General features: G+C 65.7%; 362 protein-coding genes, 1 tRNA gene, 1 rRNA gene, 5 pseudogenes and 3 riboswitches (1 of these 372 running past the window's edge). Of the genes and pseudogenes, 201 read left to right on the top strand and 168 right to left on the bottom strand.

Features of this window, described 5'->3' with window-relative positions; genetic code table 11:
- The 3 genes from ACZ9BC_RS09280 to ACZ9BC_RS09290 form a co-directional block, all read left to right on the top strand.
- On the top strand, nucleotides 1-77 hold the end of the coding sequence (locus tag ACZ9BC_RS09280; protein WP_476245674.1) for an MmgE/PrpD family protein. The gene continues 1,303 nt to the left of window position 1, outside the view; only the last 77 of its 1,380 coding nucleotides appear in the window; its start codon lies beyond the left edge, outside the window; its stop codon occupies nucleotides 75-77.
- Between the two features lie 35 nt (nucleotides 78-112).
- Nucleotides 113-718 carry a VOC family protein gene (locus ACZ9BC_RS09285; RefSeq protein WP_476245675.1) on the top strand — a complete coding sequence of 202 codons (606 nt, stop codon included), beginning with the start codon at nucleotides 113-115 and terminating at the stop codon, nucleotides 716-718.
- Nucleotides 719-863: 145 nt separating this feature from the next.
- Nucleotides 864-1,409, top strand: coding sequence for a carboxymuconolactone decarboxylase family protein (locus ACZ9BC_RS09290; protein ID WP_476245676.1), 546 nt, complete (start codon nucleotides 864-866; stop codon nucleotides 1,407-1,409).
- A gap of 148 nt (nucleotides 1,410-1,557) precedes the next feature.
- On the opposite strand, the gene ACZ9BC_RS09295 is transcribed toward ACZ9BC_RS09290, so the two are convergent.
- Nucleotides 1,558-2,031 carry an SRPBCC family protein gene (locus ACZ9BC_RS09295; protein ID WP_079595115.1) on the bottom strand — a complete coding sequence of 158 codons (474 nt, stop codon included), beginning with the start codon at nucleotides 2,029-2,031 and terminating at the stop codon, nucleotides 1,558-1,560.
- Between the two features lie 173 nt (nucleotides 2,032-2,204).
- Between ACZ9BC_RS09295 and ACZ9BC_RS09300 the strand changes: the two genes are divergently transcribed.
- From ACZ9BC_RS09300 to ACZ9BC_RS09320, 5 genes are all read left to right on the top strand, one after another.
- Entirely contained in the window at nucleotides 2,205-2,678 is a 474-nt protein-coding gene (locus ACZ9BC_RS09300) for a GNAT family N-acetyltransferase (protein WP_476245677.1), read from the top strand.
- Between the two features lie 90 nt (nucleotides 2,679-2,768).
- A complete protein-coding gene (locus tag ACZ9BC_RS09305; protein WP_476245678.1) occupies nucleotides 2,769-3,326 on the top strand; it encodes a hypothetical protein in 558 nt (185 codons plus the stop codon).
- Complete coding sequence (locus ACZ9BC_RS09310) at nucleotides 3,323-6,184, top strand: ATP-binding cassette domain-containing protein (RefSeq protein ID WP_476245679.1); 2,862 nt, start codon at nucleotides 3,323-3,325, stop codon at nucleotides 6,182-6,184. The genes ACZ9BC_RS09305 and ACZ9BC_RS09310 overlap by 4 nt, the downstream gene beginning before the upstream one ends.
- Nucleotides 6,185-6,411: 227 nt before the next feature.
- A complete protein-coding gene (locus ACZ9BC_RS09315; RefSeq protein ID WP_137320645.1) occupies nucleotides 6,412-6,588 on the top strand; it encodes a CsbD family protein in 177 nt (58 codons plus the stop codon).
- 126 nt (nucleotides 6,589-6,714) lie between these two features.
- Nucleotides 6,715-8,355, top strand: a complete 1,641-nt coding sequence (locus ACZ9BC_RS09320) for a serine/threonine-protein kinase (protein WP_476245680.1) — start codon at nucleotides 6,715-6,717, stop codon at nucleotides 8,353-8,355.
- A 60-nt stretch (nucleotides 8,356-8,415) separates the two neighbouring features.
- Here ACZ9BC_RS09320 and ACZ9BC_RS09325 read toward each other — a convergent pair whose 3' ends face one another.
- The 4 genes from ACZ9BC_RS09325 to ACZ9BC_RS09340 all read right to left on the bottom strand — a co-directional run bounded on the left by ACZ9BC_RS09325 (nucleotide 8,416) and on the right by ACZ9BC_RS09340 (nucleotide 12,542).
- Nucleotides 8,416-9,375: a carbohydrate kinase family protein gene (locus ACZ9BC_RS09325; protein WP_476245681.1), complete on the bottom strand. Its 960-nt coding sequence runs from the start codon at nucleotides 9,373-9,375 to the stop codon at nucleotides 8,416-8,418.
- Between the two features lie 102 nt (nucleotides 9,376-9,477).
- Nucleotides 9,478-10,272: an ATP-binding cassette domain-containing protein gene (locus tag ACZ9BC_RS09330; RefSeq protein WP_476245682.1), complete on the bottom strand. Its 795-nt coding sequence runs from the start codon at nucleotides 10,270-10,272 to the stop codon at nucleotides 9,478-9,480.
- Nucleotides 10,269-11,315, bottom strand: coding sequence for an ABC transporter permease (locus tag ACZ9BC_RS09335; protein ID WP_476245683.1), 1,047 nt, complete (start codon nucleotides 11,313-11,315; stop codon nucleotides 10,269-10,271). The genes ACZ9BC_RS09330 and ACZ9BC_RS09335 overlap by 4 nt, the downstream gene beginning before the upstream one ends.
- A 108-nt stretch (nucleotides 11,316-11,423) precedes the next feature.
- Nucleotides 11,424-12,542 (bottom strand): substrate-binding domain-containing protein, encoded by a 1,119-nt coding sequence (locus ACZ9BC_RS09340; protein WP_476245684.1) that lies wholly within the window; start codon nucleotides 12,540-12,542, stop codon nucleotides 11,424-11,426.
- Between the two features lie 165 nt (nucleotides 12,543-12,707).
- Here ACZ9BC_RS09340 and ACZ9BC_RS09345 point away from each other — a divergent pair, with 165 nt between their 5' ends.
- The 3 genes from ACZ9BC_RS09345 (at nucleotide 12,708) to ACZ9BC_RS09355 (ending at nucleotide 16,930) form a co-directional block, all read left to right on the top strand.
- Nucleotides 12,708-13,706, top strand: coding sequence for a LacI family DNA-binding transcriptional regulator (locus ACZ9BC_RS09345; protein WP_476245982.1), 999 nt, complete (start codon nucleotides 12,708-12,710; stop codon nucleotides 13,704-13,706).
- Nucleotides 13,707-13,755: 49 nt separating this feature from the next.
- The gene (locus ACZ9BC_RS09350; protein ID WP_476245685.1) at nucleotides 13,756-14,049 is read left to right on the top strand and encodes a putative quinol monooxygenase; all 294 of its coding nucleotides are present in this window, start codon (nucleotides 13,756-13,758) and stop codon (nucleotides 14,047-14,049) included.
- Between the two features lie 259 nt (nucleotides 14,050-14,308).
- Complete coding sequence (locus ACZ9BC_RS09355; RefSeq protein ID WP_476245686.1) at nucleotides 14,309-16,930, top strand: GH32 C-terminal domain-containing protein; 2,622 nt, start codon at nucleotides 14,309-14,311, stop codon at nucleotides 16,928-16,930.
- A 148-nt stretch (nucleotides 16,931-17,078) separates the two neighbouring features.
- Here the strand turns inward: ACZ9BC_RS09355 and metH are convergent, their stop codons facing one another.
- From metH to ACZ9BC_RS09390, 7 genes and pseudogenes are all read right to left on the bottom strand, one after another.
- Nucleotides 17,079-20,723: a methionine synthase gene (metH, locus tag ACZ9BC_RS09360; RefSeq protein WP_476245687.1), complete on the bottom strand. Its 3,645-nt coding sequence runs from the start codon at nucleotides 20,721-20,723 to the stop codon at nucleotides 17,079-17,081.
- Nucleotides 20,724-21,032: 309 nt separating this feature from the next.
- On the bottom strand, nucleotides 21,033-21,941 hold the full coding sequence (locus ACZ9BC_RS09365; RefSeq protein ID WP_476245688.1) for a hypothetical protein: 909 nt from the start codon (nucleotides 21,939-21,941) through the stop codon (nucleotides 21,033-21,035).
- A gap of 24 nt (nucleotides 21,942-21,965) precedes the next feature.
- Nucleotides 21,966-22,463: pseudogene (locus ACZ9BC_RS09370) on the bottom strand (homocysteine S-methyltransferase family protein).
- A 507-nt stretch (nucleotides 22,464-22,970) separates the two neighbouring features.
- Nucleotides 22,971-24,344, bottom strand: coding sequence for an ATP-binding protein (locus tag ACZ9BC_RS09375; RefSeq protein WP_476245689.1), 1,374 nt, complete (start codon nucleotides 24,342-24,344; stop codon nucleotides 22,971-22,973).
- Nucleotides 24,345-24,465: 121 nt separating this feature from the next.
- Nucleotides 24,466-26,487: an ABC transporter ATP-binding protein gene (locus tag ACZ9BC_RS09380; RefSeq protein ID WP_476245690.1), complete on the bottom strand. Its 2,022-nt coding sequence runs from the start codon at nucleotides 26,485-26,487 to the stop codon at nucleotides 24,466-24,468.
- On the bottom strand, nucleotides 26,484-28,232 hold the full coding sequence (locus tag ACZ9BC_RS09385; RefSeq protein ID WP_476245691.1) for an ABC transporter ATP-binding protein: 1,749 nt from the start codon (nucleotides 28,230-28,232) through the stop codon (nucleotides 26,484-26,486). The genes ACZ9BC_RS09380 and ACZ9BC_RS09385 overlap by 4 nt, the downstream gene beginning before the upstream one ends.
- A gap of 157 nt (nucleotides 28,233-28,389) precedes the next feature.
- Entirely contained in the window at nucleotides 28,390-28,989 is a 600-nt protein-coding gene (locus tag ACZ9BC_RS09390; RefSeq protein WP_476245692.1) for an LURP-one-related family protein, read from the bottom strand.
- 592 nt (nucleotides 28,990-29,581) lie between these two features.
- On the opposite strand from ACZ9BC_RS09390, the gene ACZ9BC_RS09395 reads away from it, so the two are divergent.
- Nucleotides 29,582-30,274 (top strand): carbohydrate ABC transporter permease, encoded by a 693-nt coding sequence (locus ACZ9BC_RS09395; RefSeq protein WP_476245693.1) that lies wholly within the window; start codon nucleotides 29,582-29,584, stop codon nucleotides 30,272-30,274.
- A 116-nt stretch (nucleotides 30,275-30,390) separates the two neighbouring features.
- Here ACZ9BC_RS09395 and ACZ9BC_RS09400 read toward each other — a convergent pair whose 3' ends face one another.
- A complete protein-coding gene (locus tag ACZ9BC_RS09400) occupies nucleotides 30,391-31,623 on the bottom strand; it encodes a saccharopine dehydrogenase family protein (protein ID WP_476245694.1) in 1,233 nt (410 codons plus the stop codon).
- A 159-nt stretch (nucleotides 31,624-31,782) separates the two neighbouring features.
- Between ACZ9BC_RS09400 and ACZ9BC_RS09405 the strand changes: the two genes are divergently transcribed.
- On the top strand, nucleotides 31,783-32,607 hold the full coding sequence (locus tag ACZ9BC_RS09405; protein WP_476245695.1) for an alpha/beta fold hydrolase: 825 nt from the start codon (nucleotides 31,783-31,785) through the stop codon (nucleotides 32,605-32,607).
- 413 nt (nucleotides 32,608-33,020) lie between these two features.
- Here ACZ9BC_RS09405 and ACZ9BC_RS09410 read toward each other — a convergent pair whose 3' ends face one another.
- The 4 genes from ACZ9BC_RS09410 to ACZ9BC_RS09425 form a co-directional block, all read right to left on the bottom strand.
- A complete protein-coding gene (locus ACZ9BC_RS09410; protein WP_476245696.1) occupies nucleotides 33,021-33,968 on the bottom strand; it encodes a hypothetical protein in 948 nt (315 codons plus the stop codon).
- A 12-nt stretch (nucleotides 33,969-33,980) separates the two neighbouring features.
- Nucleotides 33,981-34,385, bottom strand: a complete 405-nt coding sequence (locus ACZ9BC_RS09415; protein WP_476245697.1) for an RNA polymerase sigma factor — start codon at nucleotides 34,383-34,385, stop codon at nucleotides 33,981-33,983.
- Between the two features lie 99 nt (nucleotides 34,386-34,484).
- Nucleotides 34,485-35,441 carry a hypothetical protein gene (locus ACZ9BC_RS09420; protein WP_476245698.1) on the bottom strand — a complete coding sequence of 319 codons (957 nt, stop codon included), beginning with the start codon at nucleotides 35,439-35,441 and terminating at the stop codon, nucleotides 34,485-34,487.
- 1 nt (nucleotide 35,442) lies between these two features.
- Entirely contained in the window at nucleotides 35,443-35,976 is a 534-nt protein-coding gene (locus ACZ9BC_RS09425) for an RNA polymerase sigma factor (protein ID WP_476245699.1), read from the bottom strand.
- A gap of 442 nt (nucleotides 35,977-36,418) precedes the next feature.
- On the opposite strand from ACZ9BC_RS09425, the gene ACZ9BC_RS09430 reads away from it, so the two are divergent.
- The 5 genes from ACZ9BC_RS09430 (at nucleotide 36,419) to ACZ9BC_RS09450 (ending at nucleotide 43,364) form a co-directional block, all read left to right on the top strand.
- Nucleotides 36,419-37,945 carry a sensor histidine kinase gene (locus tag ACZ9BC_RS09430; protein WP_476245983.1) on the top strand — a complete coding sequence of 509 codons (1,527 nt, stop codon included), beginning with the start codon at nucleotides 36,419-36,421 and terminating at the stop codon, nucleotides 37,943-37,945.
- Nucleotides 37,923-38,594, top strand: a complete 672-nt coding sequence (locus ACZ9BC_RS09435; RefSeq protein WP_476245700.1) for a response regulator — start codon at nucleotides 37,923-37,925, stop codon at nucleotides 38,592-38,594. Before ACZ9BC_RS09430 ends, ACZ9BC_RS09435 begins: the two co-directional genes overlap by 23 nt.
- A gap of 188 nt (nucleotides 38,595-38,782) precedes the next feature.
- Nucleotides 38,783-40,765, top strand: coding sequence for an APC family permease (locus ACZ9BC_RS09440; RefSeq protein ID WP_476245701.1), 1,983 nt, complete (start codon nucleotides 38,783-38,785; stop codon nucleotides 40,763-40,765).
- Nucleotides 40,762-42,222 carry a TrkH family potassium uptake protein gene (locus tag ACZ9BC_RS09445; RefSeq protein ID WP_476245702.1) on the top strand — a complete coding sequence of 487 codons (1,461 nt, stop codon included), beginning with the start codon at nucleotides 40,762-40,764 and terminating at the stop codon, nucleotides 42,220-42,222. The genes ACZ9BC_RS09440 and ACZ9BC_RS09445 overlap by 4 nt, the downstream gene beginning before the upstream one ends.
- Nucleotides 42,223-42,347: 125 nt before the next feature.
- Nucleotides 42,348-43,364: a magnesium and cobalt transport protein CorA gene (locus tag ACZ9BC_RS09450; RefSeq protein WP_476245703.1), complete on the top strand. Its 1,017-nt coding sequence runs from the start codon at nucleotides 42,348-42,350 to the stop codon at nucleotides 43,362-43,364.
- 994 nt (nucleotides 43,365-44,358) lie between these two features.
- Here the strand turns inward: ACZ9BC_RS09450 and ACZ9BC_RS09455 are convergent.
- Genes ACZ9BC_RS09455 through ACZ9BC_RS09475 form a run of 5 tightly spaced genes read right to left on the bottom strand, consistent with a single transcriptional unit; the run spans nucleotide 44,359 to nucleotide 49,766 of the window.
- Complete coding sequence (locus ACZ9BC_RS09455; protein ID WP_476245704.1) at nucleotides 44,359-44,577, bottom strand: hypothetical protein; 219 nt, start codon at nucleotides 44,575-44,577, stop codon at nucleotides 44,359-44,361.
- 5 nt (nucleotides 44,578-44,582) lie between these two features.
- Nucleotides 44,583-46,592 carry a glycogen debranching N-terminal domain-containing protein gene (locus ACZ9BC_RS09460; protein ID WP_476245705.1) on the bottom strand — a complete coding sequence of 670 codons (2,010 nt, stop codon included), beginning with the start codon at nucleotides 46,590-46,592 and terminating at the stop codon, nucleotides 44,583-44,585.
- Nucleotides 46,589-47,923 (bottom strand): MGH1-like glycoside hydrolase domain-containing protein, encoded by a 1,335-nt coding sequence (locus tag ACZ9BC_RS09465; RefSeq protein WP_476245706.1) that lies wholly within the window; start codon nucleotides 47,921-47,923, stop codon nucleotides 46,589-46,591. The genes ACZ9BC_RS09460 and ACZ9BC_RS09465 overlap by 4 nt, the downstream gene beginning before the upstream one ends.
- A complete protein-coding gene (locus ACZ9BC_RS09470; protein WP_476245707.1) occupies nucleotides 47,920-48,717 on the bottom strand; it encodes a sugar phosphate isomerase/epimerase family protein in 798 nt (265 codons plus the stop codon). The genes ACZ9BC_RS09465 and ACZ9BC_RS09470 overlap by 4 nt, the downstream gene beginning before the upstream one ends.
- Nucleotides 48,714-49,766, bottom strand: coding sequence for a zinc-dependent alcohol dehydrogenase (locus tag ACZ9BC_RS09475; protein ID WP_476245708.1), 1,053 nt, complete (start codon nucleotides 49,764-49,766; stop codon nucleotides 48,714-48,716). The genes ACZ9BC_RS09470 and ACZ9BC_RS09475 overlap by 4 nt, the downstream gene beginning before the upstream one ends.
- 118 nt (nucleotides 49,767-49,884) lie before the next feature.
- Here ACZ9BC_RS09475 and ACZ9BC_RS09480 point away from each other — a divergent pair, with 118 nt between their 5' ends.
- Entirely contained in the window at nucleotides 49,885-50,862 is a 978-nt protein-coding gene (locus ACZ9BC_RS09480; protein ID WP_476245709.1) for a Gfo/Idh/MocA family protein, read from the top strand.
- Here ACZ9BC_RS09480 and ACZ9BC_RS09485 read toward each other — a convergent pair.
- Entirely contained in the window at nucleotides 50,859-51,977 is a 1,119-nt protein-coding gene (locus ACZ9BC_RS09485) for a LacI family DNA-binding transcriptional regulator (protein ID WP_476245710.1), read from the bottom strand. The genes ACZ9BC_RS09480 and ACZ9BC_RS09485 overlap by 4 nt on opposite strands.
- A gap of 86 nt (nucleotides 51,978-52,063) precedes the next feature.
- Here ACZ9BC_RS09485 and ACZ9BC_RS09490 point away from each other — a divergent pair, with 86 nt between their 5' ends.
- Entirely contained in the window at nucleotides 52,064-52,990 is a 927-nt protein-coding gene (locus ACZ9BC_RS09490; protein ID WP_476245711.1) for an ROK family protein, read from the top strand.
- Here ACZ9BC_RS09490 and ACZ9BC_RS09495 read toward each other — a convergent pair.
- Nucleotides 52,954-54,717, bottom strand: a complete 1,764-nt coding sequence (locus ACZ9BC_RS09495) for a class I mannose-6-phosphate isomerase (RefSeq protein ID WP_476245712.1) — start codon at nucleotides 54,715-54,717, stop codon at nucleotides 52,954-52,956. The two genes, ACZ9BC_RS09490 and ACZ9BC_RS09495, sit on opposite strands and share 37 nt — an antisense overlap.
- Before the next feature lie 92 nt (nucleotides 54,718-54,809).
- Here ACZ9BC_RS09495 and ACZ9BC_RS09500 point away from each other — a divergent pair, with 92 nt between their 5' ends.
- Complete coding sequence (locus ACZ9BC_RS09500; protein WP_476245713.1) at nucleotides 54,810-55,382, top strand: SGNH/GDSL hydrolase family protein; 573 nt, start codon at nucleotides 54,810-54,812, stop codon at nucleotides 55,380-55,382.
- Here the strand turns inward: ACZ9BC_RS09500 and ACZ9BC_RS09505 are convergent.
- Genes ACZ9BC_RS09505 through ACZ9BC_RS09520 form a run of 4 tightly spaced genes read right to left on the bottom strand, consistent with a single transcriptional unit; the run spans nucleotide 55,363 to nucleotide 59,877 of the window.
- Complete coding sequence (locus ACZ9BC_RS09505) at nucleotides 55,363-56,559, bottom strand: MGH1-like glycoside hydrolase domain-containing protein (protein WP_476245714.1); 1,197 nt, start codon at nucleotides 56,557-56,559, stop codon at nucleotides 55,363-55,365. The two genes, ACZ9BC_RS09500 and ACZ9BC_RS09505, sit on opposite strands and share 20 nt — an antisense overlap.
- Nucleotides 56,559-57,488 carry a carbohydrate ABC transporter permease gene (locus ACZ9BC_RS09510; RefSeq protein ID WP_476245715.1) on the bottom strand — a complete coding sequence of 310 codons (930 nt, stop codon included), beginning with the start codon at nucleotides 57,486-57,488 and terminating at the stop codon, nucleotides 56,559-56,561. The genes ACZ9BC_RS09505 and ACZ9BC_RS09510 overlap by 1 nt, the downstream gene beginning before the upstream one ends.
- Nucleotides 57,488-58,489 carry a carbohydrate ABC transporter permease gene (locus ACZ9BC_RS09515; RefSeq protein ID WP_476245716.1) on the bottom strand — a complete coding sequence of 334 codons (1,002 nt, stop codon included), beginning with the start codon at nucleotides 58,487-58,489 and terminating at the stop codon, nucleotides 57,488-57,490. The genes ACZ9BC_RS09510 and ACZ9BC_RS09515 overlap by 1 nt, the downstream gene beginning before the upstream one ends.
- The gene (locus tag ACZ9BC_RS09520) at nucleotides 58,486-59,877 is read right to left on the bottom strand and encodes an ABC transporter substrate-binding protein (protein ID WP_476245717.1); all 1,392 of its coding nucleotides are present in this window, start codon (nucleotides 59,875-59,877) and stop codon (nucleotides 58,486-58,488) included. Before ACZ9BC_RS09520 ends, ACZ9BC_RS09515 begins: the two co-directional genes overlap by 4 nt.
- 322 nt (nucleotides 59,878-60,199) lie before the next feature.
- Here ACZ9BC_RS09520 and ACZ9BC_RS09525 point away from each other — a divergent pair, with 322 nt between their 5' ends.
- From ACZ9BC_RS09525 to ACZ9BC_RS09540, 4 genes are all read left to right on the top strand, one after another.
- Nucleotides 60,200-61,348: an ROK family transcriptional regulator gene (locus ACZ9BC_RS09525; protein ID WP_476245718.1), complete on the top strand. Its 1,149-nt coding sequence runs from the start codon at nucleotides 60,200-60,202 to the stop codon at nucleotides 61,346-61,348.
- 143 nt (nucleotides 61,349-61,491) lie between these two features.
- Nucleotides 61,492-61,827, top strand: a complete 336-nt coding sequence (locus tag ACZ9BC_RS09530; protein WP_476245719.1) for a hypothetical protein — start codon at nucleotides 61,492-61,494, stop codon at nucleotides 61,825-61,827.
- 137 nt (nucleotides 61,828-61,964) lie between these two features.
- Nucleotides 61,965-62,819, top strand: a complete 855-nt coding sequence (locus ACZ9BC_RS09535; RefSeq protein ID WP_476245984.1) for an aldehyde dehydrogenase family protein — start codon at nucleotides 61,965-61,967, stop codon at nucleotides 62,817-62,819.
- A 23-nt stretch (nucleotides 62,820-62,842) separates the two neighbouring features.
- Complete coding sequence (locus tag ACZ9BC_RS09540; protein WP_476245720.1) at nucleotides 62,843-63,376, top strand: hypothetical protein; 534 nt, start codon at nucleotides 62,843-62,845, stop codon at nucleotides 63,374-63,376.
- 133 nt (nucleotides 63,377-63,509) lie between these two features.
- Here the strand turns inward: ACZ9BC_RS09540 and ACZ9BC_RS09545 are convergent, their stop codons facing one another.
- The 11 genes from ACZ9BC_RS09545 to ACZ9BC_RS09595 all read right to left on the bottom strand — a co-directional run bounded on the left by ACZ9BC_RS09545 (nucleotide 63,510) and on the right by ACZ9BC_RS09595 (nucleotide 75,032).
- Nucleotides 63,510-63,671, bottom strand: coding sequence for a hypothetical protein (locus tag ACZ9BC_RS09545; RefSeq protein WP_476245721.1), 162 nt, complete (start codon nucleotides 63,669-63,671; stop codon nucleotides 63,510-63,512).
- A 61-nt stretch (nucleotides 63,672-63,732) separates the two neighbouring features.
- Complete coding sequence (locus tag ACZ9BC_RS09550) at nucleotides 63,733-64,845, bottom strand: calcium:cation antiporter (protein ID WP_476245722.1); 1,113 nt, start codon at nucleotides 64,843-64,845, stop codon at nucleotides 63,733-63,735.
- Nucleotides 64,846-65,298: 453 nt separating this feature from the next.
- Nucleotides 65,299-65,661, bottom strand: a complete 363-nt coding sequence (locus tag ACZ9BC_RS09555; RefSeq protein WP_476245723.1) for a cupin domain-containing protein — start codon at nucleotides 65,659-65,661, stop codon at nucleotides 65,299-65,301.
- A 40-nt stretch (nucleotides 65,662-65,701) separates the two neighbouring features.
- On the bottom strand, nucleotides 65,702-66,973 hold the full coding sequence (locus ACZ9BC_RS09560; protein WP_476245724.1) for an MFS transporter: 1,272 nt from the start codon (nucleotides 66,971-66,973) through the stop codon (nucleotides 65,702-65,704).
- 319 nt (nucleotides 66,974-67,292) lie between these two features.
- Nucleotides 67,293-69,233, bottom strand: coding sequence for a BCCT family transporter (locus ACZ9BC_RS09565; RefSeq protein WP_476245725.1), 1,941 nt, complete (start codon nucleotides 69,231-69,233; stop codon nucleotides 67,293-67,295).
- 85 nt (nucleotides 69,234-69,318) lie between these two features.
- Nucleotides 69,319-69,582: a hypothetical protein gene (locus tag ACZ9BC_RS09570; RefSeq protein ID WP_476245726.1), complete on the bottom strand. Its 264-nt coding sequence runs from the start codon at nucleotides 69,580-69,582 to the stop codon at nucleotides 69,319-69,321.
- A 112-nt stretch (nucleotides 69,583-69,694) separates the two neighbouring features.
- Nucleotides 69,695-71,281, bottom strand: a complete 1,587-nt coding sequence (locus ACZ9BC_RS09575; protein WP_476245727.1) for an aldehyde dehydrogenase (NADP(+)) — start codon at nucleotides 71,279-71,281, stop codon at nucleotides 69,695-69,697.
- Between the two features lie 18 nt (nucleotides 71,282-71,299).
- Nucleotides 71,300-71,719, bottom strand: coding sequence for an ester cyclase (locus ACZ9BC_RS09580; protein ID WP_476245728.1), 420 nt, complete (start codon nucleotides 71,717-71,719; stop codon nucleotides 71,300-71,302).
- Nucleotides 71,716-72,297 (bottom strand): flavin reductase family protein, encoded by a 582-nt coding sequence (locus tag ACZ9BC_RS09585; RefSeq protein ID WP_476245729.1) that lies wholly within the window; start codon nucleotides 72,295-72,297, stop codon nucleotides 71,716-71,718. The genes ACZ9BC_RS09580 and ACZ9BC_RS09585 overlap by 4 nt, the downstream gene beginning before the upstream one ends.
- A 1-nt stretch (nucleotide 72,298) precedes the next feature.
- Complete coding sequence (locus tag ACZ9BC_RS09590; protein ID WP_476245730.1) at nucleotides 72,299-73,597, bottom strand: flavin monoamine oxidase family protein; 1,299 nt, start codon at nucleotides 73,595-73,597, stop codon at nucleotides 72,299-72,301.
- Between the two features lie 37 nt (nucleotides 73,598-73,634).
- Nucleotides 73,635-75,032 (bottom strand): LLM class flavin-dependent oxidoreductase, encoded by a 1,398-nt coding sequence (locus ACZ9BC_RS09595; protein WP_476245731.1) that lies wholly within the window; start codon nucleotides 75,030-75,032, stop codon nucleotides 73,635-73,637.
- Nucleotides 75,033-75,311: 279 nt separating this feature from the next.
- Here ACZ9BC_RS09595 and ACZ9BC_RS09600 point away from each other — a divergent pair, with 279 nt between their 5' ends.
- Together ACZ9BC_RS09600 and ACZ9BC_RS09605 are read left to right on the top strand one after the other, a co-directional pair.
- Nucleotides 75,312-75,512 carry a hypothetical protein gene (locus tag ACZ9BC_RS09600; protein WP_476245732.1) on the top strand — a complete coding sequence of 67 codons (201 nt, stop codon included), beginning with the start codon at nucleotides 75,312-75,314 and terminating at the stop codon, nucleotides 75,510-75,512.
- Between the two features lie 147 nt (nucleotides 75,513-75,659).
- Entirely contained in the window at nucleotides 75,660-76,445 is a 786-nt protein-coding gene (locus ACZ9BC_RS09605) for an IclR family transcriptional regulator (protein WP_476245733.1), read from the top strand.
- Between the two features lie 687 nt (nucleotides 76,446-77,132).
- Here the strand turns inward: ACZ9BC_RS09605 and ACZ9BC_RS09610 are convergent.
- Together ACZ9BC_RS09610 and ACZ9BC_RS09615 are read right to left on the bottom strand one after the other, a co-directional pair.
- Nucleotides 77,133-77,618: a Dabb family protein gene (locus ACZ9BC_RS09610; RefSeq protein ID WP_476245734.1), complete on the bottom strand. Its 486-nt coding sequence runs from the start codon at nucleotides 77,616-77,618 to the stop codon at nucleotides 77,133-77,135.
- Nucleotides 77,615-78,274, bottom strand: a complete 660-nt coding sequence (locus ACZ9BC_RS09615) for a TetR/AcrR family transcriptional regulator (RefSeq protein ID WP_476245735.1) — start codon at nucleotides 78,272-78,274, stop codon at nucleotides 77,615-77,617. The genes ACZ9BC_RS09610 and ACZ9BC_RS09615 overlap by 4 nt, the downstream gene beginning before the upstream one ends.
- 176 nt (nucleotides 78,275-78,450) lie before the next feature.
- On the opposite strand from ACZ9BC_RS09615, the gene ACZ9BC_RS09620 reads away from it, so the two are divergent.
- The 10 genes from ACZ9BC_RS09620 to ppgK all read left to right on the top strand — a co-directional run bounded on the left by ACZ9BC_RS09620 (nucleotide 78,451) and on the right by ppgK (nucleotide 89,524).
- On the top strand, nucleotides 78,451-79,554 hold the full coding sequence (locus ACZ9BC_RS09620) for a Gfo/Idh/MocA family protein (protein WP_476245736.1): 1,104 nt from the start codon (nucleotides 78,451-78,453) through the stop codon (nucleotides 79,552-79,554).
- On the top strand, nucleotides 79,551-80,330 hold the full coding sequence (locus ACZ9BC_RS09625; protein ID WP_476245737.1) for a hypothetical protein: 780 nt from the start codon (nucleotides 79,551-79,553) through the stop codon (nucleotides 80,328-80,330). The genes ACZ9BC_RS09620 and ACZ9BC_RS09625 overlap by 4 nt, the downstream gene beginning before the upstream one ends.
- A 55-nt stretch (nucleotides 80,331-80,385) precedes the next feature.
- A complete protein-coding gene (locus ACZ9BC_RS09630; protein WP_476245738.1) occupies nucleotides 80,386-81,708 on the top strand; it encodes an ABC transporter substrate-binding protein in 1,323 nt (440 codons plus the stop codon).
- Nucleotides 81,709-81,721: 13 nt separating this feature from the next.
- A complete protein-coding gene (locus ACZ9BC_RS09635) occupies nucleotides 81,722-82,681 on the top strand; it encodes a carbohydrate ABC transporter permease (protein WP_476245739.1) in 960 nt (319 codons plus the stop codon).
- Entirely contained in the window at nucleotides 82,681-83,565 is an 885-nt protein-coding gene (locus ACZ9BC_RS09640) for a carbohydrate ABC transporter permease (protein ID WP_476245740.1), read from the top strand. The genes ACZ9BC_RS09635 and ACZ9BC_RS09640 overlap by 1 nt, the downstream gene beginning before the upstream one ends.
- Nucleotides 83,566-83,618: 53 nt before the next feature.
- The gene (locus tag ACZ9BC_RS09645) at nucleotides 83,619-84,371 is read left to right on the top strand and encodes a sugar phosphate isomerase/epimerase family protein (RefSeq protein ID WP_476245741.1); all 753 of its coding nucleotides are present in this window, start codon (nucleotides 83,619-83,621) and stop codon (nucleotides 84,369-84,371) included.
- Nucleotides 84,372-84,730: 359 nt separating this feature from the next.
- Entirely contained in the window at nucleotides 84,731-87,121 is a 2,391-nt protein-coding gene (locus tag ACZ9BC_RS09650) for a GH116 family glycosyl-hydrolase (RefSeq protein WP_476245742.1), read from the top strand.
- Between the two features lie 237 nt (nucleotides 87,122-87,358).
- The gene (locus ACZ9BC_RS09655; RefSeq protein WP_476245743.1) at nucleotides 87,359-88,276 is read left to right on the top strand and encodes an alpha/beta hydrolase; all 918 of its coding nucleotides are present in this window, start codon (nucleotides 87,359-87,361) and stop codon (nucleotides 88,274-88,276) included.
- Nucleotides 88,277-88,352: 76 nt separating this feature from the next.
- Nucleotides 88,353-88,631: a hypothetical protein gene (locus ACZ9BC_RS09660; RefSeq protein WP_476245744.1), complete on the top strand. Its 279-nt coding sequence runs from the start codon at nucleotides 88,353-88,355 to the stop codon at nucleotides 88,629-88,631.
- Between the two features lie 89 nt (nucleotides 88,632-88,720).
- Entirely contained in the window at nucleotides 88,721-89,524 is an 804-nt protein-coding gene (ppgK, locus tag ACZ9BC_RS09665) for a polyphosphate--glucose phosphotransferase (protein ID WP_476245745.1), read from the top strand.
- A gap of 206 nt (nucleotides 89,525-89,730) precedes the next feature.
- Here the strand turns inward: ppgK and ACZ9BC_RS09670 are convergent, their stop codons facing one another.
- On the bottom strand, nucleotides 89,731-90,681 hold the full coding sequence (locus ACZ9BC_RS09670) for a GlxA family transcriptional regulator (RefSeq protein ID WP_476245746.1): 951 nt from the start codon (nucleotides 90,679-90,681) through the stop codon (nucleotides 89,731-89,733).
- Between the two features lie 137 nt (nucleotides 90,682-90,818).
- On the opposite strand from ACZ9BC_RS09670, the gene ACZ9BC_RS09675 reads away from it, so the two are divergent.
- The 6 genes from ACZ9BC_RS09675 to ACZ9BC_RS09700 all read left to right on the top strand — a co-directional run bounded on the left by ACZ9BC_RS09675 (nucleotide 90,819) and on the right by ACZ9BC_RS09700 (nucleotide 96,468).
- Nucleotides 90,819-91,457: an isochorismatase family protein gene (locus ACZ9BC_RS09675; RefSeq protein WP_476245747.1), complete on the top strand. Its 639-nt coding sequence runs from the start codon at nucleotides 90,819-90,821 to the stop codon at nucleotides 91,455-91,457.
- Between the two features lie 116 nt (nucleotides 91,458-91,573).
- A complete protein-coding gene (locus ACZ9BC_RS09680; protein ID WP_476245748.1) occupies nucleotides 91,574-91,930 on the top strand; it encodes a DMT family transporter in 357 nt (118 codons plus the stop codon).
- Complete coding sequence (locus tag ACZ9BC_RS09685) at nucleotides 91,927-92,247, top strand: DMT family transporter (protein ID WP_476245749.1); 321 nt, start codon at nucleotides 91,927-91,929, stop codon at nucleotides 92,245-92,247. The genes ACZ9BC_RS09680 and ACZ9BC_RS09685 overlap by 4 nt, the downstream gene beginning before the upstream one ends.
- A 73-nt stretch (nucleotides 92,248-92,320) precedes the next feature.
- Nucleotides 92,321-94,888 carry a DUF4062 domain-containing protein gene (locus tag ACZ9BC_RS09690; RefSeq protein ID WP_476245750.1) on the top strand — a complete coding sequence of 856 codons (2,568 nt, stop codon included), beginning with the start codon at nucleotides 92,321-92,323 and terminating at the stop codon, nucleotides 94,886-94,888.
- Nucleotides 94,875-95,744, top strand: coding sequence for a hypothetical protein (locus ACZ9BC_RS09695; protein WP_476245751.1), 870 nt, complete (start codon nucleotides 94,875-94,877; stop codon nucleotides 95,742-95,744). The genes ACZ9BC_RS09690 and ACZ9BC_RS09695 overlap by 14 nt, the downstream gene beginning before the upstream one ends.
- A 79-nt stretch (nucleotides 95,745-95,823) precedes the next feature.
- On the top strand, nucleotides 95,824-96,468 hold the full coding sequence (locus tag ACZ9BC_RS09700) for a DNA alkylation repair protein (RefSeq protein WP_476245985.1): 645 nt from the start codon (nucleotides 95,824-95,826) through the stop codon (nucleotides 96,466-96,468).
- Nucleotides 96,469-96,490: 22 nt separating this feature from the next.
- Here ACZ9BC_RS09700 and ACZ9BC_RS09705 read toward each other — a convergent pair whose 3' ends face one another.
- Both ACZ9BC_RS09705 and ACZ9BC_RS09710 read right to left on the bottom strand, forming a co-directional pair.
- The gene (locus ACZ9BC_RS09705) at nucleotides 96,491-97,171 is read right to left on the bottom strand and encodes a phosphonatase-like hydrolase (protein WP_476245752.1); all 681 of its coding nucleotides are present in this window, start codon (nucleotides 97,169-97,171) and stop codon (nucleotides 96,491-96,493) included.
- 10 nt (nucleotides 97,172-97,181) lie between these two features.
- Nucleotides 97,182-97,940, bottom strand: coding sequence for a GntR family transcriptional regulator (locus ACZ9BC_RS09710; RefSeq protein ID WP_476245753.1), 759 nt, complete (start codon nucleotides 97,938-97,940; stop codon nucleotides 97,182-97,184).
- 163 nt (nucleotides 97,941-98,103) lie between these two features.
- On the opposite strand from ACZ9BC_RS09710, the gene ACZ9BC_RS09715 reads away from it, so the two are divergent.
- The 4 genes from ACZ9BC_RS09715 to phnE are packed head-to-tail and all read left to right on the top strand — an operon-like array spanning nucleotide 98,104 to nucleotide 101,830.
- Nucleotides 98,104-99,285: a TIGR03364 family FAD-dependent oxidoreductase gene (locus ACZ9BC_RS09715; RefSeq protein WP_476245754.1), complete on the top strand. Its 1,182-nt coding sequence runs from the start codon at nucleotides 98,104-98,106 to the stop codon at nucleotides 99,283-99,285.
- Nucleotides 99,286-99,318: 33 nt separating this feature from the next.
- The gene (locus ACZ9BC_RS09720) at nucleotides 99,319-100,236 is read left to right on the top strand and encodes a phosphate/phosphite/phosphonate ABC transporter substrate-binding protein (protein ID WP_476245755.1); all 918 of its coding nucleotides are present in this window, start codon (nucleotides 99,319-99,321) and stop codon (nucleotides 100,234-100,236) included.
- The gene (locus ACZ9BC_RS09725; protein WP_476245756.1) at nucleotides 100,233-100,988 is read left to right on the top strand and encodes a phosphonate ABC transporter ATP-binding protein; all 756 of its coding nucleotides are present in this window, start codon (nucleotides 100,233-100,235) and stop codon (nucleotides 100,986-100,988) included. The genes ACZ9BC_RS09720 and ACZ9BC_RS09725 overlap by 4 nt, the downstream gene beginning before the upstream one ends.
- Nucleotides 100,985-101,830, top strand: coding sequence for a phosphonate ABC transporter, permease protein PhnE (phnE, locus tag ACZ9BC_RS09730; RefSeq protein WP_476245757.1), 846 nt, complete (start codon nucleotides 100,985-100,987; stop codon nucleotides 101,828-101,830). The genes ACZ9BC_RS09725 and phnE overlap by 4 nt, the downstream gene beginning before the upstream one ends.
- 235 nt (nucleotides 101,831-102,065) lie before the next feature.
- On the opposite strand, the gene ACZ9BC_RS09735 is transcribed toward phnE, so the two are convergent.
- Both ACZ9BC_RS09735 and ACZ9BC_RS09740 read right to left on the bottom strand, forming a co-directional pair.
- Complete coding sequence (locus ACZ9BC_RS09735; RefSeq protein ID WP_476245758.1) at nucleotides 102,066-103,364, bottom strand: Nramp family divalent metal transporter; 1,299 nt, start codon at nucleotides 103,362-103,364, stop codon at nucleotides 102,066-102,068.
- A gap of 126 nt (nucleotides 103,365-103,490) precedes the next feature.
- Nucleotides 103,491-104,432 carry a dihydrodipicolinate synthase family protein gene (locus ACZ9BC_RS09740; protein WP_476245759.1) on the bottom strand — a complete coding sequence of 314 codons (942 nt, stop codon included), beginning with the start codon at nucleotides 104,430-104,432 and terminating at the stop codon, nucleotides 103,491-103,493.
- A 176-nt stretch (nucleotides 104,433-104,608) separates the two neighbouring features.
- Between ACZ9BC_RS09740 and ACZ9BC_RS09745 the strand changes: the two genes are divergently transcribed.
- Entirely contained in the window at nucleotides 104,609-105,637 is a 1,029-nt protein-coding gene (locus tag ACZ9BC_RS09745; RefSeq protein ID WP_476245760.1) for a LacI family DNA-binding transcriptional regulator, read from the top strand.
- A gap of 5 nt (nucleotides 105,638-105,642) precedes the next feature.
- On the opposite strand, the gene ACZ9BC_RS09750 is transcribed toward ACZ9BC_RS09745, so the two are convergent.
- The 3 genes from ACZ9BC_RS09750 to ACZ9BC_RS09760 all read right to left on the bottom strand — a co-directional run bounded on the left by ACZ9BC_RS09750 (nucleotide 105,643) and on the right by ACZ9BC_RS09760 (nucleotide 107,235).
- On the bottom strand, nucleotides 105,643-105,822 hold the full coding sequence (locus ACZ9BC_RS09750; RefSeq protein WP_115523714.1) for a hypothetical protein: 180 nt from the start codon (nucleotides 105,820-105,822) through the stop codon (nucleotides 105,643-105,645).
- 74 nt (nucleotides 105,823-105,896) lie between these two features.
- Nucleotides 105,897-106,316, bottom strand: coding sequence for a YkvA family protein (locus tag ACZ9BC_RS09755; protein ID WP_079595193.1), 420 nt, complete (start codon nucleotides 106,314-106,316; stop codon nucleotides 105,897-105,899).
- 82 nt (nucleotides 106,317-106,398) lie between these two features.
- Complete coding sequence (locus tag ACZ9BC_RS09760) at nucleotides 106,399-107,235, bottom strand: response regulator transcription factor (protein WP_476245986.1); 837 nt, start codon at nucleotides 107,233-107,235, stop codon at nucleotides 106,399-106,401.
- A 684-nt stretch (nucleotides 107,236-107,919) separates the two neighbouring features.
- On the opposite strand from ACZ9BC_RS09760, the gene ACZ9BC_RS09765 reads away from it, so the two are divergent.
- Nucleotides 107,920-108,393, top strand: a complete 474-nt coding sequence (locus tag ACZ9BC_RS09765) for a sensor histidine kinase (RefSeq protein ID WP_115523711.1) — start codon at nucleotides 107,920-107,922, stop codon at nucleotides 108,391-108,393.
- A gap of 74 nt (nucleotides 108,394-108,467) precedes the next feature.
- Here the strand turns inward: ACZ9BC_RS09765 and ACZ9BC_RS09770 are convergent, their stop codons facing one another.
- Complete coding sequence (locus ACZ9BC_RS09770; RefSeq protein WP_476245761.1) at nucleotides 108,468-109,079, bottom strand: NADPH-dependent FMN reductase; 612 nt, start codon at nucleotides 109,077-109,079, stop codon at nucleotides 108,468-108,470.
- A 239-nt stretch (nucleotides 109,080-109,318) separates the two neighbouring features.
- Here ACZ9BC_RS09770 and ACZ9BC_RS09775 point away from each other — a divergent pair, with 239 nt between their 5' ends.
- Together ACZ9BC_RS09775 and ACZ9BC_RS09780 are read left to right on the top strand one after the other, a co-directional pair.
- Nucleotides 109,319-109,474, top strand: coding sequence for a hypothetical protein (locus ACZ9BC_RS09775; protein WP_176156718.1), 156 nt, complete (start codon nucleotides 109,319-109,321; stop codon nucleotides 109,472-109,474).
- 242 nt (nucleotides 109,475-109,716) lie between these two features.
- Nucleotides 109,717-110,646 (top strand): SRPBCC family protein, encoded by a 930-nt coding sequence (locus ACZ9BC_RS09780; protein ID WP_476245762.1) that lies wholly within the window; start codon nucleotides 109,717-109,719, stop codon nucleotides 110,644-110,646.
- 76 nt (nucleotides 110,647-110,722) lie between these two features.
- On the opposite strand, the gene ACZ9BC_RS09785 is transcribed toward ACZ9BC_RS09780, so the two are convergent.
- The 3 genes from ACZ9BC_RS09785 to ACZ9BC_RS09795 are packed head-to-tail and all read right to left on the bottom strand — an operon-like array spanning nucleotide 110,723 to nucleotide 113,871.
- Complete coding sequence (locus tag ACZ9BC_RS09785; RefSeq protein WP_476245763.1) at nucleotides 110,723-111,976, bottom strand: metal-dependent hydrolase family protein; 1,254 nt, start codon at nucleotides 111,974-111,976, stop codon at nucleotides 110,723-110,725.
- Nucleotides 111,977-112,453 (bottom strand): GAF domain-containing protein, encoded by a 477-nt coding sequence (locus tag ACZ9BC_RS09790; protein ID WP_476245764.1) that lies wholly within the window; start codon nucleotides 112,451-112,453, stop codon nucleotides 111,977-111,979. It lies immediately after the preceding gene.
- Between the two features lie 14 nt (nucleotides 112,454-112,467).
- A complete protein-coding gene (locus tag ACZ9BC_RS09795) occupies nucleotides 112,468-113,871 on the bottom strand; it encodes an MFS transporter (RefSeq protein WP_476245765.1) in 1,404 nt (467 codons plus the stop codon).
- A gap of 104 nt (nucleotides 113,872-113,975) precedes the next feature.
- Here ACZ9BC_RS09795 and ACZ9BC_RS09800 point away from each other — a divergent pair, with 104 nt between their 5' ends.
- Nucleotides 113,976-114,854 carry a MurR/RpiR family transcriptional regulator gene (locus ACZ9BC_RS09800; RefSeq protein WP_476245766.1) on the top strand — a complete coding sequence of 293 codons (879 nt, stop codon included), beginning with the start codon at nucleotides 113,976-113,978 and terminating at the stop codon, nucleotides 114,852-114,854.
- A 70-nt stretch (nucleotides 114,855-114,924) separates the two neighbouring features.
- Here ACZ9BC_RS09800 and ACZ9BC_RS09805 read toward each other — a convergent pair whose 3' ends face one another.
- On the bottom strand, nucleotides 114,925-116,919 hold the full coding sequence (locus ACZ9BC_RS09805) for a rhamnogalacturonan lyase (RefSeq protein ID WP_476245767.1): 1,995 nt from the start codon (nucleotides 116,917-116,919) through the stop codon (nucleotides 114,925-114,927).
- A 199-nt stretch (nucleotides 116,920-117,118) separates the two neighbouring features.
- Nucleotides 117,119-117,541, bottom strand: coding sequence for a winged helix-turn-helix transcriptional regulator (locus ACZ9BC_RS09810; protein WP_476245768.1), 423 nt, complete (start codon nucleotides 117,539-117,541; stop codon nucleotides 117,119-117,121).
- Nucleotides 117,542-117,710: 169 nt separating this feature from the next.
- On the opposite strand from ACZ9BC_RS09810, the gene ACZ9BC_RS09815 reads away from it, so the two are divergent.
- Nucleotides 117,711-118,388, top strand: a complete 678-nt coding sequence (locus ACZ9BC_RS09815) for an FMN-dependent NADH-azoreductase (RefSeq protein ID WP_476245769.1) — start codon at nucleotides 117,711-117,713, stop codon at nucleotides 118,386-118,388.
- 13 nt (nucleotides 118,389-118,401) lie between these two features.
- Here the strand turns inward: ACZ9BC_RS09815 and ACZ9BC_RS09820 are convergent, their stop codons facing one another.
- Genes ACZ9BC_RS09820 through ACZ9BC_RS09830 form a run of 3 tightly spaced genes read right to left on the bottom strand, consistent with a single transcriptional unit; the run spans nucleotide 118,402 to nucleotide 121,158 of the window.
- Entirely contained in the window at nucleotides 118,402-119,718 is a 1,317-nt protein-coding gene (locus ACZ9BC_RS09820; protein WP_476245770.1) for an MFS transporter, read from the bottom strand.
- A gap of 15 nt (nucleotides 119,719-119,733) precedes the next feature.
- A complete protein-coding gene (locus tag ACZ9BC_RS09825; protein ID WP_476245771.1) occupies nucleotides 119,734-120,048 on the bottom strand; it encodes a hypothetical protein in 315 nt (104 codons plus the stop codon).
- Nucleotides 120,049-120,081: 33 nt separating this feature from the next.
- Nucleotides 120,082-121,158, bottom strand: a complete 1,077-nt coding sequence (locus ACZ9BC_RS09830) for a M20/M25/M40 family metallo-hydrolase (protein WP_476245772.1) — start codon at nucleotides 121,156-121,158, stop codon at nucleotides 120,082-120,084.
- Nucleotides 121,159-121,281: 123 nt separating this feature from the next.
- On the opposite strand from ACZ9BC_RS09830, the gene ACZ9BC_RS09835 reads away from it, so the two are divergent.
- A complete protein-coding gene (locus ACZ9BC_RS09835; protein WP_476245987.1) occupies nucleotides 121,282-122,178 on the top strand; it encodes a LysR family transcriptional regulator in 897 nt (298 codons plus the stop codon).
- Between the two features lie 22 nt (nucleotides 122,179-122,200).
- Here the strand turns inward: ACZ9BC_RS09835 and ACZ9BC_RS09840 are convergent, their stop codons facing one another.
- Nucleotides 122,201-122,683, bottom strand: coding sequence for an Lrp/AsnC family transcriptional regulator (locus ACZ9BC_RS09840; RefSeq protein WP_476245773.1), 483 nt, complete (start codon nucleotides 122,681-122,683; stop codon nucleotides 122,201-122,203).
- A 91-nt stretch (nucleotides 122,684-122,774) separates the two neighbouring features.
- On the opposite strand from ACZ9BC_RS09840, the gene ACZ9BC_RS09845 reads away from it, so the two are divergent.
- The 3 genes from ACZ9BC_RS09845 (at nucleotide 122,775) to ACZ9BC_RS09855 (ending at nucleotide 125,252) form a co-directional block, all read left to right on the top strand.
- Nucleotides 122,775-123,869 carry a histidinol-phosphate transaminase gene (locus ACZ9BC_RS09845; protein ID WP_476245774.1) on the top strand — a complete coding sequence of 365 codons (1,095 nt, stop codon included), beginning with the start codon at nucleotides 122,775-122,777 and terminating at the stop codon, nucleotides 123,867-123,869.
- Nucleotides 123,866-124,540 carry a YitT family protein gene (locus ACZ9BC_RS09850; RefSeq protein ID WP_476245775.1) on the top strand — a complete coding sequence of 225 codons (675 nt, stop codon included), beginning with the start codon at nucleotides 123,866-123,868 and terminating at the stop codon, nucleotides 124,538-124,540. The genes ACZ9BC_RS09845 and ACZ9BC_RS09850 overlap by 4 nt, the downstream gene beginning before the upstream one ends.
- Nucleotides 124,541-124,610: 70 nt before the next feature.
- Nucleotides 124,611-125,252 (top strand): NADPH-dependent F420 reductase, encoded by a 642-nt coding sequence (locus tag ACZ9BC_RS09855; RefSeq protein ID WP_476245776.1) that lies wholly within the window; start codon nucleotides 124,611-124,613, stop codon nucleotides 125,250-125,252.
- Nucleotides 125,253-125,332: 80 nt separating this feature from the next.
- On the opposite strand, the gene ACZ9BC_RS09860 is transcribed toward ACZ9BC_RS09855, so the two are convergent.
- Nucleotides 125,333-126,253, bottom strand: coding sequence for an SMP-30/gluconolactonase/LRE family protein (locus tag ACZ9BC_RS09860; RefSeq protein WP_476245777.1), 921 nt, complete (start codon nucleotides 126,251-126,253; stop codon nucleotides 125,333-125,335).
- 152 nt (nucleotides 126,254-126,405) lie between these two features.
- Here ACZ9BC_RS09860 and ACZ9BC_RS09865 point away from each other — a divergent pair, with 152 nt between their 5' ends.
- The gene (locus ACZ9BC_RS09865) at nucleotides 126,406-126,744 is read left to right on the top strand and encodes a hypothetical protein (RefSeq protein ID WP_476245778.1); all 339 of its coding nucleotides are present in this window, start codon (nucleotides 126,406-126,408) and stop codon (nucleotides 126,742-126,744) included.
- A 34-nt stretch (nucleotides 126,745-126,778) separates the two neighbouring features.
- Here ACZ9BC_RS09865 and ACZ9BC_RS09870 read toward each other — a convergent pair whose 3' ends face one another.
- Together ACZ9BC_RS09870 and ACZ9BC_RS09875 are read right to left on the bottom strand one after the other, a co-directional pair.
- Nucleotides 126,779-127,711 (bottom strand): threonine/serine dehydratase, encoded by a 933-nt coding sequence (locus ACZ9BC_RS09870; RefSeq protein WP_476245779.1) that lies wholly within the window; start codon nucleotides 127,709-127,711, stop codon nucleotides 126,779-126,781.
- 1 nt (nucleotide 127,712) lies between these two features.
- Complete coding sequence (locus ACZ9BC_RS09875) at nucleotides 127,713-127,985, bottom strand: hypothetical protein (protein ID WP_476245780.1); 273 nt, start codon at nucleotides 127,983-127,985, stop codon at nucleotides 127,713-127,715.
- A gap of 224 nt (nucleotides 127,986-128,209) precedes the next feature.
- Between ACZ9BC_RS09875 and ACZ9BC_RS09880 the strand changes: the two genes are divergently transcribed.
- Entirely contained in the window at nucleotides 128,210-128,818 is a 609-nt protein-coding gene (locus ACZ9BC_RS09880; RefSeq protein ID WP_476245781.1) for a nucleoside/nucleotide kinase family protein, read from the top strand.
- Nucleotides 128,819-128,865: 47 nt separating this feature from the next.
- Here the strand turns inward: ACZ9BC_RS09880 and ACZ9BC_RS09885 are convergent, their stop codons facing one another.
- Both ACZ9BC_RS09885 and ACZ9BC_RS09890 read right to left on the bottom strand, forming a co-directional pair.
- The gene (locus ACZ9BC_RS09885; RefSeq protein ID WP_476245782.1) at nucleotides 128,866-129,717 is read right to left on the bottom strand and encodes a hypothetical protein; all 852 of its coding nucleotides are present in this window, start codon (nucleotides 129,715-129,717) and stop codon (nucleotides 128,866-128,868) included.
- Nucleotides 129,718-129,835: 118 nt separating this feature from the next.
- Nucleotides 129,836-130,651, bottom strand: a complete 816-nt coding sequence (locus ACZ9BC_RS09890) for an IclR family transcriptional regulator (RefSeq protein ID WP_476245783.1) — start codon at nucleotides 130,649-130,651, stop codon at nucleotides 129,836-129,838.
- 199 nt (nucleotides 130,652-130,850) lie between these two features.
- Here ACZ9BC_RS09890 and ACZ9BC_RS09895 point away from each other — a divergent pair, with 199 nt between their 5' ends.
- Nucleotides 130,851-132,149, top strand: a complete 1,299-nt coding sequence (locus tag ACZ9BC_RS09895) for an MFS transporter (protein ID WP_476245784.1) — start codon at nucleotides 130,851-130,853, stop codon at nucleotides 132,147-132,149.
- Between the two features lie 111 nt (nucleotides 132,150-132,260).
- Nucleotides 132,261-133,013 (top strand): GntR family transcriptional regulator, encoded by a 753-nt coding sequence (locus ACZ9BC_RS09900; RefSeq protein WP_079595858.1) that lies wholly within the window; start codon nucleotides 132,261-132,263, stop codon nucleotides 133,011-133,013.
- Nucleotides 133,014-133,034: 21 nt separating this feature from the next.
- Here ACZ9BC_RS09900 and ACZ9BC_RS09905 read toward each other — a convergent pair whose 3' ends face one another.
- Together ACZ9BC_RS09905 and ACZ9BC_RS09910 are read right to left on the bottom strand one after the other, a co-directional pair.
- On the bottom strand, nucleotides 133,035-133,493 hold the full coding sequence (locus tag ACZ9BC_RS09905; protein WP_476245785.1) for a PTS sugar transporter subunit IIA: 459 nt from the start codon (nucleotides 133,491-133,493) through the stop codon (nucleotides 133,035-133,037).
- Complete coding sequence (locus ACZ9BC_RS09910) at nucleotides 133,493-133,723, bottom strand: PTS sugar transporter subunit IIB (RefSeq protein ID WP_079595209.1); 231 nt, start codon at nucleotides 133,721-133,723, stop codon at nucleotides 133,493-133,495. The genes ACZ9BC_RS09905 and ACZ9BC_RS09910 overlap by 1 nt, the downstream gene beginning before the upstream one ends.
- Nucleotides 133,724-133,954: 231 nt before the next feature.
- On the opposite strand from ACZ9BC_RS09910, the gene ACZ9BC_RS09915 reads away from it, so the two are divergent.
- Genes ACZ9BC_RS09915 through ACZ9BC_RS09930 form a run of 4 tightly spaced genes read left to right on the top strand, consistent with a single transcriptional unit; the run spans nucleotide 133,955 to nucleotide 138,024 of the window.
- Nucleotides 133,955-135,205: a PTS transporter subunit EIIC gene (locus ACZ9BC_RS09915; protein ID WP_476245786.1), complete on the top strand. Its 1,251-nt coding sequence runs from the start codon at nucleotides 133,955-133,957 to the stop codon at nucleotides 135,203-135,205.
- A 52-nt stretch (nucleotides 135,206-135,257) separates the two neighbouring features.
- Nucleotides 135,258-136,037 carry a glucosamine-6-phosphate deaminase gene (gene nagB / locus ACZ9BC_RS09920; protein WP_476245787.1) on the top strand — a complete coding sequence of 260 codons (780 nt, stop codon included), beginning with the start codon at nucleotides 135,258-135,260 and terminating at the stop codon, nucleotides 136,035-136,037.
- Nucleotides 136,022-136,804 (top strand): copper homeostasis protein CutC, encoded by a 783-nt coding sequence (locus ACZ9BC_RS09925; RefSeq protein WP_476245788.1) that lies wholly within the window; start codon nucleotides 136,022-136,024, stop codon nucleotides 136,802-136,804. Before nagB ends, ACZ9BC_RS09925 begins: the two co-directional genes overlap by 16 nt.
- Nucleotides 136,805-136,806: 2 nt before the next feature.
- A complete protein-coding gene (locus ACZ9BC_RS09930) occupies nucleotides 136,807-138,024 on the top strand; it encodes an N-acetylglucosamine-6-phosphate deacetylase (protein WP_476245789.1) in 1,218 nt (405 codons plus the stop codon).
- On the opposite strand, the gene ACZ9BC_RS09935 is transcribed toward ACZ9BC_RS09930, so the two are convergent.
- Entirely contained in the window at nucleotides 138,021-138,917 is an 897-nt protein-coding gene (locus tag ACZ9BC_RS09935) for a Rieske (2Fe-2S) protein (protein ID WP_476245790.1), read from the bottom strand. The genes ACZ9BC_RS09930 and ACZ9BC_RS09935 overlap by 4 nt on opposite strands.
- A gap of 101 nt (nucleotides 138,918-139,018) precedes the next feature.
- The gene (locus tag ACZ9BC_RS09940) at nucleotides 139,019-139,318 is read right to left on the bottom strand and encodes a putative quinol monooxygenase (protein WP_476245791.1); all 300 of its coding nucleotides are present in this window, start codon (nucleotides 139,316-139,318) and stop codon (nucleotides 139,019-139,021) included.
- A gap of 175 nt (nucleotides 139,319-139,493) precedes the next feature.
- On the opposite strand from ACZ9BC_RS09940, the gene glgX reads away from it, so the two are divergent.
- Complete coding sequence (glgX, locus tag ACZ9BC_RS09945) at nucleotides 139,494-141,680, top strand: glycogen debranching protein GlgX (protein WP_476245792.1); 2,187 nt, start codon at nucleotides 139,494-139,496, stop codon at nucleotides 141,678-141,680.
- A gap of 3 nt (nucleotides 141,681-141,683) precedes the next feature.
- Here glgX and ACZ9BC_RS09950 read toward each other — a convergent pair whose 3' ends face one another.
- Complete coding sequence (locus tag ACZ9BC_RS09950) at nucleotides 141,684-142,712, bottom strand: Lrp/AsnC family transcriptional regulator (RefSeq protein ID WP_476245793.1); 1,029 nt, start codon at nucleotides 142,710-142,712, stop codon at nucleotides 141,684-141,686.
- 138 nt (nucleotides 142,713-142,850) lie between these two features.
- Here ACZ9BC_RS09950 and ACZ9BC_RS09955 point away from each other — a divergent pair, with 138 nt between their 5' ends.
- On the top strand, nucleotides 142,851-144,083 hold the full coding sequence (locus ACZ9BC_RS09955) for a M20 metallopeptidase family protein (protein WP_476245794.1): 1,233 nt from the start codon (nucleotides 142,851-142,853) through the stop codon (nucleotides 144,081-144,083).
- Between the two features lie 70 nt (nucleotides 144,084-144,153).
- Nucleotides 144,154-145,443: an MFS transporter gene (locus ACZ9BC_RS09960; RefSeq protein WP_079595219.1), complete on the top strand. Its 1,290-nt coding sequence runs from the start codon at nucleotides 144,154-144,156 to the stop codon at nucleotides 145,441-145,443.
- Nucleotides 145,444-145,452: 9 nt separating this feature from the next.
- Here ACZ9BC_RS09960 and ACZ9BC_RS09965 read toward each other — a convergent pair whose 3' ends face one another.
- Complete coding sequence (locus ACZ9BC_RS09965; protein WP_476245795.1) at nucleotides 145,453-145,794, bottom strand: hypothetical protein; 342 nt, start codon at nucleotides 145,792-145,794, stop codon at nucleotides 145,453-145,455.
- Between the two features lie 373 nt (nucleotides 145,795-146,167).
- On the opposite strand from ACZ9BC_RS09965, the gene ACZ9BC_RS09970 reads away from it, so the two are divergent.
- The 10 genes from ACZ9BC_RS09970 to ACZ9BC_RS10015 all read left to right on the top strand — a co-directional run bounded on the left by ACZ9BC_RS09970 (nucleotide 146,168) and on the right by ACZ9BC_RS10015 (nucleotide 156,055).
- Entirely contained in the window at nucleotides 146,168-146,680 is a 513-nt protein-coding gene (locus ACZ9BC_RS09970; protein ID WP_476245796.1) for a hypothetical protein, read from the top strand.
- 251 nt (nucleotides 146,681-146,931) lie between these two features.
- Nucleotides 146,932-147,732, top strand: a complete 801-nt coding sequence (locus ACZ9BC_RS09975) for a hydroxypyruvate isomerase family protein (protein WP_476245797.1) — start codon at nucleotides 146,932-146,934, stop codon at nucleotides 147,730-147,732.
- Entirely contained in the window at nucleotides 147,702-148,658 is a 957-nt protein-coding gene (locus tag ACZ9BC_RS09980; protein ID WP_476245988.1) for a 2-hydroxy-3-oxopropionate reductase, read from the top strand. Before ACZ9BC_RS09975 ends, ACZ9BC_RS09980 begins: the two co-directional genes overlap by 31 nt.
- A 198-nt stretch (nucleotides 148,659-148,856) precedes the next feature.
- A complete protein-coding gene (gene gcl / locus ACZ9BC_RS09985) occupies nucleotides 148,857-150,647 on the top strand; it encodes a glyoxylate carboligase (RefSeq protein WP_476245798.1) in 1,791 nt (596 codons plus the stop codon).
- Nucleotides 150,648-150,668: 21 nt separating this feature from the next.
- Nucleotides 150,669-151,865 (top strand): glycerate kinase, encoded by a 1,197-nt coding sequence (locus ACZ9BC_RS09990; protein WP_476245799.1) that lies wholly within the window; start codon nucleotides 150,669-150,671, stop codon nucleotides 151,863-151,865.
- A complete protein-coding gene (gene allB, locus ACZ9BC_RS09995; RefSeq protein WP_476245800.1) occupies nucleotides 151,858-153,201 on the top strand; it encodes an allantoinase AllB in 1,344 nt (447 codons plus the stop codon). Before ACZ9BC_RS09990 ends, allB begins: the two co-directional genes overlap by 8 nt.
- Before the next feature lie 9 nt (nucleotides 153,202-153,210).
- The gene (locus ACZ9BC_RS10000) at nucleotides 153,211-153,885 is read left to right on the top strand and encodes a winged helix-turn-helix domain-containing protein (protein WP_476245801.1); all 675 of its coding nucleotides are present in this window, start codon (nucleotides 153,211-153,213) and stop codon (nucleotides 153,883-153,885) included.
- 80 nt (nucleotides 153,886-153,965) lie between these two features.
- On the top strand, nucleotides 153,966-154,445 hold the full coding sequence (bcp, locus tag ACZ9BC_RS10005) for a thioredoxin-dependent thiol peroxidase (RefSeq protein ID WP_115523679.1): 480 nt from the start codon (nucleotides 153,966-153,968) through the stop codon (nucleotides 154,443-154,445).
- 209 nt (nucleotides 154,446-154,654) lie between these two features.
- Nucleotides 154,655-155,470 (top strand): glycoside hydrolase family 16 protein, encoded by an 816-nt coding sequence (locus ACZ9BC_RS10010; protein WP_476245802.1) that lies wholly within the window; start codon nucleotides 154,655-154,657, stop codon nucleotides 155,468-155,470.
- 12 nt (nucleotides 155,471-155,482) lie between these two features.
- Nucleotides 155,483-156,055, top strand: a complete 573-nt coding sequence (locus tag ACZ9BC_RS10015; protein ID WP_476245803.1) for a GNAT family N-acetyltransferase — start codon at nucleotides 155,483-155,485, stop codon at nucleotides 156,053-156,055.
- A 61-nt stretch (nucleotides 156,056-156,116) separates the two neighbouring features.
- On the opposite strand, the gene katG is transcribed toward ACZ9BC_RS10015, so the two are convergent.
- Nucleotides 156,117-158,411: a catalase/peroxidase HPI gene (katG, locus tag ACZ9BC_RS10020; RefSeq protein ID WP_476245804.1), complete on the bottom strand. Its 2,295-nt coding sequence runs from the start codon at nucleotides 158,409-158,411 to the stop codon at nucleotides 156,117-156,119.
- Nucleotides 158,412-158,743: 332 nt separating this feature from the next.
- Complete coding sequence (locus ACZ9BC_RS10025; protein ID WP_476245805.1) at nucleotides 158,744-159,196, bottom strand: hypothetical protein; 453 nt, start codon at nucleotides 159,194-159,196, stop codon at nucleotides 158,744-158,746.
- A gap of 264 nt (nucleotides 159,197-159,460) precedes the next feature.
- On the opposite strand from ACZ9BC_RS10025, the gene ACZ9BC_RS10030 reads away from it, so the two are divergent.
- The 4 genes from ACZ9BC_RS10030 to ACZ9BC_RS10045 are packed head-to-tail and all read left to right on the top strand — an operon-like array spanning nucleotide 159,461 to nucleotide 163,280.
- Entirely contained in the window at nucleotides 159,461-160,573 is a 1,113-nt protein-coding gene (locus tag ACZ9BC_RS10030) for a PP2C family protein-serine/threonine phosphatase (RefSeq protein ID WP_476245806.1), read from the top strand.
- Nucleotides 160,570-162,540, top strand: coding sequence for a glycosyltransferase family 2 protein (locus tag ACZ9BC_RS10035; RefSeq protein WP_476245807.1), 1,971 nt, complete (start codon nucleotides 160,570-160,572; stop codon nucleotides 162,538-162,540). The genes ACZ9BC_RS10030 and ACZ9BC_RS10035 overlap by 4 nt, the downstream gene beginning before the upstream one ends.
- A complete protein-coding gene (locus ACZ9BC_RS10040; RefSeq protein ID WP_079595233.1) occupies nucleotides 162,530-162,862 on the top strand; it encodes an STAS domain-containing protein in 333 nt (110 codons plus the stop codon). Before ACZ9BC_RS10035 ends, ACZ9BC_RS10040 begins: the two co-directional genes overlap by 11 nt.
- Nucleotides 162,855-163,280 (top strand): ATP-binding protein, encoded by a 426-nt coding sequence (locus ACZ9BC_RS10045; RefSeq protein ID WP_476245808.1) that lies wholly within the window; start codon nucleotides 162,855-162,857, stop codon nucleotides 163,278-163,280. Before ACZ9BC_RS10040 ends, ACZ9BC_RS10045 begins: the two co-directional genes overlap by 8 nt.
- Nucleotides 163,281-163,329: 49 nt before the next feature.
- Here ACZ9BC_RS10045 and ACZ9BC_RS10050 read toward each other — a convergent pair whose 3' ends face one another.
- Nucleotides 163,330-164,556: a GAF domain-containing sensor histidine kinase gene (locus ACZ9BC_RS10050; protein WP_476245809.1), complete on the bottom strand. Its 1,227-nt coding sequence runs from the start codon at nucleotides 164,554-164,556 to the stop codon at nucleotides 163,330-163,332.
- A gap of 265 nt (nucleotides 164,557-164,821) precedes the next feature.
- Here ACZ9BC_RS10050 and uraD point away from each other — a divergent pair, with 265 nt between their 5' ends.
- The 4 genes from uraD (at nucleotide 164,822) to ACZ9BC_RS10070 (ending at nucleotide 169,330) form a co-directional block, all read left to right on the top strand.
- A complete protein-coding gene (gene uraD, locus ACZ9BC_RS10055; RefSeq protein WP_476245989.1) occupies nucleotides 164,822-165,319 on the top strand; it encodes a 2-oxo-4-hydroxy-4-carboxy-5-ureidoimidazoline decarboxylase in 498 nt (165 codons plus the stop codon).
- On the top strand, nucleotides 165,316-165,654 hold the full coding sequence (uraH, locus tag ACZ9BC_RS10060; protein ID WP_476245810.1) for a hydroxyisourate hydrolase: 339 nt from the start codon (nucleotides 165,316-165,318) through the stop codon (nucleotides 165,652-165,654). The genes uraD and uraH overlap by 4 nt, the downstream gene beginning before the upstream one ends.
- A 143-nt stretch (nucleotides 165,655-165,797) precedes the next feature.
- Nucleotides 165,798-166,610: an IclR family transcriptional regulator gene (locus ACZ9BC_RS10065; protein WP_115523669.1), complete on the top strand. Its 813-nt coding sequence runs from the start codon at nucleotides 165,798-165,800 to the stop codon at nucleotides 166,608-166,610.
- A 212-nt stretch (nucleotides 166,611-166,822) separates the two neighbouring features.
- Nucleotides 166,823-169,330: a GcvT family protein gene (locus ACZ9BC_RS10070; protein WP_476245811.1), complete on the top strand. Its 2,508-nt coding sequence runs from the start codon at nucleotides 166,823-166,825 to the stop codon at nucleotides 169,328-169,330.
- A gap of 200 nt (nucleotides 169,331-169,530) precedes the next feature.
- Here ACZ9BC_RS10070 and ACZ9BC_RS10075 read toward each other — a convergent pair whose 3' ends face one another.
- The 3 genes from ACZ9BC_RS10075 to ACZ9BC_RS10085 form a co-directional block, all read right to left on the bottom strand.
- Entirely contained in the window at nucleotides 169,531-171,882 is a 2,352-nt protein-coding gene (locus tag ACZ9BC_RS10075) for an FdhF/YdeP family oxidoreductase (protein WP_476245812.1), read from the bottom strand.
- Nucleotides 171,883-171,981: 99 nt separating this feature from the next.
- Nucleotides 171,982-172,602: an MBL fold metallo-hydrolase gene (locus ACZ9BC_RS10080; protein WP_476245813.1), complete on the bottom strand. Its 621-nt coding sequence runs from the start codon at nucleotides 172,600-172,602 to the stop codon at nucleotides 171,982-171,984.
- A complete protein-coding gene (locus tag ACZ9BC_RS10085; protein WP_476245814.1) occupies nucleotides 172,602-173,705 on the bottom strand; it encodes an S-(hydroxymethyl)mycothiol dehydrogenase in 1,104 nt (367 codons plus the stop codon). Before ACZ9BC_RS10085 ends, ACZ9BC_RS10080 begins: the two co-directional genes overlap by 1 nt.
- A gap of 240 nt (nucleotides 173,706-173,945) precedes the next feature.
- Between ACZ9BC_RS10085 and ACZ9BC_RS10090 the strand changes: the two genes are divergently transcribed.
- Genes ACZ9BC_RS10090 through purM form a run of 3 tightly spaced genes read left to right on the top strand, consistent with a single transcriptional unit; the run spans nucleotide 173,946 to nucleotide 177,129 of the window.
- Nucleotides 173,946-174,260 carry a hypothetical protein gene (locus ACZ9BC_RS10090; RefSeq protein WP_115523663.1) on the top strand — a complete coding sequence of 105 codons (315 nt, stop codon included), beginning with the start codon at nucleotides 173,946-173,948 and terminating at the stop codon, nucleotides 174,258-174,260.
- A gap of 59 nt (nucleotides 174,261-174,319) precedes the next feature.
- A complete protein-coding gene (gene purF, locus ACZ9BC_RS10095; protein WP_079595245.1) occupies nucleotides 174,320-175,990 on the top strand; it encodes an amidophosphoribosyltransferase in 1,671 nt (556 codons plus the stop codon).
- Nucleotides 175,987-177,129: a phosphoribosylformylglycinamidine cyclo-ligase gene (gene purM / locus ACZ9BC_RS10100; protein WP_476245815.1), complete on the top strand. Its 1,143-nt coding sequence runs from the start codon at nucleotides 175,987-175,989 to the stop codon at nucleotides 177,127-177,129. The genes purF and purM overlap by 4 nt, the downstream gene beginning before the upstream one ends.
- 64 nt (nucleotides 177,130-177,193) lie before the next feature.
- Here the strand turns inward: purM and ACZ9BC_RS10105 are convergent, their stop codons facing one another.
- Entirely contained in the window at nucleotides 177,194-177,970 is a 777-nt protein-coding gene (locus ACZ9BC_RS10105) for a VOC family protein (RefSeq protein ID WP_476245816.1), read from the bottom strand.
- A gap of 245 nt (nucleotides 177,971-178,215) precedes the next feature.
- Complete coding sequence (locus ACZ9BC_RS10110; protein WP_050053419.1) at nucleotides 178,216-178,449, bottom strand: DUF3073 domain-containing protein; 234 nt, start codon at nucleotides 178,447-178,449, stop codon at nucleotides 178,216-178,218.
- 273 nt (nucleotides 178,450-178,722) lie between these two features.
- On the opposite strand from ACZ9BC_RS10110, the gene ACZ9BC_RS10115 reads away from it, so the two are divergent.
- Nucleotides 178,723-179,430, top strand: coding sequence for a septum formation family protein (locus ACZ9BC_RS10115; RefSeq protein ID WP_476245817.1), 708 nt, complete (start codon nucleotides 178,723-178,725; stop codon nucleotides 179,428-179,430).
- Between the two features lie 36 nt (nucleotides 179,431-179,466).
- Here the strand turns inward: ACZ9BC_RS10115 and clpB are convergent, their stop codons facing one another.
- Entirely contained in the window at nucleotides 179,467-182,109 is a 2,643-nt protein-coding gene (clpB, locus tag ACZ9BC_RS10120; RefSeq protein ID WP_476245818.1) for an ATP-dependent chaperone ClpB, read from the bottom strand.
- 203 nt (nucleotides 182,110-182,312) lie between these two features.
- Here clpB and ACZ9BC_RS10125 point away from each other — a divergent pair, with 203 nt between their 5' ends.
- The 3 genes and pseudogenes from ACZ9BC_RS10125 (at nucleotide 182,313) to ACZ9BC_RS10135 (ending at nucleotide 183,829) form a co-directional block, all read left to right on the top strand.
- On the top strand, nucleotides 182,313-182,648 hold the full coding sequence (locus ACZ9BC_RS10125; RefSeq protein WP_115523658.1) for a YciI family protein: 336 nt from the start codon (nucleotides 182,313-182,315) through the stop codon (nucleotides 182,646-182,648).
- 27 nt (nucleotides 182,649-182,675) lie between these two features.
- A pseudogene (locus tag ACZ9BC_RS10130) lies at nucleotides 182,676-182,738 on the top strand (hypothetical protein); the annotation flags it as partial.
- A gap of 80 nt (nucleotides 182,739-182,818) precedes the next feature.
- On the top strand, nucleotides 182,819-183,829 hold the full coding sequence (locus ACZ9BC_RS10135; protein WP_476245819.1) for an FAD-dependent monooxygenase: 1,011 nt from the start codon (nucleotides 182,819-182,821) through the stop codon (nucleotides 183,827-183,829).
- Between the two features lie 37 nt (nucleotides 183,830-183,866).
- On the opposite strand, the gene ACZ9BC_RS10140 is transcribed toward ACZ9BC_RS10135, so the two are convergent.
- The 4 genes from ACZ9BC_RS10140 to ACZ9BC_RS10155 are packed head-to-tail and all read right to left on the bottom strand — an operon-like array spanning nucleotide 183,867 to nucleotide 187,009.
- Complete coding sequence (locus ACZ9BC_RS10140; RefSeq protein WP_476245820.1) at nucleotides 183,867-184,925, bottom strand: sulfate/molybdate ABC transporter ATP-binding protein; 1,059 nt, start codon at nucleotides 184,923-184,925, stop codon at nucleotides 183,867-183,869.
- Complete coding sequence (locus ACZ9BC_RS10145; RefSeq protein ID WP_476245821.1) at nucleotides 184,922-185,788, bottom strand: ABC transporter permease; 867 nt, start codon at nucleotides 185,786-185,788, stop codon at nucleotides 184,922-184,924. Before ACZ9BC_RS10145 ends, ACZ9BC_RS10140 begins: the two co-directional genes overlap by 4 nt.
- A 37-nt stretch (nucleotides 185,789-185,825) precedes the next feature.
- Entirely contained in the window at nucleotides 185,826-186,602 is a 777-nt protein-coding gene (modA, locus tag ACZ9BC_RS10150) for a molybdate ABC transporter substrate-binding protein (RefSeq protein ID WP_476245822.1), read from the bottom strand.
- Nucleotides 186,599-187,009 carry a TOBE domain-containing protein gene (locus ACZ9BC_RS10155; RefSeq protein WP_476245823.1) on the bottom strand — a complete coding sequence of 137 codons (411 nt, stop codon included), beginning with the start codon at nucleotides 187,007-187,009 and terminating at the stop codon, nucleotides 186,599-186,601. The genes modA and ACZ9BC_RS10155 overlap by 4 nt, the downstream gene beginning before the upstream one ends.
- Before the next feature lie 107 nt (nucleotides 187,010-187,116).
- On the opposite strand from ACZ9BC_RS10155, the gene ACZ9BC_RS10160 reads away from it, so the two are divergent.
- Together ACZ9BC_RS10160 and ACZ9BC_RS10165 are read left to right on the top strand one after the other, a co-directional pair.
- The gene (locus ACZ9BC_RS10160; RefSeq protein WP_476245824.1) at nucleotides 187,117-187,986 is read left to right on the top strand and encodes a DUF4031 domain-containing protein; all 870 of its coding nucleotides are present in this window, start codon (nucleotides 187,117-187,119) and stop codon (nucleotides 187,984-187,986) included.
- Entirely contained in the window at nucleotides 187,983-188,813 is an 831-nt protein-coding gene (locus tag ACZ9BC_RS10165) for a 2-phosphosulfolactate phosphatase (protein WP_476245825.1), read from the top strand. Before ACZ9BC_RS10160 ends, ACZ9BC_RS10165 begins: the two co-directional genes overlap by 4 nt.
- A gap of 11 nt (nucleotides 188,814-188,824) precedes the next feature.
- On the opposite strand, the gene ACZ9BC_RS10170 is transcribed toward ACZ9BC_RS10165, so the two are convergent.
- Nucleotides 188,825-189,226, bottom strand: coding sequence for a YccF domain-containing protein (locus tag ACZ9BC_RS10170; RefSeq protein ID WP_476245826.1), 402 nt, complete (start codon nucleotides 189,224-189,226; stop codon nucleotides 188,825-188,827).
- A gap of 97 nt (nucleotides 189,227-189,323) precedes the next feature.
- Nucleotides 189,324-189,935 carry a phosphoribosylanthranilate isomerase gene (locus tag ACZ9BC_RS10175; RefSeq protein ID WP_476245827.1) on the bottom strand — a complete coding sequence of 204 codons (612 nt, stop codon included), beginning with the start codon at nucleotides 189,933-189,935 and terminating at the stop codon, nucleotides 189,324-189,326.
- 101 nt (nucleotides 189,936-190,036) lie between these two features.
- Between ACZ9BC_RS10175 and ACZ9BC_RS10180 the strand changes: the two genes are divergently transcribed.
- The 7 genes and pseudogenes from ACZ9BC_RS10180 to ACZ9BC_RS10210 all read left to right on the top strand — a co-directional run bounded on the left by ACZ9BC_RS10180 (nucleotide 190,037) and on the right by ACZ9BC_RS10210 (nucleotide 194,152).
- The gene (locus ACZ9BC_RS10180; RefSeq protein ID WP_476245828.1) at nucleotides 190,037-190,627 is read left to right on the top strand and encodes a HutD/Ves family protein; all 591 of its coding nucleotides are present in this window, start codon (nucleotides 190,037-190,039) and stop codon (nucleotides 190,625-190,627) included.
- Nucleotides 190,628-190,714: 87 nt separating this feature from the next.
- Nucleotides 190,715-191,245: a ferritin gene (locus ACZ9BC_RS10185; RefSeq protein ID WP_476245829.1), complete on the top strand. Its 531-nt coding sequence runs from the start codon at nucleotides 190,715-190,717 to the stop codon at nucleotides 191,243-191,245.
- Nucleotides 191,246-191,390: 145 nt separating this feature from the next.
- Nucleotides 191,391-191,456: riboswitch (guanidine-III (ykkC-III) riboswitch) on the top strand.
- Nucleotides 191,457-191,465: 9 nt separating this feature from the next.
- On the top strand, nucleotides 191,466-191,789 hold the full coding sequence (locus ACZ9BC_RS10190) for a DMT family transporter (protein ID WP_476245830.1): 324 nt from the start codon (nucleotides 191,466-191,468) through the stop codon (nucleotides 191,787-191,789).
- Entirely contained in the window at nucleotides 191,789-192,172 is a 384-nt protein-coding gene (locus tag ACZ9BC_RS10195) for a DMT family transporter (protein WP_476245990.1), read from the top strand. The genes ACZ9BC_RS10190 and ACZ9BC_RS10195 overlap by 1 nt, the downstream gene beginning before the upstream one ends.
- A gap of 125 nt (nucleotides 192,173-192,297) precedes the next feature.
- Nucleotides 192,298-192,924, top strand: coding sequence for a nucleoside/nucleotide kinase family protein (locus tag ACZ9BC_RS10200; RefSeq protein WP_476245831.1), 627 nt, complete (start codon nucleotides 192,298-192,300; stop codon nucleotides 192,922-192,924).
- 19 nt (nucleotides 192,925-192,943) lie between these two features.
- Nucleotides 192,944-193,492: pseudogene (locus tag ACZ9BC_RS10205) on the top strand (aldo/keto reductase).
- Between the two features lie 9 nt (nucleotides 193,493-193,501).
- Entirely contained in the window at nucleotides 193,502-194,152 is a 651-nt protein-coding gene (locus tag ACZ9BC_RS10210) for an MBL fold metallo-hydrolase (RefSeq protein ID WP_476245832.1), read from the top strand.
- 58 nt (nucleotides 194,153-194,210) lie between these two features.
- On the opposite strand, the gene ACZ9BC_RS10215 is transcribed toward ACZ9BC_RS10210, so the two are convergent.
- Nucleotides 194,211-196,100 carry a DEAD/DEAH box helicase gene (locus ACZ9BC_RS10215; RefSeq protein ID WP_079595267.1) on the bottom strand — a complete coding sequence of 630 codons (1,890 nt, stop codon included), beginning with the start codon at nucleotides 196,098-196,100 and terminating at the stop codon, nucleotides 194,211-194,213.
- Nucleotides 196,101-196,487: 387 nt separating this feature from the next.
- Between ACZ9BC_RS10215 and ACZ9BC_RS10220 the strand changes: the two genes are divergently transcribed.
- A complete protein-coding gene (locus ACZ9BC_RS10220) occupies nucleotides 196,488-197,234 on the top strand; it encodes a class I SAM-dependent methyltransferase (protein WP_476245833.1) in 747 nt (248 codons plus the stop codon).
- Nucleotides 197,235-197,240: 6 nt separating this feature from the next.
- On the opposite strand, the gene ACZ9BC_RS10225 is transcribed toward ACZ9BC_RS10220, so the two are convergent.
- Both ACZ9BC_RS10225 and ACZ9BC_RS10230 read right to left on the bottom strand, forming a co-directional pair.
- On the bottom strand, nucleotides 197,241-198,626 hold the full coding sequence (locus ACZ9BC_RS10225) for an MFS transporter (protein WP_476245834.1): 1,386 nt from the start codon (nucleotides 198,624-198,626) through the stop codon (nucleotides 197,241-197,243).
- Between the two features lie 7 nt (nucleotides 198,627-198,633).
- On the bottom strand, nucleotides 198,634-199,959 hold the full coding sequence (locus tag ACZ9BC_RS10230) for an MFS transporter (RefSeq protein WP_476245835.1): 1,326 nt from the start codon (nucleotides 199,957-199,959) through the stop codon (nucleotides 198,634-198,636).
- 140 nt (nucleotides 199,960-200,099) lie between these two features.
- Here ACZ9BC_RS10230 and ACZ9BC_RS10235 point away from each other — a divergent pair, with 140 nt between their 5' ends.
- Together ACZ9BC_RS10235 and trmB are read left to right on the top strand one after the other, a co-directional pair.
- Entirely contained in the window at nucleotides 200,100-200,516 is a 417-nt protein-coding gene (locus ACZ9BC_RS10235; RefSeq protein WP_476245836.1) for a hypothetical protein, read from the top strand.
- A 77-nt stretch (nucleotides 200,517-200,593) separates the two neighbouring features.
- A complete protein-coding gene (gene trmB, locus ACZ9BC_RS10240) occupies nucleotides 200,594-201,517 on the top strand; it encodes a tRNA (guanosine(46)-N7)-methyltransferase TrmB (protein WP_275730472.1) in 924 nt (307 codons plus the stop codon).
- A 7-nt stretch (nucleotides 201,518-201,524) separates the two neighbouring features.
- Here trmB and ACZ9BC_RS10245 read toward each other — a convergent pair whose 3' ends face one another.
- Nucleotides 201,525-201,971 (bottom strand): hypothetical protein, encoded by a 447-nt coding sequence (locus ACZ9BC_RS10245; RefSeq protein ID WP_476245837.1) that lies wholly within the window; start codon nucleotides 201,969-201,971, stop codon nucleotides 201,525-201,527.
- A gap of 2 nt (nucleotides 201,972-201,973) precedes the next feature.
- Nucleotides 201,974-203,551: a fimbrial protein gene (locus ACZ9BC_RS10250; RefSeq protein WP_476245838.1), complete on the bottom strand. Its 1,578-nt coding sequence runs from the start codon at nucleotides 203,549-203,551 to the stop codon at nucleotides 201,974-201,976.
- A 193-nt stretch (nucleotides 203,552-203,744) separates the two neighbouring features.
- On the opposite strand from ACZ9BC_RS10250, the gene ACZ9BC_RS10255 reads away from it, so the two are divergent.
- Nucleotides 203,745-204,614: a DUF1206 domain-containing protein gene (locus ACZ9BC_RS10255; protein ID WP_254865437.1), complete on the top strand. Its 870-nt coding sequence runs from the start codon at nucleotides 203,745-203,747 to the stop codon at nucleotides 204,612-204,614.
- 76 nt (nucleotides 204,615-204,690) lie between these two features.
- Nucleotides 204,691-205,188 (top strand): SRPBCC family protein, encoded by a 498-nt coding sequence (locus ACZ9BC_RS10260; protein WP_476245839.1) that lies wholly within the window; start codon nucleotides 204,691-204,693, stop codon nucleotides 205,186-205,188.
- Between the two features lie 76 nt (nucleotides 205,189-205,264).
- Here the strand turns inward: ACZ9BC_RS10260 and ACZ9BC_RS10265 are convergent, their stop codons facing one another.
- Together ACZ9BC_RS10265 and ACZ9BC_RS10270 are read right to left on the bottom strand one after the other, a co-directional pair.
- Nucleotides 205,265-205,924 carry an anti-sigma factor family protein gene (locus ACZ9BC_RS10265; RefSeq protein WP_476245840.1) on the bottom strand — a complete coding sequence of 220 codons (660 nt, stop codon included), beginning with the start codon at nucleotides 205,922-205,924 and terminating at the stop codon, nucleotides 205,265-205,267.
- On the bottom strand, nucleotides 205,921-206,418 hold the full coding sequence (locus ACZ9BC_RS10270; RefSeq protein ID WP_079595277.1) for a sigma-70 family RNA polymerase sigma factor: 498 nt from the start codon (nucleotides 206,416-206,418) through the stop codon (nucleotides 205,921-205,923). The genes ACZ9BC_RS10265 and ACZ9BC_RS10270 overlap by 4 nt, the downstream gene beginning before the upstream one ends.
- A 160-nt stretch (nucleotides 206,419-206,578) precedes the next feature.
- Between ACZ9BC_RS10270 and ACZ9BC_RS10275 the strand changes: the two genes are divergently transcribed.
- The gene (locus tag ACZ9BC_RS10275) at nucleotides 206,579-207,139 is read left to right on the top strand and encodes a COG4315 family predicted lipoprotein (protein ID WP_079595278.1); all 561 of its coding nucleotides are present in this window, start codon (nucleotides 206,579-206,581) and stop codon (nucleotides 207,137-207,139) included.
- Between the two features lie 102 nt (nucleotides 207,140-207,241).
- Here the strand turns inward: ACZ9BC_RS10275 and ACZ9BC_RS10280 are convergent, their stop codons facing one another.
- Entirely contained in the window at nucleotides 207,242-208,000 is a 759-nt protein-coding gene (locus tag ACZ9BC_RS10280) for a hypothetical protein (RefSeq protein WP_476245841.1), read from the bottom strand.
- Nucleotides 207,993-208,571, bottom strand: coding sequence for an RNA polymerase sigma factor (locus tag ACZ9BC_RS10285; protein WP_476245991.1), 579 nt, complete (start codon nucleotides 208,569-208,571; stop codon nucleotides 207,993-207,995). The genes ACZ9BC_RS10280 and ACZ9BC_RS10285 overlap by 8 nt, the downstream gene beginning before the upstream one ends.
- Here ACZ9BC_RS10285 and ACZ9BC_RS10290 point away from each other — a divergent pair.
- Complete coding sequence (locus ACZ9BC_RS10290) at nucleotides 208,546-208,758, top strand: hypothetical protein (protein WP_476246000.1); 213 nt, start codon at nucleotides 208,546-208,548, stop codon at nucleotides 208,756-208,758. The two genes, ACZ9BC_RS10285 and ACZ9BC_RS10290, sit on opposite strands and share 26 nt — an antisense overlap.
- Here ACZ9BC_RS10290 and ACZ9BC_RS10295 read toward each other — a convergent pair.
- A complete protein-coding gene (locus tag ACZ9BC_RS10295; protein WP_476245842.1) occupies nucleotides 208,755-209,426 on the bottom strand; it encodes a protein tyrosine phosphatase in 672 nt (223 codons plus the stop codon). The genes ACZ9BC_RS10290 and ACZ9BC_RS10295 overlap by 4 nt on opposite strands.
- A gap of 159 nt (nucleotides 209,427-209,585) precedes the next feature.
- On the opposite strand from ACZ9BC_RS10295, the gene ACZ9BC_RS10300 reads away from it, so the two are divergent.
- Nucleotides 209,586-210,209 carry a DUF5655 domain-containing protein gene (locus tag ACZ9BC_RS10300; RefSeq protein ID WP_476245843.1) on the top strand — a complete coding sequence of 208 codons (624 nt, stop codon included), beginning with the start codon at nucleotides 209,586-209,588 and terminating at the stop codon, nucleotides 210,207-210,209.
- A gap of 126 nt (nucleotides 210,210-210,335) precedes the next feature.
- Here ACZ9BC_RS10300 and ACZ9BC_RS10305 read toward each other — a convergent pair whose 3' ends face one another.
- Both ACZ9BC_RS10305 and ACZ9BC_RS10310 read right to left on the bottom strand, forming a co-directional pair.
- Nucleotides 210,336-211,187, bottom strand: a complete 852-nt coding sequence (locus ACZ9BC_RS10305; protein WP_476245844.1) for a DMP19 family protein — start codon at nucleotides 211,185-211,187, stop codon at nucleotides 210,336-210,338.
- 122 nt (nucleotides 211,188-211,309) lie between these two features.
- Nucleotides 211,310-212,389, bottom strand: coding sequence for a LacI family DNA-binding transcriptional regulator (locus tag ACZ9BC_RS10310; protein WP_476245845.1), 1,080 nt, complete (start codon nucleotides 212,387-212,389; stop codon nucleotides 211,310-211,312).
- A 184-nt stretch (nucleotides 212,390-212,573) separates the two neighbouring features.
- On the opposite strand from ACZ9BC_RS10310, the gene ACZ9BC_RS10315 reads away from it, so the two are divergent.
- The 7 genes from ACZ9BC_RS10315 to ACZ9BC_RS10345 all read left to right on the top strand — a co-directional run bounded on the left by ACZ9BC_RS10315 (nucleotide 212,574) and on the right by ACZ9BC_RS10345 (nucleotide 222,038).
- Complete coding sequence (locus ACZ9BC_RS10315; RefSeq protein WP_275730457.1) at nucleotides 212,574-213,437, top strand: ABC transporter substrate-binding protein; 864 nt, start codon at nucleotides 212,574-212,576, stop codon at nucleotides 213,435-213,437.
- A gap of 86 nt (nucleotides 213,438-213,523) precedes the next feature.
- Nucleotides 213,524-214,312, top strand: coding sequence for an amino acid ABC transporter permease (locus tag ACZ9BC_RS10320; RefSeq protein ID WP_079595286.1), 789 nt, complete (start codon nucleotides 213,524-213,526; stop codon nucleotides 214,310-214,312).
- A complete protein-coding gene (locus ACZ9BC_RS10325) occupies nucleotides 214,309-215,082 on the top strand; it encodes an amino acid ABC transporter ATP-binding protein (protein WP_476245846.1) in 774 nt (257 codons plus the stop codon). Before ACZ9BC_RS10320 ends, ACZ9BC_RS10325 begins: the two co-directional genes overlap by 4 nt.
- Complete coding sequence (locus tag ACZ9BC_RS10330) at nucleotides 215,082-216,125, top strand: Gfo/Idh/MocA family protein (RefSeq protein ID WP_476245847.1); 1,044 nt, start codon at nucleotides 215,082-215,084, stop codon at nucleotides 216,123-216,125. The genes ACZ9BC_RS10325 and ACZ9BC_RS10330 overlap by 1 nt, the downstream gene beginning before the upstream one ends.
- 46 nt (nucleotides 216,126-216,171) lie before the next feature.
- Entirely contained in the window at nucleotides 216,172-217,293 is a 1,122-nt protein-coding gene (locus ACZ9BC_RS10335; protein ID WP_476245848.1) for an NAD(P)/FAD-dependent oxidoreductase, read from the top strand.
- Nucleotides 217,294-217,496: 203 nt separating this feature from the next.
- The gene (locus ACZ9BC_RS10340; RefSeq protein ID WP_476245992.1) at nucleotides 217,497-220,934 is read left to right on the top strand and encodes a DEAD/DEAH box helicase; all 3,438 of its coding nucleotides are present in this window, start codon (nucleotides 217,497-217,499) and stop codon (nucleotides 220,932-220,934) included.
- 72 nt (nucleotides 220,935-221,006) lie between these two features.
- The gene (locus ACZ9BC_RS10345; RefSeq protein WP_476245849.1) at nucleotides 221,007-222,038 is read left to right on the top strand and encodes a family 43 glycosylhydrolase; all 1,032 of its coding nucleotides are present in this window, start codon (nucleotides 221,007-221,009) and stop codon (nucleotides 222,036-222,038) included.
- A 124-nt stretch (nucleotides 222,039-222,162) separates the two neighbouring features.
- Here the strand turns inward: ACZ9BC_RS10345 and ACZ9BC_RS10350 are convergent, their stop codons facing one another.
- The gene (locus ACZ9BC_RS10350) at nucleotides 222,163-223,452 is read right to left on the bottom strand and encodes an ammonium transporter (protein ID WP_476245850.1); all 1,290 of its coding nucleotides are present in this window, start codon (nucleotides 223,450-223,452) and stop codon (nucleotides 222,163-222,165) included.
- A gap of 269 nt (nucleotides 223,453-223,721) precedes the next feature.
- On the opposite strand from ACZ9BC_RS10350, the gene ACZ9BC_RS10355 reads away from it, so the two are divergent.
- On the top strand, nucleotides 223,722-224,285 hold the full coding sequence (locus ACZ9BC_RS10355) for a dihydrofolate reductase family protein (RefSeq protein ID WP_476245851.1): 564 nt from the start codon (nucleotides 223,722-223,724) through the stop codon (nucleotides 224,283-224,285).
- Between the two features lie 19 nt (nucleotides 224,286-224,304).
- Here the strand turns inward: ACZ9BC_RS10355 and ACZ9BC_RS10360 are convergent, their stop codons facing one another.
- Genes ACZ9BC_RS10360 through glnT form a run of 6 tightly spaced genes read right to left on the bottom strand, consistent with a single transcriptional unit; the run spans nucleotide 224,305 to nucleotide 231,176 of the window.
- Nucleotides 224,305-225,603: an allantoate amidohydrolase gene (locus ACZ9BC_RS10360; protein ID WP_476245852.1), complete on the bottom strand. Its 1,299-nt coding sequence runs from the start codon at nucleotides 225,601-225,603 to the stop codon at nucleotides 224,305-224,307.
- An 11-nt stretch (nucleotides 225,604-225,614) separates the two neighbouring features.
- Nucleotides 225,615-226,760, bottom strand: a complete 1,146-nt coding sequence (locus ACZ9BC_RS10365) for an FAD-dependent oxidoreductase (protein WP_476245853.1) — start codon at nucleotides 226,758-226,760, stop codon at nucleotides 225,615-225,617.
- A 9-nt stretch (nucleotides 226,761-226,769) separates the two neighbouring features.
- Nucleotides 226,770-228,122, bottom strand: coding sequence for an FMN-binding glutamate synthase family protein (locus ACZ9BC_RS10370; RefSeq protein WP_115523618.1), 1,353 nt, complete (start codon nucleotides 228,120-228,122; stop codon nucleotides 226,770-226,772).
- Nucleotides 228,123-228,130: 8 nt separating this feature from the next.
- The gene (locus ACZ9BC_RS10375) at nucleotides 228,131-228,868 is read right to left on the bottom strand and encodes a protein glxC (protein WP_476245854.1); all 738 of its coding nucleotides are present in this window, start codon (nucleotides 228,866-228,868) and stop codon (nucleotides 228,131-228,133) included.
- A complete protein-coding gene (locus ACZ9BC_RS10380) occupies nucleotides 228,856-229,764 on the bottom strand; it encodes a class II glutamine amidotransferase domain-containing protein (RefSeq protein WP_476245855.1) in 909 nt (302 codons plus the stop codon). Before ACZ9BC_RS10380 ends, ACZ9BC_RS10375 begins: the two co-directional genes overlap by 13 nt.
- 26 nt (nucleotides 229,765-229,790) lie before the next feature.
- Complete coding sequence (gene glnT / locus ACZ9BC_RS10385; protein WP_476245856.1) at nucleotides 229,791-231,176, bottom strand: type III glutamate--ammonia ligase; 1,386 nt, start codon at nucleotides 231,174-231,176, stop codon at nucleotides 229,791-229,793.
- Nucleotides 231,177-231,383: 207 nt separating this feature from the next.
- On the opposite strand from glnT, the gene ACZ9BC_RS10390 reads away from it, so the two are divergent.
- The 9 genes from ACZ9BC_RS10390 (at nucleotide 231,384) to ACZ9BC_RS10430 (ending at nucleotide 238,642) form a co-directional block, all read left to right on the top strand.
- Nucleotides 231,384-231,761: a cupin domain-containing protein gene (locus tag ACZ9BC_RS10390; protein ID WP_476245857.1), complete on the top strand. Its 378-nt coding sequence runs from the start codon at nucleotides 231,384-231,386 to the stop codon at nucleotides 231,759-231,761.
- 7 nt (nucleotides 231,762-231,768) lie between these two features.
- Complete coding sequence (locus ACZ9BC_RS10395) at nucleotides 231,769-232,254, top strand: dimethylamine monooxygenase subunit DmmA family protein (protein WP_476245858.1); 486 nt, start codon at nucleotides 231,769-231,771, stop codon at nucleotides 232,252-232,254.
- Nucleotides 232,251-233,228: a PDR/VanB family oxidoreductase gene (locus tag ACZ9BC_RS10400; RefSeq protein WP_476245859.1), complete on the top strand. Its 978-nt coding sequence runs from the start codon at nucleotides 232,251-232,253 to the stop codon at nucleotides 233,226-233,228. Before ACZ9BC_RS10395 ends, ACZ9BC_RS10400 begins: the two co-directional genes overlap by 4 nt.
- A complete protein-coding gene (locus ACZ9BC_RS10405) occupies nucleotides 233,225-234,226 on the top strand; it encodes a heme-dependent oxidative N-demethylase family protein (RefSeq protein ID WP_476245860.1) in 1,002 nt (333 codons plus the stop codon). Before ACZ9BC_RS10400 ends, ACZ9BC_RS10405 begins: the two co-directional genes overlap by 4 nt.
- Before the next feature lie 144 nt (nucleotides 234,227-234,370).
- Nucleotides 234,371-234,961 carry a dimethylamine monooxygenase subunit DmmA family protein gene (locus ACZ9BC_RS10410; RefSeq protein ID WP_476245861.1) on the top strand — a complete coding sequence of 197 codons (591 nt, stop codon included), beginning with the start codon at nucleotides 234,371-234,373 and terminating at the stop codon, nucleotides 234,959-234,961.
- A 344-nt stretch (nucleotides 234,962-235,305) separates the two neighbouring features.
- Nucleotides 235,306-235,956 (top strand): flavin reductase family protein, encoded by a 651-nt coding sequence (locus ACZ9BC_RS10415; RefSeq protein ID WP_476245862.1) that lies wholly within the window; start codon nucleotides 235,306-235,308, stop codon nucleotides 235,954-235,956.
- The gene (locus ACZ9BC_RS10420; RefSeq protein ID WP_476245863.1) at nucleotides 235,953-236,942 is read left to right on the top strand and encodes a heme-dependent oxidative N-demethylase family protein; all 990 of its coding nucleotides are present in this window, start codon (nucleotides 235,953-235,955) and stop codon (nucleotides 236,940-236,942) included. The genes ACZ9BC_RS10415 and ACZ9BC_RS10420 overlap by 4 nt, the downstream gene beginning before the upstream one ends.
- 75 nt (nucleotides 236,943-237,017) lie before the next feature.
- Nucleotides 237,018-238,262: an ammonium transporter gene (locus ACZ9BC_RS10425; RefSeq protein WP_476245864.1), complete on the top strand. Its 1,245-nt coding sequence runs from the start codon at nucleotides 237,018-237,020 to the stop codon at nucleotides 238,260-238,262.
- 41 nt (nucleotides 238,263-238,303) lie between these two features.
- A complete protein-coding gene (locus ACZ9BC_RS10430) occupies nucleotides 238,304-238,642 on the top strand; it encodes a P-II family nitrogen regulator (RefSeq protein ID WP_275725950.1) in 339 nt (112 codons plus the stop codon).
- A 57-nt stretch (nucleotides 238,643-238,699) separates the two neighbouring features.
- Here the strand turns inward: ACZ9BC_RS10430 and ACZ9BC_RS10435 are convergent, their stop codons facing one another.
- On the bottom strand, nucleotides 238,700-239,287 hold the full coding sequence (locus ACZ9BC_RS10435) for a helix-turn-helix domain-containing protein (RefSeq protein ID WP_275725951.1): 588 nt from the start codon (nucleotides 239,285-239,287) through the stop codon (nucleotides 238,700-238,702).
- Nucleotides 239,288-239,499: 212 nt separating this feature from the next.
- Between ACZ9BC_RS10435 and ACZ9BC_RS10440 the strand changes: the two genes are divergently transcribed.
- The 4 genes from ACZ9BC_RS10440 to ACZ9BC_RS10455 all read left to right on the top strand — a co-directional run bounded on the left by ACZ9BC_RS10440 (nucleotide 239,500) and on the right by ACZ9BC_RS10455 (nucleotide 244,317).
- Nucleotides 239,500-240,498 carry a LacI family DNA-binding transcriptional regulator gene (locus tag ACZ9BC_RS10440; RefSeq protein ID WP_476245865.1) on the top strand — a complete coding sequence of 333 codons (999 nt, stop codon included), beginning with the start codon at nucleotides 239,500-239,502 and terminating at the stop codon, nucleotides 240,496-240,498.
- Between the two features lie 210 nt (nucleotides 240,499-240,708).
- Complete coding sequence (locus tag ACZ9BC_RS10445) at nucleotides 240,709-241,779, top strand: Gfo/Idh/MocA family protein (protein ID WP_476245993.1); 1,071 nt, start codon at nucleotides 240,709-240,711, stop codon at nucleotides 241,777-241,779.
- The gene (locus tag ACZ9BC_RS10450) at nucleotides 241,779-242,528 is read left to right on the top strand and encodes a ThuA domain-containing protein (RefSeq protein ID WP_476245866.1); all 750 of its coding nucleotides are present in this window, start codon (nucleotides 241,779-241,781) and stop codon (nucleotides 242,526-242,528) included. Before ACZ9BC_RS10445 ends, ACZ9BC_RS10450 begins: the two co-directional genes overlap by 1 nt.
- A gap of 73 nt (nucleotides 242,529-242,601) precedes the next feature.
- Nucleotides 242,602-244,317 (top strand): alkaline phosphatase D family protein, encoded by a 1,716-nt coding sequence (locus ACZ9BC_RS10455; RefSeq protein WP_476245867.1) that lies wholly within the window; start codon nucleotides 242,602-242,604, stop codon nucleotides 244,315-244,317.
- Nucleotides 244,318-244,324: 7 nt separating this feature from the next.
- On the opposite strand, the gene ACZ9BC_RS10460 is transcribed toward ACZ9BC_RS10455, so the two are convergent.
- Together ACZ9BC_RS10460 and ACZ9BC_RS10465 are read right to left on the bottom strand one after the other, a co-directional pair.
- Complete coding sequence (locus ACZ9BC_RS10460; RefSeq protein ID WP_476245994.1) at nucleotides 244,325-244,759, bottom strand: hypothetical protein; 435 nt, start codon at nucleotides 244,757-244,759, stop codon at nucleotides 244,325-244,327.
- A gap of 22 nt (nucleotides 244,760-244,781) precedes the next feature.
- The gene (locus tag ACZ9BC_RS10465) at nucleotides 244,782-246,728 is read right to left on the bottom strand and encodes a primary-amine oxidase (protein WP_476245868.1); all 1,947 of its coding nucleotides are present in this window, start codon (nucleotides 246,726-246,728) and stop codon (nucleotides 244,782-244,784) included.
- Nucleotides 246,729-246,849: 121 nt separating this feature from the next.
- Between ACZ9BC_RS10465 and ACZ9BC_RS10470 the strand changes: the two genes are divergently transcribed.
- The 3 genes from ACZ9BC_RS10470 (at nucleotide 246,850) to ACZ9BC_RS10480 (ending at nucleotide 249,617) form a co-directional block, all read left to right on the top strand.
- Nucleotides 246,850-247,431, top strand: a complete 582-nt coding sequence (locus ACZ9BC_RS10470; protein ID WP_476245869.1) for a TetR/AcrR family transcriptional regulator — start codon at nucleotides 246,850-246,852, stop codon at nucleotides 247,429-247,431.
- Nucleotides 247,428-248,525 (top strand): alanine racemase, encoded by a 1,098-nt coding sequence (locus tag ACZ9BC_RS10475; RefSeq protein WP_476245870.1) that lies wholly within the window; start codon nucleotides 247,428-247,430, stop codon nucleotides 248,523-248,525. Before ACZ9BC_RS10470 ends, ACZ9BC_RS10475 begins: the two co-directional genes overlap by 4 nt.
- 123 nt (nucleotides 248,526-248,648) lie before the next feature.
- Nucleotides 248,649-249,617, top strand: a complete 969-nt coding sequence (locus ACZ9BC_RS10480; RefSeq protein ID WP_476245871.1) for an AraC-like ligand-binding domain-containing protein — start codon at nucleotides 248,649-248,651, stop codon at nucleotides 249,615-249,617.
- A 103-nt stretch (nucleotides 249,618-249,720) separates the two neighbouring features.
- On the opposite strand, the gene gdhA is transcribed toward ACZ9BC_RS10480, so the two are convergent.
- Nucleotides 249,721-251,058, bottom strand: coding sequence for an NADP-specific glutamate dehydrogenase (gdhA, locus tag ACZ9BC_RS10485; RefSeq protein ID WP_476245872.1), 1,338 nt, complete (start codon nucleotides 251,056-251,058; stop codon nucleotides 249,721-249,723).
- 199 nt (nucleotides 251,059-251,257) lie between these two features.
- Here gdhA and ACZ9BC_RS10490 point away from each other — a divergent pair, with 199 nt between their 5' ends.
- Complete coding sequence (locus ACZ9BC_RS10490; RefSeq protein ID WP_476245873.1) at nucleotides 251,258-251,908, top strand: AmiS/UreI family transporter; 651 nt, start codon at nucleotides 251,258-251,260, stop codon at nucleotides 251,906-251,908.
- Here ACZ9BC_RS10490 and ACZ9BC_RS10495 read toward each other — a convergent pair.
- The 3 genes from ACZ9BC_RS10495 to ACZ9BC_RS10505 form a co-directional block, all read right to left on the bottom strand.
- Nucleotides 251,901-253,376, bottom strand: a complete 1,476-nt coding sequence (locus tag ACZ9BC_RS10495) for an APC family permease (protein WP_476245874.1) — start codon at nucleotides 253,374-253,376, stop codon at nucleotides 251,901-251,903. The genes ACZ9BC_RS10490 and ACZ9BC_RS10495 overlap by 8 nt on opposite strands.
- A gap of 89 nt (nucleotides 253,377-253,465) precedes the next feature.
- Nucleotides 253,466-254,809: a flavin monoamine oxidase family protein gene (locus ACZ9BC_RS10500; protein ID WP_476245875.1), complete on the bottom strand. Its 1,344-nt coding sequence runs from the start codon at nucleotides 254,807-254,809 to the stop codon at nucleotides 253,466-253,468.
- 11 nt (nucleotides 254,810-254,820) lie between these two features.
- Complete coding sequence (locus ACZ9BC_RS10505) at nucleotides 254,821-255,165, bottom strand: cupin domain-containing protein (RefSeq protein ID WP_476245876.1); 345 nt, start codon at nucleotides 255,163-255,165, stop codon at nucleotides 254,821-254,823.
- A gap of 159 nt (nucleotides 255,166-255,324) precedes the next feature.
- On the opposite strand from ACZ9BC_RS10505, the gene ACZ9BC_RS10510 reads away from it, so the two are divergent.
- On the top strand, nucleotides 255,325-255,927 hold the full coding sequence (locus ACZ9BC_RS10510) for a TetR/AcrR family transcriptional regulator (RefSeq protein ID WP_476245877.1): 603 nt from the start codon (nucleotides 255,325-255,327) through the stop codon (nucleotides 255,925-255,927).
- A 149-nt stretch (nucleotides 255,928-256,076) separates the two neighbouring features.
- On the opposite strand, the gene purU is transcribed toward ACZ9BC_RS10510, so the two are convergent.
- Genes purU through glyA form a run of 7 tightly spaced genes read right to left on the bottom strand, consistent with a single transcriptional unit; the run spans nucleotide 256,077 to nucleotide 264,985 of the window.
- Nucleotides 256,077-256,973, bottom strand: coding sequence for a formyltetrahydrofolate deformylase (gene purU, locus ACZ9BC_RS10515; protein ID WP_476245878.1), 897 nt, complete (start codon nucleotides 256,971-256,973; stop codon nucleotides 256,077-256,079).
- Between the two features lie 3 nt (nucleotides 256,974-256,976).
- A complete protein-coding gene (locus ACZ9BC_RS10520; RefSeq protein ID WP_476245879.1) occupies nucleotides 256,977-258,392 on the bottom strand; it encodes an L-serine ammonia-lyase in 1,416 nt (471 codons plus the stop codon).
- Nucleotides 258,392-259,042, bottom strand: a complete 651-nt coding sequence (locus tag ACZ9BC_RS10525) for a sarcosine oxidase subunit gamma (protein WP_476245880.1) — start codon at nucleotides 259,040-259,042, stop codon at nucleotides 258,392-258,394. Before ACZ9BC_RS10525 ends, ACZ9BC_RS10520 begins: the two co-directional genes overlap by 1 nt.
- Nucleotides 259,035-261,992 carry a sarcosine oxidase subunit alpha family protein gene (locus tag ACZ9BC_RS10530; protein ID WP_476245881.1) on the bottom strand — a complete coding sequence of 986 codons (2,958 nt, stop codon included), beginning with the start codon at nucleotides 261,990-261,992 and terminating at the stop codon, nucleotides 259,035-259,037. The genes ACZ9BC_RS10525 and ACZ9BC_RS10530 overlap by 8 nt, the downstream gene beginning before the upstream one ends.
- A complete protein-coding gene (locus ACZ9BC_RS10535) occupies nucleotides 261,989-262,399 on the bottom strand; it encodes a sarcosine oxidase subunit delta (RefSeq protein ID WP_476245882.1) in 411 nt (136 codons plus the stop codon). The genes ACZ9BC_RS10530 and ACZ9BC_RS10535 overlap by 4 nt, the downstream gene beginning before the upstream one ends.
- 28 nt (nucleotides 262,400-262,427) lie before the next feature.
- Nucleotides 262,428-263,648, bottom strand: a complete 1,221-nt coding sequence (locus ACZ9BC_RS10540) for a sarcosine oxidase subunit beta family protein (RefSeq protein ID WP_476245883.1) — start codon at nucleotides 263,646-263,648, stop codon at nucleotides 262,428-262,430.
- A complete protein-coding gene (glyA, locus tag ACZ9BC_RS10545) occupies nucleotides 263,645-264,985 on the bottom strand; it encodes a serine hydroxymethyltransferase (protein ID WP_476245884.1) in 1,341 nt (446 codons plus the stop codon). Before glyA ends, ACZ9BC_RS10540 begins: the two co-directional genes overlap by 4 nt.
- 125 nt (nucleotides 264,986-265,110) lie before the next feature.
- On the opposite strand from glyA, the gene ACZ9BC_RS10550 reads away from it, so the two are divergent.
- Complete coding sequence (locus ACZ9BC_RS10550; RefSeq protein ID WP_079595320.1) at nucleotides 265,111-265,779, top strand: GntR family transcriptional regulator; 669 nt, start codon at nucleotides 265,111-265,113, stop codon at nucleotides 265,777-265,779.
- 31 nt (nucleotides 265,780-265,810) lie between these two features.
- Here ACZ9BC_RS10550 and ACZ9BC_RS10555 read toward each other — a convergent pair whose 3' ends face one another.
- On the bottom strand, nucleotides 265,811-266,185 hold the full coding sequence (locus ACZ9BC_RS10555; RefSeq protein WP_115523597.1) for a VOC family protein: 375 nt from the start codon (nucleotides 266,183-266,185) through the stop codon (nucleotides 265,811-265,813).
- A gap of 10 nt (nucleotides 266,186-266,195) precedes the next feature.
- Nucleotides 266,196-267,401 carry an ROK family transcriptional regulator gene (locus ACZ9BC_RS10560; RefSeq protein ID WP_476245885.1) on the bottom strand — a complete coding sequence of 402 codons (1,206 nt, stop codon included), beginning with the start codon at nucleotides 267,399-267,401 and terminating at the stop codon, nucleotides 266,196-266,198.
- 88 nt (nucleotides 267,402-267,489) lie between these two features.
- On the opposite strand from ACZ9BC_RS10560, the gene ACZ9BC_RS10565 reads away from it, so the two are divergent.
- The 6 genes from ACZ9BC_RS10565 (at nucleotide 267,490) to ACZ9BC_RS10590 (ending at nucleotide 275,405) form a co-directional block, all read left to right on the top strand.
- A complete protein-coding gene (locus ACZ9BC_RS10565) occupies nucleotides 267,490-268,767 on the top strand; it encodes an ABC transporter substrate-binding protein (RefSeq protein WP_476245886.1) in 1,278 nt (425 codons plus the stop codon).
- A 33-nt stretch (nucleotides 268,768-268,800) separates the two neighbouring features.
- Entirely contained in the window at nucleotides 268,801-269,739 is a 939-nt protein-coding gene (locus ACZ9BC_RS10570) for a carbohydrate ABC transporter permease (protein WP_476245887.1), read from the top strand.
- Complete coding sequence (locus tag ACZ9BC_RS10575; protein WP_115523593.1) at nucleotides 269,736-270,626, top strand: carbohydrate ABC transporter permease; 891 nt, start codon at nucleotides 269,736-269,738, stop codon at nucleotides 270,624-270,626. Before ACZ9BC_RS10570 ends, ACZ9BC_RS10575 begins: the two co-directional genes overlap by 4 nt.
- Before the next feature lie 47 nt (nucleotides 270,627-270,673).
- The gene (locus ACZ9BC_RS10580; protein WP_476245888.1) at nucleotides 270,674-272,392 is read left to right on the top strand and encodes a glycoside hydrolase family 13 protein; all 1,719 of its coding nucleotides are present in this window, start codon (nucleotides 270,674-270,676) and stop codon (nucleotides 272,390-272,392) included.
- A gap of 127 nt (nucleotides 272,393-272,519) precedes the next feature.
- Nucleotides 272,520-274,439, top strand: a complete 1,920-nt coding sequence (locus ACZ9BC_RS10585) for an amylosucrase (protein ID WP_476245889.1) — start codon at nucleotides 272,520-272,522, stop codon at nucleotides 274,437-274,439.
- 108 nt (nucleotides 274,440-274,547) lie between these two features.
- Complete coding sequence (locus ACZ9BC_RS10590) at nucleotides 274,548-275,405, top strand: prephenate dehydratase (protein ID WP_115523591.1); 858 nt, start codon at nucleotides 274,548-274,550, stop codon at nucleotides 275,403-275,405.
- Here the strand turns inward: ACZ9BC_RS10590 and ACZ9BC_RS10595 are convergent.
- On the bottom strand, nucleotides 275,387-277,300 hold the full coding sequence (locus ACZ9BC_RS10595; protein WP_476245890.1) for an FAD-binding monooxygenase: 1,914 nt from the start codon (nucleotides 277,298-277,300) through the stop codon (nucleotides 275,387-275,389). The two genes, ACZ9BC_RS10590 and ACZ9BC_RS10595, sit on opposite strands and share 19 nt — an antisense overlap.
- A gap of 221 nt (nucleotides 277,301-277,521) precedes the next feature.
- Here ACZ9BC_RS10595 and ACZ9BC_RS10600 point away from each other — a divergent pair, with 221 nt between their 5' ends.
- The 8 genes from ACZ9BC_RS10600 to ACZ9BC_RS10635 all read left to right on the top strand — a co-directional run bounded on the left by ACZ9BC_RS10600 (nucleotide 277,522) and on the right by ACZ9BC_RS10635 (nucleotide 287,171).
- Entirely contained in the window at nucleotides 277,522-278,982 is a 1,461-nt protein-coding gene (locus ACZ9BC_RS10600; protein ID WP_476245891.1) for a fumarylacetoacetate hydrolase family protein, read from the top strand.
- Nucleotides 278,975-279,658: a GntR family transcriptional regulator gene (locus ACZ9BC_RS10605; protein WP_476245892.1), complete on the top strand. Its 684-nt coding sequence runs from the start codon at nucleotides 278,975-278,977 to the stop codon at nucleotides 279,656-279,658. The genes ACZ9BC_RS10600 and ACZ9BC_RS10605 overlap by 8 nt, the downstream gene beginning before the upstream one ends.
- A gap of 37 nt (nucleotides 279,659-279,695) precedes the next feature.
- Complete coding sequence (gene hpaE, locus ACZ9BC_RS10610; protein ID WP_079595332.1) at nucleotides 279,696-281,237, top strand: 5-carboxymethyl-2-hydroxymuconate semialdehyde dehydrogenase; 1,542 nt, start codon at nucleotides 279,696-279,698, stop codon at nucleotides 281,235-281,237.
- A gap of 43 nt (nucleotides 281,238-281,280) precedes the next feature.
- Nucleotides 281,281-282,366, top strand: coding sequence for a 3,4-dihydroxyphenylacetate 2,3-dioxygenase (gene hpaD / locus ACZ9BC_RS10615; protein WP_476245893.1), 1,086 nt, complete (start codon nucleotides 281,281-281,283; stop codon nucleotides 282,364-282,366).
- A 2-nt stretch (nucleotides 282,367-282,368) separates the two neighbouring features.
- Nucleotides 282,369-283,154: a 2-oxo-hept-4-ene-1,7-dioate hydratase gene (gene hpaH / locus ACZ9BC_RS10620; protein ID WP_476245894.1), complete on the top strand. Its 786-nt coding sequence runs from the start codon at nucleotides 282,369-282,371 to the stop codon at nucleotides 283,152-283,154.
- A complete protein-coding gene (locus tag ACZ9BC_RS10625) occupies nucleotides 283,139-283,960 on the top strand; it encodes an HpcH/HpaI aldolase family protein (protein ID WP_476245895.1) in 822 nt (273 codons plus the stop codon). Before hpaH ends, ACZ9BC_RS10625 begins: the two co-directional genes overlap by 16 nt.
- Before the next feature lie 25 nt (nucleotides 283,961-283,985).
- Nucleotides 283,986-285,491 (top strand): NAD-dependent succinate-semialdehyde dehydrogenase, encoded by a 1,506-nt coding sequence (locus ACZ9BC_RS10630; protein ID WP_476245896.1) that lies wholly within the window; start codon nucleotides 283,986-283,988, stop codon nucleotides 285,489-285,491.
- 270 nt (nucleotides 285,492-285,761) lie between these two features.
- A complete protein-coding gene (locus ACZ9BC_RS10635; protein WP_476245897.1) occupies nucleotides 285,762-287,171 on the top strand; it encodes an aldehyde dehydrogenase family protein in 1,410 nt (469 codons plus the stop codon).
- Nucleotides 287,172-287,204: 33 nt separating this feature from the next.
- Here ACZ9BC_RS10635 and ACZ9BC_RS10640 read toward each other — a convergent pair whose 3' ends face one another.
- The 7 genes from ACZ9BC_RS10640 to ACZ9BC_RS10670 form a co-directional block, all read right to left on the bottom strand.
- Nucleotides 287,205-287,591, bottom strand: a complete 387-nt coding sequence (locus ACZ9BC_RS10640; RefSeq protein WP_476245995.1) for a hypothetical protein — start codon at nucleotides 287,589-287,591, stop codon at nucleotides 287,205-287,207.
- 178 nt (nucleotides 287,592-287,769) lie between these two features.
- Nucleotides 287,770-288,195: a heat shock protein transcriptional repressor HspR gene (locus tag ACZ9BC_RS10645; protein WP_079595347.1), complete on the bottom strand. Its 426-nt coding sequence runs from the start codon at nucleotides 288,193-288,195 to the stop codon at nucleotides 287,770-287,772.
- Between the two features lie 15 nt (nucleotides 288,196-288,210).
- The gene (locus ACZ9BC_RS10650) at nucleotides 288,211-289,182 is read right to left on the bottom strand and encodes a DnaJ C-terminal domain-containing protein (protein WP_476245898.1); all 972 of its coding nucleotides are present in this window, start codon (nucleotides 289,180-289,182) and stop codon (nucleotides 288,211-288,213) included.
- Between the two features lie 82 nt (nucleotides 289,183-289,264).
- Nucleotides 289,265-289,957, bottom strand: a complete 693-nt coding sequence (locus tag ACZ9BC_RS10655; protein ID WP_476245899.1) for a nucleotide exchange factor GrpE — start codon at nucleotides 289,955-289,957, stop codon at nucleotides 289,265-289,267.
- Nucleotides 289,958-289,959: 2 nt separating this feature from the next.
- Complete coding sequence (gene dnaK / locus ACZ9BC_RS10660) at nucleotides 289,960-291,831, bottom strand: molecular chaperone DnaK (protein WP_079595350.1); 1,872 nt, start codon at nucleotides 291,829-291,831, stop codon at nucleotides 289,960-289,962.
- 263 nt (nucleotides 291,832-292,094) lie between these two features.
- A complete protein-coding gene (locus ACZ9BC_RS10665; protein WP_476245900.1) occupies nucleotides 292,095-292,370 on the bottom strand; it encodes a hypothetical protein in 276 nt (91 codons plus the stop codon).
- Between the two features lie 110 nt (nucleotides 292,371-292,480).
- Nucleotides 292,481-294,688, bottom strand: coding sequence for an MMPL family transporter (locus tag ACZ9BC_RS10670; protein ID WP_476245901.1), 2,208 nt, complete (start codon nucleotides 294,686-294,688; stop codon nucleotides 292,481-292,483).
- A gap of 191 nt (nucleotides 294,689-294,879) precedes the next feature.
- Here ACZ9BC_RS10670 and ACZ9BC_RS10675 point away from each other — a divergent pair, with 191 nt between their 5' ends.
- From ACZ9BC_RS10675 to pabB, 8 genes are all read left to right on the top strand, one after another.
- A complete protein-coding gene (locus tag ACZ9BC_RS10675) occupies nucleotides 294,880-295,392 on the top strand; it encodes a MarR family winged helix-turn-helix transcriptional regulator (protein ID WP_115523928.1) in 513 nt (170 codons plus the stop codon).
- Between the two features lie 57 nt (nucleotides 295,393-295,449).
- A complete protein-coding gene (locus ACZ9BC_RS10680) occupies nucleotides 295,450-296,268 on the top strand; it encodes a methyltransferase domain-containing protein (RefSeq protein ID WP_476245902.1) in 819 nt (272 codons plus the stop codon).
- Between the two features lie 64 nt (nucleotides 296,269-296,332).
- A complete protein-coding gene (locus ACZ9BC_RS10685; protein ID WP_476245903.1) occupies nucleotides 296,333-296,785 on the top strand; it encodes a hypothetical protein in 453 nt (150 codons plus the stop codon).
- A gap of 92 nt (nucleotides 296,786-296,877) precedes the next feature.
- On the top strand, nucleotides 296,878-297,501 hold the full coding sequence (locus ACZ9BC_RS10690) for a LysE family transporter (RefSeq protein WP_476245904.1): 624 nt from the start codon (nucleotides 296,878-296,880) through the stop codon (nucleotides 297,499-297,501).
- 122 nt (nucleotides 297,502-297,623) lie between these two features.
- A complete protein-coding gene (locus ACZ9BC_RS10695; RefSeq protein ID WP_476245905.1) occupies nucleotides 297,624-298,163 on the top strand; it encodes a low molecular weight protein-tyrosine-phosphatase in 540 nt (179 codons plus the stop codon).
- Nucleotides 298,164-298,266: 103 nt separating this feature from the next.
- The gene (locus ACZ9BC_RS10700) at nucleotides 298,267-299,355 is read left to right on the top strand and encodes a GTP-binding protein (RefSeq protein WP_476245906.1); all 1,089 of its coding nucleotides are present in this window, start codon (nucleotides 298,267-298,269) and stop codon (nucleotides 299,353-299,355) included.
- Nucleotides 299,356-299,399: 44 nt separating this feature from the next.
- Nucleotides 299,400-299,522, top strand: coding sequence for a type B 50S ribosomal protein L36 (gene ykgO, locus ACZ9BC_RS10705; RefSeq protein ID WP_011693081.1), 123 nt, complete (start codon nucleotides 299,400-299,402; stop codon nucleotides 299,520-299,522).
- Between the two features lie 16 nt (nucleotides 299,523-299,538).
- Nucleotides 299,539-301,620 carry an aminodeoxychorismate synthase component I gene (gene pabB / locus ACZ9BC_RS10710; protein ID WP_476245907.1) on the top strand — a complete coding sequence of 694 codons (2,082 nt, stop codon included), beginning with the start codon at nucleotides 299,539-299,541 and terminating at the stop codon, nucleotides 301,618-301,620.
- Between the two features lie 35 nt (nucleotides 301,621-301,655).
- On the opposite strand, the gene ACZ9BC_RS10715 is transcribed toward pabB, so the two are convergent.
- On the bottom strand, nucleotides 301,656-302,567 hold the full coding sequence (locus tag ACZ9BC_RS10715) for an aldose-1-epimerase (protein WP_476245908.1): 912 nt from the start codon (nucleotides 302,565-302,567) through the stop codon (nucleotides 301,656-301,658).
- Between the two features lie 97 nt (nucleotides 302,568-302,664).
- Nucleotides 302,665-304,104 (bottom strand): cardiolipin synthase, encoded by a 1,440-nt coding sequence (cls, locus tag ACZ9BC_RS10720; protein ID WP_476245996.1) that lies wholly within the window; start codon nucleotides 304,102-304,104, stop codon nucleotides 302,665-302,667.
- A 129-nt stretch (nucleotides 304,105-304,233) separates the two neighbouring features.
- Here cls and ACZ9BC_RS10725 point away from each other — a divergent pair, with 129 nt between their 5' ends.
- Both ACZ9BC_RS10725 and ACZ9BC_RS10730 read left to right on the top strand, forming a co-directional pair.
- Nucleotides 304,234-305,163 (top strand): aminodeoxychorismate lyase, encoded by a 930-nt coding sequence (locus ACZ9BC_RS10725; protein ID WP_476245909.1) that lies wholly within the window; start codon nucleotides 304,234-304,236, stop codon nucleotides 305,161-305,163.
- Nucleotides 305,164-305,190: 27 nt separating this feature from the next.
- Nucleotides 305,191-305,655 carry a pyridoxamine 5'-phosphate oxidase family protein gene (locus tag ACZ9BC_RS10730; protein WP_476245910.1) on the top strand — a complete coding sequence of 155 codons (465 nt, stop codon included), beginning with the start codon at nucleotides 305,191-305,193 and terminating at the stop codon, nucleotides 305,653-305,655.
- A gap of 34 nt (nucleotides 305,656-305,689) precedes the next feature.
- Here ACZ9BC_RS10730 and ACZ9BC_RS10735 read toward each other — a convergent pair whose 3' ends face one another.
- Nucleotides 305,690-306,394, bottom strand: a complete 705-nt coding sequence (locus tag ACZ9BC_RS10735; RefSeq protein WP_476245911.1) for a TetR/AcrR family transcriptional regulator C-terminal domain-containing protein — start codon at nucleotides 306,392-306,394, stop codon at nucleotides 305,690-305,692.
- A gap of 225 nt (nucleotides 306,395-306,619) precedes the next feature.
- On the opposite strand from ACZ9BC_RS10735, the gene ACZ9BC_RS10740 reads away from it, so the two are divergent.
- The gene (locus tag ACZ9BC_RS10740) at nucleotides 306,620-306,874 is read left to right on the top strand and encodes a hypothetical protein (RefSeq protein WP_275727273.1); all 255 of its coding nucleotides are present in this window, start codon (nucleotides 306,620-306,622) and stop codon (nucleotides 306,872-306,874) included.
- A 74-nt stretch (nucleotides 306,875-306,948) separates the two neighbouring features.
- On the opposite strand, the gene opgC is transcribed toward ACZ9BC_RS10740, so the two are convergent.
- Entirely contained in the window at nucleotides 306,949-309,417 is a 2,469-nt protein-coding gene (gene opgC / locus ACZ9BC_RS10745) for an OpgC domain-containing protein (RefSeq protein WP_476245912.1), read from the bottom strand.
- A gap of 234 nt (nucleotides 309,418-309,651) precedes the next feature.
- Nucleotides 309,652-309,767: riboswitch (SAM riboswitch) on the top strand.
- A 13-nt stretch (nucleotides 309,768-309,780) separates the two neighbouring features.
- On the opposite strand from opgC, the gene ACZ9BC_RS10750 reads away from it, so the two are divergent.
- The 3 genes from ACZ9BC_RS10750 to ACZ9BC_RS10760 are packed head-to-tail and all read left to right on the top strand — an operon-like array spanning nucleotide 309,781 to nucleotide 311,675.
- Nucleotides 309,781-310,059: a DUF1737 domain-containing protein gene (locus tag ACZ9BC_RS10750; RefSeq protein ID WP_079595376.1), complete on the top strand. Its 279-nt coding sequence runs from the start codon at nucleotides 309,781-309,783 to the stop codon at nucleotides 310,057-310,059.
- Nucleotides 310,056-310,466 (top strand): rhodanese-like domain-containing protein, encoded by a 411-nt coding sequence (locus ACZ9BC_RS10755; protein ID WP_476245913.1) that lies wholly within the window; start codon nucleotides 310,056-310,058, stop codon nucleotides 310,464-310,466. Before ACZ9BC_RS10750 ends, ACZ9BC_RS10755 begins: the two co-directional genes overlap by 4 nt.
- Nucleotides 310,467-311,675, top strand: a complete 1,209-nt coding sequence (locus tag ACZ9BC_RS10760) for an O-succinylhomoserine sulfhydrylase (RefSeq protein ID WP_476245914.1) — start codon at nucleotides 310,467-310,469, stop codon at nucleotides 311,673-311,675.
- Here ACZ9BC_RS10760 and ACZ9BC_RS10765 read toward each other — a convergent pair.
- Nucleotides 311,672-311,989, bottom strand: coding sequence for a DUF1905 domain-containing protein (locus tag ACZ9BC_RS10765; protein ID WP_476245915.1), 318 nt, complete (start codon nucleotides 311,987-311,989; stop codon nucleotides 311,672-311,674). The genes ACZ9BC_RS10760 and ACZ9BC_RS10765 overlap by 4 nt on opposite strands.
- A 141-nt stretch (nucleotides 311,990-312,130) precedes the next feature.
- Between ACZ9BC_RS10765 and ACZ9BC_RS10770 the strand changes: the two genes are divergently transcribed.
- Together ACZ9BC_RS10770 and ACZ9BC_RS10775 are read left to right on the top strand one after the other, a co-directional pair.
- On the top strand, nucleotides 312,131-313,654 hold the full coding sequence (locus tag ACZ9BC_RS10770; protein ID WP_476245916.1) for an HNH endonuclease signature motif containing protein: 1,524 nt from the start codon (nucleotides 312,131-312,133) through the stop codon (nucleotides 313,652-313,654).
- Between the two features lie 424 nt (nucleotides 313,655-314,078).
- Nucleotides 314,079-314,792, top strand: a complete 714-nt coding sequence (locus ACZ9BC_RS10775) for a hypothetical protein (RefSeq protein WP_476245917.1) — start codon at nucleotides 314,079-314,081, stop codon at nucleotides 314,790-314,792.
- On the opposite strand, the gene ACZ9BC_RS10780 is transcribed toward ACZ9BC_RS10775, so the two are convergent.
- Nucleotides 314,722-315,951 carry a glutamate--cysteine ligase 2 gene (locus ACZ9BC_RS10780; RefSeq protein WP_476245918.1) on the bottom strand — a complete coding sequence of 410 codons (1,230 nt, stop codon included), beginning with the start codon at nucleotides 315,949-315,951 and terminating at the stop codon, nucleotides 314,722-314,724. The two genes, ACZ9BC_RS10775 and ACZ9BC_RS10780, sit on opposite strands and share 71 nt — an antisense overlap.
- Before the next feature lie 67 nt (nucleotides 315,952-316,018).
- Nucleotides 316,019-317,542 carry a UDP-N-acetylglucosamine 1-carboxyvinyltransferase gene (locus tag ACZ9BC_RS10785; RefSeq protein WP_476245919.1) on the bottom strand — a complete coding sequence of 508 codons (1,524 nt, stop codon included), beginning with the start codon at nucleotides 317,540-317,542 and terminating at the stop codon, nucleotides 316,019-316,021.
- 178 nt (nucleotides 317,543-317,720) lie between these two features.
- Here ACZ9BC_RS10785 and ACZ9BC_RS10790 point away from each other — a divergent pair, with 178 nt between their 5' ends.
- Nucleotides 317,721-318,554, top strand: a complete 834-nt coding sequence (locus tag ACZ9BC_RS10790) for a glycoside hydrolase family 25 domain-containing protein (RefSeq protein WP_476245920.1) — start codon at nucleotides 317,721-317,723, stop codon at nucleotides 318,552-318,554.
- Here ACZ9BC_RS10790 and ACZ9BC_RS10795 read toward each other — a convergent pair.
- The 3 genes from ACZ9BC_RS10795 to ACZ9BC_RS10805 are packed head-to-tail and all read right to left on the bottom strand — an operon-like array spanning nucleotide 318,551 to nucleotide 321,524.
- A complete protein-coding gene (locus tag ACZ9BC_RS10795) occupies nucleotides 318,551-319,351 on the bottom strand; it encodes an energy-coupling factor transporter transmembrane component T family protein (protein WP_476245921.1) in 801 nt (266 codons plus the stop codon). The two genes, ACZ9BC_RS10790 and ACZ9BC_RS10795, sit on opposite strands and share 4 nt — an antisense overlap.
- The gene (locus ACZ9BC_RS10800) at nucleotides 319,348-320,901 is read right to left on the bottom strand and encodes an ABC transporter ATP-binding protein (RefSeq protein ID WP_476245922.1); all 1,554 of its coding nucleotides are present in this window, start codon (nucleotides 320,899-320,901) and stop codon (nucleotides 319,348-319,350) included. Before ACZ9BC_RS10800 ends, ACZ9BC_RS10795 begins: the two co-directional genes overlap by 4 nt.
- Nucleotides 320,901-321,524, bottom strand: coding sequence for an ECF transporter S component (locus ACZ9BC_RS10805; RefSeq protein ID WP_476245923.1), 624 nt, complete (start codon nucleotides 321,522-321,524; stop codon nucleotides 320,901-320,903). The genes ACZ9BC_RS10800 and ACZ9BC_RS10805 overlap by 1 nt, the downstream gene beginning before the upstream one ends.
- Before the next feature lie 57 nt (nucleotides 321,525-321,581).
- Nucleotides 321,582-321,720: riboswitch (TPP riboswitch) on the bottom strand.
- An 86-nt stretch (nucleotides 321,721-321,806) separates the two neighbouring features.
- Between ACZ9BC_RS10805 and ACZ9BC_RS10810 the strand changes: the two genes are divergently transcribed.
- The 8 genes from ACZ9BC_RS10810 (at nucleotide 321,807) to ACZ9BC_RS10845 (ending at nucleotide 328,188) form a co-directional block, all read left to right on the top strand.
- Complete coding sequence (locus tag ACZ9BC_RS10810) at nucleotides 321,807-322,358, top strand: heme-degrading domain-containing protein (RefSeq protein WP_079595387.1); 552 nt, start codon at nucleotides 321,807-321,809, stop codon at nucleotides 322,356-322,358.
- The gene (locus tag ACZ9BC_RS10815) at nucleotides 322,355-322,561 is read left to right on the top strand and encodes a hypothetical protein (protein WP_476245924.1); all 207 of its coding nucleotides are present in this window, start codon (nucleotides 322,355-322,357) and stop codon (nucleotides 322,559-322,561) included. Before ACZ9BC_RS10810 ends, ACZ9BC_RS10815 begins: the two co-directional genes overlap by 4 nt.
- Nucleotides 322,562-322,676: 115 nt before the next feature.
- Nucleotides 322,677-323,132 carry a DUF4383 domain-containing protein gene (locus ACZ9BC_RS10820; RefSeq protein ID WP_476245925.1) on the top strand — a complete coding sequence of 152 codons (456 nt, stop codon included), beginning with the start codon at nucleotides 322,677-322,679 and terminating at the stop codon, nucleotides 323,130-323,132.
- A 67-nt stretch (nucleotides 323,133-323,199) separates the two neighbouring features.
- Nucleotides 323,200-324,255: an iron-containing redox enzyme family protein gene (locus tag ACZ9BC_RS10825; RefSeq protein ID WP_476245926.1), complete on the top strand. Its 1,056-nt coding sequence runs from the start codon at nucleotides 323,200-323,202 to the stop codon at nucleotides 324,253-324,255.
- A complete protein-coding gene (locus ACZ9BC_RS10830; RefSeq protein ID WP_476245927.1) occupies nucleotides 324,252-325,325 on the top strand; it encodes a glycosyltransferase family 2 protein in 1,074 nt (357 codons plus the stop codon). The genes ACZ9BC_RS10825 and ACZ9BC_RS10830 overlap by 4 nt, the downstream gene beginning before the upstream one ends.
- Nucleotides 325,322-325,537: a CDGSH iron-sulfur domain-containing protein gene (locus ACZ9BC_RS10835; RefSeq protein ID WP_079595392.1), complete on the top strand. Its 216-nt coding sequence runs from the start codon at nucleotides 325,322-325,324 to the stop codon at nucleotides 325,535-325,537. Before ACZ9BC_RS10830 ends, ACZ9BC_RS10835 begins: the two co-directional genes overlap by 4 nt.
- Before the next feature lie 240 nt (nucleotides 325,538-325,777).
- Complete coding sequence (locus tag ACZ9BC_RS10840; protein ID WP_476245997.1) at nucleotides 325,778-327,847, top strand: hypothetical protein; 2,070 nt, start codon at nucleotides 325,778-325,780, stop codon at nucleotides 327,845-327,847.
- 77 nt (nucleotides 327,848-327,924) lie between these two features.
- Nucleotides 327,925-328,188, top strand: coding sequence for a DUF4235 domain-containing protein (locus tag ACZ9BC_RS10845; RefSeq protein ID WP_079595394.1), 264 nt, complete (start codon nucleotides 327,925-327,927; stop codon nucleotides 328,186-328,188).
- 68 nt (nucleotides 328,189-328,256) lie between these two features.
- On the opposite strand, the gene mnhG is transcribed toward ACZ9BC_RS10845, so the two are convergent.
- The 6 genes from mnhG to ACZ9BC_RS10875 are packed head-to-tail and all read right to left on the bottom strand — an operon-like array spanning nucleotide 328,257 to nucleotide 334,799.
- Nucleotides 328,257-328,703 carry a monovalent cation/H(+) antiporter subunit G gene (mnhG, locus tag ACZ9BC_RS10850; protein ID WP_476245928.1) on the bottom strand — a complete coding sequence of 149 codons (447 nt, stop codon included), beginning with the start codon at nucleotides 328,701-328,703 and terminating at the stop codon, nucleotides 328,257-328,259.
- Nucleotides 328,693-328,971: an MrpF/PhaF family protein gene (locus tag ACZ9BC_RS10855; RefSeq protein WP_079595396.1), complete on the bottom strand. Its 279-nt coding sequence runs from the start codon at nucleotides 328,969-328,971 to the stop codon at nucleotides 328,693-328,695. The genes mnhG and ACZ9BC_RS10855 overlap by 11 nt, the downstream gene beginning before the upstream one ends.
- Nucleotides 328,968-329,513, bottom strand: a complete 546-nt coding sequence (locus tag ACZ9BC_RS10860) for a Na+/H+ antiporter subunit E (RefSeq protein ID WP_476245929.1) — start codon at nucleotides 329,511-329,513, stop codon at nucleotides 328,968-328,970. The genes ACZ9BC_RS10855 and ACZ9BC_RS10860 overlap by 4 nt, the downstream gene beginning before the upstream one ends.
- Nucleotides 329,510-331,201, bottom strand: coding sequence for a Na+/H+ antiporter subunit D (locus ACZ9BC_RS10865; protein ID WP_476245930.1), 1,692 nt, complete (start codon nucleotides 331,199-331,201; stop codon nucleotides 329,510-329,512). Before ACZ9BC_RS10865 ends, ACZ9BC_RS10860 begins: the two co-directional genes overlap by 4 nt.
- The gene (locus ACZ9BC_RS10870) at nucleotides 331,198-331,788 is read right to left on the bottom strand and encodes a Na(+)/H(+) antiporter subunit C (protein WP_476245931.1); all 591 of its coding nucleotides are present in this window, start codon (nucleotides 331,786-331,788) and stop codon (nucleotides 331,198-331,200) included. Before ACZ9BC_RS10870 ends, ACZ9BC_RS10865 begins: the two co-directional genes overlap by 4 nt.
- The gene (locus ACZ9BC_RS10875) at nucleotides 331,785-334,799 is read right to left on the bottom strand and encodes a Na+/H+ antiporter subunit A (protein ID WP_476245932.1); all 3,015 of its coding nucleotides are present in this window, start codon (nucleotides 334,797-334,799) and stop codon (nucleotides 331,785-331,787) included. The genes ACZ9BC_RS10870 and ACZ9BC_RS10875 overlap by 4 nt, the downstream gene beginning before the upstream one ends.
- A gap of 194 nt (nucleotides 334,800-334,993) precedes the next feature.
- Here ACZ9BC_RS10875 and ACZ9BC_RS10880 point away from each other — a divergent pair, with 194 nt between their 5' ends.
- From ACZ9BC_RS10880 to ACZ9BC_RS10905, 6 genes are all read left to right on the top strand, one after another.
- Nucleotides 334,994-336,397, top strand: a complete 1,404-nt coding sequence (locus ACZ9BC_RS10880) for an MFS transporter (protein WP_476245933.1) — start codon at nucleotides 334,994-334,996, stop codon at nucleotides 336,395-336,397.
- A 139-nt stretch (nucleotides 336,398-336,536) separates the two neighbouring features.
- Complete coding sequence (locus ACZ9BC_RS10885) at nucleotides 336,537-337,637, top strand: Gfo/Idh/MocA family protein (protein WP_476245934.1); 1,101 nt, start codon at nucleotides 336,537-336,539, stop codon at nucleotides 337,635-337,637.
- The gene (locus tag ACZ9BC_RS10890) at nucleotides 337,634-338,602 is read left to right on the top strand and encodes a DUF6807 domain-containing protein (protein WP_476245935.1); all 969 of its coding nucleotides are present in this window, start codon (nucleotides 337,634-337,636) and stop codon (nucleotides 338,600-338,602) included. Before ACZ9BC_RS10885 ends, ACZ9BC_RS10890 begins: the two co-directional genes overlap by 4 nt.
- On the top strand, nucleotides 338,599-339,351 hold the full coding sequence (locus ACZ9BC_RS10895; RefSeq protein ID WP_476245936.1) for a cupin domain-containing protein: 753 nt from the start codon (nucleotides 338,599-338,601) through the stop codon (nucleotides 339,349-339,351). The genes ACZ9BC_RS10890 and ACZ9BC_RS10895 overlap by 4 nt, the downstream gene beginning before the upstream one ends.
- Nucleotides 339,352-339,391: 40 nt before the next feature.
- Nucleotides 339,392-339,874: a cation:proton antiporter regulatory subunit gene (locus ACZ9BC_RS10900; protein WP_079595405.1), complete on the top strand. Its 483-nt coding sequence runs from the start codon at nucleotides 339,392-339,394 to the stop codon at nucleotides 339,872-339,874.
- Between the two features lie 5 nt (nucleotides 339,875-339,879).
- Entirely contained in the window at nucleotides 339,880-341,061 is a 1,182-nt protein-coding gene (locus tag ACZ9BC_RS10905) for a cation:proton antiporter (RefSeq protein WP_476245937.1), read from the top strand.
- 15 nt (nucleotides 341,062-341,076) lie between these two features.
- On the opposite strand, the gene dcd is transcribed toward ACZ9BC_RS10905, so the two are convergent.
- Nucleotides 341,077-341,652: a dCTP deaminase gene (gene dcd / locus ACZ9BC_RS10910; protein ID WP_115523542.1), complete on the bottom strand. Its 576-nt coding sequence runs from the start codon at nucleotides 341,650-341,652 to the stop codon at nucleotides 341,077-341,079.
- A 220-nt stretch (nucleotides 341,653-341,872) separates the two neighbouring features.
- Between dcd and ACZ9BC_RS10915 the strand changes: the two genes are divergently transcribed.
- A complete protein-coding gene (locus ACZ9BC_RS10915) occupies nucleotides 341,873-343,504 on the top strand; it encodes a CAP domain-containing protein (protein ID WP_476245998.1) in 1,632 nt (543 codons plus the stop codon).
- Nucleotides 343,505-343,547: 43 nt separating this feature from the next.
- On the opposite strand, the gene ACZ9BC_RS10920 is transcribed toward ACZ9BC_RS10915, so the two are convergent.
- A complete protein-coding gene (locus tag ACZ9BC_RS10920) occupies nucleotides 343,548-344,012 on the bottom strand; it encodes an SRPBCC family protein (RefSeq protein WP_476245938.1) in 465 nt (154 codons plus the stop codon).
- Between the two features lie 241 nt (nucleotides 344,013-344,253).
- Here ACZ9BC_RS10920 and ACZ9BC_RS10925 point away from each other — a divergent pair.
- From ACZ9BC_RS10925 to ACZ9BC_RS10935, 3 genes are all read left to right on the top strand, one after another.
- A tRNA-Gly gene (locus tag ACZ9BC_RS10925) sits at nucleotides 344,254-344,324 on the top strand.
- 102 nt (nucleotides 344,325-344,426) lie between these two features.
- The gene (locus ACZ9BC_RS10930) at nucleotides 344,427-344,567 is read left to right on the top strand and encodes a hypothetical protein (protein WP_176156728.1); all 141 of its coding nucleotides are present in this window, start codon (nucleotides 344,427-344,429) and stop codon (nucleotides 344,565-344,567) included.
- Nucleotides 344,564-345,736: a N(5)-(carboxyethyl)ornithine synthase gene (locus ACZ9BC_RS10935; protein WP_476245939.1), complete on the top strand. Its 1,173-nt coding sequence runs from the start codon at nucleotides 344,564-344,566 to the stop codon at nucleotides 345,734-345,736. The genes ACZ9BC_RS10930 and ACZ9BC_RS10935 overlap by 4 nt, the downstream gene beginning before the upstream one ends.
- A 56-nt stretch (nucleotides 345,737-345,792) precedes the next feature.
- Here ACZ9BC_RS10935 and ACZ9BC_RS10940 read toward each other — a convergent pair whose 3' ends face one another.
- Entirely contained in the window at nucleotides 345,793-347,175 is a 1,383-nt protein-coding gene (locus ACZ9BC_RS10940) for an MFS transporter (protein WP_476245940.1), read from the bottom strand.
- Nucleotides 347,176-347,318: 143 nt separating this feature from the next.
- Between ACZ9BC_RS10940 and ACZ9BC_RS10945 the strand changes: the two genes are divergently transcribed.
- The 3 genes from ACZ9BC_RS10945 to ACZ9BC_RS10955 all read left to right on the top strand — a co-directional run bounded on the left by ACZ9BC_RS10945 (nucleotide 347,319) and on the right by ACZ9BC_RS10955 (nucleotide 349,424).
- Nucleotides 347,319-348,173 carry a LysR family transcriptional regulator gene (locus ACZ9BC_RS10945; RefSeq protein WP_115523537.1) on the top strand — a complete coding sequence of 285 codons (855 nt, stop codon included), beginning with the start codon at nucleotides 347,319-347,321 and terminating at the stop codon, nucleotides 348,171-348,173.
- Nucleotides 348,174-348,262: 89 nt separating this feature from the next.
- Nucleotides 348,263-348,973 carry a hypothetical protein gene (locus ACZ9BC_RS10950; RefSeq protein WP_476245941.1) on the top strand — a complete coding sequence of 237 codons (711 nt, stop codon included), beginning with the start codon at nucleotides 348,263-348,265 and terminating at the stop codon, nucleotides 348,971-348,973.
- A gap of 136 nt (nucleotides 348,974-349,109) precedes the next feature.
- On the top strand, nucleotides 349,110-349,424 hold the full coding sequence (locus ACZ9BC_RS10955; protein ID WP_476245942.1) for a hypothetical protein: 315 nt from the start codon (nucleotides 349,110-349,112) through the stop codon (nucleotides 349,422-349,424).
- Nucleotides 349,425-349,542: 118 nt separating this feature from the next.
- On the opposite strand, the gene ACZ9BC_RS10960 is transcribed toward ACZ9BC_RS10955, so the two are convergent.
- Nucleotides 349,543-353,049, bottom strand: a complete 3,507-nt coding sequence (locus ACZ9BC_RS10960) for a bifunctional proline dehydrogenase/L-glutamate gamma-semialdehyde dehydrogenase (protein WP_476245943.1) — start codon at nucleotides 353,047-353,049, stop codon at nucleotides 349,543-349,545.
- A 315-nt stretch (nucleotides 353,050-353,364) separates the two neighbouring features.
- Here ACZ9BC_RS10960 and ACZ9BC_RS10965 point away from each other — a divergent pair.
- Nucleotides 353,365-354,581, top strand: a pseudogene (locus ACZ9BC_RS10965) (MFS transporter).
- Between the two features lie 126 nt (nucleotides 354,582-354,707).
- Here ACZ9BC_RS10965 and ACZ9BC_RS10970 read toward each other — a convergent pair.
- Complete coding sequence (locus ACZ9BC_RS10970; RefSeq protein WP_476245944.1) at nucleotides 354,708-356,171, bottom strand: amino acid permease; 1,464 nt, start codon at nucleotides 356,169-356,171, stop codon at nucleotides 354,708-354,710.
- Between the two features lie 153 nt (nucleotides 356,172-356,324).
- On the opposite strand from ACZ9BC_RS10970, the gene ACZ9BC_RS10975 reads away from it, so the two are divergent.
- From ACZ9BC_RS10975 to ACZ9BC_RS10990, 4 genes are all read left to right on the top strand, one after another.
- Complete coding sequence (locus ACZ9BC_RS10975) at nucleotides 356,325-357,239, top strand: LysR substrate-binding domain-containing protein (RefSeq protein WP_079595415.1); 915 nt, start codon at nucleotides 356,325-356,327, stop codon at nucleotides 357,237-357,239.
- Nucleotides 357,240-357,332: 93 nt separating this feature from the next.
- Nucleotides 357,333-357,758 carry an aspartate 1-decarboxylase gene (gene panD / locus ACZ9BC_RS10980; protein ID WP_176156730.1) on the top strand — a complete coding sequence of 142 codons (426 nt, stop codon included), beginning with the start codon at nucleotides 357,333-357,335 and terminating at the stop codon, nucleotides 357,756-357,758.
- A gap of 52 nt (nucleotides 357,759-357,810) precedes the next feature.
- Nucleotides 357,811-358,737, top strand: a complete 927-nt coding sequence (locus ACZ9BC_RS10985) for an AEC family transporter (protein ID WP_476245945.1) — start codon at nucleotides 357,811-357,813, stop codon at nucleotides 358,735-358,737.
- Nucleotides 358,738-358,784: 47 nt separating this feature from the next.
- Nucleotides 358,785-359,915, top strand: a complete 1,131-nt coding sequence (locus ACZ9BC_RS10990) for an FAD-dependent oxidoreductase (protein ID WP_476245946.1) — start codon at nucleotides 358,785-358,787, stop codon at nucleotides 359,913-359,915.
- Nucleotides 359,916-359,924: 9 nt separating this feature from the next.
- Here ACZ9BC_RS10990 and ACZ9BC_RS10995 read toward each other — a convergent pair whose 3' ends face one another.
- The 3 genes from ACZ9BC_RS10995 to ACZ9BC_RS11005 form a co-directional block, all read right to left on the bottom strand.
- Nucleotides 359,925-361,388 (bottom strand): MFS transporter, encoded by a 1,464-nt coding sequence (locus ACZ9BC_RS10995; RefSeq protein ID WP_476245947.1) that lies wholly within the window; start codon nucleotides 361,386-361,388, stop codon nucleotides 359,925-359,927.
- 89 nt (nucleotides 361,389-361,477) lie between these two features.
- The gene (locus tag ACZ9BC_RS11000; protein WP_476245948.1) at nucleotides 361,478-364,108 is read right to left on the bottom strand and encodes a trehalase-like domain-containing protein; all 2,631 of its coding nucleotides are present in this window, start codon (nucleotides 364,106-364,108) and stop codon (nucleotides 361,478-361,480) included.
- 213 nt (nucleotides 364,109-364,321) lie between these two features.
- Nucleotides 364,322-365,311, bottom strand: coding sequence for an LLM class flavin-dependent oxidoreductase (locus tag ACZ9BC_RS11005; RefSeq protein WP_079595421.1), 990 nt, complete (start codon nucleotides 365,309-365,311; stop codon nucleotides 364,322-364,324).
- Nucleotides 365,312-365,484: 173 nt separating this feature from the next.
- Here ACZ9BC_RS11005 and ACZ9BC_RS11010 point away from each other — a divergent pair, with 173 nt between their 5' ends.
- Entirely contained in the window at nucleotides 365,485-366,183 is a 699-nt protein-coding gene (locus tag ACZ9BC_RS11010; protein WP_476245949.1) for a type 1 glutamine amidotransferase domain-containing protein, read from the top strand.
- 88 nt (nucleotides 366,184-366,271) lie between these two features.
- On the opposite strand, the gene ACZ9BC_RS11015 is transcribed toward ACZ9BC_RS11010, so the two are convergent.
- Nucleotides 366,272-368,596 carry a coiled-coil domain-containing protein gene (locus ACZ9BC_RS11015; protein ID WP_476245950.1) on the bottom strand — a complete coding sequence of 775 codons (2,325 nt, stop codon included), beginning with the start codon at nucleotides 368,594-368,596 and terminating at the stop codon, nucleotides 366,272-366,274.
- A gap of 290 nt (nucleotides 368,597-368,886) precedes the next feature.
- On the opposite strand from ACZ9BC_RS11015, the gene ACZ9BC_RS11020 reads away from it, so the two are divergent.
- A complete protein-coding gene (locus ACZ9BC_RS11020) occupies nucleotides 368,887-369,897 on the top strand; it encodes an ABC transporter substrate-binding protein (RefSeq protein WP_476245951.1) in 1,011 nt (336 codons plus the stop codon).
- Between the two features lie 144 nt (nucleotides 369,898-370,041).
- The gene (locus ACZ9BC_RS11025; RefSeq protein ID WP_476245952.1) at nucleotides 370,042-370,440 is read left to right on the top strand and encodes a hypothetical protein; all 399 of its coding nucleotides are present in this window, start codon (nucleotides 370,042-370,044) and stop codon (nucleotides 370,438-370,440) included.
- 22 nt (nucleotides 370,441-370,462) lie between these two features.
- On the opposite strand, the gene ACZ9BC_RS11030 is transcribed toward ACZ9BC_RS11025, so the two are convergent.
- The 9 genes from ACZ9BC_RS11030 to ACZ9BC_RS11070 all read right to left on the bottom strand — a co-directional run bounded on the left by ACZ9BC_RS11030 (nucleotide 370,463) and on the right by ACZ9BC_RS11070 (nucleotide 379,346).
- A complete protein-coding gene (locus ACZ9BC_RS11030) occupies nucleotides 370,463-370,981 on the bottom strand; it encodes an HNH endonuclease signature motif containing protein (protein ID WP_476245953.1) in 519 nt (172 codons plus the stop codon).
- The gene (locus ACZ9BC_RS11035) at nucleotides 370,890-371,882 is read right to left on the bottom strand and encodes a DUF222 domain-containing protein (RefSeq protein ID WP_476245954.1); all 993 of its coding nucleotides are present in this window, start codon (nucleotides 371,880-371,882) and stop codon (nucleotides 370,890-370,892) included. The genes ACZ9BC_RS11030 and ACZ9BC_RS11035 overlap by 92 nt, the downstream gene beginning before the upstream one ends.
- Before the next feature lie 190 nt (nucleotides 371,883-372,072).
- Entirely contained in the window at nucleotides 372,073-373,434 is a 1,362-nt protein-coding gene (locus tag ACZ9BC_RS11040; RefSeq protein ID WP_476245955.1) for an NtaA/DmoA family FMN-dependent monooxygenase, read from the bottom strand.
- A 10-nt stretch (nucleotides 373,435-373,444) separates the two neighbouring features.
- On the bottom strand, nucleotides 373,445-374,509 hold the full coding sequence (locus ACZ9BC_RS11045; RefSeq protein ID WP_476245956.1) for an LLM class flavin-dependent oxidoreductase: 1,065 nt from the start codon (nucleotides 374,507-374,509) through the stop codon (nucleotides 373,445-373,447).
- Nucleotides 374,506-375,339 carry a DUF1684 domain-containing protein gene (locus tag ACZ9BC_RS11050; protein WP_476245957.1) on the bottom strand — a complete coding sequence of 278 codons (834 nt, stop codon included), beginning with the start codon at nucleotides 375,337-375,339 and terminating at the stop codon, nucleotides 374,506-374,508. The genes ACZ9BC_RS11045 and ACZ9BC_RS11050 overlap by 4 nt, the downstream gene beginning before the upstream one ends.
- Nucleotides 375,323-376,444: an LLM class flavin-dependent oxidoreductase gene (locus ACZ9BC_RS11055; protein ID WP_476245958.1), complete on the bottom strand. Its 1,122-nt coding sequence runs from the start codon at nucleotides 376,442-376,444 to the stop codon at nucleotides 375,323-375,325. The genes ACZ9BC_RS11050 and ACZ9BC_RS11055 overlap by 17 nt, the downstream gene beginning before the upstream one ends.
- Nucleotides 376,441-377,505, bottom strand: coding sequence for a transporter substrate-binding domain-containing protein (locus tag ACZ9BC_RS11060; protein WP_476245959.1), 1,065 nt, complete (start codon nucleotides 377,503-377,505; stop codon nucleotides 376,441-376,443). Before ACZ9BC_RS11060 ends, ACZ9BC_RS11055 begins: the two co-directional genes overlap by 4 nt.
- A 9-nt stretch (nucleotides 377,506-377,514) precedes the next feature.
- Nucleotides 377,515-378,333, bottom strand: coding sequence for an amino acid ABC transporter ATP-binding protein (locus tag ACZ9BC_RS11065; RefSeq protein ID WP_476245960.1), 819 nt, complete (start codon nucleotides 378,331-378,333; stop codon nucleotides 377,515-377,517).
- Nucleotides 378,333-379,346, bottom strand: a complete 1,014-nt coding sequence (locus ACZ9BC_RS11070; RefSeq protein ID WP_476245961.1) for an amino acid ABC transporter permease — start codon at nucleotides 379,344-379,346, stop codon at nucleotides 378,333-378,335. Before ACZ9BC_RS11070 ends, ACZ9BC_RS11065 begins: the two co-directional genes overlap by 1 nt.
- A 308-nt stretch (nucleotides 379,347-379,654) precedes the next feature.
- Here ACZ9BC_RS11070 and ACZ9BC_RS11075 point away from each other — a divergent pair, with 308 nt between their 5' ends.
- The 4 genes from ACZ9BC_RS11075 to ACZ9BC_RS11090 all read left to right on the top strand — a co-directional run bounded on the left by ACZ9BC_RS11075 (nucleotide 379,655) and on the right by ACZ9BC_RS11090 (nucleotide 385,004).
- On the top strand, nucleotides 379,655-381,595 hold the full coding sequence (locus tag ACZ9BC_RS11075; protein WP_476245962.1) for an FAD/NAD(P)-binding protein: 1,941 nt from the start codon (nucleotides 379,655-379,657) through the stop codon (nucleotides 381,593-381,595).
- 4 nt (nucleotides 381,596-381,599) lie between these two features.
- Entirely contained in the window at nucleotides 381,600-382,136 is a 537-nt protein-coding gene (locus tag ACZ9BC_RS11080) for a GNAT family N-acetyltransferase (protein WP_476245963.1), read from the top strand.
- A 48-nt stretch (nucleotides 382,137-382,184) separates the two neighbouring features.
- The gene (locus tag ACZ9BC_RS11085; RefSeq protein ID WP_476245964.1) at nucleotides 382,185-383,873 is read left to right on the top strand and encodes a helicase HerA-like domain-containing protein; all 1,689 of its coding nucleotides are present in this window, start codon (nucleotides 382,185-382,187) and stop codon (nucleotides 383,871-383,873) included.
- Nucleotides 383,874-384,011: 138 nt separating this feature from the next.
- Complete coding sequence (locus ACZ9BC_RS11090; protein ID WP_476245965.1) at nucleotides 384,012-385,004, top strand: hypothetical protein; 993 nt, start codon at nucleotides 384,012-384,014, stop codon at nucleotides 385,002-385,004.
- A 56-nt stretch (nucleotides 385,005-385,060) separates the two neighbouring features.
- On the opposite strand, the gene ACZ9BC_RS11095 is transcribed toward ACZ9BC_RS11090, so the two are convergent.
- The 6 genes and pseudogenes from ACZ9BC_RS11095 to rrf form a co-directional block, all read right to left on the bottom strand.
- Complete coding sequence (locus tag ACZ9BC_RS11095) at nucleotides 385,061-385,471, bottom strand: endonuclease domain-containing protein (protein WP_476245999.1); 411 nt, start codon at nucleotides 385,469-385,471, stop codon at nucleotides 385,061-385,063.
- Nucleotides 385,472-385,744: 273 nt separating this feature from the next.
- Nucleotides 385,745-385,876 (bottom strand): annotated as a pseudogene (locus ACZ9BC_RS11100) (type IV toxin-antitoxin system AbiEi family antitoxin domain-containing protein); the annotation flags it as partial.
- A gap of 182 nt (nucleotides 385,877-386,058) precedes the next feature.
- Entirely contained in the window at nucleotides 386,059-388,065 is a 2,007-nt protein-coding gene (locus tag ACZ9BC_RS11105; protein ID WP_476245966.1) for an NHL domain-containing thioredoxin family protein, read from the bottom strand.
- Nucleotides 388,065-390,227, bottom strand: coding sequence for a bifunctional copper resistance protein CopD/cytochrome c oxidase assembly protein (locus ACZ9BC_RS11110; protein WP_476245967.1), 2,163 nt, complete (start codon nucleotides 390,225-390,227; stop codon nucleotides 388,065-388,067). Before ACZ9BC_RS11110 ends, ACZ9BC_RS11105 begins: the two co-directional genes overlap by 1 nt.
- A gap of 115 nt (nucleotides 390,228-390,342) precedes the next feature.
- Complete coding sequence (locus tag ACZ9BC_RS11115) at nucleotides 390,343-390,630, bottom strand: HU family DNA-binding protein (protein ID WP_009358243.1); 288 nt, start codon at nucleotides 390,628-390,630, stop codon at nucleotides 390,343-390,345.
- Between the two features lie 355 nt (nucleotides 390,631-390,985).
- A 5S ribosomal RNA gene (gene rrf, locus ACZ9BC_RS11120) occupies nucleotides 390,986-391,102 on the bottom strand.
- Between the last annotated feature and the right edge of the window lie 325 nt (nucleotides 391,103-391,427).

Raw genomic sequence — 391,427 nt, forward strand, 5'->3', positions numbered from 1 at the left:
AGCACGGACTCCATCTGATTGAAAACCTCGAGCAGGTCACGGACGTGACCGAACTCGCAGCCCAGCTGACTCGCTGAGCAGCATCCCACCGGAAAGTAAAGGAACAAAAACGATGACGGAAACCACCACCACTGCGGCCGCTCAGAAAACTGAGTTCAACCCCCGCCTCGCCCACCTCGGCATTTTCTGCAAGGACTTGGATGCCATGGTCGAGTTCTACTGCCGGGAATTCGGCATGATTATCAGCGACTCCGGCCTGGGCAAATCCGGCAAGGCCGGAATCCGGCGGCGCGGCGCCTTCCTGACAGGCGACCCTTCCGAGCACCACCAGCTGGCGCTCATCGAGGGACGGGACAAAGACACCCCACCGACCACCGCACAGATCTCGTTCCTGGTCCCGACGCTGAGCGAGCTGCGGGCATTCTGGCGGCATGTTCAAAAGACAGGCATCCCTGTGCAGGTCGTGAAAAACCACGGCAATGCATGGAGCATCTACATCGATGACCCGGACGGGAACATGATCGAGGTCTACACCCACTCCGACTACTACACCCAGCAGCCGCTTGGTGAGCCGCTGAACCTGGAAGACAGCGAGGAGGAGATCCTGCGCCAGACGGTGGAACTCGTGAAGCAGGATCCTGAAGCCCGGCCCCGTACCGAGTGGATGGCCGAGCAGGCCGAAAAGCTCAAGGCAGCAAGGGTAGCCCTAGCCTCCTAAGCTTTGCCGCGCCGGAGGATCAAGGCGCTGTGTCATCCCGGGGGCAGGTTGTGCCCCCGGGATGACACGTTTTTGTCCAGGCAGCGTTCGTCGTTGCCACCCACGAAAATGGCCCACCGTCTACCAACCCAATGGAGGAGCACACGTGGCCCGCATTAGTTATTTTGATCCTGAGAGTGCCTCTCCCCAAATCGTCAGGGCTCTCGACGGGAAGAAGAAGATCAACATCTTCAGGATGATCGCGAATTCGGACGGCGCCGGTGCCGAGGTCCTGGCTTTGGGGCAAAAACTTAGTCACGGATCCTCGCTTGACCACGTTGACCGGGAAATCGTGATTCTCCGCGTTGGTCACCTTTCTGCTGCCTCCTACGAGATTAAGCAGCATACGGCGGTAGCACGGCGGGTTGGACTCTCCGACGACAAGATCACGGCTATCGGTGAGTACCCGGATACCAGCTTCGAGTTTAACGATGCAGAACAGGACCTGATCGCCTTCACGGACGCCGTGGTCGAAGAAACCACTCCCCCGGAAGACATCTTCCGCCGCGTCCAAGGAAGGTATAACAAGAGCCAGATCGTCGAACTGGTTCTGCTCATAGGCTTCTACATGATGGTCAGCCGCGTCATGAACACCTTCGAGATCGATCTCGAGACTGGGCCGACGGACACCTTCAAGGCCCAGCTTAAGTAGTGCGGCTTTCCCTCAATAACCGTAGAAGGTGGGCGCGAGGTACATAGGTAATGTTGATGACATCAAGCGGTCGACGGCGGGAGGTCCCCGCCGTCGACCGCTTTCTGTTTGTTGGGGGTCGCTTTCCCAGCTGATCCCGCTGGCACCCCTAGAACTGCCCGGTAGGGCCGCTGTCCTTGACTTCGCCGCGCCAGCCGCCGGTTTCGGTACCGCGCGATTCGATGAAGGCCTTGAACTTACGCATGTCCGCCTTCACCTGCATCTCGTCGATCTTCAGTGCCGCGCCTGCCTTTTCAGTGACGGTTTCCGGCGCCCATTCGAAGTGGACCCGGACCTTCGTGTGGTTGGCATCCACCGGCGTGAACCTGATGATGCCGGCATGGGACTTGCCGTCGGTGCTGCGCCAGGCGATCCGGTCGTCAGGCTCCTGGTCAACGATTTCAGTATCGAATTCCCGCTGCACGCCACCCACCTTGGTTACCCAGTGGTTGGTGGTGTCGGTCAGCTGGGTTACGGATTCCACGCCGGACATGAACTGCGGAAAGGATTCGAACTGGGTCCACTGGTTGTACGCGGTCCGCACCGGGACATCGACTTCAACGGTCTCTTCAACGTGTTCCATCTGCTTGCTCCTCATGACGGACGGCCGCAACAGCGGACCGGCAGCACTGGCAATCCTGCCAGTCAGGCAGCCGCCACACTTTCACCATAAATCCGCCCGCTACCGGGGTCCAGACCCTAAAATCGCAGGTCGGGATGGACGAATTGGCGGCACCAGCCGGTAGATTTGAGCCGATGATTTCCATTGACCGGGACGACCCCACACGCGCCGACGTCCATCAACTCCTCAGCGAACACCTGGCAGATATGTACGCCACCTCACCGGCCGAAAGCGTCCACGCCCTGGACCACTCCGCCCTGTCCGTACCGTCCATCACGTTCTGGACGGCCCGCGAGAACGGTGATCTGCTGGGGTGCGGCGCGCTCAAGCTCCTGGATTCCCCGTCCGGGCCAGCGATGCACGGCGAGATCAAGTCCATGCGCACCACGGCCAGAGCACGCGGCCGGGGCGTGGCTACCTTGATGCTCCGGCACATCCTCGACGACGCCCGCGCCCGGAACCTGGAGCGCGTCTACCTCGAGACGGGAACCGAGGACTACTTCGCCCCCGCGCGGCGGCTGTATGCCCGGCACGGCTTCACCGAGTGCCCGCCGTTTGCCGGTTACACCCTGGATCCCAACAGCGTTTTCATGGAACTGGGCCTGTAGCGGGGACCCCGCAGCCAGCGGGCTCGAGAACTGACGTCACACAACGCGACAGCATCCCGCTCCGGACAGGCAACGGCCTACCCTTGACAGGTGACTTTGACTAAGATGCGCACCGCCGCCGCGAGCTCGCTCGCCGCCGCCGGTCTCCTGTTTTCCCTCGCCGCCTGCTCCTCGCCGGCCGCGACCCAGCCAACCACCTCTGCACCGGCTTCCACCGCAGCGGCCTCAGCCAGCGCCGACGCCGGACCCTGCGAAGGCGTGAAGGTCATCGTGGATTCGGGCGCCCTCAAGCAGGATGCCGCCGACACCTCCGTTTGCGTGGATGTGGACGAGCCCACCGTAGCTTCCGAGATTCTCGACAAGGCTGACGTGAAAACCGAGGGCACCGAGCAGTACCCCACCGAACTGGTCTGCCGCGTGAACGGTGTCCCCGCCGCGGACTTCGACATTACCCACAAGGCCGGCACGTACCGGGAAGAATGCAAGGGGATGCCCGCCGCCTTCGCCTACTGGTCCCTCTGGGTGAAGCCCGCCTCCGGTGACTGGGCCTATGCCCAGGAAGGCCACGCCACCCTGAAAGTGAACCCCGGCGAGAGCCTGGAACTGCTCTACACGGTCGACGGCGAACCGGCCGCCCCCAAGGCATGACCTTCCGACCCGCGCCGTTACGCGCCGCGGCGGCCCTGGCCGCCATCTTCGTCGCGGCGCGGGTCATCTACCGCATCCTTTTCCACGGGACGGCAATCGGCGGGCCGCTCCTTCTGGACCTGCCGGCAATCCGGCTGCCTGCCCCCTACGCCCATGTGGTCCTCCTCGGCCCCGTCACGGGATCCGGTCTGTGGGAGGCGGTCCTGTCAGCCCTGCCGATCGCCGGAGTCATCCTCGGGTTCGGCCTGCTCAACGCTTTCGTGGATGTGGCGCGCGGCTTCGTGCACCTGGCCCGGCGTGGCCCCGTGCAGGGTTTGGCCCGGACGCTTGTGGTGGCGTGGGCGGCGCTTCCGGCACTGGCCGACGCCGTTGCCTCCGTGCGCCTGGCCTTCCGTTTGCGGGGCGAACGCTTCGGAGCCCGCGCCCTGGTGCCCGTGCTCGAGCGCACCCTTGAGCACGCCGGCCGGGTTGCAGCGGCCCTGGAGTTGCGCGGCTTCGGGAGCCGCGAGGCACACCACCCCGGGCAAAGTACGGAAGCGCCGGTCGTCATCCGGGACGCACAGTTCCGCATCGGTGACGCGCAGGTGCGCGTCACAGAATTCAAACCGTCCACCGGATCGATCGCCGTCATCACCGGGCCGACGGGCTCCGGCAAGTCCACCATCCTGCGGGGCATCGCCGGTCTCCTCTCCCACGTTGACGGCGGACAGATTTCTGGCACCGTGACCGTTGGCGGAACGGACCGTGCCGCCGCCCCGCCGCGAGATACCGCCCGCCACGTTGGCGTCGTCCTGCAGAATCCCCGTGCCGCGTTCGCCAGCACCCGGGTCCGGGACGAAATCTCCCTCGCCCTTGAGTTGCGCGGTGTGCCCTCCCCTTCCGCCAAGGCCCGCGTGCTGGAGGTCGCCGGCCGTATCGGGGTGACGGATCTGCTGGACCGGAATCTCAGCACCCTCTCAGCCGGTGAGGCAACGCTCGTCGCCATCGCCGCCGCGGTGGTGGATCGTCCGGCCCTGCTGCTCGTGGATGAGCCCCTGGCCGACCTCGACACCGCAGCCCGCGGACGCGTCGTCGCCGTGCTTCACGCCCTCGCCCGGGACGCCGGTGTCTGCGTCATCGTTGCCGAACACCGCGCCGAAGCGCTCGTTCCGGTGGCCGATTCCTGGTGGACCATCAACGACGGCGCCCTGGTGCCGGGTGCCGCGCCCGCACCTTTGCATCCTGTCGAGGGCCGTCCGACACGGGCACAGCCGACGGACCTCGCTCCTGTACTCACGGCCACGAACCTCGCGGTGCACCGCAAGGGCACGCCGCTCGTGCGCGACGCATCCCTGACCCTGAATCGCGGTGAAGTAGTGGCCCTGGTAGGGCCGAACGGGGCCGGGAAGTCGTCCCTCCTGGTGGCGCTCGCCCTCGGTGAAAGCAAGGCGGGTGAAGAAAAGGGCGGTCTGAAAACGTACGACGGCGGCACGGTCGACGGCGGCCGCGTGGCCTTGGTGCCGGACGCCTCGGACGACCTTTTCACCAGGGACACGGTGGCAGGAGAACTCCGCGCCGCCGAACGGCGCCTGGCACGCCGAAAGAGCGGCGTACAACCTGAGCCGGGCTACGCGGCTGCACGACTTGCCCGTCTGCGGGGCGACGTCAGCATCCCCATTGGCCATGAGCATCCCCGGGATCTCTCTGCCGGAGAGCGCAGGATCCTTGCCATCGCGCTGCAGACCATGGATGACCCCCAGGTTCTCCTGATCGATGAGCCCACCCGAGGACTCGATCCGGCAGCGCGCACCGCAGTCTCGGCGGCGCTGCGGGCCGCGGCGGACGCCGGCACGGCCGTCCTGATCGCCACGCACGACCTCGACTTCGCCCACGGCCTCGGCGCCCGGATCCTCCCGATGCGTGACGGCGTGGCCCCCTCATCCCTGGCCGCCACGGCACCTGAACCGGCCCTTCCGGATCTGCAGCTGACAGGTGCCGGGCCAAAGTCCGAAGGCATAGACAAACAAGCAGACTTCCAAGGCAAGGAACGGCACCACCCCATCCGGCTGCCGCGCGGTGTCGAACTCGCGGTTCTCGCCGCCGCAAACCTCCTGGCCCTCGGCGCCTTTTGCTGGCCGTTGCTCGCTGCGGCCCTCCCCCAGGATGCCGCGGCTGCCCTGCCCTACGCGGCGCTGGCCATCGCGCCGCTAGCCGCCGTCGCCGTCGTCGTGTCCCTGGACGGCTCGGTCCGCTCGGCACATACCGTGGCACTGCTTGGCGTCCTGGCAGCGGTCGGTTCCGCGGTGCGGGTGGCGAGCACCGGCGTCGGAGGTGTGGAGGCGGTCTTTATCCTGCTGATCCTGGCCGGACGTGCGTTCGGCGCCCGGTTCGGCCTGCTCCTGGGCGCCGCCACGATCGCCGTCTCCAGCGTTTTGTGGGGCGGCGTCGGGCCGTGGACACCGTTCCAGATCTTCGCGTGTGCGTGGGTGGGCGCGGGGGCCGGCCTGCTCCCCCGCCGGGTGCGCGGGCGTGCAGAACTGTGGATGCTGTGCGGCTACGGAGCGGTGGCGTCCTACCTGTTCGGCCTGCTGACCAACCTGTGGTTCTGGCCCTTCGCGGTGGGCGCCGGCACCGGCATCTCGTATGAGCCCGGCGCCCCGCTGGGCACCAACCTCAGCAGCTTCCTGCTCTACTCGCTGGTGACGTCGACGGCGGGCTGGGACACCCTGCGGGCTGTCACCACGATCATCGGAATCGTTCTGGTGGGCCGGGCCATCCTCGTCGCGTTCCGGCGGGTGAAGCCGGTCTCCAGCATGAGCAGCCAAGCCGCGAAGGCTTCCTCCCCCCAGGCCAGGGACCGGCTTAAACTCGGGGTCTGAGGACGCCCGAAACCCGATGAACCCGACGGCTCCTTGGCCGGAAATCCGTGCGTATCTGATGCGAATGATTTGTTCTAGTGCATGGTTCCACGGCAGCCCCGGCGCGTCACACCGTTTGGGTTCCAGAAGGGTCAAGAACCGGATAGGCACTTGCAAACAAGATCCTAAGCATGCTTATTATGTTTGTAGCCGAATGCGAACGGCTGCCAACCAGAGGAGGAAACACCATGGGATTGGGCGACAAGATCGAAAACGCTGCCGAGAAAGCCGGCGGCAAGGGCAAGGAAGCGGCAGGCGCGGCCACGGGTGATGAGAGCCTGCGGACCGAGGGACAGGCCGATCAGGCCAAAGGTGATTTGAAGCAGGCCGGCGAGAAGGTCAAGGACGCTTTCAAGAAGGATTGACCAGCCTGCAACGAGGGGCGCACTCAGCGAACGGGGTGCGCCTTTTGTTGTCTCCGCACCGAGCGGAGCAGCGAAAGCAAATACCCGGCCGGATAAGAACGGCCAGAAACGCCTACGGGAGCTCGCATGACGGAAGTACAGAGGTCGGCGGTAACCGGCCAACTTTTCTGCCGGCGATATCGGCTTCATGAGCTGGTCGGCCGCGGCGCCGCCGCAGGCGTGTACCGGGCGCTGGATGAAGCCCTGGGCAGGGAAGTGGCGCTCAAGGTCTTCTCCAAGGAGGGCGGCGAGCCCGAGTTGCCGGCCCGCCAGGACGCTGAAATTCGGATCCTTGCCTCCCTGATCCATCCGTCCCTGGTGACTTTGTTCGACGCCGGCACCGATCCGGACACGGAGCGGAGCTTCGTGGTGATGGAGTACGTGCCCGGCCCTGACCTCCGCCGTCATCTGCGGGACGGGCCAATGGACCCCGCCGAAATCGCCAACGTGGGCTCGGATCTGGCAGCTGCCCTGGACTACGTCCACAGCCGCGGCGTGATCCATCGGGACCTCAAACCGGGGAACGTGCTTCTCTACAACCCCCGGCCCGGCCAGCCAAGTACACACTGGCGGGCCAAGCTCGCCGATTTCGGCATCGCCCGGGTGATGGAGGAGGACCACCTTACGGGGACAGGCCGCATGGTCGGCACTGCCGCGTACCTCAGCCCTGAACAGGCTCTCGGCGAGGCTTTGAACGGTGCAAGCGACGTCTATTCCCTGGGTCTGGTACTGCTGGAATGCTTCACACGCCAGGTTGAGTTCCCCGGCAGCCAAATTGAATCGGGCGTGGCGCGGCTCCAAAGGAACCCCGTGATCCCCGACAGTGTTGGCGCAGGCTGGAAGGCCCTGCTAACTGCGATGACTGCCCGGCAACCCGCCGACCGGCCAACCGCGGCAGAAGCAGCGACCGCACTGCAGCGACTGGCGCTGCAGGATGACACGCACGCCGCCTCCATGACAACCGCTGATATCGCACCCGTGGAGCGGAACGTCAGCAGTTCAAGGGCTCCCGCGCCCCCGACGTTGCCGCCGCATCCGCCAACCGTTGCTGCCCGGCAGTTGCGAAAACCCGGAAAGCGCGCCCGGGCTGCTCTAGCCGCCTCCATCGCGGCGGTCCTCCTCGCCGGAGGCACAGCTGCAACCCTTGGGGGCGAGGGCACGGTCCGGCCTGCTTCGCCTGCCGGGCCGGCAGTACCGGTGCAAAACAACCCAGTCGATTTTCACCTTGACCAGCTCGAAACCGCCCTCAAGCCCTCCCCTGCTTTCCAGTCCACACTCAACCAGGTGCGCCAGGCGGTGATCAAGGGTGACCTTCAAACTGCCCTCACCCAATTGGACCGGTTGGAAAGGGATGTAAGTGATGAAGCAGTCAGGAACGGGGTGACGTTCGAAAAATACCGGAGCATCACCGAGGCCATCCGCCTGGTCCGCAATGATCTGCAAACACTCATCACCGCTTCTGACGGACCCACCGCTGACGCAGTCCCCGCAGCCCCCGGCCCCGCGCCGGTCACAACTGCAGACCCCGTTCCTGTCTCCAATCCCCTACCCGCGCCCGTCGTTACCGTGGAAATCCCCGCCGGCGCACAGGCAGGTAATACCCCTCCCGGGGAGCAACAGGACCAAACCTCGAACGAAGAACAAACCGACACAGGTGGAGGCCTCGACAACGAAAAGTCCAAGGCCGGCAAGCCGAAAGATCCCGGGGGCGGCAAAAACAAGAACTAAACCGCACCCGGCTCCCCTCGGTAGGTGAAATGCAGGGCAGCCTCCTGTTGATGACGTGCTTCAGGCACCCGCGTATTGGGCAGGGGCATGGGCTTCGACTGCGGCGTTTAGTTCCTCAAGGGTCGGTGGGTTCGCTCCGGGGCGCTGTACCGCGATGGCCGCGGCTGCGGCTGCTGTGTGTCCAAGCTGTTCCAGGACAGCTGGGGCGAAGCCTTCGGTTCCCCGGGTGAGGAAGCCCAGGATGAGGGCGGACATGTAGGAGTCCCCGGCGCCGATGGTGTCTGCGACTGCCGTTTTCACCGCAGGGATGCTGATGTTGGCGTCGACGGATGTGAAGTGTGAACCTTCGGCGCCCCTCGTAATGACGGTCAACCGGGTGCCCAGTCCGAGGATGTGTGCCGCGGTTTCGTCCAGGCTTTTCCGGGGGTACAGCCACTGGGCATCCTCATCACTGAGTTTGACCACGTCGGTGAGGGCCACGAGCTCTTCGAAGATCGCTTTCGCTTCCGTGTGGCTGCCGAGCAGGGCCGGCCGGATGTTGGGGTCGTAGGTGATCATGCAGTGCCGGTGGGCCTGTTCGAGCAGGGCTTTTACCGCGCTGGCGCCTGGGCTAAGGAACGTGGCAATGGATCCCGTGTGCAGGATTTTGGGGAAGTACGCGGGCGGCGTGGGGGCCAGATCCCAAGAGATATCGAAGTCATATGTGGCGGAGCCGTCCGGTGCGAGGGTCGCTGTCGCAGACGGCGTCCGGGTGAGGGATTTTGAGCCGGGTAGAAGAGTGACTCCTGCGCTTCGGAGATGGTTTTCGATTGCGGTCCCCCGGGCGTCCGGGGCGATGGCTGTGAGCAGACCTGTGGTGACGCCGAGGCGGCCGAGTCCGTAGGCGACGTTGGCCGGCGAGCCGCCCGGGTGTTCCACCTGGCAATCTGAGGTGGTGACCACGTCGATCAGCGCTTCGCCTACGACAGTGACGTCAAGCGTCGGGTGAGCGTCGGGCCGGGCTGTTGTGAGGTAATCCATGGTCTGTCTCTCGTGGGGATCTGATGGGGTGGGGGCTGTTCAAGCGACGTCAGTCCGCGGACCGGTAACCGGTGCGCGGACTGACGTAAGGGCAGCAGTTGGTTAGGCGGAGGCTGCGCCGGTCATGATCGCAACTGCTTCGGTCATGGTGTGGGTTTGAGGCGTGATCGTGGCCGCGCATTTGCCGAGGCGCTGGATGTGGATCCTGTCTGCCACATCGAAGACGTGGGGCATGTTGTGGCTGATGAGGATGACCGGCAGGCCGCGGTCCCGGAGGTCCCGGACCAGTTGCAGGACCTGGTTGGATTCGCGCACGCCCAATGCCGCCGTCGGCTCATCCAGCACGACAACCTTTGAACCAAACGCCGCGGCGCGGGCAACGGCGACAGCCTGGCGCTGGCCGCCGGACAGGTTCTCCACGGGGACGGTGACGTCCTGGAGGGTGGAGATGCCGAGCCGTGTGAGCTCGTCCTTGGCTTTGCGGCGCATTCCCTTCGTGTCCAGGACGCGGAAGATCTTGCCCAGCGGACCCGGGACCCGCTCTTCCCTGCCGAGGAACAGGTTTGATGCCACATCGAGTGCCGGCGACACGGCAAGGTTCTGGTAGACCGTCTCGATGCCGTGAGCGCGGGCGTCCTGGGGCCGTTTGAAATGCACAGGCTGTCCTGAGACAAAGAGCTCACCGGAATCGGGGACTTCTGCTCCGGTCAGGCATTTGATCAGGGTTGATTTGCCCGCGCCGTTGTCGCCGATCACTGCCAGGACTTCCCCCGGGTACAGGTCGAGGCTGACGCCGTCCAGGCCGACGACGCGGCCGAAGGTCTTGACGAGGTTCCTGGCCTTCAGGATGGGCTCGCGCGTGGCGGTGCCGGCGGTTGCTGATTCTGTCATGGTCATGACTTGACCTTTCGGATCCACTGGTCAATGGACACAGCGAGGATGATCAGGACGCCTACCGCCAGGGTCTGGTACAGAACGTCCAGCCCTGCGAGGGAGAGTCCGTTGCGGAAGACGCCGACGATCAAGGCGCCGAGGAGGGTTCCCCAGACGGAGCCGCGGCCGCCGAAGAGGCTGGTTCCGCCGATGACGACGGCGGTGATGGAGTCCAGGTTCAGGTCCACACCGGCGTTGGGGCTGGCTGCGTTGGTGCGGCCGATCTGGATCCAGGCGCCGATGGCCAGGACGGCGCCGGCGGCGAGGTAGACGCTCATGAGGACTTTGTTCACGGCGATGCCGGCCAGGCGCGCGGCTTCCTTGTCATCGCCCACGGCGTAGACGTGCCGGCCCCAGGCGGTTTTGCCCAGGATGAATGCGATGGCCACGTACAGCAGAAGCATCACGACGACGCCTGTTGAGATGCGCACCGGCCCTACGGGGAAGGTGCTGCCGGTCCAGGTCAGCAGGTCCGGCATGGCCGAACCGCGCACGGTCGCACCGTTGGAGTAGAGCAGTGTCAGGGCGATGAAGATGTTCAGCGTGCCCAGGGTAACGATGAAGGGTGGGAGCCGGAACCTGGTGACCAGGAATCCGTTCAGGGCTCCTGCCGCGAGTCCGACCACCAGGCCTGCAAGCAGGGCAACAGGGGCGGGCAGTCCGTTGTTGACGGCGAGCTGGGCCACGACCATGGAGGAGAGGATCATGACGGCGCCGACGGACAGGTCGATGCCGGCCGTAAGGATGATGAGTGTCTGGGCTATGGCCAGGGTGCCTACGACGGAGACCTGCTGAGTAATCAGTGAGAGGTTTTCGACCCGCAGGAATCTGTCATTGAGCAGGCCGAACACGACCACCGCGATCAGAAGGACAAGGGCGGGGCTGACGGCGGGGTAACGGTGCAGGATGTTGCGGATGCGGCTGAGCGGGGTCTGGCGGTCAAGGAATTCCTCCGCCAGGTCGGCATGCCCGGCGCTGGGCGGGCCGGCGGTCTGTTGCTGGGTCACGGTTGGTCCTGATCTTTGGTGATGGTTGCTGGGGCGTAGCTAACGCGGAAGTGGTGCGCCGGGGAGGCCGGAGCGGAGCGCGGCCTCCCCGGACGGGTAGCGGGGGTTTTACTTGCCCCAGCAGATCTCGGAAGCTTCGGTGGTGGTGATGCTCTTGATGCCGTCGGCCGGCTTGTCGGTGACGAGCTCGACACCGGTGTTGTAGAAGTCCAGGCCTTCGGAGTTCGCCGGCTTGTTCCCGGTCTTGGCCAGGTCCACGATTGCCTTGACGCCGAGTTCGGCCATCTTCACGGGGTACTGCTGTGCCGTGGCACCGATGATGCCGGACTTGACGTTGTTCACGCCGGTGCAGCCGCCGTCGATTGATACGACGAGCACGTCTTTGTCCTTGCCGGCTGACTTCAAGGCCTCGAATGCTCCCGCTGCCGCAGGTTCGTTGATGGTGTAGATGACGTTGATGTCGGGATTGCTCGACAGGAGGGTTTCCATGGCCGTCCGGCCGCCGTCTTCGGCACCCTGGGAGGCCTGGTTGCCGACGATTTCGTATTCCCCGCCCTTGCCGCCGGTGTACTTTCCGGTCTTGGCCTCATCACCGTTCTTCTTGGGATCGGCAGTATCGATGCCGAGTCCGGTCAGGAAGCCCTGGTCGCGGTTGTAGTCCACGGAGACGACCTTGTCATCGAAGAGGTCGACGAGGGCGATGGTGGCCTTCTTGCCGTCCAGCTGTGCTGCCGTCCACTTGCCGATCAGCTCGCCGGCGGCGAAGTTGTCGGTGGCGAACGTGATGTCTGCGGCGTCGGCGGGGTCCGGCGGGGTGTCCAATGCGATAACGAACAGGCCGGCGTCCCGGGCTTTCTGCAGCGCGTCCACCACGGAGGGGCCGTTGGGCGTGATGAGGATGCCCTTGTCGCCCTTGGAGATGGCGTTTTCGATTGCCTGGATCTGCGTATCTTCGTCGCCGTCCGCCTTGCCGGCGGCCAGTTTGAGGTCTACACCGTCAGCCTCTGCGGCTTTCTTCGCTCCGTCCTGCATTGAAACAAAGAACGGGTTCGTCGTGGTCTTGACGATCAGGGAGACGCCGACTTTTTCGCCTGACGTGCCTTCGCTGGCACCCGGCGCGGTGGAACTTCCTCCACAAGCGGACAGGCTAAGCGTTCCTAAGGTCAGGGCCGCTCCTGCCGCAAAGATGCGGGTGGCGGTTGCAAGGTGGGACTTGGAACTCAACATTGAATCTCCTGGTGTTTGAGGCCATCATGGCCTCGACAACGATGTCATAGACGAGGTAAGCAGGATCACACGCTAGAGTCAATAGCAAAAGAACGAGAAGGAGCGACTTTCTTGACAACGATGTCCGATCGTTACCAGCCACCTCTGTCCCCCACCCGGCCCACGATGCGTCACGTGGCAGCACTCGCGGGCGTGGGGATCAAAACCGTTTCACGGGTGATCAACAACGAGGCCGGAGTATCCGAGGCCACCCGGCAAAAGGTGCTCGATGCCATCGCGCAGCTCAACTACCAGCTGGACGTCACGGCCGGCAGCCTTCGCCGGGCGGGCAGAAGGACTCTCTCGGTCGGCCTCCTGCTGCCCAGTGTTTCCAACCCGTTCAGCGGTGAGATACACCGGGCCATGGAGGATGCGCTTGGCGCCCGCGGCATAGCCGTTTTCGCCGCCAGTCTCGACGACGACCCTCAACGGGAGCAGGCCATCATCGCCGCTTTCCTCGGCAGGCGGGTCGACGGCCTTGTCCTGACACCGATCGCTAAAAACCAGGCATATATGATCCCGGAGCACTCCAGAAACCTGCCAATGGTCTTCATTGACCGGGAGCCGGTAGGGGTTGACGCAGATGCTGTGGTCACTGACAACGCAGTGGGCGCGGGCACAGCGGCCGCACATCTGCTGATGCACGGACACACCAAATTGGCCTACCTGGGCGACCGCACAGACATCCAAACTGCGCGGGAGCGCCGGCGCGGCTTCCTCGAGGAGATCGGCAAGGCAGGACTTCCCACCTCCGAACTACCCGTCATCGACAATCTCCATGATGAGGAAGCAGCGAGGCGGGCAGCCCATGAACTGTTGAGTTCCGAGGATCCTCCAACGGCAATCTTCTCCAGCCAGAACCTCGTCACCTTCGGAACCATGCGCGCGCTGAAGGAGCTTGGCGTCCAGAAGCGGGTGGCGCTTGTCGGGTTTGACGACTTCACACTTGCCGACATGATGGACCCCGGAGTTACTGTCATCGCTCAACACCCGGAGCGGATCGGCGTCAAGTCGGCCGAACGGCTTCTGGCCAGGATCGATGGCGACGATCAACCTGCGCAGACCTACATTGTCCCCTCCGAGCTCATCCAAAGAGGCTCCGGCGAAATCCGCCCGCCGGCATAACCCCCAAGAAAAACTTCACCTCTGCAAAACCAACATGAAGAGAGAAATCATGACCAAGACCTTGTATGCCGAATTCACCGTCAAAGCCGGCAGTGAGGCCCGCGTTGCCGAAATGATGGCCGAATTGACCCACCACGTCCGGAACGAACCAGGCAACGAACTGTTTCTCCCCTACACCCGTGAAGAAAATCCCCGGGAATACTTCGTCTTCGAGGTCTACCGGGATGAAGCCGCGTTCCAGGAGCACATCAACGCCGACTACGGAGCCAGGTTCAACGGGGAATTATCCGATCACATCGAAGGTGACGCCTCGGAGCTGACATGGCTCAACCCGGTCGTATAGCCCAGCTAAAACAGCGACAGTAGAGTAGGCGCGGCCCAGGGGTTTTACCTCTCGGGCAGCCCATTCATACACCTCAGCCCCCGTCCTGCGGACGCGGGGCCAATCGTCGTCCCCGTGCCCAACGCCGCATTCAGAGTCAAGAAAATCGGCCACCAAATGACCGTTGACTTGTCCAATAGACATCTTTTAGAGTCCGACGCATTGGCTGACAACGTTGTCTACTGGCTAGACACGCGCAATGAAGGGCGACACAAGCAACATGAAACAATCCACAATGCGGAGCACGCGCAGCGTCTCTGCACTGACACTGGCCATCCTCTCGCTCGCCGCAGCACTGGCCGGCGCCATCCCAGCGTCCGGTGCCGAACTCGGGGATGAGCAGTACCGGCCGGCCATCCACTACACGCCGGAAAAGAACTGGATGAACGACCCCAACGGGCTCGTCTTCCACAAGGGCGTCTACCACATGTACTACCAGCACAACCCCTCCGGGAACACGTGGGGGAACATGTCCTGGGGCCACGCCACGTCCAAGGACCTCGTCCATTGGGAAGAGCAGCCGCTGGCCATCTCCACCGATGCCCAGGAAGATGTCTTCTCCGGCAGCGTCGTCGTGGACAAAAACAACACGTCCGGGCTGGGTACCGCGGAAAACCCGCCCCTGATCGCGATCTACACCAGTGCCTACAAGGAAGCGTCCCCGCACCGCGGCCTGCAGGCCCAGTCCCTGGCCTACAGCCTGGACGACGGCCAGACATGGACCAAGTACGACGGCAACCCCGTCCTGAACCGGAACTCAGCGAACTTCCGCGACCCGAAGGTCTTCTGGTATGACAACCCGGCCGGCGGAGGCTACTGGGTCATGACTGCGGTGGAATCGCAGGAGCACAAGGTTGTCCTCTACAAGTCCGACAACCTCAAGGACTGGACGGCACTGAGCGACTTTGGGCCCGCCAACGCCACCGGCGGGCAGTGGGAATGCCCGGATCTGTTCCCCTTGGCTGTTGACGGGGACCCGAACAACGTCAAATGGGTCATGATAGTCAGCATCAACCCCGGCGGCGTCGCTGGAGGCTCTGCCGTCCAGTACTTCGTGGGCAACTTCGACGGCACCACGTTCACCTCCGAAACCACCGAACCAGCCACTGCCCCACCGGCTGGAACAGTCCTGGCCGGGTTCAACGACGGAACCTACAACGGCTGGACGGTGAACAACGAACCGGGCAACTGGAAGAATGGTCCCTTCGGTGACGCCCCAGCGACCGGTTCCCTGCCCGGCCAGAGCCCCGTGACCGGGTTCGGCGACAGCGGACTGATCAACTCCTTCAATGATGGGGACTGGCCTCTGGGTTCCATGCAGTCACCGACATTCACCGTGACCGACGACTACTTGAACTTCCTCGTGGGCGGAGGCAAGCACCCGCACGTCTCCGACAAGCTGGACAACAACCCGCCCGAGGGAGAGCTCAAGTTTGAAGGCTTCGAGGTTCCCGACGGAACTACCCTGGCCGATGCAGACTGGACCGGCACCGGAGACCTGACCCCCAATTTCCAGCCAGCCACCAGCGGCGGGGACTATTACATTGGCGCCAAACGGATCAACACGTTCGAATCCGGTACGGTACCAGGTGATGACCGCCAAGGTACCCTGACATCACCCGAGTTCCCCATCACGAAGAATTTCATGAGCATGTTGGTAGGAGGCGGCAACCGGTCCGCCGACTCGGGACAAACCCTCGCAGTCGAACTGCTCATTAATGGCAACGTGGTCCGCTCCCTGGCCGGCGACAACGGCGGGCTGCTGAACTGGAAAGGCTGGGACGTCTCCGAATTCGCTGGGCAAAACGCCCAGCTGCGCATCGTTGACCAAGCTACCGGCGGGTGGGGACACCTGACCCTTGACCACGTCATGCTCACTGACACTGCCGCTGTTCCCAGGTCCGATGAAGAAACGGTGAACCTGGTAGTCAACGGACAGGTGGTCCGTACGGCCACCGGCAACGACAGTGAATCCTTGGACTGGGCATCATGGGATGTCAAGGAATTCGTGGGCCAGCAGGCACACATCAAGGTCGTCGATAACAACAGGTTCGGCTGGGGGCACATCCTCGCGGATGAATTCACGGCAAGCCCCACGCCAGCTGCGTCCCGGCTGGAGTCCTATGACTGGCTGGATTACGGACGGGACTACTACGCCACCGTATCCTTCGCCAACATGCCCGACGACAAGCGGGTAATGCTGGGCTGGATGAGCAACTGGGACTACGCCAACAACACCCCAACCAACCCCTGGCGCAGCGCCATGGCCCTCCCCCGTGAAGTGAAACTCACCCAAACCCCTGACGGACCGCGCCTCACCCAAAGCGCCGTAAAGCAAGTGGAAAACCTGGGAGGGAAAGTCAGCTATAGCGATAAGAAGGGCGGCCCGATTTCCGCAGGAACGCACCCGCTGCCTGCGCAGTCGGCAGGCCAGGTGCAGCAGGTGGACATCACCTTCGCCCCCGGTACCGCAACAAAATCCGGCATCACAGTCCTCGGCGACGGACAGTCGGCCACCGTCATTGGCTACGATGCCACGACCGGCAAGATGTTTGTTGACCGCACAAAATCCGGCAACACCACGTTCCACCCGGCCTTCGCTTCCATCGAGGACGCCCCCGTCACGCTGGACAAGAACGGGAACGTCACCATGCGTATCTACCTCGACCGCTCCTCCGTGGAGGTGTTCGCCCAGAACGGCCTGAAGACCATCACCGACCAGGTATTCCCCAACCCGGGAGCCGACAAGATGGCCCTCTTCGCCGAAGGCGGTACCGCCCAGCTCAAATCACTCACCGTGACACCGCTGGAAAAGGCAATGTTCCTCCCCGAAAAGAAATAACACGCCCCACACTATGACCAGCTCACCTGCGAGCTGGAGCTGAAGGGACTGGGTTCGGTCTTTACACCGGGCCCAGTCCCTTCAGCTTTCCAGGTGTAACAGAGGCACTTGACAGTGCCTGTTCCGGCAGGCAGGGACCACCACCAACTCACACCTTGAAGTACTTCGCCTCCGGGTGGTGGAACACGAACGCGTCGGTGGACTGCTCGGGGTGCAGCATCAGCTCATCGCTCAAAACAACGCCCATCCGCTCCGGCTTCAGCAGCTCCGTCACCTTGCGGCGGTCCTCCATGTCCGGGCACGCGGGGTAGCCGAGCGAGAAGCGAGCACCGCGGTAGTCGAGCTTGAAATACCCTGCCGTGTCCTTGGGCTCCTCGGCCGCGAACCCCAGCTCCTTGCGGATCCGCGCATGCCAGAACTCCGCAAGCGCCTCGGTGAGCTGCATGACCAGGCCATTGAGCTCGTAGTAGTCGCGGTACTGGTTGGCGGCAAACATCTTGGACGTGAACTCCTCGATCTTCGAGCCGGCGGTAACCAGCTGCACCGGCAGCACATCGATCTGCCCGGACTCGCGCGACTTCACAAAGTCGGCCAGGCACAGGTGCCGGTCGCGCCGCTGGCGCGGGAAGTCGAACCGCAGCCGGTCGGTGCCGATCGGACCGCCTGAACCACCATCAGGGGCGAGCAGGCCCGCGGCGCCCAGGACGCCGTCGTGATCCTCCCCGTGGTGCAGCACCACCACCTGCTCCCCCTCAGAAACCACCGGGAAGTAGCCGTAGGCGACGGACGCGTCGAGCATGCCCTCGGCGAGGATCCGGTCCAGCCAGTAGCGCAGGCGCGGCCGGCCCTCGCGTTCCACCAGTTCCTCGTAGGAGGCGCCGTCATCTCCGCGGCCGGGCTTGAGCCCCCACTGCCCCATGAACGTGGCGCGCTCGTCAAGCAAGGCCGCATAGTCGTGGAGTGCCACACCGCGCACAATGCGCGTGCCCCAAAACGGCGGCGCGGGCACAGGGTTATCGGTGGCGACGTCGGACCGGCCGGGCATCGCTTCCGGCTCGGTTACCGTGAACTTCGCGCCGCCCTTGTGGATGCGCTTCTTCAAAGGCGGAAGGCCGACGTCGTCCGGTGACTCGCCGCGGGCGACGCGCACCAGCGGTTCCATGAGGGCGAGGCCCTCGAAGGCGTCCTTGGCGTACCTGACCACGCCGTCAAACTGCTCGGCCAGGTCCTGCTCCACGTAGGCGCGGGTAAGGGCAGCGCCGCCGAGGATGATGGGCCACTTCTTCGCCAGGCCGCGGGACTGCAGCTCAGCCAGGTTCTCCTTCATCACTACGGTGGATTTCACCAGCAGCCCGGACATACCGATCACGTCGGCGTTGTGCTCCTCGGCCGCGGCCATGATCTCGGCGATGCCCTGCTTGATGCCGATGTTGATGACTTTGTAGCCGTTGTTGGTGAGGATGATGTCCACCAGGTTCTTGCCGATGTCGTGCACGTCGCCGCGCACGGTGGCGATCACCATGGTGCCCTTGCCGGAGGAATCCGACTTCTCCATGTGCGGCTCGAGCAGCGCGACGGCGTTCTTCATCACCTCGGCGGACTGCAGCACGAACGGCAGCTGCATCTCGCCGGCGCCGAAGCGCTCGCCCACCACCTTCATGCCCTCGAGCAGGTGGTCGTTGATGATGCCGAGCGGGGTCAGTCCCTCGCTGCGGGCCAGGTCCAGGTCCTCTTCGAGGCCCTTGCCTTCGCCGTCGATGATGCGCCGTTCCAGTCGCTGGCCGGTGGGCAGGGCTGCAAGTTCAGCGGCGCGCTTGTCCTTGAGCGCTGCGGTGTCGACGCCGGCGAACATGTCCAGCATGACGGCCAGGGGGTCGTAGGTGGTGTTGCCGTCGGCGTCGTATTCGCGGCGGTCCCAGACGAGGTCCAGCGCCACCTTGCGCTGCTCTTCCGGCAGGGAGGCGAGCGGCACGATCTTGGCGGCGTCAATGATGCCGCTGGTGAGGCCAGCCTGCGCGGCCTCGTGCAGGAACACCGAGTTCAGGACGACGCGCGCTGCCGGGTTCAGGCCGAAGGACACGTTGGAGACGCCGAGCGTGGTGTTGATGCCGGGGTACTTCGCGGTGATCTGGCGGATGGCCTCTATGGTTTCGATGCCGTCCCGGCGGGTCTCTTCCTGGCCGGTGGCGATGGGGAAGGTCAGGGCGTCGACGATGATGTCCTCCACGCGCATCCCCCACTCGCCCACCAGCGCATCGACGAGGCGGGAGGCGATAGCCACCTTGCCTTCGGTGGTGCGTGCCTGGCCCTGTTCGTCAATCGTCAGGGCGATCACGGCGGTGCCGTGTTCCTTCACCAGCGGCATGATGCGCGCGAAGCGGCTGTTGGGGCCGTCGCCGTCCTCGTAGTTGACGGAGTTGACCACCGGGCGGCCGCCGATGAGTTCCAGCCCGGCCTGCAGCACGGGCGGTTCCGTGGAGTCGATGACGAGCGGGAGGGTGGAGGCGGATGCGAAACGTGAGACGACCTCCTTAATGTCGGCCACGCCGTCGCGCCCCACGTAGTCGATGCAGACGTCCAGCAGGTGCGCGCCGACGCGGACCTGCTCACGGGCGATGTCCACGCAGTCGTCCCAGCGCTCTTCGAGCATGGCCTGGCGGAACGCCTTGGAACCGTTGGCATTGGTGCGCTCACCAATGGCGAGGTACGCGGAATCCTGGTCGAACGGCACGTGGTGGTAGAGGGAAGCGATGCCGGCTTCCCTCTCAGTGGGGGTGCGGGCGGGGCCGTCTTCGCTCTTGGTGACCGTTCCGCCGGCGCGGAAGGGCGCAAGGCGTTCGACGACGGCGGCCATGTGTTCCGGCGTCGTACCGCAGCAGCCGCCCACCAGGCCCAGGCCGAACTCGCGGACGAACTGCTCGTGGGCGGTGGCGAGTTCGGTGGGTGAGAGCGGGTAGTGCGCGCCGTTGGGGCCGAGCACCGGCAAGCCGGCGTTGGGCATGCAGGCGATGGCGACGGAGGATTGCTTGGAGAGGTGGCGGAGGTGCTCGCTCATTTCGTCGGGCCCGGTGGCGCAGTTCAGGCCGATGGCGTCGACGCCGAGCGGCTCGAGTGCTGTGAGCGCGGCGCCGATTTCGGAGCCCATGAGCATGGTGCCGGTGGTTTCGACGGTCACCTCGACGAAGATGGGGAGCCGGATGCCGCGGGTGACGATGGCCTGCTTGCAGCCGTTGACCGCGGCTTTGGTCTGCAGGAGGTCCTGGCTGGTTTCGATGAGGAAGGCGTCCGCTCCCCCGTCGATGAGGCCCTCGGCCTGCAGTGCGAAGGTCTGCTTGAGGTAGTCGTAGGAGGTGTGCCCGAGGCTGGGGAGCTTGGTGCCCGGCCCCATGGAGCCCAGGACCCATCGCATGCGTCCGTCCGTTTTTTCTGCCGCTTCAGCGCGTTCGCGGGCGATCTCGGCACCCTTGCGGGCCAATTCTTCGATGCGGTCGTCGATGCCGTAGTCGGAGAGGTTGGACCAGTTGGCGCCGAAGGTGTTGGTTTCGACAGCATCGATGCCTGTGGCGAAGTACGCGTCGTGAATGTCGGCGAGGACATCCGGGCGGGTGTCGTTGAGGATCTCGTTGCAGCCTTCGAGCCCCAGGAAGTCTGTTTCCAGGGACAGGTCCCGGCCCTGCAGCATCGTGCCCATCGCGCCGTCGGCAATGACGACCCGGTGGTTCACGGCATCCAGCAGCTCCTGCGCACGGGCAGGGCGGGGCACGGACTCAATATCAAGCGCAAAACGAGGCATCTAAACAGGTTACGTGCGCGGGCTCGAACGTTGCGCTGTGTGTCCGTGTACTACGACGGGAGTGGTCTGAAACCTTCGGGAGGGTCTACACACGACCTAATACCAATGGCGCACGTCGGGTCTGACCTGGCTTTCCCCGGAACCTTGGAATGCGAGGCGTACAATTTCGCGGGGCTCGTCCGCTACCGCTCTGGACGGAGACCCGCGCCACCCTGCCTACTAGCGCTGGAGCCCCTAACTGCACTTTCATACTATCGGGGCACCTTTCCACTCGATCGCTGTGACAACGTATTGCCGATCTCGGCTGCTCTAGCTCATACGGTACGTGGCTTGATCCGCGTACACCCCGGACGGACCCGTGCGATTCATAAGCACAAGCCGCCTCGTGTGCGTAGCAATATGAATGTCCTTAGTCGGCATGCCCAGGTATCCGAGCAAATTGGTTGTGAGGGCATCAGATACATCTAGAAGAGGAAACACTGCGGTAACCAATATCTGGTCCCAAGGACCGCTCAGTCCGTTGGAGAGCCACAAATTCGAATGAGCTGCGCCAGAGTTAAGCCCCCAGGCAAAATGGACCTTCCGGGTATGTTTCAGGCTTAAATCTGTAATTTTTAGATCGACGTTGGCAACCGTTTCTCCGTACCGAACGTTTTGCGCCTGCCCCGTACTCTCCTTGACTTTCACTTGGAGCCCAATACGGCTAAACAGTTCAATGGCCTCTTCCCTGACTTCAGTCACCCTTGGCAGGTCGCCCTTCTCCGGGAGCACTGTATCCAGGAGGTGCAGAATGGGGATGCCCCCCTGCACGTATCCCAGGAAATTTGCCGCGGCACGAGCCAGTCGCTCTTGAGACGTTAAGCCAGGGTCGGTTAGCGAACAGATCCGCAAAACAGCTTCGTGTATAGCTCGGCTGCAGTTCATTATGGGCAGGGGGAGCATGGCCTCCGCTTCAATCAAGGCCTCTAATCCTTTGCGGTACTCTTCACAGATTCTCAAAAGTGAATAGACGGTGTCCGCGGCGTTGTAGAAGACAGCTTTGATTTCTTTCGCGTGTTCACTTTTAGCGGCCCAGTCTGTGTCCTGTCGCAACGTTGAGCCCTCCAGCGGCGCCGCATATACCTGGAGCGCAGCTTTGGAGGCCCTTAAGATCGCATTGGCTTCCTGCGCCAAGACACGCTTCACCAGCACTTCCGCTCTTGGCGATTTAGTCGGCATGGCTTAAACGTATCCAACGCGCGGTCAACATAGCTGGATGGAGAGCGGGATGCCGCGGGAGACGATGGCCTGCTTGCAGCCGTTGACCGCGGCTTTGGTCTGCAGGAGATCCTGGTTGGTTTCGATGAGGAACGCATCCACTCCCCCGTCGATGGAGCTCTCGGCCTGCAGGGCGAAGGTCTGCTTTGAGGTAGTCGTAGGTGGTGTGGCCGAGGCTGGGCAACTTACTGCCCTGCCCTATGGAGCCGAGGACCCAGCGCGTCCGGCCGTCAGTTTTTTCTGCCGCTTCTGCCCGTCGCGGGCGAGCCCTCTGATCCGGTCGTCGATGCCGTAGTCGGAGAGGTTGGACCAGTTCGCGCCGAACGTGTTGGTCTCGACCGCGTCAAAGCCCGTAGCGAAGTAGGCGTTGTGGATGTCGGCGAGGACGTCCGGCCGGGTGTCATTGAGGATCTCGTTGCAGCCCTCGGGCCCCTGGAAGTCGTCCTCGAGCGACAGGCTCCGGCCTTGCGTCATGGTGCCCATCGCGCCTTAGGCAATGACGACCCGGGTGGTTTCACGGCATCCAGCAGCTCCTGTGAACGGACAAGGCGCGGCACGGACTCAATATCAAGTCAAGTGAAGAGCGGAGCATAGAGGTCATGCACTCAGGGGCACCAACGGACCAGCCATTGGAAATGCATCAACAATCTGAGCCCGGGAATGCCGAGTAATGTTTTCGTGCTCTCCTGTCTCGAACGAGACAGCGGCTCCCTCGGGCAGTGCGCAGCGTGCCGAAGCACTGTGGCGACTGCCCTCTAGTGCATGGGAAGCGTGCGCCGTAACGGCAAAAGGCTGGGAGGACAGGATGAACTAGGCTTTTGGTGGCTTGAGGACACCTGTTGACGTGATTCCGAGAGCGCAGATACCCGCACCCCGCTGCCCCCAACGGAGCTGGCGCACATCCTGTTGCATTTGGCGACCGGGAACCGGTTTCTCACTAGTGAGCTAGCGGTTTCCCGCCCCATTCCTTGAGCAACACATGTAGTTCGATTAGGAGCTAGACTGCTCGACGCGCCTGTAAGCGTAGCCTCGTCGCGCGGTACCTGGCACGTGCTCAATTTCGCCAGCGTCAACAAGACTTTGAAGAATCTTCTTCATCTTGCTTTCAGATTCAATGCTCACGAGCTCCCGCGCCTGGCTGTTTCTAATGCTGGGATTGTGCTTTAGGTACTCCACCACTTGCTGAGCCGGAGAGGCTAGGCTTTCGTGCCGGATCACGACGACGACAGCGTTCTCCAACTGTTTGATCTCCGGTGGACGGAGGTTCAGCTTACGCATAGATGCGAAAGCTGTGTCTAGCCCTTCCCCAACGTCTTTATTAGGAGGATCCGGGAAGCGGTTCAGGTGCCTCACAAGGTTAGGGTTCCTACTGAGACGTTCGTCCAAGATGTTGTCCGGCGTGATATGTCCCGGGAGCCGTCCAGGACTTTGCACTTCTATTCTGTTCTCATAGATGCGTATGTGCACGTCATCTAAAATGCTGTAGTCGCGATGGAGAATCGCGTTTGTAATAATTTCATGCAGAGTCTCCTTGGGGTACTTGACGGTCCGCAGGCCATCAGCATCCAAAAATCGCGATTCAGAGATTTTATCCACAGTTGCATCGACCGCGGCATATGCCTGCCTGTATAAGTGCCCCTCAATCGTTTGAGGATCGGAAACAAGTTTGTCCCTTTCGGCAACGTTGCTCGAATAGCGATAAACCTTTATGCCGCACCTTTTTGGGAGCGCCGCCTGGGGCTGGTCAGCGAAAAGAAGCGTTGCGGCTACGGTGGGCCGCGAACCGTGAATCAGATACTGTCCACGCAGGTAGATATCCGGCTCCGCCGAAGGAACGGCTTCGAGCAGGTACTCAATGATCGGAGTGGAATTTGTTACGGCTTCGAGAGGAATAGACAGAGTCTCGTCCTCGAAAGACTCCAGCCCCTTCAACCGACGGAGCGCGACGAGACCTTCCCCTTCAGGCACTTGGAGAGACTGTGCGCCGAGGCGTTTGTATACCTTGCCGTCGGTAGAAGTCCTAACAAATCGAGACTTGAGAGCATTGACGTGCAGAACGAGGCCAGGATGATCCGGTGATCGAAGGAACTCTCCTTGCAAGTCTTCACCGAATGGCGATACCTGTTCGAAAGCCTGAAGGTGCCCGTTTGCATCCTCAACATCGTTGAATCCACGCCACTCAAAGAGGCCGTTATTCTCATCAATGCCCACGAAAAGGTCACCGCCATCGGCGTTATTGAACGCTGCAAGCGCCTTGGTCAGCTTACCCGGGGAAATATCTATGGCTTTAAAGTCAAGGAAGTGTCCCTCTGTCCGGCTAAGGAGGCTGACAACTTTATCTGCAGGCACGTCGATAATTTGCACATTGCAAGCCTACTGCCTCAAGCTCCTAACTTTTAGACGTTATCGTGTCGTGGTGGGTATTGCCCACAATCCAACACCTCAACAAGTGCGCGGTGAAGCTAATTATTACGGGTCTGTTTGTCTAAACCTCCGCCGCCGGAGCGGCGAACTGCGCCTCATACAGCCGCGCATAAGCCCCACCCGCGGCAAGCAGTGAAGCGTGCGTGCCCTGCTCCACGATCTGGCCGGCCTCCATCACCAGGATGAGGTCGGCGTCGCGGATCGTGGACAGGCGGTGCGCAATGACAAAGGAAGTCCGGTCGGACCGCAGGGCACTCATCGCCTTCTGCACCAGCACCTCAGTCCGGGTATCCACAGACGAAGTGGCCTCGTCCAGGATCAGCACCGACGGCCGCGCTAGGAACGCCCGGGCAATCGTCAGCAGCTGCTTCTCCCCGGCAGACACGTTGGACCCCTCGTCCTCAAGCAGAGTGTCGTACCCGTCAGGCAGCGACCGCACGAACCGGTCCACATACGTCGCCCGCGCCGCCTCCAGAATTTCAGCTTCAGTAGCCGAAGGCCGCCCATATGCAATGTTGTCCCGGATGGTCCCCGCGAACAGCCACGTATCCTGCAGCACCATCCCCATCCGCGAGCGCAGCTCGCGCCGCGGCACCGAGGTGACGTCCACGCCGTCGAGCGTTATCCGCCCCGCATCAATCTCGTAGAACCGCATCATCAGGTTTACCAGCGTGGTCTTCCCCGCCCCGGTGGGCCCCACAATCGCCACCGTCTGCCCCGGCTCCGCCACCAGGGACAGCGAGGAGATCAGTGGCTGCTCCGCCGAATACGAGAATGACACATCCGAGAACACCAGCCGCCCCCGCCCGAACACAGGCCCGGTAGAAGGGGCCGGCTCCACAGACTCCTCCTCCTCGTCCAGCAAAGAGAACACCCGTTCAGCCGACGCCACCCCGGACTGCAGCACGTTCGCCATGGACCCCAGCTGCGCCAGCGGCATGGTGAACTGCCGCGAGTACTGGATGAACGCCTGCACATCGCCCAGCTGCATCGCCCCGGACGCCACCTGCAGCCCGCCCACCACGGCGATCCCCACATACACCAGGTTCCCGATGAACGTCATGGCCGGCATGATCAGCCCGGAAATGAACTGGGCGCCAAAGCTGGCCTCATACAGCTCCGCGTTCTTCTGCCGGAACCGCTCCCCCACCTCCTGCTGCCGGCCGAACACCTTCACCAGCGCATGCCCGGTGTACGTCTCCTCGATCTGCCCGTTCAGCTCCCCCGTGTGCTTCCACTGCGCCACGAACAGCTTTTGCGAGCGCTTGGCGATCAGCGCCGTCAGCCCCAGCGTCAGTGGAATGGTCACCAGCGCGATCAGCGCCAGCGTGGGCGACAGGATCACCATCATCACCAGCACACCCACCACGGTCAGCACCGACGTGACCGCCTGGCTGATGGTCTGCTGCAGGCTTTGGGAGATGTTGTCGACGTCGTTGGTGACCCGGCTGAGCAGCTCGCCGCGCTGGATCGAATCGAAATACCGCAGCGGCAGCCGGTTGATTTTCGCCTCGATCCGCTCCCGCAGCCCGAACACCGTCCGCTGCACCACCCCGTTCAGCACATACGCCTGCACCCACATAAACGCCGACGACAGCACATACAGCACCAGCGCCCACGTCAGCACACTGCCCAGCGCCGCGAAGTCGATCCCCTGCCCCGGCACCAGGTCCATCGCGCTGAGCATGTCCGCGCGCTGCCCCTCCCCGGACGCCCGCAGCTGCGCAATCACCTGCTCCTTGCTCGTCCCGGCCTGCAGCTCCCGGGACACCACGCCGGCGAAGATCAGGTTGGTGCCCTCCCCCAGCAGCCGCGGCCCGATCACGGACAGCGCCACCCCGGCCACCGCCGTCACGAACACCAGCAGCAGCCACGCCCGCTCCGGCCGCAGCGTCCCCATCAGCCGCTTGGCCGACGGCCAGAAGTTCATCGCCTTCTCCGCCGGGACGTTCATCCCCGCGAACGGCCCGCCGCGCCCCGGGCCGCCTGCCGGGCGGGGGATGCGGACGACGTCGGCGCTTGCCGTTTTGGCCCCGGGCGCGGTACCGGCAGCGGACGACGGCGGGCGGTGCGGCGCGCTCATACCGTCTCCTCCGCTGCCAGCTGGGAGGAGACGATCTCGCGGTACGTCTCCGAGGTCTCCAGCAGCTCGCGGTGCGTTCCGCGCCCCACGATCCTGCCGTCGTCGAGCACTAAGATCTGGTCCGCATCCACAATGCTGGAGACGCGCTGGGCGATGATCACCAGCGTGGCGCCGGCGGTGCTGCGCTTGAGCGCCTGCCGGAGCCGGGCGTCGGTGCCGGTGTCCAGCGAGGAGAACGAGTCGTCGAAGATGTACAGCTCGGGCCGTTTCACCAAGGCCCGGGCGATGGCCAGCCGCTGCCGCTGCCCGCCGGAGACGTTGGTGCCGCCCTGGCTGATGGGCGCATCCAGCCCCTCGTCCATTCGCTCCACGAAGTCGCGGGCCTGGGCGATCTCCAGCGCTTGCCAGAGCTCGTCCTCGGTGGCGTCCGGCTTGCCGTAGAGCAGGTTGCTGCGGACGGTGCCGCTGAACAGGTAGGGCCGCTGCGGAACCAGGCCGATGTGCCCCCAGAGCAGGTCCGGGTGCAGCTCGCGGACGTCCACGCCGTTCATCCGGACCGAGCCTTCCGTGGCATCGAACAGCCGGGGCATGAGGTTCACCAGGGTGGTCTTGCCGGCGCCGGTGCTGCCGATGATCGCCGTCGTCTGCCCTGCCCTGGCGGTGAAGCTGATCCCGGTGAGGACCGGCTGGTCGGCACCCGGGTAGGCGAATCCGACGTCGCGCATCTCCAGCTCGCCGCGCCGGCGGCCGTCCTGTGCCGCCGTCGTACTGACGGGATGAAGCGGCGGCCGGACGCTCGACTCGGTCCGCAGCACCTCCCCGATCCGGTCCCCGGACACCGCGGCGCGCGGGATCATCACGGCCATGAACGTGGCCATCATGACGGACATCAGGATCTGCAGCAGGTAGCTCAGGAACGCGATGAGCGTGCCCACCTGCATGGACCCGTCCTGGATGCGGAACGAGCCGAACCAGATCACGGCCACGGACGAGACGTTGAGGACCAGCATGACCATGGGGAACGCGAGCGCCATGAGCCGGCCGGCGCGCAGGGCGGTGTCCGTGACGTCCTCGTTGGCGCGGGCGAAGCGTTCGGTCTCGATGTCCTCGCGGACGAAGGCGCGCACCACGCGGATGCCGGTGAGCTGCTCGCGGAGGACCCGGTTCACGGTGTCGATCCGCTTCTGCATCTTGCGGAACAGCGGCACCATCCGGACGGTGATCAGGCCGACGGCGATCAGCAGCACCGGGACGGCGACGGCGATCAGCCAGGACAGCTGCGCGTCCTGCCGCACGGCCATGATCACCCCGCCGATACTCAGCATGGGCGCGGTGACCAGCATGGTGCCGGACATCAGCACCAGCTGCTGGACCTGCTGGACGTCGTTGGTGGACCGTGTGATGAGGCTGGCTGCGCCGAATTTGGTTACCTCCTGCTCGGAGAAGTCGCCCACCCTTGTGAAGATCGCGTCCCGGAGGTCCCGGCCCACGCCCATCGCCGCCTTCGCCGCGAAGTACACGGCGATGACCGCGCAGACGATCTGCAGCAGGGTGATCCCCAGCATCACGCCCCCCAGGCTGAGGATGTACCCGACGTTGCCCTTGGCCACGCCCTCGTCGATGATGTCGGCGTTCAGCGTGGGCAGGTACAGGGACGCGATGGACTGCGCCAGCTGGAAAATTACGACGGCGGCCAGCAGCTTCCGGTGCGGCCGGACGTATTCAACAAGCAGCTTCCAGAGCATGGGCGGCTCCTGACACAGTGTCCACAAGTTGTGGTGCGAAGGTCAGTTTACGTCCGGAGGCTGGGGTGGGGACGCGCTTGTGGAGGAGAAGTTGAGGCGGTTCTCGGAGGGCGTAGTTGCTCCCGGGCAGCGCGTTCGTCCTGTCGCTTTCTCAGGCTTATCGGGACTGCAGAGCATCCAGTGCGACTGCCATAGCCGCCGCAACCCTGCCATCGAGTCGTGCACCCGGAAGGGTGATGAGGTACCGGTCCCGCAGGGACCTTTCCCGCTCTGATGTCATGAGCACCTCTCCGTTCGTGTCGACAAAGTCGAAGTGGAAACGGAAGGGCGAAGGGACCACATCACCAATCGGCGTCGCTTCCCATATGCGCCGGCCGAGGGCGACGCCAACGTTGCGTTCACTTCCGGTGACTTTCAGCCCGGACGCTTCGAGGTGCCACGTCGACCGCAGCAGGGATTTGGCAAAGTCCTTACGGAAGTTGCCAATTGGTTGTCCATTGGCGTCCAGCACGTCGTACGTCGCGCCGAGGTCGATGCGCTGCCGGGCCTTGAAGGAGAAGATCGGCATGGTCCTCGACTCGTCCTGGTAAAAGGTCACCTGCTCCTTGAAAGCGGCCCGCTTCTGCTGGGCGACGGCGAGCAGGTGCCCGGCCTGCCCGTCTCCAGTGGCGGAACGTATTTCGTAGCGATTCACCATCAGGGTGAGCTTCTGTGTCACGGTGAAGCGCTCGATGCCCTGTAAAAGTTCTGCGGTCATGTCGGTCCTCGTTGGAGCGGTCTCGGATGGTTTGACCTAGCCAGCAGGTCGCGGGCTGGCCTGGACGGTATGTTCTTACCCTAAGGATCCTCTGTGTAGCAGGTGATGATGACCAGACGAGATCCAGTTCGCCGAGATCCAATCATCCAGCACCGCGTACAGGTCACCTGCCTGCATACGGTCGATCGGCCTTCCCTATCGGACCGGGAGGGGGTTGCTGCCGCTGGGGCTGTCGCTTGCGCCCTCGAGAGTTGTCACGAGCCTGCCGACCTGGAACGGCGGGTTACTCATAGATGTTCCTTCGTTACTGGCTGCGGAGTTGGCCTGGGCATTTCGCCGGCATCCGTGCGGGGGATCCCTGCTCCGGCCGGTCAGCCTTCGGACAGGAGGATTCCGGCGTCCTCGACAGGGGCGGCCGGTGAGACAGCTTCACGTACCTTCCTGCCGCGGATATAGCCCACGATCCCCAGGGCAAGGATGGAGCCGAGGGTGCCAAGGGCGAAGGCTTCGAAGGTGAATTGCGAGACTCCCCAAATCTCCTCGAAGTCGTATTCCAGGCATCGCAGTCACACCTCAGGTGGACTGGCGCCAGATGCCCACCGACTGGCTCCAGGCTCCGGACTGGACCTCCTTCGAGCGGGTCCTGGGCAGCGCCTTCCCGCGGGCATTGTTCAACAGCTTCCTCATCGCCCTGGTCACCACGGCCATCGTCGTCGTGCTCTCCGCCATGGGAGGCCACGCGCTTGCCCGGATGAAGGGCAAGCACAAGGACCGCTTCCTGTTCCTGGTCCTGGGCACGCGTATGGGCCCTGCCGTGGTTTTCGCACTGCCGATCTATCTCCTGGCATCCGGCGCAGGCCTCATCGATACGTACGCCGGAATCATCGCCGTCTATATCGTCTACAACCTGGCCTTCGGCATCTGGATGATGCACGGCTTCTTCCTGGACATCCCTGCGGAAGTTGAAGAGGCCGGTTTGGTGGACGGCCTCACGGAGTGGGGCGTGTTCCGTAGGGTTTCGCTTCCCATGGCGGCATCCGGTGTCATTGCGACCGCGACCCTGGTGTTTATTCTTACCTGGAACGAGTTCTTCTACGCGTTCGTCCTCACCCAGCGGACAGCTAACACCTTCCCCACTACGATCCCCGGGTACTTCGGGGCCTTCCAGGTGGAGTGGGGATCGATGTTCGCCGCAAGCACCCTGGGCATCCTGCCGCCTGTCATCTTCGGCATCCTTGCCCGGAAGTGGCTTGGTAAGGGGCTCTCGGGCGGCCTCGTCGACTGACCACACCACATTCAACGCCGGCAGTTGGGCACGCGATGCCCGGCTGCCGGCGTTGGTCATGCATTTCTGGAACCCCCGAAATTGCCTCGCTATCAGCTGACCCGCAGGACCTAAATTCAGGCGAGTTTGGTTACATGGTAAGTGTGGCCGGCCGCGCGGAGTCGCTGTATGAGCACGTTGCCGAGTGCAGTGGCGGGTGTCAGCGACCCTTTCGCGGCGGGCAGCCGGTCACCGTCGAGGGCAAGAGCGAGTGCGGTCTCGCCTGCCATCACGGCGGTGGCGGCATAGCCGGGATCACCGGGGCCAGCAGCAACCGCCTGGTATCGGTGCCCGTCCTCGGTGCGGGCGGTCACCTGGGAGTGGAACCAGCCCGCGCGCTGCGTGCTGGTGCTCGGACCCACACCCGGTGCCGGAAGAAAGCGGTCAAGCACCCTCCGGGTCGGAGGGAACGCCATCGCGCCTGTGAATGCCCGCAGCCCGAGTGCCGTTGCCCTGGCGATGACTGCTCCGGCCGGTCCCCGTGCCACCCCCATCACCTCGCCGTACTGAAGGGAACGGCCGTAGGCCCAGCCCTGCAAGGCGTTGCTGCGGCGCACTATCCGGGTGTTGAACGGGGCCATGACGAAAGGCGCGGTCCAGGTGCCGTTATCGGAACGGCGCACAGGACCGGCGTCAGGAGGCTGTTGTGTCGTCGGTTCCCGTGTGCGGTCCGGGCTCAGAGCGTAGGGGTCCGCGGCTAATGACCTCAAAGCGGTGCTCGATCGCATCGCGTCGAGCTGCCCGCGCATCGATTCGAGCGTGCCTCCGCTGATGCCACCCTTGGCCGTAGCAACAAGTTGGACCTCGACCAAGGCACCAGCGCCATCGGCTTCTGCCGCCTGATGAAGCAGCAGTACAGCGAGGTCGGACGGCACCGAATCGTAGCCGCACGAGTGCACGATCCGGGCCCCGCTCGTCCTGGCCAGAGCGTCGTAACGGTCGATCGCCTCCCGGACGAAGGACACCTCACCGGTGAGGTCGGCGTAGTGCGTACCGGCCCGTGCGCAGGCGGCGACGACGGGTAGTCCGTGTTTCGCGTATGGACCGACGGTTGTGAAGAGCACGCGCGTGCCCGCGGCCAGGGCGGCAATCGAGTCCGCGTCCTCCGAGTCGGCTTCGATGAGGGCCCATCCCTCTGCCTCGGCCGGCAACTGCGACCGAACCGCGGCGAGTCTGGACCTCGACCGGCCCGCGAGTCCGACTCGCATACCGGCCGGTGCATTTTCCGCGACGTAGCCCGCGATCAGTCGGCCAACGAAACCCGTCGCTCCGTAGAGAACGAGGTCATGTTCCCGAGATGAGGTGTCCATAACTGCAGCCTGTCACAGCGGCAACTCCAAGCTGACACACGGCTCCTTGTTTTGAATCGACCTCACCTTGACCGTCATAGTGGAAGAATCCCTAGGATTCTTTATTTCCCGTGGATAGTCTGGGGCAGGAGACCACCCTACGCGAGCGTCAGTGAGAATGTGATCGAAGCAGTTGCTGCGGTAATCGGCCGGAACAATGTCACCACAACCGGCCGGGATGATGGGCCTGTCATGATGTTTGCCCACGGTTTTGGCTGCGACCAGGCCATGTGGCGCAAGCTGCTGCCCTACTTCGTTGATGATTACCGGCTGGTTCTTTTTGATCATGTTGGTGCGGGAAACTCCGACATCAGCGCATATGACTGGGAGAAGTACGGGTCCCTGGACGGGTACGCGTCGGACCTGCTCGAGATTTGCGCCGCCCTCGAGCTTGAGGACGTCATCCTGGTGGGCCACAGTGTCAGCACAATGATTGCCGTGATCGCTGCCGTGCAGGACCCCAACCGTTTCTCCCACCTTGCCCTGCTTGCTCCTTCACCCCGTCATACTGATGACCCGTATGACGGTTACGTGGGCGGGTTTTCGCGGGAAGACATCGAGGGCCTGCTGGCATCCCTGGACAGCAACTATTTCGCCTGGGCCGCGGCCTTGGCGCCCATGGTCATGGGCAACCCGCAGGAGCCGGAATTAGCGGAGGACCTGCGTGCCAGCTTCTGCCGGACAAATCCGGCCATCGCACGCCACTTCGCCGAGGTAACCTTCTTTTCCGACACCCGCCCTCAACTGAAAAAGTTGCGCACCAACTGCCTGATTCTGCAGTGCTCCGACGATCGCCTTGCCCCGCCGGAAGTGGGCGCCTACCTGCACAAGAATCTGGAACACAGCACCCTCATGCAGCTTCAGGCCACCGGGCACTGCCCCCACGTCAGCGCTCCTGAAGAAACGGCTCGGGCGATTCTGCACTACCTCGACACCCGCTCGTGACAGGCGCCGCACGCCCCGGCATTTCGAAAGCCATCCTTGCCCTCGATTATGGGATCACGGAGACGGTTTACCAGAACCTGCGCCACCCTTTTGATACAGGCGTGGGTAGTGCCCGCAAAAGGGGGTGTTCCCCCCTCGTTCGTGGCGTTTCCCGGGCGGGAGGTCAGAACCGCTCTACGCGGCACCCACACCATTCCACAAGTTGGATCGCTGCGATCGGCTCCACGATCTGCTGCGTGGAACGGCTTACATAACGATCTTTGATGAGACGTCAGGGCCTTACTGGGGTTGCGTAAGCCAGACGGCAGGACTCCTACCGGTTTGGGATAGCGAACCTTACTAAGAAACTAATGGACGATGGTTGGCTGCAATAGGGTTCAGTTTGAACGTCCTCCACTCACCCGTTAGCTCGTTCACCAATGCCCGGGCGGTTTACCTGTCGCAACGTCCCAGATATACGAGGTGTCGGCAGGGACATCCACGTGCAGGGACGTGACCATCCTGCGAAGCGAGGCGTACTCCGCGGACGCCAAGTACGTGCGTGCATCGTCATCGATGGTGAAAGTCCTCGCGTACCCGCTCCGCGGCACCTGCGGCGCTTTCACGGTGGGAATCCGGAGGGCATCCCCAAATAGGACAATCAATTGCCCCGTCGGAACCGCCTCCGTTCCGGTGGAGCAGGCGGTACCCCGGCTGCTGTCGGGGACCAGGCCGAAGGTGCCCCGCGTCTCCTGGCCCGCCTCGAGTTCATACCGGTACGCGGTCGTGAGGCCCGGGTCAAGGATTTCTGTGCCCGTCTGTACCTCCTTCCGGTCCAGTTCCACGCCGCTGAAGGGGAACTGGCCGCATGTCCAGGCCAGCGCCCCGGCGGGCGCGGGACCAAGGTACAACATAGCTACCACCAGCCCATCCCGATCCCGGACGGTGGCGTGCAGCCCTGGGAAATCAGTGGACGGCCGGTGGCGCCGGACCTGCCATTCTGCCGGAAGGTCGAAACTGGCGGACAGCTGCGGCCCGGTTGCCCAAGGGCGGGTAACTGTGACGGTCCGCCACAGCAGTCCAGGGTCCGGAAAGGCAGCCTTTGCTGCGTCTTCATCGGCATTCTGGCTCGCTTGGGGCAGCATCTGCAGAATACCGATGAGCAGGATCAGGGCCAACGGGACAAAACCCAGCACCGACCGCGCACTGCCGTGGCGCCGATGCCTGACGCCGGCATGCCGGTAGATACCGGCGTTGCCCGGGGTGAGCTGCTCGGGTTCGTTGGCAGGAGCAAGGATCTGAAGTTCCTCAAGGGAAAATGACGGGTTCGCTGGATCCAACTGAGGGGCAGCGTCCTGGATGCGCTGTTCGATGGGGTTCATAGCAACATCAGGTCAGTGTTGTGGCTGGAGGGCAGGAGGTTCGGGCGGCTGTGGAAGGGGCACCACCCTGCGGAGCCGCCTTTCGGCGTGCCGGTAAGCGCGGTCAAGGCGGCGGCCGGCCTCGGCGATGGAACAGTCCAGGTATTCGGCCAGCTCGGCCATGCTGACCTGGTCCCAGTACACCAGCCGCAGTATCTGCCGGTCAGATGGTCGCAAGGATGCAATCGCCCCGGCGTCCGATGCGGTGCGGGCAGCGGCCTGGTCCTTGTCGTTGGCCATTTTCGTGGCGGCGTCCAGCGCCGTGGCCAGTATGCACCCAAACCGCGGAGCGGCTCCTTCCGGCTCGGCCAAAGCGGCCCGGTAGGCGTCAACGGTGATCGCCCTGGCATAGTGGAGATCCCCGGTTCGCCTTGCCACGGCGGCCAGTATCCGCAGCAGTAAAGCATCTGTCGCTGCTAATTCGCGGGAGCTTGCTGAATCCATGTCTTTACCTCCAGATGCAAAACCGCAGGCCCGTTAGGGGGCCGTGATGTTTACCGAACTGAACATTCGTTTGATGTCCCGGTACTCCGTTGTGTCCATGAAGGCCTCGGCCTCCTCAAGGGTGGAAAACGTGTGGGCTAGCGGATTTGAGGGCACCAGCCAGCCCGGGTACTGGCCGGAGAACAGGACATAGCTGGTGAACATGAAGTAGAAGCCTGGCCGCTCAGCCCTGACCTGGAAGTACTGGGTGCAGGGATCGGTGCTGGTCCCTGGCGCCCGCGTGGTGATGCCGAACGACGGGACAAGCTTGCCGTCGGCGCTGGATACCACCCGGTACACGAAACGGGGCGGAACAGTGCCCTCGATGCCCCGCTCATAGGGAACATCAACCGGTGAACTGTCGAGTTCCGTGAAGGACTCCTGGGGGCCCGGGCATGCAGCAGGATCGTAGCGGCTTCCGAACTGGCCGTAGTAGACCATCGCCGCGGTGACTCGGGCTCCTGATTGGCCCGCCAGGTTGGCTGGAGCGTTCAGATACCCGGCCGCGGCCGGATAGTCCGGGTTGGTACTGTCGACATCATTGTCCGCCTGGTCCAACTGCCACCCAGGGGGAATGCGGACGTGGACAACAGTTTCACCATTCCTGAGGACGTCCGCCGAGAAGCTGCCCAGCCGCCAGTCGTCCGCGGCCGCAGTCCCGGTCTCCGGCGGTGCCACAGGTTGAGGAGACATCACATTCGATGACAGCAGGCCCACCAGCGCTGCGGACACCAGCAACAGGGTGGCTGCCACAATGGCGAGGGCAGGCATCAGTTTGCGGAAGGGCCCGCGAAGCCGAGGCTGGTCGGACCCTGCCCCCTTGTTGTGGACGCGGTCATCCATGGGAAGTACCGTCTGTGCCTGCCGAAATTCCGCCACCGGTGCACGGGGTGGTTCCGCATCGTCCCGGACGGGGTTTGCGCGCCTCAAAAGCTCGTCGATGGGGTCCATGTCAGCTCCCTGCGCTCCGGACGTTCTTCGGAAGGGCAGCTGCGAACGCTTTTTTTGCCCTGTGGATACGGACTCCGGCTGCCCCTTCGGTGCAGCCGAGGCAGCGTGCCAGTTCTGCCGTAGTGAAGTTGTCCCAGTACACCAGGATGAGAACCTCACGGTGACGTTCAGGGAGCCGGCCAAGTGTTTCAATCACCACGTCAGTAGCGGGTCCTTCATCGGCGCGGTGACCATCCGCTGATGCTTCCTGGACCGCGGCCCCAACAAGGGCAAAATCCTTCAGCTTCACCAACAGTTCGCGCCGGCGTTTCCTTCCGCGGTATTCGTTCCCCAAAAGATTGTGCGCCACCGCGCAAAGCCACGGCAGGCCGGCGTCGTCCTGGTCATCAAACTTTCGCCACGCTATCCGGAAGACATCGCCCGTCAGTTCCTGGGCTGTCTCCGGGTCGCCGATACGGCGGAGAATGTAATGGTAGACGCGGCGGTAGTGTGCCCTGTAAAGGGCCTCAAACTCCGTTTCGCGCTCCAACAACATGGGACCGCCCCGCTTACCAGAACCCCGGAATCTCCGGGTACTGATCATGTTTCCGGATACGCAGACTTCCTTACAGGGCGCCCCGAAAGTTTCCCCACCCTATTGCGCGCGAGTGTCCAGTTGGCGGTACCTAAAGACCTTATAACCGCCAGGGCGAGGACTGCGACATGGAGTGGCGCCCGAGCGGCATTCGACATGAAGCGGCAGGTCTGTGAATCGAAGCGGTAAATGGCGGGATTTTCGCAGCGCTAAATGGCAGGTGCCGTTCAGCTGTTGCAGCACGGCCTCTCCGCACTGTCAGAAGGTCGGGCGGTCTGCTCCGTCGACTGTCTTGCAAAGCTAACGATTCGAGGCGCAGAGGTTTCGAGACATGCAGTCTTTTTGGGGCACCCTTTGAGCCCTCCAAGGCTTGGAGCTTCGGGCGGAGGGGAACAATGGAGCCATGGCACGTGGTAATTTGCGCATTTTTCTTGGGCGCCGCGAGGGACGGACGGCTCCGAGGCTGGGGCGGCGGCGGGAGGTACCGGCATTTGTCCTCGCTTTGGGGCTCCCTCCGCTCCTGCAGTTCCTTTTGAAGCTTCTGCCTCATGACCAGTTGTCAACGGACATGCTGGTACAGCTCACCGGGATTGTTGGTGTCGCGCTGCTAGGGGGGCTGTGGCCCGCAGTATTGGCGGCTGTGGTCGCTGGGTTGATCGTGAATTACTTCAGCGTCCGACCTTTCGGGTCATTGGCGGTGATTGATCCTGAGAATGTCCTGGCGTTGTTCATCTTTGTCGTGGTGGCGGTGGCCGTGTCACTGGTCGTGGACCGCTCGGCGAAGCTCAGCAGGGAGGCGCACATCGCCGGGGCGGAAGCGGCGGTCCTTAGTGATTTGAGCCGTCGGGCGGTCGCTGAAGGAAACAGTATCCCTGCGTTCCTGGCCAAGGTTCGGGAGCATTTTCAGGTGAAGGGAGCAGGTCTGTGGGTCAGGCGTGAGACTGGGCCGGGCGCGAGCGTGGTGTGGGAGCTTCAGGAGTTTTCCGGCGAACCCCGCCCGACTGTCCTAACGGATGCTGACATAGTGGAGCAGCTGGACCGGGACCGGAGGCTCACACTCACCGGAAAGGAACTGACCCAGGATGAACGTCGGTTGTTGGCCGCATTCGGTGCGCATCTGCTGGCCATGGTCCAACGCGAAGAGCTCACCGCGAGCCAGCGGGAAAACCTACGCCTGGCCGAGGGGAACATCGTGCGAACGTCCATTCTGCGGGCGGTGTCCCATGATCTGCGCACGCCCTTGGCTGGCGTCAAGTTAGCGGCAAGCAGCTTGCGCGACAAGACCATTAGTCTCGCGCCTGAGGAGCAGGAAGAACTGCTGGACACCGTGGAGTCCGGTGCGGACCGGCTGGCCCATCTGATCAGCAACCTTTTGGATATGTCCAGGATCACCGCGGACTCCGTTGCGCCCCTTATCCGCCCGGTCTTTTGGGCCGATGTGGTGGGTGAAGCGCTCCGCGGCACGGACTCGCAGAGGCTCCGCGTGTTGCTGCCGGACAACATGCCGCCGGTCGATGCCGATCCCGGGATGCTCGAACGCGTGATCGCGAACCTGGTGGAGAACGCTTTGAAGTATGCCCCCGATTCTGATGTGGTCATCTCCGGCGCCGTGGGTGGTGCGGGCAGTGCAAGAATTGGGGATATTCCTGCCAGCGAGCTCACCGTCGTCGACCACGGCTCCGGCATCCCGGCAGGCAAGGTCTTGGCCATGTTCCGACCCTTCCAACGAGCCGATGACACCACGCCCGGGACAGGAATCGGCCTCGGCCTGGCCGTGGCGAAAGGGTTCACCGAAGCCATGGGCGGGGTTCTGCTGGCTGAGCCCACCCCCGGCGGGGGCTTGACGATGGTGATCCGGCTGCCGCTCTCCACCGGCGTAGCGCCGACACCTCCCACGAAAGGACTCCATGGCATCGGTACTGATCGTTGATGACGAGGTCCAGATCCTCCGTGCCCTGCAAATCAACCTGAACGCCAGGGGCTATTCCACCGTCACCGCATTCACCGGACAGAACGCGCTGGAGCAGGCGGCCCAGCATCCGGTGGACGTCATCATCCTGGACCTCGGTCTTCCCGACCTGGACGGTGTCGAGGTGATCCGCCGGCTCAGGCGTTGGAACAAAGTCCCGATCGTGGTCCTGTCCGCACGGCACGGGTCTGATGACAAGATCCAGGCCCTGGATGCCGGCGCTGACGATTATGTGACCAAGCCGTTCGGGATGGACGAACTGATGGCCCGGCTCCGTGCCGCCTTGCGCCGCGGCTCCCCCGGGGACACTCCGGTGATCGAAACCAGCAGTTTTACCGTCAACCTCGCCACCAAGCAGGTGACCCGCCGGGGTGTGACGGTCCGGCTCACGCCCACTGAGTGGAACATTCTGGAGTTGCTGGCCAGGAACAGCGGCGCCCTGGTCACACATGAGGAGATCCTCAGACAGGTGTGGGGTCCTGCCTACTCCGAGGAGACCGCCTATTTGCGGGTTTACCTCGCCCAGCTGCGGCGGAAGCTCGAAACCGACCCGGCGAGTCCACGGCACCTGCTGACCGAAACCGGACTGGGATACCGCTTCCAGGAGTAGCCCCTTCACACCTGCTGCAGGGGCTTGTTTGACGTCCGCAAGAGGGCGTTAAGAAACCATTAAGATCGGCGGAAACCCCGCGTTGACGGGCTTTGCCCGGTGCTACGCTCCGGTGGTTATCAGCACAGCGTCGCGCCTGAAAACGGGGAGAGTTGTGCCCGTTTTTGGCAGTATAGAAAGACACGTCCTTGACGGCTTCTGCCCGGTTCTCCATTCCTGCCACCGTTCCCAACCCTGAACGCGAAGCTTCCCCCGGCAGCCCGCTGGTCAGGTGGCTGCTGGAACACCGGGTGAACCAGCCCGTGGGACCGGAGGCAAACGAAAGCCATGCCGCCCAGCAGAGCTGGTGGAAGGTCATGTGCCTGACCGGAGTGGACTACTTCTCCACCCTGTCCTACCTGCCCGGTATCGCCGCCCTCGCCGCCGGGGCGCTCTCCCCGCTGGCGACGCTGCTGATCGTGGCCCTGACACTGCTCGGGATGCTGCCCATGTACCGGCGGGTGGCCAAGGAAAGCCCCCACGGCCAGGGGTCCGTGGCGATGCTCGAACGGCTCCTGCCGTTCTGGCGGGGGAAGGTCTTCGTGCTGGTCCTGCTGGGCTTCGTCGCAACCTCCTGGATCATCACCATCACCCTCTCCGCAGCTGATGCCACCGTGCACCTGCTCGAAAACCCCTACCTGCCACCTTTCCTTGAGGGCCAGGCCGTCACGATCACCGTGGTCCTGCTCCTGATCCTGGGCGGGGTGTTCCTGCTGGGCTTCTCCGAAGCCGTCGCCGTCGCCATCCCCCTGGTGGCAGTCTTCCTCCTCATGAACGCCGTCATCATCGGCACCGGAATCATGGACGTTTTCACCACGCCCGGTGCGCTCACCAACTGGACCGAGGCCCTCACCTCTTCAGGCGGTGGCTTCACCGGAATCATTGGCCCCGCCCTGATCGCGTTTCCCCTGCTGGTTCTGGGCCTGTCCGGCTTCGAAACCGGTGTCAGCATGATGCCCCTGGTCGCCGCCAAAGGCAGCACCCCTGAGGAAAAGCTGGCCGGCAGGGTCAAAAACACCCGCAAACTCCTGACCGCGGCCGCACTGATCATGAGCGTCTACCTGCTGGGCAGCAGCTTCGTCACCACCGTCCTCATCCCCGCCGAAGAATTCCAAGCCGGCGGCGAGGCCAACGGCCGCGCCCTTGCCTACCTGGCCCACGAACACCTCGGCAACGGCTTCGGGTCCGTCTACGACATCAGCAGCATCCTGATCCTCTGGTTCGCCGGTGCCTCCGCCATGGCAGGGCTGATCAACATCGTCCCCCGCTACCTGCCCTCCTACGGCATGGCCCCGGACTGGTCCCGCGCCGTCCGCCCGGTGGTCCTCGTTTACACCGCCATCAGCATCCTGATCACCATCGGTTTCAACGCCGACGTCAACTCCCAGGCCGGCGCCTACGCCACCGGCATCCTCGCGATGATGGTCTCCGGCGCCATCGCCGTCACCATCTCCGCGATCCGCAAGAAGCAGCGGGCAGCGTCCATCGGCTTTACCGTACTGACCGTGGTGATGCTCTACGCCCTCGCCGCGAACGTACTCGAAAAACCGGACGGCATCACCATCTCCGGGTTCTTCATCCTCGGCATCATCGCCGTGTCCCTCGTCTCCCGCATCAGCCGCACCACCGAGCTGCGCGTGGACAGGCTTGAGTTCGACGACAACGCCCGCCGCTTCATCGCCGACACACTCGAGTACGACGGCCGGATCAACCTCATCGCCAACCGCCCCCAAGCCCGCAACGCCGCCGAATACGCCGGGAAGGAAGCGGAACAGCGCGAGAACAATCCTGTGCCGGGCACGGCTGATGTGATCTTCCTGGAAATCGACATCACCGACCCTTCCGAGTTCAGCGACACCCTGGCTGTTCACGGTGTGGAGGTGGACGGCCACCGGGTGCTCCGCGCCCAGAGCCCGGCCGCCCCGAACGCCATCGCGGCGATCCTCCTTGCCCTGCGCGACTGCACCGGCGTCCGCCCGCACGCCTACTTCGAATGGTCCGAAGGCAACCCCCTGGCCCACCTGATGCGCTACCTGCTCCTGGGACGCGGCGACACCGCACCGGTCGTCCGCGAGATCATCCGCGAAAACGAACCAGACCCGGACCGGCGTCCCGGTATCCACGTGGGATGAGCCTGCGCAGGAGCCCCCCGCAACCGGCGGAAACTGGAGTGCCGGGGCTGGACCCTGCCAGCGTCGCCGCTGTCCAGAAAATGCTGCGGGAAGCCAGGAACGGTAAGCCCGGGAAGGGCAACGTCGTCCGCAGGCTGATGTCCCATCCGGTCAGGGCCGTCCCGGTGGCGTTTTTACTGGTCATCATCATCGGCGCCGCTTTGCTGATGCTCCCGGCGGCCCGGACTGACGGCGGCGCTGAAGGGTTCATGCCGGCCCTGTTCACCTCGGTCTCGGCGGTCTGTGTCACCGGCCTGATCACCGTGGACACGGCAACGTTCTGGACCCCCCTGGGGCAGGGCATCATCCTCGGGCTCATCCAGGTCGGCGGGTTCGGCATCATGACCCTGGCCACCCTGCTGGCGCTGCTGGTCCGCAAAAACATCGGCCTGCGCGGGCAACTGGTCGCACAAACGGAAACCCACACCCTGAACCTCGGCGACGTCCGGACCGTGCTGTTCAAGGTCGCCAAGATCATGCTCGGGTTCGAAGCCGCAACAGCCCTGATCCTGACTGCCCGGTTCTGGATCGCCTACGACCAGAACCCTGCCACAGCCCTCTGGCACGGGATCTTCCACGCCATCTCCGCCTTCAACAACGCCGGGTTCTCCGTCTACAGCAACAACCTCATCGGCTTCGCCGAAGACCCCTGGATCATCACCCCCATCTGCCTGGCCATCATCGCCGGCGGACTCGGATTCCCGGTCATCATCCAACTCAGCCGCGGCGAGCTGAAGCCCAAAAACTGGACCATCCACCTGCGCCTGACCATCTACGGAACACTCTTCCTCCTGACCGCCGGTACTGCGCTGTTCGCCGCGTTCGAATGGAACAGAAACGAAACCCTCGGCCAACTCTCCCTCACCGGCAAGATCCTCGGCTCCTTCGCCGGCGGGATGTTCCCGCGCACCGCCGGGTTCAACAGCATCGACTACGGCGTTGCCGCCCCGGAAACACTGATGGTTTCCAACATTTTGATGTTCATTGGCGGTGGCAGCGCCGGCACCGCCGGCGGCATCAAAATCACCACCTTTTTGGTGCTCGGCTTCGCCATTTGGAACGAAGTCCGCGGCCGCGACCAGGTCACCATCGCCCACCGCTCCATCAGCTCCTCATCCCAGCGCCAGGCCCTCTCCGTAGCCCTGCTCGGCATCGGAACCGTCATGATGGGCACCATGCTGCTGCTCATGTTCACCGACTACAGCCTCGAAAAAGTCCTCTTCGAATCCATCTCCGCCTTTGCAACCGTCGGCATGAGCACCGGCATCACCTACAACCTGCCCCCGGCTGCCGAATGGGTCCTCATGGCCCTGATGTTCACCGGACGCATCGGCACAGTCGCCGTCGCCTCCGCCCTCGCCCTCTCAGCCCGGCCCCGCCTCTACCACCTCCCCGAAGAACGGCCCATCATCGGGTAACACCCTCCCTCCGCCGGTACAGTGAACAGGCGCCTTTCTGCCGCCGGGCACTTTCACCGGCTCCCCGCTGCAGCCAGCCGTTCCGCAACGAACCACCCAGATTTCCCCCGAGGAGGGCATCAACCATGACGATGGTGGACAACGCCGTTTACGTCAACGGCCACCGGACCGACAACCCCCGGAACCTGGACGAGACGTATGAAGTGATGCGCGAACGCGGTGGAATGGCCTGGATCGGGCTGTACCGGCCCGAACCGGCAGAGATCCAGTCAGTAGCAGCCGAATTCAACCTCCACGAACTCGCCGTCGAAGACGCCCTGCATGGCCACCAGCGCGCCAAACTCGAACGCTACGGTGACACCCTCTTCACGGTCCTGCGGCCCGCTCGGTATCTGGACGACGTGGAAAAGGTCGAATTCGGAGAACTGCACGTCTTCGTCGGCCCCGACTTCGCGGTGACTATCCGCCACGCCGAGTCCCCGGACCTGGCCCGGGTCCGCCGCAGACTGGAAACCGATCCCGACCTGCTTAACCTCGGACCCCAGGCCGTCCTCTACGCAATCCTGGACGAAGTCGTAGACCAGTACGAACCTGTCGTGGCCGGCCTGGAAAACGATATCGATGAAATCGAGGACGAACTGTTCGGTTCCAACCCGGACGTCACCCGCCGCATCTACGAACTCTCCCGCGAAGTCATCGAATTCCAGCGCGCCACGCACCCCCTGCGCGGCATGCTTGAAGCGCTCCTGCGCGGCTCCGACAAATACGCCCTGGACCTGGAACTTCAGCGCCGGCTCCGCGATGTCCACGACCACGTCCTGCGCCTGGTCGAACGGGTGGACGGGTTCCGTGCCCTGCTGCAAAACGCCCTGACCGTTAACGCCGCCCTGGTCGGGCAACGGCAAAACGAGGAAATGCACCACCTCGCCGAATCCAGCCTCGCCCAGAACGAGGAAGTCAAGAAAATCTCGTCCTGGGCAGCCATCCTGTTCGCCCCCACCCTCGTCGGGACCGTCTACGGCATGAACTTCAACTACATGCCCGAACTGGACTGGGCCTTCGGGTACCCCTTAGCCCTGGCACTCATGCTCGCCATGGGCATCGTCCTCTACCTGTCCTTCAAACACCGCAAGTGGCTGTAGGCCGCCCCGCCCAAGGGGCTGCAATGGCCAATAAGGTTTCGCTGAGAAGAGGTTTCGAGACACCCTGCTCGGGTTAGGAGAAGGATTTGTAGGCATCAGACGGAACCCTCTTCGGACGGTCCTGTTAGCCAAGGGCCACGTGTACTGGCTTGAATCTGAATGGACCTCCGCACTCCGGCCCGTAAGGGTATTCGCCGGTTGATTCCGTCTCTATTGGCAAAAGACTGGCAAAGCGATCCTGAGAGGTAGTGCTCGCGTCCACGTATATTGATGTGACACTTACGCGCGGAGCCAGGCATGGCCGGGATTGGGGCACTAGCCATTTACCTTCGGCATGCCCGTCACCGGCTCAGGAGTGCAGCCCTCACCGAAACAAGCTGACACCGATTCCGGCGGGGTGGAGAAGGAAAGTTCGACCTAACCCACAAACGCCCAGTCCGCCGCCCACAACCGGGGACAATTATTATGGGTTATCCACCGCTACTGCTGCAAGGGAGCTACTCCAACGGCTCCTTCTTACAGCCGTGGATAACCTGAATTGTGCCCAACCATGGACGGATCAGAGTCGCCGCCAGTTCCGGCCGAGATCAACTGCCGGCGCTTAAAGAGAGGCAGGGTGACTTCTCACGCCGTCGGCCGTCCGGTAGTCTTCGATGGCGCTCTGGAGATCGGACAGTTGGGTATGTGACATAGTCCACACTCTCGAGATGTGTGGATCCTTCCTAAAGGTGACTTTTACTTCGTCGACCGAGAATAGCTGTTCATCGTTATGCTCGACGGCAAACCAAGTACCACTCATTTGCTTCTTCTTCCCTTTGCTATGGATCTCTTCGCCGTTCTAATCACTCGGATGCGAGGGTGAAAGGCGAGGCCGCGGAGATCGTTGGAAACCGCCTAGGCCAACTGGTGTATCCGCGCCTAAGCCCGGCGTTGAGAGGTTCGTCAGAGGTTGTTAGTGAATTCCTTTGCCTCTTCCTGAGAGCGTGTCGCGAGCCTAGGTGGTTTCCCGTATCAATCCGTGGGGCACGGCCGGATGCGCCCGCACCACGTAGCAGCCCTCGCCGACGTCGGTGATCATGATGCCTGTTGAGTACCTGTCGGCTGCTTCCCGTACCTCGCGGACGGCATTTGTGAGTGCGTCGGGGAGCTGGCCTGCTTCCTGCACTCTGACCTCCACCATGCCGGCACTGCGCCCCTCGGTCCGCTGCTCCACACCGTTCATCCGCCTGCGGAGCCGGCAGTTTCTGCCGGTTTGGTGCTTGCGGGGGTGGTGCCGGGGACGGAGGTGCCTGAATCGGCTCTGCATCCATCTTCTGGCACGTTCGCCTCTCCTGTCAGGCGGACAGCGGTCAGGCCGGCTGCTGCGGCCCAGGCTTGGGGTGAACCTGCGTGGTGGTATTGGACGGGCACGGGGAAGTCTTCACGGGAGAAGCCGCCGAAGAGCTCCGGCAGTGTGTTGCTGAAGTGCGCAGCTGCCTCCCGTATCCCCTTAGCGACCGTCCGTGCCTCGGCCAGAAACCCGTATCGTGCCATCCCTTCGGCTGCCAACATGGTGTCGTGCGGCCACACCGAACCGTTGTGGTAGGACATGGGGTGGTAGTAGTGCTGCCCGGCGGCGAGGGTGCGGATCCCCCAGCCGGTGAAGAAATCGTTCTGGAGCAGTCGTGAGGTGACTGCCCGGGCATCCTCCGGGTCGAGGATGCCGGTCCAGAGCAGGTGCCCTGCGTTGGAGGCAAGCGCATCCACCTGCCGTCCTTCGGCGTCCACTGCCAATGCGGGGAAGTTTTGCTGTTCCATCCAAAATTCTTTGCGGAAGCGGGCTTTGAGCTCGTCCGCGACCTGCTGCAGGGTGTCTGCCCAGGCTTGGTCACCCCACTGTTCCGCCGCCAGGCGCGCGCATTCTTGCAGGCCGTGCCAGGTGTAGCCCTGAACTTCGGCCAGCGCGATACTGCCTGCCGGTTCCCGGCCGTCGGCACCGGCTACAGCGTCGAAGGAGTCCTTCCAGCCCTGGTGCAGCAGCCCGTTCGGGTCTGGAGTGTAGCGGAGGAATCCGGTGTCCCACAGGCCGCCGTCACCAAGGATCCAGTCCACCGCAGCCCGGGCGGGCTGCTCGAGCTCGCGGAGCAGCGCGGGGTCGTCCAGGCGTCCCAGGGCCATCAGGAACAGGGGCGTGGAGTCTACAGTGCCGTAGTACCGGCCGTATGGCACCGCGCCCAGATGTGCCAGCTCGCTGACCCGGACCTCATGCACCATTTTGCCCGGCTGCTCCACACGCAGAGGATCGTCAGCGGTGCCTTGCGTGGCTGCGAGGGCGCGGAGGACATCGCCGAGTAACTGCGGGCGTTCAGCCCGGGTGAGCATGGAGGTCAGCAGGGAGTCGCGGCCAAAGAGGGTAAGGAACCAGGGCAGCCCGGCAGCAGGAATAGTCAGAGCGGGTTCCGCTGGGCAGGGCATCAGCAGCGAGTCCAGGTCCTTGAGGCTCTGCTCGGCCAGTGGGTCGGCAACCTCATCAGCACTTCCGGCGGCGGCATTTCCGGCTGCGCCCGGAACCGGTGGTCGTGATTCGCCGCCGCACAGGGCGGCAATCGTCAGGTTCTGTGTCTCCCCGACGCCCAGCGGCAGGTCCCAGGACAGCACGACGCCAACGAAGCGGCCGGCCACCGGCTCCCGGACGACGGCCGGCACCCTGCTGGCGGTGAGCTGCAGCCCGGCCTCGAAGGTTCGGCCACCGTAAGTATGGGTGTAATCGAAAGCGACGGAGCCGTCCTCGTGCACTGTCAGGCTGCTGGCGGCACCGCTAAGATCGAAGGTCCGGCCGTCGGTGCGCACGGTGAACTGGTCAGCGAAATCGGTTCCCGCCCGTAGCACCAGCCGGGCCGTTATCGGCTCCCGGCCCAGGTTCCTGATGGACAGGGTTTCCGTGAGGCCGCCTGCATCCAGTTCCTGTGTACGGAAGGCGACGAGGTCGTGGGTTTGGTTCCGCCGCGCGGCGGGACTCAGGGCAGTATGGCGGCGGCCCGGTTCGCGGACGCTTCCCACATCCCAAAAAGTGGAGTCGTCGATTTCCAGGATCCAGCGGGACAGGAGTCGGGTGTCCGCCACGTAGAGGCCCTCGGTTCCCAGCGCGGACACGTCGGCACGGCCAACGCTGCCGTCAGCGGCTCCACGCATCATGGCGCCGTGGGCCACCAGGACCGATACCGCGGACGGAGGGGCGAGGGCGGTCATGAAGCGCTCCGGTGGTAGGTGGTTTCCAGTGCCAGCGCGGCTGTCCAGCTGAAGCTGCGGGTGCCGTGGGCCGCGCCGGTCCACGGGTCGATGTATTCAGGGAAGTTGTGTTCGGCCGCGAGCCGGCCGATGTTGCCGCGGAGATACTCCGACTGCTCCGTGCATCCCGCCAGTTCCAGCGCCTCGGCCACCATCCAGGACATGTTGAACCAGGCTGGTCCACGCCAGTAGAGAGCGGGGTTGTGGTCCTCGGCGGTAGCGTCATAGCTTGGCACCAGGAGTGCGTTGCCGCCCATGAAGCGTGGCCCGTTAAGTGTGGCCAGCAGGTCTTCGGTATGGGCGTGTCCGCTCAGCAGCAACGGGATCAGACCGTTGATAGTGGCTTTGCGGACAACACTTCCGTCCGTGATGTCGCGGGCCGAGTAGCAGCCCAGTTCCGGGACGTAGAGCTCCTCCAGTGCAGCGGTGACGAGCTTGGCCCGTTTCCGGTGGGCGGTGCCCGGCAACCCGAGCTCCGACGCGATGTCCGCCAGGGCATATTCCGAAACGGCCAAGAGGGTGTTGAAGAGCGGGTCCTCCATCAGGAACGGGTAGTCCGCGTCGGTGTCGTCGCAGTTGTGGTCCCGGTAGCGTTCGGCCATCCAGAAGTACTTTCCGTATTCCTTTTGGCTGGGACGCTCCCCCGGGTCCGCGTGCTGCAGATCCGGGCGGTTCAGTTCGGTTTTGCAGTCCGCTGGAATGCGAGTCATTACGGTGTCCCAGAGCGGGGAGTTGTCCGTTCCGGATTCCCAGGGGTGCACGATGCAGGCCAGGCCGGAGCCGCCACGGTTCCGCCGCCCGGTGAGGTAGGCGTGCCAGCGCACCAGCTTGGGGTAGTTCCGTTCCAGGAAGGACCGGCGGCGTGATTCCTCGGGGTCGGCCTGGTGGATTTTCCATACCGCCCAGGCGTGGTTGGGCGGCTGGACCAGGCCGGCCGTGTCCACCCAGCGGGGCGCACCGGGAATGCTGCGGGACTGCCAGAAGGACGCTCCCGGGGAGTAGTCCTGGTCCCGGTGCGGGTCGAACACGATCTGCGGCAACCTGCCGTCGTCCCACTGCCCGGCGAACAGCGCATCCATCTCCTGGCCGGCGCGGCGCGGTGAGACCCGGCTCAGGCCCACCGCGATGAAGGAGGAATCCCAGCTCCACTGGTGCGGGTAGAGGCCGGCGGCAGGAACGGTGTGCGTTCCGCGCCAGTTCGCTTCCAGGACGGCGGTGGCCTGTGCGGCGGTCTGCGCAGGGGTGGCAGGGTCGGCAGCGGCCTTGTTCCCGGCCGGGCCTGCGGCGCTCACAGGTAGCGTCCCAGCAGCGAGGGCACGCGAGGCAGGACTTCGGCCGCCGGGCCGGACAACCGGGACTCCAGGGCGACGGTGCCCTGGTAGCCGATGGATTTCAGGGTCGCCCCGAACAGGGCCCAATCAACGTTGCCGGCACCGGGCTCGAGTCGGTTGGAATCGCTGGCCTGGATGTGGCCGATAAAGGGGGCGGCGTCCTGCAGTGCGGCCGCGGGATCACTTTCCTCGATGTTCATGTGGTACGTGTCCGGCGCCAGGCGCACGGCGTCCTGCCCCACGAGTTTGAGCAGCCGAACGCCGTCGGCCAGGCGGTTGATCATGTGGTCCTCGTAGCGGTTAAGCGGCTCCAGGTAGATTTCCACCCCCTCCGACGCCGCGTGCTCGCCGAGCGCCGTTAGGGCTTCCACCAGCACGGCGGTGTCCTCCTCGTCGGAGCGGGGCGGCACAAACGGCGGGAGGCGCTTGGAGAACATCCCGTAGGACGCCGGTGTCATGACGCCGCGTCCGCCGATCTCGGCCATCACGCTGAGCTGGGATTTCAGTTGGACGACGGCGTCCTTCCGGAGTTCGTCGTCGAACGCGCCGATGAAGTGGGTCATGTCCACGCAGGCGGTGGGCATGACGACCCCGGCGTTTCTCGCCCGCCGCAGTTCTGTCAGCCGGGCCTTGAACTGCAGGTTCCCGGCGGAGCGGAGCTCAATGCCGCCGAAGCCCCATGCCAGCGCGTGGTCGAATTTCTCTTCCAGGCTTCCGCCCGGAAGGTGCTGTTCCTGCACGGTTATTAACGTCATGAGAACTCCAATACAACCTGAAGCGCGGATTGCGGGTCCGTGTCCAGCAGTTCGTAGGCCTTTGCGGCATCGACAAGGGGAAAGGTGTGGGTGACAAGGGACGGGGCATCCAGCAGGCCCTTGGCGAGATGTTCCACCACGGTCTGCTGCAGCCGCGGTACGGTCCAGCGGGAACGGAGGCGGTTGGGAACGGAGCCTATCTGGGATGCCAGGAGCTGGACCCGGTTGTGGTGGAACTCCTCACCGAAGCGCACGCCGGCGGCCTCGCCCTGGTAGAAACCGGCGGCGATGACCGTGCCGTCAGCTCCCACTGCCCGGGTTGCCTCATGGAGCGCGCGGTAGTTGCCGCTGAGCTCGACCGCGACGTCCACACCCGCCCCGCTGGTGATCCTACGGATCCCGCCGGCAAGCTCGGGCGAGGGGTTGAGGGCATGTTCCGCGCCCCAGTCCAGGGCACGATGACGGCGGGCTTCGATGCCGTCCACTGCGATGACGCTGGCCCCGTTCAGCACCGCGAACCGGGTTGCCAGCAGCCCGATGACACCCTGCCCGAAGATGGCAACGGTAGAGCCCGGGCCCAGGTCAGCGGCAAGGACGGCACTGAGGGCAATGGCTCCCACCCTCACGAATGCACCGGCCAGCGGGTCCATTCCCGCCGGCAGCACGTGGCCCCGCAGCGACTCCGCAGCGAGGACCCCTTCGTCCCGGTGGCCCCAGATCCCCCAGACCACATCGCCCAGACGTACCGCGGGATCTGTTTCGGCGGTGCCCGCCGGCGCGGCGACCTCCACCACTTCGCCCACTTCGGAATAGCCCCAGCCGTCCAGCGGGTACCCGAGCATTTCATGGCCGGGCTGGAAAAGCCGGGACTCCGGGTCCCAGACGGACGTCAGGTACGGGTTGGTGCCGCGGTAAGCCGTCAGCTCGGTCCCGGCTGAGATTCCTGAATACATAGTCCGGATCCGCACCTGCCCCGGTTCCAGCGGGGCAGAGGGCTGGTCGATAACAGCGACGCTGCGTGGCGCGGCAATGCGCAGAAAGCGGGACACTTCTTAGCGGTCCTTAGGTGGTGGGCTGTGGCGAATGTTTGTGACGTAACCGACATTAGCATAAGCACTAGCCCACTTGTGTATAGACGTTAGGCAGAATGTGCAGTATCTTCATCACATGGTTTCCCACCCCGGCCCCGGGCCTTCCCGTGCCCCGTACGTCCCGGTAAAAGTCGGGCTGGTGGGGGCTGACCAGTGGGCAGCCACGATGCATGCACCCCTGCACGCTGCGGGAGCGGAAACCGAACTCATTGGTATCTGGTCAGCGCGCGCGGAGAGTGCGTCGAAGCTGGCGCGCCAGCATGGAGTCCGTTCCTTTGCGTCCCTCGAGGAGCTGCTCGCTTCCTGTGAAGCGGTGGACTTCGCCGTCCCGCCCCCGGTCCAGGCCGAACTCGCCCCGCGGGCCGCCGACGCCGGACGTGCGCTGCTGCTCGAGAAGCCGCTGGGGGCGTCGATGGCCCAGGCCGTGGCGGTGGCGGAGGCAATACAGCGCAACCGCGTGGCACATGCCGTGGTCCTGACCAAGCGCTACCACCCGCGGACCCGCGCCTTCCTCGCCTCCGCCGCGGGGCTAAGAAGCGAAGCACGAATCCTTGGCCTGTCCGGAACCTACCTCCACGGCGGGTTCCTCGAGTCGGGCTTCCTGGCCGGCCACGGCCCGCAGGGGTGGCGGGACGAGTACGGCGCCCTGCATGACCTCGGGCCGCACCTGCTGGACCTCATGGACCTGGCCGGCGGCACCATCGATGCCGTCCACGCGGACGGCATCAAGGACTACGTGGCGCTGACCACCCTCCACGACGGCGGCGCTACAGGCCAAGCGGCCCTGTCAGGATCAGTCCGGCTTGGCCAGGTCAGGACAACGGTCAGCGTCTACTCGGCCGCGGGGAGCCTGGACTACACCACCGCCGGAATGGACCACGCCGAATGTTGGCCGGTCCTTCGGCGGGAGTTCGCTGACGCCGTCAGGCTGGGGACGCCCGTGACAGCAGATGCGCAGCGGGCCCTGCAGATCCAGGCCATGGTGGAAGCAGCGGCACTCTCGGCCCGGGACGGGCGCCTGGTCCGGGTGGCCGACGTCCTGAAGAACAGCTAACGGCGCCCGCCGGGATGGCTGGTCTGGAAGTGCCGCAAGGTGACGGGCAACTGAACGGTGACCGGAGCCTGGCGAGCAATACCGCCGGTCTTGCCGGCCAGCCGTTCAAACAGCAGCCTCGCAGCCGTGGCTCCCAGCTCACGGGGATCGTGGGACATTACAGTGAGCGGCACCCCGAGGAGGTCGGCCAGTTCGACGTCGTCGAAACTCGCCAGAGCGGGAACCGTCCAGGCAGGTCCCGCGTGCGCGTGACGCCGGTCCCGCCATTCGCAGATTGCCCGCAGCGCCCCCACAGTGGTGCGGTTGTTGGCGGAGAAAAACGCCGTGGGCGGATGCGACCCGGCCAGCAGTGCGGCGACGGCGTGCGCCGCAGCCTCCGAATCCCGGACTTTAGCCAGGTGCACAAGCTGGAACCCAATTCCTGCATTCTCCAAAGCCGAACGGAAGCCCTCGAAGCGGCGCCGTGCGGTGGAAATTGCCTCCACGTCCCCCAGGAAGCCGATGCGGACATGGCCTTGGGCGAGAAGCGCTGCCGTTCCGGCAGCGGCCCCGGCCACATCTTCGACCAGGACAGCATCACAGTCCAGGCCTTCCACCGTCCTGGTGGCAAGGACCAGCGGGATATCCCCCAGCTGCCGGACACTGCTCGGGTCCAGCCCGTTTCCCGCGGGCACCAGAATGACGCCCTCGAGCTGGCGGCCTGCAAACTCAGTGAGCAGCTGTTCCTCCAGCGCCGCATCTTCGCCGCTGCTGCCCAGCACGATCTGCCGCCCGTGTGCGGACGCCACCTCCTGGACACCCAGGGCGAACCGTCCGTAGTAGGGGTTGCCCAGGTTGGTGACGGCGATGCCGATCAGGCCGGTGGGTTTGCGCAGCCGGGTGTTCCGGGCACTCTGGTTGGGCCGATAGCCCAGCTTCTCAACGGCCTCGCGCACGCGGTCCTGGACCTCCGGCCGGACGTTAACGCCGCCGGCCATGGTCCGGGACACCGTCATGGGGCTTACTCCCGCCAGGGCGGCAACATCCCGTACGGTGGGGGCACTCCTGGCCCTGGAGGCACCCGTGGCCGTCGAGGCGCCCTCAACCGGGGCAGGGGATGCGTTGCTGCGGGACATGTTATTACCCAGGAAATTCTTTCGGCGGCGCCGGCTGGCAGGTTCCTGCCCGGCATCGTCAACGTTACCAAGTGCAAGGAGCGCGCATGAAGGAAGCCAGTTTGCCCACGCCGGTGCTGGAAATCGGCGGGACCCACGTGACCGCTGCCAAAGTTCAGGGCCCGGTGGGCGGCTGGCGGGTCACGCCGGACAGCCTGGTGCGCCTGGACCTGGACGCACACGCGCCGGCGGAGGTCCTGCTCGACGACTTTGCAGAGGCAGCCCAGCGCCTGGGCAGCGAACATAACGGCCGGTGGGGCGTGGCCCTGCCGGGACCATTCGACTATCACCGCGGCATCGCCAACTATGCGGGTGTGGGCAAGTTCGACCGGCTGCAGGGGGCGAACGTCGGCGCCGGGCTTGCGCGACGGCTGGGCTCCACCCAGGAGGGCATCGTTTTCCTCAACGATGCGGACGCGTTCGGGATAGGTGAGTTCGTCATGGGGGCCGCCGGGATCAGCCGCCGGGCCGTCTGCATCACGCTGGGGACTGGCGTGGGCTCCTGTTTCCTGGCCGACGGCGTGCCCGTCAAGACCGGAAGTGACGTTCCGCCGGACGGCAGCTGCTATCTGCTGGAATACCGGGGCCGCCCCCTGGAGGACACGGTGTCCCGGAGGGCGATCCGCCGAACGTATGTAAGCGCACGGCCCGGGGTTGGCACTCCGGATGTGCATGAGATTGCCGAGGCGGCGCGGGCCGGCGACGCGGTGGCCGCCGGGGTGCTGGAGCACGCCTTCACGGCGGTGGGCGAGGCCGTGGGCCCTTACCTCGCACGGTTCGGCGCCGAAGTTCTGGTGGTCGGCGGCTCGATGGCAGGTTCCTGGGACCTGGTGGAACCTGCCATCCAAAAAGGCCTCGCCGTGGCCGCTCCGGCGCTGGGCACGCTGGTACTTACCAGGGCCCTGCGTTCCGAGGAAGCCGGCCTGATCGGAGCCGCCTACTGGGCACGCCGGGTTTCGGTTCCGCGGACGTAGGCCTTAACGGTGGCCAGCTTCTGCCCCATCCCGCTGCCGTGCGGCCGGATGGTGTAGGCGCCCACCGCTGCCGGAATGATGAACGTTTCGGCGTAGCTCACCACGAACGGGGCGAAGCTGCCGGAGGGGCTTTCGACCACCGCCTCTGTGCCCTCCACGAGATTCAGCACGTTGACCGTGCCGTTCGTGTGATGCTCTACGGCGTCCGTGAACCAGTGCCGGCGCACCTCGATGAACTCAAGCTCGTGCAGGCCCGTGCGTTCCTCGGTCCAGCCAGGCCCTGATCCAAGCTCCTGCACCTGTTCCAGCAGTTGTTCCCGCGCCCACTCGGTGTCGCGGTCCCATTGGATATTCCGGCTGGCATGGTCCACGTGGATGGGCCGCGGCCGGCCGTCCAGGCCAACCCGGTCCCAGTCCCACATCTTGAACGTGAAGATGTACGGCGTCGCGGAGATTTCCAGCACCATCGAGTTGGCCCCGGAGCAATGCACCGTGCCGGCAGGGATGGAGAAGTGGTCATGCTTTTTCGCCGGAAAGGCGTTTACGTAATCCTCGGCAGGGAAGTGCATGCCGCCCTCGGACGCCTTTTTCAGGGCCTTCACCATGGCCTCCGGGTCCGTTCCGGACTTCAGGCCGAGGTACACCACGGCATCCGGGCCGGCGTCCAGCATGTAGTAGCTCTCGTCCTGGGTGTAGTGCATCCCGAAGCGGTCCTGGATGTAGTCCGTGAGCGGGTGGACCTGCAGGGACAGGTTGCCGCCCTCCATCGTGTCCAGGAAGTCGAAGCGGATGGGAAACTCGGCGCCGAAGCGGGCGTATGTCTGCGGTCCGAGCAGCGCGGCCGGCTGCGTGAACACCACATCCACCGACGGCAGCTCCACCGTCTCCCCGCCCACGTCCAGCAGGATGCTGTTCTCCTCCGGCACGCAGTCAAAGCACCACGCATAATTGTCGGCGTCGCTGTCCAGGCCGATAACCTGCTTCATCCACTGCCCGCCCCACACCCCCGGATCGAAGAACGGCACCACCCGGAACGGGGCCGCGGACGCGGCCTCCATTCCCTGATGGAACCCACGGCCGGTGATCAGCTTCGCCTCTGCGGCGCCGCGGTTGGTGTCCAGGACGTAGTCGACGGCGGGAAACAGCTGCCGCTTGTGGCGGTCCGCAACCCGCCACTCCACGAAGAAACTGCGCTTGTACTTGCGCAGGTTGTCCTCCCTGCCGTTGTTGCAGCGCCAGTTGGGAGCGCCCGCGCGCTGCCGCTGCTGCAACTCCCAGCGCGCCATGTCCGCAAGGACCAGCGTCCGCTCCGCCAGCGGCACCAGGGCCGCCCCCCAGCCCACCAGCACCACAGGAGCCTCCGACGATGCCACGTCCCGTCCAACGTCAGCCAGCCTTGCGTCGTCGTAAAAGTCCGCGAGGGTGTGGTGGCTGATGACGCCGAAGACCCGGTCATCCGTGAGGTTCGCGGCGATCAGGGCGTCGATGTGGCTGATGGGGTGGGCGGCAAGCTCTTCCACGTTCAGGATCCGGTGCTCCGGAAGGGCCGCAGTGAGGGCCGCCACCAGATCATCCAGGTTCACACCGGGGTAGGTGTCCACGACGATGGGGGCTCCCCCGGACCGGCCGAGTTCGCGCCAGGCGTCCTGCCCGGACCATGCCTGGTGGCCGCCTGGAACGGTAACGGCGGGGAATTTGTCGTAGCTGCGGGGAGGGGTGTGGCTCATCGTCTTCCAATCGGACAGTTCTTGTTGATAACGTTACCAGCATGCGCCGGACCAATTCTGGAGGGCGCCGACGGTGAAGGGCAGGTGCCGCGATGCGGCGAATGGTTTCCTACGGGCACTCCTGGGTGGACGGCGACGGCGCCTCCCGCGGAGCTTCCTGCCTCGCGGCGCTGGTGGCCCGGAGGCTTGGACTGGAACTGGACAACCGGGGCGTGGGCGGAAGCAGCAGTACCGGAACTGCGGCGCTGGTTCAGTCCGCCGCTCCCCCGCCGGCCGTCCTGTACCTGGTGATGACGGGACTGAACGATCTGCGCCTCGGCGGGGACTCGGCGTCGGCCCTTACGCAATACAGAGCCTCGCTCCGTACCATTCTCGCGGCTTGTCGGGACGCGGCCCCTGATGCTCTCGTGGTGGCTCTCGCGCAGCCGCACCTGCTGGATTTCAGCCTGCACGCCCCGCATAACCGCGGCTCGAACGCGCTGGTGGATACCTATAATGATGCGCTTCGCGACGCCTCCGCCGCTCAGCCGGGGGTCCTGGTTGTGGAGCCGGATGGCTGGGATGCCTCCATCATGCTGGACGCGGACACGGTCCATCCGAACGACGCGGGCCACGCTTGCCTGGCCCGCGCCGCCGTCGCGGCTGTTACTGCTGCATGGCAATGACGAGGCCCGCCCAGGTCTGGGGCACGGCGCCGAGGCCGCGCCCGTTCTCGGGGTTCCAGTATTCGGCCCAGCCGCTGGTGGTGGCGCCCTTCGCTGTGAGGTCCGCCAGTGCGGCGGCCTCCTGCTCCATGCCGAACCTTTCGAAGGCCTGCTGAAAGAGGTAGTTCAGCGGCGGCCATGCCGGGCCGCGCCAGTACATATCGGGATCGTACGCCGGGTGGTTCCGGGCCACGTTGGCAGGGCCGAACTCCGCCCTAAACCTGCCAGGGTCGGCCAGTTGGCCCAAGGCAGCCCGGGCCTTGGCCTCGTCTGCAGTCACCAGGGCGCCCATGACACCGTCGCTGATGGGGATCCTGGCTGAAGGTCCGCCGCCCACTACGGCCTGGTCGGACCAGAGCTGCTCCTCCCTGTCCCACAGATGCTCATCCATCACGGCCGCCAGTTCCGCTGCCCTGTCGTCAAGCTCCGCCTCACCCGTGACCGCGGCGAGTTCGCGGAAGTTGAAGGCCGTATAGGCGTTGAACGCGGCAGGACAGGCCACAAAGCTGGTGGACCATGCGGCTGCTCCGTCGTCGGAGAAGGAGACGTCGTTCATGCGCTCCTTGTTCCAGGCGGTACGGGCGGGGCGGCTGTAGCCGTCCTTGGTCCGGCCCGGTGCTCCCCAGCCGTCCCAGCGCGGCGAGTGGTCGTTGCCGGCTTCCCATGGATGGACAACATAGATGAGTCCCTCCGCGGTGCGCCGGTTGTCCCACAGCCAGTCCAGACCTTTTCGAGCCTTGAGCACCAGGGCGTGGGGCACCGGGACGCCAGCGTCGGCGAGGACCCTGAGGGCGTGCCCGAACATGGGCGGCTGTGTCAGCGAGGACGTCCCGGCCAGCGGGCCCAGAAAGGTATCCGGCCCCTCGCCGCCGTAGCGCATGTGCGGGACCATCCCGTTGGACAGCTGGCCAGCCAGGACAGCCTCGATTTCGTGCAAGGCCCGCTCGTCGCCCAGCCTTGCCCAAATGATGGCGTGGAAACAAGAGTCCCAGAGCCACAGGTGCGGGTAGGTGCCCGGATTGGGCACGCTGTAGCCGTGGTCCGGGCGCCAGTGCGCCTCCATCAGGTGGCGCACGTCTCCGACGAGCCCCGCCGTCGTGGCGTTGTACTGCGGTGCCGTGTTGTCCTGCTGCCCCATCAGCCTTTCTCAGCTCCGGCGGTGAGGCCCTCGGTGAGGAGACGTTCGGCGGCGAAGAAGATGATGATGATGGGTAGCGTCAGGATCACTGAACCGGCCATCAGCACTGTGGTGGGCACTTCAATGCTTCCTGCGAGTTGGGACAGCCCCAGCGAGACGGTCCAGCTGGGCCGGGTGTTGACCAGGAACAGGAGGGCGAAGAGGAATTCGTTCCAGGCGATCATGAAGACGAACAGCCCGTTGGAGATGATGGCCGGCATGGCCAGCGGCAGGCTGATCCGGCGGAGGACGCCGAGGCGGCTGCAGCCATCGAGGGCCGCGGCTTCCTCAAGGCTGGTGGGAATGGTGTCGAAGTAGTTGCGCAGCATGTAGATGGTCACGGGAATGACCTGAGCCACGTACACGATCAGCAGTGCCACCAGTTGTCCGCGCAGGCCCAGTCTCGTAAAGAAGGTGAACAGCGGGATGGCCAGCAGGATGCTGGGGAACAGGTAGACGGCCAGGAACAGGGCGCTGACCTGGCGGCGGCCGAAGAAGTTCAGCCGGCTGATGGCGTAGGAGCCGGGGATGGCCACTATCAGCGAGATCAGCACCGTGCCCAGCGCCACCAGGGCACTGTTGCCCATGAACTTCAGGAACCCTTGGCCGCCGTCCTCCTGGGGTGTCATGATGCTCACGTAGGAGCCCCAGTCCAGCTCGCCGAACGGAATGACCAGCGAGCCCGGATCCCTCAGCAGTGAGTCCAGGGGCCGGATGGACAGGACGAACATGTAGTAGAACGGGAACAGCGTCACCAGCACCAGGCCGGCGATCACCACCCAGCGGAGCACCCCGAAGATTTTGGTTTCGATCACGTCGCGGGTCCAGCGGGAGCCCTCCGGTGGCCGCGATCGGGAGGCGGGGCGTCTCGTTTCAACGGGAACAGCCATCAGGAAACCTCCTCTTTCCGGGCGAAGAATTTGATGTAGACGCCCACGAACAGGCCCAGGATGAGGGCCAGGACCAGTGCCTGCGCTGAAGCTGCACCGATGTCGCCGCGCGCGGTCAGGTAGTTGAAGACGGTCACGGCCACTACTTCGGTGCCGCCGCCGCCTCCAGTGAGCAGGTAGATGTCATCGAAGCTGTTGAAGGTCCAGATGAAGCGCAGGACGGACAGCATGGCCATGGTGGGCAGCAGCTGCGGCAGGATGATGTGGTTGAACCGCTGGATGGGTGTGGCGCCGTCCACCCGGGCTGCTTCCTCCAGGCTGTCCGGCACGGCGTTGAGCCGGGCCGTGAGGAACAGGAAGGCGAAGGGGAAGGAACGCCACCACTCAAACACGATGACGGTGATCAGTGCGGTGGGGATCTGAAACTCCAGCCCCAGCAGCGAGACTTCCCTGGCCCGCTCGCTAAGGAACGGGATGGATTCCTCCCAGCCGAACAGCCGCTTGCCCCAGTAGTTGACCAGCCCGAACTGTGGATCAAGCATGGTGGTCCAGGTGAACGTGACGGCCACGATAGGCGCAACGTACGGGATCAGCATGGAGGCGCGGATCAGGGTCCGGCCCTTGAAGGGTTTCCGCAGGGCCAGGGCAGCGATCAACCCAAGGATGATCGCACCGGCGGTGCCGAAGATGGAGTAGGCAAGGGTGGTGCCGAGCGAGGAGAAGAAACTGCTCGAGAAAACATTATCGAAATTGGCCACGGTGTAAGGGCCGAAAATGCCCGCCGTGCGGATGTTCAGGATCCGGACCCGCTGGAATGCGAGGACCAGGGTCCAGAGGATCGGCAGGACCACCATGACCAGGACAAGGACCAGCGTGGGGGAAAGCAAAGTGAGGCCGGCGCGCTGCTCTTCCCGGGCCATCGGTGAAAGCTTGCGGCGCCCCCGCAGGCCGGCGGCTGATGCCGCCGGCCCTGCAGAAGCACCCTTTTTGGTGGAACTCACTGGAGCGAGTCCTTGATGGACTTGAGGGATTCCGCGGCCTGCTTTGCTGCGGTCTGGGGGTCCACACCGCCTGAGGTGACGTCACTGACGGCCTTGGCGATGGGCAGTTCACCCAATGCTGCGCCTACAAGGTCGCCCTGGCCCTGGGTGATGCCCCAACGCTTCAGCTCATCGGGACCCTGCTCCAAAGCGGAGAGGACGTCTTCGGAGTAGAAGTTGCCAAGCGGTTCCTTCTTGTCCACGCCTGCAGGCATCGTCTTCCACTTGTCCGCGTACTCCGTGGGGTTCTCGGCAGTGCCGGCCCGGACCGGGAGGCGGCCTTCAGGGGCGATGGAGAGCCAGTCGACGTAGCCCTCGGTCATGAAATACTCCACGAACTTGCGGGCAGACTCGGACGCGGAGTCCTTGGTGACAGTCCAGGAAACAACCTCGCCGAACTGGGCAGGCTGGTCGCCGTCGGGTCCCTGAATGCCCGTGACAACGCCGGTGTTCTTTGCCAGGAAGGCCGGGTCGGCGGCGCATTCGGGGCAGGTTGGAGCGGCGTCGTTGCGGAGGCCGGCCATTTCATCCAGGAGGAACGTGGACCAGATGGACATTGCTGCCTGGCCAGCGAAGTAGGAGGCACGCACGGTGTCCACGTCCTGGGCACCCGGCACCGAATAGTCGCGGAGCATGTCGCGGTAGAACTCCAGCGCTCCCACACACTCGGGGCTGTCGAAGGTGATGTCGCCCTGTTCGTTGACCATCTCGCAGCCGTTGCCCTGCGCGATGTGTTCGAAGGTCTGCTGGGTGAAGGCTTCACCGGGCTTGTTCGCCGCAGCGATGCCGGCCAGTTCCGGAGTGTCCAGCTTCAGCGCCGCGGCCTTGATGTCGTCGTAGGTCTTCGGCGCTGCGATGCCGGCCTTGTCGAAGAGGTCCTTACGGTAGTAAAGGAGCTGCTGCCACGAGGAGTCCGGAACAGAAAGCTGCTGGTCCCCGTCGCGCGTCAGCTCAAGAGCCCTCGGCGAGAAGGTGCTTTCATCCAGGCTTTCGACAATGGCCTTGTTGGTGTCCGCGTCCACCAGGTCGTTGGCGGCCAGCGTGCGGACCTGAGCCAGGGAGATGGAGCCGATGACGTCCGGCAGGTCCCCTGCTGCAGCCGAGGACGTCAGGACCTGGTTGAACTGGTCCTCGGGAACACCCACCAGTTCAACCTGCACACCGGTCGCTGCGGTGAACTTGTCGATGATGGCCTCAGTCTTTGCCACGCGGTCAGGGAGCGTGTCAGCGGTCCAGACGGTGATCGCCTGCGCCTCGCCGTTGGGGCTTTCGCCGTCTTCCGATCCTTCATTCTGTGTACAGCCTGCCAGCATTGCCATGGTCAATGACGCCGCTGTAAGTACGGCCATTGTGGACCGGCCTCGGGTTCTCATCACTTCGATGCTCCTGTCTATGGCGGCGCCGGAAGCGGTGCCGCGGTTCGCGCGCTCGGCCCCTGGCTGCCTTCGGCGCGGACCACTTCGGCCGCCCCGCCGGGACAGGTGCTGAAAACTCCCCGGGCTGTGAGCGCAGTCACAGCTTGGGACTTGTGCATAAAGGCTATCCAAATGTTGTCTAGCTGTCTAGCATTAGCTGCAGAGTCATTCAACACGAGCCGGACAGGCTTTTGCCGGATGCGCTCCGCGAGCACCTAGGATTGCAAGAGTGCCTTTTGAGCGGTAGGAGCCGTATATGTATGTGGGACCCGGGGATGTCCTTCACCTCATCCGGTCCGGGCAGGCCCGGACGCGCGGGGACATCCAGGAAAAAACCGGTATGTCCCGCATGACCGTTGCCCAGCGCGTGGACACCCTGCTCAAGGCTGAACTGATCCGTGAAGCCGGCACTGCCAGGCCATCCGGCGGCCGCCGCCCCACGGACCTGGCGTTCAACCTCCAGCACTCCTGCACCATCTCCGCGTCCGTCGAAACCACCTCCAGCCGTGTGGCCCTAACAGACCTTGGCGGCGAAATCCTGGCCGACGAGCACTTGAACATCGCGGTGGAGGACGGCCCGGAGAAGGTACTGCGTGCCATCACCGCAGCGGGACAGCGGCTGATGAAACAGGCCAAGATGCCCGTCGCCAAAGTATCCGGCGTGGGAATTTCCATCCCCGGCCCCGTGGATCCGGAAACACTCCGGCCCTCGCAGCCGCCCATCATGCCGGGATGGGACGCCTACCCCATCGTTGAACTCATCCAGGACGCTTTCCCCGTCCCTGTGCTGGTGGAAAACGATGCCGACGCCATGGCAGTGGGCGAATACAGCGCCGGGTTCGCCGGCACTCCCTCACTATGCCTGGTAAAGGTTTCCACCGGCATCGGCACCGGGCTGGTGATTGACGGCCGGGTGTACCAAGGCGTGGACGGCGGCGCAGGCGACATCGGCCACGTTCGGCATCCCGCATTCACCGAACTGCAATGCCAATGCGGCTCCTTCGGTTGCCTGGCAGCCGGAGCCAGCGGCGGCGCCATCGCCCGGAATCTCACCCAGCTAGGCATTCACAGCACCTCCGGCCGGGACGTGCGCGAACTGCTGCTGGCCGGCAACGTGGACAGCATGCGCCTCACCCACGAGGCCGGCAGGCGGCTCGGGGAAGTGATGGCAACCGTGGTGTGCCTGCTCAACCCGGCAGTCTTGCTGATCGCAGGGGACCTGGCCTCGGCCTCACTGATCGGCGGGATCCGCGAAACGCTCTATCCCATGTCACTCCCCCGCGCCACCCGCCACCTGGACGTCCGGCTCGCTAGCCTGGGCGAGGACGCCGGCATCCGAGGAATGTCCTCACTCCTTGTGAACCAAGTGTTCTCTCCAAGTGCCGTCAACGCACGGCTCGCCTAAGGCCTGCCACTACGGCTAAACCGATCAGGAAGTAACCGCGGTCATCGCCTCGATACGGCCTCCCCTGGACCCGTATCTGCTTCTGGTCCAGTGATCGGCCTGGCGTGGCAGGAGTTTCACCAGTTTCACCCAGGGAGGGTGCTGTGCAGAATCCCTTCAAGCCAACGGCTGGGGCAACGCCTCCCGAGCTGGTCGGGCGGGCCGGGCTGCTGGACGAGTTCCAGTACGGCCTGCAGCAGGGTTCCGGCGCGCCAAGGCTCTTGACCATCATCACCGGCTCCCGGGGCATCGGCAAGACGGTCATGTTGAGCGAAGCCGAAGGCATCGCTCGTAATCACGGGTGGTCCATCATCTCCCGGACAGCCGCGCCAGGGTTTCTCGCCGGAGTCGGCGACGACATGCTCCGCCTCCTTGATGAACTCGGGGACGGGCATCCGTCGCTAAGGTCACCGCTTTTTCAGCAGCAGGGTTCGGTCTGACAACCCAACTCCCTCCGGAACGGGCCGTGGACTGCGCCGGACCGGAATTGAACTGCTGCGCCTGCTGGAGGCGAAAGGCACAGGACTGGTCCAAAGGCTAGACTCTGAGCCCCACAACCCCCGAGGAGCTGGAGAGGATTCTTGCCTCGGCACACGAAGCCGCTGGTCCCTTTGGCCGACTTCTTCCTTCCGCTAGGGCCGACATCCTGGACGCCATCGCCGACGCACTCGAGGCCGGTTCCGACGAACTTGTTGCTTTGGCCGCAGCGGAGACTAACCTGGGCACCGAACGGCTCAAAGGCGAACTCAAGCGCACCGCATTCCAGCTGCGTCTTTTCGGCGACGTCCTCCGGGGCGGCGACTTCCTTGATGTTCGCATCGATCACGAAGACCCCAACTGGCCCTCAGGGGTTCCCCGCCCTGACACCCGCCGCACCAAACTTCCCCTTGGTCCGGTGCTCGTTTTCTCAGCCAGCAATTTCCCTTTCGCCTTCTCCGTGGCAGGAGGGGACACCGCGTCTGCCCTCGCCGCCGGCAACCCTGTCATCGTAAAAGCCCACTCAGGCCATCCGCAGCTCTCCGAACGGACCGCAGAGGTCCTGATCCAGGCCTGCCGATTAGCCGGCGCTCCAGCCGGAATCTTCGGATTGATCCATGGCACCCAAGCAGGCAGTGACGCCCTAAAGGACTACAGAATCAAGGCCGCTGGCTTCACAGGTTCCATCCCCGGTGGACGCGCCCTCATGAACATCGCAATGTCTCGGCCGGATCCCATTCCGTTCTACGGGGAACTGGGAAGTAACAACCCCGTTTTCGTCACCCCAGCGGCAGCCGAAGCCCGGGGTCAAAGCATCGCAGAAGGTTATTCGCCTCCTTTACGTTGGGGGCAGGGCAATTCTGCGTCAAGCCAGGAATGCTCTTCGTGCCGGCCGGTTCGGGAATGCTGGAAAAGCTACGAAACGCGGCACTGCCAGCTGGCGCCAGAATGCTAAATGACCGTATCCGCGAAGGATATGTGGAAAACCTTCAGAGGCTTTCCTCCCACCCGAACGTAGAGGTGCTCGTACAAGGACTTGCACCCTTTTCAACGTCGCCCTCGCCCATCCTGCTTGCCACGAAATCGGAACATGTTCTCGAATCCCCCCGCGAGCTGGAAGCTGAATGCTTCGGACCCACGTCCCTCGTTGTTGAGTACGACGACCTGTCCCAACTGGTCCCCCTGGCAGAGACATTCGAAGGACAACTCACAGCCACCATCCACGGAGAAAACGACTGCCCGGTGCAGGACCTTGTCCGAGTGCTGTCCGAAAAGGCCGGCCGAGTCCTCTGGAATCAGTGGCCCACGGGCGTGGCGGTCACCTACGCCCAGCACCACGGCGGGCCATACCCTGCTTCAACTGCCGCCGCCACAACGTCCGTCGGCACCTCAGCCATCGACAGGTTCCTGCGCCCCGTCGCGTACCAGGGTTTCCCCCAACACCTCTTACCAGCTGAACTTCAGGAAGAAAATCCGTTAGGAGTGCCCCAAATGATTAACGGCCGCCGGTAACCACAGGGCCTTAAACACGGGAGGAGGCGAAAGCTGCCGAACGGCGGCTCGCCTCCTCTCGTCCGCGGAAACCTGCGCCACCGCTTGAACCGCAGCCGGTCCAGCGGGCAGGCAGCGGCATTTCAAAAATTCTCTAAAAAGTCCGGCAGCAGAGGTGCGCGGTGGCTGCCTCGTGCTTCTTCTTCCACTCGGCGTTCTCCCGGTACGTCTCGACGTGGTCAATATGTAAATCCCCTTTAGTCATCGGCGTGCGTACTATTTCCACGCCATAGAAAGGTTCGGCGGTGTTGGGCATGAGCTTTACCTGTGGGTGCTTGAGGTCAGAGACAATCCTGGGACCGAGCCGCCGGATGTGGTTAGGGGACCATGGCGAGGAATAAGAAGGCGAAGAAGATGACGAGATGAAGGATGCCCTGGAGGCGGGTGGCGCGGCCTGGGGCCACGGTCAAGGCCCCGACAATGACTGTGAGAACGAGTAGGACGATCTCTGTCGGGCCGAGCCCAAGGGTCAGCGGTCCTTCCAGCCAGATGGAGGCCACGGCAATCGAAGGAATTGTCAGGCCGATGCTTGCCATTGCCGAGCCGTAGCCAAGGTTCAGGCTTGTCTGCATCCTGTCCCGCGCGGCAGCACGGGTGGCGGCAAGTGCTTCGGGCATCAACACCAGTAGGGCGATCACGACTCCGACGAAGGACTTTGGAATGCCGGCTGCCGCTACCCCTGCCTCAATGGTTGGCGACACCGTTTTTGCCAAGCCGACCACAGAGATCAGGGCAACGCAGAGCAGTCCGAAGCTGATGGCGGTGGCCCGCACAGTGGGCCGTGTCGCGTGGCCCCGGTTTTTGGCCTGGCCAGGGGTGATCACCGGCAGAAAGAAGTCCCGGTGACGAACCGTCTGGGTTATCACGAAGCCTGCGTAGAGCACGAGCGATGCGACGGCGGCAAAGCCCAGTTGCAGCGGTGAGAAGGTTGGGCCGGGGCCCGTCAGGGTGAACGAAGGCAGGACCATCGTTAGTGTGGCGAGGGTGGCCACGACGGCCAGCGAAGCACCGGTTCCCTCGGCGTTGAACCGGACCACGCTGTAACGGACGGCTCCTATCAGTAGTGCCAGCCCAACGATCCCGTTCACGGTGATCATGAGGGCAGCGAACACCGTGTCCCGTGCAAGTGACTCACTGCCGGGACCGCCGGCGCCCATCAGCGTGAGGATGAGAGCGACCTCAATTACTGTCACAGCAACGGCGAGAATCAGTGCTCCGAACGGATCGCCGAACCGGTGAGCGATGACCTCCGCGTGATGCACTGCCGAAAGCACGGCGCCAATCAGGACAACCGCTACGACGCCAACGAGCGGTGACTCGAGGGATCTTTGCCAGGTCAAATCCAGGACCAACAGCGCCGCCACCGGAACGATCATGGGCCAGGAAGTCCGCAAGGAGCTGAGCTGGAAACGGCTTCCCTTGGTCGTCATCTCCTAACTATGCGCGGGAGCTCTGGCCTTGCCAACCACAGCAGCGAACCTCGGCCTGCACGGATAAAGCCCGGGACCGGCTGCGGATCGGTGGATCAAGGCTTGGCCTGCGCGGCTCTGTTGGAGCTGACGGATGTCCGCCCGCCGATGGTGGAGACCAACTCGAGAGTCCGGTCCACCCGCCGCAGCCGGGGACGGATCAGAGTCGCCACCAGTTCCGGCCGCGTAATCGGCAAGCATGGGGTTGCCCCGCCGAGGGGGCTAACGGAATATCCATTATCGGCTCTTTGGCTTGGACTGCTGGGCGGGGCCGACAATGCCCCATGCTCCCGCGTGTTTCGGTCGCCTGCTGCAGTTGTCGGTGGCGGCATTCCTGGCGAAGTTCACAAGGGGGTATACCTTTTAGGCGCAGAACTGCGGTCTGCCGCTCTTAGCCGGGGTTCCGCTGCTTCTCTATGCAGAGATGGTGATGTACTGCTTCTTGAAGTGCTCGTGAATCTCCCAGACGCCGCTCCACCCGTTCGGGATCAGCACCATGTCGCCGGCCTTATGGTCCACGCGTTCGCCGGTGTCGGAAACCAAGGTGGCCTTACCTTCCAGCACCAAAATAACCTCGTTAACACCTTTGCGGGCAGTTTTGAAGATTCCTGGTGAGCATTCCCAGAATCCGATGTCCACGTTGCTGGCCTTGACCGAGAAGGCGTTATCGGTTGCGTCTTTCGGCTCCGTGTCGTTGATGGCTGTCGGCTTGAGGGCCAAGGCGGGGAAGGACAGGCTGTCCGCGGAACGAAGGACTTTTACTTGTGGATTCGACATTGACTTTCCTTTGGTTGTTTTGAAGCTGGTGCTTGCCATCTCAGTGTGAGTACCCTGCGGCCGCGTCGGTGAGGCTCTTGCCCTTGGTCTCGGGAGCCAGCCATTGGGATAGCCCGGCACCGGCCAAGGCAACAGCGGCCGCCATCAGCATGGTGGGGCCGGCCCCGAGGGTTTCCATTGACATTGGCATGAGGAAGATGCCGATACCGGCTCCTACGCGGCTGACGGCGGCCGCGAACCCGGTCCCGATCCCGCGGATCTCGGTGGGAAGGATCTCGCCCGGGTACACGCCCGTCAGCGTTGTGTACATCGCGTTGAAGAAGGAGAAGACCAGGAACAGGATGAGCACCACGGGCGCCGGCGCGCCGGCCCACAGTCCGATGACCGCGAGGACGGCGGCGCACAGCCACTGCGGAGGGACGCACAGGACGCGGCGGCCGGCCTTGTCGATCAGCAGGACGGTGACCACGACTCCGGCCAGGGCGACGGCTGAGAGCCCGACTCCACCGGCGAGACCGCCGGCGAGGCCATACTGGTTTAGCACGCTGTCGGCGAAAGTGGCGATCGCGAAGTACGGTGTCACAGCGCAGAACCAGAACACCGAGATAAACAGTGTGGAGCGCCAGTGGGCTTTGGAGAACAGCAACCCGAAGCTGCCCTTACGGACGTCCTCGTGCTGGAGGTCCTCGAGCGCATCGTCCGGCAAGTACCTGGCAGCGAGGGCGCGGGCCTCGTCCTTGCGGCCCACGCTCCACAGCCAGCGTGGCGACTCCGGCAGTCCGAGCCGGGCAAAAAACAGGACAACGGCGATGAAGGTGCTCGTGCCGAGGATGAAGTGCCAGCTCAGGTCGGTGTACTCACCGAGCAGGTAACCGAGCAGGAACGCGATCATGAAGCCGGCATACCAAGCAATTTCCATGGCGCCCATGAGCCGTCCCCGCAGACGGGCGGGCGAAAACTCGGCCATGAGGGGCCAGCCGACGGCGTACTCGGTGCCGATCGCGATGCCCATCAGCAACCGCACCACAAGGAGTAGTACCGGTGAGTCGACGAAGAACTGCATTCCGGACGCGACAGCGAACAGCCCGATGTCGAACATAAAGATCGGCTTACGGCCGAATTTGTCGGCGGCCCAGCCGCCGAGCGGTGAGCCGATCAGTATTCCGATCAGGGCGGCCGCGGCAATCAGTCCCTGCCACACCACATCGAGCTGAAGGTCCTCGGCCATTTTCCCCGACACCGGTCCAATGATGCCGAGGATGTAGCCGTCCAGGAACATGCCGCCGATCAGGACGGTGACCATTCTGGTCATAAAGCGTTTTTTGCTCGCGGCCGAGACGATGTTCTGCTGCGAAGTTGGGCTTTTCGTGGGAGACATTCTTTAGCTCCTCACGGTTGTGGTGGACGAGGACGGTTTCGCCTTGTTCGCGGCTTTGGGAAGTTGGCGGTGGAGCATTGTTTTGACCTCCCGGTCAGTGAAAACGTTGGAGAATTTGCGGTTACTTACCTAAGAGTCGCCCTGTTCGGCGGGTACGCCAGCGGGACTTTCAGAGGCCGACGACGGCGGGCTGTGCCGCCGTCGTCGTGCTTGTGCATATCGCCCGACAAAGCAGCCCGCATGGGTTCCGGGGTCAACTTTCAGGATGGGATGGGGACGGTTGCGGGCGATGGTTGTTGGGGCTGGCATAGATGGGCGTTCCTGCGGCGGTGGCGTCCACTGCCTGCATTTGTCCCGTGAGGGGCGCTGTGTTCTCCTTCGTGGCAAGGATGAATTTTTGGTGTCCGTGTTCTACCACCGCGGCCCGTACGGTGCGCCGCATGACGGAGTCGGAGAGCCGTTGGCGGAGCCAGATGGGGTCCCGGCGCAGGTCTCGGGTGAGGGCGATGCAGAGGACCAGGAGAACCACAACGAAGGGTGCAGCGGCCACAATGGTCATGCGCTGGAGTCCGCTGAGTGCTTCGGCGGGTGTGTCGCCGCCTGCCAGGAGCATGACGATCGCTACCGTCCCCATCAGGGTTCCCCAGAACACCACCACGGGCTTGGAGGGCTTCAGGGTGCCGCGGGAGCTGAGGGAGCCCATCACGATGGACGCTGAATCTGCGCCTGTAATGAAGAAGATGCCGGTGAGGACCATGGCGAGCACTGCCAGTCCGATGGTGAGCCACTGGGGTGTTCCGAGCCCGTTCAGCATGGCGAAGAGTGCGCCGTCGAAGGAGATGGTGGGGGCGCCGTCGACGATCGTGGCGATGCCGTCCGTGGTGGAGGGGGTCCCGTCAGCGGCGCGCTGCTGGTGGATGGCTGTGCCGCCGAAGATGGCGAACCAGAGCAGGGACACCAGGGACGGGACGAACAGGACACCGGTGACGAACTGGCGAATGGTGCGGCCACGGCTGATCCGGGCGATGAACATGCCCACGAAAGGGGTCCAGGACATCCACCAGACCCAATAGAACACGGTCCAGCCCGAGAGCCAGGCGCGCATGGTGTCATCGCCGGTGGCTTCCGTGCGGGCGGCCATCTCGGGGAGGTGCTGGAGGTAGGAGCCCACGGCGGAGGGGACCAGGTTCAGGATGAACATCGTGGGACCCACCACGAAGACGATGACTGCGAGCACCACGGCGAGGACCATGTTGGTGTTGGACAGGAACTGGATGCCCTTTTCGAGCCCGGATACGGCCGAGGCGACGAAGCAGAACGTGAGCACGGCGATGATGATGACCAGCAGGGGCGTTGCGACTTCACCAACAACACCGTTGAACTTCAGGCCGCTGCCGATCTGCAGTGCCCCCAGTCCCAGCGACGCAGCGGACCCGAAGAGGGTGGCGAAAATGGCGAGGATGTTGATGATCTTGCCGCCGATTCCGTCGACGGCTTTACGGCCGAACAGGGAGACGAACGCCTCTGAGAGCAGGTTTTTGCGGCCCAGCCGGAAGGTGCTGTAGGCGATCGCGATGCCCACTACCGCGTACATCGCCCACGGGTGCAGGGTCCAGTGGAATACCGACGTGGCCATTGCTGTCTCGACGGCCTCCACGGTCTGCCCGTCCACCGTGCTCGGCGGCGGTGATATGTAGTGGTAAAGAGGCTCGGCGACGCCGTAGAACATCAGCCCGATGCCCATGCCGCAGGCGAACATCATGGAGATCCAGGACCCGGTCCTGAACTCCGGCGCCTCGCCGTCCTTACCCAGCGGTATGTTCCCGAACCGGCCAATCGCCAGCCACAGGACGTACACAACGAAGACTGAGGACAGCAGGACGAAGACCCATCCGGTGCTCGCAAGCAACCAGTTCAACGCTGCCGTCGAGGCAGCAGCCAGGCCGTCCGTGTCAGTGAATCCCCAGATCAGGAACGCAATAACCAAGGCTCCCGTCACCACGAAAATGGTCTTGTCCAAACCACGGGCGTGGATACCGAGTGTCTTTCGCCTTTCAACAACCCCGTCCTTCAAGTCGTCAAGGATCTTTGCTTCCTCGGACTCGGTGCGGTGCAGGTGGGCTGTGTCGTCCACGGGAGCTGATACGGACGACCCTGCGCCGGGCAGGTCATCTGGTGAGTGTTTGGTGCTCATGGGAGCCTCTTTCGAAGAGAATGTGAGGGTCGAACGGCAGCCGTCGTCGATGGCTGCTGCCGTTGGAGGAGTCAACCCGGCCTTGTTAGTGGCTTCTGACTTCCTTGTCGGTTTTGATGACAATGGGTTGGTCTTCGCTGCAGACCATGACCCGTCCGCGGCCGTCGCTTTGAATGATCCAAAAGACGCTGCGGTCCACCGCGATCATGTCGATCCGGCCGGTGGTAGCCGTGCCGTCCTTGCCCAGCACCTGGACGACATCGTCGCGGGTGAGCCTGGACCAGTCCGGGACGGGTGCAACGGGCGGCCTGCTCTGCAGGCGGGCTCGTTTGGCGGGGCGGAGGTACATTTTCCTGGGTCCTGAATCGAACATAGAGAATGGGTTGAGCCTGGTGTCCGGCCCCGGACGCGTTTCTTGTTGCGAGAGGCTGCCCGGGGCCGGAGGTCTGTGTCAGGGCACGTCAGACCTGGTTGTGTTCAGGCTTGCCGTCGATGAGGCGGTTGACCTTCCAGGGGTTCTCATCCTGCAGGGGTGCGGGGAGGAGTTCCTGGGGGATGTTCTGGTAGGCGACGGGGCGCAGGAAGCGGTTGATGGCGAGGGTTCCGACGGAGGTGGTGCGGGAGTCGGAGGTGGCGGGGAAGGGGCCGCCGTGGACCATGGCGTGGCCGACTTCGACGCCGGTGGGCCAGCCGTTGACGATGATGCGGCCCACTTTCTGCTCGAGGGCCGGAATCAGGGGCGCCGCGGTGGGGTAGTCCTCTTCGGTGAGCTGCAGGGATGCGGTGAGCTGGCCTTCGAGGCGTGTGATGGCGTCGAGGAGTTCGTCGGTGCTTCCGTAGCGGATGACCAGGGACGCGGCGCCGAAGATTTCCTCGTGCAGGACGTGGTTGGTGACGAAGTCGCGGACCTGGGTGCCGAAGATGGTGGGCGCCGGTGCGTTCTGGGTTTCCCCTTCCAGTCCCTTGCCGATCAGGTTCACGCCTGCTGCGGCGCCGAGGGCTTCTGCCCCGGTGTTCCAGGACCCGGCGATGCCTTGGGTGAGCATGGTCTGGCCGGAACAGGCGGAGACGGCGCGGCCGACGGCGGCGGCGAGTTTGTCTCCTGCTTCGCCTTCGGGGGCGAAGAGCAGTCCGGGGGAGGTGCAGAGCTGGCCGGAGCTGCCGGTGACGGCGGTGACGTACTGCTGTGCGAGGGCGTCGATGTCGCCTTTGAGGGCGCCTTCGAAGACGATGACGGGGTTCAGGGAGGACATTTCGGCGTAGACGGGGATGGGTTCGCGGCGGGCTGCGGCGGTGCGCATCAGGGAGATGCCGGCGGCTTGGGAGCCGGTGAAGCCGACGGCTTTGATGTTGGGGTCGGCCACGAGGGCTTGGCCGATGCTGGCGCCGGGGCCGTAGATGAGGGAGAACACGCCGGGGTGCAGGCCGAAGTCTTTGACGGCTTTGGCCACGGCCTGGCCGACGAGTTCGCCGGTGCCGGGGTGGGCGTTGTGTGCTTTGAAGACGACGGGGCAGCCTGCGGCCAGGGCCGAGGCGGTGTCGCCGCCGGCGGTGGAGAAGGCGAGCGGGAAGTTGCTGGCACCGAAGACCGCGACCGGGCCGAGCGGGATCTGGCGCTGGCGGATGTCTGCCCGGGGCAGCGGGGTGCGCTCCGGGGTGGCGGGGTCCACGCGGACGCCGCGGAAGTCACCCTGCCCGACCACGTTCGCGAAGAGCCGCAGCTGGCCGGTGGTGCGCGCACGCTCACCCTGCAGCCGCGCGGCGGGAAGCCCGGTTTCCTGCCCGGCCCGGACGATCAGTTCCTCGCCGATGGCCTCGATGTTGTCCGCGATCGCGTCCAGGAACCCGGCGTGCGTTTCCGGGTCCAGCGTGGAGAAGGACGGGTACGCCTCAGCTGCCGCCGCGGTGGCAAGCTTCAGCTGGTCCTCCGCGAGCAAGGAGTAGGCCGGTTCAAGATTCTCGTTGCTTGCGGGGTTGATTCCATGCGTTGTGCCGCCTGTTCCGGCGGTGGTCTCCCCCGCGATGAGGGAGTGTCCGTGAAGCGTCATTGATTCGTCTCCTAATCTTTAGGCGTTGCCGGGGCCCAGGTGCCAAATGCCGAGGGCGGAGAGCAGTTCCCTGGGGTCCCAGACGACCCACTCCTCGGCGAGTTTGTCGCCTTCAAAGTGGAGGAAGGAGGCGCCAGTGACGGTGACACTCCTGCCTGTAGCCGGTACGTCCATGAACATGCCTTCGTGGGTGCCCTTGGTCTGCCAGTGAACGGCTACTTCTGCACCGTCTTCGACGATCTGCAGGATTTCGGTGCTGGAATCCGGAAATGCAGTATGCATCGCTTCGATAGTCTTCTTCAGGCTGTCGTAGTCTTCGCTGCCGGATTTGGATTGGCGGACGTAGCCGGGCGCCAGAAGTTGCTCGAACGCGGCCAGATCTCCATTTCCCCATGCGCCGTTCCATGCCTTGAGGATTAATTCACGTCGGGTGCTCATGATGCGGTCCTTGCTGGTTCGGATTCCGGTGCAGCGGGTGCAACTGCTACCGGTACCGGGATGTCGATGGGTGTGTACTGGCCGAACTTGCCGGCCCGGAAGAGGAGCGCATCGCCGGTGCCTTCTTCCATGTTGGTGACGGCTCCGACCACCATGTAGTGGTCACCGACCACGACTTCGGCGGTGACGACACAGTCGATATAGGCGGTCGCACCCTGCAGGTGCGGGGTGCCGAGGGGGCCGGGAGTGCAGGGCAGGCCCTCAAATTTTTGCGGTCCTTTTCGGGACAGTGATTTGCAGATGCTGATCTGGTCGTCGGCGAGGATGTTGGCGGTGAACTTCTGCAGCTTGCGGAGCTTCGGCCAGCTGGAGGAGGACTTGTCCACGCAGAACATGACCAGGGGCGGCTCGAGCGAGAGCGATTGGAAGGTTCCGACAACCAGGCCGAGCTTTTCGTCGTCGTCGTTGATGCCGGTGATGGCGGTGACTCCGGTGGGCAGCTTGCCCAGAATTTGCCGGTAGTAAGCGGGGGTGATGCCGCTGTCCGGTGTCTTTTCAGCGGAGGGGGTGATATCCATGTCAATCTTCCTTGAGTTCTGCGTGGATGGTGCGGCCGGCGCGCAGGCCGCTTTCGATGGCGCCGTCGAAGAAACCGGCCCAGATGTTGGCGGTGTCGCTGCTGGCGAAGTGCAGGGCGCCTTCGCTGGCCTGCTGGGCGGCGTGGTATTTGGTGAGCTGGCCGGGGCGCTGGATCTGCCAGGTTTCCTCGGCGTATGGGTCCTCGCCCCATTTGTGCCCGGTGACCTCGAGGACTTCGAGGTCGTCGCGCCATACCTTGATGGCTTCCTGGATCTGTTTTGGATCGGTGACGTCGATGCGGTTCGCGTCGGCGCCGAAGCCGACCAGGACGGCGTCGTCGTCGCCGATGAATTCGGTGCGGATCACGGACAGCGGCTTGTCCTGGGCCGAGTAGGCGAAGAACGGCTTGATGGGGCCCTTGACCCGGATCCAGGCCTTGACGCCCTGGGACGCCGTCTTTTCCCGGCTGGGGGCCAGTTTGCCCTCGGACAAGGCGGGCTGGACATCAAGCTTGTGCAGCACGTTCTGCGGCAGGGTGATGACCACCTTTGTGGCCCGGATTTCCCGGCCGTCACCGTAGGTGACGGTGGCGCCGTCCCTGTCGTGACGGACGCTGGTCACCGCGGTGTTGAGGCGGATGTCCGCATTCGTGTCTTCGGCGATCGCGTTGACCAGGGTGTCGTTGCCGTCCTTGAGGCGGTAAATCGCTGAGGCCTCGTGCATCAGGTGCCAGTGCCCGGAGGACCCGGCGGTCCAGCGCAGCGCATTGACGTACGCGCACTGATCCAGCGGGGCGTTGAAGTGGCCCACCCATGCAGCCTCGTTCGCGTTCCGCTCGTCCTCGGACAGGTCCAGCTTGTCCAGCATCTCCTGCAGGTTGTACTGGTCCACCTCGGCCAGGTTCTCCACCGTCAACGGCGCGTCGGGGCGGGGCAGCCACTTCATGGTGTCTTCGAGCAGCCGGGTCATGCCCGGGTCGATGAGCTTCATAAAATCATCCAGGTTGCCGCGGCGCACCTCATCACCGGCCAGCCAGTAGGTTTCCTCCGAGCGCGGGCCGCGGGAGACCTCAAGGCCGTAGCGGGTGACCTCGGCCCAGACATGGGGCTGGGTCCAGTGCAGCCAGTTCCCGCCAAGTTCCAGCGTCCTGCCAAGACGCTGCTCGGTGTACAGGCGGCCGCCAAGACGGTCGCGTGCTTCCAGGACAACCACGCCGTGGCCGCGGTTACTCAGCTCACGGGCAGTGATAAGGCCAGCCAGACCGGCACCGATGACGACGACGTCTGTTTGTTCAGTCATTGAGGGATCCTTCGTTGATAATTCCGTTGGGCTGCTTTTAGCCGGCGGCTTCGCTGAGGTGCTTGGCGCGCTGTGCTGTGGCCGGGTGGCCGTCCAGCGTGTATTTCTGGCCGAAGAATTTTTCGCGCAGGGTTACCGGCTCCTGGTCCTCAGAACGCACCGGGGCAATGATTCCTTGCGCCCGCAGTTCCGGCAGCGCAAGCTCGATGAACTCTTCCCAGCCTCCGGGCTTGGTGATGTAGCTGAGGTTGATGCCGTCGATGTCGGCTTCGTCGCGCCAGCGGCGAAGCTCTGCGGCGACCGTTTCCGGCGAACCGATGATGGTGGAGCCGGTGCCGCCGACCGCGAGGAACTCCGCGATCTGGCGCGGGGTCCAGTCCCGGTCCGGGTCGGCTTTGGAGAACATGTCCACCATGGACTGTCCGGCCTTGGTGCCAACGGACCGCAAGGGGGTGTCGAGTTCGTACTCGGACATGTCGATGCCGGTCCAGCCGCTGAACCGTGCGAGGATGCCGTCGACGGGCGCGTTCTCCACGGCCTTCCGGTACTTGGCCTGGGCTTCTTCGTCGGTCGGTGCCACCACAACGGTGAGCAGGATGACGATCTTGACGTCACGGGGATCGCGGCCGGCGTCGGCCACGGCCTGGCGAAGCTTGGCCACACTGCGCTTGGCACCCTCAACCGAAGTGCTCTGGATGAAGACGGCCTCGGCGTGTTTGCCGCCGAACTCCATGCCCCTGGAGGATGAACCGGCCTGGAACAGCACCGGAGTGCGCTGCGGGGAGGGCTCGCAAAGGTGGAAACCGGGAACGGTGAAGTGTTCGCCTGCGTGATTGATCGGGTGGACCTTGGCCGGGTCGATGTAGGTCGAGCCCGGCGCGTCGCGGACCACAGCGTCCTCTTCGAAGGACGTTTCCCAGAGCTTGTACACGACGTCCATGTACTCATCGGCCATGTCGTAGCGCTCGGCCGGGGTGAGCTGCTGAACTTTGCCCATGTTGCGGGCGGCTGCCTCGGAGTATGAAGTGACAATGTTCCAGCCGACGCGGCCATTGGTGAGATGATCCAGGCTGCTGAAGCGGCGGGCCAGCAGGTAAGGCGGCTCGTAGGTTGCCGAGACAGTGACCCCGAACGTGAGGTGTTTGGTCACGGCGGCCATGCCGCTAATCAGCACAGTGGGATCGTTGATGGGAAACTGCGCGGCATCGCGCAGGGCGGCATCACCATTTCCACGGAAGACGTCGTGGTAGCCGAGATTATCGGCGAAGAAGATGCCATCAAAGCCGGCCTTTTCGAGCGTCTGGGCGATGCCGGTCCAGTACTGGAGATCGGTATAGCGGTGGCCCTGGTCCGCCTCGTTCCGCCATGACCCGGAAGTCAGGTGAGCGGGGGCGAAGACGTCGAAGGCGAAAAGGCTAAGAGGTTCATTCTTCATGGCAGTGGTGCTTCCTTGGACTTGTGCCGGAACGTGAGCGGAGTTAGCTCGGCGCTCACTATATGAGCATGGCGACCAATTTATGTGTAATGCACCTCACTGTCAAGAGCAGAAACGCTCTGTTACTGCCACCCAAGAGGAGGCTTTGACATCAAGCATGTGACTGCTGTCTCATGATTTCAGCATCTACGCCCGCATAGTGAGCGCAACGCTCCCTCTTTGGGAAGCCTCGCCGCTAGAAGTGCGGGCCACGAATCCGAAAAGCCCGAGGAAGTCCATATGTCGACCGCCCATCGTGTCTCATCCCTGAGTTCACTTCTGCACCGCGTAGCCACCCCTGGGCTGCACCGCCTCGTCTCCGTCCCGACCACCGCACGCATCGTCAGCGACAATCAGAGGCTGGACTCTGCTCCCTGGGCCGGGCTCTACCTGCACTCTGACGACCGGGCTGCCCCGGCGACACGGCCAGATGACAACTAGGACCACTTGTTGAGCAGTCCGGGTAGAAGGTGAGCGCCTGCTCTCGACCCAGGCGCATAGAATTGGACCAACGGGTCATCGAACGTGGGTAGTGCCTGCAGACGTGTGCCTGCCCCTCTATACCCTCGTCCTGAAAGAACTCGAGCCATGACAGACACGGAAGAAAATCAGGCGCAGGAATCCGGCGACTCAAGCAATAAGTCCGTCATTAAGGCCGCCGCCTTGCTGCAGGAACTGGGCCGCCGCCCACACGGCACAACAGTCACAGAACTTGCACAATCAGTTGCCATGAGCCGCCAAACCACATCGCGGCTCCTTTCCACCCTGGAGCAAACCGGCTTGGTCAACCGCAGGGACAACCTTTACAGGCTCGGCTATGAAATCGCACGCCTTGGCCGTCTGGCTGATCCCGCGGCAGGGCTCACGGAACGGGTTCAACCGATTCTCGACGACGCAGCCACAGAGCTTAACGAATCAGTCACCTTTGCCATTGTCAGCGGTTCCTTCTCCTACGACGTGGTTGCCGAAGGTTCCAGCTCACGGCTCCTCAGCGTGCCCAAACAGTACATCGGCCGGGACTATCCGCTCCACGCAAGCGCTTCCGGCAAGATCCTCCTCGCAGAGCAAAGCGACGAAAAGATCGAAGAAGTCTTTCCCGACGACCTCGAAACCTTCACCCGGTTCACCATCGCGCGCCGAAGCGACTTGATTAAGGAAATCCACACGGTCCGGGAGCAGGGATACGCCATCCTCGACAATGAGCTGGAAGAGGGACTATTTACGGTCGGATGTGCGGTACGGGACGTACAAGGCCAACTGGTAGGAATCCTCACAGCCAACGGGCCCGGGGAACGCTTGAGGACTGGGCGCCTGCCAGCCATTGTCGAAAGGCTCCGCAAAGCCGCCGACGAAATCGCCAAGGCCATGGTTTAGGGCTAACTTCCAACCGATGCAGAACTTCTGACAGGCCCGGTTTCAAGCGAATTCTGCTGGACTCCCTTGTCCTACCCGTCGACGAGTAAAACTTCTGCCCTGAAGAGCATCAGAGCGCCAGTCTTTCCTACACCCCAACCTAACGTCGGGGCGGCTTGGCCAGGGAGGATTCGGCCTGTCGACGGAGCTCCGGACTTGTTTCTGGCCACCGGAGAGTTGCAAGATGCGGCATCGCCATCCCTTGCCCGAAGCGATTGCCAGCAAGTTCCGATCCTTTGGACTACTTCATGATTCTCGGGTTACCGAACCCGGATTTCCTGCCCTCCGCCTGTCAGGATGGAATCTGAGAACACCATGATCCACTGTCAATAAACTGAATTTCAGCGCTATTCTGACGCCACGCCGATCGTTGCTTCGAGTCTCGCGTGCCAAGTGAGGCCGGCCGGTCGGCGGTCGCAGGTGGCCCCGCGCTGTCTGCAAGGCCGTCCAATGCGGCTCTTTGGAGAGGCAATCTCCGAGAACCCGGACGGGTGCGGCGGGTAGGAGACACTCCTACGGTTTCTGCTCCCCTGGGTCCTGACCCGATAGCTAGTTGACCGAACATCCGTTATCGGCATTTCAAATAGACGGGAAGTAGCTAAAAACGGGGACCCGCGCCAGCGTGCTTCGTCACCGATTGGTGATCGATTAAGGCTGAAAGTCGAAGACGAGAACGCTACTCTCCTGATCACTGATGTAGTTCCTGATGAAGGATTTGAAAGCGTGGTGCATCGGGTCATACAGCGCCGGGTTAGTGATCAACGGTTCGCCGACGTAATAGTTTCGATCACCCTGCGAGGCGAAAGACACGATATAGGCCTGATGGAACCCCTGCCCCAATCCCTCGGGACTGTTCTGTGCGCCGGACTCGATGCTCAGGATGTAGGAGCGTCCATCCCGCTTTGATGTTTGGAGCTCGTGGAAATTTTGCTCTATTTTCTGTAAGTCCGCGCCGTCTACGTCCTCACGGTAGCGGAACAAAACGATGTGCCGGATAATCCCCGGTCCATAGTCAGGGCTTGTTAGCGATATTTCGCGTTCCTGGTCGGCATCATTCGTCATGTGTGTCCTTTCCGGCTTGGCGGCCGCTATTCCGGCTTCACCTGCCGCTCCGGCCAGACCGTAGTCGTTCATACCAACTGCTTGGTCGCTTCCGGCTGTGCTTCCCGGGGGCGGTTGGGCAGTCCCGCCGTCCATCGGTCGATGAGTCCATCGAGTTGGTACGAGAACTCTCCCACCAAATCAACCTCCGGATTGAGCAGCCACTGCAGCTCGATGCCGTCCATCAGGGCGATCAGGCCCCTAGCCTCGGACTCGATGCGCTCCTCGGGAACCGAGACGTCCCCCGCCTCGCGGGCCTCCCGAAGGAAATCGCAAAACCTGCCCAGGGTCGTTTCGTACCTTTTCACGATGAAATCCCTGGCCGGGTGCTCCGGGTTTGACGCCTCGGAAGCGAGGGTCAGGAAGAGCTCCATGAAGCCGCGGTGCTCGGTGTGGTACTGCATGAGCTCCGGGAGCCTGCGGAAATGTTCCAGGCCTGTCCCGGCGTTCCTTGCCGCGCTGTATTGATCGGCCCAGTACTCAACGACCGCCGTCAGCAAGCCCTCCTTGTGGCCGAAGTACCGGACCAGCGCGGCGCTGGTGACGCCCACTTCGGCTGCAATGGTACGCAGGGATCCGGCCGCGTAGCCGTGGCGCGCGAACACCCTGGCCGCGGCCTCGATCATCTGCTGGCGGCGGGCGATCCCTTTGGGGTAGGAACCCCGCGTCACTGTCTGCTCCGTTGCCATGCCCCTCCTTCCAGAGTATTCGAAACACCTCTTGCAAAAAAGTTACCACTCGCTTATGTTTTAGGAAAGTAAGCGATCGATTACTTTGTGGTCCACGACACAGTAGATGCCGATGGTGGACCCAAGTCCTCGACCAACGGCGGTGCCTGGCTCCGTCGCATTTCACAGGAGTTCAGATGATGCTTTCCCCTCCGCCCCGGTCCGAGCAGGACACGACGCTCGGCGTCGGCTTCCTTGGAGCCGGGCCCGTGACGCAGGCCATCCACCTGCCGAGCCTTTCCCGTCTCACCGAGCTGTTCACCGTCACCCACGTCATGGATGTCGACCCGGACATTGCCCGATCCGTCGCCGGCCGGGTCGGGTCGCATTCCTCCTCCTCCGTGCAGGAACTGCTCGAGGACCCCCAGGTCGAGGTGGTCGCGATCTGCTCCCCCCACCGCTTTCATGCCGAACAGGTCATCGCCGCCTGCAGGGCAGGGAAGAAAGCGGTGCTGTGCGAGAAGCCTTTCGCCGTCACGGCCGAGGAGGCGGAGCAGATTGCCCGGATCTCCACGGAAACCGGCGTGCCCATCGTCGTCGGGGCCATGCATACCTTCGATCCGGGGTGGCTTGCCGCCGAGCAGCTCTGGGAGAACCTTCCCGACTCAGCCCACACGATCCGCTCCTCGATCGTGCTGCCCCCCAACCCACGTTTCGAGGACTTCGCCACCGAGGTCATCACGCGGCCAAGCTTCCCGGCCCCTGACTTCTCCGACCCTGAATTCATCCGGGCCCGCCTCGAAGGCAGCGTCCTTGGCCTGGCCATCCACGACCTACCCCTGGTCCGCCGCTTCGTACCGGACTTCGACGACCTGGAAGTCCTGCACGCAGCCATTGCCCGGCCCGGCGGCTACAACATCGGGCTCCGCGCCGGAGGCCGCAGCATTGAGCTGCTTGCCGCCATGAACGACACCTGGAAGCCGGAATGGACCTTCGAGGCCATCGGCCCGGATTCGGCCCTCAAACTCACGTTCACGCCCTCCTACGTCCAGGCCGGCTCGGCCGTCGCAGAATACTCAACCCGCGGACAGAAGGTCGTTGCCGGCCCGTTCGGGCACAACGGCTACGAGGGTGAGTGGCGCCGCATCGCCGACATCATCCGGGGCACCGCAGCGGCACCGGACCCTGCCGCACTCATCGACGACCTGCGCTTCGCCCTGGCCATCGCAGACGGCGCCGTGGGAGCCGCCGTCGGACCTGAAACCGCCCAGAACACCCAGCCCCGGAAGGTGCACGCATGACCACCCAACTGACCGTCTCCAGCGAGCCCGCCGCCCGCGCCAGAGGGGCGGTGGACGCCGTCATCGCCTCCCTTCCGGTGTCCCTCGCCCCAGCGTCCGACGCCGCGCTCCTCACCGCCGTTGACGGCAGCACCGGCTGGGCCGGCCGGGCCGAAGCAGCCCACCAGGCCGGGGCACTGGCCGCTGTAGTCATCGCGCCCACCACACCGGAGGCACTTACCGAAACGTCCGTGGACAAGGTCCTCATCGACTGGCCTTTCGCCTCGCACCCCGCACTCGAGGGCGCAGCCGCCGCGGCTGAAGGCCTGCGCCCGTCCGTGTCTATCGTGGAGTCCCGCATCGTCGTACCCACCACCGGGAACCTCGACCTGGCCCTGGTCGACCAACTCACCGCGCTGAACCGGCTCCTCGGCGGTACCCTCGCACCTGGATCCCTGCGGCGCCTCCACCAAGACGCCCACAGCTACCTGATCTGCGGGCAACTCGGCGACAGCGTTCCCCTGTCCGTCTCCGCCGTCGTGACGGATGCACTCCCGCCGCAGCTGCAAATCCGCATCCTGACCACAGATGGAGGCCTGACCGCCATCATCCCCTCCCCCGACACCGCGGCCCCGGCCGAGGTGCGGGTCACCACTGCCGAGGGAGAGCAGCTCCTGCCCACCCTCTACGAATCCGCCCACCGTGCCACCTGGCGGCGCGCCCACAACGTCGCCACCGATGGCCTCGTCACTACCGACGTAGACGAGCTACGCCGCACCGCAGCGCTCGTCCGCTGACCGACTGTTACTCCAATACCCAGATCTGGGCGCTGACGCCCCGAAAGGACCCATCGTGAACAAGAGCACCCCGTCCAACAGCACCTTCTCCCGCCGCGGCTTCCTCGGCCTCACCGCAGCTGCCGCATCAGTTCCGCTTCTTGCCGCTTGCGGCGGAGGATCCTCCACCGGCGGCGGTTCGGGCGCCGGTGGCACGGTCAAGTTTTGGGACATGCCCTGGGGGCCGGCCGCGTACACAGAGGCAGCCAAGAAAATCACGGAATCGTATGCACCTGAAGGCGGAAACGCCAAGGCAACCTATCAGCAAATCCCGTGGAACAACTACTACCAGTCCTTCTCTTCGGCCATCGCGTCCAAGACCGGGCCGGCCGTATCCACCGGTGCCGGATTCCAGGCGTTCCAGTTCGAAGAGCAGGGCCAGATCGCGTACGCCGACAACGTCATCGAGGAACTGAAAAAGAACGGTATGTTCGAGGACTTCCTTCCCGGCGTGCTCGAACCCTTTGAGTCCAACAAGGGCTACATCGCCATCCCCTGGCAGCTGGACCCGCGCGTGTTCTGGTACCGCAAGTCGCTCTTCGAGCAGGCAGGAACCGAACTTCCGAAGGACTGGCCCACCCTGTTGGAAGCCGGCAAGAAGCTCAAGGCAATCGGGGCGTTCGCCTTCGGTACCGGCGCCGGCGCGGGAAACAACATTGGAGTCCAGTCCGTTGTCTCGATGCTGCTCAACAACGGCGGCGGCTTGTTTACCAAGGACGGCCAGCCGGATGCCCTCAATGACCGAAACGTCGAGGCCGTGGAGTTCATCCGTGAACTCGTGTCCAACGGCATCGTGGACCCGGCCGCGGTGAGCTACAACGAGGACAGCCTCACCACCCAGTGGAAGGACAAAAAGATCGCCTTCGGCACCCACTCCCCCGGCCTTACAGCGCGCGCCGGGGACACCACAGGTGACATCCTGGTCGCGGATCCGCTCACGGGCCCGCACGGCGACAAAGGAACCCTCACCTACGGCAACAACATCATGATGTACAAGGACACCCCGTCGCAGGAGGCTTCTGAGGCATTCCTCGTCTACTACCTGGGCCAGCTGAAGGAACTGTGGAAGCAGGGCGTGGTGGGAGCGATGCCGGTGTTCAAATCGATCACGGAACTTCCTGAGTTCCAGAAGGACGCCAATAACGTCAAGATCATCAAAGACTGGCAGCCGATCTCCAAGACGTTCAGCGCCCAAGGCACCAGGCTCTTCGCCGACCTGGCAGCCGTTGAAGGTGGCCAGTTCCTTGGCCAGTTCACGCAGGCGGTGCTCGGCGGCAAGACTGATGCGAAGACCGCACTGCGGGACCTGCAAACCGGCATCGAATCAGTGATGAAGTAGTAAGGCTAAAACGTTGTCATCGTTCACTGCACGCGCAGGCCTGGACCGGGCCCGCCGGGGCGTAGCCCCCGGCGGGCCCGGCCTGCCGGGAAACCGCAAGAGCAAGCTCAGTACCCAGACCCGCCGGACCTTCTTTTGGCTCTTGTTGCCCTCGATGGTGCTGCTGGTACTCATCCATGCCTATCCCCTCATCTATGCCGGAGTGCAAGCCACCCATGACGGTTCCCTGATCGAGACCGGCAATTTCATCGGGGGGGAGAACTTCGCCAGTGTGCTCTTGTCTGAGGCATTCTGGAAGGCCACCCGATTCACCCTGCTGTTCACCGTCGTCGGAGTGTTCGGCTCCTGGCTTATCGGAATGGGACTGGCCCTGCTGCTGCGGACCAAGATCCCGGCAAACGGATTCTTCAAGGTGCTGCTGCTCCTGCCCTGGGTAGTGCCGATCGTGGTCTCCGCGGCCGCCTGGAACTGGCTGGTAGCAACACCCGACAGTCCCGTCCCTGCGCTGTTCCGCAGCCTCGGCCTGGGCACCCCCCTATTTCTGGCCGACCCTACCCTGGCCGCCATCACCGTCATGATCTTCAAAGTATGGGTCAGCTTCCCGTTCATGATGATGATGACATCCTCGGCCCTGGCATCCGTGGACACGTCCGTCTACGAAGCTGCCAACATGGATGGCGCCAACCGTTGGCAGCAGTTCAGCCAAATCACGCTACCGCTGATCTCCCGCTCGACCTACATCAGCTGGATCCTCATGACGATCTTCTGCGTCAATGACTTCCCCACCATTTACCTGCTGACCGGCGGCGGTCCCATCGACGCGACGACGTCCCTCGTCGTATTGGCGTACCGCACCGTCTTTCAGAACTTCCAGACGGGCCCGGGCGTGGCCATCGCCTTCCTCATGACTTTCACCCTCGTCGTGGTGTCCGTCATTCTGTATCGCCAGATCCGAAAGTCGAGCGTCGAATAATGAACGCAGTAGTGCATACACCCGCCGAAGCCGGCCAGGTTCCGGGAGCCACAGGCAAACCCCCTGTACTTCCTGAAGCCGGTATGCGCGGGCGCTGGTGGCGCTTCGCCCTCATCCTGGCCATCACCGCCATCGTCCTTGTCCCCATCGTGGTCACGATCGTTCTTTCATTGACGCCAGCACGAACAAGTACGGCCACAGGCCTTACCTTGGAGAACTTCCGCTACATCTTCGCCGAAACGCTCGCCACCACATGGCTGCAGAACAGCCTGATCACCACCTTGGCGACGGTCGTTGTATCAGTGGCCGTGGCAGCACCGGCCGGCTATGTCCTCTCCCGCGGCAGGAGCAAGGCAGTCTCCGGCTACTCGCTGCTGCTGTTTGTGATGCAGTCCCTGCCAATCATCACCTCCGTAGTACCGCTGTTCATCCTCTTCGCCGGGTTGGGGCTGGTGGACAACCTCCTGGGCCTGACCATCATCTATGTGGGGTCCACGATGACCGTGGCGACGTGGATGATGGCCGCGTACTTCGACTCCATTCCCATGAGCCTGGAGGAAGCAGCCTGGATCGACGGCTGCTCGGTCTTCGGGTCCTTCACCAAGGTCGTGCTGCGCAACTCCCTGCCAGGAGTGCTCTCCACAGCGATCTTTTCCTTCCTGCTCGCGTGGAACGACTACCTCGTGGCCATCGTGTTCCTTCGATCAACCGAGATCATCACCCTGCCCCTGGGTGTCCAGTCATTCTTCCAGCAGAACCTCACCGACTGGAGCTCGGTCATGGCCCTCGCCGTGGTGATGATGATCCCGCCGGTCATCCTCTTCGCCACTCTGAACAAATACTTCAGCGTCGGCGGCATCGGCGGATCCCTCGCCGGCCGGTAATACCTGCACCCGCGACAAGACGCCCAAACACCCGAACTGTACAAGGGAAATCCATGTCCTACTCCGTCCAGCTGTACTCCATACGGACCGCCATCGAAGAAGACCTTCCCGGCGCCATCCGCCGCCTGGCCGAAATCGGTTTCACTCAGGTTGAGCCCTACAACTTCGCCTCCCTCGCCGACGAGCTCGCCCGGGCCTTTGCCGAGAACAGCATCACCGCCCCTACCGGCCACGCCCCGCTGCTCAGCGCAGACCAGGACGAAATCTTCGCTGCTGCCAAACGCCTGGGCATCGGCACCGTGATCGACCCGCACATCCCGGTGGGCCAGTGGCAGGACGCCACCTCCATCGAAGCCGCGGCCGCTAAGCTCAACGCCGCCGCCCGGAAGGGCGCCGAATACGGCATCCGCGTCGGCTACCACAACCACGCCTGGGAGCTGGAGTCCCGCATCGACGGCAGGAGCGCTCTGGAGTATTTCGCCTCGCTGCTGGAGCCCGAGGTGGTCCTGGAGGTTGACACGTACTGGGCGGCCGTCGGCGGCGAAGACCCGGCTGACCTGCTGACCCGGCTGGGTGACCGTGTGGCCGCGATCCACGTCAAGGACGGCCCTGTCACCAAAGACACCAAAGCCCAGCTTCCGGCCGGCCAGGGAAAGATCGACATCCCCTCCGTCCTCGGCGCCGCCCCGGCCCTGGAGGTAGCCGTCATTGAGTTCGACGACTACGCCGGGGATGTGTTCGACGGCATCGCCGCGTCCCTGAACTACCTCAAAACCAATTGCTCCATTTCTTTTCGGGTTGCTTAGCACGCACCCGGCGACGCAAGTGTCCAGATCAACGAGGAGATGTACATGTCCGCTCTCGAAGAGCACGAGATAACAGCCCGATGAAAAAGCCAACCTTGTTTAGAAGCCACAGCCGACGCCGGCGCCTAACCGCCGTTGCTGTCGCAGCCGGCATAGCCGCCACAACTATCGCGCCAGCCCTGGCGTCACCGCCGCCGGCGCCCGCCGCGGAACCGGCGGGGCACTCGGCCCTGGGTGAGGCCGCGTACCAGCGGCCTCTCGGAGTCCTTGGAAGCACCCCATGCAGCCCCCACGACTGGCAACGCTGTGCAGGTGATACCTCCGCACCCGACACCGCACCGTTCGCGCTCGGCAATCCCATGGCTCAGCCCGGCCTCGGGATTCCGCTCGGTGGACTCGGGGCAGGTTCGTTCATGATCAACCAGGCCGGGACCTTCGGTCCGTGGAACATGGGCGGATCCACGAACTCGAACTATGAGAAGCGCATTCTGCCGCAGGCCGCCATCCACCTCCGCGAACAGCAGCCAGGCCGAACCGCCATGACCAAGACGCTCGCCGTCAACAGCTCCGAGTTCGGGTCCGTTCTCCCTGCATGGTCGACCCTGGATGCTGGGAGCGGGACATACAGCGCGCTCTACCCCTTCGGCCGCATCGACTACGCCGACCCCGTGCCCTCCACGTCCGTGTCAACAACGTTCTGGACGCCCATCGTGGCCGGCAACGACGAGTCCTCCTCCCAACCCGTGGCCTACTTCGATGTGGAACTCAAAAACGAAACGGGCAAGCCGACGAACGTGTCGACCATGTTCACCTTCCCCAACGCTCCAGCTCACGTGGCCAGCACAGTGCAGAACACCCCCAGCTCCGTGCCCAGCGTCCGCACGGGCTTCACCAGCCACGAGACCGTGGATCACCGGAACAAGATCACCGGTATCACGCTGGGGGCCTCAAGCCCCACCAACACCGCAGACTCCCAGAACAGCGAGTGGACCACCGCTGTGCGAAGTGAACCCGGACAGCGGGTCACGTACGCAACTTCCTGGAACGCCGACGGCGACGGCTCCGACATCTACACCCCCTTCAGCGCAACCGGCAGCCTCCCCAACGCTGCCCTCGACGGCAGCAACTCCGCCAGTGCCCTCGCAGTAGAGATGAACCTGCCGGCTCATCAAACGCAGACGGTTCGCTTCGTCCTGGCCTGGGACTTCCCCCAGATCACTTTCGGTACTGAGGGCGACACATCCTGGATGAGGCGCTACACCTCCTTCTACGGAGCCCGTCAAGACGAACAAAACAACTACGTCCCCGGCAGCTATCCCGGCAACCAGGGCTTCGCCATCGCTGCGCGTAACCTCGCACGCGTGGAGGAGGCAGAGGAAGCGGTGGAACGCTGGTGGAAGCCGGTGGCATCCGACGACACGGTGTCGCCCGCGATCCGTATGGCAGCGCTGAACGAACTCGGTCAGCTCACGTTCAACGGCTCCTTCTGGGAATCAGGCCTTGTCTCCACCCCACACCAGACCGGGGAACCCAGAATAGGCTCGGCGGTCCCTGGCACCCACCTGTTCCACACGGTCACGGGTGGTGGCTGGGCTGACGCCGGGGAGACCGACGTCCAGGGACAAATGGCGATCGCCCTGCGCGAGCTGTTTCCCTCCATCGAAGCCGACTGGGTCCGTGCGACCTCCGAGATGATCGCCCAAGACCCACACGGCCGAGTGCCCGGCAGCCCGGGCTTCAACCCTCCGGTCGAGGGCTATCTCTGGTGGCACTTGAGCGCGCCGTGGCTGCTGTGGGAGAAATCTACCAGCCCAGCCGCACCCGAAACCACCTTCTTCGACCGTCCGGTCAAGTACCTGATGCGTGCGTACGGCGCGTATCGCAGCTCGGGCGACGACTCGCTGTTGCGCGACGCCTACCCGGCGATGCTCCGCCTCTGGACGCACGACGTCCTACCTCGGATACCGCAGGGAGACACGCTGCCCACGGAGGCGGCCACCTTCGCCAGCACCTACGACGTGATGGGGCAGTCCGGTGGAGTGCACGGGGTCTACACCTCCGGCCTGTACATCCTGGCCGCAGAGATTATGGCCGCCGCTAGCGAGGATGCCAAACGCCTCGGCATCCCCGAAGCCTCGGCGGTCGACGTCGACGCCCTCAATCACACGCGGGCCACGGCCCAGGCCGCGTACGAGTCCGCCTTCTGGACCGGGAGCTACTACAAGTTCACCGACGCAGGCGAGAGGTCCACCGACGTCTTCGTCGACGTGCTGTGGCCCCAGCACGTGGCCGAGCAGCTCGGCCTGGCGGACATCAATCCGCCCGAACGCGTGGCCGCCCACCTGACCAACACCTTCGACCAGCTCACGCAGGTGAAGGACTCCACAGGGCACATGCTCGGAGCGCCGAACCTCGTCCCGAACTGGGGCAAGCCCTATCCGGTACTGCCCAACCGGCCGAGGGAACTCGGGTTCCAGGCCGCGGAGGTGTGGACCGGGACGAACTTCGGGTTCGCCGGGACGCTCATACAGGAAGGCAGACGGCTCGGCCGACCCGATTTGGTCGCCGATGGCAACGAGCTCGCGGAGGGTGTGGTGCACCAGATATACAGCCCCACCGCGGCCGCGGGTGGCGCCTTCGCCTTCAACACCCCGGAGGGCTGGAACGGCTACGACACCACCACTTACCGGGCGGCCTACTTTGTGCGGGCCCTAGCCGCCTGGGACATGTACGCATCGGCCCGCCAGTGACAGCGCAGACCTAACGAGCGTGCACCAACTGAGGACGCAGGGTCAGGCCATGACCCTGCGTCCTCATCACGTCCGCGAGTCAAAGTTTCCGCCCATCTTTCGGATGCGGCGGGCGGCGACACTTCATTCCGCCACTGCCGACACATACCGCACAACTGCGGTAGAGCACGAAGGGCTCGACGAGTGGTGGACCGCCCGAGGCCGCCTGCCGCGCCAGCGCCTAGAAAGGAATAGACCATGACAGACAACACCGTCCACACCAAGAACCGACAACTCCAAGGGCCGCACGGGGAAATCCCGATCCGCATCTACACACCATCGACGCCCCGCCCCGAGCCGGTCGGCTTGGTGTGGTGCCACGGCGGATCGTACATCTACGGCGACCTCGACATGGCCGAGAGCGACTGGGTCGCCACAAGCCTGGCCGAGGCCGGGATCTCCGTCGTCGCCGTGGACTACCGACTCGCCCCGGCCCCTCAGTGGGCACTGGACCTCGGCGGCGAACCGGGCGGCGGTAACGCCTACTACCCCATCGCGATCAACGAGATCGAGGCTGTCCTCGCTTGGGCAAACACAGAACTACATTCGCAGAGTTCAGCCGGCTGGGCACTGGGTGGAGCAAGCGCAGGGGGAACCCTCACCGCAGGATTGACTCTGCGTTTGCGCGATCAGGGCCTCGCCATGCCCTCCAGGCTACTGCTCGCATACCCGCTCCTGCACCCGAAGTTGCCGCAATTCAGCAGCGAACTGGCGGCCAAGCTCGCCGCAACGACCCCGGCCCCTGGCATCCCGCTCACACCGGAAGGCGTCGAAGGGCTGACTCTGAACTATGTGAACGGAGACCTCCAGCAGTTGGGCGACCCTTATGCCTTCCCCGGCGGGCATGATCTATCCGGCTTTCCACCCACGTTCATCCTCAATTCCGACGTGGACACCATCCGCGCATCCGGCGACGCCTTTGCCGCCGAACTCGCCAGCGCGGGCGTGGACATGTTGACCGTCAGGGAACACGGAACCGAGCACGGACATCTCAACGAACCGACAACTGTCGGTGCTCCACGCAGCATCCACCGCATGATCGAATGGCTCACCTCGCCATGGGCCTACGGTCGATCCGCTGACACCTCGCGGGCAAAAGAAGCATCAGTGCGGTGACCCACCCGTATCCCCTTGCCGAGCCCCAATCACGGGTTCCGGCCCGTCGTCGATTCTTTTCCGCCTAGGAGGGCGCATGTTCCACGACGCCGATCGGCCGCCCACCAATGCGGACGGCCTCATCACACCCAACGACCTGCCTGGTCATCCACCGCTCTCGCTATCCGTTCAGCTAACGAGAGCGGACGACATACACAGCCGGGATCAAAAAATCAGTGACGCCGTCGATCGCTTGTTGCCTGCCGCATTCGAGCACAGACACGGCATCCTTGTCACACAACAAGACGTCGACATGTACACCGTCCAAGTCCATCCGGACGTGCCCTGCGGCAGCATCCATGAAAAGCGCCCCTGAAACAACCAGACCGGCACCAAAGCGCGGCATACGGGTCGCCTTGGCGGCCCTCCCCTTGCATCTGCGCTCCTGCATCGAACGGAAGTCATTTGGACGAGAAGTCACACAAGAACACGCCGGTGATCGGTATCGACATTGGAGGCACCGGTATTAAGGGTGGCATCGTCAATCTGAAAGAGGGCCGGCTGCTGGGTGAACCTTTCTGCGTACCCACCCCGCAGCCGGCCACCCCCGAGGCCGTCACCGAATCAGTGGCCCGGGTCGTCTCCGAACTCTCGGCGCGCCCAGAGGCGCCTGTTCCCGACTTCCCCGTGGGTGTGACCTTTCCGGGCATCATCCAGCACGGCGTGGTTCGTTCCGCGGCCAACGTGGACAAGAGTTGGCTCAACACCAACATTGATGCCCTCCTGACGGCCCGTCTAGGTCGGCCCGTGGAGGTCGTCAATGACGCCGACGCTGCAGGGCTTGCCGAAGCGCGGTACGGCGCTGGGGCTGGAGTTGCCGGTACCGTCCTCGTGATAACTCTGGGCACCGGAATTGGTTCAGCATTTATCTCTGACGGGAAACTGGTCCCGAACACCGAATTGGGTCACCTGGAAATCGATGGCCACAACGCCGAAAGCAGCGCCTCAGCCGTGGCCCGGGAAAGAGCCGGCTTGTCCTGGGACGAATACAGCCTTGTGCTGCAGCGCTACTTCTCCCACGTCGAGTTCTTGTTCTCGCCCGAACTGTTCATCGTCGGCGGCGGCATCTCCCAGCGGGCACACGACTTCCTGCCCAACCTCAAACTCCGCACGCCCATCGGCCCGGCAGTTCTTCGCAACGAAGCGGGCATTATCGGGGCTGCAGGCGAAGCCGCATCCGATCATCAAAAAATCCCGACGCCCGCATAAGTGCAGGGGAGCACAAATCGGTCAGCAACAAATGACAGCGCGGGTGCGCTCCTCTCATGCTGAATTCAAGTACACCCCAACCTGACGTCAGGTGACCTCAGAAAAACCGTCAGAATAGGGTCCAATCGGTTACTTCCAGACAGCCTTCCAGCGAGGTCCCAAGTCCAAACCTGACAGCTTGGACCGCGCGGTCTGTTAGGCGGCAATTACCCAACCCGAGCATCAAACCGCCGCCGGTACTCCGTCGGCGTCGTGGAGAAAGCGGCCGCGAAGTTCTGGCGCAGGGTGACGGCGTTGCCAAATCCGCAGTCGGCGGAGATCTGGTCTATCGACAGGTCCGTGGTCTCCAAAAGCCGCCGTGCGGCATCAAGTCGGCGAGCGCGGATCCAGGCGGCCGGGGTTGTCCCCGTTGCTGCCCGGAAGGCGCGGACAAAGGTGCGGCGGCTCAGGTGTGCCTGCGCGGCAAGCCGGTCGATCGTGAGGGGTTCACCCAGGCGGCCCAGAGCCCATTCGAGCAGGCGCGAGATTGGATCATCCGTGGAGCGCTCCGGCACCGGGTGCTCGATGTACTGCGCCTGTCCGCCTTCCCGGTGCGGCGCGATGACCAGGCTGCGTGCCACCCGGTTCGCCGCCTCCGCCCCGAGCCGGGCGCGGACCAAGTGCAGGCAGGCGTCCAAGGCCGAGGCGGTGCCGGCCGATGTCAGGACGTCACCGTGGTCGATATAGAGCACGGACCGGTCGAGCGGAACATCGGGGTGCCGCGCAGCAAGAGAATCAAACGCCTGCCAATGGGTGACCGCCCCACGCCCCGCGAGCAAACCCGCGTCCGCTACGGGAATCGCGCCAAGGCACAGCCCCAAAATTGGAGCCCCGCGCCCGTGGGCCCCCTGGAGCACCTGCCGCAGCGAATCGCTGGGGACGCGCCCGTCGTCGAACCATGAAGGCACCACCACCACGTCCGCCTCTTCCGCGGCCTCCGGCCCCTTCACCTCGCCCAGTCGGTAACCCTCCGCGGTTGTAATCCCACCCTCCTGGTCAGTAAAAAGAACGGTCTTCCAATCGGCAAGACCCTGGCGGGCCACCTCGTCAAAGACCATCTGCGGAACGGCAAGGTGGAACATCGTCGCGCCGTCGAAGGCGTACACCGCGATCTTCAAAACTGCCCCTTCCCGCCACAATGGCCCGAATCCATCGTATATCCGCCTTCGTGCCACTGTTGGCGTGCACCGGCAACCGGAAGACTGGAAAAGTCGCCACAAGGCAGCCGATAGAACCAACAGGGAGAACCATAAACATGAGCACCCCCCGCCGCGCCCTCATCCTCATCGACGTGCAGCAGCAGTACTTCAGCGGCCCCCTCGAAATCCAGTACGCGCCGCACCAGGAGTCCCTGCCCACCATCACCAAGGCCCTTGACGCCGCCACCGCCGCGGGCATTCCCGTGGCCGTCATCCAGCACTCCGCAGGTGAAGGAGCACCGGTCTTCGCGCCCGGCACGCCAGGATTCGAGCTGCACCCCGAAATTGAACGCCGCAAAGCCGCCGACTGGAAGTCCCTGGTCAAGCAGTACGGCTCCGTCTACGCCGGCACAGACCTCGCCGAGTGGCTGCGGCAGCACGACGTCGACACGGTCACCCTGGCCGGCTACATGACCAACAACTGCGTGCTCGCCTCCGCCGTGGAGGCAGAGTTCCTTGGCTTCAGTACCGAGGTCCTCTCCGACGCCACCGGCGCCATCAACCTCGCCAACGAAGCGGGTTTCGCCGACGCGAAGACCGTGCACACGACACTCCTCACCCTGCTGAACTCGAACTGGGCAGCGGTGGCCGATACTGATACGTGGACCAACGCACTGAACACCCGGCAGGCCCTCGCAGGCAGTGACCTCGGCAGCTCCGCGATCGCGGGTTCCGAACTGGTCCCCCAGGCGTGACCAGTTCCCCGGGCTTCCCAAGGGGCAAGCCGGGTGGGAAGCCCGGGAACACCAGCGCCATCAGCGGTGTTCCCAACAGGGGACCAAGCCCCAACCGATCATCAAGGACTGTTTACATGAAGTGGATTCTTCTCGCCGGCGCGATCCTGAGTGAGGTGACGGCATCCCTCTCCCTGAAAGCCGCGCTGGATAATCCTGTCTTCTTCATTGTGGTTGTTGCCGGATACACCGCTTCGTTCGGCTTCCTCGCAGCAGTCCTCCGCAAAGGCCTGGGACTCGGCGTCGCCTACGGCATCTGGGCCGCGCTGGGCGTGACGCTCACGGTGCTGCTGGCCGCCCTCATCTTTGGTGAGGCACTGACCCCGGTGATGATGGTCGGCGTCGCCATGGTCATCGCCGGCGTGCTCTGCGTGGAACTGGGGTCGCACAAAGAAACGGCACAAGAACCCGAGAAAGAAATGGCCCGCTCATGATGTGGCTGCTTCTCGCGGGCGCGATCCTCACCGAGGTCACCGCCACCCTCTTCCTGCGCGTCGCCTCCACCGGCAAGCGCCGCTGGTACATCCCTGTCGCCGCCGGGTACTTCCTTGCCTTCACCCTCCTCACCCTGACCCTGGACCAGGGTATGAGCCTCGGCGTCGCCTACGGCATCTGGGCGGCCGCCGGCGTGGCACTGACCGCCCTGGCCAGCCGGGTCTTTTTCAAGGAGGCCATCACCCCCGTCATGATGCTCGGGCTCGGCCTCATCATCGGCGGCGTCCTGCTGATCGAGCTCGGCGCGGCACACTAGGGCTGAAACCAGCAGCACACTAGGGGGCCGAAAGTGGTGGACGCGGCCCGCCGTCGTGGTCCAAACTGCCTAGATGGACGCACCTGCGGTGTCGATCCGCACACCCGACCAGCGCATCAGGGTTTTCGTCAGTTCCACCCTGCGGGAGCTCGAGCCGGAGCGCCGCGCCGTCCGCGAGGCCGTCGAATCACTGCACCTGGCGCCGGTCATGTTCGAGCTCGGCGCCCGCCCCCACCCGCCGCGCTCCCTGTACCGCTCCTACCTCGCGCAAAGCGACGTGTTCGTCGGCATCTACGGCGGGAGCTACGGGTGGGTGGCGCCCGGCGAGGAGGTGTCCGGGCTCGAGGATGAGTACGCACTGTCCGCCGGCATGCCCAAGCTGATCTACGTCAAGGACAGCGTCACGCGCGAGCCGCGCCTGGACGGGCTGCTGGACCGCATCCGGAACGACGACGACGCCTCCTACAAGAGGTACGGCGACCCGCAGGAACTCGGCGACCTGGTCCGCGCCGACCTCGCCGTCCTCCTCGCTGAGCGGTTTGACGCCAGCCGCCCGGCCGCGGAGGAACCGCCGGCACAACATTACGACGGCGGGCGCGTGCCTGCGCCCTACAGCGCCATCGTGGGCCGCGGCGGCGCCATCGCCACCGTCCGTGAACTGCTGGACCGGCCTGACGTAAGGCTCGTGACGCTGGTGGGTCCCGGCGGGATCGGCAAATCACGGCTCGCCATCGAAGTCGCCGCGGAAATCGCCAAGGAGGGGACCGACGTCGTTTTTGTCATGCTCGAATCCGTGCGGTCGGCGGAGTTCGTCCCGGCGGCCATCGCCCACGAGCTCGGCGTCCGCGACGCCGGCGACGGGCCGCTGGAGGACAAACTGGTCACGGCGCTGCAGGGCCGCCGCCTCCTGCTGGTGCTCGACAACATGGAACATGTTCTGGACGCCACCGCCGTCGTTATGAAGCTGATCTCGGCGCTGCCGGAACTCACGCTCCTGGTCACCAGCCGCTCTCCCCTGCGGGTGCGCCCCGAGCGCACCTACGAGGTGGCGCCGCTCGACGTGCCGGCGGAAGACGCCCGGCCCGCACCCGAGACCGCCGCCGGCATCCCGTCCGTGGCGCTGTTCGTTGAGCGTGCCCGCGCGGTGCGGCCCGACTTCGGGCTGACCCAGGCCAACTGCACGGCGATGCTCGGGATCTGCCGTGCCCTCGACGGCGTTCCGCTCGCCCTCGAACTCGCAGCAGCCCGCATCCGCACGCTCACCCCCGAATCCATCCTGCAGCGGCTCGGCACCGGACTGGGCCTGCTGTCCGGCGGTGCCCGGGACCTGCCGGAACGCCAGCGCACGCTGACCGGAACCATTCTGTGGAGCGTGGACCTCCTGCCGGCATCCGCGCGCGCCGCCCTGGCCCGGCTCGCCGTCTTCACCGGCCCGTTCACCCTGGCGGCGGCAGAGGCAATGGTGGGCGAGGGAGCCCTCGATGCCCTCGACGCCCTGGTGGAGTCCAGCCTGGTGAGCCAGCGCGACGTCGGCGGCGAGAGCGTCTTCACCCTCCTCGCCACCGTCCGCTCGTTCGCAGCCTCGCTCAGCACCAAGGAGGATTGGGACGCCGCCCGAAACGACCACGCGCAGTACTTCTTCGGCCTCGCCCACGCGGCCGCGCACGGGCTGCGCACCGGCGACCAGGGCCGCTGGCTCGCCGACCTCACCCTCCAGCGGGCCGACCTCGCCTCGGCCGTCGGGTGGCTCACCACCCAAGGGCAGTGGGACCGCGCCGCCGAACTCGCCTGGTCGCTCTACCTTTACCTCTGGCTCGGCGGCCTGCTGGGCCAGGTCCGGCTCTGGATGACGCGGCTGCTCGATGAAGCGGCGGCGCGCGGTGAAACCCTCCCCAGCCGCGCCGAGGCCATCGCCCTGTACTTCACCCGGGCCGTCGCCTTCTGGCAGCAGCAGGACGTGGACCTCGTGGGCGGCCTCACCCGCAGCTCGCAGCTCTTCGCCCAGTCCGGCGATGCCTCAGGGGAAGCGCTCGCGCTGGTGTCCGCAGCGCTGGCGCGGCTCGCAGCTCCGGTTCCGGACGTCCAGGGGGCCATCGGCGACCTGGAACGCAGCCTGGAAGGCTTCCGCGCGGGCGGCGACCGCTGGGGCGAGGCGATGTCCCTCGTCACCATGGGACGCGTGCTGCTCGTCACTGGCGAAGGTGAGGCAGCGGCGTCGCGCTTTGAGGAAAGCCTCGCGCTGGCAGGCGAGGAAGGCGAACCCCTCGGCATCGCCATCGCCCTGCACCACCGGGGCTGGGCCCGCATGCTGCAGGACGACGTCGACGGCGCCGCGCAGGATTTCGCGCGCGGCCTGGAGATCTCGGCGGGCCTCAGCCACGACGAAGGCATCGCGTACGGCCTCGAAGGACTGGTGGCCGTCGCGGCGAGGCACGGCGACGTGGCCCGCGCCGGTGAGCTGGCCGGCGCCGCAGAGGCGCTGCGCCAGCGGACGGGCCTGTTCAATGCCGCCGTCGCCTCCTTCCACGGACCGGTGGTTGAGGCCCTGCGTTCGGGCGGGCTGGGCGGAACGTTCGACGACGGCGCCTCCCGCGGCCGTTCCCTGCCGCTGACGGAGGTGCTCGCCCATGCCAACGCTTAAGGCGGTCGCAGGGACCGACCGCGTGCTGCGCCCGGTGCGGTGGTTGGCTGCCTTCATCCTGCCGTTCCTCCTGATCGCCGCCACCATCCTCGTTTTCCTCCCGGGCCGCATCGCGGAGCTGTTCGCCTGGCCCATCAGGCCGCCCCTCACCGGAATGATCCTGGGCTCGGCGTACATTGGCGGGATCATCTTCTTCGCCGCTGTCCTCCGGACGGGCCAGTGGCACCGCGTGCGGCGCGGATTCCTGCCCGTCTTCGTCTTTGCGTCACTTTTGGGCATCGCCACCGCGCTGCATGAAGGGCTGTTTACGCGGAACCTCTCGTTTTTCGCGTGGGCGGCGCTCTACGCGTCCACGCCGTTCCTCGTGGCCGCGGCCGCCCTCGCCCAGCGCGGGGCGGATCCCCGCCTGGCAGCGCCGCGCGATGTGCTGATCCCGGACCATGTGGCCCGGGCGCTGGTGGGGGTGGGCGGCGTGGCCACACTGACGGGCCTGGTGATGTTCCTGTTCCCGGCGCTGTTCATTCAGAGCTGGGGCTGGGACCTCACTCCGCTGACCGCCCGGACGCTGGGCGCGGTCCTCAGCCTCACCGGGTTCGTAAACGCGCCCATGGTGGTGGACCGCCGGTGGAGCAGCTACCGCGTCCTCTTTGCCGCCCAGCTGGTCAGCCTCGTATTCATCCTGGCCTCGGTCGCCGTCGGACGTTCCGACGTGCACTGGGAGCGGCCTGCCGCGTGGGCCTTCGTGACCCTCGTGCTGCTCGCCCTCGTGTCCTACGGAGCGCTCACGGTGTGGGCCGAGCTGCGGCTGAGGCGCGCGGGGGCGTCCGCCGGCACCACCGCCGAACGTTTCGGGTAGGGCTTAGGCTGGCCCTAGACGCAATGGACAGGAGACCGAAGTGGCCGAGACACTGACCGCCCCGCAGGTGGCTGAGCTGATGGCCGAGCTCGCCGCGCTCGAGGACCCCAGGGCGCGCGAGGTGAACGAAAAGCACGGTGACGACCACGGCGTGAACCTGGCCAAGCTGCGCGCCATTGCCAAGCGGCTGAAGATCCAACACGAGCTGGCATGCCGGCTCTGGGCGACCGGCGACACCGCGGCAAGGCTGCTGGCACTCCTGGTCTGCCGGGCCAAGGCGTTCGAAAAGGACGAACTGGACACCATGCTGCGCGAGGCACGGTCCCCCAAGGTGCAGGACTGGCTGGTGAACTACGTGGTGAAGAAGGGCCCGCACGCCGAAGAACTGCGGCAGGCCTGGTTCACCGATCCGGATCCGATAGTGGCCAGTGCCGGCTGGGCACTGACCAGCGAACGCGTGGTGAAGAAGCCCGAGGGCCTCGACCTTGGCGGTCTGCTGGACATCGTCGAGGCGGAGATGCAGGGTGCGCCTGATCGGCTGCAGTGGGCCATGAACACGTGCCTGGCGCAGATTGGGATTGAGCACCCCGGGCACCGCGCCCGTGCCTTGGACATTGGCGAGCGCCTGCAGGTCCTCAAGGACTACCCCACACCCCCGGGCTGCACGTCGCCGTTCGCGCCCAGCTGGATCAATGAGATGGTGCGCCGGAAGCAGGATCAATAGGTCCTGAAACCGGATGACCTGCCTACACCAGCTTGTTCACAAGGGCCGGAAGGTCCTTCACGCCGTCCAGGATGGCGTGGTGCGGGTGGCGGCGGAGCTCCGCGGCGCCGAGTTTTCCTGTCAGGACGCCGACGCCGGTTACCCCGGCATTCGCTGCAGCCTGGAGGTCGTTCACGGTGTCGCCCGCGGCGAGGACCCGGGACACCTGCAGCACGCCGGTGCGTTCCATGGCACGGTGGATCATGTGCGGTGCGGGCCGCCCGCGCGGCACCTCGTCGGAGGTGACGACGGCGTCCAGCAGCTCGCCGTCGCCGATCTTCCATTCCAGCGCGGCAAGGAGCGGACCGGCCACATCGCGGGAGAAGCCCGTGGTGAGCGCGATTTTGATCCCCGCGGCTTTGAGCTGGCGCAGGGCCGTCTCCACTCCTTCGAGGGGAACCGGGGCATTCGCCCCGTACAGGCCAGCGAGGATGTCCTGGAACCGCATGAAGGCGTCCGCGACGCGTGTGGGATCGGCGGCAACGCCTCCCAGCTCCATCAGCGCTGCGATGGCCTCGGTTTTGTCCGCGCCCATCCATGCCTGAAGGTGGGCAGCGGTGACCTCCGCCCCGGTTTCCCGGACGGATTGCTCCAGGGCGCGGTACACATCCCCGTGCTCGTCGATGGTGGTTCCGGCCATGTCGAGGGCGACAAGTTCGATCATTAAGGGGTCCTTAGGCAGTGGTGGGCACCCGCACCAGGTTGGCGCGGTGCTCGCTGGTATTTTCGATGGTGAAGTTGGTGATGCCCGGGACGTACCGGTCATCGGAATATTCGATGGGCTGGCCGGCTGCGGACGACGTCAGGCGCCGTTCCCGGAGCAGGGGCGCGCCGGGCTGTACGCCCAGCAGTTCCACATCCAGGCTGTCCGCGGCAACGGCGTCAATGGTGTGGCGGCCGCGGCTCAGGTCCACCCCGTTTTCTTTGAGGTAGCTGAAGATTGACCCGCTGTCCGTATCGAAGTCGAAGAGCAGTTTTCCTGCGCTGAGGATGAAGCTGGTGCGCTCCACCATGGCCGGGGTGTCGCCCAGCAGGCGGAGGCGCAGGACTTCCAGCACGGGTTCGCCCTCCTTGATACCCAGTTGCGCTGCGACATCGGCTGAGGCCGGCCGCTTGGCGATTTCCCGGGTCTGCTGTCCGGGACTCCTGCCAATGGACCCCGCCCATTCGGTGAAGGACATGAACGTCGTGAAGGGCTGGGACAACGCTGCGCGCCCCGCCACCGGTTGCTTGCCCCGCCCGCCCAGGATCAGGCCTTCCTTGCGCAGTGCGGACAGGGCCTGGCGCACGGTCCCGCGGGATGCCTCAAACTCACGGCAGAGCTCAGCCTCGCTGGGAATCTGGAAACCCTCCGGCCAACTGCCGGACGTGATGCGGCCGCGCAGTTCATCAGTCAAACGCTGATGCAGGGGCAGGAGATGAGATACGGACATAACTTGATCATACAAGTTGCAGAACATATCTTGCCTGTTTCGGCCGGGCTCTGGATGAATGAAACGTTATTTCTGACCCATCCGAATGAACAGGCCGTTAACTTGTTCAGACAAGTGCCGTTTCAGCTTGATTGCCACTTTCGGGATGGCCACTATCAATGCTGTGACTACCCAAAACCCCCAAAACCACCCCGCTGGCCTTCCTTCCGCCGTGGACGTCCTGGTGGTCGGCGCAGGAATCGTGGGCCTCGCCCACGCCGCCCTCGCCGCCGACCGCGGGCTGACCGTTATGGTCATCGACCGGGACCACCAGGCCGTTGGTGCATCCGTCCGCAACTTCGGCCATTGCTGCATCACCGCCCAAACCGGGGAGCTCTACGACCTGGCCATGACAGGACGCAAGCACTGGCTGGACTTCTCCGGCCGCGCCGGATTCTGGTCCAGCGAGGCCGGGGCCATCGTGGTGGCCACCACCCAGACTGAAATGCAGGTTCTGCAGGAACTGGCAGGAGCGCGGGAACCCGGGCAGATCGTTGTGCTCACGGCCGCCGAAACACTGGCCAGGCTGGGACGCCGCACGGACCCGGAGTCCGGAACCGGCGTTGTTGGCGGCGCCTGGCTGCGCGACGACCTGCGGGTGGACCCACGGACCACCGTCAGTACCCTCGCGTCCTGGCTCGACTCCCGCGATGACGCATCCGTGCACTGGAACACCACCGCGCTGGGATTTGGGGCAGGAACCACCCGCACCGCACGGGTGCGGACAAGCCGCGGCGATGTCGAAGCGGACCGCGTGTTTGTGTGTGTTGGCCACGATGTGGACGTGCTCTTCCCGGATCTCGCCGAGGAACACCGGATCGAGCGGTGCAGCTTGCAGATGGCATCCGCGGAGCGGCCCGGGAAACTGGACCTGCAGCCGGCGGTCCTGACCGCCACGTCGATGCTGCGCTACGGCGCCTTCGTTGAACTCCCCTCGGCGCCGGCCCTGCTGGCCGAGGTCCAGGCCAAGAATCCTGCACTGCTGGCCGTGGGTGCCAACGTGATGTTCACTCAGCGGCCGGACGGAACCCTGCTTTTGGGCGACTCCCATGACTACGGAAAGTCCGTACCGCCCTTCCTGCAGGAATCCACCACCAGCCTCCTCCTGGACCGGATCCAGGCGGTGCTTGGCGTGGAGAGCCTCGCCGTGAAGGAAAGGTGGCAGGGCATCTACGCCTCCAGCGACGTTGGCCCGTTACTCGTGGCCGACGTGGCACCGGGAGTCACCGCCGTGTCAGTCACCGCCGGCATCGGCATGACCGTCTCCTTCGGCGTGGCCGAACGCAACACCAAAGCCTTTCTCTAACCCGCCAATTCTTGCCAATCTCCAAAGGACACCATGAAAAGCCGTTACCTGGCCCTGCTACCCGCTGCGCTGCTCACCGCCGTCGGACTTTCCGCCTGTACCGGCGGGCCGGTCGAGAGCGCCTCAGCCAACACGCCCGCCTACTGCTCCGACGGGCCGCTCAAGTTCGGCATCGAGCCTTACGAGGACCCGGCGAAGCTGGAACCTGCCTACCGTGTCCTGGCTGATGCCATGGAGAAACACATGGGCTGCGACATCGAGGTCCAGGTAGTGGAGGACTATTCAGCAGAGGTGCTGGCCATGGCCAATGACCGCTTGGACATCGGCCAGTTCGGACCCATGGGCTACGTCTTCGCCAGCAGCAAGGCCGGCGCCGAACCCGTGGCCTCGTTCGGGACGGCGGACGGGAAGCTGAGCTCCTACACGGCGGGCATTTGGGTTGCCAAGGACTCCGATATCCAGTCCATTGAGGACCTCCGGGGCAAGGACGTTGCCCTTGGCGGCGTGGGATCCACCTCCGGCGATGTCCTCCCGCGGTACGGCCTCAAAACGTCCGGCATTGCCGAGTCCGACCTGAATATCAGCTACGCGGGCGGGCACCCGGAGGCCCTTCTGGCTTTGACCAACGGGACTGTGGACGCCGCCCAGATCAACTCCCAGACGTTGGCGTCAGCAACAGCGGCGGGCACGTTCAAGGCCGAGGACTTCCGGCAGGTGTGGACGTCGGAAGCAATTCCGAACGATCCCATCACCATCCGCGGAAACGCCGATCCTGCCCTAAAGGAAGCCGTACGGGACGCGCTGCTCAACCTGCCGGCCGAGGCCATTGCCGAGGTTGGCGCCTTCCTGGACGTGACTCCTCCCGGCCCGCTCCTTGCGGTGAGCAAGGAAACGTACCAGCCGCTGTTCGACCTCGCCGCCACCATGGGGCTTACCGAGGAAGACCTGTGACGGCGCTGGAGGTAACCGGCCTGACCAAGGCCTTTGCAGGAAGAACAGTCCTGGACGGCGTGGACTTTACCGTCCGGGCCGGCGAACTGGTGGCATTCCTGGGCGCCAACGGCTCAGGCAAGTCCACCACCCTGAAGTGCGTGATGGGCCTGACTGCGCCTGATGCCGGCGCCATCCGGCTCCACGGAGAGGATCTTGGCCGGCTTCAGGGAGCGGCGCGGATCAGTGCCCGCAGCAAGGCAGCCATGGTTTTCCAGAAGATCCACCTGGTACCCCGGCGGACGGCCCTGGAGAACGTCTGTTCCGGCGGGCTCCTGCGTGCCAGGGGCCTGGCCTCCGTCAGCCCTGCGTTCTTCGCAAAGGAACTCAAGGAGGAGGCCATGGCCTGCCTGGACCGGGTGGGCCTCGCCGGGATTGCCTTGGAACGCACCGGGAGGCTGTCCGGCGGCCAGCAGCAGCGGGTCGCCGTTGCACGGGCCCTGTGCCAGCGGGCCTCCGTACTCCTCGCTGACGAACCCGTCTCAGCCCTTGACCCGCACGCGGCCGAACAGGTCATGGCACTGCTGGCCGAGTTGGCGCATGCGGAGGATCTCGCGGTTGCCGCCGTCCTTCACCAGCCGGACCTCGCGCTCCGGTACGCGGACCGCTCCATTGGCCTCCTCCAGGGAAAGATTGCGTTCGACGGCGGCCCTGGCGCCTTGACGCAGGACGTCCTGGACACGCTGTATGCACCTGACAGGATCGCCGCATGAACCGCACCGTGCAGGGCCCGGCGGAAAGAGCAGTGCGGGCCACGTCCATGCCGGTGCCTCCGGCCCGCCGCCAGTGGGCCCGGTCCGGGCTGGCCACTGCCGCTGCCGGCGCCATCGTGCTGTTGCACGTGGTGGCACTCGAGAGCACGGAATTCCAGCCGGCTTTGCTGATCGACGGCGCGCACGGCATGGGCACATTCCTTGCCGAGGCCTTCCCGCCGGACCTGGACTGGGAACGCGTCCTGAAGCCAAGCCTGGAAGCAACTCTCGTCACGCTGTGGATCGGGCTGCTGGGCACCACCCTCTCAGTACCAACCGCCCTGCTGCTCGCCGTACTGGCCTCCACCACCAGCTCCCCGCATCCCCTGGTTTACCAGGCAGCCCGCGCAGTCCTGTCCTTCTTCCGGGCTGTCCCGGATGTGGTTTTCGCCCTGATCTTTGTCACGGCAGTAGGGCTTGGCCCGTTCGCCGGCGTCCTGGCCCTGATCTGCCACAACACCGGCGTCATGGGGAAGCTGTGGGCGGAAGCCATGGAGGAAAGTGACCAGGGACCTGTGCAGGCACTGGCCACGGCCGGCGCCACCCGCATGCAGCAGACGTTCCACGCCGGCATCCCGCTGGTTATCCCCCAGTTCGTGGGGCTGCTGCTCTACAGGTTCGACGTCAACGTCCGGTCCTCGCTGGTGCTGGGCCTGGTGGGTGCCGGCGGTGTTGGCCTGCTCATCAACCAGGCCATCAAGTCATTCCAGTTCGACGCCATGCTGACCCACATCATGGTGGTGCTCGTACTGATAGTGGTTGTTGACCAAGCCTCTGCACTGATCCGGCGCAGGCTCGCCTGACGTCCACACCTCCGCAGGCTTGGGCGGAAGCCCCCACGCGAGTCGGGCTCCAGCGCGGGGGCTTCCTTTGCTTCCGTGTTGGGGGAACTAAACGTGGAAACAGGTAGAAATTTACCCGCCAGTAATCTCGGTTCCAGACCGTTTCGGCCCGCTTGCGCAAATCTTGATTAAACCTTGAGTAGTGCCCCGCCTCGATGAGGCTGGGCACTACTCAGGGGTCGGGGTGGTTGGTCGCCTAGCCGATCAGGGTGGTGATGAGCCTGATGGAGGAGGCGATGATGGCGATGAGGCCGATGGCTCCAAAGAGGTTGTGCCACCACTTGTTGCGAAGATCGCCCATGACAGAGCGCCTGTTGGCCATGATGACAATCAGGAGGCCCAGCATGGGGGCGATGAGGACGGTCAGGGATTGGGCGATGACGATCAGGGCCACCGGTGAGGACTGGAAGGACAGGGTGATGATCAGGCCGAAGGCGAGGATCATGCCGGTGACGATGCGGGCGGCAGGCGATCCTGCCTTCGCGCCCCGTCCCATGGCATCGGAGAGCATGGTGCCGCCGGCGGTGGCGTTGGCGATCATGGACGAGAACGCTGCTCCGGAGAGGCCGAGGGCGAAGAGCATTGCACCGACGGGGCCTGCCAGCGGCGTGAAGATGGACGCGAGGGCGCTGATGGTCCCGGCTTCCGCTCCGGTTTTGCCGAGGACTGCCGCGGCGACCATGATGACCAGGGCCGTCATGATGCCGGGGGCGACGATGCCGGGGATCGTGTCGACGAGGGTGATGTCGCGGTAGTCGGCGCGGGTGCGGCGGTGTTCCTTGATGCCGTAGGAGGTGTAGAAGGCGGCGTTGATGGAGAAGTTGGTGCCCACGAGCGCGACGATGAGGATTTCGCTTCCGGCCGGAAGGGTGGGGACCATGCCTTCAAGGGAGCGGTACCAGTCAGGCTGTGCCACCACGGTGCTGGCGATGAAGGCGATGCCCATGAGGACAACAATGACCAGAAGGGCTTTTTCGACGATCCCGTAGACGTTCTTGAAAGCCAGGACGAAGGCGACGGCGGCGGTGCAGACGACCGTCCAGAGGACCGGGGATCCGCCGAAAATGAGCGATAGTCCCAGGCCGGATCCAACGGCGTTGCCGACGGAGAACATCAGCGTGATGCCGAAGACGCCGAATCCTGCCAGGACGCCCACCCAGTTGCCGAGGTGTTCCTTGATGGAGGTGATCAGGGAGGTGGGAGTGGCGATGCCGAGCCTGACGCTCATGTCCGTGAAGAAGATCATCAGGATGGTGGAGACCGCAATGACCCAGACGAGGCTGTAGTCGAAGCGGCTGCCGGCCTGGACTGCGGTGGTCAGATTGCCGGGTCCGAATTGCCACGCTCCGACGACGAAGGCCGGGCCCATGAGGGCAAGGTAGCCCAGGAACGTCCGGCGCTTTCCAGTTCCTGCCGGTGCGGGGTGTACGTGCGGTGCAGCCATCTTCTGTTCCGTCGATCCGGGATGGGTGATGGTCCTATTGTGCTCGCGCATCTGCGAGTCCTCCTTATACAGCGACATTGCTGGGGGCGTGCGTTGGCCCGGGATGGAGAGTAAAAGCTGGGGCACGGGCGGCGGGCCAAAGGGCCCGCCACCCGTGAGGACCCGTGATGGGTGGGGTCAGACGGCAGCGGTGGCGGTGACCTTGCCGATGTTTGCGGCGGCGAAGGCTTCCGCGATTTCGGTTTCGGCGCCTTCGGGCAGGGGCAGGAGCGGGGTGCGGACTGTGGCGTGGTCCAGGATGCCGCGGTTCACGAGGCCCCACTTCAAGGCGACGGTGCCCTCCATATGGGAACCGCGGTGGTAAACGTTCTTGGTCACCGGCAGCAGCCGCTCATGAATTGCGTGTGCACGCGGGTAGTCCTGCGCCTTGCCGGCCTCGATCAGTTCGACGAGCAGTTCGGGGGCGATGTTGCCGTAGCCGACGAGCAGGCCGTCAACATCGAACATTGTCGGCAGCAGGTACTCGTCATGGCAGGACAGCACCTGCAGCTCGGGATACGCGGCGCGCAGCGCGGGGATCTCCGTGTACCACCGGCGCATGTTCCGGACACCGTTCTTCGTTGCAAAGACGCCCTCCTGGCCGGCGATCTCCAGCTGCGTCTCGAGGTCGTAGGTCGCCTTGGTGTTGTCGGGGTACTGGAAGAGAATCAGCGGCAGACCGGACTCTTCATAGATCTCCTGGTAGCGCGACTGCGGGGCGCCCTTCTGGTAGCCGAAGCGCAGCCACCCGTGCGAGGGGTAGACGAGACCAGCTGACGCGCCGGCCTCGACGGCCTTCTTCGCCTCGAGGGCCGCGGTCTTGTTGCCTTCCTTCGTGATGCCCGCCACGACCGGTACACGGCCGTCGGTCGAGGCCACGAACGCACGGATAACGTCCAGCTGCTCCTCTTCAGTAAGGAACGTGCCTTCGCCGGCGTGCCCCAGGACGACGAGGCTCTTCACGCCCTCAATCGATCCGAGCCACGAACCCAGACGCTGGATCGCAGCGAAGTCGACAGCGCCATCTTCGGTGAACGGGGTGACAGGTGCGGGGCTGAGTCCGCGGAGATCGAGTGTCATTGCAGCTACCTTCTTCTCTTCTTTGATGGTCGGCAGTCCCGCGATGCTTTTTCTCGGATGAGAACGTTTGCGGGAACGTTTTCATTGTGCGCCGTGTCACAGGCCACTGTCAAGAGAACGTTTGCAGATTTCAGGAATAGAGTGTCTGTACACCGCCAAGGAAGAGGAGAACCGCCATGGAACGGGCCACGCCGGGCACCATCGTCACGCTGAAGGACGTTGCCGCAGCCAGCGGCGTGAGCATTTCCACCGCCAGCCGCGCCCTGGATGAACGGACCGCTTCCCGTTCCGCTGCCGCCGCGCATGTCCGGAAAGTTGCCGAAGAGCTGGGCTACCGCAGGAACTCCTTTGCCTCCAGCCTTCGCCGCGGCGAGACACGGACCCTGGGCGTCCTGGTCCCCCGCCTCAGCGACACGGTCATGGCGCTGATGTTCGAGGAACTCGAACGTGCCGCGGCCGCCCGCGGATACTTCGCGATGGTGGCCACCAGCGGGGACGATCCCAATGATGAACGCCGTGCTGCCGAGACGCTGCTCGACCGGAACGTTGACGGGCTGATCCTTGCCACGGCACGGCTCGACGACGAGCTTCCGCGGCTGCTGCGCGAGCGCAACGTGGCGCACGCACTGGTCCTCCGCACGGACGGCGCAAGTCCTTCCGCCCTGGGGGATGACGAGGTGGGCGGCTACCTTGCCGTCCGCCACCTGATCGACCTCGGACACCGGGACATCGCCGTCGTTACCGGCCCGTCCTTCACTTCAACCGGCATCGCACGCCTGGCCGGAGCGCGCAGGGCCTTGAACGAGGCAGGCATTGTTCCCCGCGAGGACTGGGTCATTGCGGGCGGCTACGGCATTGAGAACGGGTTCGAAGCAGGCGAAGCCCTGTTGGACGCGGCCGCCCGCCCCACCGCCGTATTCGCCGCGAACGACAACATCGCCATGGGAATCATGTCAGCGGCTCACCGGCATCATTTGAGGATCGGAACCGATGTAGCACTGGTGGGCTACAACGACACGCCCCTGGCGTCACGGCTCCCCACTCCCCTGACCTCGGTCCACGTCCATCTGGACCAGATCGCCAGGACCGCCATCGACCTCATCATGGAGCCCGGCTCGGAACCGCGGGTTCGGAAGTCCATTCCCACGCTGATTCCGCGCGAATCCAGCGGGCCGCGGTTCGAAGGGAAATCCGGCAGGTCCTAGCCCCGCTAAGGCTCCTCGGTGGCGTCCGGGTCCTCTTCGGGCTCGAAGGTGTTCGGCTCGGCATCGGCTGAGATGCCAATGCCATCGCCACCCCTGGGGATCCCGCCGTCGTTCTTGCCTTCGGTACCTGCTGCGCCCTCGCGGGGCTCGTCCTCAGGCAGGGAATCGGGTGAGTTGATGGTCATCGCTCCTCCTTCATTGGCCGGGCCTCCACGCTAACAGCCCTCGGCTGGAAAGGCGCCGAAGGTTGTGTTTTTATTTACCGCGGCCCCGCAACCGGACCGGCCGCTTTCAGGATGACGTCCAGTCCTGCAGGGCTTCCGGGCCAGTGCCTGCGGATTGCGTCGGCACCTGCGCGCTTGATGACCGAGCGCAGCACCAGCGCCACGATGACGGCGTCGTCCGCGTAGCCAATCACCGGGATGAAGTCCGGAACCAGGTCGATGGGTGAGAGCAGGTAGGCAAGCAGCAGCACCAGCCGGACGCGGATTCCGACGGCGACAGTGCGGTCCGCGGCCAGCCTGCGGATGAGCCGCAACAGGTCCGGGAGCAGCCGCAGCGCATCCTTCATGGTGACGGTTTCCGGGTGGCGGCGTGCGTAGAGCCACAGGAGGAACAGGAGCACGGCGTATGCCAGCAGCACCCCTGCCACGATTCCGGCGACGGTTTCCCAGGACATCCTTCACCCCTCCGCAGGGCCGGAAGGGTTCCGGCTCCTGTACGAGGGTACGCCGGAACGGACGGGTGGAAATTCGTCCTGTCTACGGCGTCATGCGGTAGCCCACCCCGCGGACGGTTTCCACCCAGCGGGGACGGCCGGAATTGTCGCCCAGCCTCTTGCGGAGGTTGCCGATGTGCACCTCCACGGCACGCTCCTCACCGGCGCTGACGAAGGACCCGGTGGCATAAGGCTCATTGCGCAGGCGCCGGACCAGGTCAGCCTTGCTCTGCACCGTCCGGCCGCCCTCCATCAGGAACAGCAGGAGATCGAACTGGGTGCGGGTCAGGTCCACCGGCACTCCGTCGATGGCGGCCTGGCGGGAGGCTTCATGGAGGGTTAACCCCCGGTGGGCAAAGTCGCAGCGGTCCGGAGGCGTTGCAACGTCCGGCCCGTCGTCCGGCTGCTGAACGGCAGCGGCCGCCTGGGGATGTTCGGACAGCTGCCGGGGCTGGCGACGGCCGGGGCGGCGCCTGCCCTGCGGGCGCTCGGCGGGAGCGGCCTGCAGGGTGCGGGGCCGGCGCAGCATCGCGGCAATCCGGGCACGCAATTCCCGGGGCCGGAACGGCTTGGTGAGGTAGTCGTCAGCACCCGCCTCGAATCCCATCAGCGCGTCGGCCTCGTCCACCCGGCCGGTGACAATGATGAGGTAGGCGTCGCTGAACGTCCTGATCCGCCGCGACGCTTCGATCCCGTCAAAGTCCGGCAGCCCCACGTCCATGGTGACGATGTCCGGATTGTGGGTACGGACCGCTTCGACGCCAGCCCAGCCGGAGGACGTCGAGTGCACGGCAAACCCGGACTGCTGCAGCACCTCCGTCAGGGCGGACCTGATGTCGTCGTCGTCCTCGACCACCACGGCAACACCGCGCTCCACCATGCATGCCCCGCATCCCGTATTGACGTACTCATAGTGCATTCGGTGACGCAAGCCCGACGGATGGCTTTTTTGTAAGGTCTGCGGAATGCGCTCCTGAGCCTATCCAATGAAATAGGGCAAATTGGCTTTCCTTGGCACAGGTTGAGTGATTCTTGAGGTTCGCAAATATGGCATTTCTTTTACGATTTTTCGCTCGCCTTCTCGAGGCCGCCATCGGCTTCGGCCGGTGACGTAGTCGCAGGTCACACGCGTGTTGTGCACCGTCACCTGCTTTTCATTCCGCTGCGAGGAGCGCCATCAGAAGCGCCGTACAAAATGCGGCGCAGCGCACACACTCCTTCCATAATTGCTCCGCCACATTCCCGATTCCGATACGGCCGGGAATAGGCCTGACAAAATTGAGGTGCAAAAAGCCGCCGCGGCGATAAGGAATCCAGTCGCATAATGAGGACCTGGCCCGGCAGGGCCTCGGCCAGCAGCGACTAAGCGAGCAAAAATCGACGGCGGGATGCGGCTGCGAGCCGGCGCCCCGCCGTCGTTCCTTGCCCCTAAAGCAGCAAAACCAGCAGGGCCGGATGCCGCACCCAGAATTGATGCGATCTTGACTAAAACTTTGCTGACCCCTGCAGTTGCAGGTCCACGCTGAATGCATAAGGACCAACAGCTTGTGGGGAGCAGGACGTCATGGGAAACGAATTAGCCTTTGATGAAGTAACCGCCGTAGGAGGCGTGCTCACGGATCAGCATCCGCTCGACTTCTACACCCTGGGGCTTGCCGGCTGCATCGACCGGCTCACGGTACCCCTCCGTCAGCAAGGGACCGCGGTCCGCTGGGATACTCCGCACTGGGGCATCGAGATTCCGGCGGACTGCGCGTCCCTGCTGTACCAATCCGCACGCGAGGCGCTCAGCAACGCCTACAAGTACTCGGAAGCATCGCAGCTTACCGTCCAGCTTGCCGCGGTAGACCACGGCATCCGCCTTGTGGTGGCCGACGACGGCTCGGGCTTTGACAGCAGGCTCGCCACCTGCGGACGCCACCACGGGTACGGTCTCCGGCTGATGTCCGTGGCCGTCCACGAAGCCGGCGGCAGCGTGGACATCTGCTCCTCGCCGGGGCAGGGCACCAGCGTGACCGTTACCCTGCCGCTGGACTGAGGACACCAGCCGAAAGACCGATGCCCGCCGTCGCTGGACGGCGGGCATCTGCATGTCCCGGGATCGCCCGGAAGCTAGCGCGTCAGCTTGGCGGAGTCGTGCTCGAGGTCGCCGATGTGGCCGGGTGCGTTGGCAGCCAGGACGCGGGCAACGAAGGCTCCATACTCGTCCATGTAGTGGCGCAGGAATTTGGCGGTTCCCTCGTCCTTGACCCCGCCGCCCTCACCGAACACGTCGGCGTTGTAGTGGATGTAGGCTTCCGGAGCATTCAGCTGCGGGGCGTCCAGGAAGCTGAGGACGCTGCGGAACGAGGACTGCATCACCGCGGTACCGATGCTGCCCACCGAGGCGCCGATGATGCCGGTGGGCTTGCGGGCGAACGAGTTGCTTCCCCAGGGCCGGGAGCCCCAGTCGATCGCGTTCTTGAGCGCGCCCGGGATGGACCGGTTGTACTCCGGGGACACGAACAGGATGCCGTCGGAACCCTCGATGGCTTCCTTGAGGGCGCGGCCCTCGGGCGGGAAGTCGGCGTCGTAGTCGTAGCTGTACAAGGGGAGGTCCTTGATGGGGATTTCCGTGAACTCCAGGTCCTCCGGAGCCAGTTTGATCAACGCCTGGGAGAGAACCCGGTTGATGGAGCCGGTAGCCAGGCTCCCCACGAAGTATCCGATCTTGAACGGTGCCATGAGTGCTTCCTTCCACTGGCCGGTCACGCCGGCCGTCCATGTTCGTCTGGAAAAGGTGCCGCCGCTGTACCGAACCAGCGGCGGCGGTTGGTGCTCAGTGCATCACCAGTCCAGCACAGAAGGACGGTCCCGGCCAGAGCGGATGGAAGGTTCTTGACAGGCCCTTTCCGGAAGCGCTCAATGAGCACTATCGCAGTCCCCACCATGTCCACCGCGTCCTCCAAAGGAGCAGAGCAGCCATGACCGAAAATCCACTGCAGGACCAGCGCGTCCATAACGAGGCCCCTGCCGAGGGCGATCCGGACGCTGATCCCACAGACATCCGGGTCCACACCCAGGATCCGGCCGAGGGGGCGGACGTGCCTGAGACTCCTGAAGCCAAGAAGAGCTCGTAAATCCGGCCGTTATCCGGCCACCCCTTGCCGCGCGCCATCACGCGCACCAGGCAGTGAAAGATGCATCCCACCCTTCACCGGCTCACCCTAGCGGCACTGGCCGGAACCTCACCTCGGAAGACACCGCCGCCGTCGTCTGTTTCCCATGCTCTGGAAACCAGCGCCCCCAAAAGGTATGTTGGTAAGCATGCTGATGATTTTTATCGACTCATCAGTTCCCGGTGACAAGTAAAGGAGACGTTATGAGCACGAAGGTGGAAAAACGCATTCTGGTGAACGTACCGGTGAGCACGGCCTATAACCAGTGGACCCAGTTCGAGGAGTTCCCGCATTTCATGGGCGGCGTCAAGAGCGTTACCCAGCTCAGTGACGACCGGCTGGAATGGGTTGCCGAAATCGGCGGCGTCCGCCGGCAGTGGGAAGCGAAGATCCTTGAGCAGGTACCGGACCGCAAGGTTGCCTGGGCAGCTACGGAAGGCGCCACGAACGCGGGCGTTGTCGAGTTCGAGGACATCGGCGGCGGCCAGACCTCCATCCAGCTGACGCTCGAGTACGAGCCCGAAGGACTTATTGAGAAGGTGGGCGACAAGCTCAACGTGGTGGACCGGCAGGCCGAAGCAGACCTGAAGCGGTTCAAGGAGTTCATTGAGGACGAAGGGTATGCCAGCGGCGCCTGGCGCGGCACCGTCAACCCCGGTGCCACCCTTGGCACGCCCGGCGTTGAGGATGCCGCTGCATCCCGCGGAGACTCCGGCAAGGCAGGCGTCTCCGGCAAGGTGGCAGCCGGCCTCGGCGTTGCTGCAGCAGCGGGCGCAGCAGCAGCCATGGCAGCCGGCGGCAACAAGGGCGAAACTGCGGCTGCCGACGAAACAGTAACTCCGGTGGCTCCCGGGGAGCCGGCCACCGTCACGCCGCTGACCACCGACACCACCGTCACAGGCACCACAACAACGGGTACGACGGCGGCAGCCGGCTCCACCGGTTCGGTCGCCGACCTGGGCGATGACAGGATCGGGCACGCCTTCGACCAGACCAACGGCCTGGTGGACACCACCGGCGAGTCCGACGAGACGCTGGAAGGCGAGAACCTCAGCGCCGGCGAGCGCCGCGAGCAGGACCGCCGTCCCGACGGCGGGCTGCCGCCCGTGGGCGGCAACCTCGGCCAGCACTGACCGGCCTGATCCGCGGTAGCCGCACCGCAAAGCGCCGCCCGCCTCTTTCCCGAGGCGGGCGGCGCTTTGCCGTTGATCAGTTGAAGACCCGGCCATCCTGGACGACGTGCTCCAGGTGCTCGGCGATGTCGGCAAGCACGGCGATGTCGGCGAGGGGGTCAGCCGACAAGACCAGCAGATCCGCGTCGGCTCCAGGTGCAACCACCCCTATCTCGCCTTCCCTGCCAAGGAGTTCGGCGGCCGTTGTGGTGGCCGAACGGATCGCATCGATGGCAGGCTGGACCTTGCCCAGCAGGCGGAATTGTTCATTCTGGTGGCGGTGCATCCCGCCCAGCAGGTCGGAGCCGAAGACGGTCTTCACGCCAGCTTCGTGGGCGCGGCCGATGGCTTCCAGTCCGCTGGTGAGCACCGAGTCCACCTTGCCCCACATCTCCTCGGTGAGCCCGAATTCCCGACCCTCCTCTTTCAGCGCCCAGTAAGTAACCAGTGTGGGAACAAGGAAGGCGTCCTTCTCGAGGAAGAGCTGCAGGCTCTCGTCGTCCAGGAGGTTCCCGTGCTCAATGGACCGCACACCGGCTTCGAGCGCCCGGTTGATGGCGCGTGCGGTGTAGGCGTGGGCTGCGACGTACCGGTTGGCCGCCTCGGCTTCCTCCACGGCGGCGCGCATCTCTTCCATTGAGTACTGGGTGGAGTCGATGCGGTCCGTGGGCGATGACACCCCGCCGGAAGCCATGATCTTGATGTGGTGGGCGCCCTTGCGGAGCTCGTCCCGGGCTGCGGCACGGACTGCATCCACGCCGTCCGCTACCCGCCCGATCCCGCAGCAGCCCTTGCGGTTGGGGTCGTGGTCCTCGCCGGGAAGCCGCATGTCGCCATGGCCGCCCGTCTGGCTGAGGGCACGCCCGCAAAAGTGCAGCTTGGGTCCTTCCAGCAGGCCCTCGGCCTGGGCCAGTGCCAGCCCAAAATCAGCACCGGAAAGGTCGCGGACCGTGGTGAAGCCGCGCCGCAACATGGCCCCCATGATCTTTGCGGTCTGCGCATAAACGTACGACGCCGGCGTCCAGGTCAGGGAGCGGAAGTCGGCGCTGGAAGCCACAACATGGACGTGTGCATCGATGAGGCCCGGAAGAACGAACTTGCCGGTGCCGTCGATGATCCGCGCACCGGAGGGGGCGTCGCCGTCGGGACCTACCGTAGTGATCTTCCCGCCGACGCTGACGACGTCGGCGAGTGAATAGGTGCCGGCTTTGACGTCCAACACGCTGGCATTGCGGATTACCAGGGCAGGGCTTCCCGTTTCCGGGGCCTGGGCATTGAGGGTGTCAGTCATTTAAAGGGTGTCCTTCCCGGGGACGTCAGTAGTGGGATGGGCCGCAAAGGCTTCGATGAGTTCCGGCGAGTGTTTATCCACGATCCCGACGGCGGCGTCCACACTTTGCGGCGTGTAGCGGCCTTCCGCGTCGAGCATGGCCAGGACACCAACCACTGTGCCGTGGTCAAGAACGGGGACATTGATGACTCCCCCGCAGCCGAGGCTCTGGATCAGCTCGGAGTCGGCGAAGACGTCGCGCAGCGCGTTGAGGTCGGCTGCGAGGAACGGCTTCTTGTCTTCGATCACTGTTCCCAGCCAGCCGGGTGAGATCTCCACCGTTTTCTCCGACCCCACCGGGTACTCCGCCGGGTGGCTTGTGAAGAGCCGCCGGAGGGCTGACCGTTCCGGGATCCACTGGAGGGCAGTGAAGAGGATGACACCGGGTTCCTGGCGCATGGCGTCAAAGGTCCGCTGGAAGATCACATCAGCTTTCACGGTGCTGTCCGGCATCATTGTCCCCGCTCCGGGCCTGACCCGACCGGTGCAGCATCATGCTCGGCGCGGGCGTTGATGTCCTCAAGGGATTTTCCTGCCGTCGAGGCGCCAAAGATGACGACGCCCAGGACACCGATAGTCAGAACAATGGTCGTCATGGTGAAGACGCCTCCGAAGCCCAGGGCCACGGAGAAGATTCCGATGATGGACGGGGCAAGGATGCTGCCGATACGGCCGACGGCACTTGCAAGGCCAACACCGGTAGCGCGCATCCATGTGGGGAAGAGCTCCGGCGTGTAGGCGTAGACCCCTGCATAAGTGCCGTTGAGGAAGAAGGACAGGGTTGCCGCGGCCACCAGGATCATGCCCGAATCGTTGGACTGGCTGAGCCAGAAGGCGCTGAGCGCGGAACCCGTCAGATAGAGGGCGATGGTGTTCTTGCGGTCGATGCGGTCGTTGAGCCAGGCCGCGGAGAAGTAGCCGGGGATTTGCGCCAGGTAGATGATGATCGAGTACTCAAAGCTCCTGGTAACGGTGATACCGCGGCCCACGAGGAGCGTAGGTATCCAGGAGAAGAAGCCGTAGTAGGAGAAGGTGATGACGAACCAGATCAGCCAGATCACCGCGGTGCGGCGGCGCATGGCCTTTGACCACATGAACTTCAGGGCGTTCCAGATGCTGATCTTTTGCTTGTGCTCGGTAATCTCTTCGTTCCCCGCGGCCAGGGGCGTGAGGGTTTTGCCGGTCGCTTTCACCACGCTCTGCTCAAAGTTCTCGACCACCTGCCGGGCTTCCTCCATGCGGCCCCGGCTGATGAGGTACCGGGGAGATTCGGGGAGGCTGCGGCGCCACCAGAGCAGGAGCAGGATGGGAACGGCCGTGATGACCTGGGCCCAGCGCCATCCGTCCTCGCCCAGGGGAACCACGAAGCGCCCGATGAGGGCCGCACCCACGAAGCCGAAGGAGAAGAAGCCGGCGAGGGTGCCAATGAACCAGCCGCGCCGCTTCGGCGGGATGAATTCGGACAGGAACGGGGCGATGATGACGCTTTCGGCGCCCGCACCGAGCCCTGCAAAGATCCGTGCAATCAGGAAGACTTCGAAGTTCGGGGCCATCGCCGCCACCACCGACATCACGCAGTAGAAGGCCAAAGCCCACAGCATGACCTTCTTGCGGCCAAAGCGGTCCCCCATCCAGCCGGAGAGGATGGCACCGAAGAAGAAGCCCAGCGGGGCGGCCGAACCGACCAGCCCGAGGCTCGCGTTGCTGAGGCCCCAGAGTTCCTGGATTCGTGGCAGGAGGAATGCGACCACTGCCCCGTCCATGCCGTCGAAAGAGTAGCCGAGGCCTCCAATGAGGAGAAGCTTGTAGTGCGGGCGGCTGAGGGTCAGCCGGTCCAGGCGTGCGGTAAGTGACATTTGGGGATCCTGCCAGAATGGGCGAAATTGTACATTTCCTATGTTGTGCACAGATCCGTGCATGTATTGTTAAGTTACGTGCACCACAATGGGGAGGTCAATAGGTGAAGCAGGAAAATGACGGTTCGTCCCTGGCCGAATGGTTGGACAGCCGCGTTCAGGGCCGCAAACTGGCGTCACGCCAGACGCAGGTGGTGGGCATCCTTCGATCCCAGCCGCGGCTTGCCTCCTACGGCTCGGTCAGCGACATTGCAGCCGCAGCAGCGTCCAATGCCTCAACAGTGACCAGGACCGCCCAGACACTCGGGTTTAAGGGCTGGGCAGATTTCCAATTCGAGCTCCGGTCGCGCTTTTTGGCGTCCCTGAGCGCCCTGGAAGTGGCGGCAGAACACAACGACCACATCAGCAGCCCTGCGCAGGCCGCCCTGTCAACGGACCGGTCCAACCTCGCCCACCTGGAGCGCACCCTCGATGTCCAGGCGGTCCACAGCATCGCCAAGGCCATCGCCGGGGCACGGCAAACGTTCATCGTGGCAGGCGGCAGTTACGCCATTCCGGGCAAGGCTTTGGAACACAACGCGATCATTGCCGGCTACAACGTGCGGCTCCTCGACGCCGATGTGGCCGCACTGACCAACTCCATCGCACGGCTCGGCTCCGAGGACCTGGTGATTGCAATCAGCTTGTGGCGGGTCTATGACAGCACCATGCGCGCTGTCGAGATCGCGCACAATTTGGGCACGCCCATCGTGTCGGTGACGGACAGCGCGGGTTCCCCGGTGGCAGTGCACGCGGAGCACCGGATCGTGGTTCCCACCGAAGGTGCAGGATTCTTCCCTTCCCTCACAGGTGCCGTAACCGCGGTGCAGGCCATCGCAGTCGAGCTTGCCTCCCTGGACCGCGAGCGGTCCAACCAGAACATCGCTGCCTCCGAGCGCACCTGGGACCAGATGAGGATCATGCACCCTCGGTCCAGTTCGTAGGACATCCGCACAGCAAAAGCGCCGCCCGCCTCTCCCCCGAGGCGGGCGGCGCTTTGCCGTTGCTGCTTCTTTATTTGTCCGTGCCTGCGTAAGTCACGGACGGCATGGCCGGCGTTTCCATGCCCTCGCCGATGAAGAAGCTGGGGTGCGGCGGCTGGTTATACGCTACGTTCTCCCGGGCCACGGCGGTGCGGTACACCGGATCATGCATGAGGGTGCGGAGCCGGACCTCGGTGGGTGAGGTGCTGGTATAGATCCGCAGTTCCGTGCTGTCCGACGACGGGAAAGCAAGTTCCTCGCGCCAGTCACCCAGCAGGTCCGCCTGCAGTGACGGGTTGCCCTTGGTGTGGTTGTTGGTGCGGGCGCCGGCGGCCGTCAGCAGCCTGTCGCTGGACTCGGTTTCCCAGTTCCACTTGGAGATGGTGGGCACACCCACGCCGGCAACGGCGTCGAAGTCGTGGTCCACAATTTCGCGGAGCAGGTCCCCGTCCCACCAGGCCAGGAAGTTGGCGGCCGGGATCTTGTTTGCAATGAGCTCACCCTTGGCCGAGCGCAGCTGGCCCACCGGGGAGTTCCAGGCAGCGTCTCCGCCGACGGCCCAGCCTTCGGCGCCGGCGTAGCGGGGATCGATGTCCCCGGCTGCGCCGCGCCCGGTGTCGCGGGTGGCCGGGATGCTCCAGAGCACCTCGCCGGTGGCGGAGTCGCGGAGGGTGGCGCCGCGGTTGCCGCTTTGGCTCATGCTTTCGTGCACGGCGAAGGTCTCCAAGCCGGGCCGGGAGGGGTCCAGGTCGCTGGTGTGGATGGCGTCGCCGTGGCCCAGCTTGGTGTTGTACAGCGGGGCGCCGTTGTCGTCGATGGTCATGGAACCGAAAACGAACTCGTCCTTGCCGTCCTGGTCCACGTCCGCCACGGAGAGGTTGTGGTTGCCCTGGCCCTTGTACTCGCTGCCAGCGGCGTCGGAGTCGAACGTCCAGCGCTTGACCAGCTTGCCGCCCACCAGGTCGTAGGTGACCAGGACGGTGCGGGTGTAGTAGCCGCGGCTGAACATCAGGGAGGGCTTCTCGCCGTCGAGGTAGGCCACGGCTGCGAGGAAGCGGTCCACGCGGTTGCCGTAGCCGTCGCCCCAGGCGGACACGGTGCCGCGCGGCGGGTCGTAGGGCACAGTGTCCATGATGGTTCCGGTGGCGCCGTTGAAAACGGTGAGGTACTCGGGGCCGGAGAGGATGTAGCCGCCGCTGTTGCGGTGGTCCGCCGCGGCGTCGCCGATGACGGTGCCCGCAGCGTCCTTGGTGCCGTCCGCGGTCTTGAAGGAGACCTCTGCCTTGCCGTCGCCGTCGAAGTCGTAGGCCAGCAGCTGCGTGTAGTGGGCGCCGGCACGGATGTTGTGCCCGAGGTCGATGCGCCAGAGCTTCGTGCCGTCCATCTTGTAGGCGTCAACGTAGACGTTGCCCGTGTAGCCGGACTTCGAGTTGTCCTGCGCGTTGGACGGGTTCCAGAGCTGGATGATCTCGTAGCTGCCGTCTCCGTCCAGGTCCGCCGTGGTGGCGTCGTTGGCGGTGTAGGTGTACGGCTTTCCATCCTTGCTGACGCCGTCGGCCGGCTTGTCCAGCTTGATGGACAGGTAGTTCTGCGGCAGCGGCGTGAATTCGGCACTGAGCTTGTCCTGCCCGTTGCCGTTGCCCACGGTCTTGATGACGTATTTCGAGGCTGCGGTTCCTGCCGGGTCAACGTACGTTGTGGTGTTGCGGATGGGCTCGTCGGTGAGCTGGACGCCGTCGCGGATCACGTGGAACCCGACGCTGTCCTGGTCCAGGCCCAGCATGCGCCAGCCCAGGGAGACACCCTGGTCCGTCACCACGGCTACCGGCGCCCGGTCCAGGTTCTCCACCTGGCGCTTGAGGTCCGCCTTGCCGGAGGCAGCCGGAAGGCTGGGGTCTGCCTGGGCCAGGGGAACCCCGGTGAAGGCGAGCGCCGCCGCGGTCAGGGAGGCGGCAGCGGCCAGGGGCGCGGCTTTCCAGGCCCTGCCGGCCCTGGATCGGAGGGAGCATTTCGAGGGATAAGGCAAAGAACATCTCCTTTGATGCGGCGGCAGCTGAGTCTGCCGCACAACAGGTTGGAACGTTTCACTCACGCGCCTGACGTCCTCCAAAGTCAATCTGCCGGGGGAGTTCCAGGTGGGTAGAAAACGCTTTCTGCCCTTTAGGTTTATCAGCGGCACTTGAACGCGGTCAAGGGCTTTCCGGTACTAAATGGGAGGATTTGTTCTATTGCTGTGCATCTGCGGACGCAGCGGGACCGCCTTGGTTGTGCCTCATCCGGGCCTCCATCACCGCGGGCATGCTGTCCTCCGCCCACTCCTTCATCCCGTAAATCAGGCCAAGGAGGGAACGGCCCAGGGCCGTGAGCTGATAGTCGGTGCGGACCGGCACGGACGGCGTGAGGGTGCGGCTGAGCAAACCGTCCCGTTCCAATGTCCGAAGGGTGGATGTCAGCATTTTTTGGCTCGCGCCGGGGATCCGCCGGCGCAGTTCACTGTGGCGCAGGCGGCCTTCGGCGAGCTCCAGCATCACGAGCGTGACCCACTTGCTGCTGATCGTCTCGAGCAGTTGACGCGCCGGGCAATGCTCCAGTGCCGCGTTGTAAGTAGTACCGGCCTTTTGGCGCTGCTGCTCTGCCGTCATTGTCATGTCCGCGTCCCCCTCGCGTTTCGCTGGCACCACAGCCTACCGCGCCGGTATAAGGCACCTGCAGGTGCCCCCGGCACTTTGAAGTGCCTTCTTACGGTCCGCCGGGCCTGCAGGAATGATCGGACCAGCGGCCCGCATATGCGCCCACGTAATTCCCGAAAGGATACCCATGCCCACCATCCTGCATGTCAACGCTTCGCCCCGCGGTTCCAGGAGTTTGTCCCTGCAGCTCGCACGCTTCTTCCTCGGCTCGGTCCGGGAAGCGGCCGGGCAGGCTTTCGAGGTGGAGACGCTGAACCTTTTCGACGACGGCGCCCTGCCGGAGTTCGGAAGCACGGCTGCTGCCGCCAAGATGGCGGTGTTCGCAGGCCAGGAGCAGTCCCCCGGGCAGGCGGCCGCGTGGCGTTCCGCCCGGTCAGTGTTCGAACAGTTCGCGGCCGCGGACAGCTACGTCTTCAACATTCCCATGTGGAACGCCGGGGTTCCGTACGTGCTGAAGCAGTGGATCGACCTGGTGACGCAGCCGGGCTGGAGCTTCGGCTTCCACCCGGAGTCCGGCTACACCGGCCTGATGACCGGCAAGCAGGCCGTTGCCATCCACACCAGCGGCGTCTACGCTCCGGGCATCCCCTCGGCGTTCGGGCAGGACTTCAGCAGCACGTTCTTTGCTGACTGGCTGCAGTTCGTGGGGATCACGGACGCCGCACATGTCCGTTTTGCCCCCACCGTGGTGGGTGCAGACGTGGACGCTGCCCGCAGGCAAGCGGAAGACGGGCTGCGGGAAGCGGCTGGCGTCTTCGCCTCCCGGCTGGTCCGCCCCGATATCCTGCAGCCCGTCAACGGCTGACCTCGCATATGCGCTAGCGGATCCCCCGCAGCTTCAGTCCCGCGGCAAGGGCGGCGAGGCTGATGACCGCCACCACTGCCAGGTAGTAGCCGGGCGCCACCGCCTGCCCCGTCTGCTGCACCAGATAGGCGGCAATCATGGGGGTGAACCCGCCGAAGGCCACCACTGCCGTGTTGTAGCTGAAGGACAGCCCCGTTGCCCTTGTCCTGGCGTCGAAGGAATCACACATTACGGACGGAAGCGCCCCGAAGTAGGCCGCCTTAAGCAGGCCGAGGATGGTCATCACCAGGGCCAGCACCACGAACGAGCGTGCCGTGATGACCCAGAGAAACAGCGGCACGACGGCGAGCAGCAGCACGATGACGGTGGGCACCATGATGGTCAGCCGGCCGTACTTGTCTGCCAGGTGTCCCACCAAAGGTGTGCCGAGGGTGAGGATGGCGCCGGTGATGATGAGCGAGGTGAAGGCGACGCCGGGTTCAAGCCCCAGCTCTTTGATGGCGAAGGTGGGCATGTACTGGAGGATGAAGTTCAGGGCGGTGGACACGGCGAGCGCGCCGCCGGCGATCAGCATGCCGGTTTTCTGGGTTGCGAACACCTCCTTGATGGGTGAGTGCTTCTTTTCCCCCTGGTCCTGTGCGGGTGGAACTTCCTTCATTTCCTTACGGATCAGGAATCCGGCAGGCCCTACCAGCAGGCCGAACAGGAATGGTATCCGCCAGCCCCATTCAGTCATCTGCACGTCGGAGAGCACGGTGGTCAGGACGGCGACAAAGATTGCGGCGATCAGGCCGCCCAGCCCCTGGCTGGCGAACTGGAAACTTCCCAGGAAGCCCTTGCGCTTACCGTTCTGTGCGATGAGGTAGGCGGTTGCCGCGCCGAATTCCCCGCCAGCCGAGAAGCCCTGGATCAGACGCGCCAGCACAATGCCGATGGGCGCCAGGATTCCAATGGTGTCGTAATTGGGCATGAAGGCCAGCAGGGCCGTGCCCAAAACCATGAGCCGGATGGTGACCGTGAGGCCCTTTTTCAGTCCGTGCTTGTCGGCGAAGGACCCCAGCACCAGTCCGCCCAGCGGCCTGATGAGGTAGGAGACACCGAAGACGGCAAAGGCCTGGATCAGCTCAACGCCGGGATCGTCACTGGGGAAGAAGTTCCGCCCGATGTAGATGGCGAGCAATGCGTAAATGGCGATATCGAACCATTCAAGGGCGTTGCCGATGGTGGCCGCGATGATTCCCCGTGTGGCCGAGGGCGGGTTGTCCGCCTGGCCCTCCCGGCGGATGGCGGCGGGAGGGCTTGCGTGGTTCTTCTGCTGCGGAATAGTCATGGGAACTCCAAGGTCTCAGGATACGGAGCTGACGGAAAGGGAATGAGTGGGTTCCGGGGCGGGAGCGCCGGTGCGGGCCAGGTCGAAGAACAACCCGCAGGCAATCTGCAGGCCCTCCCTGGCCACTGATGCGAGGAGGTGCTCGTCCGGTGCGTGCTGCTGGCAGCCGGGGTGGGAGTGCGGAATCCACAGGGTGGGGAGCTCCAGGACATCCGCGAAGACAAAGCTGGGAAGTGAACCGCCGATGTTGGGCAGCACCACGGGTGTGCGGCCAGTGGTGTTTTCCAGAGAATTGGCGGCCCAGGAAACCCACGGATTGGCCGGGTCCAAACGGCTGGCAGGGAAGGATGTGCCTACGGAGAGCTAAACCATGCTGAAGCCTGCCGCGTCCAGGTGCCGGCGTATGGCGGTTTCCAGGTTCGCGATGTCGGTTCCGGGCACGAACCTGAGCTGCAGGGCTGCGCGGGCGGAACCGGGGATGGCATTCACGGGTTTGTCCGGATCGCCGGCCCCGAGCGCCAGGACTTCGAGCGTGTTCCACGCATAGAGGCGTTCGGCAGGGCTGAGCGAGCCGTCGCCCCAGGTGGGATCGGCGGCCGGGTCATCCGGGCTGAGGACCAGGTCAATGAGATCAAGGGCCGCCGCCACGGAATCCGGTATTCCGGCCGGGAGGAGCTCCGGAAGCTTGATGATTCCGTGCCCGTCCACGAGTGAAGCGACGGCGGCGGCAACGGTGGTGGCCGGGTTGCGCAGAAGGCCGCCCCAGTTTCCTGAGTGGTAGGAATTGCTGCGCAAGTCAGCCACCAGATCGAAGCTGATGCCGCCCCGGGCGCCCAGGAAGACGGTGGGGCTTTCGGCAGCCAGACGCGGCCCGTCGGATCCGATGAAGACGTCGGCCCGCAGCAAGTCGCGGTATTCCGCCGCAAAGTCCGCGAGGTCCGGGGAGCCAATTTCTTCGGCGCCTTCGAGCAGGAACACCAGGTTGAAACCCAACCGGCCGCGCTGCTCAAGGAGCAGCCGGAGCGCCACGATGTTGACCCAGTGCTGGCCCTTGTTGTCTGCCGAACCCCGGCCGTACCACCTCTCCCCTTCCGCACTCAGCGTCCAGGGGCTGCGGCCCCCGGACCACGCGGCGTCCTGGCCGTCCGTCACATCTGCATGCCCGTAACAAAGCACGGTGGGCAGGTCCGCACCCTCGTGCCGGGTAGCCACGAGGAAGGAGTTGAGCCCGCCGCGCCAGGAGTCGAAGCGTTCAACGGTGCAGCCCAGGGGGTGGAGAGCAGGCTCAATGACGTCATCCAGGTATGACTTCAGCGCAACGCGCCCTTCTGCGGTGGAGCTCTCCGAGGGGTAGGAGACCAGCCTTTCCAGATCCGCCTGGAACCCGCCGGAGTCGACAAACTCCCCAGCTGAGCGTAGGAGATCATTGCGTTCCTGCATCCGTTTCCATCCTTCGTTTTCCGGGGGTGAATCCAAAGTTAGGTGCACGTAGGGGCAAACGACCAGTATCGTTTCGTTCATGAGCTTTGACTTTTATGCAAACCTTGGCGGCTTGAGGTGAACATGCTGACGCCCGCCCTGCTGTACTTCGACTCCGTCGCGCAGGAGGGCACCCTGACCGACGCTGCCGAAAAGCTCCACGTCTCCGCGTCAGCTATCAGCAGGCAAATCAACAAGCTGGAAACATCCCTGGGCACCCCCTTGTTCAACCGGCATGCCAGGGGCGTAGATCTGACCGAGGCCGGCCGCCTTCTTCTGGCGTACGTCAGGCGGGCCGAAGCCGAGGGGGCTGCGGTCCGAGAGGAACTGCTGGTGTCCATGCAGCGGAAAACCCGCACTCTCCGGGTAGCCTGCGCGGAAGGCTTTGCCCGGATCTGGGTTCCCTCAGCCATCGCCCGTTTCAGCCGCCAGCACGACGACGTCGAATTTCACCTCGACGTCGTCTCCTCCTCGGAAGGGACCCGGCGGGTAGCGGAGGGGGAGGCCGACGTCGCGGTGGTGTTCTCCCTGGGCCCGCAATCGAAGGTGACGGTGGAACACTCCACGCCCACCCCGGTGGCTTTCGCGCTGGTCGCCCCGGACCATCCGCTGGCAGTGCAGCCGTCAGCCAGCCTGAAGGACCTTTGCCGGTACAAGCTCGCCGTCACTGCGCCCGGCTCCAGCCAGCGCGAACTGTTCGACCTGGCGATGCAGATCGAGGGCCTCACCCCGACCATCACGCTGCAAAGCGACCACATCAACCCGGTCATCGAGTTTGCCCGTGCCGGCGTGGGCGTTTCCCTGGTCAGCGGCCTGGCGCTGGACCAGCGGGACCGCGAGGACCTGGTGACGGTCCACCTCGACCATCCGGTTTTGCGGCAGCGGCAGGGGCAGATACAAACCATGACCGGCCGCACCCAGCCGGCCATCCTCACGGCGTTCGTTGACGCCCTGATCGACGCCCTGGACCTGCTCGCCTGAGCGCACCTTCCGGACCTGCGGCTTACTCCCGCCCGGCCGCCGCCCGCAGCAGCGGCAGGGTCCGGGTGGGCATCACTTCCACCAGCGACATGGCCGTGCTGGTGCGTACGACGCCGGCAATTGCCAACATGCTGTTGGCGACCCTGTGCAGGTCGGCCGGGTCCTTCGCGGCAACCTTGGCCAGCAGGTCGGCGTCCCCGGTGGTGGCGTGCATTTCGATGATTTCAGGGATGGTCCGCAGCGCCGCCACCGCCTCGTCACTTGAGGACTGGCTGACCGAAATCGAGATGAAGGCGATCAGCGGGAGCCCCAGCGCCTCGGTGCGGACCCGCTGGCTGAAGGGGGCCAGGCTGCCGTCGCTGACCAGGCGCCGGAGCCGGGCATGGACGGTGTTTCGTGCCACGCCGAGTGTCCGCGAAAGGGACAGGACCGTGGCCTGCGGATCCCCGTCAAGTGTGAGGAGGATCTCGGCATCAAGAGCATCAATGAGGTGCATAGTGAGCATTTTGCCACCTCCGTCCATCCGGCAGCCTCGATCTGTCCTGCAAGGAACGGCTGTGTTGCGCACACTCCACGCCGTGTCACACGATGCCTGTATGACCAGTACCCTCCCCGAAGCGGCAGCGCCCGGACTTCGCGCCGCCGTCGCCAGCCTTCCCGCATATGTTGCCGGCAAGAGCGCAGAGTCGGCACTGACTGCTGCCCTGGCCTCGAACGAGAGCCATTTCGCTCCCCTGCCGTCCGTCGTCGACGTCATCCCGGCAGAGGCTGCCCGGATGCACCGCTACCCCAGCATGGGTGCGGTGGATGCCCGCGAAGCGATCGCCCGCCACCACTCGGTGTCAGCCGACGAAATTGCGGCGGGGCCGGGCATCTCGGGGGTTCTGCAGCAGATCATCTCTGCGGTCTGTGACCACGGAGACGAGGTTGTTTTTGCGTGGCGGTCCTTCGAGGCCTACCCCATCCTGGTCACGGTGGCCGGCGCCGCGCCCGTCCCCGTACCGCTGCTGGACAACGAGCAGCACGACCTTGCCGCCATGGCCGCCGCCATTACGGACCGCACCCGGCTGGTGATCCTCTGCTCCCCCAACAACCCCACGGGCGTGTCCATTGAAACGGATGCGCTCGAGGAATTCCTGCGTGCCGTCCCGCCGCGGGTCCTGGTGGTCCTGGACGAGGCCTACATCGAATACCAGCGCGGGCCCGGCCTGGACTCCCTGGAGTTCTACCGGCGGTATCCCAACCTGTGCATCCTGCGGACCTTCTCGAAGGCCTACGGCCTGGCCGGCCTGCGCATCGGATATGCCGTTGCCCGGCCTTCCGTGGCCGACGGCCTCCGCCGCACCGCCATCCCCTTCGGCGTCAACCGGATGGCCGCAGCCGCCGCCGTCGCATCGCTGTCGGCCGCGGATGAGATCGTGGCACGCACCAGCGCGGTGGCCGAGGAACGCACCCGCGTCATCGCAGCGCTCCGCGGCTTCGGCTGGAACGTCCCGGACAGCCAGGCCAACTTCTACTGGCTCCGTGCCTCGGACGAGCTGCGCGAGCAACTGCTGGACGCGCTTTCCGCGGCGGACATCCTGGCCCGCGGCTACGCGGGCGACGGCGTCCGGATCACCCTGGCGGACAGGGAAACGAATGACCGGGTGCTTGCCGTCCTTTCGGACCGCGGGCGGTTTGCTGCCCAGTGAGCACCTCGACTGTAACCACCGCTGTCCCGGCCACGCCGGAAGAAGGGACGACGGCGGCACCCGCCACGCCGCCGTCGGCCGTCCGCCATTCCCTGGCTGAGGACGTCCTCGGCATCCTCACCGGCACGTTCGCTGCGTCGCTGGGCCTGTACCTGCTCAAATCCAGTGAAGCCGTCACCGGCGGGACCGCTGGCCTGGCCCTGCTTCTCAGCTACACCATTCCGTTGCCCTTCGGCGTCATCTTCATGGCGGTGAACCTGCCGTTCTTCGGCCTGGCGGTTTGGAAGAAGGGCAGGAACTTTGCGCTGCGGACCGGGGCCGCCGTTGCCCTGGTCTCCGTCATGGCCAGCATGCATCCGGCGGCGCTCGGCGCCCTGGACATCGATCCCGTGTATGGGGTGCTGGGCGGAAACCTGCTGGCCGGCGTCGGACTGCTGATCATCTTCCGGCACAAGTCCAGCCTGGGCGGATTCAATATTCTGGCCCTGCTGCTGCAGGACAAACTGAAGTGGCGTGCCGGGTATGTGCAGATGGTGCTGGACGTGGCCATCGTGCTGGCCGCCCTGGCACTGGTGCCACCGCTGATGGTTTTGCTGTCCGCGGCCGGCGCCACCCTCCTGAACCTCATCGTCGCCCTGAACCACCGCCCCGGCCGCTACCTGGGAAGGTAGCCGCCAGGCCGCCCCTTTATTCCCCGAAACGGCCAGAAATATCTTCGGAGGGGCCGTGGTTGCCGCCCACATGACAACAATCGGAATCATCGGTGCAGGACATATTGGAAGCCAAGTTGCCCGGAAGGCGGTGGAACTGGGCTACGACGTAGTCATCAGCAACTCCCGCGGGCCGGAGACACTGGCAGACCTGGTGGCGGAACTCGGTGCCAAGGCCCGTGCCGCGACCCCGGCAGAAGCAGCGGCGGCCGGCGACTTCGCCGTGGTCACCGTCCCGCTGAAGAACTACAAGGACGTCCCGGTGGAGCCGCTGGCCGGCAAAATCGTGATCGACACCAACAATTACTACTGGGAGCGGGACGGCCGGATCCCCGCCCTGGACAACGGCGAAGCCACCACGTCCGGGCTGCTGCAGGAACACCTGCCGGAGTCCAAGCTGGCCAAGGGCTTCAACCACATCATGGCTTCCGACATCACCACGGACGGGACCCCCACCGGGACGCAGAACCGCCGCGCACTCGCAACCGCCAGCGACTACCCAGAAGCCGCCGAACTGGTAACCAGCCTGTACGACGAGTTCGGCTTCGACACCGTAAACATCGGTCTGCTGGAGGACAGCTGGCGGGTTGAGCGGGACCGCCCGGCCTATGTGGTGCGGCAGAACGCCCAGGAGCTCAAGGACAACCTGGCCAAGGCCCAGCGGACCGTCTAGCACTGCATCCGGACACCCGAAACCGGCTGGCAGCAGCGCCGCGAACGCGCGTCTGCTGCCAGCCGGATAAGGTTTCTTGGTTAGTCTCGTGCTGGGACCAGAACCACCTCAAACGGGCTTGGTGGCTGTTCGAACTGGGCGTTCACCACCGCAAGAGTGTTGCCAAACAACGCCGCCGTCGCGGGGACGTCGAAGTGCGGGCTCTTGATGACGTCCTTGACGACGCCGGACGAGAAATCGTGGTTGAGCTTGATGCGGCTGACCTGGTCCAGCTGGTTTTGCACCGCCCAGATCGTCTTGCCCCTTACAACGATGCCGTCGACGAACGGAACGCTAACGCCTTCTATCAATGCGCTCTTTCCTGACTGGGAATCCACTGTGTAGAGGGCACCATTTACCGAATGCGCCACGATGAGGACCCTGCCTCCCCTCGCAGAGGCAATCCCGTTGAGGTTGAATTCGCCCGTAAGATCAGCGGCTGGCCCGCTCAAGGACCGCGTTGTTACCTCGCCCCGCTTGCCATCCCAGCTCACCTTCAGGCGATAGAGCTCACCGCGGGCCGAGTTAGTGAACCAGGCGCCGTCATCAGTGAGAGTGACATCGTTGATCACCCCCTGTCCCAGCTCGAAAACACCAACAGCCTCTTTTGTTTTCGTGTTGTAAACAAAAGCCTTTCCGGTAAACCCGCCGGCCACGAACAGAAGGTTTCTGCGCTCGTCGAACGCCATTCCCACTGCCATCCGATCGGCTGGGGCATCGATGAACCGCGTAGCTTTACCCCCTCGGATGTCGCCCCTGAAGATGTCCCCGGAAAACAGCTCCCCGGCATAGAACGTGTGTCCCCGCCCGGCCGCTATGCCCTCGGCGGAGGTGGCGCCGTCGAGCACAATGACGTCGTCCCGGGACGGCGGTGAGGCTGTTGCCGGCAGTGCGGTGGGCAACAGCAAAGCTAGAAGAGCGATGAATCCGACCGCGGTACGGCGCTGTACGTTTCGGCGCATGATGCTTCCTTGATTGGGCGGATGCGCGGGGCCGATCTGCGGCAGCTCCGCACGATGGTGCTGCCAGTTTAAGACTGCCGGATAGGCCCGCCAAGGCATCAAAGCCCCCCTTCTGCTTACAATCGAAACCTCAATCGACTACTGAGGGACCCATGAAGAAATTCGCCACAGCCCTGTTCGCCGCCGGCCTCGTTGTCTCCGCCACGGCCTGCTCCGCCTCCAACCAACTGTCCACCGCTGAAACCTGCGAGCGGATCCAGTCCGTTGTGTCGAACCCCGCCAACAACGCCGGCAAGACAGGCATGAACCGCCTCGCCAACCAGATCCGCCCCATCCACGCGGTGGCATCGGACGATCTCAAGCTTGCGCTGGAGTCCATCCTCGAATACACGGACGAGCAGGCCAAGGAGACGCCGGACGAAGCCAAGCTGGCCGAACTCCAGGCAGGCTACGAGCAGGCCGGCAGCACGTACAGCCAGTTCTGCAGCTAAATATTTCCCCGCTTACCGGACCCGGCCGCCTGGACTACAGGGTGGCCGGGTCCGTATTGGCGCCGCACAGGATGACGGCCACGCGCTCGTCAGGGCGCGGCGTATAGGCGCCGGAGGCCAGCGCGGCGTACGCGGCCGCGGCGCCGTGCTCCACCACCATCCGGTAGCCGTCCCAGAGGGCCGCACGGGCGGCAATGATGTCGTCGTCGGACACCAGGACGCTTTCGACGCCGGTGCGGACCGCCACGGAGAAGCCGATGTCACCGATGCTGCGGGCGCCCAAAGAGTCCGCAGCCACTCCGGAGACCGGCACGTCCACTGGTTTTCCGGCGGACAGCGCCGCGTGCAGCGTGGGAGCCGTTGCGGGTTCCACCGCCACCACCTTGGCATGGCCCTCCACGGCAGCGGCGATCCCTGCCATCAGTCCGCCGCCGCCCACGGCCACCAGGACGGTCTCCACGCCGGGCACCTGGTCCAGCAGTTCGGATCCCACCGTTCCTGCGCCGGCCGCGATTTCCGGCTGGTCATAGGCATGGCAGTAGACCGCGCCGGTTTCCTTGGCATGCGCAACGGCCGCCTGGTACGCGACGGCATATTCCGCGCCGCCCTGCACCACCGTGGCGCCGATGGCCTTCAGCTTCCGGACCTTGACCTCCGGCGCGGCGGCAGGAACAAACACAGTGGCAGGCACGCCGAGCTGCGCGGCCGCGAAGGCATTGGCGAGCCCGGCATTTCCGCCGGAGGCCACCACCACGCCCACCTCCGGGCGCAGTTCGCCGCGTTCCTTGCTGGCCAGGATCCGGTTGAGGGCCCCACGGGCCTTGAAGGTCCCGGTGTGCTGCATAAATTCGCACTTGAACCAGACGGGGCCGGGAAACGCGTCCCGGTCAGCCTCCATTACGGGGGTGAGCCGGGTAAGGCCGGCGGTCCGGCGCGCGGCACGGTCCACGTCGGCGCGGGTGATCACGTCAGACCTCGTCGTCCCAGATACCCGGCTCCTCCAGCGCTTCCTCGGGCTTGTCGTCCTGGCCAGGGTCGCCGCTTCCCACGTACGACGCCGGTACGGTGCCGGCCGCGTGCGCCTGCTGCTCCTCGCGGATGTTGGACGCGTGGGGAAGCTCGGGGTGCTGCCCGCTCTGCGGGGCCTCCGTTACTGCATCGGAAGCACCCTTGGCTTCGTCAGGATCGCCGGGCCCCCGAAGGTCCGCGGTGTTCTGGGGTTCGTCATTGGAAGCGGTCATGGTCCTGCCTTTCACCGTGGGAAAACTGGTTGCCCGGCACCGGAGCGTCGCCCGGCACCGGTTTCCAGCCTACGGCTGCACACGCGGGTTCGGCAGGCAGCAGGGCCGAACCTGTGAATTGTCCGGCGTAAGCTGTGAAAACCGGCCCGTTACCTGTGAATTGCGACTCAACCGGGACTTCCGCGGCGTCCCCGGCGTTTAACCCCATGGCGGAAGGAGGCCACGTGATTATTGTTCTTACCGGAATCGACGGTTCCGGCAAGTCCACGGCGGCCCGTGCCCTGGTGTCCGACGTTCAAGCCAAGGGCGGCAAGGTACTGCTGCTGAACAACCATGCGGGCCGGCGCAGCATGTCGGTCCTCGCCGCAAAGTGGGGGATCCGGCTGCCGGACCGCCTGGCTGACGGCATCGAAACCATCTTCCGCGTCTGGAATGTCCTGGTCTCCCATGTGCGTGCCGGCCGCTTCGACGGGCTGGTGGTCATGGACCGCCACCTCTACTGCCAGCTGGCCCTCCGCGCCACCAAAGGCCTGCCCCGCGGCCGGTTTCTGCCGTGGCTCCTGGCCGTGCTGCCGCACCCGGATGCCGTCATCCACCTGGACGTGGACCCCGGTGAGGCGCACCGGCGGATTGTTGCCCGCGGAACAGACGCCGAGACCCTGGCGGACCTCGCCGCCTTCAGGGATGCCTATGCGGGGCTGCCGGAATATGAAAGCTTCGTCAAGGTGGATGCAACCCTTCCGGCCCCGGAACTGGCTGGCCGGCTTGAGTCCGTTGTCACCGAAATTCAGGGCCGCATCCCGGCTCCGGCAAAGAAAGCCGCCACGAAGTAAAAGGTGGGCGGGACCAACAGGTCCGCCCACCTTTCCGGTTTGCCCTACTACTCCGAGGCCGTCGGCGAGGCCGTCGACGTTTCGCTGTCAACCGTCTCGGTGACCGTCACTGTGGGTGACGGTGACTCGTCAGGCGAGGCAGTGCCCGTGGAACGCGACGTGGAAGTCGACGTCGGGCTGGACGTCGCGCCGCCGTCGGCCTGCTCAAGCACCTCATTGATGAGGTCCTCGAGTTCCTTCTTGTCTGCGTCACCTAGGTCTGCGCCGCTCTTGGTGGCCACTACCAGCAGCCTGTCCTCAGCCGCGGATACCTGCATCAGCTTCTGCTGGTTCTCCCCGCTGCGGGTGCTGAGGGTCGCGAAGGTCTCCTCCGCATCGGTGTTCGCCTGCAGTTCCTCGCTGGACACTTCGTAGTTCTGGCCCAGCGCCTGCACAGTGAAGGTGGCGCACTGGCTCATTTTGCCCTTGATGTCGGCAAGGACCTCCTCGGCATCGGGCCCTTCGCTGCCCGACTGGGCGGAGAGGGTGCGGGGCGAGTTGCCTTCGGAGATCGCGACGGCCACCTCGCCGTTTTCCACGGTGTCCAGGAGGCCCGCGGTGGCAATGTCCTTGCAGTCCTCAGGATCCACGGTGGCCGTGCTCAGGAGCAGGTTGGCGATGTTCCCGCCCTGGTCCACCTGCTCCTTGGAGTAGAGCTTAAGTTCGCTGCCGTCCGCGTCGGTCTTGCCGGAGATGAGGTTGCGAAGCTCATCCTCGGTGTACACCTTCGCGTCTTCGGTCGCCGTCGCAGACGGCGTCGTCGTCGCTGTGGGGGTGGCGGAACCGCCGCCGCCACCCGTGCAGCCGGCCAGGGCCAGCATTGCAGCAGTCATCAGTCCGAGTGCTGGAACTTTACGCATGAGGACAACCCTTTCGAGATAGAAAGCATGCTTAGTGTTTCCAGCCTAAAGGGTCATCGCCGGGCTCGCACGTCACGGAGCCATAACTTTAGGTGCCGTGTCCGCATCAGGGTGCCGGTCAGGGGGTGCGGCTGAGGGCGGACGCGGTGGACGGCGGATGCCGCCACGCGCCGCTGGCCTTCGCCTGGTGTCCCAGGTTCCTGGAGATGGCCCGGGCAGCAGCCCTTACCAGGGGAACCAGTTCATGGGCCGGTGTGGCCGCATCCGGAACCACGATGGACAGCGCCGCAACAACGCCGCCGTCCGCTCCGAGGATGGGTGCTGCTACGGACACAGTCCGTGAGGGATGGGTCCTGCGGACCACGGCGGCACCGGACTGCTTGACTCCGGCGAGCGCCGCGCGCAGTTCCCTGGCCGGCATGCTTCCGGACCCGGGCTCGGCATCCCCAGGCTGCGCGAATACCTCCGCCTGCAGTTCCGGTCCGGCATGGGCAAGCAGCACCTGCCCGACGGCGGTTGTCCGCAGGGGCAGACGGCCTCCCACGCGGTAGGCCACCTCGGTTGCGGTCCGGGACGAGAGCCTGTCGATGAGGACCGCGTCGATGCCTTCGAGGACGGCGAGGAGTACATGATGGCGGGTCACCTCGTACAGGTCCTCAAGGTACGGCAGTGCTATCTGCCGCACACCGTGCCCGCGGGGCGAGAGCGACGCGATCTCCCAGAGCCGGACACCCACCACATAGCGCCCGTCCTCCAGCCGCTCCAAGGCACCCCATTCCGTGAGGTGCCGGGCCAGGCGAAGGGTGGTGGCCGGGGCGAGGCCGGCCAGGCGGGAGAGCTCGGACAGGTTGAGGGCACGGCGTTGCTCCGTGAACTGCCCCAACAGGCTGAGCGCCCGGACCACCACTGGCTGGCCGGCACCTTGGGGAATCACTCCGGCCGCCCTGCCTGCTCCCGCCACAATCCCTCCACGCCCTTGATGTCCTCCTCCAAGCCTTCCGTTTGTGGCGCCCGCCACAAAGTGACTTTTCACTGAGTGAAAAGTACGATTTCGAAAGCTTGGGTTCGGGGACAGGCTGATGGACGTCCCGCCGGCGATCTTGTTGCCGCCCCTCCCCCGATTGGAATCAACGATGAACTCCAATGCCCCCAGGAAGTCCCTGCTCGGAATATTTGTTTTGTGCTGGCTCGGCCTGCTCGCCGACGGTTACGACCTCTACGTCTACGGCGCCACCCTTCCCGGCCTGATCGGCCAGCCGCCGTTCAACGTCACGCCCGCCGCTGCGGGCGCCGTGGGGTCCATTGCGCTGGTGGGCATGCTGCTCGGCTCCCTCATCGTCGGAACTTTGACGGACCGGCTGGGCCGGCGGCGGATCTTCGTCAGCGCCCTGGCCCTGTTTTCGCTGGCCATGCTGGCATGCGCGGCGGCTCCCACCTGGGAACTGTTTGCGGTGTTCCGCTTCATCGCCTGCTTCGGCGTGGGCGGCCTGCTTCCGACGGCGGTGGCGCTCACCAACGAGTTCGCCCCGCCGGGCAAGAAGTCCCTGGTCCTGGGCGCCGTCCTCACCGGGCCGGCGACCGGCACGGTAGTAGCCTCCCTGACGTCGCTGGCCCTGCTGGAATCGAGCGGCTTCCGCCCGGTCTACGCCATCGGCGCGGGCGGCCTGCTGCTGGTTCCGTTCGCCTGGTTCCTGCTGCCGGAGTCGCCGTCGTTCCTGCGGACCCAACTCCGCACCGCGGAGGCAGACCGGATTGAGGCCCTGTATGGCCTGCCCCGCACCGCCGACGTCCCGGCAGCCGCCGTCCGCATCTCCCCCACCCGTGCACTGTTTGCCCAGGGCACCGCCCGCACCACCCTCCTGCTGTGGGCCATCACGGTACTGAGCCTGCTCACCATCTTCGGCGTCAGCACCTGGCTCCCGCAGATCATGCGGACGGCAGGGTTCGGCGTCGGCTCCTCCGTGTCTTTCCTGCTGGCCTACTCGGTGGGCGCCGTGGTGGGCACCGTCCTGGCCTCGGTTGCCAGCCAGAAATTCGGACCCCGGCCGCTGGTGATCGTTGGTTTCGCCAGTGCCGCCGCCGCCCTGCTCCTGATGTCCGTCAACCCGCCCGCCGCGGTGATGACGGTGCTCGCCGCCGTGGCAGGCTTTGGCGGGCTGGGCACGCAAAACATGATCAACGACTACATCGCCCAGTTCTACCCTGCGGCCACCCGTGCCACGGGGCTGGGCTGGGCGCTGGCGGTGGGACGCATCGGTGCCATCGCCGGGCCCACGTACGGCGCACTGCTGGTGAGCATCGGCGGCGGAGTGCCGGCGGCCGCCATGGCCTTTGCGGCACCGGCCGTACTGGGCGCGGTGCTGATGCTGGCCCTCCGCACCAGGGCGGCCCGGCGCACAGCTGTGAACCGGGACGCCGAACTCGTCGCCTGACCTCTGCCGCTCGGCCTGCAGCGGCCAAGCAAAGCCACCGCGGCCCCTCCTGTGAAATAATCCGAAGCAGTGGTCCTCACCGGACCGCTCCAGGAGCAGGAGGGGCCCGCTTTGTCCGCCACATCAAGGAGCACCGCCGGGGCGGCCGGCGCGGCCATCAACAACTCTCAGGTCCCCAAGCACGAACAGCTGCGGCTGATCATCCTCAAGCTCGCCAAGGAAGAACTGGAGCCGGGCGCCCGGCTCCCCAGCGAGCGGACCCTCATGGATTCCTACGGCGTCAGCCGCATCACGGTACGGGCCGCCATCGGGCGCCTGGTCAACGAGGGGCACCTGGTCCGGGTTCCGGCGAAGGGCACCTTCGTGGCGGACTCGCCGGTGCAGTCCACGCTGCACCTGGCATCATTCACCCAGGAAATGGAGTCCATGGGGCACGTCCCCAGTACGGTGGTACTGGTGGCGGAAACCGGCACCGCCCCGGAGGACACCGCCGAAGCGCTCAGCCTGCTGCCGGGTTCCGAGGCCATCCACCTGAAGCGGCTGCGCCTGGCGGACGGCCGGCCAGTCAGCGTGGACGACGCCTGGTACAACCCGGAGCACGCCCGCGGGCTGCTGGACATCGACCTGACCGGCTCGGTGTACAAGGCTCTTGCCGCGCAGTTCGGCCACCAGATCGACCGGGCGCGGCAAAGCGTGCGGTCCGAGGGCGCCCCCGCCGACGTGGGGGCGCTCCTCGGAACCGGGACGGGCGCGCCGGTACTGGCGTTCGACCGGGTTTCCTACTCAGGGTCCCTGGCCATTGAACATTCCCGCTCCTGGTACCGCTCGGACCGCTACTCGCTGAACATGGAAGTCCGGCTCTAGCCGGACCGCCTGGGCAGCTTCTTAATCCAGGGAGAACAGGCCAGCACCGGCGGTGACAGTACCTGTTGCCATGAGCGTTGCCGTGTCCGGCTTGGTATCGAGGACGACGACGGGACTCACCATCGAGTAGCCGGCCGCGAGGGCGGCGGCGGGGTCCACGTGCATCACGGGCTCACCGGCGGCGACGGTGTCGCCCTGGGCGATCAGCAGCTTGAAGCCTTCGCCCTTGAGCTTGACGGTGTCGATGCCCACGTGGGTAAGCACTCCCCGCCCGGCTGACTCCACCACCACAAAGGCGTGCGGCAGGAGCTTGACCACTTTTCCGGCAACCGGGGACACGACGTCGAACGCCTCGCCTGCCGGCGGCTCGACGGCCGCGCCGGAACCCACCATCTGGCCCGCGAATACGGGATCCGGGACGTCGGACAAGGGAACCACGCTGCCGCTGATGGGCGCGTGGACAACCAGCGTTTCCGGCATCAGAGCAGGTCCTCGATGTCTTCGGCCAGGTTGTCCGCTTCCGGGCCCACAATGACCTGGACGGCGGTGCCGGCCGCAAGGACGCCGTGCGCTCCGGCGGCCTTCAGGGTGGCTTCGTTGACCAGCGACCCGTCCTTGACCTCGGTGCGGAGACGGGTAATGCAGGCCTCGACTTCCACGATGTTGGCGGCTCCGCCCAGGCCCTCAATGATCTTTTCTGCTTTGGACATGGCTGCCCTTTCTGACGGTGCCCCGGGGAGCACTGCTACAGCACCAGGGCCGGCGGCCCAAGTGCGACCAATTATGTGCCGGTTCATCGGAACTGTCAGCGGCTGCCCGGAAGATCTTCTCCCTTGACAGGCGCTCGTGGGATGAATCACACTGAACTGGTCATAACCAGACAGTACCGGCTGGAACCGTTTCTCCACAAGCCCCCACCCGATCCCCGCAGAGGTGTAACCATGTCAACATCCGAGACCGCCGCCCTGGCTCCAGAGAAGAAGCCAAACAGGGCCTTCGCAACCCTCCAGCGGCTGGGCCGCTGCCTGATGCTGCCCATCGCCGTCCTCCCCGCAGCCGGCATCCTGCTGCGCATCGGCCAGGCCGACCTGCTGGGCGCGATACCGGGCTTCGAAGGCGGCGCAGCCGTCATCTCCGCGGCAGGCAATGCCGTGTTCACCTGGCTGCCGCTCATCTTCGCCGTCGGCATCGCCATTGGCTGGGCCAAGAAGGCCGACGGTTCCACTGCACTGGCAGCAGTGGTGGGATACATGGTGATCGACGGCGTCTTCAAGGCAATGTCCCCGCTGGTCCTGGCCGGTCAGGTCGACCCCGCCGGCAAGCCCGCGATGATCAACTACGGCGTGCTGGCCGGCATTGTGGTGGGCCTGCTGTCCGCCATGCTCTGGCAGCGCTTTTACCGCACCAAACTGCCGGACTTCCTGGGCTTCTTCAGCGGCCGCCGCCTGGTGCCCATCCTGACGTCCGTCACCAGCCTGGTTGCCGGCGTCGTCCTTGCCCTGTTCTACCCGCTCTTCAACGCCGGCCTCTCGGCAGTGGGTGAAGCCGTCGCCGGCAACGCCGTGGCCGGTGGCGGCGTCTACGGTTTCGCCAACCGCATGCTCATCCCCGCAGGCCTGCACCACATCCTCAACTCCGCCGTCTGGTTCCTCATCGGCGACTACACCGACGCATCCGGCCAGCTGGTCCGCGGCGACCTCAACCGCTTCTTCGCCGGCGACCCCAGCGCGGGCATCTTCATGACCGGCTTCTTCCCCATCATGATGTTCGGCCTGCCGGCAGCAGCCCTCGCCATCTGGCGCCACGCCAAGCCCTCACAGAAGAAAATCGTGGGCGGCATCATGCTCTCCACCGCCCTCACCGCGTTCTTCACCGGCATCACCGAACCGCTGGAGTACTCCTTCATGTTCGTCGCCTTCCCGCTTTACATCGTCCACGCAGTCCTCACCGGCACCTCCATGGCCTTGGTCAACGCCCTGGACATCCACCATGGCTTCACCTTCTCCGCCGGGCTGATCGACTTCGTCCTCAACTTCGGAAAATCAGAGAACGGCTGGCTGCTCATCCCCATCGGACTGGGCTATGCGGTGATCTACTACTTCCTCTTCTCCATCGTCATCAAACGCTGGAACCTGCGGACCCCCGGCCGTGAGGACGACGAAGTCAGCGTGGACACGGACGCCGCCAAGTAACGGCGTTCCGCTCCTCCACCCAAGCCACAGCAACCGAAAGCAGCTTCACCGCATGGAAATCATCATCCTTCCCACCCCGGCCGACGTGGCCCGCACGGCCGCAGACGCCATCGAAGAGCAGGTCCGCAGTGGCCCGTCCGTCCTTGGACTGGCCACCGGGTCCACGCCCTTGGGCACCTACCAGGAGCTCATCAAACGGCACCGGACCGGCGGCCTGAGCTTCGCGCAGGCGCAGGCGTTCCTCCTCGATGAATATGTGGGGCTGCCCAGCGCACACCCGCAGTCCTACCACTCCGTGATCCGGGACGAGTTCACGGCCAGCGTGGACTTTGGTGCGGACGCGGTGCAGGGCCTGGACGGGATGGCGGCGGACCCCGAGGCCGAGGCGGAGCAGTACGAGGCCCGGATTTCAGCGGCGGGAGGGGTGGACATCCAGATCCTGGGCATTGGAACCGACGGGCATGTGGGCTTCAACGAGCCCATGTCCTCGCTCGGCTCGCGCACCCGGATCAAGACGCTCACCCGTCAGACGCGGCAGGACAACGCGCGCTTCTTTGGTGACCCGGCGGACGTCCCGGACCACGTCCTGACGCAGGGGCTGGGCACCATCCGCGAAGCACGGCACCTGCTGCTGCTTGCCATGGGCGAGGCAAAAGCGGAAGCCATCGCTGCCGCCGTCGAAGGCCCTGTTGCTGCCCTTTGCCCGGCTTCGGCGCTCCAGCTGCACCCGCACGTCTCTGTGCTGGTGGACGAGGCGGCGGCTTCCCGGCTGGCGCACCGGGACTACTACACGGACACTTTTGGCCGGAAGCCGGCGTGGCAGGGGCTCTGAGCGTGGGAGGCGGCGCACCCCTTACTGTCCTCGGCCCGCCGCAGCTTGAACTTGCCGTGGAAAATGCCGACGGCGTACGGCTGGCTGCCGCCGTCGGCGCCGCCCGCGTGGAACTTTGCGCAGCCCTTGCCGAGACCGAGGGCATCACCCCCAGCGTCGGCACGGTGGAGCAGGCGTGCCGCGCGGGCCTTCCCGTCCACGTCCTGGTACGGCCGCGCCCGGGCAACTTCAGCTATACGCGGGAGGAACTGGAGGTCATCGAGCGTGATGTGGCTGCGTCAATGGATGCCGGCGCCGCAGGGGTGGTGGTGGGCGTACTCGCAGCTGACGGCGGCCCGGACGCTCCGGCAATCCGCCGGATAGCCGAGGTGGCACGCCGGTACAAGCCATCCGCCGAGGTCACGTTCCACCGCGCGTTCGATGCCGCCCTTGCTCTTGGATTCGACCCGGCGGATGCACTGGCCCGGTTGGAAGCAGCCGGCGTGGACCGGGTGCTCACCAGCGGCGGCAGCCCGGACTGCGCGGCCGGCCTCAGCATGCTGGGCCGGCTGGTGGAGCTGGGACGGAAGCACGCGCCGGCGGTCCAGATCATGGCCGGCGGCGGGGTGACGCTTGAGCTGGTACCGTCACTTCTCGAGACCGGCGTCCATGCCGTGCACACGTCCGCGCGGCCACGCCTCGGCATGTCGGGTGCGGACCGGGCGGTTACCGCAGACCCCGCCCTTGCAGCCCGGATGGCGGCAGCACTGACAACGGGAGGCCGCTAGCGATGGGTAATGAACTGATACTCCGCGGCCGCGTGGTCACCGGAAGCATGGACGTGGCCGATGGTGTTGTAGCGGTCGACGGCGGCCGCATCACCTACGCGGGTCCGGCGTCCGGCTTTGCGGGGCCAGGCTCGCATGATTCAGCTGAACGGATTCTGTTGCCCGGCCTGGTGGACCTGCACTGCCACGGCGCGCTCGGCTCGGACTTCTCGGAGGGTTCCGTCGACGGTGCCCGGTCCGCGGCGCGCTACCTGCACAGCCGGGGCACCACCACCCTGCTGGCCAGCCTGGTGACCGGGTCGCCTGAGGACTTGGTCCGGAACCTCACGGCGCTGCGGACTGTGGCAGATGAGGGCCTGATTGCCGGTTCCCATCTGGAGGGCCCCTTCCTCGCTTCGGGGCAGTGCGGCGCGCACGATCCCGCGTTGCTGCTTGAACCGGATCCGCGCCTGGTGGCCGAACTGCTGGACGCGGCCGGTGCCTCCCTGGCCTCCATGACTCTCGCGGCCGAACTTCCCGGGGCGTCCGGGCTGGCGGACCTCCTCGCAGCCCGCGGGATCATCCCCTCGCTGGGGCACACTGCCGCCGACAACAACGCTGCCGCCGACTTCCTGCAGCATGTAGCCGCCGGGCTCGCCGATCCGGCGAATCCTACGGGGCGGCTCCGCCCGACGGTCACCCATCTGTTCAACGCCATGCCCAGCCTGCACCACCGTTCCCCCGGCCCGGTCTCGGCCAGCCTTAGTGCTGCCCGCGCCGGCAATGCCGTGGTGGAGCTGATTGCCGACGGTGTCCATCTGGCTCCCGGGACGGTCAAGCTGGTGTTCGATCTCGTGGGCGCAGAAAACATCGCCCTGGTCACGGATTCCATGGCCGCTACCGGCCTGCAGGACGGACAGTACCGGCTGGGTTCGCTGGCCGTGACGGTGGATCAGGGCGTGGCCAGGGTGGACAGCACCGGTGCCATCGCGGGTGGAACCTCCACACTGCTGGATGTTGTCCGCAGTACCGTGGCTGCGGGTGTGCCGCTGCAGGATGCCGTGCTGGCGGCCAGCGGCGTTCCCGCCGAGGTCCTGGGACTGTCCTCGCAGGCAGGCGACCTGCGCGCGGGAATGCCGGCCGACGTCGTCGTGGTTGACGCGGACCTGAACCTTGCCGGCGTGCTGCGGCGGGGCGAGTGGGTCACCCTCGCTGGAACGGTCCGGGTAGACGACAGCTAATCCGCGCCGGGCAGGCAGACCTCCACAAGCCCGTCAGTGATGCGGGTTTCGAAGCGCGGCTGGCGCGAGGTGGCCGGCCCGGCCTGCACCTCACCGGTCCGCAGCGAGAAGGTGCTCCGGTGCCAGGGGCAGACGACACAGGGTTCACCGCTATCACTGCCGGCCTCGGGTGCACCCTGTTTGAGTTTGCCCTCGTGCAGCGGCCCGGAGAGGTGGCTGCAGACGTCGGAGAGTACGTTGAGCGTGTCCCCCTCCCGGAAGACGAGCAGCGGCAATCCGGCAACATCGCGCTTGTGGAGCGTTCCGTCGGGCAGTTCCTCAAGCGGCGCGAGGGGGTGCCAGCCGGACGGGAAGCGGTGCGGGATCTCCTCGCTGTGGTTCACTCCAGCGGCCTGCCGGTAGGTGAGGTGGCCGCCCAGGAAGCCGCTGGCGCTCACTGTGGCAAGCCCGAGATATGCCAGCACCTTCCCGCTGCCCTGGCTGCCGCGGGCGCGCTGCACCAGCGACGCAATGTAGAGGCTTGTTGCAGCGATGTTGGCGCCGGCGTGGACCAGTCCCACCCTCTGCTGCTGCGGGTGCAGTTGGGACCAGTCAGTAAATCCGGCCACGGCAGACGGTACAACGCTCACGGCCCCCACCCCGATCAACAGGGTGGCAGCTTTTTCATTGCCGGGAAGCGCGTCCAGGACTGCGGCCGAGATCCAGGCGCCAATGGGCGCCTGGACGGCGAGCGGGTGAACGGGGTGGCCGATGGGCACTCCGTGGAGGATGTCCCGGGCCCACCGCGGGCGGATCACCTTCTTCACGGCTTTCCGGACGCTCTTGGCCAGCGGATCAAGCCATTCGGCGTCTTCGAGTCGGGTAACAAGCTCAAGTGCAGGCAGTGGCTTCATGTGTGTCCCCTTACCCCGTTAACCGGTGTCCAGTCGTTGCCCGCGACCTTAGCCGCTGGCGCACGCGGGCAACAGGGCTGTTCCAAAGCCGGGAGCGGAGGTCAGCGGAGCGGCGATCCCAGCACCCTGAACTGGTTGCCGCCCATCTCACCGGACAGCAGGGGCATGGCTTCGGCGATCGCTGCCCGCACGCTGTCCAGCTGCAGCGAAGCCCGATGCGCTTCCGGCGATTCCCACAGCTCGCATACAAAAACGGTGTCCGGAACGTCGTCATTGATGCCCACTTCGTAGAGCAGGCAACCGGCTTCCTTCAGCCCGGGCATGGGCCGGAGCAGGATGGACACGACGGCGTCGCGCTGGCCGGGCCTGGTTCCGAGGCTTCCCACATTTGCAAAAGTCATACGGACAGTCTGCAGGACGGGTGCGACAGAACGCGCGCCCAACAGGACCGGCGTGGCAGGACCAGGCAGCGGCGCCGGCTCTATTGCCGTTCGCGCTTGGTTCAGCAGCCGCCCCTCCCAACAGATGTCGCACCCCTGTGGTTGGATGGTGTTCTCTTTGGGGATGGAGGCTGACATGGAAGTCTGGACGGGGAACCCCTATCCGTTGGGTGCGACGTACGACGGCAGTGGCACGAACTTCGCATTGTTCAGCGAGGCCGCGACCGCTGTTCACCTCTGCCTGTTCGACGAGGACGGCACTGAACAGCGCATCCGGCTCGAAGCCGTGGATGGCTTCGTATGGCACTGCTACCTTCCCCACGTCCTGCCGGGCCAGCTGTACGGCTACCGTGTGGACGGCCCCTACAATCCGGCGGAGGGCCTCCGCTGCAACCCGAACAAGCTGCTGATGGACCCGTATGCGAAGGCCATGAGCGGCGGCATTACGTGGGGCCAGCCCATGTTCTCCTACAACTTCGGCGATCCCTCGTCCTTCAACGCTGAAGACTCCGCATCCAGCACCATGCGGTCCGTGGTCATCAGCCCCTTCTTCGACTGGCAGCACGACCGCCCGCCGAAAATCCCCTACAACGACACTTTGATTTATGAGGCACACGTCAAAGGCCTGACCATGACCCATCCGGAGGTGCCGGTAAAAGAACGCGGCACCTACGCGGGCATCGCGCACCCGGCGGTGATCGAGCACCTGCAGAAACTTGGCGTCACCGCCATCGAGCTGATGCCCGTTCACCAGTTCGTCCAGGACAGCGTGCTGCAGGACAAAGGCCTCAGCAACTACTGGGGCTACAACACCATCGGCTTCTTCGCCCCGCACGAAAGCTATAGTTCCAGCAGCAGGCCGGGGCAGCAGGTGCAGGAGTTCAAGGCAATGGTCCGCTCCCTGCACGCCGCGGGCATCGAGGTGATCCTCGACGTCGTCTACAACCACACCGCCGAGGGGAACCATCTGGGTCCCACCCTGTCCTTCAAGGGCATCGACAACGAGGCGTATTACCGGCTGGTGGACCACGACAAGCAGCACTACCTGGACTACACGGGCACCGGCAACACCATCAATGTCCGGCACCCGCATGCCCTCCAGCTGCTGATGGACTCGCTGCGGTACTGGGTGCTGGAGATGCATGTGGACGGTTTCCGCTTTGACCTCGCCTCGGCACTGGCGCGGGAGTTTTATGAGGTGGACCGGCTGTCGAGCTTCTTCGACCTGGTCCAGCAGGACCCCGTGGTGTCGCAGGTGAAGCTGATTGCCGAGCCCTGGGACGTCGGCCCGGGCGGCTACCAGGTGGGCAACTTCCCTCCGCTGTGGACGGAGTGGAACGGAAAGTACCGCGACGCCGTCCGCGACTTCTGGCGCGGCGCCCCCGCAACCCTGGGCGAGTTCGCGTCCCGGCTTGCCGGCTCCTCGGACCTCTACGAAAGTTCAGGCCGGCGGCCGGTGGCCTCCATCAACTTCGTCACTGCCCATGACGGCTTCACCCTGCGCGACCTGGTTTCCTACAACGCCAAGCACAACGAGGCCAACGGCGAAAACAACAACGACGGCGAATCCCATAACCGTTCCTGGAACTGCGGCGACGAAGGCCCCACCACTGACCAGGGCATCCTGGCCCTGCGGGCACGGCAGCAGCGCAACCTGCTGGCCACACTTCTCCTCTCGCAGGGTGTCCCCATGGTGCTCCACGGTGACGAACTCGGCCGCACGCAGCAGGGAAACAACAACGCCTACTGCCAGGACTCACCCCTGTCCTGGATCAACTGGGGCACCGCGGACCAGCCCCTGACAGAGTTCCTCGCCGCCGTCACCACCCTCCGCAGGGAGCACCCAACATTCCGCCGCAACAGGTTTTTCCAGGGCAGGCCCGTGCGGCGCAGCCTGGGGCAGCCCCTTCCGGACATCGTCTGGCTCAACACGGATGCGTCCGAGATGGTTCCCGAGGACTGGGGCAACCCCCTCGCCAGGGCCCTCGGAGTGTTCTACAACGGTGAGGCAGTGGGCAAGGACCACCGAGGCCGGGTCATCCACGACCACAACTTCCTGCTCTTCTGCAATTCCGGCGACGACCCCGTGGACTTCACCCTGCCCAGTGCGGAGTACTCGCCCGCCTGGGAGCAACTGATCGACACCGCGGGTGAACATGCGGACCAAGGTTTCCTCGAGGCCAACGGCACCGTGAAACTGGCTGGCAAGTCCCTGCTGGTCCTCCGGGCGTACGCCAAGCCACCGGAGAAACCGGACCACTCCGTGGCGGCCTCCCTTGCCCTGCTGGCAGCACCGGAGACAGGAGGAGTGCGGACGTCCTGAGCGTCAGTCCGCGGCGTTGAGCGCGCCGGCCTGAACCACGACGGCGCCACTCGCCGTCGTGTCTCCGTTCAGCATCCAGCCCACCCGCTTGACCGTCCGCAGCATCACCACGCTCTCCACCAGCTCCATGCCCGGGACCTTTTGCTGCAGGGCGAGTTCTGCCGTCATCACGTCTGCGAGGGACTGCAGCCACATAATGATCACGAAGTTGGTGGGCCCCGTGGTGGAGGCACTCAGCCGGACGTTGCTGATGGTGCGGATGGCAGCAGCCGCCTCCTCATGCCGGCCTGCGGGGACGTTGGCGAACCACTGGCACGTGACCGGGTAGGAAGAGTAGCCCTGGGCAATTTCGCACCGGAACAACAGGATTCCGCTGGCCAGCACCCGGTTGAGCTGCCGCTGCACCGTTGCCGGGTGCCGCCCCAAATCCCGCGCGATCTCGGCCGCGGTTGCCCTGCCGTCCCGGGCCAGGAACGGGAGCAGGTCCAGGTGGCTTTCGGGGAGCTGCCCCGCCACAGCCTGTTTTCCGTCCGATGTGCCCGGCTGACCGAGCGTCCGCAGGGTCGCCAGCTGCGCCCGGCTCAAAATGTTAAGCCGCCACTCATCGGCGCTGGTGTGGAGCCGGGTGCACAGTGCCGTCTGGTACTTGGTGAGCCCTTCGATGGTTTTCAGCTGGGCTATCACCTTGGTGCTGAACTCCTCCAGCGACCTGGTGATCACGGTCAGCATGAGGTCCCGGTTGCTCGCCGCCTCTTCCACGGTGATGATCTCCGGGATGGCGGCCAGCTGGGCAGTGACGCTGTCCCGCAGGTTCATGTCGCAGTCCACGGCCACAAAGGCGAGCAGCATCTGTTGCGGATCACCCGCCAGATGCGCGGTCACCCAGGCCGCGCCGCCGGACTTCAGCCGTTCCCATCGTGCCGCCAGCGTGGTGGCATGGACGCCGAGGACCTTTGCGGCGTCGGCCCAGCCCAGCCTGGGAGAGGTTTGCAGGACCTGGATCAGGGCCAGGTCTTCCTCGCTCAATTCCACGCTTAGTCCCGCTCCTGTTCTGCACGAATCCTGCCTGCAGAATGCAGAGCCTGCATACTTTCTGCGCTTTCACGGATTGTGAACCACACCACTTCACAATAGTCCACAAGCCGGAAAGCCAATGCCAAGGAGTTATTCGTGACGATTACCGCCGACGCCCGCGACCTGCAGGACGACCTCATCCGCCTGCGCCACGACCTGCACCGGCAGCCGGAAATCGGCCTGGAACTTCCCCGCACGCAGGAGCGTGTCCTGCAGGCCTTGGACGGCCTGCCCTTCGAGATCACGCTGGGCAGGGAAACGACGTCGGTCACCGCCGTGCTGCGCGGAGGCACCGGCTCAGCCGCGAATGGAAAAGGGAAGCAGCGGCCGGCGGTGCTCCTCCGTGCGGACATGGACGGCCTTCCGGTCCAGGAGAAGACCGGTGTTGACTACACGTCCAGGACCGACGGCGCCATGCACGCCTGCGGCCACGACCTGCACACATCCATGCTCGCCGGAGCCGCCACCCTCCTGGCCGAGAAACGGCACCAGCTGGTGGGCGACGTCGTCCTGATGTTCCAGCCCGGCGAGGAAGGGTTCGACGGCGCCAGCTACATGCTCCGCGAAGGTGTCCTGGACGCAGCCGGAACCCGGGTCCAGGCTGCCTACGGCATGCATGTGTTCTCCTCGCTCGAGCCGCACGGCACCTTCTGCACCAAACCGGGCGTTATGCTCAGCGCCTCTGACGGACTCGAGGTCACCATCCTCGGCGCCGGGGGCCACGGTTCCGCCCCGCATGCGGCCAAAGATCCGGTGACAGTCGCCGCCGAGATGGTGACCGCCCTGCAGGTGATGGTCACCCGGCAGTTCAACATGTTCGATCCCGTGGTCCTGTCCGTGGGCGTACTCCACGCCGGCACAAAGCGGAACGTTATCCCCGAATCGGCCCGCATCGAGGCCACCGTCCGGACCTTCTCCGAGTCCTCGCGGCTGAAAATGATGGAGGCGGTCCCGCGCCTGCTCAAGGGCATTGCGGCTGCGCACGGAGTTGAGGTCCACGTGGACTACCAGCAGGAGTACCCCCTCACCATCACGGATGAGGACGAAACGCACACGGCGGAGAAGGTCATCTCCACGCTTTTCGGCGAAAGCCGCCTCTCACGCTGGGCCACCCCACTCAGCGGTTCCGAGGACTTCTCCCGGGTGCTGGCAGAGGTCCCCGGCACGTTCGTGGGCCTCAGCGCCGTTGCTCCGGGCGGCGACCCCGCCACCTCCCCTTTCAACCACTCCCCCTACGCCACGTTCGACGACGGCGTGCTGGCTGACGGATCCGCGCTCTACGCCCAGCTCGCCATCACGCGGCTTGCCGCACTTTCAACAGCGTCGTAACCGCCGGCAGCAGCGCCGCTGCCCGGCATCCCACTCCAAGCATCTTCGAACCGACCACCAGGAAGTCATCATGTCCATCACAGCGCACAAGCAGCAGGCTGGACGCACGTCCACCGCGAAGACCATCGTCGGAACAGGCATCGGCAACGCCGTTGAATGGTATGACTGGGCCATCTACGCCACTTTCACGCCGTTCATCGCCAGCCAGCTCTTCAGCAAGGCGGACCCCGCGTCGGCCGTCCTGTCCACCCTGGCGATCTTCGCCGTCGGCTTCGTGGCACGGCCCTTCGGCGGCTTCCTCTTTGGCTGGATCGGCGACCGGGTGGGCCGCAAGACATCCATGACGCTCGCCGTCGGCCTGGCATCGCTGGGCAGCCTCATGATCGGCATCGCACCCACATTCGCCAGCGTCGGCGCCTGGGCCTCGCTCATGCTGCTGGTGGCGCGGCTCGTCCAGGGCCTGGCGCACGGCGGTGAGCTGCCGTCATCCCAGACGTACCTTTCCGAGATGGCTCCCAAGGAGCACCGGGGATTCTGGGCCACGCTGATCTACACCTCGGGAACCGTGGGGATCCTGTTCGGCACACTGCTGGGCGCAGTGCTGAACATGGCGCTGACCACCGAGGCAATGAACGAGTGGGGCTGGCGCATCCCGTTCCTGCTGGGCGCCGCGATGGGCCTCTACGCGCTGATCATGCGGTCGCGGCTGCATGAAACCGAGGCATTCGAGGGCGAAACCACCTCTCAGAAGCGGGCGCCCATCTGGCCGCAGATCGTCCGCCACCGCAAGCAGGCCCTGCAGGTCATCGGGCTGACGGTAGGCCTCACGGTCATCTACTACATCTGGGGCGTGGTGGCACCCAGCTACGCCACCACCGCGCTGAAGATCGACCGCGGCGAAGCTCTGTGGGCCGGCGTAATCGCCAATGTCGTGTTCATCGCCGCGCTGCCGGTGTGGGGCAAGCTCTCAGACCGGATTGGACGCAAGAAGGTGCTGTGGTCCGGCGCGATCGGCTCCGCGGTGATGCACTTCCCCATGACCTGGCTCCTGAAGGACTCGGCCTGGCAGCTGGCCGTAGGCATGTCCGTCATGCTGGTCTTCATCGCCGCGAGCGCCGCTATTGTCCCGGCCGTCTACGCCGAGCTGTTCCCCACGTCCATCCGCACCGTCGGCGTCGGCGTGCCGTACTCCATCTGTGTGGCCGCTTTCGGCGGGACCGCCCCGTACCTGCAGCAGTGGCTGGGGACGACCCTGGGCGCGCCACAGGTGTTCAACGTGTACGCGGTGGTGCTGCTGGCCATCAGCGCAGCGTTTGTCTTCACCATCCCTGAGACGAAGGGCAAGGACCTTACGCACTAGCTCCTTCCCTCAGGCAGCGTCACCATTCGCTGCACACAGGAACGAGGCCAGAACCTTTGCCTCGGTGGGCGTCAGGAAGAGTTCAAAGGGCTTGATCTGGCCAGCGACTTCGAGGGTGAGCCTGAAGCCCTCAGACCCCACGCTGGGGCGGGCAAACCAGTTCTCCAGGATCTGCGGCATGTCCTGGCCTATCAGGATGGAGCACCCCTCCATGTCCCAAGGGGAGCCGGATTCGATCAGTGCCTGGTGTTCACCACAAATGTGGGCCCGGCGATCTCCGTTTGCCGGGTGGCTTCCCGCGGCGAAGGCGGAGCCGGGATTCGTACACCGAAGCACTGAACAAGTAACCATGCACCTGACGGTAGCGAGTGGAGATTGGGGGAATCCTGTATGGTCCACTTGGAATTTCCTTGGAGCCGAACGGCACGACGCTTACTCCTGCTGCAACCGGAAAACTAGAGGGTATTTCCCCCTAAAATGCGGGGTTAAAGAGGGTAGGCGCGGCCCTAGCGCAGCGCCAAAAACCGGGTGCAGGATTGAACGTACCGGATCACAAACACACTCAGACGGATCCGACGTTAAGCCCCCCGCCTCGGACGGGGCCGCTGATTAAAAATGGGACGGGCAGGCTGCGGCCGCCACGCTGATCAACCACGAGTTGTTCAGCCGCGTCGGCCTCGACCTGTCCAAAAATGGTGAATCGCATCCTTACAGGAGCACAAAAATGTCCATCACTCCAACTATGAAAACCCGTTCAACCCGGGCAAAGATCGCCCTGGTTCCGGTCCTTTCATTCGGTCTGCTCGCGGGTGCCGCGGCTGTCGCCGCCCCGGCTGCAGCCCATGACGACCGCGACCGCGACCACCGACACGGCTGTAACGTCCAACCTCTGAAACCGACCGATGCCCGCGGCGATTGGGTGAACTTCCCCGTCAGCGTGAAGTGCGATGACGGAAGAAAGGTCGTCCACATCCAGCAGAAGCGCTATGAAAAGGATCGCGGTCGCGACACAAGGCTGCACGATGGCAACCACGACGCATTCCACATCTATGTGCACCGCGCGGACCGCAAGGAGGTCAAAGACAGGTACGACCAGGTGAGCCGTAGGCTTGACCGCCGTGGCCCGGAAGAGGTTTACCACGAGATCAGGTTCGCTGTGGATAAAGGACATGGCCGGCTTGAGTGGTCCGGATGGGTCAAGAGCGACACATTGAGGGACGTCAACTCGCATCACTAGTGAGTAGAGGACCCGCATATAGGAGCCAGGGGCACAAGCCCCTGGCTCCTTATTTGTGCCACGGTTCGTCTTTGTAACGCGGTTCGTCATTGGCTGGAGGACGCCCAGGAGTTGGAACGCCCCTTGACTCGCTGCCCCACCCTTCCCTACACTTTTCATAAAGCAGAATCTAAATTCCACAAAGCGGAAACCGTCGAAGAGCCGGGGAAGCGCGGGAAGATAGATCAAAGCCCTCCCCGGAAGGACCTACGATGACGTACACAGTGAACTGCTCCATCCTCCTCACGGAGCTGCCCCTGCTTGAGCGCCCGGCAGCCGCAAAGGCAGCGGGTTTTGACGCTGTCGAGTTCTGGTGGCCGTTTGAGTCCTCCGTTCCCGCCGACGCCCAGGTCACCGACTTCGAGAACGCCATCAAGGATGCCGGTGTTCAGCTGACAGGCCTGAACTTCAACGCCGGCAACATGCCCGGAGGTGACCGCGGCCTGGTTTCCTGGAAGGGACGCTGCTCCGAATTCAAGGACAACATCGACGTGGTGGCCGGCATCGGCGAGCGCCTGGGCTGCAAGGCCTTCAACGCCCTCTACGGCAACCGGCAGGACGAATTCAGCCCCGAAGAGCAGGATGAGCTGGCCGCCAGGAACCTGGCAGCTGCAGCAGAAGGCGTCGCCCGCATCGGCGGCACCGTCCTCCTCGAACCTGTCAGCGGCGCACCCAAGTATCCGCTCCTCACCGCTGACGACGCACTCAAGGTCATCGCGCGCGTCAAGGCCGAGTCAGGCGCCACCAACATCAAGCTCCTTGCCGACTTCTACCACCTGGCAGTCAACGGCGACGACGTCGAGTCCGTCATCGAAAACCACGCCAAGGACTTCGGCCACATCCAGATCGCCGACAACCCCGGCCGCGGCGCACCCGGCACCGGAGAGCTTCCCCTCGGCGAGTGGATCGCCCGCAGCCGCGAACTCGGCTACGACGGCTACATCGGCCTCGAATACAAGGAACCGCAGGAAACGGCCTTCAGCTGGGCAATCCGCCAGCGCGTCAGCCAGTAACCGGTCCCTACCGCCACCACCCACAGACTTCAGAAAAGAGAACCATCATGAGCAACGTTGCAGTCATCGGACTCGGAATCATGGGCCTGCCCATGGCCATCAACCTGGTCAAGGCCGGCCACACCGTCACCGGCTTCAACCGCAGCCAGGACAAGATCGACAAGCTGGTCTCCGAAGGCGGCAAGGGCGCCACCAGCATCGCCGACGCCGTGAAGGACGCCGACGTCGTCATCACCATGGTCCCGGACTCCCCCGACGTTGAGGGCGTCGTCACCGGCGAAGAAGGCGTCTTCGCCAACGCCAAGAAAGGCACGCTCTGGATCGATGCCTCCAGCATCCGCCCCGACGTCGCCAAGCGGCTCAGCGACGACGCCCGCGAAGCCGGCATCCGCCCCCTCGACGCACCGGTCTCCGGCGGCGAACAGGGCGCCATCGACGCCGTCCTCTCCATCATGGTGGGCGGCGAGAAGGAAGACTTCGACGCAGCGTCGGACGTCCTGAACGCCGTCGGCAAAACCATCGTCCACGTCGGCCCCTCCGGCTCCGGCCAGACCGTCAAGGCAGCCAACCAGCTGATCGTCGCCGTCAACATCCAGGTCCTCGGCGAGGCCATCGCCTTCCTCGAGGCCTACGGTGTGGATACCGACGCCGCCCTCAAGGTCCTCGGCGGCGGCCTGGCCGGTTCCAAGGTCCTGGACCAGAAGGGCCAGAAGATGCTTGACCGCAACTTCGACCCCGGCTTCCGTCTCGCCCTGCACCATAAGGACCTGGGCATCGTCACTTCCGCCGCCCGCGAAGCCAACGTCGCTGTCCCCCTCGGCGCCGTCGTCGCACAGCTCGTCGCCGCCACCGTCAACCAGGGCGACGGCGCACTGGACCACTCCGGACTCTTCAAGCAGGTCCTGCAGCTCTCCGGCCGCGAGTAGGTTTCGGCAGGCTCAACCACCAGCCCCCTTCCAAAATGGGGCACATTGACACGGACACGCCGGCCGCCGTCGTAAATCACGACGCCGACTCCCCCAAAGTGCCCCGCGACGGCTCGCCGGGCTACTTCAGCACACCCAAAAACAGGTTTCGACGGGCTCAACCACCGGGCCCAACCAAAAGCTTTCAAGGAGCACACCATGAGCAAGATGCGTACCGTTGATGCAGCGGTTGCCATCCTGGAAAAGGAAGGCGCCATCGAGGCGTTCGGCCTGCCAGGCGCGGCAATCAACCCCTTCTACTCCGCCATGCGGGAACACGGCGGCATCCGCCACACGCTGGCCCGCCACGTAGAAGGCGCCAGCCACATGGCCGACGGCTTCAGCCGCGCCAAGGACGGCAACATCGGCATCTGCATCGGCACCTCCGGCCCCGCCGGCACCGACATGATCACCGGCCTCTACGCCGCATGGGCAGATTCCATCCCCATGCTCTGCATCACCGGCCAGGCCCCGGTTGCCAAGCTGCACAAGGAAGACTTCCAGGCCGTGGACATCGAGTCCATCGCCAAGCCCGTCACCAAGATGGCCATGACCATCCTGGAGCCCGGCCAGGTTCCCGGCGCCTTCCAGAAGGCGTTCCAGCTGATGCGTTCCGGCCGCCCCGGCCCCGTGCTCCTGGACCTGCCCATCGACGTGCAGCTGGCCGAGATCGAATTCGACATCGACACCTACGAGCCGCTGCCCATCGAAAAGCCCAAGGCCTCCCGCAAGCAGCTGGAAAAGGCCCTGGACATGCTGACCGCAGCCCAGCACCCGCTGATCGTGGCCGGAGGCGGCATCATCAACGCCGGCGCCTCCGAGCAGCTGGTGGAACTGGCCGAGATCCTCAACGTTCCGGTGATCCCCACCCTGATGGGCTGGGGCACCATCCCGGACGACCACCAGCTCATGGCCGGCATGGTGGGCCTGCAGACCTCGCACCGCTACGGCAACGAGAACTACCTGCAGAGCGACTTCGTGATCGGCATCGGCAACCGCTGGGCCAACCGCCACACCGGCGGCCTGGAGACCTACACGGCAGGCCGGAAGTTCGTGCACATCGACATCGAGCCCACGCAGATCGGCCGCGTGTTCTCGCCGGACCTGGGCATCGCGTCCGACGCCGGTGCGGCGCTGGCCGGGCTGGTTGAGCTCGCCAGGGAGCGCAGGGCGGCAGGGTCCCTGCCGGACTACACCCCCTGGGTTGCCGAATGCCAGGACCGCAAGGCCTCCCGGCACCGCAAGACCCACTTCGAGAACATCCCCATCAAGCCGCAGCGCGTGTACGAGGAGATGAACAAGTCCTTCGGCCGCGACACCATCTACGTGTCCACCATCGGCCTGTCCCAGATCGCCGGCGCGCAGATGCTGCACGTGTTCGGCCCGCGGAAGTGGATCAACGCCGGCCAAGCCGGCCCCCTGGGCTGGACCGCCCCGGCAGCGCTCGGTGTTGTGCGCGGCAAGCCGGACGACACCGTGGTTGCCCTCTCCGGCGACTACGACTTCCAGTTCATGATCGAGGAACTGGCCGTGGGTGCCCAGTTCAACCTGCCGTACATCCACGTGGTGGTGAACAACTCCTACCTGGGCCTGATCCGCCAGTCGCAGCGCGGCTTCAAGATGGAGCAGAACGTGTCCCTGGCGTTCGAAAACGTCAACAGCGCGGACCTGTCCGAAACCGCACGCGGGTACGGCGTGGACCACCTGAAGGTGGCAGAGGGCCTGGGCTGCAAGGCCGTGCGCGTGGAGGACCCCAACGACCTCGCTGCCGCGTTCGACAAGGCCAAGGCGCTGATGGGCGAGTTCCAGGTTCCCGTGGTGGTTGAAGTGATCCTGGAAAAGATCACCAACATCTCCATGGGTGTGGAAATCAACGCCGTGAACGAGTTCGAGGAACTGGCCGAGACCGCCGCGGACTCCCCCACTGCCATCCTGGCCCTGCAGGCCTAGACCAGAAAAGACAGCACTGCCATGCGCATCGTCATTGCCCCGGACAAGTTCAAGGGATCGCTCTCCGCCCCGGACGTCTGCACGCACCTGGAAAAGGGACTGCAGCGGGGAGCCGGCGGCAACCTTGACGTCGTCCGGATTCCGGTGGCCGACGGCGGCGAGGGTACCCTCGACGCCGCCGTCGGCTCCGGCTTCACCCGCCGCACGGCAACGGTGGGCGGCCCCACCGGCCAGCCGGTGCGCGCGGACTTCGCCGTCCGGGACCACGAGGCCGTCATCGAATTGGCCACCGCCTCCGGACTGGCGCTGGTGCCGCAGGTGGCGGGCGGCGGGAAGCCAACCTCCGCGGATGCCACGACGGCCAGCAGCCTGGGCACCGGCCAGCTGATCCGCGCGGCCCTGGACGCCGGCTGCCGCCGGATCGTGTTGGGGGTGGGCGGCAGTGCCAATACCGACGGCGGTGCGGGGCTCCTGCAGGGGCTCGGCGCACGGTTCCTGGACGCAAGGAACAACGAACTGCCGCCCGGCGGTGCTGCGCTGGCAAACCTGCACAGCATCGACTTCACCCACTTTGAACCCCGCCTGGTGGACACACGCTTTGTGCTGGCGTCCGACGTCGACAATCCCCTGCTGGGCGCCCAGGGCGCCGCGGCGGTTTTCGGCCCGCAGAAGGGCGCCACACAACAGGACGTCGGCATGCTCGACGCCGCCCTGGCCAGGTTTGTCGAAGTCCTGGCCAGGGAAATCGGATTCCGCGCCGTCAAGGCAGCGGAGGCTCCCGGCGCGGGGGCGGCCGGCGGGGTTGGCTTCGCAGCCATCGCCGCCCTGGCCGCCACCCGGCGCCCGGGAATCGACGTTGTCCTCGGATTCACGGGACTCGCCGAACGCCTGGCCGGAGCCGACCTGGTGATTACCGGGGAAGGCAGCCTGGACGAGCAGAGCCTGCTGGGCAAGACCCCCATGGGTGTGGCCCGGGCAGCCGCCGCGCAGGGCGTCCCGGTCATCGCCGTCTGCGGCCGTACCACGCTGGCGGAAGAGCAGGCGGTCGCCGCCGGGTTCGAGGAGATTTACTCTTTGACAGAGCTCGAAAGCAATGTAGACAGGTGCATAGCAGAGGCCGGACAGCTTCTGGAGCAGCTGGGCACCCAGATCAGCGGGAGGTTGGCGGCCGAAAGGCCCGCCCGCACCGCAAGTACCAAGGAGGACCTCCATGTCTGAAGACCGTTACGACCTGGTCATCCGGGGCCGGCGCATCATGACCACCGCCGGAATCGCCCCGCGTGAGGTGGGCGTCCGCGGCGGCAAGATCGTTGCGCTCGAGCCGCTGGGCAACGGCCTGGCCGGCACCGAAATCATCGAACTCGCCGACGACGAAACCCTGCTTCCCGGCCTGGTGGACACCCACGTCCACGTCAACGAGCCCGGCCGCACCGAGTGGGAGGGCTTCGCCTCCGCCACCCGCGCCGCCGCAGCGGGCGGCGTCACCACCATCATCGACATGCCGCTGAACTCCGTGCCGCCCACCACCACGGTGGAGAACCTCAAACTCAAGCGCGAGGTTGCCGAGGACCAGGCGTTCATCGACGTCGGGTTCTGGGGCGGGGCCATCCCCGGCAACAAGGCCGACCTGCGCCCCCTGCACGACGACGGCGTGTTCGGCTTCAAGTGCTTCCTGCTGCACTCGGGCGTGGACGAGTTCCCGCACCTGGACGCGGACGAGATGGAGGAGGACATGGCCGAGCTGAAGTCCTTCGATTCCCTCATGATCGTCCACGCCGAGGACTCGCACGCCATCGACCGCGCACCCCACCCCGGCGGCGACCACTACGGGACGTTCCTGGCCTCCCGCCCCCGCGGCGCCGAGAACAAAGCCATCGCCGAGGTCATCGAACGGGCCCGCTGGACCGGTGCGCGTGCGCACATCCTGCACCTGTCGTCGTCGGACGCGCTGCCCATGATCGCCTCCGCAAAGCGCGACGGCGTCAAGCTCACCGTGGAGACGTGCCCGCACTACCTGACGCTGATGGCTGAGGAAATCCCCGACGGCGCCACCGCCTACAAGTGCTGCCCGCCCATCCGCGAGGCCTCCAACCGGGAGCTGCTGTGGCAGGGCCTGCAGGACGGCACCATCGACTGCATCGTTTCGGACCACTCCCCCTCCACTCTGGACCTGAAGGACCTGGAAAACGGTGACTTCGCCGTGGCCTGGGGCGGGGTCTCCTCGCTGCAGCTGGGCCTGTCCCTGATCTGGAGCGAAGCCCGGCACCGGGGCATCCCGCTGGAGCAGGTTGTCAGCTGGATGGCGGAGAAGCCCGCCAACCTGGCCCGGCTCACCAACAAGGGCCAGCTGGCGCTGGGCTACGACGCCGATTTCGCCGTGTTCGCACCGGACGAGGCCTTCGTGGTGGACGTGTCCAAGCTCAAGCACAAGAACCCCATCACCCCCTATGACGGCAAGGCCCTCTCCGGAGTGGTCCGCAAGACGTTCCTGCGCGGTGCCGTGGTGGACGGCCAGACCCCCACGGGCAAGCTGATCCGCCGCGGCGGAGTGTAAGGACGCGCCATGGCAGTGGAAGTCCACCATCCGCGGACGGCTCACCGTCCGCGGGTGGTCCAGCCCAAAGCTGCCGCCCGCGGCCTCGCCGTGTGGGTGGTTCCGGAGGAGGGCACCAGCCCGGAACTCCTCGCCCGCGCCGCCCAACTGGTCCTTGCCAGGGCCCTGCAGACTGCTCCGGAGGCGGAAGTCCATTGGCCTGCTGCCGGAGCTCCCACGTCCGGGGTCTCCGCCACGGCGGAAGGAGCCGCAGACGACTCCTCTCAGCCTTCCACCGCAGCGGAGAACCCCGGCGGCGCCTCTCCTGGCGCACAAACGGACGACGACGGCGGCACCCGGCTGCCGCCGTCGGCCGGCCCCGTCAGCCGCATGGCCGTGGACCTGGCCGCCGATACCGTCCTCCTGGACGGCAGGCCGGTGCCGCTCACCGGCGTCGAATTCAAGGTGCTCCGCTACCTGGTGACGCACCTGTCCCGCACCGTGGGCCGGGAGGAGCTGCAGGAGTTCCTGGACTCGTTCGAAACCCCCGGCGCCTCGGCTCGATCCATTGATGTTTACGTGGGCCGGATCCGGCGGAAACTGGGCAATGCGCGCCATGCTGTGGCCACTGTCCGCGGCGGCGGATACCAGTTTGTGCCGGGAAAATCGGCAACAGTTCGCGGCCCGGCGGAATACTGCATATGACGCCGGAGTTGTATGACTGAGCGGGAAGCCGCTTCACTTGATGTCTTGCCAGTAATGACAAACCCTTCCAAAGGAACGCCATGAGCCACACCCTGACCACCAAGCTTCAGCCCGGAACCCAGGCCCCTGACTTCACCCTCCAGGACGCCCAGGGCCGCCAGACTGCCTTGGCCGACTACCGTGGCAAAAATGTCATCGTGTACTTCTACCCCAAGGCCGCCACCCCCGGCTGCACCACCGAGGCCTGCGACTTCCGCGACAGCCTGGCCTCCCTGCAGGGCAAGGGCTACGAGGTCATCGGCATCTCCCCGGATGCCCCGGAGGCCCTGGCCGGCTTCACCGGCGACTTCTCCCTGACCTTCCCGCTGCTCTCCGACGAGGACCACGCGGTTGCTCTGGCCTACGGCGCCTGGGGCGAGAAGCTGGTCAACGGCGAGATCGTTGAGGGCATCGTCCGCTCCACCGTGGTGGTGGACCCGGACGGCAATGTCACCCTGGCCCAGTACCAGGTCCAGGCCGACGGCCACGTCGCAGCCCTGAAGGAAGCCCTGGGAATCTAAACTTCCCCGTCCTTCCCACCAGGACGCTCTCTCACGTCCTGCGTGTTTTTTCAGGACGCTCTCTCACGTCCTGCGCGTTTTTTGCTAACGCCCCTGCAGATCCTGCAGGGGCGTTAGACGTTTTCGGGGCAAAGCCGGAGCTGCCAGGCCGGTATGACCGGGCACAATGGCAATATCGCCCTGCAGCTGCTTCACCAAGGAGGACCCGGGTGGCCAAGAAAGAACTGGACCGCAGCCAGTTTGTCCTGGAGTTCGAGGACACGTTTGAGGGACCGGACCTGGACAGCAGCAAGTGGATCCCGCGCTACCTCCCGCAGTGGAGCAACTCCGCAAGCGCCCGCGCCAGGTACCGTTTCACCTCCGGCGGGCTGGTGTTGATGATCGAGGAGGACCAGGCTCCGTGGTCCCCTGAACACAACGGGGGACTGCGCGTTTCCAACCTCCAGACAGGCGCTTTTTCCGGGCCGCTGGGAAGCACCGAAGGCCAGCACCACTTCACCCCCGGCCTCAGGGTCACCGAGGCCCAGGCAGAGGAGCGGCTGTACACCCCGCACTACGGGCTCATCGAGGCCCGCGTTGCCGCCATCGCCGACCCCGCCTGCATGGTTGCCCTGTGGATGATCGGCTTCGAAGACATCCCGGAAAACTCCGCCGAGATCTGCATCTTCGAGATCTTCGGCTCGGACATCGTTGCAGGCACTGCAAAAGTCGGGATGGGCGTGCATCCCTTCGGGGACCCCTGCATCCAGGACGATTTCCGTAAAATTAAGGTGGCTGCGGACGTCACCGAATTCCACACCTACAGCGCTGACTGGACGCCGGACGGTGTCGATTTTTATGTTGATGACCAGTTTGCGGCCGCGGTGGAACAGTCGCCGGACTACCCGATGCAGCTCATGCTCAACGTCTACGAGTTTGAAGGCGCATCCGCTCCGGCGTCCACGTATCCGAAGGACTTCCTGGTGGACTGGGTCCGCGGTTACCGCCGGGAACCGAATCCCGTTGCCGCTTCCCCGGCCCAATGACAGGATGGCCGCATGGTCATCGAGGTCCGTCCGGCCACCAGTTTCGAGGACGTCCGCGCGATCGTTGGGCCCAAACGGCCCGACGCGAACGTCTGCTGGTGCCTGAGCTACCGCATCCCTTCCAAGCAGAACCAGGCGCTGCACGGAACTGAGCGCGGGAAGCTGGTAAAGCAGTTGGTGGCGGAGGATCCGCCACCGGGTGTGTTGGCGTACGACGGCGGCGAGCCAGTGGGGTGGGCAGCGGTCCACCCGCGTGCGGACACAAGTTTCGCCACGAACCGCCGTATCCCGCACGTTGACGATCTGGACGTGTGGTCAGTGTGGTGCATCCGGGTCCGGCCCGGCCACCGCGGCAAGGGCATTTCGCATGCATTGTTGGCAGGGGCGGTGGAGCTGGCCCGCTCGTACCGGGCGCCCGCCGTCGAAGGCTATCCGGTGGACAACGGCGGGAAGAAAGTGGACCTCACCATGGCCTATGTTGGCACCCGCAAACTCTTCGAGGACGCAGGCTTTACCAAGGCCGCGGAAACGGACTCGGTGCTGAACGGCTTTCCGCGGGTACTGATGCGGCTTTCGCTGCTGTGAGATGGCGTCCGGGCCGGCCGCAGGTGCAGCCGGCCCGGACATACTATCCAGTGCCTAGGGGTCAGCCCAGGTCGAAGCGGTCCAGCTCCATAACCTTCACCCAGGCCGCCACGAAGTCGTTAACGAACTTCTCCCCGGCGTCCTCACTCGCGTAGACCTCTGCGAGGGCCCGGAGCTGCGAGTTGGACCCGAAGACCAGGTCCACCGGGGTGGCCGTCCACTTCAGCTCGCCAGTGGAGACGTCGGTGATCTCGTAGACGTTCTCCTCGCCCTCCGAGGCCTTCCATTTGGTCCCCGGCGAGAGCAGGTTGACGAAGAAGTCGTTCGTCAGGACCTGCGGCCTGTCGGTGAGGACGCCGTGGCTGGAACCGCCCACGTTGGTGCCGAGGGCGCGCATGCCGCCGACGAGCACCGTCATTTCCGGTGCCGACAGGTCCAGCATGAACGCCTTGTCCAGCAGGAGGGTCTCCGGCTGGAGCTTCTCGCCGGGGCGCACGTAGTTGCGGAACCCGTCCGCGCGCGGCTTCAGGTACTGGAACGAGTCGACGTCGGTCTGGTCCTGGGAGGCGTCGGTGCGGCCGGGCCGGAACGGCACGGTGACGGCAAACCCGGCGTCCCTCGCCGCCTTCTCTACCGCTGCGCAGCCACCGAGCACAATAAGGTCCGCCAGCGAAACCTTCTTGCCCCCGGCCTGGCCCGAGTTGAACTCCTGCTGCACCGCCTCGATCTTTTGCAGCGTGGTGGCCAGCTGCTCCGGTTCGTTGACTTCCCAGCCGCGCTGGGGTTCCAGCCGGATCCGGGCACCGTTGGCGCCGCCGCGCTTGTCGGTCTTGCGGAAGGTGGAGGCCGCGGCCCACGCCGTGCCGGCGAGCTGCGGGACGGTCAGGCCGGAGTCCAGGAGCCGTGCCTTCAGCGAGGCGATGTCCTCCTCGCCGACCAGCTCGTGGTCAACGTTCGGGACCGGGTCCTGCCAGAGCTGGGCCTCCGGGACCCACGGTCCGAGCATGTGCGGGCCGACGGGTCCCATGTCGCGGTGCAGCAGTTTGTACCAGGCCTTGGCGAAGGCGAGCTGGAACTCGTCGGGGTTCTTCAGGAAGCGCCGCCCGATTTCCTCGTAGACCGGGTCGAAGCGCAGCGACAGGTCGGTGGTCAGCATGGTGGGCCGGTGCTTTTTCGCGGGGTCGTGCGCGTCCGGGATGATCTCCGGGGCATCCTTGGCCACCCACTGGTGGGCTCCGGCCGGGCTCTTGACCAGTTCCCACTCGTACTCGAACAGGATCTCCAGGAAGCGGTTGCTCCACTGGGTGGGCAGGTCCGTCCAGGTGACCTCCAGGCCGGAGGTGATCGTATCGCCGCCCTTTCCGCTGCCGTAGGTGCTGAGCCAGCCCAGCCCCTGCGTCTCGAGATTGGCAGCCTCCGGCTCGGGACCCACATGCGCGTCGGCCTCAGCGGCGCCGTGGGTCTTGCCGAACGTGTGTCCGCCGGCAATCAGCGCGAAGGTCTCTTCGTCGTTCATCGCCATCCGCTTGAACGTCTCGCGGATAAACGCTGCGGCGAGTTTGGGATCCGGGTTGCCCATCGGACCCTCGGGGTTGACGTAGATCAGGCCCATCTCCGTGGAGCCCACGTCCTCTGCCATCTGGCCTTCGCCGATGTAGCGTTCGTCGCCGAGCCAGGCGTCCTCCGGGCCCCAGAAAATTTCCTCGGGCTCCCACACGTCCTCGCGGCCGAAGGCGAAGCCGAAGGTCTTGAAACCCATGGATTCGAGGGCCACGTTGCCCGCGAGGACCAGAAGGTCTGCCCAGGAGAGCTTTTGGCCGTACTTCTGCTTCACCGGCCACAGGAGCCGGCGGGCTTTGTCCAGGTTGGCGTTGTCCGGCCAGCTGTTGAGCGGCGCGAACCGCTGGCTGCCGTCCCCGGCACCGCCGCGGCCATCGTGGACGCGGTAGGTGCCGGCGGCATGCCAGCTCATCCGGATCATCAGGCCGCCGTAGTGGCCGAAGTCCGCCGGCCACCAGTCCTGGGAGGTGGTCAGGACCTGGATGATGTCCTGCTTGAGGGCCTCGACGTCGAGCTTCTGGAATTCCTCGCGGTAGCTGAAAGTGGAGCCGAGCGGGTTGCCGGCCGGGTTGTGCGCGTGGAGCACGGAGAGGTCGAGCTGGTTCGGCCACCAGTCGGCGACGGTCCGCGGCCGGTGAGCCTTGGGTTGCGGCGAATCGATAGCCGGATTTTCGCTCTCGCTGCCGTGCGAGGTCACGCTGTCATGGGCAACCGGGCAGCCACCCTCAACCTTGCTGTCCAGGCCCTGGGCGCTTCCCGGGGTAGGGACCGGGGGGTGGTCCTGACGATCGGTCATGTGCTTCCTTCCATATGGCCGAGGCCGTGGTCGGACTCGGGCAGCCGGTTCAACCCTCCTATTTGACCATGAGCGGAAGCCACAGCGAGAGTCCAGTTGGGCATGGAAAACGATCGCTTGCCCGGTGCACTGCCGGGACCAGGAATCACGGGGAGGGTGTTATGGTTTCTTCCACCATTTGCCGGGCCAGTCTTCATCGATCGCCCACAACGCCAGGAGCAGCGCGTCAACTGTCATTAGGCCGGCAATAAGGTACGCCCAACCTGTCCACCAACCCATGGCAATCTCCTGACTGTATCCCCCAGCCACTCGATTGCTCCTAAGTGTTGCACTTAAAGCGCCGGGACGGAACGGCCCCCGGCCGCAGTCCTGAAAAGTGCCTCAAGCCGGTAATGTGCCTCAGTTTCCAGCTTCAGGCGGCGGGTCAGTTTCTCCACCTGCTGGGACATTTCCGCCCCCACCGGGAGCCGGTCCCCGGGCCAGTTCCAGACGTCCCGGGATTCAGCCAGCGCCTCGGCCAGTGCTTGGGCGGCGGCCCGGACCTTCCGGGAGTGCAGGTAGAGGCGCAGCAGCGCTTTGGCCTTGCCCGCGCCGGCCGCCAGTACCTCCCGCACTATGAGGTCGAGTCCGACGGCGGGCCTCGCGGCTGCGTGCTCCATCGGAACTTCGGGCTTCGCGGCTGCATCCACCGGGGACACTTCGGGCGCGGCCCCGTCCCCCGCGGACGCATCCGGCCTCGCAGCGGCGAGCGCCACTTTGTGGTTCCTGAATTTGTGGTGTGCCATAGCCGCCTTGCCTTCCCCAAGCCGTCCAGCCCGCGGGCGGGTCGCCTTTGACCCGCCCGCGGAGACTGCTGCCTGGCTACGAGTGTCCCGGCCCTTGCTCAATGTCCGGGCAAGTGCATCCCAAGATTTGCGAAAGATCCCTGCAGGGTTCCCCGCACCCGGGTCGAACCCGGGAATGGGAGGCTTCCGGCGTATACGAAGGCTGCTTCGCACTTTGTACGCGTGTGACATGCCGCAGGACGGTTAATACTGTAGAAAGTAGGAATGGTCTCTCCCCCCGAACTCCGCCGCGCCGTCGTGATCGAGGACGATCCGGACATCCGGGGGCTGCTGGTCCGTGTCCTGACGAAGCAGGGTTTCGAGGTAACCCACGCGGCTGCTGGCCTGGTGGGAGTGGAGGAAGTCCGCCGCAGCCAGCCGGACCTGGTGACACTGGACCTGAACCTGCCGGACCTGGACGGCCTGGAAGTGTGCAAGCTGCTCCGCGAGTTCTCTGATGCCTTCATCGTGATGCTGACAGCCCGCGCCGATGAGCTGGACAAGCTCACCGGCCTGGACAACGGCGCGGACGAATACATCAGCAAGCCGTTCAGCCCGCGCGAACTCCAGTCGCGGATCAACGCCCTGTTCCGGCGCCGGCCCTCCGCCGCGGCGGACTCCGCGGCCCGCAGTGAGCTGGAGCGTGCCACCGAAGTCCAGCAGAGCCTGCTGCCCAAGGAAGACATCCGCGTGGAAGGCTACGACGTTGCCGGCGTCTTCCGCCCGTCCCGCAGCGTGGGCGGCGACTTCTACGACTGGTACCAGACCCCCGAAGGACTCCACCTCACCTTCGCCGACGCCATGGGCAAGGGCATGGGTGCTGCGCTGATCGCCGCAACGGTCCGGGCCGTCATGCGGTCCACCGGGCACCGGCAGGACCTTGACGGGGCCTTCGCCTCCGCCAGCAAGGCCATCGCCACGGACCTCGATTCATCCAACTCGTTCGTCACCCTGTTCCACGCCCGCCTTGACGCTGCGTCAGGGAACGTCAGCTATGTCGACGCCGGACACGGGCTTGCGCTGCACGTCCAGTCCGGCGGGACCGCACACCGCCTCCCCTCCGGCGGCCCGCCCGTCGGCGCCTGGGCAGGAACGCAGTGGCCGCAATCCGGCCTGGAACTTGCCCCCGGGGACTCCCTGGTGGTGGTCAGCGACGGCGTGCTGGACGTCTTCGACTCCGTGGAAGACTTCACCACGGCTGTCCAGCAGGCAACGCAGGGCAACGACTCCGCGCAGGCAGCCAGCAGTGCCATCATGGCCCTCGCCCCGGCCGAGACCGCCGAGGACGATGTCACGGTGGTGGTGGTCCGCCGGCTGCCGCAGGAGGTGGGTGCATGACCCGCTTCTGGACGCGGCTGGTGGTGGTGCTGACCGTCCTCACCGGCCTCAACTACATTGCCTGGCGCTGGGCGGCCTCCCTGAACTGGGACGCCTGGTGGATCGCGCTGCCGCTGGTGATCGCCGAAACCTACAGCCTCATCGACGTGATGCTTTTCGGCATGACGGTCTGGAAACTGAAGATCCGCAAGGGTGCCCCGCCGCCTCCCGCGGACGCCACCGTGGACGTCTTCATCACCACATACAACGAAGACCTGGACATGGTGATGACCACCGCGCTGGCCGCCCAGAAAATCCGGCACCCGCACAGCACCTGGATCCTGGACGACGGCGCCCGCCCCGAGCTCAAGGCCCTTGCCGAAGAGCACGGGCTGGGCTACGTCACGCGCAGCGGGGACTGGACCCCGGACCTCCCCCGGCACGCCAAGGCCGGCAACCTCAACAACGCACTGATGCAGACGGACGGGGAGTTCCTCCTGATCCTGGACGCGGACCAGATCCCCGAGCCGGACATCCTGGAAAAGACCCTCGGCTACTTCAACAACCGCCGGGTGGCCCTGGTCCAGACGCCCCAGTACTTCAGCAACGTTCCCGCCGATGATCCGCTCGGCAGCCAGGCGCCCCTGTTCTACGGCCCCATCCAGCAGGGCAAGGACGGCTGGAACGCCGCTTTCTTCTGCGGCTCCAACGCCATCCTGCGCCGCGAAGCCCTGATGCAGCTCGGCCTGGTGGGCTATGTCAAGGAAACCGAGAAGAGCATCCGCCGCGCACTGGCGGCCTCCCGCTCGGCCATCAGGCAGGCCCGAAAGTCCGCCGACGTGGAAACACCCTTGGTGGCCGAGGTGCTGGACGAAGTGGAGGCAGCCACCCGCGAAGCCCAGCAGGAACTCGAGGCCGGCCAGCCGCTGGGCGAAATCACCTACCGGGTCCGCCGCCGCGTGGACGCCGCCGTCCAGACCCTGGTGCTGGCCGATGTGGAGGCGCTGCAGTCCGACCTGGAGGAAATCGCCGCCATGGAACTCGCCCATGTGGGCGAATCGGGCGTGCCCGTGGTGGCGGACGACGCCGTCCAGCGGATGTCCCGCCGCGACTGGTCTCCGCTGGGCGCCCTGGAATCCGTCCAGGCCGTCCTGGACGCGCTCTCCGTGGAACGCAACGACGAAGCCCAGCCGGTGATGCCGCTGGCCACCATCTCCGTCACGGAGGACATGGCAACCGCCATGCGCATGCACGCCATGGGCTGGCAGAGCGTCTACCACCACGAGGTCCTCGCCTACGGCCTGGCCCCGGAGGACCTGAAGACCATGCTCACCCAGCGGCTGCGCTGGGCACAGGGAACCATCCAGGTGCTGCTCCGGGAAAACCCGCTGGTGCAGAAGGGCCTCAAGCTCGGCCAGCGGCTGATGTACTTCGCCACCATGTGGACGTACCTGAGCGGCTATGCGGCGGTCATCTACTTCGCGGCCCCCATCATCTACCTCCTGCTGGGCATCCTGCCGGTCACCAGCCTCAGCTGGGACTTCTTCGTCCGGTTCATCCCGTTCATGGTGGTCAACCAGATCCTGTTCGCCGTCGCCGGCCGCGGCATCCCCACGTGGCGCGGCCAGCAGTACAGCCTGGCGCTGTTCCCCACCTGGATCAAGGCGTGTTCGACGGCGGCACGGAACGTGTGGTTCGGCCGTCCCCTCGGGTTCGCCGTCACCCCCAAAGCCCGCCAAAGCGGCGGACCCAGCTGGAGCCTCATCCAGCCCCAGATCGTGGTGTCAGTCCTGCTTGCCGTGGCCGCCGTCGTCGGCATCATCCGCCTGGCCACCGGACTGGCGGAACCGCTGGGCACCCTGGTCAATGTGGCCTGGGTCATTTTCGACCTGGTGGTCATGAGCATCCTGGTCCGGGCCGTGCTCTACAAGGGCTACGAACCGGCCGCAGAACCTACAAACACAGAGAGGAATCCCGATGGAGTTTAGCTATGAGGTCAAGGACTCATATGCGGAGGTCAAGGCGGACGGGCGGCTCAACATGGTCTCCGCGCCCAAGCTGCGCGAGTTTGTGACCGACGTGATCGCCGGCGGGTCGAACCGGATCGTGGTGAACCTGGAGAACACCGCATTCATGGATTCCTCGGGGCTCGGCGCGCTGATCGGCTGCCTCAAGGCGGCCCGCCAGGCAGGCGGCGACCTCCGCATCGCGGCCGTCCAGCCGCAGGTCAAGATGGTCCTGCAGCTCACCAGCATGGACAAGGTGCTGACCGCCTATGCCTCAGCCGCCGAGGCGTTCAGCAATGACTGAGGTCCTCGCCTCGCGCAGCTACCGGGGACTGGCTGCGGAGGACGCCATCGAATCAGTCCACAACGACCTGGACAGCCTCTGGCTGGACGTCCCGTTCGTCGGGGACATGGACCAGATGACGTTCACGACGGCGGTGATCGAGTCCGCGTCCAACATCGTCCAGCACGCGGAGCCGGCCGGGCAGGACCCCGTGGAGCTGGGCGTGGACATCGAAGTCCGGCCCACCGTGCTGCAGGCCCGCGTCAGCGCGTACCACGCCAAGCCACCGTTCGGCCTGATGGAACCCGGGGCGCCCGGCGAGGATGCTGAGTCCGGCCGCGGACTGGCGCTCATTGAGGCGCTGGTCACTACCGTCACGTTCGAGCGGCAGGACGGCACCAACACCTGGGTACTGTTGCGGACCTCGTCCCGGGACTAGGAATGTGGGCGCCGGCCCGGGCAGCACCCGGGCCGGCGCCCTTCGCGCTTCAGGAAACGGCGGGAAAGTGCACCGATACGGTGGTGCCGCCGCCGGGCGTCTCACTGATGGCCAGCTCTCCCCCGTGCGACTGGGCGATCCGCCGGCACGTGGCCAGGCCAAGACCGGTCCCGGGGCCGTCACCGGGACGGTTCAAGCGGACCAGTGGCTGCAGGGCCCGCTCCCGGTCGGCCGGCAGGATGCCCTTGCCGTTGTCCGCCACGTGCACGGTGACCCCGCGGGGGCAGGTGCCGGCAGTCACCGCGACCTCAAGGGCCCGTTGCGGGCTGCGGTAGTTCATGGCGTTGGCCAGCAGGTTCTGGACCAGGGTGCGCAGCTGCGCACGATCGGCAAACAGCTCTGCGTCTTCACACAGGATTCCGCTGCCCAGCCCAAGGTCCACGCCAAGATCCTGGGCAGCCTCCGCCGTCACCGCCAGCAGGGACACCCGCTCCCGGTTCAGCGAGCCGTCCGTGCGGGAGTAATCCAGCACGTCATCAAGGGTTCCGAGCATGCGCCGTCCGCCACTGGCGATCAGCCCCAGGTATTCCATGGATGGATGGTCCGGTGCGACGCCGGGATCATCTTCCGCGAGCTCCACGTATCCCAGGATGGTGGTAAGGGGTGTCCGCAGGTCATGGCTGACGCGTCCCGCGAACTCCGCCAGCATGGCGTTGCTGCGCCGGAGCTCAGCCAGGGCGTCGTTCAACTGGAGGGTGCGGTGCTGCAGCTCGAAGAGCTCAACTGCCTGCTGCGCCAGCACCTCCAGCAGGTCTATCTGATCCGGCGTGGGAAGCGCAGCCTGCGTGGAAAACACGCACAGGGAGCCCAGCACCAGCCCGGTTGAGGTTCTCAGCGGCACCGACGCATAGAAGCGGACATCGGCAATTTCCCCCGTGACGAACGGGTTGGCCGCGAAGCGCGGGTCCTGGGATGCGTCACGTACCACGGTGGTGCCGGGGCCCATGAACACCGTGGCGCACATGGAATCCTCGCGCGAGCAGATGCCGGGGTCTATTCCAGAGGCAGCAACCTGCAGCTGCTGGCTGGACGTGATGATGTTGACCACGCCGTACGGGACTCCGCACAACGATGCGGCGAGGCGCACCAGGTTATTGAGGGCACGCTGGGCCCGGTCATCGACCAGCGCCGGTATGGTCCCGGGGCTCGCGGGCACCAGCCCGTACTCCCGCAGGTCAACGTCCCGCCCGGCATCCTGTTCGGTCAGCATTTGCATAGCCGCCCCGTCCATATTCATTTGATATTCCACTATTGGTTGACACGGCCTGCGGCCCCTCCGCGATAATACCGGCTGCGCGGAAGAGCTGTTGTACTCTCTTGACACCAGTCGTTGACTGCCCTTAGATATTACGTATGCTGAAATAACAGTTCCATGATGCGGAAGCTTGGCTGCGGTGTCACCGCTGCCGGGTGCCGGGAAGTCCGGCCTCCGCATAGCCGTCACCATGGATGCCAGCATTCGTACCGAGGAACCAGCCAGCATGAAGCTTGCCGAATTCAACACCGCGGACCCGGCCGCCGCCGCGGACACCCTCCGGCCCTGTATCGACATCACCAGATGGGTGGATATCGTCGCTGCCGCCCGGCCCTTCGCCAGCAAGGAAGCCCTGTTGGCCTTCGCGTCGGAAGCGGCCAACCCGTTCACCTCCGCCGAGGTGGAATCAGCGATGGCGCACCATCCGCGGATTGGGGAACGCCCGACGGCGGGCACCACCGAGGCATCCATGTCCCGTTCCGAGCAGGCCGGCGTGGACCCCGCCGATGCCGCGGCCGCGGAGGCCCTGGCCAAGGGCAACCGGGACTACGAGGAAAAGTTCGGCCGGGTCTTCCTGATCCGCGCTGCCGGTCGCACAGCCCCGGAAATCCTGCAGTCCCTCAACCAACGCCTCACCAACACCGCCTCCCAGGAGGACACCATCGTGGCCCAGCAGCTGCGCGAAATCGCCGTCCTGCGGCTGGAAGGACTGATCACCGAATGAGCGTCTCCCACGTCACCACCCACATCCTCGACACCGGCGCCGGACGCCCGGCGGCCGGAGTCGCCGTCGTCCTTTCCCAGAACGACGGCGGCACCTGGCGCCGGCTGGCAGCATCCAGCACCGATGCGGACGGCAGGGCGAAAGACCTGGGCCCCGAGCAGCTGGAACCCGGCCACTACAAACTCAATTTCGCCACGGGCGACTACTACGCCGGGTTGCAGACGGCCACATTCTTCCCGGAAGTGGATCTGGTCTTCGAAGTTACCGGGCCCGAGCACTACCACGTGCCGCTGCTCCTGAGCCCGTTCGCCTACTCCACCTACCGGGGCAGTTAGGGCGGGCGGCGGCGTCAAGCGGATTAACGCAATGTCGGCCCCGTCACAGATCCCGTCATAGGATCAGGAAGGAGACTAACCGAGGGGCCGCTTTGCAGCCTTGTGGCGGGCAGTGAGCCGCAGAAACTACGTGAGAGTGGATCATGGCTTCGAACAATGACCTTGAATCCGACGCCGACACCGAGGGCACCCAGCACGGCGGAGTCCAATCCGTGGAACGGGCACTGACCGTCCTGGAGATCCTGGCCCGGGAAGGCCATGCCGGCGTGAGCGAAATCGCCGAAGAAATGGGGATCCATAAGTCCACCGTCTCCCGGCTGATGGGATCCCTGGTGAGCCGCGAGATGGTCCACCAGAACAGCGACCGCGGCAAATACCAGCTGGGGTTCGGCATCCTGCGCCTCGCCAGCTCCATACCCGGCCGGCTGAGCCTGGTCCAGGAAGCCCGGCCCGTGCTGGAGAGCCTGGCCCTGGAATTCAAGGAAACCGTCAACCTGGCCGTCCTGCGTTCCAACTACGCCGTCAACGTGGACCAGGCCATGGGCCCGTCAACGCTCGCCACGTACGACTGGGTGGGCAGCCTGACACCCCTGCACGCAACGTCCAGCGGGAAGATCCTGCTGGCCGCCCTGAGCGCGGACGAGCGCGACCGGATCCTGAAGGAAACTGGCCTGTCGGCGCGGACTCCGCGGACCATCACCAGCAGGAAAGAGCTGGAAACCCAGCTACTCGACGTCGCCCGGAACGGCTACGCGGTGGTAAATGAGGAGTTCGAGATCGGCCTGACGGCTGCCGCCGTTCCGGTCTTCAACCACCTGGGCGTCGTCGTCGGGGCCGTGAGCATCTCGGGACCGGCCTTCCGCTTCATTCCCGAGGAGACGCCCGGCCTCATAGATGCCCTCAAGCAGGCGGGACTGCAGATCAGCGCAAAGATGGGTTACACCGGCGGCCGCTGAACCACTTCGAGACGGGCTGCGGTTCTTCGCGTGACAGCGGAGGGCCGCAGCCCTGCGGTGTTTAACAAGCAACAAAGGACGAAGCCCTTGACATCTCCTGTGCGCTCCGTCACGGTGTTGCATATGGTGATGCGTGTTGCTCATGGCGAGCGGGCGCGTTTATCCCCACGACAGCCAGCTCCCGCCCACGCCACCCAGGAGAACTACAGACCATGAGCGCATCACCACGCGTTGTCATCATCGGAGCCGGCATCGTCGGCACCAACCTTGCCGACGAACTCGCCGGCCGCGGCTGGACCAACATCACCGTCGTCGAGCAGGGCCCGCTGGAACTGGCAGGCGGGTCAACCTCGCACGCACCGGGCCTGGTGTTCCAGACCAATCCGTCCAAGACCATGACGGAGTTCGCCACCTACACCGTGAACAAGCTGCTCTCGCTCAGCGCCGACGGCGTCTCCTGTTTCAACCAGGTGGGCGGGCTCGAGCTGGCCACCACCGAGGCGCGGCTCGAGGACCTGAAGCGCAAGCTTGGCTACGCCACCTCCTGGGGCGTCGACGGCCGGCTGATCGACGCGGACGAATGCGAAAAGCACTGGCCGCTGCTGAACAGCGGAGCCCTGGCCGACGGGCGGCGGGTCCTGGGCGGCCTGTATGTCCCCTCGGACGGCCTGGCGTCCGCAGCCCGCGCCGTCCAGCTCCTCATCGCCAAAGCCCGCGCGGCAGGCGTGACCTTCCTCGGCTCCACACCGGTCACGGGCATCGAGCAGTCGGGCGGCAAGGTCACCGGTGTTGAAACCCCCGACGGCGTGATCCCGGCTGACATCGTGGTGTCCTGCGCCGGGTTCTGGGGCCGCGAGCTCGGCAAGATGGTGGGCATGCAGGTGCCGCTCCTTCCCCTGGCGCACCAGTACGTCAAGACCACTCCGCTCGAGGGGCTGCGGGACGTCAATGAGCTTCCGAACGGCGCCAGCAAGCCGATCCTCCGCTACCAGGACCGTGACCTGTACTTCCGTGAGCACGGCAACCGGATCGGCATCGGCAGCTACGCGCACAAGCCCATGCCCGTGGACATGGAACGGCTGCCGCGCGTCGGTGCCGGTGAGATGTCGGACCACAACATGCCCTCCCGCCTGGACTTCACCCTGGAAGACTTCGCCCCCGCCTGGGAGGACTGCCAGGACCTGCTGCCGGCCCTGCACGCGACGCAGATCAACGACGGTTTCAACGGCATCTTCTCCTTCACCCCGGACGGCGGCCCGCTCATGGGCGAATCGCCCGACGTCGAAGGGTTCTTCGTGGCGGAGGCCGTGTGGGTCACCCACTCCGCCGGCGTGGCCAAGGCGATGGCCGAGATGCTGGTGGAAGGCGAGTCCCGCACCGACCTGCACGGCTGTGAAATTTCCCGCTTCGAGAAGGTGCAGACCTCCGACGCCTATGTCAGCGAAACATCCCAGCAGAACTTCGTGGAAATCTACGACATCCTGCACCCGCTCCAGCCCCGGGAAGCCCCGCGGGACGTGCGCGTGAGCCCCTTCAACGTCCGGCAGAAGGAACTGGGGGCGTTCTTCCTGGAGTCCGCAGCCTGGGAACGGCCGCACTGGTTCGAGGCCAACCGCGGCCTGCTGGAGGAGCTGCCCGCCGAATGGCAGGCCCCGGAACGGGATGAGTGGTCCGGGATGTTCCACTCCCCTATCTCCGCAGCCGAAGCGTGGAAGACGCGTACCGCCGTCGCGCTCTACGACATGACGCCCCTCAAGCGGCTCGCCGTCACCGGCCCCGGAGCCCTGGACCTGCTCCAGCGCCTCAGCACCGGCAACATCGCCAAGAAGCCCGGAGCAGTCACCTACTGCCTGCTGCTGGCGGACGACGGCGGCATCCGCAGTGACGTGACCGTCGCCCGGCTTGGCGAGCAGGACTTCCAGCTGGGCGTGAACAGCAACGTGGACTTCGACTACCTGCGCGTGGAGGCCCGGAAGCAGTCCGCCGGGGACCCGTCGCGGTGGGTGCATGTCACGGACATCACCGGCAGCACCTGCTGCATCGGCCTGTGGGGACCGCTGGCGCGTGAAGTAATGGCCAAGGTCAGCACCGACGACCTCAGCAACGACGGCCTGAAGTACTTCCGCACCAAGGAAATCAACATCGGCGGCATTCCCGTCACGGCAATGCGGCTCTCCTACGTGGGCGAGCTCGGCTGGGAGCTGTACACCACCGCCGAATACGGCCTGAGGCTGTGGGACCTGCTCTTCGAAGCGGGCAAGGAGCACGGCATCATCGCCGCCGGCCGCGGCGCCTTCAACAGCATGCGGCTGGAAAAGGGCTACCGGCTCTGGGGCACGGACATGACCACGGAGCACCACCCCTACCAGTCCGGCCTGGGCTTCTCCGTGGCCAAGGACAAGGTTGGGTACGTGGGCTGCGAAGCGCTGGCCAGCCGCAAGTCGCAGCCGGCCGCGAAGACACTGCGCTGCCTCACGGTCGACGACGGCACCTCGGTGGTGCTGGGCAAGGAACCTGTCTACGTCAACGGCGAAGCCTCGGGCTACGTCACCAGCGCCGCCTACGGCTTCTCCATCGGCAAGCCGATCGCCTACGCCTGGCTGCCGTCCGCCGTTGACGTCGGGGACGCCGTGGAGATCGAATACTTCGGCCGGCGGGTGGCCGCCACCGTCACCGCCGAACCGCTGTTCGACCCGGGCATGGAGCGCCTGCGCGGCTAAGCCCCGGCGCGGTCTAGCAATGGCTGCACCGTACTCCCCGCCTTTGAGTGCAGAACGACGCCGACACACCGGTCATTCCGGTGTGTCGGCGTCGTTTCCGGTTAAGAGATGGGGAATTTCAGCAGCAGGTCAGACGGCGACGGCGGCCTTCCGCACTAGCCGGAAGGCCGCCGTCGCTGTTTGTGGCGGGTAGCTGCGGGTTATCCGGCCGTGGCCGGCTCCAGGGCCCCGACAGCATCCTCCGCTGCTGCTTCGGTGTGTGGTTCGAAGCGGACGAACATGGCCTTGAAGCCGGGGGTGTTGGATTCCCGGGCGACGTTTTCCTTGTGGACCAGGGCGTTGGCTTCCGGGAAGTACGCGGCGGCGCAGCCCTTCGCGGTGGGGTAGGCCACGAGCCGGAACTTCTCCGCGCGGCGGTCAACGCCGCCGAAGGTGCTGACGACGTCCACGAGGTCGCGGTCGTTGTAGCCCTGTTCTGCGAGGTCTTCGGGGTGGATGAGGATCACCCGGCGGCCGCCGGAGATGCCGCGGTAGCGGTCGTCCAGGCCGTAGTAGGTGGTGTTGTACTGGTCGTGGCTGCGGATGGTCTGCAGCACCAGGTGCCCGGCCGGCGGGGTGAGGTATTCCAGCGGGCTCACGGTGAACCGGCCGCGGCCGATGTCCGTGGCGAACGAGCGGGTGTCCCGGGGCGGGTTGGGCAGCACGAAACCGTTTTTGGTCCGGACCCGGGCGTTGAAGTCCTCGAACCCGGGAAGGACCCGTTCGATGTGGTCCCGGATCACGTCGTAGTCCTCGGCCATGGCCTTCCAGTCCACGGAGTGGTCCGGGCCAAAGGTGGCCTCAGCCATCCGGGCTACGATCACCGGCTCGGCGAGCAGGTGCTCCGAGACCGGCGTCAGCCGGCCCTGCGTGGAGTGGACCACGGACATGGAGTCCTCCACGGACAGGAACTGCGCGCCCTTGGGGTGCTTGTCGTCCTTGTCGGTCCGGCCCAGGGTGGGCAGGATCAGCGAGGTGCGGCCGTGGACGATGTGGGAGCGGTTGGGCTTTGTGGAGATGTGCACGGTCAGCCCGATCCGCTGCATCCCTGCCTCCAGCATTTCGGTGTCCGAGCAGGCCAGGGAGAAGTTGCCGCCCATCGAGACGAACACGTCCACCTCGTTGCGTTCGAACGCCTCCATGGACTCCACGGCGTCGTAGCCGTGGTGCCGCGGGGAGGTAATGCCGAACTCGGTGTCGAGCGCTGTGAGGAGCCATTCCTTGGGTTTTTCCCAGATGCCCATGGTGCGGTCGCCCTGGACGTTGGAGTGGCCGCGCACGGGGCAGGCGCCGGCGCCGGGTTTGCCGAAGTTGCCCTGCAGCAGCAGGACGTTGACCATTTCCTTGATGGTGTCCACCGAGTGCGGCTGCTGCGTCACGCCCAGCGCCCAGCAGAAGATGGTGGCCTTGGACTTGATGAGCATCCCGGCGACGGTCTCGATCTGTTCCCGGGACAGGCCGGTGGCCTGCTCGGTCTCGGCCCAGTCCAGCTCCTTGCGGGCGTCGCGGTAGGCGTCGAACCCGTCGGTCTGGGCGGCGATGAAGGAATGGTCCACGACGGTCCCGGGGTTCCGTTCCTCCTCGGCCAACAGCAGGTGGCCCAGCGCCTGGAACAGGGCCAGGTCACCGCCGACCTTGATCTGCAGGTACTCGTCAGCCAGCGGAGTGCCGCCGCCCACCACACCGGAGACGGTCTGCGGGTCCTTAAAGTTGAACAGGCCCGCCTCGGGCAGCGGGTTGACCGCCACCACCTTGCCGCCCTTGTCCTTGCATTCCTTCAGCGCGGACAGCATGCGGGGGTGGTTGGTGCCGGGGTTCTGGCCCACCACGAAGATCAGCTCGGAATCGTGGATGTCCTCCAGGGACACGGTGCCCTTGCCGATGCCGATGGTCGGGTTCAATGCCGAGCCGGAGGACTCGTGGCACATGTTGGAGCAGTCCGGCAGGTTGTTGGTGCCCAGCGCCCGGGCGAACAGCTGGTACATAAAAGCGGTCTCGTTCGCGGTCCGGCCCGAGGTGTAGAACACGCAGCGGTCCGCAGTGGTAGCCCGCATGTGCTCACCGATCAGCTCGAAGGCATCGGCCCAGGAGATCGGTGAGTAGTGGGTGTCACCCTCGCGGATGACCACCGGTTCACTCAGCCGGCCCTGGTTGCCCAGCCAATACTCCGTCTTGGTGGAGAGCTCCGCGATCGAGTGCTTAGCCCAGAACTCCGCCCCCACCGTACGCAGGGTGTTTTCCTCGGCCACGGCCTTGGCGCCGTTCTCGCAGAACTCGGCGGCCTTGCGCTTCTTGTCCGACTCCGGCCACGCGCAGCCCGGGCAGTCAAAACCGCCGCGCTGGTTCAGCCGCAGCAACGACTGGGCCGTGCGGGTCACACCCGCCTGCGCCACCGCACGTTCCAGGGCGACCATCACGGCCTTCACGCCGGCCGCCTCGGTCTTGGGCTTATGGACTTCGAGGTCGTCCTCGTTGATGTCCGCAACGGGTGCGGGCTGCTTACCGAACTTCATTGTTCCAACTTCCTTACCGGCATACGTAGTTCTGGCACCAGCAAAGGCGCACCAAGGTTCCTGGCGCGCCTTTGCTGGACACTGCTGTTACTTCGATGGCTACTGGGCGACCTTCGCCAGGGTTTCCTGCTCGGCGCCGATGGTGGTGTTGTCACCGTGGCCGGTGCGGACCACCGTCTCGGCCGGCAGCACCAGCAGCCGCTCCCGGATCGAGGCCAGGATGGTCGGGTAGTCGCTGTAGGACCGGCCGGTTGCCCCGGGGCCGCCGTTGAACAGCGTGTCCCCGGTGAAGACCGTTCCTGCGCTTTCCAGGTAGAAGCAGGTGGAGCCCGGCGAGTGGCCAGGGGTGTGGATGGCCCGCAGCGTCGCGCCGCCGACTTCGAACAGGTCACCATCGTGGTGCTCCCGGTCCGGCTTCGTGTCCGGGTAGACCTGCTCCCAGAGGACCAGGTCCTCCGGGTTCAGCACGATCGGGGCGCCCACGGCGTCCGCGACTTCCCGGGCGGCGCCGATGTGGTCGTTGTGCGCGTGCGTCAGCAGGATGGCCTTGACCTTCCGGCCGCGGACCTGGTTGATGATCGCCGCGGCGTCATGCGGGGAATCGATGATCACGCATTCCTCGTCGTTGCCCACGATCCAGACGTTGTTGTCCACATCCCACGTGCCGCCGTCGAGCGAAAACGTCCCCGAGGTGACCAGGTTCTCAACTATGATGGTCATTAGATTGCACTCCTCTGCGTCAGGTCGACCACCGAGCGCAGGACCTTGCCCTTATGCATCCGTTCGAAGGCCTCCTCCACCTGATCGATGGTGATGCGCTCCGACACGAAGGCGTCCAAGTCCAGGTTGCCCTGCTTGTAATGGCTGACCAGCATGGGAAAGTCCCGGGAGGGCAGGCAGTCGCCGTACCAGGAGGACTTCAGCGACCCGCCCCGGCCAAAGACGTCCAGCAGCGGCAGCTCGAGCTGCATTTCCGGCGTTGGGACGCCCACCAGGACCACCCGGCCGGCGAGGTCGCGGGCGTAGAACGCCTGCTTGTACGTTTCGGGACGGCCGACGGCGTCAATCACCACGTCAGCCCCGTTGCCGCCCGTGAGGGCACGGATGGCCTCAACGGCGTCCTCCTGCTTGGAGTTCACTCCATGCGTGGCACCCAGGGACTTGGCCATCTCGATCTTGTTGTCATCAATGTCCACAGCGATGATCGTCGTGGCACCTGCCAGCTTGGCGCCGGCGATCGCCGCGATGCCCACACCGCCGCAGCCGATCACGGCCACGGACTCCCCACGCTTGACCTCACCGGTGTTGATCGCCGCACCAATACCGGCCATCACACCGCAACCCAGCAGGCCCACCGCGGCAGCATCGACCTCAGGGTCCACCTTGGTGCACTGCCCCGCCGCCACCAGCGTCTTCTCCGCGAAGGCGCCGATGCCCAGCGCGGGAGACAGCTCGGTGCCGTCCTCCAGCGTCATCTTCTGGGTGGCGTTGGCCGTGTTGAAGCAGTACTGCGGCTGGCCCTTGGCACACGCCCGGCACTGACCGCACACCGCACGCCAGTTCAGGATCACGCGGTCGCCCGGGGCCACCTCGGTGACATCCGGACCAACAGCACTGACCACACCGGTGGCCTCATGGCCCAGCAGATACGGGAACTCATCGCCAATGCCGCCCTGCTTGTAATGCAGGTCAGTGTGGCAGACACCGCAGGTGAGAATATCCACCAACGCCTCCCCCGGACCCGGATCCGGCACCAGGATGGTCTCCAGCGAAACCGGGGCATCCTTCTCCCGGGCGATGACGGCTTGAACTTTATGGACCATTGTTCTCGTGTTCCTTTCCTGGACCCGGGCGGATCCGGCGACTCGGCACCACGTGCCAATCTAGCTGACGCAAATGTGCCTGACGAGGCCGTCCTCCTGGTTTGCCAGCCGCAACCAATTGCGCATTACACAACTAATTGCGCATAGCGCTACAGGAAAATATGACAGTGGCCACAGCCCCTGTCAATAGATATATCAGTCCGGAGTGCTTAATCTGCTGCCCGCAGTAGGCTGGATGCCATGGCTTCTGAACAACCCCCTGCCGAGCGGCGCGAAGTAACAGTGCGCCGGGCCCCCAAATATGTGCCCTTCCTGATCCTGGGCGCATTGGTGGGGATTGTGGCCGCGGCGGTAGTGGCGTACGGCCTTCCCGGGAACGCCAGCTTCGATGCAGGCTCGGTCTTCGGCTTTTTCTTGGTGATGTTTGCCGGCTTTGGTGCCATCCTGGGCGCCGCGCTGGCCCTTATCCTGGACCGCCGCAGTATCAAGCGCCGGCAGCGGGCCGTTGTGGAGTCAGTTCCCGACTCTGAGCCGGACACCGATCCCCAGCCCTAGCTCCGGTCATAAACGGCGGGCCGGAAAAGTCATACCCCATGTCGTGAGATAATCGACCAGTGGCACGCGGCGATGGAAAACTTTCCCATGATCTTCTCCCTGGCGAAAAAGGCCCGCAGGACGCTTGTGGCGTCTTCGGAGTCTGGGCACCAGGTGAAGAAGTAGCAAAACTTACCTATTACGGGCTGTATGCACTGCAGCACCGCGGTCAGGAGTCGGCTGGTATAGCCACCAGCGACGGCAAGCGGATCAACGTCTACAAGGACATGGGACTTGTCTCCCAGGTCTTCGACGAGACCACGCTGAACACCCTGACCGGGCACCTGGCCGTCGGCCACTGCCGCTACTCCACTACCGGCGCAAGCCACTGGGCCAACGCCCAGCCCACCCTCGGTGCCACCAGCACCGGCACCGTGGCCCTGGCGCACAACGGCAACCTGACCAACACCGCCGAGCTCAACGCCATGATCCTGGAACGCAACGGCGGCAACCTCACGGGTGAAATGAAGCAGGGCAACACCTCGGACACCGCCCTGGTCACGGCCCTGCTGGAAGGCGAAGAGGGCAAGACCCTCGAGGAGACCGCCACCGAACTCCTGCCCAAGATCAAGGGCGGCTTCTGCTTTGTCTTTATGGACGAAGGCACCCTTTACGCCGCGCGGGACACCTACGGCATCCGCCCGCTGGTCCTTGGCCGGCTGGAGCGCGGCTGGGTGGTCGCCTCCGAGCAGTCCGCCCTGGCAACCGTGGGCGCCAGCTTCATCCGCGAAATCGAGCCCGGCGAGTTCATCGCCATCGACGAAGAGGGCGTGCGTTCCAAGCGCTTCGCCGAGCCGACGCCGGCCGGCTGCGTTTTCGAATACGTCTACCTTGCGCGCCCGGACGCCGCCATCGCCGGCCGCTCCGTCTACGAATCCCGTGTGGAGATGGGCCGCCAGCTGGCCCGGGAAAACACCCAGGTTGCGGACATCGTCATTCCGGTTCCGGAATCCGGCACCCCTGCCGCGGTGGGCTACGCCGAGGAATCCGGCATCCCCTTCGCCCACGGCTTCGTCAAGAACTCCTACGTGGGCCGTACCTTCATCCAGCCCTCGCAGACCCTGCGCCAGCTGGGTATCCGGCTTAAGCTCAACGCCCTCGAGTCCGTGATCCGCGGCAAGCGGGTGGTGGTGGTGGATGATTCGATCGTCCGCGGCAACACCCAGCGCGCCATCGTCCGGATGCTCCGGGAAGCCGGCGCCGCCGCCGTGCACGTCAAGATTTCCTCCCCGCCCGTCCAGTGGCCCTGCTTCTACGGCATCGACTTCGCCTCCCGGGCGGAATTGATCGCCAACGGCGCCACCATCGAGGAGATCTCGCAGGCCATCGGTGCCGATTCGCTGGCGTACATCTCCGAGGACGGCATGATCGGCGCCACCCGGCAGCCGCGCGAACGGCTCTGCACCGCCTGCTTCACCGGCAAGTACCCCATCGAACTCCCGGGTTCGGACAAGCTGGGCAAGAACCTCTTGGAGCGCACCGACCTGGGCGGCCTGAAGCCCTCTCCGTCCGCCCTTCCGGGCCAAACTGCGGCCCTTGCCGTGGACCCCGAAGTGGACCCGGCTGAAAAGTCCGGTGCCACCGGCTGCGACCCCGGACCGGACTCCGAGTTTGAAAACCTGCTGACCGAAGCCGACCTCGTGCCAGACGTACACGCCGCTGCCGGCGCTGACAAGAAAGAGTCCGTATGACTTCCGCTAGCCCCGCCAACAACTCCGGCATCACCTACGCCTCCGCCGGCGTCGATGTTGAAGCCGGCGACCGCGCCGTCGAGCTCATGAAGGGTGCCATCAAGGCAACCCACAACTCCTCGGTGATCGGCGGGGTGGGCGGTTTCGCCGGCCTCTACGACGTCTCCCGGCTGCTGACCTACAAGAAGCCGCTCCTTGCCACCTCCACCGACGGCGTGGGCACCAAGGTTGCCATCGCCCAGGCCATGGACATCCACGACACCATCGGTTTCGACCTGGTGGGCATGGTGGTGGACGACATCGTGGTGGTGGGCGCCGAACCGCTGTACATGACCGACTACATCGCCTGCGGCAAGGTGGTGCCGGAGCGCATCGCCGACATCGTCCGCGGCATCGCGGCTGCCTGCTCGGTGGCCGGCACGGCGCTGGTGGGCGGCGAAACCGCCGAGCACCCGGGCCTGCTGGGCGAGCACGAGTACGACGTCGCCGGCGCCGCCACCGGCGTCATCGAGGCGGACCACCTCCTGGGCCCGGAGCGTGTCCGCGCGGGCGACGTGGTGATCGGCATGGCCTCCTCAGGCCTGCACTCCAACGGCTACTCCCTGGTGCGCCGCGTGATCAACCACGCCGGCTGGGCACTTGACCGCCAGGTCTCCGAACTCGGCCGTACCCTGGGCGAGGAGCTCCTGGAGCCCACCCGCGTCTACGCCGCAGACTGCCTGGACCTGGCCCGCACGTTCCCGGTGACGGGCAGCGCCGCCGTTCACGGCTTCAGCCACGTCACCGGCGGCGGCCTGGCCGCCAACCTGGCCCGCGTCCTCCCCCAGGGGCTCGTGGCCACGGTGGACCGCGCCACCTGGGAACTGCCGGCCATCTTCAAGCTGGTTTCCGAGCTGGGCAACGTCCCGCTGGCGGACCTGGAGCGCACCCTCAACCTTGGCGTGGGCATGGTGGCCATCGTGTCCCCTGAAGCGGCCGACGCCGCCGTGTCCCGTCTGAACGACCGTGGCCTCCCGTCCTGGGTCATGGGCACTGTCACCGAGGATTCGGACTCAATCCTGAAGTCCGGCCCGGACTATGTCCAGGGCGCCAAGGGCGTGGACGGCGGCGCTGTCCGCCTCGTCAACGCCTACGCGTAAGCACTACTCCCGCGGGTGCTCCGCGGCTGTCCTCTGACGGGCGGCTGCGGGGCACCCGCTGCGTTTAACCCTGTACCTGGATGAGGTTCAGGATCCCGCCCTGCGGATCGCGGATGGTGGCCAACGAACCATGCCCCGGGTGGTCGTCCGGCTCCACAAGAATCCCGCCACCGGCGGCCACTGCGGACTGTACGGCTGCGGCAAGGTCGGCAACACCAAAGTAAATCTGCCAGCCGGCTTCCTCCCCCGCCTCGGCAGGGACAACCCCGGCCACCTCCTCACCCTGCACCAGCAGCGTGCTGTAGCTGCCGCCGTCGTCCTGGGGATATTCGGTGACCTCATGCCCGAAAAGCTGCTGGAGGAAGCCGACGGCGGCCTGCGGCTCGGGCGTTGACAGTTCCGCCCATGCCAGTGCACCGGGTTCGTCGTAAAGGTGGCTTCCTGCATGCGTTCCGGCCTGCCAAATGCCGGTAGTACCGCCGCCGGGAGGCCTAAGAAAAGCGAGGACGCCGGTATCGCCTACTGTTTCGGGTCCGAACTCCGCAGCCCCGCCGGCGTGGCCGGAGTCCTGCACCGTGGCTGCGGCATCGCCGCACGCGAGATAGATGTTCCATTGCGCACGGGTTCCGGCAGCCTGCTGCAGCGGGTTTTGCGGGGCGATGGCCGTGACGAGCTGCCCATTCATGAAGGCGCGGGCGAAGCTGCGGCCATCCGGCGTGGGCAGGTCCTCATACGTCCAGCCGAACACCGTCGCGTAAAAGTCCTTGGCAGCGGCAACATCGGGTGTCTGCAGGTCCGCCCAGCAGGGCTCGCCCTCTGCGTACTTGGTGCGGGCAGTCATGCGGTCAGGCTACCAGCGGGGGCAGGACTGCCCGCAATCTGGCAACAAAAAGCCCGCCGCCAGCACCTTAAAAGGTGCGGACAGCGGGCTTTCCAACTGAAGTCAGGACCCTGGATCGTGGGGATCAGGATACTGAAAAAGAAGCGCTGCACTGGTCCATCGGAAACTGCAGAAACACCTGCTGCATCCATTGGTGCCGCGGCGTCACAGGGCTGCCGCCCTCAGGCGTTGGCAGCTTGCGACAACTAGCCGATTCGACGGGTGTCTACCTCGTCGTCGTCTTCTTCCAAATCATCCGCGTACTTATCCACATAAGCCGAATAGTCCGGTTCGACCGGCTCATTCGCATAATGGCTCGTGGCACGACTGCCTGGACCCGTCAGCTCACGCTGAAGTGCCGAGTAGTCAGTGTTCGGGGAGTAGTACTTGATATCCCGAGCCTGCTTGGTAGCTTTTGCCTTTTGACGGCCGCGCCCCATGGCGTGACCCCCTTTTGTACTTGGACCGGAGGTGGTCACCTTGGCGTAGGTGAGGCCCCGGAATGTTTGGTCAATTTGTCGTACACCTAGATTACATGCTTTCCGCCTGCCCTGCTTGCCAGACGGGGCGGCCTGCCGTGGTTTGCGCTACCATTCCCCTGCTCCACCCGCGAGTTTCCAGCTTTTTTCTTCGGTAGAGTCGCTAAAACAACTGCCGAAACTGGACGGCTGACAGGCTGCCACCGCGGAAAGAACGCAGGAGGATGCACCCACGTGAACAACCAGGACGTCCCGCCGAAGCCCCCCTCGCAGCCCACTGGCGGCCTGCCGAAGGTTCCTGCCGGGAACGAGGACCCCGGCCACGGGCACAGCCCAGCCGCAGGCCCTGCCCCCGCACCCGAATCCGTCACCTGGTCCCAGCATGTGCCGGAAGCGGCGCCAAGGATGCGGGCAGGAACCAAACGCGCGCTGTGGAAGGCGTTCTTCGTCGTCGTGCTCCTGGCCGTGGTCAGCGGACTGGTGTGGCTCGCCATCTGGCTGAATTCCGGCCAGGGTTCCCAAGCGGCCGATGCCGAAACTTCCGGCGTGCTTGAGACAACTGTCACCCCGCCCGCAACACCGCTGCCCCTGCCGCGCGAAGGAGTGCCGGCCACCGAGTATGCGCTGGGGGACTGTTTCGCCGACTTCAACCCCGAAGCGCTGGCGTCCAGGGTGGTCCCGTGCGACACGGGTCATTCCGCACAGCTGGTGGCAGTCTTCCGCTATCCGGAAGCCGGAGACTACCCCGGGGCGGACGCGCTCAAGGCCAAAGCACTGGAAGCCTGCCAGGCTGCGAGGCTGGGCCCTGCAGCCGACCAATACCCGCTCAATTTCCAGCGCAGCTTCCCCAGCGATACCAGCTGGGATTCAGGGGACCGCAGGGTGGACTGCTACGTGACCGCAGACGGCGGCAACGTCATCAACGCAAGCGTGCTGCCCTAGCGGCCAGGCCGCCAGGGCAGCACACCTTTTTTGCGTTTAGTCCTTCCGGCGGACGGAGAGTCCGGAATTCGACGCGCCCGTCAGGGCGTCCACGTCACCCCGTGCCAGTTCTCCGACGTCGGCCGCCGTGTCCACGAGCACGGTGTCGCCGTCGCTGATGTCGCCGGAGAGGATGGCTTTCGCCAGCCGGTCGCCGATCTCGCGCTGGACCAGCCGGCGGAGCGGCCGGGCGCCGTAGGCGGGATCGAAGCCGGAGATGGCGAGCCAGGCCTTCGCCCCGTCGGTGACCTCCAGCGTGAGCCGGCGTTCGTGGAGGCGGCGGCCCAGTTCGCCAACGTGCAGTTCCACGATGCGTGAGAGTTCCTCCACATTGAGCGCGTCGAACAGCACTACTTCATCCAGCCGGTTCAGGAATTCCGGCTTGAAGGAGGCGTTCACCGTTGCCATCACGGCGTTCCGCTTGGCTTCGGCGTCCAGGTTCGGGTCAACCAGGAACTGGCTGCCCAGGTTGGAGGTCAGCACCAGGATGACGTTGCGGAAGTCCACGGTACGGCCCTGGCCGTCCGTGAGGCGGCCGTCGTCGAGCACCTGCAGGAGGATGTCGAAGACCTCGGGGTGGGCCTTCTCCACCTCGTCCAGCAGCACCACCGAGTACGGCCGGCGCCGGACGGCCTCGGTGAGCTGGCCGCCCTCCTCGTAGCCCACGTAGCCCGGAGGCGCACCCACGAGCCGTGCCACGGAGTGCTTCTCGCCGTATTCGGACATGTCGATCCGGACCATGGCGCGCTCGTCGTCGAACAGGAAGTCCGCCAGGGCCTTGGCCAGCTCGGTCTTGCCTACGCCGGTGGGGCCCAGGAAGAGGAAGGAACCGGTGGGCCGGTTGGGGTCGCTGATGCCTGCCCGGGCACGGCGGACGGCGTCGGACACGGCCGTGACGGCCTTGCCCTGGCCGATGAGCCGTTTCCCCAGCTCCTCCTCCATGTGGAGCAGCTTCTGGCTTTCACCCTGCAGCATGCGGCCAGCCGGGATGCCGGTCCAGGCGGAGATGACCTCGGCGATGTCGTCCGCGGTCACCTGCTCGGCCACCATCTGCGCGGACTTGTCCGTGACGGCGGCTTCGGCCTCCGCGGCGGCGTTCAGCTCCCGCTCCAGCGCCGGGATTTCACCGTAGAGCACGCGGGACGCCGTCTCCAGGTCGCCTTCACGCGCCGCTTTTTCATAGGCGCCACGCAGCTCATCCAGCTTTGCCTTGAGGTCGCCGACCCGGTTAAGGCCGGCCTTCTCAGCCTCCCAGCGGGCCTTGAGCGCGTTCAGCTCCTCTTCCTTGTCCGCCTTGTCAGCCCGCAGGGCAGCCAGTCGCTCAACGGAGGCCTCGTCCTTTTCACCCTGCAGAGCCAGCTCTTCCATGGTGAGCCGGTCCACAACGCGCTGCAGCTGGTCCACTTCCTCCGGTGCGGAGTCGATCTCCATCCGGAGCCGGGACGCGGCCTCGTCCACCAGGTCGATGGCCTTGTCCGGGAGCTGGCGGCCGGAGATGTAGCGGTTGGAGAGCGTAGCGGCCGCCACCAGGGCCGAATCGGAGATGGTGACCTTGTGGTGCGCCTCGTAGCGTTCCTTGAGTCCGCGGAGGATGCCGATGGTGTCCTCCACGCTCGGCTCGCCCACGTACACCTGCTGGAAACGGCGTTCGAGCGCCGGATCCTTCTCAATGTTCTCGCGGTATTCATCGAGCGTGGTGGCACCGATCAGGCGCAGCTCGCCGCGGGCCAGCATCGGCTTGAGCATGTTGCCCGCGTCCATGGAGGAATCGCCTGTTGCACCCGCTCCCACCACCGTGTGGATCTCATCGATGAAGGTGACAATCTGGCCTTCGGAGTTCTTGATCTCCTCCAGCACGGCCTTCAGCCGCTCCTCGAACTCGCCGCGGTACTTGGCGCCGGCCACCATGGACGCCAGGTCCAGGGCGATCAGGGTCTTGCCGCGCAGGCTTTCCGGCACGTCCCCGGCCACGATGCGCTGAGCCAGCCCCTCCACGACGGCGGTCTTGCCCACACCGGGTTCACCGATGATCACGGGGTTGTTCTTGGTGCGGCGGCTCAGGACCTGCACAATGCGCCGGATTTCAGTGTCCCGGCCGATCACCGGGTCAAGCTTTCCGGACCGCGCCATGGCGGTGAGGTCCGTGCCGAACTTCTCCAGCGACTGGAAGGTGTTCTCCGGGTCCGGGCCATCCACCTTGCGGTCACCGCGGACACCCGGAAGGGCGGCGAGCAGCGCTTCACGGGAGGCGCCGGCGTCGCGCAACACCCGGGCCGCTGCATCGTTTCCGCCCGCGAGGCCCAGCAGGAGGACCTCGGTGGAAACGAAGGTGTCGCCCAGCCGGTCCGCCTCTTCCTTGGCATTCTGGATGGCCTGCAGGGCAGGACGGGAAAGCTGTGCCTGCTGGCTGGAGCCACCGGAAGTAGCCGGCAGCGCCTTGATGGCGCTGCTCGCCTGGACACTGACGGCGTCCGGGTCGGCGCCGGTGGCGCGCAGAAGCGCGACGGCGACCCCCTCGCGCTGGTCCATCAGCGCCTTGAGCAGGTGGGCTGGTTCCACCTGGGGATTGCCTGCCGTGGAGGCGTTCATGGCCGCAGCCGAGAGCGCCTCCTGGCTCTTGGTAGTGAATTTGACGTCCAAAGAGGGCTCCTTTCAGGGGCAGTTTTTCTAAGTTGAGTCTACTACGCTCAACTTTGGATTGGGACTCTTTATTTCCGAATGCAGGCATCTGTTTTCCTACAGCGAACGTCCGCCCGGCTGTTCCCCTAACCTGCAGATGCCCCTAGGATCGGGCGTGTGACCGGGGAGGACGTTCCGCCGGCGCATTCGAGAGGGGACAATCCATGAAGAAGTTCGTTGTTCTTTACCTTGGACCCAAGGCAGCCCAGGAGCAGATGCAGGAAAGCACGCCGGAAGCGGCCCAGGAGGGCATGAAAGCCTGGATGGAGTGGGCAGCCCGCGCCGGTGAGGGCATTCTGGACATGGGCAATCCATTGGGGGCCGGCAAGGAAATTACCAGCACCGGCGCGTCTGACACCACAAACGGCGTAGCCGGCTATGCCATTGTCCAGGCAGAGGACCTTGAGTCCGCGCAGGCCCTGTTCGACGGCCACCCACACCTGATGATGCCCGGTTCCAGCATCCAGGTGTACGAATCCCTGGACCTGCCGGGAATGTAGAGCCCAACCGGTCGATCGGGAACCCCGGTGAAAGCCGTCATCTGCGGGGCCGGAATCAGTGGGCTCTCCAGCGCGGCGTTCCTGGCCCGTGGCGGCTGGGACGTGGTGGTGGTGGAGCAGTCCGAGGGTCCTCGGCCGCTGGGGTACATGATCGATTTCTTCGGCCCCGGGTGGCGTGCAGCGGCCAGTTTGGCATCGTCCCCCGGCTCCATGAGTTGGGCTACCGGGTCCGGCAGGTGGACTACGTTGACGGGAAAGGCAGGGCACGGGCCACCCTTCCCTTCTCCGCATTCGCGCAGGTTGCCGGTGGCGGGCTGGTCAGCATCCTCCGCCCGGACCTGGAACGTGCCATTCGCGAAGCAGTGCCTCCCGGCGTGGAGCTTCAGTACGGCCGCACCGTAGTGTCGGTGGGCCAGAGCCGGGAGTCCGTGGCGGTGACCCTTGACGACGGCCAGGTGCTGGAGGCCGATCTGCTCATCGGCGCTGACGGGATCCACTCCGTGACCCGTGAGCTCGCCTTCGGCCCGGAAGACGGGTTCTTTCGCTATCTCGGCTTCCAGGTGGGCGCCTACTCCTTCAGCGACCCGGAACTCGCCGCCCGCCTCGGGAACCGGTTCGCCATCACGGACACCCGGAACGAGGCGATGTTCTTCTACCTGCTCCGTGACGGCCGGATAACCGCCATGGCCGTCCACCGCACGGACAGTCCCGGGCTTCCGGAGGATCCCCGGGCACTGCTCCGGTCCAGGTACGGCGGCCTGGGGTGGATCTGCCCAGCCGCCCTGGAGCAATGCCCGCGGGACATCTACTACGACCAGGTAGCCCAGATCAGGATGCCCCGCTGGCACACGGGCCGCGTTGTCCTGGTGGGTGACTCCGCTGCAGCCGTTTCACTGCTCGCGGGCCAGGGCGCATCCCTGGGCATGGCTGCTGCCGGTGTGCTGGCCGAGGAACTGGGGCGCCACTCAACGATCAGCCGTGCCCTGGAATCCTTCGAAGCCAGGGTGCGCCCCGCGGTACTGGAGCACCAGAAGGCCGGCGCAGCTGCCGCCCAGTGGTTTGTCCCGGGAACCAGGCGAGCCGCATTCGCCCGCCGCACCGCCATCCGGCTTGCCGGCATCCCGGGCATGAAGCGGGTCATCAGCTCAGCAGTCATCGGAAAATCCGGCGCAGCACTCTAAGAATCCACAAGCGGGGGTCCCAGGGCGAGGTGTACAGCTAGGTCCCGTAGACCGACACGGCGGCGGCCTTCACCACAAAGTGCACCGTCATGCCGGGAACCAGGCCCAAGTCCGCCGACGCCGCGGGCGTGATGTCTGCGGCGAGGCCGTCCGCGCGCACCCGGATCAGGTCGCCATGGGGCTCGAGATCCGTGATGGACACCGGGAAGGAGTTGCGGGGGCTGCCGTGTGCGTCGGTGAGGAACACGGACACGGCCGACGGCGGGAAGACCGCCACGCCCGGCCGGTTGTTCCCGCCGGCATCGGCGGGTTCCTCGAGGTGGCCGGAAATCTCCCGGCCCCCGCCCGCCCGGATCCCGGTGCCCGTCATGGTTCCGGGGACAAAGTTCAGCCCGGCCAGTCCGGCAGCAAAGGAACTCCTGGGCCGTTCCAGCACCGTCCGGGTGGGGCCCGCCTCCACAATCCGTCCGCCCTCCAGGACAGCCACCCTGTCCGCAAGCATCAGGGCATCCAGGACATCGTGGGTGACGATGATGGCCTGCCGCCCGGCGAGGACGCGCTTGAGCAGGCGGCGCAGCAGCGGCGCCGAGTGGATGTCCAGCGCGGCCAGGGGCTCATCCAGCAGGAGCAAGGCAGGATCGGCCGCGAGCGCACGGGCCACCGCAACCCGCTGCGCCTGCCCGCCGGAGAGCGCGGCAGGACGGCGGTCCGCCAGGTCAGCGGCCTCTACCTCTGCAAGCCAATGCATCGCCCGGATGTCGGCCAGGTGCTTGGCGGTGCCGGCGCTTCGCGGCCCAAAGGCCACATTTTCCAGGGCATTGAGGTGCGGAAACAGCAGCGGTTCCTGCGCGAGCAGGACGGTGCCCCGATGGTGCGGAGGCACCCACGCGTGCTGTCCGGGATCCAAGTCGAAGAGCGTGCGGCCGTCGAGTTCAGCCCGGCCGCTGTCCGGTTTCAGCAACCCGGCGATGCTGGCCAGCAGCGTGGATTTGCCCGCCCCGTTGGGTCCCATCACGGCAAGGGTTTCCTCCGGCCCCACCGTCAGGGCCACGTCGAAGCCGCGCCCCGCCACGGCTGCCTGGAAGGAGAACGTCACGGAACGTTCCCTCCGGCCGGGGCAGGCGCCGTCGTCCGCTTTCCGGAAACGTGGCCAGCCGCGCGGCCCCCCGCAGGGCGCCTGTACGCAAGTGCCACCACGGCCACGGCGACGGCCACCAGGACCAGGGACAGCGCGACGGCGGCGTCCGGGTCCGTTTCCCGCTGCAGGTAGATTTCCAGCGGCAGGGTCCGGGTCACCCCCTGCAGGCTGCCGGCGAAGGTGAGCGTGGCGCCGAACTCGCCCAGGCTGCGGGCAAAGGCCAGTACCGCGCCGGACGCCAGGCCGGGCAGTATCAGCGGCAGGGTCACGCGCCGGAAAACGACCCGCGGCGGCGCACCAAGGGTCGCCGCCACCGCCTCATACCGGGACCCGCCGGTCCGCAGCGCGCCTTCCAGGCTGACGACGAGGAACGGCAGCGCCACGAAGGTCTGGGCCAGGACCACGGCGGTGGTGGAGAAGGCGATCTGCAGCCCCAGCACCTCCAGGGCCCCGCCCAGGAGTCCCTGCCGGCCGAACGTGTAGAGCAGTGCGATGCCGCCCACCACGGGCGGGAGCACCAGCGGGAGCAGCACCAGCGAACGCAGCAGTCCCTGCAGCGGGAACCTTCCCCGGGCCAGGACCATGGCCAGCGGCACGCCCAGCACGATGCACAGCGCAGTACTGGCAGCCGAGGTGCGCAGGCTTAGTCCGAGGGCGGAGAGCGCGGGTTCGGAGGTGACCAAGGGAAGGAAGTTGGCCCAGTTGACCCTGGCCACGATGGCCAGCAGCGGGAGGACAACCACCAGGGCGGCCACCACCGCCAGGACGTAGAGCCAGCCCGGGACCCCGGTGTAGGCCGCGCGCGCCTTTACCCCTCTCACAGCTTGCCCGGTTGCTGCCGGAGCACCACTGCGCCTGTCATTGCGTGGCCGGCCCGAAGCCGGCCTGCGCCAGCACCTGCCGGCCTTCAGGGCTGGCCACCAGGTCCAGGAACACGCCGGCGGCGGTGGTGTTCCTGCTCCCGGCCAGCACTGCGATGGGATAGGTGTTGACTGCCCCGGCCGCTTCCGGGAACGGCACGCTTTCCACCCTGTCCCCGGCGGACCGCACATCCGTGACGTAGACCAGCCCGGCGTCGGCTTCTCCGGAGATGACTTTGCCCAGGACGTCGGTGACAGAATTCTCCTCGCTGACCGGGTTGAGCCTGGTTCCGTGCTGTTCCGAGAGAGCGGCGGCGGCCGCACCGCACGGCACCTGCCGGGCACAGGTTACCAGCCGTGTTCCTGCCCTTGCGAGGTCGGCGAAGGAGTTGATGCCTGCAGGGTTACCCGGCGGGACCGCGATGGCCAGGGTGTTGGTGGCGAAGGTCCGGGGTTCCCCCTGCAGCAGTCCGGCATCACCAAGCTTGTCCATGTTCCGGGTGTCGGCCGAGGCAAAGACATCCGCCGGAGCGCCCTGGCTGATCTGGGTTGCCAGGTCCGACGACCCGGCGAAACTGACAGTGACGTCCGTTCCCGGGTGCTGCGCCTCGAACATTTCGGCCAGCTCACTGAAGCTGGACGTGAGGGAGCCCGCCGCGTAGACCGTGAGCGTCCCTTCCCCTGTGTCATCCCCGGGGGAAGCGCTGCCGGCGCAACCGGCGAGGCCCAGCGTGAGGGCCGCCGCTGCCAGCACTGCGTAAATTCTCCCTCTCACGGGGCACCCTTTCCCTGCGGGGTTTCGATGATGACGGTGGTGGCTTTGACCACCGCAGTGGCCACCGACCCGAGCTCCAGCCCCATGTCCCGGACAGCCTCGCTGCTCATCAGGGACACCACCCGGAACGGCCCGCACTGCAGCTCCACCTGCGCCATCACCGTGTCCGCCGTGATGCCGGTGACCAGCCCGGTAAACCTGTTGCGGGCGGAACTGCCCGTCCGGTGCGGATCGTCAGGAAGCTGCGCCAGTTTTTGGGCATGCCGGGCGAGTTCGAGGCCGTCGACGGCGAGCCGGCCGGAATCGTCCCGGAGCGGAGTCAGGGAGCCGTTGTCCGTCCAGCGGCGCACCGTATCGTCACTGACGCCGAGCAGGCGGGCCGCTTCTGCGACGCGGAGGATGGTCATTTCCCCACTATAGGCCGCAGATGCGGACGTTTCTCCGGCTTTGATCCGCTTTTTCGATTATGACCGGCCCCCGGTCCGCCGTCGGGGCAGCACACTAGACTTCCTCCATGTCCATCTTCATCGACCCGCCACTGTGGCCTGCGCACGGAACGCATTTCTCCCACCTGGTTTCGGACACATCCCTGGCGGAGCTTCATGCCTTCGCCGCGGAGGCGGGCATCCCGGAGCGGGCCTTCGATGGAGACCACTACGACGTCCCGGAGCGCCGTTTCGAGGACCTGGTGGCGGCCGGAGCGGTTCCGGTGGAAGCCCGCATCCTGGTCCGCAAGCTGATTGACAGCGGCCTGCGCATTCCCGCCCGGCAGCGGAACAAGTCACTCAAGGTGCCGCTGCAGCTGCGCTGGGACGCCATCATGCCCGGCCATGACGCCCTGTTCCTCGACCTGCTGGACCGCTGGAGCGAACCACACCGCCGGTATCACGGCTGCACGCACCTGCTCTCGGTGCTGGAGTCCCTGGACCTGCTGACCGATCCTGCCGACCCGCCGCGCACCGTGCTCTTGGCAGCCTGGTTCCACGACGCCGTTTACCGCGGCATCGCCGGGGAGGATGAGGAGGAGTCCGCCCGGTTGGCCGAGGACCGGCTTAGCGCCGCAGGCCTGCCGGACGCCGAGGTGGCTGAGGTGGCCAGGCTGGTCCGGCTGACAAGCGACCACCGCCCCGGGGAAGAGGACGACGACGGCGCCCTCCTGTGCGACGCCGACCTGTCCGTCCTGGGCGGGGAACCGGACGATTATGCCCGCTACGTCGCGGCCGTCCGGCAGGATTTTGCGCACATTGGCGACGCCGACTTCGCGGCGGGACGTGCCGCCGTCGTACGCCATCTGCTGGAACTCGACCCGCTCTTCCACACCGAGCGGGCGCAGGAGCTGTGGCTGGCTGCCGCGCACCGGAACCTGAAGGGTGAACTGACATGAACGCGCCGCATTCGAACGCGCTGCACGTATATTCCGCAAGTGCGGCGCACCGGCAGCTCCCCTATACGGTGCGGCTGGAGTGGGGCCTCGACGGCGCCAGGACCGTAACGTCCGGCGTGGACCTTGCGGTGGTGGTGGACGTCCTGTCCTTCGGCACGTGCGTCAGCGTTGCCCTGGACCGCGGCGCCACGGTGTTTCCCTATCCCTGGAAGGACACCAGCGCGGAGGACTTCGCAGCCCACCATCACGCCCAGCTGGCAGGTCCCCGCGACGGCGGCGGGCTCAGCCTGTCCCCGGCAAGCCTCCGTGCGGCTGGTTCGCTGGAGCGGGTGGTCCTGCCCTCCCCCAATGGCTCCTCCCTGTGCTACATGCTGGCCGCCGAGGTCCCGCTGGTAGCAGCAGTGTGCCTCCGCAACGCCGCAGCCACCGCGGACTGGGTGGCGGCCAACCTTCCGGAGGATGCGGTGATCGCCGTGGTGGCCGCAGGTGAACGGTGGCCGGACGGCACCCTCCGTCCCGCCGTGGAGGACCAGATCGGGGCGGGCGCTTTCATCGCCGGGCTGGTGGCCGCCGGCAAGGGCGGTTACGAGGCCGAGGACGGCAGGCACGGCTATTCACCGGAGGCGGTGGCAGCGGCGGCCGTGTTCGAGGCCGCGGAGCCGCGGCTCCGCGAGATGCTGCACGGGTGCGCCAGCGGGCGGGAGCTGCTGGGCGCGGGCTACGGGGACGACGTGGACATCGCCGCCGAACTGGACGACAGCGACTCCGTGGCCATACTGGCGGAGGGAGCGTTCAGCAGCAGCGCGGGCATCCGGCCACGCGGCTGACGCGCAGCTGTTTACCGGTATGCGGCCACAAACGGCGCATTGGTGGGCACGATCTGCTTGCCCAGCGGCATCAATGACACCGGAATCAGCTTCAGGTTGGCGATGGCCAGCGGGATGCCGATGATCGTGATGGCCATGGCAAAAGCCGTCACCACGTGCCCGATGGCGATCCAGATGCCCGCTACCAGCAGCCAGATCACGTTGCCCAGCAGCGAAAAGACACCCGAGCCACCAGGCTTGTCCACCACGGTCCGGCCGAACGGCCAGAGCGTGTAGGCGGCGATCCGGAATGACGCGATGCCCCACGGGATGGTGATGATCAGCAGGCAGCAGATCACCCCGGCCGCGAAGTAGCCGAGCGCGAGCCAGAACCCGCCGAAAACCAACCAGATGATGTTGAGCAGTGTCTTCATCCATCCATTGTGCCCCGGCAGGTTCCACCCGGACGTAGGGGGATCCCCTGACCGGACCCTGAAAACGGAGTCCTGGCGAGGGCATCCCCGCGGGCCGTCAGAGGTTGGCGTCCGACTTCGCGGCCTGTACGAAGGCGCGGATCTTGGCCAGGTCCTTGACCCCGCGGGATGCCTCCACGCCGGAGGACACATCCACGCCCCACGCGTTGGCCGCCACGGACGCCTGCGCCACGTTGGCCGGGTCCAGGCCGCCGGCGAGCAGCCACCTGCGCCCCTGGAGTTCCGGCACCTCGGCCATGGCGGCATAATCCCAAGCTTCGCCCGAACCGGGAACCGCGGAGTCGATCAGCAGCAAGTCCTCGCCCCAGTCTTCAATCTCTGACCGGGCGGCGCCCATGGTGACGGCCCTGACCAGCTTCATGCCGGCGTCGTGCACTGTTTCCACGTCCTGGCGGGAACGGGAGCCATGCAGCTGGATCCACTCCAGCCCGGCGGCCCGGGCAATGGCGACGGCGTCCGCCACCGGCTCGTGGCGGAACACGGCGATCGGGGACACCCCCGCGGGGACCTCCGCCAGCAGCGAGGTCACCTGGCCCGGCGAGACAACCCGGGGGCTGGCGGTGAGGACAAAACCCACAGCATCAGCGCCGGCGTCCACCGCCTCACGGATGGATTCGGGCGTACTGAGACCGCACACTTTGACGAACATTCCCGGCTCCTTCAGGCTGTTTTCGTGTTGACCCCCCGGAGGAGAGTAGCAGGCAACGCCCCACCCCGCGATGCCCGCACCAGACGAACTAGGCTGGGCTGATGGAAATCATCCGCTTCGCTGACCTCAAGGCCGAACCGTGGCGCAACGGCGGCGGGGTGACACGACAGATCGCGAGCCGGCCCACGTCTGCATCCCCCATCCAGGACGGTGCCGGCGACGGTGGCTGGGACTGGCGGGTCAGCATCGCGGATGTGACCAAGGCCGGCGACTTTTCGCCGTTTCCCGGCATGGAGCGCGTCCTCACGGTGATCGAGGGCGACCTCCTGCTGCTCTCCGTAGACGGGGCCGAACACCTCATGGAGAAATACCGCCCGTTCCGGTTCGCCGGCGGAGCAGCCACCTTCAGCAAACTGCCGATGGGCGATGTCCGGAACCTCAACGTCATCACCCGGGCCGGGGCCTTCAAGGGCTTCACGTCCATCATCGAGTTGTCCAAAAAGCGCGCCCACCCCGTGTTCGAAGGGCAGCTGGGGATCCTGCTGCAGGGGCAGGCCACGGTGGGTGCAGGCGACGGTGACCCAATGGACCTGGGCCGGTACGACGCCGTCGTCGGTTCTGATGCGGACACCCCCAACATCCTTGGCCGCGGGTTCCTGGCCGTCGTCTCCATCGACCCCGTTGAGGACTAGCCCGTACCCCGGATAGGCCAGCCTCGCCTTCGGAAGCAGAGCCTTTCCACACTGGTTACCGGTAGCCGCCGTCCCTAGACTCAGGCTATGACCACTTCAACATTCAACGCGCTCCTGTCCACCCAGATCGGCAACGAATTCACGGCCTCGCAGCAGTACATTGCCGTAGCCACCTGGTTCGCCAACCAGGACCTTCCGCAGCTGGCCCGCTACTTCTACCGCCAGTCCGTGGAAGAACGGAACCACGCGATGATGATGGTGCAGTACATGCTGGACCGGGACATCCCCTTCACCATTCCCGGCGTCCCGGCCGTCCGCAACGACTTCGCCTCCGTCACTGAGCCGCTGGCCCTCGCCCTGCAGCAGGAGAAGGAAGTCACCCGCAACATCGAGGACCTGTTCCGGGCGGCCCGCGGCGAGAACGACGCCCTCGGCGAGCAGTTCATGCTCTGGTTCCTCAAGGAGCAGGTGGAGGAGGTGGCGTCCATGACCACGCTGCTGAACATCGCCGAACGCGCGGACAACCTGTTCGACATCGAAAACTTCATCGCCCGTGAAACTGTCGGCGACGGCGGCCGCGACAGTGCCGCCCCGGAAGCCGCCGGCGGCGTCCTCTAACCGCCGCTCCTCCCCCAACTGAGTAGCGCTAACTGTCGTTTGACGGCCCGAAACGACAGTTAGCGCTACTTACTTGGGCCCGCCCCCGGCGGTGAGGTTGGCCACCAACATGGCCACCCGCCGTCGGGCGTTGCTAGTCTGGAAACCAAGGCTCCCATCCGGAGCCTCCGGACGACGGTCCAGTACCCGGAACGCGACAAGACTGGCCAAAGGATCTGTAATGTCCTGGTTAATCCTTCTGGCCTCCGGCGCCCTTGAAGCCGTCTGGGCCGCAGCCCTGCACCGCGCATTCCAAAGCACCGGCCGCCGCCGCATCGCCTCGGCCGCCCTGTTCCTGGTGTCAGTGACGGCAAGCACCGCCGGCCTGGCCATCGCCATGCAGTCCATTCCCACCGGCACCGCCTACGCCGTCTGGGTAGGCGTTGGCGTGGTCCTGACCTCCGCCTACGCGATCATCACCAAGGTGGAACGTCCGACGGCGGCGCGCCTGCTCCTGCTGTCCGGCATCGCCGCGTGCGTGGTGGGCCTGAAGGTGGTGGCGTGATGCTGCGGCGTTCCTTCCCCTGGCTGGTCCTCCTGGCCTCGGCCGTCCTCGAAGCGGTGTGGGCCACGGCCCTGGGCCTCTCCGACGGCTTCAGCAAACCAGTGCCCACCCTGGTATTCGTCGTCACCGCCGCGCTGAGCATGCTGGGCCTGGGCATGGCCATCCGCCGCATTCCGCTGGGCACTGCGTACGCCATTTGGGTGGGCGTCGGGGCTGCCTTGACGGTGGGCTGGGCCATGGCCACCGGCGTGGAGCCCTTCAGCGTGCTGAAGGTGCTGTTCATCGCCGGGATCGTGGGCTGTGCGGCCGGGTTGAAGGCACTTCCCGGGGAGAAGGGCCACCCGGCTCCCGAACAGCCTGCCCCTGAGGCCTCCCACCGCTGAGTCTCCCGCGCTGACTATCCCCACCTTTGCGGCGCGCCGACGGCGTGTCCCGGCGAATCGCCGTCGTCCTTGGCGTTCCCGGATTCAAAGGTGGGGAGATTCGGCGCACCGTTTAGGCTTTTGCCATGGACTCCCCCGAGATCTCCCAGGCCATGGACGCCCTGCGGCGCCGGCTGGTTCCCGGTACGCGGACCATCGTGGGCATCACGGGGGCGCCCGGCTCCGGAAAATCCACCTTCGCTGCATGGATCCAGCAGCAATTCGCCCCCGGCACGGCCATAGTGGTCCCGATGGACGGCTTCCACCTGGGAAACGCGATCATCGAGGGCACTCCCCTTCGCCGGCGCAAGGGCGCCATCGACACGTTCGACGCCGGCGGGTTCCTTTCGCTGCTCCGCCGCCTCGTCCGCCGGGACGAGGCAGTGGTCTACGCCCCGGAGTTCCGGCGCACGCTGGACGAACCCGTGGCCGCGTCCATCGCCGTCCCGGCCGAGGTGCCGCTGGTCATCACCGAGGGAAACTACCTGCTCGCTGAGCAGGAGCCCTGGAAGGAGGTCCGGGCCCAGCTGGACGAGGTCTGGTTTGTGGACACCCCGCACGCATTGCGGCTGGAACGGCTGGTGGCGAGGCATGTGTCGTTCGGGATGGACCAGGCGGCTGCCGAAGCCTGGGCCCATGGTCCCGACGAGGCAAACGCCCGGTTGATCCAGGCCACGAAGCCCGGCGCGGACCGCATCATTCCCTGGCACTGACAAGCGAAGAGGAGAACTCATGGTGGCACTCGGCAACGGCCTTGAAGTCAGCCCGCTCGGGTTCGGCGGCATGGCCCTCACTCCCGTGTACGGCGAGGTGGACCCGGCCGACGCAGGCGGTGGACCGGAGCCTGCAGCGGCTGGGCACCGATTTCATCGACCTCTACCACATGCACCGCCGTGACCTCCGCGTTCCGATTGTGGAAACCGTGGAGGCCATGGCGGAGCTTGTGCAGCAGGGCAAGGCCCGGCACCTGGGCCTGTCCGAAGTGACCGCCCGGGAGTTGGAGGATGCCTTCGCTGTCCACGGCCGTCCAGTCAGTGGCCGGCGACCTGGGTGGACGCCCGCCCAGACGGCCCTGGCCTGGCTGTTGGCGCAGGGCAAGCGGCTGGGCTTGCCGGTCGTTCCCATCCCCGGGACGCGTAAACGGCACCGGATCGACGAAAACCTGGGCGCACTGGCCCTGGCCCTCACCCCCGCGCAACTGGATGCCCTGGACGCGGCCTCGGACGCCGTCGTCGGCTCCCGTTACCGGATCCGCAGTGGGTGTCGGAAGGCCGTGAATAGACTCGTCCCATGGACTCACTTCAGTACGACCTGCCGGCCCTGACCATCCGCCGGATCTCCGTCAGCGAGATGGACAACAACGTGTACCTGCTGACCGCGAAGGCCAGCGGGGAACAGGTGCTCATCGACGCTGCCGACGACCTTCCCGCCATCCAGCAACTGCTGGCGGACGCCGCCGCGGACACGGCGGCTACGCCCCGGCTCGCGCTGATCGCCACCACGCACCAGCACTGGGACCATGTCCGGGCGCTGAAGGAGCTGGCTGCGGCGACGGGTGCGCCCACCGCCGCAGGGACGGACGACGCCGACGCGCTGCCTGTTCCGGTGGACCGGCGGCTTGGGCACGGGGATCGGGTGGCCGTGGACGGCTTTGAGCTCACGGCTGTCCACCTGAGGGGGCACACGCCGGGCTCGATCGCGTTTGTGTACCAGGACCCGGAGGGCCCGGCGCACATCTTTTCCGGTGATTCGCTGTTTCCGGGCGGCGTGGGCAATACGCAAAAGGACCCGGAGCGGTTCAACCAGCTGCTCAGCGACGTAACAGAGCGGCTGTTCGGCACCTACCCCGATACCGCCGTCGTGCATCCCGGCCACGGCAAGCCCACTACCCTCGGTGTCGAGCGGCCACACATTGAGGAGTGGCGCGCCCGGGGCTGGTGAGGACCGCGGTGGTTGAGCCTGTCGAAACCCGACAGGCTCAACCACCGAAAACGGAACGCTAGCGGCCGCGGCGCTCGTTGGAAGCCGGAGCCGATGCACGGCGCGGACCGCCGGAGCGGCCTCCACCGGAGCGGCCACCGCCGTTGCCGGCAGCGTAGGATCCGCCGGAGGTGCCGCCGGTGTTGGAGGACCAGACAGCCTTGTTGCCGCCGCTGGCCGCAGCAGCACCTGCGCCGGCGGAGCGCCCGCCGGTGCGTGCACCTGTGCCTGCAGCTGCTGCACGCTGGCCGGTGGCCGGACGTCCGCTGCGCTGGCCGCCGGTGGAAGCCGGACGCCCGGTTCCGCCGCGGGGGGCGTCGCTGCGGGTGACGCGGGATTCTGCACGGCCGTCTGAACCGCGGCCGGCCGATGCACGGCCACCTGCTGCGGGAACATCGTTGCGGTGCGTGGAAGCGGTGCCGCGGCCACGGGCGTTGCGGCGGGCTGCCGCCGCGGCAATCGCGCGGTCCTCGTTCTGCTCTGCGTTGCGGTCGAACGCTGCCCGGGCTTCGGTGCGGCCTTCAAAGGCTGCAGCCCGGCGCTCGGCGCGGGGAACATCGGTGCGGACCGGCTCCGCCGAAACCTTGCCGCGGCCACCACGGCCGCCGCGTCCACCGGTGGTGGGAGCAGCCTGGCGGCGGGCGCGCTTGCGCTCGGCGTTGGCGCCCGTGGAGGTTCCGCCACCCTGCTTCTGGGCCTTGGCGGCCAGCAGTGCGGCACGGGTGCGGGGATCAACCTTGTCGGCAATTTCGCCCACCAGGTCAGCCACGATGGGCGAGTTGGCGGTGACGCGTTCGAAGGTGACCTCCACGCCGGCAGCCTTCATCAGCTTCTTGACGTCGGTCTGCTGCTCCGGGAGGGTCAGCGTAACCACGGTGCCGTCGGAACCGGCACGCGCGGTGCGGCCGGAGCGGTGCAGGTATGCCTTGTGCTCGGTGGGCGGATCCACGTGGATCACCAGTTCGACGTCGTCCACGTGGACACCGCGGGCTGCGACGTCGGTAGCCACCAGGACGCGCACGTCGCCGTTGGAGAACTCGGCGAGGTTGCGGTCACGGGCGTTCTGCGACAGGTTGCCGTGCAGGTCCACAGCGGGGATCCCGGCGTCGGTCAGGGTCTTGGCCAGCTTGCGGGCGTGGTGCTTGGTCCGCATGAAGAGGACGCGGCGGCCGGCGCCGGAGGCGAGCTCCACGATCAGCTGCTTCTTGACAGTCTGGTCGTTGACCACCAGCACGTGGTGCTCCATGGTGGTCACCGCGGCCTGCGGATCATCCACGGAGTGGGTCAGCGGGTTGGACAGGTAGCGCTGGACGATCTTGTCCACGCCGTTGTCCAGGGTGGCGGAGAAGAGCAGGCGCTGGCCCTGGCTGGGGGTCATGTCCATGAGCTTCTTCACCACGGGCAGGAAGCCGAGGTCCGCCATGTGGTCGGCCTCGTCCAGGACGGTGATCTCCACGGCCTCGAGGGTGAGGATGCGCTGGCGGATCAGGTCCTCCAGGCGGCCCGGGCAGGCAATGACAATGTCGACGCCGGCGCGCAGGGCCTTTTCCTGGCGTGCCTGGGAGATGCCGCCGTAAATCACGGTGGTGTTCAGGCCGGCAGCCTTGGCCAGCGGCTCGATGGTGGCGTTGATCTGGGTTGCCAGTTCACGGGTGGGTGCCAGCACCAGGCCCATGGGGCGGCCGGGCTTGCGGAAGTACGGAGCCTCGCGCTCGGCCAGGCGGGCCACCAGCGGGATGGCGAAGGCGATGGTCTTGCCGGAACCAGTGCGGCCGCGGCCCAGGACGTCGCGTCCGGACAGCGTGTCCGGCAGGGTCTTCACCTGGATGGGGAACGGGGTTTCGATTCCCTGCGCGGCGAGGGTGTCGGCGAGGGCTTTAGGTGTGCCAAGGGCAGCGAAAGTAGTCAAAAGTCAAAGGTCTTTCAGGCGGTATCCGTGCGGATATCGGCCCCCGATGCCGGTTGGCCCAGGGGTTCGCCGAAGAAAATTCAGGTGATCAACCAGCCTGCTGCCGCTTATGCAAAGCGGCGGCCGGGACCAAATGGAACGCGTTCATCGACGCAGGATGTGCCTCTCACATGAAAAAAGCCCTGTCCCCTAAATGAAGGGGTACATGGGCATCACTGCACATCAAGTTTCACCAGTCTAGCATCCCGGCGGCACAGACCCGTTTTCGGGTCACTTCCGCTACCCAACCAAGTAGCACCAAGTGTCGTATTGAGGCCCCGGAACGACAGTTGGTACTACTTAGTTGGGGGCGTTGCCTTAGCAGTCGGTGCAGGGCAGTGTTGAGGCATGAGCGAACACGTGGCGCACCACCAGGACATGCACGACGACGGCACCTCCACAGGTGATAACGGCATCGGCACCGGCATCCGCGGCAATGATGCCGCCTCCATCTGGAACGAGCGGTACAGCGCAAAACCGCAGATCTGGAGCGGAAAGCCCAACCCGCAGCTGGTCCGCGAGGCAGGTGGCCTCCGGCCGGGGAAGGCCCTGGACCTTGGCTGCGGCGAAGGCGCCGACGCCATCTGGCTGGCACAGCAGGGCTGGACCGTGACCGCCGTCGACGTTTCCGCTGTGGCGCTGGAGCGGGCCCAGTCGCACGAGAAAGCCGCCCTGGCCAGGGAGAGCGTGCACGCAGGCGAGGGCGCGATTGCCAGCCGCATCACGTGGCAGCAGGCGGACCTGGAGCAGTGGGAGCCCGGTGGGCCCTTTGACCTGGTGACCTCGCAGTTCCTGCACTCCCAGGAGCTCGCCTGGCAGGGGCCGCTCCGGACGGCCGCGGCGGCGGTCAAACCCGGCGGCACCCTGCTGGTGGTGGGGCATCACCCGGACCGGCTGCCGCCGTGGGGAGGCGGAGCCGGGCACACCCACCGGGACATGTTCTACACCGGCGACGAGGTTGTCCAGGAACTGGGGCTGGACGGCCCCGGATGGCAGGTTGAGGTCCTCACAAGCCGCGAGCGCCCGGTGACGGGTCCGGACGGCGAGCACGCCACCATCGCCGACGTCGTCCTGCGGGCCACCCGGTTGGGCTGACGCCTTTCAGGAGGCCTTGGCGGTGACGCGCGGCGCCACGAAGGCCGCGGCTGTGGCGAGCACGGCGGCAAGGGCGAAGACGCCCGCGAAGGATCCCGTCGTCGTCGTAAATGCCGCGAACACGATGCCCGTGGTGGCGAGCGCCAGCGCACCGCCCAGCGAGTCCGAGATGGACATCGCGGAGCTGTTGAAGCCTTCGTTGTCCTTGGTGGACAGCGCAAGGGTCATCACGCTGAGCCGCGGATACAGCAGGCCCATGCCGCCGCCGGCGAAGATCCAGCCGGCAATCGCGACGGCGGCCGGCCAGTGGAGGGACGTGGTGGCCAGGGCCAGCAGTACCGCGCCCAGGACCATCAGCGCCCCGGTCAGGACCGCGCGGCGATGGGACAGCCGGGTCCCGAGGCGGCCCTGGACTGCCGACGCGCCCGCCCATGCCAGCGCTCCGCCCGTGAGGGTGAGGCCGGCGAAGGTGGGGGAAAAGGCGTATTGCTCGATCAGCAGGTAGGGAAGGTAGACCTCGGCACCGAAGAACCCGGCGGAGGCGAGTCCGCGTGCCAGGATCACGCTGGGAAGGCCGCGCCGGGCGATCAGGGTGCCGCGTGGCACCAGGGGCCGGACGGCCAGCAGCGCCAGGACGACGGCGGCGATGGCCAGCAGAGCGGTGGCCGCGGGAACCCCGGGGACGCGGACGCCGGCAGATAGGTTCAGCGCCAGCACCGCGATTGCGGCGAGGGCGGCCCACGCGAGCCGGCCGGCAGCCCACGGTACGGTTGCGGCGTCCATGGGCCGCTGGTCCATCCCGCGCAGCACCGGCGCGATCATCAGCAGCGCCGGAATGACCAGCCCCACCACGCCCAGGAACACCCAGTGCCAGCTGAACACCTGTGCCACGATCCCGGCCGCGAAGGGGCCCACCAGCGACGGAATCACCCACGCCGCGGAGAACGCCGCAAAGATTTTGGGGTGCAGCACACCCGGGTAGATGCGGGCCACCAGGACGTACAGCGCCACGGTGAGGGCTCCGCCGCCGAGCCCCTGGACCAGCCTGCCGGCGACAAGCATCGGCATGGACGTGGAAGTGCCGGCGATGAGCAGGCCCACCACGAATAGCCCCACGGACGCGTACAGGGGTGCCGTTGGCCCGCGGCGGTCGGACCAGTTGCCGGCCGCCACCATGCCGATCACGCCGGTGGCCAGCGGGCCGGCGAAGGCCAGGGCGTAGAGGCCGGCGCCGTTCAGCTCCCTGCTGACGAGGGGCATGATGGTGGTCACCGCGAGGGACTCGAACGCGGCGAGGAACACCAGGGCGCAGGTGCCGATGGTCACCCACAGGTACGGCCGCTGCAGGATGCCGGCGGCCGGATGGGTGGTTGGAACGGTGGAGTCGGGCATGCAGGCCTTAGCCGATGTACCGGTCGCGGCCGGCGCGGTAGCCGAAGACGGCCGCGAGCAGGCCGACCACCAGGAACAGGAATCCGGCGGCGGTGAAGGAACCGGTGGCCTGGTGCAGCTGGCCCACCAGCAGGGTTCCGGTTGAACCGAGCCCGTACCCGACGCCCTGCATCATCCCGGACAGGTGCGCAGCGGTGTGGCCGTCGCGGGTGCGGAGCATGATCATGGACAGGGCAACGGCCGTGAGGCTTCCCTGCCCAAGGCCCAGCAGCCCGGCCCACACCCACACCAGCTCCAGGGGCCCGAAGATGCTCAGCGCGAACCCCGCACCGGTCATCAGGGCAACCACGGTGTTGATGAACCGCTGATCGCGGAGCCTGGCAGCAAGCGCCGGGGCGAACAGTGAACCCAGCATCTGCAGCACGATGCTGACGGACACGATCAGGCCCGCCGTCGCCCCGTCCACGCCCCGCTCGCGCAGGATCGGCGCCAGCCACGCGAAAACACTGAAGGACATCATCGCCTGCAGCACCATAAAGATGGTCACCTGCCAGGCCACCGTGGAGCGCCACACGTTCACCCCGTCCCTGGCAGCCTGGTGCCTGATCCGGGGCTGGCGGACGGCCACCGGCAGGAACAGGAGAAGGACGACGGCGGCCGGCACCGCCCAGAACCACAGCGCCAGGGTCCACTCCCCCGTCGCCGCGTAGACCGGGTACGTGAAGCCGGCACCAAGCGCGGCGGACGCGCAGATCGCCGTCGTGTACAGCCCGCCCATCAGGCCCAGCCGGTGCGGGAAATCCCGCTTCACCAACCCCGGCAACAGGACATTGCACAGGGCGATCGCAGCCCCGCACGCCGCCGTCCCGGCAAGGAGCGCGGGCAGGTGGCCGGCGGCGGGCAGCCCCGTGTCCACCGGGCGCAGCAGCAGCCCCGCAGTCAGGACCGCCATGGCACCGAGCAGGACACGCTCGGCACCGAACCGGCGCGCCAAGACCGGGGCGAGCGGCGCGAAGACGCCCAGCAGCGTCACGGGAACAGTTGTCAGGACCACCACCGCCCATCCGGGCAACGCCGCCTGCGAGCTGGCCTCCGGCAGCACGGCGGAGAAGCTGGAGAACACGGTCCGCAGGTTGAGCCCGACCAGGACCAGACACAGGCCGAGGTAGGCGAGCTGCCGCCGGCTTCCCACCCGGGTTGGCCCGGGCGCGGGCGCTTCATCAATCTCCGCGTCAACGAGGGCGCCGGGATCAACCCCGGCCTGCGGTGCTGCCTCCCCGGCAGGGTTTCCCGGCCGTTGCTTCCTTGCCTCAGCGTTCGTCGCTTCCGTCACCCGCCCATTGTTGCAGGAGCGGACTGCCACAGGAGTTGTCCACATACGCGGCCCGCGCGCTTTTGGCAGACGGGCAGCGTCCCTAGGTTTGAAGGGCACGCTGCCGGGCCAGTCATTCACAATTAGGGAGAACCATGGACATGCCACCTCAGACTGGGCACAACAATTCCGCGACGGGGGCCACAGCGCCTCAGTCCCAGCCCGTGGTTCCGGCACCACCAGGCGGCGGCCACACCGGCAAAGCGGTTGCAAGCCTCGTCCTTGCGATCGTGGCACCCGCGAGCCTCCTCCTCACGGCCCCCTTCGCCAGTTTTGCCATGCTGTTGACCTTCCCGTACGACGGCCCGTCAAAGAATCCCTTGCTGGCTCCCCTGGTGTTCTGGAGCCTGCCCCTGATCTTCGGCATCACCTCTGCATCGCTGGGCGTCTCCGCTCTTCGGAAGTCCGGACTCCGCGGTCAAGGGTCCGGTCTGGCGCTGGCAGCGTTGTGCATCAACGGCGTTATTTCTATTGTGGGGCTCCTCATGACCCTGCGGTTGGTGTACATGATGCGCTGAGGCGGCCGTGCCGCGGCCATTCCCGCCCGCCACGAACCGGACCCGCCGGCGGGTCCCGCCCCGGTATCCTTGAAGGGATGAGTGAATCCCCCGAAAACCCCCAGCAGCCGCATGTCCCCCGGCCCGTAACCCCCGGCACGCAGGCATCCTTCGGCACCTATGGTGGCCGGCCGGTCAGCTTTGTCCGCCGTGGCACCCGGCTGCAGGGCCGCCGGCAGGCTGCGTGGGAAGAGCATGCAGAGCGGTGGGCTGTGGATGTTCCCCGCCACGTCGCCAACACCTCCGTCCACCCGGATTACACGTTCGACGCCGAGGCGGAATTTGGCCGGAAGGCTCCCCTGATCGTGGAGATCGGCTCGGGCCTGGGCGATGCCATCTGCCACGCGGCGGAGCAGAACCCGGACACCGATTTCCTGGCCGTGGAGGTCTACACTCCCGGGCTGGCGAACACCATCATCAAGATCAACAGCCGGGGGCTGCGCAACGTCCGTGTGGTTGAGGCCAATGCCCCCGAAGTGCTGGCCACCATGCTGCCCGAAGGGTCCGTTGACGAGTTGTGGGTCTTCTTCCCCGACCCCTGGCACAAGTCACGGCACCACAAGCGGCGCCTCATCCAGCCCGAGTTTGCATCACTGGCTGCCCGTGCCCTGAAGCCGGGCGGGCTGTGGCGGATCGCCACCGACTGGTCCAACTATGCTGTCCACGTCCGTGATGTCCTGGCCGGTTCCGAGGACTTCGAGAACCTGCACAACGGCCAGCGCCGCGGACCCGAAAGCCCGCTGACGCAGGTGTGGCAGTCTGGCGTCGAGTCCGTGGTGGGCGGCGCTCCGGTCCGTGAGGGCCGCGCCCCCGTCAGCACCTTGCACACCGGGCCCAACGAGGGCGTGGACGAGACGGGCGGCTGGGCTCCCCGGTTCGAAGGCAGGATCCGCACCAGCTTCGAGGCGAAAGCCCACGAGGCCGGGCGGCTGATCTTCGATCTCTGCTACCGCCGGCGGTAGCAGGAGGTCAGCCCACGCTGATGGCGGCCACAATCTCCCTGAGCATGCCGAGCCGCGGCTCCACGCCGGGGTTCACGTAGGGCCAGATCACCACGACGCCAATGAAACGCGAGCGTTCCCACACACCCACGGTGGCTGCCACCTTCCCCGCGCCCCCGGCGTCGTCGTAACCCACCACCACGGCGTACGCGGCTTTTCCGGGGAGGTTCAGTTCGCCCTCCGCCAGGAGGGTTCCACCCCGCTCCTCACGGTAGAAGCCGGACATCAGGTGCGCCCAGCCGTTGGCCTGCGGTGCGTCCTGCACCGAAGTGTCGTCCTTGATGACGGTGACCAGGACATCGCCCGGGAGTCCGTATTGCCCGCTGTTGGGCCCGGCCGTGGAGTCGCCGAGGACCTGCGTGTGCTCGGGAAAGTCTGCCGTGAACCCCAGCGGGGATTCGATGTGCACGGACATGGTCACAGCCTTTCAAGCTTCGTGTCGTTGGGGACTTTGTAGTAGGTGGACACGTTGGTGGTGGCCTGGCTCTCGGTCTTGACCTCCACCTCACCCAGCTTCACGTCAAGGCCGGCTTCGGTGGACGCTCTGACCACGCTGTTGACCTGCACCGTGGCGGAACCGGCCTCATAGAGCCGAGCGGCATCCCGGGCCGCCCCTGCCTCATCACCCAGTGCTATGTTGCGCAGGTAGCTGTCGATCACGGGCCGGTTCTCCGGCGAGTACTCCACGTCGATCCTGACCGTGCCCTGCGTGCCGGCGGTCACCGAGGACTCCACCTTGGCAGCCTTAACGTCGGTGCCCGCCGTGACCCCCTGCGCCACGGTACCGTCCATGGACACCGACACTGAATCGATGGTGCTGTCCTTGTCCATGGTGACCTGCAGGCCGCCCGTGCCGGAGGCCTCGAAGATCCGCCCGTCCAGATTGAGCGTTCCCTGCGCTGAAACCTCTCCGCTGGCGGTGGAGGTGCCGTCCGTGAGGTTCCGCTCGTAGGCCAGGTCCAGCTTCGCGGATCCGGCCGCGGCCCCGGTTTCCGCTTCGGCCTCCAGCGACAGGGTCCCCTTCGCCTTGTCCGTCAGCCCGGTGGATCCGTTGTCACCGGCCGCATTGTTGATTGTTTCCAGGATGTAGCCCGGCGGGTTGCCCGCCACGTCCTTGATCTCGCCCACGCTGTCCGGCGGCAGGTCGCGGTACATCTGTCCGCGGGCGGCCATGGCTTCCTCCACGCTGCCAAAGGTGTACTCCCGGGACACCTCCCCGCTGAGGGTGGCGCCGGCGGCGCCACTGGTGTCGTTCACGCCCAGCCCCATGTTCCCGTACACCTTCATGGTGGCGGAGCCGTCCGCATTTTCCACCACTTCGGTGCCTACCTCGGCGCCCCCGTGGACCCACGCCACCCGCGCCTCGATGGAGGCCCGGCCGGCCTCGGAGCAGACGGGAATATCCGCCTTCGCCAGCCCCTGCAGGTGGTCCTTGGCCAGCTCCTGCGCAGATTCGGGGATGCCGCCGTCCATGCGCATGAGGTCTTCGGCAAAGGGGCCGTCGTCCCCCTCGCCCTCGATCAGGTACTTGCGGTCCGCTGCGGACAGGCTGTCCCACCACGTCTCCTGCTCCGCGGGGCTTGCATCCAGCATGCGCTCCAGGCCGGCTTCCAGTTCCCTGCGGTGTTCCGCGGCCGCGGCTGCCGCTGCAGCCTGTTCCTGCAGCCAGTCCCGGGCCTGGGCGGCGAGCGACTGGAGGGGGTCCCACAGGCTGGTGCCGCCGGTTCCGCCGGATGACGACGCCTTCTCCTGCTCATCCGCGTGCTTCAGCAGGAGTTTTGAGTTCTCCCGCAGGCTGGACACCACCTTGTCCAGCCCGGGGCGGTGGCTGCCGGCCCATTCCTGGCGGAACCGATCGCTGTCCGTTCCCTTCCACGGTGCGGACTGGATCTGGCTGTGCAGCGAGCCGGCCCGGGCGCTCAGCAGTGACGCGGCCTGGTCAGCCGCCTTGGCCAGTGCGCGCAGCCGGCTGACGTCAGCGCCGTAAAAGGTCATGGTGTTCCCCCGGAGAAGTCCTCGGTGTGTGTCATCCGCTGCTGCTTAGGGTGGCACAGCCGCCGGGACCGGGCGATGGGGATCCCTCCCCATGCGTGTCCGAAGAGAGGCGCGCATCCACACCGCCAGGCCGCGTACTGTTCCAGACCGTGTCCGCGTGGCACGATTGCCTTTGTGTGGGGCACGCACACCAGTGGACCACCGCGCACTGCGCACGCACAAAGGAACAGCCATCAAAAGAGAACTGAAGCAGGCCGTGGACGCGGCAGAGAACGTCACCAATTCGCGGACTCTGGAACTGCTGGCAAGGGCAGGGTTTGCGGCAAGCGGCATACTGCATCTGCTGGTGGGTGCCATTGCCATCCGGCTGGCCATGGGCGGTACCGGCAACGCGGACTTCAGCGGCGCGGTGGCGGAGCTCGCCACGCAGCCGGCCGGACCCTTCCTGTTGTGGGCGAGCTTCGCGGCGTGCGCTGCCCTTGCGCTGTGGCAGGCCAGCGATGCCATCTTCGACTACAACCGCCTGCCCACCAAGGAAAAGGCCGGAAAAAAGGCCAAGGCCGGGGCCCAGGCTTTGGTGTTCGCCGGACTCGCCCTGACGTTGTTGTCCTTCGCGAGGGGAACCGGCTCGGGCGGCGACAACCAAAGAGCTGTCAGTGACCTGACCGTCTCCCTGATCAAAGCTCCCGGCGGCGTAGCCCTGCTGGTCCTGCTGGGCGCCGGCATCGCCGTGACCGGGGTGGTGTACGGCATCCGTGGGCTCAGGAAATCCTTCGAAAAGCATCTGGTCATGCCCGCGTCCCCAAAGGCAAGGACTGCGGTAACGGTGCTGGGCGTGACAGGCTATGTGGCCAAGGGCGTAGTCCTGCTGCTGACCGGCCTGCTCATCGTTATCGCCACCCTGCAGGCCCACCCGGAGGATTCAACCGGCCTGGACGGCGGGCTCCGCGCACTGCGCGACCAGCCCCTTGGCGTCTACCTTTTGGCAGCAGTGGGTGCCGGGCTCATCTGCTACGGAGTGTTCATGATCGTGCGGGCCCGGCTGGCCAAAATGACCCAGTAACCCGGAAACGGCCAGGGAACCGCCGTCGCGATGACCGCGTCCAGTTGTTGAGCGCCGGGGTGGCTAGGGTGGGACCATGCCCCAGGTACGCGCTGAACGCTTCATCCGCCTCGACCCGGAAACGGTTTTCGCCTTCTCCCAGACCACCGGCACGTTCCGGCTTAAGTGGGACCCGTTCATCTCGGCCCAGGGATTCCTGGCCGGCGCCAGCTCTGCAGCCAAGGGCGTGCGCACCAGGACGCGCTCCCGCCTGGGGCTGACGATGGTCAGCGAGTACGTCTCCTACGTCCCGCCGCGGAACGTGGGCATGACCATGGTGTCCGGCCCCTGGTTCTTCGGGAACTTTGGCGGCGGCTGGCGCTTCACGGCCGGCGACGGCGGCACCCACGCGGTCTGGAAATACACCTTTTCCTGCCGGCCGGCGCTGTTGCGGCCGCTGATGGAGAGGATCGGCACCTGGCTTCTGGGGCACGAGATCGAGAGGCGGATCGACGCGTTCGCCCGCGCCTGCGAGGATGAGGCGCTGATAGCTGAATTCCGTGCCCAACACGGGCCTTCGCCCGAGCTTCCCTAGCCCCGGGCCCGCGAGGAGCCAGGGCTTCAGGTGTCAGGGCTTCAGGCGTCAGGCGTCAGGCGTCAGGCGTCAGGCGTCAGGGCACCGTGATCACGGCAACGGCATGCTGCGTGCCGTCCCGGAGCTCAACACTGGAAATACTTCCCAGCTGGATGGGCGTTGCCCCCGTGACCTTGACCCTGCCGCTGGGGGTTGCCGTCCAGGCGCACGCGCGGTCTTCGCCGCCGGCGCGGTCCCTGACCCACAGCGACAACGTCCCGTCCTGCGGCAGGCTGCTTCCGTTCACGGCCAGCTCGGTCCCCCAGGTCTTGCGGGCGAGGTCGATGCTGAATTGGAGGCCGCCCCCGGACTGGACGGAATAGGTGGCGTCGGGTTGCCCGGGCCGCGCCAGCAATGGTCCGGCAGCGAGTCCCAGGGCGAGGCAGGCGGTGGCCACGGCGCCCACGAGTGCCGCCCACCGCCGTCGTGATGTCCGACGGCGGCGCGCCAGCTTGTTGAGGAGCGGAACCGGAGCGGGGGCATCAGAACCGGACGCTACGGCCGCAACGGCGGTCAGCGCCACGGCATCCGGCACGGGAAGGGCGTCCAGCAGCATTGGAAGCTTCTCAAGCCCGGCCAGTTCCTCGCGGCAGGCGGGGCAGTCCTTGAGGTGGGACGCAAAAGCCGCCTGGTCGTCGTCGTCCAGCCCGCCCAGGAGGTAGGCACCCAGCAACTGGTGGGGATCAAAACCGTTCACCGTTCCACCCCCATTTCATCCAGGATGGTGCGCAAGGCACGGACCGCGTAATAGGCGCGGGACTTCACGGTTCCGCTGGGGATGTTGAGCTGGACGGCGGCTTCATTGACCGTAAAGCGGCGGTAATGCAGGGCAACCAGGACGTCGCGGTGCTCCTTGCTCAGCCGGAGCAGGGCCTCCTCGATCAAGACCCGGATCAACAGCTCATCCACCTTTTCCATCGCCCCGCCGTGATCCGTGAGGCCGCTTTCCAGTGTTTCCGGGCGCCGCTGGGCACGCCGGTAATTGTCGATCATGATGTTCCTGGCCGTCCGGTACAGGTAGCTGCGGAGGCTGCCGTTGATCTCCGGCGCGTGCTGCCAGACGCGGAGCACGGTCTCCTGCACCACGTCCTCAGCCAGTTGGGGGTCCCGGGAGGCACTGAGGACGAACCGGCGCAGGGCGGGGCCGTGTTCGCGGTAGATGGACGCCACCACGTCCTCATCCAGCGGCATGCCGTCCCTCCTGATGTGGTTCTGTCCCACATTCCTGCTGATGTCCTAAAGACGCCGCGGGCCGTTAAAAAGTTCATCCTGCTTGAACCATTCTTCACCCGGATGCGTCGTAGGGGTTAGCGTCCGGTATCAGACGCCGGGCCCAGCCAAGGAGCAACCCATGAAACACCACCCGGGTGCAGGCCTCGCCATCCTGGCCTTTGCCGCGGTACTGACTGCCTGTGCCGGCGGCACCGGAACCGCGCCGGCCACCAGCCCCGCTGTCACCACCGGCGCGCCTGCCACCTCCGCAACGGCCCCCGCCGCCTCGGTGTCCCCGCCCTCGGCAACGTCCACTACGGCCAGCGCCGGCGTCGACCTCAAGACAGCCTCCACAAGCGCAGGGACCATCGTGGTGGATGGAAAGGGAATGAGCGTGTACTTCTTCACGAAGGATGTGAAGGACTCCGGAACCAGTGCCTGCACTGACGCCTGCCTGGTTGCGTGGCCCCCTGTTTTTGCTTCCTCGGAAACTCCGTCCGCCGAGGGCGTCACGGGAGCCTTGGGCACCATCACCACCCCGGATGGCAAGCAGCAGGTAACCCTGGAGGGACTGCCGCTGTACTACTTCGCGAAGGACACAAAGCCGGGCGACATCCTGGGCCAGGGCGTCAATGACGTCTGGTACCTGGCGGATCCGTCCGGCGCCATGATCAAGATGGGCGGTGCATCAGCCTACTGAGTTGGATTTGCCGGCCGGGCCGGCCCGCCTCCATGCTCTTCGCGGCAGGGCTTGAATGGCGGGCGGCGGCCGGAAAAACGGGCCGCAGGCGCCCTACCGCAGCTAGCGCAGCGGAACTGCGGGGAGAGTCCCGGGCAGCGGAAGTTCTGACGCGCCGGGGACGGGCACCTGCGGCGGCTGGCCTACACCGTTGGTGAGATCATCCGGAACGGCGGTGGCCAGGTCCTCGGCAGCAGGAAGGCCGGCCGGCTTCCCCGGGGCGGCGTCCTGCCCGGCTGCCGTTTCCGGCGGGGCGGGAGCGTTCGACGGCGTCACCTCCGCCGGTTGCGCGGCGGGACCTGGTGCGGCCGGGACAGTCTCTTCGGCGGCGGGGGTTGCCGGCGTGGCCGGAACCGGGACTGCGGGGTCATCAGCCTGGTTCCCCGCCGGAACCCCGGTGGATCCCGTCACAAACGAGGCGACGGCATGGTTGAACCGGCTGAAGGAGTCCCGGAACCCCTGGTCGGAAGCCGCGGCGACGGCTCCGCCGGCGGACAGCGAGACGGCCACGGACAGTGCTGTCAGGGTGACGCGCCGCTTGGTCCGGCGCCGCGCGGCCAGCTCATCGGGGGGTGCGGCGGCGGATACTGCTGCGGTCTCAACTGGCGCGGCCGCAGCAGGTGCGGCCGTGCTGTTTGAAGCCGCCACCTCCTCGGCACGCTGCATCAGGGCCGCTACCTCCGCGGAGGGTTCCGGCGCCACAGCACCCAGGGCGCGGAGTTGCAGGAGCGCTGGATGGAGCTGTCCGTCGTCGTCCAGCCCTGCCTCCAGCAGCAGCTGGTCAACGAATCCGTCGCTGCGGGATCCTGCGGTGTCACTCATGATTCGCCTGGTTTCTTGAGAGCGTCTGTGCTTTGAGGTTCTGAAGGGCCCTGCGCTGGAGCTGCTTGATGGCCCCGGTGCTTTTGCCCATGATGCCCGCCACCTGTTCGATGGACAGGTCCGCCACCACGCGGAGCGCCAGTACTTCCTGGTGTTCGCCGCTGAGGCCGTCCAGCATCGCGGCGGCCCCGCCGTGCAGTTCCACCGCCTGGTCCTCCGCCGACGGCGTTGTGCGGCCGTCATCCTGGGGATCGTAGGGCGTCAGTTGCGGCCTGCGCTCCAGCCGGCGGTAGTGGTCCACCATGCGGGCGTGGGCAATGGAGAAGATCAAGGACTTGGCGCCCTGCAGGCCGCCGGTGAGCCCTTTGATTTTCGGATAGAAGGCCAGGAACACGTCCTGGGTTACCGCTTCCGGGTCGTCAACACCGCGGGCCCTGAGATATCCCTGCACGGGGCCGGCGAAGGACCGATAGGCAGCGCCAAACAGCACAGCGGGATCTGTTCCGGCTGCGCTGTCGAATATGTCGATCTCTTCATGGGCCAAAGTGTCTAGCACCAGCGGCTCCTCCATCCCGGAACGCGAGGTGCGCCTGTCCCGGTTGTGCGGTGCGGATTGCCTGTCCCCCGCTGCTTCTTCCGCCTGCGGCAGCACCACGCTGCCGGCAGGCGGGACTGCAGGAACGGGGGGCTGGTTCCTGCAGTCCGGAGTGGCCGCAGCCACAAAACAGCTGCGGTCCACCCTAGCCAACGGTGCCTAGCGGACTGAAACCGCAGGGGCTTCCACGACGTCGGCGCCCTCAACCGGAACAGCAGGCACGGCAGGAACGGCGGGCTCGCCGTCGACACCCGGAACGGCGGGGACGGCAGGAACGGCCGGAAGCTCGGGACGCTCAACCTCAACGGCGGCCGAGCCGGTGGCAGCCGCTGCGGCCTCAGCGGTGGCGTCCGCGTCCGCAACAACATCCGCGCAGAAGTCGCCAACGTTGGCTTCGCCTTCGGCAGCGATAACCAGCGAGGAGAAGCCTTCGGCAGACGCGTTGAGGCCGCCGTTGGTGAAAGCGGTGCAGAGACCGACGGCGGCGGCGCCGGCTGCGTCAACGGCAGCACCGGCGGCAACGGAACCCGAAGCCTGGGCGGCTGCTTCCTCATCGCTGACCGTGGCGTCGGCAGCCGCATCAGCAGTTGCCGTTGCATCGGCGTCGGCTGCAGCATCCGTGGTGGACTCCGCACCGGTCTGGGCGTCAGAGGCTGCCTCGGCTGCCAGCTGCGGGGCGGGAGCACCGAACAGTTCGTGCGCGGTCTGCTGCGCGTCAGCGGGGAGGACACCGGTAACGGCGGCTGCGCCGGTTCCGCCGACGGCCAGGGTGCCTGCTGCCAGGACTCCGGCGGCGACTTTACTGGTGGCGAGAACGGTGAACAAAGACATCAAGTACTCCAAACCTGGACAACATATCGGGTTGGGCCCGGCGTGCGGACCCATCACCTCCTACATCGCCGGGGGCAGCGGAAAGGTTACGGACGCTGGAAATCTTTTTATTGCCCGTCCGTATCAGGACCACCGGACCGTCGCCCTTACGATCGATGCATGTCCAACAGCAACCAGCCGCAGCAGTCCGACACACAAACCGGTGCGCCCCGGAAAGAGGCCGGCACCTGGCAGTCCATGGTGGACAACAACAAGGCGTTGCTCCTGCGGAAGACCGGCCAGGATACGGCCCATTGGGTGGAGCAGGCCCGGGCGGCGGGCATCCGCAGCGACCGGGAACTCCGCGACTGGATGCGGGACGGTTTTGGCGTGACGGGCTATGCCCAGTACGCGGTGTCCTGGGAGATGTTCGGTTACCCGGAGTTCATGCTGCGCGACGCCGACGAACTGATCGACGGCCAATACGCCAACCACCCGCAGCTGCGGCCCATCGCCGATTCCATCCTTGCCTGGGCGTCAGCCGCCGACGGCGTCCAGATCCAGATGCGGAAGGGCTACGTGTCCCTGCACAGCCCGCGCCGGAAGTTCGCCCAGGTGACCCGGTCCACCAACTCGGCGGTGGACGTGACCCTGCGCCTTGATGCTCCCGCCGGGGGCCGGCTGGAACAGGTCAGAACACGCACGGACGATCCCTTTACGCTCCGGGTGCGGCTGGTGTCCCCCGAGCAGGTGGACGACGAGCTGCTGGAAATCCTGGCCGCGGCCCTGGAACAAAACAGCTAGGCCAGGGACCGGAACAGCCAGGAAAGGAAGGTGCGGTCCGCGGGAGGTGCACCGGGGCCGCCGCAGGTTAAAGCGACCCCGGTGCGTTGATCACCCGCGAAGCGGGCAAGCTTCCGGAGGGTGCTTCTAGGCCTCGATGAGGTCGGCGTCGGCCTCTTCGAACTCCACTGCGGCGACGATTTCGAGCGTTTCGGGGTTGATCATGAAGGCTTCGTCGTCCTCCTCCACCATCAGGAAGTCGCCATGGTCGGTGGAGAAGTGCCAGGCCAGGGTCTTCTCGCCGTCGTGCAGGTAGTTGGGGTCCCCCATGGTGATCTTGAGGAGTTCGTAGCCGGCAATGCTGCACAGTTCACGGATGATGATTTCGAAGTCCGGGGCATCCTCCAGCGCCTCGGCCTCTGCCTTGGCCTGGCGTTCGGGCAGGTCCGGGATCAGCGCAACCAGCCGCTGGATGTATGCGCCCACCTCTTCGTCGTCGAGCACCAGGAGATCGGCCTGTCCGCGCAGCCAAGCGGCATTGAGTGCGGTGATGTTCTCCCGCTCCAGCAACTCCTCGAACTCACCGTCGAGCTCCTCCATGCGGAGGACGGCGTCGGGGGTCTCTTCAGCCTGGTCGAGTCCGCCGTCGAGGTAGTGCTCGGCTTCCTCCTCGGTCAGGGCGTCGTAGGCCGCAACAGCGCGGTTGAAGAGGTCCAGGTGGGCCGTTGCGCCCATGCCGGCCATACCCTCGCGGATCAGGGTGTCCGTTTCGGACCGGTCCACAGCCATGAAGGAGTACTGCGCGAAGCCGCCCTCGAGTGACTGCGTGAGGTAGAAATCCACGTAGTAGCTGCGGACCGCCACCGGCGACATCTCCTCGGTGTGCAGAAGAGCGGTGTGCATGGCGTCCACCACGCTCACATTGGCCTCAACTGCCTCCTCATCGCTGGCTTCGATGCTGCTGCTGGTCAGGACGACGGGCTGCTGGCTGGTGATCATGGCAATCCTTACTGCTGTTCGCTGGTGGTGCTCAGGACACTTTTCACGCTACGGCTGAGGGATTACCGGCCCATTGAGGAGGAAGTGAACGTCTAGCGAAGTTTTCAGCAACTGCACAACGGCTAACCGTTTGCCCTGCTGGCGGGAACGCCCACAGACCCCCTCTTCACCAGGGTGGCGGAAAATTCAGGTTTTGCAGCGGGCGTTTTCCTGCCCTGGATCTGGCGGATGAGGGCCTCAGCGGCGGCGACGCCCATCTCGTAGACGGGCTGCGCAATCACGGTCAGAGGCGGTGTGGTGAGGCGGGTCCAGGCAAAGTCGTCGTACATCAGGAAAGAGACGTCGTCCGGGATCGAGAGCCCCAGGTCCTGGATCGCCTCGACGACGCTGAGGCCGATAAGTCCGTCCGAGGCAATGATCGCTGTGGCGGGATCAGGCTGCTGCAGCAGTTCACGGGTGATTTTCCTGATGGACTCAGGACCGCCGGCGTTGAGCCGGACCAGGTCCTCGGGTTGGGGAAGCCCCGCTTCGTCGAACGCACGCTTCATACCATCGCGGCGGTCCGAGATCTGCGAGGAATCCAGCGGCAGGCCGGCGAAGTAAGGCTCATCCGTCCGAATGGTGGAAATGAAGGCAATCCGGCGGTGCCCTTCCCCGATCAGGTAGCTGGTGGATTCATAGGAGATCCCCTCCATCTCCACCGCCACCGTGTCCACCTCCACCCCCTGGGCCCTACGGTCGAGGAGCACCAAGGGCCTTCCGGACGTGTGAACGCTTGCCAGGTGCTGCGTATCAACCGATGAAGCCGGCGCGATGATCAGGCCGTCAACGCGCTTGTCCAGCAGCACCTTCACTGCGTCCACTTCGGCTGCTGTGTCCTCATCGGTATTGACCAGGATGACGTTGAACCCGCTCTTCTTCGCGGTGTCAGTAATGCCTCTGGTCGCGAGGCCAAAGTGCGGGTTCTCGATGTCGCCCACCACCACGCCGATAGTGTTTGACTTCCCGGTATTCATGCTGCGCGCGAGTTCATTTGGGCGGTAGTTCAGCTCTTCCGCTGCTGCCAGTACGCGCTCCCTCACATCGTCACTCACTGCGCCATAGTTGCCCAGCGCACGTGCTGCCTGGGCCTTGGATACCTGCGCGGCCTTGGCGACGTCGGCGACTGTTACATCGCGTCGTCGTGAAGCGTCAGTACTCATTTCGGCCTTTCCCGTAGGACGCTTGACGCCCTTTTGTGGCTTGGGTTACATTTCTATCAATCGGTGTGAGTCCGGTCTCAATCGTAGAGACTGAGACCGGACTCAGCAAGAGGTACCGGCCAAGCATCCCCCCACGGCGGATCTCGATCCTCCACTCCCGCTTCTCTCGATTGGAAAACTCGCTGTGTTTACTCGAAAGACTTTCCGCCCCGCAACACTGGTTGCCGCGGCCGTCGCCGCGGTCCTGGCACTGTCCGGCTGCGGAGCATCCACTCCTGCTTCATCCTCGTCCGCGGACAACCCCTACGGCCTGATTGAGCCCGGATCCATCCGTGTCGCCAGCCTGGGTGACTCGAAGCCGTACACCTTCACCGACGCCCAGGGTAAGTTCACAGGCTTCGATGTCGAACTCTTTACGGACGTGGCCCGCCGGGCCGGTGTAGACAACGTGGTCTTCACCGGCCAGGACTTCTCCGGCCTGCTCGCCGCCGTCGCCAACGGGCAGTTCGACGCCGGTGTCGCCGCCATCGGCATCACGGACAAGCGCAAGGAAACCGTTGATTTCTCCGACGGCTACCTGGCCGGCTACCTGACCATCATCACCACCAAGACGTCCGGCATCAACGATCCGGAAGGGCTCTCCGGCAAGCGCCTGGGCGTTGTCCAGGGAACGCTGCAGGAAGCCTACGCCGTCAAGAACTTCACCTCCGCAAGCCTGGTGCGCTTCCCCGACAACAACACCGCAGTCTCGGCCGTCAACAGCGGTGCGGTCGACGCGCACTTCCTCGACTACGAAGCCGCCAAGTCCTACCAGGAACAGTTTGGCCTGGTGAGCGCAGCAGATATCCCGTCCTTCGACGCTCCCGCCGGCTTCGCCGTCGCCAAGGGCAAGACCGAATTCAAGGAGGCCCTGAACAAGGGCCTGGCCGAAGCCATGGAGGACGGCACCTGGAAGAAGCTCTACGAAAAGTGGTTCCCGGGCTCCCCGATGCCCGAGCAGTACCTTCCCAAGGCCGAGCAGACGTCCAGCCCGGCGCCCAGTAACTAACCCCTCCCAAGGTTGCGGGGGCGGTCAACCTGAATTACCGCCATGACCGCCCCCGTTCCACCAGCTAACAACGTCTGAGAGCAACCATGGACTGGCTCAACACCATCATCCGCACATTCTTCGACTTCGAAGCAATGGTCGAAGTCCTGCCCCAACTTCTGGGCGTGGGCCTCCTGAACACCCTCATCATTTCCGTCTCGGCCACGATCATCGGCCTGGTGCTCGGCATGATCGTCGCCGTTATGGGCATTTCACCGTCCCGGTGGCTGCGGGTCCCGGCCCGCATTTACACGGACCTGTTCCGTGGCCTGCCGGCCATCCTTACCATCCTGCTGATCGGCCAGGGGTTCGCCCGGCTGAGCCAGTCCATCTTCGGCCCTTCGCCGTACCCCTTGGGCATCATCGCCCTAAGCCTGATCGCCAGCGCCTACATCGGTGAGATTTTCCGTGCCGGCATCCAAAGCGTGGACAAGGGCCAGGGCGAGGCCTGCCGCGCCCTGGGCATGAGCTACGGCAAATCAATGGCACTCGTGGTCATTCCCCAGGGCATCCGCCGCGTACTGCCGGCACTGGTCAACCAGTTCATCGCCATCGTCAAGGACTCTTCACTCGTCTACTTCCTCGGCCTGCTGGTCAGCGAACGTGAACTCTTCCGCGTGGGCCAGGACGCCGCAGTCCTCTCCGGAAACCTCTCCCCGCTGGTGATGGCCGGCATCTTCTACCTCATCATCACCGTGCCGCTCACGCACCTGGTGAACTACTTCGACAGCCGCTTCCGGGCAGGAAAACGCCGTCCCGCGGCCCCCTCCAGCGGCCTCAAGGAAGTCAAGGAACTCGACGCGGCCTCGCCGCTCACTACCGGGAGCAACACATGATCACCAGCACCAGCGCCAACCCCACCGCTGACATCCAGACCTTCCACGGATCCAGCCTGGAACTCAAAAACCTGACCATGGCGTACGGGGACATCGAGGTGCTCCGCAACGTCAGCCTTACCGTGGCCCCCGGCACCACCACCTGCATCATCGGGCCATCGGGCTCGGGCAAGTCCACCCTGCTCCGCGGGGTCAACAGGCTCCACGAACCCAAAAGCGGCGACGTGCTCCTGGCGGGCGAGAGCGTACTGAAGGTCAACCCCGACATCCTGCGCAGCCGGATCGGGATGGTCTTCCAGCACTTCAACCTCTTCCCGGACCACACGGCCCTGGAGAATGTGGCCCTCGCCCTCTGGAGCGTCAAGAAGATGCCCAAGGCAGAGGCACGGGAGCGTGCACGCCTCCGCCTGGCCGAGGTGGGCCTTGCCGAACGTGCCGACCACCGTCCACGGGACCTTTCCGGCGGACAGCAGCAGCGCGTGGCCATTGCCCGTGCCCTCGCCATGGAACCCGAAGTGATGCTCTTCGACGAGGCCACCAGCGCCCTGGACCCCGAGCTGGTCAAGGGCGTCCTGACCCTCATGGCGTCGCTTGCAAAGCGGGGCATGACCATGGTGGTGGTGACGCACGAAATGGGCTTTGCCCGGAAAGTGGCCGACCAGGTGGTCTTTATGGATGAAGGTGAAGTAGTTGAAGCGGGCACGCCTGCGGACATCTTCGACAAACCCAAGAGCGAACGCCTCCAGCGTTTCCTCTCCGAGGTCCTGTGATGGCGAATGTCAGCAACAGACCGATCCGCACCGCCGTCGTCGGCTTCGGAATTTCCGGACGCGTCTTCCATGCACCCCTGATCGAGGCGGACCCGTCCTATTCACTGGATGTGATTGTCACCGGGGACCCGGACCGCGCTGCCGCAGCAGCAGCCGGCTACCCGCAGGCCCGGATTGTCCCGACGGCGGAAGCCCTGTTCGCGCTGTCAGCCGACCTTGACCTGGTGGTCCTGGGTACCCCTCCGGTCACCCATTTCGACTTCGCTTCGAGGGCGATAGCCCACAAGCTGCACGTTGTGGTGGACAAGCCATTCGTCACCACATCCGCACACGGCCAAGAGCTGGCAGCCAGAGCGGCCGACGCCGGCGTTCAGCTGACGGTCTTCCAGAACCGCCGGTGGGACGCGGACTTCCTGACCCTCAAAAAGCTCCTGGATGCCGGTGAGCTGGGCGAGGTCCGGACGTTCGAATCACGGTTCGAGTGGTGGCGCCCGGAAGGTTTCGGGAACTGGCGCGACTCCGCCACCACGGCGGAGGGCGGCGGCATCCTCCATGACCTGGGCGCCCACCTCATCGACCAGGCCATCCAGCTGTTTGGGCCCGTGGCGCGCAGCTACGGCGAAACAGCCGGGCATGGCACGGGCCCGTCAGGTCCGGAACAGGAAGCCTTCGTGTCCCTGCTGCACGATTCGGGCGTACGCTCCCGGCTCTGGATGAACGGCGCCGCCCCGCAGGCAGGCCCCCGGTTCCATGTGCTCGGCTCGGCAGCCGGGTACACCAAGTGGGGACTGGACGGCCAGGAACCGGCACTTGATGCCGGGGTCCTCCCCACCGATCCCGCTTATGGCGTGGACCCCCAGGTCTCTTGGGGGGTCCTGGGGGTGGACGGCGCCACAAGCGCCGTTCCCGCCGAGCGGGGGGCCTATCCCGAGTTCTACCGGCTCCTGGCCGAGGCACTCCTCCGCGGGGCGCCGCTCCCGGTTGACCCGGCAGACGCCGTCGAAGTCTTGAAAGTCATTGAAGAAGTCCATGCCCTTGCCTGACACAGCACGTCACGGCACATCCCTTTACACAGGAAAGCGAGTACCCATGTCTTCCACCAACTCCGCCAGGAAAGTTGCCGTTATCGGTGGCGGAATCCTTGGTGTTTCCACCGCCGTCCACCTGCTGCGTGAAGGCGCCTCGGTAGTCCTCCTCACCGAAAGCGGCTTGACCAGCGAGGCCTCAGGCAGGTCCCTCTCATGGCTGAATTCCGCAGGGGAACGCTCCACGCCCTACCACCTGCTCCGCATGGCAGGGGTTGACCGGTACCGGACGCTGTTCGCTGCCGACCCGTCCCGCGAATGGCTCCAGTTTGACGGCGGACTGATGTGGAACGCGGAAGGCCAGGCGGATGCCACGGCTGCCCGCCACCGCTATGAACGGAACAAGGGCTACGACTCGAAGCTGCTGGCCCCCGCGGAGATCCCCGGGGTGGCCAAGGGCGTGGATGCAGCAGCCGTACCCGAGAACGCTGTCTTCAACCCCGGCGAAGGCTGGGTGAGCCTGCCGGACCTGGTGGAGTTCCTGATGGCGGAGTTCCACGAACTCGGGGGTGAACTGGTCCTCAATGCAGGAAAAGCCTCGGTGGTGGTTGAAGGCGGGCGCGCCGTCGGGGTCCAGCTCGCTTCGGGTGCCGTGCACGGTGCCGACGCCGTCCTGGTTGCCTGCGGAGCCGCAACCCCGGCCGTTGTGGCCCCGCTGGGTGTCAACATCCCCAATGGTTCGCCGGTCTCCATGCTGGTCATCACCAAGCCGGTGGAGCACGGCCTGGCCCCGGTGCTGAACACGCCCCGCGCGGCAGTTCGGCCCAACCCCGGAAACACCCTCGCCCTGGACCACGACTGGTACGAGGAGAACATCACTGAGCATGCAGACGGCAGCTTCAGCATCCCCGATGAGGTAGTCCAGGAACTGGCAGACGAAGCCTCCAAGCTGATTCAAGGCAACCCCCAGCTCAAGCCTGCGTCGTGGAAGATCGGCTACAAGCCGATCCCGGGTGACGGGGAACCGGTGTTTGGCGAACTCGGCAAGGTTCCCGGCTGCTTTGTGGCCTTCACGCACTCCGGCGCGACGCTCGGCCTGATCGCGGGCGAGCTCCTGGCGGGAGAAATCCTTACAGGGGAACGCCATCCGATGCTCGAGACCTTCCGTCCGGAGCGGTTCTCCTAGCATCCCATTCCACAGGCCGTGGCGTGCCGCTGTTTCCGCAGCGGCATGCCACGGCTTCGTTCGTTCTGCCGCATGTTTTGCTGATCAGGTTGTTCACTCGTCGAGGGGCCGCGCGCACCCCGCCCCGGCAGCGAACTAAGATGGATCAGATAACCAACCACCGGACGCGGTTCCGCCGTGTCCTGCTGAAAGTAGCGCGCACCATGCCATCCCAACCGGACGAGAGTGCGGCACTGGCGATTCAGACACCCGCCATCAATGACCGCTCCCTCGCGGCGGGACTGGCCTATGCCATGGGCAGCCGCGTCTCCGGGATCTCGTTTGATGCCGGCACGGGCCTGATGCTGGGCAAGGTCCGGGGAGGCGCCGAGGTTCCGTACTCCACCACGGCCAAGCTGGTCCGCAAGTCCGGCGGCTGGAGCTGCACGGTTGGGGTGTGCAGCTGTCCCGTCCGCAAGGACTGCAAGCACGTGGCGGCGCTGCTCTTCGCCGCCGAGGACAACCCCGCCATCCGCGTCCAGCTGCTGTCACCCGCAACCGCCACCCAGGTTGCCCGGGAGCCGTCGGCCGCCGCCCTGTCCGACTGGGAACAGGCCCTCAGCCCGCTGATCTCGCAGCCAGGGGGTGCGCCTTCGGGCACCGGAGTTCCACTGGCGCTGCAGTTCGAGATCGAGGAACCGGCCCCGCACTTCTCCTACACAGGCCGCCGGGATCCGCTGCGCAGCGTCCGCCAGCTCAAGGCCCGCCCCGTGATCATGGGTGCCAAGGGCAAGTGGATCCGCGGCGACGTCTCCTGGAACACGCTGAGCTACCTGAACTTCCGCCGCGAGTGCAACGAGGCGCACGTGGAGTGGATGCAGGAGTTCCTGGCCGCCCACTCCGCGTCGGCCAGCCGGATGCACAATTCGTCCGGCCTGTGGCTCGGCCTGAACTCCTACTCCGGGAAGAACCTGTGGAACCTGCTGTCCGACGCCAAAAAGATCGGGCTCGCCCTGGTCCATTCGCGCGGCACCGAGTCGGTGCGGCTCGCGGAGGCCCCCGCCGCCGTCGGGCTTAATCTCGGGCGGTATGGCGCGCCCGCGGCAGGCAGCGCTGACCCCGCAGGGGATGGCGACGCGCCTCAGCAAGCATCCGACGACGGCGGGCTGGAGCTTTCGCCCACCATCACCGTGGAGGGGGTCGAGATTGATCCGGCCGCCGTGGGGACGATCGGCCGCCCCGCGCACGGCCTGTTCTTCACCTCCGGCGAGGCCGCCTTGCCCGGAGTTCCGGACCCGGACGGCACCATCACCCTGGCACCGCTGGAGGGTGGCTTGAGCGAGGAACTGCTGGCGTTCGTTACGGCCGGCAGCACGCTGCATATTCCTGCCAAGGATGAGTCCCGCTTCCTCACCGGGTTTTATCCGAAGCTCAAGCAGGCGGCCCGGGTGACGGCGCGGGACGAATCCGTCGAGCTTCCCGCGCTTGCCGTTCCCACGCTCTCGCTGCTGGCAAACTACGGCGCAGACCACAAGGTGCGGCTGCACTGGGAGTGGCACTACAAGACCGGAAACCTGGTCACCGCCCAGCCGCTGTGGCGCCACCCCGGCGACCACGGCTACCGCGACGACACCGCAGAAGCCCGCATCCTTGAGGGCATCGGCCACCCGTGGGAGGTGGTTCCCGCCTTGGGCGAGTCGGCAACCGGCGGCTGGGGCACTCCCCGCCTGGCGGCGTCGGCCGAGCTCAAGGGCCTGGACACGCTGGCGTTCACCGAGGAAGTGCTGCCGCGGCTGCGTGAAGCTCCGGATGTGGACGTGGAAACGGCAGGCGATATCGCCGATTACCGCGAGGCCGAGGAAGCCCCTGTTGTCTCCATTTCCACGAAGGCCACCGAGCAGCGCGACTGGTTCGACCTCGGCATCCAAATTTCCCTCGAGGGCCAGCCGGTGTCCTTTGCGGCGGTGTTCTCCGCCCTGGCCGCCGGCCAGACCAAGATGCTGCTCCCCAGCGGCGCCTACTTCTCGCTGGACCTGCCGGAGCTGCACCAGCTGCGGGCGCTGATCGAGGAAGCCCGGTCGCTGCAGGACAACAAGGACGCCCCGCTGCAGATCAGCCGTTTCCAGGCCGGCCTGTGGGACGAGCTGGCGCAGCTGGGCATCGTGGACGAGCAGGCCGCCGCCTGGCGTTCGGCGGTGGGCGGCCTCCTGGAAGGCGGCGTGGACGGGCTGCCGCTGCCGGCCACCCTGGATGCCGAGCTTCGGCCGTACCAGCTCGAGGGCTTCAACTGGCTCACCTTCCTGTACCGGCACAGCCTGGGCGGCGTCCTTGCCGACGACATGGGCCTCGGCAAGACCGTGCAGGCCCTCGCGTTGATGTGCGCGGCGAAGGAACAGGCCCGGGAGAAGTCCCCCGACGCCGTCGCTCCCTTTTTGGTGGTTGCGCCCACCAGCGTGGTGGGCAACTGGGCGGCGGAGGCCGCGCGCTTTGCGCCCGGGTTGAAGGTGCAGGCTGTCGGCGAGACGTTCGCAAAGAGCGGGCAGGAGGTGGCTGATGCGCTGGCCGGGGCGGACATTGTCATCACCTCGTATGCCCTGTTCCGCATCGATTACGACGCCTACGCCTCCCGTGAGTGGTCCGGCCTGGTGCTTGACGAGGCGCAGTTCGTGAAGAACCACCAGTCCAAGGCGTACCAGTGCGCGCGCAAGCTGCCGGCCGCCTTCAAACTGGCCATTACCGGCACGCCGCTGGAGAACAACCTCATGGAGTTCTGGGCACTGACGTCCATCGTGGCACCGGGCCTCTTTTCCAGCCCCAAGCGCTTCGCGGAGTACTACCAGAAGCCGGTGGAGAAGAACGGCGACAAGGGGCAGCTGGACAAGCTCCGGCGCCGGGTCCGTCCCCTGATGATGCGCCGCACCAAGGACCAGGTGATCAAGGACCTGCCGCCCAAGCAGGAGCAGATCCTTGAAGTGGTGCTGAACCCGCGCCACCAGAAGGTCTACCAGACGCACCTGCAGCGCGAGCGGCAAAAGATCCTGGGGCTGATTGAGGACGTGAACAAGAACCGGTTCACCATCTTCCAGTCGTTGACCCTGCTGCGGCAGCTCAGCCTGGACGCCTCGCTGGTTGACCCGTCGCTTTCGGGGGTCCGTTCAAGCAAGCTGGACGTATTGTTCGAGCAGCTCGAGGACCTCGTTGCCGAGGGCCACCGTGCCCTGATCTTCAGCCAGTTCACCGGGTTCCTGGGGAAGGTCCGGGAGCGGCTTGATGAGGAGAAGATCGAGTACTGCTACCTCGACGGCGGCACCCGCAACCGTGCCGACGTGGTCAGTGAGTTCAAGAACGGCAGCGCCCCGGTATTCCTGATCTCGCTGAAGGCCGGCGGCTTCGGCCTGAACCTCACCGAGGCCGACTACGTCTTCCTGCTGGATCCCTGGTGGAACCCGGCGTCCGAGGCGCAGGCAGTGGACCGGACCCACCGGATCGGCCAGGCCAGGAACGTGATGGTGTACCGGCTGGTGGCCAAGGACACCATCGAGGAGAAGGTCATGGCGCTCAAGGCCCGGAAGTCGCAGCTGTTCGCCGACGTGATGGAGGGCGACGCCCTGGCCGGCGGCGCCATCACGGCCGAGGACCTGGCGGGGCTGTTCAAGGAGTAGTTGCCCCGCTGCTGCCCGGCTTCTCAACACGTTATTCTTGGTGCAAGCAGAAAATACAACGTTGGAGAAGCCGTGCACCAGCAGCCCGCCGCCACGGTGGCCATCCCGTCTGTCGGGCGGGCTCCCCTGCCGCATCTTCTTCCGCTGCGCGCGGACGCGTTTTCGGTCCCCTACCGTGATCCCGTCTGGGACGGGCCCACCGATCCGGTCCTCGTGGCCGACCACCTGAAGGGCGAGTGGGTCCTTCTCTACACCCAGCGCCGCGCCACGAAACCGGGATTGACGGGCGTGGAATGGGTACACGGGACCGGCATCGGCGTCGCGCGGTCTTCCGACGGCGGGGCCACCTGGAACTACCAAGGCACCGCGGACGGACTGGTACCGCTGGAAACGGAACGTCCCGCTACCCTCTGGGCGCCCGACGTCGTACGCATTGGGGACCAGTGGATCATGTACCTGACCGTCCTGGGCGGCGTCCGGACAGACTGGACCGGGAGCGCGTCCATTGTGCAGTTCTCCAGCGGGGACCTCGAGACGTGGGAGTACCTGGGACAGATAGACCTGGACTCGCCCCGGGTCATTGATGCCGCCGTCGCACGCTGCGGCGATGGCCGCTACCGGCTCTGGTACAAGGACGAAGCCCGCGGTTCCAACACCTACAGCGCCGTCAGCGACAGGCCCCAGGACCCGTCGTCGTGGGTACTGGAAGGCCTCACTATCCCCGGCCGCCCGCATGAAGGACCGAAGGTGTTCCGTCTTGAGGGCCAATACTGGATGATCGTGGACGAGTGGCGTGGTCAGGCGATCTACCGCTCGGCCGACGCCACAGGCAACTGGACACGGCAGGAACACCGTGGCGGCCTCATCCTAACGGCCCCCGAATCCGTGGAGGGAAGGCCCGTCGTCGGACGCCATGCGGACGTGGTTCCCCTGGCACCCGGGGAGGACGGCAGGGAACGCGCCCTGCTGGTGTATTTCACCCATCCGTATTGGGGCGGCGAAGACATCGGCGCCATGGAACCGGAGCCCAGGACACGTCTCAGCCATGTCCGGGCGGCCGTCCTGGAAGTGCGGAACGGCAACCTGGCCTGCAGCGGGCACTAGTAGAGCAGGCACGACAAAAGGCCAAACCTTGGAACTATAAGCCAGCTGCTGCTGGCACCGGTCCAAGGTTTGGCCCTCTGCCTGACTCGTTTGCCGGAGTGGTTACCGGACTTCCGGGAGGTCCTTACGCACGCTGCGGGGAGCCCAGCTCCACCGGGTCCTCGTCCGTGAGGTACGCAAGCTCGGAGTGTGCGGCGAGGTCGATGCCGCGCATTTCATCCTCGGGCTTGATGCGCAGGCCGATCGTCTTGTCCAGGATCTTCGCGAGGATCCAGGTGATGCCGAAGGAGTAGACCAGCACTGTGACGGTTGCCAACGACTGGACGCCGAGCAGTTCAACGCCGCCGCCGTAGAAGAGGCCGTTGACGGCGTTGGGGGCCGCGTCGGTGGCGAAGAGGCCGATCAGCAACGTGCCGAGGATGCCGCCCACCAGGTGGACACCGACGACGTCGAGCGAGTCGTCGTAGCCCAGGCGGAACTTCAGTTCGATGGCAAGCGAGCAGACGGCGCCGGCAATCAAACCGATAGCCACGGCACCCAGCGGGCTGACGGAACCACAGGCCGGGGTGATGGCGACCAGCGCGGAAATCAGGCCGGACGCTGCGCCCATGCTGGTGGCGGCCCCGCGGCGGAGGCGCTCAACGAGTGCCCAGGCGAGGAGGCCCGCCGAAGCAGCAACGGCGGTGTTCAGGAAAACCACCGACGCCGACTGGCCGGCGGACAGTGCCGAGCCTGCGTTGAACCCGAACCAGCCCACCCACAGCAATCCGGCGCCGATGAGCACCAGCGGCCGGCTGTGCGGTTTCGCGTGTTCCACTTTGGGCCAGCCGGAGCTCTTGCCGAGGACCAGTGCCAGGGCGAGGGCGGCTGCGCCGGCGTTCATGTGCACCGCGGTGCCGCCGGCGAAGTCGATGGCCTTGATGCCGCTGGCGATCCAGCCGCCGGTCACGCTGCCGTCCGCCGACGAGAAGGCGAACACCCAGTGCGCGATGGGGAAGTAGACGATTGTGGCCCAGATGCCGGCGAACAGCATCCACGCGCCGAACTTCATGCGCCCGGCCGCAGCTCCCGCCACCAGCGCCGTGGTGACGCAGGCGAAGAAGAGCTGGAACGCGGCGAACAGGATGACCGGGATGGACGCCTCTTCATCCGCGGCCAGCAGCTGCCCCATCCCGGGGAACTCGGTGACGTCACCGATCAGGCCGAGCCCGCCGACGGAGTTTCCGAAGGCCATCGAGTACCCGAACAGTGCCCAGAGGACAGCCACCAGGCTGGCGCCGCCAAAGCACATCATCATCATGTTGAGAATGCGGCGCGACCCCACCATGCCCCCGTAGAACAGGGCCAGGGCGGGGATCATCATGCAGACCAGCGCCGAGCTGGCCAATATCCAAGCGACATTTCCCGAATCCATTGGGAAACCCCTTTCGTGATGCGAGGAGAGAACGGAAATCGCCCGTCAAAGCCACTCCGGAGGAGGGACGCGGAGTCAGTACCACGTTCATCGGAGGGCGGCTATTGCCGTCTGGTTCCAACTGTATGGCGGGCTTTTTTGGGTGGGTTTCGGATGTGTTAAATGATGGTTTCAGTCGTCCGCACGCGAGTTTCACCAGCCCCTTCCTTACACGCGGGACGCGCGTACCCTGCAAGTAAGGGCAGGAGGAAAGAACGGAAGGACGCATCATGCGGACCGTGACATACGGCGCGGCGTGCAGCCTCGACGGGTACATCGCCGGCAGCGGCGGTGCCATTGACTGGCTGCACTTCAGCAGGGACGTGGAAGACATCATGGCCGAGTACTGGACTACGGTGGACGCCGTCCTGATGGGCCGGAAGACGTGGGAGTTCGCCGCCGCCCAGGGCATGGGCGGCGAGGCAGACCCGGGCAGCCCCTCGGCAAGCAACGAGGCCACCGGCATTCCGCCGGTCGCCACATACATCCTCTCCCGCACGCTGAAGGAGTCCCCGCCCGGAGTGGAACTGGTGTCCGCCGATGCCGCGGGATTCGTCAAACAACTCAAGGAACAGCCGGGCAAGGGGATCTGCCTGATGGGCGGCGGTGAACTCGCCGGATCGCTCTTCGAAGCCGGTCTGATCGACGAGGTCAGCCTCAATGTGCATCCCGTGCTGCTGGGCTCCGGCGTCCCCTTCTTCCGGCCACAGCCCCGGCGCACCGACCTCGAACTCGAGGAGTCGCGTGTCCTCGCCGGGGGCTGTGTCCTCATGAACTACCGCGTACGGCACTGAAAACAACGGACCACAGCCGCTACCCGATGGCGCGCGCCTCTCCCATCAGCCCGGCGAGCGCATCTGCCAGCGCCACGGCACCGGCTTCAGCGTCCCAGTCCTCCACCAGCTCGTCCGGCGAGTGTGAGATGCCGGTGGGGTTCCTGACGAACAACATGGCGGTGGGAATGTGGCTGGCCAGGACGCCGGCATCGTGCCCGGCGCCGGTGTCCAGGACCGGCGCTCCGGGAAGCAGTTCCTTCAGCCGGTCCCGCAGGCCGCCGTCGAAATGCACTGTGGGGCTGAGCGATTCCATGGTGAGGCTGGCGCCGCAGCCTTCCTCCGCGGCGAACACCTGGGCGTTCAGGCCGATGGCTTCCACCAGGGCCGCGGTGACGGAGTCGTCCGGGTGCCGGACGTCGATCCAGAGGTCCACCCTGGAAGCGATCACATTGGTCCCGCCCGGAACGGGCTGGACCCTGCCGACCGTGGCACGTGCGTCCCGGTATTTCCTGGCGGTATCGCGGATGTTCACCATGATCTTGGCGGCAGCGATCATGGGGTCCTTGCGGTCCGCCATCAGCGTGGTGCCGGCGTGGTTGCCCTGCCCGCTGATGCTGAGCTTCCAGCGGCCGTGGCCCAGGATTGAGGAACCAACGGCCACGGGCTGGTTGAGGTCAACCAGTCCCCTGCCCTGTTCCACATGCAGCTCCACGAAGACCCCCAGCTGCTGCAGCGTCTTGTAGTCCGCGCCGATCAGCCGGGGGTCCTGCCCGTTGGCGGCAGCTACGTCGGCGAACGTGTTGCCGTCCGGGTCCTTGAGCCGGCGCGCCTTGTCCGGATCCAGCTGGCCCGTCAAGAGACGGGAGCCCAGGCAGGCGACGCCGAACCGCGAGCCCTCCTCCTCGGGGAAAACGGCGATGGCCAGCGGCCGCCGGGGGCGGAGTCCGCGGGCTTTAAGGATGTCGACGGCGACCAGCGCCGATGCGACACCCAGCGGACCGTCGTACTCGCCGCCGCCGGGAACGGAGTCCAGGTGGCTGCCGGTGACAACGGCATCCCTGCGGGTGCCGGCGGAGGTGTCCCACCAAGCCCAGATGATCCCGTTGTGGTCCGTGGTGACGTCCAGCCCGCGCCGGCCTGCCTGCTCGGTGAACCAGGCGCGCAGGTCCGTTTCCGCGGTGGAGAAGACCGCCCGTGAGTAGCCGCCGCGTGACGTGTCCCTGCCGATGGTGGAGATGCCCTGCAGCAGGCTGGTCACACTGGATGCGCTCGTTGCGGCAGCAGGCCGGGCATCCGCCGTGGGGTCCGCCGGGGGTACTGTCTGTGAAAGGCTCACTGGTATCCGTTCTATGTGGTCACAGCTGTGGACGACGCGGGCCGGAACCGCGGCGGGACACCGCCGGCCCCGGTGGCGAGGTCCGCAGCCCATTGGCCGATGAGCGGCGCGAACTTGGCCCCGTGCCCGGAACAGGGGGACAGGATGGTCAGGTTGTCCGCGCGGTCGATGATGAAGTCTTCGTTGGGTGTGTTCGTGAAGAGACAGGTGGTTTCCGCGTACGGCTCAGGGTCCAGGCCCAGCAGGTAACGCCGGACGTAGTCCACTACCCGCTCCCGGTTGGCAGGATCAACAACGCCCGTTTGCTGAGCCGCGGAGGGGATGAACGGGCCGCCGTTGTACTCGGCCACCTTTTGCCCGGCAAAGCCTGCGTCGCGCCCGCCGGGAAGGCCGTACGTCTGGATGTCGGCGGCCTTGTGGATGAAGGTGGGCCACTGGCCTGAACCCTCGGGGTCCCGGTATTTGAAGTGGAACGCCTGTTCCTGCCGGACGGTGATCTCCGGCAGCCCGGCAAGGAACCCTTCCGGAAGGGGCAACCGCCCAAGCAGCTCCGGCAGCCAGCCGCCGGCGCTGATGACGACGTTGCCGGCGTCGACCGTTTCCCCCGTGCCGGAAATGAGGCGGTAGCCGCTGCCGTTGCGCTCCATGCTGCGCAGGTTCCAGCCGGTCAGGACCTCGGCGCCGTTCCGCACGGCCAGCGCAACCATGGCATTGACGGCGGTTTCGGCATCGATGACGCCGGCGCCGGGGTGCCAGAGAACCTCGGTATCAAAGGCGATCTGCGGCCAGCGCGTCCTGGCGTCGGAAGGAGAGAGGAGTTCGTGCTCAACGCCGACGGCGGCCAGCACCCCGGCGAGCAGTGCAGGGTTGCGCTCGGGGCCGTAATCCACGGCGCCGAACGGGGTGATCAGCTGTGTGCCGGTGTCCAGGGCGAGCCCGTCCCACAGCGCCTTGGATTCCAGTACCGCCCGCGTGTAGAAGGGGTCCGGGTAGGCGTAGCGGAAGATCCGGGCGGAGCCGTGTGAGCTGGCGTCGTGGCTGGCAGGGACGTTGCGTTCCAGGATGGTGACCTGGTGGCCGCGGGCCGCAAGTTGCCAGGCGGTGGCAGCGCCGGCCAGGCCGGCACCCACCACCACATAATCGGACGAATCAGTCACGAAGTGCTCCTAGCCTGCGCCGGGGATCCAGCTGGTGCCCGCCAGCGGGACGCGGGCCATGGCGGAAGCCTCGATGGTCAGCGCCACGAGGTCCTCGGGTTCCAGGTTGTGCAGGTGCGACTTGCCGCAGGCCCGGGCGATGGTCTGCGCCTCCATGGTGAGGACACGCAGGTAGTTGGCCAGGCGGCGGCCAGCGGCTACCGGATCCAGGCGGGAGGCGAGCTCCGGGTCCTGGGTGGTGATGCCGGCGGGGTCGCGGCCGTCCTGGAAGTCGTCGTAGAAACCGGCGGCGGAACCGAGGGCAGAGTACTCGGCAGCGTAGCGGGGATCGTTGTCGCCCAGGGCGATCAGCGCCGCAGTGCCGATCGCGACGGCGTCGGCACCCAAAGCCATGGCCTTGGCGACGTCCGCGCCGGTGCGGATGCCGCCGGAGACGATGAGCTGGACCTTGCGGTGGACGCCGAGTTCCTGCAGGGCCTGCACGGCCTGCGGGATGGCGGCGAGGGTGGGGATGCCGACGTTCTCGATGAACACCTGCTGCGTGGCGGCGGTCCCGCCCTGCATGCCGTCCACCACCACAACGTCCGCGCCGGACTTCACGGCGAGCGCCGTGTCGTAGTACGGCCGGGAGGCACCGATCTTGACGTAGATGGGGGTTTTCCAGTCGGTGATTTCGCGGAGTTCGCCGATCTTGATTTCGAGGTCGTCCGGGCCGGTCCAGTCCGGGTGCCGGCTGGCAGAGCGCTGGTCGATGCCCACCGGCAGCGTCCGCATCCCGGCCACGCGTTCGGTGATCTTCTGGCCCAGGAGCATCCCGCCGCCGCCGGGCTTGGCGCCCTGGCCCAGCACGATTTCGATGGCGTCGGCCTTGCGCAGGTCGTCCGGGTTCATGCCGTACCGGGACGGCAGGTACTGGTACACGAGGTGCTTGGACTGGCCGCGCTCCTCAGGCGTCATGCCGCCGTCGCCCGTTGTGGTGGAGGTGCCTACCTCCGAAGCGCCGCGGCCCAGCGCCTCCTTGGCGTTGGCGGACAGAGCGCCGAAGCTCATACCGGCGATGGTCACCGGGGTCTGCAGATGCAGCGGCTTGCTGGCGTGCCGGTCGCCAAGCACGACGTCGGTATCGCACTTTTCGCGGTAGCCCTCCAGCGGGTAGCGGGACATGGAGGCGCCGAGGAAGAGCAGGTCGTCGAAGTGCGGGACCTTGCGCTTGGCGCCCCAGCCGCGGATGTCGTAGACGCCGGTGGCGGCGGCGCGCTGGATGTCGGCGATGGTGGCGCGGTCGAACGTGGCGGACTCGCGCAGGCCCAGTTCAGCAATGTTCTGGGTGGGCGCCTGCTGCGGAACGGAGGTGATGGTCATGGGGGCTCCTAGTACGACGTCGAGTTGTCGACGTGGAAGTGGTAAAGGTTCCGGGCTGAGCCGTAGCGCCTGAAGTCGGCGGGGTTGTCCCTGCGGCCGGCAGCGGCGAGCAGCTCCGTGAGCTCGGCGAGGTGCTCGGCCTGCAACGGCTTTTCGACGCAGTCCGCGCCGAGGGAGGCGACAGTGCCCTTGACGTAGATCCGGGCCTCATAGATGGAGTCGCCCAGGGCGTCCCCGGCGTCGCCGCACACCACCAGGCGGCCGGCCTGCGCCATGAACGCGGACATGTGGCCGATGTTGCCGCCCACCACGATGTCCACCCCCTTCATGGAGATTCCGCAGCGTGCTCCGGCGTTCCCGTCGATGACCACCAGGCCGCCGTGGCCGGTGGCCGCGGCGGACTGCGAGGCGTCGCCTTTCACGTGGACCCTGCCGGACATGATGTTCTCGGCCAGTCCGACGCCGGCATTGCCGGTGATGGTCACGTCGCCTTTTTGGTGCATCCCGGCTGCGTAATATCCGGCGTGCCCTTCAATGGTCACTTCGATGTCGGCGGTGATGCCGACGGCCAGGCTGTGCTTGCCGCCGGGGTTGGTGACGGTCCACGCCTGTCCGTCCTCGGCGTTGTGGATGCCCTGGTTGAGTTCCCGGACGGTGCTGGCGTCGAGGTCCACCGTGGTGGCGGCGGGCCCGTCTGCTGCCGGAACGTCCGTCGCGATGTTTTCGGGGGCTGTCAGAGTGACCATGTGTAGACCTTTCCGGGTTCCGGTTCAAAGATGCGGGCGTTGTCGATGCCGGGCAGGCCGGCCAGGGCACGGTATTCGGAGGCCATGGCCACGTAGTCGTCCGTTTCGGCGATGATGGCCGGTTTGCAGGCGATGGGGTCCCGGACCACGGCCATGCTGTCCGCCGTGGTGACCACCAGGGTGTAGAAACCGTCCAGCACCTTGCCCAGGTTCACCAGGGCTTCTTCCAGGGTGTCGCCCTGCTTGAGCCGGGAAGCGACGTAGCGGGCACCCACCTCGGTGTCGTTTTCGGAGTCGAACACCACGCCTTCGCGCTTGAGGTCGCGGCGCACCGTGGCGTGGTTGGAGAAGGAGCCGTTATGGACCAGGCACAAGTCGTCGGCAACCGAGAAGGGGTGGGAGCCGCCGGCGGTCACGGCGGATTCGGTTGCCATCCGGGTGTGGGACAGGCCCTGGCTTCCGGCCATTGCCTCGAGGCCGTGCTCGGCGGCGATGTCCATGGGATGGCCCACGCTCTTCATCACTGCCACGTGCTCGCCGCGGCCGATGATAGTGGCGCCGGGCAGGGTTTCACTGACGGCCTTCACCAGCAGGTCAGTCCCGACGGCGGCACTCACCAGGGTGGTATCCCCCACCACTTTCGTTGCTGCTGCCGTGCCGGCCGGGAGCATGGCGGCGACGCCTGCGGTGATGGCCGCCGTCGTCATGCCCTGGTCCTTGCCCAGGAGGCTGAGGGTGGAGGTGCCGGCCGACACCAGTCCGGGGGTGTTGTAGACGGCCAGGCCGGCGGAGTCCGGCCCGCGGTCCACGATCTGGCACAGCATGGAGGACAGCAGGCTGCCCATCTGGGGATGCAGCGAGGGATTGCGCAGCTGCAGCGCGGCGATTCCGCACATGGTGGGGGTCCTTTACTCGGTGGGGATCAGATAGAGGTCAAGTAGGTGCGGATTTCCCAGTCGCTGACCTGGTTGTGCCAGCTCAGAAATTCCTCTTCCTTGGCGTCTGCGTAATAGGCACCGATCCTGGCGTCACCGCTGAGGCTGGAGAGGATCACAGGGTCTTTCCGCAGTGCTTCCACGGCGTGGAGCAGGGTGGCCGGCAGGAGGTGCGCGTCCGGCCTGGACTCGCCGGGTCCGGAGGGAGCGCCGGGGTCGGCGGCTTTCTCCACGCCGTCCAGTCCTGCCGCGATGGCTGTTGCGATGGCCAGGTAGGGGTTTGCGGAGCCGTCCCCGGAGCGCAGCTCAATCCGCTTGTTGTCCGGGACGCGGATCATGTGCGTGCGGTCGTTGCCGCCGAAGGACGCCTTGCGCGGTGACCACGTGGCGCCGGAGGAGCTGGTGGTGGCGCCCGTGCGCTTGTAGGAGTTGACCGTCGGTGCGAGGAACGCCTGAAGCGCGGGGGCATGGTCCAGGATTCCGGCGATGAATGAATAGGCGAGGCTGGAGATCCCAAGGCCCCGGCCGTCGTCGTCCGGGCTCCCGCCCGCCGGGAACAGCGCTTCGGTTCCGGACCAGAGGGACAGGTGGAAGTGCAGGCCGGTGCCGGTGCGGTCCGTGAAGGGCTTTGGCATGAACGTTGCGGTCATGCCGCGCTGTTCGGCCAGGATGTTGAGGATGTAGCGCAGGGTCACCACGCGGTCAGCGGTGGTGAGGGCGTCCGCGTAGTTGAAGTTCTGCTCGAACTGGCCCGCGGCGTCTTCGTGGTCGTTGGCGTAGTTGCCCCAGCCCAGGCCGTTGATCGCGTCCGAGATGGAGGTGAGGTGGTCATACATGCGGGTGACGCCGCGCGCGTCGTAGCAGGGGCGGGGCGAGTCGTCCCGGGCGTCGGCGGTACTCAGCGTCCCGTCGTCGTTCTTTTTGACCAGGAAGTATTCAACCTCCGCCCCCACTTTGGCCTGCATCCCCTTGTTTGCGAGGCGGGCGAGGGTGTTCTTCAGGATCACCCGGGGGGCGTAGGGCCAGGGCTTGCCATCGACGTATGGGTCGCAGTGAATGATGGCCAAGCCCTCCTTGATAAAGGGCACCGGCGTGAAGGACGCCAGATCGGGAACAGCGATCAGGTCAGAGTCCTGCGGCTTCTGCCCGATAAGGCCCGCGGCGTAGCCGGCAAAGCCCATGGCACCGTTTTCGAGCTCATCGGCGGCTTCCACCGGCACCAGCTTGGCGCAGGGCTTTCCCGTCATGTCCACGAAAGTGGCCAGCAGGAAGCGGACGCCGTGGGCTTTGGCAATATCCGCCAGGGAAATCCGGCCGGCGTCCGCTGCCACCGGCTCGGCCGCCTGTACTTCAGGGGTTGCGAGACTTGTCATCGAAACTGTCCTGTTCGCTTGCTGTTGCTTCCTATGAAACCTTGTTGAACCAGAGTAGTCAAAAGCGTGTTTCCAATGATGGCCCCATTTGTTAACTCTGGATGTCGCCTGCAGCGACCGATGGCAACAGCAACTTAACTCCCCGGAAACCTACGCCTGTTCACTCTGGTGAATCATCGTTTCATCCCACTATCAACAGGAGGAACCGTGGAAGCACTGACAGGCACCATCACGAAGGCTGGATCAATCCAGAAGGTAGAAGGCGGTTTCATCGGCCTTCCCTCGATGAATGAACCCGGCGTCGACGCCGCGATTGGCGATTCGTTCTCCAACCCCGGCGGCTCCGCCATCAGCGCCGGCTTCTTCGAACTCAAAGCCTCCAAGCCCCTTGTTTACGAGTACACCTATGACGAAATGAAGGTCGTCGTGCAGGGCGAGTTCATCCTCACCGACCAGGCGACCGGCGACGTTGTGCGGGCGAAGGAACGTGACGTTCTGTTCTTTCCCAAGGGCACCACGGTGAAGTTCGAGACCCCGGACTACGCTCTGGGCTTCTACACCGGTCACCGCTCCTTCGCGCCGTAGGACGCCAATGAAACCCGCATACGTGAATCCCTCGGCAGTGGCTGGCCCGGTCCACGGCTTCCGCGGCGTCATTTGCGTGTCCTTTGGACAGGCAGAGTCCCTTGCGCTTGAAAACACGGATGGGCTGCCGCAGCAGGACCTTCACTTCACGTCAGCTGATCACGAAAGCCTCAGGCAATTGAAGTCGGTGCTTGCATCGACGTATGTGGGGATGCGGCTCGTGCTCGCCGGGCCGACAGCCGATATCCAGGCAGCTGCAGCGGTCGCGGCAGAGTGCGGGCTCGTAGAGGAGGAGATGAGGCTGCTCGGCCAGGGACCGGGGGTATCGGTGGTGTTTTGCGGACATTGCCACACAAAGACTCCGTCCCTTCAGGGGCCGGGGTCGGAGGTTCATTGCCAAGGCTGCGCCACCACCCTGGCGGTCTCCGGCCACTTTTCGCGGCGAAAAGCCGCCTACCTCGGATTCGCAGCCCACGCCGAGGAGTCAGCATGACCACGACGGCGCTTGAAGCCGGTGTCCATCCGGCAGTGCAGCAGGGCCTCCACCTGGAAGTAGCTGCTGTGAGCATTCAAACGGATTCGATCACCAGCATCACTTTCAAAGATCCGACCGGCGCTCCGCTGCCCCGTTATGTTCCTGGAAGCCACCTTGTGGTCCAGTATGGGGGCGGCGCGAACGCCTACTCACTGACCGGTTCCGGCAGCACCCCCTCTGAATACACCATCTCTGTACTCAGGGTTGAGGGCGGTTCAGGCGGTTCTTTGGTGATGCACGGCCTTGCGGTGGGCGACCGGGTCCGCGTTTCCCGGCCGCGCAGCGCCTTTCCGCCGGTGGCGACGGCAACGCACCATCTGCTGATTGCGGCAGGAATCGGTATCACGCCCATGCTTTCGCATGCACGGGCCGCAGCCGAAAAAAGCGTGGCCGCATCACTGCTCTACGCCTACCGCCCGGGGGCGGGGGCACATGTGGCCGAGGCTCGGGAGCTGCTTGGGCCTGCGCTGAGGGAATGCACTGATCGCCATGTCTTCCGTGAGGAACTACGGGAAAAACTCAGCAACCAGCAAATAGGTACACACCTTTACGTGTGCGGCCCGGCGGCCTTCATGGACACCGTTTTGGAGGCGGCGTTCGAGCAAGGTTGGCCGAAGAGCCGTCTGCACTCCGAACCATTCGGAGGCACAGAACTCGATCCGGGCAAGCCCTTCACGGTGCGCCTGGCCCGAAGCGGTATCAGCCTGGAGGTCCCGGAAGGAGTTTCGCTGCTTGAAGCCCTTGAAAAAACGAGAAAAAGCGTGCGCAACATGTGCCGCAAAGGTGTATGTGGCGAGTGCTCCCTTTCGGTACTGAGGGGCGCACCGGAACACCGGGATCTCTACCTGACCGAGGCGGAAAAAGCCGCAAATACCACCATCATGTGCTGCGTCTCGCGCAGCTTCGACCAGGAACTGGAGCTGGACCTTTGAGTACCGACGTCATCGAGGCAGGCCGTGGGGCTGCCGTCATTCCGGCGCGAATCGCCCGGTTTCCTTTCCCTTTTCCCGCTGACAGCTACAGGTACAGCACCAACGTGGAACCTGCCGCCATCCCGGTACGGACGGAGGCCGGTACGTGGGGAGCCGGCATTCTGGACATCGACGGACATTACCAGGAGGAACTAAGGCAGCGCGAGGAGGTATTGAACCGGGATCCATCCCGCGCCCACGTGCTGCCCCATATGCGGTTCGCCGTCTGGGATGCCATTGCCACCCTGCTCCCGCTGCTGGCCAAGGAACATCCGGAAAGCTTCTCCTTCACAAGGCATGGAAACGCCTGTAGTTGGCGGAACATGCTGCAGGACCTTGAACTGGAATTCACTTATGGAGACGACGCAACCTTGCCCCAGGGCCCCCTTCGGTTCCTTGGCAGCCAGATACAGGACGACATCGTGCTCCTTGACCAGCGAGAGGACGCTCTCTGGCTTGACGCCGGCGTGGTCACCTTCGCTGCAGATTGGTCCCTGGGTTTTGACGTGGGGATGAAATTCCTGGAAGTCCATGGCCCCGTCCCGCGCGTACATGAGGAGCAAATCGTGGCGCGGGCTCAGCAGTTCCTCATGCGTCTCCAGCCCGGAGAGAACTACCGCAGAACCAACTGGACAATGACTGTTGACCGGCGACTGGACACTTCCACCGAAACCTACCCGGAGTGGGCCAGCGACCGCAGCACTGTGTCAGCAGACCCTGCGCTGCCGGAGCGGCTCCACTTGCGGGTGGAAGTCCAGCACCTCATTCGCCTCCCCCACTCGGGTGCGGTGCTGTTCCTGGTCCGCACCCACCTCCTGCCCCTCACGGACATTGCCCAAGTCCCGGCATGGCGGGAACGCCTCGGCCGCGTCCTGGCTGAACTCCCCGAGGACATGGCCGAGTACAAAGGCATCAACCGCTACCGCAAGGCCGCCTCTGACTGGCTGCTTGCCGGCTGACACCCCATCTATTACAAGCCACCGCACACTAAAAGCTTCCTTCGCTGCGGCCGCGATGTGCCTGGTTCCTGACCGGCAGAACTGCACGAGATTTGGATCAAGCGGGTGGCCTCTTAACGAGAAACGAATTGGAACAGGAAGAGCATGGAAACGATCACGAAGGTGGAAGTTCGGACCGGACTTACCAGCGGCCCGTCCAGGACCTTCGGGCAAGCTTTAACAGCTGACGAGAAAGTTCTGAACGCCCGCCCAGACCGCCCGGGCATAGCTGTCGACCCGAGCGGCAAGTTTTTTCTCATCATTTCTTTTGGCTCCGGCGACAATGCAGCCCTCGCCAAGGCTTGGCTGGCTGAGGCCGCAGAATTAGGGCCGGTTCAGTGGTTGACGTTTGCTGACTTCGCTCCGGAAAGCAGGCGCCAGGTCTCCCAAGCCCTCTCTTCTACCCTCAACGGCGTCCGCATCATGGTTGTCGGTCCACTGTTCGATGTTCTTCAATCCCTTGCCTTGGCGCGCACCGCCGGTGCACTCGAGAATGAAGTCCGCAGTCTTGTCACCAACACGGCCGACCTTCCTGTCTACTGCGCACACTGCCGGGCAACGAGCAGGGTCGTCGGCGGCGTCGGGGATGCAGTGACCTGCCCAGCTTGCGCGAGGACACTCGAAATCCACGCCCACCTGTCCAGCGTGCGGGGAAGCTACCTGGCGTCCGATGCCCTTGCACGGGAACTGCCATGAGTACGATGCTCGATAGCTCACCCCGGGTGTCGGGGCACCTGCACCACTCCTTCGAAACACGTCCCCGGCCGTTGGTTGTCCTTTCCGTTGAACCGGTCACGCCGGAGGTAACGCATTTCGTTCTCGGCGATGCCGCAGGGCGAGTTCTCACCAGTTACGAGCCGGGAAGCCACTTGGTCATCCAAGCCGGCGGAAAGCGCAATGCATACTCGCTCGTTGGAGACGGCGTGAATCCCCGCCAGTACGGGATCTCGGTCCTAAGACATGACACAGGTGGAGGATCCCAGTGGCTGCACGCCAACCTTGGCGTCGGCAGCACGGCTTTGGTTGAAGGGCCCCGGTCCATGTTCTCCCCGGATCCAACAGCCAGGAAACTGCTTCTTGTTGCTGCAGGTATCGGGGTCACACCTGTGCTCTCCCACGCGCGCGCAGCAGCAAGGTGGGGCAGGGCCGCCGAGGTGATTTACATCTACCGCTCCGGTGCAGCCGCACATCTCGACGATCTCCGGATCCTAGCTGCCGAAGGTCGGATGGACCTTTTTGAAGCCGTGGGAAAAGAGGCCGGTATGGAGCTGCTTCGCCAGCGACTTCGCGCGCAGCCCTTGGGGACGCACGCTTATGCCTGTGGTCCCATGGGCATGCTGGAGACGTATAGGCGTGAAGGTTTGGCTGCAGGATGGCCTTCCAGCCGTCTTCACCTGGAGAGGTTTGAGGCACCGAAACAGGACCCAGGCAGGGAATTCCGGGTCAAAATTGCTTCCACTGGTGCGCTTCTCTCAGTGGAGCCGGGCGTGAGCCTGCTGCAAAAGCTCCTGGACGCCGGGCACAACGTGGCCAACCTCTGCCGCCAAGGCGTCTGCGGTGAATGCAAGATACCAGTCAGATCAGGAACGGTTGAACACCGTGACCTTGTCCTGAGCGACGAAGAAAAGAGCACCAACACCACCATGCTCTGCTGCGTTTCGCGGGGCACCGAGATTGAGGTCGACCTATGAGCATGCACGTATCCGAAGGCACGAAGTACACCGCAAACCTGCCATGGCCCTTCGCGGAAGACCAGAAGGACTTCCAGTACAGCGTGAATGTTGAACCTGCCCGCGTGCCGAAAAAGACCGCTGGAGGGGAATGGGGCGCGAACATTGTGGACCTTGGTAGGGACGATTACCTGCACATCATGAAGGAACGCCGCCGCATCCTTGAGGCCGATCCCTCCAGGGTCCAGATCCTTCCCGGCATGATGCCGGCCTGCTGGGACCTGCTGATGTACTACCTCAGGGATCTGGCCATCAGCCATCCGGACCACACGCAATTGGACGAAGACGGTGACCTCGTCCGGTGGCAGAACCATCTTCTTGGCACGGACCAAACCTTCGTTGTGGGCGTTGAATCTTCGCTGCCGTACGACCCCATGACTTTTCTGGGAAGGGAAATCCCGGACGACCTGCTCCTGGTCAAGGAACGCGGCGGACAGCTGCACTTCGACGCAGGCCTGGTCACCTTTGCTGCCGCCTGGTCCGTCACCTTCGACGCGGGCATGAGTTTCAATGAAATACACCAACCGGTGCCGCGCCTCACCAGCGAAGGCATTACCTCGCGGGCAGAGCAGTTTCTCATGCGGCTGCCGGCAGACCAGGTGTTCCGCAGAGTCAACTGGACACTTTCCGCCTCGGGTTCCCGCAAGCTTGACATCAGTCTGGAGGAGCTGCCGGAGTGGGGCCAGGACATCCCGCGGCTCCTGGCTGAACGTGATTTTGGCAGTTTGCAGCTCCGCATTGAACTGGAGCACTTCATCCGCCTTCCAATGTCAGGTGCGGTGACATTTAGCATCCGGACATTCATGGCTTCTCTCAAAGACATAAAGACCATACCCGTATGGCGCGACCAGCTGGCCCAAATACTGGTGTCCACGCCAGAAGACATCGCAACCTACAAGGGAATAAGCGACTACCGGGCCGAAGCTGCCACCTGGCTGCTCAACTGACGAGGCCCCATGTTTGGACTTCGTGAGCCATTCCAGGCCTGTTCAACACTTCAACTTTTCTGATCGGAGTTCTTCATGCCACAGGCAGATCTCGCGTGGCTTCTCGCCGCCTTTGCACTTGTAGTGCTCATGTTCCCCGGCCTGGCCCTTTATTATGGTGGGCTGCTCGGAAAAAACAACATTCTCAACATGTTCATGATGGTGCTGAGCACCCTTGCTGTCACCGCGGTCCTTTACGTCCTGTACGGATACGGCATGGTTTCAGGAAATTCCGTTGCCGGCCTGGGCCTTGTCGGCAACCCATTCGAATTTTTTGGTATGAACGGCTTCGAGATTGATGATAAAAGCGGCGGGCCGCAGTCAATCTACTGGGCGGCCTTCTTCGTCCTGTTCGCCGCAATAACCATAGCAATTGTCGCCAGTGGAGCCGCGGGTCGTATGAAATTCGGTGCGTGGATAATCTTCAGTGCCATTTGGCTGACAGTCGTCTACTTTCCCATCGCCCACTGGGTGTTCACCTACTCCAACGAAGAGACCGGCTACGTCGGCGGATGGCTACGCAACGTGGTTCACCTCCACGACTTCGCCGGAGGCACGGCGGTGCACATGACGGCAGGTGTAGGCGCCCTCGCACTTGCCCTCGTCCTGGGGAAAAGCAAAGCCCCGCAGGCAAAACCCCACAACCTTCCCCTCGCCATCCTGGGAGCAGGCATCCTGTGGTTCGGATGGTTCGGATTCAACGGCGGGTCTGCCGCAGGGGCCAACTTCCTGTCCCAGTACGTCGTCATGACCACACTCCTGGCCGGCTCCGCCGGCATCATCGGATACCTTGCGATCGAGAGACTTCGGGATGGACGGGCGTCTGCGCTCGGACTCGCCACCGGCGCAATTGCCGGCCTGGTCGGGATCACCCCCTCAGCCGATGCCGTAAATCCTCTGGGCGCACTCGCTGTTGGTGCAGCATCTGGTGCGGTTGTGTGTTGGGCCATCACCTGGAAGAAGAAGTGGGGAGTCGATGACACCCTCGACGCCTTCGCGGTCCACGGCATCGGCGGCATAGTCGGCACACTGTGTGTAGTGCTGATCGGAGCAGCATCAGCACCGGCGGGCGTGTCAGGGCTACTTTTCGGAGGAGACTGGAGCATCCTGTGGAGGGAACTGATTGCTATCGTCGCGACTTGTCTCTATGCCTTTGTCGCCACGTACGCCATCGCCTGGACCTTGAACAAGGTAATGAACATCCGGGTTGATGAAGAAGCGGAACACCGCGGCCTGGACCTTACCCTCCATGCGGAAGCTGCCTACGCCGAGGCGGACTGACCAGCGCAACTCAAAACACCAAGGATCACCCGAGGAGCACCATGAAGATTGTCACAGCCGTCATCCAGCCCCACCGGTTAGAGCAAGTCAAGCAAGCTCTGGCCGACACCCTGCACACGGGCCTCACAGTCAGCGACGTCAAAGGCTATGGCGTGCAAAAAGGACACACCGAGGTCTACCGGGGTACGGAGTATCAAGTGGACTTCCGTCCCAAGGTTCGGATCGACCTCATCGTTTCGGATGAAGACGCAGAAGGCGTCATTGAAACTATTGTCATGGCAGCGCGGACTGGAAGCCTGGGTGACGGGAAAATCTGGACACAGGACATCTCCAACGTCATTCGGGTACGCACAGGAGAACGTGGAGTCGAGGCAATCTAGTTGGGTGATGGAAGCGGCCCGGCCCCGCAGGTCATGTTGCGCGGGGCGTGGCCGGTTCTACTTCGCTGCCACAGCGAGGAACCGGATGGGAAGCTCCAGCAGCTCGAGCGGACCGTGCGGCCCTTCTCCGTCAAGGAGCAGCGAGTCCCCCGGCGTCATGGTGTATTCGTACTGGCCGTGGCCGTAGACCATCTTGCCGGCGAGCATGTAGATGAATTCCGTGCCCGGGTGCTGGAAGAGCGGGAAAACGTCTGACGCGTCGGTCAGGGTCACGAGGGTGGGCTCCAGGGCATCGCTGCGGCCCTTGAGGGTTCCCAGGACGCGGTATTCGTGCCCGTGCTGGGTGCCGCTGCGGACGGTGAGGCTGCCTTGGCCACTCTTGGTAAATGTCGCGTCCCGGTCTGTGTCCGCACCGCGGAACAGTGCCGTCACCGGGATTTTGAGTCCGTCCGCGAGGCGTTGCAGGGTGGTCAGCGAGCAGGACGTGCTGGCTGTTTCAATCTTGGAGATCATCGCCTTGGACAGCCCCGTGCGGGCCGCAAGCTCCGCGGAGGACAGGCCCTGGGAAGTGCGGTAATGCCGGAGCTGGGCAGCGATCACCTGTTCGAGTTTTCCGGCAACCTCTTCCCGGGCATGTTCGGTCATGTCAGCCATCTTAGGTGGCCTAACCCCCAGCAGACCTGCCGCCTCACGGGTTTCGCTGCCTGGAGCTTCGCCGCCAACTGCGCCCGGGCCTCGCAGGGCGGCTCGGGTCAGGGACCCGTGGGCGGGCTATGCTGGGAAAACCCGCCACAGCACTGCACGGCACGGGCATGGCAGCGAGGACCTAGGTCATTGGTCGCGGAAGGAAACGGCACATGGCGCGAGCGACAGTCCAGGACGTCGCCAAAACGGCTGGAGTGTCCGTCGGGACCGTCTCCCGTGTTCTGAACGGAAGTCCGGCCGTCAGCGCGGCGAGCAAGGAAAAGGTCACGGGCGCCATCCGCCAGCTCAACTACCGGCCCCTTGCCTCTGCCCGCGACCTGCGCCGCGACCGGACCATGCGCATCCTGGCGCTCGCCAAGAACCTCAACTCCCCCGTGATCAGTGAGGCCTTCCGGGGATTCGGTGACGCAGCGGCCTTGTCCGGCTATGTCAGCCTGATTGCACCCACCTCGGGGGACCTCGAACGCGAACAGCAGCTGGTGGACATGCTGCGCAACGGCTCGGTGGATGGCCTGATCATGTTTTCGCCCACCATGCCGGATGCAGAGGTTGAAGCGCTGGCGGAGCAGTTGAGCGTTGTCCAGGTCTGCGAAATCGTTGATTCCGAAGCGGCATTTGGTGTTTCCATCGATGACCGCCAGGCCGCCTTCGACATCACCCGGCACCTCATCGAGTCGGGAAGCCGCCGCCTGGCGATGATCGGCAACAGGCTGGCCCGCTCCGGCCGGCTGCGCGAGGAAGGCTTCCGGGAAGCGGCCGCCCAAGCGGGTTTGTCGCCGGAACATCTGCTCCTGGCCGAGGGCGAGTTCGACTTCCACGCCGGGCGCCGCCTCGCCAGGGACCTCCTGCAGCTGGACCCGCTGCCGGATGCCGTTTTCTGCGGCAGCGATACGGTGGCGGCCGGGTGCGTCCGGGAAATCACGGACGCCGGCCTGCGGGTTCCGGAGGACGTCGCCGTGGCGGGTTTTGACGACTCCATCCAGGCGGAAATGTGCGTTCCAGAGTTGACCACCATCCGGCAGCCCGCCTATGAGATGGGCCGGGTGGCCTTTGAGGCACTTTTCGCCCGCATGACAGAACCGGGCGGGCACCGCCGCGGGCGCACGTTCCTTCCGCACAAACTCGTGGTCCGCGACTCCACCAGGAACTAGCGCCAGGGGTTGACAGCCGCAACGGATGGCTGCCAGACTTTTGGAATCGATTCCAAAGCTTCAAGAGTGCCACAACACCCCGCACGTTGGAATCGATTCCAATTCCTGCCCCACTCTCCCAGCAAACACGTAAGGAAGCATCTTTTGAACCACGAGCAGCAGTCGTCAACGCAGCCCGCAGCTCTCCCGAACGGAGCACGGGCGCAGGATTTGCGGGTGGGCGTCGTCGGCATCGGTTGGGCCGGCCAGCAGCACCTGAAGGCCTATGAGGCACTGGACGGCGTCAGCATCGTTTCGCTGGCGGGGATGGAGCAGGAACTCCGCGAGTCCCTGCAGGCCGAATACTCCATTCCGAGTGCGTTCGCGGACTGGAAAGACATGCTGGACCACGGCGGCCTGGATGCGATCAGCGTCGCAGTGCCCACCTTCCTGCACGCACCCATCGCGGTCGCAGCCCTGGAGCGCGGAATTCATGTGCTGAGCGAGAAGCCCATCGCACGGAACGCCGTCGAAGGCCAGGCCATGGTGGACGCGGCCCGTAAGGCCGGGCGTGTCCTGGACGTCGCCTTCAACCACCGCCGCCGCGGCGATATACAGGCACTCAAGGGTGTCATCGACGAGGGCGGCCTGGGCCGCCCGTACTACGCGAAGGCATCCTGGCTGCGCCGTTCCGGCATCCCCACGCTGGGCAGCTGGTTCACTAATCCCGAACTCGCCGGCGGCGGGCCGTTGGCGGACATCGGCGTCCACGCCCTCGACTACGCCCTGCACTTGCTGGGCGAACCGAAGGTGGTGGCCGTATCCGCCGCCACCCACTCCGAGCTGGGCCCGCAGGGGCGCGGCGGCGGGAACGAGTACTCTGCCCTCGCCTCCAGCCACGCTTTCGACGTCGAAGACTTCGCCTCCGCGTTCCTTCGGCTTGAGGGCGGCGGAACCCTCCTGGTCGAAGCAAGCTGGGCCACCTACCGGGAATCGGACGACCTCCTGGACTTCACGGTTTACGGCACCGATGGCGGAGCCGAACTCAAGGTGCAGGGCGCACCTTTCCCGACCGTCGGACAGCTTCGGGTGTTTACGGACAAGGACGGCGAATCGGCAGACTATGTCCCGCCGGTGCTGCCGGGCCGCGCCCACGACGGAGTGGTGGAAGACTTCATCACGGCAGTGCGGGGCGGCGAGGCAGTCTGGGGTGAGCATGATGGCTCCCTGGCGCTCTACCGTGCACAGATCATCGACGCGTGCTACCAGTCCGCGCTGGAGCAGAGGGAGGTTCGTCTCTAATGAACGGCAAGCTAAGGATCCGGGTGTGGAACGAAGGCGTCCACGAGGCCATCAACGAGCCGTCCCATATCGGCGAGATCTACCCTGACGGCATCCACGGCGCCATCGCCGCGGGCCTTCGCCCCTACTACCCGGACGCGGAAATCACGACGGCGGTCTTAGCCACCGACGACGAGCACGGCCTGGACGAGGAGGTGCTCGCCGAGACGGACGTCCTGCTCTGGTGGGGACACATGGCCCACCACGAGGTGAGCGACGCCGTCGTCGAACGCGTCCACCGGCACGTGCTGGGCGGTATGGGGCTGATCGTGCTCCACTCGGGGCACTTCGCGAAGGTCTTCACCAAACTGCTGGGCACCAGCTGCTCCCTCGCCTGGCGGAACGACGGCGAGCGCGAGCTTGTGTGGACCGTGAAGCCCTCGCACCCCATCGCCGAAGGTGTGGACAGCCCCATCGTTATCCCCGAGCAGGAGATGTACGGCGAACTGTTCGATATCCCGGACCCGGACGACCTGATCTTCATCAGCTCCTTCGCCGGCGGCGAGGTGTTCCGCTCCGGCGTCACGTTCACCCGCGGCAAGGGGCGGATCTTCTACTTCAGCCCGGGCGACCAGGAATACCCGGTCTACCACCACCCGCAGATCCAGCGGGTCCTGGCCAACGGCGTGAGCTGGGCAGCCCAGCCCGGGCTGCACCGTTCGGCCCCGGAGGTCACCAACCCGCAAAGGGAATGGTTCGAGAACGCTTAGCATTCACGATGCCGACCACAATGCTGCGGTTTCTCCCATAGCCCGTCCGGCCGCCAGCGGGTACAAATGAGAGATGACTACCCCAGCGCTGGTGCTAGGCCCCATGATGCGGTACGTGGACGAGACGTCGGCGAGTATCTGGGTGGAAACCCGTGATACTGCCCTGGTCAAGGTCAAGACCGGCGCCGGGGAGTGGGCAGTCCCCACGTTCGCAGTGCACGGCCACCACTATGCGCTGGTGGAAGTGGAGGGCCTCGGGCCGGGAACGGTGACGCCCTACACCGTGGAGATCAACGGGACACACGTCTGGCCGGCGCCGGAACAGCGCGGGGTGGATGGCTCAAACCCCGACGGCCAATTCCCGCCGCCGGTCATTGCCACCCTCAACCCCGGCAAGCCCCTGCGTTTGGCCTACGGTTCCTGCCGCACCAGCGTCCCGCATGATGCGGCAGGAAACCGGAGCCACGGGGTGGACTCCTTAAGGGCCTATGCGCTGAACATGATCTCCGGCAGCAGCGAGCCGTGGCCGGATCTGGTGGCCTTCCTGGGGGACCAGGTCTACGCCGATTCCACCAGCAAGCAGATGCAGGAGTTCATTAAGGCCCGCCGGGACATCAAGGCACCGCCCGGCGAGGAGCTGAAGGACTACGAAGAATACGCGCACCTCTATTACCTTGCCTGGTCGGACCCGGCCAACAGGTGGCTGCTGTCCACCCTGCCCAGCGCCATGATCTTCGACGACCATGACATCCGGGACGACTGGAACGCCTCACGGTCCTGGCGCGAGGCAATGCAGGATGTTCCCTGGTGGCGGGGCCGGATCAAGGCCGGGTTGGCGTCCTACTGGGTGTACCAGCACCTGGGCAACCTGTCGCCGCAGGAACGGGCCGCGGATATCGTGTGGCAGAAAGTCGCCGCGCACCGGGGCGCGCAGGAGCTCGACCTCAGCGACGAGCTGGACAGCCTCGCGGAACGGGCCAACAGGGACCCTGAGTCCTACCGGTGGAGCTACAGCCGGGATTTCGGGGATACCCGGCTGATCGTGGTGGATTCCCGCGCCGCCAGGAACCTGGAACCGGACCGCCGCGCCCTCCTGGACGACGTCGAAATGGCCTGGCTGGACGAGCGGATGCAGGGCGGCTTCCGCCATGTCCTTGTGGCGACCTCCCTGCCGTTCCTGCTGCCGATGGGGTTGCACCACCTGGAATCGTGGGACGAAGCCATCTCGGAAGGAGCCTGGGGAAAGCCGGCGGCGCGGGCCGGTGAAAAGCTGCGCCAGGCGGCGGACCTGGAGCATTGGGCCGCGTTCCAGAAGAGCTTCCGGCAGGTGGCGGCAATGACGGTTGAGGTGGCCGACGGCAGGCGGGGGCCGGCCCCGGAAACCATTACCTTCCTGTCCGGCGACGTGCACTTCTCCTACGTCTCCGAGGTGGAGCGGTCCTCTGGAAGCCGCATCATCCAGGCAGTATGCTCGCCCATCCGCAATCCCCTGCCGCGCGTGATGCGCTCCTTCGGGGCGCTCATGTCCTACGGCCTGGCCGCACCGGTCGGCGCGGCTGTGGCGCGTTCAGCAAAAGTCCAGGACCCGCCGTTCCGCTGGTCCGGCATCAATGGTCCCTGGTTCGACAACAACCTTGCCTGCCTTGAAGTGGTGCCAGAGGGGCTGAGGCTGTGGTGGCAGAGAGGGGTGGTGGACGGCGGCGATCACCTGCACCCACGGCTGGAACGTGTGGCGGAGATGACCGTCGCCCGCCGCAAAACCGGCGAGCCGGCGAGGGAACGGCTCTAGACGCTGCTCACGCTGGATCCGGCTGCCGCCGAAGCCGCGCCACCAGCGTGGCGGCGAGCATCGCCGTCGTCATTTCCAGCCCGATGACCAGCAGCAGGCGGGCAGCCCCGGACGTGTCAGGGACGTACGACGACGGTCCCCCGCCATGCGCGTGTCCGGCACCTGCCATTCCCAGCAGCAATGCCGCATGCAAAGCGGCCATCAGCACGGCCGTGACGGTCACCTGATGGAGCGCGCCCACCCGGCTGTGCCGCCACACGTGCACGGTGCAGGGCAGGCAGACTGCCGCCATCGCCACCATCAGGACGCCAAGCCACACACCATGCTGGCCGGCGGCCGCCAGCCACACATGCACCAGGCAGGAGACAGCGGTGGCCACGGCACACACGCGGGGATGCAGGACGGGCCCGCAGGCGCGGGCCTGTTCCGCCGTCGTCGTCATGTCCCGGATCCCGCTGCCGGCACTAGTGGCAAGAGCCACCGCCATTGCCCTCGCTGTGGCAGGACCCTGAGGCCGGTTTGTTCGGGTTTGCCGGCACGTCCAGGACGGGGCTGCGGTCAAAAAAGCCTTCGGGGCGGAGCTTGAAGCCCACCGTGTCCACGGGCATGATGGGCCAGTCCTCGACGCGCGGGAAGTGGGTCAGGCCGAAGGTGTGCCACACCACGATGTCCTGGCCGTCGATGTCCCGGTCCTGCGCCACGTAGGCGGGCAACCCTGCGCCGCCGGCATGCTGGTTCACGAAGTCGCCCGTGGGGTACCGCTCGTCCTCGGCGTAGCGGGTGACCCAGAGATCCTTGGTGGCGAAGGCGGCACGCGCGGCAATGGAGGACCCGGGGTCGGCCAGCAGGGTGGGCTGGTTCTCCGAGTGGAGTTTGTAGCCCACGGGCTCGCCCAGCCGGTTGCGGGACTCCGGGTTGGAGATGATCCAGGTCCGGCCGGCGCGGGCGTCGGCTTCCCGGACAGCCTCGGTTTCGCGCGCCAGCACGGTGCGCTTGCGGGAGAACGCGTTGCCGCGTTCGTTGCCGGGACCCATGGCCTGGCGGACCACGTCCTCCTCCTCCACGCGGTTGGTGAAGCCGTCAATGGCCATGTGCAGGCGGGCGCTGAACAGGTGCTGGTGAAAGGGGGCGCCCAGGCCGGGTGCCAACTGCGAGATGTTATCCGAGCCGCCCTCGGGGAAGGCGGATGTGAAGACGATGCCGGTGGCCTTGGCCTCGAATTCGATGGTGCCGTCCAGGTAGAGGTACCAGTAGAAGCCGTAGTCGTAGTTGCCGATGGTGGTGAAGAAGGAGATCACCAGGCGGCGGTTGCGGCGGGTGTAGTTGACGCCGGACCACAGGTCGGAGTGCTTGGACAGGATGCCCCAGTCCTCCTCGTGCATGCAGATGCCGTTGCGGATCTCGCGCGGGTTGCCGAAGGCGTCGCTGATCACCGGGCTGAGGTACGTGATGTCGCCCAGGCAGTCACAGCCCAGCTCCAGGGAGTTCGCGTACTGGCCCACCAGGTATTCGCCCGTGTCGAAATAGTTCTGCCAGGACCGGATGGGCGAGGGGTCCCCGTAGGGAACCACCATTTCCGCAATGGAGGCGCGGTTGATGATGGGGCGCTTCTTGTCGCCGTCCCGGAAGGCGAGGTTGTGCAGGACCACGCCTTCCCGGACGTCGAAGCCCACGTCAACACTCCACTTCTCCCACTCCACATGGTTTCCGCCCGAAACGGTGAAGCTGGGGCCTTCCGGCTGCGTGATGCTGATGGGCTTCTGCGTGGTGCGGAGCGGGCCGGTCAGTTCCGGATCCGTGTAGTTGCCGTGCTCGGCCGGCACCTGCATTGCACCGAGGTCCAGCACCTGGGTGACTTCCTTGTTGACCACGTCAACATAGGCCACCAGCCCGTCCACGGGATGGGCCCAGGCGCTGTCCTCCGGGAATTCCTGGACAAACGCCAGGCCGCGCAAAATCCGGCGGCCCTTTTCCTCGGTGTACTCGAACGAGCCGGCGGAGAGCGGGGCAACCCGGACTTTTTTGACGTCCAGGTCCCGGTCCCCCAGCGCTTTGAGCCAGCGCTCATCTTCGGCCAGGAGCGCCTCGACGACTTCGAACTCCTCCTCCAGGACCGGGAGTTCTCCGGTCACCGCAGTGTCAAGCACGACGGCGGACACCACCTTGTGCTGCGTCAAAGAGACGACGATGTCGCTGGGGGCACCGCCCGAGACGTCGTGGAGGAAGATGCGGAAGCGCCGGTCAACAGTATGTGCCGCGGCTCCCCGGGGTGGTTCCACCAGTCCCAGGTAGGCGATGCGGTGGTGCGGCTCGAGGTGGCCTTCAGACTGCAGGATGGACCGGACCTCGGAAATTTCGTCGCCGGTGGCCAGTTGGAAGGCTGATGTGGCGTGGGTTGGAGCAAGTGTCATGGGGAACCTTTGTCCTGACCCTTTCGGGTCTGCGGATTTATTTTCTATAGTTGTAGAGAATAAACGTCCGTAACATGGCTCACAAGAGTCTGAGCGAAAATATTTCCGGGGAGTGGCCGCGGTGCCGAAGATAGTTGACCATGACGAGCGGCGCCTGGAACTGGTGGACGCCACCTGGCGCATCATCGCCCGGCAGGGCCTGGAGGGGGCAACCATGCGGGAGATCGCCATGGAAGCGGGCTTCGCAAACGGGGCACTCAAGCCCTACTTCCCCACCAAGGACACGCTCCTGGAATTCGCGTTCGGCCATGTCTTCAACCGCACCAACCAGCGGATCGCGGACGTCACCCGGGGCAAGTCAGGGCTGCCCGCCCTGCGGGCCTTCTGCCGCGAAGTACTCCCGCTCGACGAGGAGCGCATCAACGAAGCGCGGATCGTCATCCCGTTCTGGCAGAAGGCGGTCAACGACCCCCAGAAGGCAGACATCCATCAGCAGTCCATGAGCGAGTGGCTGGCCACCATCCGGCGCTACCTGGCAGAGGCGAGGGACAGCGGAGACGTCCGGGCCGCCGTCGACGATTCCGTCCTGGCCGGCCAGCTCCTGAACATGCTGCTCGGCGCGCAGATTGCCGCAGCACTCGGCAACGGCACACCCAATCCCGGGCTCGAGGACCAGCTCGAGGGATTCCTGGCCCTGCTATGACCATCCCGCCCGTCATCGACACCCCGGACATCCTGGTGGACCTCGACATCCTGGACCGGAACATTGCCAGGATGGCTGAAACCGTCCTGGCAAAAGGCCTCACCCTTCGCCCGCACGCCAAAACGCACAAGATCCCGGAGATCGCCGCCCGCCAACTGGCAGCCGGGGCCGCCGGACTCACGGTGGCAACCATCGGCGAGGCTGAAGTCTTCGCAGCCGCCGGGGTGACCGACCTCTTCATCGCCTACCCCTTGTGGGTCTCGCCGGGGAAGGCCAAACGGCTCCGGCGCCTGGCGGACACAGTGACGGTCGCCGTCGGCGTGGACTCGGCGGAAGGCGCAGCAATGCTCGGGGCGGGGCTCGGCCCGGCAGCCGGAAACGTCAGCGTGCTGGTGGAAATCGACAGCGGCCATCACCGCAGCGGCGTCCGCCCGCAGGCAGCGGCGGACGTGGCAAAAGCAGCGTCCGCCGCCGGCCTTGAAGTCGCGGGAGTGTTCACCTTCCCCGGGCACAGCTACGCGCCCGGCATGCCGGTGGAAGCAGCGGCCCAGGAGCAGGAGGCGCTCAGGCAGGCTTCGGGTGCGCTGGCCGCCGCCGGACACAACGCAACCGTGCGAAGCGGTGGATCCACGCCCACCGCACTGCTGACCGAAAACTCGGTGGCAACGGAGGTGCGCCCGGGCGTCTACGTGTTCGGCGACGCCCAGCAGCTTGAGCTTGGCCGGTGCGGCGTGGAGGACATCGCGCTGACGGTGGCGGCGACGGTGGTGAGCCGCCATGCAAGCACCCCCGGCACCCCGGAACGCTTCATCATCGATGCCGGAAGCAAGATCCTGGGCAGCGACCGGCCGGCCTGGGCCACCGGATATGGCCGCCTCATCGATCACCCGGAGGCCCGGATCACCGCCCTCTCGGAGCACCATGCCACGGTCGAGTGGCACGGCCCGAGAAACAGGCCGGCCCTGGGCGACCGGCTGCGGGTCATCCCGAACCACGTCTGCCTGGCCATCAACCTCGTGGACGACGTCGCCGTCACCAGCGGCGGGCAGCTCGTGCACCGGTGGACGGTGGCGGCCCGCGGCAGGAACGCGTAGTACCTCCACTCTTTTTTCGCCAACCGTTGAAAAAAGATCCTGCGGACCGTAACCTGATGGGACTGTGTTGCAGGACACAGCTCCCGGGGAACATCAGATGGCCAGCCGTCGTCAGGAACATCCATGCCAGCACCAGCCCGGCCTGCGGTACATCCCGCCAGCCAAAGCCTTACGTCCAGCGTTGCCACGTCCTTTGACCACTGGAAGCACCTGGTGGCCGAGTCCTTCGTACCCCTCACGGCACGGACGGCAGACGTGAACGGGTTCCGCGGACAGCTGCGCGCAAGGGTGCTGGACCGCATGTCCATTGTCGAAGTCACGGCCACCTCGCACGAGGTCCACCGCACCCCGGCCCTGATCGCCCAGGCCCATGAGCGCTACTTCAAGCTCAACCTGCAGCTGGAGGGCACCGGGCTGCTCATCCAGGACAACCGCGAGGCCGTCCTCCGGCCCGGCGACCTGGCCATCTACGACACCAACAGGCCCTACACCCTGACGTTCGCGGAGCAGGCGCGGATGATGGTGGTGATGTTCCCCTGCGACGCACTGTCCCTGCCCACCGACTTCGTGGGCCAGCTCGCTGCCGTGAGGATGGCCGGCAGCACCGGCCTCAGCGGAATTGTGGGACAGTTCATCCGCCAGCTGTCCGAGAACCTGGACGTCCTGGATGGCCCCAGCGGTTCGCGGCTGGCAGCCAACGCCCTGGACCTGGTGTCCACCATGCTGCACGCCGAAATGGACATGACGCCGGACCGGATGAAGCCGCAGGCGCTCCTGGCAGTGTCCGTGCGTGAATACATCGAGGCCAACCTGGCCGATCCCCTGCTGTCCCCCGCCAGCATCGCCGCCGCGCACTTCATCTCCACGCGCCACCTGCACAACGTGTTCCACGAGTCCGGGACAACGGTGGCCAGCTGGATCCGGAGCCAGCGGCTGGACGGCGCCCGCCGCGACCTGCGCGACCCGCTGCACGCCGCACAGCCCGTGGGTGCCGTCGCGGCCCGCTGGGGCTTCCTGGACGCGGCGCATTTCAGCCGCACGTTCCGCGATGCCTTCGGCGCCTCCCCAAGCGACTGGCGCCGGGGCGCCTAAAAACCTTTCAACGCGGGGTCACTTTTCGCCCACTTTCGAGAGTTTATTGGGCCGGGAGTGACCCCGCGTTGGTGTAGACGTGACTGCCCCGGAGCCGATACCGCTAGATGAGCCCCTGGGCCAGCATGGCGTCTGCCACCTTCACGAAGCCGCCGATGTTGGCGCCGAGGACGTAGTTGCCGGGGTCGCCGTACTCGTCAGCTGTGGACGCGCACCGGTGGTGGATTCCCACCATAATCTCCGTCAGCCGTTCTTCGGTGTGCTCGAAGGACCAGGAGTCCCGGCTGGCGTTCTGCTGCATTTCCAGGGCGGACGTTGCAACGCCGCCCGCATTGGCTGCCTTGCCCGGACCGAACAGCACGCCCGCCTCCTGGAACACCGCGACGGCTTCACGGGTGGACGGCATGTTGGCGCCCTCGCCCACCGCAACGAGCCCGCCGCGCACCAGCCTCGCGGCAGCACCGCCGTCGAGCTCGTTCTGCGTGGCGCACGGCAGCGCCACCGCCGCGTCAACGTCCCACACGGAACCGCCCTCCACGTAGGAGACGCCGGCCCGGCGGGCAGCGTATTCCTTGAGCCGTGCGCGCTCCACCTCCTTCACCTGGCGCAGGAGCCCGACGTCGATGCCCGCCTCATCCACGATGTAGCCGGAGGAGTCGGAGCAGGCCACCACGGTGGCGCCGAGAGCCTGGGCCTTGGCGAGGGCGTTGATGGCAACGTTGCCGGAGCCGGACACCACCACGCGCTTGCCGTCAAAGGACGTTCCGCGGGTCTTCAGCATTTCCTGGGTAAAGATGACGGTCCCAAAGCCGGTGGCTTCGGGCCTGACAAGGGAGCCGCCCCACGAGATGCCCTTGCCGGTCAGCACGCCTGATTCGTACCTGTTGGTGATGCGCTTGTACTGGCCGAAGAGATACCCGATTTCCCGTCCGCCCACTCCGATATCGCCGGCCGGGACGTCGGTGTATTCGCCGATATGCCGGTACAGCTCGGTCATGAAGGACTGGCAGAAGCGCATGACTTCGGCATCGCTGCGGCCGCGCGGGTCGAAGTCGGAGCCGCCCTTGCCGCCGCCGATGGGCATGCCGGTGAGGGCATTTTTGAAAATCTGCTCGAAGCCAAGGAACTTGACGATTCCCAGGTTGACGGACGGGTGGAACCGCAGGCCTCCCTTGTACGGGCCCAAAGCCGAATTGAATTCCACCCGGAAGCCGCGGTTGATCTGCACCCGCCCGGCGTCGTCCGTCCACGGCACGCGGAAGATGATCTGGCGCTCGGGCTCACAGAGCCGCTCCAGGATGGCGGCTTCGAGGAATTCGGGGTGCCTGTCGTGGACGGGGCCGAGGCTTTCGAAGACTTCGACCACCGCCTGGTGGAACTCCGCTTCGCCGGGGTTCCGTGCCAGGACCGTATCCCTGATGGCCTCAAGCCGTGAATCCATGGTTTTCCTCACCTCTGCGCGAACAAGGAACAGCCATAGGTCTGCCTGGCCGCTCTAAAGTTGAGCCTTCAAGCTATCCGATTAAGACCGGCGATCAGTAGGCGGAGCGTTATTTGTCCCTTATTCTCCGTATTGTGACAGTTCTATTCCGCACAACGAAAGGAAGGTGCACAAGGATGTGCATCCGGAAGGCCGCCTGATGGCTTACATCTGCCTGCTGCTTTCGGGAGCAGCCCTGCTCCTCAACGGGCTCGCCACGCTGGGCTTCCTCCCCCGTCGCGACGCAGCCGTGGTCAGCCTTGCCATCGGGACCGTTCAACTGGCGCTCGGCGTCGTATTTTTGCCAGGCGCGGCGGCGCTCGAAGAGGCAGGGCCGCTGTTGGCTGCTGCAGGGATGTTCCTGTTCGGCCTGACGTACGTGTACGTGGGGCTGGACACCCTGCTGGATCTTGGCTCGAAGGGCCTGGGGTGGTTCTGCGGCATGGTGGGCGTCGTCGGCCTGCTGCTCGCCGCCGCCTGGGCTGGACCGGACCCGCTGCTGGCCGTCCTGTGGCTGGCCTGGTCTGCGCTGTGGGCGTTGTTTTTCGCATCAATGGCGCTGGGCCTCACACGCCTGGACCCGTTCATCGGCTGGGCGCTGGTGCTGACCAGCCAGACGACTGCCACACTTCCGGCTTTCCTCGGGCTGACCGGCAACTGGCCACGCGGGCAGGCAGCGGCCTGGACGGCGGCAGCATTGCTGGCCGCACTGTTTGTTGTGGCACGCGTGCTGGCCCGGCGCGGAGCTGCTCCACGCCGGGCCAGTGCCGGACACCCCGTGCAGCCCCCGGAAAGGCTGGCCTCTAACTGACCGGATGCTCCAGGCGTGCAGCCTTCTGCCGGCGCTGCACCTGGGCTTCCACCAGCACCCCGGCCACAAAAACAAGGGGAACAGCCACCAGAAGGGCGGTTGCCGTCTCTGCGCTCCCGCCGATCAATGCCGTGAAGTTGCTGACCACCAGGAACAGGATCCATCCCAGCAGCAGCGCCGCGAGCGTCGGGGCAACCAGCGTCTGCCAGAGCTGGGCACCGGCGCGTTCACGGCGGAAGAAGCCGACGACGGCGGTCGAGCAGAGCATGTACAGCACCAGGAGTGCCGCTACTGCCAGTCCGCTGAACCAGGAGAAGAGCGTCAGGACGGGATCCAGCGCCAGGATGGCGAACGGCGCCACCAGGACGACGGCGGTGGCGGTCTGGATCCAGGCAGCCACGGCCGGCGCGCGGTGCCGGTTGGTCCGGGCCACGATGGCGGGCATGGAACCGCGCAGGGCCAGGGAGTGCAGGTAGCGGTTGATGCCGTTGTGGAAGGCGATGATCCCGGCGAGCAGCGAGGTGACCAGCAGGACGCCGGTGACCACGCCGGCCCACGGACCGAAAAGCTCCACCATGGGCCCCAGGACGAAGGTGGTGGCATCGCCTGATTCGAGGGCGGCGCCCGCCGCGTCCATGACCCGGGACGGGCCGTAGTAGCTGACCAGCATCCAGGAGATGAAGGAGAAGAAGACCGCGATGACGCCCACGGACAGGTAGGTTGCCCGGGCCACGGTGCGGTGCGGGTCCTTTGCCTCGGCTGAGTAGATGGCCGTGGATTCGAAGCCGAACATGGAGGCCACGGCGAACATGATGGCCACCCCGGGGGCACCGGCGGCGATGGCTTCCGGCGAGAAGGAGGCTGCCACACTGATGCCTTCGGGGCCGCCGCCGCTGAACAGGACGGTGATACCGAACAGCAGCAGCACGGCCACCTCAAGTCCCACCAGCAGGGCCAGGACGCGGGCGCCGAGTTCGATGTTCAGGGACCCGAGCACCTGCACGCCCGCCATGGTGGCCAGGGCCAGGAGCCACCAGGGCACGTCCAGGCCCATCGAGGCGAGCAGGCCGGAGAACACTGCCCCATAGAGTCCGTACATGGCAGCCTGGACGGTGTTGTAGGCAAGCAGCGCAAGCCAGGCCGCCCCGGCACCGGTTTTCCTGCCGAAGGCGGCGGTGATATAGGCGTAAAAGGCACCGTTGGCCTGGATTCTGCGGCTCATGGCCACGAAGCCCACGGCAAAGATGACGATGACAATGCCGACGATCAGGTAGGCGCCCGGGGCGCCGGCACCATTGCCAAGGGCCGCCGCGAGCGGCGAGGCGCCCACAATGCCCGTCAGCGGCGCCTGGGCGGAGAGGACAAAAAAGAGGATGCCCATGACGCCGATGCTTCCGGCGCGGAGGGCTGTGGAATGCTCCTTCGCCGGAGCGTCAGTGGTCCGGGACTCGGAATTCGAAATACTCATTGGATCCTTCTTAACGGTCATGAGCGTTGGGGAAATGCTGTGAAATCCAGCTTGGCAGCGGGCGGCCCGGCGGTTTTGTCCGCCAGCGATCAGTTCTTGTCCGTCAGCGCAGTGCCGCATCCGGACGTGCAAAGGGTTGCCGCTTCCTGGGCGGCCTCCATGCCGCTTTCGATGGCGCCGTCGATGAATCCGCCCCACCCGTTGGCGATGTCCGAGCCGGCAAACAGGATGCTGCCGTGTGGTGCCTGCAGGGCGGCCAGGTGCGCGGAGAGGAAACCGGTGCGGTGCATGGGCCAGGTTTCGCCGGCCAGGAGATCCGACACCCAGTCGTGGGTGGCCACGTCCACCACCTCGACGCCGGGCACCAGACGGTTAAGGTGCGCCTGGACGGCGGTCGGGTCCGTGGCGTCGATGTTCGAAGCGTCGGGGCCGAAGCCGACGGCGATCGTGTCGCCGTCGAGCGTGTATTCCACCTGGAAGAAGTTCAACGCCCAGTCGGCCTGTCCCAGCGCGACAAACGGTGTATGTTCACCGCGCAGCCGGATCCAGACCTTGACGCCTTTGGACACCTGGCCGCGCCTGGCTCCGTCCGTCTTGGCGGGCGGCAGCGGTGGGTCAAAGGCGATGCAGGGCAAGACGTGGAGCGGGACGGTAACGATGGCGGATCGCGCGGAGATGGTCCTGCCGTCGGAGCTGCGGACGGTGACGCTGCCGCCGTCGTCCGAAATTCCTGCCACGGTGAAGCCGTAGTCAATCCCGGCTCCGCTGTCCCGGAGGATGGACTCCGCGAGGGCAGCCGTGCCGCCCTCGATCTTGTAGGTTGCGCAGGCCTCGAAGTTGATCGCCCAGTCGCCGTTGGTCAGGGCTACCCAGCGCAGGGCCTGCGTCAGGGCGGCGTCTTCCAGTGGACCGTTGAAGTTCAGGGCCCAAAAGGACTCGAGGATGTCCCGGGATGAACCTGCCGGGAACTGTTCCCTGATGCGGTCCTGGACGGAAATGTGGTCGATCTCCTTGAAAGCGTCCCGGGCCAATGGCCGGAACGGCTCGGGGAAGTACTCGCGGGAGTCCTTCACCAGTTCGTGGTTGTACTTCCCGATCAGCTGCAGGAGAGTGCCGGGGGCGCCTTCCTGACGGCCGCCGTCGGCCCACCAGAAGGCGCGCTCCGGCTCCGGACTTGCGACGGTGCCCAGGCCATAGCGCTTCAGCTCAGCCCAGACATAGGGCTGCGTCCAATGGACCCATGTCCCGCCGATCTCCAGGTCACGGCCGAGGCGATGGTCCAGCCACGTCCTGCCCCCGATGCGGTCGCGCGCTTCGACGATGTGGACCGAAAAGCCCTGCCGGGTAAGTTCCCGTGCTGCGGTAAGGCCGGCGAACCCGGCTCCCACCACGATGACGTCAGGCTTTTTTCGGTCAATGTCCTGCTGCTCCATGATCATGGCCCCTACGAGTAGACGAAGAATTCGATGGTGGGTGCCAGCACGGCCCAGCGGGTGCGCACGCCCTTGTTGAAGGACGCCGAGCTTCCGGCAGTGAGCTCGTAGGCCTCGCCTCCCTCAACCTCTATGCGGAGGTGCCCAGCGAGGATGTGGATGGTCTCATCGGCCTCCATGATCAGGTCAAAGGGCTCCGGCGCCTCCGACGGGTTGATGTGCCAGTAGCCGCAGGCGAGCGCGCCGCGGCCACCCTCGCCGAACCGGCGGACCCACTGGACCTGGCCGAGTTCGAAGGGTTCGTTCCTGGCCGGATCAAGGGCCGAGGACGTGCTGAAGGCAGGTGCAGTTGTCATGAATGGCTCCAGGGGGACGGGCGGGATGCGCCGGAAGGAAGTGGTTCACCCGGCGCGGCATGTGATTGCCGTCACGGATGATGAAGCAATCTAAGCAAGTGCTTAGTTTTAAGTCAATAGCCGCCGTTGGCAGCCACCCCGGTGGCTAGAATCGACGACATGGCCCCTTCCTCCGCCCCCTCCTCCCCGTCGAAGTACGGCAAAGGCCGCGAAGCGCTGCTTCGAGCCGTTGTGGATGTGGTGGCCCACAAGGGCCTTCGGGGACTCACCTACCGGGCAGTGGCAGAGGCAGCGGGAGTCAATAACACCCTGGTGGCACACCACTTTGGCTCGCGCGACGCGCTGATCGCTGCCGCCCTGCAGTGGGCTTCCGAACAGTCGATCGCAGCCTCCCGGCTGCGCGATGCGGCGCAGCAGGAGGCAACATTCACCGAAGCGCTGATGGACCTGCTCCTCACGGACCCCGAGCTGCAGGTATTCCAGTACGAGATGATCCTCGAAGCACGTCGCCGCCCCGAGTTGGCCGGACCTGTCACGGAGCTTTACGACAGCTATGTGGACGCCCTCGCCGAGGGGCTCATGGCTTTTGGGGTCGCTTCAAATGTCCGGGTCGTGGCACGGACGCTGTTCGCTGCACTGGACGGGCTGGTGCTGCAGTACCTGGCCGGGGTTTCACGGGAGGAGATTGCGGCGGCCCTCGAGGAGGTGCACCAGGTGGTCATCCTCCGGCGGGATGGTGCACCCGCTGCCAGCCTCGACTGACCCTTGTCCGGCCCGCCCCCTTGCGGACTGACGGCACCTCCAGCTGCTTTAACGCAGAAAGCCCCTGCTGCCGCGCAGTCGCGCGGCAGCAGGGGCCCTTAAGCCGTTTTTGTTCAGTTGGTTTACGTTGGCGTTCTGCGGCCGTAAGGCTACCGGAGCACCACGGTCCTGTTGCCCTGCAGGATGACCCTGCCCTCGCAGTGCCAGCGCACCGCGTTGGAAAGGGCCTTGCATTCGGTGTCACGGCCGGCGGCCACCAGGTCTTCGGGTCCGTAGGTGTGGTCCACTTCCACCACCTGCTGGGCGATGATCGGGCCCTCGTCCAGTTCCGCGTTGACGTAGTGGGCGGTGGCACCGACGGTCTTGACCCCGCGGGCGTAGGCCTGGTGGTACGGCTTGGCACCCTTGAAGCTGGGCAGGAACGAGTGGTGGATGTTGATGGCGCGGCCGTCCAGCTTCCGGGTCAGCTCGTCGCTGAGCACCTGCATGTAGCGGGCCAGCACCACCAGCTCAACGTCCAGTTCGTCCACCAGCTCCAGGAGCCTGGCTTCGGCCTGCGGCTTGGTATCGGCCGTCACCGGAATGTGGTGGAACGGGATGCCGTGCCACTCCGCCAGTGCCTGGTGGTCGGTGTGGTTGGACACCACCGCAACCACCTCCATGGGCAGCTCGCCGATCCGGGCACGGAACAGCAGGTCATTGAGGCAGTGGCCGAACTTGGACACCATGATCAGGACCTTGCGCTTGGCTCCCTGGCGTTCCAGCTGCCACCGCATGCCGAACTTTTCAGCCACGGGGGCGAAAGCTGCCCGCAGCGTATCCGCTGTGGAGGCATCGCCGTCGGACGCAAAATGCACGCGCATGAAGAAGTGGCCTTCGGAACGTTCGCCGAACTGCTTGTTGTCGATGATGTCGCAGCCATGCTCCAGGAGGAAACTGGAGACGGCGTGGACGATGCCGGGCGATTCCGGGCAGTCGAGGGTCAGCACACGTTCCACCGTGGTGGACTGCTGCGGGGCGGGGATGTGGGTTTCAGTAGCGGTCATGGCTCAGCACTCGATCACATTCACGGCCAGGCCGCCTCGGGAGGTTTCCTTGTACTTGGTTTTCATGTCAGCTCCTGTGTCGCGCATGGTTTTGATGGCCTTGTCCAGGGAGACCTTGTGGCTGCCGTCCCCGTGCAGGGCCAGCCGGGCCGCGTTAATGGCCTTGACGCTGGCGATGGCGTTCCGTTCGATGCAGGGAATCTGCACGAGCCCGCCCACGGGATCGCAGGTGAGCCCGAGGTTGTGTTCGATGCCCACCTCGGCGGCGTTCTCCACCTGCCCGGGCGTTCCGCCCAGCACTTCGCAGAGGCCGGCGGCGGCCATCGAGCAGGCCGAGCCCACCTCGCCCTGGCAGCCCACCTCAGCTCCGGAGATGGAGGCGTTCGTCTTGAAAAGGATCCCGACGGCGGCTGCCGCCAGGAGGAAGCGGACCACACCGTCGTCGTCGGCTCCCGGAACGAACTTCACGTAGTAGTGCAGCACCGCCGGCACGATGCCGGCCGCGCCGTTGGTGGGAGCGGTGACGATCCGTCCGCCCGCGGCGTTTTCTTCATTGACGGCGAGGGCGAACAGGTTCACCCATTCCATCGCCAGCAGCGGATCAGCGGGGGCCTGGACGGGCGACGGCGATGCTGCCGCGGCTTCCGCGCTGGCGGCCGAGGCCGTCAGCGTCCGGAACAGCGCCGGTGCCCGCCGCGTCACGTTCAACCCGCCGGGCAGGATGCCCTCCGCGTTGCAGCCGTTCTCCACGCATTCGCGCATCACAGCCCACAGGCCCAGCAGCTTCTCCCGGAGCTCGGCCTCCGTGTGCCAGACCAGCTCGTTGGCCAGCATAACGTCCGAGATGGACATGCCTTCGCGGCTGCAGATCTCCAGCAGTTCGTCGGCGGTGCTGAACGCGTACGGCAGCACGGTGTCATCCGCCACGACCTTGTCCGCGCCCGCAGCGTCACCGTCCACCACGAAGCCGCCCCCAATTGAATAGAAGCTTCGCTCACTGAGCACGGATCCGGTGTGGTCCAGCGCCCGGAACGTCATGCCGTTGGGGTGGGCGGGAAGGGATTTGCGGCGGTGCAGGACCACGTCCTCGTCCCAGTTGAAATCCACCCGGTGGGTGCCGGCGATGTGCAGCTCGGCGTCCAGCGCGGCGGCCGCCACCTGGTCGTCGGCGGTGAAGGTGTTGACGGTTTCCGGCTCGAGGCCCTGCAGCCCCAGGACAACAGCTTTATCCGAGCCGTGGCCCCGCCCCGTGGCGCCCAGGGAACCGAAAAGTTCCGACTGGACGCGCACGGTGGAGCTGAGCTGGCCGTCGCCCTTCAGGCCATCCGCGAAGAGTTTGGCCGCCCGCATCGGGCCCACCGTGTGTGACGAGGAGGGCCCGATGCCGACAGAGAACAGGTCAAGGACGCTGAGCGCCATCAGGGGACCTCTGGCGAGGCGTACTCCCGCATCGCGTCCAGGAGCCACCGGCCCAGGAACTCGGCGAAGGACGCCCTGGGGAAGATCCGGAAGGACTCCTCGCCGGTCTTCCAGAGGATGGCGGGGATGTTGGCGATCTCGGTGGAGACGGCGGTTCCGGCCTTGAACTCCCGGGGGTGCAGGTCCAGGGAGCAGCCCTTCTCAAGCACCGCCCGTCCCTGGGGACCGGTGAGTTCGAAGGTGGTGCGGTTGGCGGAGAGGTCCACCACCTGGCCTTCACCGTCGCCCAGTGCGTCCTGCAGGGCGCGGATCAGGTCGCCGCCCAGGGATTCGTGCGCCTCGGTGGGTGCCACCACCAGGAACTCCCCGGGTCCCAGCCACAGGACGGAGGTGTCACCGTTGCCGGCCACGTCACCGGACCGGGCGGGCAGGCCGCCCGTGACCGAGGCCAGCCGCTGGGCCGTTTCGGTGCCGGCACCGGCGCGGAGCCCCACCATGGTGAGGAAGGGCAGCTCGGACAGTTCCACGGTGCCCGCCAGGGAGCCGGCAGCGAAGGCGTCCTGCAGCTGCTTCGCCGGGCTGATGCGGACGGCAAGGTTCTTGTCTGCGAGGTTCTTGGCAGAGGTCGGGGATGCTGCTGTTTCAGCCATCTTTACGGGTCCCTTCGGGGTCAAAAAGCACTGTTTCTGCGACAACGACGTCCACCAGCTGATCGCCGGCTGCTGCCACGAGGGTCTCGCCGATGCGGTTGCGGCCGTTCTTGATCAGGGCCAGGCCGAATGACCTGCCCAGTGCTGCGCTGTGGTAGCTCGAGGTGACGAAACCTTCCATGGGCACCGGCCCGTAGGCCGGATTGGTGGAACGGCCCTTTTCCACGAGCTGGGTGCCTTCGGGCAGCCGCAGGGTGCCGTCCACCGGAAGGACGCTGACCAGGTGCTTGCGGTCTTCACGCTGCGCGTCCGCCCGGGAGTAGGAGCGCTTGCCGATGAAGTCCTTGGCCTTGGAAACGATCCACTCCATGCCGGCGTCCTGCGGGGTGACGGTGCCGTCCGTGTCCTGCCCGACGATCGGGTAGCCCTTTTCGGCGCGCAGGACGTGCATGGTTTCGGTGCCGTAGGGGGTGATGTTGAATTCGGCACCGGCAGCCGCAACGGCTTCCCAGGTGTTGAGCCCGTACCAGGCCGGGATGTTGATTTCGTAGGCCAGTTCACCGGAGAACGAGATCCGGCAGATGCGGGCACGGACGCCGGAGGCGAGGGTGGTTTCCCGGAAGGTCATGAACGGGAAGGCCTCGGTGTCCAGGCCTCCGTTCGCGGCCAGCTCCGGTGCCACCTTGGCGATGACCTCGCGGGACTTCGGTCCGACGACGGCGATGGTGTTCCACTGTTCGGTCACCGAGGTGCAGTGCACGTCCAGTTCCGGCCATTCCGTCTGGAGCCATTCCTCCAGCCAGTCCAGCACCTTGCCCGCTCCGCCGGTGGTGGTGGTCATGAAGAAACGGTCCTCGTCGAGGCGCAGGGTCACGCCGTCGTCGAAGATCATGCCGTCCGGTGTGCACATGACGCCGTAGCGGGCGGAGCCGGGGGCGAGCTTCTTGAACGCGTTGGTGTAGATGCGGTTCAGGAATTCGCCCGCGTCCTTGCCGCGGATTTCGATCTTGCCCAGGGTGGTGGCGTCCATGAAGCCCACGGAGTCACGGACTGCGGCGCATTCGCGCAGCACGGCGGCGTCCATGTCCTCCCCGGCCTGCGGGTAGTACCACGGCCGCTTCCACTGCCCCACATCCTCGAACAAGGCGCCCTTGGCGACGTGCCAGGGGTGGATGGAGGTGATGCGTGCGGGGTCGAAGAGTTCGCCGCGCTGGCGTCCGGCCAGTGCCGCGAACGCAACCGGCGTGAACGGGGCGCGGTAGGTGGTGGTGCCGATGTCGCCGATGCCGCGGGACGCCTCGCCGGCGGTCCGGAGCGCGGCGGCGATGACGCCGATCGCGTTGACGCCGGAGGTCTTGCCCTGGTCGTTGGCGGTGCTGATGGAGGTGTACCGCTTGATGTGCTCCACCGAGCGCATTCCGGCACCGGTGGAACGGAGGACATCCGCCACAGACTGGTCACGCTGGAAGTCCACGAAGTGGTGGTGCCAGTCGTCCGGCGTGCCGGTCTCGCCCGGCACCAGCCACAGCTGGCGCGTGGGGGCAGACGCTTTCGGCTCGTCCAGCGGGGAAGGTTCGACGGCGGAGGTGAAGCCGGCGCCGATGGCCGCCTTCGCACCGGCGGAGACGCCCTCGGCGAGGCACTCAGCGGTGTCGAAGGAGCCGCGGCCGGAGCCGACGATCTGCTGGTTCGGAACCTCGGTGCTGGGGACGAAGGCGGCCAGGGCGTCGTCCCAGCGCAGCTTGCCCTGCCGCTGGGAGTGCAGGTGCACCAGCGGGCTCCAGCCGCCGGACACTGCCAGCAGGTCGCAGGCGATCTGTTCGATGCCCGAGGTGAGTTCGCCGTCGTCGTTGATGCTGCGGACGGTCACGCCGTCCAGCCTGCCTGCGTCCGCTCCCTCACCGGTGGCGGCGCTGGTGTTGGCCACGGCGCTGCCGATCAGCACGCGGGTGCCGGCCTCGACGGCGGCGGATGCCACGTCCGTGAGCTTGGGACGGGCGTCCACCACGGCGGCGATCTTGACGCCGGCGGCGCGGAGGTCGGCGGCCAGGGCGTAGGCACTGTCGTTGGTGGTGCTGATGACCACGCGCTGGCCGGGGGCCACGGCGTAGCGGTTCAGGTAGCTGCGGACGGCGGAGACGAGCATGATGCCGGGGCGGTCGTTGTTTTCAAAGACCAGGGGACGCTCGTGAGCGCCCGGAGCCAGCACAACCTGCTTGGCACGGATGTGCCAAATACGCTGGCGGGACACACCGGGGGCGGCCGGGCTGGAGAGGTGGTCCGTACGGTTCTGGACGGCGATGACGTAGTTGGCGTCGTAGGCGCCGAACGCCGTGGTGCGGTTCAGGACAGTGCATTCGGCGTTGGAGACCAGCTCGGCTTCCACGTCCGCCACCCATTCCAGGGCGGGCTTGCCTTCGACCGTCTCGCCCAGTTCCGCTGTCGTGGAGCCGGAGAGCAGGGCACCGCCCAGTTCGGGCTGGTCATCAAGGAGCATCACGCGGGCGCCGGTGCGGACGGCCTCACGGGCAGCGGCCAGGCCGGCGGGGCCGCCGCCAATGACCAGGATGTCGGTGTGGACGTACTTCTTGTCGTATTCGGCGCGGTCCTCTTCGGGGTCCAGCCGGCCGAGGCCGTTGAGCAGTTCGGCCTTCAGGCCGTCCACCAGGGAGATGGTGGTGGCGGGAAGCATCGATTCGGCAACGTGGCCGGGGAAGCGCGGGGCCACCTTGACCAGGGCGTTGGGTTCCTCGACTCCGGCAGCCAGGATGCCCCGGGGCCGGTCCTCGTACAGCGAGTTGCCGACCGCGACGCGGCCGTTGGCGAGCAGCGCGGAAGCCAGCGTGTCCCCAGGGTGGCCGGTGAATTCCTCGCCGTCCACAGTGAAGCGCCAGGAAATGGTGCGGTCGATGCGGCCGCCGGCGGCGAGGCGGGCATTCTGGGAAGTCACTTGGTTGCTCCTTCCGGGGCGGTGGTGCTGGCTGGTGTTGTGCTGGTGCCTGAGATGTCGGGCGCCGCGGTTCCGGTGGTGGTGCTGTCAGCAGCGGTGCTGGCAGTTCCGGATTCGGCGGTTCGCGGGGCTGCCCGGTCGGGCCGGGGCGTGCCCATCGGGTAGATGGCCTGGATGTCGTAGCTGACGGTGTCGCGCAGCATGTTGAACCACTGGCGGCAGCCGGTGCTGTGGACCCAGCGCTCGGCGAAGGTGCCCTTGGGGTTCTCGCGGTAGAAGAGGTACCGGGACCATTCCGTGTCGGTCAGTTCGTTCGGGTTTTCCGGGTAGGCCACGTGGGCCTGGCCGCCGTAGTGGAATTCGGTTTCATCCCGGGGGCCGCAGTTGGGGCATGAGATCAGCAGCATGTGCGTTGTCTTTCTGTGGAGGCGGCGGCTAGTGGGCTACGGCGGCGGCGCCGTGTTCGTCAATGAGAGCGCCGGTTTCGAAGCGCTCCAGGGAGAACGGCGCGTTCAGCTTGTGTGGGGAGCCCGTGGCGATGTTGTGCGCGAAGGTCATGCCGGCTGCGGGCGTGCCCTTGAAGCCGCCGGTACCCCAACCGCAGTTCACGAACATGTTCTCCACCGGGGTGTTGCCCACGATCGGGGAAGCGTCCAGCGTGGTGTCCACGATCCCGCCCCAGGTCCGGAGCACGTGGGCCCGGGCGAAGATGGGGAAGAGTTCGACGGCGGCCGCCATCTGCTGCTCGATCACATGGAAGGAGCCGCGCTGGCCGTAGCCGTTGTAGGAGTCCACGCCGGCGCCCATCACCAGTTCGCCCTTGTGGGCCTGGGAGACGTAGACGTGCACGTGGTTGGACATCACAACGGTGGGGTGGACCGGCTCGTGCAGTTCGGAGACCAGGGCCTGCAGCGGGTGGGACTGGATGGGCAGCTGGAACCCGGCCATTTCGGCCAGGACGGAGCTATGGCCGGCGGCGCACAGGCCCACCTTTTCCGTGTTGATGGTGCCGCGGTTGGTCTTGACGCCCACCACGCGCTCTCCATCCTTGATGAAGCCGGTGACTTCGCAGTTCTGGATGATGTCCACGCCCAGCTCGTCGCACTTGCGGGCGAAGGCCCACGCCACGTGGTCGTGCTTGGCGATGCCGGCACGGGGCTGGTAGGTGGCGCCCATGACGGGGTAGCGGATGTTGTCGCTGATGTTCAGGATGGGGCAGAGTTCCTTGACCTGCTGCGGGTCCAGCCATTCGGCGTCAACACCGTTGAGCTTATTGGCGCCCACGCGGCGCATGCTCTCGCGGACGTCGCCGAGGGTGTGGGCCAGGTTCATCACGCCGCGCTGGCTGAAGAGGAAATCGTATTCGAGTTCCTCCGGCAGGATTTCCCAGAGCTTGAGGGCGTGCTCGTAAATGGCCGCGCTCTCGTCCCAGAGGTAGTTGGAGCGGATGATGGTGGTGTTCCGGGCCATGTTGCCGCCGGCCAGCCAGCCCTTTTCCAGGACGGCGATGTTGGTCATGCCGTGGTTCTTGGCCAGGAAGTACGCGGTGGCCAGGCCGTGCCCGCCGCCGCCGACGATCACGGCGTCGTAGGAGGACTTGGGCTCGGGGTTCCGCCAGAGGAAGTCCGGGTGCTCCGGAAGCTGCTGGGTGCTCACTGGGCGGCTCCAATCAGGTCTGCTTCAACACCGGCCAGGGCGGCATCGTCGTTGAGGTGGGGGTAAAGGGGGAACTGGTCGGCAAGGGTGGTCACGCGGCTGCGGAGTTCGACAGCGGTGTCCTCGTCCAGGGTGCCGCTGCCGGCTGCCGCGATCAGGGCCGTGGCGATGATGTCCGCGACCTCGGTAAATTCGGCGGCGCCGAATCCGCGCGTGGCCAGGGCAGGGGTGCCGATCCGCAGGCCGGAGGAAACCATCGGCGGGCGGGGGTCGAAGGGGACTGCGTTGCGGTTGACGGTGATGCCGATCCGGTGGAGGGCGTCTTCGGCCTGCTGGCCGTCGAGTTCGGAGTTCCGCAGGTCAACGAGGACCAGGTGGACGTCCGTGCCGCCGTTGACCACGGATATGCCGGCGGCCTCTACGTCGGACTGCAGGAGACGCTCGGCAAGCAGCTTGGCGCCCTGCAGGACCCGCTCCTGGCGTTCCTTGAATTCGGGCGATCCGGCCAGCTTGAAGGCCACGGCCTTGGCTGCAATGACGTGCTCCAGCGGGCCGCCCTGCTGGCCGGGGAACACGGCGCTGTTGATCTTCTTGGCGTACTCCTCCTTGGCCAGGATGACGCCGCCGCGCGGTCCGCCCAGGGTTTTGTGGGTGGTGGTGGTGACCACGTCGGCGAAGGGGACCGGGTTCGGGTGCAGCCCGGCGGCAACGAGGCCGGCGAAGTGGGCCATGTCCACCATCAGGTAGGCGCCCACGAGGTCTGCGATGCGGCGGAACTCTGCGAAGTCCAGCTGACGGGAGTAGGCGGACCAGCCGGCGACGATGAGCTTGGGCTTGTGCTCCAAGGCCAGGGCTTCCACCTCGGCCATGTCCACCCGGAGGTCGGATTCACGGACGTGGTACGGAACCACGTTGTAGAGCTTGCCGGAGAAGTTGATCTTCATGCCGTGGGTCAGGTGGCCGCCGTGGGCCAGGGACAGGCCCAGGATGGTGTCACCCGGGTTCAGCAGGGCGAACATGGCGGCGGCGTTGGCCTGCGCGCCGGAGTGCGGCTGCACGTTGGCGAACTCGGCGCCGAACAGTGCCTTGACCCGGTCGATGGCGAGCTGCTCCACAACGTCCACGTGCTCGCAGCCGCCGTAGTAGCGCTTGCCGGGGTAGCCCTCTGCGTACTTGTTGGTCAGGACCGAGCCCTGCGCCTCCATGACCGACGCCGGAGCAAAGTTCTCCGAGGCGATCATCTCCAGGGTGTTCTGCTGCCGCTCCAGCTCCTTTGCTACAGCGGCGGCAACATCGGAGTCCACCTGGGCGAGCGAGGCGTTGAGTACGTTCTGCATGTTTCTCCTTCAGAGGCCCTTCGTGCTACTGATCAACAACTGACCTGTAACTGATATATTAGAACTGACGTAATAGTATGTTCCACATCACGCAGGAGTCAATAGGAACCATGGAGAGCCTCTTAATGAGCCTGACGCTAGAGAACCATCTGGAGGGCGGCGGGGATCTCTCGCTGGCCGAGCGGGCCTACCGGCATCTCCGGGACCGGCTCATCATGCTGGACATCCGGCCGGGCGAAGCCATCAATGACGGTAAGCTTGCAGCCGAAATGGGCATCGGCCGCACCCCCGTCCGGGAAGCCTTGAAGCGACTGGAAAGCGACCACCTGGTGATCTCCTACCCGCGCCGGGGCACCTTCGCCACCGTTGTGGACATCACGGAGCTGGCCGACGTTTCGGAGCTCCGGGAATCGCTGGAGCCCCTCGCCGCGCGGCGGGCAGCCAAGCTGGCCACACCCGCACTGCGCGCCGAGCTGCGCGAAACCGCAGCGGCGATTGCCCGGATGGCCGCCGCCGAGGATCCCTACGACCTGATGCGGTATGACATCAAGGTCCACCGCCTTATCTACCGTGCCGCGGCCAACGCGCACCTGGAAGATGTCCTGATCCGCTACGACAACCTGGCCACCCGGATCTGGTGCATGGTGCTGGAGAAGGTGCCCGCGGTGTCCGAGCACATCTCGGAGCATGTGGAGCTGCTGGAAGCCATTGCCGACGGCGACGCCGACCGGTCCGGCAAGCTCGCCCTGGAGCACGTCACCAGCTTCGAACACGCCATCCGCGCAGTCCTCTAGGACGCCCTCAGCCGGCTAACCGCCAGCCGGCCTAGGGGTCCAGCCGCCTGCGGAGGAGGCAGAACTCGTTGCCCTCCGGGTCTTCCAAAACGTGCCACTGTTCGTCGCCGCTCTGCCCCACGTCAGCCGGCCTGGCGCCGAGGGCCAGCAGCCGTTCCAGCTCGGCAGCCTGGTCCCGGTCCACTGGATTAACGTCGATGTGCAGGGGAAGACGTCCGGTCCGCGGATTGCTGCTGGGGCTCAGGATGATGGTGGGCTGCAGGCCGCCAAAGCCGGCAGGCGGGCCGATTTCGATGGCACCGTCCTCCCGGTCCAGTTCGACATAGCCAAGGACGTCACTCCAAAACTTTGCCAGCAGTTCGGGGTCGGCGCAGTTCAGGACCAGTTCGCTGATTCGGCATGACATGAGAGCCAGTCTAGGTTCGGGGGGCCCGCGGGAGGAATGCGCCAGGTTCGCGCCTGACCTGCGTCAGGGCCGACTCGATGGCCCCTTTGACCACCACCTCCGCTCCGAAGGTGCTTGCAACCAAGTCCGGGAGGGGCACGCCGGAATCGGTGGGCAGCAGGCAGCGTGCCTGTTCCAGGACAGGTTCGATGGCCCGTGAGATCCCGCCCGCGATGATGACGCGTTCAATGTCCAGGAGGCTGGAAAGCACAACAGCAATACGCGCCAGCCTGGCACCAAGCCGGGCGATGATGTCCCCCGCGAACGGATCCCCCTCCCGGGCGGCCTGGAACACATCCTCGGCGTTGATCTCCCCCTCGGGTATGTGGCGCAGTGTGGATTGTCCGCCGTGGGAGTGGATCCGCGAGCGCGCCCACTTACGTGCAAGTGCCCCAAACCCGTCCGTGCTGCCCTCGTCGGGCACGAACTTGCCGGCGGTAATAGTGTCGAGGAACCTCATCTCGCCGGCGCCGCCCCGCGGTCCCCGCAGCAGGCGCCCATCGACGATCAGGCCGGCGCCGAACCGCTCCCCTGTCAGCAGCGTGGCCAGGTTGGCTGACGGATTGTGTGCACGTTCGGCAATGGCGGCGAGGTTGGCGTCATTTTCGACAACCACCTTGCCGTGAAGGTGCGAGGCGAATCCGGAATTCATCAGATGCCAGAATTCTCCGTCAGGAGAATTGCCATGGGCGTCGATCGGCGCGGGAACGCCGACAACCGTAAGTAAAACGTCGTCCACCTCGTGTCCGCTGTCGTGGAGGGCCAGGCCGATCAGCTCCCGTCCAGCCGCGCAGCGGCCGGAGCGCCCGAGCATCTTCGAGTCAACGTTCTGGCGGCGCAAACCCAGCTCACGGCCCCGCAGATCCGCCACGATGGTGGTGAAGTAGCTTTCCCCGGCGTCCAGTCCAACAACCACACCGGCAGCCTCCCGCAATTGGTAGCGGCGCGCCGGCCTGCCTTTGTTGGTGCGGGCCGCGGCAGGACTGTCATCCACTTCCTCCAGCCAGCCGGCGTCGACCAGGGCATGGCAAACGCCGAGCACCGTCGCGCGGGTCAACCCCGTCACCGCCATGGCTTCCCCGGCTGTGAAGACTTGCTCCTGCAGGGCAAACCGCAGCAACGCATCGGAATTGATCTGCCGCAACAATTGCGTCGAGCTCGCAGTGGTCTCCTTCATCCCTTGACGATATCCGCACGATGCCTCATCCTCGTATAGGACTTAAATATAAGATCCAAATAAACTCTGGTAGACCCCTTAGGAGCCGATGTTGCCACCTTTGACGTCCAAAGGGACGCGAGTCTCCCGACGCACCTTCCTTGCAGCTGCCGGGGGCGCATTGGCCGCTTTCGGCCTGGCAGGGTGCGCTCCGGGAGGAACCCGTCCCACCATCACGTTCCACCAGTCAAAACCGGAGGCCGTGCCGTACTTCCGCGATCTAGCGGCCAAGTTCACCGCGTCGCAGGACCGCGTCCGCGTCCTTCATGACATGGCGACGAATCTCTCTGCCAGCTTTGTGCGCAGCAGTCCGCCGGACCTCGGTTGCCTCAACTACAACCTTGAAATGGCCCGGTTCATGGAGCGCGGCGCCCTCTCCGACCTTTCCGATCTCCCGGCAGCAGCTTCCATCCGGAACGACGTTCTGGACCTAACGAACTGGTACCCCACCTACCCGGGCCGTACGAGCGTCATCCCCTACTCGGTCATGGCCGCCTCGGTCATCTACAACCGCCGCATCTTCGAGCAGAACGGGCTGGCCGTTCCCACAACCTGGGACGGACTGATTGAAGTATGTGAGGTGCTGAAGGCCGCGGGCATCACGCCCATTTACGGCACTTTCCGCGACCCCTGGACCATCGCGCAGGGCCTGTTCGACTACACGGTGGGCGGCATGGTCAACGTGCGCGACTTCTATAAAACAATGCACGGGATCGGCGAGAATGTCGGCCCGGATTCCGAAGTGTCGTTCCAGAAAACGATGCTCGAGCCAGTGCAGCGCATGGTCCAGCTGACGTCCTACGTCAACCCCGATGCGTCGAGCCGAGGCTACGGTGACGGCAACACCGCCATGGCTCAGGGACAGGCGGCCATGTACTTCCAGGGGCCGTGGGCCTTCGGAGAAATTGAAAAGGCGGGGACCGATGTGGATCTCGGCACCTTCCCACTGCCAATGACCAGCAACCCCGCCGATTTGAAAGTCCGCGTTAACATCGACCTTTCGCTTTGGGTTCCCGAAGCCGGCAACGCACAGGAGGGGGCCCGCGCCTTCCTCCAGTACCTCATGCAGCCGGAAATCCAGAACTCCTACAATGCCGAATTCCTGGGATTCGGCACGGGTAAGGACGCCCCAGCGGTCACCGACCCCCGAATCGTTGAGATGCAGAAGTACTACGACGAGGGCCGTTTCTACATGGGTGCCTCACAGTTCATTCCAAACTCGATTCCCGCCGCCAACTACCTCCAGTCGATCATCGGCGGCGCCGACGCCGAGAGCACGCTCCGCCGGATGGACGCCGACTGGGCGCGCCTGGCTTTCCGCGCGTGATCACACTTCCAACGCACGAAACGAGGACCATTCATGTCATCGACGACTAAGCCTTCCCCTCGAGCGGTGGTGACGGCCCCGGCAGCGGTGAGAGCGGCAAGAGCGCGCAAGAGCCGCATCGATCCGCTGTACTACTTTTTCCTGTTTCCTTCGCTCGTAATTTTCACGCTCGCCGTCACGCTGCCGGCCATACTCGGCTTCGTCTACAGCTTCACGAACTCGGTTGGCTTCGGCGACTTCGACTTCATCGGCATCCGAAACTTCATAGCGGTGTTCCAGGATGAGGGGGTCCTCAGCGCCTACGGCTTCACGCTCGCCTTTGCGCTCGTGACCGTCATCGTCGTCAACATCGTGGCCTTTTTCCTGGCTCTGGGACTCACGTCCCGTGTCCGCTTCCGCGCCGCACTGCGCACGGTATTCGTTATCCCCATGGTGATCTCAGGCATCGTCATCGCGTTCGTCTTCCAATACCTCTTCTCGAACTCGCTTCCGCTCCTGGGCCAAGGCATGGGAATCGAACCGCTGGCGACGAGCATCCTCGCCAACCCCGAACTCGCGTGGCTGGCCATCGTCTTCGTCACGGCGTGGCAGTCGATTCCGAGCGCGATGCTGATTTACATCGCAGGGCTCCTCACGGTTCCCGCCGAGGTTTACGAAGCAAGCTCCATTGACGGAGCAACGCCCTGGCACAACCTGCGGCACATCACTTTGCCGCTCGTCGCCGGGTATGCAGTGATCAATATGGTCCTTGGCTTCAAGAACTACCTCAACGCCTACGACATCATCGTGGGCCTTACCGACGGCGGCCCGGGCGTCGCTACACGCAGCGTCGCCATGTCGATCTTCCGCGGCTTCGAAGGCGGCGACTATGCCTACCAGATGGCCAACGCCGTGATCTTCTTCCTCATCAGCATCGTCATCGCACTCATCCAGCTTCGCTTCACACGTGGCAAAGGAGGGATCGCCGCATGAGCAGCGCACCCAGCACCATCCCAGCAGGACCCGCCGCCGCCGGAAAAAAGCAAAGGATCCGCGCCGGCCATGAACGCAGCAACTGGCCTGCCACAATCGTCCTGATCGTCTGCACGCTCAGCGTGCTCGTCCCGCTCTACGTCACCACCAGCATGGCGTTCAAAACCACCGGCCAGGCGGTGGACGGCAACGCCTTCTCGCTGCCAAGCCCGCTGACCTTCGACAGTTTCGTCCAGGCATGGACGCTCACGAACTTCCCCCGCGGCTTCGCGATCTCCGTGTTCGTGTCCGTGACCGCCGTAGCGGGGGAAATCATCGTCTCGGCGCTGGCAGCCTACGCGATCGTCCGCAACTGGGACCGCCGGCTCTTCCGCTGGTCCTTTTTCTACCTGCTCGCGGCGATGTTCATCCCGTTCCCCGTCGTGGCACTGCCGCAGATCCAGCTCACCGGCCTCGCCGGTCTGGACAACCCGCTCGGCGTCGCGATCCTGCACATCGTCTTTGCCCTGGCGTTCAACACCATGCTGTTTACCGCGTTCCTGCGCTCCATCCCGCTGGAGCTGGAAGAAAGCATGCGCATCGACGGCGCCGGCACCTGGCAGGTGTTCTGGAAGCTCATATTCCCCCTGCTCGCACCCATGAGCGCCACTGTCGGCATCTTCGCTTTCATCGCCTCATGGAACGACTTCATGATGCCGTCGCTCATCATCTCCGACCCGGAACTGCAGACCATCCCGGTGCTGCAGAAGATCTTCCAGACCCAGTTCAGCAACAGCTACAACGTCGCCTTCGCCTCCTACCTCATGGCGATGGCGCCCGCGATCGTCGTCTACCTGTTTACCCAGCGCTGGGTCATGTCCGGCCTGACCCAGGGCGCCGTCAAGTGACCCCGGCCGCGAAACCGACCTCCAGGAAAAACGCAAAGGACCCAGTCTTGCCCTCCATCGCCACCACGGCAACCAGCACCGAACCCAAAACCATGGCAGACCCCAACTGGTGGCGCCAGGCCTCCGTCTACCAGATCTACCCCCGCAGCTTCTCTGACTCCAACGGTGACGGCATCGGCGACATCAACGGCATCACCGCCAAAGTCCCGTATCTGAAGGATCTGGGAATCGACGCGGTCTGGCTGAGCCCCTTCTACCCCTCAGCCCTCGCTGACGGCGGGTATGACGTGGATGACTACCGTGACGTTGACCCCCGGCTCGGCACCCTTGAGGACTTCAACCGCATGGCATCCGCCCTGCACGCCGCCGGCATGAAGCTGATTGTGGACATCGTCCCCAACCACTCCTCGAACCGCCACGAGTGGTTCCAGGAAGCCCTCGCCTCGCCCAAGGGGTCCCCGGCCCGCGACCGCTACATCTTCCGCGACGGGCTGGGCGACAACGGCGACCTGCCGCCGTCGGACTGGGACTCCGTGTTCGGCGGTCCCGCATGGGAGCGCATTACGGAACCTGACGGGACACCGGGGCAGTGGTATATGCACATCTTCGCCAAGGAACAGCCGGACTTCAACTGGGACAACCCCGAGGTCCGCGACGACTTCCTGACCACCCTGCGCTTCTGGTCCGATCGGGGCGTGGACGGCTTCCGCATCGACGTGGCCCATGCCCTGACCAAGAACCTCGAAGAGTCCCTCCCCAGCAAGGCAGACCTTGAAGCCCAGGGCGAGGCGCTTTACCTTGCCGGATCACATCCGTACTGGGACCGTGACGAAGTCCACGGGATCTACGCCGAGTGGCGCAAGGTCTTCAACGAATACAACCCGCCGCGCACCGCCGTTGCCGAAGCCTGGGTGCACGCGGACCGCCGTGCCCGTTATGCCAGCCCGGAGGGGCTGGGCCAGGCCTTCAACTTCGACCTGCTGCAAGCAGACTTCGACGGCGCCCAGTTCCGGAAGATCATCACCAAGAACCTCGCTGAGGCCGAGGCTTCCGGCGCTTCCTCCACGTGGGTGTTTTCCAACCACGACGTCGTCCGGCACGCCACCCGCTACGGGCTCCCCGTGTCAGGGCCCTCGGCCGAGGGCGGGATCATGGCCGGCGAGGCCGGCAAGCACTGGCTGCTCGCCGGCGGCAAGCAGGAAGACGTCGACGCCGAACTCGGCCTGCGCCGCGCCCGCGCCGCATCCTTGCTGATGTTCGCCCTTCCGGGCTCTGCATACCTGTACCAGGGCGAGGAACTGGGCCTGCAGGAAGTGGGCAGCGAAATCCCCGACTCCCAGCGCCAGGACCCGGCCTTCTTCCGCAACAAAGGCGTGGAAATCGGCCGGGACGGCTGCCGCGTCCCGTTGCCATGGACAGCCTCGGGCACCTCGTTCGGTTTCGGGACCGGCGGCGCGCACCTGCCGCAGCCGGAATGGTACGCCGGCCACTCAGTGGAAGCCCAGGAGCCGCAGGAGGACTCAACCCTGTCCCTCTACCGCCGGGCATTGGCCCTGCGGTCACAGCTGCAAACCGCCGAAGTGCTGGAATGGCTGGAAACCGGGAGGGCTGACGTCCTGGCCTTCCGGCGCCCCAACGGCTGGATCTCCGTCACCAACTTCGGGACGGAAGCCTTCGGACTGCCTGACGGCGAGGTCCTGGTCTCCAGTTCGCCGCTCACGGCAGGTTCCCTGCCCGGAGCAGCCACTGCCTGGCTCCAGGCGTAGCTGGTGAAACCTCCCGCGACCGCTGCCGCGTCCTGGTCCAGGACGCGGCAGCGGGGAAGTGTGGCGTGGAATACTTCCCTACAGGTGCTGCCGGAACCGCCGGCGGGAGTGGGAAAGGGCAGTGGGCATGCAGGAATCCGTTAGTGCGGACGAAATATCCCGGCAGCATGTCCTCCCGGCGCTGTCCCGCGAACGGACGGCCGGGCTCCGCCCGGACCCGGTCTTTGACCGGAGGCTGGACCGGCATCTCCCACAGCTGACGGAACTGTTTGGCTCCCTGTACGGTTCCCGGCCTGACTGGCATGAACAGCTGGCAGCCTTGGTGGTCCAGAGCGCCCGGTCCTGGCAGGAGCGCCCGGCTCAGCTCAAGGAACTGGACGCCGAGCGTGAAGGCAACAGCGGCTGGTTCCAGTCCAACACCATGCTGGGCGGCGTCTGCTACGTGGACCGCTATGCAGAGAGCCTGGAGGGAGTGCAGGCACGCATCCCGTACTTCAAGGAGCTCGGCCTCACCTACCTGCACCTTATGCCGCTGTTCCTTGCGCCCGAGCCGCACTCCGACGGCGGTTACGCGGTATCCAGCTACCGTGAGGTCAACCCGAAGCTGGGCACCATGGAGCAGCTCCGCTCACTGGCGGCCGAACTGCGGAGCCACGGGATCAGCCTGGTGGTTGACTTCATCTTCAACCACACCTCGGACGAGCACGAGTGGGCCCGGAAGGCGGCTGCGGGTGATCCTGAGTACAGCGACTACTACTGGATCTTCCCGGACCGCACCATGCCGGACGCCTTCGAGCAGAATGTCCGGGAGATCTTCCCGGAAAACCATTCCGGATCCTTCATCCGGATGGAGGACGGCCGGTGGGTCTGGGCAACCTTCCACACGTACCAATGGGACCTGAACTACTCCAACCCCGATGTCTTCCGTGCCATGGCAGGTGAAATGCTGTTCCTGGCCAACCAGGGCGTGGACATCCTGCGCATGGACGCCGTGGCCTTCATCTGGAAACAGCTGGGCACGCCCTGCGAAAACCTCCCTGAGGCCCACACCCTGCTCAGGGCTTTCAACGCTGTGTGCCGGTTGGCGGCTCCGTCGCTGCTGTTCAAGTCGGAGGCCATCGTGCACCCGGACGAGGTGGCCCTCTACATCGACCCCGCCGAATGCCAGATCTCCTACAACCCCCTGCAGATGGCGCTCATCTGGGAGTCGCTGGCCACCCGGGACGTCTCGCTCCTGGCCCAGGCACTGAAGCGCCGGCACAACATCCCCGAGGGGACGTCCTGGGTCAACTACGTCCGAAGCCATGACGACATCGGCTGGACCTTCGCGGACGAGGACGCCGCGGAACTGGGCATCAACGGCTTCGACCACCGCCGCTTCCTCAACTCCTTTTACGTCAACCGCTTCCCGGGCAGCTTTGCCCGCGGCGTCCCCTTCCAGGACAACCCGCGCACCGGAGACTGCCGTATTTCAGGCACGACGGCGTCTCTGTGCGGCATGGAGGTCAACCCGGCCGAAGCGGTGGAACGGATCCTCCTGGCCCACGCGGTTGCCTTCAGTACCGGCGGTATCCCGCTCCTGTACCTGGGCGACGAAGTGGGACAGGTCAACGATTACGGTTACGCCGATGAGCCCGGCCACGGGGATGACAGCCGCTGGGTCCACCGGCCTCACTACCCGGCCGCGCAGTACACCCGCCGCAACGACCCCTCCACGCCGGAAGGCGCCGTCTACGCCGGCCTGCAGCGGATGATCGAGGTCCGCGGGGCCGCCCCTGAACTCGCCGGAACCACGCTTCTCGATTTCGACACCCACAACCAGGGCGTCCTGGCGTACCAACGCCCCGCGAGCGCGGCCGCCGGCGGCGAGACACGGATCCTGGCACTCGCGAACTTCAGCGACGTTCCCCAGTTCCTGCCGGCGGAAACCTTCGCAGGGTTCCTGCCCGCCGCCGTCGACCTTCTCTCCGAGGCCAGCCTGCACCTGGACGAAGGCGTCATGCTCCTCCCCCGGCAATACGTCTGGCTTCGCGTCACCCCGGTGTGACGCACCCTCCCCAACTGGGTAGCGCCAAGTGTCGTTTTGACCGCCCATAACGACACTTAGCGCTACCCAGTTGGGTCCGTAGGCAGGCGGCGTGAAACCATACGGATCATGGCCCAGAAGATTGCGTACCAGGGTGAGCCCGGCGCCAACTCCAATATCGCGTGCAAGCAGATGTTCCCCGAGCTGGAAAGCGTCCCGTGCGCCAGCTTTGAGGACGCCTTCGAACTGGTGGCCAGCGGCGAGGCGGACCTGGCCATGATCCCCATCGAGAACTCGATTGCGGGCCGCGTGGCGGACATCCACATCCTGCTGCCACAGTCCAACCTGCAGATCGTGGGCGAGTTCTTCCTGCCCATCCACTTCGACCTGCTGGGCATCCCCGGCAGCACCATCGAGGACGCCACAGAGGTCCACAGCCACATCCACGCTTTGGGCCAGTGCCGGAAGCTGATCCGCGAGCATGGGCTCAAACCGGTCATTGCCGGTGACACCGCAGGCTCGGCCCGCGAAGTGAGCGAATGGAACGATCCCCGGAAACTCTCCCTCGCTCCCCCGCTGGCTGCCCAGATCTACGGCCTGGAAGTGCTTGCTTCACGGGTTGAGGACGACCCCTCCAACACCACCCGCTTTGTGGTCCTGGCCCGCGAAAAGGAACTGCCGGCCCGGGACGAACTTCCCGGACCGGCAGTCACCAGCTTTGTGTTCCGCGTCCGCAACGTCCCCTCCGCCCTTTACAAGGCGCTGGGCGGCTTCGCGACCAACGGCGTGAACATGACGCGGCTGGAAAGCTACATGGTGGGCAACGAATTCGCTGCCACCATGTTCATGGCGGACGTCGAAGGCCACCCCGAGGACCTGCCGCTGAAGCTGGCCCTCGAGGAACTGGACTTCTTCACCACCGAGGTGCGGATCCTCGGCGTGTACGCAGCCGCGGAGTACCGGACGGCTCAGACAGCGGCGGCCTGACGCGGCTTCGCCAGCGGCGTTTTCAGGAGCGGTCCGAAGAACGCGCCGAGTTCGGCCGTCGCGGTCAGGGGCAGGACGTTGGCCACGTACTGGTCCGGGCGGACAACCACTACCACGCCGTTGCGGTCCAGGCCTCGCAGCTCAAAGATGTCCGAGGACGGATCGGTGGCGTACACCTTCTCGTAGTCGGTCAGTTTGAACGGGCCCACCTGCGGCTTGAAAGCGGCGGGAACCTGTCCGATGTCCACGGCCGTGTGGGGCTGCTGGTAGATCACCTTCACGTCGAACCACGCGTCGGGGTCAGCGCCCGACGGCGTTGCGGCCAGCGGCGAGTCCGGCGAGTTGGCGATCCACTCGGCAAAGTCCGCCACACCTGAGTGCCCGCCTGCCGGCGCTGCGTCGGCGAAGACGTAGATGCGCCAGCGGCCGTCGGCTGTGGCGTGGTGGCCGAGGTGGAGCGGGTTGGTATCACCGACGCGGACCACGGGCGCGGACTTGAAGCGCTTGCCCACCGGGAAGCCGGTGGCAAGGTCCTGGTGCTTGGCGGGTGCCACCAGCATGGACGGCGCGTATTCGGTCATGAAGCCGGCCGGGAATTCGGCAGTGCGCACGTAGAAGTCCTCGAGGTCCGAGGGGTTTTCGAACTCCTCGGGCTTCTTGGCCATCATGGTGGACCATTCCTTGTCGAAGTCGATCAGGTTCTTGGCCACCACCTGGCGCTCCGCCGAGTAGGTGGACAGCAGGCTCTCCGGGCTGCGGCCTTCGAGGACGTGCCCCAGTTTCCAGGCGATGTTGAAGCCGTCCTGCATGGACACGTTCATGCCCTGGCCGGCTTTTGCGCTGTGGGTGTGGCAGGCGTCGCCGGTAATGAAGACGCGCGGCGTGTGGGTGCCGCGGTCCTCCGGCAGGACGTCGTCGAACCTGTCTGTGAGCCGGTGCCCCACCTCGTAGACGCTGTGCCACGCCACGTTCCGCACGTCCAGGGTGTAGGGGTGGAGGATCTCGTTGGCTTTGTCGATGATCTGTTCGATGCTGGTGTTGCGCACGGCGTGGTGCGTGGCCGGGTCCACCTCGCCAAGGTCCACATACATGCGGAACAGGTGGCCGCCTTCACGCGGGATCAGCAGGATGCTGCCTTTTTCTCCCTGGATGGCGCATTTGGTGCGGATATCGGGGAAGTCGGTGACAGCGAGGGTGTCCATCACACCCCAGGCGTGGTTGGCCTGGTCGCCGGCGAGGGTGCAGCCAATTGCCGCACGCACTTTGCTCCGGGCGCCGTCGGCCCCCACCACGTACTTGGCGCGGACAACGCGCTCCCGGCCTTCGTTCGGGCCCGCGGTGTGGAGCAGCGTCACGGCCACGGGGTACTCGCCCTGCTCCGTAACCTCCAGGCCCTGGAACTCGTAGCCGTAGTCAGGCTTCAGGCGGCTGGGCGAGTTGGCTGCAAACTCGGCGAAGTAGTCCAGAACGCGGGCCTGGTTGACGATGAGGTGCGGGAATTCGCTGATGCCCATCTCGTCATCCACGGCGCGGGCCGTCCGGATGATGTTCGAGCGGTTGGCGGGGTCCGGCTTCCAGAACGCCATCTCGGTGATCCTGTATGCCTCCGCAATGATGCGTTCGGCGAAACCGAAGGCCTGGAACGTCTCGACGCTGCGCGCCTGGATACCGTCGGCCTGGCCGATCGCGAGCCGTCCAGGACGGCGTTCAATAATCCGCGTGGTGACATTCGGGAACACGGACAGCTGCGCGGCGGCAAGCATTCCTGCAGGACCTGTGCCGACGATCAGCACGTCGACCTCGTCCGGAAGTTCATCGGGGCGGTTGAGTCCGACGCCGGCGGCCGGCTTTACCCGCGGGTCTCCGGATACGTAACCGTGATGGTGAAACTGCACGGGATGTCCTCACTTCGTTGTGTGGCTGGGAAGCCAAGAGGTGTTCGATAATAGAACTGGGGTTTCCATATGAGAAAACCTGCTGTTGGAGCATCACTGTACGCCACCTGTGACGCAGACGACAAGAGCGCCGAAAAAGGCTGAAATGCAGGGGTTGACAAACGCCCGGTATCGAGCGAAGGTAATCGTATACGATTTCGTACCTGATAAGGGAGACAGTTTTGGAGCAGGTCAACGGCGACACCCTGGCTGCGGCACGCAAGGTGATCGCGGTGCACATCAACTACCCAAGCCGGGCTGCCCAGCGGGGACGCACCCCGGCGCAGCCCTCCTACTTCCTCAAGCCGTCGTCGTCGCTCTCCCTGACGGGGAACGCCGTCGAACGCTTCGCGGGCTGCGAACTGCTGGGCTATGAGGGCGAGATTGCCCTCATCATCGGCAAGGCCGCACGCCGGGTAGGCATCGATGACGCCTGGAGCCACGTTGCCGCCGTCACCGCCAGTAATGACCTTGGCGTCTACGACCTGCGCTGGGCGGACAAGGGTTCCAACCTCCGGTCCAAGGGCGGCGACGGCTTCACGCCCGTAGGCCCGGCACTTATCCCGGCAGACGCCGTCGACCCCGCCCAACTGCGCATCCGCACCTGGCACAACGGCCAGCTGGTGCAGGACGACACCACGGAGGACCTGCTCTTCCCGTTCGCCCGGCTGGTGGCGGACCTGTCCCAGCTCCTGACGCTCGAAGAGGGGGACATCATCCTCACCGGCACCCCCGCCGGCGCCTCCGTCGCCAAACCCGGTGACGTCCTCGAAGTGGAAGTGGCCGCCGGCGGCCTCACCACGGGCCGCCTGGTCACCCGGGTGGAGGAAGGCACGACGCCGTTCGCTGACTTTGGTGCCGGACCGAAGGTTGATGACGTGCAGCGTGAGGAGGCGTGGGGCTCACGCGAGGCTGCCGGCCTTCCTGCCCCTGCCAGCACCCTCACCCCTGAGCTGAAGGCCAAGCTGGAGAGCGTGGCCACGGCCACCCTGTCCTCCCAGATGCGCAAGCGCGGCCTTAACAACGTGAGCATCGACGGCCTGCAGGCCACCCGGCCGGACCGCCGGGTGGTGGGACTGGCCCGTACCCTGCGGTACGTTCCCAACCGTGAGGACCTCTTCAAGACCCACGGCGGCGGGTTCAATGCCCAAAAGAAAGCCATCGATTCCGTGAACGAGGGCGAAATCCTGGTCATGGAGGCCCGCGGCGAAAAGGGCACCGGCACCGTGGGCGACATCCTGGCCCTGCGCGCCCAGGTCCGCGGCGCCGCCGCGATTATCACCGACGGCGGCGTCCGCGACTTCACCGCCGTGGCAGGCCTGGACATGCCCACCTACTTCGCCAACCCGCACCCGGCCGTGCTGGGCCGCCGCCACATCCCGTGGGACACAGACATCACCATCGCCTGCGGCGGTGCCACTGTCCAGCCCGGCGACATCATTGTGGCCGACTCCGACGGCATCCTGGTGATCCCGCCGGCCATCGCCGAAGAACTCGTGGACGACTGCATCGCCCAGGAGCAGGAAGAAGCGTTCATTTTCGAGATGGTCAAGCAGGGCAACAGCGTGGACGGCCTCTACCCGATGAACGCCGAGTGGCAGGCCCGGTACGAGGAATGGAAGGCAGGCACGGCGAATGACTGAAACTTTGGCTGAGTTTTCCGCTGCGGCCCCTGCCGGCAGCAAGTCCGAACAGGCCTACCAGGCCGTCAAGGCACGTATTGTGGAGGGCACCTACACCCCCGGCTACCGGCTGGTCCTGGGCGCCATCGCCAAGGACCTCGGGTTCAGCGTGGTTCCGGTCCGCGAAGCCATCCGCCGGCTGGAGGCTGAAGGCCTGGTGACGTTCGAACGCAACGTGGGTGCCACGGTGGCCGGGATCGACCCCACCGAATACCTCTACACGATGCAGACCCTCAGCATCGTGGAAGGCGCCGCCACCGCATTGTCCGCTCCCCTGGTCGATGCTGTGGCCATAGCCAGGGCCCGAGCCGTGAACGAGCAGATGCGCGAATGCCTGGACCACTTTGATCCCGTCCGCTTCACCCAGCTCAACCAGGAATTCCACAGCGTCCTGTTTGAGCACTGCCCCAACCCGCACATCCTGGACCTCGTCCACCGCGGCTGGAACCGGCTTGCAGCACTGCGGTCCTCCACCTTCCGTTTCGTCCCCGGCCGCGCCCGCGATTCCGTGGACGAACACGAAGCACTCCTGAAGCTGATCGAATCCGGCGCCGATGCCGACAACATCGAGAAAGCCGCCCGGCTCCACCGCTCCGCCACCCTGGACGCCTACCTCGCCCAGGCCAAAACCATCTGACACTCCCCACCCGTTCAGAAGCAGTAAGGAAACAACAATGACGTTCACTGCAGCAGAAACAACCGCCCATTACGTGCCCCAGGATCTGCCCACCCACATCCAGCACTACATCAACGGCCAGTTCGTTGACTCCGTGGGCGGCAAGACCTTCGATGTGCTGGACCCGGTCTCCAACCGGAACTACGCCACCGCCGCCGCCGGCCAGAAAGAGGACATCGACCTCGCCGTTGCCGCCGCCCGCGAAGCGTTCGTGAACGGCCCCTGGCCGAAGATGAAGCCCCGCGAACGCGCCCGCATCCTGAACAGGATCGCAGACGCGGTCGAGGCCCAGGAAGCCCGGCTCGCCGAGCTCGAAACGTTCGACACCGGCCTGCCGATCACCCAGGCCAAGGGCCAAGCCCTGCGTGCTGCCGAGAACTTCCGCTTCTTCGCGGACCTGATCGTGGCCCAGTTCGACGACGCCATGAAGGTCCCCGGCTCGCAGATCAACTACGTGAACCGCAAGCCGATCGGCGTCGCCGGCCTGATCACGCCGTGGAACACCCCGTTCATGCTTGAGTCCTGGAAGCTCGCCCCGGCCCTGGCCACCGGCAACACCGTGGTCCTCAAGCCCGCCGAGTTCACCCCGCTCTCGGCCTCGCTGTGGGCCACCATCTTCAAGGATGCCGGGCTCCCGGACGGCGTGTTCAACCTGGTCAACGGCCTGGGCGAGGAAGCCGGCGACGCCCTGGTCAAGCACCCGGACGTGCCCCTGATTTCGTTCACCGGCGAGACCACCACCGGCCAGACGATCTTCCGGAACGCCGCAGCCAACCTCAAGGGCCTGTCCATGGAGCTCGGCGGCAAGTCCCCCTGCGTTGTGTTCGCCGATGCCGACCTGGACGCCGCGATCGATTCGGCGCTGTTCGGGGTCTTCTCCCTCAACGGCGAACGCTGCACCGCAGGCTCCCGCATCCTCGTCGAGCGCGCCATCTACGACGAGTTCTGCGAAAAGTACGCCGCCCGCGCCAGGAACATCGTGGTGGGTGACCCGCACGATCCCAAGACCCAGGTGGGCGCCCTGGTCCACCCGGAGCACTACGAAAAAGTGGCCTCCTACGTGGAAATCGGCAAGTCCGAAGGCCGGCTCCTGGCCGGCGGCGGCCGCCCCGACCACCTGCCCGAAGGCAACTACATCGCACCCACGGTCTTCGCCGACGTCGCCCCCGACGCCCGGATCTTCCAGGAGGAAATCTTCGGACCCGTCGTGGCCATCACCCCCTTCGAGAACGACGACGAGGCCCTCGCCCTGGCCAACAACACCAAATACGGCCTCGCCGCCTACATCTGGACCCAGAACCTGACCCGGGCCCACAACTTCTCGCAGAACGTCGAGGCCGGCATGGTGTGGTTAAACAGCCACAATGTCCGCGACCTGCGCACCCCGTTCGGCGGCGTGAAGGCCTCCGGCCTGGGCCACGAGGGCGGCTACCGCTCCATCGACTTCTACACCGACCAGCAGGCCGTGCACATCACCCTCGGCACCGTCCACACCCCCAAGTTCGGCAGCATCGAAACCTCCGCCGCCAACGAAGGCTAAACCCCTTAATACTGAAGAACCTGCTCAAAGAAGAGAGACCATCATGACCAACTTCGTCCCCACCCCTTCCGTCCCGGCACCGGACATCGTCCGCTGCGCCTACATGGAAATCGTGGTCACCGACCTCGCCAAGTCCCGCGAGTTCTACGTTGACGTCCTGGGCCTGCACGTCACCGAGGAAGACGAGAACGCCATCTACCTGCGCTCCCTCGAGGAGTTCATCCACCACAACCTGGTGCTCCGCAAGGGACCCATCGCCGCCGTCGCCGCCTTCGCCTACCGGGTGAAGTCCCCCGCCGAGGTGGACGCCGCCGAGGCCTACTACCGCGAGTTGGGCTGCCGGGTGGAGCGCCGCAAGGACGGCTTCACCAAGGGCATCGGCGACTCCGTCCGCGTCGAGGACCCGCTGGGCTTCCCGTACGAGTTCTTTTACGACGTGGAGCACGTGGAACGCCTCACCCAGCGCTACGACCTCTACTCCGCCGGCGAACTGGTCCGCCTGGACCACTTCAACCAGGTCACCCCCGACGTCCCGCGCGGCCGCGCCTACCTCGAGGACTTGGGCTTCCGCGTTTCGGAGGACATCAAGGATTCCGACGGCGTCACCTACGCCGCCTGGATGCACCGCAAGCAGACCGTCCACGACACCGCCCTGACCGGCGGCAACGGACCGCGCATGCACCACGTCGCGTTCGCTACCCACGAAAAGCACAACATCATCCAGATCTGCGACAAGATGGGTGCCCTGCGCATCAGCGACCGGATCGAACGCGGGCCAGGCCGGCACGGCGTGTCCAACGCGTTCTACCTCTACATCCTGGATCCGGACGGCCACCGCATCGAGATCTACACCCAGGACTACTACACCGGCGACCCCGACAACCCCACCATCACCTGGGACGTCCACGACAACCAGCGCCGCGACTGGTGGGGCAACCCCGTGGTCCCGTCCTGGTACACCGAAGCCTCCCTCGTCCTGGACCTGGACGGCAACCCCCAGCCGGTCATCGTCCGTGAGGAAAAGAGCGAAATGGCCGTCACCGTCGGCGCCGACGGCTTCTCCTACACCCGCAAGGACGGAGCCCCGGAAGACGACCGGACCGGCTTCAAGCTGGGAGCGCAGCTGTAGCCATGCTGGATGACAGGACGATCGAGGCCATCGCGGACGAGCTGGTGGAAGCCGGCCGCACCCGCACCCCCGTACCGCGGCTCACTGCCCGGTACCCGGACATGACCGTGGAGGACTCCTACGCCGTCCAGCAGTTGTGGCGCCGCCGGAACGAGGAAGCCGGCCGGACCCTGGTGGGGCGCAAGATCGGCCTGACGTCCAAGGCCATGCAGGCGGCCACGGGCATCACCGAGCCGGACTACGGCGCCATTTTTGACGACATGGTGCTGGAGACCGGCTGCTCGGTGGAGTGGGACAAATACACGCACCCGCGGGTGGAGGTGGAGCTGGCGTTCGTGCTCAAGGACGGGCTCAAGGGCCCCGGTGTCACCATCTTCGACGTCCTGAAAGCCACCGACTACGTGGTTCCGGCCCTGGAAATCCTCGATTCCAGGATCGAGATGGAGGGCCGGACCATCGTGGACACCATCTCCGACAACGCAGCCATGGGCGCCATGGTGATCGGCGGCAACCCGGTGAAGCCGGACGCCGTGGACCTCCGGTGGGTTTCGGCCATCCTGTATAAGAACCAGACGGTGGAGGAGACCGGCGTCGCCGCCGGCGTCCTGGACCACCCCGCTAACGGAGTGCACTGGCTGGCCAACAAGATTGCCGCCCACGGCGATTCGCTGAAGGCCGGTGACATCATCCTCGCCGGTTCCTTCACCCGCCCGCTCTGGGTTTACAAGGGCGACACCGTTCACGCTGACTACGGACCTCTGGGGAGTGTCACATGCCGCTTCGAATAGAGGACACCTTCCGCGACGCCCTCGCAGAGCAAAAGCAAAAAGGTGCAGCAGGCCGGCCGCTGGCCGGGATGTGGGTCTGCTCAGGCAGCCCCCTGGTCGCCGAACTCTGCGCCGGGTCCGGGCTGGATTGGCTCCTGGTGGACGCCGAGCACAGCCCGAACGGCCTCGAATCCGTCCTCGCCCAGCTCCAGGCGATCAACGGCTACCCGGTCCATACACTGGTCCGCCCGCCGGTGAATGACACGGTGGTGATCAAGCAGTACCTGGACCTCGGCGTGCAGAACCTCCTCATCCCCATGGTCAACTCCGTCGCCGAGGCCGAGGCCGCCGTGGCGGCCACCCGCTACCCGCCGGTGGGCGTTCGCGGAGTGGGGTCAGCCTTGGCCCGCGCCGCCCGCTGGAACCGGGTGCCGGATTACCTGGCCCGGGCCGGCGAGACCATCAGTGTCACCGTTCAGATCGAGTCGACGGCGGCAGTGGACTCTGTGGCGGACATCCTGAAAGTCGATGGCGTAGACGCCGTCTTCGTCGGGCCCTCCGACCTCGCCGCCTCCATGGGCCTGCTGGGACAGCAGGAACACCCTGAGGTGCGCGCCGCCGTCGAACACTGCCTCGCCGCCGCGAAAGCCGCCGGAAAGCCGGCCGGTGTGAATGCCTTCAACCCGGACACGGCCCGCCACTACCTGGACCACGGCGCAGACTTCATCCTGGTCGGCGCCGACGTCGCCCTCCTGGCAAGAGGCTCCGAAGCCCTCGCCAAGCAGTACATCCAGAAGGCCGACGGCGGCACCCCCGCCAGCTACTGATCCTCCCTTCTTAAGGACTATTTCAATGACAGTTACTTCTGCGCTGCCCCCTGCCATCTCACGGGAGCGCGAAGCCGCACTCCTTGCGTCCGTTCCAACCGGCCTTTTGATTGGCGGGCAGTGGCGCGGCGCGTCCGACGGCGGCACGTTTGATGTGCACGATCCCGCCACCGGCGAGGTCCTCGCCACCCTCGCCTCCGCCACGAGCGAAGACGCCATCGCCGCGCTCGACGCCGCCGAGGCCGTCCAGGCGTCATGGGCGCGGACCGCGCCGCGGGTGCGGGCCGAGATCCTGCGCCGGGCCTTTGACCTGGTGACCGAACGGGCCGAGGACTTTGCCCTGCTGATGACCCTGGAGATGGGCAAGCCGCTGGCCGAGGCCCGCGGCGAGGTCACCTACGGCGCCGAGTTCCTGCGCTGGTTCAGCGAGGAAACCGTCCGCGACTATGGCCGCTACCTCACCACCCCCGAAGGCAAGAACAAGATCCTGGTCCAGCACAAACCCGTTGGCCCCTGCCTGCTCATCACGCCCTGGAACTTTCCCCTCGCGATGGCCACCCGCAAAGTAGCCCCCGCCGCCGCAGCCGGCTGCACCATGGTCCTCAAACCCGCCAAACTCACCCCCCTCACAGCCCAGTACTTCGCGCAGACCATGCTCGACGCCGGCCTGCCCGCCGGAGTCCTGAACGTCGTCGCATCCTCTTCTGCCTCGGGGATCTCCGGGCCGCTGCTGAAAGACTCACGGCTGCGGAAAGTCTCCTTCACCGGCTCCACCCCCGTCGGCAAACGCCTGATGGCCGACGCCGCCCAGAACGTCCTCCGGACCTCGATGGAGCTCGGCGGGAACGCTCCCTTCATCGTCTTCGAAGACGCAGACCTGGACAAGGCCGTCGAGGGGGCCATGGCGGCGAAGATGCGGAACATGGGCGAAGCCTGCACCGCCGCCAACCGCTTCCTCGTCCACGAATCCGTCGCCGCCGAGTTCACACAGAAGTTCGCCGCCGCGATGGGCGCCCTGGCCACCGGCCGCGGAACGGACCCCGCCACCCAAGTAGGCCCGCTCATCGACGCCGGCGCCCGCGAAGACGTCCACGCCCTGGTCAGCGCCGCCGTCGACGCCGGAGCAGTGGCCGTCACCGGCGGGGCACCCGTGGACGGGCCCGGCTACTTCTACCAGCCCACTGTCCTCGCCAACGTCCCCAACAACGCGGCGATCCTGGGCCAGGAAATCTTCGGACCCGTCGCCCCCGTCACCACCTTCACCACCGAGGAGGACGCCATCCGCCTCGCCAACGCTTCCGAATACGGGCTCGCGTCCTACCTCTACAGCCGCGACTTCAACAAGCTCCTGCGCGTAGCTGAGCAGATCGAGTTCGGCATGGTTGGGTTCAATGCCGGCGTCATCTCCAACGCCGCAGCACCCTTCGGAGGAGTGAAACAGTCCGGCCTCGGCCGCGAAGGCGGATCAGAAGGCATCGCCGAATACACCACCACCCAATACATCGGCATCGCCAACCCCTACGCCGGCTGACCCCGGACAACGCAAAAATCGACGTCACGCACGGCACGCTTTTGATCCACCGCGATCGCAGGACCCCCGGGAAACCGGGGACCCGCCATCGGTCGTCCCGCAAAACGGTGCCCTGCGTGACGCAGGTGCTGAGCAACGCGCCTGAACGTTCCCTCCACGCCAACTGTCCTGCGCCCATAGACAAGAGACGCGCGGGAAGCTCGGCCAGACTGGGAAGCAACCCGCCGGGCCGTCCGGCCGGCGCCCTTGCTACTCGAAGTGGAGTAAACCTTGGAAACCTACGATGCGCTCCTCGCGTCCATCACCCCCACGTACGGCCCCACCCGGACCATCCTGGACCCGGCAACGGGCGAAGCCGTGGGCGAGGCTCCGGTCCACAGCCTGGAATACCTGGAGCAGGCCGTCGCCACCGCCGTCAAGACGCAGCCGGCATGGGCTGCGTTGGGCCACAGCGCCCGGTCCGCCGCGCTCCTGAAAGCAGCCGACGCCGTCGAACGCTCCGCCGAAGAACTCGCCCAGTTGCTCTCCCGCGAGCAGGGCAAACCGCTGAACGGCCCCAACGCCCGCTTCGAAGTGGGCGCCTGCGCTGCCTGGCTCCGTGCCACCGCCAACACCCCTCTGGAGCCCGAAACCATTGTGGATGACGGCCAGACCCGGGCGGAGCTTCACCACAAGCCCATCGGCGTTGTGGGGGCGATCGGCCCGTGGAACTGGCCCATGATGATCACCGTCTGGCAGATCGCCCCCGCCCTGCGGATGGGCAACGCCGTGGTGGTCAAACCCTCCGAATACACCCCGCTGTCCGTCCTGGCCCTGGTCAAGGTCCTTAATGAGGAACTCCCCGAAGGCATCCTCTCAGTGGTGTCAGGCAACCGCGACGTTGGTGCCCGCCTCGCCGGGCACCCCGCCATCGGCAAGATCATGTTCACCGGCTCCACAGCCACCGGAAAGGCCATCATTAAGTCCTCCGCGGACACCGTCAAACGGCTCACCCTGGAACTGGGCGGAAACGACGCCGGCATCGTCCTGCCAGACGCCGACCCCAAAGCCATCGCGGAAGACCTCTTCTGGGGGGCCTTCATCAACACCGGCCAGACGTGTGCAGCGCTGAAGCGCCTCTACGTCCACGAAGACATCTACGAGGCCGTCTGCGAAGAACTCACCGCCGTGGCCAAGGCCATGCCCATGGGCCACGGCCTGGACGAGGACAACGTCCTCGGTCCCCTGCAGAACAAGGCCCAGTACGACGTGGTCGCCAACCTCGTGCAGGCGGCAAAGGACTCCGGTGCACGCGTGCTGCTGGGCGGCACCCCGGACACCAGCCAGCCCGGCTACTTCTACCCCACCACCCTCGTGGCGGACATCGACAACAACAACCCCCTCGTTGCCGAAGAACAATTCGGCCCCGCTTTGCCGATCATCCGCTACAGCACCATCGACGAAGCAGTGGAAAAGGCTAACGGACTCGACGTCGGACTGGGCGCCTCCGTCTGGTCCTCCAACCCCGCTGTGGCCCGCGACGTGGCGAGCCGCATCCAGGCTGGCACCGTCTGGATCAACAAACACGGCGCTGTGGACCCCCGCATCCCCTTCGGCGGCGCCAAACAATCCGGCTACGGCCTCGAATTCGGCGTCGAAGGCCTCAAAGCCCTCGGCATCCCCCAGGTCATCAACGGCTAAGCCAAATACCGGCGTGCTGCCCTGGCGACGGGATTACCCCATCGCCAGGGCGGCGGCGGTCCGGCCGGCAAACTGCCGCCGGGCCCACCGGGCGAGCTTCTTGCCCTTGCCCTTCCACCAGTTGTCCTCGTCCTTGTCGTGGTGCAGCCGGAAGATGATGGCCATGAGCACGAACATGCCCATGACCACATCGATCCAGGATGCCACCACCAGTGCGATGAGGACCGTCAGGCCGTTGGCGATGATGGACGGGATGGCCAGGGTCCGGAAAACGGTGCTGGCTACATAGCGCCGGTGCGACCTCGGGACGGACAGCGCCCGCACCATGTCGAAGCAGACGCACACCACCACGATCGTTTGCCCAATGGCGAGCAGGAGCTGGCCGGGGACCGAGCCGCTGAACGCGGACACCGCCTCCATCCCCGGGCTCATGGCCGGGCCTTGTTGGAACCACACATGGAAAACCCCCAGAAACTTGGAACCACTGCTGATCCAGCGGTGGTTCCATTGAAGTTTCCGGGGGTGGAAGGGTCACGAGTAGTGGGTACTCTATTTTCGACCCGTGACCGATATCAGGTACTTATTGCCCTGTGCCCAATTACTGCCCGATGGCCCGGGGCCGCCAGAGCACCACTGCCTGGGAGCGGGGCCGCGGACGCTGGCCGCGGGCCAGGCTCACCACATCGCCGGCCGCGCCTGCTGCAAAGATGCGGGAATCGAAGGACTGCGGCCGGCGCGTGAGTTCCTCCGTGAGTTCGGAGACGCGCCGCTGCAGGGCCGCCACCTGGTTTTCGAGTTCCAGGATGCGCTTGATCCCTTCCAGCGAGACGCCTTCCTGCGACAGCCGCTGCACCTCCCGGAGCATGTTGACGTCCCGCTGGGAGTAGCGGCGGGACTTTCCGGGTGCACGGCTGGGCGAGACAATGCCCAGCCGGTCGTACTGCCGGAGCGTCTGGGGGTGCATGTCCGCAAGCTCAGCTGCCACCGAAATCACGAAGATTGGCTGGTCAGCATTGATCTCCACGCAACACCTCCGCTCCTACAACCGGGCCTTGGCGGCCAGGCCCTCTCGGACGTCGGCACCGGCCGTGGCTTCGGCAAACGCCTTGACCGCAGCTTCGGCTTCCTTATTAAGGTTCTTGGGAACGGCGACGTCGATGGTCACCAGCAGGTCGCCGGTGGCCTTGGACGTCTTCACGCCTTTGCCCTTGACCCGCAGGGTACGGCCCGACGGCGTGCCGGCCGGAACACGGACCCGCACCTTTTCGCCGTCGATGGTGGGCACCTCGATGTCGGCGCCCAGGGCAGCCTCCGGGAAGGTGACGGGGACGTGGATGCGGAGGTTGTCGCCGTCGCGCGTGTAAAACTCGTGGGGCTTGACGGCAACGGTGACCACCAGGTCGCCGTTGCCGGCCGGGCCAGGCTGGCCCTTGCCGCGGACGCGGATCTTCTGGCCGTCCTTGATGCCGGCGGGCACACGGACGTCAATGACCTCGCCGCTGGGTTCCCGCAGGCCGATGGTGGTGCCCCGGATGGCCCCTGAGAACGAGATGCTCGTGGACGCGGTGCGGTCGGCGCCCTTGGAAGGCGCCCGCTGGAAGCCCGTCTGGCCGAAGCCGCCGCCGAACAGGTCGGCGAACTCGGGCGGGATGCCGCCGGCGGAGGGGTTGAACCCGCCCGCATGCCGGCCGGTGTTGCCGGTGAACAGGCCGCCGAACATGTCCTCGAACCCGCCGTTGCCGCCGCCGGCACCGCCGGGAGCGAAGCGTGCCCCGCCGCCCATGGCGCGGATGGCGTCATACTGCTGGCGCTCGTCGGGATCCGAGAGCACCGAATAGGCCTCGGAGATGTCCTTGAACTTCTTCTCGGAAGCAGTGTTCCCCGAGTTGGTATCAGGGTGGTGCTCGCGGGCCAGCTTCCGGTAAGCCTTCTTGATATCGGCGTCGGAAGCGTCCTTGGCAACACCAAGGATCTTGTAAAAGTCCTTGTCCACCCAATCCTGGCTAGCCAATGGCGTTTCCTTTCAAAAGTTATGGGTCGGTGGTTGAGCTTACCGAAATCTGGTTTCGACAAGCTCAACCACCGAAGTAGTACTACGCAGGTACAGCGACAATCACCTGGGCTGCGCGGAGGACGCGTTCGCCTGACTTGTAGCCTGAGCGGAGCACCTGGCTGACGGTGTCAACCTCGATGTCGTCGCCGGGCTGCTGGATCAGTGCCTCGTGGATCGTGGGATCAAACTCCACGCCGGTTTCATCGATGCGGACCAGGCCGTAGGTCTTCAGCGCGTTCTCCAGCTTCGTGGCGATCGCGGCGAAGGGCCCGTCGGTGAGGTCGCCGTGCTGCCGGGCGGCGTCGACGTCGTCCAGGACCGGAAGCAGGGAATTCAGGACGCCGATGACGGCCATCTCCCCTGCCACGGCACGGTCGCGTTCAACGCGCTTGCGGTAGTTGACGTACTCGGCCTGCAGGCGGAGGAGGTCGTTCTTCAGCTCCGCTGCCTCGGCCGTGGCTGACCCTGCCGGAACCCCCTGTGCCACGGATTCCTCGGCCGGCACGTCGATGCCGTTGAGGATCTCCTCGGCCTGGGCGAGCGCGTCGCCGTCGGAATCCGTTTCCCCGGCCGCAGGGGCGGACTGGTCGCCCTCCGGGTGCCGGGCCTGGCCGGTCACCGGGTCAACCTTGCGGTTGTCCCGGATGACCGGTTCCTGGCCGTTGCCCTGCTGGCCCATGCGCTCCTGGTTTGTGGATGAGTTGTGCTCTTCCTCGTTACCGTGGTGCGGCATGGCTACTTCTTCGCTTCGTCTTCGTCGATGATCTCGGCGTCGACGATGTCCTCGTCAGCCTTGGAACCTTCGGAACCGGCTGCACCTTCGGCACCTGCGGCACCGGTGGCGCCGTCCGGCGAACCGGCCTGGGCGTAGATGGCTTCGCCCAGCTTGCCCTGCGAAGCCTGCAGCTTCTCGAAAGCGGACTTCACTGCGGCATCGTCGGTGCCTTCGAGGGCCTTCTTGAGGTCGTCGACGTCGCCCTGGACCTCGGTCTTGACCTCTTCGGGCAGCTTGTCTGCGTTGTCGGCGATCAGCTTGTCCACGGAGTAGGCGAGCTGCTCGGCGCTGTTGCGGGTGTCGGTTGCCTCGCGGCGGGCCTTGTCCTCGGCTGCGTGCTCCTCGGCGTCACGGACCATGCGGTCGATGTCTTCCTTGGAGAGCGCGGTGCCGCCGGTGATGGTCATGGACTGTTCCTTGCCGGTGCCCTTGTCCTTCGCCGAGACGTGGACGATGCCGTTGGCGTCGATGTCGAAGGTGACCTCAACCTGCGGGACGCCGCGCGGAGCCGGCGCGATGCCGGTCAGCTCGAACGTGCCCAGCGGCTTGTTGTCGCGGGTGAACTCACGCTCGCCCTGGAAGACCTGGATGGCCACGGACGGCTGGTTGTCGTCAGCGGTGGTGAAGGTCTCGGACCGCTTGGTGGGGATGGCGGTGTTGCGCTCGATCAGGTGCGTCATCACGCCACCCTTGGTTTCAATACCGAGGGACAGCGGGGTGACGTCGATCAGCAGGACGTCCTTGCGCTCACCCTTCAGCACGCCGGCCTGCAGGGCTGCGCCAACGGCCACAACCTCATCCGGGTTCACACCCTTGTTGGGCTCCTTGCCGCCGGCGAGTTCCTTGACCAGCTCGGAGACTGCGGGCATACGGGTGGAGCCACCCACGAGCACGATGTGGTTGATGTCGGAGAGCTTGATGCCGGCTTCCTTGATCACGTCGTGGAACGGCTTCTTGGTGCGCTCCAGCAGGTCCTTGGTGAGGTCCTGGAACTTGGCGCGGGTCAGCTGCTCGTCCAGGTGGACCGGGCCGTCGGGGGTGACGGACAGGTACTGGAGGGAGACGTTGGTGCTGGTGGAGGAGGACAGTTCCTTCTTGGCCTGCTCGGCAGCTTCGCGGAGGCGCTGCAGGGCGATCTTGTCCTTGGAGAGGTCGATGCCCTTGACCTTCAGCTGGTTCAGCAGGTACTCAACGACGCGGTTGTCCCAGTCGTCGCCGCCCAGGCGGTTGTCACCGGCGGTGGCGCGGACCTGGATGGTGGAGAAGTTGTCCTCGTCCTTGCCGACTTCGAGCAGGGAGACGTCGAAGGTGCCGCCGCCGAGGTCGAAGACCAGGATGAGTTCGTCTTCCTTGCCCTTGTCCAGGCCGTAGGCGAGTGCTGCGGCGGTGGGCTCGTTGACGATGCGCAGGACGTTCAGGCCTGCGATTTCGCCGGCTTCCTTGGTGGCCTGGCGCTCGGCGTCGTTGAAGTACGCGGGAACGGTGATCACAGCGTCGGTGACCTTTTCGCCCAGGTAGGACTCGGCGTCGTTCTTCAGCTTCATGAGCGTACGCGCGGAGATTTCCTGCGGGGTGTACTTCTTGCCGTCGATGTCCACCTTCCAGTCAGTGCCCATGTGGCGCTTGACCGAGGCGATGGTGCGGTCGATGTTGTTGACGGCCTGGCGCTTGGCGATTTCGCCGACCAGGACCTCGCCGGACTTTGAGAATGCAACGACGGACGGCGTGGTGCGGCCACCCTCGGCGTTGGCAATAACGGTGGGCTCGCCACCTTCGAGAACGGAGACGACGGAGTTTGTGGTTCCGAGGTCGATACCTACTGCACGTGACATGTGTTGCTTCCTTCTTTCCTTGGAAACTTGCTGGCGCCCTGATATTGAGCGTTCTGCACTCAACTTTACTCAGGGCGCTTCCGATGTCAACCAAAGTTGAGTGGAGTACGCTCAACTTCTGTTCTTGCAGGAGGGCGGAGAGTCTTTGCATTCCTTGGAATGCCGCGGTTTTGCCATATAAAAAGGGCCGACGGCGGCTCTCCTGTTTCGCTATGGGAGAACCACCGCCGGGCTGCTGTCGGCGGGCGTCAGTGCACCAGGGGTTACCTTTCGACGTTCCCGTCGCCGTGCAGGGGGCCGCGCTCGTCGGCCGTGGTGTTGACCTGGCCGTCCGTGAGCCGCTCGCGGATGGCATCCTCCTGGCGGGCGGAGCCGACTGTACCTGCAGGTCCGTAATCCCCGTCCGGATATTCTCCGTCCGCAAGGTTCTCAGTGGGGCTTTCCACGGAGCCGGTATCGCTGTAGTCCCCGCCTTCGCCTTCCAGGCCCGGGGCAGGGCTGCCCTGGCGGGGCTCCTCATAGGCGTCGTATTCGCTCATGTGGCATCTCTCCTTCGAGTTCCGCGTCCATACGGGCACATGCGCAGTTTATCGAGCAGCGGACCCGGTCGACAGGGCCCGGATACGGCCTTCCGCAAAGCCCCGCGGCTTTACCGGCGGCCAGCACCTTCCAGGTCTGTCTCCGGGCTGGTGCCGGCGCCGGAGCGCGCAGCAGTATCCGCCTCCGGCCGTCCCAGCTTGCTCGGCCACCAGATCTTCGGGCCGATGTCGTAGGCCAGGGCAGGTACCAGCAGCGAGCGCACCAGCACGGTGTCCAGCAGCACGCCGAAAGCCACAATGAAGGCCAGCTGCACCAGGAACATGATGGGGATGACCCCCAGCGCGGCGAACGTCGCGGCCAGCACCACACCGGCCGAGGTGATGACCCCGCCGGTGACGCCCAGGCCGCGGAGGATGCCGGGGCGGGTGCCGTGCTTCAGGGACTCCTCGCGGACCCGGCTCATCAGGAAGATGTTGTAGTCCACGCCCAGCGCCACCAGGAACACAAAACCGAACAGCGGAACGGTGGCGTCGGCGCCGGGGAAGCCCAAGATGTTGTTGAAGACCAAGGCTGACACGCCCATGGCTGCGGCGTAGGACAGCACGACGGAGAGCACCAGCAGGACCGGGGCCACCACCGAGCGCAGCAGCAGCATCAGGATGAAGAGGATCACCACCAGGACCACCGGGATGATGATCACCAGGTCACGCTGGGCGGTGGTGTTGGTGTCCAATGCGGTGGCCGTGACGCCACCCACCAGCGCCCCGGGGTCCACGGCCTTGACGTCGTTGCGGAGGGCCTTGACGGCTTCCTCGGCTTCCAGTGAATCAGCGGCAGAGCTCAGGGTGGCATTGATCAGCACCCTGCCCTCGCGGACGTCCGGCTCGCTGGGAGTGCCCGGGGCCCCGGTGATGGGCACACTGCCCTCAGCCAACAGGTAGGCCTCGCCCACGCCGTCGGCCGCCTTCACGCTGTTGAGGACCTCCTGGGCCTTGCCCTGGTCCGCCACCACGACGGCGGGGCTGCCGCTGCCCGCGTCGAAGTGGCGAGCCAGGGCGTCCTGGCCGTCAACAGCATTGGAGGCGGAGAGGATCACGTCCGTCTGCGGCACGCCGTTGGCCTTGAGCTGCAGGACGCCGGCCGAGGCCGCCACGAGCAACAGGACCGAGGCAACCCAGATAGTTCGCGGCCTCCGCGACACCAGGGAGCCGGTGGCGCGCCACAGCCCCTTTTGGCCTTCCAGCCCGGTGACCAGTTCCGGTTCTCGCTCTTCGGCGGGCACCAGCTTGGGGCGGAAAGGCCAGAAGGCTGCGCGGCCCAGGAGCGCCATCAGGGCGGGCAGGAGGGTCAGCGCGGCGAACAGCGAACAGAGGATGCCCGCGGCGGCCACGGGACCGAGCGCCTTGTTGGAGTTGAGGTCCGAGAAGAGGAGGCACAGCAGGGCAATGATCACCGTGGCGCCCGAGGCCAGGATGGGCTCGAAGGATGCTTTCCAGGCTGTCAGGACGGCCCCGGTGCGGTTGGTGGTGTGTGTCAGCGCCTCGCGGAAGCGCGCCACATACAGCAGGGCATAGTCCGTAGCGGCGCCGATCACCAGGATGGAGAGGATGCCCTGGCTTTGGCCGTTCAGCTGGATCCAGCCGGCCTTGGCCATTCCGAAGACCAGGAGGATGGCGGCGCACAGCGCAAAGACGGACGTCAGGAGGACCATGATGGGCAGGAGCAGCGACCGGTAGACGATCAGCAGGATCACGAACACGGCGGCCAGCGCCACCAGCAGCAGGATCCCGTCAATGCCGGCGAACGCCGCGGTGAGGTCGGCCGCCAGGCCTGCGGGGCCGGTGACGAAGGCCTGCATCCCGGCAGGCGCCGCTTCAGCCACCGTGTCCCGCAGCTCCTGGACGGCTTCCTTGATTTCCGTCGATTCATTGACCGGGACGATGAACTGGACGGCTTTGCCGTCTTCGGACGGAATAGGCCCGACGACGGCGCTGCCCAGTTTCAGCTCTTCCAGTTCCGTCCGGAGGCCGGCCACTTCGCCCAACTGGGCCGGGGTGAAAGGTGCGCCGCTTTCAATAACGATGACGCCGGGAACCTCGTCCGAATCCCGGAACCTTGCCTGCCAGTCCTGGGCAGCCGTTGCCTCGGCGCTTGCCGGCAGGAACGAGGCCTGGTCATTCGAGGACACTTCCTCCAGCCGTCCAAAGGTGGGTCCGCCCACGCCCGCGATCGCAAGCCAGGTGAGCACCAGGATGACAGGGAGGAGCCAGCGCAGCCAGAACGGGACACGTTCCTTGCCAGCGGTGTGATGTTTCATGATGCCTTCCGGAGGGGACAGGGGCGTAGACTTGTTCCACAACAGAGTATCTCCATAATAGAGATAAGTGCCAGTCAAGCTTTTTTCTTTTGCTTCACCGGTACACGGGTCGCTGGGCTGCTGAAGTAATATCCGTCAGGACGGTCCGGCAGATCCGGTGCGGGTGAGTGACGAAGAATGAAGGAGGTGGCATGGCAGGCAAGGAACCCTCCGGCGTGCAGGCTCCTCCCGCAGGCCCCGTACCCAATGGCGGCCCCCACCCCCTGGTCCGGCTCCTTCAGGACTTCACGATCGAAGCCAACCGGTACGTCGATGCGGCCGGGGGCCGGAAAGACATGCACCGGACGGACCTGAACGCCCTGGCCGTCATCATGCGGCACACGGCCAAGGGCAGCGTGGTCACGCCCGGCATCCTCCGCAAGGAGCTGCACCTGAGTTCGCCGGCCACCACCGCCCTGATCGACAGGCTGGACAGCTCTGGCCACGTGGTCCGCGAGCGCGGCACCTCGGACCGGAGGCAGGTCCAGCTCAAGATGACGCCCAAGGCATACCAGGAGGGCGGCGCCATCTTCGGCCCGCTCGCACGCCACATGGGGACCGCCATGGCCAGCTTCTCCGAGGATGAACTGGAGACCGTTTCCCGGTTCATGACGGCGATGGTGGAAGCAACGGTGGCGGCGCGGGACGAAACCTCCAGCGAGTAGCGACAAACGCGCTTTTCACGACGTTAAATGCAGCCCGGTTGGGGGTAGCGTTTGGTTATGAGTGCCCAGCAGCCTGAAGACGACGTTTACACGCACGGACACCACGAATCGGTGGTCCGCGCCCATGCCGCCAGGACCGCAGAGAATTCCGCCGCGTTTGTCCTGCCGCACCTGACGCCGGGCTCGGACGTCCTGGACGTCGGCTGCGGCCCGGGCACCATCACCTGCGATTTCGCCACCCTTGTCAGCCCCGGAAAAGTCACCGGCCTGGACCGCTCACCGGACATCATCGCCCAGGCGCAGGCCCTCGCCGTCGAGCGCGAGGTGCCCAACGTGGAGTTCGTGGCCGGAAACATCTATGACCTGGACTTCGAGGACGAAACCTTCGACGTGGTCCACGCCCACCAGGTGCTGCAGCATCTTACCGATCCGGTTGAGGCTCTCCGGGAGATGCGCCGCGTGGCCAAGCCGGGCGGCATCGTTGCCGTGCGGGACGCCGATTTCCACGGCATGAGCTGGTATCCCGCCATCCCTGAACTGGACGAGTGGATGGACCTGTACCAGCGCATCGCGCGGCGGAACGGAGCAGAGCCCGACGCCGGTCGGCGGCTGGTCAGCTGGGCCCAGGCGGCGGGCTTCACGGACGTCGCCCCCACCAGCAGCAACTGGCTTTACGCCACTGGCCAGCAGCGCCGCTGGCAGGCGCGCGTCTGGGGCGAGCGGGTACTTCACTCCGCCTTCGCGGAGCAGGCACTGGAGTATGGCTTTGCCAATCCCGCGGACCTGGCGCGCATCTCAGCAGGCTGGCACCGCTGGGGGTCCACAGACGACGGCTGGTTCCTGATCCCCAATGGAGAGGTCATCGCCCGGGCATAAGTCCTTGTCCACATAGCCTGTGCTTGTACTCCCGCCTGCAACTCCGGGTCCATAGCATCGAAGCATGATCATCCAAGCAGGCTTCGACCTCGAGTTCCTTGCACGTCTGCTGATAGCTCCCGCTGGCGAACTCCTACCCCGGCTCGTCCTGATTGAGCTGGACGCCGACATGCAGTTTGGAGACATTGCGCTTGTCAGCTGCCAATTCGACGGGAGGCTCAAACCCCATTACGACACCATCCTGCGTCATTTGGATCAGGACTCGACGCGGTACTTTGCGATCGCACATGCCGGGTGCTGGCCGGAGTGCGCTGACATCCATGAACCGGTCCTCGTAGAAGCGGAGGAGTTGCGGGAACTGGCCCTTCACCGTGGATTCGTCATGATCGGACATTTCGGCCTCGATGATGCCGGGTACATGTCGAACGGACCCCACTACTATTTTGACCGCTATCGCCTGGGCCTGCCGTGCACAATGGACCATTGGGTGCATTCAAAGCACGGGAAATGCGGCTGACCTTTCGGGTGACCCACCTGGAAAACCGCGCCTCCAAACGACCACATTGTGGTGACGGCTGTCGCCGCACGTGTGCCGAGTAGGATTGTGAGGTGCAATTTTCCCTTTGGCTGGCTCTGGCCGGCGCCGGCGCCCTGATCAGCTTCACCCCGGGCGCGGGGGCCATCAACACCATGAGCAACTCGCTGAACGCCGGTTTCCGGCGCTCGATGTGGGGAATCCTCGGGCAGCAGGCAGCCCTGGTGGTCCACGTGGTGATCGTGGCCCTGGGGGTGGGCGTGCTGGTTGCCAGCTCCCCGGTGGCTTTCAACGTGATCCGCTATGCAGGCGCCTCGTACCTCGTGTACCTGGGGGTCCGGCAGTTCCTCAGCAAGCCGGACATTGAAGAGGACAAGGCTGAGGCCCTGCGGAACGAGCCGGCCTGGTCGATCTTCCGGCGCGGGTTGTGGGTCAACCTGCTCAACCCAAAGGCCATCGTCTTCTTCCTCGCGTTCATGCCGCAGTTCATCCGGCCCGAACAGCCCCTCTTCGCGCAGTATGCGGTGCTCACCGCCACCATTGTGGGCATCGACATCCTGGTGATGTGGTTCTTCTTCGCCGCCACAGCCAGGTCCTTCCAGCGTTTTACCCAGACCAGCCGTGGACAGTTGCTCCTCAGCAAAGTGTTTGGCGTGCTGTTTGTGGCCGTCGGAATCCTGCTTGCCCTGATCCACTAGCCCGTCCGGGGCGGCTCAAAAGTGCGGGAATGGCACGGATAGTCATCGTTCTTTACAAGCCTGTCAACATTTATGAATCGGGCCCTAGCCAACAGGGCCAATTAGCGCGCATGCTTACTTTCATGAACTCAGCGTCGAGCCCATACCGCGTCATTGCCGTCTGCACCGGCAACATCTGCCGCTCCCCCATGGCTGAACTTATGCTGAGGGCGGCCCTGGAGCGGGAAGGGCTGGACAGAATGGTAGCCGTGGACTCGGCCGGAACCACAGGTTATGAGGCGGGCCGGCCCATCGATCCCCGCGCCGCCCGCAAACTGGCGGTTACGCACCTTGCTTCCGAACTTCACATTGCCCGGGAATGGATTCCCGACTGGTTCCGTGAACGGGACCTGATCCTGGCGCTGGACGTCGACCACTACGCCTGGCTGAGCGAGGCGGCCCCGGACCGCGAGTCACTGGAAAAGATCCGCATGCTGCGCAGCTTCGACCCCAAAGTGGCCGGCCGGGACATGCTGGACCAGGGGATTGAGGACCCCTGGTACGGCGGGCAGGCCGATTTCGACACTGTATGGCGCCAGATCAGCGCCGCCCTGCCAGGCATCGTGGACCACATCAGGACGGCAGTGCTCCGGGACGTCCACCGGGAGAAACAGACCCTCTGAAGTTCCGTCCGATGGAGGGCCTCCACAGGCAGGCACAACACGGCGTGCGGGACTGACGTGGCAGCGCTTGTAATTGAGAATGATTCTCAACTACTCTGCTTGCATGCACCTGATCGTTGTCAGTTCCCTTGATGCCCTCTGCCGCCAGCAGGCCTGCGAGGGCCTGGCTGCCGCCCACCCGGGAAGCCTGGTGATCCTCCACGACCTTTTGGAAAACGGACTCGTCATCCGCCGCGTGTACAGCGGCTCCATAATGCTGGAACGGGACGAAACCACGCTGGAGCACGGCTGCCTCAGTTGTGCGGTCCGCCTGGACCTGGTCCCGGCCGTCGACCGGTTGATTGAGGAAAATCGGGGTCAGCCGATCATCATCGGCCTGCCTCCGGCCGTGCCTGCGTCGGTCGCCGTTTCCGCATTGGACCGGGGCCTCAGGAGCCCGGCCCGGGTTTCCTCCGCCATCCTTGCCTGTGCCCCGGACGCGGTGGAGGACCACATCTGGGACCCGCACACGCTGTTCGAGTCCGGGTTTACTCCGGTGGCCGATGACGAGCGCACACCCGGTGAATTCCTGCTCGGCGAACTCGCGTTTGTGGACACCGTCCTGCCGGCAGAACCGGATATCGTTCCGGCTGATCCCGTGGGGCGGAAACGTGGCCTGCACCTGATCCGGGAAGTGGCCCCGCATGCAGACATTGCACCCGGCGCCGCAGCTGTCCGACCCGGCCTGCACCGGTATGCGGAGGCCGTGGCAAGGACAGCTCCGGGGACCATCCAGGAGCCCCGCCCGGACGGCAACGGCGCCGGCTCGCCGTTCACCACCGTGTTCCAGCATGTTGAGCGCCCCCTCCATCCCGGACGTTTCCGCCGGGCGCTGGGCATCCTCGCCCAGGGCTGCTGCGTCCTGCGGGGCCAACTGTGGGTCGCCTCCGCGCCCGAATGCCGGATAGCAATCCAGGGCATCGGCCCGCGGGTCTGGCTCGAAAACGTGGGCGGCTGGCCGGAGGGGCGGCCCGGGAAGCAGTCCGCGGTGCGCGCACTGGCCCCTGCCGCCGCCACCGTGATTGCCGCAACGGGAGAGGACCTGGATCCGGAGGAGTTCGAGAGGCTCCTGCGGAACTGCGAGCTCACCGACGAGGAACTGGCATCCGGTGAGGGCCTGCACGACCCCTTCGGCCTCCGGCCTGCCAGCTAGCACCCGCCGATTCATCATCAAAAAACAAACAAAGGAAGAACACCATGAAGGTACGCAATTCACTACGGGCACTGAAGAAGATCCCGGGGGCACAAATTGTCCGCCGCCGCGGCAGGACCTTTGTCATTAACAAGAAGAACCCCCGGATGAAAGCCCGGCAGGGATAACGGTACGCTCTAATCCATGAGCCCAGCCCCCGTCATCATCGCCGTCGACGGGCGCTCGGGCGCAGGGAAGACCACACTCGCCGTCGAACTGGCGGCCCGCCTGCGCGTTCACCACAAGGTCTCCCTCTTCCACCTCGAAGACATCTACCCCGGCTGGAACGGCCTCGCGGCCGGCGTCGAACGCTACGTCTCCACCGTCCTCGGCCCGCTGAGCCGGGGGGAGGCGGCAACATGGATCAGCTGGGACTGGGAGAAACATTACGACGGCGACCACAAGGTAACGCTTCCCGCAGAGATCGTCATCGTGGAGGGAGTGGGGGCGGCAGCGGCGGAAGCGCGTCCGCTCCTGAGCGCCGTGATCTGGGCCGAGTCGCCGGACGACGTGCGGCGGACCCGGGCACTGGACCGCGACGGTGACACCTATGAACCCTACTGGGACCAGTGGGCGGCGCAGGAAGAGGAATGGCTGGCGCGCGATGACGTCCCGCGGCACGCGGATGTCCGCGTCAACAATCTCGCAGACGGTTCCGCGGTGACCGACCTGCTGCAACTCCTCCCCTACCTCCCGGCACTGGCCCCGGTCCTGGCACCCGAACTGTCCGCCCGCCGCGGCCTCAGCCTCAGGGCAAGGCGGCTGGACCGGCTCCCGGACGCCCCGGCCCTGTTCCGCTCCCTCTATGGCGGCTCGGCCAACGCCGTCTGGCTGGACTCGTCCAACGCCGCTGCCGCTGGTTTCCAGCCAGGCGGGGAGGACCTGGCGGAAAAGACAGCCGCCGGGCGCAGCCGCTTCAGCATCATGGCGGACGACGGCGGCACTTTCGGCCAGGCAGTGACCCACCGCTCCGGGGAAAGCCTGATCAACACGAGCTCCGCGGCGGTCCGGGTGAACGGACCGTTCTTCCGGTGGCTCGACACCGTTTGGGGCCGCCGGGCCGTCCGTGCGCCCGAAGGCTACCCGGGCCACTTCACACTGGGCTGGCTGGGGTGCCTGGGCTATGAGCTCAAGCGCGAAACCGGTGGTACCGACCTGCCTGCACCCACCCCTGACGCCGCGCTGATCTTCGCAGGCAGGGCCGTGGTGCTGGACCACGCCGAGGGCACGGCCTGGCTCCTCGCCCTGGAGGCTCCGGACGCGGAGGACTGGCTGGACGCCGCGGCAGCGGCCGTCGAAGACGCGGCGCAACGGCAAGAAGGAACCCCTCCCGGCGGCAGCACCGGCGTCGTACTCCCTGCAGCGCCGGCCTTTCACAGCCGCGACACAGGCGTGGAATATCGGGAAAAGATTGCCGCTGCCCAACACGAGATCGCCGAGGGAAACACCTACGAGGTCTGTCTGACCACAACACTGTCAGCCCGCGTGCCGGCCGACACCTTGGACCCGTGGAGCATGTACCTGGCGCTTCGCCGAAGGAACCCCGCACCCTTCGCGAGCTTCCTCCGGCTGGGCAACGTCACGGTAGCCAGCACCTCCCCCGAACGGTTCCTCAAGATAGCGTCCGACGGCGGCATGCGCGCCGAACCGATCAAGGGCACCAGGCGCCGGGCTGCTGATCCGGCCGAGGATGCACAGCTGCGCACCGATCTGGCCACGTCATTGAAGGACCGCGCGGAGAACATCATGATTGTCGACCTGCTGCGGAACGACCTCAGCCATTTCGCCGCCCCAGGTTCCGTCACGGTTAGCCGGCTCTGCGCCATCGAGAGCTACGCCACCGTGCACCAGATGGTCAGCACCATTGACGCCCGCCTCCTGCCCGGATCGTCCCGGGCGGAGGCAGTTGCGGCCTGCTTCCCGGCGGGCTCGATGACCGGCGCGCCCAAAATCAGCACCATGGCCATCCTCGACCAGCTGGAAGGCGAACCGCGGGGGCTCTATTCCGGCGCCATTGGATACTTCTCGCTGAACGGCGCAACGGACCTCGCCGTCGCCATCCGGACCCTGGTGATCAGCGCAGACGGGAACGGAACCGCGGAACTGACGCTCGGCGTCGGCGGCGCCATCACCGCCGACTCGGTGCCGGACGAGGAGTACGAGGAGATCCGCACCAAGGCATATGGAGTGCTGTCCACGCTGGGTGCGGAGTTCCCGGGCGCCTGATGTGCCGCGCCGCGGCAGGCACAGCCTCAGGTTGTCTATCCCTCCAAGGCATGGATCCTAAACACGAGCTCATGCGATTGGCCGGACTGCAGGACAACAAGGTCGTGACCCGAGTTGAAAGCGTCGGGCGGGCAGCTCATCGGCTCAACAGCCAGTCCCTTACGGCCGCGCAGCTCTCCCGAGTAGAGCTGCAGCCACGGCGCCTGGGCTCCCGTCGATTGCACGACAGCCGCAAGCTGCAGGGCAGGGTTGCGGAGGGTGACGTCCCACTCCCCCTCCGGGAGGCCGGTGAAGGCATGGTCCAGCGACTGTGAAGCGATCATGCGGGCGTCCGAGAAATCGAAGTCGGTGCCCTGGGTGTCAACAAGCTCCGTGGGCCGGAGCTTTTCGTCAGTCAGGAGTACTTTGCCCGCCCGGAAGCTCAACTCGCAGTTGGAGATGTCCTCACCGCCCACTGTGAGGTAAGGGTGGGAGCCACAACCGTAGGGCGCCGGTGTTGTGCCGACGTTGACAGCACTGAGCGCGACGCGAAGCCCCGTGTCCGCGTCAAGCGCATAGGACGCTGAGAGCGCGAGCGGAAAGGGATACCCGGGTTCGCCGTGCAGCAGGTGCGCCAGCGTCACGGCGGCCTGCGTGCGCTGCTCCATCCGCCATTCGCTCCATAGGGCAAGCCCGTGCAACGCACTGCCGGTGGCCACCTCGTTCACCGGCAACTCATAACGCTGCCCGCCAAAGGAATAGGTTCCACCGTTCACCCGGTTTGGCCACGGCATAAGCGTCTTGCCTGCGTAAGCGGGAGGCAGTTCGTCGGGAGGGAAGGGCAGGACCAGGTCTTGCCCCCGGAAAGACAGGCTGTGCAGCCCTGCCCCCACTGTGGTGACAACTGCTGTGTAGTCTCCTGCTTCAAGGGTGACGAGCTCACCGTTGGTGTTGACAATGGACGGCATCAGGTTTCCTTTCTCAAGGCGGCAGTCAGGATCAGCTCTGGTTGGCGTGGTTTTGTTTCCCGCGGGTCTTGCCCAGTTACTTACTGCACTGTTTTTCCTACTGCACCGTTGCCGTCAGCCGGGCCACGTTGTCCACGTACCGCGCCGCCAGCGGACGGTTGAGCCAGTCCGCCAGCCGTAGTTCATGGGAAATGTCCCGGTAGGTGTCCTCCACCGCGCGCATCTTTGCCACGATGTCGTCACCCAGCAGCATCACGGACACTTCAAGGTTGAGCGAGAACGAGCGCATGTCCATGTTGCTGGAGCCCAGGACCGCCACTTCGTCGTCGATGGTGAAGTGCTTGGCGTGCAGCACAAACGGTGCCTTGTAGAGGAAGATGCGCACGCCCGCCTCCAGCAGCGCCTCGTAGTAGGAGCGCTGGGCGTGGTGGACCAGGAACTGGTCGCCTTTCTCGGAAACAAACAGTTCCACGTCCACACCGCGCTGGGCGGCCGTGGTGATGGCGTAGAGCAGCGAATCGTCCGGCACGAAGTAAGGGCTGCAGATGGAGATGCGGTGCTGGGCCGAGTAGATCAGGGTATTGAACAGCCGCAGGTTGTTTTCCGTGATGAAGCCCGGGCCGCTGGGGACCACCTGCGCCGTGACCTCGCCGGGATGGGGGTTCGCGGGGAGGTGCAGCTGGTGCTCCAGGGACTCGTCCGTTTCACTGAGCCAGTCGGTGGCGAAAACAACGTTCAGGGTGGTGACGATGGGGCCGCGCAGGCACGCCATCAGCTCCACCCACTCGCGGCCGGCCTTGCGGTGCCGGGGGTTGTTGTAGGAGGGCTCGATGAGGTTCTGCGACCCCGTGAAGGCGATCTCGCCGTCGATCACCATGATCTTGCGGTGGTTCCGGAGATCGGGCCGGCGCCACTGGCCATGGATGGGCATGAGCGGCAGCATCCGCTTCCACTGGATTTTGCCGGCCTTGAGGCGTTTGAGGAGGTTCCTGTAGCCCTGGACCCGGAGGGTGCCGATGTGGTCGAAGAGCACCCGCACTTCCACCCCGCGCTCGGCCGCTTCCTCAAGGGCGGTGAGCAGGTCATTGGTGATGTGGTCCGTGCTCATGATGTAGAACTCGGCGTTGACGAACTTCTTCGCCTTCCGCACTGCCTCCGTCATGGCCAGGATGGAGTCCGGGTAGCCGGGAATGAGGTCCACCGCGTTGCCGTCCACCATGGGCAGGGAGCCCAGCCTGCGGTTCAGCTCGGCCGCAGACTTCACCCATTCAGGGCCGGGGTAGACGCTTTCGACGTCGGCGAGGGAGGAAATGCCAGCGCGCACCCGGTCATTGACCTGCTGCTGCTGCTCGCGGCGGCGGCTGGACAGCTTGAAGTTGCCAAAAAGCAGGAACAGGACGATGCCCACAAAGGGCACAAAGAAGATGCCCAGCAGCCAGGCCATGGCGGTGGTGGGGCGCCGGTTTCCCGGAATGATTCCCAGGGCAAGCACCCTGATGGCCAGATCGGCGACGGCAAGCAGCACCACTACCCACATCGGCGCGGAGCCGGCAAGCGAAAATGGCCACAACACGAGAAAACCCCCGGAACATGGGCTCCCGGCGGGCGGTTCCGGCCGGGGCACTCCGCCCAGCTTATCCGCGTGGCGCCGCACTAAGCTGGAGCCATGACCTCTCCAGCTTCCGTGGTTCTCGTTTTCCTCGACCCCGCTTTCCCCGACGGCCGGCCGGCCGACGCGACCAAGCCGCAGCTGATGGTCACGGACCAAGGCGCCACACGGGGTGACGGTATCTTCGAAACCATGCTGGCCGTGGGTGGGACGGTCCGCAAGCTGCAGGCACACCTTGACCGGCTTGGCGGTTCCGCCGAGGCGATGGACCTTAGGATCCCGGATCAGGACGCGTGGCGGCGCGCCATTGCGACCGGCCTCGCGGAGCACCGGTCCCAGTACCCGGCGGCCTCCGCTTCCGAGGATGAGCTGGTGGTCAAGCTGATGGTAACCCGGGGCGTCGAAGGTGCCCCCAACCCCATCGCCTGGGTGCAGGTGTCACCCGTAGGGGAGGCAGGACGCCGGCAACGCGAAACGGGCATCGATGTCATCCTCCTTGACCGCGGCTACGACAGCGACGCCGCCGAACGTGCCCCCTGGCTCCTCCTCGGTGCCAAGACCCTCTCCTACGCTGTGAACATGGCCGCCCTGCGCCACGCCCATAAGCAGGGCGCAGACGACGTCATTTTCTTCTCCTCCGATGGTCGGGTCCTGGAGGGCCCCACGTCCACCGTGCTGCTCGCCCATGTGGAAAAATCCGACGACGGGACTTCCGTTAAGCGCCTCATCACGCCCCAGCTGGACAGCGGCATCCTGGCCGGGACATCCCAGGGTGCCCTGTTCACCGCCGCCAAGGCTGCGGGCTGGGAGCTGGGTTACGGCCCGCTGGAACCCCGGGACCTCCTCGACGCTGACGCCGTCTGGCTGATCTCGAGCATCCGCATGCTTGCCCCCGTGAACCGGATAGACGGCAAGGAGATCGGCACGCCTTCGCTCCAGAAGGAGCTGACCGCGGAGCTGAATGAATTGTTCGCCGGTATTCAATAACGATTTTCAGGGCCGTAGGGTGTGGTCATGACTACTCACGAGCAGCCCACCGGGAACCTGACCTTTGATGAGTGCTGGGAATTGCTTGACGGTGACACCCTTGGCCGGCTGGCCGTTGTGGTGGACGACCACCCCGAGATCTTCCCGGTCAACTACGTAGTCCACCGCCGAAGCATCGTTTTCCGCACCTCCGGAGTCACCAAGCTCTGGAACGCCAAGGAGGAACGGCCCGCTGCCCTCGAAATCGACGGTTACGATCCCCACACCGAAGAGGCCTGGAGCGTGGTGGCCCGCGGCGGCACCGGAGTCATTGAGGACCAGGCTGACAAGGACGCCGTGGACAGCACGGGGCTGGAGGCATGGCAGCCGGGCGAGAAGGTCCACTACATCCGCCTGTCAGCACGCGCACTCACCGGCCGGCGTTTCAAGGTCACCCGGCCGGATGTCTGGAACACGCGGGTTCAGGACCGGAGACGGGCCTCGTTCGAGTAGGTGCGCGGGTGCGTCTCCGCCGCAGGCGGGGCAGCTAAGACGGGGAATGCGCAGGCTGCAGCGAGAGCTGGGATTCCAGCCCGGACAGCAGGATGGTGAGCCCCTGGTCGAGTTCGGCCGAGCCGTCGTACTCCGCGAGTGCCGGCGCCAGCGCGCGGAGCAGGGGGAATTCCTTGGCAGGCAACCGGTGGAGCCCCAGCCGCAGCAGTACCTCGTTCTCCTCCGGGTCCACCACGAATTCCTGCAGCTCGTTCAGGATGTGGCCATACAGGAAGCCGTAGTATGCGCGGTAGACGTGCAACGCGTCCGGCGGCGAAAATCCTGCCCCGACCAGCAACGCGAGGATCTGTTCGAGCGGACGCAGGGTGCCGAGCGGCCGGAGGCCCAGCGGCGTGGACAGCGGCCGGGTCACCAGCAGCGGCACCACGTTCGGGTGCTGCAGCGCCAGCAGCCGCAGATTGTGGGCAATCTGCCGGAGCTGGGCTTTCCAGTCCGGGTCTTCTTCGTGGACAGGGAGTTCGTTGAGCACCAGTTCTGAGACCCCGTCCAGCAGTGCGGCCCGGTTCTCGGCGTAGCGGTAAAGGCTCATGGGGTCCCGGCCAAGTTCCTGGCCGAGGCGGCGCATGGTCAGCGCGTCCAGGCCTTCGGCGTCCACGAGTTCCAGGGCCGTGGCCAACACCAGTTCCCGGCTCAGCCTGGCCTTGCGGTCGGCAGCCGGAGCGCTTTTCGGGGAAGCCATTGTTTCCATCCTGGAGGGGCGGTGCAGGGTCCAGCGGTAATTCCAGACGCTTGCTGTATTTGTAGTCTACGAGTAAAGTCTACATTGTAGATGCAGCGTTTACGCCGCATCCGGACCTCATTTCTTTCGGGGCCCACCTCACACTCCATTGCCCCGTGCACGGCAGTTGAGGCTTGCTGCTGTAGCCGAACGGCGGCGCCACGCACTTAGCGAAGGGACGCCGTCATGGCTAATTCGCAGTTCGACCTTTTCCTCCACGAAGCCACCTACATCGATCAGTCCTCGGACTCGACGCTCGACCAGGACCGCCTTTACGGCCTCTACACCAGCTGGTGCTTCATCAACCAGCAGGCCCCCGGTCCGGAGTCAAAGTTCTGGGCGGCCATGAAAAACAGGATCACGCCGGGGCACACGGGCCTTCGAATGAAGGGCCCCGCCGCTGCGGACTACATCATGACCAGCTACCCCGGACTCGTCTAAGAGCCCACACAAAAGGGCGTGAACCGCCGGCACCTGGCCGGCGGTTCACGCCCTTTCAGTTTGTTAGAGCCCGCCTACGTGGGAATGATCCGGAAGAGGAATCTGGTCCGGACCATGACCCACAGGAGCCCCAGTACCGCGGCGTAAGCGGCAGTGTTAAGCAGCACGTTCTCCTGCTGCAGTGCCGGAATGTTGGCCACGACGGCGATCAGCACCACATGCATGATGAACACGTACAGGGTGGCGCGGCCCAGCGGAATCAGGAACCAGCCGAGCGCGCGCTGCACTGGCTTCCAGTACGCGGTGAGGAAGGCGTAGGCCGCCACCACCAGGACCAGGACGTTGAGCAGCCGTCCCGGCGCAAGGTACGTCCGGGCGAACAGCCCGTCGTAGAGCGACCGGTACAAGGGGTCCGGGATGATGGCCAGGCGGGTGTCAAAGCCGTTGGCCAGGTAGGGGTTGCCCCAGGAGAGGAACGCAAACAGCAGTGCGACGGCGGTGCACGCGGCCACCACCCAGATCCTCGCCGAGAGCCAGGCAACGATGCTGTGCCGGTGGTACCCCGCCACCAGTCCGATCACGAACAGCACCTGCCATACGAGCAGCGGGAACGAGTCCTCGAACTGCGAAGGAAGGAGCCGGAAACGGGTCAGCGAGCCTGCGGCGTAAACCGCCAGGGCACCGGCCAGAACCCAGACGGCTTTGCCGCGGTTGAGCGCCGCAAGGATCAGCGGGCTGACCAGGAGCAGCACCACGTAAAGTCCCATCACGTTGAACTGCCACGGGCCAAACTGCAGCAGCAGGATGGCAGGCAGCACCTGCGGCGGCACCGGGAACTGGAACAGGGACTCCATGCCAGCATAGAGGTCGTAGGTTCGTCCGGCGCCGTCGTGCCCAGCGCCGCCGGTTCCCTGGTCCACGAAGGTGGTCAGGGCGTCGGTCCGGAAGATCGGCAGCAGCGAGGCCAGGAAGACGCCGATGAGTACTATCAGCGCGGTCAGGTAGAGCTTGCCCGCCCTCCGAGAGGTGAGGTCCACCACCGTTCCGAAGTCATCCTTGGCCCTGGGCCCGTACACCATACCCACCACCAGGCCGGAGAACAGGACGAACAACTCGGCGCCCGAGACGAACCCCACCGCTTCCTGCGTGAGCAACTGGAACAGCGAGGTCATACCCAGGTGGTTGACCACAACAAAAACAATGGCCAGGCCGCGCAGCATATCCACCCGGGAGTCCCGGCTGGACGGGTCTGAGTATCCCCACGCCGTTGCGGCATTGACCCGGCGGGGAATCTGCCACAGGGCGACCAGGAGGATGAGGAGCGCCGCCCCCACTGTCCACGCAGCCGCCCCGGTGAGGGTGTTGGCCCGCACGAACGCACTGCCGGAGCTGACCTCGGTGACGGGGCCGGTGACGATGGGGGACGCTTCCAGCCTGCCCAAGGCGGCCTTGGCGATGCCCGGGTTTCCGGTGAGCAGCCAGTCGATGCTTGCCACTCCGGTGTCCCGGGTACTGGTCCGCTCGTCCCACATCACCGCCCCCGTCATGCGGAACTTGGCATCAGTGGCCGTCCCCACTACCTGGTCCCACCAGCTGGTTTTGATGTCCGCTTCCGGGGCTCCACCGGAAGCCGGGCTGTAAAACGCGGCGGTCTGCAGGAGGAACGGCTTGTCCCGCCCCTCCGAATAGGTGGCGTAGAAGTTCTCCCCGCCGGAGGCCGTCAGCATCTCCTGCAGCTCCCCTGCGCGGGGGACGGTATTGACCGCCGCACCGCCGGCTGTGTCGTCGTGATAGGCGGTCAGGCCCACCCAATCCACGGCATCGTCCCCGGGATAGTAGGGGGCATAGGCTGAGTCTCCGCCGTCCCACTGGCCGTCACCGTTGGTGTTAAGCAGCGCGAACCCTTCACTTCCCTGCGCAGGCGCGTTCCGGTTCCGGCCGAACGGATAGTCCGTGCCCAGGTACGGTTCCCAGACCATCACCGTGCCGCCGTCAGCCTCCCGGAACGCCGCCGTCACGGCCTGGAACGCGCCGCGGTAGGCAGCGGGCTGCTGGCCCCACTCAACCCAGCTTGCGTTCATGTCCGGGGCAAACCGGATCAGCAGCTGGCCCTTGAAGGTGGAAGCAAGCTCCCGCACCTCGCCGGCGAAGGCTTTCGCGGCCGCGCCGTCAATCTGATCCAGCGGCACCGTCGGTTTCACCGTGAGCATCGCGTGGGCGCCCTGCAGCGAGGACTGCTCCAGGAAGCCCTCAATGTCGTCCTGCTCCGATGGACGGTAGGGAAAGGTGATGTCATGGCCAAAAACGGCCGGTGACGCACCCAAGCGGCCCGCAAAATCGGCGGCGGTATCCTCGCCCCATTCAAGGACTGCGCCCAGCAGCGGCTTCCCCTCTTCCGGAAAGCTCCGTGCGGCCTGCGCGGGCCCGGCGGGGAGCACTACGGCGATGAGGGCCATCAGCACCACGGCGAGGAGTGCCAGGGTTTTCCGGTGGAGGGGCACGGTGGATGACCCGGCGCGGACTCGAGGCACGGCTGTACGCATGCTGATGGGACCCCCTGCTGATGACCTGGTGACGGGGCGATGCCCCACGTGAACTCTATCCGGACGCAGGCCTGGCGGACGGTAAGGAACGCCCGCCCACCTGCGGCGATACCGCCGTCGGACGTTCCCTCGCTTAAGTGCGCAGCGTCGCCCACCACGCGCCGGACCGTTCAGTTACGGAACATGACGACGGCGGCGGTGCGGCTCCGCGTGCCAGATGTTACGTTTTTGGGGAGTAATGAGTACCGGCGCCAAGCCCTGACTGGCCGGTCGGCAACCCTCCCTTTCGCGGCGGGGTGCCTCAGGTGAATACTCGGCATGTCGACCGATTCGAGCTGCAAGCGTGAGAGAAGGAGATCCGTCGTGTCTGACGCACCTGCCCCTGAAGAAAAGCTGTCCTACCGCCTTATCAGTGGCCCGGACGACCGCGCATTCTGCGAGCGGATCTCAACCGCGCTGGCCGAGGGCTATGTCCTGCACGGCAGCCCGGCAGCAACGTTCAACGGCAGCAGCGTCATCGTTGCCCAGGCCCTGGTCCTGCCGGCGGCCATCGCTTCGGCCGACGCTGCCGTCGCCACTGCTGTTGACAACCTGGAGTCAGGCACCGAGGACCTCGAGTTCGACGGCGAGGGCCACGCATGAGCTACGCAGGAGACCTGACGCCTGAGGAAGCCTGGGCCAAGCTGGAGCAGGGCGCCATCCTGGTGGACGTGCGCACCGAGGGCGAATGGGCCCACATCGGCATTCCGGACACCAAGACCACTGACAACGATCCCCTGTTCATCCAGTGGACGTTCCCGGGAGGCATTCCCAACCCCGATTTCATCAAAGACCTGAGCCAGCAGGCGCCGGAGGACAACGGGACCGAGCTGCTGTTCATCTGCCGCTCCGGCCAGCGCTCCATCTCCGCGGCCATCGCCGCCACGCAGGCCGGTTTCACCTCGTACAACGTCCTGGAGGGCTTCGAGGGTGAGCCGGACCGCTACGGCGAACGCACCGTCAACGGCTGGAAGAACCGCGGCCTGCCGACCAACCTGGGAAAGAACTAAGTGACCTTCAATAACGACGCCGCCGGCTGGAGCCCTGACACCCAGGCAGTCCGCGGCGGGCTGGACCGCACCAATTTCCAGGAAACCAGCGAGGCCGTGTTCCTGAACTCGGGCTTCGTGTACGAATCCGCTGCCGCCGCCGAGCGGGCATTCACGGGTGAGGACGAGCGCTTCGTCTACTCCCGGTACGGCAACCCCTCGGTGGCCACATTCCAGGAGCGGCTCCGCCTGCTCGAGGGCACCGAAGCGTGCTTCGCGACGGCGTCGGGCATGTCCGCGGTGTTTACCGCACTGGGCGCGTTGCTGGCTGCCGGCGACCGCGTGGTTGCCGCCCGTTCGCTGTTCGGGTCCTGCTTCGTGATCCTGAACGAAATCCTGCCCCGCTGGGGCGTGGAGACGGTCTTCGTGGACGGCCCGGACCTGGAGCAGTGGCGTGAGGCCCTGTCCCAGCCCACCACCGCCGTCTTCTTCGAATCGCCGTCCAACCCGATGCAGGAGATCGTGGACATCGCCGCGGTCAGCGAACTTGCGCACGCCGCGGGTGCCACCGTCGTCGTCGACAATGTCTTTGCCACTCCCCTGCTGCAGCGCTGCGGCCAGCTCGGAGCCGACGTCATCGTTTACTCCGGCACTAAGCACATTGACGGCCAGGGCAGGGTGCTGGGCGGCGCCATTCTGGGCACCAAGGAATTCATTGACGGACCCGTCAAGCAGCTGATGCGCCACACCGGCCCGTCGCTGTCCCCGTTCAACGCGTGGGTGCTCACCAAGGGCCTGGAGACCATGGCCCTGCGCGTCAACCACTCTTCCGCGACCGCCCTGCGCCTCGCCGAGTGGCTGGAGCAGCAGCCCGCTGTGAGCTGGGTGAAGTACCCGCTCCTGAAGTCCCACCCGCAGTACGAGCTTGCGGCCAAGCAGATGCGCGCCGGCGGTACGGTGCTCACCCTGGAGCTTGCTCCGTCCGGCGGCCGCTCGGGCAAGGAAGCCGCCTTCGCACTGCTGGACGGTCTGCGCATCATCGACATCTCCAACAACCTTGGCGATTCCAAGTCCCTGATAACGCACCCTGCCACCACCACGCACCGCGCCATGGGGCCGGAAGGCCGTGCCGCCATCGGCCTGAGCGACGGCGTGGTGCGGCTGTCCGTGGGGCTTGAGGACGCCGACGACCTGATCCGGGACCTGGAACAGGCCCTCAAACAGATCTAGTTCTGCGGAGCATTGTCCGGCTGGAAGTCCAGCCGGACTTCCACGGTGTCCCCGGTGCCGATCCCGGCTTTGTCCCTGACGGTCTTCTTGACCGGCAGGAGATAGGTGCCGCGTTTGGTGTCGGGGAACAGCGAGGTCTGCCAGGAGTGGCCTCCGATGTCGGCTGTCACCTTTACCGCTCCGAAGGCCTTGCTGCTGGCAGCGGTCCGCTCCTTGATGTCATCCGCCACGTCCGCAGGCAGGGTGACGAAATGCCAGCCCGCTTCGCCGGGGTTGAGCCATACCTCGGCGTGGAATTCGTACGACGGCGTCACGCGCCTGAGTATGCCACGTCGCCTTCCCGGCGTGCTACGACCCGCGGCCCTGCCAGCTAACGGCCAGACGCCGGTTACCCTGACCACCGGGCTGGATGCGCTGCCCCATGCTTTGTCAGACCCCCCTGTCATAGTTTGGGTATGGCGGGCAGGGCGGCATTGGAAGCGTTGGAGGTCCTTGAGGCGTCCCTTGCTGAGCTGGGTGCTGTGCTTCGTGGGAGCGGTGAGGGTTTTGATCCGTTGCGGGAGCAGGCTGATCGGAGCTTGGACGGGCTGGCCGGGGTCGCCCGGCTTGAGGCCGGGACTGCTGCGTTGAAGGTGCATCTGGCTGCAGGGTATGCAGAAGCTGCCAAGGCTGTGGCGTCACGGGCAACGGGGCCGTCCGGGGCGGTGGCGCAGGAAGCGTCGATGGTCGCCGAAGTCGCGGGTGTGTTGACCATTGGTGCGAGGGCTGCCGGTGTGCTGCTGGAGCAGTCGCAGGTACTGGCCAATGTTTTGCCGTTGACCTTGGCGGGTTTGCAGGACGGGAGCTTGTCGTGGGCGCACGCGAAGGTGGTGGTTGAGGAAACGGCCACGCTGGATCGGGCCGGGGCGGCGGCGTTGGAGGGGCATTTCCTGGGCCCGGACGCACCGAATCCGGCCCGCGGGTGTGCGGGGCCGGGGGAGTTGGTGCCGCACCGGTTCCGGCATAAGGCCCGGACCTGGCGGGAACGCCACCATCCCGAATCCCTTGAAAAGCGCCACGCGAGGAGTGTTGCGGAGCGGCGGGTGGAGCACCGTCCGGACGTGGACGGGATGGCCTGGTTCCACGCTTACCTGCCGGCGGACACGGCGTCGGCGATGTGGAACCGGACCAGGGCGCTGGCCCGGGGATTGCAGGGCCCGGACGAGTCCCGCACCCTGACCCAGCTCTGCGCCGACATCTTCGCCGACGCCGTCCTCAGCAACGGACAGGGCGGGCAGAACGGGCAGAACGTGCAGGATTCCGGCGGTACGGTTGCGGATGTCCGCACTCCGCACGCGGAGGTCCTGGTTACGGTGCCCGTGTTCTCACTCCTTGGCCTGACGGATGAACCGGCGATGCTCGACGGCCACGGCCCCATCCCGGCGTCAATGGCCCGGAAGCTCGTCGCGGGCGGGGCTGGCTCGTTTTACCGGGTCCTGGTGGACCCGCGGGACGGGGCGCCGCTGGAAATCGGCCGCACCAGCTACCGGATCACGAAAGCCATCCGGCGGTGGCTGCGGCTGCGGGACGGCAAATGCCCCTTCCCCGGCTGCAGCAACAACTCCCTGGACAACGAAGCAGACCACATTCTCGCCTGGCATCACGGCGGGACTACCGGGATCAGCAACCTGGGCCAGCCCTGCCCGAAGCACCACCGCCTCAGGCACACCAGCGGCTGGACACCCACCCCGGCCACAAAAAACGAACCACCCGGCTGGATTTCACCAACAGGCCGCCGCTACAAAAGCGAACACCAGGACTGGGAACCACCGCAATGGCCCGGGAATCTGAGCGCGGAGCCGAAACCGGTGCCGACTTCAAATGCGAACCGGTCACACCCCGCACGGTGTGATGCAGTGGACGGCTACCCGGACTTGGTCCACCTTGGGCCGTCCCCGGGAGAAGACGCCCTGGAACAAATCCTGTACTCCGGCGGTTGAACTCCCGGCTGAGCACCCCCTCACTTGCCGTGTGGATCCGCGCCCTCATTCAGCGGTCTCCTAGCCAAGAAGCCCCAACTGGTCCGGAGTGTCGATGTCCTCGCCGGTGGACCGCTCCGGGTTCTGATGTACCCGGCACCTCCACCAGAGGAACCACCTGGCGACAACCTCCTGGACATCGACGAACTGCCACCCGACGATCCGCTGTGGGAGGAGTTCTACGCCATGCCCGTTGTCCTGCCTGAGGACCCCTGCAGAAACTGGGAACTCCTACCGTCCTGGGTGCCTGTGCCTTTGCCTGTGCCTGTGCCGGCAGGCCACGGGACCGTTGACCCAATATCGAGCAAGGAGTAGCTTCGGCCTCATCTGGCCGATACCAGTGCTTCATTCCACCGGCCAGGGCGGGCGTCAAAGGAGTCGGGTTGTGAGCCAGCTGAAACCGTACCGCCGGGCAGGAGCCGTTATCACCGCTGCGAGCGTGTGCTGGGGGCTGGGAATCGCCATGGTTGGCAATGTCCACGCCATCCATGACCCTGCCGTCAGGCTGTCTACCCTGGAACGCCACCGCGGCCTCTGGATTCTGGGCCAGTTCCTCGCCGCTGCCGGCACCGCCGCGGCCCCCCTGGGCTTCGCCAGGTTTGCCCAACAGCTCGGGCGGGCCCAACAGCACCAGTCCGGCCCGTTGAAGGATTCCGGAGCCGGACCCGGACCAGCGCAAAAGCTGGCCACTGCGTCGGCCGCTGCATTCCTGGCGGGCAGTCCCATGTTCGTCGTGACCCTCGCCGGACGGGCCGCTGACATCGAACGTTTCGCTTACCGGCGCGGCCCGGCCTGGCCATTCCTCAGCTATGCGGGCCTGCAGACCTTAGGCGTTGGCGCGCTGGGTGGAGCCCTCCTGCTTTCACCGCTCAAAGGGCCCACCGCCACAGGCGCAGCCGCGAGCGCCCCGCTTTTCGCCGCCATTCTCCTGCGCTACAAAGACCTCCCGCCTTTTGTTTTCTACGCCGTGGAACTCGCCGCGGGAATCAGGCTGATGCGCTATGCCGCGGGACCGGAAAAAGCTTCCCCTAGGATTGCCGCACCCGCAGCAGCTCCGGAACCGCATCAGCCTCCGGTAAGTCCGCGGCTCCGCTCATAGTGATGTTCACGGCATGCCTGACCACTGCGCCGAGGCCCATGTCTTCAGGCGGTGGTCCTGCCAGGAGTTTGTCCCGGACCCGGCGCTGTTCAGCTGCCCCGGTCCCCCGGGCGATGATGTCTTCCACGCTTTGCCGCACCAGGCCGAGCTCTCCCTGTTCGTCCAGAACCGGAGCGAGGTAGTCCACCAGGGAACGCACCACATCGGCCGCACGCTTTGGCCGGAAGTTCCCGAAGTCCAGGAGGTCACCGCTGAGCCCGGCGCTGCTCGCCTGCCACGACGCCATCCGAAGAAGCACCGTAGGTACGGGGGCCGGCTCGACGCCGGCATGCCACTCCCTGCTGGCCGACTCGACAAGTGCACGCACAAGCAGGGCGATGAGGGCAGCATCCTCGGCACGAAGGCAGACGTCGGCCACCCGGACTTCCACGGTCGGGTGATTCCGTGAGAGCCGGGCGTCGAAGTACAGCATCCCTTCATCCAGCATCACGCCGCTGTCCAGCAGCCGCGTGACCACCCTGCGGTAGGCCGGATAGGTTCCGTAGATACCTGCAGGACCGGCCGTGGGCCACCGGTTCCACGCCTGCGTGCGGTAGCTCTCGAAGCCCGTTTGAAGACCGTTCCAGAACGGCGAGTTGGCACTCAGAGCCGTCAGCACGGCGAGTTTGTCGCGGATGCGGTCCAGCACCGCAACACCCTCCTCGGGCGACTCCACGTAGGTGTGGACGTGGAAGCCGCAGGTCAGCTGCTCTTGGGCAGTAAGTCCAAAGCGCTCCAGCATCCTGGCATAGCGCGGATCCGGAGTGGTGTGGGTGGTCGAAGCCAATGGCGAGGTTGCCAGGGCTGCCACCCGCGCATCGTTCTTCCGGGCGGCCTGGTCAGCCAGTGCCCGCCCCGCCCGGATCTGTTCAAGCAAGGTGCCGGAGTCCAGGCACGGCCTCGTCTGGGTCTCGATCTGCTCAAGCTTAAGCTCGGCACTCAGGCCCATTTCGTCGTCGTCGTAGACTGTCGTGTCTTCGGTCTCGAGGGCGTGCGGATCCCGCGGGGAATCATCGGCTGCCATGCGCCGCCCGGACAGCAGCGCATCGGCCAGGGCAAGCGGTTCCCCGGTCTCCGGATCAACGATCAGGAGTTCTTCTTCGACGCCGAAAGTACGCATACTCACATTCTGCGGCAGTCACGGGATATTTAGCGGGACCCGGCCCTTCATGACGAACCGTGAAAGGTCAGTCCTGGAAGTACTCGATTTTGGCGCCGATGGTGTTCAGCCGCTCTGCCAGGTCCTCGTACCCACGCTCGATCACATAGATGTTCCGCAGTTCGGAGACGCCGCGCGCGGCCAGCATTGCCAGCAGCAGGCAGGCTGCAGGCCGCAGTGCCGGCGGGCATCCCACTTCCGCTGCACGCCACCGCGTGGGCCCGTTGACGTAGATCCGGTGGGGATCCAGCAGCTGCACCTGCGCCCCCAGCCGGTTGAGCTCCGTGAGGTAGATGGCCCGGTTTTCGTAGACCCAGTCGTGGATCATGGTCTGGCCGCTGGCGTTCGCTGCAATGACGGCGAAGAAGGGCAGATTATCGATGTTGAGGCCGGGGAACGGCATGGGATGGATCTTGTCCTCGGGTGCCCGCAGCTCCGACGGTGTGGTGGTGACGTCCACCAGCCGCGTGCGGCCGTTGCGTGCCATGTATTCACCGGAAATCTCCAGCTGCTGGCCCATCTGGCCAAGCGTTGCCAATTCGATCTCCATGAACTCGATGGGGACGCGGCGGACCGTGACCTCGGAGTTGGTGACGATGCCGGCGGTGATGAGGCTCATGGCCTCGATGGGATCCTCGGACGGGAAGTATTCAATCTCGGCGTCGATCTGCGGGCGCCCGGCGATCTTCAAGGTGGTGGTGCCCACGCCCTCGATGGTCACCCCCAGCATCTCGAGGTAGAAGCAGAGATCCTGGACCATGTAGTTGGGGCTGGCGTTGCGGATGACGGTGGTGCCCTCGCGGTGGGCGGCCGCCATGATGGCGTTCTCGGTGACGGTATCCCCGCGCTCGGTCAGGACGAAGGAACGGTCCTGCCTGTCTGCGGACGGCGCCTGCACCGTGTAGAAGCCGGCGGTGGCTTCCACCGAAAGTCCGAACTGGCGCAGTGCCTGCATATGCGGCTCAACCGTACGCGTGCCGAGGTCGCAGCCTCCGGCGTAGGGAAGCCGGTACTCCTCCGACTCATCCAGCAGCGGACCCAGCAGCATGATCACGCTGCGCGTCCGGCGGGCGGCGTCAACATCCATGGCTTCCAGGTTCAAAACGGCCGGGCGGCGGAGCCGGAGGTCCGTGTCGTTGAGCCAGGTGCACTCCACGCCGATGCTGCTCAGCACCTCGACAATCCTGTTGACTTCCTCGATCCGGGCCAGGCGGCGGAGCACTGTTGTTCCCCTGTTGATCAGGCTTGCACAGAGCAGGGCGACGCCGGCATTCTTGCTGCTGTTCACGTCCACCGCGCCCGACAGGGTCCGTCCGCCCTCCACCCGAAGGTGCGTCATCTGCGGTTTGCCCACGTTGACGATGCTCCGGTCGAAGATGGCTTCCAGCCGCTGGATCATTTTCAGGCTCAGGTTCTGCTTCCCCTGCTCCATCCGTGCCACCGCACTCTGGCTGGTTCCGAGTTCGGCGGCCAGCTGGCCCTGGGTCCAGCCTTTCTCGTTGCGGGCGTCCCGCAGCATGGCGGCAACGTGTTCAGCGGTTTCCTGAGTCATGGAGCAAATATATCATCGATGAGTTATAGCTGGCGAAAAACGGGGGTATGGGCCGGATCAAACGACCAATTACCCGGTACATGCGATAGAAACCTGGCCCGGCCCGCGCCTTGTCCCATCCCACCGTCCGGAGGAAACTGGAGGGGAACTATCTTTTCGAGCACCTAACGGAGCCTACATGCCCCGGACGCCAGCCCCTCTGCCCGCCATCCGGCTTGCGTGGATGCTGGCAGCAGCTCTGATTCTGGTTTTTGCAGGTCCCGCGTCCGCCGTGCCGTCGCCGGGTGAGGGCAGCCAATCGCTCCTCGGCAACGACATCTCCTGGCCGCAGTGCAAAAAGGAACTGCCCAAGGGCCAGGCCTTCGGCATCGTGGGCGTCAACAACGGCCTGGCCAACAACACCAACCCGTGCCTGGAGGAGCAGCTCGAGTGGGCGGAGACGTCACCGGGCCTCCCGACCCAACCGGCCGTGTCGCTGTACGTCAACACTGCCAACCCCGGCAGCGCAGGATCCTGGTGGCCCGTCAGCGACGAGTACCCCATCGGGCGGCACGTCCACAACCCCTACGGACCCTGCGAAGAAGGGGACTACGGCACGGCCTGCGCCTACATGTACGGCTATGCCAAAGCCTACGACGACGCCTACATCCGCGGAATCAGCAACCCGGCAGACTATGTCTGGTGGCTGGACGTTGAGACTGAAAACACCTGGTCCAGCGACAAGGACGCCAACCGGGCTGTCCTGGAAGGCATGACGGACTTCTTCCACAGCATCGGGGTGGAGGGCGTGGGCCTCTACTCCACCGGCCTGCAGTGGGGCCGGATCGTGGGCAGCGTCAGCAGCTCCAGCAACCTCTACCCGCTGCCGAGCTGGCTGGCCGGCTCCCGCAACGCCTACCGGGCGGCGGGCGCTTGCTCAAAGGCTCCGCTAACGGGCGGCGGCAAGGTGGTCCTGACGCAGTTCGTGGCGCGGGGTTTCGACTACAACCATGCCTGCAAGCAGGAACCCTAGCTTCCCAGCCACACCATGTTCCACGTGCCCGCAGAGAGAGCCGCGGCAACGGCCAGGCCCGCCACGAGCAGGCCTCCCGCCAGCACCCAGGCGTCCAGGAGACTGTAGGTGGACTCGCGGGCCCACGTCCGGCTTCCGCCGCCGAAGCCCCGCGCTTCCATGGTGACAGCCAGCCGTGACGCCCGGCGGATCGCCTGCACCAGGAGGCCGAAGCTCTGCCCCAGCGTCGCTTTCACGCGCTGCACAATTGTGCCCCGCGAGCCCACGCCCCGGGCCCGGCGCGCCATGCCGATGGTCTGCCATTCCTCAGCCATCAGGCCCACCAACCGCATCGCGGCCAGCGTGCCCAGCACAAAACGGTGGGGCAACCGGGCCTTCTGCGCCAGTGCATCCGCGAGGTCGGTTGGATCCGTGCAGCTCATGAGCAGCACCGCCGGCAGGGCAATGGCCAGGCCCCGCAGCATGAACCCGATTCCCGTCTCCAGGGAACCCTCGCTCATGGTCCAGATGCCGACGTCGATCAGGGTCCGTCCGCTGTCCGCGGCAAGGATGGAGGTGCTCCAGCCGCCCACGGCAGCGGCGAGAATGAGCGGCCAGCCACGCTGCCACAGCAGCGTCAGGGTCAGGCCGGCAAGCGGAAACAGCAGGAACTCAAAAAACAGCGCCACCGAGGCCGAGACCCAGTCGATGGACAGTGCCAGCACCACCGTGATGAGGACGACGGCGGCCACTTTGCTTAGGGGGTTGGCGCGGGTGAGGAGGGCTTGGTTGCCACGCAGGTTCAGCTGCTGCCTCATGGTGCCACCCGTTCCGCTGCAGCCATCCGCAGCTCCGTCCCGCCCAGCGCGGCGGTGAACTCGGCATCGTGGGTCACCGACACCACTGCGGTGCCCGCGTCCAGCAGTTCGGAGAGGAAGGACGCCAGTTCCGCCCACGTGTTCGCATCCTGGCCGAACGTCGGCTCGTCCAGCACCAGGACCTGCGGGCTCGCTGCAAGGACCGTAGCCACGGAGAGCCGCCGTTTCTCCCCGCCGGAAAGTGTGTACGGGTTGGCGTCCACCAGCGCGGTGAGCCGCAGCCGTTCCAGCAGTTCGTCAACGCGTTCCTCGCCGTGCCCCAGGTGCCGGGGCCCGAACAGCAGTTCATCGAGCACATTGCCGGTAACGAACTGGTGCTCGGGTTCCTGGAACACCGTGCCCACCCGCTCGATCAGCTGCTCGGCTTTCCACTTGTAGGGGTCGATTCCCGCTCCCCGGCTCAGGTCGGTGGTGGCGGAAACCTTGCCGGCGACCGGCTCCAGGAGCCCCGCGAGGGTCAGGGCAAAGGTGGATTTTCCCGCACCGTTGGGTCCCACCACTGCCAGTGCCTGGCCGGCCCGCACCTGCGCGGTGATGTCTTCCTGCACCGGGACTGGCGGGATCCTGCGGAACCCGCTGCGGCGCGGACGTTCCCGGGACACTGCCAGCTTTTCGGCGGCGAGCAGGAGATTTCCCGTCCCGGCGGCCGGCACGGCAGCACGGGCACGGGTGGCGGGCACATAACCGGGCACCCATACCCCGGCGGCCATCAGCATGGTCCGCGCGTCACTCAGTACCTGGTCGGGAGGGCCGTCCAGCAGTACCGCAGGATCAGAGGCCGAGCCGGGCTGCAGGACCACAATCCGGTCCACCAGGTCCTTCCAGACCGCCACCCGGTGCTCCACCACCACCAGCGTTGCGCCGGTCTTGTCCAGGCACCGGGCCACGGCGTCGCGGACCTCCAGCACACCCGCCGGGTCCAGGTTGGCGGTGGGCTCATCCAAAAGGATCAGCCCGGGCCGCATCGCAAGGATGCCCGCCAGCGCGAGGCGCTGCTTTTGGCCGCCGGACAGGGCCGACGTCGGATGGTCCAGCGGCAGGTGGGACAGGCCGACGTCGTCAAGCGCCTCGTGCACGCGGGTCCAGATCGCGTCACGGGGCACGGCAAGGTTTTCGGCGCCGAAGGCGACGTCGTCGCCTACGCGGGAGAGGACAACCTGTGTTTCGGGGTCCTGCTGCATCAGCCCGGCATGGCCGCGCTGCCCGCGGGGGGACGCACCGCCGACGAGCAGCGAACCCGACTCGTCCGAATCGCCCGCCTCGCCGTCGTCGTTCACGTCGCCCAGAACCCCGGCAAGGGCATGCAGGAGGGTGGATTTGCCCGCACCGGAAGGACCGAGCAGGAGCACCCGCTCCCCCGGCGCGATGTCGAGGTCAAGGCTGTGGACCGCAGGCTTGGGGCGGCCGGCATGCCGCCACCCCCAGCCGCGGGCCGTGACGGCCGCCGGCCGCATAGCTCCGGGCCCGGCCTGGTGCGAAGGTGCCTGCATCAGGAGAGGACGGGCTCCGTGGCTGCCTTGCGCGAGGCGAAGGAGCTCAGCACGCCGGTCTTCGCTAGAGCCCGGGTAGCGATCCAGGACAGCGCACCGGCAATGACCGCACCGGAAATCGCGGTGAAGATGATGTAGGCCAGCTTGTCACCGCCCGAGTAGGCGATGTTCCAGCCCCACGGCGCGAAAGAGTCATTCAGGCCGCAGAAGAGTCCCGCCGCCGCGCCTGCCAGCAGGGCAACGGGCAGGTTGAACTTTTTGTACACGAAGATGGCGAAGATGATCTCCGCGCCGAGGCCCTGGACGAAGCCGGAGAACAGCACGGAGGCGCCGTACTGCGATCCCATCAGGAGCTCACCGGTGGCTGCGACGGTTTCGCAGAACAATGCCGCGCCGGGCTTGCGGATGATGAGCATGCCCAGCACCGCCGGGATCATCCAGCCGCCGGCGATCAGGCCGGTCAGGGGCGGGTAAACGGCGTTCATCGGCGCGGAAACCGCGGCCGCACCCTGGGACCAGGCCCAGAAGATGACGCCGCCGGCGATGGCGATCAGGGCCGCCACCACGATGTCCACGACGCGCCAGGACTTGCTGGTGGTCTTCTTGATTGCTGCAGTGCTCATGTGATCCTCCTGGGAAACAGGAGGGGAAAGCACGGCAAGCGGCTACTGCCGTTGCCGGACTTCGAGAACTCGACTCCCTTGCGCCGGTACTAACCGGATCAGGTTCGAGGGTCTGCGGCTGTCCGCACTCTCAGCGCCCACCTGCGGTTCCCGGCCTTGGCCAGTGCCCGACGGCGGCGCTCCCCTGTCGTTAAGTAATGCTCTGAACGGAATAATGCTTAGGTAGAACTGCCCTGCTGGGCGGAGTCCAGTTTACACCGGGACAGGGGTAGATTGTGGGCCATGACTGCTAATCAGCCGCATGTGACCGACTTCGATCCGGACTCTGACGCCGCGCAGCCGGAGGGATCGCTGCAGGCCCTCATCGGCCGCATCGAGGGGGAGATCCATGAGCTCCAGTTCCCCGGCTTCTCCCTGGACGACTCGCTGAACCTTGGACTTCTCCTTGTGGAACTGGGAAAGGAGCGCGGCCTGCCCATCGCGATCGACATCACCAAGGGCGATCAGGTCCTGTTCCATGTGGCCCTGCCCGGCGCCACCCCGGACAACGAACACTGGATCCGGGCGAAGCAGCGCACCGCCGCCCGGTATGAGGTTCCCTCACTGCTGGTGGGGCTTCGCGGCCGGCTCCGGGGCGGCCGGATCGAGGACCAGGGCTGGTTCGACCAAACCCTGTACGCCGCGCACGGCGGGTCCTTCCCGGTCTATGTTTCCGGTGTGGGCGCGGTGGCCACCGTCACCGTTTCCGGGCTCCCGCAAATGCAGGACCATGACCTGGTGGTGGAGGCTATGCGTGAGGTGCTGCGCCCGGCAGGGGCAGACGGCCCGGCATGACCGGCAGGCCCGCAGACAATGCCGTCCGGGCGGCACTGGACAAAGCCGAGGACGAGATGATCTTCATCGGCCCGGACCATCCCTACTATCCCCTGCTGGCCGACCTGGTGTCCGCCGTCGGCAAGGCATGGCAACAGGGGTACGAGCAGGGCCGAAGCGGCGGGCAGCACCCCAACCCCTACACCTGGACCGGCCCGGCGTAAGAAAAGGACGGAACGGGGAAGGTTCCGTATCCCTCAACGCAGAAACAAAGCCTGCTTAGCTTTTATTAGTAATCATGCTTACTATATTGTTTCAGGCGTGAGAGGAGTACAGGACATGGCAGTCAGCATTCGCCCACCGGGCGTCCGAACCGCCCTGCAGTGGTCTGCCGTTGCCGCCGGCGCCGTATTCCTGCTCGTTGGCATCCTGGGATTCGTTCCCGGCGTTACCCGCAACTATGATTCCCTCGGTTTCGCAGGGCCCGGTTCAGGCGCCCTGCTGCTGGGTGTGTTCCAGGTATCCATTCTCCATAACCTTGTCCACTGCCTCTTCGGCGCCGCCGGCCTGCTCATGGCGCGGACCCACCGCCAGGCCAGGAACTTCTTCACCTACGGCGGGGTCATCTACCTGGTGCTCTGGCTGTATGGCCTCCTCATCGGAGACAACACGCCGGCAAACTTCATCCCGGAGAACGGTGCGGACAACTGGCTGCACCTCGTCCTGGGCCTGGCCATGATCGCCCTGGCCATCATGCTGTCCCCGCGCACTCCCGCCGCCAGCCGCGGCAACTGACCTTTCCTGACTGGCCGTCAATGCAGACGGTACCGCACCGGCACACCGCCCGAACCCAAGGAGCACCATGAAACTTCCGGAACCGAGAGGCCCCATCAGCAGCGCCCTGTTGGGGGTTTTGGCAGGACACCCGGGCAGCGCCGGCGAGTCCCTTTCCGGGATGCGCCAACTGGTCGACGGGAAGCTGGCGGGGGTTACGGACATCATCGGCGATGATGATGTCCAGCTCGCGCTTTTCTGCCTGTACGAGCTGCATTACTCCGGCCTGGAAGGTGTGCCGGACGAGTGGGAGTGGGAGCCCGGGCTGATCCAGGTGCGGCAAATGCTGGAGAAGCCCTTCGAGGAAGCCCTGCGCCTCGCCGCCCGGGAGGCCGGCGGGGATCTGGACCTTCCGGCCGGCTCCGACCTGACCAGCGACGCAGTTGCCGACGTCCTGTTCGGCCTGGCGGCCCGGGACACCGGCCCCAGCGTCTCCCGCTTCGTGGCAAAGAAGGCAAGCCTCGGGCAGCTCAAGGAGTTCCTGATCCACAAATCCATCTACCAGCTCAAGGAAGCGGACCCCCACACCTGGGCCATCCCGCGGCTGAGCGGCCGGGCGAAAGCCGCCCTGGTGGAAATCCAGGCAGACGAGTACGGCGGCGGTCGGCCGGACCGGATGCACAGCGCACTGTTCGCCCGGACCATGCGCGGCCTGGGGATGGACGACCACTACGGTGCGTACGTGAACGCCGTCCCGGCCATCTCCCTGGCCGCCGTGAACCTGATGTCCCTCTGCGGACTGAACCGGCGGCTCCGCGGCGCCATCACCGGGCACCTGGCCATCTATGAAATGACGTCCTCCCAGCCCAACCGCCTGTACGGCAACGGCTTCCGCCGGCACGGTTTCGATGCGGACGTCACCCACTATTTCGACGAGCACGTCGAGGCAGATGCCGTGCACGAGCAGATAGCCGGCCGGGACCTGGCAGGCGGCCTCGTGGAGGCCGAACCCGGGTTGCTGGATGACGTCATTTTCGGTGCCACGGCGGTGATGGCGATCGACACCAGGCTGTCCGCCCACCTTTTGACGTCCTGGGAACACGGCCGGTCTTCGCTCAGGGCGGCAGTGCCGGCGGCAGCATGACCTCCCAGGCCATGGAGCAAGGCCTCGAAGCGGCTGAGTACATCCTTCCCCTGCGTTGGGCCGACGACTCCGGCCTTCCTGACCTGGTGGCCTACCTGCAACGCCTGGCCACCTGGATACCGGTCATTGTGGTAGACGGTTCAGCCCCGGACCTGTTCGCCCGCCACCGGGAGCAGTTCCCGCCGGAGGTCCGCCACATCCGCCCCGATCACCCGGCGGGACCGGGACATGACGGCGGGCAGCACGGCAACGGCAAGGTGGCAGGGGTGATGACAGGCGTCCGCGCCGCCACGGCAGAGGTTCTGGTGATCGCCGACGACGACGTCCGCTACACGCGCGCGTCCCTCGCCGCCGTCGTGGGCCACCTGGGGACTGCGGACGTGGTGCGCCCGCAGAACTATTTCGACCCCCTGCCCTGGCACGCATGCTGGGACACGTCCCGGACGCTGATCAACCGGGCCTGGTCCGCCGACTTTCCCGGCACGCTGGCCCTGCGCCGAAGCGCCCTGCTGGCCACGGACGGCTACGAACCCGTCCTGTTCGAAAACCTTGAGCTGATCCGGACGGTGACAGCCGCAGGCGGACGGGAAAAGATCGTTCCGGACCTGTTCGTGGCGCGCCGGCCGCCCCGCGCCAGGCATTTCCTGAAGCAGCGCGTCCGGCAGGCGTACGACGACTTCGCGCAGCCCCGGCGCCTGGCCGCGGAACTTGCCCTGCTCCCGGCCATTCTCGGGGGCACCCTCCTCCCCAGAAGGGCGCGTCTCACTGTTTTCCTGTCGCTGGCGGCCGCCGCGACGGCCGTGGCAGGGATCGGACGGCGGCGGCTCAACGGAACGGACGTCTTTCCATTGCGCGCCGTGTGGTTCGCGCCGCTCTGGGCCATGGAACGGGCCGTCTGCATCTGGTGCGCAGTGGCTTTTCGAGTGGCTGGGGGCGTGCCGTACGCGGGCGCGAGGCTACGGACGGCCGCCCACACCGAAGCTGAGCTCAGGCGCCGCCACCAGGGCAAGCTGCAGGCACTACGGCAGCAACAAACCACATCAACAGCAGCTACGAAGGAGCGGATATGAACCAGGAACCGGCCGAAAGCTCCATTGTGGTCTGCCCCGACGGACCGTTGATCATCAGGGGTGACTTTGAGATCGTTACGCCGTCGGGTGCCCCCGTGCCGCGCGACCGGAAAACAGTGGCCCTGTGCCGGTGCGGGGCCTCGGCCATCAAGCCGTACTGCGACGGCACCCACAAGATGATCAAGTTCCGCACGGAGCCGCCCGCCTCCTGAGCACCTCCTGCGCCCGCGCCTGCCCGCACGGCCGACAGGTCCGGGCCGGTTGACAGCCGAAGGTGTGCCAACGAGGATGGAGCCTCGGAAAGCGTTTTCTCGGGGAGGAGGGCCGGCTCTGTGCCCAGCCGGCAGATTGCTATCGACCGCAGGGCCCTGGTCCGCCGCCACGCCGTGGAACAGGACAGCCTCGACCCCCGGAGCCCGGTGTCGGTGGGGAACGGGGAATTCTGCTTCACGATGGACCTCACCGGCCTGCAGTCCCTTCCGGCAAAGTACCCGGTGGGCGCCCGCGGCGGGCTGCCAGCCGGCACCCTGCTCGGAACGCAGGCCCAGTGGGGCTGGCATTCCATCCCTCCGGAGCAGGATTACACCCTGGCCGGTTCCACCGTCCTCTACGACTCTCCCCGCGGCCCGGTCCCGTACGTGGACATGGCGGGCGGGCTCGTGGACGGCCGCGAAACGGAGTCCTCCCGCGCTGAAACCTGGTTGCGGGCCAACCCGCACCGGCTGGACCTGGGCCGGATCGCCTTCGCCCTGCCGGGACGGGACAGCCCGGGGCAGACCCCGGAAGACGTTGCCCACCCGCGGCAGGTGCTGGACCTGTGGACCGGCACGGCCACCAGCCGCTTCACCCTGCACGGCCAGCCCGTCGGGGTCACCACCGCGTGCCATCCGCACCGCGACGAACTCGGCTTCCGCATTGAATCCACGGCGCTGCAGCAGGGCCTGGCGATCTCCCTGTCGTTCCCTTACGGCTCCGAGGCCTGGCATAACGCCGCGGACTGGACCCGTCCCGAAGCCCACAACACCCGGGTGGAAGAGCTGCCTGTCACCGGCAAGGGACGGAAGTGGCTGATCTCCCGTTACCTGGACAATTCCGGATACCAGGTGGCCGTTGCCGGCGCCGGACTGGAACTGGAACAAACCAGCCGGCACGGCGTGATCCTCAGGGCAGCCAACGGGGCGGAGGTCCTGGACTTCAGCGTGCACTTCATCAGCACCGGCCAGGGCGACTGCCTGCCGCGCGGCACGGGAGGCATCGGCCTGGGCAGCGGGGCCGGCGAAGGGGCAGCTGCCGCGGGCAAGGATCAGGCCCCCGCGCCGGGTACTGCGGTGATCGATGCGTCCCGCACCGCCTGGCCGGACTTCTGGATGTCAGGCGCCGCCGTCGAACTTTCCGCAACGGAAGACCCACGCGCGAAGGAACTCGAACGCCGGGTGGTCCTCTCGCAGTACCTCACCGCCATCAACTGCTCCGGGTCCCTGCCGCCCCAGGAGACCGGGCTGGTCTGCAACTCCTGGCGCGGGCGGTTCCACCTCGAGATGCACTGGTGGCACGCTGCCCACTTCGCCGCCTGGAACCGAACCACACTCCTGCTCCCGGCGCTGCGCTGGTACGCCTCCATCCTGGAACCGGCACGGCAGACTGCCAAGGCACAGGGGTTCGACGGCGTCCGCTGGCCCAAGCAGTCAGGACCGGACGGGCGCGAGAGCCCCAGCCCCATCGGCACCTTCCTTGTTTGGCAGCAGCCGCATCCCATCCACCTCGCCGAACTCGCGTACAGGGCGGAACCCTCGCGCGAACTGCTGGAGGAGTTCGCGGAGATCGTATTCGAGAGCGCCAATTTTATGGCCAGCTTTGCGCACCCCACCGCCCGCGGATTCGAGTTGGGCCCGCCCCTGGTCCCGGCCCAGGAAAGCTACGAATCGATCAGGGGCACGGCCAGCAATCCCATCTTCGAGCTCGCCTACTGGCAATGGGCGCTGCGCGTCGCCTGCACGTGGCGGGAACGGCTGGGGTTGCCGCCCAAGGATAAATGGCTTGCCGTGGCCGACGGCATGGTCCGGCCCAAGGTGGCGGACGGCGTCTACGCGGCGATCGGCGTCGAACCCTTCACCATCCGCACAGACCATCCCTCCATGCTCTGCGCCCTGGGCGTGCTGCCGCAGACGGACATTATCGACCCCGCCATCATGCGGGCCACCCTGGCAGACGTGATGGCCGGCTGGGACTGGGACAGCACGTGGGGGTGGGACTACCCGGTGATGGCCATGACCGCGGCCCGGCTGGAGGACCCGGAGAGGGCCGTGGCGGCGCTCCTGCTGGACGCGCCCAAAAACCTGGTGCTGCCCAACGGGCATAACCGGCAGACCGACTCGCTGCCGCTGTACCTTCCCGGCAACGGCGGGCTGCTCGCGGCCGTGGCGCTGATGGCGGCAGGCTGGGATGGCGGACCGGACCGGCACGCCCCGGGGTTCCCCGCCGATTGGACCGTTGCCTGGGAAGGACTGGTCCCGGCACCGTAGTTCAGCCTGCCCCGATAGCGGCACAGGGACGGTTAGGCTGGGTACAGCCCGTTTTCCGCCCGCAAGGAGTACTAGGAATGAACCTCTTCATCAAGCTGCTCGGCACCGGTGTGAGCCTCGGCGCCGGCCTGGTCGGCACCAAACTGGTCAATGCCATCTGGGAAAAGACCACCGGCCGGAAGCCGCCCACCGGCAAGGACGAGGACGTCCCCACGAGCCTCCACTCGGCCCTGACGTTTGCTCTGATCTCAGCGTCCGTGAGCACCATCATCCAGGTGCTGGCAAACCGCGGCACCCAGCGTGCCATCACCCGCTTTGCCAAGAGCCAGGACATTGTCTAAACGCCCAGGACATCGCCCGTCAGTGGGAACATTGCCTGGCGGCTGATCCAGCCCCCGGCTGAATACACCTAGCGCGTTGAGCCGTCGCCGGAACCGTCCTCCTGGGCGGCTTTGGCGGCGGCTTTTTGCACGGCTGCCTTCTGGCCAGCTGCCTTCAAGACGACGGCTTCCAGCTCGTCCGAGGTCAGCAGCTCCCGGTGGAGGTGCTTGGTGCGGTAACCGGCCCTGCCCACCATGTGCGCGGAGACGGGCACGGTGAGGAGCTGGAAAATCCACGCCACCAGCAGTACCGGCCATACCCACCAGGTGCGCATCTGCAGCCCGATCGATGCCAGCAGCAGGAACAGGCCCAGTACCTGCGGCTTGGTGGCGGCGTGCATGCGGCTCAGCAGGTCCGGGAAGCGCAGCAGGCCGATCGCAGCGCCCAGGGACATGAGGGCACCCACCACCATAAAGACGGCGGATACCAGGTCGATCCAGCCGTCCACGCCGGACACATCAGGGTTAGGGCTCATGGGGCTGTTCCCTCCGGTCTGCCACGAACCTGGCCACCGTCACGGACCCGATGAAGCCGATGACCGAAATGGCCACCACCAGCATCAGGTTGTTAAGGTGCCGGTTCACGGCCATGTCGATGCACAGCGCCCCGCCCAGGATCGCGAGCAGCACGTCCGCCGCGAGCACCCGGTCCAGCAGTGACGGGCCCCGGGCGATGCGGATGATTGCGCCGCCGGCGGCGAGTGAGAAGATCACGGCCGTGATGGCCAGGACGGCCTGCATCATGCGGCTGCCTCCGCTCGGACGGCTTCCAGCTCTTCGGCAGTGCCCATGATGCGGATCAGGCCGGCCTCGATGGAGCGCACCTCATTGCGCAGGTTTTCCACGTCCTGCGGGGAGCTGATGTTGATGGCGTGCAGGTACAGGGTGGACGTGGAACGGTCCACCTCCACCACCAGGGACCCGGGAATCAGGGAAATGACGTGCCCGGTGGCGGTGACCATCAGGTCCTGGTGGCTCCGCAGGGTTACCGCCACCACAGCATTGGTCACCGCGGGTCCCCTGGCAATGGCCAGGTACAGGATTTGGGCACTGGCGATCACCACCTTGGCCAGGAACACCAGGGCGAACGGGATGGCGTACAGGATGTTGAAGCGGCCGCTGAGCTCCACGGGCGGGAGGTAGAACAGCCTGGCCACTGCTATGGCCAGCAGCGCCCCGAACAGCAGGTTGCCGGGGCTGAAGTCCTGCCAGAGGGCGCCCCAGACGATCACTAGCCACACCAGGAGCGGCAGTTCCTGGCGCAGCGAAATTCGTTGGCGGCTCATTGCCCTCCTCCCCTGGTGCTGACCGCCGGAACAACGGTGTCCTCACCCATCACGGCCTGGATGTATGGGGACCGGTCCAGCATGTCCGCGGCGGCGCGGTCGGACAGTCCGAACAGGGGCCCGGCGAAAACGGTGAGGGCCACGCCCAGCGCCACAAGGCCCAGGGTGGATCCCACCATGGTCCTGGGCAGGAGCACTGCGGGACGGGACGCGCCGGCGCGCGGCGAGGCGCTGGCGAGCCGCTGGACGCCGCTGCGTGCAGCAAGCATGATGCCGGTCCGGCCGCCGGAGCGCTGGACCGCGTCCTCTGCCCGGTCCGCTTCTTCGGGAACCGCCAGCAGCACCGGGTCCGGGTGTTCGGCGTCTGATGGCCGGCGCCAGAACGCCCGGTTCCAGACCCTGGCGATTGCCAGCAGGGTCAGCAGGCTGGTGAGCACTCCGCCGATGACCAGGGCGTAGGCCAGGGGCGTCCCCAGCTCGATGCCGGCCTGCATGAGCCCCACCTTGCCCAGGAATCCGGAGAAGGGGGGAATGCCGGCAAGGTTCATGCCGGGGATGAAGAACAGGATCGCCAGCAGGGGCGAGAGTTTGGCCAGGCCGCCCAGCCGGTCCACGGAGGAACTGCCGCCGCGGCGTTCGATAAGTCCGGTGACCAGGAAGAGGCTGGTCTGGATGGTGATGTGGTGGGCCACGTAGAACACGGCAGCACCCAGTCCCGCCACCGAGGACATCGCGAGCCCGAACACCATGTACCCGATGTGGCTGACCAGGGTGAAAGAGAGAAGACGCTTGATATCGCTTTGCGCCAGCGCACCGAGGATTCCCACCACCATTGTCAGCAGCGCCGCCACCATCAAGGGTGTGTTCAGCGAGTCGCCGGGGAAGAGCAGGGTCTCCGTGCGCACCATGGCATAGACGCCCACCTTGGTCAGCAGGCCGGCGAACACCGCGGTGACCGGGGCCGGCGCGGTGGGATAGGAGTCCGGGAGCCAGAAGGACAGCGGGAAGACGGCCGCCTTGATGCCGAACGCCACCAGCAGCATGACGTGCAGGAGGGTTTTGGTGCCCTGGTCCAGTTCGCCCAGCTTGATGGCAAGGTCAGCCATGTTCACTGTTCCGGTTGCGCCGTACACCATGGCGATGGAGATCAGGAACAGCACCGAGGACACCACGGAGACCACCACGTAGGTGACACCGGCGCGGATGCGCGGCCCGGTTCCGCCCAGGGTCATCAGCACGTAGCTTGCGGTCAACAGGATTTCGAAGCCCACGTAGAGGTTGAAGAGGTCGCCGGAGAGGAACGCGTTGGACACCCCGGCTACCAGGATCAGGTAGGTGGGGTGGAAGATCGAAACTGGTGCGTCATGGTCGCCGTCGGCCATGCCCTGCCCTGTGGCGTACACCAGCACGGCCAGGCTCACCGCCGACGAAACCACCAGCATCAGCGAGGAAAACTGGTCCACCACCATCACAATGCCCCACGGCGGCAACCACCCGCCGATGGTCACTGCCGCCGTGCCGGCAGTCCACACATGGGCCAGCAGGAGGCACTCCAGCAGCAGCGTCAGGGACAGCAGGCCGATGCTGACCGCCCGCTGCGCCCGGGAATGCCGGATCAGCAGGAAGGTCAGGGCAGCGCCCAGGATGGGAAGTACGACGGCGAGCGGGGCAAAGCTTGCGATGTTCACTTTCCGCCTCCTTCCGGGCCGGGGGCGATGTTTTGGGAGCCGGGCTTTTCTTCCGCGGCGGCATGTTCGGCAAGCATTTCGCGGCCGCCTGCCACGAGGGTGGCCGTGGCAGATCCCGCGTCTCCGGGCGGCCTGTGGTCCGAGATGTCGCGTCCGTTGCCGCCCAGCATGGTGAGCGGGAACTCGGAGGTCTCGGCGGGGATTTCGGCATCGTCCTCAGCATCGAAGCTGGGGGTTTCGGCCACGCGGAGGTCTTCCACGTCATCCTGGATCTCGTCCCTCCGGGCCAGCACCCAGGTGCGGTAGATGATGCCGAGCATGAAGGCCGTCACCGCGAAGGAGATGACGATTGACGTCAGGATCAGTGCCTGCGGCAGGGGGTCGTTATAGTCCCCGGCTGCGATGTCCTTGGAGTACAGGGGAGCCAGGCCCGCATAGCCGCCGGTGGCCAGGATCAGCAGGTTGGTGGCGTTGGCCAGGAGCATCAGGCCCAACAGGACACGGGTCAGGCTGCGTTCCAGGATCAGGTAGATTCCGCAGGCGTACAGGGCCCCCATGACGATCAGCAGGGTCAGGTTGACGCTCATGCTTTGCCCTTCGCGGTGGTTTCTGCCGGAAGGCCGTCCGGCTCCTGGTCCTCGGCAGGTACCGCGGACAGTTCCTCGAAATGTTCATCAATCTCGGCACCGAGGCTCCGCAGCACGTCCAGCACCAGGCCCACCACCACGATGTAGACGCCGATATCGAAGATGGTGGACGTGACAAATTTGATGTCCCCGAACACCGGCAGCCAGAACTCGATGATGGCGGTCTGGAACACTTGGCCGCCCAGGAGCAGGGGCACCGCGCCGGACGCCGCGGCCACGGCAAGGCCGATGCCCAGCAGTGCGCCTGCGCTGACTGGTGTGGCCTCGCGGAGTTCGAACCGGCCGCCGGCCAAATAGCGGATGGTCAGGGCCAGGCCCGCCGTCAGGCCGCCGGCGAAGCCGCCGCCCGGAAGGTTGTGGCCGGCCAGCAGGAGGTACAGGGAGAAGATCACCAGGGAGTGGAAAACCAGCCGGGTGACCACTTCGAAGATGATGGAGCGGCGTTCCGGCGCCAGGGTCCGTCCGGCAACCAGCCAGGCGTCACGGGCAGAGGCTGCGAACTTACGGCTGATGGCCAAAGCGGCGCCGTCGCGGGACCCGGGGTCCACCCCGTGGTGCCGGCCCACCGTGCCCTCGGCGATGCTGGCGGAGGTCTGGATCCGGTCGCCGCGGCCGCGGACAAAAATGAGGCTGGCCACTCCGGTGGCGGCCAGGGCAAGGACGGTGATTTCCCCGAAGGTGTCCCAGGCGCGGATGTCCACCAGCGTCACGTTGACGATGTTCAACCCGCCGCCGCCCTCGTAGGCCAGGAGCGGGAACTCCAACGAGACTGGGCTGGCGATCCGTGCACCCATGGCGAAGATCGCGGCAAACACCATGGTGACGCCGAATCCCAGGCCGATGATCACGCGCACCACCCGGTATTTCCCGCCGGTGCGGTCGCGGAGCTCGGCAGGCAGGCTCCGCATCGCCAGGACGAACGCCACCAGGATGATGGTTTCCACCAGCATCTGGGTCAGGGCGAGGTCAGGGGCACCCTGGAGGGCGAACATCAGCGCGATGCCGTAACCGGTGACGGAGACCATCAGGACGGCCAGGAAGCGCTTGTTTGCCTTCACGGCGGCGAGGGCGCCGATGACGATCCCGGCCCCCACCACAAGCTGCAGCGGGGAGCCCGGATCCACCAGGTAGATGCCCTCGGGCAGCGGCTTCCCGGCGATCAGGATCACCGCCAGGGGCAGCATGAAGGCGACGCTGAGGATGACGGCCAGGTAGTAGTACAGCGAACCGCGCTGGGTACGGCCGGTAACCCAGACGGCGACGTCGTCCAGCGCGCCGATGGTCAGCTGGTAGGCGCGGTCGGCGTCCACCCAGGGCGGGACCAGGGACTGCAGCCGGGCCACCGCGTTCCGGCCAAAGTACATGGCAAGCCCCAGGGCGAACGTGACGGCAGTCAGGCCAAGCGCCGGCGTGAAACCGTGCCACAGCGCAAGGTGCCCTGCCTGTTCAGCCGGCGTCCCGGCGTCGGACGCGGCGGAGGCAAACAGTGCCGCGTACGGCTGGATCCAGGCATCCACGGGGACGGGCCACACGCCGTAGGCAATGGTGAGGAGGCTGAGGATGGCGGGCGCGGCGAGGAAGGAGGGCTTGATGGCCTTGAACGGAGTGGCCTCAACGCCGGGCTTGGCGGCAAAGGCACCCCACATGAAGCGGGCGCTGTAGGCGAAGGTGAGGACGGACCCCAGGACCAGGCCGGCCAGGATGACCGTTCCCCACGGCCCTGCGCCGGGATCCGCGGCATGGTGCACAAACGCTTCCAGCACGGATTCCTTGGCGACGAAGCCGGCAAGGAGCGGAAACCCCGCCATGGACGCGGCACCGATGCCAGCGACAATGCCCAGGGCGCGGGAGGAGCGGAAGACTCCTGAGAGCTTGCGGACGTCGCGGGTTCCGGACTGGTGGTCGATGATGCCCACCACCAGGAACAGGGTTGCTTTGAACAGCCCGTGCGCCAGGAGCATCGCGAGGCCGGCGAGGGCCGCGTCAGGCGTGCCGAGCCCCACCACCATGGTGAGGAAGCCCAGCTGGCTCACCGTGCCGTAAGCCAGGATGAGCTTGATGTCCGTCTGCCGCAGCGCCCGGTAGCCGCCCACCAGCATGGTGGCCAGCCCCAGGCCCAGGACCACAGGCTGCCAGTACGCGGTCTCGGAAAAGCCCGGCGCCAGCCTTGCCACCAGATAAATGCCGGCCTTGACCATCGCGGCGGCATGCAGGTAGGCGCTGACCGGGGTGGGCGCGGCCATGGCGCCCGGCAGCCAGAAGTGGAACGGGACCAGCGCTGATTTGGTGATCGCGCCAACCAGGATGAGCACGACGGCGGCACTCACCATGGTGCCGGATGCACCGCCAACCAGCGCGGGCGCCTGTTCAAGGATGGCGGAAATACGGTAGGTTCCGGCGGCGTGGCCGAGCATGATCAGGCCCACGAGCATGGCCAGGCCACCTGCGGTGGTGACCATGAGCGCCTGCAGCGCCGAGCGCCGGGCTGCCAGCCTGGTCCGGGCGTAGCCGATGAGCAGGTAGGACAGGATGGTGGTCAGTTCCCAAAAGATGAAAAGGAGCAGGAGGTCATCGGCCACCACCAGGCCGAACATGGCACCCGCGAAAGCCAGGAGCTGCGCCCCGAAGGCGCCCAGGTCCTGGTCCCCTGTCTTGAAGTACCGTGCACAGTAGACCAGCACCAGGGAGCCCACGCCCAGCACCAGGAGGGACATCACCCACGCCAGCGCATCCATGCGGAAGGCGAGCTCCAGGTGGAGGCCGGGTATCCACGGAATGACCTCCGCAACTGCCCCCTGGGCCGAGTAGACCGGGGCGTGCTGGAAGAGGAGCCAGGCGAAGGAGGCGGCCGGCACTGCTGCCAGTGCGTAAAACGCGTTGCGGCCCCACGTCCTGAACAGTAGGGGCGCCAGCACAGCCACCGTAAAGTGCACGGCAAGGACTGTGATCACTGGTATCTCCGCAACGTCAGGGATTCGATTGTCAAAAGTTGGAGCAGGCGGCAAAAAGTAAGGTTCGGGAGTGGACAGTTTATCAAGTCCTTATACCCGTTCTGTCGGCGTGGCAGCCGCTGACGCCGTCCTCCCCCGGAGGCCCGGGGGCCACGTCCGCTGGATGTTCGCCACCGGCGGATACGATGCATCGTATGAACACCGCCAGCGCTCCCGGGGCCATGCAGCCGGCCTCGGAACTTGAATCCGGGCACCACGCGTCCAGCAAGGGCCGGATCCTGGCCTGGGCTTCCTGGGACTGGGGCTCCGCCGCCTTCAACGCCGTGATGACCACGTTCGTGTTCACCGTTTACCTGACGTCCAACGCCTTCGGCGGGGAGGACCAGGCCTCGGCGGTCCTGGGCGGCGCCCTGGCCGTGGCGGGCTTCGCCATCGCAGTGCTGGCCCCCGTCACCGGGCAGCGCTCCGACGCCGGCGGCCGGCGGAAGCTGTGGCTGGGAATCAACACGGCTGCCGTCGCTATCCTGACTGCCCTGTGCTTTTTTGTGTTCCCGCGCCCTGAATTCCTGCTGCTCGGAGTATCCCTGATCGCTCTCGGGAACGTCTTTTTTGAGTTCGCCGGCGTCAACTACAACGCCATGCTCGCCCAGATCTCCACGCCCCGGAACATCGGCAAGGTCAGCGGGTTCGGCTGGGGCGCGGGATACCTGGGCGGCATCGTGGCGCTGCTGGTGGTCCTGCAGCTGTTCGTCCAGCCCAGCTTCGAATGGTTCGGTGCCTCCACGGAGGACAGCCTGAATATCCGCCTTGTTGCTCTCTTTTCGGCCCTGTGGTTCTTCATTTTCGCCCTGCCTGTCCTGTTTGCGGTCCCCGAACTGCCGAGGACCGGCCAGGCGGCGCGGCTGGGTTTCCTGGCCAGCTACGGACTGCTGGTCCGGCGGATCAAGGCCATCTACGCCACCAGCCCCCACACTATATACTTCCTGCTGGCCAGTGCGGTGTTCCGCGACGGCCTGGCGGCCGTCTTCACGTTCGGTGGAATCATTGCCGCCGGTACCTTCGGCTTCGAGCTGTCACAGGTCATCTTCTTCGCCATCTTTGGAAACGTGGTGGCGGCAGTGGGCGCGATGATCGGCGGATTCCTGGATGACCGGGTAGGACCCAAGGCAGTCATCATCGGCTCCCTGGTGGGCCTGCTGATTGCCGGCACTGTCATCCTGGTCCTCGGCAACGGCGACTACGTCTTCTTCGGCATGGACTGGGCCGGCAGCACCACCTTCTGGGTGTTCGGCCTCTTCCTCTGCCTGTTCGTGGGGCCGGCCCAGTCCTCCTCGCGGGCTTACCTGGCCCGGCTTGCCCCGCATGGCGAATCGGGCGAGCTCTTCGGCCTGTACGCCACCACCGGGCGGGCCGTCAGCTTCCTGGCGCCGGCTTTGTTCACGCTCTGCATCGCGGTGGCCACGCCGATGGTGGCAGCCGGCCAGGCGCAACGCTGGGGAATCCTGGGCATCATGGTGGTCCTCCTCGCCGGGCTCCTTGTCCTGCTGCCCGTGAAGTCTCCGGGGAAGGCGACCATCGCGGTTGTTCCGGCCGCCTGACCGTACGGAATACCCTGCCTGCGGCAGAGCAGGACAAGCATCCGGATTCCTTACCGGAAGCATTGACTCCTTTTGTTATCGATCACATACTTATGGGTGATAACATTTTGAATGCTTTCAATGACGAGGAGCACTGCCCATGGAACGGACCCCTCCACGCCCCCGGGCCGGAATCATCGGTACCGGCGGGATAGCCCATGCCCACGCTGAAGCCCTCAAGCTGGCCGGGGCCGAGCTGGTGGTTGCCGTGGACATCGCCCCTGACCGGGCCGCCGCCTTTGCGGCAGAGACCGGCTTCGCGCAGACTGCGCCAAGCCTGGCTGCGGCCGCCGACGCCACACTGGACGTGGTGGCAATCTGCACGCCGCCGTCGTCGCACGCTTCCCTTGCCCTGGAGGCACTCGCCCTGGGCCTGAACGTGGTGCTGGAAAAGCCGCCCGCGCTGTCGCTGCGGCAAATGGTTGAACTGCAGGCGGCGGAGCAGGCCTCGGGCAAACACGTCAGCTGCATCTTCCAGCACCGCTTTGGCACGGGCGCGCGCAAACTGGCGGCGCTGCAGGAATCGGGGGCCTTGGGCAACCCGCTCACCGGCTTCTGCAACACGCTGTGGTTCCGCAACCAGGAGTACTTTGACGTTCCGTGGCACGGCCTGTGGGATGTTGAGGGCGGCGGGCCCACCATGGGGCACGGCATTCACCAGTTCGACATGCTGCTCCACCTGTGGGGCCCCTGGCAGGAAGTCACCGCGTTCGCGGGCCGGCTTGCCCGGCGCACCGAAACCGAGGACGTGTCCACGGCCATCGTGCGGTTCGAATCCGGCGCCCTGAGCACCGTCATCAACTCTGTCATCTCCCCCCGGGAAACGTCGCAGCTCCGGTTCGACTACGAGAACGCCACCGTTGAGCTCGAGCACCTCTACGGCTATGACGATTCCCACTGGCGTTTTACCCCCGCGCCGGGACAGGAGCACCTTGCCGGCCTGTGGGCAGACGGTTCAGCCGCCGTCCCCAGCGGGCACCCCGCCCAGTACTCGCACATTGTTGACGCCATCCGCTCCGGAGCCGTCCCGCCGGTCACCCTCGCCGAGGCCTACCCCACCATGGAGCTTGCGGCCGCTATCTACGCCTCCGCCATCACCGGCAAGACGGTTCGCCGCGGCGACATCACTGAAGGAAACCCGTTCTTCGACCGTGGCGACGGCCGGCTGGAACCCTGGAAACTCGAAAAGAGCAATGCATGAGCACCACCGCCCCCGCCGCCGGCACCTCCACCACCGGCCGCCCGTTCAGCTGGACGGACGACGGCGCAGCCGTTGCCGTCGCCCTCGACGGCGTCCAGGTCCTCACGTATACGTATGCCGCCAATGACCCGCAGGAGGAGTCCCCGCGGCCGTACTTCCACCCTGTCCGGACCAGGACGGGGGACCTGGTGAGCGCCTACCGCCCGCACGACCATGTATGGCACAAGGGCATCGCCTGGTCACTGCCGCACCTTGGCCCGGACAATTTCTGGGGCGGGCCCAGCTACCGGCGGGGGGAGGACTACCGGTGGCTGCCGAACAACGGCGCCATGCGGCACCGCGAGCTTCGCCAGGCAACGGACGACGACGGCACATTCCGTTTTGCCCATTCCCTGCAGTGGGTCACGCAGCAGGGCTCCCTCGTGGTGGAGGAGGAGCGGTCCTTCCAGGTGGCGCCGGGGACCGACAGCAGCTACACCCTGGTCTTTGAAACGGCCATGACCAACGTGTCCGGGGAACCCATCCACATCGGCTCGCCCACCACCGAGGGACGGGAGAACGCCGGCTACGGCGGCCTGTTCTGGCGCGGCCCGAGGTCCTTTGCCGGCGGATCCATCATCGGACCGGGCGGCGCTACCGGCGAGGAGCTCCGCGGCCAGCGGGCACCCTGGCTTTCCTTCGTTGGCCAGCACGATGAGACCTGCCGCTTCTCCACGCTGGTCATGGTGGATAACCCCGGCAGTGAACACCCCGAGCCGGAATGGTTTGCCCGGTCGGAGCCGTTCGCCTGCATGGGGCCGGCGCCGTTTTTCAGTCAGGAAGTCGTGTTCGAGGCCGGCGCCACCCTGCACTACCGCTACGGGGTGGTGATCGCCGACGGGCAGTCCGACGCCCAGCGGTCCGAAGCCCTGGCCCTTGCGGCACGGGAACTCCTGGCCGCCACCCAGGGCCGGAACGGCCGGTGAACACCGCTGGCGTTCCCGGCTTACCGGGCGTTCCGGGCTTTCCGGGCGGGACCGCGGTCAGCGGCCTCCGGGTCTATGACTGGGAGGCCGCTGACGGGCTGTGCGGAGGTTCGCCCCACCTGCACACCGTTTCCACCGAGGCGTATGTGGTGACCGGCGGCACCGGCCAGGTGCACACCATCTCCATGGCGGGAGCCGCGGAACATGAGCTTGCCGCCGGTTCACTGCTTTGGTTCAGCCCCGGGACAGTCCACCGGCTGGTCAATTCCCATCAGCTCACCCTTAACGTGATCATGTCCAACGCCGGGCTGCCCGAGGCCGGGGACGCCGTCCTCACGTTTCCCCGGGCCATCCTGGCGGATCCGGACAAGTACGCGCAGCACGCGGTACTGCCCCGCGATCCTGACGAGGCCGTCGTAGCCGCAGCCGCCCGCAGGCGCCGGGACCTCGCCATGGAAGGATACGCAGAGCTGCATACATCCGTCCTGCGTGAGGGCCCGGATGCCCTTGCCGCTTTCCACCGTGCAGCCGCCGTCCTGGTGCGCCCGCGGGTGGAGCGCTGGAAGAAGATCTGGTCGGCAACGGTCCGCAGCCAGGTTGACGCAACGGAGCAGGCGCTGGAGGACCTGGCGGACGGTTCGGCGCGGCCGTTGGCCGGAGCGGCAGTGGCCACCGCCGGCCGCCGCCCCGGCGAGGGGTACGGCATGTGCGGAAGGCTGACCACCTGGGACGATTCCCGGGTGGTATGACTCCCGCGCCAAGTGCGTCCCGGGAGACTAGGCTTGGATCATGAACGTGGATGAAACCAACCTTCCGGGCCTGGGCCGGCGGAAGGACTTCATGACAGCATCCGGCCGCCGGATCGGCGTGGTGGAGCTGCGGGAGGGCCAGACAGAACTTATCGTTTCCACCTGGGACGATCCCGATACCTGCCAGGCTTCAATTCCGCTGACCAGCGACGAAGCAGCCACCTTGGGCAACCTTCTGGGAGGGCAGCACCTGGCCATGAAGCTGACGGAGGAGCATAAGGATGTGCCGGGGATCGTCACCCGGCAGTTCTCCATCGCTCCGGACTCCCCGTTCCAGAACCAGCCGATGGGCAAGGCCTGCATCCGCACCCGGTGCGGCGTGTCCATCGTGGCCATCATGCGTGAAGGCGAGGTGCTCCCGTCGCCGGGACCCGACGTCGTGCTTCACACGGGTGACCTGCTGGTGGCAGTCGGAACCCAGGAAGGCCTCGACTCGGCGGCCGACATCCTGCGCCACGGATAAATCCTATGGATCCGCTGGCCCTGACCCTCATTGAACTGGGGGCCGTTGTGTTCTGCCTTGGCCTGTTGGCCAGGCTGGCCGGACGGATTGGAATGTCACCTATCCCGCTCTATCTCCTGGGCGGGCTCGCTTTCGGTGCCGGCGGCATCGTCAAGCTCGAAGGCATGCACGAGTTCGCACATCTTTCCGGCGAGATCGGCGTCATCCTGCTGCTGCTTATGCTCGGGCTGGAATATACGGCAGCGGAGCTGTTTACCGGCCTCAAGCGGTCATGGCAGGGCGGTGTCCTGGACCTCGTCCTGAACTTCCTGCCAGGCGCCGCCCTGGCGTATTACCTGGGCTGGGGCGGGGTGGGAGCCATGGTGCTGGGTGGTGTCACCTACATCTCGTCGTCGGGGATCGCTGCGAAAGTCATCACCGACCTCGGCCGCCTGGGCAACCGCGAAACTCCCGTGGTGCTGTCCATCCTGGTGTTCGAGGACCTGGCCATGGCCGTCTACCTGCCCATCCTGACGGCCATCCTTGCCGGCGTCAGCTTCCTGGGCGGCCTCACAACGGTGGGCATCGCGCTGGCAGTGGTGAGCCTGGTGCTTATGGTGGCCCTGCGCCACGGCCACAGCGTCTCCAAGGCCGTCCACAGCGAGAACTCCGAGGTCTTCCTCCTGAACGTCCTCGGCGCCGCCCTGCTGATAGCCGGGGTGGCGTCAGCCATGCAGGTTTCGGCGGCGGTGGGCGCGTTTATGCTGGGCATCGCCATTTCCGGAGCCACCGCCCATAACGCCACGCGCATCCTTGAACCGCTGCGTGACCTGTTCGCGGCCATCTTCTTCGTGGCGTTCGGCCTCAATACGGACCCCACATCCATCCCGCCCGTACTGGGGTGGGCCCTGGTGCTGGCCGTCGTCACGGCCGTGACCAAGATGGCCACCGGGATCTGGGCGGCGAAGCGGGCAAATATTGCACGTCCCGGCCAGTTCCGTGCCGGGGCTACGCTGATTGCGCGCGGGGAATTTTCCATCGTTATCGCCGGACTGGCCGTGGCCTCCGGAGCCATTCCCGCGGAACTGGCTGCCTTGGCCACCGCCTACGTGCTGATCATGGCCGTGGTTGGACCGCTGGCAGCCCGCTACGTTGAACCGCTCGCCAGGATGGCGACGGGGAGCCCGGGCGTCGCCGCAAAGGCGTAGCCCCCGATACCGGCCCTAAATGCTGGTGCGGTGGAAGTTCAGGTGGCTGCGGCTGGCTGTGGGGCCGCGCTGGCCCTGGTAGCGGTTGCCGTACCCGCCATGGCCGTACGGGTACTCAGCGGAGGACGTCAGCCGGAAAAAGCACAGCTGGCCGATCTTCATGCCCGGCCACAGTTTGATGGGCAGCGTGGCCATGTTGGACAGCTCCAGGGTCACGTGGCCGGAGAAACCGGGGTCAATGAACCCGGCGGTGGAGTGGGTCAGGAGCCCCAGCCGCCCCAGGGAGGACTTGCCTTCCAGGCGGGCCGCGATGTCATCCGGCAACGTAACAGTCTCGTAGGTTGAGCCCAGGACGAACTCGCCGGGGTGCAGGATAAAGGCTTCGTCCTGCTCCACTTCCACCAGCCGCGTCAGCTCGGGCTGCTCCTGGGCAGGGTCGATGTGCGCGTACTTGTGGTTGTCGAAAAGCCGGAAGAACTTGTCGATCCGCACGTCCACAGATGACGGCTGCACCATCGCCGAATCGTACGGCTCCAGCACGATCCGTTGGGAGTCTATTTCGGCACGAATATCGCGGTCAGAGATCAGCACCGTCCCAAATTACCGCATGCCTTATCCACACCTGTATTTTCCCGTTGTTGCTGTGGCCTAGTGGGGCTAATGTTGCCTCAGATGCACAGGCGCCGGATGGTCTCCCGGATGGCCCAACAGAGCTGGGGATGTTGTGAATAAATTGGTTGCGCCCTCTTTTATTGGTGTGCTCTGCGCCCTGGCGCTGGTCTCATCATCAGCGGGAACGCTGTCCGCGCCGATGCCCGCCAGCCAGTCTGCCGGCGCAGCGGCTCCGCTGGGCGTCTCACTGGAGCCTGCGGTCAACGACGGCGGTGCCTCCGCCGACGGCGGATCCGCCGGGTCCGTCCTGAAACCCGCTGTGGAACCGGACATCCGCCCGGCATCACCTGCTGCTGCGACAGGAACGTCCACCGGACCGTCCGTTAGCGCGTCCACAGATGTCCCCACTGCACCTGCACCCACCCCCGCGGTCACCGAAGACCCTGCGCCTGCCGGCTCTGAAGACCCGGTTCCCTGGATCCCGCCGCTTTGGGCGCCGGACGAGGAATTGGCCTCACCCCCGGCCACCCGCCTGGCGGCCCCCGAGTCCGCGACGGCGATGCCCGCACCGGAGGGCCTGGTCCGGGACAGCAATACCGCAGCTGTCCTCACGGTATTCAACCGGATCAATGAATACAGGGTGGCCAACAAGCTGAACCCGGTGAAATACCATGCCACCGTTGCCGGGTTGGCACAGGAATGGTCCGACAACATTGCCTCGCGTGAGGTGATTGAGCACCGCGCCAGTTTCTGGACGGATTCGCGGGCCATGAATCCGAACAACGGCGCCGGCGAGGTCATCGCCATCCGCACGGACCGCGATGCCGCTCAGCTGGTGGAGTGGTGGAAGGGTTCCCCGGGCCACAACGCCATGCTGCTCGACCCGCGTTTCAACGTCATGGGTGCCGGGATCTCGTACACGGACAGCACGTACAAAATCTGGGGCGTGGTCAACTTCTTCGGCTACACCACACTTCCGGCAGGCACCACCGATTCGCCCGGCGGCGCAGGCTCAGGCAATGCCTTCCCGCCGCCGGTTGCCAGCATGTGCGATGCCCCCGTCAGGCACATGCCGCCCACGCTTGACCTGTCCGCCGCCGCCATCAAGGGCCCGGCAGACCTGGTAACCGTGGATGCGGCCGGCCAGCTCCTCAACCGGCCCTCGCTGGGCGCGCGCTCCTACGCTCCGGCCAAGGTGATCGGCTCCGGGTTCGCCGGCGCCAAGGAGGTCTTCGTGACGGACTGGGACCGTGACGGCGCGTATGACCTGCTAACGCAATGGACCAACGGGAACCTCACGTTCCACCGGGGCATCGCCACCGGTGGATTCCAGGCACCTGTCACGCTCGGAGCGGGGGGATGGCAGTCCTTGACCCTGGCGGTGGGCGGCTGGTGTGCCAACAACCGGATGCCCCAGATCATCGCCCTGGATACTGCCGGCGGCCTTTACCTGTACCCCAACAAGGGCACGGGCGACCTTTCCGGACGCACGCTTATTGCCAGCGGCATCACGGCCAGCCGGCTCTCCATGGTTGATTACGACGCCGACGGATTCCAGGACATCCTGGCCCTGCGGTCCGATGGTGCCGTGCAGCTCTACCGGGGCTGGGGAACCATCGCCCTGCGGGCGGAAGCGAGGCCGACTGTCGCAACGGGGTGGCAGGACGTCACGGGCGTCAAGGCGCTGCGGGACGTCACCGGGCTGAACTCGACGGGACTGGCGCTCCGCCGGGCGTCGGACGTGGTGCAGTACTGGGACCTGACCGGTGGAAGCCTTGCCACGCCGTCGAACATCGCCGGGCCTTGGTCCGGACAGCGGCTGGCCCAGTAGGCCAGCCCGGGCGGCGGCTGCGCAACAAGCTGCGGCCGGCCGCCTACTGGGTGGCGGGCTGAAGTTCCAGGACGTCCTTGAGCCGGTCCAGCTGGACAACCTCGGAGCAGACACTTCGCTGGACCATCCGGTTCAGGAGGCCGAGCCGGTCGAGGAAGCCGAATGAGCCCTCCGGCAATGCTTCCAGCGCGAACCGGACGCGGGTTCCCGAGCCCTCGGTGCTGAGGTAGTAACCGCCCGTGCGGTTGGCGGGGCCGGAGGTGACCTGGAACTCTACCTCCGCCCCTGGCCTTGCCTGGGTGATTTCCAGGTCGGCCGGAATGCTCAGTCCGGACCGCCCTGCCACCATCTGCCGGTACACCGCGCCCTTGGTCCCGGCCGGGCCCTGGAGCAGCTTGACGCTGCGGACGCCCTCGCGCCAGAGCGGAAGATTGGTGGCGTCGAGCAGGTACAGGTACACAGCCATGGCGTCACGTCGGATGAGGACCTCGTGCTCTGCGAATGCCATGAAATTCTTCCTGTGGTTGACGTCGGCCTGCCGCAATAGCCGCCTCCCCCTGACGCCCGCAGCTATCCGGTTCAGGTTAGCCAGCGCATTGTGTCCCCACCTAGCCAGGCAGGGGGACGTTATTGAAGAGTTACTGGATGACGCCGCGGGTAACGGGACACGGCGGCGCGGCTTCGGGGTTGGGCGGCACGCCGCCGCAACTGCGCTAAGCTAAGTTCTGCCCCGCGCGAGTGGGGGCAATGCGGCTGTAGCTCAATGGTAGAGCGCTAGCTTCCCAAGCTTGATACGCGGGTTCGATTCCCGTCAGCCGCTCCGCTCTTGCCCTTGGCGGCACCTGCAGCCCGGAGCCCCTTTAGGCGCCCAGGTGTATCGTCAGTAGTCAGGAACCTTTTCGGTTCCGCTACAGGAGCAATCATGGCTGACAAGTCCCCGCGTCAAACGGCATCAAAAAAGTCCGGCAAGTCCATTAAGGAAAAACGCGCAGATAAGAAGGCCGCCTCCGCACCGGCCAGCTCCCTGGACATCACGTCCGGCAAGGCTCCCAAAAAGAAGTGACCGGCCACCAGAGCCAACTGAGCCTGGGGGTCCTGGCATCAACAAGGAAACCGGACGAACTCCGCCTCCCCATTCATCCCCTGCATTTTGAACGCATTGCCCCGGCCCTGCGGCGGCGCATCATCCTGGAGAAGGGCTACGGCGAGCGCTTCGGCGTCTCAGACCAGCACCTCGCCACCCTTGTGGGCACGATCGCCACCAGGGAAGAGCTGCTGGCGGAAGCGGACATCGTGCTGCTGCCCAAGCCGCAGCCAGAGGATCTCGCCGAACTGCGCGACGGGCAGGTTCTTTGGGGCTGGCCGCACTGCGTCCAGGACCGCGCCATCACGCAGCTGGCCATCGACAAGAAGCTCACGCTGATTGCATTCGAGGCCATGAACCACTGGGCCAGCGACGGCGGGTTCGGCCTGCACGTGTTCCACAAGAACAACGAACTGGCCGGGTACTGCTCGGTTCTGCATGCGCTCTCCCTGACGGGTTCAACGGGAGATTACGGGCGGCGCCTGAGTGCCGTGGTGATTGGCTTTGGAGCCACCGCCCGTGGCGCCGTTACCGCGCTGAATGCGCATGGGATCCACGATGTGCAGGTGCTGACAAACCGGGGAGTCGCCGCCGTTGGCGCCCCCATCCATTCCGTGAACATCGTGCAGTTCGACCACGACGACGAGGCGCCCTTCCTTAGCCAGGTCATCACCGAGCGGGGCCGGGTTCCGCTCGCCCCGTTCCTCGCCGAAAGCGACATCGTGGTCAACTGCACCCTGCAGGACCCGAACAATCCGCTGACGTATCTGCAGACGGAGGACCTGGGCGCCTTCGCCCCGGGCAGCCTCATCATCGACGTGTCCTGTGACCCCGGCATGGGCTTCAGCTGGGCGCGTTCCACCACCTTTGCCGAGCCGATGGTGACCATCGGGGACCACATCAGCTACTACGCGGTGGACCACAGCCCGTCGTATTTGTGGAATTCCTCGAGTTGGGAAATCAGCCAGGCCCTGCAGCCGTTCCTGGAAACGGTCATGGGAGGGCCTGATTCCTGGGCGGGAAGCGACACCATAACCCGTGCCATTGAAATCCGCGATGGCGTGGTGCGCAACCAGGACGTGCTGGAGTTCCAGCAGCGCGATGAGGCGTACCCGCACCGTGTGCGGCAGGTGCAACCGGCTTTGTAAAGCGCACCTTCGTTGAGCGATGCCGGCACGCAGGAAACGTGCCGGCATCTGCATTCTCAGGCGGCCGCGGCCGCTTTTACGATGCGCACCGGGTGGCTCCGGTCCTTGAAGTCCACCTGCAGCTTGAGCGAACCCTTTCGCGCCAGGACGACGGCGACGGTCAGGGCCGCGAGCACCGGCACCCCGCCGGAAACCAGCAGGGCCACGTGCGGGTCCGCATGTTCAGCGATCCAGCCGAGCATGGGTCCGCCGATAGCCTGGCCACCGATCAGCACCATAATGTAGAGGCTCATGACCCGGCCGCGGATGCCCATGTTGGAGCTGACCTGGACCAGTTGGTTGGAACCCGTGAGGAACATCAGGCACCAGAATCCGGACAGGACCATCGCAGCGCCGAACCAGGCCATGGAGGGCGCCCAGGCGGCGAGGCACAGCATGGCCCCGTACATTCCTGCGCAGAACACCACTGACCGGAGCCGGAGTTGCCGGCGGCGGGTGGAAGCCACCGCCCCCGCCAGGGCGCCCAGCGCCACCAGTGCATTGAGCAGGCCATAACCGCCGGCACCCACCCTGAACACGTGGTCCGCGAAAGCGGCAAGCACCACCGGAAGGCTCATGGCGAACACTGCAATGAAACCGGCCATGAGCCAGGGCCAGTAGATGGTGGGCTTGCTCAGGGCATAACGGAGACCCTCGCGCAGCATCCCCTTGCTCTTGGGCGCCGGCGGGCTCACGAAGAGCTGGTCCTTCCGGAGGACCAGCAGCATGGCCACCGTTGAGCAGCAGGCCACGGCGTTGGCGGCAAAAGCCCAGCCGGCACCCACGGCTGTCAGCAGCAGCCCTGCCAGGGCCGGGCCGATCAAGCCACCCAGCTGGAAGGTGGTGGAGTTGACGCTGATGGCGTTGCGCAGGTAGGTGGGTCCCACCAGTTCGTTGACGAACACTTGCCGCGCAGGCTGGTCGAGGACCGTGACCAGGCCCAGCACCAGTGCGATCACATAAACGTGCCATACCTGGACGCTTCCGGTGAGTGCGAGGGCTGCGAGCGCTGCAGCCAGCACCGCGGCAAGGCTCTGGCAGAGGATCAGGATCTTCCGCTTCGCGAAGCGGTCGGCCACCATGCCGCCCCACGGCCCCAGGAGGAGCGAGGGCAGGAACTGCAGCGCCACGGTGATTCCCACGGCAGTCACGGAACCGGAGAGCTGCAGCACCATCCAGTCCTGGGCGATCCGCTGCATCCAGATCGCGATGACGGCGATGAAATGCCCTGCCGCGAAAATCCGGAAGTTGGGGACTCTTAGGGAGATGAAGGTGTGGCGCCAGGGAAGGCGTTCCGAGGCAACCGGCAGCGGCTGGGTCTGATTGTCCGGCGGAGCGGTGCCCGCGGAATCGATGATGGGCTGGGTGACGCTTGCCGATGACGGCGGTGGGGGTGCCACAGTGGTGTCCTCAAAATTGCGGGCGGTCCGGGATGCCCTTAACGCTAGGCTGGGCGGAACGGATTATGGAGGACTATTCTCCCTATAACTCGTATTGCGAACCACAATGAGAGAACCGGCAATGCCGGTCAAAGGAGCCCACCGTGTTCGAACCAGCCCAGCTGCGTTCCTTCCTGGCTGTCGCCGAAACCCTCAGCTTCACCAAGGCCGCCGAGCGGCTGGGCCTGGCCCAGCCCACCATCAGCCAGCACATCCGGAAGCTGGAGACAGCAGCCAAGCGCGTGCTGATCACCAGGGATACCCGCGACGTCCGGCTCACGGACAACGGGGATGCGATGGCCGGTTTTGCCCGGAACATTCTGTCCGCGCATGACGCTGCGGCACGCTATTTTTCCGGGTCGGCCATGCGTGGGCGGCTCCGGTTCGGCACCGCGGATGATCTTGCCATTACCGGACTGCCCCGGATCCTGCGGGAGTTCCGGCAGATCTATCCCCAGATCAACCTGGAACTCACGGTGGGGCAAAGCGACCAGCTGTACCGCAAGCTGAATGCCGGCCAGCTGGATCTGGTGTTCGTGAAATGGGTGGCGGGCGCCAAGGACGGCACGGTGGTGCAGCACGATTCCTTTTCCTGGGTGGGACTTGAGCAGACCACGCTGGAACCGGGTCATCCAGTCCCGCTCATCGCCTACCCCTCCCCCAGCCTGAGCAGGAAACTTGCCATCGACGCCCTCGAGGCGCATGGCAGGACCTGGCGCATCACGTGCACCACCCGCCAGATCAGCGGGGTGCTGGCTGCCGTCCGCGCGGGAATCGGCGTAGCCGTCATGCCGTCGTCGCTGGTTCCCGAGGACCTGAAAATCATCACCCGCCGGTTTGACCTTCCGGCCGTCGGGGACGTGGACTTCACGCTGATCCGCAACCCGCTGGCCAACCCGGAGGTGATCGATGCACTGACGCAATCGATCGTGGGGCGGACCATCAACCGCCAGGGATAACTGCACGGACTAAACGGGTCCGGCTGCCGACATTCCTTGGCGGGCACAGCAGGAATAGGCTGAGTGCAGGGGTTGGATAGCGGGGGCCAGTGACGAAAGGAACCGTGGATCCGTTGGTAAATCACCCCAGCGGGCCAGGCAACCGGCAGAACGGTGCTCCGCGCCGGCTGCCGTGGTTCCTGCTGGCGCTCGTACTGGCGGTTACCCTGCTGGTCATCGCCGTGTGGCCGCTCCTGGGAGGCCCCAGGGGCGGGCCCGGGGCAGAACCTGCTGCACCGGAACTGTTGCCGGGAAGCCGTATCAGCACGGCGCCCCTGCCCGTCGGGACCACTGAGTGGCGGGCGTACGACAGTGGTGTGCTCGCGATTGACGATCGCCGGGCAGCGTCTGCCATGCCGCTGGCAACAGCCCAGGGCGGGATGTGGGGCAAAGCCTACTTCGATGCGATCACCGTCACTGAGTACCGTCCGGATGGCGCGGAGATCAGGCAAATCGTCAGCGACCAGCTGGACGGCGATGCCACCAGCCACTGGTACCCATGGCATGTTGGCGGGAACACGGCGGAGCCGGCGCAGTTCGCGCGGGAAAAAGTCGGATACCAGGACGACGGCTGCCTTTCCATCAGCAATGCCTCAGATCCCGGTTCAATCACGGGATGGAGCAATGAGGCACATAAGTTCACTGTTGTCCCCGGCAACAGGTACCGCATAGCGGGCTACATGCGGGGCGAGAACATCGAACCTGCTGCCGGGCCGGCTCCCCGCATCGGTTTCCAGCTGGACGTATACGCCGGCCCTTAGCACACGAGACAACCCGTTCTCCATTGATGTCGGAACGTTGCATAATCTATGCTGGTTTTCCAGGTCAAGCAGCTGGCCGGTTCAGCAACACGAGCGCGCCCTGAATCACAGCGTCCGCGCCCGGGACAGGCAGCCAATGACGACAGCCAGGAACACCCATTTCAATGCGGCCCATGCACGCCCGCAGAACACCACGCGCCCTTCCACCCGCCAATCCACCCTCGGCGCCGGAATAGCAACCACGGATTCCGGTTATGTGGGCAAGCCAACCTGCGACAAGTGCCGCACCGACGAGTTCGTCTACCTCGAGTCCTACATCCCGCCCACCTACCGGCGTGACGGGTCCGTGGCTACGCTCGGCGAAGTCGCCTATACCTGCACGCGTTGCGAGGATTTCTCCGCCCACAGCGTCCCGGTGACGTGGTCACCGCCGGGGTGGTACCTGGGTTAATTTTCCAAGGTCTCCTGCCGCGCAGCCGGCGCGGACACATGACATCAAGAAGGCCGGGCGGCCACCCCCAAGGGTGGCCGCCCGGCCTTCTGCTTGCCCTAGGGCGTCAGCCCCGGACCTAGATCAAGGCGTCCGAGAGGTGGTTCGGTGTGCCGAAGCGGTGGGCAGTGATGCTGACGGCCTGCTCATGCAGGAACGGCAGCAGTTCAACGCGGCCTGCCTCGGTGACGGGGTGGGCGTAGACCGCAAGGTCAGGACGGCCACCCGTTGCTTCGGCGAGCGCCGTGGCGTCGCCGCCGATGAGGCGGATGCGCGCACCGGACAGCCCGCCCGCCTTGGCGAGCCGGCCCGCGGAAGCCAGCCAGCCGGCGTCGGGCTCCACCGTCACGTCGATATCCAGCGCGGTGAGCACGGGGCGCAGCTGGGCGGGAAGGTCGACCGCGGTGGACACCGTCAGCTCCGAGCCCGCCAGCACGCCGGCTGCGACGGTCCGGACGAGGTCCGCCATGGGCGCACCTTCCGAGAGGCGGATGGTCACGGGAAGGCTGCGGTAGCGGAAGATGTTGCGTTCCGCGCTCAGGCCGGACACGTCCTTGGCGGTCCCGAATTCGTCTGCCCAGGCGTCGGCGTCGGATGCCAGGGCACGCTGGACGGATTCCAGCTCAGCAGGCTCCAGGGCGGCGCCGGCGGCGTTGATGATCCGGCGGACACCGGGGTGGGTGACGGCAGCTGTTGCCGTGCTGCGGGAGGAGGTCCAGTCGCCCAGGCCGGCCAGGTAGTTGGGCCCGCCGGCCTTGGTGCCGGCGCCGACTGCCGACTTCTTCCAGCCGCCGAAGGGCTGGCGCTGCACGATGGCCCCGGTGATGCCGCGGTTGACGTAGAGGTTGCCGGCCTGGATGGAGTCCAGCCAGATTCCCAGCTCCTCCGGGTTCAGGGAGTGCAGGCCCGCAGTCAGGCCATACTCGATCTGGTTCTGGATGGCGATGGCTTCCTCGAGGGTATCGGCCGTCATCACGCCCAGCACCGGGCCGAAGAATTCGGTCAGGTGGAAGTAGGAACCGCGTTTGACGCCGTAGCGCACGCCCGGGCTCCAGAGCTTCCCGGTGTTGTCCAGCTTCTTGGGTTCAACGGCCCAGTTTTCGCCGTCGCCCAGGGTGGTGAGGGCGTTCAGGAGCTTGCCGTTGGCAGGCTCGATGATGGGCCCCATCTGGCTCGTGGGATCCTCCGGGTAGCCCACCTTAAGGGAGGTGACGGCGTCGATCAACTGGTTGTGGAACCGCTTGGACTTGGCCACGGAGCCCACCAGGATCACCAGTGAGGCGGCGGAGCACTTCTGGCCGGCGTGGCCGAACGCGGAGTAGGCCACGTCCTTGGCTGCCAGGTCCAGGTCTGCACTGGGGGTGACGATGATGGCGTTCTTGCCACTGGTTTCGGCCAGCAGCGGCAGGTCCTGGCGGAAGGACCGGAACAGTTCGGCCGTTTCGTAGCCGCCGGTGAGGATCACGCGGTCCACTGCCGGGTGCGAGATCAGCTGCTTGCCGAGTTCCCGCTCACCGAGCTGGACCATGGTGAGGACGTCCTTCGGAACGCCTGCTTCCCAGAGGGCTTCGACCATGACGGCGCCGCTGCGGGCGGCCTGTTTGGCAGGCTTGATCACGACGGCGGAGCCGGCGGCGAGTGCCGCGAGGGTGGAGCCGGCCGGAATGGCGACCGGGAAGTTCCATGGCGGCGTCACTACGGTGAGCTTCGCCGGAACGAACGTGGCGCCGTCGACCTTTTCCAGCTTGCGGGCCGACTCGGCGTAGTAGTGGGCAAAGTCCACTGCCTCGCTGACCTCGGGGTCACCCTGGTCGATGGTCTTGCCGGTCTCGCTGGCCATGACCTCGAGCAGGTCCGCCCGGCGGGCCTCCAGGACGTCGCCGGCACGGTGCAGGATCTCGGCCCGCTCGTCGCCGGAAAGCTGGCTCCAGGCCTTGCCCTTGTCCAGGGCGGTCTGGATGACGGTGTTGAGTGTGGCCTCGTCCTTGATGGATGCTGCCGCCACCGATGCGTTGCCGAGGGTGGAGGACGGGACGCGCCCCAGGATGGCCCGGCCCCAGTTGCGGTTGGCCGGCAGCGACGGATCCGTGTCGGGGGTGTTGTCGAAGCCCTCGTGCGGCATCGGGGCCGGCGGCAGGTTGCGGTCCTGCCGACGGTTCGGCAGGGGAACGCTGTTGTCCAGGGCCTCCAGGGAGGAAAGGAAGCGCTGCTTTTCACGTTCGAAGAGGGCTTCGTTTTCGCTGAGTTCGAACACGGCGGACATGAAGTTGTCCTGGCTGGCGCCCTCTTCGAGGCGGCGGATCAGGTAGGCGATGGCGACGTCGAACTCGGCCGGGTGCACCACGGGTGTGTAGAGCAGCAGCGAGCCGACGTCTTTCTTGACCGCTTCAGCCTGGCCCTGGGCCATGCCCAGCAGCATTTCGAATTCGATGCCGGATTCCACGCCGCGCTGCTTGGCCAGGAGCCAGGCGAAGGCGATGTCGAACAGGTTGTGGCCGGCGACGCCGATCCGGATGTTCTTGATTCGCTCCGGGTGCAGGGAGTAGTTGATGACGCTCTTGTAGCTTGTATCGGAGTCCTGCTTGGTGCCCCAGGTGGCCAGCGGCCAGTCGTGGAGGGAGGATTCCACCTGCTCCATGGGCAGGTTGGCGCCCTTGACCACGCGGACCTTGATGCCGGCACCGCCGTTGGCGCGGCGTTCGGCGGCCCAGTCCTGCAGGCGGATCATGGCGGACAGCGCGTCCGGAAGGTAGGCCTGGAGCACGATGCCGGCCTCGAGGTTCTTGAACTCCGGCTTGTCCAGGATCCGCGTGAAGACCTCGATGGTCATGTCCAAGTCCTTGTACTCCTCCATGTCCAGGTTGATGAACTTGGCCTTCCCGCCGTCGCGGGCAAAGGAGGCGGCGCGCTGGAACAGCGGGGTGAGCTTCTCGACGACGTGTTCCACGGCTTCGTCGAAAGCCCAGGCGGAGTGCGGTGCCACGGTGGAGGAGACCTTGATGGAGACGTAGTCGACGTCGGGACGTGCCAGCAGGGTGTGCGTGCCTTCGAGCCGGCGGGAGGCTTCGTGCTCGCCGAGGACGGCCTCGCCCAGGAGGTTGACGTTGAGCTTGACGCCGTCCTTGCGGATCTTGGCGATGGCCGGGCCCAGCTTGGCGTCGGTGGCGTCCACGATCAGGTGGCCCACCATTTCGCGGAGGACCTTGCGGGCGATGGGGATGACAACCTGCGGCAGGACCGGTGCCATGGTGCCGCCCAGCTGCACTGCGCTGCGCATGTACCAGGGCAGGAACGCGGGAACCTTGGGGGCCAGGGCGGCGAGGTTCCGCGCGGCGACATTCAGGTCCTCGGGACGGACCACGCCGTCCACGAAGCCGACCGTGAATTCCAGGCCGTTGGGGTCCTTCAGGACGCCGGCCAGCTGCTCGGCAGAGGCGTCGACGGGAACCTTCGCTGCCTCGGTCAGCCAGCGGCGGACCAGGGCGACGGCGTCGTTGGCCAGGGCCTTGGCCTGGGGCACGTCGACGTCGACGGTCTGCGGCGCGATGCCGGTTGCAACTGCCGGTTCCATTGCAATGTGGGTCATGGCTTTTCTCGTTCTTTCCTGGGTTTCAAGGAGGTCTTAGAACCAGTATGAGCTTGCTGTCACATAAGATAAAGCGATGTTTTCTAAGCAATACAGGTTAGAAAACATGAAGCTTTTGGAGCCTCTTGAAGGGCGCCCCCATCCGGCCACAAGCGCACCTGATGCGCCACGCCTTTGTTCGCGTTTCGAACATTTGTACGTTCAATGAACCGCGCTGTACTCTGGCTGACCGTAAGCATGCCGCAGGTCACGTCATCATGTGTCAGGGCTCTCAGCCGGCTGCGCTCCCATCTGTCCCTAATCAATGAGGATTCCATGACAACTTCCCCCTCCACCTCCCCGTCACGGTGGCCCGTGTGGCTCTGCTGGCTGGCAATGGTCCTGGACGGTTTTGACCTCGTGGTGCTCGGCACCGTCATCCCAACCCTCATCAAGACGGGCGAACTGGGCTTCGACGCCGTAGGCGCAACGTTCGTCGCCACCATCTCCCTCGTGGGTGTGGGCCTGGGAGCACTCTTCATCGCCCGCTCTCCGACCGCTTCGGGCGCCGCAACCTGTTGATTGCATGCGTGCTCTGGTTCTCGATTTTCACCCTCGCGGTGGTGTGGGCACCGAACGTCGCCGTATTTGGTGCCTTCCGGCTTCTTGCAGGGGCCGGTCTCGGAGCCTGCCTTCCGGCTGCCCTTGCCTACATGAACGACTATGCTCCGGCAGGTTCCGCCGGCAAGTCCACCACCCGCACCATGACGGGATACCACGTGGGCGCCGTGGCCACCGCCTTCCTTGCATTGATCGTCATTCCGGACTGGCGCACCATGTTCGTGGTGGGCGGCATCGCCGGCCTGATCCTCCTGCCGTTCCTGTGGTTCAAACTTCCCGAGACCCTGCCCTCCGTCCGGACTGCAAGGACGGAGGAGCGGACCGGATTCCGGGATCTGGCCAAAAAGCCCTACCCCCTGGTCGCCGCGGCCATTGCTGCAGCCTCATTCATGGGCCTGCTGCTGGTTTATGGCCTGAATACCTGGCTTCCACAGCTGATGGCCTCCGCCGGTTACCCCGTCAGCGCAGGGTTGTCCCTGCTCCTGGTCCTGAACCTTGGCGCCGTTGCCGGGCTCATCATCGCCGGTGTCCTGGCGGACAAGCACGGCACCAAACCCATCGTGCTGCTGTGGTTCGGCCTTTCGGCGGTGTGCCTCGCCCTCTTGAGCATCAAGGTGGACAACGCAATCCTGCTTAACGCCCTGGTCTTCGTCACGGGAGTGTTTGTCTTCAGTTCCCAGGTGCTCGTGTACGCCTGGGTCAGCCAGCTGTTCCCCGCCCGCCTTCGCGCAACGGCACTCGGATTCGCTGCCGGCGTGGGCCGCATCGGTGCCATCGCAGGGCCTGCCGTGACCGGCGGGCTGGTTGCAGCAGGCATCGCCTACCCCTGGGGGTTCTACATCTTCGCTACGGCCGGCGCCCTCGCCGTGGTTGCGCTGCTTGCAGTTCCGCATTCCATGGCTGCCAGCCGTGAGAACGCCGTCGCGCAGTAGGCCTGCCGCCCGGAAACCAAAAGAACCCTTTCCCACAGGACCGTGGGAAAGGGTTCTTTTGTGCCCCCAATATGAGAGGGCGTCGCGTGAAAACCTGCGGAAGCTGAGAGAGCGTCCCGGGGCGGGTCAGCGGAGGGGGCGGTGCATCTCCACGATCTCCTCGTGCCGCGGGCTGGCGGGGTTCATCAGGGAGTTCTTCTTGCCGTAGAAGAAGTAGATCGCCAGGCCCACCACCAGCCACACCCCAAAGCGTGCCCAGGTTTCCCAGTGGAGCTGGAACATCAGGAAGGCCGATGCCAGGACGCCGAAGGCCGGAATGACAGGCATCAGCGGCAGGCGGAAGGTGCGCGGCGCGTCGGGCCTCTTGTAGCGGAACACGATCACGGAGAAACAGACCACAACGAACGCCGCCAGGATGCCGATGTTCGTCAGGTCAGCGACAGCCTTGATGGGGAAGACGCCCGCAAGCAGGGCCGAGGCGACGCCGGCAATCCAGGTGACGCGCTGCGGGGTGCCGTGGCGGTCGGTCTTGGCGAACCAGCCGGGCAGCAGGCCGTCGCGGCTCATGGAGAACCAGACGCGGGTGACGCCCAGGAGGAAGGTCAGCATCACGGTAAGGATGGACAGGACGGCGAACACAGAGATGATCGTGGCGATCACCGGCAGGCCAACACCCGTGAAGGCGGAGGCGAAACCGGCCGTGGGGTCGATGTCCTTGTAGTTCTGCATGCCGGTCAGCACCAGCGTGGCGGCTACATAAAGCAGCATGGCAATGATCAGCGACAGGATGATGGCCTTGGGCATGTGCTTCTTGCCGTCCTTGGCCTCTTCGGCGGCGGTGCTCATGGCGTCGTAGCCGAAGACGGCGAAGAAGACGGTGGCCGCGCCGGCCAGGACGGGGCCAAAGCCGCTGGGCATGAACGGGTTGTAGTTGTTGGTGTCGATGTAGAAGACGCCCAGCCCGATGATGAAGAGGATCAGGAGGACCTTGATGGCCACGGCCACGAGCTCGAACCGGCCAAACGCCTTGGTACCGCGGGAAAGGATCCAGGTCACCAGGAGGCACACCACGATGGCCGGGATGTTCACGATGCCGCCCCGGCCCTCGTCAGCGGTGGAGGTCATCCAGAGGGGCATGTTAATGCCGATGCCGGAGAGGAAGGCGTCGAAGTAGCCGGAGATGCCGATGGCCACCACGGCCACGATGGCGATGTATTCCAGCAGGAGGTCCCAGCCGATGAACCAGCCGATAATTTCGCCCAGGGCCACGTAGCCGTAGGTGTAGGCGGAGCCGGCCCGCGGGATCATGCCCGCGAACTCCGCGTAGGACAGTGCAGCAGCGGCGGAGGCAAGCCCGGCGACAAGGAACGAGATCAGCACAGCCGGCCCCACTCCGGGTGTGCCTTCGCTTCCGGCAGCCACCAGCCCCGCGAGGGAGAAGATGCCGACGCCGATGATGCCGCCTACGCCAATGGCGGTCAGCTGCCACAGCCCGAGTGACTTGAAGAGGCCACTGTGTTTGTTCTCTTCCTCAATGTCGTCGATGGGCTTGCGCCGCATGACCGACTGGCTCATATCTCTAGTACTCATCAGGAACTCCTGCTTGGGGTGCGACCCCGCCGCGGCACGCCGAAAATCGGCTGTGACGGGGGTAACTCGGTCCCAACAGTATGCAAGCATGCTTGCATTAGATAAAGTGACTACTTCTAACCTATATTCGTTAGTTTCAGTAAGGATTTCCTCATGCTTGATGTCCGCAGGCTTCGGCTGCTCCGGGAATTAAGCATCCGCGGGACCCTTGCGGAGGTGGCGGACGCACTGCAGTACAGCCCGTCGTCGGTATCGCAGCAGCTTGCCCTCCTGGAAAAGGAGGTGGGTGTAGAGCTGCTCCGGAAGACCGGCCGCCGGGTGCAGCTGACGCCGCAGGCTGAAGTCCTGGTGGCCCACACGGAACAGCTGCTCCAGACAATGGAACAGGCCGAGGCGGACCTGGCGGCGTCACTGACCACCGTCACCGGAACCGTGCGGATCGCCGTGTTCCAGTCGGCAGCCCTGGCGCTGATGCCGGACACCCTCACACGGATGTCCACCACCTACCCCGAGGTCCGGATCGAGATGATCCAGCGTGAGCCCGAAACGGCGCTCCACGAGACGTGGGCACGGGACTTCGACCTGGTGATCGCCGAGCAGTACCCGGGGCATGCGGCGCCGCGTTATCCCGAGCTGGACCGTGTACGCCTGACCAAGGATGCCATTCGGCTGGCTGTTCCCCCGGCGTCCGACGGCGGCCCGGCCATCCGTGGGCTGGCGGACACCGCGGAACTCGCCTGGGTCATGGAGCCGCGGGGTGCCGCGTCGCGCCACTGGGCGGAGCAGGCGTGCCGCAGCGCCGGTTTCGAACCGGACGTCCGCTTCGAAACCGCGGACCTGCAGGCCCAGATCCGGCTGATTGAATCAGGCAACGCGGTGGCTCTGATGCCGGACCTGGTGTGGACCGGGCGCGGCACCTCTGCCCAGCTGCTGGAACTTCCGGGCAAGCCGCACCGCACGGTCTTTACCTCGGTGCGCCGTTCAAGCGCACAGCGGCCTGCCATCCTCGCAGCCCGCGAAACCCTGGCGGCGGCCGCCGCGGCCGTGGCGAGGGACGACGCCGCGTAACCACCCGCCGTCGTACGTTGCCCTCAGCGGCCGCTGCGAAGTGTTCCCTGCGTCACTGCGGGGAAGCGGGCCCGGCGCTAGACTTGTGCCGTTATGAATCGAACAATGTTCAAGTCCAAAATCCACCGGGCCACCGTCACGCACGCCGACCTGCACTATGTAGGTTCGGTCACCGTTGACCTGGACCTGCTGGATGCTGCCGACATCCTTCCCGGTGAGCTCGTGTCCATTGTGGACGTCACCAACGGCGCCCGCCTGGAGACTTACACCATCGCGGGCGAGCGCGGCTCCGGCGTCATCGGCATCAACGGTGCAGCGGCGCACCTTATGCATGAGAACGACATCGTCATCCTGATTACCTACGCACAGATGACCTCCGAGGAAGCCAAGGCGTACGAACCCCGGGTGGTCCACGTGGACGAGAACAACAAGGTCATCCAGCTGGGCAACGACCCCGCGGAGGGGCTTACCCCGGGGATGATGCGTCCGCCGTTCGCCCTTAACAACGCCGCACTCTAACCCGGAGCGTGAGCCCCGGTAGACAACTCCGCCGCGCCCGGCAGGTTGCCCCGTGCTAGGAGTGCTGGCGGGCTTCTTTGTGGTGTGGTGCATCATCCTGGTGGGCTGGTTTGTGGGCCGGCGGAAAATCCTCGGAGACAACGCCCGCCAGGTCCTCAGCTCCCTCACCTTCTTCGTTGCCAGCCCGGCGCTGCTCTTCGAAACGCTGAGCAAGGCCCGCCTTCAGGAAGTCTTCGCGGAACCACTGCTGGTGACGGCGGTGGCCGCCATGTCCACGGCGGTCATCTTTTTTACCCTCGCCAAGTTCTGGCTGAAACGCTCGCTGCCCGAATCCCTGATGTCCTCCATGGCGGCGTCGCTGGCCAACTCGGCGAACCTCGGCATCCCCATCGCCGTCTACGTCCTGGGCGATGCCAGCTATGTGGCCCCGCTGCTGATTTTCCAGCTCGCCTTCTTCACCCCGCTGTTCCTGATGATCCTGGATTCGAGCACCAGCTCGCACCGCACCACTCCCCTGAGTTTTATCGTGATGATCCTGCGGAACCCCATGATCGTGGGTTCGGCGCTGGGGCTGGTGGTGGCCGGGACCGGCTTCCAGGTTCCGGCGCTGGTCATGGAACCCATCCACCTGATCGGCGGGGCCGCGATCCCCGCCATGCTGATCGCGTTCGGGATGAGCTTGAACGGCAGCCGGCCGCTGCAGGCCGCGGCGGCCCGGCGCCTGGACACCCTGCTCGCGAGCGGCTTCAAGCTGGCCGTCCAGCCGGCACTGGCGTACCTTTTCGCCCGGTTTGCCCTGGGGATGGACGGCCACGCCCTGTTCGCGGTGGTGGTGACCTCGGCGCTGCCAACCGCGCAGAACGTTTTCGTGGCCGCCAGCCGTTACAAGACCGGACTTACAGTGGCAAAGGACACCGTCCTGATTACCACCATTGTGGCTGTGCCTGCGATGATCGGCGTCGCGCTGCTGCTCACGTAGGAACGCACTGACTGCACAACCAGGACCGAGAGAGCAATTGGAGAACCATGCACACCATCCTTGACACTGTGGTGATCGGCGGCGGGGCCATGGGCTCGGCTGCCGCCTGGGCGCTCTCGCGCCGCGGCCGCCACGTGACGCTGGTGGAACAGTTCGGCCCGGGGCACCGGATCGGCGCTTCGCACGGCACCACCCGGAACCTGAACCCCGGCTACCACCGCCCGGAGTACGTGGCCATGCTGGCCGAAGGGCTGGGCCTGTGGGACGAACTCGAGCAGGACAGCGGCGAGAAGCTGCTCACCCGCACCGGCATTGTGAACCACGGCCCCGAGCCGATGCTTCCGGACGTCGCTGCCGCGCTGACCCAGGCCGGCATCCGCGCGGAGTTCCTTCGCCCGGCCGAGGCGGCAGAGCGGTGGGGCGGCATCCGGTTCGACCAGCAGGTGCTGCACATGCCCGACGGCGGCCAGCTCAATCCGGAGGCTGCACTGCCCGCCTTCCAGCGGCTTGCCGTCGCCCGCGGCGCCGATATCAGGCATCACACCAAGGTGGTGGACTTCGAGGTGATGGACGACGGCGTCCGGCTGGGTTTCGAGACCGCAGCGGGTACGGAGGTGGTCACCGCCGCCCAGGTGGTGGTGACGGCGGGCGGCTGGACCGAAAAGCTTTTGGGTGCCGCTGGTAATGCGAAGCTGCGGGTCCCAAAGCTCACCGTTACGCAGGAACAGCCCGCGCATTTCCGGATCACCGACGAGCAGGTTGTGTGGCCCGGGTTCAACCACTACCCCGGTACCGGCGGGGACTACCAGGGCTGGTACTCCCCCGTGTACGGCATGCATACCCCGGGCGAAGGGATCAAGGCCGGGTGGCACGGCGTGGGGCCCGTGGTGGACCCGGACCGGCGGTCCTTCCAGCCCGAACCCAGGCAGCTCGCGGCGCTGCAGGACTATGCCCGGACCTGGCTGCCGGGTGTGGACGCCGATTCCTTCGAGACGATCAGCTGCACCTACACCACTACCCCGGACGAGGACTTCATCCTGGACCGGATCGGACCGGTGGTGATCGGCGCCGGATTCTCCGGGCACGGCTTCAAGTTCACGCCGGTGGTGGGCCGGATCCTTGCCGACCTTGCCACCGGCACCCGCCCGGCGCCGGAGATTTTCCGCGCCTCCCGGTAAGCACTGCCGCTATTGGGTGGTGTCCTCCGCGTCGGCAAGGACCTGGTCCGGCCCCTTCCCTCCGGTGTTGCCGGGGTGGACGGCGGGCATGGCCAGGACCGCGGCGACGGTGACCAGTCCGGCCACCAGCGCGGCCAGGAAGACGGCGCCGGACGCGGCCACCACCGCCGGCCCGCTGCTGTCCCCGCCCGGGGTTCCCGCGTAGATTGCGTTGGCTACCGCGCCGAACACCGCCACGCCCAGTGCGCTGCCGATGGACCGGGCGAACATGTTGGTGCTGGTGACCACGCCGCGCTCATTCCAGGGCACGCTGGATTGGGCGGCGATCAGGGTGGGGGTGGCCACCAGCCCCAGCCCGAGTCCCACCACGAAGCAGCTGCCGGCCACGGACGCCACGTTGGGTACGGCTGCCGTCAGGGCCAGGACCAGGAGTCCCGCCATCGTCACGGAGACCCCGATAAGGGCCGTGGCCTTGAAGCCGATCCGCAGGTACAGCCGCCCGGCCTGTGAGGCGCTGATCGGCCAGCCGACGGTCAGCGCAGCCAAGGCCAGCCCGGCCACCAGGGGCGAGCTGGACAAGGCCCCTTCCAGGAAGGTGGGCACGAAGGAGGTCAGCCCGATCAGCACCGCCCCAACCCCGAAGGACACCAGGGCAGTGGTGCCAAGAAGGCGGCGGGACACCACCCAGGACGGCAGGACGGGCTCGGCCGCCCGCCGCTCCACCAGGAGGAAGAGGGCCAGGAGCACCGCGCCCGCCGCAATGACGCCGATGCTGGCGGGTGAGTTCCACTCCCATGCCTGGCCGCCCTGGAGGGCGCCAAGGATCAGCAGTCCCAGGGAAACTGCCAGCAGCGCCGCCCCGGCGAAGTCCACCCGGTGCTTGGCCCGCTCCACGTTCTCGTGCAGGGTCCGGAGCAGCATCCATCCTGCCAGCAGGCACAGGGGGACGTTGACCAGGAAAATGCCGCGCCACAGGCCCAGGGACGCAAAGATGCCGCCGAGGCTTGGCCCCACCACGGAGGACACGGCCCACACGCTGGCGAGGTAGCCCTGCACCTTGGCGCGCTCCTCCAGCGAATAGATGTCGCCGGCGATCGTGATGGACACCGGCAGCACCGCGCCGGCGCCGAGCCCCTGCAGGGCCCGGAACGCGATCAGCGAGGGCATGCTCCAGGCGATGCCGCACAGGACGGAACCGAGCAGGAACAGCCCGATGCCGGCCAGGATGATGGGCTTGCGGCCGGCCATGTCGGACAGCTTGCCGTAGATGGGCACGGAGACTGCCTGGGCCAGCAGGTAGGCCGAGAAAAGCCAGGGGAATGACGAGAAGCCGCCCACGTCCCGCACGATTGACGGGACAGCGGTGGCCACGATGGTGGAATCAATCGCGACGAGCCCCGTGGCGAGCATGAGGGCGATGAGGATGGGCCCGCGTTCGGAGCGGAATCCCACGCCCTGGGATGTGGTTGTCATGGTGGGTTTCCTGCCTTGGTCTCCGTTGCCGGAACCGTCCGCTGCAGGCACCCGGAACTTCCACTCTAGGCAGCAATCAGGACAAGCGGCTACCTTCTGCCCTGCAGGGCGTCCAGGAGGCGGGCACACCGGATGAAACCGAGGTGGGAGTACGCCTGCGGGTGGTTCCCCAGGTGGGTCTCGGTGCCGGGATCGTATTCTTCGGGCAGCAGGCCGGTTGGCCCGAAGAGATTCACCAGCTGGTCGAAAAGGTCCCAGGCCTCCTCAACCCGCCCCACCGCAACGTACGCCTCAATCAGCCAGGTGGTGCAGATGTGGAACCCGCCCTCCAGTCCCGGCAGGCCGTCGTCGTACCTGTAGCGGAACACGGTGGGACCCACCCGCAGTTCCCGTTCCACGGCCGTGACCGTATCCAGGAAGCGCTGGTCCGAGACGTCCAGCAGGCCAGACAGCCCGATGTGCAGGACGGCGGCGTCGAGATCGGGGCTGTCATACGCCACCGTGTAGGAGGATGCTGTCTCATCCCAGCCATCCCGCAGCACCTCGTCGCGGATGGCTGTGGCCGTAGCTTCCCACGAGGGGTCGGGGGTTCGACCGTGCCTGGCGGCGGTCCGCAGCGCCCGGTCGAGGGTCACCCAGCACATCACTTTGGTGTACACGTGGTGCCGGGGAGCCCGCCGCGCCTCCCAGATGCCATGGTCGGGTTCGTGCCAGCGGGCCAGCACCGCGGAAGCCATCTGGACCATCAGCTCCCAGTGGCCGTCGGTCAGTGCCGATTCCTTTTCGCTCAGGGCATGGATCAGTTCCGCGATGGGGCCGAACACGTCCAGCTGGACCTGGTGGTCCGCCGCGTTGCCGATCCGGACCGGCCGGGAGCCGGCATAGCCGGGAAGACTGTCGATGACCGCTTCGGTTGAGAGCGGCGCGCCCGTCACGGAGTAGAGCGGATGCAACCACTCCGGGCCGGGGGCGTGCTCCAGGATCCGTCCAAGCCAGTCCAGGAAACCGGCCGCTTCCTGCGTGGAGCCAAGGTCCACCAGCGCGTTGACGGTCATGGACCCGTCCCGCAGCCAGCAGTACCGGTAGTCCCAGTTGCGGGTGCCCCCGATCCCTTCGGGCAGCGACGTGGTGGGCGCGGCCAGCACGGCGCCGGTGGGTTCATGGACCAGCGCGCGGAGCACCAGGGCGGACCGGCGCACCAGGGAGGGCTTGACGCCGGGCAGGTCCAGGCTCTGCACCCAGCTGCGCGAGTGGAGTGCCACGCCGGCCCGCCGGTCCGTTTCGCCGCCGGGATCTGCGGGCTGGGGTTCGGTGTCGCCGCACCGCATGTTGAGCACCACGGGACCGTCCTGCAGGTTGACCGCGGCCGTGGCCGTGGCATGCCGGCCGTCCGAGGCGATGGCGAACGTCACGCCCGGGGCGTAAAGGACAATGGGGTCCGAGGTCCCCGCAACATGCAGTTCGTCGCCGCGGGCCTCCATGCTGAACGGCGCGTTGGCGTAATCAGGGCGGGGGGCGAAGACGATCCGGGCCGCACCGCTTCCGGACAGCACCCGCACCAGGCTGGTGATGCCTTCCGGGGCCGGTTCAAGGTAATCCGTGACCGTGACGTCCGCCCAGCGGGTCTCCACGATCATGGTGCTGTCCACGTAGCGCTGGCCCAGCACCTGTGAGGCCTTGACGGGCTCGATGGAGAAGTGCCCTGCCGCGTCGCCGCCGAGGATGTGGGCAAAGAGTGACCCGGAGTCCGGGAGCGGATGGCTCATCCAGCAGATCCTGGCGTCCGGGGTGACAAGGGCCGTGGAGGATCCGTTGCCGATCATGGAATGCCGTTCGAGCCCCACGGCGTCCTCGCCGAACAACCACGCCCTGCGCAGTTCGAACAGGATGGCCAGGACCCGGGCAAAGCACTCCGGGTCGCGGAGCCGGTGCGCGGCGCGGCTCTCCCCCGGGCCCACCCGCAGGCCCATGTCCGGGCCGCGGAGGGTGGCGATCGCGAGCTCGTCGCTATAGGCGTCGCCGGCGTACATGGCGGCGCTGGCGCCGAGCCGCGAACGGAGGTTTTCCAGTGCCTCGGCCTTCGCCGGTTCCACGACGGAAAGGTCCAGGACCGACCCGTCCACGATGAAGAACAGCCCGTGGCTTCGGGCGATTTCACGGGCGGTTTCCGTGACGGCCGCGACGACGTCCGCCGTGGCAGGCCGCGTGTGGACCGAAACGGCCACAGGCTTGCGCTCGATCCAGATGCCCTTGTGGAAGCCCACAGCCTCAGTGAGGGCTGCATTGACTTTGTGCAGGACCGCTTCGGTGGCCAGCGGCTGGACATGCGCGAACTGCATGTCCGGCTCTGCACCGTGCGAGCCGATCAGGTGCACCTCCGCGGGCAGGCGGGATACGGCAGCCAGGTCACGAAGGGAACGGCCCGAGATGACGGCGGCATGGGTGTTGGGCAGCGCCGCCAGGGCGCGCAGGGCGATGGCAGCGCTGCCCAGGGGGAGGGTTTCCGTGGAGATCCCCTCGGCATCGCACAGCGTTCCGCCGTAATTGCATGCAACCAGGAGCCCCGGAACCCGGGCGAGGACCTTGAGTTCCGCCAGCAGGGTGGGAGTCAGCCCGTCGCCGGCCGCGTCAGACTGGATGAAGGAACGGAGCAGCCCCAGCGGGAGGGACCTGGTAAGCAGCGCGGAATCCGCCACGCTTTGGTTCAGCGGCATCGCCATTCGTGCACCCCTTAGGCAGGACGCACCCGGTAAGGCAGCCGCGGGATGGCCCGCGGCGATCGGGTGGTGCCCCTCCCCGAAGGTCCGCCGGAACTCCGGAGGGGACATCCCTCATGGTCCGCCCGGCCGGTTTCCGCCGAAAGTCCCCACCATTGCGTATGTGTAAAAGCACTGCGTATGTGGAAAAGTCCGGCGGTGGATGGCCGCCCCCGGTTACACCCGGGCCAGGCCGGCCGCCTGGGCAAGCAGCTCGACGGACCGCAACCGGGCCTCGGTGCCGGTGCTTTGGTGGGCCACGATGAGTTCGTCGGCGTCGGCGTGCCGGCCGAAGCTGTCGAGATACTCCATCACGGCGTCGGGCGTGCCCACCGCCGAATAGGTCATCATCTGGGAGACGTGCTGGCCCTGCGGCGAGTCGAGGATCATGTCCGCCTCGTCGTCGGTGAACTCCCGCCCGCCGCCGAAGAACAAGGAGACCCTCGCGCGCTTGGTCTCCTGCAGCATGGCCTGCGCTTCAGAGGCGGAATCAGCGGCAATAACATTCACGCCGGCAATCACGTGCGGCGCATCCAGCTGGGCGGAGGGCTTGAATTCCCGGCGGTAGATGGCCACGGCATCTTGCAGCGCGTTGGGCGCAAAGTGCGAAGCGAAGGCGTAGGGAAGTCCCAGCTGGGCAGCCAGCCGTGCGCCGAACAGGGACGAGCCCAGGATGTAGAGCGGCACGTTGGTGCCCTTGCCCGGGGTGGCTTCCACACCCTGGATGCGGGTGGGGCCCGTGAGGTAGCCCTGGAGCTCCAGGACGTCCTGCGGGAAGCTGTCCGCAGACATGGGGTCCCGCCGCAGCGCGCGCATGGTGTTCTGGTCGCTGCCGGGTGCTCGGCCCAGGCCGAGGTCGATGCGCCCCGGGTGCAGCGTTTCCAGTGTGCCGAACTGTTCGGCGATGGTCAGCGGCGAGTGGTTGGGCAGCATGATGCCGCCGGCGCCCAACCGGATGCTTTCCGTGTGCGCGGCCACGTGGGCGATCAGCACGCTGGTGGCGGACGAGGCGATGGAGGACATGTTGTGGTGCTCGGCGTACCAGATCCGCCGGTACCCCAGCCGCTCGGCGCTTTGCGCCATGGCCACGCTGCCTGCGAAACTCTCCGCCGCCGTCTGGCCTTTGCCGATGGTTGCCAGATCAAGGATGGACAGGGGAAGAGTCACGGTGGAGCCGACCTTTCAAAACGTAAAGTTGAGTTTTGCCGGCCGGGTCGCGGCGGGCACTCTTTGCATAACCATGGCGGTACCCGTCTTATTTCTGTGATGTTCGGAATACTCAGCAAGCTGATGAGGTTGCCGCCCCTGAGTGACCAACAGGCACAGACAGGAGCAGGACCATGGCAAAAATTCTGATGGTGGTTTCAGCAGCAGACTCGCTCACTATGAAGGACGGCAGTGAACATCCCACCGGTTACTGGGCCGAAGAGCTGGTGGTCGCCCACCAGACCCTGGTTGACGCAGGGCATACCGTCGATATCGCCACCCCGGGCGGCGCCAGGCCCACCGTTGACCAGGTGAGCCTGGCTGCCGAGGCTGCAGGCGGCGGGGAACGGGCGAAAAGCTTCAAGGACTACCTGGCTTCCATCGACGCCGAGCTCGCGCAGCCACTGGTGCTGGCCGACGTGGACGCGTCCGCCTATGACGCAGTGGTGTTGCCGGGCGGGCACGGCCCCATGGCGGACCTGTACAAGGATGCCGACCTGGGCCGCTTGCTGGTGGCGGCGGACAAGAAAGGCAAGATCATCGCGCCCTTCTGCCACGGCCCAGCAGGGCTCCTGAGCGCAATGGACGACGGAGGCGCCTTCGTTTTCGCCGGGCGTCGCCTTACCGTGTTCAGCAATGAGGAGGAGCTGGGCGGCGGCACGGGGGAGAACACGCCGTGGCTGGTGGAGGATGCGCTGAGGGACAAGGGCGCAGTCATCGGGAACGGTGCGGCCTGGACGTCCAACGTGGTCCGGGACGGCAACCTCATCACGGGGCAGAACCCGCAGTCCAGCGAGGACGTGGCGAAGGAAGTTATCAAGGCCCTGGGGTAGTCTCATGAAGCAGACACGAAGGGGCCATGCCTGACGGCCGGGCCCCTTCGCTGCGGCGCACGTCATTGGGCGCCGGCCTTCCACGCCCTTAGACGGCGCAGCCTCCGTTCCCAATCTGCGTGTCGATGGCATTGATCTTCGTCTGCACTGCTCCCAGCTGATCCTGCAAGCTACGCACCACTGCCCTCTGGGCTTCGATGGTTTTACTGTTGCTCCCCTTCCTGCCTTGCAGGCCGGCCAGCACACCCTGGGCTTCCACCAGCTGCCGGTCAAGCGCGTTCAGCTGGAGCTGCAGGTCCTTGAGCGCTGATTCCGCCGCGGTGATCTCACCTTCCAGAGCGGTGAGCTGGGCCAGAAGCGGCGTCACCCTGCCCTGCAGCACGAGGATCTCCGCTTCCTTGGACTGGATTTCCGCGTTCTTCACGGCCAGGTCAGCCACCAGCTTGTCCATGATCGCGTTCAGGCTTTCGATCTCTTTCGCCTTGCCGGAAACCAGGCTCTGCGCTGCATCAACAGCCGCCTGAAGGGCCGGAAGTTCGCCTTTGAGACCCGAAATTTCCAGCTGTTTGTCCGCCACCGCGGACTCCGCTGCAACACGGGCCGTCTCGGCCTCCGCCAAAGCCACCTTCCTTGCCTCCACCACAGATTTCTGATCAGCAATGGCTCGCTCGGCATCGGCCACGTTCCCGATGAGTGTCGGCAGCGCCGCTTCCAGGTCCTCCAGAATCTTCTCCTGGGCCGAGACCTCACCTGATGCCACAGTGGCTGTGTCCGTAAGCACTGTGAGCTGCTGTTGCAAAGCGTCCAGTTCACCCTGCTTCCCCGCCACGGCACCGTTGGCCTGGTCCACGGCGTCCTCAAGCGCGGGAAGTTCGGCCGCCAGCTTCGCGATCTCGCCTTCCTTGGCCGTTACGGCCGCATTCGCGATGGTCAGGACCGACTGCAGCGGCACGGACTGCGTCTGCAGCGCGCTGCTTTCCTGCTGCCTGGCCAGCAACTGGCTGTTCAAGGACGACACCTGCGTATTCAGGGCTGCCAGGTCCCCTTGGAGTCCCGAAATCTGGGCGTTTTTGTCGGTGATCTGCGCGCTGACGGCAGCCAGCAGGACCTGTTTCTCAGCGCGTTGAGTAATAAGGCCATTGGCGCTGCCATTGTTCTTGTCGATTTTCGCCGTCAGCGAAGCGATCTCTGCTTCGAGTGTGCTCTTGCTTTCCCGGAGCTGGCTCAGCTGGGCCTGGGCCGTTGCCAGCTCACCCTGCGTGGCCGTTATCAGGCTGTTGACGTCGTCGATCCGGCCCTGGAATACCGCTGCCGCCGCTTCGGCAGCAGCGATGTGGTCATCGTTGGATTTCACCGCTGCTGCCGCTGCCGCCGCCTCCGTCTGCAGGGTAACGAGGAGTGCCTCGGCCGCAGCAATTTCTACCGTCTTGGCTGCGAGCGCTGCCGCCGCTGTGCCGGCGGCAGCTTCATCGGCCTCCAGCCCCGCCTCGACGGCCGCGATCTCAGCCTTCTTATCGGCCACCGCTTTGTCCGCTGCCGCCGCCGTTGCCTCCAGTTCCGCGAGCTTCTGCTCCGCCAGCCCGATGGTCTCCCGCTGCGCCTGCAGGGCCTCCTCAGCGGCTTCGCCCGCTGTCTCCCATGACGTGAGGTCATTCTTGGCTGCGGTCAGTTCGTCCGTTGCGGTGGCTACCGCCGCGGCGGCTTCTTGCGCCGCGGTGGCCAGGGTTACCAGATCTTCCTCTGCCGCCTCGATCTGGGCTTCCTTGGCCACCACTTCAGAGGCCGCCTTCCCAGCCGCCTCCTGAAAGACCAGAAGCTCACCGGCGGCGGTATCGATCGCGCGCTGGGCACCGGCCATTTCTGCGGACAGGGCAGCCGCTGCGGCGCGAAGATCGGCAGCCGCCGCTTCCGTCGCAGCCTGCTGCTCAAGCAAGGGTGCGAGCTCGGCTTCAACCCCCGCCTTGTCAGCGTGCAGGACGACCAGGGCCTCCTGGGTGGCTGAAATGGCCGCCAGCGTTGCGGTTTTCTCCCCGTCAAGCCTGCTGATGTCGCCGTCGGCAGTCTTGACGTCTTTCGCCAGCTGCTGTGCCTCCGCCTCGAGGGCCGCCATCTCCGTATTTACGGCAGCCATCTGCTCCATAAGTGCCGCCTGCTGTGCCGCCAGCCCATCACGTTCAGCCTGCAGCCTGGCAATGACATCGGCGTTCTTTTTGGCCGCGGCTTTCAGCAGGTTTTCCTGGACGGTCCCCCGGTGTGCCAGCTGGTTCACCACGCCATTGCAGATCGATCCGTTGGACGATGTCCCGGCGACGGCCGGCTGCACCAGCACCAAGCTGGTGGCCAGCAGGCCCGGCAGGACAACGGCAACGGCGAGGCGGCGTGGAACCGACGGCTTTGACGGGGAAGTGCGCATGTGTGCTCCTGAGACCGGTGAACGGCCCCCATTGGCCGCTGCTAGCCCAACGTTAGGTTGCGGCAGCTGCGGAGCACACGCGTAATCCCACACCTGTCTTTACGCCCCGGGTACTTGTTAATACGCGACACCCGGCGGGCGCGCTACTTGGTTCTTGACTCGGCAGAGGGCCCGAATATGACCGCCGCGGTCTCCCGGTTAACCGGCGTTACTCCCTGTATCTCCGGGTTGCGGCGGCCTTTGATTCCCTTCGCGGCGCTGGCGGATAGTTGCTGCAACGAGCACACCCGATGCATCCGCTACCTACTTCCCAAGGGGGAATCTTGGCCATCACCAGAACGAAACCCGCCGCCGTCGCGGCCCTGGCAGCAGCATTGCTGGGGCTGGCGGCCTGCGCTGATCCCGGCGCGACGGCGGCGACAGCACCGTCGTCGTCCTCCGCCCCAGTGGCGGGGAAGCAGTTCAACCTGTCCCCGGAGCAGGACCGCTTCAAGGTCACCGTTGACCCCGCTGCGGCGGCACTGGTCCCCGAGGCCATCAAGGCCGACGGCAAGCTCACCATCGTGAGCACCGGCGGCACTGCTCCGCTGAGCCTTTTCGCGACCGACAACAAGACCCTCATCGGCAGCGAGGTGGACATCGCCTACGCTGTGGGCGAGACGCTTGGCCTGGAGGTCGAAGCGCTTCCCGTGGCCTGGGCCGATTGGCCGCTGGGCGTTGAATCCGGAAAGTATGAGGCCGTGCTGTCCAACGTGACCGTCACCGAGGCCCGCAAGGAAAAGTTCGATTTCGCCACCTACCGGAATGACCTGCTGGGCTTCTACGCCAAGAGCGATTCAAACATCGGCGAGATCAAGGAGGCCAAGGACGTGGCGGGCAAGCGGGTCATCGTTGGCTCCGGCACCAACCAGGAAGCCATCCTGGTGCGCTGGGACGAGGAAAACAAGAAGAATGGCCTGGCGCCGGTCGAGTTCCAGTATTACGACGACGATTCCGCCTCGTCGCTTGCCCTTCAGTCGGGCCGGGCGGACCTGACCTTCGGACCCAACGCCGGTGCCGCCTACAAGGCTGCGCAGGATGGAAAGAGCAAGCAGGTGGGCACGCTCAACGGCGGCTGGCCGCTGACGGCGGAAATCGCCTTCACCACCAAAAAGGACAACGGCCTGGCCGTGGCTGCCCAGGCAGCGCTGAACGAACTGATCGAAAACGGCACCTACGCCAAAATCCTGGACCGCTGGGGCCTGTCATCCGAGGCAATCGAGAAGTCCGAGCTGAACCCGGCAGGCCTGCCTAAGAAGTAAAGGGTCCTGCCGACGAAGGAATCCCCGCCGGGGCACCAGCCCGGCGGGGATTTTTCATGCCCGGTTCCGGCGGTGGTGTCAGCGCCGGAAACTAAGCTGTGATAGAGCAGATCCAGGTCCACGGAAGCATGAAAGGGACGAGCCATGACGGATGGAAAGTATGACATTGACGGCCGCCTGGCGCAGCTGCTGGCCGCAACCGTCCGGCTGGACCCTGATGCAACAATCGAGCTGACTGTTGTGGTTGACGGCACCATCATTTCGGGATCGGTCGCGTCCGGGCAGGCCTGGGAGCGGCGGCAGAATGACCAGATCAGCCTTGGCAGCCCGGCCATCGCCGACGCCTTCGCCTCCGTTGCCGCCACCGCGGACGAACAGACACTGAACGATGATCTGTACGTTCATTTTCTTGGCCCCGTGCTCGTGACAGGGGGACGCCAGGTCCGCCTGCAGGCAACTAGGGTCGATCTGCGTAAAGTCTCGGCCTGGAGCATCGGCCGTGTGCCCGCTGATCAGGAATGGCACCGCCCTGCCTACGACTGAATTCCCACCGGGACCGCAGGAACTAAAACGGCGGCGGTTCCGGCGGCTTGCCGGGATCAGGCCCCGGATGGACTTCCACGGGTTCGCTGATGTGAACGCGGCCGAATGGTGATTGCCACTCGAGGTTGCCGGACCCAGGCAACTGCCTGTACTTCCAGGCCCCTATGGACTTGAGCGCGTGGTGTCTTCGGCACAGCATTGCAAGGTTTCCGGCGTCGGTAGTCCCCCCGTCCTGCCACTCAACGGTATGGTCGGGTTCGCAAACAGAGACCGGGCGGGTACAGCCCGGGAACCTGCAGGTGCCGTCACGGCTGTGCAGGTACCGTAGCAACGCCTTCGGCGGACGGTATGCCGTCCGCCCCACCCCGAGGGCTTTGCCGGTGGTGCAGTCAGTGAAAAGCCGCTGCCAGTTGGGGGCCAGTGCCGCCAGCTGTCGGGCGGTGGGAGCGTCAATGGGCCCGTAGCCGGCAAGTTCCGCGGAGTCCAGTGTCGCTTCGCTCCCTGTGCCACCCCCGAGTGCCAGGCCTAAAGGAATGGTCACTACAACCCTCGGCCCGGAACACCCCGAACTCCGACTCCCCAGTTCCGCCGAGGAGACGGTGGGCCAGTGCATCCGCCCGGAACTCCGGCAGGGTGCTGGAGCCGGACCGGACACCGCCGCCAACAGTGGCGCCTGAGTCACGGCTATGTTCCGCAACCTTGGCTTTGATCAGCCGTGCGTCGTGGTCGAGCCCGTTGAAAATGGCCAGGCCAACTTCTGCCGGAAGGGAGGCGGTGAGGGTGCACATCCCGTCCGGCTTGGGTGAAAACCACACACCGCGTTCGCGGTGGGCGGCTGCTTTCCGGGACGCGAGGCTCTCTGGATGGAGCCGCTCACGCAGCCTGCGCAGGCAGCTGCGCAGTTCGGCGGCGGTGCGGAGACGGCCGTGGCGGGTCCGCGTGCGTTGCAGGGCCATCCGGGAGAACTTTTCAGCGTGCCCGGCAGGCAGGAAGCGCGCCTGTTCGAGGATGATGCGTGCGTGCGCGTTGGAAATTTTTCCTTCTTCAACCGCTTCCAGGACCTCCCAGTGGGACGTGGTCAGTTGTGCGGCTTCATTCAAGGAGCGTGCGGCTGAACCTTCGGAGACAGCATAGGCGGTAGCCACCTCTGTGACGGCGAGCGCATGGGCCTCGTCCCCGCCAAAACGCACGGGCTGCTCCTCCCGCCTCGCCGGGGTCTCTTCGCCAACAGCTTCTTCGACCCGGGCCAGGGCACGCGTTTTCATGGCCGTTCCCCATGCAATGAGCCGGTCAGCTGATGCGACGAGGCGAAGAGCCTGGTCAGCCGAGAGGAAAGAAGGGAGTGGAAAGCTCACAGTCCCGGCCAGAAGCGGATCCTCATCAGCGAAGGCAACAGCAGGAACCCAGGCATCATCAGCCTCCGGGTCCGTTTGATGCCGCATGCGCTGCCCTCCTTCTGAGACGTCTGGCTTTCCTTATCCGGACGCTTCCAGCCTAGGTGCGGGGTCTGACAAACGCCCTACAGATGCTGCTCCCACACCGTCAGCTGCAGCTGCACGGCCCCAGCGGAAGGCTCGACGACGGCGGCACCCTCCTCGCCGTCGTCGGCCCTTCCACCGCGGTGCCAATTCATCAGGCGCGGACCGTCTCAGCGGAGTGCACGGGCGTCTCCAGCCCCAGGTTCTCCCGCAGGGTGGTGCCCCGGTATTCGGTGGGGTAGACGCCGCGTTCCTGCAGTTCGGGCACGAGATGGTTCACGATGTCGTCCAGGCCGGTGGGAATGAGCCACGGCGAGATGTTGAAGCCGTCCACGGCGCCCACGCGTGCGTACTCGGCCAGCTGGTCGGCCACCGCAGCGTAGGAACCCGTGAAGGTGGAATCCACGCGCGCGGTCCGGGACGTGACGAACTGGCGGATGGAGAGCCCCTTGTCCTTGGCCTCGGCCCGCCACTGGTCCGCCAACTGCCGTGCCTTCGCGCCGTGGAAGCCGCTGCCCCGGGTTTCGGAGGTTTCCTCCACCACGGGATCAATGTCCGGGAGCGGGCCGTCAGGATCGTAGTCGGACAGCTCACGGCCCCAGAACTGTTCCAGGTATGCCACCGCCTGCTGCGGACCGATCTGCAGGCGGCGGACCCACTCCTTCTTCTCCGCCGCCTCTTCGGCGGTGGGAGCCAGGATGAATTCGCTGGCCGGCATGATCTGCACCGCGTTGGCCCCGCGGCCGGCAGCCAGCGACCGCGCCACGAGGTCCTGGCGGAACTCGACGGCGTCATCGAACTTGGGGTGGGCGGAGAAGATCACGTCGGCCTGCCGCGCTGCGAAATCACGGCCTTCCGGGGAGTCGCCGGCCTGGAACAGCACCGGCCGGTACTGTGCGCTCCGCGGCAGGCGGGGGGTGACATCCACGGTGTAGTGCTGCCCCTCATGGAGCACCCGGCGGGCAGGACCGTTCGGGGTCTCCCAGGAGTCCCAGATCCGCTTGGCAGTCTCCACGAACGCTTCGGCGTGCTTGTAGCGGTCCGCGTGGTCCAGGTAGCCGCCGCGGCGGAAGTTCGCCCCGGTCCAGGCGTTGTCCGTGGTGACGATATTCCACGCCGCCCGGCCGCCTGAGATCAGGTCCAGCGACGCGAGCCGGTGGGCCAGATCCGCGGGATCGTTGTATGTGGTGTTCTGGGTGGCCACCAGACCGATGTTGTTGGTGACCGAAGCCAGGGCCGCGAGCATTGTCTGGGCGTCCGGCCTGCCAACGACGTCCAGCGCGTGTGGCCGGCCGAGGTGTTCCCGCAGGCGGAGCCCTTCACCCAGGAAGAACGCGGCGAACAGCCCGCGCTCCGCGGTCTGGGCGATGCGGCGGAACGATTCGAAGTCGGTCTGCGAGCCGGATTCCGGGGCCTTCCAGATAGTTCCCGAGTTGACCCCCTGGAAGAAGATGCCGAACTGCAGCTTCCCTGTCGGCGTGAAAACATCGGATATAGCACGGCTGTGCTGCGTCATGGTTTTTCCCTTACTTTCCGGTGCCGGAAGCGGCGGATGCATAGCGGTTGGCCGGACGCCCGAGGCCCAGCAGGTCGCGGAAGGTGCCGTCCTGGACGGGAGAACGGAGGGCACCGCGCTGCCTCAGTTCCGGCAGGACCAGCCGGGCCAGTTCTCCGAGGTCCACCGCGAGCGACGCCGGGTGGAGCCGCACGCCGTCGGCCTCTGCGAGCAGGGGCGCCAGGAGGTCAACGAGGCCTGCCGCCGGGCCGGCGTACCTGGCCCGGCCGCTGTCGGCGCCAGCCTTGCGGTCCCCCGCAGCCTGCCCGCGGACGTCGAGGACGACGTCGAGCTCGGCAACCACCGCCACGGAAGCTCCGACGCGGGTGCGGACGTCGCGGACCTCGGCGGCCAGCAGCTCAGGGGTTGGTGCGTTCACCAGCACACCGTCCACGGCGTCCGCTGGGACCTCGCCCAGCAGGGACGCCGGAACCAGCACAGGCAGCTGCCCCTGGAGCGGCCTGGGAATAATGGATGGGCCCTTGACCGAATAGGCCGGGCCCGCGAAGTCCGCCGGGGTTTCAAAGTCGGCGTAGTGCAGCTTGTCCACGTCAATGTAGCGGCCGGTGGCGACGTCACGGATGACCGCATCGTCCTCCCAGGAGTCCCACAAACGCCGGGACACCTCGATGGAGGCAGCGGCTTCCTGGCCCAGCGCAGCACCGCTCACGAATTCGCGTCCGACGGCGGCAGCGGCTTCGGGTGATTCCCCTGCGGTAGCGATCCATCCGGCGCGTCCGCCCGCCACGTAATCGAGGCTCGCGAGCTGGGTGGAAACGTGGAACGGCTCGGTGTAGACCGTATCCACCTCCGGCACCAGGGCGATGGTCCGCGTGATGGGGCCGGCGTAGGCCGCTCGCTGCAGTGCGTTGGCACGCCCCGGTGCAGGTACATCGGTAAAGGTGGCTACGTGGAACCCGGCGGATTCGACGGCAAGCACGGCTTCGGCGAGGCTGGTGAAACCGGCACCGTCCCACCCGGCGCCGTCGAGTTCGATCGCCAGGAACCCGGCGCGGGCTGATTCGTTGGTGCTCACTTCTGGTCCTGACGTTCGTAGGGGATCTTCTCGCCGGCTTCGATGGCCACGGACAGCCGGTTTTCGACCGGCGGCAGCGGGCAGGTGGCCAGGTCCGTGTAGGCGCAGGGCAGGTTGACGGCCCGGTTGAAGTCCAGCTCCACCGAACCGTCCGCGGCCGGCACCACAGAGAGCGAGCGGTTGGCTGCGTACGTGGTTTTGCCGGAGGTCTGGTCCGTAAACAGGACGGACAGCGAACCGGGTGCCTGGCCGTTGAACGCCGTCAGCGCCAGTTCCCGGCCTGCCAGCTTGAATCGGATTTCACCCGGAGCCTCGTAGACATGCTGGATGCCTTCGACGGCGGCCCCCACAGTGGTGGGCCGCGGCGCCTCGAAGGGCACAAAGGTCCCGCGGACGGCGTAGGCAGCATCCGGCGAGTAGGCGGGGGTGCCCTGGTATTCGCGGAGCAGTGCGTTCTCCGGATTCCGCGGCCGCACAATGTACTCGCCGCCGCGCTTCGCCACCTCAATGACGGTATCGCCGGACGCCAGGTTGATCCCGCCGCGCTCCTCGATGGATCCCAGCTCAATGGTGGCACCGGAGCCGGCGTTCAACTCCTGCCCGTCCCGCTGCAGGCTTTCACCCGGCTCCAAAACGATGCGGACGGCGTCGTCCACTGCACTCCATGTGCCGGGAACACCGTCCAGCCGCCCGGCGGAGGAGTCCAGCCAGTGCAGGTGCGTGACGGCGAGGAAGCCGTGCGGGTGCGCGCGCTGGCGTTCGTGGGCCGTGTGCCATTCCTGCCAGTCGGCGTCGAAGGACTCGAGGGCGGTTTCAGTGTGCGTAGACAAAGTGGCTCCTTGTGGTGCTGGTGCGGGCGGATTCGGGGCGGTTGCCGTAAGGATCTTCGGCTTCCCACAGCGTGGTGGGGGCGGCCGCCCGGACAGCGGGAATGACCTCCAGCGCGAACCGCTCCAGGATCTCCAGCTGCTGTTCGAACGGCAGCGTGGTGGGCAGCGAGATGGACTGCAGGTCGTGGCCGTACAGCGAGTGGTAGCTGAGGATTTTGTCGACCACCTGCTCCGGGCTGCCCACCAGCGCGGGGCCCTCCGCCACCGCGTGCTGGATGTCCCGGAAGGGTGAGTTGTTGCCCGGCACGTTGCGGTTCGCCGTCAGGGCTTCATACACCGGCCCGAACTGCCGGATGGCCTCCTGGGTGGTGTCCGCGATGAACACCCCGCCGGCACCGCTGCCCGAACCCACGTACTGCTGCCGGGGATCGTGGCCGTGCCGCTCATACTCCGCCCGGTAATGCTCGACCAGCACCTGGTAGTTCTCCCGGGGCTGGATGGCGTTCGCCGTGAACAGCGGGTCACCCCATATGCCGGCAAGGGCGGCGGACGTCAGCGTTGTAGCAGAGCCGTGCCAAATCCTGGGCGGACCGTCAAAGGGGCGCGGCGTGGTGGTGGTTCGCTCTGTCAGCGCCGGGCGGAAGCGCCCTGACCAAGTGACTCCTTCTTCACGCCAGAGCCGGCGCAGCAGCTCATACTTTTCAGCCAGGAGGTCCCACTGGTCAGCGAGGTCCAGCCCGAACAACGGGTATTGCAGCACCTCGTTGCCCTTGCCGATCACCAGTTCCAGCCGGCCGCGGCTGAGCTGGTCGATGGTGGCGTAATCCTCGGCCACGCGCACCGGGTCCAGCACCGACAGCACGGTGACGCCGCTCTGCAGCCGGATCCGGTCCGTCACGGCGGCGATTGCTGCCAGCACCGTGGTGGGCGAGGAGGAGATGAACTCCCCGGCGTGGCGCTCCCCTACGGAGAAGCTGTCGAACCCAAGTTCCTCGGCCCGCCGCGCGGTTTCCACCACCTGGTTGAGGCGGTCCGCTGTGGAGACGATCTCCCCGGTCACCGGGTTTTTCAGGTGCGGGATGATGTCCAGGACCTGGAACTTCATGAGGTCTTCCCGGAAGGAGCGGCACTGGCCGTTGCCTGGGCGGCAGCGAAGGTCTCCTCGGTGATGGTCTTCGACTCCGGCAGCGCCTCCTCGGACAGGCCCCAGCGCTCCAGCACCTCTGCGTACGAACCGTCCTCAATGGCCGAATTCAGGGCCTCGGTGATGACCGGGGCCAGCCCGTTGCCGCGAAGGGTGGTGGCTGCCACCAGGGTTTCCGAGGGCCAGCCGGCGTTCACCTTGCCCACCACCTTCAGGTCATCCCGGGTGTTTTCCCGGTACACCGTGGACGGGTAGGGGGCGATGTTCAGGTCCGTCCGCCCCGAGGAGAGAGCCAGGATGGTGTCCGCGTCCGACGAGTAGTACTGCAGGGTGGCGGGCGCCTTGCCCTTGGCCTCGAGTTCCTTGTTCCACGCCAGCAGGATCTTCTCCTGGTTGGTGCCGGACCCCACGGACACCTTCAGGCCGGAGATGTCATCCGCGCCCTTGATGTCATAGCTGGCGGACTTCTTCGCCTCGAAACCCATAAAGGCGGCCCGGTAGCTGGCAAAGTCGAAGAGCTTCACCCGGTCCTTGTTCACACCCACATTGGAGAACACAGCCTCGAAGTCGCCGGACTGGGTCTTCAGCGGCCAGTTCTCCCAGGACGTCACCTGGACATCCAGCTCCAGGCCCAGCTTGTCCGCCACCAGTTGTGCGATGTCCAGCTCGGATCCGATCGGCGTCTTGTCGTCCGTGGCGTGAAAGGACAGCGGAATGGAACCGGCGGTGGTGGCGATGGTGAGCTTGCCGTCCTTGCCAATGAGTTCGGGGACCTTGGCGGCGAGCGCCGGATCCTTCTTCGCCCGGATGCGCTGCTGGTCCGGGGACGCGTTGTAGACCACGCCGTTGCGTGCCGCCGTCGTCTCAGCTCCGCCCGTGGCAGAGCCCGCAGCTGTTGCACCGGGATCGGCGCAGGCAGACAGCGCGGCTGTTCCGAGGAGTACGACGGCGGGCAGCGCCGCCAGGGTGCGCCTGTTGCGGAAGCGTGGGGTGCGGATGCCGGCACGTGAAGAGAAAGCCATGGGAAGTCCTTAGATGTTGAAAGCCGGTTCGAGCACCTTGGAGAAGAAGCTCCTGGTACGCGGTTCCTGGGGGTTGGTGAAAATCTCCTGCGGGGTGCCCTGCTCCACGATCTGGCCCTGGTCCATAAACACCACGGTGTCCGCCACGTCCCGGGCAAAGCCCATCTCGTGGGTAACGATGATCAGGGTGGTGCCGGAGGTGGCAAGCTCGCGGATTACGTCGAGAACCTCGTTGACCAGTTCAGGATCCAGCGCCGAGGTGGGCTCATCGAAGAGCAGGATCTTGGGGTCCAGCGCCAGGGCCCGTGCGATTGCCACGCGTTGCTGCTGGCCGCCGGACAGCTGCCGCGGGTAGGCATCCGCGCGGTCCTTCAGGCCCACGCGGTCCAGCAGCTCCAGGCCGCGGCGCTTCGCCTCTTCCTTGGAGGGGCGTGTTTTTCCAGGACGCTGCGCGACGACGGGCGCTTCCGCCACGTTCTCCAGTGCGGTGAGGTGCGGGAACAGGTTGAAGTTCTGGAACACCATGCCGATTTCGGTCCGCTGCTTCAGGATGTCCTTTTCGCGCAGCTCGTGCAGCCGCCCGCCCCGGACTTCGTAGCCCACCAGTGTGCCGTCGATTGAGATGTGGCCGCCGTCCACCTTTTCCAGGTGGTTGATGGTGCGCAGCAGGGTGGACTTTCCCGAGCCGGACGGGCCAACGATCACGGCCACGCCGCCCGGCTCAACCGTGAGGCTGACGCCTTTGAGGACCTCGGTGGCCCCGAAGGACTTGCGGACGCCGGTGATTTCCACCAGGCCGCGGGTGGCTGTAGCAGCTGTAACGGTCATCAGAAGCTCCTGGTCCGGTTGGCCACTGCGTGGGTGGCGAAGAATTTACGGGCTTTCTGCAAGGGCGTCAGCGGCAGGTTCCGCACCGCACCCTTGGAGTAGTGCCGTTCGATGTAGTACTGGAAGACGCTGAGGACCGAGGTGATCACCACGTACCAGAGCGTTGCCACCAGGAGCAGCGGAAGGACCTGCTGCGTGCGGTTGTAGATGACCTGCACGGTGTAGAACAGCTCGGAGTAGGCCAGGACGTAGACGATCGATGTGCCCTTGACCAGGCCGATGATTTCGTTGAAGGCAGTGGGCAGGATGGCCCGCATCGCCTGCGGCAACACAATCCGGGTGGACCGCCGCCAGGCCGGGATACCCAGGGCCGCCGCGGCCTCCAGTTGCCCTTGGTCCACGGAAAGGATTCCGCCGCGGATGATCTCGGCCGAGTAGGCCGCCTGGTTCAGGGTCAGGCCCAGCACTGCGGCCGCGAACTGGCTGATCAGCGTGGTGGTCTGGACCTCGAAGAACCTCACGTCGGTGAAGGGGATGCCCAGGCTGATCTTTTCGTAGAGGTAGCCCAGGTTGTACCAAAGGAGCATCTGGACCAGCAGCGGCGTGGACCGGAAGATCCAGGAGAACGTCCAGGACACCGAGACCAGCAGCGGAGAGGCGGACAGCCGCATGAGCGCCAGGATGAAGCCCAGGACGAACCCGAGCAGGCCCGAAATGGCCGTCAGCTTCAAGGTTTCCAGCAAGCCGTTGATCACGGACTGCGCGGTGAACCACTGCGCCACCACGCCCCATTCCCAGCGCGGGTTCGTGGCCAGGGACCACGCCACCGCGAGGACACCGAGCGCGACGGCGGCTGTTCCCACCCAGCGCCAGGGATGCCTGGCTGCAACCACCGGGTAGCCGGAGTAGTCCGTGGCGGCCCGGGCAGGTGGCGCAGGCTGCGGAGCTGCTCCTGCAGTCTGTGCCGGCTGTGATTGTGCTGACTGCGCCACCTTCGTTGCTGCTGAACTCATGCGCCACCTCGCTTCTCGAATCGGGTTGGAGCCACCGCCCCGGTACCGGTCCTGGCTGGCCCGGTTGCTGGCTGCAAATCTAGGACCGCCCGGAAGAGGCCAGCAAGGCGCCAAGTTGCATATCGTCACGGGACTTAGCACGGCGTCATGAGTCGGTTTTTTGCGTCCCTTGACGCGCTGTGACGCGGAGTTAACGGGCGTGACCGGGCGCTCGACCGCCGTCGTCACCGCTGCCTAGCATGGGCACTCCGGCGGCCCTTCCAGGCCACCGCATCCCCGTCCGCCCACGCACCGCCGTCAGGAGCCCCATGCCAGCGAACATTCCGGCCGTCGTCTTCATCGGCGGCGGTCCCCGGGCGGCCGGCGTGCTGGAGCGGATTGCCGCCAACCGGCCGGAGATCTTCGCCGGCGCCCTGCAGATCCACGTGGTGGAGCCGTACGTCCCAGGATCCGGCCGGATCTGGCGGTACGACCAGCATCCCGGGCTGCTGCTGAACTCGACGGCGGCCGACGTCACCATGTTCACGGACGCGTCCGTCGCCTGTGACGGTCCCCCGGCGTCCGGCCCCGGGCTGGCGGAATGGGCGGCCGGCGTACTCGACGGATCCATTACCGACGTTCCGGACTTCCCTCGGCAGCTGCGGGACCAGCTTCACTCCCTCACGGGCTCCTCGTTTCCCACCCGGCAACTTCAAAGCCAGTACCTCGAATGGTTCTTTCGCCGCGCTGCCCGGTCCCTCGGCAAGAGCGTGACCGTGCACCGGACCACGGCGGTGGACATCGCCCCGCTCGGCGGCGGCGCGCATGCCGTGGAACTGGCCAACGGGCGGACTTTGCACGCCGACATCCTCGTCACCGCACTGGGCCACACCGACTCCCGCCCGGACGCAGCCTCCGCCGGCTGGTCCCGCTTCGCCGCCCGCCACGGCGGGTTCCATGCGGCGCCCAGCTACACCACCGACGTCGACTATTCAGCCATCGCCCCCGGGCAGGACGTGATCGTCGCCGGCATGGGCCTCGCGTTCGTCGACCTGCTGGTCCTCCTGATGGAGGGCCGCGGCGGGCGCTTCGAGGAAACGCCCGACGGCGGGCTGCGCTACCTTGCGTCCGGCCGGGAACCCCGGCTGTGGGCAGGGTCGCGGCGCGGCGTGCCGTACCACTCCAAGATTTCGTCTGCCCTCCGCGGCCAGGCACCCGGTCCACTGCTGTTCTTCACCGCGGACGCCGTCGAGGCCCTGCTCCGGCGGCACGGCGAACTGGACTTCAGGAGCCACCTCTGGCCCCTGATCGCCAAGGAAGCCGGGTACGGCTACTACCGGGAGCTGCTGACCGGCAGCCCGGAGCGGGCCGCCATGGGCTGGGAAGAGTTCACCTCGCGCTACTCCGGCCTGGACTGGTACAGCTCCGCGCGCGCCGAACTCGTGGCTGCCGCCGTCCCGGATGCCGGCCTGCATCTCGACCTCGAGCGGCTGGACCGGCCCTTTGACGGGCGCCGCTTCGCCGGCCTCGGGGAAGTACAGTCCGCCGTGGCAGGGTACATCGGGCACGACCTCGCCCTGCGGGACAGCCCGGACCATCCGGAGACCCTGGCACTCTTCCTGGCCCTGCTGCACGTTTACATGGAACTGGGGCGCGTGGTCCCTGCGGAACGGCTTAATGCACGGTCCCAGCAGACCGTCCACCGCTGGTGGCACGGGTTCTTCAGCTTTGTCGACTCGGGCCCGCCGCCCCACCGCCTGCGCCAAATGCTGGCCCTGCACCGTGCCGGGCTGCTCCAGTTCCTGGGCCCCGGCCTCGAGGTGACGGCCGACGAAGCCACCGGGCTGTTCCGGGCCACCTCCCCGCATCATCCCGCCGCCATCACGGCCAGCGCCTTTATCGAGGCCCGGCTGCCGTCCACGTCGGTCACCCGGTCGCTCAATCCCGTGCTCGCGTCCCTGCACGGCAGCGGGCTGGGGACGGAGCAGCAGCTGCTCACGGCCGACGGCATCCACTCCACCGGCAAACTGCTGGTTTCCGCCCGGCACCAGCTGGTGGACGCCGCCGGAAACCTGCAGGAAACCGTGTTCGGCATCGGGCCGGGAACCTCAGGCTGGGGCGCGGGAGCGTTTGCCCGGCCCAATACCAACGCCGCACCGTTCCGGGAAAACGATGCCCTGGCCCGGACCATCCTCACCGTTGCACGCGGCCTGTCCGCCGAACCCTCCGCCACAATAACTCCAGAACCAGCCGCCGTCGGAAAGTACTGAACCCGTGACCGCAGAACCCGAACTCAAGCGCAGGCCCCTTGACCCCGCAGCCCTGGCGGTCCTGAACCTGCCCATGCACGATCCCCGCGTCCGGCCGCTGCTGGACGAACTCGCCGTCGAATACGACACCCGCTACGGCGACCTTTTTGGCCGGGGCGCTGCCGCAGAGGAGCTGAACCGCTACCCAGCCGCCGAATTCGAGGAGCCCCACGGTGCGCTCCTGGTGATCCAAGAAAACGGTGAATCCATCGCCGGCGGGGCTTTCCGCCGGTATGACGCCGCCACGGCGGAACTGAAGCGGATCTGGACGCACTCCGCGCACCGCCGTCGGGGCCTTGCCCGCCTGGTCCTCGCCGAACTGGAAGCCCTGGCTGGCCGCCGCGGATACACCCGGCTCTACCTCACCACCGGCCCGCGGCAGCCCGAGGCCAAGCACCTCTACCTCACCACCGGCTATGAGCCGCAGTTCGACCTGGCCGCCGACCCCGAGACCATCGGGCCGCTGGCGTTCACCAAGGAACTTCCGGCCGCGCAGAACTGACCGGCGGAGTGCCGCCGCGCAGGCACCGGGCGCCGCTAAGCTGGCGCCATGGCCAACAAAACCACAGCAGAGAAGCTTGCCACCATCCAGAAGGGCTACACGCTGGACGGTGCCACCATCGAACTGGGGGCCGCCATCATCGACGGCGAACTCCACAAGGACGCCCCGGTGCGCCTGCCGCTGGCCATGATGAACCGGCACGGCCTGGTGGCTGGCGCCACCGGTACCGGCAAAACCGTCACGCTGCACATGATGGCCGAGCAGCTCTCCACCGCCGGCGTCCCCGTCTTCCTGGCGGACATCAAAGGTGACCTCTCCGGGCTGGCGACCGCCGCTACCGGCAGCGCTAAGCTCACCGCCCGCACCGAGGGCATTGGACAGGCCTGGCAGGGGAAGACGTTCCCGGTGGAGTTCCTGGCTCTGGGCGGCGACGGTAACGGGGTCCCCGTGCGGGCCACGGTATCGTCCTTCGGGCCCATCCTCCTCTCGCGGATCATGGATCTGAACGACACGCAGGAATCCAGCCTGCAGCTGGTGTTCTACTTCGCGGACAAAAACGGCCTGGAACTCATCGACCTCAAGGACCTCCGGGCCGTGATCCAGTTCCTGACGTCCGCCGAAGGCAAGGACCAGCTGGAGGAGCTGGGCGGGCTGTCCAAGGCGACCGCCGGTGTCATCCTCCGCGAGCTCGTGAACCTCGAGGCGCAGGGGCTGGAGAAGTTCTTCGGCGAACCCGAGTTTGATACCGCGGAGCTGCTGCGGACCGCGCCGGACGGCCGCGGCGTCATCACCTGCCTCGAGCTGCCCACGCTCCAGACCAAACCGATGCTGTTCTCCACGTTCCTCATGTGGCTGCTCGCCGATCTCTTTGAGGACCTCCCGGAAGCAGGGGACCTGGACAAGCCGAAGCTGGTGTTCTTCCTCGACGAGGCCCACCTGCTTTTCAACGGTGCGTCCAAGGCGTTCCTGGAGGCCATCACCACCACCGTCCGGCTCATCCGGTCCAAGGGCGTGGGCATCTTCTTCGTCACCCAGACTCCCAAGGACGTTCCGGCCGACGTCCTTGGCCAGCTGGCCAACCGGGTGCAGCACGCCCTGCGCGCCTTCACCCCGGAGGACGCCAAGGCGCTCAAGGCCACCGTGTCCACGTTCCCGGTCAGCGACTACGACCTTGAGGAAACGTTGACCTCCGCAGGGATCGGCGAGGCCGTGGTGACGGTCATGAACGACAGGGGCGCGCCCACTCCTGTGGCGCTCACCCGGCTGCGGGCGCCCGAGTCGGTCATGGGACCCAGCGATGACGCCCTGGTCCGGAGCACCGTGGCCGGCTCGGCGCTCCTGCCCAAGTACGGAACCGCGGTGGATAACCACTCCGCCTATGAGAAGCTGACCGGGAAGGCTGCCGCACCCACCGGTCCCGCGGCGCCGCCGCCGGTTCCGGGTTACGGCGGAGCTGCGGACGTGGACGCCGAGGCCCGCCGGATTGAGGAGGAGATCCTCGGCCGGCCCAGCAGCAGGCCGGCTCCCAGCCGGAACACTGTTCCCCGTACGCCGGCCGGGGCGCCCCGGTCTTCGCGGCCGGAGCCGGGCGGCGGGATGATGGACGACCTTGGCGGCGCGCTCGGTGGCGCTTTGGGCGGCGGCCTGAAGAGCATGGCCCGGTCCATCGGCACCCAGCTGGGCCGTGAACTGCTGCGGGGTGTGTTCGGCACGTCGTCCCGGCGGCGCCGCCGCTGACCCTGGCCGCTCCCAAGGGGCTGCGGACGCCTGTTCCGGCTTCCGCCGTCGGGCCTTAACACCGCGCTTCTCCCCCACAAAGGGTAGACGCCGACTTCAGTGCGCGTTCGCACTAACGTTAGTGTAAGGAACGTGCAGATGAGTCAAGCGTTGGTGAGGATAGCGGCCGGATGGCTGCTGGGCCTCATGCTTGCCGTGGCCGGAGCCGTTGTTGCCGTGAACCTGGTGAACAGGACGGTGGCGAGTCCGCAGCAGCCGGTGCGTGAGTATCTGGATGCGCTGCAAAGCGGTGACGGCGGGAAGGCGCTGGGATTGTTGCGCGCCACCGTACCGCCCAGCAATGCCGCCATGCTCGACGGAACAGGGCTGCAGACCGCCGCGTCCCGCCTGACCAACGTGGAGATCGGCGAACCGGAGGAGCGCTCCGGAAACCAGGTCATGGTGCCCATGGAATACACCATCGACGGCAGCCGGCTCCGCACGGAATTCATGCTGCAGAAGACCGGCACGGAATGGATCTTCTTCAACACCTGGGCCTTCGTTCCGTCCCGGCTGCCCACGGTGGACATCACGGTGGTCAACGGCAGCGAGGCCAATGTCAACGGCGTGCCGGTGAACATGCCCAACGGCAGGAACTCCTTCGCGGTGTTCTATCCGGGTGAGTACGAGGCCGCCCTGAACGGCCAGTACTTCTCAGCCCCCGCAACCCGCGCCACAGTCACCGCCCGGGACGTCCCCGTGGCGCCGCTCAACCTGCTGACCCAGGCTACTGCCAGCCTGAAGAAGGACGTGGCGGACAAGGTCAAGGAATTCCTGGATGGCTGCGCCGCGGAAGCGGTCAAGGAACAGAAGCTCCAGCCGGACTGCCCGTTCTACTACGCCAGCAACAACAGGGTCCAGGACGGCACCATCAAGTGGACCGTCACCGAGTACCCAAACGTTGCCATCGAACCCTTTGACGGACGGTGGGTGGTGGCACCCCTGGACGGCAAGGCCAAGGTGGAAGCACTGCAGCAGAACTCCTTCACTGGAATCTGGTACCCGCTGGAAGAAGAAGTGGACTTCAGCTTCACCACCCGCCTGGACGTCTCCGGCGGCGCAGTCAGGGTCACCCCCGTACTGAGCTTCTAGGCCGCGCACGCCGCTCTGGCCCGGTTTTGGAGCCTGCCCCCAATTAGTAGCCGCGGCTACGGGCCCGCTGAGATTGATAGCTGGGCCAGAACAGAGTCCGGCGCGTGAACTACATCATCGTAGAAGAACCGCAGCACCGGTAGACCCTGCAGTATGGCCGAGTTGTCCCTTCGCCTGTCCTTCTTGAATTGCCGTGCCTCCAGGTGGAAAGCGATGCCGTCAATTTCCACAATCAGAAACCCTTCCAGGAGAAAGTCCACGCGCCCGATTCCGTCAATCCATACTTGGGTCGCGGTGTGAATGCCGGCGTCCCTGAACAGCACTCTGGCCAAGGACTCAAGGAGGGAGTCGGCGCCGCGTTCAACCTTGGACACCACGTTCCGCGCCTTGCCGCATCGGTTCCCGGAAAGGTGGCGGAGAAGGAATGAGAGGTCGATGTCACCCCTGTTGTAGGCACATTCGACCATGACCAGGGATTCGAGTTCCGGTAGGCACAGCAGTGCGTGCAGAAGGACATCCGGAAGGGCGGCAAGTGTCCCGTGGCTGGGAGACTGCGTCAGTGGAAGCCTATGACTGACACAGCCGGCGGGCTTCCGTCCGTTACTTTGCCAGTAGTGTGGCTGAACCGGGGGACGGAGCCGCCAGAGGCTGAATGCCGGTGCGGCGGACACACATGTGAGGAGGCCACGGGCACGCCCTGCGGCCACTAGCTCCGGATCAGCGTCCGCAACCGCCAAGAGCCCCCGCTCGAGGCGGACCACGTCGCCTCTTCGAACCGCCCGGCGAAGGCCGGCTTCCGTGGCACCGGCAGTCAGCACGTCCCGCGTTAGCAGCACTCCGCCAGCCGACCTGAGGATCTCCGCTGGGTTCATAGGGCCCACAATGGCGTCCGCGGCGGTCTGCAGTCAGCCCCGCGACGGGCTATGTGGATAAGCCAGCCGACTGACCTGCGAACGAACTGGCCCACTTTTGGCAGCAGCGAAGACAAAAATGGCCCGGCTTTCCACCCTCAGGGATTGAAAGCCGGGCCATTTCAGTGGACGACGGCGGCGCGTCAGTCCATGCCGCGGAGGTCCAGTACCAGCTCCGTGTCTCCGTCGGCCTGCAGCAGCACGGGGATGCCCCAGTCCTGCTGGTACAGGTGGCAGGCGGCATGATCGGGGATCTCGCCGTCCTCGGTCTCCGGCCCGTCACAGGCGGCCGCGCGCGCGGTGATGTGCAGGATGCCTTCGGGCACGTCCTGGGACAGCTCAAGGGTCCGGAGAAGCCCCACCGATGTTCCGCCGCCGGATACCAGCAGCTCGGGGGGCGTAGAGGAGATCTTCAGCTGCGTGGGATCGCCCCAGCGGTCATCCAGCTTCTGCCCGGTGGGGGCGGTGAAGCGGACGGTCAGCTCCAGCGGGCCCGGGGCCACCGGGCTCTTGGGCCGGTGCGTCTGGGATGCGCCCTCGTCCACCTGCTGGGCTTCCTTGGGGATGGGGACGTACACCAGCTGGTGCTGGTTCGCCTCAACCACCACCAGCAGCGGCTCGGAGCCGGCTGCCTTGGTGTGGTCCACGATGACGTCGGAGGGTTCGGCCAGGCCGCGGGCCAGCGTGGAGACGGTCTTGGTGGCGGGGTCGTAACGGCGGACCGCGCCGTTGTAGGTGTCCGCGATAGCCACTGAGCCGTCCGGCAGGACCGTCACACCCAACGGGTGCTGCAGGCGTGCCTCTGCGGCGGCGCCGTCCCGGAAGCCGAAGTCGAACAGACCCTTGCCGACGGCGGTTTCCACGGTGATGGTGCCGTCGTCGTCAATTGCCAGCTTGCGCAGGGCAGACGTTTCGGAGTCGGCCACCCAGATGCTGCCGTCGGCGTCCTCGGCCAGGCCCGAGGACTGGGCGAACCAGGCCTCGTGGGCCGGGCCGTCCAACAGTCCTTCGAGGCCGTTGCCGGCAATAATGTCCACTTCACCGGAGACGGGGTCGAAGCTGAAGATCTGGTGGGTTCCTGCCATGGCCACCACCACGGCGTTGAGCTTGCGCGACCATACCAGGTCCCAGGGCGAGCTCAAGGAGACTTCCAGGGGATGGTCGCTGAGGCGGCCCGTGAACCCGGCGGCGTCCTCGTCCACCCGCGCGGGGCCGGTCTCCAGCAAACGCTGGACGCCGTTGCCGGCCAGGGTGGATGCCTTGCCGTCTGCCAGGGACAGCCCGCGAAGGCGGTGGTTGACGGAGTCGGCAATAACGACGTCGTAGCCCACCTTGGCTGCCACGTCTTCCGGCAGCAGGACAAGGCCCTGGGGTTCGTTGAACTGTGCGGTCGCGGTGTCACCGGCGGCCGGACCGTCGGCGTAGCCCTTGGTGCCCGAGCCGAAGGTGGCCAGGACGGCCTGGAAGTCGGTGCCGAGCTCCACCAGGCGGTGGTGCCCGGTATCGGTGACCAGCCATGAACCGTGCGATGCGGCACCTGCTGGCGCGCCGCCGTCGGAAGCTTCATCTGCGCCGGAACCACGGCCGGCGGGAAGGAAGAGCGCCTTGCCCGGGAACCGCAGGGTGCCGGACGTCGGCTCGGGCGCCACGTACGGGCCTGAGCCGCGGTGCAGGGTGCCCTTGGCCTCGTGTTCGGCGATGAGCTCGGGAATCAACACGGCCAGGCCGTCCGCGTGGCCCTCCCCGGAGAGGTGCGCCACGATGTAACCCTCGGGATCGATGACCACCAGGGTGGGCCAGGCACGGGCGGTGTACGCCTTCCAGGTCTCAAGCTCCGGATCGTCCAGGACCGGGTGGTGGATCTCGTAGCGCTCCACAGCGGCGGCCAGCGCCACCGGGTCCGCCTCGTGCTCGAACTTGGGCGAGTGGACGCCCACGGTGACCAGGACGTCCGAGTACTCTTCCTCCAGCGGGCGCAGCTCGTCCAGGACGTGCAGGCAGTTGATGCAGCAGAAGGTCCAGAAGTCCAGCAGCACGATCTTGCCGCGCAAGGCTTCGAGGTCCAGGGTCTTGCCGCCGGTGTTCAACCAGTTACGGCCCACCAGTTCAGAGGCACGGACCCGGTGGTGGGTGCGTACGGTTTCGCTCATCAGCGTCCTTCCAGCTTGTTGCGGTCAGCCAGCTTGGCATCGCGTTCGGCCAATTTGGCAAACATATCGTTGTAAGCGGTGAGATCGGCGTCGTTATTCCTGTCGGCCGCCCGGTCCACCCGTTTGGTTTCCCGCGCGTCGGACCGGGACCACATGATGGCGACGCCGATCGCCACCAGGAGGGTGGGCACCTCGCCGATGCCCCAGGCCACTGCGCCGCCGGTCTGCTGGTCCATCAGTGCGGACTGTCCCCAGTCCCGGCCCAGGTTGCCGAAGTAGTCGGCGGCCAGGAGGTTGGTGCCGCCCATGATCGCCACGCCGAAGAACGCGTGGAAGCCCATGGTGGCCAGGAGCAGGAGCAGCCGCATGGGGTACGGCGCCCGGCGCGGCAGCGGGTCCGAACCGATCATGCTCAGCACGAAGATGTAGCCCGTGAGCAGGAAGTGCACGATCATCAGCTCGTGGCCCACATGCTCGCGCATCGCGAACCCGAACAGCTCGGAGTAGTAGAACAGCACAATGGAGCCGGCAAAGTTGGCGGCCGCGAACAGCGGGTGGGTGACCACCTGCGAGAACTTCGAGTGCACGAAGACCAGGATCCACTCCCGGGCTCCGCGTGAACCGTCGCCGCGGGGTTGCAGGGCGCGCAGAGCGAGCGTGACCGGGGCGCCGAGCACCAGGAAGATGGGGGCCACCATGGTCAGCGCCATGTGGTCCACCATGTGCGCCGAGAACAGGACGCGGCCATAGACCGACGGCGGCCCGGAGGTGATGTAGGTGAGCACCACAAGGCCGATCACCCAGTTCACGGACCGGAACCACTGCCACCTGTCGCCCCGGCGATAGACCTTTGCCACGCCGAGGAAGTAGGACACCAGCCCGAACAGGGCCACGGCAATCCAGAGCCAGTCGAGGCGCCATTCCGTCAGCCAGCGCTCCGGCGTCAGCTCAGGCGGCAGTTCGTATCCGGTCAGGATGAAGGCCGGCGACGCGTCCGGCGCATACGTTGTGGGCTCCGGCGGGGCCGAACGCCCCAGGGCAACGGCCACGCCGGACGTCAGGCCCATCACCAGAAGTTCTGCCAGGACCAGCTGCCACAGCACGCGCCGCGAGGACATGGTGGAACCCTTGCGGCCTAGCTGCGGGATGACCCATTGGCGGTGCATGAAGCCGATCCCGCCCAGGACCAGGGTGGCTGCGGATTTTGCCAGGATCAGTTGGCCGTAGGCGGAGCCGAAGAGGTCTCCCCAGTTAGTGATCCTGATGCTGGCATTGATGACCCCGGAGGCGAACACCAGGACAAAGGCGAAGCCAGCCAGGGACGAGAACCGGCGGAGGGTGGATTCTGTGATGTCACCGGCTGCCCCTGCCTTGGAACCGGTGAGGATGCCGGAGAGCAGGGCCAGCAGGATGATCCCTCCCACCCAGGTGCTGACACCCACCAGGTGTAGGCCGAGGGAGTTGATGGCACCCTCGTGGTCCGACGAGCTTGAGGAGTGGCCGATCAGCGCCGTGGGGACCAGCCCAATGAACGCCAGGACCAGGGTCAGCGCCAGCCCGCCGAGGGACCTGACGCCGAACAGCGCTGTGGTGACTACGGCGGCGATGATGGTGACGGCCAGCCAGGCGCGCCCCGTCTCGATGTCCGTCATGAAATACACCAGGGCCTGCGTGAACTCCGCGTCCCCCGAGAGCCCCTGCCCGGCGACGTCCGCGTACGTCAGGACCAGGACGGCGATTGCGGACAGGGTCCAGGTTGCGCCGGCGGCGGCTGCCACAGCCAGAGCACGGCTGAAGGCGGGGTGCTCGCGGCTGCCGTCGGCTTCGGACGCTTCCCTGGCCCTGCTGCGGGGCGCCAGGCTCCTGGGCAGGATTCCGACGGCGAAGATCAGGCCGCCGATGACCGTTGCCAGGGAAATGTTGTGGATGGCCTTGCTGGCGGGCAGGCCCCAGCGCACCAGGGCCCCGGGGTCGGCGACGCCGCGGGTTGCCGCGGCACCGGAGAAGATGAGGGCAGCAACAAGGCCGAGGAATACTGCGGCCAGTCCGGCAAGCTGCCATGCGCGTGGGATGCCGGAGGCGCCGCTGTCCTGCCCCTGTGCTCCCTTGCCGGGAGCGGACTCGGGGGTTATGGAAGGGGGTTTTGCGGCAGAAGACACCATTCCATTGTCCGCTACGCCTGCCCGGGCGGCGAATCGGCCTTAAAAGCAAAAGGAGCGGCAACCTCCCGGTCACCGCTCCTTTTCCACGCCGGCTCTGGGCCGGGGAGGAAGAAGCTTACTTCTTGTTGGAAACCGCAGCCTTGAGCTTGGAGCCGGCGGTCAGCTTGACGCTGTGGCCTGCTGCGATCTGGATGGTCTCACCCGTCTGCGGGTTGCGGCCGGTGCGTGCTGCACGGTCGGTACGCTCGACGGCGAGCCAGCCCGGGATGGTGATCTTCTCGCCCGCGGCGACAGAAGTCTCGAAAACCTCGAACAGTGCGTCGAGGACGGAGTTGACGGCTGCCTGGCTGGTGCCGGCCTTGCCCGCTACCTCTGCAACAAGTTCACTACGGTTCTTAGCCATTTATGTCCTCCTGGACGGTCATCTTTATGGAGCCTGCACGCGGCGTGCGCACAAGCCACTGTTCGAAAACTTACCAGCTTGGGCGGTCGAGGTCCGCAAATTCCGCGTGTTTCCGCGACTTTTTGAGGTTAATCACCGGATTTCGGGGGGTTTTCGGCCCCGATTGTGCCCTCAGCGGACGCTCTCTCACCTAATGCAGGTTCCCGGGCGACGCTCTATCAGTTGCTGCAGGTTTCGGTAAGACGCTCTATCTGCTGGTCGGGGGGGGCTATCTGAACGGCATCCCGGGCGTTGGTGTTGTTAAATGCGGGAGGCCCCGACCAGTTGCCTGGTTGGGGCCTCGACCTTAATGGTTGTCCGGCGGTGACCTACTCTCCCACACCCTCCCGGGTGCAGTACCATCGGCGCTGTGGGTCTTAGCTTCCGGGTTCGGAATGGGACCGGGCGTTTCCCCCACGCTATGACCGCCGTAACCCTTGCTCCGCACCCCTGTGGGGGGTGGGAAAACTTTGTGGTTACAACTTCTGCTGTTGAAGGCAGTTGTGGTGTTGTTATGTAGTTGTCGGTTTCCTTGCAACAAACGGGTTTGTTGGTTGGGAACCACATAGTGGACGCAAGCAGTCTTGTGTATCTTTTTACTTTCTTCGGGGTGTGAACGTCTTTTGAATCCGTTCACGAAGAAAGTGTGTGGTGTAAGTTATCGGCCTATTAGTACCGGTCAGCTTCACGAGTCGTTAGTCCTCGCTTCCACATCCGGCCTATCAACCCAGTGGTCTGGCTGGGGGCCTCTCACACAC

It is taken from the genome of Pseudarthrobacter sp. TE3704, from assembly GCF_056279405.1.

Bases quoted from the DNA above. Each gene is read 5' to 3' on its own strand.
- nagB (WP_476245787.1), top strand. From the start codon at position 135,258: ATGGAAATCATCATCCTTCCCACCCCGGCCGACGTGGCCCGCACGGCC.
- ACZ9BC_RS11035 (WP_476245954.1), bottom strand. From the start codon at position 371,882: ATGCGGCATCAAACGGACCCGGAGGCTGATGATGCCTGGGTTCCTGCT.
- ACZ9BC_RS10450 (WP_476245866.1), top strand. From the start codon at position 241,779: ATGAACGGCAAGCTAAGGATCCGGGTGTGGAACGAAGGCGTCCACGAG.
- ACZ9BC_RS10330 (WP_476245847.1), top strand. From the start codon at position 215,082: ATGGCGAATGTCAGCAACAGACCGATCCGCACCGCCGTCGTCGGCTTC.
- ACZ9BC_RS11055 (WP_476245958.1), bottom strand. From the start codon at position 376,444: ATGAAGTTCCAGGTCCTGGACATCATCCCGCACCTGAAAAACCCGGTG.
- ACZ9BC_RS10870 (WP_476245931.1), bottom strand. From the start codon at position 331,788: ATGAGCGTCAACCTGACCCTGCTGATCGTCATGGGGGCCCTGTACGCC.
- ACZ9BC_RS09835 (WP_476245987.1), top strand. From the start codon at position 121,282: ATGCTGACGCCCGCCCTGCTGTACTTCGACTCCGTCGCGCAGGAGGGC.
- ACZ9BC_RS10915 (WP_476245998.1), top strand. From the start codon at position 341,873: ATGCCCGCCAGCCAGTCTGCCGGCGCAGCGGCTCCGCTGGGCGTCTCA.
- ACZ9BC_RS10375 (WP_476245854.1), bottom strand. From the start codon at position 228,868: ATGGTCACTCTGACAGCCCCCGAAAACATCGCGACGGACGTTCCGGCA.
- ACZ9BC_RS10555 (WP_115523597.1), bottom strand. From the start codon at position 266,185: ATGTCATGCCGAATCAGCGAACTGGTCCTGAACTGCGCCGACCCCGAA.
- ACZ9BC_RS09655 (WP_476245743.1), top strand. From the start codon at position 87,359: ATGACAGACAACACCGTCCACACCAAGAACCGACAACTCCAAGGGCCG.
- ACZ9BC_RS10825 (WP_476245926.1), top strand. From the start codon at position 323,200: ATGAAACTTCCGGAACCGAGAGGCCCCATCAGCAGCGCCCTGTTGGGG.
- panD (WP_176156730.1), top strand. From the start codon at position 357,333: ATGAATCGAACAATGTTCAAGTCCAAAATCCACCGGGCCACCGTCACG.
- ACZ9BC_RS09690 (WP_476245750.1), top strand. From the start codon at position 92,321: ATGGACGCACCTGCGGTGTCGATCCGCACACCCGACCAGCGCATCAGG.
- ACZ9BC_RS09770 (WP_476245761.1), bottom strand. From the start codon at position 109,079: ATGGCACCGTTCAAGATCGGATACTTCGTGGGGAGCCTGGCTACCGGC.
- ACZ9BC_RS10310 (WP_476245845.1), bottom strand. From the start codon at position 212,389: ATGAGTACTGACGCTTCACGACGACGCGATGTAACAGTCGCCGACGTC.
- ACZ9BC_RS10335 (WP_476245848.1), top strand. From the start codon at position 216,172: ATGTCTTCCACCAACTCCGCCAGGAAAGTTGCCGTTATCGGTGGCGGA.
- ACZ9BC_RS10070 (WP_476245811.1), top strand. From the start codon at position 166,823: ATGAGCGCATCACCACGCGTTGTCATCATCGGAGCCGGCATCGTCGGC.
- ACZ9BC_RS09895 (WP_476245784.1), top strand. From the start codon at position 130,851: ATGAACTCCAATGCCCCCAGGAAGTCCCTGCTCGGAATATTTGTTTTG.
- ACZ9BC_RS11065 (WP_476245960.1), bottom strand. From the start codon at position 378,333: ATGACCGTTACAGCTGCTACAGCCACCCGCGGCCTGGTGGAAATCACC.
- ACZ9BC_RS09990 (WP_476245799.1), top strand. From the start codon at position 150,669: ATGCGCATCGTCATTGCCCCGGACAAGTTCAAGGGATCGCTCTCCGCC.
- ACZ9BC_RS10465 (WP_476245868.1), bottom strand. From the start codon at position 246,728: ATGACACTTGCTCCAACCCACGCCACATCAGCCTTCCAACTGGCCACC.
- ACZ9BC_RS10245 (WP_476245837.1), bottom strand. From the start codon at position 201,971: ATGTCCGTGCACATCGAATCCCCGCTGGGGTTCACGGCAGACTTTCCC.
- ACZ9BC_RS10430 (WP_275725950.1), top strand. From the start codon at position 238,304: ATGAAGATTGTCACAGCCGTCATCCAGCCCCACCGGTTAGAGCAAGTC.
- ACZ9BC_RS10110 (WP_050053419.1), bottom strand. From the start codon at position 178,449: ATGGGGCGCGGCCGTCAAAAGGCAAAAGCTACCAAGCAGGCTCGGGAT.
- ACZ9BC_RS09340 (WP_476245684.1), bottom strand. From the start codon at position 12,542: ATGTTGAGTTCCAAGTCCCACCTTGCAACCGCCACCCGCATCTTTGCG.
- ACZ9BC_RS10275 (WP_079595278.1), top strand. From the start codon at position 206,579: ATGAAACACCACCCGGGTGCAGGCCTCGCCATCCTGGCCTTTGCCGCG.
- ACZ9BC_RS09680 (WP_476245748.1), top strand. From the start codon at position 91,574: ATGAAGTGGATTCTTCTCGCCGGCGCGATCCTGAGTGAGGTGACGGCA.
- ACZ9BC_RS10970 (WP_476245944.1), bottom strand. From the start codon at position 356,171: ATGAGTACTAGAGATATGAGCCAGTCGGTCATGCGGCGCAAGCCCATC.
- ACZ9BC_RS10350 (WP_476245850.1), bottom strand. From the start codon at position 223,452: ATGGATTCGGGAAATGTCGCTTGGATATTGGCCAGCTCGGCGCTGGTC.
- ACZ9BC_RS11000 (WP_476245948.1), bottom strand. From the start codon at position 364,108: ATGGCGATGCCGCTGAACCAAAGCGTGGCGGATTCCGCGCTGCTTACC.
- ACZ9BC_RS09760 (WP_476245986.1), bottom strand. From the start codon at position 107,235: ATGGTGGAGCGCGGTGTTGCCGTGGTGGTCGAGGACGACGACGACATC.
- ACZ9BC_RS10500 (WP_476245875.1), bottom strand. From the start codon at position 254,809: ATGGAGCAGCAGGACATTGACCGAAAAAAGCCTGACGTCATCGTGGTG.
- ACZ9BC_RS09795 (WP_476245765.1), bottom strand. From the start codon at position 113,871: ATGTCACTTACCGCACGCCTGGACCGGCTGACCCTCAGCCGCCCGCAC.
- ACZ9BC_RS10920 (WP_476245938.1), bottom strand. From the start codon at position 344,012: ATGGCATTCGCAGAGCACGAGGTCCTCATCCGACGTGACGCCATGGCT.
- ACZ9BC_RS10180 (WP_476245828.1), top strand. From the start codon at position 190,037: ATGGAAATCATCCGCTTCGCTGACCTCAAGGCCGAACCGTGGCGCAAC.
- glgX (WP_476245792.1), top strand. From the start codon at position 139,494: ATGGAAGTCTGGACGGGGAACCCCTATCCGTTGGGTGCGACGTACGAC.
- ACZ9BC_RS09885 (WP_476245782.1), bottom strand. From the start codon at position 129,717: ATGCGTAAAGTTCCAGCACTCGGACTGATGACTGCTGCAATGCTGGCC.
- ACZ9BC_RS09575 (WP_476245727.1), bottom strand. From the start codon at position 71,281: ATGACGCTTCACGGACACTCCCTCATCGCGGGGGAGACCACCGCCGGA.
- ACZ9BC_RS10280 (WP_476245841.1), bottom strand. From the start codon at position 208,000: ATGAGTGACACCGCAGGATCCCGCAGCGACGGATTCGTTGACCAGCTG.
- ACZ9BC_RS09320 (WP_476245680.1), top strand. From the start codon at position 6,715: ATGACGGAAGTACAGAGGTCGGCGGTAACCGGCCAACTTTTCTGCCGG.
- ACZ9BC_RS10050 (WP_476245809.1), bottom strand. From the start codon at position 164,556: ATGCAAATGCTGACCGAACAGGATGCCGGGCGGGACGTTGACCTGCGG.
- katG (WP_476245804.1), bottom strand. From the start codon at position 158,411: ATGACCGATCGTCAGGACCACCCCCCGGTCCCTACCCCGGGAAGCGCC.
- ACZ9BC_RS09810 (WP_476245768.1), bottom strand. From the start codon at position 117,541: ATGACAATGACGGCAGAGCAGCAGCGCCAAAAGGCCGGTACTACTTAC.
- ACZ9BC_RS10665 (WP_476245900.1), bottom strand. From the start codon at position 292,370: ATGAGCGAATACGACGCCTATGAGGAGCCCCGCCAGGGCAGCCCTGCC.
- phnE (WP_476245757.1), top strand. From the start codon at position 100,985: ATGAACCGCACCGTGCAGGGCCCGGCGGAAAGAGCAGTGCGGGCCACG.
- ACZ9BC_RS10325 (WP_476245846.1), top strand. From the start codon at position 214,309: ATGATCACCAGCACCAGCGCCAACCCCACCGCTGACATCCAGACCTTC.
- ACZ9BC_RS09505 (WP_476245714.1), bottom strand. From the start codon at position 56,559: ATGGGGCAGCAGGACAACACGGCACCGCAGTACAACGCCACGACGGCG.
- ACZ9BC_RS09775 (WP_176156718.1), top strand. From the start codon at position 109,319: ATGACCGAAAATCCACTGCAGGACCAGCGCGTCCATAACGAGGCCCCT.
- ACZ9BC_RS09490 (WP_476245711.1), top strand. From the start codon at position 52,064: ATGAAGGAAGCCAGTTTGCCCACGCCGGTGCTGGAAATCGGCGGGACC.
- ACZ9BC_RS11090 (WP_476245965.1), top strand. From the start codon at position 384,012: ATGAGTCAAGCGTTGGTGAGGATAGCGGCCGGATGGCTGCTGGGCCTC.
- ACZ9BC_RS09580 (WP_476245728.1), bottom strand. From the start codon at position 71,719: ATGAGCACCCGACGTGAATTAATCCTCAAGGCATGGAACGGCGCATGG.
- ACZ9BC_RS11040 (WP_476245955.1), bottom strand. From the start codon at position 373,434: ATGACGCAGCACAGCCGTGCTATATCCGATGTTTTCACGCCGACAGGG.
- ACZ9BC_RS09650 (WP_476245742.1), top strand. From the start codon at position 84,731: ATGGCTCAGCCCGGCCTCGGGATTCCGCTCGGTGGACTCGGGGCAGGT.
- ACZ9BC_RS09620 (WP_476245736.1), top strand. From the start codon at position 78,451: ATGATGCTTTCCCCTCCGCCCCGGTCCGAGCAGGACACGACGCTCGGC.
- ACZ9BC_RS11105 (WP_476245966.1), bottom strand. From the start codon at position 388,065: ATGAGCGAAACCGTACGCACCCACCACCGGGTCCGTGCCTCTGAACTG.
- ACZ9BC_RS10820 (WP_476245925.1), top strand. From the start codon at position 322,677: ATGGCAGTCAGCATTCGCCCACCGGGCGTCCGAACCGCCCTGCAGTGG.
- ACZ9BC_RS10160 (WP_476245824.1), top strand. From the start codon at position 187,117: ATGTCCATCTTCATCGACCCGCCACTGTGGCCTGCGCACGGAACGCAT.
- ACZ9BC_RS10460 (WP_476245994.1), bottom strand. From the start codon at position 244,759: ATGACGACGACGGCGGAACAGGCCCGCGCCTGCGGGCCCGTCCTGCAT.
- ACZ9BC_RS10480 (WP_476245871.1), top strand. From the start codon at position 248,649: ATGCCAGCACCAGCCCGGCCTGCGGTACATCCCGCCAGCCAAAGCCTT.
- ACZ9BC_RS09555 (WP_476245723.1), bottom strand. From the start codon at position 65,661: ATGTCGAATCCACAAGTAAAAGTCCTTCGTTCCGCGGACAGCCTGTCC.
- ACZ9BC_RS10040 (WP_079595233.1), top strand. From the start codon at position 162,530: ATGGAGTTTAGCTATGAGGTCAAGGACTCATATGCGGAGGTCAAGGCG.
- ACZ9BC_RS10630 (WP_476245896.1), top strand. From the start codon at position 283,986: ATGACAGTTACTTCTGCGCTGCCCCCTGCCATCTCACGGGAGCGCGAA.
- gcl (WP_476245798.1), top strand. From the start codon at position 148,857: ATGAGCAAGATGCGTACCGTTGATGCAGCGGTTGCCATCCTGGAAAAG.
- ACZ9BC_RS10890 (WP_476245935.1), top strand. From the start codon at position 337,634: ATGAGCACCACCGCCCCCGCCGCCGGCACCTCCACCACCGGCCGCCCG.
- ACZ9BC_RS09590 (WP_476245730.1), bottom strand. From the start codon at position 73,597: ATGACTGAACAAACAGACGTCGTCGTCATCGGTGCCGGTCTGGCTGGC.
- ACZ9BC_RS10905 (WP_476245937.1), top strand. From the start codon at position 339,880: ATGGATCCGCTGGCCCTGACCCTCATTGAACTGGGGGCCGTTGTGTTC.
- ACZ9BC_RS10085 (WP_476245814.1), bottom strand. From the start codon at position 173,705: ATGGTCCATAAAGTTCAAGCCGTCATCGCCCGGGAGAAGGATGCCCCG.
- opgC (WP_476245912.1), bottom strand. From the start codon at position 309,417: ATGCGTACAGCCGTGCCTCGAGTCCGCGCCGGGTCATCCACCGTGCCC.
- ACZ9BC_RS11115 (WP_009358243.1), bottom strand. From the start codon at position 390,630: ATGGCTAAGAACCGTAGTGAACTTGTTGCAGAGGTAGCGGGCAAGGCC.
- ACZ9BC_RS09695 (WP_476245751.1), top strand. From the start codon at position 94,875: ATGCCAACGCTTAAGGCGGTCGCAGGGACCGACCGCGTGCTGCGCCCG.
- ACZ9BC_RS10440 (WP_476245865.1), top strand. From the start codon at position 239,500: ATGGCGCGAGCGACAGTCCAGGACGTCGCCAAAACGGCTGGAGTGTCC.
- ACZ9BC_RS09295 (WP_079595115.1), bottom strand. From the start codon at position 2,031: ATGGAACACGTTGAAGAGACCGTTGAAGTCGATGTCCCGGTGCGGACC.
- ACZ9BC_RS10190 (WP_476245830.1), top strand. From the start codon at position 191,466: ATGTCCTGGTTAATCCTTCTGGCCTCCGGCGCCCTTGAAGCCGTCTGG.
- ACZ9BC_RS09745 (WP_476245760.1), top strand. From the start codon at position 104,609: ATGGAACGGGCCACGCCGGGCACCATCGTCACGCTGAAGGACGTTGCC.
- ACZ9BC_RS09865 (WP_476245778.1), top strand. From the start codon at position 126,406: ATGAAGAAATTCGCCACAGCCCTGTTCGCCGCCGGCCTCGTTGTCTCC.
- ACZ9BC_RS09350 (WP_476245685.1), top strand. From the start codon at position 13,756: ATGACCAAGACCTTGTATGCCGAATTCACCGTCAAAGCCGGCAGTGAG.
- ACZ9BC_RS09640 (WP_476245740.1), top strand. From the start codon at position 82,681: ATGAACGCAGTAGTGCATACACCCGCCGAAGCCGGCCAGGTTCCGGGA.
- ACZ9BC_RS10675 (WP_115523928.1), top strand. From the start codon at position 294,880: ATGGCAGGCAAGGAACCCTCCGGCGTGCAGGCTCCTCCCGCAGGCCCC.
- ACZ9BC_RS09460 (WP_476245705.1), bottom strand. From the start codon at position 46,592: ATGACCGCCCTCGCCCCTCCGTCCGCGGTATCGGTCCTGGTGGCCCAC.
- ACZ9BC_RS10035 (WP_476245807.1), top strand. From the start codon at position 160,570: ATGACCCGCTTCTGGACGCGGCTGGTGGTGGTGCTGACCGTCCTCACC.
- ACZ9BC_RS10810 (WP_079595387.1), top strand. From the start codon at position 321,807: ATGACTGCTAATCAGCCGCATGTGACCGACTTCGATCCGGACTCTGAC.
- ACZ9BC_RS10320 (WP_079595286.1), top strand. From the start codon at position 213,524: ATGGACTGGCTCAACACCATCATCCGCACATTCTTCGACTTCGAAGCA.
- ACZ9BC_RS09705 (WP_476245752.1), bottom strand. From the start codon at position 97,171: ATGATCGAACTTGTCGCCCTCGACATGGCCGGAACCACCATCGACGAG.
- hpaE (WP_079595332.1), top strand. From the start codon at position 279,696: ATGACGTTCACTGCAGCAGAAACAACCGCCCATTACGTGCCCCAGGAT.
- ACZ9BC_RS09845 (WP_476245774.1), top strand. From the start codon at position 122,775: ATGACCAGTACCCTCCCCGAAGCGGCAGCGCCCGGACTTCGCGCCGCC.
- ACZ9BC_RS10455 (WP_476245867.1), top strand. From the start codon at position 242,602: ATGACTACCCCAGCGCTGGTGCTAGGCCCCATGATGCGGTACGTGGAC.
- ACZ9BC_RS09875 (WP_476245780.1), bottom strand. From the start codon at position 127,985: ATGACCGCTTCCAATGACGAACCCCAGAACACCGCGGACCTTCGGGGG.
- ACZ9BC_RS10225 (WP_476245834.1), bottom strand. From the start codon at position 198,626: ATGCCCGACTCCACCGTTCCAACCACCCATCCGGCCGCCGGCATCCTG.
- ACZ9BC_RS10835 (WP_079595392.1), top strand. From the start codon at position 325,322: ATGAACCAGGAACCGGCCGAAAGCTCCATTGTGGTCTGCCCCGACGGA.
- ACZ9BC_RS10680 (WP_476245902.1), top strand. From the start codon at position 295,450: ATGAGTGCCCAGCAGCCTGAAGACGACGTTTACACGCACGGACACCAC.
- pabB (WP_476245907.1), top strand. From the start codon at position 299,539: ATGAGCCCAGCCCCCGTCATCATCGCCGTCGACGGGCGCTCGGGCGCA.
- ACZ9BC_RS10410 (WP_476245861.1), top strand. From the start codon at position 234,371: ATGGAAACGATCACGAAGGTGGAAGTTCGGACCGGACTTACCAGCGGC.
- ACZ9BC_RS10495 (WP_476245874.1), bottom strand. From the start codon at position 253,376: ATGAGTATTTCGAATTCCGAGTCCCGGACCACTGACGCTCCGGCGAAG.
- ACZ9BC_RS10560 (WP_476245885.1), bottom strand. From the start codon at position 267,401: ATGAAGGAGACCACTGCGAGCTCGACGCAATTGTTGCGGCAGATCAAT.
- ACZ9BC_RS09610 (WP_476245734.1), bottom strand. From the start codon at position 77,618: ATGAACGACTACGGTCTGGCCGGAGCGGCAGGTGAAGCCGGAATAGCG.
- ACZ9BC_RS10815 (WP_476245924.1), top strand. From the start codon at position 322,355: ATGACCGGCAGGCCCGCAGACAATGCCGTCCGGGCGGCACTGGACAAA.
- ACZ9BC_RS10605 (WP_476245892.1), top strand. From the start codon at position 278,975: ATGACTGAAACTTTGGCTGAGTTTTCCGCTGCGGCCCCTGCCGGCAGC.
- ACZ9BC_RS09400 (WP_476245694.1), bottom strand. From the start codon at position 31,623: ATGGACACCTCATCTCGGGAACATGACCTCGTTCTCTACGGAGCGACG.
- ACZ9BC_RS09830 (WP_476245772.1), bottom strand. From the start codon at position 121,158: ATGCAGGAACGCAATGATCTCCTACGCTCAGCTGGGGAGTTTGTCGAC.
- uraD (WP_476245989.1), top strand. From the start codon at position 164,822: ATGAAGCTTGCCGAATTCAACACCGCGGACCCGGCCGCCGCCGCGGAC.
- dnaK (WP_079595350.1), bottom strand. From the start codon at position 291,831: ATGTCACGTGCAGTAGGTATCGACCTCGGAACCACAAACTCCGTCGTC.
- ACZ9BC_RS09710 (WP_476245753.1), bottom strand. From the start codon at position 97,940: ATGTCCGTATCTCATCTCCTGCCCCTGCATCAGCGTTTGACTGATGAA.
- ACZ9BC_RS10715 (WP_476245908.1), bottom strand. From the start codon at position 302,567: ATGCCGTCCATTGTCAACACCAACGGTGAGCTCGTCACCCTTGAAGCA.
- glyA (WP_476245884.1), bottom strand. From the start codon at position 264,985: ATGCAGAACGTACTCAACGCCTCGCTCGCCCAGGTGGACTCCGATGTT.
- bcp (WP_115523679.1), top strand. From the start codon at position 153,966: ATGAGCCACACCCTGACCACCAAGCTTCAGCCCGGAACCCAGGCCCCT.
- ACZ9BC_RS09345 (WP_476245982.1), top strand. From the start codon at position 12,708: ATGCGTCACGTGGCAGCACTCGCGGGCGTGGGGATCAAAACCGTTTCA.
- ACZ9BC_RS09445 (WP_476245702.1), top strand. From the start codon at position 40,762: ATGAGCCTGCGCAGGAGCCCCCCGCAACCGGCGGAAACTGGAGTGCCG.
- ACZ9BC_RS10235 (WP_476245836.1), top strand. From the start codon at position 200,100: ATGCCACCTCAGACTGGGCACAACAATTCCGCGACGGGGGCCACAGCG.
- ACZ9BC_RS09330 (WP_476245682.1), bottom strand. From the start codon at position 10,272: ATGACCATGACAGAATCAGCAACCGCCGGCACCGCCACGCGCGAGCCC.
- ACZ9BC_RS10490 (WP_476245873.1), top strand. From the start codon at position 251,258: ATGGCTTACATCTGCCTGCTGCTTTCGGGAGCAGCCCTGCTCCTCAAC.
- ACZ9BC_RS09570 (WP_476245726.1), bottom strand. From the start codon at position 69,582: ATGTACCTCCGCCCCGCCAAACGAGCCCGCCTGCAGAGCAGGCCGCCC.
- ACZ9BC_RS10590 (WP_115523591.1), top strand. From the start codon at position 274,548: ATGGCCCAGAAGATTGCGTACCAGGGTGAGCCCGGCGCCAACTCCAAT.
- ACZ9BC_RS10105 (WP_476245816.1), bottom strand. From the start codon at position 177,970: ATGACTGCCCGCACCAAGTACGCAGAGGGCGAGCCCTGCTGGGCGGAC.
- ACZ9BC_RS09750 (WP_115523714.1), bottom strand. From the start codon at position 105,822: ATGACCATCAACTCACCCGATTCCCTGCCTGAGGACGAGCCCCGCGAG.
- ACZ9BC_RS11070 (WP_476245961.1), bottom strand. From the start codon at position 379,346: ATGAGTTCAGCAGCAACGAAGGTGGCGCAGTCAGCACAATCACAGCCG.
- ACZ9BC_RS10155 (WP_476245823.1), bottom strand. From the start codon at position 187,009: ATGACCATCCTCCGCGTCGCAGAAGCGGCCCGCCTGCTCGGCGTCAGT.
- ACZ9BC_RS10510 (WP_476245877.1), top strand. From the start codon at position 255,325: ATGGCCCCTTCCTCCGCCCCCTCCTCCCCGTCGAAGTACGGCAAAGGC.
- ACZ9BC_RS10640 (WP_476245995.1), bottom strand. From the start codon at position 287,591: ATGGAGGCGGTGTCCGCGTTCAGCGGCTCGGTCCCCGGCCAGCTCCTG.
- ACZ9BC_RS10080 (WP_476245813.1), bottom strand. From the start codon at position 172,602: ATGACCATCATAGTTGAGAACCTGGTCACCTCGGGGACGTTTTCGCTC.
- ACZ9BC_RS09435 (WP_476245700.1), top strand. From the start codon at position 37,923: ATGGCATCGGTACTGATCGTTGATGACGAGGTCCAGATCCTCCGTGCC.
- ACZ9BC_RS09510 (WP_476245715.1), bottom strand. From the start codon at position 57,488: ATGGCTGTTCCCGTTGAAACGAGACGCCCCGCCTCCCGATCGCGGCCA.
- trmB (WP_275730472.1), top strand. From the start codon at position 200,594: ATGAGTGAATCCCCCGAAAACCCCCAGCAGCCGCATGTCCCCCGGCCC.
- ACZ9BC_RS10090 (WP_115523663.1), top strand. From the start codon at position 173,946: ATGGCTTCTGAACAACCCCCTGCCGAGCGGCGCGAAGTAACAGTGCGC.
- ACZ9BC_RS09645 (WP_476245741.1), top strand. From the start codon at position 83,619: ATGTCCTACTCCGTCCAGCTGTACTCCATACGGACCGCCATCGAAGAA.
- ACZ9BC_RS10955 (WP_476245942.1), top strand. From the start codon at position 349,110: ATGACGACAGCCAGGAACACCCATTTCAATGCGGCCCATGCACGCCCG.
- ACZ9BC_RS10800 (WP_476245922.1), bottom strand. From the start codon at position 320,901: ATGCAGGCACCTTCGCACCAGGCCGGGCCCGGAGCTATGCGGCCGGCG.
- ACZ9BC_RS11010 (WP_476245949.1), top strand. From the start codon at position 365,485: ATGGCAAAAATTCTGATGGTGGTTTCAGCAGCAGACTCGCTCACTATG.
- glnT (WP_476245856.1), bottom strand. From the start codon at position 231,176: ATGACAAGTCTCGCAACCCCTGAAGTACAGGCGGCCGAGCCGGTGGCA.
- ACZ9BC_RS09905 (WP_476245785.1), bottom strand. From the start codon at position 133,493: ATGCCGGAAACGCTGGTTGTCCACGCGCCCATCAGCGGCAGCGTGGTT.
- ACZ9BC_RS09930 (WP_476245789.1), top strand. From the start codon at position 136,807: ATGGGTAATGAACTGATACTCCGCGGCCGCGTGGTCACCGGAAGCATG.
- allB (WP_476245800.1), top strand. From the start codon at position 151,858: ATGTCTGAAGACCGTTACGACCTGGTCATCCGGGGCCGGCGCATCATG.
- ACZ9BC_RS09550 (WP_476245722.1), bottom strand. From the start codon at position 64,845: ATGACGACCAAGGGAAGCCGTTTCCAGCTCAGCTCCTTGCGGACTTCC.
- ACZ9BC_RS10270 (WP_079595277.1), bottom strand. From the start codon at position 206,418: ATGCCGCTGGATGAGGACGTGGTGGCGTCCATCTACCGCGAACACGGC.
- ACZ9BC_RS09935 (WP_476245790.1), bottom strand. From the start codon at position 138,917: ATGAAGCCACTGCCTGCACTTGAGCTTGTTACCCGACTCGAAGACGCC.
- ACZ9BC_RS10185 (WP_476245829.1), top strand. From the start codon at position 190,715: ATGACCACTTCAACATTCAACGCGCTCCTGTCCACCCAGATCGGCAAC.
- ACZ9BC_RS09285 (WP_476245675.1), top strand. From the start codon at position 113: ATGACGGAAACCACCACCACTGCGGCCGCTCAGAAAACTGAGTTCAAC.
- ACZ9BC_RS10075 (WP_476245812.1), bottom strand. From the start codon at position 171,882: ATGAAGTTCGGTAAGCAGCCCGCACCCGTTGCGGACATCAACGAGGAC.
- ACZ9BC_RS11020 (WP_476245951.1), top strand. From the start codon at position 368,887: ATGCATCCGCTACCTACTTCCCAAGGGGGAATCTTGGCCATCACCAGA.
- ACZ9BC_RS10975 (WP_079595415.1), top strand. From the start codon at position 356,325: ATGCTTGATGTCCGCAGGCTTCGGCTGCTCCGGGAATTAAGCATCCGC.
- ACZ9BC_RS10550 (WP_079595320.1), top strand. From the start codon at position 265,111: ATGAGCCTGACGCTAGAGAACCATCTGGAGGGCGGCGGGGATCTCTCG.
- ACZ9BC_RS09975 (WP_476245797.1), top strand. From the start codon at position 146,932: ATGACGTACACAGTGAACTGCTCCATCCTCCTCACGGAGCTGCCCCTG.
- ACZ9BC_RS10625 (WP_476245895.1), top strand. From the start codon at position 283,139: ATGCCGCTTCGAATAGAGGACACCTTCCGCGACGCCCTCGCAGAGCAA.
- hpaD (WP_476245893.1), top strand. From the start codon at position 281,281: ATGACCAACTTCGTCCCCACCCCTTCCGTCCCGGCACCGGACATCGTC.
- ACZ9BC_RS10415 (WP_476245862.1), top strand. From the start codon at position 235,306: ATGTTCTCCCCGGATCCAACAGCCAGGAAACTGCTTCTTGTTGCTGCA.
- ACZ9BC_RS09860 (WP_476245777.1), bottom strand. From the start codon at position 126,253: ATGCGCCGAAACGTACAGCGCCGTACCGCGGTCGGATTCATCGCTCTT.
- ACZ9BC_RS09585 (WP_476245729.1), bottom strand. From the start codon at position 72,297: ATGGATATCACCCCCTCCGCTGAAAAGACACCGGACAGCGGCATCACC.
- ACZ9BC_RS09325 (WP_476245681.1), bottom strand. From the start codon at position 9,375: ATGGATTACCTCACAACAGCCCGGCCCGACGCTCACCCGACGCTTGAC.
- ACZ9BC_RS09355 (WP_476245686.1), top strand. From the start codon at position 14,309: ATGAAACAATCCACAATGCGGAGCACGCGCAGCGTCTCTGCACTGACA.
- ACZ9BC_RS10285 (WP_476245991.1), bottom strand. From the start codon at position 208,571: ATGGAGGAGCCGCTGGTGCTAGACACTTTGGCCCATGAAGAGATCGAC.
- ACZ9BC_RS10400 (WP_476245859.1), top strand. From the start codon at position 232,251: ATGACCACGACGGCGCTTGAAGCCGGTGTCCATCCGGCAGTGCAGCAG.
- ACZ9BC_RS11015 (WP_476245950.1), bottom strand. From the start codon at position 368,596: ATGCGCACTTCCCCGTCAAAGCCGTCGGTTCCACGCCGCCTCGCCGTT.
- ACZ9BC_RS10995 (WP_476245947.1), bottom strand. From the start codon at position 361,388: ATGACAACCACATCCCAGGGCGTGGGATTCCGCTCCGAACGCGGGCCC.
- ACZ9BC_RS10725 (WP_476245909.1), top strand. From the start codon at position 304,234: ATGACCTCTCCAGCTTCCGTGGTTCTCGTTTTCCTCGACCCCGCTTTC.
- ACZ9BC_RS09615 (WP_476245735.1), bottom strand. From the start codon at position 78,274: ATGGCAACGGAGCAGACAGTGACGCGGGGTTCCTACCCCAAAGGGATC.
- ACZ9BC_RS10520 (WP_476245879.1), bottom strand. From the start codon at position 258,392: ATGGCGCTCAGCGTCCTTGACCTGTTCTCTGTCGGCATCGGGCCCTCC.
- metH (WP_476245687.1), bottom strand. From the start codon at position 20,723: ATGCCTCGTTTTGCGCTTGATATTGAGTCCGTGCCCCGCCCTGCCCGT.
- ACZ9BC_RS10685 (WP_476245903.1), top strand. From the start codon at position 296,333: ATGATCATCCAAGCAGGCTTCGACCTCGAGTTCCTTGCACGTCTGCTG.
- ACZ9BC_RS10730 (WP_476245910.1), top strand. From the start codon at position 305,191: ATGACTACTCACGAGCAGCCCACCGGGAACCTGACCTTTGATGAGTGC.
- ACZ9BC_RS10175 (WP_476245827.1), bottom strand. From the start codon at position 189,935: ATGTTCGTCAAAGTGTGCGGTCTCAGTACGCCCGAATCCATCCGTGAG.
- ACZ9BC_RS10655 (WP_476245899.1), bottom strand. From the start codon at position 289,957: ATGCCGCACCACGGTAACGAGGAAGAGCACAACTCATCCACAAACCAG.
- ACZ9BC_RS10790 (WP_476245920.1), top strand. From the start codon at position 317,721: ATGCCCCGGACGCCAGCCCCTCTGCCCGCCATCCGGCTTGCGTGGATG.
- ACZ9BC_RS09595 (WP_476245731.1), bottom strand. From the start codon at position 75,032: ATGAAGAATGAACCTCTTAGCCTTTTCGCCTTCGACGTCTTCGCCCCC.
- ACZ9BC_RS10420 (WP_476245863.1), top strand. From the start codon at position 235,953: ATGAGCATGCACGTATCCGAAGGCACGAAGTACACCGCAAACCTGCCA.
- ACZ9BC_RS09660 (WP_476245744.1), top strand. From the start codon at position 88,353: ATGTTCCACGACGCCGATCGGCCGCCCACCAATGCGGACGGCCTCATC.
- cls (WP_476245996.1), bottom strand. From the start codon at position 304,104: ATGTGGGTAGTGGTGCTGCTTGCCGTCGCCGATCTGGCCATCAGGGTG.
- ACZ9BC_RS10045 (WP_476245808.1), top strand. From the start codon at position 162,855: ATGACTGAGGTCCTCGCCTCGCGCAGCTACCGGGGACTGGCTGCGGAG.
- ACZ9BC_RS10260 (WP_476245839.1), top strand. From the start codon at position 204,691: ATGCCCCAGGTACGCGCTGAACGCTTCATCCGCCTCGACCCGGAAACG.
- ACZ9BC_RS10355 (WP_476245851.1), top strand. From the start codon at position 223,722: ATGCGGACCGTGACATACGGCGCGGCGTGCAGCCTCGACGGGTACATC.
- ACZ9BC_RS09600 (WP_476245732.1), top strand. From the start codon at position 75,312: ATGTCGACCGCCCATCGTGTCTCATCCCTGAGTTCACTTCTGCACCGC.
- ACZ9BC_RS10250 (WP_476245838.1), bottom strand. From the start codon at position 203,551: ATGACCTTTTACGGCGCTGACGTCAGCCGGCTGCGCGCACTGGCCAAG.
- ACZ9BC_RS10380 (WP_476245855.1), bottom strand. From the start codon at position 229,764: ATGTGCGGAATCGCCGCGCTGCAGCTGCGCAATCCCTCGCTGCATCCC.
- ACZ9BC_RS10755 (WP_476245913.1), top strand. From the start codon at position 310,056: ATGAGCTACGCAGGAGACCTGACGCCTGAGGAAGCCTGGGCCAAGCTG.
- ACZ9BC_RS09525 (WP_476245718.1), top strand. From the start codon at position 60,200: ATGTATGTGGGACCCGGGGATGTCCTTCACCTCATCCGGTCCGGGCAG.
- ACZ9BC_RS09780 (WP_476245762.1), top strand. From the start codon at position 109,717: ATGAGCACGAAGGTGGAAAAACGCATTCTGGTGAACGTACCGGTGAGC.
- ACZ9BC_RS09940 (WP_476245791.1), bottom strand. From the start codon at position 139,318: ATGACTTTTGCAAATGTGGGAAGCCTCGGAACCAGGCCCGGCCAGCGC.
- ACZ9BC_RS10695 (WP_476245905.1), top strand. From the start codon at position 297,624: ATGAACTCAGCGTCGAGCCCATACCGCGTCATTGCCGTCTGCACCGGC.
- ACZ9BC_RS10960 (WP_476245943.1), bottom strand. From the start codon at position 353,049: ATGACCCACATTGCAATGGAACCGGCAGTTGCAACCGGCATCGCGCCG.
- ACZ9BC_RS10565 (WP_476245886.1), top strand. From the start codon at position 267,490: ATGTTGCCACCTTTGACGTCCAAAGGGACGCGAGTCTCCCGACGCACC.
- ACZ9BC_RS10000 (WP_476245801.1), top strand. From the start codon at position 153,211: ATGGCAGTGGAAGTCCACCATCCGCGGACGGCTCACCGTCCGCGGGTG.
- ACZ9BC_RS10030 (WP_476245806.1), top strand. From the start codon at position 159,461: ATGGTCTCTCCCCCCGAACTCCGCCGCGCCGTCGTGATCGAGGACGAT.
- ACZ9BC_RS10900 (WP_079595405.1), top strand. From the start codon at position 339,392: ATGAACGTGGATGAAACCAACCTTCCGGGCCTGGGCCGGCGGAAGGAC.
- ACZ9BC_RS09365 (WP_476245688.1), bottom strand. From the start codon at position 21,941: ATGCCGACTAAATCGCCAAGAGCGGAAGTGCTGGTGAAGCGTGTCTTG.
- ACZ9BC_RS09560 (WP_476245724.1), bottom strand. From the start codon at position 66,973: ATGACCAGAATGGTCACCGTCCTGATCGGCGGCATGTTCCTGGACGGC.
- ACZ9BC_RS10795 (WP_476245921.1), bottom strand. From the start codon at position 319,351: ATGAGGCAGCAGCTGAACCTGCGTGGCAACCAAGCCCTCCTCACCCGC.
- ACZ9BC_RS09380 (WP_476245690.1), bottom strand. From the start codon at position 26,487: ATGAGCGCGCCGCACCGCCCGCCGTCGTCCGCTGCCGGTACCGCGCCC.
- ACZ9BC_RS10395 (WP_476245858.1), top strand. From the start codon at position 231,769: ATGAAACCCGCATACGTGAATCCCTCGGCAGTGGCTGGCCCGGTCCAC.
- ACZ9BC_RS09840 (WP_476245773.1), bottom strand. From the start codon at position 122,683: ATGCTCACTATGCACCTCATTGATGCTCTTGATGCCGAGATCCTCCTC.
- ACZ9BC_RS10575 (WP_115523593.1), top strand. From the start codon at position 269,736: ATGAGCAGCGCACCCAGCACCATCCCAGCAGGACCCGCCGCCGCCGGA.
- ACZ9BC_RS09740 (WP_476245759.1), bottom strand. From the start codon at position 104,432: ATGACACTCGATCTCCGCGGACTCAGCCCCGCACCTGTCACCCCGTTC.
- ACZ9BC_RS09855 (WP_476245776.1), top strand. From the start codon at position 124,611: ATGACAACAATCGGAATCATCGGTGCAGGACATATTGGAAGCCAAGTT.
- ACZ9BC_RS10015 (WP_476245803.1), top strand. From the start codon at position 155,483: ATGGTCATCGAGGTCCGTCCGGCCACCAGTTTCGAGGACGTCCGCGCG.
- ACZ9BC_RS09300 (WP_476245677.1), top strand. From the start codon at position 2,205: ATGATTTCCATTGACCGGGACGACCCCACACGCGCCGACGTCCATCAA.
- ACZ9BC_RS10785 (WP_476245919.1), bottom strand. From the start codon at position 317,542: ATGACTCAGGAAACCGCTGAACACGTTGCCGCCATGCTGCGGGACGCC.
- ACZ9BC_RS10990 (WP_476245946.1), top strand. From the start codon at position 358,785: ATGCACACCATCCTTGACACTGTGGTGATCGGCGGCGGGGCCATGGGC.
- ACZ9BC_RS09755 (WP_079595193.1), bottom strand. From the start codon at position 106,316: ATGTCCTGGGAAACCGTCGCCGGAATCGTGGCAGGGGTGCTGCTGGCA.
- ACZ9BC_RS09480 (WP_476245709.1), top strand. From the start codon at position 49,885: ATGGTTTCCCACCCCGGCCCCGGGCCTTCCCGTGCCCCGTACGTCCCG.
- ACZ9BC_RS09785 (WP_476245763.1), bottom strand. From the start codon at position 111,976: ATGACTGACACCCTCAATGCCCAGGCCCCGGAAACGGGAAGCCCTGCC.
- ACZ9BC_RS10340 (WP_476245992.1), top strand. From the start codon at position 217,497: ATGCCATCCCAACCGGACGAGAGTGCGGCACTGGCGATTCAGACACCC.
- ACZ9BC_RS09685 (WP_476245749.1), top strand. From the start codon at position 91,927: ATGATGTGGCTGCTTCTCGCGGGCGCGATCCTCACCGAGGTCACCGCC.
- ACZ9BC_RS10065 (WP_115523669.1), top strand. From the start codon at position 165,798: ATGGCTTCGAACAATGACCTTGAATCCGACGCCGACACCGAGGGCACC.
- ACZ9BC_RS09485 (WP_476245710.1), bottom strand. From the start codon at position 51,977: ATGTCCCGCAGCAACGCATCCCCTGCCCCGGTTGAGGGCGCCTCGACG.
- ACZ9BC_RS09820 (WP_476245770.1), bottom strand. From the start codon at position 119,718: ATGACTATTCCGCAGCAGAAGAACCACGCAAGCCCTCCCGCCGCCATC.
- ACZ9BC_RS09495 (WP_476245712.1), bottom strand. From the start codon at position 54,717: ATGAGCCACACCCCTCCCCGCAGCTACGACAAATTCCCCGCCGTTACC.
- ACZ9BC_RS11095 (WP_476245999.1), bottom strand. From the start codon at position 385,471: ATGGTCGAATGTGCCTACAACAGGGGTGACATCGACCTCTCATTCCTT.
- ACZ9BC_RS10525 (WP_476245880.1), bottom strand. From the start codon at position 259,042: ATGGCTGAAACAGCAGCATCCCCGACCTCTGCCAAGAACCTCGCAGAC.
- ACZ9BC_RS10165 (WP_476245825.1), top strand. From the start codon at position 187,983: ATGAACGCGCCGCATTCGAACGCGCTGCACGTATATTCCGCAAGTGCG.
- ACZ9BC_RS10700 (WP_476245906.1), top strand. From the start codon at position 298,267: ATGCACCTGATCGTTGTCAGTTCCCTTGATGCCCTCTGCCGCCAGCAG.
- ACZ9BC_RS10220 (WP_476245833.1), top strand. From the start codon at position 196,488: ATGAGCGAACACGTGGCGCACCACCAGGACATGCACGACGACGGCACC.
- purM (WP_476245815.1), top strand. From the start codon at position 175,987: ATGACTTCCGCTAGCCCCGCCAACAACTCCGGCATCACCTACGCCTCC.
- ACZ9BC_RS10840 (WP_476245997.1), top strand. From the start codon at position 325,778: ATGGACCTCACCGGCCTGCAGTCCCTTCCGGCAAAGTACCCGGTGGGC.
- ACZ9BC_RS10210 (WP_476245832.1), top strand. From the start codon at position 193,502: ATGGACTCACTTCAGTACGACCTGCCGGCCCTGACCATCCGCCGGATC.
- mnhG (WP_476245928.1), bottom strand. From the start codon at position 328,703: ATGAGCCCTAACCCTGATGTGTCCGGCGTGGACGGCTGGATCGACCTG.
- ACZ9BC_RS09700 (WP_476245985.1), top strand. From the start codon at position 95,824: ATGGCCGAGCTCGCCGCGCTCGAGGACCCCAGGGCGCGCGAGGTGAAC.
- ACZ9BC_RS09470 (WP_476245707.1), bottom strand. From the start codon at position 48,717: ATGACGTTAATAACCGTGCAGGAACAGCACCTTCCGGGCGGAAGCCTG.
- ACZ9BC_RS10505 (WP_476245876.1), bottom strand. From the start codon at position 255,165: ATGACAACTGCACCTGCCTTCAGCACGTCCTCGGCCCTTGATCCGGCC.
- ACZ9BC_RS09815 (WP_476245769.1), top strand. From the start codon at position 117,711: ATGCCCACCATCCTGCATGTCAACGCTTCGCCCCGCGGTTCCAGGAGT.
- ACZ9BC_RS10370 (WP_115523618.1), bottom strand. From the start codon at position 228,122: ATGACCATCACCTCCGTTCCGCAGCAGGCGCCCACCCAGAACATTGCT.
- ACZ9BC_RS10845 (WP_079595394.1), top strand. From the start codon at position 327,925: ATGAACCTCTTCATCAAGCTGCTCGGCACCGGTGTGAGCCTCGGCGCC.
- uraH (WP_476245810.1), top strand. From the start codon at position 165,316: ATGAGCGTCTCCCACGTCACCACCCACATCCTCGACACCGGCGCCGGA.
- ACZ9BC_RS09915 (WP_476245786.1), top strand. From the start codon at position 133,955: ATGTCAACATCCGAGACCGCCGCCCTGGCTCCAGAGAAGAAGCCAAAC.
- ACZ9BC_RS09675 (WP_476245747.1), top strand. From the start codon at position 90,819: ATGAGCACCCCCCGCCGCGCCCTCATCCTCATCGACGTGCAGCAGCAG.
- ACZ9BC_RS11085 (WP_476245964.1), top strand. From the start codon at position 382,185: ATGGCCAACAAAACCACAGCAGAGAAGCTTGCCACCATCCAGAAGGGC.
- ACZ9BC_RS10855 (WP_079595396.1), bottom strand. From the start codon at position 328,971: ATGATGCAGGCCGTCCTGGCCATCACGGCCGTGATCTTCTCACTCGCC.
- ACZ9BC_RS09390 (WP_476245692.1), bottom strand. From the start codon at position 28,989: ATGACCGCAGAACTTTTACAGGGCATCGAGCGCTTCACCGTGACACAG.
- ACZ9BC_RS09605 (WP_476245733.1), top strand. From the start codon at position 75,660: ATGACAGACACGGAAGAAAATCAGGCGCAGGAATCCGGCGACTCAAGC.
- ACZ9BC_RS10170 (WP_476245826.1), bottom strand. From the start codon at position 189,226: ATGAAGACACTGCTCAACATCATCTGGTTGGTTTTCGGCGGGTTCTGG.
- ACZ9BC_RS10805 (WP_476245923.1), bottom strand. From the start codon at position 321,524: ATGAGCACTGCAGCAATCAAGAAGACCACCAGCAAGTCCTGGCGCGTC.
- ACZ9BC_RS10125 (WP_115523658.1), top strand. From the start codon at position 182,313: ATGAAGAAGTTCGTTGTTCTTTACCTTGGACCCAAGGCAGCCCAGGAG.
- ACZ9BC_RS09960 (WP_079595219.1), top strand. From the start codon at position 144,154: ATGTCCATCACAGCGCACAAGCAGCAGGCTGGACGCACGTCCACCGCG.
- ACZ9BC_RS10425 (WP_476245864.1), top strand. From the start codon at position 237,018: ATGCCACAGGCAGATCTCGCGTGGCTTCTCGCCGCCTTTGCACTTGTA.
- ACZ9BC_RS09315 (WP_137320645.1), top strand. From the start codon at position 6,412: ATGGGATTGGGCGACAAGATCGAAAACGCTGCCGAGAAAGCCGGCGGC.
- ACZ9BC_RS09430 (WP_476245983.1), top strand. From the start codon at position 36,419: ATGGCACGTGGTAATTTGCGCATTTTTCTTGGGCGCCGCGAGGGACGG.
- gdhA (WP_476245872.1), bottom strand. From the start codon at position 251,058: ATGGATTCACGGCTTGAGGCCATCAGGGATACGGTCCTGGCACGGAAC.
- ACZ9BC_RS10300 (WP_476245843.1), top strand. From the start codon at position 209,586: ATGTCCAACAGCAACCAGCCGCAGCAGTCCGACACACAAACCGGTGCG.
- ACZ9BC_RS10535 (WP_476245882.1), bottom strand. From the start codon at position 262,399: ATGCTGCTGATCTCATGCCCCAACTGCGGCCCCCGGGATGAAACCGAA.
- ACZ9BC_RS10780 (WP_476245918.1), bottom strand. From the start codon at position 315,951: ATGCGTACTTTCGGCGTCGAAGAAGAACTCCTGATCGTTGATCCGGAG.
- ACZ9BC_RS10770 (WP_476245916.1), top strand. From the start codon at position 312,131: ATGGCGGGCAGGGCGGCATTGGAAGCGTTGGAGGTCCTTGAGGCGTCC.
- purU (WP_476245878.1), bottom strand. From the start codon at position 256,973: ATGACCGCTACTGAAACCCACATCCCCGCCCCGCAGCAGTCCACCACG.
- ACZ9BC_RS09425 (WP_476245699.1), bottom strand. From the start codon at position 35,976: ATGTTGTTGGAGCGCGAAACGGAGTTTGAGGCCCTTTACAGGGCACAC.
- ACZ9BC_RS09545 (WP_476245721.1), bottom strand. From the start codon at position 63,671: ATGCCCAACACCGCCGAACCTTTCTATGGCGTGGAAATAGTACGCACG.
- ACZ9BC_RS11075 (WP_476245962.1), top strand. From the start codon at position 379,655: ATGCCAGCGAACATTCCGGCCGTCGTCTTCATCGGCGGCGGTCCCCGG.
- ACZ9BC_RS11025 (WP_476245952.1), top strand. From the start codon at position 370,042: ATGACGGATGGAAAGTATGACATTGACGGCCGCCTGGCGCAGCTGCTG.
- ACZ9BC_RS10025 (WP_476245805.1), bottom strand. From the start codon at position 159,196: ATGGCACACCACAAATTCAGGAACCACAAAGTGGCGCTCGCCGCTGCG.
- ACZ9BC_RS11060 (WP_476245959.1), bottom strand. From the start codon at position 377,505: ATGGCTTTCTCTTCACGTGCCGGCATCCGCACCCCACGCTTCCGCAAC.
- ACZ9BC_RS10195 (WP_476245990.1), top strand. From the start codon at position 191,789: ATGCTGCGGCGTTCCTTCCCCTGGCTGGTCCTCCTGGCCTCGGCCGTC.
- ACZ9BC_RS09450 (WP_476245703.1), top strand. From the start codon at position 42,348: ATGACGATGGTGGACAACGCCGTTTACGTCAACGGCCACCGGACCGAC.
- ACZ9BC_RS10585 (WP_476245889.1), top strand. From the start codon at position 272,520: ATGCAGGAATCCGTTAGTGCGGACGAAATATCCCGGCAGCATGTCCTC.
- ACZ9BC_RS10735 (WP_476245911.1), bottom strand. From the start codon at position 306,394: ATGGCTTCCCCGAAAAGCGCTCCGGCTGCCGACCGCAAGGCCAGGCTG.
- ACZ9BC_RS09310 (WP_476245679.1), top strand. From the start codon at position 3,323: ATGACCTTCCGACCCGCGCCGTTACGCGCCGCGGCGGCCCTGGCCGCC.
- ACZ9BC_RS09385 (WP_476245691.1), bottom strand. From the start codon at position 28,232: ATGCTCTGGAAGCTGCTTGTTGAATACGTCCGGCCGCACCGGAAGCTG.
- ACZ9BC_RS11110 (WP_476245967.1), bottom strand. From the start codon at position 390,227: ATGGTGTCTTCTGCCGCAAAACCCCCTTCCATAACCCCCGAGTCCGCT.
- ACZ9BC_RS09410 (WP_476245696.1), bottom strand. From the start codon at position 33,968: ATGAACCCCATCGAACAGCGCATCCAGGACGCTGCCCCTCAGTTGGAT.
- ACZ9BC_RS10200 (WP_476245831.1), top strand. From the start codon at position 192,298: ATGGACTCCCCCGAGATCTCCCAGGCCATGGACGCCCTGCGGCGCCGG.
- ACZ9BC_RS09965 (WP_476245795.1), bottom strand. From the start codon at position 145,794: ATGGTTACTTGTTCAGTGCTTCGGTGTACGAATCCCGGCTCCGCCTTC.
- hpaH (WP_476245894.1), top strand. From the start codon at position 282,369: ATGCTGGATGACAGGACGATCGAGGCCATCGCGGACGAGCTGGTGGAA.
- ACZ9BC_RS10670 (WP_476245901.1), bottom strand. From the start codon at position 294,688: ATGAAACATCACACCGCTGGCAAGGAACGTGTCCCGTTCTGGCTGCGC.
- ACZ9BC_RS09625 (WP_476245737.1), top strand. From the start codon at position 79,551: ATGACCACCCAACTGACCGTCTCCAGCGAGCCCGCCGCCCGCGCCAGA.
- ACZ9BC_RS09565 (WP_476245725.1), bottom strand. From the start codon at position 69,233: ATGAGCACCAAACACTCACCAGATGACCTGCCCGGCGCAGGGTCGTCC.
- ACZ9BC_RS10305 (WP_476245844.1), bottom strand. From the start codon at position 211,187: ATGATCACCAGCCAGCAGCCCGTCGTCCTGACCAGCAGCAGCATCGAA.
- ACZ9BC_RS09765 (WP_115523711.1), top strand. From the start codon at position 107,920: ATGGGAAACGAATTAGCCTTTGATGAAGTAACCGCCGTAGGAGGCGTG.
- ACZ9BC_RS10435 (WP_275725951.1), bottom strand. From the start codon at position 239,287: ATGACCGAACATGCCCGGGAAGAGGTTGCCGGAAAACTCGAACAGGTG.
- ACZ9BC_RS10885 (WP_476245934.1), top strand. From the start codon at position 336,537: ATGGAACGGACCCCTCCACGCCCCCGGGCCGGAATCATCGGTACCGGC.
- ACZ9BC_RS09500 (WP_476245713.1), top strand. From the start codon at position 54,810: ATGCGGCGAATGGTTTCCTACGGGCACTCCTGGGTGGACGGCGACGGC.
- ykgO (WP_011693081.1), top strand. From the start codon at position 299,400: ATGAAGGTACGCAATTCACTACGGGCACTGAAGAAGATCCCGGGGGCA.
- ACZ9BC_RS10880 (WP_476245933.1), top strand. From the start codon at position 334,994: ATGAACACCGCCAGCGCTCCCGGGGCCATGCAGCCGGCCTCGGAACTT.
- ACZ9BC_RS10295 (WP_476245842.1), bottom strand. From the start codon at position 209,426: ATGTCTTTGTTCACCGTTCTCGCCACCAGTAAAGTCGCCGCCGGAGTC.
- ACZ9BC_RS10740 (WP_275727273.1), top strand. From the start codon at position 306,620: ATGGCTAATTCGCAGTTCGACCTTTTCCTCCACGAAGCCACCTACATC.
- ACZ9BC_RS10570 (WP_476245887.1), top strand. From the start codon at position 268,801: ATGTCATCGACGACTAAGCCTTCCCCTCGAGCGGTGGTGACGGCCCCG.
- ACZ9BC_RS09420 (WP_476245698.1), bottom strand. From the start codon at position 35,441: ATGGACCCCATCGACGAGCTTTTGAGGCGCGCAAACCCCGTCCGGGAC.
- ACZ9BC_RS10860 (WP_476245929.1), bottom strand. From the start codon at position 329,513: ATGAGCCGCCAACGAATTTCGCTGCGCCAGGAACTGCCGCTCCTGGTG.
- ACZ9BC_RS09735 (WP_476245758.1), bottom strand. From the start codon at position 103,364: ATGCGCGAGCACAATAGGACCATCACCCATCCCGGATCGACGGAACAG.
- ACZ9BC_RS09910 (WP_079595209.1), bottom strand. From the start codon at position 133,723: ATGTCCAAAGCAGAAAAGATCATTGAGGGCCTGGGCGGAGCCGCCAAC.
- ACZ9BC_RS09395 (WP_476245693.1), top strand. From the start codon at position 29,582: ATGCCCACCGACTGGCTCCAGGCTCCGGACTGGACCTCCTTCGAGCGG.
- ACZ9BC_RS10830 (WP_476245927.1), top strand. From the start codon at position 324,252: ATGACCTCCCAGGCCATGGAGCAAGGCCTCGAAGCGGCTGAGTACATC.
- ACZ9BC_RS09720 (WP_476245755.1), top strand. From the start codon at position 99,319: ATGAAAAGCCGTTACCTGGCCCTGCTACCCGCTGCGCTGCTCACCGCC.
- ACZ9BC_RS10475 (WP_476245870.1), top strand. From the start codon at position 247,428: ATGACCATCCCGCCCGTCATCGACACCCCGGACATCCTGGTGGACCTC.
- ACZ9BC_RS09970 (WP_476245796.1), top strand. From the start codon at position 146,168: ATGTCCATCACTCCAACTATGAAAACCCGTTCAACCCGGGCAAAGATC.
- ACZ9BC_RS10930 (WP_176156728.1), top strand. From the start codon at position 344,427: ATGGCTGACAAGTCCCCGCGTCAAACGGCATCAAAAAAGTCCGGCAAG.
- ACZ9BC_RS09520 (WP_476245717.1), bottom strand. From the start codon at position 59,877: ATGGCCGTACTTACAGCGGCGTCATTGACCATGGCAATGCTGGCAGGC.